This is a genomic window from Sphingopyxis chilensis (genome assembly GCF_035930445.1).
GTDB classification, from domain to species: Bacteria; Pseudomonadota; Alphaproteobacteria; order Sphingomonadales; family Sphingomonadaceae; genus Sphingopyxis; species Sphingopyxis chilensis.
The window spans coordinates 2,889,546-3,337,589 of record NZ_CP142394.1 but is presented as its reverse complement, the minus strand read 5'-3'; the positions used below and the strand labels follow the sequence as shown (position 1 = coordinate 3,337,589).

The 448,044-nt window shown below is 66.1% G+C and carries 440 protein-coding genes, 1 tRNA gene and 1 pseudogene (2 of these 442 running past the window's edge); 253 read left to right on the top strand and 189 right to left on the bottom strand.

Annotation, left to right across the window (positions count from 1 at the left end; genetic code table 11):
• The 4 genes in view from rapZ to VSX79_RS15610 are tightly spaced (at most 56 nt apart) and all read right to left on the bottom strand, a layout consistent with a single transcriptional unit that may run on beyond the window.
• A protein-coding gene (gene rapZ, locus VSX79_RS15625) for an RNase adapter RapZ (RefSeq protein WP_179493808.1) crosses the window boundary here: on the bottom strand, positions 1-683 show its 5' portion. It extends 256 nt beyond the left edge of the window; the window shows 683 of its 939 coding nt (coding positions 1-683); its start codon is at positions 681-683; the stop codon falls past the left edge of the window.
• Complete coding sequence (locus VSX79_RS15620) at positions 680-1,126, bottom strand: HPr kinase/phosphorylase (protein WP_179493810.1); 447 nt, start codon at positions 1,124-1,126, stop codon at positions 680-682. Before VSX79_RS15620 ends, rapZ begins: the two co-directional genes overlap by 4 nt.
• 56 nt (positions 1,127-1,182) lie before the next feature.
• Entirely contained in the window at positions 1,183-2,790 is a 1,608-nt protein-coding gene (locus VSX79_RS15615; protein WP_257018002.1) for a sensor histidine kinase, read from the bottom strand.
• A complete protein-coding gene (locus VSX79_RS15610; RefSeq protein WP_179493814.1) occupies positions 2,780-3,490 on the bottom strand; it encodes a response regulator transcription factor in 711 nt (236 codons plus the stop codon). The genes VSX79_RS15615 and VSX79_RS15610 overlap by 11 nt, the downstream gene beginning before the upstream one ends.
• Positions 3,491-3,772: 282 nt before the next feature.
• Here VSX79_RS15610 and VSX79_RS15605 point away from each other — a divergent pair, with 282 nt between their 5' ends.
• Both VSX79_RS15605 and VSX79_RS15600 read left to right on the top strand, forming a co-directional pair.
• The gene (locus tag VSX79_RS15605; protein WP_326913804.1) at positions 3,773-5,374 is read left to right on the top strand and encodes a phosphoenolpyruvate carboxykinase; all 1,602 of its coding nucleotides are present in this window, start codon (positions 3,773-3,775) and stop codon (positions 5,372-5,374) included.
• 48 nt (positions 5,375-5,422) lie between these two features.
• The gene (locus VSX79_RS15600; protein WP_326913803.1) at positions 5,423-5,893 is read left to right on the top strand and encodes a hypothetical protein; all 471 of its coding nucleotides are present in this window, start codon (positions 5,423-5,425) and stop codon (positions 5,891-5,893) included.
• Here the strand turns inward: VSX79_RS15600 and VSX79_RS15595 are convergent.
• The 3 genes from VSX79_RS15595 to VSX79_RS15585 all read right to left on the bottom strand — a co-directional run bounded on the left by VSX79_RS15595 (position 5,890) and on the right by VSX79_RS15585 (position 9,185).
• Positions 5,890-6,819 (bottom strand): DUF2268 domain-containing putative Zn-dependent protease, encoded by a 930-nt coding sequence (locus VSX79_RS15595; protein WP_326913802.1) that lies wholly within the window; start codon positions 6,817-6,819, stop codon positions 5,890-5,892. The two genes, VSX79_RS15600 and VSX79_RS15595, sit on opposite strands and share 4 nt — an antisense overlap.
• Positions 6,819-8,663, bottom strand: a complete 1,845-nt coding sequence (locus VSX79_RS15590) for a DUF885 domain-containing protein (protein ID WP_326913801.1) — start codon at positions 8,661-8,663, stop codon at positions 6,819-6,821. The genes VSX79_RS15595 and VSX79_RS15590 overlap by 1 nt, the downstream gene beginning before the upstream one ends.
• 123 nt (positions 8,664-8,786) lie before the next feature.
• On the bottom strand, positions 8,787-9,185 hold the full coding sequence (locus VSX79_RS15585; protein ID WP_179493823.1) for a DUF3597 domain-containing protein: 399 nt from the start codon (positions 9,183-9,185) through the stop codon (positions 8,787-8,789).
• 175 nt (positions 9,186-9,360) lie between these two features.
• Here VSX79_RS15585 and VSX79_RS15580 point away from each other — a divergent pair, with 175 nt between their 5' ends.
• On the top strand, positions 9,361-9,963 hold the full coding sequence (locus tag VSX79_RS15580; RefSeq protein WP_326913800.1) for a DUF937 domain-containing protein: 603 nt from the start codon (positions 9,361-9,363) through the stop codon (positions 9,961-9,963).
• Between the two features lie 34 nt (positions 9,964-9,997).
• Here the strand turns inward: VSX79_RS15580 and VSX79_RS15575 are convergent, their stop codons facing one another.
• The 3 genes from VSX79_RS15575 to rplU form a co-directional block, all read right to left on the bottom strand.
• Positions 9,998-10,594: a GNAT family N-acetyltransferase gene (locus VSX79_RS15575; protein WP_326913799.1), complete on the bottom strand. Its 597-nt coding sequence runs from the start codon at positions 10,592-10,594 to the stop codon at positions 9,998-10,000.
• 239 nt (positions 10,595-10,833) lie between these two features.
• Positions 10,834-11,103, bottom strand: a complete 270-nt coding sequence (rpmA, locus tag VSX79_RS15570; protein WP_179493830.1) for a 50S ribosomal protein L27 — start codon at positions 11,101-11,103, stop codon at positions 10,834-10,836.
• Positions 11,104-11,153: 50 nt separating this feature from the next.
• Positions 11,154-11,663 carry a 50S ribosomal protein L21 gene (gene rplU, locus VSX79_RS15565; RefSeq protein WP_326913798.1) on the bottom strand — a complete coding sequence of 170 codons (510 nt, stop codon included), beginning with the start codon at positions 11,661-11,663 and terminating at the stop codon, positions 11,154-11,156.
• 227 nt (positions 11,664-11,890) lie between these two features.
• Between rplU and VSX79_RS15560 the strand changes: the two genes are divergently transcribed.
• Positions 11,891-12,400: a hypothetical protein gene (locus tag VSX79_RS15560; RefSeq protein WP_326913797.1), complete on the top strand. Its 510-nt coding sequence runs from the start codon at positions 11,891-11,893 to the stop codon at positions 12,398-12,400.
• A 45-nt stretch (positions 12,401-12,445) separates the two neighbouring features.
• Here VSX79_RS15560 and pspF read toward each other — a convergent pair whose 3' ends face one another.
• Positions 12,446-13,477 carry a phage shock protein operon transcriptional activator gene (pspF, locus tag VSX79_RS15555; RefSeq protein ID WP_179493836.1) on the bottom strand — a complete coding sequence of 344 codons (1,032 nt, stop codon included), beginning with the start codon at positions 13,475-13,477 and terminating at the stop codon, positions 12,446-12,448.
• Positions 13,478-13,651: 174 nt separating this feature from the next.
• Here pspF and VSX79_RS15550 point away from each other — a divergent pair, with 174 nt between their 5' ends.
• The 10 genes from VSX79_RS15550 (at position 13,652) to VSX79_RS15505 (ending at position 17,304) form a co-directional block, all read left to right on the top strand.
• On the top strand, positions 13,652-13,822 hold the full coding sequence (locus VSX79_RS15550; protein WP_326913796.1) for a hypothetical protein: 171 nt from the start codon (positions 13,652-13,654) through the stop codon (positions 13,820-13,822).
• 99 nt (positions 13,823-13,921) lie between these two features.
• Positions 13,922-14,587, top strand: a complete 666-nt coding sequence (gene pspA, locus VSX79_RS15545) for a phage shock protein PspA (RefSeq protein ID WP_179493840.1) — start codon at positions 13,922-13,924, stop codon at positions 14,585-14,587.
• A gap of 12 nt (positions 14,588-14,599) precedes the next feature.
• Positions 14,600-14,878 (top strand): envelope stress response membrane protein PspB, encoded by a 279-nt coding sequence (gene pspB, locus VSX79_RS15540; RefSeq protein WP_037554911.1) that lies wholly within the window; start codon positions 14,600-14,602, stop codon positions 14,876-14,878.
• Position 14,879: 1 nt separating this feature from the next.
• Entirely contained in the window at positions 14,880-15,260 is a 381-nt protein-coding gene (gene pspC, locus VSX79_RS15535; RefSeq protein WP_179493842.1) for an envelope stress response membrane protein PspC, read from the top strand.
• A 32-nt stretch (positions 15,261-15,292) separates the two neighbouring features.
• A complete protein-coding gene (locus VSX79_RS15530; RefSeq protein ID WP_136175941.1) occupies positions 15,293-15,592 on the top strand; it encodes a hypothetical protein in 300 nt (99 codons plus the stop codon).
• Positions 15,593-15,605: 13 nt separating this feature from the next.
• Positions 15,606-15,923 carry a hypothetical protein gene (locus tag VSX79_RS15525; protein WP_179493844.1) on the top strand — a complete coding sequence of 106 codons (318 nt, stop codon included), beginning with the start codon at positions 15,606-15,608 and terminating at the stop codon, positions 15,921-15,923.
• Between the two features lie 11 nt (positions 15,924-15,934).
• The gene (locus tag VSX79_RS15520; RefSeq protein WP_037554916.1) at positions 15,935-16,198 is read left to right on the top strand and encodes a hypothetical protein; all 264 of its coding nucleotides are present in this window, start codon (positions 15,935-15,937) and stop codon (positions 16,196-16,198) included.
• A gap of 35 nt (positions 16,199-16,233) precedes the next feature.
• Positions 16,234-16,494, top strand: a complete 261-nt coding sequence (locus VSX79_RS15515; RefSeq protein WP_179493846.1) for a hypothetical protein — start codon at positions 16,234-16,236, stop codon at positions 16,492-16,494.
• Between the two features lie 23 nt (positions 16,495-16,517).
• Positions 16,518-16,763 (top strand): hypothetical protein, encoded by a 246-nt coding sequence (locus tag VSX79_RS15510; RefSeq protein ID WP_179493848.1) that lies wholly within the window; start codon positions 16,518-16,520, stop codon positions 16,761-16,763.
• 130 nt (positions 16,764-16,893) lie between these two features.
• Complete coding sequence (locus VSX79_RS15505; RefSeq protein ID WP_179493850.1) at positions 16,894-17,304, top strand: SufE family protein; 411 nt, start codon at positions 16,894-16,896, stop codon at positions 17,302-17,304.
• 173 nt (positions 17,305-17,477) lie between these two features.
• Here the strand turns inward: VSX79_RS15505 and VSX79_RS15500 are convergent, their stop codons facing one another.
• The 6 genes from VSX79_RS15500 to VSX79_RS15475 form a co-directional block, all read right to left on the bottom strand.
• Positions 17,478-20,012: a TonB-dependent receptor gene (locus tag VSX79_RS15500; protein ID WP_179493852.1), complete on the bottom strand. Its 2,535-nt coding sequence runs from the start codon at positions 20,010-20,012 to the stop codon at positions 17,478-17,480.
• Between the two features lie 272 nt (positions 20,013-20,284).
• Positions 20,285-21,556: an ATP-dependent Clp protease ATP-binding subunit ClpX gene (gene clpX / locus VSX79_RS15495; RefSeq protein ID WP_179493854.1), complete on the bottom strand. Its 1,272-nt coding sequence runs from the start codon at positions 21,554-21,556 to the stop codon at positions 20,285-20,287.
• A 258-nt stretch (positions 21,557-21,814) separates the two neighbouring features.
• Positions 21,815-22,465 (bottom strand): ATP-dependent Clp endopeptidase proteolytic subunit ClpP, encoded by a 651-nt coding sequence (gene clpP, locus VSX79_RS15490; RefSeq protein ID WP_179493856.1) that lies wholly within the window; start codon positions 22,463-22,465, stop codon positions 21,815-21,817.
• A 152-nt stretch (positions 22,466-22,617) separates the two neighbouring features.
• Positions 22,618-22,956 carry a ferredoxin FdxA gene (gene fdxA / locus VSX79_RS15485; protein ID WP_179493858.1) on the bottom strand — a complete coding sequence of 113 codons (339 nt, stop codon included), beginning with the start codon at positions 22,954-22,956 and terminating at the stop codon, positions 22,618-22,620.
• A gap of 113 nt (positions 22,957-23,069) precedes the next feature.
• Positions 23,070-23,420, bottom strand: coding sequence for an RNA-binding S4 domain-containing protein (locus tag VSX79_RS15480; RefSeq protein WP_179493860.1), 351 nt, complete (start codon positions 23,418-23,420; stop codon positions 23,070-23,072).
• A gap of 7 nt (positions 23,421-23,427) precedes the next feature.
• Entirely contained in the window at positions 23,428-26,196 is a 2,769-nt protein-coding gene (locus VSX79_RS15475) for a helicase-related protein (RefSeq protein WP_326913795.1), read from the bottom strand.
• Positions 26,197-26,497: 301 nt separating this feature from the next.
• On the opposite strand from VSX79_RS15475, the gene VSX79_RS15470 reads away from it, so the two are divergent.
• The 4 genes from VSX79_RS15470 to VSX79_RS15455 are packed head-to-tail and all read left to right on the top strand — an operon-like array spanning position 26,498 to position 31,873.
• Positions 26,498-28,012: a peptidoglycan DD-metalloendopeptidase family protein gene (locus tag VSX79_RS15470; protein ID WP_326913794.1), complete on the top strand. Its 1,515-nt coding sequence runs from the start codon at positions 26,498-26,500 to the stop codon at positions 28,010-28,012.
• 57 nt (positions 28,013-28,069) lie between these two features.
• Complete coding sequence (gene hemB / locus VSX79_RS15465; RefSeq protein WP_179493864.1) at positions 28,070-29,068, top strand: porphobilinogen synthase; 999 nt, start codon at positions 28,070-28,072, stop codon at positions 29,066-29,068.
• Positions 29,043-31,325: a fused MFS/spermidine synthase gene (locus VSX79_RS15460; RefSeq protein WP_407697287.1), complete on the top strand. Its 2,283-nt coding sequence runs from the start codon at positions 29,043-29,045 to the stop codon at positions 31,323-31,325. The genes hemB and VSX79_RS15460 overlap by 26 nt, the downstream gene beginning before the upstream one ends.
• Complete coding sequence (locus VSX79_RS15455) at positions 31,322-31,873, top strand: gamma carbonic anhydrase family protein (RefSeq protein ID WP_326913792.1); 552 nt, start codon at positions 31,322-31,324, stop codon at positions 31,871-31,873. Before VSX79_RS15460 ends, VSX79_RS15455 begins: the two co-directional genes overlap by 4 nt.
• 150 nt (positions 31,874-32,023) lie before the next feature.
• Here the strand turns inward: VSX79_RS15455 and VSX79_RS15450 are convergent, their stop codons facing one another.
• The 6 genes from VSX79_RS15450 to VSX79_RS15425 form a co-directional block, all read right to left on the bottom strand.
• Positions 32,024-32,596: a urate hydroxylase PuuD gene (locus tag VSX79_RS15450; RefSeq protein WP_179493868.1), complete on the bottom strand. Its 573-nt coding sequence runs from the start codon at positions 32,594-32,596 to the stop codon at positions 32,024-32,026.
• Between the two features lie 81 nt (positions 32,597-32,677).
• Positions 32,678-33,367 (bottom strand): inner membrane-spanning protein YciB, encoded by a 690-nt coding sequence (locus tag VSX79_RS15445; protein WP_326913791.1) that lies wholly within the window; start codon positions 33,365-33,367, stop codon positions 32,678-32,680.
• On the bottom strand, positions 33,364-34,290 hold the full coding sequence (ftsY, locus tag VSX79_RS15440; protein ID WP_179493872.1) for a signal recognition particle-docking protein FtsY: 927 nt from the start codon (positions 34,288-34,290) through the stop codon (positions 33,364-33,366). The genes VSX79_RS15445 and ftsY overlap by 4 nt, the downstream gene beginning before the upstream one ends.
• Positions 34,287-35,603: a MiaB/RimO family radical SAM methylthiotransferase gene (locus VSX79_RS15435; protein ID WP_326913790.1), complete on the bottom strand. Its 1,317-nt coding sequence runs from the start codon at positions 35,601-35,603 to the stop codon at positions 34,287-34,289. Before VSX79_RS15435 ends, ftsY begins: the two co-directional genes overlap by 4 nt.
• Entirely contained in the window at positions 35,600-36,406 is an 807-nt protein-coding gene (gene dapF / locus VSX79_RS15430; RefSeq protein ID WP_179493876.1) for a diaminopimelate epimerase, read from the bottom strand. The genes VSX79_RS15435 and dapF overlap by 4 nt, the downstream gene beginning before the upstream one ends.
• A 232-nt stretch (positions 36,407-36,638) precedes the next feature.
• Positions 36,639-38,282, bottom strand: coding sequence for a putative bifunctional diguanylate cyclase/phosphodiesterase (locus VSX79_RS15425; RefSeq protein ID WP_179493878.1), 1,644 nt, complete (start codon positions 38,280-38,282; stop codon positions 36,639-36,641).
• A 270-nt stretch (positions 38,283-38,552) separates the two neighbouring features.
• Here VSX79_RS15425 and ffh point away from each other — a divergent pair, with 270 nt between their 5' ends.
• The 4 genes and pseudogenes from ffh (at position 38,553) to VSX79_RS15405 (ending at position 42,854) form a co-directional block, all read left to right on the top strand.
• Positions 38,553-40,001, top strand: a complete 1,449-nt coding sequence (gene ffh, locus VSX79_RS15420; RefSeq protein WP_326913789.1) for a signal recognition particle protein — start codon at positions 38,553-38,555, stop codon at positions 39,999-40,001.
• Positions 40,002-40,042: 41 nt separating this feature from the next.
• A pseudogene (gene rpsP / locus VSX79_RS15415) lies at positions 40,043-40,495 on the top strand (30S ribosomal protein S16); the annotation flags it as partial.
• A 222-nt stretch (positions 40,496-40,717) separates the two neighbouring features.
• On the top strand, positions 40,718-41,227 hold the full coding sequence (rimM, locus tag VSX79_RS15410) for a ribosome maturation factor RimM (protein ID WP_179493884.1): 510 nt from the start codon (positions 40,718-40,720) through the stop codon (positions 41,225-41,227).
• Positions 41,228-41,336: 109 nt separating this feature from the next.
• Positions 41,337-42,854, top strand: a complete 1,518-nt coding sequence (locus VSX79_RS15405) for a serine hydrolase domain-containing protein (protein WP_326913788.1) — start codon at positions 41,337-41,339, stop codon at positions 42,852-42,854.
• Positions 42,855-42,943: 89 nt separating this feature from the next.
• On the opposite strand, the gene VSX79_RS15400 is transcribed toward VSX79_RS15405, so the two are convergent.
• On the bottom strand, positions 42,944-43,144 hold the full coding sequence (locus tag VSX79_RS15400) for a hypothetical protein (protein ID WP_179493888.1): 201 nt from the start codon (positions 43,142-43,144) through the stop codon (positions 42,944-42,946).
• A gap of 99 nt (positions 43,145-43,243) precedes the next feature.
• Between VSX79_RS15400 and VSX79_RS15395 the strand changes: the two genes are divergently transcribed.
• From VSX79_RS15395 to VSX79_RS15360, 8 genes are all read left to right on the top strand, one after another.
• On the top strand, positions 43,244-44,164 hold the full coding sequence (locus VSX79_RS15395) for a LysR substrate-binding domain-containing protein (RefSeq protein ID WP_326913787.1): 921 nt from the start codon (positions 43,244-43,246) through the stop codon (positions 44,162-44,164).
• Positions 44,161-44,898: a tRNA (guanosine(37)-N1)-methyltransferase TrmD gene (gene trmD / locus VSX79_RS15390; RefSeq protein WP_326913786.1), complete on the top strand. Its 738-nt coding sequence runs from the start codon at positions 44,161-44,163 to the stop codon at positions 44,896-44,898. The genes VSX79_RS15395 and trmD overlap by 4 nt, the downstream gene beginning before the upstream one ends.
• 5 nt (positions 44,899-44,903) lie before the next feature.
• A complete protein-coding gene (rplS, locus tag VSX79_RS15385) occupies positions 44,904-45,281 on the top strand; it encodes a 50S ribosomal protein L19 (protein WP_058816170.1) in 378 nt (125 codons plus the stop codon).
• 98 nt (positions 45,282-45,379) lie between these two features.
• Positions 45,380-45,991: a DUF1287 domain-containing protein gene (locus tag VSX79_RS15380; RefSeq protein WP_326913785.1), complete on the top strand. Its 612-nt coding sequence runs from the start codon at positions 45,380-45,382 to the stop codon at positions 45,989-45,991.
• Between the two features lie 39 nt (positions 45,992-46,030).
• On the top strand, positions 46,031-47,056 hold the full coding sequence (locus VSX79_RS15375) for an aspartate-semialdehyde dehydrogenase (protein WP_179493897.1): 1,026 nt from the start codon (positions 46,031-46,033) through the stop codon (positions 47,054-47,056).
• Positions 47,057-47,161: 105 nt separating this feature from the next.
• Positions 47,162-47,941, top strand: coding sequence for a dimethylarginine dimethylaminohydrolase family protein (locus tag VSX79_RS15370; protein WP_326913784.1), 780 nt, complete (start codon positions 47,162-47,164; stop codon positions 47,939-47,941).
• A gap of 143 nt (positions 47,942-48,084) precedes the next feature.
• Positions 48,085-48,708 carry a DUF2238 domain-containing protein gene (locus VSX79_RS15365; RefSeq protein WP_326913783.1) on the top strand — a complete coding sequence of 208 codons (624 nt, stop codon included), beginning with the start codon at positions 48,085-48,087 and terminating at the stop codon, positions 48,706-48,708.
• A 2-nt stretch (positions 48,709-48,710) separates the two neighbouring features.
• On the top strand, positions 48,711-49,322 hold the full coding sequence (locus tag VSX79_RS15360; RefSeq protein ID WP_179493903.1) for a hypothetical protein: 612 nt from the start codon (positions 48,711-48,713) through the stop codon (positions 49,320-49,322).
• 52 nt (positions 49,323-49,374) lie between these two features.
• Here VSX79_RS15360 and VSX79_RS15355 read toward each other — a convergent pair whose 3' ends face one another.
• From VSX79_RS15355 to VSX79_RS15340, 4 genes are all read right to left on the bottom strand, one after another.
• Entirely contained in the window at positions 49,375-50,043 is a 669-nt protein-coding gene (locus VSX79_RS15355) for a helix-turn-helix domain-containing protein (RefSeq protein WP_179493905.1), read from the bottom strand.
• A 163-nt stretch (positions 50,044-50,206) separates the two neighbouring features.
• A complete protein-coding gene (locus tag VSX79_RS15350) occupies positions 50,207-51,796 on the bottom strand; it encodes a DHA2 family efflux MFS transporter permease subunit (RefSeq protein WP_179493907.1) in 1,590 nt (529 codons plus the stop codon).
• 6 nt (positions 51,797-51,802) lie between these two features.
• Positions 51,803-52,903 carry an HlyD family secretion protein gene (locus VSX79_RS15345; protein WP_179493909.1) on the bottom strand — a complete coding sequence of 367 codons (1,101 nt, stop codon included), beginning with the start codon at positions 52,901-52,903 and terminating at the stop codon, positions 51,803-51,805.
• Positions 52,903-53,349, bottom strand: coding sequence for a MarR family winged helix-turn-helix transcriptional regulator (locus VSX79_RS15340; RefSeq protein ID WP_179493911.1), 447 nt, complete (start codon positions 53,347-53,349; stop codon positions 52,903-52,905). Before VSX79_RS15340 ends, VSX79_RS15345 begins: the two co-directional genes overlap by 1 nt.
• A 126-nt stretch (positions 53,350-53,475) precedes the next feature.
• On the opposite strand from VSX79_RS15340, the gene VSX79_RS15335 reads away from it, so the two are divergent.
• The 3 genes from VSX79_RS15335 to VSX79_RS15325 all read left to right on the top strand — a co-directional run bounded on the left by VSX79_RS15335 (position 53,476) and on the right by VSX79_RS15325 (position 56,837).
• A complete protein-coding gene (locus tag VSX79_RS15335) occupies positions 53,476-54,123 on the top strand; it encodes a 2-hydroxychromene-2-carboxylate isomerase (protein ID WP_179493913.1) in 648 nt (215 codons plus the stop codon).
• A gap of 44 nt (positions 54,124-54,167) precedes the next feature.
• A complete protein-coding gene (locus VSX79_RS15330; RefSeq protein ID WP_179493915.1) occupies positions 54,168-54,920 on the top strand; it encodes an alpha/beta fold hydrolase in 753 nt (250 codons plus the stop codon).
• A gap of 75 nt (positions 54,921-54,995) precedes the next feature.
• Positions 54,996-56,837, top strand: a complete 1,842-nt coding sequence (locus VSX79_RS15325) for a M2 family metallopeptidase (RefSeq protein ID WP_179493917.1) — start codon at positions 54,996-54,998, stop codon at positions 56,835-56,837.
• Positions 56,838-56,892: 55 nt separating this feature from the next.
• Here VSX79_RS15325 and VSX79_RS15320 read toward each other — a convergent pair whose 3' ends face one another.
• Positions 56,893-57,219, bottom strand: coding sequence for an ArsR/SmtB family transcription factor (locus tag VSX79_RS15320; RefSeq protein ID WP_326913782.1), 327 nt, complete (start codon positions 57,217-57,219; stop codon positions 56,893-56,895).
• A gap of 48 nt (positions 57,220-57,267) precedes the next feature.
• Between VSX79_RS15320 and VSX79_RS15315 the strand changes: the two genes are divergently transcribed.
• Complete coding sequence (locus VSX79_RS15315; protein ID WP_179493921.1) at positions 57,268-57,750, top strand: SRPBCC family protein; 483 nt, start codon at positions 57,268-57,270, stop codon at positions 57,748-57,750.
• Here VSX79_RS15315 and VSX79_RS15310 read toward each other — a convergent pair whose 3' ends face one another.
• Entirely contained in the window at positions 57,751-58,188 is a 438-nt protein-coding gene (locus VSX79_RS15310; protein WP_326913781.1) for a winged helix-turn-helix transcriptional regulator, read from the bottom strand.
• A gap of 73 nt (positions 58,189-58,261) precedes the next feature.
• Here VSX79_RS15310 and VSX79_RS15305 point away from each other — a divergent pair, with 73 nt between their 5' ends.
• Complete coding sequence (locus VSX79_RS15305; protein ID WP_326913780.1) at positions 58,262-59,065, top strand: SDR family NAD(P)-dependent oxidoreductase; 804 nt, start codon at positions 58,262-58,264, stop codon at positions 59,063-59,065.
• Between the two features lie 123 nt (positions 59,066-59,188).
• On the opposite strand, the gene VSX79_RS15300 is transcribed toward VSX79_RS15305, so the two are convergent.
• From VSX79_RS15300 to VSX79_RS15290, 3 genes are all read right to left on the bottom strand, one after another.
• On the bottom strand, positions 59,189-59,962 hold the full coding sequence (locus VSX79_RS15300; protein WP_326913779.1) for an SDR family NAD(P)-dependent oxidoreductase: 774 nt from the start codon (positions 59,960-59,962) through the stop codon (positions 59,189-59,191).
• Positions 59,959-61,440, bottom strand: coding sequence for an AMP nucleosidase (locus VSX79_RS15295; protein WP_179493930.1), 1,482 nt, complete (start codon positions 61,438-61,440; stop codon positions 59,959-59,961). Before VSX79_RS15295 ends, VSX79_RS15300 begins: the two co-directional genes overlap by 4 nt.
• Before the next feature lie 185 nt (positions 61,441-61,625).
• Positions 61,626-62,108, bottom strand: coding sequence for a peroxiredoxin (locus VSX79_RS15290; protein WP_179493932.1), 483 nt, complete (start codon positions 62,106-62,108; stop codon positions 61,626-61,628).
• 134 nt (positions 62,109-62,242) lie between these two features.
• Between VSX79_RS15290 and VSX79_RS15285 the strand changes: the two genes are divergently transcribed.
• Complete coding sequence (locus VSX79_RS15285; RefSeq protein WP_179493934.1) at positions 62,243-62,806, top strand: YqgE/AlgH family protein; 564 nt, start codon at positions 62,243-62,245, stop codon at positions 62,804-62,806.
• On the opposite strand, the gene VSX79_RS15280 is transcribed toward VSX79_RS15285, so the two are convergent.
• Complete coding sequence (locus VSX79_RS15280) at positions 62,803-63,201, bottom strand: hypothetical protein (RefSeq protein ID WP_179493936.1); 399 nt, start codon at positions 63,199-63,201, stop codon at positions 62,803-62,805. The genes VSX79_RS15285 and VSX79_RS15280 overlap by 4 nt on opposite strands.
• A gap of 393 nt (positions 63,202-63,594) precedes the next feature.
• Between VSX79_RS15280 and ahcY the strand changes: the two genes are divergently transcribed.
• The 8 genes from ahcY (at position 63,595) to trxA (ending at position 76,688) form a co-directional block, all read left to right on the top strand.
• Entirely contained in the window at positions 63,595-65,010 is a 1,416-nt protein-coding gene (gene ahcY, locus VSX79_RS15275) for an adenosylhomocysteinase (protein WP_326913778.1), read from the top strand.
• Between the two features lie 204 nt (positions 65,011-65,214).
• Positions 65,215-67,578, top strand: a complete 2,364-nt coding sequence (locus tag VSX79_RS15270; RefSeq protein WP_326913777.1) for a PAS domain-containing sensor histidine kinase — start codon at positions 65,215-65,217, stop codon at positions 67,576-67,578.
• Positions 67,575-68,027, top strand: coding sequence for a tRNA (adenosine(37)-N6)-threonylcarbamoyltransferase complex ATPase subunit type 1 TsaE (gene tsaE, locus VSX79_RS15265; RefSeq protein WP_179493942.1), 453 nt, complete (start codon positions 67,575-67,577; stop codon positions 68,025-68,027). Before VSX79_RS15270 ends, tsaE begins: the two co-directional genes overlap by 4 nt.
• Positions 68,024-69,007 (top strand): aminoglycoside phosphotransferase family protein, encoded by a 984-nt coding sequence (locus tag VSX79_RS15260; protein ID WP_179493944.1) that lies wholly within the window; start codon positions 68,024-68,026, stop codon positions 69,005-69,007. The genes tsaE and VSX79_RS15260 overlap by 4 nt, the downstream gene beginning before the upstream one ends.
• A complete protein-coding gene (locus tag VSX79_RS15255; RefSeq protein WP_326913776.1) occupies positions 69,004-69,723 on the top strand; it encodes a nucleotidyltransferase family protein in 720 nt (239 codons plus the stop codon). The genes VSX79_RS15260 and VSX79_RS15255 overlap by 4 nt, the downstream gene beginning before the upstream one ends.
• A gap of 54 nt (positions 69,724-69,777) precedes the next feature.
• The gene (gene addB, locus VSX79_RS15250) at positions 69,778-72,798 is read left to right on the top strand and encodes a double-strand break repair protein AddB (protein ID WP_326913775.1); all 3,021 of its coding nucleotides are present in this window, start codon (positions 69,778-69,780) and stop codon (positions 72,796-72,798) included.
• Positions 72,795-76,334 carry a double-strand break repair helicase AddA gene (addA, locus tag VSX79_RS15245; protein ID WP_326913774.1) on the top strand — a complete coding sequence of 1,180 codons (3,540 nt, stop codon included), beginning with the start codon at positions 72,795-72,797 and terminating at the stop codon, positions 76,332-76,334. Before addB ends, addA begins: the two co-directional genes overlap by 4 nt.
• Positions 76,335-76,367: 33 nt before the next feature.
• Positions 76,368-76,688, top strand: a complete 321-nt coding sequence (gene trxA / locus VSX79_RS15240; RefSeq protein ID WP_179493952.1) for a thioredoxin TrxA — start codon at positions 76,368-76,370, stop codon at positions 76,686-76,688.
• A gap of 70 nt (positions 76,689-76,758) precedes the next feature.
• Here trxA and VSX79_RS15235 read toward each other — a convergent pair whose 3' ends face one another.
• The 8 genes from VSX79_RS15235 to VSX79_RS15200 are packed head-to-tail and all read right to left on the bottom strand — an operon-like array spanning position 76,759 to position 84,413.
• Positions 76,759-78,432, bottom strand: a complete 1,674-nt coding sequence (locus VSX79_RS15235; protein WP_326913773.1) for a GMC family oxidoreductase — start codon at positions 78,430-78,432, stop codon at positions 76,759-76,761.
• A 20-nt stretch (positions 78,433-78,452) separates the two neighbouring features.
• Positions 78,453-79,292 (bottom strand): sugar phosphate isomerase/epimerase family protein, encoded by an 840-nt coding sequence (locus tag VSX79_RS15230; RefSeq protein ID WP_326913772.1) that lies wholly within the window; start codon positions 79,290-79,292, stop codon positions 78,453-78,455.
• Positions 79,289-79,849, bottom strand: coding sequence for a gluconate 2-dehydrogenase subunit 3 family protein (locus VSX79_RS15225; protein ID WP_326913771.1), 561 nt, complete (start codon positions 79,847-79,849; stop codon positions 79,289-79,291). The genes VSX79_RS15230 and VSX79_RS15225 overlap by 4 nt, the downstream gene beginning before the upstream one ends.
• Positions 79,846-80,673 (bottom strand): 3-keto-disaccharide hydrolase, encoded by an 828-nt coding sequence (locus VSX79_RS15220; protein ID WP_326913770.1) that lies wholly within the window; start codon positions 80,671-80,673, stop codon positions 79,846-79,848. The genes VSX79_RS15225 and VSX79_RS15220 overlap by 4 nt, the downstream gene beginning before the upstream one ends.
• A gap of 11 nt (positions 80,674-80,684) precedes the next feature.
• Positions 80,685-81,611 (bottom strand): hydroxypyruvate isomerase family protein, encoded by a 927-nt coding sequence (locus VSX79_RS15215; protein ID WP_326913769.1) that lies wholly within the window; start codon positions 81,609-81,611, stop codon positions 80,685-80,687.
• Complete coding sequence (locus tag VSX79_RS15210) at positions 81,608-82,906, bottom strand: MFS transporter (protein ID WP_179493964.1); 1,299 nt, start codon at positions 82,904-82,906, stop codon at positions 81,608-81,610. The genes VSX79_RS15215 and VSX79_RS15210 overlap by 4 nt, the downstream gene beginning before the upstream one ends.
• Positions 82,907-82,949: 43 nt before the next feature.
• The gene (locus VSX79_RS15205) at positions 82,950-83,993 is read right to left on the bottom strand and encodes a sugar phosphate isomerase/epimerase family protein (protein WP_326913768.1); all 1,044 of its coding nucleotides are present in this window, start codon (positions 83,991-83,993) and stop codon (positions 82,950-82,952) included.
• Positions 83,994-84,020: 27 nt separating this feature from the next.
• The gene (locus tag VSX79_RS15200) at positions 84,021-84,413 is read right to left on the bottom strand and encodes a c-type cytochrome (protein WP_326913767.1); all 393 of its coding nucleotides are present in this window, start codon (positions 84,411-84,413) and stop codon (positions 84,021-84,023) included.
• 95 nt (positions 84,414-84,508) lie between these two features.
• Between VSX79_RS15200 and VSX79_RS15195 the strand changes: the two genes are divergently transcribed.
• Complete coding sequence (locus tag VSX79_RS15195; protein ID WP_326913766.1) at positions 84,509-85,672, top strand: Gfo/Idh/MocA family protein; 1,164 nt, start codon at positions 84,509-84,511, stop codon at positions 85,670-85,672.
• Between the two features lie 12 nt (positions 85,673-85,684).
• Here VSX79_RS15195 and argJ read toward each other — a convergent pair whose 3' ends face one another.
• The 6 genes from argJ to VSX79_RS15165 form a co-directional block, all read right to left on the bottom strand.
• The gene (argJ, locus tag VSX79_RS15190; RefSeq protein ID WP_326913765.1) at positions 85,685-86,911 is read right to left on the bottom strand and encodes a bifunctional glutamate N-acetyltransferase/amino-acid acetyltransferase ArgJ; all 1,227 of its coding nucleotides are present in this window, start codon (positions 86,909-86,911) and stop codon (positions 85,685-85,687) included.
• Between the two features lie 153 nt (positions 86,912-87,064).
• Positions 87,065-88,498: an aldehyde dehydrogenase family protein gene (locus VSX79_RS15185; RefSeq protein ID WP_326913764.1), complete on the bottom strand. Its 1,434-nt coding sequence runs from the start codon at positions 88,496-88,498 to the stop codon at positions 87,065-87,067.
• A gap of 95 nt (positions 88,499-88,593) precedes the next feature.
• Positions 88,594-89,904 (bottom strand): M20/M25/M40 family metallo-hydrolase, encoded by a 1,311-nt coding sequence (locus VSX79_RS15180; protein WP_407697228.1) that lies wholly within the window; start codon positions 89,902-89,904, stop codon positions 88,594-88,596.
• A gap of 57 nt (positions 89,905-89,961) precedes the next feature.
• The gene (locus VSX79_RS15175; RefSeq protein ID WP_179493976.1) at positions 89,962-90,573 is read right to left on the bottom strand and encodes a flavodoxin family protein; all 612 of its coding nucleotides are present in this window, start codon (positions 90,571-90,573) and stop codon (positions 89,962-89,964) included.
• Positions 90,574-90,625: 52 nt separating this feature from the next.
• Complete coding sequence (locus tag VSX79_RS15170) at positions 90,626-92,101, bottom strand: PQQ-dependent sugar dehydrogenase (protein WP_326913763.1); 1,476 nt, start codon at positions 92,099-92,101, stop codon at positions 90,626-90,628.
• 95 nt (positions 92,102-92,196) lie between these two features.
• Positions 92,197-92,712, bottom strand: a complete 516-nt coding sequence (locus tag VSX79_RS15165) for an SRPBCC family protein (RefSeq protein ID WP_326913762.1) — start codon at positions 92,710-92,712, stop codon at positions 92,197-92,199.
• Between the two features lie 141 nt (positions 92,713-92,853).
• On the opposite strand from VSX79_RS15165, the gene VSX79_RS15160 reads away from it, so the two are divergent.
• Together VSX79_RS15160 and VSX79_RS15155 are read left to right on the top strand one after the other, a co-directional pair.
• Positions 92,854-93,060, top strand: coding sequence for a helix-turn-helix transcriptional regulator (locus VSX79_RS15160; RefSeq protein WP_179493982.1), 207 nt, complete (start codon positions 92,854-92,856; stop codon positions 93,058-93,060).
• 1 nt (position 93,061) lies between these two features.
• Positions 93,062-93,715: a hypothetical protein gene (locus VSX79_RS15155; protein ID WP_179493984.1), complete on the top strand. Its 654-nt coding sequence runs from the start codon at positions 93,062-93,064 to the stop codon at positions 93,713-93,715.
• 85 nt (positions 93,716-93,800) lie between these two features.
• On the opposite strand, the gene glnA is transcribed toward VSX79_RS15155, so the two are convergent.
• The 7 genes from glnA to VSX79_RS15120 form a co-directional block, all read right to left on the bottom strand.
• Complete coding sequence (gene glnA / locus VSX79_RS15150; protein ID WP_179493986.1) at positions 93,801-95,213, bottom strand: type I glutamate--ammonia ligase; 1,413 nt, start codon at positions 95,211-95,213, stop codon at positions 93,801-93,803.
• A gap of 71 nt (positions 95,214-95,284) precedes the next feature.
• Positions 95,285-95,623, bottom strand: a complete 339-nt coding sequence (locus VSX79_RS15145; protein WP_011540464.1) for a P-II family nitrogen regulator — start codon at positions 95,621-95,623, stop codon at positions 95,285-95,287.
• A gap of 280 nt (positions 95,624-95,903) precedes the next feature.
• Positions 95,904-98,090 carry a PQQ-dependent dehydrogenase, methanol/ethanol family gene (locus VSX79_RS15140; protein ID WP_326913761.1) on the bottom strand — a complete coding sequence of 729 codons (2,187 nt, stop codon included), beginning with the start codon at positions 98,088-98,090 and terminating at the stop codon, positions 95,904-95,906.
• A 208-nt stretch (positions 98,091-98,298) separates the two neighbouring features.
• Positions 98,299-99,138, bottom strand: coding sequence for a type I methionyl aminopeptidase (gene map / locus VSX79_RS15135; protein ID WP_326913760.1), 840 nt, complete (start codon positions 99,136-99,138; stop codon positions 98,299-98,301).
• Positions 99,139-99,214: 76 nt separating this feature from the next.
• Complete coding sequence (clpA, locus tag VSX79_RS15130; protein ID WP_179493992.1) at positions 99,215-101,554, bottom strand: ATP-dependent Clp protease ATP-binding subunit ClpA; 2,340 nt, start codon at positions 101,552-101,554, stop codon at positions 99,215-99,217.
• Between the two features lie 383 nt (positions 101,555-101,937).
• Entirely contained in the window at positions 101,938-102,147 is a 210-nt protein-coding gene (locus tag VSX79_RS15125) for a hypothetical protein (protein WP_179493994.1), read from the bottom strand.
• Between the two features lie 78 nt (positions 102,148-102,225).
• On the bottom strand, positions 102,226-102,480 hold the full coding sequence (locus VSX79_RS15120) for a hypothetical protein (RefSeq protein ID WP_179493996.1): 255 nt from the start codon (positions 102,478-102,480) through the stop codon (positions 102,226-102,228).
• A 109-nt stretch (positions 102,481-102,589) separates the two neighbouring features.
• Here VSX79_RS15120 and VSX79_RS15115 point away from each other — a divergent pair, with 109 nt between their 5' ends.
• On the top strand, positions 102,590-104,062 hold the full coding sequence (locus VSX79_RS15115) for a helicase HerA domain-containing protein (protein WP_179493998.1): 1,473 nt from the start codon (positions 102,590-102,592) through the stop codon (positions 104,060-104,062).
• Positions 104,063-104,110: 48 nt separating this feature from the next.
• Here the strand turns inward: VSX79_RS15115 and VSX79_RS15110 are convergent, their stop codons facing one another.
• Complete coding sequence (locus tag VSX79_RS15110; protein ID WP_326913759.1) at positions 104,111-104,308, bottom strand: DUF1192 domain-containing protein; 198 nt, start codon at positions 104,306-104,308, stop codon at positions 104,111-104,113.
• Positions 104,309-104,444: 136 nt separating this feature from the next.
• Between VSX79_RS15110 and VSX79_RS15105 the strand changes: the two genes are divergently transcribed.
• Both VSX79_RS15105 and VSX79_RS15100 read left to right on the top strand, forming a co-directional pair.
• Complete coding sequence (locus VSX79_RS15105; RefSeq protein ID WP_326913758.1) at positions 104,445-105,425, top strand: NAD(P)H-quinone oxidoreductase; 981 nt, start codon at positions 104,445-104,447, stop codon at positions 105,423-105,425.
• Positions 105,426-105,496: 71 nt separating this feature from the next.
• On the top strand, positions 105,497-106,063 hold the full coding sequence (locus tag VSX79_RS15100; RefSeq protein ID WP_326913757.1) for a hypothetical protein: 567 nt from the start codon (positions 105,497-105,499) through the stop codon (positions 106,061-106,063).
• A gap of 13 nt (positions 106,064-106,076) precedes the next feature.
• Here VSX79_RS15100 and VSX79_RS15095 read toward each other — a convergent pair whose 3' ends face one another.
• Complete coding sequence (locus VSX79_RS15095) at positions 106,077-106,808, bottom strand: FMN-dependent NADH-azoreductase (protein ID WP_179494007.1); 732 nt, start codon at positions 106,806-106,808, stop codon at positions 106,077-106,079.
• 84 nt (positions 106,809-106,892) lie between these two features.
• Between VSX79_RS15095 and VSX79_RS15090 the strand changes: the two genes are divergently transcribed.
• The 4 genes from VSX79_RS15090 (at position 106,893) to VSX79_RS15075 (ending at position 110,613) form a co-directional block, all read left to right on the top strand.
• Positions 106,893-107,834, top strand: coding sequence for a LysR substrate-binding domain-containing protein (locus VSX79_RS15090; RefSeq protein ID WP_179494008.1), 942 nt, complete (start codon positions 106,893-106,895; stop codon positions 107,832-107,834).
• A gap of 104 nt (positions 107,835-107,938) precedes the next feature.
• Positions 107,939-108,577 (top strand): DUF1013 domain-containing protein, encoded by a 639-nt coding sequence (locus VSX79_RS15085; protein WP_179497153.1) that lies wholly within the window; start codon positions 107,939-107,941, stop codon positions 108,575-108,577.
• A 3-nt stretch (positions 108,578-108,580) separates the two neighbouring features.
• Positions 108,581-109,705, top strand: a complete 1,125-nt coding sequence (locus VSX79_RS15080; RefSeq protein ID WP_326913756.1) for an MBL fold metallo-hydrolase — start codon at positions 108,581-108,583, stop codon at positions 109,703-109,705.
• A gap of 146 nt (positions 109,706-109,851) precedes the next feature.
• Entirely contained in the window at positions 109,852-110,613 is a 762-nt protein-coding gene (locus tag VSX79_RS15075; RefSeq protein WP_326913755.1) for a hypothetical protein, read from the top strand.
• Positions 110,614-110,636: 23 nt separating this feature from the next.
• Here VSX79_RS15075 and VSX79_RS15070 read toward each other — a convergent pair whose 3' ends face one another.
• A complete protein-coding gene (locus tag VSX79_RS15070; RefSeq protein WP_179494014.1) occupies positions 110,637-110,912 on the bottom strand; it encodes a hypothetical protein in 276 nt (91 codons plus the stop codon).
• 133 nt (positions 110,913-111,045) lie between these two features.
• On the opposite strand from VSX79_RS15070, the gene VSX79_RS15065 reads away from it, so the two are divergent.
• Positions 111,046-112,239, top strand: coding sequence for a DUF481 domain-containing protein (locus tag VSX79_RS15065; RefSeq protein WP_326913754.1), 1,194 nt, complete (start codon positions 111,046-111,048; stop codon positions 112,237-112,239).
• Here the strand turns inward: VSX79_RS15065 and VSX79_RS15060 are convergent.
• The 7 genes from VSX79_RS15060 to VSX79_RS15030 all read right to left on the bottom strand — a co-directional run bounded on the left by VSX79_RS15060 (position 112,236) and on the right by VSX79_RS15030 (position 119,624).
• Positions 112,236-112,691: a VOC family protein gene (locus VSX79_RS15060; RefSeq protein ID WP_326913753.1), complete on the bottom strand. Its 456-nt coding sequence runs from the start codon at positions 112,689-112,691 to the stop codon at positions 112,236-112,238. The genes VSX79_RS15065 and VSX79_RS15060 overlap by 4 nt on opposite strands.
• A gap of 10 nt (positions 112,692-112,701) precedes the next feature.
• A complete protein-coding gene (locus VSX79_RS15055) occupies positions 112,702-114,237 on the bottom strand; it encodes a M20/M25/M40 family metallo-hydrolase (RefSeq protein WP_179494018.1) in 1,536 nt (511 codons plus the stop codon).
• A 116-nt stretch (positions 114,238-114,353) separates the two neighbouring features.
• The gene (locus VSX79_RS15050) at positions 114,354-115,877 is read right to left on the bottom strand and encodes a fumarate hydratase (protein ID WP_179494020.1); all 1,524 of its coding nucleotides are present in this window, start codon (positions 115,875-115,877) and stop codon (positions 114,354-114,356) included.
• A 70-nt stretch (positions 115,878-115,947) separates the two neighbouring features.
• Positions 115,948-116,784, bottom strand: coding sequence for a hypothetical protein (locus VSX79_RS15045; RefSeq protein WP_326913752.1), 837 nt, complete (start codon positions 116,782-116,784; stop codon positions 115,948-115,950).
• A 34-nt stretch (positions 116,785-116,818) separates the two neighbouring features.
• Positions 116,819-117,283, bottom strand: coding sequence for a Fur family transcriptional regulator (locus tag VSX79_RS15040; protein WP_179494024.1), 465 nt, complete (start codon positions 117,281-117,283; stop codon positions 116,819-116,821).
• A gap of 100 nt (positions 117,284-117,383) precedes the next feature.
• Entirely contained in the window at positions 117,384-117,824 is a 441-nt protein-coding gene (locus VSX79_RS15035) for a MerC domain-containing protein (RefSeq protein ID WP_326913751.1), read from the bottom strand.
• A gap of 129 nt (positions 117,825-117,953) precedes the next feature.
• Positions 117,954-119,624 carry an AMP-binding protein gene (locus VSX79_RS15030; RefSeq protein WP_326913750.1) on the bottom strand — a complete coding sequence of 557 codons (1,671 nt, stop codon included), beginning with the start codon at positions 119,622-119,624 and terminating at the stop codon, positions 117,954-117,956.
• 137 nt (positions 119,625-119,761) lie between these two features.
• Between VSX79_RS15030 and VSX79_RS15025 the strand changes: the two genes are divergently transcribed.
• From VSX79_RS15025 to VSX79_RS15000, 6 genes are all read left to right on the top strand, one after another.
• Positions 119,762-120,298, top strand: coding sequence for a hypothetical protein (locus VSX79_RS15025; RefSeq protein WP_179494030.1), 537 nt, complete (start codon positions 119,762-119,764; stop codon positions 120,296-120,298).
• A gap of 47 nt (positions 120,299-120,345) precedes the next feature.
• The gene (gene pabB, locus VSX79_RS15020; RefSeq protein ID WP_326913749.1) at positions 120,346-122,178 is read left to right on the top strand and encodes an aminodeoxychorismate synthase component I; all 1,833 of its coding nucleotides are present in this window, start codon (positions 120,346-120,348) and stop codon (positions 122,176-122,178) included.
• 128 nt (positions 122,179-122,306) lie between these two features.
• Positions 122,307-123,518 (top strand): pyridoxal phosphate-dependent aminotransferase, encoded by a 1,212-nt coding sequence (locus VSX79_RS15015; RefSeq protein ID WP_326913748.1) that lies wholly within the window; start codon positions 122,307-122,309, stop codon positions 123,516-123,518.
• Between the two features lie 328 nt (positions 123,519-123,846).
• Positions 123,847-124,536: a peptide-methionine (S)-S-oxide reductase MsrA gene (gene msrA / locus VSX79_RS15010; protein WP_326913747.1), complete on the top strand. Its 690-nt coding sequence runs from the start codon at positions 123,847-123,849 to the stop codon at positions 124,534-124,536.
• Positions 124,537-124,688: 152 nt separating this feature from the next.
• Positions 124,689-125,852, top strand: coding sequence for a class A beta-lactamase (gene bla / locus VSX79_RS15005; protein ID WP_179494038.1), 1,164 nt, complete (start codon positions 124,689-124,691; stop codon positions 125,850-125,852).
• Between the two features lie 6 nt (positions 125,853-125,858).
• Positions 125,859-126,164: a hypothetical protein gene (locus VSX79_RS15000; RefSeq protein ID WP_326913745.1), complete on the top strand. Its 306-nt coding sequence runs from the start codon at positions 125,859-125,861 to the stop codon at positions 126,162-126,164.
• Positions 126,165-126,167: 3 nt separating this feature from the next.
• Here VSX79_RS15000 and VSX79_RS14995 read toward each other — a convergent pair whose 3' ends face one another.
• The gene (locus tag VSX79_RS14995) at positions 126,168-127,289 is read right to left on the bottom strand and encodes a M23 family metallopeptidase (RefSeq protein WP_326913744.1); all 1,122 of its coding nucleotides are present in this window, start codon (positions 127,287-127,289) and stop codon (positions 126,168-126,170) included.
• Positions 127,290-127,479: 190 nt separating this feature from the next.
• Between VSX79_RS14995 and sucC the strand changes: the two genes are divergently transcribed.
• The 9 genes from sucC (at position 127,480) to VSX79_RS14950 (ending at position 138,061) form a co-directional block, all read left to right on the top strand.
• The gene (gene sucC / locus VSX79_RS14990) at positions 127,480-128,688 is read left to right on the top strand and encodes an ADP-forming succinate--CoA ligase subunit beta (RefSeq protein WP_179494044.1); all 1,209 of its coding nucleotides are present in this window, start codon (positions 127,480-127,482) and stop codon (positions 128,686-128,688) included.
• Positions 128,689-128,919: 231 nt separating this feature from the next.
• A complete protein-coding gene (locus VSX79_RS14985; RefSeq protein WP_179494046.1) occupies positions 128,920-129,669 on the top strand; it encodes an electron transfer flavoprotein subunit beta/FixA family protein in 750 nt (249 codons plus the stop codon).
• A complete protein-coding gene (locus VSX79_RS14980) occupies positions 129,666-130,595 on the top strand; it encodes an electron transfer flavoprotein subunit alpha/FixB family protein (RefSeq protein ID WP_179494048.1) in 930 nt (309 codons plus the stop codon). Before VSX79_RS14985 ends, VSX79_RS14980 begins: the two co-directional genes overlap by 4 nt.
• Before the next feature lie 33 nt (positions 130,596-130,628).
• Positions 130,629-131,987, top strand: coding sequence for a DUF389 domain-containing protein (locus VSX79_RS14975; RefSeq protein WP_326913743.1), 1,359 nt, complete (start codon positions 130,629-130,631; stop codon positions 131,985-131,987).
• A 93-nt stretch (positions 131,988-132,080) separates the two neighbouring features.
• Positions 132,081-133,361 carry a serine hydrolase domain-containing protein gene (locus tag VSX79_RS14970; RefSeq protein WP_326913742.1) on the top strand — a complete coding sequence of 427 codons (1,281 nt, stop codon included), beginning with the start codon at positions 132,081-132,083 and terminating at the stop codon, positions 133,359-133,361.
• Between the two features lie 53 nt (positions 133,362-133,414).
• Entirely contained in the window at positions 133,415-134,407 is a 993-nt protein-coding gene (locus tag VSX79_RS14965) for a cupin-like domain-containing protein (RefSeq protein ID WP_179494054.1), read from the top strand.
• 71 nt (positions 134,408-134,478) lie between these two features.
• The gene (locus VSX79_RS14960; protein ID WP_326913741.1) at positions 134,479-135,351 is read left to right on the top strand and encodes an energy transducer TonB; all 873 of its coding nucleotides are present in this window, start codon (positions 134,479-134,481) and stop codon (positions 135,349-135,351) included.
• A 68-nt stretch (positions 135,352-135,419) separates the two neighbouring features.
• Entirely contained in the window at positions 135,420-136,751 is a 1,332-nt protein-coding gene (locus VSX79_RS14955) for a phosphotransferase (protein ID WP_326913740.1), read from the top strand.
• Positions 136,752-136,771: 20 nt separating this feature from the next.
• Positions 136,772-138,061 carry an acyl-CoA dehydrogenase family protein gene (locus VSX79_RS14950; protein ID WP_179494060.1) on the top strand — a complete coding sequence of 430 codons (1,290 nt, stop codon included), beginning with the start codon at positions 136,772-136,774 and terminating at the stop codon, positions 138,059-138,061.
• Between the two features lie 114 nt (positions 138,062-138,175).
• Here VSX79_RS14950 and VSX79_RS14945 read toward each other — a convergent pair whose 3' ends face one another.
• On the bottom strand, positions 138,176-138,487 hold the full coding sequence (locus VSX79_RS14945) for an alkylphosphonate utilization protein (protein WP_326913739.1): 312 nt from the start codon (positions 138,485-138,487) through the stop codon (positions 138,176-138,178).
• A 4-nt stretch (positions 138,488-138,491) separates the two neighbouring features.
• Positions 138,492-139,241, bottom strand: a complete 750-nt coding sequence (locus VSX79_RS14940; RefSeq protein ID WP_326913738.1) for a class I SAM-dependent methyltransferase — start codon at positions 139,239-139,241, stop codon at positions 138,492-138,494.
• 123 nt (positions 139,242-139,364) lie between these two features.
• Here VSX79_RS14940 and VSX79_RS14935 point away from each other — a divergent pair, with 123 nt between their 5' ends.
• Positions 139,365-141,104, top strand: coding sequence for an N-acyl-D-amino-acid deacylase family protein (locus VSX79_RS14935; protein ID WP_179494063.1), 1,740 nt, complete (start codon positions 139,365-139,367; stop codon positions 141,102-141,104).
• Complete coding sequence (locus VSX79_RS14930) at positions 141,104-142,111, top strand: zinc-dependent alcohol dehydrogenase family protein (RefSeq protein ID WP_179497159.1); 1,008 nt, start codon at positions 141,104-141,106, stop codon at positions 142,109-142,111. Before VSX79_RS14935 ends, VSX79_RS14930 begins: the two co-directional genes overlap by 1 nt.
• 9 nt (positions 142,112-142,120) lie before the next feature.
• Here VSX79_RS14930 and VSX79_RS14925 read toward each other — a convergent pair whose 3' ends face one another.
• A complete protein-coding gene (locus VSX79_RS14925) occupies positions 142,121-143,473 on the bottom strand; it encodes a hypothetical protein (protein WP_326913737.1) in 1,353 nt (450 codons plus the stop codon).
• Between the two features lie 8 nt (positions 143,474-143,481).
• The gene (gene nhaA, locus VSX79_RS14920; protein ID WP_326913736.1) at positions 143,482-144,756 is read right to left on the bottom strand and encodes a Na+/H+ antiporter NhaA; all 1,275 of its coding nucleotides are present in this window, start codon (positions 144,754-144,756) and stop codon (positions 143,482-143,484) included.
• Positions 144,757-144,893: 137 nt separating this feature from the next.
• Here nhaA and VSX79_RS14915 point away from each other — a divergent pair, with 137 nt between their 5' ends.
• The 5 genes from VSX79_RS14915 to VSX79_RS14895 all read left to right on the top strand — a co-directional run bounded on the left by VSX79_RS14915 (position 144,894) and on the right by VSX79_RS14895 (position 151,049).
• Complete coding sequence (locus tag VSX79_RS14915; RefSeq protein WP_326913735.1) at positions 144,894-146,318, top strand: glycosyl transferase family protein; 1,425 nt, start codon at positions 144,894-144,896, stop codon at positions 146,316-146,318.
• Positions 146,315-147,454 carry a hypothetical protein gene (locus tag VSX79_RS14910; protein WP_326913734.1) on the top strand — a complete coding sequence of 380 codons (1,140 nt, stop codon included), beginning with the start codon at positions 146,315-146,317 and terminating at the stop codon, positions 147,452-147,454. Before VSX79_RS14915 ends, VSX79_RS14910 begins: the two co-directional genes overlap by 4 nt.
• Positions 147,455-147,560: 106 nt before the next feature.
• Positions 147,561-148,469 (top strand): sulfite exporter TauE/SafE family protein, encoded by a 909-nt coding sequence (locus tag VSX79_RS14905; RefSeq protein ID WP_179494073.1) that lies wholly within the window; start codon positions 147,561-147,563, stop codon positions 148,467-148,469.
• A complete protein-coding gene (locus tag VSX79_RS14900) occupies positions 148,466-149,239 on the top strand; it encodes a TIGR02186 family protein (protein ID WP_179494075.1) in 774 nt (257 codons plus the stop codon). The genes VSX79_RS14905 and VSX79_RS14900 overlap by 4 nt, the downstream gene beginning before the upstream one ends.
• A 220-nt stretch (positions 149,240-149,459) precedes the next feature.
• Positions 149,460-151,049, top strand: coding sequence for an ATP-binding protein (locus VSX79_RS14895; RefSeq protein WP_257018183.1), 1,590 nt, complete (start codon positions 149,460-149,462; stop codon positions 151,047-151,049).
• Positions 151,050-151,087: 38 nt separating this feature from the next.
• Here the strand turns inward: VSX79_RS14895 and VSX79_RS14890 are convergent, their stop codons facing one another.
• The 4 genes from VSX79_RS14890 to purD all read right to left on the bottom strand — a co-directional run bounded on the left by VSX79_RS14890 (position 151,088) and on the right by purD (position 155,038).
• On the bottom strand, positions 151,088-151,474 hold the full coding sequence (locus tag VSX79_RS14890; protein ID WP_179494079.1) for a VOC family protein: 387 nt from the start codon (positions 151,472-151,474) through the stop codon (positions 151,088-151,090).
• Positions 151,475-151,516: 42 nt separating this feature from the next.
• Positions 151,517-152,638 carry a cell wall hydrolase gene (locus VSX79_RS14885; protein ID WP_326913733.1) on the bottom strand — a complete coding sequence of 374 codons (1,122 nt, stop codon included), beginning with the start codon at positions 152,636-152,638 and terminating at the stop codon, positions 151,517-151,519.
• Positions 152,639-152,890: 252 nt separating this feature from the next.
• Complete coding sequence (locus tag VSX79_RS14880; protein ID WP_179494083.1) at positions 152,891-153,664, bottom strand: hypothetical protein; 774 nt, start codon at positions 153,662-153,664, stop codon at positions 152,891-152,893.
• A gap of 96 nt (positions 153,665-153,760) precedes the next feature.
• Positions 153,761-155,038 carry a phosphoribosylamine--glycine ligase gene (purD, locus tag VSX79_RS14875; protein ID WP_326913732.1) on the bottom strand — a complete coding sequence of 426 codons (1,278 nt, stop codon included), beginning with the start codon at positions 155,036-155,038 and terminating at the stop codon, positions 153,761-153,763.
• Between purD and xseA the strand changes: the two genes are divergently transcribed.
• From xseA to VSX79_RS14855, 4 genes are all read left to right on the top strand, one after another.
• On the top strand, positions 155,037-156,467 hold the full coding sequence (gene xseA / locus VSX79_RS14870; protein ID WP_179494087.1) for an exodeoxyribonuclease VII large subunit: 1,431 nt from the start codon (positions 155,037-155,039) through the stop codon (positions 156,465-156,467). The two genes, purD and xseA, sit on opposite strands and share 2 nt — an antisense overlap.
• Before the next feature lie 85 nt (positions 156,468-156,552).
• Positions 156,553-156,765: a DUF2093 domain-containing protein gene (locus tag VSX79_RS14865; RefSeq protein ID WP_179494089.1), complete on the top strand. Its 213-nt coding sequence runs from the start codon at positions 156,553-156,555 to the stop codon at positions 156,763-156,765.
• 47 nt (positions 156,766-156,812) lie between these two features.
• Entirely contained in the window at positions 156,813-157,697 is an 885-nt protein-coding gene (locus tag VSX79_RS14860) for a M23 family metallopeptidase (protein WP_179494091.1), read from the top strand.
• 279 nt (positions 157,698-157,976) lie between these two features.
• Positions 157,977-160,994 (top strand): TonB-dependent receptor domain-containing protein, encoded by a 3,018-nt coding sequence (locus VSX79_RS14855; RefSeq protein WP_326913731.1) that lies wholly within the window; start codon positions 157,977-157,979, stop codon positions 160,992-160,994.
• A gap of 242 nt (positions 160,995-161,236) precedes the next feature.
• On the opposite strand, the gene VSX79_RS14850 is transcribed toward VSX79_RS14855, so the two are convergent.
• Entirely contained in the window at positions 161,237-162,262 is a 1,026-nt protein-coding gene (locus VSX79_RS14850; RefSeq protein WP_179494093.1) for a hypothetical protein, read from the bottom strand.
• A gap of 43 nt (positions 162,263-162,305) precedes the next feature.
• Here VSX79_RS14850 and VSX79_RS14845 point away from each other — a divergent pair, with 43 nt between their 5' ends.
• The 4 genes from VSX79_RS14845 to VSX79_RS14830 all read left to right on the top strand — a co-directional run bounded on the left by VSX79_RS14845 (position 162,306) and on the right by VSX79_RS14830 (position 164,640).
• Positions 162,306-163,490, top strand: coding sequence for an aspartyl/asparaginyl beta-hydroxylase domain-containing protein (locus VSX79_RS14845; protein WP_326913730.1), 1,185 nt, complete (start codon positions 162,306-162,308; stop codon positions 163,488-163,490).
• Positions 163,491-163,597: 107 nt separating this feature from the next.
• The gene (locus tag VSX79_RS14840) at positions 163,598-163,930 is read left to right on the top strand and encodes a hypothetical protein (RefSeq protein WP_326913729.1); all 333 of its coding nucleotides are present in this window, start codon (positions 163,598-163,600) and stop codon (positions 163,928-163,930) included.
• Between the two features lie 28 nt (positions 163,931-163,958).
• A complete protein-coding gene (locus VSX79_RS14835) occupies positions 163,959-164,309 on the top strand; it encodes a hypothetical protein (protein WP_326913728.1) in 351 nt (116 codons plus the stop codon).
• A gap of 19 nt (positions 164,310-164,328) precedes the next feature.
• On the top strand, positions 164,329-164,640 hold the full coding sequence (locus VSX79_RS14830) for a hypothetical protein (protein ID WP_179494101.1): 312 nt from the start codon (positions 164,329-164,331) through the stop codon (positions 164,638-164,640).
• Positions 164,641-164,672: 32 nt separating this feature from the next.
• On the opposite strand, the gene clpB is transcribed toward VSX79_RS14830, so the two are convergent.
• Positions 164,673-167,252: an ATP-dependent chaperone ClpB gene (clpB, locus tag VSX79_RS14825; protein ID WP_326913727.1), complete on the bottom strand. Its 2,580-nt coding sequence runs from the start codon at positions 167,250-167,252 to the stop codon at positions 164,673-164,675.
• Between the two features lie 80 nt (positions 167,253-167,332).
• A complete protein-coding gene (locus tag VSX79_RS14820; RefSeq protein ID WP_326913726.1) occupies positions 167,333-168,907 on the bottom strand; it encodes a leucyl aminopeptidase in 1,575 nt (524 codons plus the stop codon).
• A 150-nt stretch (positions 168,908-169,057) separates the two neighbouring features.
• Here VSX79_RS14820 and VSX79_RS14815 point away from each other — a divergent pair, with 150 nt between their 5' ends.
• From VSX79_RS14815 to rbfA, 10 genes are all read left to right on the top strand, one after another.
• A complete protein-coding gene (locus VSX79_RS14815) occupies positions 169,058-171,214 on the top strand; it encodes an acylase (protein WP_326913725.1) in 2,157 nt (718 codons plus the stop codon).
• Between the two features lie 94 nt (positions 171,215-171,308).
• Positions 171,309-174,188 (top strand): M16 family metallopeptidase, encoded by a 2,880-nt coding sequence (locus VSX79_RS14810; protein ID WP_179494109.1) that lies wholly within the window; start codon positions 171,309-171,311, stop codon positions 174,186-174,188.
• Positions 174,189-174,214: 26 nt separating this feature from the next.
• A complete protein-coding gene (locus tag VSX79_RS14805) occupies positions 174,215-174,517 on the top strand; it encodes a hypothetical protein (protein WP_136173057.1) in 303 nt (100 codons plus the stop codon).
• 172 nt (positions 174,518-174,689) lie between these two features.
• Complete coding sequence (locus tag VSX79_RS14800; RefSeq protein ID WP_257018007.1) at positions 174,690-175,883, top strand: multidrug effflux MFS transporter; 1,194 nt, start codon at positions 174,690-174,692, stop codon at positions 175,881-175,883.
• Between the two features lie 219 nt (positions 175,884-176,102).
• Positions 176,103-176,648 (top strand): ribosome maturation protein RimP, encoded by a 546-nt coding sequence (gene rimP, locus VSX79_RS14795; RefSeq protein ID WP_179494115.1) that lies wholly within the window; start codon positions 176,103-176,105, stop codon positions 176,646-176,648.
• Positions 176,648-178,282 carry a transcription termination factor NusA gene (nusA, locus tag VSX79_RS14790; RefSeq protein WP_179494116.1) on the top strand — a complete coding sequence of 545 codons (1,635 nt, stop codon included), beginning with the start codon at positions 176,648-176,650 and terminating at the stop codon, positions 178,280-178,282. Before rimP ends, nusA begins: the two co-directional genes overlap by 1 nt.
• Complete coding sequence (locus VSX79_RS14785; RefSeq protein ID WP_326913724.1) at positions 178,263-179,033, top strand: DUF448 domain-containing protein; 771 nt, start codon at positions 178,263-178,265, stop codon at positions 179,031-179,033. The genes nusA and VSX79_RS14785 overlap by 20 nt, the downstream gene beginning before the upstream one ends.
• 17 nt (positions 179,034-179,050) lie before the next feature.
• Entirely contained in the window at positions 179,051-181,594 is a 2,544-nt protein-coding gene (infB, locus tag VSX79_RS14780; RefSeq protein ID WP_179494119.1) for a translation initiation factor IF-2, read from the top strand.
• A gap of 36 nt (positions 181,595-181,630) precedes the next feature.
• On the top strand, positions 181,631-182,188 hold the full coding sequence (locus VSX79_RS14775) for a DUF1697 domain-containing protein (protein ID WP_179494121.1): 558 nt from the start codon (positions 181,631-181,633) through the stop codon (positions 182,186-182,188).
• Positions 182,185-182,601 (top strand): 30S ribosome-binding factor RbfA, encoded by a 417-nt coding sequence (gene rbfA, locus VSX79_RS14770; RefSeq protein ID WP_179494123.1) that lies wholly within the window; start codon positions 182,185-182,187, stop codon positions 182,599-182,601. The genes VSX79_RS14775 and rbfA overlap by 4 nt, the downstream gene beginning before the upstream one ends.
• A 115-nt stretch (positions 182,602-182,716) precedes the next feature.
• On the opposite strand, the gene VSX79_RS14765 is transcribed toward rbfA, so the two are convergent.
• Entirely contained in the window at positions 182,717-184,138 is a 1,422-nt protein-coding gene (locus tag VSX79_RS14765; protein WP_179494125.1) for a WS/DGAT/MGAT family O-acyltransferase, read from the bottom strand.
• A 124-nt stretch (positions 184,139-184,262) separates the two neighbouring features.
• On the opposite strand from VSX79_RS14765, the gene VSX79_RS14760 reads away from it, so the two are divergent.
• The 6 genes from VSX79_RS14760 to pnp all read left to right on the top strand — a co-directional run bounded on the left by VSX79_RS14760 (position 184,263) and on the right by pnp (position 189,629).
• Positions 184,263-184,865, top strand: a complete 603-nt coding sequence (locus VSX79_RS14760) for a thymidine kinase (RefSeq protein WP_179494127.1) — start codon at positions 184,263-184,265, stop codon at positions 184,863-184,865.
• Positions 184,858-185,394: a GNAT family N-acetyltransferase gene (locus tag VSX79_RS14755; protein ID WP_179494129.1), complete on the top strand. Its 537-nt coding sequence runs from the start codon at positions 184,858-184,860 to the stop codon at positions 185,392-185,394. Before VSX79_RS14760 ends, VSX79_RS14755 begins: the two co-directional genes overlap by 8 nt.
• A 49-nt stretch (positions 185,395-185,443) precedes the next feature.
• Positions 185,444-185,848: a DUF6491 family protein gene (locus VSX79_RS14750; RefSeq protein ID WP_257018008.1), complete on the top strand. Its 405-nt coding sequence runs from the start codon at positions 185,444-185,446 to the stop codon at positions 185,846-185,848.
• An 84-nt stretch (positions 185,849-185,932) separates the two neighbouring features.
• Positions 185,933-186,826 (top strand): tRNA pseudouridine(55) synthase TruB, encoded by an 894-nt coding sequence (truB, locus tag VSX79_RS14745; protein ID WP_326913723.1) that lies wholly within the window; start codon positions 185,933-185,935, stop codon positions 186,824-186,826.
• A 27-nt stretch (positions 186,827-186,853) separates the two neighbouring features.
• The gene (gene rpsO, locus VSX79_RS14740) at positions 186,854-187,123 is read left to right on the top strand and encodes a 30S ribosomal protein S15 (protein WP_179494133.1); all 270 of its coding nucleotides are present in this window, start codon (positions 186,854-186,856) and stop codon (positions 187,121-187,123) included.
• A 193-nt stretch (positions 187,124-187,316) separates the two neighbouring features.
• Positions 187,317-189,629, top strand: a complete 2,313-nt coding sequence (pnp, locus tag VSX79_RS14735; protein WP_326913722.1) for a polyribonucleotide nucleotidyltransferase — start codon at positions 187,317-187,319, stop codon at positions 189,627-189,629.
• Positions 189,630-189,842: 213 nt separating this feature from the next.
• Here pnp and VSX79_RS14730 read toward each other — a convergent pair whose 3' ends face one another.
• The 3 genes from VSX79_RS14730 to VSX79_RS14720 are packed head-to-tail and all read right to left on the bottom strand — an operon-like array spanning position 189,843 to position 191,487.
• Positions 189,843-190,376: an SRPBCC family protein gene (locus VSX79_RS14730; protein ID WP_326913721.1), complete on the bottom strand. Its 534-nt coding sequence runs from the start codon at positions 190,374-190,376 to the stop codon at positions 189,843-189,845.
• Positions 190,360-190,755 (bottom strand): ArsR/SmtB family transcription factor, encoded by a 396-nt coding sequence (locus tag VSX79_RS14725; RefSeq protein WP_179494139.1) that lies wholly within the window; start codon positions 190,753-190,755, stop codon positions 190,360-190,362. The genes VSX79_RS14730 and VSX79_RS14725 overlap by 17 nt, the downstream gene beginning before the upstream one ends.
• Positions 190,756-190,803: 48 nt before the next feature.
• Entirely contained in the window at positions 190,804-191,487 is a 684-nt protein-coding gene (locus tag VSX79_RS14720; protein WP_326913720.1) for a hypothetical protein, read from the bottom strand.
• Positions 191,488-191,619: 132 nt separating this feature from the next.
• On the opposite strand from VSX79_RS14720, the gene VSX79_RS14715 reads away from it, so the two are divergent.
• The 10 genes from VSX79_RS14715 to VSX79_RS14670 all read left to right on the top strand — a co-directional run bounded on the left by VSX79_RS14715 (position 191,620) and on the right by VSX79_RS14670 (position 203,438).
• The gene (locus tag VSX79_RS14715; RefSeq protein WP_326913719.1) at positions 191,620-192,312 is read left to right on the top strand and encodes a peptidylprolyl isomerase; all 693 of its coding nucleotides are present in this window, start codon (positions 191,620-191,622) and stop codon (positions 192,310-192,312) included.
• Positions 192,313-192,388: 76 nt separating this feature from the next.
• Entirely contained in the window at positions 192,389-193,183 is a 795-nt protein-coding gene (locus VSX79_RS14710; protein ID WP_179494145.1) for an outer membrane protein assembly factor BamD, read from the top strand.
• Between the two features lie 47 nt (positions 193,184-193,230).
• A complete protein-coding gene (recN, locus tag VSX79_RS14705; protein WP_326913718.1) occupies positions 193,231-194,913 on the top strand; it encodes a DNA repair protein RecN in 1,683 nt (560 codons plus the stop codon).
• Positions 194,910-195,593 (top strand): GNAT family N-acetyltransferase, encoded by a 684-nt coding sequence (locus VSX79_RS14700; protein WP_326913717.1) that lies wholly within the window; start codon positions 194,910-194,912, stop codon positions 195,591-195,593. Before recN ends, VSX79_RS14700 begins: the two co-directional genes overlap by 4 nt.
• Positions 195,590-195,985 carry a putative quinol monooxygenase gene (locus VSX79_RS14695; RefSeq protein WP_326913716.1) on the top strand — a complete coding sequence of 132 codons (396 nt, stop codon included), beginning with the start codon at positions 195,590-195,592 and terminating at the stop codon, positions 195,983-195,985. Before VSX79_RS14700 ends, VSX79_RS14695 begins: the two co-directional genes overlap by 4 nt.
• Positions 195,982-198,126, top strand: coding sequence for an NAD-dependent DNA ligase LigA (gene ligA / locus VSX79_RS14690; protein ID WP_179494155.1), 2,145 nt, complete (start codon positions 195,982-195,984; stop codon positions 198,124-198,126). Before VSX79_RS14695 ends, ligA begins: the two co-directional genes overlap by 4 nt.
• Positions 198,127-198,279: 153 nt before the next feature.
• Positions 198,280-199,449: a sterol desaturase family protein gene (locus VSX79_RS14685; RefSeq protein ID WP_179494157.1), complete on the top strand. Its 1,170-nt coding sequence runs from the start codon at positions 198,280-198,282 to the stop codon at positions 199,447-199,449.
• Between the two features lie 159 nt (positions 199,450-199,608).
• Entirely contained in the window at positions 199,609-200,001 is a 393-nt protein-coding gene (locus VSX79_RS14680) for a DUF2946 family protein (protein WP_179494160.1), read from the top strand.
• Between the two features lie 69 nt (positions 200,002-200,070).
• Positions 200,071-202,080 (top strand): TonB-dependent receptor family protein, encoded by a 2,010-nt coding sequence (locus tag VSX79_RS14675; RefSeq protein ID WP_326913715.1) that lies wholly within the window; start codon positions 200,071-200,073, stop codon positions 202,078-202,080.
• A gap of 11 nt (positions 202,081-202,091) precedes the next feature.
• Positions 202,092-203,438: a PepSY-associated TM helix domain-containing protein gene (locus tag VSX79_RS14670; RefSeq protein ID WP_326913714.1), complete on the top strand. Its 1,347-nt coding sequence runs from the start codon at positions 202,092-202,094 to the stop codon at positions 203,436-203,438.
• Here VSX79_RS14670 and VSX79_RS14665 read toward each other — a convergent pair.
• Positions 203,435-204,307 (bottom strand): sterol desaturase family protein, encoded by an 873-nt coding sequence (locus VSX79_RS14665; protein ID WP_179494166.1) that lies wholly within the window; start codon positions 204,305-204,307, stop codon positions 203,435-203,437. The genes VSX79_RS14670 and VSX79_RS14665 overlap by 4 nt on opposite strands.
• A gap of 86 nt (positions 204,308-204,393) precedes the next feature.
• On the opposite strand from VSX79_RS14665, the gene VSX79_RS14660 reads away from it, so the two are divergent.
• The 5 genes from VSX79_RS14660 to phhA are packed head-to-tail and all read left to right on the top strand — an operon-like array spanning position 204,394 to position 208,027.
• On the top strand, positions 204,394-205,026 hold the full coding sequence (locus tag VSX79_RS14660) for a Crp/Fnr family transcriptional regulator (protein ID WP_326913713.1): 633 nt from the start codon (positions 204,394-204,396) through the stop codon (positions 205,024-205,026).
• Positions 205,027-205,045: 19 nt separating this feature from the next.
• Complete coding sequence (modA, locus tag VSX79_RS14655) at positions 205,046-205,810, top strand: molybdate ABC transporter substrate-binding protein (protein ID WP_326913712.1); 765 nt, start codon at positions 205,046-205,048, stop codon at positions 205,808-205,810.
• Positions 205,810-206,505, top strand: coding sequence for a molybdate ABC transporter permease subunit (gene modB / locus VSX79_RS14650; protein ID WP_179494172.1), 696 nt, complete (start codon positions 205,810-205,812; stop codon positions 206,503-206,505). Before modA ends, modB begins: the two co-directional genes overlap by 1 nt.
• Complete coding sequence (locus VSX79_RS14645; protein WP_179494174.1) at positions 206,495-207,115, top strand: molybdenum ABC transporter ATP-binding protein; 621 nt, start codon at positions 206,495-206,497, stop codon at positions 207,113-207,115. Before modB ends, VSX79_RS14645 begins: the two co-directional genes overlap by 11 nt.
• Positions 207,116-207,154: 39 nt before the next feature.
• Positions 207,155-208,027, top strand: coding sequence for a phenylalanine 4-monooxygenase (gene phhA, locus VSX79_RS14640; RefSeq protein ID WP_179494176.1), 873 nt, complete (start codon positions 207,155-207,157; stop codon positions 208,025-208,027).
• Positions 208,028-208,030: 3 nt separating this feature from the next.
• Here phhA and VSX79_RS14635 read toward each other — a convergent pair whose 3' ends face one another.
• From VSX79_RS14635 to VSX79_RS14615, 5 genes are all read right to left on the bottom strand, one after another.
• Positions 208,031-208,843: a hypothetical protein gene (locus VSX79_RS14635; protein WP_179494178.1), complete on the bottom strand. Its 813-nt coding sequence runs from the start codon at positions 208,841-208,843 to the stop codon at positions 208,031-208,033.
• 60 nt (positions 208,844-208,903) lie between these two features.
• A complete protein-coding gene (locus VSX79_RS14630; protein ID WP_179494180.1) occupies positions 208,904-209,875 on the bottom strand; it encodes a 50S ribosomal protein L11 methyltransferase in 972 nt (323 codons plus the stop codon).
• A gap of 3 nt (positions 209,876-209,878) precedes the next feature.
• Positions 209,879-210,586, bottom strand: a complete 708-nt coding sequence (locus VSX79_RS14625) for an SDR family NAD(P)-dependent oxidoreductase (RefSeq protein WP_179494182.1) — start codon at positions 210,584-210,586, stop codon at positions 209,879-209,881.
• 85 nt (positions 210,587-210,671) lie between these two features.
• Entirely contained in the window at positions 210,672-212,024 is a 1,353-nt protein-coding gene (locus VSX79_RS14620; protein ID WP_179494184.1) for a methyl-accepting chemotaxis protein, read from the bottom strand.
• A gap of 103 nt (positions 212,025-212,127) precedes the next feature.
• Entirely contained in the window at positions 212,128-212,595 is a 468-nt protein-coding gene (locus VSX79_RS14615) for an Lrp/AsnC family transcriptional regulator (RefSeq protein ID WP_179494186.1), read from the bottom strand.
• A 157-nt stretch (positions 212,596-212,752) separates the two neighbouring features.
• On the opposite strand from VSX79_RS14615, the gene ald reads away from it, so the two are divergent.
• The 4 genes from ald to VSX79_RS14595 all read left to right on the top strand — a co-directional run bounded on the left by ald (position 212,753) and on the right by VSX79_RS14595 (position 215,786).
• Positions 212,753-213,868 carry an alanine dehydrogenase gene (gene ald / locus VSX79_RS14610; protein WP_179494188.1) on the top strand — a complete coding sequence of 372 codons (1,116 nt, stop codon included), beginning with the start codon at positions 212,753-212,755 and terminating at the stop codon, positions 213,866-213,868.
• Between the two features lie 21 nt (positions 213,869-213,889).
• Positions 213,890-214,123 (top strand): hypothetical protein, encoded by a 234-nt coding sequence (locus VSX79_RS14605; RefSeq protein WP_179494190.1) that lies wholly within the window; start codon positions 213,890-213,892, stop codon positions 214,121-214,123.
• Positions 214,124-214,512: 389 nt separating this feature from the next.
• Positions 214,513-214,971 (top strand): hypothetical protein, encoded by a 459-nt coding sequence (locus tag VSX79_RS14600; RefSeq protein WP_179494192.1) that lies wholly within the window; start codon positions 214,513-214,515, stop codon positions 214,969-214,971.
• On the top strand, positions 214,971-215,786 hold the full coding sequence (locus tag VSX79_RS14595) for a ferredoxin--NADP reductase (protein ID WP_326913711.1): 816 nt from the start codon (positions 214,971-214,973) through the stop codon (positions 215,784-215,786). The genes VSX79_RS14600 and VSX79_RS14595 overlap by 1 nt, the downstream gene beginning before the upstream one ends.
• Before the next feature lie 116 nt (positions 215,787-215,902).
• Here VSX79_RS14595 and VSX79_RS14590 read toward each other — a convergent pair whose 3' ends face one another.
• On the bottom strand, positions 215,903-216,145 hold the full coding sequence (locus VSX79_RS14590; protein ID WP_326913710.1) for a M20/M25/M40 family metallo-hydrolase: 243 nt from the start codon (positions 216,143-216,145) through the stop codon (positions 215,903-215,905).
• Between the two features lie 145 nt (positions 216,146-216,290).
• Here VSX79_RS14590 and VSX79_RS14585 point away from each other — a divergent pair, with 145 nt between their 5' ends.
• From VSX79_RS14585 to VSX79_RS14575, 3 genes are read left to right on the top strand one after another with little or no spacing between them, the layout of a single operon-like run.
• Positions 216,291-216,917 carry a lysophospholipid acyltransferase family protein gene (locus VSX79_RS14585; RefSeq protein WP_218844348.1) on the top strand — a complete coding sequence of 209 codons (627 nt, stop codon included), beginning with the start codon at positions 216,291-216,293 and terminating at the stop codon, positions 216,915-216,917.
• Positions 216,914-217,729, top strand: a complete 816-nt coding sequence (locus VSX79_RS14580; protein WP_179494198.1) for a DUF1295 domain-containing protein — start codon at positions 216,914-216,916, stop codon at positions 217,727-217,729. The genes VSX79_RS14585 and VSX79_RS14580 overlap by 4 nt, the downstream gene beginning before the upstream one ends.
• Positions 217,705-218,109 carry a ribose-phosphate pyrophosphokinase gene (locus VSX79_RS14575; RefSeq protein ID WP_179494200.1) on the top strand — a complete coding sequence of 135 codons (405 nt, stop codon included), beginning with the start codon at positions 217,705-217,707 and terminating at the stop codon, positions 218,107-218,109. Before VSX79_RS14580 ends, VSX79_RS14575 begins: the two co-directional genes overlap by 25 nt.
• An 8-nt stretch (positions 218,110-218,117) precedes the next feature.
• On the opposite strand, the gene VSX79_RS14570 is transcribed toward VSX79_RS14575, so the two are convergent.
• On the bottom strand, positions 218,118-219,188 hold the full coding sequence (locus tag VSX79_RS14570; RefSeq protein WP_179494202.1) for an alpha/beta hydrolase family protein: 1,071 nt from the start codon (positions 219,186-219,188) through the stop codon (positions 218,118-218,120).
• 161 nt (positions 219,189-219,349) lie between these two features.
• Positions 219,350-220,279 (bottom strand): isopenicillin N synthase family dioxygenase, encoded by a 930-nt coding sequence (locus tag VSX79_RS14565; RefSeq protein WP_326913709.1) that lies wholly within the window; start codon positions 220,277-220,279, stop codon positions 219,350-219,352.
• 131 nt (positions 220,280-220,410) lie between these two features.
• On the opposite strand from VSX79_RS14565, the gene VSX79_RS14560 reads away from it, so the two are divergent.
• On the top strand, positions 220,411-220,836 hold the full coding sequence (locus tag VSX79_RS14560; protein ID WP_179494206.1) for an EVE domain-containing protein: 426 nt from the start codon (positions 220,411-220,413) through the stop codon (positions 220,834-220,836).
• A gap of 5 nt (positions 220,837-220,841) precedes the next feature.
• Here VSX79_RS14560 and VSX79_RS14555 read toward each other — a convergent pair whose 3' ends face one another.
• The 7 genes from VSX79_RS14555 to VSX79_RS14525 all read right to left on the bottom strand — a co-directional run bounded on the left by VSX79_RS14555 (position 220,842) and on the right by VSX79_RS14525 (position 225,184).
• Positions 220,842-221,171, bottom strand: a complete 330-nt coding sequence (locus VSX79_RS14555; RefSeq protein WP_179494208.1) for a PilZ domain-containing protein — start codon at positions 221,169-221,171, stop codon at positions 220,842-220,844.
• An 87-nt stretch (positions 221,172-221,258) separates the two neighbouring features.
• Entirely contained in the window at positions 221,259-221,849 is a 591-nt protein-coding gene (locus VSX79_RS14550; RefSeq protein ID WP_326913708.1) for an SOS response-associated peptidase family protein, read from the bottom strand.
• A 13-nt stretch (positions 221,850-221,862) separates the two neighbouring features.
• On the bottom strand, positions 221,863-222,264 hold the full coding sequence (gene arfB, locus VSX79_RS14545; protein ID WP_326913707.1) for an alternative ribosome rescue aminoacyl-tRNA hydrolase ArfB: 402 nt from the start codon (positions 222,262-222,264) through the stop codon (positions 221,863-221,865).
• A complete protein-coding gene (locus VSX79_RS14540) occupies positions 222,257-222,940 on the bottom strand; it encodes an RluA family pseudouridine synthase (RefSeq protein WP_326913706.1) in 684 nt (227 codons plus the stop codon). The genes arfB and VSX79_RS14540 overlap by 8 nt, the downstream gene beginning before the upstream one ends.
• 24 nt (positions 222,941-222,964) lie before the next feature.
• Positions 222,965-223,765 (bottom strand): DODA-type extradiol aromatic ring-opening family dioxygenase, encoded by an 801-nt coding sequence (locus tag VSX79_RS14535; RefSeq protein WP_326913705.1) that lies wholly within the window; start codon positions 223,763-223,765, stop codon positions 222,965-222,967.
• 4 nt (positions 223,766-223,769) lie between these two features.
• Positions 223,770-224,366 (bottom strand): FMN-dependent NADH-azoreductase, encoded by a 597-nt coding sequence (locus tag VSX79_RS14530; protein ID WP_179494218.1) that lies wholly within the window; start codon positions 224,364-224,366, stop codon positions 223,770-223,772.
• Positions 224,367-224,488: 122 nt separating this feature from the next.
• A complete protein-coding gene (locus VSX79_RS14525; RefSeq protein ID WP_326913704.1) occupies positions 224,489-225,184 on the bottom strand; it encodes a pirin family protein in 696 nt (231 codons plus the stop codon).
• Between the two features lie 247 nt (positions 225,185-225,431).
• Between VSX79_RS14525 and VSX79_RS14520 the strand changes: the two genes are divergently transcribed.
• Both VSX79_RS14520 and ctrA read left to right on the top strand, forming a co-directional pair.
• Positions 225,432-226,379: a LysR family transcriptional regulator gene (locus VSX79_RS14520; RefSeq protein WP_179494222.1), complete on the top strand. Its 948-nt coding sequence runs from the start codon at positions 225,432-225,434 to the stop codon at positions 226,377-226,379.
• Positions 226,380-226,565: 186 nt separating this feature from the next.
• The gene (gene ctrA / locus VSX79_RS14515; protein WP_058457016.1) at positions 226,566-227,273 is read left to right on the top strand and encodes a response regulator transcription factor CtrA; all 708 of its coding nucleotides are present in this window, start codon (positions 226,566-226,568) and stop codon (positions 227,271-227,273) included.
• A gap of 120 nt (positions 227,274-227,393) precedes the next feature.
• On the opposite strand, the gene VSX79_RS14510 is transcribed toward ctrA, so the two are convergent.
• The 18 genes from VSX79_RS14510 to VSX79_RS14425 form a co-directional block, all read right to left on the bottom strand.
• Complete coding sequence (locus VSX79_RS14510) at positions 227,394-228,767, bottom strand: glutamate--cysteine ligase (RefSeq protein WP_326915260.1); 1,374 nt, start codon at positions 228,765-228,767, stop codon at positions 227,394-227,396.
• A 47-nt stretch (positions 228,768-228,814) separates the two neighbouring features.
• The gene (locus tag VSX79_RS14505) at positions 228,815-230,731 is read right to left on the bottom strand and encodes a proprotein convertase P-domain-containing protein (protein ID WP_326913703.1); all 1,917 of its coding nucleotides are present in this window, start codon (positions 230,729-230,731) and stop codon (positions 228,815-228,817) included.
• Positions 230,732-231,061: 330 nt separating this feature from the next.
• Positions 231,062-231,484, bottom strand: a complete 423-nt coding sequence (gene rplQ / locus VSX79_RS14500; protein WP_179494225.1) for a 50S ribosomal protein L17 — start codon at positions 231,482-231,484, stop codon at positions 231,062-231,064.
• A gap of 108 nt (positions 231,485-231,592) precedes the next feature.
• Positions 231,593-232,651 carry a DNA-directed RNA polymerase subunit alpha gene (locus tag VSX79_RS14495; protein WP_179494227.1) on the bottom strand — a complete coding sequence of 353 codons (1,059 nt, stop codon included), beginning with the start codon at positions 232,649-232,651 and terminating at the stop codon, positions 231,593-231,595.
• A gap of 100 nt (positions 232,652-232,751) precedes the next feature.
• Positions 232,752-233,141, bottom strand: a complete 390-nt coding sequence (gene rpsK / locus VSX79_RS14490) for a 30S ribosomal protein S11 (protein ID WP_003040416.1) — start codon at positions 233,139-233,141, stop codon at positions 232,752-232,754.
• Between the two features lie 99 nt (positions 233,142-233,240).
• A complete protein-coding gene (gene rpsM, locus VSX79_RS14485; RefSeq protein ID WP_037553668.1) occupies positions 233,241-233,609 on the bottom strand; it encodes a 30S ribosomal protein S13 in 369 nt (122 codons plus the stop codon).
• A gap of 201 nt (positions 233,610-233,810) precedes the next feature.
• Positions 233,811-234,602 (bottom strand): inositol monophosphatase family protein, encoded by a 792-nt coding sequence (locus tag VSX79_RS14480; protein ID WP_179494229.1) that lies wholly within the window; start codon positions 234,600-234,602, stop codon positions 233,811-233,813.
• 13 nt (positions 234,603-234,615) lie between these two features.
• Complete coding sequence (locus tag VSX79_RS14475) at positions 234,616-235,959, bottom strand: TldD/PmbA family protein (RefSeq protein ID WP_179494231.1); 1,344 nt, start codon at positions 235,957-235,959, stop codon at positions 234,616-234,618.
• A gap of 51 nt (positions 235,960-236,010) precedes the next feature.
• Positions 236,011-236,409 (bottom strand): hypothetical protein, encoded by a 399-nt coding sequence (locus VSX79_RS14470; RefSeq protein WP_179494233.1) that lies wholly within the window; start codon positions 236,407-236,409, stop codon positions 236,011-236,013.
• Between the two features lie 209 nt (positions 236,410-236,618).
• A complete protein-coding gene (locus VSX79_RS14465) occupies positions 236,619-237,224 on the bottom strand; it encodes a hypothetical protein (RefSeq protein WP_326913702.1) in 606 nt (201 codons plus the stop codon).
• A 79-nt stretch (positions 237,225-237,303) separates the two neighbouring features.
• Positions 237,304-237,819 carry a demethoxyubiquinone hydroxylase family protein gene (locus VSX79_RS14460; RefSeq protein WP_179494237.1) on the bottom strand — a complete coding sequence of 172 codons (516 nt, stop codon included), beginning with the start codon at positions 237,817-237,819 and terminating at the stop codon, positions 237,304-237,306.
• Entirely contained in the window at positions 237,816-238,298 is a 483-nt protein-coding gene (locus VSX79_RS14455; protein WP_179494239.1) for a disulfide bond formation protein B, read from the bottom strand. The genes VSX79_RS14460 and VSX79_RS14455 overlap by 4 nt, the downstream gene beginning before the upstream one ends.
• Positions 238,299-238,311: 13 nt before the next feature.
• On the bottom strand, positions 238,312-239,700 hold the full coding sequence (locus VSX79_RS14450) for a S41 family peptidase (RefSeq protein WP_179494241.1): 1,389 nt from the start codon (positions 239,698-239,700) through the stop codon (positions 238,312-238,314).
• Between the two features lie 133 nt (positions 239,701-239,833).
• Complete coding sequence (locus tag VSX79_RS14445) at positions 239,834-241,048, bottom strand: murein hydrolase activator EnvC family protein (RefSeq protein ID WP_326913701.1); 1,215 nt, start codon at positions 241,046-241,048, stop codon at positions 239,834-239,836.
• Positions 241,045-241,473, bottom strand: a complete 429-nt coding sequence (locus tag VSX79_RS14440) for a 23S rRNA (pseudouridine(1915)-N(3))-methyltransferase RlmH (protein WP_179494245.1) — start codon at positions 241,471-241,473, stop codon at positions 241,045-241,047. The genes VSX79_RS14445 and VSX79_RS14440 overlap by 4 nt, the downstream gene beginning before the upstream one ends.
• Before the next feature lie 32 nt (positions 241,474-241,505).
• Complete coding sequence (rsfS, locus tag VSX79_RS14435; protein ID WP_373562747.1) at positions 241,506-241,937, bottom strand: ribosome silencing factor; 432 nt, start codon at positions 241,935-241,937, stop codon at positions 241,506-241,508.
• Entirely contained in the window at positions 241,901-242,611 is a 711-nt protein-coding gene (locus VSX79_RS14430; protein ID WP_257018010.1) for a nicotinate-nucleotide adenylyltransferase, read from the bottom strand. Before VSX79_RS14430 ends, rsfS begins: the two co-directional genes overlap by 37 nt.
• Positions 242,575-243,861 (bottom strand): glutamate-5-semialdehyde dehydrogenase, encoded by a 1,287-nt coding sequence (locus VSX79_RS14425; RefSeq protein WP_326913700.1) that lies wholly within the window; start codon positions 243,859-243,861, stop codon positions 242,575-242,577. The genes VSX79_RS14430 and VSX79_RS14425 overlap by 37 nt, the downstream gene beginning before the upstream one ends.
• Positions 243,862-243,940: 79 nt before the next feature.
• Between VSX79_RS14425 and VSX79_RS14420 the strand changes: the two genes are divergently transcribed.
• Entirely contained in the window at positions 243,941-245,080 is a 1,140-nt protein-coding gene (locus tag VSX79_RS14420) for a DUF3667 domain-containing protein (protein WP_179494251.1), read from the top strand.
• Positions 245,081-245,143: 63 nt separating this feature from the next.
• Complete coding sequence (locus tag VSX79_RS14415; protein ID WP_326913699.1) at positions 245,144-246,775, top strand: alkaline phosphatase D family protein; 1,632 nt, start codon at positions 245,144-245,146, stop codon at positions 246,773-246,775.
• On the opposite strand, the gene VSX79_RS14410 is transcribed toward VSX79_RS14415, so the two are convergent.
• Positions 246,760-247,662: a TolB family protein gene (locus VSX79_RS14410; RefSeq protein WP_326913698.1), complete on the bottom strand. Its 903-nt coding sequence runs from the start codon at positions 247,660-247,662 to the stop codon at positions 246,760-246,762. The two genes, VSX79_RS14415 and VSX79_RS14410, sit on opposite strands and share 16 nt — an antisense overlap.
• A gap of 115 nt (positions 247,663-247,777) precedes the next feature.
• On the opposite strand from VSX79_RS14410, the gene VSX79_RS14405 reads away from it, so the two are divergent.
• Complete coding sequence (locus VSX79_RS14405) at positions 247,778-248,194, top strand: Lrp/AsnC family transcriptional regulator (RefSeq protein WP_326913697.1); 417 nt, start codon at positions 247,778-247,780, stop codon at positions 248,192-248,194.
• A gap of 9 nt (positions 248,195-248,203) precedes the next feature.
• On the opposite strand, the gene VSX79_RS14400 is transcribed toward VSX79_RS14405, so the two are convergent.
• A complete protein-coding gene (locus VSX79_RS14400; RefSeq protein ID WP_326913696.1) occupies positions 248,204-248,572 on the bottom strand; it encodes a RidA family protein in 369 nt (122 codons plus the stop codon).
• Positions 248,573-248,806: 234 nt separating this feature from the next.
• On the opposite strand from VSX79_RS14400, the gene VSX79_RS14395 reads away from it, so the two are divergent.
• From VSX79_RS14395 to VSX79_RS14385, 3 genes are read left to right on the top strand one after another with little or no spacing between them, the layout of a single operon-like run.
• On the top strand, positions 248,807-249,130 hold the full coding sequence (locus VSX79_RS14395; protein ID WP_179497172.1) for an ArsR/SmtB family transcription factor: 324 nt from the start codon (positions 248,807-248,809) through the stop codon (positions 249,128-249,130).
• Complete coding sequence (locus VSX79_RS14390; protein WP_326913695.1) at positions 249,127-249,549, top strand: SRPBCC family protein; 423 nt, start codon at positions 249,127-249,129, stop codon at positions 249,547-249,549. The genes VSX79_RS14395 and VSX79_RS14390 overlap by 4 nt, the downstream gene beginning before the upstream one ends.
• A 21-nt stretch (positions 249,550-249,570) precedes the next feature.
• Complete coding sequence (locus VSX79_RS14385; RefSeq protein ID WP_326913694.1) at positions 249,571-249,786, top strand: hypothetical protein; 216 nt, start codon at positions 249,571-249,573, stop codon at positions 249,784-249,786.
• Between the two features lie 4 nt (positions 249,787-249,790).
• Here VSX79_RS14385 and VSX79_RS14380 read toward each other — a convergent pair whose 3' ends face one another.
• Positions 249,791-250,714, bottom strand: coding sequence for a crotonase/enoyl-CoA hydratase family protein (locus tag VSX79_RS14380; protein ID WP_179494261.1), 924 nt, complete (start codon positions 250,712-250,714; stop codon positions 249,791-249,793).
• Positions 250,715-250,933: 219 nt separating this feature from the next.
• Between VSX79_RS14380 and purC the strand changes: the two genes are divergently transcribed.
• The gene (gene purC / locus VSX79_RS14375; protein WP_037553641.1) at positions 250,934-251,713 is read left to right on the top strand and encodes a phosphoribosylaminoimidazolesuccinocarboxamide synthase; all 780 of its coding nucleotides are present in this window, start codon (positions 250,934-250,936) and stop codon (positions 251,711-251,713) included.
• 82 nt (positions 251,714-251,795) lie between these two features.
• On the opposite strand, the gene VSX79_RS14370 is transcribed toward purC, so the two are convergent.
• The gene (locus tag VSX79_RS14370) at positions 251,796-253,796 is read right to left on the bottom strand and encodes a lipoxygenase family protein (protein WP_326913693.1); all 2,001 of its coding nucleotides are present in this window, start codon (positions 253,794-253,796) and stop codon (positions 251,796-251,798) included.
• Between the two features lie 186 nt (positions 253,797-253,982).
• On the opposite strand from VSX79_RS14370, the gene VSX79_RS14365 reads away from it, so the two are divergent.
• The 3 genes from VSX79_RS14365 (at position 253,983) to VSX79_RS14355 (ending at position 258,744) form a co-directional block, all read left to right on the top strand.
• On the top strand, positions 253,983-255,101 hold the full coding sequence (locus VSX79_RS14365; RefSeq protein WP_326913692.1) for a diguanylate cyclase domain-containing protein: 1,119 nt from the start codon (positions 253,983-253,985) through the stop codon (positions 255,099-255,101).
• A 42-nt stretch (positions 255,102-255,143) separates the two neighbouring features.
• Positions 255,144-258,038, top strand: coding sequence for a M16 family metallopeptidase (locus VSX79_RS14360; protein ID WP_326913691.1), 2,895 nt, complete (start codon positions 255,144-255,146; stop codon positions 258,036-258,038).
• A gap of 133 nt (positions 258,039-258,171) precedes the next feature.
• On the top strand, positions 258,172-258,744 hold the full coding sequence (locus tag VSX79_RS14355) for a superoxide dismutase family protein (RefSeq protein WP_257018012.1): 573 nt from the start codon (positions 258,172-258,174) through the stop codon (positions 258,742-258,744).
• Between the two features lie 22 nt (positions 258,745-258,766).
• Here VSX79_RS14355 and VSX79_RS14350 read toward each other — a convergent pair whose 3' ends face one another.
• Entirely contained in the window at positions 258,767-260,377 is a 1,611-nt protein-coding gene (locus tag VSX79_RS14350; RefSeq protein ID WP_326913690.1) for a spinster family MFS transporter, read from the bottom strand.
• Between the two features lie 108 nt (positions 260,378-260,485).
• Here VSX79_RS14350 and VSX79_RS14345 point away from each other — a divergent pair, with 108 nt between their 5' ends.
• The gene (locus VSX79_RS14345; protein WP_179494272.1) at positions 260,486-260,974 is read left to right on the top strand and encodes a low molecular weight protein-tyrosine-phosphatase; all 489 of its coding nucleotides are present in this window, start codon (positions 260,486-260,488) and stop codon (positions 260,972-260,974) included.
• Here VSX79_RS14345 and thpR read toward each other — a convergent pair.
• Positions 260,884-261,498 (bottom strand): RNA 2',3'-cyclic phosphodiesterase, encoded by a 615-nt coding sequence (gene thpR, locus VSX79_RS14340; protein WP_179494274.1) that lies wholly within the window; start codon positions 261,496-261,498, stop codon positions 260,884-260,886. The two genes, VSX79_RS14345 and thpR, sit on opposite strands and share 91 nt — an antisense overlap.
• Before the next feature lie 165 nt (positions 261,499-261,663).
• Here thpR and VSX79_RS14335 point away from each other — a divergent pair, with 165 nt between their 5' ends.
• The 8 genes from VSX79_RS14335 to mreB all read left to right on the top strand — a co-directional run bounded on the left by VSX79_RS14335 (position 261,664) and on the right by mreB (position 269,855).
• A complete protein-coding gene (locus VSX79_RS14335; protein WP_179494276.1) occupies positions 261,664-262,392 on the top strand; it encodes a Bax inhibitor-1/YccA family protein in 729 nt (242 codons plus the stop codon).
• A 237-nt stretch (positions 262,393-262,629) separates the two neighbouring features.
• A complete protein-coding gene (locus VSX79_RS14330; RefSeq protein ID WP_179494278.1) occupies positions 262,630-263,004 on the top strand; it encodes a BlaI/MecI/CopY family transcriptional regulator in 375 nt (124 codons plus the stop codon).
• Positions 263,004-264,719 (top strand): M56 family metallopeptidase, encoded by a 1,716-nt coding sequence (locus VSX79_RS14325; protein ID WP_326913689.1) that lies wholly within the window; start codon positions 263,004-263,006, stop codon positions 264,717-264,719. Before VSX79_RS14330 ends, VSX79_RS14325 begins: the two co-directional genes overlap by 1 nt.
• 114 nt (positions 264,720-264,833) lie before the next feature.
• Positions 264,834-265,580 carry a hypothetical protein gene (locus VSX79_RS14320; RefSeq protein ID WP_326913688.1) on the top strand — a complete coding sequence of 249 codons (747 nt, stop codon included), beginning with the start codon at positions 264,834-264,836 and terminating at the stop codon, positions 265,578-265,580.
• Positions 265,577-267,676, top strand: coding sequence for a TonB-dependent receptor plug domain-containing protein (locus VSX79_RS14315; RefSeq protein WP_326913687.1), 2,100 nt, complete (start codon positions 265,577-265,579; stop codon positions 267,674-267,676). Before VSX79_RS14320 ends, VSX79_RS14315 begins: the two co-directional genes overlap by 4 nt.
• Positions 267,677-267,693: 17 nt before the next feature.
• Positions 267,694-268,071: a reverse transcriptase-like protein gene (locus VSX79_RS14310; protein WP_326913686.1), complete on the top strand. Its 378-nt coding sequence runs from the start codon at positions 267,694-267,696 to the stop codon at positions 268,069-268,071.
• 83 nt (positions 268,072-268,154) lie between these two features.
• Positions 268,155-268,643 carry a hypothetical protein gene (locus VSX79_RS14305; protein WP_326913685.1) on the top strand — a complete coding sequence of 163 codons (489 nt, stop codon included), beginning with the start codon at positions 268,155-268,157 and terminating at the stop codon, positions 268,641-268,643.
• Between the two features lie 171 nt (positions 268,644-268,814).
• Entirely contained in the window at positions 268,815-269,855 is a 1,041-nt protein-coding gene (gene mreB, locus VSX79_RS14300) for a rod shape-determining protein (protein ID WP_179494286.1), read from the top strand.
• 6 nt (positions 269,856-269,861) lie between these two features.
• Here the strand turns inward: mreB and VSX79_RS14295 are convergent, their stop codons facing one another.
• The 3 genes from VSX79_RS14295 to VSX79_RS14285 all read right to left on the bottom strand — a co-directional run bounded on the left by VSX79_RS14295 (position 269,862) and on the right by VSX79_RS14285 (position 273,318).
• Positions 269,862-270,887 carry an adenosine deaminase gene (locus tag VSX79_RS14295; protein ID WP_179494288.1) on the bottom strand — a complete coding sequence of 342 codons (1,026 nt, stop codon included), beginning with the start codon at positions 270,885-270,887 and terminating at the stop codon, positions 269,862-269,864.
• Positions 270,880-271,458, bottom strand: coding sequence for a phosphoribosyltransferase (locus VSX79_RS14290; protein ID WP_179494290.1), 579 nt, complete (start codon positions 271,456-271,458; stop codon positions 270,880-270,882). Before VSX79_RS14290 ends, VSX79_RS14295 begins: the two co-directional genes overlap by 8 nt.
• Positions 271,459-271,665: 207 nt before the next feature.
• Positions 271,666-273,318: a M20/M25/M40 family metallo-hydrolase gene (locus tag VSX79_RS14285; RefSeq protein WP_179494292.1), complete on the bottom strand. Its 1,653-nt coding sequence runs from the start codon at positions 273,316-273,318 to the stop codon at positions 271,666-271,668.
• A 175-nt stretch (positions 273,319-273,493) separates the two neighbouring features.
• On the opposite strand from VSX79_RS14285, the gene VSX79_RS14280 reads away from it, so the two are divergent.
• Positions 273,494-274,192, top strand: coding sequence for a 2OG-Fe(II) oxygenase (locus tag VSX79_RS14280; protein ID WP_179497188.1), 699 nt, complete (start codon positions 273,494-273,496; stop codon positions 274,190-274,192).
• A gap of 71 nt (positions 274,193-274,263) precedes the next feature.
• Here the strand turns inward: VSX79_RS14280 and VSX79_RS14275 are convergent, their stop codons facing one another.
• Positions 274,264-276,420 (bottom strand): S9 family peptidase, encoded by a 2,157-nt coding sequence (locus VSX79_RS14275; protein ID WP_326913684.1) that lies wholly within the window; start codon positions 276,418-276,420, stop codon positions 274,264-274,266.
• A 180-nt stretch (positions 276,421-276,600) separates the two neighbouring features.
• Here VSX79_RS14275 and pip point away from each other — a divergent pair, with 180 nt between their 5' ends.
• The 7 genes from pip to VSX79_RS14240 all read left to right on the top strand — a co-directional run bounded on the left by pip (position 276,601) and on the right by VSX79_RS14240 (position 286,877).
• The gene (gene pip / locus VSX79_RS14270; protein ID WP_179494296.1) at positions 276,601-277,692 is read left to right on the top strand and encodes a prolyl aminopeptidase; all 1,092 of its coding nucleotides are present in this window, start codon (positions 276,601-276,603) and stop codon (positions 277,690-277,692) included.
• Between the two features lie 184 nt (positions 277,693-277,876).
• Entirely contained in the window at positions 277,877-280,153 is a 2,277-nt protein-coding gene (locus tag VSX79_RS14265) for a TonB-dependent receptor (protein ID WP_326913683.1), read from the top strand.
• A 13-nt stretch (positions 280,154-280,166) separates the two neighbouring features.
• Positions 280,167-281,813: a carboxylesterase/lipase family protein gene (locus VSX79_RS14260; protein ID WP_326913682.1), complete on the top strand. Its 1,647-nt coding sequence runs from the start codon at positions 280,167-280,169 to the stop codon at positions 281,811-281,813.
• On the top strand, positions 281,810-283,399 hold the full coding sequence (locus VSX79_RS14255) for an AMP-binding protein (protein ID WP_407697286.1): 1,590 nt from the start codon (positions 281,810-281,812) through the stop codon (positions 283,397-283,399). The genes VSX79_RS14260 and VSX79_RS14255 overlap by 4 nt, the downstream gene beginning before the upstream one ends.
• A 56-nt stretch (positions 283,400-283,455) precedes the next feature.
• A complete protein-coding gene (locus VSX79_RS14250; protein WP_218844291.1) occupies positions 283,456-284,148 on the top strand; it encodes a TetR/AcrR family transcriptional regulator in 693 nt (230 codons plus the stop codon).
• Positions 284,149-284,238: 90 nt separating this feature from the next.
• Complete coding sequence (locus tag VSX79_RS14245) at positions 284,239-285,141, top strand: SDR family NAD(P)-dependent oxidoreductase (protein ID WP_326913680.1); 903 nt, start codon at positions 284,239-284,241, stop codon at positions 285,139-285,141.
• A gap of 68 nt (positions 285,142-285,209) precedes the next feature.
• Entirely contained in the window at positions 285,210-286,877 is a 1,668-nt protein-coding gene (locus VSX79_RS14240) for an MFS transporter (RefSeq protein WP_326913679.1), read from the top strand.
• Positions 286,878-286,885: 8 nt separating this feature from the next.
• On the opposite strand, the gene VSX79_RS14235 is transcribed toward VSX79_RS14240, so the two are convergent.
• Complete coding sequence (locus tag VSX79_RS14235) at positions 286,886-288,172, bottom strand: hypothetical protein (protein WP_179494307.1); 1,287 nt, start codon at positions 288,170-288,172, stop codon at positions 286,886-286,888.
• Positions 288,173-288,284: 112 nt separating this feature from the next.
• Here VSX79_RS14235 and VSX79_RS14230 point away from each other — a divergent pair, with 112 nt between their 5' ends.
• From VSX79_RS14230 to VSX79_RS14220, 3 genes are read left to right on the top strand one after another with little or no spacing between them, the layout of a single operon-like run.
• Positions 288,285-289,928, top strand: coding sequence for a carboxylesterase/lipase family protein (locus VSX79_RS14230; protein ID WP_326913678.1), 1,644 nt, complete (start codon positions 288,285-288,287; stop codon positions 289,926-289,928).
• A 29-nt stretch (positions 289,929-289,957) separates the two neighbouring features.
• Complete coding sequence (locus tag VSX79_RS14225) at positions 289,958-292,225, top strand: FdhF/YdeP family oxidoreductase (RefSeq protein WP_326913677.1); 2,268 nt, start codon at positions 289,958-289,960, stop codon at positions 292,223-292,225.
• Entirely contained in the window at positions 292,222-292,860 is a 639-nt protein-coding gene (locus VSX79_RS14220; RefSeq protein ID WP_179494328.1) for a DUF1345 domain-containing protein, read from the top strand. The genes VSX79_RS14225 and VSX79_RS14220 overlap by 4 nt, the downstream gene beginning before the upstream one ends.
• Here VSX79_RS14220 and mobA read toward each other — a convergent pair.
• Positions 292,855-293,364 (bottom strand): molybdenum cofactor guanylyltransferase, encoded by a 510-nt coding sequence (gene mobA / locus VSX79_RS14215; RefSeq protein ID WP_326913676.1) that lies wholly within the window; start codon positions 293,362-293,364, stop codon positions 292,855-292,857. The genes VSX79_RS14220 and mobA overlap by 6 nt on opposite strands.
• Positions 293,361-294,182 (bottom strand): formate dehydrogenase accessory sulfurtransferase FdhD, encoded by an 822-nt coding sequence (gene fdhD / locus VSX79_RS14210; RefSeq protein WP_326913675.1) that lies wholly within the window; start codon positions 294,180-294,182, stop codon positions 293,361-293,363. Before fdhD ends, mobA begins: the two co-directional genes overlap by 4 nt.
• 250 nt (positions 294,183-294,432) lie before the next feature.
• Between fdhD and VSX79_RS14205 the strand changes: the two genes are divergently transcribed.
• Positions 294,433-294,837 carry a hypothetical protein gene (locus VSX79_RS14205; RefSeq protein ID WP_179494332.1) on the top strand — a complete coding sequence of 135 codons (405 nt, stop codon included), beginning with the start codon at positions 294,433-294,435 and terminating at the stop codon, positions 294,835-294,837.
• A 176-nt stretch (positions 294,838-295,013) separates the two neighbouring features.
• Here the strand turns inward: VSX79_RS14205 and VSX79_RS14200 are convergent, their stop codons facing one another.
• Positions 295,014-295,928, bottom strand: coding sequence for a LysR family transcriptional regulator (locus tag VSX79_RS14200; RefSeq protein WP_179494334.1), 915 nt, complete (start codon positions 295,926-295,928; stop codon positions 295,014-295,016).
• 89 nt (positions 295,929-296,017) lie between these two features.
• Between VSX79_RS14200 and VSX79_RS14195 the strand changes: the two genes are divergently transcribed.
• The 3 genes from VSX79_RS14195 to VSX79_RS14185 are packed head-to-tail and all read left to right on the top strand — an operon-like array spanning position 296,018 to position 298,930.
• Positions 296,018-297,052, top strand: coding sequence for an aldo/keto reductase (locus tag VSX79_RS14195; RefSeq protein WP_326913674.1), 1,035 nt, complete (start codon positions 296,018-296,020; stop codon positions 297,050-297,052).
• A gap of 14 nt (positions 297,053-297,066) precedes the next feature.
• Positions 297,067-298,230 (top strand): MFS transporter, encoded by a 1,164-nt coding sequence (locus VSX79_RS14190; protein ID WP_326913673.1) that lies wholly within the window; start codon positions 297,067-297,069, stop codon positions 298,228-298,230.
• Between the two features lie 40 nt (positions 298,231-298,270).
• Positions 298,271-298,930 (top strand): MOSC domain-containing protein, encoded by a 660-nt coding sequence (locus tag VSX79_RS14185; RefSeq protein ID WP_179494340.1) that lies wholly within the window; start codon positions 298,271-298,273, stop codon positions 298,928-298,930.
• Here the strand turns inward: VSX79_RS14185 and VSX79_RS14180 are convergent.
• Entirely contained in the window at positions 298,927-299,823 is an 897-nt protein-coding gene (locus VSX79_RS14180) for an AraC family transcriptional regulator (protein WP_326913672.1), read from the bottom strand. The genes VSX79_RS14185 and VSX79_RS14180 overlap by 4 nt on opposite strands.
• 94 nt (positions 299,824-299,917) lie before the next feature.
• Between VSX79_RS14180 and VSX79_RS14175 the strand changes: the two genes are divergently transcribed.
• The gene (locus tag VSX79_RS14175) at positions 299,918-300,655 is read left to right on the top strand and encodes an SDR family oxidoreductase (RefSeq protein ID WP_326913671.1); all 738 of its coding nucleotides are present in this window, start codon (positions 299,918-299,920) and stop codon (positions 300,653-300,655) included.
• A gap of 6 nt (positions 300,656-300,661) precedes the next feature.
• On the opposite strand, the gene glpD is transcribed toward VSX79_RS14175, so the two are convergent.
• Complete coding sequence (glpD, locus tag VSX79_RS14170) at positions 300,662-302,212, bottom strand: glycerol-3-phosphate dehydrogenase (protein WP_326913670.1); 1,551 nt, start codon at positions 302,210-302,212, stop codon at positions 300,662-300,664.
• A 228-nt stretch (positions 302,213-302,440) separates the two neighbouring features.
• Here glpD and zwf point away from each other — a divergent pair, with 228 nt between their 5' ends.
• The 11 genes from zwf (at position 302,441) to VSX79_RS14115 (ending at position 317,275) form a co-directional block, all read left to right on the top strand.
• The gene (gene zwf / locus VSX79_RS14165) at positions 302,441-303,925 is read left to right on the top strand and encodes a glucose-6-phosphate dehydrogenase (RefSeq protein ID WP_326913669.1); all 1,485 of its coding nucleotides are present in this window, start codon (positions 302,441-302,443) and stop codon (positions 303,923-303,925) included.
• 197 nt (positions 303,926-304,122) lie between these two features.
• A complete protein-coding gene (edd, locus tag VSX79_RS14160; protein WP_326913668.1) occupies positions 304,123-305,964 on the top strand; it encodes a phosphogluconate dehydratase in 1,842 nt (613 codons plus the stop codon).
• Between the two features lie 70 nt (positions 305,965-306,034).
• Positions 306,035-306,658 (top strand): bifunctional 4-hydroxy-2-oxoglutarate aldolase/2-dehydro-3-deoxy-phosphogluconate aldolase, encoded by a 624-nt coding sequence (eda, locus tag VSX79_RS14155; RefSeq protein ID WP_326913667.1) that lies wholly within the window; start codon positions 306,035-306,037, stop codon positions 306,656-306,658.
• A 62-nt stretch (positions 306,659-306,720) separates the two neighbouring features.
• The gene (locus VSX79_RS14150) at positions 306,721-308,313 is read left to right on the top strand and encodes an HAD-IB family hydrolase (protein WP_326913666.1); all 1,593 of its coding nucleotides are present in this window, start codon (positions 306,721-306,723) and stop codon (positions 308,311-308,313) included.
• A 112-nt stretch (positions 308,314-308,425) separates the two neighbouring features.
• Positions 308,426-310,765, top strand: coding sequence for a glycerol-3-phosphate 1-O-acyltransferase (locus VSX79_RS14145; protein ID WP_326913665.1), 2,340 nt, complete (start codon positions 308,426-308,428; stop codon positions 310,763-310,765).
• Positions 310,766-310,827: 62 nt separating this feature from the next.
• A complete protein-coding gene (locus VSX79_RS14140) occupies positions 310,828-312,384 on the top strand; it encodes a wax ester/triacylglycerol synthase family O-acyltransferase (RefSeq protein ID WP_179494358.1) in 1,557 nt (518 codons plus the stop codon).
• Positions 312,385-312,408: 24 nt separating this feature from the next.
• A complete protein-coding gene (locus VSX79_RS14135; protein WP_326913664.1) occupies positions 312,409-313,857 on the top strand; it encodes a DUF3336 domain-containing protein in 1,449 nt (482 codons plus the stop codon).
• Complete coding sequence (locus VSX79_RS14130) at positions 313,854-314,720, top strand: alpha/beta hydrolase (protein WP_326913663.1); 867 nt, start codon at positions 313,854-313,856, stop codon at positions 314,718-314,720. Before VSX79_RS14135 ends, VSX79_RS14130 begins: the two co-directional genes overlap by 4 nt.
• Positions 314,717-315,652 (top strand): alpha/beta fold hydrolase, encoded by a 936-nt coding sequence (locus VSX79_RS14125; protein WP_326913662.1) that lies wholly within the window; start codon positions 314,717-314,719, stop codon positions 315,650-315,652. The genes VSX79_RS14130 and VSX79_RS14125 overlap by 4 nt, the downstream gene beginning before the upstream one ends.
• Before the next feature lie 162 nt (positions 315,653-315,814).
• Positions 315,815-316,816, top strand: a complete 1,002-nt coding sequence (locus tag VSX79_RS14120) for an NAD(P)H-dependent glycerol-3-phosphate dehydrogenase (protein ID WP_326913661.1) — start codon at positions 315,815-315,817, stop codon at positions 316,814-316,816.
• A 120-nt stretch (positions 316,817-316,936) separates the two neighbouring features.
• Positions 316,937-317,275, top strand: coding sequence for a hypothetical protein (locus tag VSX79_RS14115; protein ID WP_179494368.1), 339 nt, complete (start codon positions 316,937-316,939; stop codon positions 317,273-317,275).
• Positions 317,276-317,373: 98 nt separating this feature from the next.
• Here the strand turns inward: VSX79_RS14115 and VSX79_RS14110 are convergent, their stop codons facing one another.
• Positions 317,374-317,928, bottom strand: a complete 555-nt coding sequence (locus VSX79_RS14110) for a TlpA family protein disulfide reductase (protein WP_306455557.1) — start codon at positions 317,926-317,928, stop codon at positions 317,374-317,376.
• 40 nt (positions 317,929-317,968) lie between these two features.
• On the opposite strand from VSX79_RS14110, the gene argH reads away from it, so the two are divergent.
• The 4 genes from argH (at position 317,969) to VSX79_RS14090 (ending at position 321,820) form a co-directional block, all read left to right on the top strand.
• On the top strand, positions 317,969-319,372 hold the full coding sequence (gene argH / locus VSX79_RS14105) for an argininosuccinate lyase (RefSeq protein WP_326913660.1): 1,404 nt from the start codon (positions 317,969-317,971) through the stop codon (positions 319,370-319,372).
• A complete protein-coding gene (locus VSX79_RS14100; protein WP_179494372.1) occupies positions 319,372-319,623 on the top strand; it encodes a hypothetical protein in 252 nt (83 codons plus the stop codon). The genes argH and VSX79_RS14100 overlap by 1 nt, the downstream gene beginning before the upstream one ends.
• Before the next feature lie 140 nt (positions 319,624-319,763).
• Complete coding sequence (gene lysA, locus VSX79_RS14095) at positions 319,764-321,029, top strand: diaminopimelate decarboxylase (protein ID WP_326913659.1); 1,266 nt, start codon at positions 319,764-319,766, stop codon at positions 321,027-321,029.
• Positions 321,030-321,031: 2 nt separating this feature from the next.
• Positions 321,032-321,820: a precorrin-2 dehydrogenase/sirohydrochlorin ferrochelatase family protein gene (locus VSX79_RS14090; protein ID WP_179494376.1), complete on the top strand. Its 789-nt coding sequence runs from the start codon at positions 321,032-321,034 to the stop codon at positions 321,818-321,820.
• A gap of 25 nt (positions 321,821-321,845) precedes the next feature.
• Here the strand turns inward: VSX79_RS14090 and VSX79_RS14085 are convergent, their stop codons facing one another.
• From VSX79_RS14085 to VSX79_RS14070, 4 genes are all read right to left on the bottom strand, one after another.
• Positions 321,846-323,447, bottom strand: coding sequence for an ABC-F family ATP-binding cassette domain-containing protein (locus VSX79_RS14085; protein WP_257018015.1), 1,602 nt, complete (start codon positions 323,445-323,447; stop codon positions 321,846-321,848).
• A 221-nt stretch (positions 323,448-323,668) separates the two neighbouring features.
• On the bottom strand, positions 323,669-324,088 hold the full coding sequence (locus tag VSX79_RS14080; protein ID WP_179494378.1) for an addiction module antidote protein: 420 nt from the start codon (positions 324,086-324,088) through the stop codon (positions 323,669-323,671).
• A 288-nt stretch (positions 324,089-324,376) separates the two neighbouring features.
• Positions 324,377-324,859 carry a bacterioferritin gene (bfr, locus tag VSX79_RS14075; RefSeq protein ID WP_037555365.1) on the bottom strand — a complete coding sequence of 161 codons (483 nt, stop codon included), beginning with the start codon at positions 324,857-324,859 and terminating at the stop codon, positions 324,377-324,379.
• A gap of 101 nt (positions 324,860-324,960) precedes the next feature.
• Positions 324,961-325,134, bottom strand: coding sequence for a (2Fe-2S)-binding protein (locus VSX79_RS14070; protein ID WP_081933078.1), 174 nt, complete (start codon positions 325,132-325,134; stop codon positions 324,961-324,963).
• Between the two features lie 204 nt (positions 325,135-325,338).
• Between VSX79_RS14070 and purS the strand changes: the two genes are divergently transcribed.
• Together purS and purQ are read left to right on the top strand one after the other, a co-directional pair.
• A complete protein-coding gene (gene purS, locus VSX79_RS14065) occupies positions 325,339-325,569 on the top strand; it encodes a phosphoribosylformylglycinamidine synthase subunit PurS (protein WP_037513977.1) in 231 nt (76 codons plus the stop codon).
• A gap of 14 nt (positions 325,570-325,583) precedes the next feature.
• Positions 325,584-326,249, top strand: a complete 666-nt coding sequence (purQ, locus tag VSX79_RS14060) for a phosphoribosylformylglycinamidine synthase subunit PurQ (RefSeq protein ID WP_326913658.1) — start codon at positions 325,584-325,586, stop codon at positions 326,247-326,249.
• Here purQ and VSX79_RS14055 read toward each other — a convergent pair.
• Both VSX79_RS14055 and VSX79_RS14050 read right to left on the bottom strand, forming a co-directional pair.
• Positions 326,211-326,588 (bottom strand): VanZ family protein, encoded by a 378-nt coding sequence (locus VSX79_RS14055; RefSeq protein WP_326913657.1) that lies wholly within the window; start codon positions 326,586-326,588, stop codon positions 326,211-326,213. The genes purQ and VSX79_RS14055 overlap by 39 nt on opposite strands.
• A 6-nt stretch (positions 326,589-326,594) precedes the next feature.
• Positions 326,595-327,332: a queuosine precursor transporter gene (locus tag VSX79_RS14050; protein WP_179494384.1), complete on the bottom strand. Its 738-nt coding sequence runs from the start codon at positions 327,330-327,332 to the stop codon at positions 326,595-326,597.
• A 71-nt stretch (positions 327,333-327,403) separates the two neighbouring features.
• Here VSX79_RS14050 and VSX79_RS14045 point away from each other — a divergent pair.
• Positions 327,404-327,480 (top strand) — tRNA-Arg (locus VSX79_RS14045).
• Between the two features lie 15 nt (positions 327,481-327,495).
• Here VSX79_RS14045 and VSX79_RS14040 read toward each other — a convergent pair.
• Genes VSX79_RS14040 through kdpF form a run of 5 tightly spaced genes read right to left on the bottom strand, consistent with a single transcriptional unit; the run spans position 327,496 to position 332,645 of the window.
• Complete coding sequence (locus VSX79_RS14040) at positions 327,496-328,188, bottom strand: response regulator (protein ID WP_179494386.1); 693 nt, start codon at positions 328,186-328,188, stop codon at positions 327,496-327,498.
• 9 nt (positions 328,189-328,197) lie between these two features.
• Complete coding sequence (gene kdpC / locus VSX79_RS14035) at positions 328,198-328,785, bottom strand: potassium-transporting ATPase subunit KdpC (protein WP_326913656.1); 588 nt, start codon at positions 328,783-328,785, stop codon at positions 328,198-328,200.
• 10 nt (positions 328,786-328,795) lie between these two features.
• Entirely contained in the window at positions 328,796-330,826 is a 2,031-nt protein-coding gene (gene kdpB / locus VSX79_RS14030) for a potassium-transporting ATPase subunit KdpB (protein ID WP_326913655.1), read from the bottom strand.
• 12 nt (positions 330,827-330,838) lie between these two features.
• Complete coding sequence (gene kdpA / locus VSX79_RS14025; protein ID WP_179494393.1) at positions 330,839-332,542, bottom strand: potassium-transporting ATPase subunit KdpA; 1,704 nt, start codon at positions 332,540-332,542, stop codon at positions 330,839-330,841.
• Positions 332,543-332,555: 13 nt separating this feature from the next.
• Positions 332,556-332,645 carry a K(+)-transporting ATPase subunit F gene (gene kdpF, locus VSX79_RS14020; protein WP_179494395.1) on the bottom strand — a complete coding sequence of 30 codons (90 nt, stop codon included), beginning with the start codon at positions 332,643-332,645 and terminating at the stop codon, positions 332,556-332,558.
• 259 nt (positions 332,646-332,904) lie between these two features.
• Between kdpF and VSX79_RS14015 the strand changes: the two genes are divergently transcribed.
• From VSX79_RS14015 to VSX79_RS13995, 5 genes are all read left to right on the top strand, one after another.
• A complete protein-coding gene (locus tag VSX79_RS14015; RefSeq protein ID WP_326913654.1) occupies positions 332,905-335,574 on the top strand; it encodes a sensor histidine kinase KdpD in 2,670 nt (889 codons plus the stop codon).
• A gap of 149 nt (positions 335,575-335,723) precedes the next feature.
• Entirely contained in the window at positions 335,724-336,200 is a 477-nt protein-coding gene (locus VSX79_RS14010) for an RNA polymerase sigma factor (RefSeq protein ID WP_179494399.1), read from the top strand.
• The gene (locus VSX79_RS14005) at positions 336,197-337,189 is read left to right on the top strand and encodes a FecR family protein (RefSeq protein ID WP_326913653.1); all 993 of its coding nucleotides are present in this window, start codon (positions 336,197-336,199) and stop codon (positions 337,187-337,189) included. The genes VSX79_RS14010 and VSX79_RS14005 overlap by 4 nt, the downstream gene beginning before the upstream one ends.
• A gap of 154 nt (positions 337,190-337,343) precedes the next feature.
• Positions 337,344-340,808, top strand: coding sequence for a TonB-dependent receptor (locus tag VSX79_RS14000; protein ID WP_326913652.1), 3,465 nt, complete (start codon positions 337,344-337,346; stop codon positions 340,806-340,808).
• Positions 340,809-340,893: 85 nt separating this feature from the next.
• On the top strand, positions 340,894-343,614 hold the full coding sequence (locus VSX79_RS13995) for a M16 family metallopeptidase (RefSeq protein ID WP_326913651.1): 2,721 nt from the start codon (positions 340,894-340,896) through the stop codon (positions 343,612-343,614).
• A 15-nt stretch (positions 343,615-343,629) separates the two neighbouring features.
• Here the strand turns inward: VSX79_RS13995 and VSX79_RS13990 are convergent, their stop codons facing one another.
• Entirely contained in the window at positions 343,630-345,468 is a 1,839-nt protein-coding gene (locus VSX79_RS13990; protein WP_326913650.1) for a cation:proton antiporter, read from the bottom strand.
• Between the two features lie 291 nt (positions 345,469-345,759).
• On the opposite strand from VSX79_RS13990, the gene VSX79_RS13985 reads away from it, so the two are divergent.
• Entirely contained in the window at positions 345,760-347,937 is a 2,178-nt protein-coding gene (locus tag VSX79_RS13985; RefSeq protein WP_326913649.1) for a TonB-dependent siderophore receptor, read from the top strand.
• Between the two features lie 90 nt (positions 347,938-348,027).
• On the opposite strand, the gene VSX79_RS13980 is transcribed toward VSX79_RS13985, so the two are convergent.
• Positions 348,028-348,282, bottom strand: a complete 255-nt coding sequence (locus VSX79_RS13980) for a hypothetical protein (RefSeq protein ID WP_179494411.1) — start codon at positions 348,280-348,282, stop codon at positions 348,028-348,030.
• A 114-nt stretch (positions 348,283-348,396) separates the two neighbouring features.
• On the opposite strand from VSX79_RS13980, the gene VSX79_RS13975 reads away from it, so the two are divergent.
• The 15 genes from VSX79_RS13975 to VSX79_RS13905 all read left to right on the top strand — a co-directional run bounded on the left by VSX79_RS13975 (position 348,397) and on the right by VSX79_RS13905 (position 359,635).
• Entirely contained in the window at positions 348,397-349,368 is a 972-nt protein-coding gene (locus tag VSX79_RS13975; protein WP_326913648.1) for an IS1595 family transposase, read from the top strand.
• Between the two features lie 205 nt (positions 349,369-349,573).
• Positions 349,574-350,116, top strand: a complete 543-nt coding sequence (locus VSX79_RS13970; RefSeq protein WP_326913647.1) for a hypothetical protein — start codon at positions 349,574-349,576, stop codon at positions 350,114-350,116.
• A gap of 177 nt (positions 350,117-350,293) precedes the next feature.
• Positions 350,294-350,437: a hypothetical protein gene (locus VSX79_RS13965; protein WP_326913646.1), complete on the top strand. Its 144-nt coding sequence runs from the start codon at positions 350,294-350,296 to the stop codon at positions 350,435-350,437.
• Between the two features lie 16 nt (positions 350,438-350,453).
• Positions 350,454-351,356, top strand: a complete 903-nt coding sequence (locus VSX79_RS13960) for a hypothetical protein (RefSeq protein WP_326913645.1) — start codon at positions 350,454-350,456, stop codon at positions 351,354-351,356.
• A 283-nt stretch (positions 351,357-351,639) separates the two neighbouring features.
• Complete coding sequence (locus tag VSX79_RS13955; protein WP_179494422.1) at positions 351,640-352,113, top strand: hypothetical protein; 474 nt, start codon at positions 351,640-351,642, stop codon at positions 352,111-352,113.
• A complete protein-coding gene (locus VSX79_RS13950) occupies positions 352,110-353,420 on the top strand; it encodes a DNA-packaging protein (protein ID WP_407697227.1) in 1,311 nt (436 codons plus the stop codon). The genes VSX79_RS13955 and VSX79_RS13950 overlap by 4 nt, the downstream gene beginning before the upstream one ends.
• 118 nt (positions 353,421-353,538) lie before the next feature.
• The gene (locus tag VSX79_RS13945) at positions 353,539-354,645 is read left to right on the top strand and encodes a phage portal protein (protein ID WP_326913644.1); all 1,107 of its coding nucleotides are present in this window, start codon (positions 353,539-353,541) and stop codon (positions 354,643-354,645) included.
• A gap of 110 nt (positions 354,646-354,755) precedes the next feature.
• A complete protein-coding gene (locus VSX79_RS13940) occupies positions 354,756-355,073 on the top strand; it encodes a DUF6127 family protein (RefSeq protein ID WP_179494428.1) in 318 nt (105 codons plus the stop codon).
• Between the two features lie 83 nt (positions 355,074-355,156).
• Complete coding sequence (locus VSX79_RS13935) at positions 355,157-355,522, top strand: HK97 family phage prohead protease (RefSeq protein ID WP_326913643.1); 366 nt, start codon at positions 355,157-355,159, stop codon at positions 355,520-355,522.
• Positions 355,523-355,527: 5 nt separating this feature from the next.
• Entirely contained in the window at positions 355,528-356,667 is a 1,140-nt protein-coding gene (locus VSX79_RS13930; protein ID WP_179494432.1) for a phage major capsid protein, read from the top strand.
• A gap of 168 nt (positions 356,668-356,835) precedes the next feature.
• A complete protein-coding gene (locus VSX79_RS13925) occupies positions 356,836-358,251 on the top strand; it encodes a tail fiber domain-containing protein (RefSeq protein ID WP_326913642.1) in 1,416 nt (471 codons plus the stop codon).
• Positions 358,248-358,403 (top strand): hypothetical protein, encoded by a 156-nt coding sequence (locus VSX79_RS13920; protein ID WP_179494435.1) that lies wholly within the window; start codon positions 358,248-358,250, stop codon positions 358,401-358,403. Before VSX79_RS13925 ends, VSX79_RS13920 begins: the two co-directional genes overlap by 4 nt.
• A 13-nt stretch (positions 358,404-358,416) precedes the next feature.
• The gene (locus VSX79_RS13915) at positions 358,417-358,701 is read left to right on the top strand and encodes a phage fiber-tail adaptor protein (protein WP_326913641.1); all 285 of its coding nucleotides are present in this window, start codon (positions 358,417-358,419) and stop codon (positions 358,699-358,701) included.
• Positions 358,698-359,246, top strand: a complete 549-nt coding sequence (locus tag VSX79_RS13910; RefSeq protein WP_179494437.1) for a head-tail connector protein — start codon at positions 358,698-358,700, stop codon at positions 359,244-359,246. Before VSX79_RS13915 ends, VSX79_RS13910 begins: the two co-directional genes overlap by 4 nt.
• Positions 359,243-359,635, top strand: coding sequence for a DUF3168 domain-containing protein (locus VSX79_RS13905; protein ID WP_179494439.1), 393 nt, complete (start codon positions 359,243-359,245; stop codon positions 359,633-359,635). The genes VSX79_RS13910 and VSX79_RS13905 overlap by 4 nt, the downstream gene beginning before the upstream one ends.
• 60 nt (positions 359,636-359,695) lie before the next feature.
• On the opposite strand, the gene VSX79_RS13900 is transcribed toward VSX79_RS13905, so the two are convergent.
• Positions 359,696-360,031: a hypothetical protein gene (locus tag VSX79_RS13900; protein WP_179494441.1), complete on the bottom strand. Its 336-nt coding sequence runs from the start codon at positions 360,029-360,031 to the stop codon at positions 359,696-359,698.
• Between the two features lie 47 nt (positions 360,032-360,078).
• Between VSX79_RS13900 and VSX79_RS13895 the strand changes: the two genes are divergently transcribed.
• The 11 genes from VSX79_RS13895 (at position 360,079) to VSX79_RS13845 (ending at position 369,699) form a co-directional block, all read left to right on the top strand.
• Complete coding sequence (locus VSX79_RS13895; RefSeq protein ID WP_136175651.1) at positions 360,079-360,486, top strand: phage major tail protein, TP901-1 family; 408 nt, start codon at positions 360,079-360,081, stop codon at positions 360,484-360,486.
• The gene (locus tag VSX79_RS13890; protein ID WP_373562752.1) at positions 360,483-360,794 is read left to right on the top strand and encodes a gene transfer agent family protein; all 312 of its coding nucleotides are present in this window, start codon (positions 360,483-360,485) and stop codon (positions 360,792-360,794) included. Before VSX79_RS13895 ends, VSX79_RS13890 begins: the two co-directional genes overlap by 4 nt.
• Position 360,795: 1 nt before the next feature.
• Positions 360,796-360,999, top strand: a complete 204-nt coding sequence (locus tag VSX79_RS13885) for a phage tail assembly chaperone (RefSeq protein WP_179494443.1) — start codon at positions 360,796-360,798, stop codon at positions 360,997-360,999.
• The gene (locus VSX79_RS13880; protein ID WP_179494445.1) at positions 360,992-361,558 is read left to right on the top strand and encodes a phage tail tape measure protein; all 567 of its coding nucleotides are present in this window, start codon (positions 360,992-360,994) and stop codon (positions 361,556-361,558) included. Before VSX79_RS13885 ends, VSX79_RS13880 begins: the two co-directional genes overlap by 8 nt.
• Complete coding sequence (locus VSX79_RS13875) at positions 361,558-363,909, top strand: DUF2460 domain-containing protein (protein ID WP_179494447.1); 2,352 nt, start codon at positions 361,558-361,560, stop codon at positions 363,907-363,909. The genes VSX79_RS13880 and VSX79_RS13875 overlap by 1 nt, the downstream gene beginning before the upstream one ends.
• A complete protein-coding gene (locus tag VSX79_RS13870) occupies positions 363,906-364,727 on the top strand; it encodes a DUF2163 domain-containing protein (protein ID WP_179494449.1) in 822 nt (273 codons plus the stop codon). Before VSX79_RS13875 ends, VSX79_RS13870 begins: the two co-directional genes overlap by 4 nt.
• Before the next feature lie 34 nt (positions 364,728-364,761).
• Positions 364,762-365,121, top strand: coding sequence for an NlpC/P60 family protein (locus VSX79_RS13865; RefSeq protein ID WP_179494451.1), 360 nt, complete (start codon positions 364,762-364,764; stop codon positions 365,119-365,121).
• A gap of 12 nt (positions 365,122-365,133) precedes the next feature.
• Entirely contained in the window at positions 365,134-367,311 is a 2,178-nt protein-coding gene (locus VSX79_RS13860) for a phage tail protein (protein WP_326913640.1), read from the top strand.
• Between the two features lie 9 nt (positions 367,312-367,320).
• The gene (locus VSX79_RS13855; RefSeq protein WP_179494454.1) at positions 367,321-367,773 is read left to right on the top strand and encodes a DUF2793 domain-containing protein; all 453 of its coding nucleotides are present in this window, start codon (positions 367,321-367,323) and stop codon (positions 367,771-367,773) included.
• A gap of 130 nt (positions 367,774-367,903) precedes the next feature.
• Positions 367,904-369,019: an OmpA family protein gene (locus VSX79_RS13850; RefSeq protein ID WP_179494456.1), complete on the top strand. Its 1,116-nt coding sequence runs from the start codon at positions 367,904-367,906 to the stop codon at positions 369,017-369,019.
• 242 nt (positions 369,020-369,261) lie between these two features.
• On the top strand, positions 369,262-369,699 hold the full coding sequence (locus VSX79_RS13845; protein WP_326913639.1) for an ExbD/TolR family protein: 438 nt from the start codon (positions 369,262-369,264) through the stop codon (positions 369,697-369,699).
• Positions 369,700-369,721: 22 nt separating this feature from the next.
• On the opposite strand, the gene VSX79_RS13840 is transcribed toward VSX79_RS13845, so the two are convergent.
• Both VSX79_RS13840 and VSX79_RS13835 read right to left on the bottom strand, forming a co-directional pair.
• Positions 369,722-370,255: a DUF1993 domain-containing protein gene (locus tag VSX79_RS13840; protein ID WP_326913638.1), complete on the bottom strand. Its 534-nt coding sequence runs from the start codon at positions 370,253-370,255 to the stop codon at positions 369,722-369,724.
• 21 nt (positions 370,256-370,276) lie between these two features.
• Positions 370,277-372,076: an ABC transporter transmembrane domain-containing protein gene (locus VSX79_RS13835; RefSeq protein WP_326913637.1), complete on the bottom strand. Its 1,800-nt coding sequence runs from the start codon at positions 372,074-372,076 to the stop codon at positions 370,277-370,279.
• Positions 372,077-372,251: 175 nt separating this feature from the next.
• Here VSX79_RS13835 and VSX79_RS13830 point away from each other — a divergent pair, with 175 nt between their 5' ends.
• Positions 372,252-373,472: a polyhydroxyalkanoate depolymerase gene (locus VSX79_RS13830; protein WP_326915258.1), complete on the top strand. Its 1,221-nt coding sequence runs from the start codon at positions 372,252-372,254 to the stop codon at positions 373,470-373,472.
• Here the strand turns inward: VSX79_RS13830 and VSX79_RS13825 are convergent.
• Positions 373,469-373,864, bottom strand: a complete 396-nt coding sequence (locus VSX79_RS13825; RefSeq protein WP_326913636.1) for a YkvA family protein — start codon at positions 373,862-373,864, stop codon at positions 373,469-373,471. The genes VSX79_RS13830 and VSX79_RS13825 overlap by 4 nt on opposite strands.
• 24 nt (positions 373,865-373,888) lie before the next feature.
• On the opposite strand from VSX79_RS13825, the gene VSX79_RS13820 reads away from it, so the two are divergent.
• The gene (locus VSX79_RS13820; protein ID WP_179494476.1) at positions 373,889-374,872 is read left to right on the top strand and encodes a dipeptide epimerase; all 984 of its coding nucleotides are present in this window, start codon (positions 373,889-373,891) and stop codon (positions 374,870-374,872) included.
• Here the strand turns inward: VSX79_RS13820 and VSX79_RS13815 are convergent.
• A complete protein-coding gene (locus tag VSX79_RS13815) occupies positions 374,869-375,333 on the bottom strand; it encodes a pyridoxamine 5'-phosphate oxidase family protein (RefSeq protein ID WP_326913635.1) in 465 nt (154 codons plus the stop codon). The genes VSX79_RS13820 and VSX79_RS13815 overlap by 4 nt on opposite strands.
• A gap of 63 nt (positions 375,334-375,396) precedes the next feature.
• Positions 375,397-375,792 (bottom strand): VOC family protein, encoded by a 396-nt coding sequence (locus VSX79_RS13810; protein WP_326913634.1) that lies wholly within the window; start codon positions 375,790-375,792, stop codon positions 375,397-375,399.
• An 85-nt stretch (positions 375,793-375,877) separates the two neighbouring features.
• Between VSX79_RS13810 and soxR the strand changes: the two genes are divergently transcribed.
• Positions 375,878-376,348, top strand: coding sequence for a redox-sensitive transcriptional activator SoxR (gene soxR, locus VSX79_RS13805; protein ID WP_179494482.1), 471 nt, complete (start codon positions 375,878-375,880; stop codon positions 376,346-376,348).
• 156 nt (positions 376,349-376,504) lie between these two features.
• On the opposite strand, the gene VSX79_RS13800 is transcribed toward soxR, so the two are convergent.
• The 8 genes from VSX79_RS13800 to VSX79_RS13765 all read right to left on the bottom strand — a co-directional run bounded on the left by VSX79_RS13800 (position 376,505) and on the right by VSX79_RS13765 (position 383,004).
• On the bottom strand, positions 376,505-376,795 hold the full coding sequence (locus tag VSX79_RS13800; protein WP_179494484.1) for a putative quinol monooxygenase: 291 nt from the start codon (positions 376,793-376,795) through the stop codon (positions 376,505-376,507).
• A 14-nt stretch (positions 376,796-376,809) separates the two neighbouring features.
• Entirely contained in the window at positions 376,810-377,394 is a 585-nt protein-coding gene (locus VSX79_RS13795) for a carboxymuconolactone decarboxylase family protein (RefSeq protein WP_179494486.1), read from the bottom strand.
• Between the two features lies 1 nt (position 377,395).
• The gene (locus tag VSX79_RS13790; protein ID WP_179494488.1) at positions 377,396-378,577 is read right to left on the bottom strand and encodes an acetyl-CoA C-acyltransferase; all 1,182 of its coding nucleotides are present in this window, start codon (positions 378,575-378,577) and stop codon (positions 377,396-377,398) included.
• Positions 378,578-378,643: 66 nt separating this feature from the next.
• Positions 378,644-379,102, bottom strand: a complete 459-nt coding sequence (locus tag VSX79_RS13785; RefSeq protein ID WP_326913633.1) for a MaoC family dehydratase — start codon at positions 379,100-379,102, stop codon at positions 378,644-378,646.
• A 95-nt stretch (positions 379,103-379,197) separates the two neighbouring features.
• Complete coding sequence (locus tag VSX79_RS13780) at positions 379,198-380,289, bottom strand: mechanosensitive ion channel family protein (RefSeq protein WP_407697285.1); 1,092 nt, start codon at positions 380,287-380,289, stop codon at positions 379,198-379,200.
• 126 nt (positions 380,290-380,415) lie between these two features.
• Entirely contained in the window at positions 380,416-381,426 is a 1,011-nt protein-coding gene (locus VSX79_RS13775) for a DNA topoisomerase IB (RefSeq protein WP_179494494.1), read from the bottom strand.
• A 38-nt stretch (positions 381,427-381,464) separates the two neighbouring features.
• On the bottom strand, positions 381,465-382,847 hold the full coding sequence (locus VSX79_RS13770) for a putative O-glycosylation ligase, exosortase A system-associated (protein ID WP_179494496.1): 1,383 nt from the start codon (positions 382,845-382,847) through the stop codon (positions 381,465-381,467).
• Positions 382,840-383,004: a hypothetical protein gene (locus tag VSX79_RS13765; RefSeq protein ID WP_179494498.1), complete on the bottom strand. Its 165-nt coding sequence runs from the start codon at positions 383,002-383,004 to the stop codon at positions 382,840-382,842. Before VSX79_RS13765 ends, VSX79_RS13770 begins: the two co-directional genes overlap by 8 nt.
• A 67-nt stretch (positions 383,005-383,071) precedes the next feature.
• On the opposite strand from VSX79_RS13765, the gene VSX79_RS13760 reads away from it, so the two are divergent.
• Both VSX79_RS13760 and VSX79_RS13755 read left to right on the top strand, forming a co-directional pair.
• Positions 383,072-384,277, top strand: coding sequence for a TIGR04063 family PEP-CTERM/XrtA system glycosyltransferase (locus VSX79_RS13760; protein ID WP_326913631.1), 1,206 nt, complete (start codon positions 383,072-383,074; stop codon positions 384,275-384,277).
• 57 nt (positions 384,278-384,334) lie between these two features.
• Entirely contained in the window at positions 384,335-385,162 is an 828-nt protein-coding gene (locus VSX79_RS13755) for a hypothetical protein (RefSeq protein ID WP_326913630.1), read from the top strand.
• On the opposite strand, the gene VSX79_RS13750 is transcribed toward VSX79_RS13755, so the two are convergent.
• Positions 385,159-385,485 carry a hypothetical protein gene (locus VSX79_RS13750; RefSeq protein WP_326913629.1) on the bottom strand — a complete coding sequence of 109 codons (327 nt, stop codon included), beginning with the start codon at positions 385,483-385,485 and terminating at the stop codon, positions 385,159-385,161. The two genes, VSX79_RS13755 and VSX79_RS13750, sit on opposite strands and share 4 nt — an antisense overlap.
• Positions 385,482-385,745 carry a hypothetical protein gene (locus VSX79_RS13745; protein WP_326913628.1) on the bottom strand — a complete coding sequence of 88 codons (264 nt, stop codon included), beginning with the start codon at positions 385,743-385,745 and terminating at the stop codon, positions 385,482-385,484. Before VSX79_RS13745 ends, VSX79_RS13750 begins: the two co-directional genes overlap by 4 nt.
• Positions 385,746-385,883: 138 nt before the next feature.
• Between VSX79_RS13745 and VSX79_RS13740 the strand changes: the two genes are divergently transcribed.
• A complete protein-coding gene (locus tag VSX79_RS13740) occupies positions 385,884-386,552 on the top strand; it encodes a S24 family peptidase (RefSeq protein ID WP_179494504.1) in 669 nt (222 codons plus the stop codon).
• 5 nt (positions 386,553-386,557) lie between these two features.
• On the opposite strand, the gene VSX79_RS13735 is transcribed toward VSX79_RS13740, so the two are convergent.
• Positions 386,558-386,863: a hypothetical protein gene (locus VSX79_RS13735; protein ID WP_179494506.1), complete on the bottom strand. Its 306-nt coding sequence runs from the start codon at positions 386,861-386,863 to the stop codon at positions 386,558-386,560.
• 264 nt (positions 386,864-387,127) lie between these two features.
• On the opposite strand from VSX79_RS13735, the gene VSX79_RS13730 reads away from it, so the two are divergent.
• Together VSX79_RS13730 and aqpZ are read left to right on the top strand one after the other, a co-directional pair.
• The gene (locus VSX79_RS13730) at positions 387,128-388,345 is read left to right on the top strand and encodes a methyl-accepting chemotaxis protein (RefSeq protein ID WP_326913627.1); all 1,218 of its coding nucleotides are present in this window, start codon (positions 387,128-387,130) and stop codon (positions 388,343-388,345) included.
• Positions 388,346-388,444: 99 nt separating this feature from the next.
• The gene (gene aqpZ / locus VSX79_RS13725; RefSeq protein ID WP_179494510.1) at positions 388,445-389,170 is read left to right on the top strand and encodes an aquaporin Z; all 726 of its coding nucleotides are present in this window, start codon (positions 388,445-388,447) and stop codon (positions 389,168-389,170) included.
• A 36-nt stretch (positions 389,171-389,206) separates the two neighbouring features.
• On the opposite strand, the gene galU is transcribed toward aqpZ, so the two are convergent.
• The 6 genes from galU to VSX79_RS13695 all read right to left on the bottom strand — a co-directional run bounded on the left by galU (position 389,207) and on the right by VSX79_RS13695 (position 394,131).
• Positions 389,207-390,070, bottom strand: coding sequence for a UTP--glucose-1-phosphate uridylyltransferase GalU (galU, locus tag VSX79_RS13720; protein WP_179494512.1), 864 nt, complete (start codon positions 390,068-390,070; stop codon positions 389,207-389,209).
• 62 nt (positions 390,071-390,132) lie between these two features.
• On the bottom strand, positions 390,133-390,633 hold the full coding sequence (locus tag VSX79_RS13715) for an OmpA family protein (protein ID WP_326913626.1): 501 nt from the start codon (positions 390,631-390,633) through the stop codon (positions 390,133-390,135).
• A 16-nt stretch (positions 390,634-390,649) separates the two neighbouring features.
• Positions 390,650-391,873, bottom strand: coding sequence for a diguanylate cyclase (locus VSX79_RS13710; protein ID WP_326913625.1), 1,224 nt, complete (start codon positions 391,871-391,873; stop codon positions 390,650-390,652).
• The gene (locus VSX79_RS13705) at positions 391,873-392,409 is read right to left on the bottom strand and encodes a YfiR family protein (protein ID WP_326913624.1); all 537 of its coding nucleotides are present in this window, start codon (positions 392,407-392,409) and stop codon (positions 391,873-391,875) included. Before VSX79_RS13705 ends, VSX79_RS13710 begins: the two co-directional genes overlap by 1 nt.
• A 140-nt stretch (positions 392,410-392,549) precedes the next feature.
• Positions 392,550-393,086, bottom strand: coding sequence for a peptide-methionine (S)-S-oxide reductase MsrA (gene msrA / locus VSX79_RS13700; RefSeq protein ID WP_179494518.1), 537 nt, complete (start codon positions 393,084-393,086; stop codon positions 392,550-392,552).
• Between the two features lie 55 nt (positions 393,087-393,141).
• A complete protein-coding gene (locus VSX79_RS13695) occupies positions 393,142-394,131 on the bottom strand; it encodes a M48 family metallopeptidase (protein WP_326913623.1) in 990 nt (329 codons plus the stop codon).
• A 104-nt stretch (positions 394,132-394,235) separates the two neighbouring features.
• Here VSX79_RS13695 and VSX79_RS13690 point away from each other — a divergent pair, with 104 nt between their 5' ends.
• The 4 genes from VSX79_RS13690 to rpsI all read left to right on the top strand — a co-directional run bounded on the left by VSX79_RS13690 (position 394,236) and on the right by rpsI (position 397,233).
• Complete coding sequence (locus tag VSX79_RS13690) at positions 394,236-395,285, top strand: COX15/CtaA family protein (RefSeq protein WP_326913622.1); 1,050 nt, start codon at positions 394,236-394,238, stop codon at positions 395,283-395,285.
• Positions 395,285-396,088, top strand: a complete 804-nt coding sequence (locus tag VSX79_RS13685) for a hypothetical protein (RefSeq protein ID WP_179494524.1) — start codon at positions 395,285-395,287, stop codon at positions 396,086-396,088. The genes VSX79_RS13690 and VSX79_RS13685 overlap by 1 nt, the downstream gene beginning before the upstream one ends.
• A 168-nt stretch (positions 396,089-396,256) precedes the next feature.
• The gene (rplM, locus tag VSX79_RS13680; RefSeq protein ID WP_179494526.1) at positions 396,257-396,736 is read left to right on the top strand and encodes a 50S ribosomal protein L13; all 480 of its coding nucleotides are present in this window, start codon (positions 396,257-396,259) and stop codon (positions 396,734-396,736) included.
• Positions 396,736-397,233 carry a 30S ribosomal protein S9 gene (rpsI, locus tag VSX79_RS13675; protein ID WP_326913621.1) on the top strand — a complete coding sequence of 166 codons (498 nt, stop codon included), beginning with the start codon at positions 396,736-396,738 and terminating at the stop codon, positions 397,231-397,233. Before rplM ends, rpsI begins: the two co-directional genes overlap by 1 nt.
• Before the next feature lie 63 nt (positions 397,234-397,296).
• On the opposite strand, the gene VSX79_RS13670 is transcribed toward rpsI, so the two are convergent.
• From VSX79_RS13670 to VSX79_RS13655, 4 genes are read right to left on the bottom strand one after another with little or no spacing between them, the layout of a single operon-like run.
• The gene (locus tag VSX79_RS13670; protein WP_326913620.1) at positions 397,297-398,337 is read right to left on the bottom strand and encodes a phosphotransferase family protein; all 1,041 of its coding nucleotides are present in this window, start codon (positions 398,335-398,337) and stop codon (positions 397,297-397,299) included.
• The gene (locus VSX79_RS13665; RefSeq protein WP_326913619.1) at positions 398,334-399,428 is read right to left on the bottom strand and encodes a hypothetical protein; all 1,095 of its coding nucleotides are present in this window, start codon (positions 399,426-399,428) and stop codon (positions 398,334-398,336) included. The genes VSX79_RS13670 and VSX79_RS13665 overlap by 4 nt, the downstream gene beginning before the upstream one ends.
• A gap of 45 nt (positions 399,429-399,473) precedes the next feature.
• Positions 399,474-400,322 carry a metallophosphoesterase family protein gene (locus VSX79_RS13660; RefSeq protein WP_326913618.1) on the bottom strand — a complete coding sequence of 283 codons (849 nt, stop codon included), beginning with the start codon at positions 400,320-400,322 and terminating at the stop codon, positions 399,474-399,476.
• Positions 400,319-401,158, bottom strand: a complete 840-nt coding sequence (locus tag VSX79_RS13655) for a diacylglycerol/lipid kinase family protein (protein WP_326913617.1) — start codon at positions 401,156-401,158, stop codon at positions 400,319-400,321. Before VSX79_RS13655 ends, VSX79_RS13660 begins: the two co-directional genes overlap by 4 nt.
• Positions 401,159-401,272: 114 nt before the next feature.
• Between VSX79_RS13655 and VSX79_RS13650 the strand changes: the two genes are divergently transcribed.
• The 3 genes from VSX79_RS13650 to VSX79_RS13640 are packed head-to-tail and all read left to right on the top strand — an operon-like array spanning position 401,273 to position 403,748.
• Positions 401,273-402,196, top strand: coding sequence for an alpha/beta hydrolase (locus VSX79_RS13650; RefSeq protein WP_179494536.1), 924 nt, complete (start codon positions 401,273-401,275; stop codon positions 402,194-402,196).
• Positions 402,193-402,987, top strand: coding sequence for a nucleotidyltransferase family protein (locus tag VSX79_RS13645; protein ID WP_326913616.1), 795 nt, complete (start codon positions 402,193-402,195; stop codon positions 402,985-402,987). Before VSX79_RS13650 ends, VSX79_RS13645 begins: the two co-directional genes overlap by 4 nt.
• Positions 402,984-403,748 carry a phosphocholine cytidylyltransferase family protein gene (locus tag VSX79_RS13640; RefSeq protein ID WP_179494539.1) on the top strand — a complete coding sequence of 255 codons (765 nt, stop codon included), beginning with the start codon at positions 402,984-402,986 and terminating at the stop codon, positions 403,746-403,748. The genes VSX79_RS13645 and VSX79_RS13640 overlap by 4 nt, the downstream gene beginning before the upstream one ends.
• Here VSX79_RS13640 and VSX79_RS13635 read toward each other — a convergent pair.
• The 5 genes from VSX79_RS13635 to VSX79_RS13615 are packed head-to-tail and all read right to left on the bottom strand — an operon-like array spanning position 403,736 to position 408,651.
• A complete protein-coding gene (locus tag VSX79_RS13635) occupies positions 403,736-404,164 on the bottom strand; it encodes an HIT family protein (protein ID WP_179494541.1) in 429 nt (142 codons plus the stop codon). The two genes, VSX79_RS13640 and VSX79_RS13635, sit on opposite strands and share 13 nt — an antisense overlap.
• Positions 404,161-405,264: a CDP-alcohol phosphatidyltransferase family protein gene (locus VSX79_RS13630; protein WP_179494543.1), complete on the bottom strand. Its 1,104-nt coding sequence runs from the start codon at positions 405,262-405,264 to the stop codon at positions 404,161-404,163. The genes VSX79_RS13635 and VSX79_RS13630 overlap by 4 nt, the downstream gene beginning before the upstream one ends.
• Positions 405,261-406,400, bottom strand: a complete 1,140-nt coding sequence (locus tag VSX79_RS13625; protein ID WP_326913615.1) for a hypothetical protein — start codon at positions 406,398-406,400, stop codon at positions 405,261-405,263. The genes VSX79_RS13630 and VSX79_RS13625 overlap by 4 nt, the downstream gene beginning before the upstream one ends.
• Positions 406,400-407,110 carry an HAD-IB family phosphatase gene (locus VSX79_RS13620; RefSeq protein ID WP_179494548.1) on the bottom strand — a complete coding sequence of 237 codons (711 nt, stop codon included), beginning with the start codon at positions 407,108-407,110 and terminating at the stop codon, positions 406,400-406,402. The genes VSX79_RS13625 and VSX79_RS13620 overlap by 1 nt, the downstream gene beginning before the upstream one ends.
• Positions 407,107-408,651, bottom strand: a complete 1,545-nt coding sequence (locus VSX79_RS13615; protein WP_179494550.1) for a lipopolysaccharide biosynthesis protein — start codon at positions 408,649-408,651, stop codon at positions 407,107-407,109. The genes VSX79_RS13620 and VSX79_RS13615 overlap by 4 nt, the downstream gene beginning before the upstream one ends.
• Positions 408,652-408,769: 118 nt before the next feature.
• On the opposite strand from VSX79_RS13615, the gene VSX79_RS13610 reads away from it, so the two are divergent.
• The 4 genes from VSX79_RS13610 to zapE are packed head-to-tail and all read left to right on the top strand — an operon-like array spanning position 408,770 to position 412,156.
• Positions 408,770-409,552, top strand: coding sequence for a succinate dehydrogenase iron-sulfur subunit (locus VSX79_RS13610; RefSeq protein WP_179494552.1), 783 nt, complete (start codon positions 408,770-408,772; stop codon positions 409,550-409,552).
• A complete protein-coding gene (locus tag VSX79_RS13605; protein ID WP_326913614.1) occupies positions 409,552-410,532 on the top strand; it encodes an MBL fold metallo-hydrolase in 981 nt (326 codons plus the stop codon). The genes VSX79_RS13610 and VSX79_RS13605 overlap by 1 nt, the downstream gene beginning before the upstream one ends.
• The gene (locus VSX79_RS13600) at positions 410,529-411,020 is read left to right on the top strand and encodes a PaaI family thioesterase (protein WP_179494555.1); all 492 of its coding nucleotides are present in this window, start codon (positions 410,529-410,531) and stop codon (positions 411,018-411,020) included. The genes VSX79_RS13605 and VSX79_RS13600 overlap by 4 nt, the downstream gene beginning before the upstream one ends.
• Positions 411,017-412,156, top strand: a complete 1,140-nt coding sequence (gene zapE, locus VSX79_RS13595; RefSeq protein ID WP_326913613.1) for a cell division protein ZapE — start codon at positions 411,017-411,019, stop codon at positions 412,154-412,156. Before VSX79_RS13600 ends, zapE begins: the two co-directional genes overlap by 4 nt.
• On the opposite strand, the gene VSX79_RS13590 is transcribed toward zapE, so the two are convergent.
• On the bottom strand, positions 412,109-413,152 hold the full coding sequence (locus tag VSX79_RS13590) for a polysaccharide deacetylase family protein (protein ID WP_179494559.1): 1,044 nt from the start codon (positions 413,150-413,152) through the stop codon (positions 412,109-412,111). The two genes, zapE and VSX79_RS13590, sit on opposite strands and share 48 nt — an antisense overlap.
• Before the next feature lie 337 nt (positions 413,153-413,489).
• On the opposite strand from VSX79_RS13590, the gene mdh reads away from it, so the two are divergent.
• The 9 genes from mdh to VSX79_RS13545 all read left to right on the top strand — a co-directional run bounded on the left by mdh (position 413,490) and on the right by VSX79_RS13545 (position 425,355).
• On the top strand, positions 413,490-414,452 hold the full coding sequence (mdh, locus tag VSX79_RS13585; RefSeq protein WP_179494561.1) for a malate dehydrogenase: 963 nt from the start codon (positions 413,490-413,492) through the stop codon (positions 414,450-414,452).
• Between the two features lie 124 nt (positions 414,453-414,576).
• Positions 414,577-415,467 (top strand): succinate--CoA ligase subunit alpha, encoded by an 891-nt coding sequence (sucD, locus tag VSX79_RS13580; protein ID WP_326913612.1) that lies wholly within the window; start codon positions 414,577-414,579, stop codon positions 415,465-415,467.
• An 85-nt stretch (positions 415,468-415,552) separates the two neighbouring features.
• On the top strand, positions 415,553-418,375 hold the full coding sequence (locus tag VSX79_RS13575) for a 2-oxoglutarate dehydrogenase E1 component (protein ID WP_326913611.1): 2,823 nt from the start codon (positions 415,553-415,555) through the stop codon (positions 418,373-418,375).
• A 20-nt stretch (positions 418,376-418,395) separates the two neighbouring features.
• Positions 418,396-419,637, top strand: coding sequence for a 2-oxoglutarate dehydrogenase complex dihydrolipoyllysine-residue succinyltransferase (gene odhB / locus VSX79_RS13570; protein WP_179494567.1), 1,242 nt, complete (start codon positions 418,396-418,398; stop codon positions 419,635-419,637).
• 39 nt (positions 419,638-419,676) lie between these two features.
• A complete protein-coding gene (lpdA, locus tag VSX79_RS13565; protein WP_326913610.1) occupies positions 419,677-421,074 on the top strand; it encodes a dihydrolipoyl dehydrogenase in 1,398 nt (465 codons plus the stop codon).
• Between the two features lie 24 nt (positions 421,075-421,098).
• Positions 421,099-422,436, top strand: a complete 1,338-nt coding sequence (locus VSX79_RS13560; protein WP_326913609.1) for an amidohydrolase — start codon at positions 421,099-421,101, stop codon at positions 422,434-422,436.
• A 90-nt stretch (positions 422,437-422,526) separates the two neighbouring features.
• Positions 422,527-423,066: a trimeric intracellular cation channel family protein gene (locus VSX79_RS13555; protein WP_326915257.1), complete on the top strand. Its 540-nt coding sequence runs from the start codon at positions 422,527-422,529 to the stop codon at positions 423,064-423,066.
• A gap of 36 nt (positions 423,067-423,102) precedes the next feature.
• Positions 423,103-424,431 (top strand): oxygenase MpaB family protein, encoded by a 1,329-nt coding sequence (locus VSX79_RS13550; protein ID WP_326913608.1) that lies wholly within the window; start codon positions 423,103-423,105, stop codon positions 424,429-424,431.
• A 21-nt stretch (positions 424,432-424,452) separates the two neighbouring features.
• Positions 424,453-425,355, top strand: coding sequence for an alpha/beta fold hydrolase (locus tag VSX79_RS13545; protein ID WP_326913607.1), 903 nt, complete (start codon positions 424,453-424,455; stop codon positions 425,353-425,355).
• A gap of 113 nt (positions 425,356-425,468) precedes the next feature.
• Here the strand turns inward: VSX79_RS13545 and sppA are convergent, their stop codons facing one another.
• From sppA to proB, 3 genes are all read right to left on the bottom strand, one after another.
• Positions 425,469-427,451: a signal peptide peptidase SppA gene (gene sppA / locus VSX79_RS13540; protein ID WP_326913606.1), complete on the bottom strand. Its 1,983-nt coding sequence runs from the start codon at positions 427,449-427,451 to the stop codon at positions 425,469-425,471.
• Between the two features lie 78 nt (positions 427,452-427,529).
• Complete coding sequence (locus VSX79_RS13535; protein WP_179497216.1) at positions 427,530-428,426, bottom strand: NAD-dependent epimerase/dehydratase family protein; 897 nt, start codon at positions 428,424-428,426, stop codon at positions 427,530-427,532.
• A 14-nt stretch (positions 428,427-428,440) separates the two neighbouring features.
• On the bottom strand, positions 428,441-429,547 hold the full coding sequence (proB, locus tag VSX79_RS13530) for a glutamate 5-kinase (protein ID WP_179494580.1): 1,107 nt from the start codon (positions 429,545-429,547) through the stop codon (positions 428,441-428,443).
• A 310-nt stretch (positions 429,548-429,857) separates the two neighbouring features.
• Here proB and VSX79_RS13525 point away from each other — a divergent pair, with 310 nt between their 5' ends.
• Both VSX79_RS13525 and VSX79_RS13520 read left to right on the top strand, forming a co-directional pair.
• A complete protein-coding gene (locus VSX79_RS13525; protein WP_179499360.1) occupies positions 429,858-430,295 on the top strand; it encodes a WapI family immunity protein in 438 nt (145 codons plus the stop codon).
• Between the two features lie 294 nt (positions 430,296-430,589).
• A complete protein-coding gene (locus VSX79_RS13520; protein ID WP_179494584.1) occupies positions 430,590-431,753 on the top strand; it encodes a helix-turn-helix transcriptional regulator in 1,164 nt (387 codons plus the stop codon).
• Between the two features lie 19 nt (positions 431,754-431,772).
• Here the strand turns inward: VSX79_RS13520 and VSX79_RS13515 are convergent, their stop codons facing one another.
• The 3 genes from VSX79_RS13515 to VSX79_RS13505 form a co-directional block, all read right to left on the bottom strand.
• The gene (locus tag VSX79_RS13515) at positions 431,773-432,564 is read right to left on the bottom strand and encodes a MipA/OmpV family protein (RefSeq protein WP_326913605.1); all 792 of its coding nucleotides are present in this window, start codon (positions 432,562-432,564) and stop codon (positions 431,773-431,775) included.
• Positions 432,565-432,614: 50 nt separating this feature from the next.
• Positions 432,615-433,655, bottom strand: a complete 1,041-nt coding sequence (obgE, locus tag VSX79_RS13510) for a GTPase ObgE (RefSeq protein ID WP_179494589.1) — start codon at positions 433,653-433,655, stop codon at positions 432,615-432,617.
• A 175-nt stretch (positions 433,656-433,830) separates the two neighbouring features.
• Positions 433,831-434,439: a TetR/AcrR family transcriptional regulator gene (locus VSX79_RS13505; protein WP_179494591.1), complete on the bottom strand. Its 609-nt coding sequence runs from the start codon at positions 434,437-434,439 to the stop codon at positions 433,831-433,833.
• A 58-nt stretch (positions 434,440-434,497) separates the two neighbouring features.
• Here VSX79_RS13505 and VSX79_RS13500 point away from each other — a divergent pair, with 58 nt between their 5' ends.
• The 3 genes from VSX79_RS13500 (at position 434,498) to VSX79_RS13490 (ending at position 436,642) form a co-directional block, all read left to right on the top strand.
• Entirely contained in the window at positions 434,498-435,388 is an 891-nt protein-coding gene (locus tag VSX79_RS13500) for a metal-dependent hydrolase (protein WP_179494593.1), read from the top strand.
• 131 nt (positions 435,389-435,519) lie between these two features.
• Positions 435,520-436,080, top strand: coding sequence for a hypothetical protein (locus VSX79_RS13495; protein WP_326913604.1), 561 nt, complete (start codon positions 435,520-435,522; stop codon positions 436,078-436,080).
• 31 nt (positions 436,081-436,111) lie between these two features.
• Positions 436,112-436,642 (top strand): GNAT family N-acetyltransferase, encoded by a 531-nt coding sequence (locus VSX79_RS13490; protein ID WP_326913603.1) that lies wholly within the window; start codon positions 436,112-436,114, stop codon positions 436,640-436,642.
• Positions 436,643-436,757: 115 nt separating this feature from the next.
• Here VSX79_RS13490 and VSX79_RS13485 read toward each other — a convergent pair whose 3' ends face one another.
• The gene (locus VSX79_RS13485) at positions 436,758-437,204 is read right to left on the bottom strand and encodes an NfeD family protein (RefSeq protein WP_326913602.1); all 447 of its coding nucleotides are present in this window, start codon (positions 437,202-437,204) and stop codon (positions 436,758-436,760) included.
• Between the two features lies 1 nt (position 437,205).
• Complete coding sequence (locus VSX79_RS13480) at positions 437,206-438,120, bottom strand: SPFH domain-containing protein (RefSeq protein ID WP_179494601.1); 915 nt, start codon at positions 438,118-438,120, stop codon at positions 437,206-437,208.
• 84 nt (positions 438,121-438,204) lie between these two features.
• Between VSX79_RS13480 and VSX79_RS13475 the strand changes: the two genes are divergently transcribed.
• Both VSX79_RS13475 and VSX79_RS13470 read left to right on the top strand, forming a co-directional pair.
• The gene (locus VSX79_RS13475; RefSeq protein ID WP_326913601.1) at positions 438,205-439,026 is read left to right on the top strand and encodes an HpcH/HpaI aldolase/citrate lyase family protein; all 822 of its coding nucleotides are present in this window, start codon (positions 438,205-438,207) and stop codon (positions 439,024-439,026) included.
• Between the two features lie 93 nt (positions 439,027-439,119).
• Entirely contained in the window at positions 439,120-440,622 is a 1,503-nt protein-coding gene (locus VSX79_RS13470; RefSeq protein WP_326913600.1) for a M28 family peptidase, read from the top strand.
• Between the two features lie 95 nt (positions 440,623-440,717).
• Here the strand turns inward: VSX79_RS13470 and VSX79_RS13465 are convergent, their stop codons facing one another.
• The gene (locus VSX79_RS13465; protein ID WP_326913599.1) at positions 440,718-442,091 is read right to left on the bottom strand and encodes a class II 3-deoxy-7-phosphoheptulonate synthase; all 1,374 of its coding nucleotides are present in this window, start codon (positions 442,089-442,091) and stop codon (positions 440,718-440,720) included.
• Positions 442,092-442,347: 256 nt separating this feature from the next.
• Between VSX79_RS13465 and VSX79_RS13460 the strand changes: the two genes are divergently transcribed.
• The 4 genes from VSX79_RS13460 (at position 442,348) to VSX79_RS13445 (ending at position 445,429) form a co-directional block, all read left to right on the top strand.
• Complete coding sequence (locus tag VSX79_RS13460; RefSeq protein WP_326913598.1) at positions 442,348-443,013, top strand: Crp/Fnr family transcriptional regulator; 666 nt, start codon at positions 442,348-442,350, stop codon at positions 443,011-443,013.
• A 66-nt stretch (positions 443,014-443,079) separates the two neighbouring features.
• Positions 443,080-443,430 (top strand): ArsC family reductase, encoded by a 351-nt coding sequence (locus VSX79_RS13455; RefSeq protein WP_179494611.1) that lies wholly within the window; start codon positions 443,080-443,082, stop codon positions 443,428-443,430.
• The gene (locus tag VSX79_RS13450) at positions 443,427-444,503 is read left to right on the top strand and encodes a glycerophosphodiester phosphodiesterase (protein ID WP_179494614.1); all 1,077 of its coding nucleotides are present in this window, start codon (positions 443,427-443,429) and stop codon (positions 444,501-444,503) included. The genes VSX79_RS13455 and VSX79_RS13450 overlap by 4 nt, the downstream gene beginning before the upstream one ends.
• Positions 444,500-445,429 carry an aldo/keto reductase gene (locus tag VSX79_RS13445; protein ID WP_326913597.1) on the top strand — a complete coding sequence of 310 codons (930 nt, stop codon included), beginning with the start codon at positions 444,500-444,502 and terminating at the stop codon, positions 445,427-445,429. The genes VSX79_RS13450 and VSX79_RS13445 overlap by 4 nt, the downstream gene beginning before the upstream one ends.
• A 59-nt stretch (positions 445,430-445,488) precedes the next feature.
• On the opposite strand, the gene VSX79_RS13440 is transcribed toward VSX79_RS13445, so the two are convergent.
• Positions 445,489-445,707: a helix-turn-helix transcriptional regulator gene (locus VSX79_RS13440; protein WP_179494618.1), complete on the bottom strand. Its 219-nt coding sequence runs from the start codon at positions 445,705-445,707 to the stop codon at positions 445,489-445,491.
• A 3-nt stretch (positions 445,708-445,710) separates the two neighbouring features.
• On the bottom strand, positions 445,711-446,133 hold the full coding sequence (locus VSX79_RS13435) for a hypothetical protein (protein WP_179494620.1): 423 nt from the start codon (positions 446,131-446,133) through the stop codon (positions 445,711-445,713).
• 128 nt (positions 446,134-446,261) lie between these two features.
• On the opposite strand from VSX79_RS13435, the gene panB reads away from it, so the two are divergent.
• The 3 genes from panB to VSX79_RS13420 all read left to right on the top strand — a co-directional run.
• Positions 446,262-447,125 (top strand): 3-methyl-2-oxobutanoate hydroxymethyltransferase, encoded by an 864-nt coding sequence (panB, locus tag VSX79_RS13430; RefSeq protein ID WP_179494622.1) that lies wholly within the window; start codon positions 446,262-446,264, stop codon positions 447,123-447,125.
• 101 nt (positions 447,126-447,226) lie between these two features.
• A complete protein-coding gene (locus VSX79_RS13425; protein ID WP_179494625.1) occupies positions 447,227-448,000 on the top strand; it encodes a tetratricopeptide repeat protein in 774 nt (257 codons plus the stop codon).
• Between the two features lies 1 nt (position 448,001).
• Positions 448,002-448,044, top strand: the 5' end (the start) of a protein-coding gene (locus VSX79_RS13420) for an outer membrane protein assembly factor BamB family protein (protein WP_326913596.1). 1,292 nt of this gene lie beyond the right edge of the window; only the first 43 of its 1,335 coding nucleotides appear in the window; its start codon is at positions 448,002-448,004; its stop codon lies beyond the right edge, outside the window.

The window sequence follows — 448,044 nt, the reverse complement described above, 5'->3', positions numbered from 1 at the left end:
CTGTCCTCATAGGCGGGGTCGGCGATCACATAGGCGGCAACATCGGCATCGAGTCCGGTGCCGGGCTTGAGCTTCGGATCCCAATGCGGGTTGCGCAGGTAGCGCATGTCGAACACCAGGTCGGCGTTGCGGGGCAGGCCGCGCGCAAAGCCGAAGCTCATGACGTTGAGCACCGGCTCGCCTTCTTCCGCGTCGCCGAAGCGCTGGCGGATTTCCTGTTGCAGGTCGTTGCTGCTGTAGTTGGTCGTGTCGACGACATGCTCGGCCCAGCGGCGGAGCGGCTCCATCATCTCGCGCTCGCGCGCGATCCCGTCGGCGGCGGGGCGGTCCTCGGCCATCGGGTGGCGGCGCCGCGTTTCGGAAAAGCGGCGTTCGAGCTCGGCGCCCGCGCAGTCGAGGAACAAAGTCTGGATGTCGCGGCGGCCGCTCTCGCGCAATTCCTTGATCCGCCGCACGAGCAGCGCGGGACGGAAGCCGCGGCTCCGGCTGTCGATGCCGATCGCGAGCGGGCGCCCCGCCTCGCCGCGCTTGACGGGCGCGTCGATCAGCGTTTCGAGCAGCGCGAGGGGGAGGTTGTCGACGACTTCCCAACCCAGATCCTCGAGCACCTTGAGCACGGTCGACTTGCCCGCGCCCGACAGGCCGGTCACCAGCAGCAAGCGCGATTCGGCGTTCTCGCTCATGCGGCGGGTGCCAGCCGTTCAAGCGCAAGCAGGATCTTGATCGGGGCCGACGCCTCGAATGCCGACAGCAACAGCGCGGGAAGCGGGTGGCCCGCCACCGTCTCGACCTGACCCACCGCGGGCATGCGGTCGTAGCGGTCGGACAGCCGCACCGCGAGCGCGAGCGGCACCGGCGCCGTCCAGGGCCGTTCGATAATCCCGATCCCGCGCACCTCGAGCTTGCCTGCGAGCGTCTCGGGCGGGCGGCACCACAGGCGGCCCCGCTCGAACCAGATATCGCAGCGGTCGTCGGCAACCAGCCTGGCGCCGCGGTCGATCAGCCGCAGCGCGAGGTCCGACTTGCCTTGCCCCGAATTGCCGAGGATCAACACGCCGCCATTGCCCGCGGCGACGCAGCTCGCATGGATATTGACGATTTCGGTTCTGGTCCGGCTCGGAAGCATGGCGCAAGGCTTACCGGCGCCGAAGCGGTGCCGCAAGGCGATAGGATGCGGGGGCGTCAGGCCGCCTCCTGCCCACCCTCGCGCGCCGGCAGCGTGATCAGCAGGCTGGCGCCGGGTTTGCCGTCGTCGCGATCCTTGGCGCTGATCGTCCCGCTGTGCCCCTCGACGATCGTCCGCGCGATCGCGAGGCCGAGGCCGCTGTGGCGGCCGAACGCCTCGCCCGACGGGCGCTCGCTGTGAAAGCGGCGAAAAATGGCGTCGCGCTGCGCGGGCTCGATTCCGGGACCGTCATCGTCGACCTTGACATGCACCTCGTCGCCGAGCCGCGTCGCCGACACGCAGACGAGGCCGTCCGCCGGCGAGAAGCTGATCGCATTGTCGATGACATTGTCGATCGCCCGCTCGAGCCGGTGGCCGTCGCCCATCACCACCGTGGTTCCCTTGCGCGGGCGCGCGAAGGCGACGCGGGGGTGCGGCGCGCCGGCCTCGACGCGCGCGGCGCGCGAGGCGAGCATCGATTCGATCATGATGCCGACATCGACGGGCTCGAACAGCGCACGCGACAGCTGCGCATCGACGCGGCTCGCCTCGCTGATGTCGCTGACCAGCCGGTCGAGGCGCCGGACGTCCTCGTCGGCGATGCGGAGCAGCTGCGCGCGCTGCTCGTCGCTCGTGACGCGGCCCAGCCCCTCGATCGCCGAGCGGACCGAGGCGATCGGGTTCTTGAGCTCGTGCGTCACATCGGCGGCGAAATGCTCGCCCGCGTCGATGCGTTCACGAAGGGCTTGCGTCATGTCCGAAAGCGCGCGCGCGAGCGTGCCGATCTCGTCGCGGCGACTCGGCAGGCGCGGGACGACGACCTCGCGGGCGCGGCCGAGGCGGACGCGCACCGCCGCGCGCGCGAGGCGCCGCAGCGGCCGAACGATCGTGCGCGCGAGGAAGAGCGAGAGCAGCACCGATGTCATCAGCACGACGAGGATGACCACCGCGAGCCGGAAACGTTCGGCGCGCACCGTCCGCGTGATGTCGCGCGCGTTGAGCGTCATCAACACCGTCTGCGGCGTTTCGAGATCGACGACGCGCGCGGCGCTCAGCAGCGGCGTGCGTTCGGGGGCATAGCGGAAGCGGCTCGCCGCGAGGCCGCTCCGCTGTGCGTCGATCACCTCGGGCCACGATTGCGCGCGGTCGACGCGCGGTTCCTCGAAATCGGGATAGCTCGGCGCACCGACGATCCAGTCGATGCCGCGGTCCATCGCGCGCGCCGCATCGCGTTTCCACGGTTGCAGCTCGGGATCGCGCAGCGTGTAGGTCGGTGGCCCGCTTGCGAAGCTGTCGGACAGGCGTCGCCCGTCGGCACCGTAGAAGCGCAGCCGCGATTCGGTCGCCGCGGTGAATTCGCTGATCAGGGTGGCGCGCTGGTCGGGCCGCGCGGCTTCGAGCGCGCTGTCGAGCATGGCGAGCTGGTCCTTCATCACCTCGATGCGCGTGTCGACCAGCCGGCTGCGATAGGTGTCGAGATAATAGAAGCCGCCCGCCAGCAGCGCGACGGCGAGGATGTTGACCGCCAGGATGCGCGTGGTCAGCGACCAGCGCGCCGACCAGACGAGCGGCGATTCCTCCTGCTCGGCGATGCTCGCGTCGGCTTTCAAGTCGTCAGCTTTCATCGGCAAAACGATATCCTGCGCCATAGAGAGTCGCGATCGCGTCGAACTCGGGGTCGACCTCGCGGAACTTGCGGCGCAGACGCTTGATGTGGCTGTCGATCGTGCGGTCGTCGATATAGACGTCGTCCTGATAGGCGGCGTCCATCAACTGGTTGCGGCTGCGCACGATGCCCGGACGCGCCGCGAGCGTTTCGAGGATCAGGAATTCGGTGACGGTCAGCGTGACATCCTTGCCGTCCCACGCGACCTTGTGGCGCGCGGGGTCCATCTGTAGCCGCCCGCGCGTGATCGGTTCGGCGACGGGCTCGTCATCCTCGCTCGGCGCGCTGCGGTTGAGCTCGACGCGGCGCAGGATCGCCCGGATGCGCGCGATGACGAGGCGCTGCGAAAAGGGTTTGGCGATATAATCGTCGGCTCCCATCGCGAGGCCCAACGCCTCGTCGATCTCGTCGTCCTTGCTGGTCAGGAAGATCACGGGCAGCTGGCTTTTCTCGCGCAGGCGGCGGAGCAGTTCGAGTCCGTCCATGCGCGGCATCTTGATGTCGAAGACGGCCAGGTCGGGCGGATTATCGATCAGCGGCTTCAACGCCGCCTCGCCGTCCGAATAGACGCGGGTGACGAAGCCTTCGGCCTGCAGCGCGATGGACAGGGATTGCAGGATATTGCGGTCATCGTCGACCAACGCGATGGTTGCCGTCATGCTCTTTCCGTTGGGCGGGGCTCCGATTGAGCGATTAGCCTATCCGGCGGCCAGCGACAACCGCGCGCGCATTGCCACCGGTTCCCCCCGCCATACGCCCGTCGCACATGCTGCACTGCGCCACGTTAATCTTTTGACCTCCGCCTTTGCCCTCGCTAACGCGGCCGGGATTTCGGAATCGGCGGACACGTCGGCACCCATGTAGATGCGGGCCAGCCCATTAGCGCGCTACGTATTGCATAGGTATGCAACGGCGATGCCCGACAAGGAAAGGCGAAGCAAATGACCAAGGTTGTGATCGGCAGCGACACCGTCGAGACAAAGGCGGATGTAGCCGAAAACTGGGGCACGTCGGCGCTGATCGAGGATGCGGTGCGCCACGATGAAGGCCGGCTCGCCAAGGACGGTCCGCTCGTCGTCCAGACGGGCAAGCACACGGGCCGTAGCGCCAAGGACAAGTTCATCGTCCAGGACGCCGAGACCGCCGACACCATCTGGTGGGGCAAGACGAACGTCCCGATGACCCCCGATCATTTCGCGGCGCTCAAGGCCGATTTCCTCGCGCACCTCGCCGAGCGTCCGCGCCTCTATCGCCAGCAGCTGTTCGGCGGCTCGCAGGCGGAACATCGCGTCGGCGTGCAGGTCATCACCGAATTCGCCTGGCACAGCCAGTTCATTCGCACCCTGCTCTGCCGCCCGACGGCCGGGGAGCTGGCGAGCTTCGCGGCCGAATATACGATCATCGACCTGCCGAGCTTCCGCGCCGACCCGGCGAAGCATGGCACGCGCAGCGAAACGGTGATCGCGGTCAATTTCACCGAAAAGCTGATCCTGATCGGCGGCACGCAATATGCCGGCGAGATGAAGAAGTCGGTGTTCGGCATCCTAAACTATCTGCTCCCCGTAAAGGGTGTCATGCCGATGCACTGCTCGGCGAACATCGGGCCCAAGGGCGACACCGCCGTCTTCTTCGGCCTTTCGGGCACCGGCAAGACCACGCTGTCGGCCGACGCTTCGCGCACGCTGATCGGCGACGATGAGCATGGCTGGTCGGACACCGCCGTCTTCAACTTCGAGGGCGGCTGCTACGCCAAGATGATCCGCCTCTCGCCCGAGGCCGAGCCCGAGATTTTCGCGACGACCAAGCGTTTCGGCACGATACTCGAAAATGTCGTGATGGATCCCGCGACGCGCGAACTCGACTTCGACGACGCGAGCCTCGCCGAGAACAGCCGCGGCAGCTATCCGATCGACTTCATCCCGAACACGTCGGAACAGAATATGGGCCCGGTGCCGCAGACGGTAATCATGCTCACCGCCGATGCCTATGGCGTGTTGCCGCCGATCGCGAAGCTCACCCCCGACCAGGCGATGTATCATTTCCTCTCGGGCTATACCGCGCGCGTCGCGGGGACCGAGATCGGCGTGACGGAGCCCGAGGCGACCTTCTCGACCTGCTTCGGCGCGCCCTTCATGCCGCGCCATCCGTCAGTCTATGGCAATTTGCTCAAGGAGCGTATCGCCAAGGGCGGGGTTCAGTGCTGGCTCGTCAACACGGGCTGGACCGGCGGCATGGCGACGATGGACGGCATCAAACGCATGCCGATCAAGGCGACGCGCGCGCTGCTCAACGCCGCGCTCGACGGCAGCCTCAACGATGCCGAATTCCGCAAGGACCCCAATTTCGGCTTCATGGTCCCCGTCGCGGTTCCCGGCGTCGATACGGCGCTGCTCGATCCGCGCGAAGCCTGGGCCGACAAGGCGGCTTATGACCGCACCGCGCAAACGCTGGTCGGCCAATTCATCGACAATTTCGCGCAATTCGCGGAGCATGTCGACGAAGGCGTCCGCCAGGCCGCGCCGCAGGCGGCGGTCGCGGCATAATGGACCCGGATCTCTTCCGGGTGCTCATTCACCCGGAAGGACCGGAAAATGACTACCGAATATACCCCGCGCCTGTTCGAGCGCGACTCCGAAATCCGCGCGATCGGGGAAGGCTTGCTCGCGTGTGCCCTGCCGCGCGAGGCGTGGACGCACGAGGCGCACCTCGGCGCTTGCCTCTGGTTGCTGACCGAGCGCCGCGACATCGACGTCGATGCCGAGATCGCGGGCGTCATCCGCCGTTTCAACGAAAGCGTCGGCGGGGTGAACGACGACACACAGGGTTATCACGACAGCATTACGCGTGCCTATGTCGCGGGCGTTCGCCTGTTTCTCGCACAAACAGCGGAAACGGACTTGGCCGAGCGGGTCAACGCGCTGCTGCTGTCCGATATGGGGCGCCGCGACTGGCCGCTGCGCTTCTACACCCGCGAACGACTGTTTTCCGTGGAAGCGCGGCGGCAGTTCGTCGAGCCGGATCTCGGACCCTTGCCCGGAAGATGGGGGCTGGAAGCCTCTTAAAGCGTCATCCCCGGCGTCCACCCGCTTTCCGCAAGGAAGGCTGCCGGATCCTCCATCTCGATGATCGCCTTGATCGCCGCCTTCTTGTCGGGTGCACGGTCGTAATAGGCCTTGGCGACGCGATAGCCGACCCAATAACCAAGATCGCCCGGCCAGCCGTCGGTGCCCTGCTGGTTGTACAGCCAGCGCGATTCGAGCGCCTTGCCGTCCTTCTCGGCAAGGAAGGCGGTCTCCAGCTCCTTCTCGCGTCCCTTTGCCCATTGGTGGAGCAGCGGATAGGCGACCGACCCGGTCATCCGTTCGGCGACAAATTCCGCTGCCCCCTCGACCAGCGCGGCGCGGAGCACCGTTTCGTCGCGGTCCTCGACCTGCGCGAGCGGCTGCTGCACATGGACATATTCATGCGCGATGACATGGACGAAGCGATCCGTGTCGTCGGCCTCGATGAATTTCGCCATGCACAGCGATTCGAGGCCGATGTAAACCCCCTGCGCGTTGCCGACGCCGGCGCTCGACGCGCGGCCGATGGCGATCGTGATCGGCGGGAATTGGGCCGCCGGATAGAGCTCTGCGAGCCGGTCGGTCGCAGAGACCAGCCGCGGGCGGACATCGTCGAGCTTGCCGGCGCAATCGCGCGCGCCTTGGAACACGCCGGGCTTTTCGCGCAGCGCCTTCGCGAGCCGTTCGGGGGTGATCCGGCGCAGCGCCATGAACTCGGCGAGCCCGGGCGACGGGGTGGCAAGATAGCGCGCCGCCAGAACGTCGGGGTCGGCGGCGAGCGCCGGGTCGTCATAGAGCCGAAAGAAGCGGTCGACGTCGGCCGTGGTGATTGCGACGTGCGACGTGTCCGCGCTGTCGGCAGCAGCGGCCGGCGTGCTGGCGAGGATCAACGCGCCGAGCCACGCGTGCATGTTGGCGCGCCGCATCAGCCCTTCGCCCCCTTCACATATTCATCGACATTCTGCGCGAGCACGTCGAGCGGGACGTTGCCGCCCTTGACCACCACATCATCGAAGTCGCGCAGGTCGTATTTCGGCCCCAACGCTTTTTGCGCGAGCCCGCGCTGCCGTACGATCTCGCTGTGCCCGACCTTGTATCCGCACGCCTGGCCCGCCCAGCTGCAATAGCGGTCGACCTCGCTCGCGACCTCGAGCGGGTTCGAGCCGTTTTCCTTGACGAAAAAGTCGACCCCCTGCTCGCGCGTCCAGCGCTTGGCGTGGATGCCGGTATCGACGACGAGGCGGCACGCGCGAAAGGCGAGCGACTGGAGATAGCCGAGCCGCCCGACCTCGAAATCGTCGTAGAGGCCAAGCTCGTCGGCGAGCTGCTCGGCATAGAGCGCCCAGCCTTCGCTATAGGCGTTGAACGCCAGCATGGTGCGGATGAGCGGCATCGAATGCGCATATTCGCCCTGCCAGGCGTGGCCCGGGATCGCCTCGTGCATCGTCAGATCGGGCAGCGAATATTTGCTGTGCAATTCGGTGGTGCGCAGGTTGATCCAGAAGCGTCCCGGGATGCTGCCGTCGATCGACCCCGCGCCGCCATAGGCCGCGGGCGCGCCGGGTTCCTCGGCCAGCGGCAGCCGCTTCACCTCGACATTGCCCTTGACCAGCGTGCGGAAGGCGCGCGGCAGCTCGGCGCGGATCTTGCCGAGCCAGGTCTGGATATAGGCGGTGATCTCGGCACGCCCCTGATCATTGTCGGGGAATTTATATTTGGGATCCTGGGCGAGCGCGTTCATGCGGTCGCCGACGCTGCCCTGCGTGTAGCCGAGTTTCTTGAGGATCGGGTCCATCCGGCCGTGGAGTTCGGCGAGTTCTTCGCGGCCCATCGCGTGGATTTCGTCGGGGGTCATGCGCGTCGTCGTCGAGGCGCGCAGGCCCCACGCATACCATTCGTCGCCGCCGGGCCGCGCCCACATGCCGGCATCCATCGTCGCTTTCGGCCGCTGCGCTTTCAGTTCGGCGAGCTGCCGTTCGAGCGCCGCGGCGACCGGACCCTGCACGATCTTCGCCGAGCGCGCGTTCCAGTCGCCGGCGATCTTCGCGTCGCCGGTGCGGCGGACGAGGCTTTCGACCATCGACCCGCCCGCCTTCGCGTCGGCGACCGTCGCCTCCATCTGCTTCACCGCCTTGTCGATCAGGAAGGCGGGGGCGACCAGCCCCTGTCCGCCGGCCGCTTTCAGCCGCTCGGTTTCGCCGTCGAGCACGCCGGGAAAGGCATTGAGGCGCGCGAGATAGGCTTCGGCATCGGCCGAGCTTTTCACCGGATGATCGCTGTCGAGGAATTTCGGAATGTCGAGATAGGCGCCGACATTCTGGATCACGACATAGGGCGTGTTGCGCCACCCGCCGACCGCGACGTCGCCATAGGGGAGGGCGAAGCCCGCGAGCGCGACGTCATAGGCGCTTTCGACCACCGCCAGGCTGGTGCGCGTCGCATGGTCGAGCCCGCCCTTGTCGAAGGCGCGGACGCGCGCGACATCGGCCTTCAGCGTGTCGGCGAGCGCCTGCACGCCCGCCGCCGAACGGTCGCCGAGCTGTCCGCGCATCGCCGCGCGCGCGCCGGTGTCGATGCCGAGCGACGTCGCGCCCTCGGGCGATTTCGCGAGCAGATTGTCGGCGACCGAGTCGAGCAGTTGCTGCGCATCGCTCCCGGGCGCGTTCTGCAGCGCCGCGGCGGGACCGGCGATGGCGAGCCCGGCGGAGCCCGCACCGAGCGCGGCTAGCGTGTGGCGGCGGCTGACGGGGGTGGAAAGCGGATGTTGCACTGGCGGCTCCCTGCGACTTGTTTCTGTTGAAACCTGTCTAGGCGGGCGGGCGCGCCGGTCAACGAAAAGGGGCCGGGAAAGCCTCTGCCTTCCCGACCCCCGTCGAAAATTATCGGCCGTCTATCAGTCGGTAAGGTCTGCGGGCACCTTGCCGCCGTTCGCGGCGAGTTCGCGCATCACCGCCTTGTGCAGCCAGATGTTCATTTCGGCGCTGCCGTCGAGATCGCCGGTATAGCCGAGTTCCTGCGCGAGCTCCTTGCGGTTGGCGAGGCTCGAATCGATGCCGAGCAGCTTCATCAGGTCGACGATCGACGTGCGCCAGTTGAGGTCCTGCCCGGCCTTCGCCGCCTCGGCGGTAAGGATCGCATCGACGTCGACCGGCGCCGCCGCGGCGGCCGCCATGGCCTGTGTCGCGGCGTCGAGCGCGGTGCCGACGGGGCTGGGCGCGGCCGGGGCGGCGGGTTCCGCGGCGACAGCCTTCTTGCCGAAAATGGCGTCCTTGATCTTGCCGAAAATGCTCATTGTGTAGCTCCCACTAGAGACCACGGCGCTTCACCGAGAGGCGAGTCGCACGGTCGCAGGCTAGGACTATGCAGTTGAGAATGACAGCCAAATGACGACTCCTCCTTATCCCGGCCGCTGCTATACTGACGGACATCGGCGCGGTCCGATCGGCGCCGCAGCGGGAGTATGATCCATGAATCTGACCGACATTTTGGCGCAGGCCGGCGGCATCGAATCGATGGCGAAGGAGCTGGGCATCCCGCCTGCGACGGCGAAACAGGGCGCCGACGCGCTGCTTCCCGCGATTCTCGGCGGTTTCAAGAAACAGGCACAAGGCGGCGGCGGAGTCGAAGGGCTGGGCGGGCTGCTCGGCCAGCTCGGCGGCGGCGGGTTGCTCGACTCGGTGCTCGGGTCGCAGCCGACGCCGGTGAGCCAGGGCAACGACGTGCTCGGCCAGATTTTCGGGTCGAAGGATGTCAGCCGCACGGTCGCCGGACAGGCGGCGGCGCAGACCGGGATCGACTCGGGATTGCTCAAGCAGATGCTGCCGATGCTGGCGATGATGGTCGCGGGCTATATGGCGAAGCAGGGCGGCCAAGGGAGTGCGGGCAGTGCGAGCGGCGGCCTCGGCGGCATGCTCGGCAATGTCCTCGGCGGCGCGATGGGCGGCGGCGCGGCCCCGTCCGCCGGCGGTTTCGGCGGCGGCTTGGGCGGTCTGGGCAAGATGCTCGACATGGACGGCGACGGCAATCCGCTCGACGACATCATGGGCATGGTGAACAAGATGCGGGGGTAAGCCACGTCCCCTCCCGCAAGCGGGAGGGGCGAGCTCATGCTGCCATCAGGCGCAATTCCTCGCGGAAATCCTCGTCCACCCCGATGCGGCTTCGCATCGGGGTGACGCCGCCATCGGCATCGGCGTCGCCTTCTTCGAACAGCGCGCAGGCCGCTTCGCCGCCGCGCGCCAGGCTGTAACGCTGCGCGACCTTGCCGGTGGGGCGAAAGCCCAGCTTGCGCAGCACGGCCCCCGACGCGGGATTGTCGAGGAAGTGGCCCGCCGACAGCTTCGGCAGGTTCATCGCGCGCGCGATGTGGAGCAGCTGGCGGCCGGCCTCGGTCGCGAAGCCGAGACCCCAATAGGGCCGCGCGATCCAGTAACCCATTTCGAGTTCGCCTTCCGGGCCCGGCGAAATGCCGCAGCCGCCGACGAGGCGCGGTGCGCCGCCGGTACGGGCGAAGATCAGGAAACGCGGCTGATCGGGATCGATCGGCTTCGACAGAAATTCCTGCGCCTGCGCCTCGCCATAGGGCCAGGGCGCGGTCGCGAGATTGCGGACCACCACCTCTTCGCCGATCGCACGGGCGAGCGCGGGGGCGTCTTCGAGCCAGCCGGGCCGCAGCAACAGTCTTTCGGTACGCGCGAACATCTTTTCAAACTCCCAATGCCTGTCGCCTTGGCGCCAGATGGTGACGCTTTGACGACATTCGATATGGAGGGAGATGGAAGGCCCAGTTTTCGCGCCCGGCCGTCTCAAGCGACGGATTTCGGACAAGAAAAAAGGGAGTCCGGGGTGACCCGTCTCCCTCTTTTCGAACCTTGTTTCCGCGTGAGGCGGAAAGGACAGCTCCGGGTCATCCCTGGTGGACGACCCGTCAGCGATCGTCCTTATTCGGCGGCTTCGGCCATCATGTCGACCGATACATATTTGCGGCCGAGCTTGCCGTCGTGGAATCGGACATGGCCGTCCGCGGTGGCGAACAGCGTGTGGTCCTTGCCCATGCCGACGTTGGCGCCCGGGTACACCTTGGTGCCGCGCTGGCGCACGATAATGTTGCCGCCGATCACTTCCTGACCGCCGAACTTCTTCACGCCAAGGCGGCGGCCGGCTGAGTCGCGACCGTTGCGCGAAGAACCGCCTGCTTTCTTATGTGCCATGACTGATGCTCCTTAATTCGTTTTCGAAGGGCCGAGCCGCGTTGCCGCGCTCAGGCTTCCTTCTTGGGGGCTGCCTTCTTGGCAGCGGGCTTCTTGGCGGGTGCGGCCTTTTCGGCAGCGGCTTCGGTCTTCGGGGCAGCGGCCTTCTTGGGCGCGGCTTCCTTCGCCGGTGCAGCTTCCTTGGCGGGCGCAGCCTTGGCTTCGGCAGTCGGAGCGGCCTCTGCCTTCGGAGCGGCTTCCTTCTTCGGCGCGGCCTTCTTGGCATCGCCGACGGCGAGGATGCGCAGCAGCGTCAGCGACTGGCGGTGGCCGTTGCGACGACGGTAATTGTGCCGGCGGCGCTTCTTGAAGACGATGACCTTTTCGCCGCGCGTCTGGGCGATGATCTCGGCCGAAACGACGAGGCCGTCGGCGCTCTTCACGTCGCCGCCGTCACCGGCCAGCAGGATGTCGCCCAGCGACACGGTGTCGCCGGCTTCGCCGTCGATCTTTTCAACGGCGATCTTGTCTCCAGCGGCGACGCGATACTGCTTGCCGCCCGTGCGCACGATTGCGAACATGGTCTTCCATCCAATCAGAAACTAGAACACCCGCGCTGCCAGTCACCCGCCAGAGCAGGCGATTTTCCGGCATGCGGGAAAGTCAGCGCCACTAGCGAGCCAAGTCGTCGCTGTCAACCGCCAAATCCCGTGCTTTTCATCCAAATGCGCGGGGCCGCACCGATTATCGCGCGTGCCACCGATTCGGTGCTTGCTGCGCCGTCGGCGCGCCCATATCAGGGGCGGCGATGAAGCGCGCCTTTCTTTTTGCCCCGCTGTTCCTGTCGCTACCCGCCTGTGCCGGTACGCAGGCCAACGATGGGCCCTCGCTTGCGAAGCGTGCGGTTGAGGGGCGATTCGATGTCGCGCCGCCCGCGATCGTCGTTGCGCCGCCAGGACCGCTGCCTACCGACCTTGCTGGACGGCTCCAGCGGTGGGAAGCGGATGGGGCCGCGGGCCAGCAGGCGTTCGCTGCCGAACGGGCTGCGACGGCGGCGGCGGTTTCGGCCGCTGCGGGGGCGTCCGTCGCAAGCGAACGCTGGGTCGTCGGGCAGCAGGCGATCTCGCGCCTCATCGCGGCGCGCGCGCCGTTGACGGTGGCGCTCGCCGACATCGACCGCCTCTACCTCGACCGCAGCGTCGAGGAGCAGGTCGACGGCCTGCCCGAAATCTATGCGCTGCGCGAGCGTCTCGCCGACCTCGTGTCGACGCAGGATGCGGTGATCGACTCGCTGAATAGCCAGTTGCCGGGGGGGTAGTCCGGTCCTCCCCATGGCTTCGCCACAGGGAGGGTCAATTCGATGCTACTGATTCAGCCCATGCTTCTTCAGCGCGTGGCGGATCTGGTCGTAACTCAGCCCCAGCGCCTCGGCCGCGACCTTCTGGTTAAAGCGGCAGCGCGCCATCGTATCGGCGAGGATCGCCTTTTCATAGCCATCGACCGCAGCGCGCAGGTCGCTGACCGGCCCCGGCCCCAGCGACGACGCGGCGGGGGCGGACGCGGCGCCGTTGGTCGCGGCGGCTTTCGCGGGTTCAGCCTTTACGCCCCGCACCGCGGGCTGCCACGGACTGGCAAAGGGGTCGAAGCTCAGCGCGTCGACCGGTTTCGACGGGTCGGCCCAGCGATAGATGGCGCGCTCGATGACGTTCCTCAGCTCGCGGACATTTCCCGGCCAGTCGTGTCCCTCCATCGCCGCGAGCGCGCGCGGGCCGAAGCCGGGCCATTCGTCCCAGCCGATCACCGCCGCCATCCGCTGCCCGAAATAGGTGGCGAGCACCTCGATATCGCCTTCGCGCGCGCGCAAGGGGGGCAGGGTGATGACCTCGAACGACAGGCGGTCGAGCAGGTCGGCCCGGAAGCGATTGTCGTCGACCAGCGCGGGCAGATGCTCGTTCGTCGCGGCGACGATGCGCACATCGACGCGGATCGGGCGCGAGGCGCCGACGCGTGTGACTTCGCCATATTCGACCGCGCGGAGCAGGCGCTCCTGCGCGCCCATCGACATCGTCGCGAGCTCGTCGAGGAACAGCGTGCCGCCGTCGGCTTCCTCGAACCGGCCGGCGCGGCTGCGCGTCGCGCCCGTGAAGGCGCCGGCTTCGTGCCCGAACAGCTCGCTTTCGATCAGCGTCTCGGGCATCGCGGCGCAGTTCATGATCACATAAGGACGATCCCAGCGCGTCGACAGGCGGTGGAGGCGCTCGGCGATCAGTTCCTTGCCCGTCCCGCGCTCGCCGATCACGAGCACCGGGCGGTCGAGCGACGCCGCGAGGCTCGCGCGTTCGACCGCATCCTGGAAGGCCGCCGACTGGCCGATGAATTGCGTTTCGCGCTCCACTCCCAATCATTGGCAAATTTTCCCGTTCATTGGCAAGGCAAATCGGGCGGGACGGCGAATTGCGCGTCAAGTTTCCCGCTTTTCTGACGTTTTCAGCAATTGGCACGGCTCCTGCAAAGATATTAGCGAACCGGCGCAACGCGCTCCGGTGCAGCAAACAGGAAGGTTGAATCGATGAAAACGAAGATTGCCCAGGCCGCTACTTTCGCGTTCAGCGCGGTGGGTGCGCTGGCCGTCCTCGTCGGTGCGATCGACTATCCTGCCACTGCCGCCAACGCCGCCGGCCTTCCGGTTGTCGGCCTGGTCGGTGCTGCTTCGACCCCGGCGGTCAGCCCGATGGCCTGACCGGCACTGGTGCCGGGGCACTCTCCCCCCTTGCCCCGCCCCGGCACCAGCCTTTTTAAAAAACAGACAATGGTCTCAAGTTTTCGACAGGAGTTTCAAATGGGTATTTTCTCACGAACCCGCGACATCATCGCCGCCAACGTCACCGACCTGCTCGACCGGGCCGAGGATCCGGAAAAGATGATCCGCCAGATCATCTTCGAGATGAACGAAACGCTCGTCGAAGTCCGCGCCTCCGCCGCCCGCACCATCGCGGACCAGAAGGAGATGCGCCGCCACATCGCCAAGCTCGAAAGCCTGCAGGACAGCTGGAAGGAAAAGGCCGAACTCGCGCTGTCGAAAGACCGCGAAGACCTCGCCACCGCCGCGCTCGTCGAAAAGCAGAAGGCCGGCGACATGGCGGAGCGCCTCAAGGCCGAGATCGCCGTCCTCGACGACGCGCTGACCGGCTATGAAGCCGATATCGCCAAGTTGCAGAAGAAGCTCAGCGAAGCCCGCGCGCGCCAGTCGAGCGTCGTCAACCGCCTCGAAAGCGCGGAGAACCGCTACAAGCTGCGCGAGATGACCAACGGCGACCGGGTCGAAGATGCCTTCTCGCGCTTCGAAATCCTCGAACGCCGCGTCGACGAAGCCGAAGGCCGCGCCGATGCGCTGGGTCTCGGCTACAAGAAGTCGCTCGACGAAGAGATCGCCGAGCTGCAGGCCGCCGACAAGGTCGCCGACGAACTCGCCGCACTGAAGGCGGCCCAGGCCAGCAAGCAATAAGGAGCCGGACCGATGGAAGAAGTCATCATCGTCCCGATCGTCATCGGAACGCTCTTCCTCGGTCTGCCCTGGCTGATCCTCCACTACATCACCAAGTGGAAACAGGCCAAGACGCTGACCGGAGAAGATGAACAGCTGCTCGACGAACTTTACGATACCGCGCGGCGGCTCGAAAACCGCCTGCACACCGTCGAACGCATCATCAGCGCCGATCATCCCGACTTCCGCCCCGCGGTACGCAGCGATGAAGAACTGGCGCAGCTCGAAAACATGACAAACCGGAGGAACTGAGATGTCTGCCAGCCGCACCAAATTCTACCTCGACAAGCAGAACGCCAAATGGAGCGGCGTGTGCGCAGGGATAGCGGATTATAGCGGGATCGACGTCCTCTGGGTTCGCGTCGGCGCGGTCCTCCTGACCCTGATGGGCGGTTTCCCCTGGACGCTGATCGCATACTGGATGGTCGCCTGGATGGGCACGCCCAAGCCGTTCGCGCTCTATGGCTCGACCGAGGAAGCGAAATTCTGGCAGGGTGTGCGGAGCAACCCGACCGCATCGACCCGCGACATCAAGTCGCGCTTCCGCGACATCGACCGTCGGCTCGCCGACATCGAACTTTACTACACCAGCCACAACCGCCGGCTCGCCGACGAGATTGAAAGCCTGCGCTGAGCAGCGGTTGAGAAGCAACAGGGAGACGTTTCATGAATTTCGGTGGCACCACTTTCGTCCTCGCCATCATCGCCCTGTCGATCGGCGGCTGGATGTTCACCACCTGGATCCGCGCCAAGCACGGCTATCCCGTTGAGAATGAATGGGGCGGCACGGTTCATCGAACCGACCCCGACGCTGATCGAAAAATCGCCCTGCTGACCGATGACAACGCCAAGCTGGCGGGGCAGGTCAGCCGATTGGAAGAGCGGATCTCGGTGCTCGAACGCATCGCGACCGAAGAGGGCGGGAAGGCGGCGCAGCTCGCCGACCAGATCGACCGCCTGCGCTGAGAGGAAGAAGACGATGAATCTCGATGTGCTGAACGCCGTTGCCCCCGTCGCCGCGATCGTCGGCCTGGCCGGGGTCGGTGGCTGGGTTTTCACCACCTGGCTCCGCGTCAAGAACGGCTATCCGCTCGAAAACAGCTGGGGCAAGGCGGTCTATCCCAAGACCAGCGACGAGGCGATGGAACGCGTCAAGCTGATCAGCCAGGAAAATGCCCAGCTGCGCGCCGAGCTCGGCTCGGTGAAGGATCGCCTCGCGGTGATCGAGCGCATCGTCACCGACGAGGGCCACCGGCTGAGCCACGAAATCGAGGCGCTGCGGCGCCCGGCGAACTGAGGAGAGCAACCATGGAAGCCATCGTCATCCTCCTGATCGTCGTCGGACTGCCCGTGACGCTCGGTATCGGCTACGCCGCCTATGAGCGCCACCTGAAGTTCAAGGAACGGCAGTTCAAGGCGATCACCAACGAGACGGCGGAAAAAGCGGCCCAATATGCGGCGCACACCGAACGGCTCGAGGCCCGCGTCCGCGTGCTCGAGCGCATCGTTACCGACAAGGGAATTGATGTCGCCGACGAGATCGAAAAGCTGCGCGACGCTCCGCTCAACTGACGCAACGATAAGAGAAACAGGAAAGGAACCTCCCCATGGGCCCGTTTGAAATGGTCATCGGCATCGTCCTCATCGTGACGGTCGGCAGCATCATCCGCGCCAAGCACGGCATCCGCCGCGACCGCCACGGTCATGATTATGTCGCCGGCAACGACGGCGAGACCAAGGCGCTGCAGGCCGAGATCCGCGCACTCAAGGACCGCATCCAGGTGCTCGAACGCATCGCCACCGACAATAATCGCGCCGTCACGCTCGACCAGGAAATCGAGAAGCTGCGCGACAGCAGCAAGATCTGAACGCCGGAAAAGGAGCAACGCTCATGGCTTTCATCACTCCCGACTTCACCGCCGCGGCGGTCGCGCTCACCGCGCTGAGCATCGTCAGCCTCGTCGCGCTGCGCGGCTGGCGCGACTGGATCCAGCTCAAGCGTGAGGAGCTGGCCGCGGGGCACGCCCCGGCGCCGCAGGACCATGGCGTCCCGAACGCCGGGTCGCGGATCGAGATCGCCGACCTCAAGGAACGGCTGCGCAAATTGGAAGCGATCGCGGCGGGGGTCGACCTCTAATCCAGCCAGAACCGCGCGGCACCGGCCCGCTCCCCTGTCAGTCGCCTTCCGTCCGGCGGCTGACAGGGGAGCGGGCCGATGTCGTTTCAGGGCCTTCCAACTTTCGGCCAAACATGCGAGGGGCGCCGCCATGCGCAGCCTCGACGACATCTTCGAAGAATATGATTTTCTCGACGGCGACGATCGCTATCGCCTGCTGATCGAGCTCGGCCGCGAACTGGAGCCGATGCCCGATGCGCTCAAGACCGACGCGACGCTGGTGCGCGGTTGTTCGGCGAGCGTCTGGGTCTATCCGGTGCCGCAGGACGATGGCCGGCTCCATTTCCTTGCCGACAGCAATGCCGCGATCACCAAGGGCATCGTCGCGCTCGTCCTCGCCGCAGTGCAGGACAAGCCCGCCGCCGAGGTTGCGGCGATGGACGTCGCTGCGGCGCTCGCGCCCTTCGACCTCACGCGCCAGCTATCGTCGAACCGCACGCAGGGCGTGCCGAATATGATCGCACTCGTCCAGGAAACCGCCCGCCGCATCGCCGCGGGCTGATGCGCCGCTCTCGCCGGCGACGGCTTTGGGGTGGGGAGCCGTCGGTGAGGTCATGAAATGATTTCCCCTCCCGCAAGCGGGAGGAGAGAAGGACGTCCGCAATTGGTCGCCATCCAACAAAAAAGGGCGCGGGAGTTGCCTCCCGCGCCCGATTTTCGGTCCTTCGGTATCGCTTAGAAAGCGACCGAAAGCGTGCCGCTGACCGTGCGCGGTGCGCCGATCTGGGCGAACGGCGGCGACGAGGTTCCCTGCGCCAGCGAGCTCGTGTAGCTGCCGACATAGAGTTCGTCGAACAGGTTGTAGACGTTCAGCTGGAAGAAGGTCTTGTCGTTCAGGCCGAGGAATTCGAGGCTCAGGCGAGCATCGAGGTTGACCAGCCAGTAGGCATTGGTCTTCGCCGAATAGACTTCGACGCCGCTCGCCACGACCGGAACATTGGTGTCGTAGATGAAACGGCCGCCGGTACGCTTCGCGGTGATGCCCAGCTCGACCGGACCCAGCGTCCCGCGCGCCGATGCGCCGAAGGTATATTCGGGGGCACCGGCTTCGCGCTTGCCCTTGGTCGGCGTGAAGATGGGATCGCCCACCGCCGAGCAGCCCGGGACGTCGTCGGCAATGTCATCGGCATCGCAGGTGCCCGACTGGACATCGTCCTTGATTTCCGACTTCATCCACGAGCCGAAGGCGTAGAGGGCGAGTTCGGGAATCGGCTGGAACGCGATGCTGCCGTCGACGCCATATTTGTCGACGCGGCCGAGGTTGCGATAGACGTTGCGCTCGGTGACCGGGTCATAGGCCGAGGCAAGACGATCGTTATACTTGGTGAACCAGCCCGACAGCTGCGCCTGGATCTTGCCGCTGCGATAGCGGAAGCCCAGGTCGAAATTGTCCGAGGTTTCCGCTTTCGGAAGCGCCGACGCCGTGTCGGCTTCGAAGAAGAAGGCGTTATAGAGCGCGTCGGTGCCCGGAACCTGCAGCCCCTTCGAATAGTTCGCGAAGACCGACATCTGGTTGCTCGGCTTGAAGAGCAGGCCGACGTTCGGGAGGATGTCGTCATATTTCAGGACGCGCTGCTGCGGACCCTGACGCACCGATCCGTCCGAGTTGGTCGGGTTGGCGGCCGCATATGCGGCGTTGCGCGGGTCGTCCTTGCCGAAGCAGTCGACGAAGCCCGAATCGCTGGTCGTGAAGCAATAATTGTTCAGGTCGCGCTTGAAGAAGGGCGCGCGCAGACCGAGCGTCGTGACGAGGGTGCCGTCGAGGAATTCGCCGCGATATTCGCCCGACACCTGGTTGAGCATCGCGTAGGACAGGCGATCGCGCTTCTGCAGCACGGCGCCGCTGACGTCGGTCTGCGGATCGTTGACCGGGAAGACGTCGAATGGTTCGCCGTTGAACTGGAGCAGCCCGACCTGGCCGGTCTGGCGGTGACGCGCGCGGTCATAGGTGTAACCGATGCGGACGGTGTGGCCCTCGGTGATGTCCCAGCGCAGGTTTGCGATCACGCCATAGCGGTGCGTCTGCGTCTGGCTCGGTGCCAGCATCGCGACTTCGTCGAGCAGGTCGCCGTCGCCATTCAGGTCCATGCCGAAATAGGGACGTCCGCCGATATAGCCCGAAAGGCCGCCCTGCAGGCGTTCGCGGGCGTTGACGGTGCCGCCGCCGTTAGCCTTCACATATTGGTAGCTGGGGTCGACGGTCAGCGTGATGCCTTCGCTCAGCGTGAACTTCGACGCGCCGCGGATGTTGCCCGTGTTCGAGGGGTTGTAGCGGCGATCGAATTCGGTGCCGCACGACGAAGCCGCATCGGCTTCACCCGGCGTGACCGTCGCGGTCGTGTTGCACGGATAGTTGATGTCATATTCGCGGTCGTCGCTCGACTGCGGGAAGCCCGAGGGAACGTCACGGTCGTTGCGCAGCGACACCGAACCGAAGAAGTTGTTGCGATTTTCGTTATAGTGACCCGCGACCGAGACGAAGTCGCCATCGGCGCCGATCGGCTGATAGATGCGGCCGTTGAACTGCTTCTTGCGGACGCGGCCATAATTGTTGAACGGATTGTCGTTCGACGCGGTCGAGGCCGAGAGGAAAGCGCGCGTGCCCCACGGCGTGAAGGTGCCGGTGTTCACGAGGCCGAAGATGCGGAAGAATTTAAACTCGCCCGCCGAGCCCGACAAGTTGACGCCGAATTCTTCGGTCGGAACCATCGTGCGATAATTGACGGTCGAACCCGTGGCGGCGGCGGTCGGGCTGTCGACATCGGTCGAGCCGAGGTTGACGTTGACCTGTTCGATCAGCTCGGGGTCGAGCTGCTGGTTCGAGTAAATGGCATAGTTGCCCGAATCGTTGAGCGGCACGCCGTCGAAGGTCAGGCTGATGCGGTCGGCCGAAAAGCCGCGGATGGTCAGCTGGCCGCCCGACGAACCATAGGCGTCATTGTTGGTGAAGACGACGCCCGGAACGAGGTTGATCGTGTCGAGAATGGTCTGGCCGGGGTTCTGGCGGGCGATGACTTCCTGGCCCAGGACCGACTTCGCCTTCGACGTGTCGGGCGACTGGATGCCGGCGACGTCGCGCGCGGTCGAGCCGGTAACGACGATCTCGTCGTCGAAGTCGACCGAGCCGGTCGACTGGGCAAAAGCCGGCGTGGAAAGCAGCGCGACCGGAATCAGCGCGACGCTGGCGGCGAGCGTGTGACGGAATTTCATTTCAGGATGTCCCCTTTGGTGGTGCGTTCGGCAGGCGCGCAAACCGGGGCGCGCCAAGACCTGCGAGCGCCCCTGAAGCCCGCATGTGGCACGATTGTGACAGCAATTGTGACAGTGCAAGCGGGGACGCGTGCGCGCCTTGGGCGGAGAGCAAAAAACCACGAATTTCCGTCGCGCGCCCGATTTTATCCACAGGCGCGCGAGCGTTTTTTCCGGAAACTGTTGCTGCAATGCAACATAAAAGGGCGCCCCGAAGGGCGCCCATGTGCGACTCAGGCGGCGTCGCCGGCCGCTTCTTTCGCCTTGTCGGCATAGACGCGCACGGGGTCCTTGCGGCCCTCGACGACATCCTTGTCGACGACGATCTCGACCACATCGGTCAGGTCGGGCAGGTCGAACATCGTGTCGAGCAGGATCGCCTCGACGATCGAGCGCAGCCCGCGTGCGCCGGTCTTGCGTTCGATCGCTTTCTTGGCGACCGCGACCAGCGCATCGTCGGTGAAGGTCAGCGCGACCTCCTCCAGATCGAACAGCTTCTTATACTGCTTGACCAGCGCGTTCTTGGGCTCGCCCAGGATCTTGACCAGCGCGTCGACGTCGAGATCCTCGAGCGTCGCAATGACCGGCAGGCGGCCGACGAATTCGGGAATCAGGCCGAACTTGAGCAGATCCTCTGGCTCGACCTGCTTCAACACCTCGCCCGAGCGGCGTTCGTCGGGGCCGGCGACATGCGCGCCGAAACCGATCGACTTGCCCTGCAGGCGGTCGCCGATGATCTTTTCGAGGCCGCTGAACGCGCCGCCCGCGATGAACAGGATGTTCGTCGTGTCGACCTGCAGGAATTCCTGCTGCGGATGCTTGCGGCCGCCCTGCGGCGGGACGCTCGCGGTCGTGCCTTCCATCAGCTTGAGCAGCGCCTGCTGCACGCCTTCGCCCGACACGTCGCGGGTGATCGAGGGATTCTCGGCCTTGCGGCTGATCTTGTCGATTTCGTCGATATAGACGATCCCGCGCTGCGCCTTTTCGACATTATAGTCGCTGGCCTGCAGCAGCTTCAAAATGATGTTCTCGACATCCTCGCCGACATAGCCCGCTTCGGTCAGCGTCGTCGCGTCGGCCATGGTGAAGGGCACGTCGAGGAAACGCGCGAGCGTCTGCGCGAGCAAAGTCTTGCCGCTGCCGGTCGGGCCGACGAGCAGGATGTTCGACTTTGCCAGTTCGACATCGTCGCCACGACCCGAGTTGGCGAGGCGCTTGTAATGGTTGTGGACGGCGACCGACAGCACGCGCTTGGCGGTGTTCTGGCCGATCACATAGGAATCGAGGTGCTGGCAGATTTCCAGCGGCGTCGGCACCGCGCCGTCCTTGCGTGCGGCGATCCCGCCCTTGATTTCTTCGCGGATGATGTCGTTGCAAAGCTCGACGCATTCGTCGCAGATGAAAACGGTCGGCCCGGCAATCAGCTTGCGGACTTCGTGCTGCGACTTGCCGCAGAAGGAGCAGTAAAGGGTGCTCTTGCTGTCCGAGCCACTCAATTTGGTCATATATAATCCTATGGCGGGCGCAAAAGGGGCGCCGCCTCTCTTATCCTAGCCCCCGGTCACCCAATTACAATATGGCAATTGGGTGACATCGGTTCAATGTCCCGCGTAGCGCCACAGCGCAAAGCAGGTGTCAAGAAACGCGGTTACCGGGGGCTTTCGTTGGCAGGCGGCGCCGGCCCACTCTCCCTTCCAGGCTCCCACGGCTTAGCGCGTCGGGAGGCCGGGAGGAGGAGCGGGCGGGCGCCGTAACCTGCCGAATCAGGGCGTCGGACCCTCGCTCACATCCTTCGGCGCATCGTCGCCGGGCAGGCCCGGACGACGGTCGTAGACATGATCGACAAGGCCGAATTCCTTCGCCTCGTCGGCTTCGAGGAAGGTGTCGCGGTCCATCGCCTTTTCGATCTCTTTCAGCGACTTGCCGGTATATTTCACATAAAGGTCGTTCATCCGCTTGCGGATGCGCAGGATTTCCTTGGCCTGGATCTCGATGTCCGACGCCATGCCGCGCGCGCCGCCCGACGGCTGGTGGACCATGACGCGGGCATTGGTGAGCGCGACGCGCATGCCGGGCTCGCCGGCGGCGAGCAGGAAGCTGCCCATCGAAGCCGCCTGACCAATGCACACCGTGCCGACGCGCGGGCGGATATATTGCATCGTGTCGTGGATCGCCATGCCCGCCGTAACGACGCCGCCCGGCGAGTTGATGTACATATAGATGTCCTTCTTCGGATTTTCCGATTCGAGGAAGAGCAGCTGGGCGACGATCAGCGAGGCCATCTGGTCTTCGACCTCGCCGGTGACGAAGACGATCCGTTCGCGCAGCAGGCGGGAGAAAATGTCGAAGCTGCGTTCGCCGCGGCTCGTCTGTTCGACGACGACGGGAACAAGGGCGGCGAGCGGGTCGATCATTGGGAATTCGTCCTTCGTTATAGAAGCGCCCTGCCGAGAACCGGCGGGCTGGCCCCTTCGCCGTCCTACATCGTCGCCAAACGGGCCTCTTTCAAGGGGGCAAAAAGAAGGGGCGGGAAAGTCCCGCCCCGACTGGATTGTTCTATGCGGGGTTAGTCGCCCTCGCCCGGATTGGGCGAGAAGAGCGTCTCGAACTTGTTCTCGACGCCCTTATATTCGTCGGCGTCGGCGGGGGTTTCCTTTTTGACCGTGATGTTCGGCCATTCGGCGCTGAACTTGCTGTTCACCTCGAGCCACTTTTCAAGCCCGCTCTCGGTGTCGGGCAGGATCGCCTCGGCGGGGCATTCGGGTTCGCATACGCCGCAGTCGATGCATTCGTTCGGATTGATGACGAGCATATTCTCGCCCTCATAGAAACAGTCGACGGGGCACACCTCGACGCAGTCCATATATTTGCACCGGACGCAGGCATCGGTGACGACATAGGTCATGGGCTTTCGGCTCCCTCAAGTGACGGCAATCGGGCCGCCATACTCTCCAATGGCTCGCCTCTATGCCGCGTGAAGGCGGTGCGTCAACGCTAAGCGACAGTTGCGAATCACTCTCATTGATTAGGACGATCGCCGTCCTTTGCGTGCAAAGCATTTCCATCGGCGCCGATAGCCGATGGCGCTGCGGCGGGGTCGAGCCGCCGATAGCAGGCCTGCGCCTCGGGCGCCGGACCGCGGCGGAGTGGCAGCGACAGGAGGCGGATCACCTCGATGCGTTCGCCGACCGGCAGCACCAGCGTCGCGCCGGCATGGACCGCGCACGACGAGCGCGTCACGCGCCGCCCGTCGAGCCGGATATGCCCCGCTTCGACCATTGCCTGCGCGACGCTGCGCGAGCGCGCGAAGCGCAGGAACCACAGCAGCTTGTCGAGCCGGATACTGCCTGCGGCGCCAGGGCTCGCCATGAGCGCGTCAGTCCTTGCGCGCGTCCGCGAGCAGCGCGGCGAGGCCCGCGAACGGGCTGTTCGGCGACGGACCGCGGCGCTCGGTTCGCGGTGGCCGCCCGGTGTCGGGGCGGGGTTTGCCCGGCTTACCGCGCTTGCCCTTTTCCGGGTTGGCCGGCGGCCGGCGAGCGGCGCCATTGGCCGCAGCGCGCGGCGCGGTGTCGCTGCCCTTGCGATCCTTCTTGCGGCGCGGGCGCTTGTCGGCGGCCTTGCGCAAGCCCGACCAGCGCCAGCGTTGCAGCGCCGGTTCGCCGACGCTGCGGAAGCCGAAGCTGCCGAGCAGCGCGCGGCGCGTCTCTTCGTCGAGCCCCAGCGAGGTCGCGAGCGCGGGGTCGATCATGAAGCCGGGCGGGGGGGTGGCGGCGACGCCTTCATGCTCGTCGGTTGCGCCTGCATCGTCGTGATGATGTTCGGCGGCGCGGGCGATCGGCGCGGTCGGCGGCGCCGCCGCCTGCATCCGGGCGGCGTGTGCCTGGCGCGCCAGTTTTTCGGCCATGTCGATGCGCAGCCAGCCCGAGGCGCAGCGACGGAAGCCCGCGATCGTCAGCGCGGCGTGATTGCCGCTCTTCTGCAACACCGCGCCGTGCGGCGGCAGTGCGGGCACGGGGCTTCCCTGCTGCGCCGCGATCAGCGCCGCGCGCCAGCGCACCGCTTCGGGCTTGAGCAGGAGCGGGTGGAAAATATCGAGCGAGCCGATGGTGAAGCCGAGCTTGCGCAGCTGCGGGCGCTCCTCGGGTGTCAGGGCGTTCAACTGGTCCTCGACCGCCGCGCGGGCGATCGTGCCGCTGTTGTCGGTGAGCGCGGCAAGCAGCGCGCGGACGCGCGGCGGCGTGAACAGGTCGCCCGCCGCCTCGCCCATGGCGGCGAGCGGCGCGGCGTGGCGCGCGAGCTGCCCGGCGACGAAGCGCTGCAGCCGCTCGGCGATCGCCTGAACCTGCTGCGGGTCGAGGCGTCGAAGCGAGGGATCGAGCTGGATCGCGGGCTGGACGAGCGTCGGCCCGCGGGCGAGCGTCGCGATGACATGGCCGTGCCAGGCGAGCCGCGGCGCGGTGCCGGGATCGGCGACGAGCGACAGCGCGCTGTCGTCGCCCTCGGCAAGCGCGGTCGCGCGCCGCGCGAGTTCGGCGCGCAGATGCTTTTCGGCCGCCGCGAGCAGCATGCGGTGGTCGCTCGCCTTGGCGACGGGATCGACCTTGAACTGGAAGCCCTTGAGCGTGCCGATCGCCTCGCCATCGACGGCGACGGTGCCGTCGGCGCCGACCGCCACCGGCAGCGCGGCGCCCCGCTGTCCGGCGTCGCGCAAAAGCAGCGCGAGCCGCCGGTCGACGAAGCGCTGCGCCAGTGCGGCGTGGAGCGCATCGGAGAGGCGTGATTCGAGCGCCTGCGTCGCTTCGGTCCAGCCCGCGCCGCCAGCGATCCAGTCGCCGCGCTGCGCGATGAAGCAGAGCGTGCGGACCGCGGCGATGCGGCTCGCAAGCTGGTCGATGTCGCCTTCGATATCGTCGAAGCGCGCGAGCCGCCGCGCGAACCAGTCGGGATCGACCATCCCGTCGCCGCGCGTGCGCCATTGCCACAGCTTGAGCACGGTGCGGCTGTGATGTTCGGCGCCGAGTTGCTCGAAATCGGGAAGGCCGCACACATCCCAGAGCCGTTCGACCGCTTCGGGCTCGTCAGCGCGCATCCGGACCTCCATGTCGCCCGCGAGATGCTTGAGCACGGCGATGTCGACCGCCTCGGGCGCCGGGCGCAGCATCGGCTGCGATGGCGGCTGGGCGAGGTCGGCGATCAGCCGGTCGAGCGTGTCGAAGCGCGGCGTCGGATTGCGCCAGAAGAGATTGGGCAGCGGCGGGAAATGATGCCCCTCGATCGCTGCGATTTCCTCGGGCGTGAAGCCGCCCTGCGGCAGGCCGACCGTCCCGAAGCTGCCGTCCTGCTGGTGGCGCCCGGCGCGGCCGGCGATCTGCGCCATTTCCGCAATCGTCAGGCGTCGCAGGCGCCGCCCGTCGAATTTCTGCAAGGATGCAAAGGCGACATGCTGGACGTCGAGGTTGAGTCCCATGCCGATCGCGTCGGTCGCGACCAGATAATCGACCTCGCCCGCCTCGAACATCGCGACCTGGGAATTGCGCGTCTTGGGGCTGAGCGCGCCCATCACCACCGCCGCGCCGCCCGAGAAGCGGCGGAGCATTTCGGCGATCGCGTAAACCTCCTCGGCCGAAAAGGCGACGATCGCGGACCGTTTGGGCAGGCGCGACAGCTTCGACGATCCCGCATAGCTCAAGGTCGAAAAGCGCGGCCGGGTGATGATCTCGGCCTCGGGGACGAGCGCGCGAACGAGGCTCTTGATGCTTGCCGACCCCAGGATCATCGTTTCCTCGCGCCCGCGCGCACGGAGCAGCCGGTCGGTGAAGACATGGCCGCGCTCGGGGTCGGCGCCGAGTTGCGCTTCGTCGATGCCGACGAAGGCGACGTCGCGCGTCACCGGCAGCGCTTCCATCGTGCCGAGCAGATAGCGTGCATCGGGCGGCATGATCCGTTCTTCGCCGGTGACGAGGCCGACCTGTCCCGCGCCCTTGATCGCGACGACGCGGTCATAAACCTCGCGCGCGAGCAGGCGCAGCGGAAAGCCGATCATGCCGCTCGACCGGGCGGTCAGGCGCTCGACCGCCAAATGGGTTTTGCCGGTGTTGGTGGGGCCAAGGACAGCCTTGACCGGCTGGGAAGAGGAAGAGGTCATTTTCTTGTCCGCCAAGCTGGCATGGGTGCTGCCGCCGCGCAACAGGGGATCGTCGCAATGGCGCGGCGGACCCGCATTTTTCAACCCGGCTCGCATAATATCCCGACCCCGCCACGCCTTGTCGCAATGCAAGCTCGCGAATCCGCCATTAAATTGACTTTAACGGTCTTTCTTTACAGACAATGCTTCGAAAACATCATTCGGCGACCGGGTGAGGGCCCGTCCGCCGAGCGGGGGTTGCAATTTGTTCCAGCGTCACGAACCCATCGCGGGGATGTCCGGCAACGCGGCCGCCCTCACGATGTCGCAAGCGGTCCCGCGGCCGCGGGCCGATTTGGGCGCCGAGCCGCAGCTCGGCTGGCGCGACCGGCTGGCCGAGCTCGACCTCGTTCCCGACCTTGGCAGCAATATCGGCTCGGCCGAATGGTGGCGCGGCCTCGCGACATTAACCCTGCTTTGCGGAACCGCGATCGCGACCTTCCCGGGCGTGCAGCCGCTCGCGGTCGGGGCGCCCGCGCTCGATACGGCCGATTTCAACGAAGCGCGCGCGCAGATGATCGTGCCGCTGGCCTTTGGCGGCGACACCGGACGCCATATGGCGGCGACCGACGCGGTGCGCCCGCTGACCCAGACCCCCGAACGGCCGCAGATCGAACTCACCGCCACATTGGGGCGCGGCGACAGCTTCGCGCGGCTGCTCGAACGCTCGGGCGTCGGCAGCGGCGAGGCGCAGGCGCTCGCGAACCGGGTGTCGGGCGCGGTCCCGCTGGCCGACATCGCGCCCGGCACGCGAATCGACCTGATCCTCGGCCGCCGCGCCGCGCGCACCATGCCGCGCCCGGTCGAGGCGCTCGCGATGCGCGCGCGTTTTGACCTGCGCATCGAAATGGAGCGTATCGGCGGCCAGCTCGTCATGCGGCGCATCCCGATCGCGGTCGATGCGACCCCGCTGCGCATTCGTGGGCGAGTCGGCGACAGCCTCTATCGCTCGGCGCGCGCCGCCGGGGCGCCGCCGGAGGCGATCCAGTCCTACCTGCGCGTCATCGGCCGCCAGATTTCGGTCAGCCGCGATATTCGCAGCGGCGACGAGTTCGACATGATCGTCGACTATCGCCGCGCCGAAACGGGTGAGAGCGAGACGGGCAAGCTGCTTTACGCCGGGCTGATCCGCGGCGGAAAGCCGAAACTGTCGATGCTCGAATGGAACGCCGACGGCCGCACGCAATGGTTCGAGGCGTCGGGCGTCGGCGAACAGCGCGGCGGCATGACGCGGCCGACACGCGGGCGCGTCACCTCGACCTTCGGTATGCGCCGTCATCCGATCCTCGGCTACAAGCGCATGCACAGCGGCATGGATTTCGGCGGCGGCTATGGCGCGCCCATCTATGCGGTGACCGACGGCGTCGTGACGATCGCCGGGCGCCACGGCGGCTTCGGCAATTATGTGAAGCTCAATCATGGCAATGGCCTCGGCACCGGTTACGGCCATATGAGCCGCATCGCGGTGCGCGCCGGGCAGCGCGTCAATCGCGGGCAGGTGATCGGCTATATCGGCTCGACCGGCCTTTCGACCGGGCCGCACCTCCATTACGAGCTCTATCGCAACGGGCGCGCGGTCAATCCGTCGTCGGTGACCTTCGTCACCCGCGCGCTGCTCGAGGGCAAGGCCCTCGCCGATTTCCGCGCGCGCATCCGCGAACTGACCGCGGTTGCGCCGGGCGCCGCGCTGACCCCGATCGCCCCGAAACAGGTCGAAGGGCCAAAACTCGGCAGCCTCGCCGACGTCGCGTCGAAGCGGGCGGGCGAGGGGATCTGACCGCTTAAAGCGGCAATATCCATTTGCCCCGCGGCCCGGCGCCGCTATGCACCCCGCATGACCCACGCCGCTTTCCCCGACCTGCGCCTGCGCCGCGCCCGCCGCACCGGCTGGAGCCGCGCGATGGTGCGCGAAACGCATCTTTCGCCCGCGAACCTCATCTGGCCGCTCTTCGTCTGCGACGGCACGGGCGCCGAGGAGCCGATCGCGAGCCTGCCCGGCGTGTCGCGCTGGTCGGTCGACCTGCTCGTCGAGCGCGCGCGGGACGCGGTCGCGGCGGGCATCCCGTGCCTCGCGCTCTTTCCCTATACGCAGGCCGACCGGCGCAGCGAGGATGGCGGCGAGGCGCTCAATCCCGACAACCTCATGTGCCGCGCCACCGCCGCGATCAAGCAGGCGCTTGGCGACGATATCGGCATCCTCACCGACGTCGCGCTCGATCCTTATACCAGCCACGGGCAGGACGGGCTGATCGATGCGAGCGGCTATGTCCTCAACGACGAGACGGTCGGGATACTCGTCGGGCAGGCGCTCAACCAGGCGCGCGCGGGCGCCGACATCATCGCGCCCAGCGATATGATGGACGGCCGCATCGGCGCGATCCGGCAGGCGCTGGAGGCCGAGGGCTTCGGTCATGTCCAGATCATGAGCTACGCCGCCAAATATGCGTCGGCCTTCTATGGCCCGTTCCGCGACGCCGTGGGCTCGCGCGGGCTGCTCAAGGGCGACAAGAAAACATATCAGATGGACCCGGCCAACAGCGAAGAAGCCTTGCGCGAAGTCGCACAGGACCTCGCCGAGGGTGCCGACAGCGTGATGGTGAAACCGGGGCTGCCCTATCTCGACATCGTGCGTGCGGTGAAGGACAATTTCGCGGTACCCGTCTACGCCTATCAGGTGTCGGGCGAATATGCGATGATCGAGGCTGCGGCCGCCGCCGGTGCGGGCGACCGCGACGCACTCGTCCTCGAAACCCTGCTTGCCTTCCGCCGCGCGGGTGCGTCGGGCGTGCTCAGCTATCATGCGCTCCATGCGGCGCGGCTGCTGGGCGCATGATCGCGTGATCGGTTCGTCTTCGCCGCGCCGCTGGCTGTTCGTGCTGACGATCCTCGTCGGCAGCTTCCTGCTCTTCCTCGTGCAGCCGATGGTCGCGCGGATGGTACTGCCCAAATTGGGCGGGGCGCCCGCGGTGTGGAACAGCGCGATGCTCGTCTATCAGGCGCTGCTGCTGGGCGGCTATGCCTATGCGCATTGGCTCGGGCGGTTCACCGTGCGGCGGCAGGCGATCATCCACCTTGCGCTCTTCCTTGTCGCGGCGTTGTGGCTCCCGATCGGCATCGCGCAGATCGCACCGCCGGGGCCGGGGCAGGAGGCGCTGTGGGTGCCGCTGCTCCTGCTCGCCTCGATCGGCCCCGTCTTCTTCGTCGTGTCGGCGCAGGCGCCGCTGATGCAGCGCTGGTTCGCCGCCGATCCCCGTGCGGGCGATCCCTATTATCTCTATGCCGCGTCGAACCTCGGCAGCTTCGCGGGCCTCATCAGCTATCCCGCGTTCGTCGAACCGACGATGCCGCTCGCCGCGCAAAGCTGGGGATGGACGGCGGGCTATGCGCTGCTCGTGCTGCTCGTCGCGGGCGCGGCGGCGGCGCGACGGCATGGCAGCGCCGAAGCCCATGCGGCGGTCACCGACGAGCCGCGTCCGACGCTGCGGCGCCAGCTCCACTGGCTGTTGATCGCGGCCGTCCCGTCGGGGCTGATGCTGTCGACGACGACGCACCTCACCACCGATATCGTCGCGATGCCCCTGCTCTGGGTGCTGCCGCTCGGCCTCTACCTCCTGAGCTTCGTCATCGCCTTCTCGACCTTCACGCGGCTGACGCAGATCATCACGCTGCTTGCGCCGGTCGTGCTGCTCGCGGTCGGCGGGCTCGGGCTGCTGAGTTCGGGGGGCGGGTCGATGATGGTCGCGCTGGCCAGCCTCGCGATGCTCTTCATCGTCGCGGTCGCGCTCCACGGTTATCTCTATCATCTCCGTCCCGCGGCGCAGCATCTGACGCTCTTTTACCTGATCATGTCGGCGGGCGGCGTGCTCGGCGGGCTGTTCGCCGCCCTGTTCGCGCCGCTGATCTTCGACTGGGTTTATGAACATCCGCTGCTGATTCTCGCCGCCGCGATGCTGATCCCGCTCCCCGCGCTCTTCCCGTGGGACAAATGGCTGGGACTGCAGGCGAAGACCGCGCGCGCCGTCGCGGTGCTGCTCGTCGCGATCGCCGCTTTCGGCGCCTGGCATATGGTGGGTGACTGGACCGGCCGGCTCGACGAGGCGGTGACCGCTTGGGGCGTCGCCATCTTCGTGATCGGCATGCTCGTGATCGGCTGGCGCTGGGCCTTCGTGCCGGTGCTCGCGCTGCTGATGATCGGCGTCGGCGGCTGGGACACCATCCAGGAAAGCTTCACCGGCGCGCGCGTCCGCAGCTATTTCGGCGTCTATACCGTCACCGATTATCCCCAGTCGAACCAGCGGCGCCTCGCGCACGGGACGACGCTCCACGGCCTCCAGCGCACCGACGCCGCGCATCGGCGCGACCCGACGACCTATTATGGACCTCGATCGGGGGTCGGGTTGACGCTCGACAAGGCCGAAGCGCTCGCGGGACCGAACGCGTCGATCGGCATTGTCGGGCTCGGCGCCGGGACGCTCGCTTGCTATCGCAGGCCCGGCCAGCATTGGACGATTTTCGAGATCGACCCGGTGATGGTCGATATCGCGCGCGATCCGTCGAAATTCACCTTCCTGTCCGATTGCGCGGGCGACACGCCGATCGTCATCGGCGATGCGCGGCTTCAGCTGGCCAACCAGCCCGCGGGCCGCTTCGACGTGATCGTCATCGACGCATTCTCGTCCGACGCGATCCCGCTGCACCTGCTGACCAGGGAAGCGATCGGCATCTATGCGCGGGCGATGAAGCCCGACGGCATATTGCTCATCCACATCTCGAACCGCTTCTTCGGGCTCGAACCGGTGCTCGCGGCGGAGGCGAAGGCGCGCGGCTGGACCGCGGCGATCCGCATGGACCCCGGCCCGATCGGCGACGAATATGGCGATCTCACCGGATCGAACTGGGTCGCGCTGACCGCGACGCCCGAACGGATGGGGCAATTGACCGGCGGCATCCGCCCGCGCAAGGATAGCTATGAGGACGGCGCCTGGGTGCCGCTCGAGGCGCGCGCGCATTTCGATCGCTGGACCGACGATTATGCCTCGACGCTGCCGGTCCTGATCTGGAAGAATATCATCGGAGGCCGCGACGAATGAACGACGTCAGCATTATCAGCGTCAATGGAAAGACGCCGCAGATCGACCCCAGCGCCTTTATCGCGCCCGGATGCCGGATCATCGGCGACGTGACCATCGGCCCCGACGTCAGCATCTGGTATAATTGCGTGCTGCGCGCCGACGTCAGCCACATCGTCGTCGGCGCGCGATCGAACATCCAGGACGGCAGCATCGTCCATTGCGACGGCCCGATGCCGCACCGGCCGGAAGGCTTTCCGATGATCATCGGCGAGGATGTGCTGATCGGCCATATGGCGATGGTGCACGGTTGCACGCTGGCGGACCGGGCTTTCGTCGGATTGAAGGCGACCGTGATGAACGGGTGCCGGATCGGCAGCGACGCGATGCTCGCCGCGGGTGCGCTGCTGACCGAGAATAAGGAAATTCCGGATCGCGAACTCTGGGCCGGCGCCCCGGCGCGCCGCGTGCGCGAGATCGACGATGCGCAGGCGGCGGGCATGCAGATGGGCGTCGCGCATTATGTGATGAATGGCCGTATGCACAAGGCGGCTATCGAAAAAGGCTAAACCAAAACCCGTTCGCATCGAGCGAAGTCGAGATGCCGCTCGGGGCCAGGGTCAGGTCGATGAGTGTCTCAACTTCGCTCGACACGAACGGAAACGATAGAGGCGCTCCGGTTTCCCGAAGCGCCTCTATCGATTTGCCGTTGCGGCGACTTAGCTGAAGTTCACCATTGCATAGAGCATCGGGATCGACAGCAAGGTGTTGGTCCGCGAAAATATCATCGCGGTCCGCGCGGCTTTGGCTTTCGTCGCATCGTCGGCCTCGACGATGCCCAGCGCCTTCTTCTGGTTCGGCCAGATCAGGAACCAGACGTTGAACGCCATGATCAGCCCCAGCCACATGCCGACGCCGATCAGCTTGTAGGGATCCTGAAGACCGAGCGCGGGCGCGAGATATTTGGCGTGGCCGGCGATCGCGAGCCCCAGCAGCACGGTGGCCAGTGCCGCCCAGCGGAACCAGAACAGCGCGGCGGGTGCGATATGCTTGCCGACCGCGGGCTTCAATTCGGCCGGGATCTTCGGCATCGTCGGCATCTGGACGAAGTTGAAATAATAGAGCAGGCCGATCCACAGCACGCCGAAGAAGGTGTGCAGCCAGCGCATGACCGCGTTGGCCGCGGCGACCCCGTCCTCGAAATTCTGGCCGTTGAGGCAGAGCATCAGGACGATCGCGAGCACGAGACCGGTGCCCAGTACGGCGTGCAGATTTCCGAAAAATTTGTCCATGGCAGTTCCCCCTTTTTATCGCGGCGCCGCGTGCGACCCGGAGCCGGTGACGCAGCTATGCCAGTCGGGGGGGGAAATGCATCAATTTTTGTTGCTGGCGACTTCTTCGGGAACGGCGAGACCGTTCTTCAGCATCACCGGGACCTGACTGAAGGTAAAGAGGAAGGAGAGGGCGGTGACGCCCCAGACCTTGATCGTCAGCCACAGGTCGAAGCTCATCTGCTTCGCCTGGATCATCTCGTACATCACGTGGTTGGCGATGCCGAGCGCCGCAAAGAACAGACCCCAGTTGCGCGACAAGAGCAGCCAGCCGCGGTCGGTGAGCCCTTCGAGCGCCGATTGGAGCAGATATTTGAGCATCGGCCGCTTGAACCACCAGCCGCCGAGCAACAACACCGCAAAGGTGCCATAGATGATCGTCGGCTTCATCACGATGAAGCGCTCATCGTGGAACCAGATGGTGAGCGCGCCGAAGCCGAGGACGAGGATGCTCGACATCCACAGCATCGGCGAAATCCTGCCGAGCTTCCATTTCGACACCGCCATCGCGATGATGATCGCGACCATGAAGGCGATCGTGCCCTTGATCGCGGCGGTGGTCGCGGCGAACGCGCCTTCGCCTCCGGAAGCGAATTTATAGGCGAGGAAGAAGACGAGCAAAGGCCCGAAATCGATCACGAAGTTGAGCCAGCCATGCTTCGCTGGCGGCGGCGGCGGGACCGTTTCAGGGCCGCCTGGAAGCTGGTCGATCTGGTCGAGCTGATCGCTCATCGGATATTTCCTGCAATGATGCCCGCAATCTCGTCGGCATCGAACGGGCGAAGGTCGTCGATGGTTTCGCCGATGCCGATCGCGTGGATCGGAAGCCCGTGGCGCTCGGCCGCGGACACGAGCACGCCGCCGCGCGCGGTGCCGTCGAGCTTGGTCATGACAAGGCCTGTCACGCCCGCGACCTCGCGGAACACGTCGATCTGCGCCAGCGCATTCTGCCCCGTCGTCGCGTCGAGCACGAGCACGACATCGTGCGGCGCGGCGGGGTTGAGGCGGCCGAGCACGCGCTTGATCTTGGCAAGCTCGTCCATCAGCTCGCGCTTGTTCTGAAGGCGGCCGGCGGTGTCGACGATCAGCACGTCGATCCCCGTCGCGGTCGCCTGTTTCACCGCATCGAACACGATGCCCGCGCTGTCGCCGCCTTCGGGGCCCGCCATGATCGGCACGCCGAGCCGTTCGGCCCAGACCTTGAGCTGCCCGATCGCGGCGGCGCGGAAGGTGTCGCCCGCGACGAGCATCACGCCATAATCCTGTTCCTGGAACAGGTGCGCGAGCTTGGCGATCGTCGTGGTCTTGCCCGACCCGTTGACCCCGATCACCAGGATGACCTGCGGTCGCGGAAAGGCGTCGATGTCGAGCGGTTCGGCGACGGGGCGCAGCACCGTGGCGATTTCGTCGGCGACGATCTTCCTCAGCTCCTCGACTCCACCTGCCACCGCATCGCGGCGGGCGGCGAGGCGGTCGCGGATGCGCGCGGCCGTCGCGGGGCCGAGGTCGGCGGTGATCAGCGCTTCCTCGATCCGGTCGAGATCCTCCTCATCCAGCCGCGCCTTGCCGGTCAGCCCCGCGAGATTTTCGCCGAGCCGTTCAGAGGTGCGGCGAAAGCCGCCGAGCAGCCGTTCGCTCCAGCTTTGGCCTGTCATGCCGCGATATCCTTTGCTTCGATTGGTGTGGCGATCATGCGGTCGCCGTCGCGCGCGATCAGGCGCACGTCGATGAGGGTGCCGGGCGCCGCGGGTGCGGTCAGCGCCAGCGACGCGAAGTTTTCGGCGTGGCCCGTCGCCCCGTCGCGCTCGACGAGCATCGATGCGGTGCCGCCAATCTGCGTATCGAGCCAGTCCTGCCGCCGCCGCGCATTGGCCTCGCGCAGGATTGCGGCACGCTCGCGCGCCAACGCGCGCCCGACCTGCGGCATCCGCGCGGCGGGCGTCCCGGCGCGGGGGCTGTAGGGAAAGATATGGCCGAAGACGATGTCGCAATCGTCGATCAGCGCCAGCGAGTTCGCGAACATCGCCTCATCCTCGGTGGGGAAGCCGGCGATCAGGTCGGCGCCGATGGCGATGTCGGGGCGCGCGGCCTTCAATCGCTCGATCAGTGCGACGGCGTCGGCGCGGCGGTGGCGGCGCTTCATCCGTGTCAGCACCATATCGTCGCCCGCCTGCAGCGACAGGTGGACGTGCGGCATCACGCGCGGCTCCTCTGTCAGCAGCGCGAACAGTGCGTCGTCGATGCGATGGGGGTCGAGCGACGAGAGGCGGAGGCGCTCGATCGGCAGCGCCAGCAAGGCCTCGACCAGCGCGGCGAGCGTCGTGCCGCTGTCGTCGCCATAGCTCGCCAGATCCACCCCGGTCAGGATGATCTCGCGCTGCCCGCGTGTCAGCGCGGTTTGTGCGGATGCAACCGCCGCATCGACGCTCGCCGACCGTGCGGTGCCGCGTGCCAGCACCGTCGCGCAGAAGGTGCAGCTGTGCGAGCAGCCGGTCTGGACGCCGAGAAACGCGCGGGCGTGGTCGGCGCCCGAGAGGGCGGGGGTATAGGAAAATCCCGTGTCCCCGCGAAGGCGGGGACCCATCTCCGGCGGGCTCGAAATGGCACGGGCGGGAGATGGCCCCCCGCCTTCGCGGGGGAACCGGGAAGAGGATGAACGATAACTCTCGGTCAGCCCCTTGGCATCGTTGCGCACTACCCGCGCCCCCATTTCGGCAAAAGTCTCGGCTTCCAGTTCCGCCGCGCACCCGGTCACCACGACCTCGGCGCCCCGACGCTCGCGCAGCGCGCGGCGTACCGCCTGCCGCGCCTGCCGCACTGCCTCGTCGGTCACCGCGCAGCTGTTGAAGACGATCGTGCCCTGCGCACCCGCGGCCTTGATGGCCGACCGAATGGCCTCGCCCTCGGCGATGTTCAGCCGGCAACCGAAATTGACGACCTCCTGCCGGTCGACGAGGAAAGCGCTCATCCGAACTGCGCCCAGTCGGTCTCGCCCTCATAGACGCGCGTCGCGGCGCCGCTCATCACGATCGGCGCGCCCGGCGCCCAGCGGATCACGAGGTCGCCGCCGGGCAGCGATACCGTCACCGGCGACTGGACCAGCCCCGCTCGGATCGCCGCGACCGCGGTCGCGCACGCGCCGGTCCCACAGGCCTGCGTCAGCCCGACGCCGCGTTCCCACACGCGCAGCTGCAACTGATTCTCGCCGTCGAGGCTCGCGACATTGACGTTGACGCGCTCGGGAAACAGCGGGTCGGTCTCGATCCGCGGGCCCAATTCGTCCAGCGCGACGGCGTCCGCTTCGGGCACGAAAAAGACGATATGCGGATTGCCGACATTGACCGCGGCGCCATGCTCCAGTTCGTCCCACGCGACGGGCATGTCGCGCGTGTCCATCGGCATCGCGAGCGGGATATGCTCCCAGTCGAACACGGGCTCGCCCAGCGTGACTTCGGCGCCGCCATCGGCCGGGGTGACGCGCAGCATGCCGCCCAGCGTCTCGATCACCGCGGGCTTGCCGATCAGTGTCGCGACACAGCGCGTCGCATTGCCGCACGCCTCGACCTCGCCGCCATCGGCGTTGAAGATGCGCATCTTTACGTCGGCGCTCGCCGACGGTTCGAGCAGGATCAGCTGGTCGCACCCGATGCCGTGGCGGCGATCGGCGATCGCGTGCGCGCGCGCCGGCGTCATTTCGACGGGCTGCGCGCGCGCGTCGATCACGACAAAGTCGTTGCCCAGGCCGTGCATCTTGGTGAAGCGGTCTGCCATAGTCCGCGCATGTAAGGGCGCGCGGCCGCGAAGTCTAGCGAGCCATATGGGCCTTCCCCCTGATGGAGGAAGGATATGCAGCCTTATCGCGAAGCGATTGGGCGGAGCTGGATGGGGGTGACGGCGCGTCCGCGCGCCGCCGCTTCAGGACGAGGGCGCACCCCCATCGCTGCGACCAAGCCAGCAAGCTGGCAAGTCTCGCTGCTTCCCCCATCGAGGGGAAGGAAGAGGGTTACGCCGACTTGCGCAGCGGTTCGGCGTCGCTGGTGTCGGAGCGCGTGTCCGGCCCCAGGGGCGGCACCATCGGCGCGCGGAGCAGGCCGCGGTCGGCCAGCAGCCGTTCGGTGTCGGCCGCCGAAGAGGCGCGGCCGAAATACCAGCCTTGGCCTTTCGAGCAACCGAGCCGCGTCAGTTCGATCGCGGTCGCCTCATCCTCGACGCCTTCGGCGGTGATCGGCATCGCCAGGCTCTCGCCCAGCCGCACGATCGCGACGACGATGGCTTGGGCATCGGGGCTGCCACGCATCGCGGCGATGAAGCTGCGGTCTATCTTGATCCGGTCGAAGGGCAGCGCGCGGAGGTGCGACAGCGAGCTGTAGCCGGTGCCGAAATCGTCGAGGCTGAGCGATACGCCCTGATTCTTGAGGCTGGTGACGATCGAACGCACCAGCGGCAGATTCTCGAACAGCGAGCTTTCGGTGATCTCGACCTCGAGCTGCGCGGCCGGGAAGCCCGTTTCGACGAGCAGCTTGGTCAGCTTCTGGCTGAACCACGGATCCTTCAGCTGCTGCGGCGAGATATTGACCGCAAGCATGAGCGACGGGTCCCAGCGCTTGGCGATCTCCATCGCTTCGCGGATCACCTTCAACGACAATTCGCCGATCAGGCCGCTTTCCTCGGCCACGGGGATGAAGCGTTCGGGCGGGATCATGCCATATTCGGGCGATTCCCAGCGCATCAGCATCTCGAAGCCGATCAGCCGCCCGCTGGCGATATCGACCTGCGGCTCGAAATGCGGGACGAACTCGCCGCGCGGCATGCCGTCGCGAATGCCCGTTTCGATCTGGTTGCGAACCTGCACCGCCATCTCCATGCCGGTCTCGAACCAGCAAAAGCGGTTCCGGCCCTCGTCCTTGCAATGATACATGGCGATGTCGGCCTGGCGGACCATCGTTTCCATCGTCATGCTCGCCTCATGGGCGAGCGATATGCCGAGCGACGCCCCGACCCGGATCTGCTGCGCGTCATGCGCGACAACATTGTCGAGCGCCATGACGAGTTCGGCGGCCAGCGCATCGATATCGGCGCGTGCCGAGGGTTCGAAGGCGAGCATCGCGACGAATTCGTCGCCGCCGAGCCGCGCCTTGGTCGCATTGGGCGGCAAGACGGCGGAGATGCGTTCGGCGGCGACCTGCAATACGCGATCGCCCGCAGCGTGACCGTGAATGTCGTTGACCGTCTTGAAATGATCGAGATCGAGCAGGAACAGCGCCACATGGCGCTTTTCGGCGATCGCGCTTGCGATCTGCCGCTGTCCCGTCGCGAGCAGCGCGCGGCGGTTGAGGAAGCCGGTCAGCGGATCGGTGTCGGCAAGGTAGCGCGCGCGCTGTTCGGCTTCGGTGCGTTCGATGATTTCGCGGTTGAGATCCTTGTAGCGGCGCCAGCCGAACAGGATCAGCGCGATGTTGAGCACGAGCGCCGTGGCGAGCGCGCGATCGGGCCCGCCGCCGATGCCGATCAGCGCGCGAACCGCCGCCTGCATCACGGTGCTGCCCGTGCCAACGAAGAGCAGGATCGCTGCGACGACGATGCCGCCGGCGATGATGTCGCGTTTGGCGCCCTCACTGCGGTCGAATTGCTTCGGCGTCGATGTCATATGAATTTGTCCCACCCTTGCGGGCTTTATGGAGCGAAGCGGTGAAATTTGGGTTAAGTGTGCCACCGCCGTGTCGTTCGCGCGCGTATGGCGGCCGCGGCTTGCCTTCGACGCCGCTTTTGCGTAAAGGCCGCCGCGTCCGCGCGCATTTTGCGTTCGGGCAGACACGACATCCGCGACGGAAACACTGTCCACGGATACCGCTGGTTGGCGAGGTTTCGCTCACCGGCGTGTTTTGCGTTGCGGGCGTCGTAGGCAAGGATTTTGGCTGTGTTCGATAGTCTGAGCAATCGGCTTGGCGATGTTTTCGGGAAGCTCCGCGGTCGCGGTGCGCTGACCGAGGCCGACGTGCGCGCCGCGATGCGCGAAGTGCGAATCGCCTTGCTCGAAGCCGACGTCGCCCTGCCCGTCGTGCGCAGCTTTATCGATCAGGTCACGGACCTCGCGATCGGCGCCAATGTCCTGCGTTCGGTCACCCCGGGGCAACAGGTCGTCAAGATCGTCAGCGATGCGCTGACCGAAATGCTCGGCTCCGAAACCGCCGAACTCGACCTTGCCGTCACCCCGCCCGCGGTGATCATGATGGTCGGCCTGCAGGGCTCGGGCAAGACGACGACGACCGCGAAGATCGCGAAGCGGCTCAAGGAAAAAGAGCGCAAGAAGGTGCTGATGGCGTCGCTCGACGTCAATCGCCCCGCCGCGCAGGAACAGCTCGCCGTCCTCGGCACCCAGATCGACGTCGCGACCCTCCCGATCGTCGCCGGCCAGCAGCCGGTCGAGATCGCGCAGCGCGCGCTGCAGGCCGCGAAGCTCCAGGGCTATGACGTGCTGATGCTCGACACCGCGGGCCGCCTCCACGTCGACCAGCAGCTGATGGACGAGATGCAGGCGGTGTCGCGCACCGCCAATCCCGCCGAAACCCTGCTCGTCGTCGACAGCCTGACCGGTCAGGACGCGGTGCAGGTCGCGCAGCGCTTCACCGATCAGGTGCCGCTCACCGGCGTCGTCCTCACCCGCATGGACGGTGACGCGCGCGGTGGTGCCGCGCTCTCGATGCGCGCGGTCACCGGCAAGCCGATCAAGTTCGCGGGCACGGGCGAGAAACTCGACGGGCTCGAGCTGTTCCAGCCGTCGCGTATCGCGGGCCGCATCCTCGGCATGGGCGACGTCGTCAGCCTTGTCGAGCGCGCCGCCGAAACGATCCAGGCCGAAGAGGCCGAGGCGATGGCGGCGAAGATGGCCAAGGGCCAGTTCGACCTCAACGATCTTCGCACGCAGCTCAACCAGATGCGCCGCATGGGCGGCCTCGGTGCGCTCGCGGGGATGATCCCGGGCCTCAAAAAGGCGCAGGTCGCCGCGGCGCAGAGCGGCGCCGACGACAAGACGCTCGTTCATTTCGACGCGATCATGGGGTCGATGACCCCCAAGGAGCGCGCGAAGCCCGAAATTCTGACCGCGAAACGCAAGATCCGCATCGCCAACGGATCGGGCACCACGGTGCAGCAGGTCAACAAGGTGCTGAAAATGCACCAGGAAATGTCCAGCGCGATGAAGAAGATCCGCAAGATGGGCGGGCTCAAGGGCCTTGGCGCGCTGTTCGGCAAGGGCGGCGGCATCCCCGGAATGGGCGGAATGGGCGGCGGTGGTGGCCTCCCCGGTCTCGGTGGAGGCGGGTCGATCCCGCCCGAGCTCGCTAATTTGATGAATAAAAAGAAATAATCTGACCCGACTTTAAACGTTAAACTCTGAAGGAAAATATCATGGCTACCTCCATTCGCCTCGCTCGCGGCGGTTCTAAAAAGCGTCCCTATTACAAGATCGTCGTTGCCGATTCGCGCAGCCCGCGCGACGGCCGCTTCATCGAGCGTATCGGCAGCTACAACCCGCTGCTCGCCAAGGACAGCCCCGAGCGCGTGAAGCTCGACACCGAGCGCGCGAAGCACTGGCTCTCGGTCGGCGCGCAGCCGAGCGACCGCGTCGCCCGCTTCCTCGATGCCGCGGGCATCAAGGAACGCGCCGCGCGCAACAACCCGAACAAGGCGGTCCCGGGCGAAAAGGCCAAGGAACGCGCCGAAGAGAAGGCCGCGAAGCTGGCTGAAGCCGAAGAAGCCGCAGCCGCTGCTGCCGCCGCTCCGGCGCCGGAACCCGAAGCTGCTGAAGAAGCGGCTCCGGCTGAAGAAGCTGCCGCTGAAGACGTCGTGGCCGAAGAAGCCGCTGCTCCTGCCGCCGCTGAATCGGACGCAACCGGTTCGGTGAAGAGCGAAGACACCGCCGAAGCGGTTGCCGAAGCCGTCGCCGACGAAACCCCGGCCGATGCGACCGCCGAAGACGCGACCGCGATCGCCGAGGAAGTCGCCGAAGGCGGCCCGGTGGCTCCCGACGCCGAAGACGCGCCTGCTGAAGAAGCTGGCGAAGAAAAGGCCGAAGGCTAAGCCTTGGCCGACGCGAATCGCCCCGTCACCCTCGCCGCCATCGCCGGCGCGCATGGGGTGCGGGGCGAGGTGCGTCTCAAATTGTTCGGCGAAGGCGCGGAGGCTCTCCGCGCCTTTTCCGTTTTTGAGGCAGGGGGGCGCAAGCTGACCCTGAAGTCGGTGCGCCCCGCCAATCAGGGCGCGGTCGCGACCTTTGCCGAGGTTACCGACCGCAGCGGCGCCGAGGCGCTGCGCGGCACCTTGCTCACCGTCCCGCGCTCGGCACTGCCGCCCTTGGGCGAGGGCGAATATTATCATCACGACCTGCTCGGGCTGCCGTGCGTGTCGACCGACGGCCAAGCCATCGGCCATGTCGCCGCGGTCGAGAATTTCGGCGCGGGCGACATCCTCGAAATCGAGAAGTCGGCCGAGCCCGGCAAAAAGCCCGTGCGCTTCATGGTGCCGATGACTGCGCAGGCGGTACCGGCGTGGACCGACGACGGCGTCACCGTGAACGCGGCGTTCGTCGAGTAACCGCTCGCCCTAAAAGTCCGTTCGCCCTGAGCTTGTCGAAGGGCCGCTCTTCCTTTCTATGTCGGGGAAGGACTGTGCTTCGACAAGCTCAGCACGAACGGAGGTTTGGATGCGCTCAAAAATTGCTATTCTTCTGGCCATCGCGGTAGCGGCGCCGTTCCCGGCCGTCGCACAAGACCCCGCGCCCGAAACTCTCGACCAGCTCGCACCCGAAATCGACGCGCTCTTCGCGAAATATCGGACCGATCAACATATCCCCGGTATGGTCTACGGCGTCGTCAAGGACGGGAAGCTCGCCTATGTGAAGGGCATCGGCGTCCAGAATATCACCGACGAGCGCGCGGTCACCCCCGACAGCCTCTTCCGCATCGCCTCGATGACCAAGGCGTTCACCGCGCTGTCGATCCTCAAGCTGCGCGACGACGGCAAGCTTCGCCTCGACGATCTCGCCGAACAGCATATCCCCGAAATGAAAGGCTGGACCTATCCGACGAAGGACAGCCCGCGCATCCGTATACGTGACCTCCTCCAGCATGTCGGCGGCTTCGTCACCGACGATCCGTGGGGCGACCGGCAGCAGGTCTTGCCGCAGGCCGAATTCACGAAAATGGTCGCCGCGGGCATGCCCTTCAGCCGTGCGCCGCAGTCGGCTCACGAATATTCCAACTTCGGCTATGCGCTACTCGGCCGCGTCGTCGCCAATGCCTCGGGCATGGCCTATGCCGACTATGTCCGTCAGACGATCCTGACCCCGCTCGGCATGACGGCGAGCGGCTTCGACGCGCCGAAAGCGCCCAAAGTGCACTATGCGCTCGGCTATCGCTGGGAAAATGATCGCTGGTCGCCCGAGCCCGAAATGGCCGATGGCGCGTTCAACAGCATGGGCGGGCTGCAGGTCAGCGCCAACGACTATGCCAAATGGGTCGCCTTCCTGCTGTCGGCCTGGCCCGCGCGCGATGACGCGGATACCGGCCCGGTCAAGCGCGCGACGGTGCGCGAAATCGCGCAGGGTCTCAATTTCGTGTCCGTGACCAACCGGATCGGCGCGAGCGGCGCCACCGCGTGCAAGCAGGCGGCCGCCTATGGCATGGGCTGGCGCGTCGCGCAGGACTGCGACCTCGGGCTGACGCTCGCGCACGGCGGCGGCTATCCGGGCTATGGCAGCCATGTGATGCTGATGCCGGATCATGGCGTCGGCGTCTTCGCAATGGCGAACCGCACATATGCCGGACCTTCGGCGCCCGCGTGGGACGCGGCGGTCGCGATGGGCAAGGCTGGGTTGCTCGAAACGCGCGCCGTGCCGGTGTCGCCCGCCGTGGCGGAGGCTTATGCGGCGGCAAAAGCCGCTTATGCCGCGGGAAATCTCGGTCCGCTAGAAGGCAAGCTCGCGATGAATTTCCTGATGGACCGCTCGGCCGACAATTGGACGGCCGAACTTGCGGAGCTGAAGGAGGAGGTCGGCGAATGCCCGGCCGACGAGCCGCTCGCGCCGATCGGCGCGATGTCGACCGCCTTTCGGCTCGATTGCGCGAAAGGCAAGCTCGACGGGATCTTGCTGCTCGCGCCGACGACCCCGCCGACGGTTCAGGCGCTGCGCTTTCGCGTCGTGCCGCCCGAAGCGCGATAGTCTGGATCGGACCTTGAACGGGGCGGAGCCTTTGCAAGGGATCGCTCCGCCCCGTTCAGCCCTGGACCTTTGAGAGGGGGCAGGGAATCCTAATGCCCGCGTCGCCGCGAACGCGCGCCGCTGCGGGCGCGACGGGTGAAGAACACGTCCACGCCGGGCGCGTTCGCCGGGCCCATATATTCGCCCAGGCGGCGGAAGGGTTCGGTCAGCCATTTGATGGCACGGGTGATATCTGCGCTGAAACGGTTGTGACCTTCGTTCCAGCCGCGCATGAAATGCTCGTCTTGCATCGTAAGTCTCCTTCGCTGGTGCAGCCCAGATGCGCCTTTCCGCACCCCGCCGCCAACAAAAGGCGTAGACCACTATATAAGCTATGCTTATAAGGTAGCATGCCCAAGCTGCCTCCCCTTGCCGCGGTACGAACCTTTGAAGCCGCCGGGCGCCTCGAGAATTTCTCACGCGCCGCCGAAGAGCTCGGGATGACGCAGGCGGCGGTCAGCTATCAGGTCCGTCAATTGGAGGACCGGCTCGGCCGCGCGCTCTTCGTGCGCGAGAAGGGGCGTGTGCGCCTTTCCGAAACGGGCCAGCGGCTGCTCCCCGCGATCTCGGGCGCCTTCGCCGCGATGGGTGACGCCTTCGCCGCGCTCACAAGCGACGAGGCCGATGTGCTGACGATCAACGCGGTGACGAGTTTCGGCGGCACCTGGCTCAGCGCGCGCATCGGCAGCTTCCAGCTCCTCTACCCCGAACTCGCGGTCCGCATGTCGATGAGCAACCAGCTGATCGATTTCGACGCCTCGAACGTCGACGTCGCGATCCGGATCGGGAAGGGGCCGTGGCCGGGACTGCGCAGCGACTTCCTGATGCGCCAGAATGTCGCGCCGCTCGCTTCGCCCGCGTTCATCGAGAAGCATGGCATCAGCGAGCCCGCCGACCTGCTGCGCGTTCAGCGGCTGGCGCCGAACGACAGCTGGTGGGCCGACTGGTTCGCCGCCGCCGGGGTCGCGACCCCGCCGGCGCCCTCGCGCCGGGGGATCGAACTCGACAGCCAGCTTCAGGAAGCGAGCGCGGTGCAGGCGGGTTTCGGCGTCGCGATGTTGACGCCGCTGTTCTGGCACGTCGAACTCGCGAGCGGGCGCATGGTCCAGCCGTTCGACACGCTCCACGTCTCTGACTTCGCCATGTGGCTCGTCCACCGCGACAACCGCGTCGGGGTGCGCAAGATCGAACGCTTCCGCGAATGGCTGCACGCCGAGCTCGCCAAGGATCGCCACCTGCTCCCCGAGGCGCTATGGGAGCCGCTGCCATGACCTTCACCGCCGTCCCCCTGACGCTCTATCCCGACATGTTCCCCGGCCCGCTCGGGCACAGCATGGCGGGGCGCGCGCTGGAAAGCGGGACTTGGGCCTGCGCGCCGGTACAGATCCGCGATTTCGCGACCGACAAGCACCGCACCGTCGACGATACGCCCGCGGGCGGCGGCGCGGGAATGGTGCTCAAGGCCGATGTCCTCGGGGCCGCGATCGACCATGCGGCGGCGGCGCATCCTGACCTGCCGATCCTTGCCATGACGCCCCGCGGCGCGCCGATCACGCAGGCCCGGATACGCGAACTGGCGGCAGGGCCCGGCGCGATCATCCTCTGCGGCCGGTTCGAGGGATTCGACGAGCGGATCTTCGACGCGCGCCCGATCGAGCAAATCTCGATGGGCGATATCATCCTGTCGGGCGGCGAGATGGGCGCGCTCCTGCTGCTCGACGCTTGCATTCGGCTGATTCCCGGCGTAATGGGCGCGGCTTCAAGCGGGGACGACGAATCGTTCGAAAACGGTTTGCTCGAGTATCCGCACTATACCCGACCCGTAGAATGGGAAGGGCGCACGATCCCCGAAGTGCTGCGATCGGGGGATCATGCGAAGATCGCGGCCTGGCGGAAACAACAGGCACAAGATCATACACGGTTACGCAGGCCGGACCTTTGGGAGCGTCATGTCGATGCTCGGGACCGACCTGCCTCTGGCGCGCGGCGAAAAGAAGAGGACTAGAGGACATGAACCTCATCCAGACGATCGAAGCCGAAGAAATTGCCAAAGCGGCAAAGACCATTCCGACCTTCCGCCCCGGCGACACGCTGAAAGTCGGCGTGAAGGTGGTCGAAGGCGAACGCACCCGCGTCCAGAATTTCGAAGGCGTGTGCATCGCACGCTCGAACAAGGGCATGGGCTCCAACTTCACCGTGCGCAAGATGTCGTTCGGCGAAGGTGTCGAGCGCGTGTTCCCGCTCTATTCGCCCAACATCGACAGCATTACCGTCATCCGCAAGGGCGCCGTGCGTCGTGCGAAGCTTTACTATCTTCGCGGCCGCACTGGTAAATCGGCACGTATTGCGGAGCGCCGCGATTACCGGTCGGAAGCCGGCGAAGGCTAAGGAGAGCTTCTCTCACCCAAAGCCGAAACAGCTTTCAAAAACGACCGGTTCCGCCAACAGGCAGAGCCGGTCGTTTTCTTTTGGGCAAAGCGAATTTGATGCAGAAGTCCGTCTTCCCGTTTCAGCCGACGCGGCGCGCCTTTCTGGGCGCGGTGCTTGCTTTCGGTGTGTCGGGCGAGGCGATGGCGCTCACCAACTCGCAGCGCCTTGTCCGCGCGGCGCGGCGCCAGGTCGGTGTGACGCTGCGTTATGACCCCGCCTACAGCGTCCTCCGTTTCCCGAACGGTGACGTCGAGCGCGCAAAAGGTGTGTGCACCGATGTCGTGATCCGTGCCTTCCGCGACGCGCTGGGCGTCGATCTGCAGGCCCTTGTAAATGCCGACATGCGTACCAATTTCGGGGCCTATCCGAAGAATTGGGGGCTGGGGCGCCCCGATCGCAATATCGACCATCGCCGTGTGCCCAATCTTGTGACCTATTGGCGGCGGCAGGGGGCTTCACTGCCCGTCACCGACGATCCCGCCGACTGGCGGCCGGGCGACATCTTTACCCAGATGGTCGACGGGCGGATGCCCCACACCGGCATCGTGTCCGACCGCAAGGACACCACCGGCGTGCCGCTCGTCCTTCACAATATCGGCGCGGGCACGCGCGAGGAGGATGCGCTGTTCGACCACCCGCTGACCGGCCATTTCCGCTGGAAGGTCTGATAAAGTTTCAACCGAATATTTGCACTGAGGAGTGAGTTAATGGGTTATCGTATCGTTGTCGCCGGAGCCACGGGCAATGTCGGGCGCGAAGTGCTCGCCATTCTCGCCGAGCGCGAATTCCCGATCGACGAACTGGCGGTCGTTGCCTCGTCGCGCAGCCAGGGACTCGACATCGAAATCGGTGACACCGGCCGCACCGCGAAATGCCAGAACATCGACAATTTCGACTGGGCCGGCTGGGACATGGCGATTTTCGCGATCGGCAGCGACGCGACCGCGATTCACGCGCCGAAAGCCGCCGCAGCGGGCTGCGTCGTGATCGACAACTCGTCGCTCTATCGCATGGACCCCGACGTGCCGCTGATCGTGCCCGAGGTAAACCCCGAGGCGATCGACGGCTATAAAAAGCGCAACATCATCGCAAACCCCAATTGCTCGACCGCGCAGATGGTCGTCGCGCTGAAGCCGCTCCACGATGCCGCCAAGATCAAGCGCGTCGTCGTCTCGACCTATCAGTCGGTGTCGGGCGCGGGCAAGGCGGGCATGGACGAGCTCTGGAACCAGACGCGCCAGATCTTCGTCGGCGACGAAAAGGACGTGCAGAAGTTCACCAAGCAGATCGCCTTCAACGTCATCCCGCACATCGACAAGTTCCTCGACGATGGTTCGACCAAGGAGGAATGGAAGATGGTCGTCGAGACGAAGAAGATCCTCGATCCCAAGATCAAGGTCACCGCGACCTGCGTCCGCGTGCCGGTGTTCGTCGGCCATTCGGAGGCGATCAACGTCGAGATGGAAAATGAGCTGTCGGCCGAGGATGCCCAGCGCATCCTGCGCGAGGCGCCGGGCGTCGTGCTCCACGACAAGCGCGAGGACGGCGGTTACATCACCCCTGTCGAATGCGTCGGCGATTTCGCGACCTTCGTGTCGCGCGTGCGCGAGGATCCGACGATCGATAACGGCCTCAACCTGTGGTGCGTTTCCGACAACCTCCGCAAGGGCGCGGCGCTGAACGCGGTGCAGATCGCCGAACTGCTCGGCCGCCGGCATCTGAAGAAGGGCTGACCCAGGGAATTCCGTTCGTGTCGAGCGCAGTCGAGACACCGATCGTCGATGTACGCCCCTCACGGCATCTCGACTTCGCTCGATGCGAACGGATAGGAGGGGCAGATGACCAGTCCCTATGCCTTCACCCACGCCCTATGCCGCGCCCCTGCCCCTTCGGCGGTCAAGGGCATCCGCGCCGACGGCGGCCCCGATCCCGATTTCTACGGCCTCGTCGCCGAGCATGAGGCCTATGTCGCGACGCTCCGCGACCTCGGGCTTGCGGTCGAAGTCCTCGAACCGCTCGATGACTTTCCCGACGCATTCTTCACCGAGGATGTCGCGCTGACTTTTCCCGAGGGCGCGATCCTGCTCCGCCCCGGCGCGCCGAGCCGCGCGGGCGAGGTGGATCATATTCGCGAACCGCTCGCGGCACGGCACAGCCGCCTCCTCGAAATGACTGGCCCCGGCTATGCCGACGGCGGCGACATTTTGCGTCTCGCCGACCGCGTGATCATCGGCCTCTCCGCGCGCACCGACCGCACCGGCGCCGAGGAACTCGCCGCCCTGCTTGGCCAGCTTGGCTACCCGGCGCAGATCGCCGAAACGCCGCCCGGCGTGCTCCACTTCAAGACCGGCTGCGGCTTGATCGATCAAGGCACGATCCTCGCCGTCCCCGCACTCGCGGACTGCCCGGAGTTCGCCGGGCTGGAGGTCGTGACGACCCCGCCCGGCGAAGAGCCCGCGGCGAACATCCTGCGCATCGGCGATACCGTCCTCATCGGCGACCGCTGGCCCGCGACGCACGCCTTGCTCGCTGCGCGCGGTATCGCGATCCGCACGCTCCCGACCGAGCAGATCGCGCATATCGACGCAGGGCTCAGCTGCATGTCGCTGCGCTGGTAAAGGCTTCGAAAATCGCTGTCCTACAATGTCTTGCTGCATTAGGTCGTCGGTATGATGCCAGCCCCGGCCTTCTGCCCGATACATGCATTCGCGAGTGAAGTTAGGCAGTTTTCCGCCACTTCCGCTTCGACGGATTTCGGTCGATGACGGGGAGCTCGCGGCATTCCAAAACGCAAAAACGCCTTCTCGGCCTGCTCCTCGCGCTGCTCCTCCTCGCGCAGATCGACCAGCCCAATCCCGAGATCGCGCTCCTCCAGCATATCCCGACGATGCTGCTGATCGTCGCCTCGCCCTGGCTGCTGCGCCGCTGGCCGCTGTCGACCGCTTCGGTCGCGTGCATTGTGGCGTTCATGGCGCTCCACACGCTTGGCGGCCGCTATGCCTACAGCAATGTGCCCTATGACGATTGGGCCCGGGCGGTGACGGGCACCGGCCTCTCCGACGCCTTCGGCTGGACGCGCAACCATTATGACCGTCTCGTTCATTTCGCCTTCGGCGCGCTTTCGGCGATCCCGGTTGCCGAAAGCGCGCGGCGCTGGGGCGGTCTCGGCCCGCGCGGTGCGACGCTCACCGTGCTCGGATGGGTGCTCGCCGTCTCGGCGCTTTACGAAGTCTTCGAATGGCTGCTCACCATCGTCGCGGCGGGCGAGACCGCCGACCGCTATAATGGCCAGCAGGGCGACATTTGGGACGCGCAAAAGGATATGGCGCTTGCGGCGCTGGGTGCGATATTGGTGCTCGCGATCCCGCACCGCGACAGGAGATAGACATGCGCAAGTTCATAATTCTCGCGATGATCGGCGTGCTCGCCGCGTGCAAACCCGCCGCTGACAAGGCGCCGGCCGAGGCCGACGCCGTGCCGGTGGCGCCGCGGGTGCCCGAGGCAAAGGCCGATGGCCCGAACGCGGCAACCACCGCCGTCAGCCTCGACGGCGAGGGATTGCGCTTCGTCGACCAGACCAGCGGCAAGACCAGCCTGCTCGCCTTCGGCGTCCCGCGCGCGCAGGCGGAGGCCGCACTCGCCAATGTCGCGGGCAAGGAAGACGACCGCAGCACCAACGCCGAATGCGGCGCGGGGACGATGGAATTCACCCGCTACGACGCGATGACGCTCAATTTCCAGGACGGCAAATTCGCCGGCTGGTTTCTGGGCAACGAACCGGGCGCCGCGACCTATTCGACGATGAGCGGGATCGGCATCGGCACGACCCGTGCCAAGGCATCCGAATCGGTGACGATCGTCGATCTCGAGGACAGCACCCTGGGCGAGGAATTCAGCATCGGCACCGGCGACAATGTCATCGGCGGCATGTTCGCCGCCCCCGGAGATGCGGCGAAGATCGACGCGCTGTTCGCGGGCACCAACTGTTTCTTCCGCTGACGGCAGGACGGATCGCTGCCGAACTATTCGGTATGTTGCCGGACATCCGCCGTTAAAATTCGACAATGATCCGGATTCTGTCGGCGCTTATGCCGATGGCGCGTGCGATCTGTTCGCGGCCGCGGTCGATCAGGTCCTGCATCCCCTCGGGCGTGGCCTCGCCTAGCAGGTCGGAGGTCTCGACGCCGAGTATCTTCGCAAGCGCCGCCATCCGGTTAGGCTTCGGGCGGGCCCGGCCCTTTTCCCAGCCCAGAACCGAAGCCGCGCCGACGCGCATGCGTTTGGCAACCTCGGCCCGCTCAAGCTTCGCTTCGATGCGAAGTCGCTGCAGGCGATCGCCAAAAGATTCGCCGTTCGTCGATTCGGTGTTTTCTTTTTGAACGGCGGGCGCCGTGTCGGTGACGCTCTTCAGTTCCACGGCACTCAGCGTTGCACGCGATACAGGGCCTTCGAATCGGCAGCCGAAATGCCGTCCGCTGGCCCAGATGACGATGGCCGTTATGTCGCCAGCATGCGGAAGCTCGATTTCGATTCTGTCGCCGGTCGCGAGCTTGATGTCGCTTTCGAACAGCAAGCCCGATCCCGATATATTATGGATTCGGACATCGATTCCCGTGCCGTCATGCCGCGCGCCCTTGGCGAGGAGGCTAAGTTTTCGGCGTCCGTCTTGCCGCCTGTCAGCGCCGGGTACCAAGGGAAGAAAATATCCGGAAATGGCCATAAGGATTTGTTGGGGCGAGCTTGTTAAAAGATCGTTAGCGAGGACTAGGAAAGATGGGCGCGGGCCCCGAATGCCGCATCAGCGCGGCAGGGGGCTGTCGCGGCGGCCGGTTTTCAGTCGGGACGGTCGTAAGCGACACCGCCGATGCCCGCCGTAGTCACGGCTAATGGCCCATATCCGCCGCCGACGCCTTCGGCCCGCCCGGCTTCGGCGGGCGGAGCAGCAGCACCAGTGGCACCGACGCCAGCGTGACCCACATCATCAACCAGAAATCGTCGATATAGGCGACCATCGCCGCCTGCCGGTTGATCTCGGCGTTGACCATCGCCATCGCCGTATCGCCCGCGATGCCGAAGCGGTCGGCGGTCGAGGGGTCGAGCAGGCCGACCGAGCTGTTGGTGACATGTGCCGCCAGATCCTCATGACTAGTCTGGATATTGGCGCCGAGCAGAGTGGTGACCACCGAAATGCCGACCGAGGCGCCGATGCTGCGCAAGAGATTGAGCAGGCTCGACCCGTCGGTGCGGTGCTGCGGCGCGATCGTCGCGAACGCCATGGTATTCAGCGGAATGAAGATCAGGCCCATGCCGAGTCCCTGCACCAGCCCGCTGACGATCACCGGCTGCATCCCCATTGCGAGCGACCAGTGGCTCATCTGCCAAAGCGAGTAAGCGGCGATCAGCAGGCCCGTCCCGACCAGCCAGCGCGCGTCGATCCTGCCCAGCAATTGCCCCGCAACCCACATGCTCATCAAGATGCCGACCCCGCGCAGCGCGAGGACGATCCCGGTGTCGATCACCGGCCAGCCGAACAGATTCTGCAGCATCGGCGGTAGGAGCGCCATCGACGCGAACATCACGACGCCGATCACGACCATGAAGCCCATCGCGGTGACGAGGTTGCGGTCGGCGAGCATCGTGCGGTTGAACAGGGGCGCGCGCGCGGTGACCATATGGATCAGGAACATCCACATACAGGCGATCGCGACCCCCAGTTCGATCCAGATTTCGAGGCTGTCGAACCAGTCGAGATGCGCGCCGCGATCGAGCATCAACTGGAGCGATGCGAGCCCGAGCGCGAGCATCGAGAAGCCGAACAGGTCGAAGCGGCGATTGTTTCGCCTGGTGGAGGGGAGCAGCGCCCACATCATCGCAAGCGTGACGAGACCGACCGGCAGGTTGACATAGAAGACCCAGCGCCAGTTGACGCTCTCGGTCAGCCAGCCGCCGAGCACGGGGCCCAGGATCGGCCCGATCATGATTCCCATGCCCCAGATCGACATCGCGCGCGCGTGGCGCTCGGGCGGGTTGATGTCGAGCATCACCGACTGCGACAGCGGCCCGATGAAGGCCGCGAAAATCCCCTGCATAAAGCGGAAGGCGACCATCTGTTCGAGCGTTTGCGCCGCGCCGCACGCCATCGACGCGACGATGAAGCCCGCGACCGCGCCGAGGAACAGTTCGCGCCGCCCGATACGGTCGGCGAGCCAGCCGGTGATCGGCATCGCGATCGCCGACGCGAGGATATAGCTGGTCAGCACCCAGGTCACCGTCTCGCTGGTCGCGCCGAGCGCCGACTGCATATGCGGGATCGCGACGTTGGCGATCGTCGTGTCGAGGATCTGCATGATCGAGGCGCCCATCACCGCGACGGTCAGCAGCCCGCGATAGCGCACGCGTTCGTGCAGCGGGATAGACTCGTCGTCAGGGAGTGCCGCGGCGGCCGGCCGGCGGGGGAGGGCGTTGCTCGCCACGGGGCCTTACTTCGTAAACACCCGGACGTCGGCCGACAGGCCGGCGATCATGTCGCGCGCGGGCTTTTCGTCGAAAGCGATCCGCACCGGCACGCGCTGCGTCACCTTGACCCAGTTCCCCGTGGCATTCTGTGCGGGGAGCACCGAAAATTCGCTGCCGGTGCCTGCGCCGATCGTCAGCACATGGCCGCGCACCTTTAGCCCCGGATAGGCGTCGAAGCTGATCTCGGCGCGCTGACCGACGCGCATGTCGGCGAGGTCGGTTTCCTTGAAATTGGCCTCGACCCACGGATGCGCGGTGTCGACGAGCGTCACTGCGGGAAGCCCGGCGACCATCATCTGTCCGACCTGCAACCGGTCCGACTGCGCGATCCGGCCGGCGCTCGGGGCGCGGACGGTGGTGCGGCTAAGGTTGACCTCGGCCTGCGAGCGCTGGACGCGCGCCGCTTCGACCTGCGGGTTGATCCCGCTGGAGGGGCCGCCGGCGAGCTTGGTGCGCGCTTCGGCGGCGGCGGCTTCGGCCTGGCGGACGCTTTCGCGGGCTTGGCTCAGCGCGTGGCGCGCCGCGTCATAAGCTGCCTTGGTCGTGAAGCCCTTTTCCATCAATGCCGCCTGACGCTGGAAGGTGACTTCGGCGAATTTGACGTCTTCGCGCGCCGCGGCGATGTCGATGCTCGACGTGTTCGCGCTCGCCGACAGATTGCCAACCTCGACCTTGGCGGCGTCGATCGCCGCGGTCGCCTGCGCGACGCTGAGCGCATAGGGTTCGCCGTCGATGCGGAACAGCAGCTGGCCCTTCGCGACCTGCTGGCCGTCGCGCACCGCGACCTCGGTGATCCGCCCGCCGACTTCGGCGGCGACCGACACCTTGTCCATCTGGACATAGGCATTGTCGGTCGACACCGATCCGCCGCTCGTCAGCCACCAGACGGCCCCGCCTGCGACCAGCAATGCGGGCAGGCCGAACATCAACAGGCGCGTGCGCCAGCTCGCCTTGGGGGCGGCTTCCGACGCGGGCGCCGGCGCGGGCAGGGGATCGGCCTTGGGTGCGGCCTTGGGCGACGCGGCATTTTCGGCTTTGGGCCGGGATGGCGAGAGCTGATCCATCAAATTGTCTCTTTTTCTTTTTGGCAGATGCGGCGGGAGAGATTGGCGCGAACGCGTTCGACAAGGTCGGCAAGCTGAACGGTCTCGGCAGCGGAGAGCCCCTCGACTGCTTCGGCGGTCAGCGCATCGGCGGTGGCGCGAACGCCGTTCAGCAATTCGGCGGCGCGCGGCGTAAGGTAGAGCTGCCACGCGCGGCGGTCGGCGGGATCGGCGCGGCGTTCGACCAGCTCGGCCTCGACCAGTCGATCGATCATCCGCGACAGGGTGATCGGCTCGACCTCGATCAGTTCGGCAAGCGGACCCTGGTGGATACCCTCGTGGCGTTTGAGGTAAGTGATCAGCCGCCATTGCAGCGCCGTGATCCCGCTTTCCTTGGTGCGCGCGTTGAACGCGCGCCGGAACAGGCGCGCGGTGTCATTCAGCAGGAATCCGATCGTTTCACTCATGTCATAAGATATAATAGCAATTGCTATTATATTCAACAGCGGTGCGGGATTGCCAACAGTCTCGAATATGGTGTAAATTTTCTTTACACTGCTTGCGTGGGGCATGTTTTTGGGCAGGATGTGGGGATGACTTTTACCGCCGACCTTTTCTGGTCCTTTCGCTCGCCGTACAGCTATCTGGCGATCGGTCGCTATCGCGCGCTCGCCGCGAGCCATGACGTGACGATCAACCTGCGTCCCGTCTATCCGCTCGCGGTGCGCCAACCCGATTTCTTCGAGCGCAACCATCCCAACTGGCTGAGCTATACGATGCGCGACATGATCCGCGTTGCGCAGTTCCACGGCATCCCCTTTGGCCCGCCGCGCCCCGACCCGATCGTCCAGAACATCATGACGCGCGAGATCGCGGCCGAGCAGCCCTATATCTATCGCCTGACGCGCATGGGGCAGGCGGCGGCGCGGCGCGGCAAGGGCGTCGCATTCGCGCATGAGGTCGGGCAGCTGATCTGGGGCGGCGCGCAGGACTGGCATCTGGGCGAGCATCTGGCGGGAGCGGCGAAACGCGCCGGACTCGACCTCGCCGAACTCGACGCCGAGGCCGCGAGCGAAGCCGAGGCGCTCGACACCGAAATCGCCGCCAACCAGGTCGCGCTCGAAATCGCGGGTCATTGGGGCGTGCCGACGCTGGTCGTCGATGGCGAACCCTTTTTCGGGCAGGACCGGATCGAAATGGCGAAGTGGCGGATGGAGCAAAAGGGGTTGCGTCCCCGCTGATCGGTGCTTGCCGAACCGGGCGCGAAGCGGGCATAGCGCGGCGCATGACGAGCGAACCCCGATTTTTCGAAGCGCGCGACGGCGTGCGGCTGGCGTGGCGCGAGACCGGCGACGGCGCACCCATCATCCTGCTCCACGGGCTCTTCTCGAACGCCGAGGTCAACTGGATCAAGTTCGGCACCGCGGCGCGCGTCGCCGCCGAAGGCTATCGCGTGATCATGCCCGACCTGCGCGTCCATGGGTCGAGCGATGCGCCGCACGAGGAGGAATTTTATCCACCCGACGTGCTGGTGCATGATCTGGAAGATCTGGTCGCGCATCTTGGCCTTGGCGATTTCGACCTTGGCGGCTTCTCGCTCGGGGCACGGACGAGCGCGCGCGCGGTCGTTGCGGGGATGAGGCCGCGCGGGCTGATCCTCGGCGGGATGGGGCTCGCGGGGCTGGCGGGCTGGCAGCGGCGCGGTCGCTTCTTCAAGCGCGTGATCGCCGAATATGAAAGCGCGAAGCGCGGCGACGATACCTGGCTGTCGATCCAGTTCATGAAAACGATGAAGGTCGATCGCATCGCGGCGGGGCACCTGCTCGACAGTTTCACCGACACGACCCCCGACATGCTCGCGGCGCTGACGATGCCGACGCTTGTCGTCAGCGGCGAGCAGGACCGGGACAATGGTTCGGCCGAAGAACTGGTCGCGGTGCTGCCCGACGCGCGGCTCGCGACAATTCCGGGGACGCATATGTCGAGCGTGACCGAGCCCGCGCTGGGCGAGGCGATCGCGGCTTTCCTGACGGCTTGACCCTGCGCCCGACGCGCGCCAAGCTGCCCGCATCGCGCCAGAGAGCGCTGTCAGAACAATCCAGAGGACGCACCCATGAAAGCCATGATTTCGACGCTGTCGCTTGCCCTGTCGCTCGCGGTGGCGACCCCCGCCTTTGCGCAAACCGCCCCGGCCGCCGCCCCCACTGCCGCCCCCCCCACTGCCGCCGACGCCGATGCGTTCATCGCCGGGGTCGAGAAGGACCTGTTCGACTATACGGTCGAGGCAAGCCAGGTGAACTGGGTCAATTCGACCTATATTACCGAGGATACCGACGCGATGGCCGCGCGGATCAACGCGGTCGGCACCGAAAAGTCGGTCAAATATGCGCTCGAAGCCGCGAAATATAAGGACGTCGCGGGGCTCAGCGCCGACACCAAGCGCAAGCTCGACATTTTGCGCACCGGCATCGTGTTGCCCGCACCGACGACGCCGGGCGCCGCGACCGAGCTCAACACGATCGCGACCGACCTGCAGTCGCAATACGGCAAAGGCCGGGGCACGCTGAACGGCAAGGAAATCTCGGGATCGGACATCGAGGCCGAGATGGGCAACCTTCAGAATACGCCCGCGCAGTTCGCCGAAATGTGGACGAGCTGGCACGACAAGGTCGGCGCGCCGATGAAGGACGACTATGCCAAGATGGTCGGCATCGCGAACGAAGGCGCGAAGGAGCTGGGCTTCGCCGACACCGGCGCGATGTGGCGCTCGGGTTACGACATGCCGCCCGAGGAATTCGCCAAGCTGACCGAAAAGATCTGGCAGGACATGAAGCCGCTCTATGTGGCGCTCCACACCTATGTCCGCTGGAAACTCAACGAAAAATATGGCGATGCGGTGCAGCCCAAGACCGGCCCGATCCGCGCCGACCTGCTCGGCAATATGTGGGCGCAGGAATGGGGCAATATCTACCCGCTCGTCGCGCCCGCAGGGACCGGCGACCTCGGCTATGACATCGGCGACCTGCTCACCGCGCAGGGCAAGGCCCCGCTCGACATGGTCAAGGCGGGCGAGAATTTCTATTCGTCGCTGGGCATGGCGCCGCTGCCCGACACCTTCTGGAAGCGCAGCCAGTTCCTGAAACCCGCCGACCGCGAAGTCGTCTGCCACGCCTCGGCATGGGATATCGATAACAAGGACGATATCCGCATCAAGATGTGCATCAAGGTGAACGCCGACGATTTCATCACGATCCACCACGAGCTCGGCCACAATTATTACCAGCGCGCCTATAACAAGCAACCGTTCCTCTATCTCAACGGCGCGAACGACGGCTTCCACGAGGCGATCGGCGATTTCGTCGCGCTGTCGATCACCCCGCAATATCTCGTCGACATCGGCCTGCTCGACAAGGCGAAGGTGCCGAGCGCCGACAAGGACATCGGGCTGCTCTTGCGGCAGGCGATGGACAAGGTCGCCTTCCTGCCCTTCGGCCTGCTCATCGATCGCTGGCGCTGGGGCGTCTTCGACGGTTCGATCCAGCCCGTCGATTACAACAAAAAATGGACCGAAATGCGGACCCAATATCAGGGCATCGTCCCGCCGGGCGAGCGACCCGCGAACGCGTTCGACGCGGGCGCGAAGTTCCACATCCCCGGCAACACGCCCTACACGCGCTATTTCCTCGCGCGCGTTCTGCAGTTCCAATTCTATCAGGCGGCGTGCAAGCAGGCCGGGTGGAAGGGGCCGCTCCACCGCTGTTCCTTCTATGGCAACAAGGAGGTCGGCGCGAAGCTCAATGCGATGCTCGAAATGGGCGCGTCGAAGCCTTGGCCCGACGCGCTGCAGGCCTTCACCGGCAGCCGCGAGATGTCGGGCAAGGCAATGGCCGATTATTTCGCGCCGCTGAAGACGTGGCTCGACGCGCAGAACAAGGGCAAGCCGCAGGGCTGGTAAGCCGGGCGTAGCAGCAGAAAGCAGAAAGGCCGGGGTGGCGACGCCCCGGTCTTTTTCATTGTGCCTCGACCGACTGTTTGAAGCGCGCGAGCTGCGCCGTCGCCGCCGCGGCGTGCGGGCCGATCCAGCGGTCGTGGATGTCCTGGATCGGCATCGCGTTGAGATGGTTCCAGCGCTCGCGGCCGCGGCGTTCGGCGATGACGAGGCCGGCCTCCTCCAGCACTTTCAGATGCTGCATCACCGTGCAGCGGTCGATGTCGGCGAAATGGCGGCACAGCGCACCCGTGGTCAGCGGCTGGTCCTTCAGATCGTCGAGAATCTGACGCCGGACGGGCGAGGCGAGCGCCTTGAAGGTTGTGTCGAACTGGTCGTGAATTGACATGTTATAGAAATATAACATAATGAAAGGCGACTCAAGCGGAGAGTGGATATGGAACTGAAATTCAGGGTCGCGGCGCGGATCGCGAAGCCGGTGCATGAGGTTTTCGAGGCGGTCGCCGACCCCGCGAAACTGTCGAATTACTTCACGACGGGTGGCGCCAAGGGGCGGCTCGAGACTGGCGCAACGGTCGAGTGGGATTTCCACGATTTCCCAGGCGCCTTCCCCGTCTATGTGATCGAGGTCGTCGCGGACGAGAAGATCGTGCTCGAATGGCAGGCAAGCGAGGGTGAGGCACATAATGTCGAGGGCAGCGAGCCGAAGGATGCCGACTATCGCACGCGCGTGACGATGACTTTCAAGGGATTGGACGACGGTCGCACGCTGATCGAGATCGCCGAGGAAGGCTGGCGCGAGAATCAGGGCGCGCTCAGTGCCTCCTACGGCAATTGCCAGGGCTGGTCGCAGATGCTCTGCGCGCTGAAGGCGTGGACCGAGTATGGGATCAACCTGCGCGAGGGCATGTACAAGTAGCTACTCCGGCAGTTCGAAACGCAGCGGGCGCGAACCGATCGGGGCGCCGGTGTTGGCATCGACCACCACCGGCCGAACCACCTTGCCCGTCGCGGCGTCGAGGTGGCGGCTGAGCGCGCCCGCGCCATTATATTTGCGCCCCCATGCGCCGATCGCCAGCAGGATCGGCAGGAAATCGCGCCCCGCGTCGGTGAGCAGATATTCGTCGCGCGGCGGGCGCTGGCTGTAGCGGCTTTTCTCGATCAGGCCCGCATCGGCGAGCGCGGCTAGGCGCCGCGACAATATATTCGGCGCGATGCTCAGGCTGGTGCGGAGCTGCTCGTAACGCGTCAGTCCGCGCTCGATATCGCGCAAAATCAGCATGCTCCAGCGGTCGCCGACGCGCATCAGCCCGCGGTCGACGGGGCAGGTGCCCAAGATTTCTTTTTCGTCGGTCATTGAAGTCATATGAGGTAGTAACTATCATTTTGCAAGTGACCCGTTCCCGGGCCGCCTGCAAGGAGCATGTAAGATGACTATCCCCACTGGAACGGCCCTCATCACCGGCGCTTCGACCGGCCTTGGCGCCGTCTATGCCGACCGCCTCGCCAAGCGCGGCCACGACCTGATCCTCGTCGCACGCAACGGTGCGCAGATGGAGGAACTCGCCGCGAAGCTGCGCGCCGATGCCGGCGTGACGGTCGATGTGATCGCCGCCGATCTGACCAATAGCGACGACGTTAGCCGCATCGAACAGCGGTTGGCGGACGACGCGAGCATCACATTGTTCGTCAATAATGCCGGCATGTCGCTGAACGGCGGCACGCTGGAGAATAGCGCCGCCGACATCGAGCGCATCATCGCGCTCAACATCACCGCCGCGGCGCGGCTCGCGATCGCCGCGGGCAAGGCGTTCGGCGCGCGCGGCAAGGGCGCGATCGTCAATATCGCCTCGGTCCTCGCGCTTGCTCCCGAGATGTACGAAGGCGTGTACAGCGGATCGAAGGCATTCCTGCTGAACCTCAGCCTCGCGATCGCGAACAGCGTCCGCGAACAGGGCGTTGTCGTACAGGCGGTGCTGCCCGGCGCGACGCGTACCGAAATCTGGGAACGTTCGGGCAAGGACATCGACGCCTTCCCCGCCGAGATGGTGATGGACGCGGGCGACCTTGTCGACGCGGCCCTGCTCGGGCTCGACCGCGGCGAGGAGGTGACGATCCCGCCGCTCGCCGACGAAAGCCAGTGGAGGGATTATCAGGCGGCGCGGCTCGCGATGGGACCGGGGTTGTCGCGGCGCGATGTGGCCGGTCGTTATCGGGCCAGCGAAGCCGTTTGACCGTCATGTGCCCCGGCGAAAGGCGGGGGCCAGAAAGCTTACGCTAACCTGGCATATTTCCGCACTGGGCCCCGGCTTTCGCCGGGGTGCACGACCGGCAGCTCACCACCTCAAGCCCGCCATTCACGCATTCCGCGCCATCAGCCCGCCATCGACCGGGATCACGGCTCCGGTGATATAGCTCGCCGCCGGCAACACGAGACTCAGCGTCACATGCGCGACTTCCTCGGGCTCGCCATAGCGACGGAGTGCGGTGCGGCGCCGCGCGAAGACGGCTTTGTCTTCATCGGGCACCTTGTCGGTCATGCCGGTGCGGATCGGGCCGGGGCAGATGCAGTTGACCGTGATCCCCGCTTTGCCGAAATCGACCGCGAGGCCGCGCGTCAGTCCGACCACGCCCGACTTGGCGGCGACATAAGGCGTATCGCCCGGCGTCGCCCCAAGGCCTTCGGTCGAGGCGATGTTGACGATGCGCGCGGCGTCGCTCTGGCGAAGCCAGGGCAGCGCGGCGCGGACCATGCGCTGATGCGCGGTCAGCATCACGGCGATCGCGCGGTGCCAGATCGCTTCATATTCGTCCTCGGCATCGAGCGGGCAAAAGCTCGAGACTCCGGCATTGTTGATCAGGATGTCGATGCCGCCGAAGCTTGCCGCGATATCGGCGACGACGCGCTTGATCGCGTCGCCGTCGGTGACGTCGAGCGCGAAGGCCTGGGCGCCCGCGCCGGCTTCGGCCACAACCGCTTCGCAGGCGGCGAGGTCGAGATCGGTGACCGCGACCTTCGCGCCTTCGCTCGCAAGGAGCAGCGCGGTCGCGCGGCCCATGCCGCTCGCTGCGCCTGTGACGATCGCGACGCGGCCGGCGACCGAGCGCGAGCGATCGGGCGCGCGTGTCACCTGAACGGCGGTTCGTTGAACGCGCGCAATTTGCGGCTGTGGAGCTTGGCGCCTTCGTCGCGCATCGTCTCGCACGCGCGAATGCCGATCTGGAGATGCGCGGCGATCGCTTCTTCATAGAAGCGGTTCGCCTGTCCGGGCAGCTTGAGTTCGCCGTGGAGCGGCTTGTCGCTGACGCAGAGCAGGGTGCCATAGGGGACGCGGAAGCGATAACCCTGCGCGGCGATCGTCGCCGATTCCATATCGATGCCGATCGCGCGCGATTGCGAGAAGCGCAGCGCGCTGTCGGTGTAGCGCAGTTCCCAATTTCGGTCGTCGGTGGTGACGACGGTGCCGGTACGCATGCGCTTCTTGAGGTCGGCGCCGCTGGTGCCCGAAACCGATTCGGCGGCGGTCGCCAGCGCGACCTGCACTTCGGCGATCGGCGGGATCGGAATTTCAACCGGCAGGACCGCGTCGAGGATATGGTCGTCGCGGAGATATGCGTGCGCGAGCACATAGTCGCCGATGCGCTGGCTCGGGCGCAACCCGCCGCAGTGGCCGATCATCAGCCAGGCCTCGGGCCGCAGCACCGCCAGATGGTCGCAGATCGTCTTGGCGTTCGACGGGCCGACGCCGATGTTGACGAGCGTGATGCCGCCGCCGCCCTCCGCGATCAAATGATAGGCGGGCATCTGGTGCCGCCGCCACGCGCTGTCGGCGACAAGCGCGCTGGCGTTGACGCCCGGCTGGTCGACATAAAGGCCCGCCGCGCCCGCGAGCGCGGTGTAGCGGCCCTGCCCGACCTGCGATCCCGCCCAGGCGACGAATTCGTCGACATAACGGTGATAGTTGGTGAACAGGATATAGCGCTGAAAATGCTCGGGCGCGGTGCCGGTGTAGTGGCGGAGGCGCGCGAGGCTGAAATCGGTGCGGAGCGCATCGAACAGCGCGAGCGGCTGCGACGCCGTGGGGTCGGCGCCGAACAGGCCGTCGGCGAGTTCGTCGCCGATGTCGGCGAGCTCGGTGGTCGGGAAATGGCGCGCGAGTTCGAGCGGGGTGACCCCGCCCATGTCCGAGCCGTCGCTGGCGTCGAGCACATAGGGGAAGGGGATCTGCTGTCCCGTGCGCGTCACCTCGAGCGTGATGTCGTAGTGGCGCGCGAGGAGCATGAGCTGGTCGCGCAGATAGTCGGCGAAAAGGTCGGGGCGCGTGACCGTGGTTTCGAAGACGCCCGCGCGTTCGAAGCGGCCGAAGGAGAGATTATGGCCCTTCTGCCCTTCGCGCTGTTCGCCGGTGGTAGTCAGGCGGATCGCCGGATAGTCGAACAGGCCCTTCGCCGCGGCGTTGGCCGGCGGCAGCGTGCGGTCGCGGACATAGGCGGCGATGGCGGATTTGAGATTGGAAACCGAGGTGCGGAACTTGTCCTGAAGCTCGGCGATGATCCCTTCGACGAGGGCGGTGGGATCGGTGGTTTCTTGCGATGAGCTGGATGTCATCGCGTCGCTGTTGCACGAAATTGTGACAAAAGGGAAGGGGGTGGACGCCGTCGCGGCCTCTCCCGCTCGTCATCCCGGACTTGATCCGGGATCTATCGATCGAGGCTGGCTGAACGGGCCCCGGACCAAGTCGCGGGGACGAAGAGTGGAGGGGCAGCGCGCCATCGCGCCACCCCTCCCGATCTTCAGAGCTGCTCCAGCATATGGTCGGCGCTCGACACCTTGAATTCGCCGGGGGCTTCGACGTTGAGCTGTTCGACGACGCCGTCGTTGACGATCATCGAGAAGCGCTGACCGCGCTGGCCCATGCCGAACGCCTTGCCGTCCATGGTCAGGCCCACGGCTTCGGCGAAATCGCCATTACCGTCGGCGAGCATCGTGACGCTGTTGCCGGCATCGGCGCTCTTGCTCCACGCGCCCATGACAAAGGCGTCGTTGACCGCTGTGCAGACGATTTCGTCGACGCCTTTCGCTTTCAATTCATCGGCCTTGTCGACGAAGCCGGGCAGGTGCTTGGCCGAGCAGGTGGGCGTGAAAGCGCCGGGCACCGAGAAGAGCGCGACCTTGCGGCCCTTGAAATAATCGGCGGTGTTGACCTGTTCGGGGCCGTTTTCGGTGACCTTTACGAAGGTCGCGTCGGGGAGCTTGTCTCCGGTCTGGATCGTCATGGTCGGCATCCTTTCGCTTTGACGGGGAGTTTTGGTGGCGGTGACATCGGGTGCGCCCGTCACCAAGTCAAGCGCGGCCGGCGATTTGATCGAAAAGCTGGACCGCATCGCCGCAAGGGAGCATGGTAACGCCCATGGACACAGACCCCACCTGGTTCACCGGCCAGCTGTTGCTGGCGCTGCCGGGGATCGGCGATCCCCGTTTCGAGCATTCGGTGATCGCGATGATCAGCCATGACGAGGACGGCGCGATGGGGATCGGCGTCGGCGAGCCGATCAACGGCATGACCGTCGGCGCGGTGCTCGACCAGCTCGAGATCGACCATGAAGAGCCGCTCGACCAGCCGGTCTTCCTCGGCGGGCCCGTCGAACCGTCGCGCGGCTTCGTCCTTCACAGCCGCGACTGGGGCGGGCAGGAGGCGGTGCAGGTCGGCGATCGCTGGATGGTATCGAGTTCGCACGACATATTGCGTGCGATCGGTGAAGGGCGTGGCCCGTCGCGCTGGCTGGTGGCGCTCGGCTATGCGGGATGGTCGCCGGGGCAGCTCGAGGGCGAGCTGGTGCGCCATGGTTGGCACGTCACCCCCGGCAGCGACGGCCTGTTGTTCGAAACGCCGCCCGCCGAACGATGGCAGGCGGCGTTTGCCGAAGCGGGAGTGGACGCCCGCCTGTTGACGACCGAAGGCGGGGAAGCCTAGCGCGCGAGCGCGAGAAGCGGCTTGCCCTGATTGAGGTTTGCGAGCGCGGTGCGCGCGGCCCAGCGCGAGTCCATATAGCGACCGCTGGCGAGCTCGAGATCGTAGCGGATCGGGCTGGCGATCGCGGCATCGTAGGCCGCCGCGGCGTCGGTGGTGCGGCCCAGACGAGCATAAGCGGTGCCGAGATTGATCAGTCGCGACGGGTCGCGGGCGTCGAGCGTCGTTTCGCCGGTCAGCTTGTCGACCGCGGCCTCATTCTCGCCGGCCTTGAGCTCGGCGAAGGCAACCGGCAGTACATCCGAATCGGCCTGGGGCGCGGTGACGACGACGATCGATTGCGCCGCAGCGGGGCTCGCGAAGGCGAGGGCAACGAGCGGCAGCAGAAATTTTTTCATCCTTGTATCTCCCCGAAAACTTGAATTGATTTTCTCGCGCATCCGGAAAATTGTCAATATTTTCGGGACTTTGTAACACTGATGTCACAAAGTCGAATTATGCTTCTCGCAAGCCGCATTATAAGTCCGGTTTTTCAGAATCTTGGCTTTTGCGACTCCGTGTCACAATTGGGTCCGCCCGATTGTCACAATTGACGCACGCAAAATTTATTTTTGCGGCCGGTGCGTTTTTGCGCCGCCGATTCGCATGTTCGCGCAAGCCGATGAGGCGTGCTGCGGATGTGATATAAAGAAAAGTTTATATTTGATCGGGCGCGCCGTTTCGGCTAGGGCGCGCAAGAAAATTTCGTGGCCGCTCGCCTGCGGTCGATATGCCAATATGGAGAATTCGCCGTGGCCACTCTCGCCGCCGACACCCGCGATTATGTCGTTGCCGACATCGGTCTCGCCGATTTCGGGCGCAAGGAAATCAACATCGCCGAGACCGAAATGCCGGGCCTGATGGCGCTGCGCGCCGAATATGGTGCCGCGCAGCCGCTGAAGGGCGCGCGCATCACCGGCTCGCTGCACATGACGATCCAGACCGCGGTGCTGATCGAGACGCTGACCGCGCTTGGCGCCGAAGTGCGCTGGGCGACGTGCAACATCTTCTCGACGCAGGACCATGCCGCCGCCGCGATCGCCGCGACGGGCGTGCCGGTGTTCGCGGTGAAGGGCGAGAGCCTGGCCGATTATTGGGACTATGTCGGCCGCATTTTCGACTGGGGTGTGGAAGATGGCACGACGTGCAACCTGATCCTCGACGATGGCGGCGACGCGACGATGTTCGCGCTGTGGGGCGCGAAGCTCGAAGCCGGCGAGACGATGCCCGCGCCGGAGAATGAGGAAGAGATCGAGATGCAGCGCGCGCTGAAGGCGTTCGTTGCGGCCAACCCCGGCTACCTGACCAAGACGGTCAAGGCGATCAAGGGCGTGTCGGAAGAAACGACGACCGGCGTCCACCGCCTGTACCACATCGCGAAGAAGGGCGAGCTGCCCTTCCCCGCGATCAACGTCAACGACAGCGTCACCAAGTCGAAGTTCGACAATCTTTATGGCTGCAAGGAATCGCTGGTCGACGCGATCCGTCGCGGCACCGACGTGATGCTCGCGGGCAAGGTCGCGACCGTCGCCGGCTTCGGCGATGTCGGCAAGGGCTCGGCGCAGTCGCTCCGCAACGGCGGCGCGCGCGTTCTCGTCACCGAAATCGACCCGATCTGTGCATTGCAGGCAGCGATGGAGGGCTTCGAGGTCGTTACGATGGACGAGGCCGTCAAGCGCTCGGACATCTTCGTCACCGCGACCGGCAACGCCGACGTCATCACCGCCGAACATATGGCGGCGATGAAGAATATGGCGATCGTCTGCAACATCGGCCACTTCGACAGCGAGATCCAGATCGCGGCACTCGCCAATTACAAGTGGACCGAAGTCAAGCCGCAGGTCGACCTGGTCGAATTCCCCGACGGCAAGCAGATCATCATCCTGTCGAAGGGCCGCCTGGTAAACCTCGGCAACGCCACGGGCCACCCGTCGTTCGTGATGTCGGCGAGCTTCACCAACCAGACGCTGGCGCAGATCGAGCTGTGGACGCGCAGCGAGCAGTATCAGAACGACGTTTACGTCCTGCCCAAGCATCTCGACGAAAAGGTCGCGGCGCTGCACCTCGAAAAGCTCGGCGTGAAGCTGAGCCAGCTCAGCCAGAAGCAGGCGGATTATATCGGCGTGCCGGTCGAGGGACCGTTCAAGCCCGACCATTATCGCTATTGATCCCATTCCGACATCCCGGCCTTTGCCGGGATGTCGATGGTGGACGGGGACTTCGGTCTTCGAACGAAAACTGTGGACGGCGCGCCCATCGGATGATGCGGCGCGCCGATCCGCGCTGACATGCGATTGAAACATGACTCCATCGCCTTTAGGGCAGGCGATCATGCGCGCGGGACATCCGGACAAACGAGGACTTGAGGCGGGATGAGCGGCACGCTTTCCCCGACCTTGCTGTTCGCGCTCGGCCTGTTCGCGGCGCTGTGGTTGCTCGCCGGATTGTGGGCGACGCTGCGCGGCATCGCGATGCAGCGGCGATCGGCGTTCGTCGCCGGGCAGGCCGAACGACTCGCGAGCCTCGTCGACGCGTCGCCGCAGCTTCCCGTGATCGTCCGCGCCGACTGGCGGATCGAGGCGAGCGAGCGGCTCGGCCGCTGGCTGGGCCTCGAACGCGGGCCACGCAATTTCGACGAATTGCGCGGGCTCGGCAGCGGGCTCGACGCGCAGGCGCACGACGCGCTGCGCCAGGCGATCATCGGCGCGCAGCGCGGCGCGAAACCCTTTGTGTTGAGCCTGAAGCCCGACGGCAGCCAGCGCACGATCATCGTCCATGGCGCCGCCGCGCCGCAGGCGGTCGGCGGGGCGGGCAGCGTGCTGCTGTGGCTGAGCGACGCGACCGACGGGCAGCAGGCGCTCGCCCACGCGCGGCAAGAGCGCGACGAGGCGATGGCGGCGTTCGAGGCGCTGTCGGGGCTGATCGAGGCCGCGCCCTTCCCGATGTGGTTCCGCGACACCGACCTGTCGCTTGCACTCGTCAACGGCGCTTATGTGCGCGCGGTCGAGGCCAAGGGCGCCGCGGCAGTGATCGACGGCGGCATCGAGCTGTGCGAAATCGTCGCGGGGGTGAGCGCCGCCGACGCCGCCGACGCCGCGCGCGCCGCCGGGTCCGCGCAGATGCGCACGATCCCGGTGACGATCGAGGGCGAGCGGCGGATCATGCGCGTCGTCGACGTGCCGCTGGCGCCCGAGGGTGGGCGGGTGATCGGCGTTGCGGGCTATGCGATCGACATCCAGGAACTCGAAACCGAGCGCGGCGCGCACCGCCGCTTCGTCGATACACAGCGCGAGCTGCTCGACCGGTTGTCGGCCGCGGTCGCGCAATTCGGACCCGACCAGGGCCTCAATTTTGCCAACCTGCCGTTCCGCCGCCTGTTCGGGATCGAGGCCGACGACGTCGCCGAGGCACTGCCCTTCGCGCGCCTGCTCGACGCCTGGCGCGAACTGGGGCGGACGCCCGAGGTGCGCAACTATCCCGAATGGCGGCAGGCGCATGTCGACTGGTTCGCGCAGCCCGAGGCGAGCGAGGAGGACTGGCTGCTGCGCGACGGCACGCATCTTCACGTCGTTGCCCAGCCGACCCCCGACGGCGGGCTGCTGCTGATCGCCGAGGACAAGACCGAGCAGGTGCAGCTGGCGGGTGCGCGCGACACGTTGCTGCGCGTGCGCACCGCGACCTTCGACAATCTGTTCGAGGCGGTCGCGGTCTTCGCGCCCGACGGGCGGCTGCATTTGTGGAACCAGCGTTTCCGCCGCCTATGGGGAATCGACGAGCCGACGCTCGCGGCACATCCGCGCGTCGACGCGCTGATGAGCGGGCTTGCCGACCGGCTCGCGAAACCGAACCAGATCAGCATCGTGCAGGAGGTTATCCGCGCGGCAACATTGGAGCGGCAACAGCGCGTCGGCGAGGTCCGCTTCGCCGACGGGCGTCATTTCGACTTCGCGTCGATCCCCTTGCCCGACGGCAATGCGCTGCTCATCATGCTCGACATCACCGCGAGCCGGAAGATGGAAGGCGCGCTGCGCGAACGCAACGAAGCGCTCGAGGCGGCCGACAAGGCCAAGACCGCCTTCCTGTCGCGCATGAGCTATGAACTGCGCACGCCGCTCACCTCGATCGGCGGCTTCGGTGAGATGCTCCAGGCGGGCTATGCCGGCAAGCTCGGCGACCAGCAGCGTGCCTATATCGATGCGATCATGGATTCGGTCGGTGTGCTCGGCCGCCAGATCGACAATGTGCTCGACCTCGCGCAGGGCGAGGCGGGGACGCTCGCGATCGAGCGCGCGCCGGTCGATATCCGCGTGCTGCTTGAGGACGCGCTCGCCGACGCGAAGGGCTTTGCCGATAGCGAGAAGGTCGAGCTGGTCGGCAATATCTCGGCGGACCTTGGCACGATCGAAGGCGACGCGCCGCGGCTGTCGCGGCTCGTCGCGGGGCTGCTCGACAATGCGGTGCGCTTTACCGCGCCGTCGCGCAAATCGGGCGCGCGCGTGCTGCTCCACGCCGACGGCGACGCGCGCGGCGTCGACATCATCGTGTCCGACAATGGTCCGGGGATGCCCGAAGCCGCGGCGGCGGTCGCCAAGGGGCAGCGCGCGGGCACCGCGACTGGCGGCATCGGCCTGGCGCTTGCGCGCCAGCTCGTCGCGGCGCACGGCGGGACGATGGAAGTGGTGAGCGAAGAGGGGCAGGGCACGCTCGTGCGGATCAGCCTGCCGCGCGGCGCATGACAGGGTTTTCCTTGCGCTACGACCTCGACGAAGCCGAGCGCATCGGCGCCACGATCGGGGCGGCGCTGACGGCGGGCGACGTCGTGCTGCTGTCGGGGGACCTTGGCGCGGGCAAGACGACGCTGGCGCGCGCGATGCTGAAGGCGCGCGGGCTGGCGGGCGAGGCGCCGAGCCCGACCTTTGCGATCGTCCAGCCCTATGCACCGCCCGAAGTGGACTTGCCCATCGCGCATGTCGACCTGTACCGGATCGAGGGCGCGGACGAGCTGATCGAACTGGGGCTCGACGACTATCTCTACGACGGGGCGTTGCTGATCGAATGGCCCGAGCGGCTGGGGAGCGAAAGCTGGCCGGGGGCGCTGAACCTCCGGATTTCGGGCGAGGGCGACGCGCGCGTCTTGACAGCCGATGTGCCGGCGGCTTGGGGAGCAAGATGGCCGCTCCGATGATTCCGCCCGCTCATGCGCCCGCCTTTCTCGCCGCGCATGGCTGGGGCGATGCCCAGATATTGCCGCTCGCGGGGGACGCCTCCTTCCGCCGCTATTTCCGGGTCGTCGATCAGGGCCGGCAGGCGGTGCTGATGGACGCGCCGCCGCCGCACGAAGACCCGCGCCCCTTCATCGCGGTTGCGGAATTCCTCTGCGAACAGGGGCTCAACGCGCCGACGATCCTCGCGCGCGATCTGGAGCGGGGCCTGCTGCTGATCGAGGATTTCGGCGACGTGCGTCTGCGCGAAACGGTCGACGAACAGCTCAACAAGGAGGCCGGATATTATGCGGGGGTGACCGACCTGCTCGTCCACCTTCACGCGCGGCCGCCGATGGAGGGGTTGCCCGTACACGGGATCGAGCAGTGGCTCGACGAGGTCATGCTGTTCACCGACTGGTATTGCCCGGCGTTCGATATTCCGGCCGACCGCGATGCGTTTCGCGCGGCGTGGGCCGAGGTGCTGACGCCGGTCGAGCAGGACGGCCTGCCGCGCGTCACCGTGCTGCGCGATTTTCATGCCGAGAATATCATGCTGGTCGAAGGACAGCAGGGGATCGCGCATTACGGCTTGCTCGATTTCCAGGACGCGCTCGTCGGCCACCCGGCCTATGATCTCGCTTCGGTGCTCGAAGATGCGCGGCGCGATGTAAGCCCGCCGGTCGAGGCGGCGATGCTCGCGCGCTACCAGGCGGTGACGGGGCGCGACATCGAGCGCGCCTATTGGGCGCTCGCCGCGCAGCGCAACACGCGCATCCTGGGCGTTTTCGTCCGGCTGTGGAAACGCGACGACAAGCCGCATTACAAGAGTTTCCAGCCGCGCATGTGGGGGCTGCTCGAACGCGATCTCGCGCATCCGGCGCTTGTCCCGGTTCGGCAATGGTTCGACGCCAATGTTCCCGCTTCGAAACGCGCGGCGATATGGAAGGCGATGGCGACGTGACGGTGAAGATCGAAAGCGCGATGGTGATGGCCGCGGGGCTCGGCAAGCGGATGCGCCCGCTGACCGCGACGCGCCCCAAGCCGCTCGTCCGCGTCGCGGGCAAGGCGCTGATCGACCATAGCCTCGACCGGATCGAGGCGGCGGGCGTCGAGCATGTCGTCGTCAACGTCCATTATCTCGCCGACGCGCTCGAAGCGCATCTGGCGGCGCAGAAGCGCAGCTTCAGCATCGCCATTTCGGACGAGCGCGACCTGCTTCTCGAAACCGGTGGCGGCATGGTCAAGGCGCTGCCGCAGCTTACCGGCGACCCGATCCTGATCGTCAACAGCGACAATATCTGGACCGACGGGCCGCAGGACAGCATCCGTCACCTCGCGCGCCACTGGGACGGCGAGCGGATGGACGCGTTGCTGCTCGTGATCCGGCAGGCGAGTGCGACGGGGCATGGCGGACGCGGCGATTTCCATATGGACGGCGACGGCAAGCTGTCGCGCCGCAAACCGGGGCGGATCGCGCCCTTTGTCTACACCGGCATCCAGCTCATCTCGCCGCGCCTGCTCGCCGACGCGCCCGATGGGGCGTTTTCGACGAATATATTATGGGACCGCGCAATCGCGGCGGGGCGACTTTATGGGTTGTCGCATATGGGGCAGTGGTTCGACGTCGGCAGCCCGGCGAGCATCGCGCCGACCGAAGCGGCGTTGAGTGAGGTTTGACCGCCTTATTTCGTCATTGCTTCGCTGCGCTCGCAATGACGCAGTTTGAATCCGATGGCTGACGCCAAACCCACCGTCTTTTCCATCCCCGTCCAGCGGGCCTTTGCCGATGCGCTCGCGGCGGGGCTGATCGACCGCTATGCCGACGGCGCGCTGGGGCTTGCGCAAGGCTTGATCGTGCTGCCGAGCAACCGTGCGCGGAGTGCGGTACAGGCGGCGTTTGTGCGCGCGGGCGGCACGGGGCTGTTGATGCCGCGGCTCGTCGTGATCGGCGACGCCGACCTCGACGAAAGCGTCGCGCTCGCGCTCGACCCGATCGACGAGAGCGATGCGATTCCGCCCGCGATCGATGCGCTGAGGCGCCGGCTGATGCTGGCGGCGCTGATCGAGAGATATAATCCCGCGGGCGAGGAGCCGATCACCGGCGCCGCGGCGTTCCAGCTCGCTGAGGGGCTGGGGCGGGTGATCGACCAGCTGCATTATGAGGAGGTCGCTCCCGCGCGGCTCGCCGATATCGAAAACGCGCTCGGCGATCTCGCCGGGCATTGGCAGGCGTCGTGGCGGCGGCTGTCGCTGCTCGTCGACCAATGGCCGGTGATGCTCGCGGCGACGGGGCATATCGACCGCGCCGACCGCCGCAACCGGCTGCTCGATCGGGTGAGCAAAGGGTGGCGGGTGGCGCCGCCCGCGCGTTTCGTCGTCGCGGCGGGTGTGACCACCGCCGCGCCCGCAATCGCGCGGCTGCTGCGCACCGTCGCCGACCTGACGGGCGGCATAGTGGTGCTGCCGGGGCTTGACCTTGGCATGGCTGGCGAAGAGTGGGAGGCATTGGGGCCGGTGAAAGCCGACCCCGATAAGCCCGGAGAGCGCCCGCTCGAAACGCATCCGCAATATCATCTGAAATTGCTGCTCGGCCGCATGGGCGTGTCGCGCGACGAGGTGCAATCATGGGACGCCGCGTCGCCGTTCGACGGCCCCGACGCGCGCTCGCCCTTCACCTCGCTGCTCTTCGCGCCCTCCGCCTTCACGGCGCGCTGGCAGCAAGCCGGCGACCTGAGCCCCGGCATCGCCGGGGTCAGAGCGGCGGTGTTCGCCGACGACGGGCAGGAGGCGCAGGGGATCGCGCTGATGATGCGCCATGCGCTCGAAACGCCGACGCGCACCGCGGCGCTGGTCACCCCCGACCGCGCGCTCGCGACCCGCGTCGCGGCGGCGCTTGCGCGCTGGGACATTTCGGTCGACGACAGCGCGGGGCAGCCGCTGGGCCAGGCGCCGCCGGGTGCGCTGCTGCTCGCGCTGACGGAATTCGCGGCGGCGTTCGATCCGGTGCGATTGATCGCGCTTCTCGGGCATCCGCTGGTGCGCGCGGGCGAAGCGCGGCTCGGTTGGCTCGACCAGGTGCGGCGGCTCGACCTCGTGCTGCGCGGGCCCGGTCTGGTTCCGGGCTGGGGCGGCGTGACGGCGCGGATTGCCGAGCGTGCCGCCGATCCCAAAGCGCGCGGCTATGCTGAGGCGCAAGCCATCGCCGATTGGTGGGCGGATGTTGCGACGGGACTCAGCGCGGCGCTCGCGCCCTTCACAGCCGGCGTTCCCGCACCGCCCACGGTGCTGCTCGATGCGTTGCAGGCGGCGCTTGGCTGGTTGACCGGTGACGCCGTGTGGACCGGGCATGCCGGGCGCGCGCTGTCCGAATTGTTCGACCGCTGGACGCTGGCGAGGGGCGCCGGCCCGGCGCTCGTCGCGCCTGCCGACTTCCCCGCGATGCTCGCCGACCTGCTGTCGGGCGAGAGTGTCCGGCCACCCTATGGCGGCCACCCCCGCCTGTTCATCTGGGGCCTGCTCGAAGCGCGGTTGCAGCGCGCCGATGTGATGATCCTCGGCGGGCTCGACGAAGGGCGCTGGCCGCAGCAGCAAAGCCCCGATCCATGGCTCGCGCCCGGCATCCGCCGGATGCTCGGGCTGGCGGCGCCCGAGCGCCAGCAGGGCGCGGCGGCGCATGATTTCGCGGGCGCCTTCGCGGCGCGCGAAGTGGTGGTGACGCGCGCAATGCGCAGCGGCGGCGACCCGGCGGTGGCGTCGCGCTTCTGGCTGCGGCTCGCCGCGCTCGCGGGGGAATTGCCCGAGGCACGGCTGGACGGCGCGAGCGTCACCGCGCTCGCAGCCGCGCTCGACGTGCCGCCGGGCGCAAGCGAACCGGCCGACAGGCCGCGCCCGGCGCCGCCGCTCGCCGCGCGGCCGACCCGGATCAGCGTCACCGGGGTCGATCAGCTCGCGCGCGATCCCTTTGCCTTTTATGCGGCCAAGATTTTGCGGCTGAGTGAACTTGACCCCTTGAGCAGCGGTCCCGATGCGAAATGGTTCGGTATCCGCGTCCATAAATTCCTACAGGACTGGCAGACGGCGGGGCTGACCGAAGCCGCGTTCGACGCCGAGCTGGCGGCGCTGCGATCCGACCCGGCGCTCGATTCGCTTGCGCGTGCTTTTTGGTTGCCGAGGATCGAGCCGTCGCTGCGCTGGGCGGCGGAGCGCGTCTGGGCAGAGAGGGTGGAGGGGCGTGAGCCGATTGCTACCGAGGCGACCGGGGTGCACGAGATGGAGGGTATCCGCCTGACCGGAAAGGCGGACCGCATTGATAGATTGAAGGACGGCAGCCTCGCGGTCGTCGATTACAAGACCGGGGCGGCTCCGAGCGGCAGCGCAGCGTTCGACGGGCTCGATAACCAGCTTGGCCTGCTCGGCTTGCTCGCCGAAATGGGGGAGGTCGAGGGCGTTTCTGCGGGGTCGATCAATTCCCTCGAATATTGGAGCCTTAAGGCGGACCGCGCCAAGGGCACCAACGGCAGTGTTGCGCCAACGCACGGGGGGCGTCGCAAACTCAAAACAGCCGAGGATGCAGTCGCCCGCGCCTATGACGCCTTCGCCGAACTCACCGCCGCTTATTTGCTAGGTGACGGGTCTTTCGCACCCGGGGACAGCGCCAAGCGTTATGCCGATTTCGACCAGTTGATGCGCCGCGACGAATGGTTCGGGCGCGGTGACGCCGACGATCGCGCGGACGAGGAGCGGCCGATATGATCGACCCCGACAAGCTATTGAAAATGCTCGATCCGGGACAGCGCGCGGCGGCGCGGCCGGGCGACCATGTCTGGCTGGGCGCGTCGGCGGGAACGGGCAAGACGCAGGTGCTGTCGGCCCGCGTGCTGCGCCTGATGCTGGAGGGCGTGTCGCCCGAGGCGATCCTGTGCATCACCTTTACCAAGGCGGGCGCTGCCGAAATGGCGCACCGCATTCACGAGCGGCTGGCGATGTGGGTGCGGATGGACGATGGCGACCTGCGCGCCGAGCTTCAGGCATTGGGGCTCGACCTCGACCTGATCGGCTATGATCGCGGCGTCCCGGCGCTGATGCAGCGCGCGCGATCCCTGTTCGCGACGGTGATCGACAGCCCCGGGGGCGCCGTTCGCGTCCAGACGATCCACAGCTTTTGCCAGACCCTGCTCGCGAGTTTCCCGCTCGAGGCCCGGATACTGCCGGGGTTTCGCGCGCTCGAGGATGGCGAGGCGGGGGCGTTGCAGCGCGAAGTTCTGGGCAAGTTGCTGGCGCAGCCGGGCGCCGACGGCGATCTGATGCGCGGCATCGCCGCGATGCTGTCGCGGCGGCTGGGTCAGGATGCCGCTATCGCCTTCCTCGCCCGCTGCGCGAGCTGTTTCACCGCGGCGAATAGCCCGCGCCTGGCGCCCAAGGCGCATGATTTGCGGACCGAGCTTGGCCTGCCGCATGGCGATCCGGTGAAATGGCAGGCGGCGGCGCTGGCGGGCGGCGCGATCGCCGATGGTGACATTGCCGCGGTCGCCCTCAGCGGGCGCGATTGGGGGACGAAAACGGGCGAGGCGCGCGCGGCGATCATGGACGACTGGTCGCGCGCCGATGCGGGCGGCCGCGCCGCGATGCTGGCCGCTTTGCGCGGCTGCTTCCTGACCGGGACCGGCGACATGCGCGCCGATTATGTGAAGGACAAGGGCGGCATGCGCGGTTGCCTGAGCGCCGCCGAACGCATCGTTGCCGCGACGGACGAGTTGCTGGCGACCGCCACCGCGATGCAGGTTGCCGACGATCTGGCGGCGGCTTGGGATCTGGGCAGCCGCTTCGCCGAAGCCTATGCGCTCGCCAAGCGCGAGAAAGGCTATGCCGATTTCGACGATCTGATCAGCATCGCCGGCCACCTGCTCGCCATCGGCGATTTCGGCGAGTGGGTGCGCTTCAAGCTCGACCAGCGCACCGACCATATATTGGTCGACGAGGCGCAGGACACCAATGCCCGGCAGTGGGCGATCATCCTGTCGCTGGCGGCGGAATTTTTCGCGGGGCTCGGCGCCAAGGACGATCGGGTGCGTACGATGTTTTCCGTCGGCGACCGCAAGCAGGCGATCTTCGGCTTTCAGGGCACCGAACCCGCGGCGTTCGAGGCGGCGCGGTTCCGCTTTGGCGAGCGGGCCATCGCGGGCGGCAGGCCGTTCGAGGATGTCGACCTCGACACCAATTACCGATCGAGCCCCGCGGTCCTCGACGTCGTCGATGCCTGGATCGCGGCGGGTGCGCCCGAATTGATGGGGCTGGCGAGCGACGAACCCCCGCACATTCCCGCCGACTTCAACCAGGATCGCGCGGGCCGCGTCGAATTGTGGGAGCCATTGCCGGTCGGCAAGGCGATCGATGCCGGTGCGGGCGATGGCGAGAGTGACGGCGATGGCGACGAAGGCGAAGACGGCGCAGGACCCGGCGACTCTTTGGTGGCGGCGAGCGATCCCGCCAGCCTGCGCCTGTCGCGCGCGATCGCCGACGAGGTCCAGGACTGGATCGAGCATGGCAAGGACGGCCGGAGCGTCGCGCCGGGCGATATATTGATCCTCGTCCGCCGCCGCCGTGATCTTGCGGCACGGATCGTCGCGCGGCTGCAATCGCGGCACGTGCCGGTCGCGGGGGTCGACCGCTTTTCGCTGACCCAATCGCTCGCGGTGCAGGACCTGCTCGCGGCGATGCGCTTTGCAGTCCAGCCGCTCGACGACCTTAACCTTGCGAACTTGCTCGTCTCGCCGCTGCTCGGCTGGACGCAGGACGATCTGTTCCGTTTCGCCCATCGCCGGAAGGGCCGCGCCCTGTGGGAAGAATTGCGCGCCCGCGAAGGCGAAGCCCCGCCCGAAACGATGGCAGCGCTGCGCGGATGGCTCGGGATGGCCGACTTCACTACGCCCTTTCGCTTCCTCGACGCCTTGCTGTCGGGGCCGCTCGACGGGCGCCGCAAGCTCTATCGCCGGCTGGGGCGCGAGGCACGCGATCCGATCGATGAACTGCTCGGACAGGCGCTCGCCTTCGAACGGCAGGAGGCGCCCTCGCTGCTCGGCTTCCTGGCGCACATCGCCGCCAGCACGGCCGATATCAAGCGCCAGAGCGAGGCGCGCAGCGATGTCGTGCGGGTGATGACGGTGCACGGGTCGAAGGGGCTGCAGGCGCCGATCGTCATCCTCGCCGACGCCACCGACGATCCGCGGCCACGGCGGCTGAGCTTCGACCTGTCGATGGGGGAGTGGGAGAAATTGCCGGTGTTCGCGCTCGGCAAGGAGGAACGCCACGGCGCTATCGCCAAGGCCTATGACGACAAGGACGCGGCCGAGCGGCAGGAGCATTGGCGACTACTCTATGTCGCGATGACGCGCGCCGAGGAATTGCTGGTCGTGACCGGCATCACCAAGACCGCCGATCGCAGCCTGCCCGAGCATAATTGGCACAGCGCGGTCGAAGCGGTGATGGCCGATATGGGCGCCGACTGGCAGGATGCGGGGCCGCGCTGGGGCCGCAAGCGCGTCCACGCGGTGCAGCCGAAGAAATGGGCGCGTCTGCCGAAGGACAAGGCACGGCAGGCACCGGCACCGGTCGCGGTGCCGCACTGGGCGACGAAACCCGCCCCCGAGGAAGCGCGCCCGCCGCGCCCGCTCGCGCCGTCGGCGCTGGGCGAAGACGATGTCGCCTCTCCGCCGCAGGGGGGCGATCGCGCGGCGGCGGTCGAGCGCGGGCTGTTACTCCATGCGCTGTTCGAACGGCTGCCGCCGGTGGCGTCCGCGCGGCGGCGTATCGCGGCCGGGCGTTGGCTGAAAGGGCAGGCGGCGCCGCTCGACGATGCCGCGCGCGCGGCGGCGGTCGACGAGGTGCTTGCGGTGCTCGACGATCCGGCGCACGCGGCGCTGTTCGGACCGGGGAGCCTTGCCGAAGTGCCGCTATCGGCCGTCGTCGATGGCGTCGTCGTCGCGGGGATCGTCGATAGGCTGCTCGTCACCGATGACGCGGTGACGGTGGTCGATTACAAGACCGGGCGCCATGTGCCGGCCAGCGCTGCCGACGTCGCGCCTGCCTATCTGCGGCAGATGGCCGCCTATCGCGATGCGCTGGCGGCGATATTTCCGCGGCGCCGCATCGAGGCGGCCTTGCTTTATACCGCGGCGCCGCAGCTGATCCGCCTTTCCGACGCCTTGCTCGACGCGCACAAGCCGGGCTTGCGCGCAACCAAGGCGAATTTGCCGGGTTCAGCCCTTGAGCCCGACGCGCCGACGCCTTAGCTTGAGGACAACAGAGTTTCAGGAGTTCTGACTATGGGTACCAAAGCGATTACCGACGCGAGCTTTCAGGCCGACGTCATCGACAGCGACACCCCCGTGCTCGTTGATTTCTGGGCCGAATGGTGTGGCCCGTGCAAGATGATCGGCCCGGCACTCGAGGAAATTTCGGACGAACTGGCCGGCAAGGTGGTGATCGCCAAGCTCAACATCGACGACCATCCCGACGCGCCGAGCAAATATGGCGTGCGCGGTATCCCGACGATGATCCTGTTCAAAAACGGCGAGATCGCCGACACCAAGGTCGGCGCGGCGCCGAAGAGCGCACTCAAGGGCTGGCTCGAAGGCGCGCTTTAAGGGCTGATCCTTCTTTCCTGAATTGTCATCGCGGCCTGCGCCGGGATGATGATCGGGACAGGAAGGATTGCTAGATCGCGCCCGCCTCGAACTGCTTCACGGCGTAATCGGCGGCGCGCGCGGTCAGCGCCATGAAGGTGAGCGACGGGTTTACGCACGAGATCGAGGCCATCTGCGCGCCGTCGGTGACGAACAGATTGGCGGCATCATGCGCCTGGCCCCATTTGTTGAGGACCGACCGGCGCGGGTCGGCCGCCATGCGCGCGCCGCCCATTTCATGGATGGCGTCGCCGGGCACATGCTCGCTGCGTCCGCTGGTGACGTTGGTGAGGCCGGCCCGGCGCAGCATAGCCTCGCCTTCGCTGCGCGCGTCGTCCATCATGCGGATCTCATTCTCGCGGAAGGTGACGTCGAAGCGCATCAGCGGGATGCCGAAGCGATCGACCTTGTCGGCGTGCAGGCTGACGCGATTATCCTCGTAGGGCAGGCATTCGCCGAACGCGCCCATGCCGAATTTCCAGGGGCCATAACCGCGCATGCCGTGCTTCATCGACGCGCCGAAGCCCTTGGGCGGCAACGGATCGCGCCGCGCGCTGCCCTGATAGCCATAGCCGCGCTTGAAGCCGATCCCTTCCTCGCCGCCGACGTTGCGGAAGCGCGGGACATAGACGCCGCCGGGGCGGCGGCCATATTCGATATAATCGGTCATGCCCGGAATGTCGCCCGAGATGCCGACGCGAAAGATATGGTCCATCACATAGCGGCCCAAAGTCCCGCTCGCGTCGAAATGGCTCTTGGCCGTTCCCGGAATGCGCGAGTTCATCAAGATCTGGGTCGAAGCCATCGCCGAGGCGCAGAGGAAGACGAGGCGCGCCGGTATCACTTCCGCCTGCCTGGTCTTCGCATCGACCACGCGCACCCCGGTGACTTTCTTCGTCTTCGGATCATATTCGAGGTTGGAGACGACGGCGTCGGAGCGCAGCGTCAGCCGCCCGGTCGCGCGCGCTGCGGGCAGGGTGACCGCCTGCGTCGAGAAATAGGCGCCGAAGGAGCAGCCGCGCCCGCACTGGTTGCGGAACTGGCATTTGCTGCGCCCCTGGTCCTCCTTGTCCTCGGTCATGTTCGACAGGCGGGTGTTGATCAGCTTGCGCCCCGGCGACGTCGCCTCGAGCCGTTCCTTCACCCATTTTTCGGCGACGTTCATCTGGATCGGCGGTTGAAAGGCGCTGTCGGGTAGCTGCGGCAGATTTTCGCGCGATCCCGACACGCCGATATAATTTTCGACATAATCGTACCAGGGCGCGAGGTCGTCATAGCGGATCGGCCAGTCGATCCCGACATCCTCGCGCTTGTTCGCCTCGAAATCCTCAGGGCTCCAGCGGAAGCTCCAGCGCCCCCAGATCAGCGACTTGCCGCCGACCGCGCCGGGCCGGATCCAGTAGAATTTCTCGCCCTCGCCATAGGCATAGGGATTGACCCGGTCGTTGTTGTAGAATTTCCGGTTCGACGGAGAGACATAGCCATGCTTGGCGATAAAATAGTCGCTGTCCATCAGCGCCTTGGGCATCATGTCGCGCGCCGGGACCTCATAGGCCGGCTTGCCGTCATAATCATAATCGCCATGCTCGACCATCACCCCGCGGTCGAGCATCAGCACCTTCAGGCCCTTCTCGGTCAATTCCTTCGCGGCCCATCCGCCGCTCACTCCGGAACCGATGACGATTGCATCGAACTGGTCGGTCATATCTTATCCTCGAATATCGGTTATGCGCGGAGGCGGCTGAGCGTGGTGAAGCTGGTCCGGATGTCGGGCAGATAGGGCGCCGGCGACTGATCATTCTCGACATAGAAATGCCGGACGCCGGCGACGGCATTGAGCGTGAAGATGTCGGCGAAATCGATCACGCCCTTGCCCACGCTGGTCATCTTGCCGTCGATGGTGCGATCCTTGACGTGATAGGCGTAGATGCGGCCGGGCAGACGCCGGATGATCGCCTTCGGATCCTCGCCCGCGGCGATGGCCCAGAACAGGTCGAGCTCGAGCCCGACGAGCGTCGGGTCGGCATCGGCGATCAGCGTGTCGAACAGGCTGACGCCGTCCGGCTTCACGGTGAACTCGAAATCATGATTGTGATAGGCGAAGCCCAGTCCGACCTTCTTGAGCCGCTCGGCATAGCGGTTGAAATCGGCGACGGCGGCCTTCCAGCCCTCTGCATTGCGGTGCGTGTCGGCCATATAAGGGACGATCAGCGTGTCGGCGCCCAACGCCTTGGTCATCGCGACCGCGCCGTCGAAATCGCTCGCGAGCGTTTCATACCCGACATGGATCGAGGGCGAGGTCAGCCCCAGCCGGTCCATCGTCTTGCGGAGCGCGGCATGGTCCATCTTGTCGTAACCGCCGCCGCCATATTCCACCTCGCGATAACCGATAGCCGCCACTTTCTCGAGCGTCCCCATCGGGTCGTTCGCGAAGAGTTCGCGCACCGTATAGAGCTGGATGCCGATGGGTTTTGCCTTGAGGCCCTTCGCCATCAGCGGTCCCGCTGCGAACGTCGTTGCCAAGGCCGCGCCGCCCGCCATCCATTGCCGCCTGCCGATCATCATGACGAAAACACCTTCTTGATCTCGGAATAGGGATAGGCACCGTCGTAGCGCCCGGGGACGGGCAGATATTCACGCTCCTGCGTGATGCCGACCTCCGACGTGAAATAGCCGGTGAGCACGAGCTGGCGGAACTTGTCGAAAAAGTCGGCGCCGCCGGCGATCTTGTCTTCCATCGCCAGCGTAAGCAGCGCGTCCTGCTGCGCCGGCATCGCCTTGTCGGCCGCGACCTTGTATTCGGTGCGGCTCTGCACCTCGATCGCGTCGAGCCCGGCGAGGATCGGTTTGCGCTCGTCGGGGCTGGCCCAGTCGGCGAGCAGCTTTTCGATAAATTCGGGAACGCCGGCCGCGATCGCGCCGGGCGTGTCGGTGGTCGGCATCACCCGCTCGCTGAGCGCGGTCATCAGTGCGCGCTGCTGTGCGCTGAACACGGGCGACGAGGGCGGACCGCTACTGATCGGCGTCACCTGCACGGCGGCCGCGCGCGCGATCGGTGCGAACAGGCTGGCGCCGAACATCGCGGCCATGCCGGCGAGCGCGTCTCTGCGATCGATGATCATTTCACCTCGCCTTCGAAGTCATAGCTCGCCGCGGCTTCGGGAAGCGGGCGCACCCAGATGTTGCGGAAAGAGACCGGGGAATGATGGTCCTGGAGCTGGATCGGCGCGGCGTTGCCGTGCGCCTCATATTCGGCAACCTTGCGCCAGACCGTGCTGCCGAGCCACGGCTGGCGGTTCTGCACGAGCACGCCGTTGAGGAAGGCGGTGACATAGGCCGGGCGCAGCAATTTGCCGTCGGGCCCGAAGCGCGGGCGCTCGAAGACGATGTCATAGCTCTGCCACTCACCCGGCGGCCGCGAGGGGTTCACCAGTGGCGGCTTCCACGCATAGATCGCGCCGACGGTGCCGTCGGCGTAGGTCGGGTTCTGGTATCCGTCGAGGATCTGGAGTTCGTAGCGCTGCATGAACCAGATGCCGCTGTTGCCGCGATCCTGCGATGTCTTGGCGGGCGGATTGGGTGAGGCGAATTCGAGGTGGAGCTGGACGTCGCCAAAGCTTTGCTTGCTGACCAGCGCATTCTCGCCGCCGCCGTCGGCGCGCGGCACCGACGTCGCCGCGCCGTTCCTGACGATCCACGGCGTCGCCTGCGCCTGCCACGCATCGAGCGATTGGCCGTCGAACAATATGATGGCGTCCGAGGGCGGGGCGCCCGGAACATCGCCCGGCGTCACCACCGTCGGATGCGGACGGTCGGAATCGTGCACGCGCCATTCCCCGCCGGGCAGCATCGGCGTGTCCTTGAACCCCGGCTTCTCCTGCGCGGTGGCGGGATTGCCCGCCGCCACGGCGGCCGCGATGGCCGCGCCCCATGCGAAACGCTTCACTTGCTTCTCCCTCATGCCGCGTCGATCGCGCGATAGGCGGCGATCAGCCGCTCTTCGCCCGCGCGACCTTCGACCGAATTGCCATGTTCCATGCCGATCACGCCCGCGAAATTCTTCGCGCGGAGCCAGCGGACGATATTGCGATAATTGATCTCGCCGCTTCCGGGCTCGTTGCGCCCCGGATTGTCCCCAAACTGGATATAGCCGATCTCGTCCCAGCAGGTGTCGAGCGTGTTGATCAGATTCCCGGCCTGGATCTGCTCGTGATAGAGGTCCGCGAGTATCTTGATCGCCGGGCTGTCGACGGCGCGTGCGACGGCATAGCCCTGCGGCACCGTCGACATAAAGACGCCGGGATGATTCACCAGCGTATTGAGCGGCTCCATCACCATGACAAGGCCATGCGGTTCATAGATTTCGGCCGCGCGGCGCAGCACGTCGATCACGCGCGCGGTCTGGATGTCGACCGGCAGCTTGCGGTCCATGAAGCCGGTGACGATCGTCATATGCCGGGCATTCAGCCGCTTTGCGACATCGACCGAAGCCCGGATATCGGCGAGGAAGCGTGTGCGGTCGCCATCGTCGTTGCCGCCCAATAGCGGTCGGAAATCGCCCCAACGCGGCATGCTGGCGACGAACACGCCCATCGTCATGCCACGCTGATCGAGCGCGCGCGCCATCGCACTCTGGTCGGCGATGGAACGCGTGGCGGCTTCATTATCTTCCCACGCGGTGAAGCCCTGATCGGCAGCAAAAGCGATCTGTTCGAGGCGGTTGCCCCTGCTCTTGAAGCTGCCTTCGTGCGGGGCGTATTTCAGCGAAAATCGGGACGCACCGGATGACGTCGCGCCGTTCGCGGCCGTCGCGGCGCCGGCCGTCGCGGCGCCGACCGCCGCGACGGCCGCGCCCGCGAGCACGGTCCGGCGCGACAGGTTCATGCCGCCTCGCCCGCGAGCGCCGCGCGCGACTTGCCGCGTTCGCGCAGCCAGATGAAGCCGAACACGGCGAGGAGGATGAGCGGAAGGATCGCGAGCCGCTGGAAGGACAGCGACGCCGCCGCGTCCTCGACCGCCAGCTTGGCGGCACCGGTCAACCGCGCGAAGGCCTCGGGACCTCCGGCGAACTCGACCTTCGCCCGGTCGAACATCGCGCCGAGTTGCGGCAGCACGAAGAAGCTGGCGAGCGCGCCCGCCGATCCGACGAGCCCCATCGCCCACGAACCGCCGCGCGGATAGCGTTCGGCGACCGAGGCGAGCATCGTCGGCCACATCACGCAGACGCCGAGGCCCCAGACGGTCGAGGCGAGGATTGCCGCGACCGGTGACTGCGCCTGGCTCAGCATGAACAGGCCGATCGCCGCGAGCAGGCTCGACACCCAGAGCAGCCCCGGATTCGAGATTTTATTGGCGAGGCGCCCCGCGAAATGGCGGAAGACGAACATCAGCGCGTTGACATAGACGAGCAGGAGGATGCCGCGCATGCCGACGCGGTTCGACAGGGCGACGTCGATCCACTGCCCCGGCGCCAGCTCGGATGCCGCGGTCAGGAACATTGCGCCGAACCAGATAAAGAAGCTCGGGCGGCGAAACACCTCGCCCATCATCTCGCCGAAGCTGACGCCGCTTTGCTCACGCAGCGGCGGCGGGAAGGTCGTCGTCGCGGCGATGATCACGGTCACGGCGGCGGGGATCATCACCAGCGCCATGATCCCCTGCCACGGCAGCGCCGCCGACAGGAAGAAGCCGGCGAGGCCGCCGACGATGATACCACCGGGAAACCAGGCATGCAGCACGTTGAGCCGGTGGGTCGTATCGTCGGGATAGAGCTGCGCGGTCAACGGATTGATCGCGGCCTCGGTCAACCCCCAGCCGATACCGCTGAGCAGCATGCCCGTCCATACGAGCCAGTAGATCGTCATGCCGGTCGCGACATGGCCCGCGGTGACGATCATCAAAGGGCCGAGGATGAAGCATAGCCCGGCGCCGGCGAGACACCGCTTCATCCCGATCTGGTCGAGCAGCGCGCTCGCGACGAACAGCGTGATCGCAAAGCTGAGGAAGGCGGCGCCGAGCGCGGCGGCGACCAGTTCGCCGGCCTGTAGCGGCGCGATCGGGTCGATCCATTCGGTCTTGAGCCCGCTGGCGATCGCGCCGCGGATCGCGAGGCTCGCCGCGGCGGTGAACAGCGCGAGCACGCCCAGCCAGAACAATCGTCCCTTGTGCAATGTCGTCATCCTGCGTCCCCTTTTATTATCGTTTATTTTTGTTTTTGCTTCGTCAGGTGAGCCCCAGCATCGTTCGGTTGAGCGCCGGATCGCTGCCGCCCGCGAAATCGTCGAACGCCTTGTCGGCCTTGCGGATCATGTGCGCGGCGATGAAGGGCGCGCCTTCGCGCGCGCCGTCTTCGGGATGTTTCAGGCAGCATTCCCATTCGAGCACCGCCCAGCCGGCGTAGCCGTACTGCGTCAGCTTGGAGAAAATGCCGCCGAAATCGACCTGGCCGTCGCCCAGCGAACGGAAGCGGCCAGGGCGATCGACCCAGTCCTGAAAGCCGCCATAGACGCCCGAGCGGCCGGTCGGGTTGAGTTCCGCATCCTTGACGTGGAACATGCGGATCCGCTCGTGATAAATGTCGATGAACTGGAGATAATCGAGCGCCTGCAGCACATAATGGCTGGGATCGTAGAGGATGTTGGCGCGCGGATGATTGTCGACGCCCGCGAGGAAGCGTTCGAAGGTGATGCCGTCGTGCAGATCCTCGCCGGGATGGATTTCATAGGCGAGGTCGATGCCCTGATCGTCGAAGGCGTCGAGGATCGGCCGCCAACGCTTCGCGAGTTCGCCGAACGCCTCCTCGACCAGCCCGGCAGGACGCTGGGGCCAGGGGTAGAGATAGGGCCAGGCTAGCGCGCCCGAAAAGGTCGCATGGGCATCGAGGCCCAGCCGCCGGCTTGCCTTGGCGGCAAGGCGAAGCTGCTCGACCGCCCATTTCTGCCGCTCGGTGGGTTTGCCCTTTACCGCATCGGGCGCGAAGGCGTCGAATTGGGCGTCATAGGCGGGATGCACCGCGACCAGCTGGCCCTGCAGATGCGTCGACAGCTCGGTGATCTCGACCCCCGCTTCGCGGCAGGTCCCGGCCAGCTCGTCGCAATAATCCTGGCTTTCGGCGGCCGTGGCGAGATCGATGCAGCGAATGTCCCAGGTCGGGATCTGGACGCCGACATAGCCCGCGTCCGCCATCCAGCGCGCCGCCGAGGGCAAGCTGTCGAACGGCGCGGCGTCGCCCATGAACTGCGCGAGGAAAACAGCCGGACCCTTCATGCGATAGCCTTTCGCGTCACGTGCCGGTCACTTGGCGGTTGCGGTCTTGAGATAGGCGATCAACGCCGCGCGGCGCGCCGGATCGGCCACTTTGACGACCATGCGCGTGCCGGGCACCTTCTTGGTCGGCGCGGCGAGATATTCGTCGAGCGACTTTTCATCCCAGCGAATCTTAGAGGCCTTGAGCGCCGGGCTATAGTTGAACCCGGCGACCGAGCCGGCCTGCCGGCCCATCAGGCCATGCAGATTGGGGCCCATCACGCTCTTGCCGCCCGCCTCGAGCGTGTGGCAGGCCTTGCACGCGGCGAAAGCCTGCGCGCCCGCGCCTTGGGCCGGCCCGGCATACGCTATGGGCGATGGCATGATCATTGCGGCAGTCAATATTGCACCCGCCAGTGGCAGGGCGAACAGAAATTTCATTATCCTCTCCCGTCTGGAAACAGCCGGTGCGATGATGTAACCGTTTGAAAGCGAATAAGGCAAACAATTTTACGAATTCTGGCAGAGGGAATGCGATGAACGGTCGGTCGAAAATTCGCTATGGCATGGTGGGTGGCGGCGAGGGTGCTTTCATCGGTGCGGTGCACCGTATGGCCGCCGCGCTCGATAGCGAATATGAATTGGTATGCGGTGCGTTCAGCACCGACGCCGACCGCAACCGGCGGAGCGCCGAAACGCTGGGACTCGATCCGGGCCGCGCCTATGCGACCTTCGACACATTGCTCGCCGCGGAAGCAAGGTTTCCCTTGGGCGAGCGGATGGAAGCGCTGGCGATCGTCACGCCGAACCATCTCCACGCCCCGATGGCGATCGCCGCGCTCGACGCGGGTTTCCACGTCCTGTCCGAAAAGCCGATGGCGCTGGATCTTGCGGAGGCGAAGGCGATCGGCGCGGCCGTCGCGCGCAGCGGCAAGCTCTATGGCCTCGCCTTCACCTATAGCGGCTATCCGCTGATCGAAGAGGCGCGGGCGCGCGTCGCACGCGGCGATTTCGGTGCGATCCGGCTGGTGCAGGTCGAATATTCGCAAGGCTGGCTCAGCCGGCCGATCGACGCGGATGGCAACAAGCAGGCCGAATGGCGCACCGATCCGGCGCGCGCGGGCCTCGGCGGCTGCCTCGGCGACATCGGGACGCACGCTTTCCAACTCGCCGAGCATGTCTCGGGTCTTGCGGTCGAGTCTTTGAGCGCCGAGCTGACGACGCAGGTTCCGGGTCGCCGCCTCGACGACGATGTGGCGGCGCTGTTGCGCTTTGAAGGCGGCGCGCGCGGGGTGCTGAAGGCCAGCCAGATCGCCGCGGGCGACGAAAACGGCTTGCGGCTGCGTATTCATGGCGAGGAAGGCGGCCTCGAATGGTCGCAAATGGAACCGAACAGCCTGACGTTGCGCTGGCTCGACCGGCCGACCGAGGTGATCCGCGCCGGCGGGCCGGGTCTCGGTCCCTCGGCAATGGCGCGGCTGCGCATCCCGGCGGGGCACCCCGAGGGCTATATCGAGGCGTTCGCCAACCTCTATCGCAGCTTCGGCCGCACCCTGCGCGCTGGCGCCGCGACGCCGCCGCCGCGCGGCGCCGCCGACTGGTTTCCCGGAATCGCCGACGGCCTGCGGACGATGGCCTTCGTCGAAGCGGTGGTCGAGAATGCGTCGGGTGAGGCGAAGTGGACTTCACTCGCCGGCTGACGGAGAAGGACGTCAGCTCCGGTAGTCGGCGTTGATGCTGATATAGCCGTGCGTCAGGTCGCAAGTCCAGACGGTCGCGCGGCCTTCGCCGAGGCCAAGGTCGGCGCCGACACGGATATCCTGACCTTTCAGATGCGCCGCGACGGGCGCTTCGTCGTAACCGTCGACGGGCAGGCCGTCCTTGGCGACCCAATGATCGCCGAAGCGGATGGCGAGCCGGTCGCGGTCGGCGGGTTCGCCCGCCTTGCCCACCGCCATCACGACGCGGCCCCAGTTGGCATCCTCGCCCGCGATCGCGGTTTTCACGAGCGGTGAATTGGCGATGGCGAGCGCGACGCGCTTCGCACTCTCGTCACTGACCGCGCCGGTCACCTGCACCTCGATGAATTTCGACGCGCCCTCGCCGTCGCGCACGACCTGATGCGCGAGGTCGAGCGCGACGTCGCGGATCGCCGCATAAAGCGCGTCGGCGCCCGGGTCATCGCGGGTGGTGAGTGTGGAATTGCCCGCCTGTCCGGTGGCGAAGAGCAGCACAGTGTCGCTGGTCGAGGTGTCGCTGTCGACGGTGATGCTGTTGAAGCTGCCCCCCGTCGCCTCGCTCAGCATGTCCTGCAGCAGCGCGGGCGCGACCGCGGCGTCGGTGAAGATATAGCCGAGCATGGTCGCCATGTCGGGCGCGATCATCCCCGATCCCTTGACGATGCCTGCGACGTGGATGGTCCGGTCGCCGATTATCGCGCTCGCCGCCGAGCCTTTCGCGAAGGTGTCGGTAGTGCAAATGGTTTCGGCGGCGGCTTCCCAAGAGCAGGGCTCGGCAGTCAGCGCGGCCTCGACGCCCGCGCGCGACTTGTCCTTCGGCAGCGGGACGCCGATGACGCCGGTCGAACTGACGAAGACTTCACGCGCGTCGCAGCCGAGATGCCCGGCGACCTGTTCCATGATCTGCTCGACCGCTTCGCGTCCGCGATAGCCGGTAAAGGCGTTGCTGTTGCCCGCGTTGACGATCAGCGCGCGGCCGTTGCCGCCCTTTACCTGTTCGCGGCCGAGTTCGACTTCGGACGAGCAGCAGACATTGCGCGTGAACACGCCCGCGACCGTGGTGCCCGGCGCGAGTTCGACATAGGTGAGGTCGCAGCGGTCCCATTCCTTGTACCGCGCGCGCGCGACGCGGCGCGTGACTCCGGCGATGTCGGGGAGGGCGGGGAAGGCAGCGGGGGCGAGGGGTGAGCGGGTGGTCATGCGCGGCGCATAATCGCTATCGCGCCAAAGCAAAACCCCTCCCGCAAGCGGGAGGGGCAGTGAGTCTTGCGAGCTTGCTCGCTAGTGGCAGCGGGGAGGGATAGCGACGCTAAGGTTCTCCCCCAATTCCTCCCGTAAGCGGGAGGGGACGTATTACGCGGGAATGCCGCTGATCGACTTCACTTCCATGAAGTCCTTGAGGCCGAACACGCCGCCCTCGCGTCCGTTGCCCGACGCTTTGTAGCCGCCGAACGCCGCGCCCGGGCCGGGGCCCCATGCGTTGACCGCGACCATGCCGGCGCGCAGCTTCGGCGCCACATCGGCGGCCTTGGCGGGATCGCCCGAGATCACCGCCGACAGGCCATATTCGGTGTCGTTCGCGATATCGACCGCCTCGTCGAGGTCGCCATAGGCCATGATCGTCGCCACGGGTCCGAAGATTTCCTCGTTGGCGATGCGCATGTCGCGCGTGACGCCCGAGAAGACGGTGGGCTTGATATAATAGCCACGATTGACGTTCGAGGGCAGGCCGGTGCCCCCGGTCTCCAGCGTCGCGCCCTCGTCGATCGCCGACTGGATCAGGCCCTGGATCTTGTCGAACTGCGCCTTGTTGACGACGGGGCCGATGTGGCCGCCTTCGGCCTGCGGGTCGCCGACCTGCGTTCCGTCGAACATCGCCTTGATGACGCCGACCGCTTCGGCTTCGCGCTCTTTCTGGACGAGAATCCGCGTCGGCGCGATGCAGCTCTGGCCCGTGTTGACGAGCACGCCCTGCACCGTCGGCGGCAGCACCGCCGCGAAATCGGCGTCGGGCAGGACTATGTTCGGCGACTTGCCGCCGAGTTCCTGATGAACGCGCTTGACGGTGTCGGCCGCCGCCTTGGCGACGAGGATACCCGCGCGGGTCGATCCGGTGAAGCTGACCATTTCGATGCCGGGGTGCGCGCTGATCGCGTTGCCGACGGTCGGGCCGTCGCCCTGGACGAGGTTGAATACGCCCGGCGGTACGCCCGCGGCTTCGAGGATTTCGGCGAAGATCACCGCATTGCCAGGGCATTCTTCGGAAGGTTTGAGGATCATCGTGTTGCCCGCGGCGAGCGCCGGAGCGACCTTGAGCGCGATCTGGTTGAGCGGCCAGTTCCACGGTGTGATCATGCCGACGACGCCGATCGGTTCATAGGCGATCATGCCCGCCGCATATTTTTCGGTGAAGCTGAAATCCTTGAGCGCCGCGATCGTGCCCAGGAAGCCGCCGATGCCGGCGCCGACCTGCGCGGTGCCCGCGAAGCTGACCGGGGCGCCCATTTCGGACGCCATCGATTTGGCAAGGTCGGGCGCGCGCTTCTTATATTCCTCGACGATGCGGTTCAAAAGGTCGAGCCGTTCTTCGCGCGTCGTCTGCGAGAAGCTCTTGAACGCCTCCTTCGCCGCCGCGACCGCGTCGTCGACGTCGGCGGCGGTGCCGAGCACGACGGTCGAAGCCGCTTCCTCGGTCGCGGGGTTGATCACGTCGTGGAGCTTGCCGCCCTTCGAATCGACCCATTGGCCGCCGATGTAATTCTGCTTGAGGTGCGTTTCGGTGCTCATGTCCTGTCTCCCATCGGCGGTGAATCCGTCTCGGATTGCTACCTAATCACTGTGGCGGATGAATCAAGCAAAGGCCAACTGCCAATTGCGACAGCTCAGCGCTTTTCAGCGGAAAGTCGTGACATCAATATGGCGGCGCGCGTCGCCTGGCGCGCGATGCTGGGAATATCGACCGTCTCCTCGGGCCCGTGGTCGCCGGTGGAATAGGCGCCGAGTCCTGCGAGGCTGTCGACGTGCGGCGCGACGAAGCTGATGTCGGCGGCGCCGCGCTTGAGCGGATCGAGCGCCGCCATTTCGGCGAGGCCGAGGTCGCGGTTGACGGCGTTGAGTCGCGTCAGCAGCGCGCGATTGCCGTCGGTCGGCGCCATCGCCGGATAGCCGCCGGGGTCGAAGGCGAGGGTCGCGCCGGCGCCCGGAGCATGATCGGCGACGATCGCCGCCATCTTCGCCTTCACGCGCGCCGCCTGTTCGGCCGAAAGCGTGCGCAGGTCGCCGCGCGCGATCGCGGTCGCGGCGATGATGTTGGTCTTGCCGTTGGCGCTCGCGCGGATCTTGCCTTCGTCGAGCGACACCTGCTCGCCCCCCGCGACCAGCCCGACGTTGAAGGTCAGGTTGGGCTCGGGCAGCTCGGTGCGAAAGCGGTGGATGACGCGCGCGAGTTCATAGATCGCCCCGTCGCCGGCATCGGCGCTGAAAATCCCGGAGCTGTGCCCCGTCTTGCCCGTCGCGGTGACCTGCCAGCTTTCGGACGACCGGCGCGCGATCGAACTCATGTCCGCGCCGTTATCGCGGACGAGGCCTTCAAATCCGAGCGCGACATCGACGCGCTTGCCGGCCGCGATCAGATCGGCGCGCGCCGCATCGAGCGGATCGCCGGTGTCCTCCTCGTCGCCCGTCATGTGAAATTCGATGTTCGCGTCCTTCAGCGTGCCCGCCTTGTGCATCGCGCGCAGCGCCGCGACGACGACGACCATTCCGCCCTTGTCGTCGCCGACACCCGGACCCTTGGCCTTGTCGCCCATGCGCTCGAAGCACTGGAAGGGCGAGTCGGGTTCGAACACCGTGTCGAGGTGCGCGATCAGCAGCAGGCGCTTGGTATCGGGCTTGCCGACATGCGTCGCGATCAGGTGGCCGGCGCGGCCGGTATCGCGCATCGGTTTCCATTCGACCTTGAAACCCAGCGGTTCGAGTTCGGCGCGCATCATCGCCCCGACCTTCTCGACCCCCTCGAGGTTGAGCGAGCCGCTGTTCTGGTTGACCAGTTTTTCGAGCAGCGCGAGGCTGCGATCGCCTTCGGCCTCGACCGTTTTTGCCATACCGCTTTCGGTTTGACTGAGCTTCGCATGTGCGGCGGGCGCGAGCGCGAGTTGAAGGGCGACGAGCGCGGCAAGCGGCATTGATTTCATGGAAGACTCCTCCTGATGCCTCCCTTCTGCCGCCTCCGACCACCCGCCGCAACCTCGTCAGCCGGGATAGGGCGACTGCTTCAGCAATCGCGCGAGATGCGCGGCGTTGGCGGCGACCATCTTCGCGGTTTCGGTGACTTTGCGCGGCCGGTGTTCGAGGTCCTTGAAATCGGTTGATCCCATCGCCTCGCCGACCCAATAGCAGGCCGCGACCGCAGGGATCGTCCAGCCGACATCGTTCAGCGCCTGGAATATCTGCGACGAGACATGGTGCGCGCCATCCTCGTTGCCGACGATCGCGGCAACCGCGACCTTGGAGTAACTTGGCATCCGCGCCTTGTCGTCGGTTTCGGACAGGAAGGCGTCCATTCGCTCCATGACCAGCTTGGCTACGCTCGACGGCTGGCCCATCCAGATCGGCGTGCCAAAGATCAATATGTCGGCGGCGAGGATGCGCTCGCGGATCTGCGGCCAGTCGTCGTCCGGACCCTCGTTCGACCTTACGCCCCATCTGACGCGGTGCGCGGCGATCCGGATCGGGTCGGCGACCGTCACGCCTTGCGCTTCGAAATGTTCGGCGAGCACCGCGATCATCGCGTCGGTCGAGCTTTTGCGCCCGCCGGACGAGAGCGAGCAATTGATGGCGGTGGCGGTAAGGGGGGCGGCCATGATGGCTCCTTCGCGGGTTACGTCCCCCGCAAAGGAAGCCGCGGCGGCGCGCTCAGGTTCCTTGCCGCACCATGAAAATATCGCCGCCGAGGCTGACGAGGAACAGATTGCCCGCGCTGTCCTCGCCAAAGGAGGCAATCGAGTTCAGCGTCCCCGCATCAGGCGCGAAATCCTCGTTCCGCCGCGCGAAACGCGACGACGCGAGCGTCTGCCCGGGGACGAGGCCGGAGAAGGGTACCGTCCAGATATTGTCCGAGACGAAGTCGGCGAAGACATATTGACCCTGCAGCGAGGCTACCGGGCCGCGATAGACATAACCGCCGGTAACCGAGTTGCCCTGCCGCGGGCCGTCGCCGTGACCATATTCGGCGACCGGATCGGTCAGGCCGCCGGGGATGGTACCGGTATAGGGCTGGGATCCTTCCTTGAAACGCCAGCCGAAATTGAGCCCGGGTTGGCTGGTCGTCACCATATCGATTTCTTCGACCGCACCCTGTCCGACGTCACCGATGATCAGTGTCGATCCGGAGAAGGAAAAACGGAACGGATTGCGCAGGCCGAGCGCGAAGACATAAGGATCGCCGCCGCCCGCCAGATAGGGATTGCCCGGGGCAGGCGTGAAAAAGGTCGGCGAAGTGCCGGCATAGGGGTCGGCGACCACCCTGATCCGCAATATCTTGCCGAGCCGCGAATTGGGGTTCTGGGCGTTGTTGCCGGGATCGCCTGCGCCGCCGCCGTCGCCTACTCCGACGTAGAGAAAGCCGTCGGGGCCAAAGGCCATCGCGCCGCCATTATGGTTGTTCGCCCCGGGATGCGGAATCGAAAGCGTGGCCAGCAGCCGCGGCGTGGCGCCAAAACCATATTCGCGAATCTCGATGTCGCCGGCCGCATTGGTGCAATAGATCATGAAGCGATCGGAATTCGCGGGATCGGGCAATAGCGCCATGCCGAGCAGGCCGCGCTCGCCATCGGTCGACAGATTGCCGATCGTGAAGAGCAGCGTCTTCGCTCCGGTCGAGGGGGTCAGGCGATAGACGGCCCCGGCCTTTTCCAGCACATAGACGTCGCTGCTGCCCGGGATGCCGAGGAGGAAGGTCGGCTGATCAAAGCCGGTGCCGACGCGCTGGACCGATATGCCCTCCTTCGAATTGGTCACCGAGACATTGACCGTCTGGGTGATACTCGCTCGGCCGTCGCTGACGCCGATCCGCACCGAATAGACATTGTCGCCGTCGGCATCGCCCGGAAGGTCATAGTCGGGGGCGGGGTCGAAGCGCAGCGCACCGGCGGCGGTGATCGAAAAGCGCGCCGCGTCGGCGCCGCCGTCGATAGCGAAGGTCAGCGCGTCGCCGTCGGGATCGGTGGCCGCTGCCTGATAGGCGGCAATGCTGTTTTCGGCGATGCTCGCGGTCTGGAGTGACGTGAATTCCGGCGGGGCATTCGGCCCGGGAGGCGTTCCGCCATCGCTCCCTCCGCCACCGCAGCCGGTCAGGAGCAGCGGGGCAAGGAAAAAGACGCATATCCGCATGATCCAGAACCCCTTTTTGCGATTTTGGTCGCGGCAAGGTGGCATGTGCGAACGGTCGGCGCAACCGCGCTGTCCGGAATTATCGGGAAAGCGCGTCAGGCCGCCTCGTCGACCTCTTCGAAATCGTCGAGCTTGCCCAGCGCGTCGCGGGCGATCCGCTTGAGCGCGGATCGATTGACCTGAAGCCCTTTCGCACCGTCGCCCGTCAGCTCGTCGATGGCGAACGCCACCCGGGTCCGGTCGGGCGCCAGCTCCTCGAAAGTGAATTTGAGGCCGGTGCTGAGCGCACCATCGTCGACGCTGTAGATCAAATGCGCCTCGCGCGGGATTTCCATCGCGACGGCGATCTTGACCTTGTACGCATCAGGCCTTTCGTCGGGGACCAGCTTTTCGAACCCGGGTTCGCCCTTTTCGGCGACGAGTTCGTAGAGCCGCGTCGATCCGCCGTTGGTGACGAGCGGCAGCCCCGCGAAGGCGCCATCGTCGCCGAACATTTTGGCGAACACTTCTTCCCGCGGCGCGGCGACGGTGCGCGTCTGGTTCACCAGTTCGATCATCTTGCCGCAGCCGGTGGCAAGCAAGGTCGCGGCAGCCAGAATCATGATACGCATCATCGAACATCCCCCTCGATCTCGTCCAGCTTTTAGCCGCGACCGCTTACCAAAGCGTAATCGCGGGGCGTGGGTGTAAAGAGTGTTTGACACCCTGAGGTGCTGGCTGTAAAGAATGTTTGACAGGTGAAAGGGCGTGCGTTGGAAAATCGGGTTCGCGAACATCGCGAGGGTGCGGGGTGGAGCCAGGGCGAACTGGCCCGTCGGCTCAGCGTGTCGCGCCAGACGATCAACGCGGTCGAAACCGACAAATATGACCCGAGCCTGCCGCTGGCCTTGCGGATGGCCGCCTTGTTCAAGGTGGACGTGCGTAAGCTGTTCATCGATCATTGGACTCCGGAGAGCTGATATGACGACGCAGGTTCCCGCCATTTCATGGCGCAAGATGGGGCTGCAGGCCTTGGCCGGCGCGGTCGCGGGCGCAGTCGCTATGATCGGGGCGATGCGGCTGCTGGAGGGGGAGGCGCTCGCCTGGCAGCCGTCGCAGATCATATTGGCGGGGATCGGGATGATCTATCTGCTGATGGGATTGTTCGTCGGAGTGGGAATCGCCGTTCCGGCTCGGGTCGGACAGCGGCTGCTCAACGTGGCCGATGCGGAAGAGCTCGTCGAGGAACGCGCGAGCATGAGCGGCAGCGCGCTGACCTGCATCGCGATTGGCGCGATCCTGACGCTCCTTGCCTATAGCACGGTCGAGGGCGCGACCACGCCGGTGACGGCGACGACGGCGTTCTGGATCATGCTGGCGTTGCTGGTGGCGGGCACGCTGGTCTCGATCGCGATGTGGCGCCGGTTCGACGAATTGTGGCGGCAACTGACGATCGACGCATCGGCGATCACGGGCAATATGTTGCTCGGCGTCTGCGTGATTTGGGGCGGAGCTGCCGCGGCAGGGCTGGCCCCCGCGCCGCATCCGCTCGACCTGATCTCGCTGGCCTTCGGATCCTTTCTGCTCGCCACCTTCATCGCGGCGGGACGCCGGGGCATGATGACGCCGCAATAGACGGTCCGCAAAAGGAGCGGGAAAGGAAAGGGCGCCCGGTTCCCCCGAACCGGGCGCCCTCCTTGGCGTCGCTGATCGCGTGCGATCAGGCGCTGTAGTACATGTCGAACTCGACCGGGCTCGGCGTCTGTTCGAAGTTGTAAACTTCGGCCCACTTGAGCTCGACATAGGCTTCGATCTGGTCCTTGCTGAACACGTCGCCCTTCAGCAGGAAGTCGTGGTCGGCCATCAGGCTGTCGAGCGCTTCGCGAAGCGAGCCGCAGACGGTCGGGACTTCGGCCAGTTCCTCGGGCGGCAGGTCGTACAGATTCTTGTCCATCGCGTCGCCGGGGTGGATCTTGTTCTGAATGCCGTCGAGGCCCGCCATCAGCAGCGCCGAATAGCAGAGATAGGGGTTCGCCATCGCGTCGGGGAAGCGGAATTCGACGCGCTTCGCCTTGGCGCCGGCGCCATAGGGGATGCGGCACGAGGCCGAACGGTTGCGGCTCGAATAGGCGAGCAGCACCGGCGCTTCGAAGCCGGGGACGAGGCGCTTGTAGCTGTTCGTCGTCGGGTTGGTGAAGGCGTTCAGCGCCTTGGCGTGCTTGATGACACCGCCGATGAAATAGAGGCACATGTCCGAAAGGCCGGCATAGCCGTTGCCCGCGAAGAGCGGCTTGCCCTTTTCCCAGATCGAGATGTGGGTGTGCATGCCGCTGCCGTTATCGTCCTTGATCGGCTTCGGCATGAAGGTCGCGGTCTTGCCATAAGCATGCGCGACCTGGTGGACGACATATTTGTAGATCTGCATGCGGTCGGCGGTCTGCGTCAGCGTGCCGAAGGTCAGGCCGAGCTCGTGCTGCGCGGCGGCGACTTCATGGTGGTGCTTGTCGCAGGGCAGGCCCATTTCGAGCATGGTCGAGACCATCTCGGCGCGGATGTCGACGGCGCTGTCGACCGGCGCGACGGGGAAGTAACCGCCCTTCGCGCGCGGGCGGTGGCCGAGGTTGCCGCCTTCATAGCTGCGACCGGTGTTGGTCGGCAGTTCGATATCGTCGATCTCGAAGCCCGACTTGTTATAGCCGGTTTCGAAACGGACGTCGTCGAACATGAAGAATTCGGCTTCGGGGCCGACATAGACGGTGTCGCCGACGCCGGTCGAGGCGACATAGGCCTCGGCGCGCTTCGCCGTCGTGCGCGGGTCGCGGGCATAGCCTTCGCCGGTCGACGGTTCGACGATGTCGCAGAAGATGACCAGCATCGGGGTGGCCGAGAAGGGATCGTCATAGACGGCGTCGAGATCGGGCATCAGGATCATGTCCGACTCGTTGATCGCCTTCCAGCCTTCGATCGACGAACCGTCGAACATCAGGCCATCTTCGAGCGCGTCCTCGTCGATCACGCCGGCGCACATCGTCAGGTGCTGCCACTTGCCCTTCGGATCGGTGAAGCGCAGATCGACCCACTCAATGTCGTTTTCCTTGATCCGGGCAATGATATCCTTGGGCTTCGTAGCCATGGTCTGAACTTCCTTCTTGCGATGATGACCGGCTCTGCCGGTTTAGTTGAACAGGTTGGGGAGCGGCGGGTTTAGAGCGCGTCCTCGTTGCGTTCGCCGGTGCGGATGCGCAGCGCGGTCTCGACCGGAATGACGAAGATCTTGCCGTCGCCGATGCGGCCGGTCTGCGCGGCGGCGGCGATCGCTTCGACGACGCGTTCGGCCATACCGTCCTCGACGATGACCTCCAGCTTCACCTTGGGCAGGAAGTCGACGACATATTCGGCGCCGCGATAAAGTTCGGTGTGGCCCTTCTGCCGGCCGAAGCCCTTGGCCTCGGTAACGGTGATGCCGCTGACACCGACTTCGTGCAGCGCTTCCTTTACCTCGTCGAGCTTGAACGGCTTGATGATCGCCTCAATCTTCTTCACGCTTTTCTTCCCCCATTGGGTAATTCGCATCGCCCGCAATCAAAGCCGGATCAGGCCCGCCTGGTCCGGTTCGCGACCCGTGAGTCGCTGCGAGGCCCCGTCATGTTGCACCAATCAAGAGCCGTGCCAATTGGCGAATCGCAAGCTTTCGGTAAGATTTGTGGCAGGAAATTGCGCCATTGCCCAAGTGGTGAGCAATTGGCGGATCGGGGTGCCCAAAAAAGTGGCAGATCGCCTTTTGATCCTCCCCATCGCTTCGCGACAGGGAGGATTTGGAAGTTCACCGCCCCATCGGCGCCGAGGCGTCGGGCAGGTTCGCTTTCGTCCAGTTCGACCGGTCGATGACATAGGCGCGAAGCGCCTCGGCATCGGCGGGCGTCAGCACCTTGGCGAAACTCACCATGCCGCGATCCTTGAGCGCGCCGTCGATGATCACCGACTTCCACGCATCGGCGTTGGCGAGCGTGCCCGAGACGCGGAGGTCGGGGGTGAAGCCGTTGCCGATCGCGCTGTCGCCATGGCAGACGATGCAATAGCGTCCGAAATGCGCCTTGCCTGCCGCGATTTGCGCCGGCGTGCCGAACTGCGGGGGCGGATTCCACGCGAGCGTCGTCGTTGCCGGCGGAGCGGGGAGCTTCACCGTGCCGCCGATCTTCATCACGACGAGGCGCGGGATGTTGGGAACCTTGCGCGTCACGCCGCCCGCGACCCCGGCGACGAGCGGGAAGGCACCGCCCTTGCTCGTCTGGAAGGCGACATATTGGACGCCGCCGACGCGGTAGGTCGATGGCGCGCTGACGATTCCCGACTGCATGTCGAGGTCGAGCAGCTGCTTGCCGGTGTCGGCGGCATAGGCGCGGAAACGCCCGGTGCTCGTGCCCTGGAAGACGAGGTTGCCTGCGGTCGTCATGGTGCCGCCGTTCCACGCCGCGGGATGATCGACGGCCCAGGCGACCTTGCCGGTGCGCGGATCGAAGGCGACGAGGCGCCCGGTGGTCGCGGCGACCGCGGCGCGATATGCGGCCTTGTCGTCGGGCATCATCGTGCCCGTCAGCGAGGTGCCGATATTGAACCCCACGACCTTGCGCCGGTCGAGCTCGTTCATGTCAGCCAGATAGCCCTGCGGAATCTGCTGCGCCGGAATGTAGACGAGCCCTGTCGCCGGGTTGAAGCTCATCGGGTGCCAGTTGTGCGCGCCGAGTGCGCCGGGGATCGCGATGAAAGGCTTGCCCGTCTTGTAGAAGCGCGCCTCGGGATTTTCGATCGGCCGGCCTGTCGTCAGGTCATATCCGCTCGCCCAGTTGATCCCGTCGACGAAGGGCTTGGCGTCGATCAACGTGCCGGTGGCGCGGTCGATCGTGAAGAAGAAGCCGTTCTTCGGCGCGTGGTACAGCACCTTGACCGGCTTCCCGTTCACCGCCTGCTCCGCGAGGATGATCGGCTGGGTCGCGGTATAGTCCCACGTCTCGCCGGGCGTTTCCTGATAATGCCATTTATACGCGCCGGTGCTGGCATCGACCGCGACGATTGACGACAGGAACCAGTTGTCGCCCTCGCCGTTCGATCGCGTCCCATGGTTCCACGGATTGCCGTTGCCGACCCCCAGATAGACCTGGTCGAGATCCTTGTCGTAAACGATCGCGTCCCACACGGTGCCGCCGCCGCCCGAGGTCTGCCACTCGCCCGTGTCGGACCAAGTGGCGTTGCCCTTGGTGGCGAAAATGTCGTCGGAGGCGGCGCCGTCCTTCGCCTTCGTCGGGTTGGGTGCGGTGTAGAAGCGCCACCGCTCCTTGCCGGTGTCCGCGTCATAGGCGGTGACATAGCCGCGCACGCCGAATTCGGCGCCGCCGTTGCCGATCAGCACCATGTCCTTCACGACGCGCGGCGCGCCGGTGATGGTGTAAGGTTTCGACGTATCGAAGGTCTGCGTCGACCAGAGCTCCTTGCCGGTCTTCTTGTCGAGCGCGATCAGCCGCCCGTCGAGCGCGCCGACGAAGAGCTTGTCGCCCCAGACGGCAACGCCGCGGTTGACGACGTCGCAGCAGGCCGAAACCGCGCGTTCGCCGGGGACCTTGGGATCGAATTTCCATAGCGGTTTGCCTGTCGCGGCGTCCCAGGCGCTGACTTTCGACCAGGCGTGGGTCACGTACATCACGCCGTCGACGACCACGGGCGTCGCTTCCTGCCCGCGCGCATCGTCGAGGTCGGCGGTCCACGCGATGCCGAGGGTGCCGACATTCTGGTCGTTGATATCGGTCAGTGGGCTGAAGCGCTGCTCGTCGTAGCTGTAACCGATAGCGCCCCAATCGTCGCCGTTGCCGCCGGTCTTGAGCAGGGTCTCGCTGGCCCTTTCGGCTTCGTCGAGCGCGCCTCCGCCCGAGGCGCTCTCATTCTTGGACGCGTTGCATGAAGCCAATGCCAGTGCCGCGCAGCCCAGCAGCGCGGTCGTCCAGACCCGTTTCGCCATCTCGCTCTCCCTGTACGCCTATCGTTGACGTTAACGTCAAGACTGCGCCCGAAGGGGCGTGGGTGCAAGGGGAATATGAGGGGCGCGGATGGGGCTCTCCCATCGTCACCCCGGACTTGATCCGGGGTCCACGCGGGCCGGTACCGCGCTGGAAGTCATGGATCCCGGATCAAGTCCGGGATGGCGAAATGGGAATCACTAATACCGATCAGGCCCAAGGCGGGGCGTTCAGACCCGTCGGGCTCGCCGTGAAAATCTCGCAGCCGTCCTCGGTGATCCCGATGCTGTGCTCGAACTGCGCCGATAGCGAGCGATCGCGCGTCACCGCAGTCCAGCCGTCATTGAGCATCTTCACGGCATATTTGCCGGTGTTGATCATCGGCTCGATCGTGAAGAACATGCCGGGGCGAAGCTCGGGCCCGGTGCCGGGGCGGCCGGCGTGGACGACTTCGGGGGCGTCGTGGAACATCTGCCCCAGCCCGTGACCGCAGAAATCGCGGACGACCGAATAGCGGTGGCGCTCGGCATGGGTCTGGATCGCATGCGCGACGTCGCCCATGCGGTTGCCGGGCTTCGCCTGCTCGATCCCGAGCATCAGGCATTCGTAAGTCACTTCGACGAGCCGCTTCGCCTTGATCGGGACATCGCCGACCAGATACATGCGGCTGGTGTCGCCGTGCCAGCCGTCGACGATGCTGGTCACGTCGATGTTGACGATATCGCCTTCGCGCAGCGGCTTGTCGTCGGGGATGCCGTGGCAGACGACATGGTTGATGCTGGTGCAGCAGCTGTGCGTGAAGCCGCGATAGCCCAAAGTCGCGGGGATGCCGCCGCCGTCGAGCATCATCGTGCGGACGAGGTCGTCGATCGCGGCGGTGGTCACGCCCGGCTGGACGAAGGGGACGAGCGCGTCGAGGATTTCGGCCGACAGCCGCCCCGCCTTGCGCATACCGTCAAAGCCCGCCGCGTCGTGGAGCTTGATCGTGCCATCGCGCACGGGGGTGGGCGAGCCGGCGTCGGCGGTGGTTACGGAGACATAGTCGTACATGGGGATGATATAGGCGATGTGGCGCCGGATTGCGAGGGGAGTAAGCCCCTCCCGCAAGCGGGAGGGGCCGCAGGTGTTACTCCGCCGCCTTCTTCGCCTTGTCGGCCTTCGGTTTGCCCTTGCCGGCCTTGGGCGCGGCGGGGGTGATTTCGAAGGCGAGCGGATTGCCGACATGGGCGTCTTCGCCGGTCTTCATCTTCACCTTGACCTCGCCGCCATGGACGAGCTTGCCGAAGAGCAGTTCCTCGGCGAGCGGCTGCTTGATCTTTTCCTGGATCAAACGGCCCATCGGGCGCGCGCCATACAGCTTGTCATAGCCCTTGCCGGTCAGCCATTCGCGCGCCGCATCGTCGAGCTGGATATGGACGTTGCGGTCGGCAAGCTGCAGCTCGAGTTCGAGGATGAACTTGTCGACGACGCGCGCGACCACTTCGGGCGGCAGGTAGCCGAACGGGACGATCGCATCGAGGCGGTTGCGGAATTCGGGGGTGAACATGCGCTTCACCGCCTCTTCCTGCACATCCTCGCGCGTCGACTGGCCGAAGCCGATCGATTCGCGCGCCATGTCGCTGGCGCCCGCATTGGTCGTCATGATCAGGATGACGTTGCGGAAGTCGACCGTCTTGCCGTGATGATCGGTCAGGCGGCCGTTGTCCATCACCTGCAAGAGGATGTTGAACAGGTCGGGATGCGCCTTTTCGATCTCGTCGAGCAGCAGCACGCAATGCGGGTTCTGGTCGATCGCATCGGTGAGCAGGCCGCCCTGATCATAACCGACATAGCCCGGCGGCGCACCGATCAGGCGGCTGACCGAGTGGCGTTCCATATATTCGCTCATGTCGAAACGCTGGAGCGGGATGCCCATGATCGACGCGAGCTGCTTCGCAACCTCGGTCTTGCCGACGCCGGTCGGGCCGCTGAACAGATAGTTGCCGATCGGCTTTTCGGGATCGCGCAGGCCCGCGCGGCTCAGCTTGATCGCCGACGACAGCACCTCGATCGCGGTGTTCTGGCCAAAGACGACGCGCTTCAGGTCGGTTTCGAGGCTGGCGAGCGTCGCCTTGTCGTCGGTCGACACCGACTTGGGCGGGATGCGCGCCATCGTCGCGATCACGGCCTCGATCTCCTTGGCGGTGATCGTCTTCTTGCGCTTCGACGGGGCAACAAGCATCTGCATCGCGCCGACCTCGTCGATCACGTCGATCGCCTTGTCGGGCAATTTGCGATCATTGATATAGCGCGCCGACAGGTCGACCGCGGCATTGATCGCGTCGGGGGTGTAGCGCACCTGGTGATGCGCCTCGAACGCGCTGCGCAGCCCGGCGAGGATTTTCTTGGTGTCCTCCAGCGTCGGTTCGACCACGTCGATCTTCTGGAAGCGGCGCAGCAGCGCGCGGTCCTTTTCGAAATGGTTGCGGAACTCCTTGTACGTCGTCGAGCCGATGCAGCGGATCACCCCGCCCGACAGCGCGGGCTTGAGCAGGTTCGATGCGTCCATCGCACCGCCGCTCGTCGCGCCCGCACCGATGACGGTGTGGATTTCGTCGATGAACAGGATCGCGTGCGGCAGCCCTTCGAGCTCGGTCACGACCTGTTTCAGCCGTTCCTCGAAGTCGCCGCGATAGCGCGTTCCCGCGAGCAGCGCGCCCATGTCGAGCGAATAGATGACCGCAGGCAGCAGCACCTCGGGCACGTCGCCCTCGATGATCTTGCGCGCGAGGCCCTCGGCTATCGCGGTCTTGCCGACGCCGGGATCGCCGACATAGAGCGGGTTGTTCTTCGACCGGCGGCAGAGGATCTGGATCGTGCGATCGACCTCGGCATTGCGGCCGATCAGCGGGTCGACCTTGCCGATCTTCGCCTTTTCGTTGAGGTTGACGGTGAACTGATCGAGCGCGGTTTCCTTCTTGGATTTGCCGCCCTCCTTTTCCTTTGCCTCTTCCTTTTCCTCGGGCTCGGCCTGCGGCGAGGGCTTGCCGCCCTTGCCGACGCCGTGGCTGAGATAGGAAACCGCGTCGAGGCGCGTCAGATCCTGCTGCTGCAGGAAATAGACGGCATAGCTTTCGCGTTCGGAGAAGAGCGCGACGAGGACGTTGGCGCCCGTCACTTCATCCTTGCCCGACGACTGGACGTGCAGGATCGCGCGCTGGACGACGCGCTGGAAGCCCGACGTGGGCGACGGATCGCTGTGCCCCTCGACCTTCAGGCTGTCGAGTTCGGTGTCGAGATAATGGACGACCGCCGATTGCAGGTCGTCGAGCGCAACGCCGCAGGCGCGCATCACTTCGGCGGCATGATCGTCGTCGATCAGCGCGAAGAGCAGATGCTCGAGCGTCGCATATTCGTGATGGCGCTCGGAAGCGGCCTTCAACGCATTGTGTAGAGTCTTTTCGAGGCTTTCCGAAAAGGACGGCATGGTCTTCATCTCCTTGCGGGGACCAGGCCGGGGAGAGCGGCCCCCTTAGAAATGCAACGTGGCGATGCCGCCGCCCCACCGCAAGGGAAAAGCGGATGGCTTTGTGAAATTACGATGACGGAGTTGTGGTGTGGTTAACGGGGCGTTGGCGAACGGGATCGCGCTCGCGCAATTTTATTCCGAAGTTGTCAAAGTTCATATTCCCCTCCGGTAAAATGATACCCGTGGCGGGTTCCGGCAAGGCGAGGTTGCATTTCGGAAAAGGATGGACGCCGGCATGATGGCAGCGAGGTTATGCTGGCAGGATAATGTAGGACAGCGATTTTTTGCCCGCGCTGAACAGCGGCTATGGGGTGGAGAGTGGACATAAGCCCCAGATACAATCAGCGACCCTTCGCATCGTCGAAGTTAACTGAAGGGCCGAGGGTCTTTTCACGGTGCTTAAGCAGCGCGCCAATTCCCCAGCAACTGATCATTGTGCCCGTCACCCAGAAAGCTGCCTGATCCAAATCATTTACAACTTCAAAATGAACCAAGCCCAGCGACAAGAACATTCCTGCCAGAAATAATTCCGCTCGCTCGAGAAAATTCATCTGCGACGCTCCACCAATGTTTCGCGAAGTATGTCAGATCGCGCATACGGCCGCAATTGGTCGAAAGCCGTCGTCATCTTACCCCGCTCGGTCGACCATATCCATGAAGTCGCGCGCTGTGTTTCGCTCCTCTTCATCCTTGAACGCGATATCGAGGTCGGGCGCGACGCCGAGCATGTACATCAGCGCCCACAGCGCGAAGCGGCGGCCGGGGTTGGTTTCGAGGCCGAAATCGACGCGCATGCGTTCGGTGCCCGCAGCATGCGCTTGGGGGTGGATCGCCGCGATGTCGGCGGTGCCGAAGTAGCGGCGGAGCAGGTCGTCGAAATCCATGCCACGCTTTCGGCCGGTTCGTGCCGCTTGGCAAGGTCGCGCGACAGAATCCGCCGACCCGAAACCCGCCCGGTTGTCTTTGCCCGAGCGCCCCGATAGGGCGGCGTCCGTGAAGACCAGCATCGACATCGGGACCGACACTGCGGGGCAGGGCGTGCGCATCGACGTGCAGGAACTGCTCGCGACGCGGCTGCTTGTCCAGGGCAATTCGGGGTCGGGCAAGTCGCATCTCCTCCGCCGTATCCTCGAGGAAAGCGCCGCGCTGGTGCAGCAGATCGTGATCGATCCCGAGGGCGATTTCGTCACCCTTGCCGATGCCTATACCCATGTCGTGATCAACGGCGGCGACTATAACGAGCGCGAGATCGCGGCGATGGGCGCGCGCATCCGCGAACATCGTGCGTCGATCATTCTCAGTCTGGAGTCGCTCGACATCGAGGCGCAGATGACCTGCGCCGCGGCGTTCCTCAATGCGCTGTTCGATGCGCCGCGCGAGCATTGGTTTCCCGCGCTGGTCGTGGTCGACGAGGCGCAGATGTTCGCGCCGAGCGTCGCGGGCGATGTGTCCGATACCGTGCGCCGCGCGAGCCTTGGCGCGATGACCAATTTGATGTGCCGGGGGCGTAAACGTGGTTTGGCCGGGGCGATCGCGACGCAGCGGTTGGCGAAGCTCGCCAAGAATGTCGCCGCCGAGGCGAGCAATTTCCTGATGGGGCGCACCTTCCTCGACATCGACATGGCGCGCGCCGCCGACCTGCTCGGCATGGAGCGGCGGCAGGCCGAGGCGATCCGCGACCTCGAACGCGGACATTTCCTGGGGCTCGGCCCCGCGATCTCCCGCCGGCCGATCGCGGTGCGGATCGGTGCGACGCAGACATCGACGCGCCTCGGCACGCACGGCCTGATGCCGCTGCCGCAAGCGGACGGCGACGATATGCGCTCGATGCTGTTCACCGAGCTGGAGGCGCCCGCGGCGCCGCGCGTCTTTGCGCCCGAACCCGAACCGGTGGCGGCGAGCGAGGTCCTGCAGCGGATCGCGGCGAGCGAAGGGCTGCACGAGGATGTCGATGCGCCGCCGGTGCTCGATATTCTCGAGGCGGTCGAGGAGGCCGAGCAGAGCGACGCGGTGGTGATCGCGACGCTCGAAGAGATGTTGTCCGACCCCGACTGCGCCTTTCAGCCCGAATCCTTCCTCTATCAGGATTTTTCGGTGCGCTGCCGGATGCAGAAGCTGAAGAAGGTGCCGCTCGACCTTGCCGCCTTTCGCCGCCGCTTCGCGCTTGCCAAGGGCGGGGTGTTCGATCCGTCCGAGCCGCGCTGGCGCGAGGCGCTGATCGTCGCCGACCGGCTGCCGCACGACATGTTCGCCCCCTTCCTCCAGATCGCGCGCGCCGCGATGGATGGCGAACCCTGCCCCGACGATGACGTCCTCGGCCGCGCCTATGGCAGCCGCTCGCCCGGACGCATCCGGCGGCTGGTCGAATATATGGAAAAGCAGGGGGTGATCGTCGTGCGCGCCGATTTCGGCGGGCGCCGCTCGATCGGTATTCCCGAATTGGGGCTCAGCACCGAGGCGGAGTAAGACGATCCAGGGCAAATGGATAAGGGGCGCGTGCATCGGGCGTGCGCGCTAACCCTTCCGGAACAGCGCCTCCGCCGCGGCCTTCTGGCTCGTCGCGGCGCTACGGTGCGCCTTCACACGTTCGATCTCGGCTTCGAGGATTTCGATGCGCTCGCCCAGTTCGTCGACCGACAGCGGGTCGAGCGGCTGTTTGATCAGCGCCGCCAGAACATCGTCGCGGCGGCGGGGAAGGTCGTCATCGTCCATGGCGTATCCTCCTGGTCCCTAACGTCAATATCGGCGCGCGACTGTTGACCCGTGTCGCCGCACTGTCAATAAGGCGGGGCAGGGGTGCGGAATGACGGACCAGTGGGGGAATGAAGTGACTAGCGTGCCAGCAGAAATGACCGCCATCGCCATCAGCGCGCCGGGCGGGCCCGAAGTCTTGCAACCGACGGTACGGCCCGTGCCGCAGCCGGGGCCGGGCGAGGTGTTGATCCGCGTCGCCGCGGCGGGGGTGAACCGCCCCGACGTGCTGCAACGCATGGGATTCTATCCGCCGCCGCCGGGTGCGTCGGACCTGCCGGGGCTGGAAATCGCGGGGACGATCGCCGCGGCCGGGCCGGGGGGCGATCCCGAGCTTTTGGGTCAGGCGGTGTGTGCGCTCGTCGCGGGTGGCGGCTATGCCGAATATTGCACCGCGCCGGTGGGCAGCTGCCTGCCCGTGCCGAAGGGTTTTTCGATGCAGGAGGCAGCCGCGCTGCCCGAAACCATCTTCACCGTCTGGCACAATCTGTTCGAGCGCGCCTATGTGCGCGAGGGCGAGACGGTGCTGGTCCACGGCGGCACGAGCGGGATCGGGACGACCGCGATCGGGCTTTGCAAATTGTTCGACATCAAGGTGATCGTGACCTGCGGCAGCGCGGAGAAATGCGCCGCCGCGACCGCGCTCGGCGCCGATCTCGCGGTGGATTATTCGAGCGAGGACTATGTCGAGGCGGTGAAGGCCTTCACCGCTGGCCGCGGCGTCGACGTCGTGCTCGACATGGTCGGCGGCGACTATGTGCCGCGCAACATCGAATGCCTCGCCGACGACGGCCGCCATGTGACGATCGCCTTTCAGCGCGGCGCGAAGGTCGAGATCGATATTTCGCAGGTGATGCGCCGCCGGCTGACGATGACCGGATCGACGCTGCGCGCGCGCAGCGCCGAGTTCAAGGCGCTGCTCGCCGACGAAATCCACTGCACGCTCTGGCCGCGCCTCTCCGAAGGCGGGTGGAAGCCCGCGATGGACCAGGCCTTCCCGCTCGCCGAGGCCGCCGCCGCGCATATGCGGATGCAGGCGGGCGCGCATGTGGGGAAGATCGTGCTCATGGTGGGATGAGCCGAGGGAACGGCTTGCCATTTTCGGCGGTTAGGGAATCGGGGGGCAATCAAAAAGGACGATCTCTCCCGATGAATATGCGTAACCTGTTCCTTCCCGCCACCGCGCTCGCGCTTGCCCTGGCGGCCTGTTCGCAGCCTGCCGAAAGCGATAAAAACGCCACCGCCTCCTATGACGGCGAGGTCGCGCCCGATGGCAAGACGGCCGAGACGGCCCCGCCCGCGATCAAGCCGACCGACGTGCCGACGCGCGGCGGCGACGGTTCACCGATCGAGCTCGCCGCGCTGACCGAGGCCGATGTCGGCGGCGCGAAGCTCAAGGGCGAGCTCGCGTGCAGCTTCGCCGCCGAAGAGGGCGCAGAGCCGATCCTGCTTGCGCAGGGCGACGTCGCGTCGCAGGAGCCGTCGCGCGGGATCGTGAAGGTCGGCGATACGATCGAGACGATTTCGGCCAATGGCGGGTTCGACGCGATGGCGAAGGGCACCAAATTCTTCGGCAAGGGACTTGAACTGCGCGTCGCGCTCGTCGGCCCGGCCGCGGGCGGGGGCGAATCGCCGCCGCGTCCCGCGACGCTGACCGCCGACCGTGCCGATGGCGCGCAGCGCGTCTTCGCCGGACTGTGGCAGTGCAGTCCATAGGAGCCGAGCGGAATCACCGCGCAGCGGAGAGCGGTCGGGCGGACAAGCGCTCGTCCCGCTCGCCGATTAACCGGTCCACCAGCGCGTCAACGGCGCTTTCCGCGGCGGCGATCGATCGAGCGAGGCGTTCGTCGGCGAATTCGTCAAACTCGATCGCGATCGAACTGGCGTCGCGAAGCCCGATGTAGGCGAGGGGCGCTTTCAGGCCTGCCTCGACGAAATTGACGTCCGCCTGACGCCCGCCGGGGTCATATCCGTAATCGCCGCGCGCGCCGAGGATGACCGCCCGTTTTCCCGAAGGAAGCATCGGCCAATAGGGTTCTCCCTCGCGTTTCCGGTCAAAACCGAAGGTGACGCCGACGCGTACGATATTGTCGAGCCAGGCCTTCAGCGGCGCGGGCATACCGAAATTATACATGGGCGCCCCGACGACGACGATATCCGCCGCCATCAGTTCGGCGACCAGCCGGTCGCTTTCGGCCAGCCGGGCGTGCTGTGCGTCGCTGCGCTTTTCGGGTGGGGCGAAGGCGGCGGCGATCCATTCGGCATCGACGTGCGACGGGGGGACGGCCCCGACGTCGCGGTAGACGATCCGATCCTGCGGCCGCGCATGCGACCATCGGCGCACGAAGCGCGCGCTGAGCCGCCGGCTGTGCGAGCCGTGCCGGTCCTGACCCGAAAGGCCCGGCCGGGCGCTGGAATCGATGTGGAGTATGCTAAGCGCCGAGGCTTGCGGGATGCTCATGGGATAATCCAGTTCATTTGTTTTGATGACTGGATGTAAATACTCCTCTATAAACTGAGGCGTCGAGCGCGAATATCTCAGCCAATGGATCGATTTTCCTCATCTATGACACGAAACCGGAAACTCCCACCCCTTGGCGCATTGCGCGCGTTCGAAGCTGCGGCGCGCCATCTCAGTTTTCGAAGGGCCGCGGACGAGCTGGCGGTGACGCCCACGGCGATCAGCCATCAGATACGGCTGCTGGAGGATGTGCTGGGCCTTGCGCTGTTCACTCGTCAGGTGCGGCAGGTCGCGCTGACCGAAGCGGGCGAGCGGCTCTATCCGATTTTGCGCGACGGCTTCGACATGTTCGACCGGGCGCTTGCCGATCTTGTGCCAGCGCCGCGGCGGGCGGCGGTGACATTGACCGCGACGATCCAGTTCACCGCGCGCAGGCTCCTGCCTGCGCTCGGCTCGTTTCGCGAACGCTTTCCCGATTTCGACCTGCGGCTGCATTCCTCCAACGAGCCGGTCGATCTGGCCGCGGGGCTGGCCGATGTGGCGGTTCGTTATGGCTCCGGTCCTTTTGACGGGCTGGTCGGCCGACCGCTTTTTTCCGAACGCTTCGGACCGCTTTGCAGCCCGAAGCTGGGCGTGTCCGGACCGCAAGACCTGATGCGCGCTACCTTGCTGCATGTCGAATGGCGCCAGCCCGCCAACGCGTCCGACTGGCGGCGATGGGCGCGGCTGGCCGGGATGGACGGGCTGGCCGTCGACGACGGGCCGCGTTTCAGTTCGGACGATCATGCCCTGCAGGCTGCGGTCGCGGGGCATGGCGTCGCAATCGGCAGCCTGATCCTTGCCCGGCCCGAGATCGAGGCGGGGCTGCTCGTCCACCCCTTCGGCCCGGTCATCGAAGGCGAGAGCTATCACATGCTCGCGACGCCGGCCAACATGGCCTGTGCCGACGTGCGGGCAGTTTGCGCCTGGCTCGTCGAATCGGTCGCAGGCTTCGCTGCCGACGAGCACCCCTTGCCCGCAACCTAAAACAGGTCTACATCAGCCGCCGAACGGCCGCCCTGCGAGGGGCGGCCCTTATTATTTCCGCTTGGAGACTTTCCGTCATGGCCAATGCCGACGCCACCCCCCTGATGCCGCACGCGACCGCCGCCTGGCTGGTCGACAACACCGGCCTGACCTTTGTCCAGATCGCCGAATATTGCGGCATCCACATCCTCGAGGTTCAGGCGATTGCCGACGAGACCGCCGCGACCAAATATACCGGCCGCGACCCCGTCCGCGCGCACGAACTGTCGATGGAAGAAATCGAGAAGGGTCAGAAGGACCCCAATTACAAGCTCAAGATGAGCAAGCAGGCGCAGGACACGATCCGCCGTACCCGCGGTCCGCGCTATACGCCCGTCAGCAAGCGGCAGGACAAGCCCGACGGCATCGCGTGGATCCTGAAGAATCATCCCGAAGTGTCCGACGGCGCGATCGGCAAGCTGATCGGCACGACGCGCAACACGATCGGCGCGATCCGCGACCGCAGCCACTGGAACAGCGCGAACATCGTGCCGAAGGACCCGGTGACGCTCGGCCTCTGTTCGCAGCGCGAACTCGATGCGCTCGTCGCCAAGGCGGCGAAGAAGGCCGGCATCAAGGCGCCCGAGGACAACCGGTTCGAGGGCGACCGCGAAGCGTTGCTCGAGGAACTGCGCGCCGAACGCACGGCCGCGAACGAAGCGCGCGCCGCCGAGGAAGCCAGCGAAGCCGATAGCGAAGCCTGAGGCATGGCGGGGGGCGACGAGGACCATATCCCGGCGGCCAGCGGCTCGCCGGATGCCTCGCTGACCCAGGACGACAGCTTCACCGCGACCAGCCACGCCGGCCTAACCTATCCGTGGGGCGAGGCGGCGCCCGGTGCAGGCGAGACGATCCGCATCGCGGACGGGATCAGCTGGGCGCGCATTCCGATGCCGGGGTCGCTTGGCCATATCAACAGCTGGCTTCTCGACGACCATGACGGGATCGCCGTCGTCGATACCGGCATCTGCCTGACGATGTGCTCCGACGCGTGGAAGGCGCTCTATGCCGGCGCGCTCAAGGACCGGCGCATCACGCGCGTCATCGGCACGCACCTGCATCCCGACCATATCGGCCTTGCCGGCTGGATCGCGAAGAAACAGGGCGTGAAACTGTGGATGACGCGTGGCGAGATGCTGACCGCGCGCGCGATCATTGCCGATTCGTCCGATACCGCGCCCGACGAGGTGCTGGCGCAGTCGCGCGCCGCGGGCTGGGACGAGGCCGCCGTCGAGGCGCAGCGGGCGCGGGGCTGGAACATGTTCCAGCGGATGATCTTTGCGCTGCCGCGCTCCTATGTGCGGATCGCCGATGGCGAAACGCTCGACATGGGCGCGCAGCGGTGGCGGGTCGTCACCGGATCGGGGCACAGCCCCGAACATGCCTGCCTGTGGAACGAGAAAGAGGGCGTGCTGGTGTCGGGCGATCAGGTGTTGCCGCGCATCAGTTCGAACGTCTCGGTCAACATCACCGAGCCAGACGCCGACCCGCTCGGCGAATGGCTCGCCTCGATCGACAAATTGCTCGCAACCGTGCCCGCCGACGTTATCACCTGCCCCGCGCACGGCGAGCCCTTCAAGGGACTGCACGTCCGCCTGATGGCGCTGCGCGACGAGCATCGGATGCGGCTCTACAACCTCGCCGAAGCGGCGGCGAAGGCGCCGATGCGCGTCGTCGACAGTTTCCCCCTGCTGTTCAACCGTCCGATCGGCGAGCATAATCAGGGGCTGGCGACCGGCGAGGCGTTCGCGCATCTGAAACGGCTGGAGGTCGAAGGCCGGGTGCGGCGCGAGGATCGCGACGGCGTGTGGTGGTATCACGGGGTCGCATGAGCTGTTGACCGGATATCAGCGATCGCATCGGGCCGCCGTTTTGTTTGCCGGATGACGCTCGCGCTTGTCAAAGGCCGGACGCCGCCCTATCCCCCGCGAGAACCAGCCCGGCGCCTTGTCGACCGGCGCGCACCGCTACCAAAAGATTGCTTCAGCTGAGCTCCGTTCCAGCCACTCCCTACGTCGAACAGCTCCGCATCGGGACGGGGTATCGCGCGCTTGCCATAAGCCTGGCCGTTCTGATCCCGGCCTTCCTGCTGTTCCTGCTGCTCTCCTTCGGCTTCGAAGAACCGCCCGACGTCCGGGAAGAAAGTGTCAGCGTGGTGAGCATCGAGGCCCCGGAGGTGTCGGAAGACGCGTCCGAACCGCAACCCGCGCCGGCCGAGGCGCGACCGGCGTCGCAGCAGCCCGCTATCGAGGAACCGGCGCCGGAGCCGGCGGAGCCGCAGCCCCAGCCGGTCGCCGAACCCAAGGTCACGCCGATAATTCCGACGCCGAGCGCGCCTGTACAGCCCGCGCCTCCCCGCGCTGCCGCGCGTCCGGTCTATGGGCCGCCCGATACGGGGGGCTCCTCCGCCTTTCGCGATACGGAGCGGGTGGGGACGGCTCCCAACGGCGAACCGCTCTATGCCGCGGCCTGGTATCGCGAGCCGAGAGATGACGAATTGCGCGGCTATCTGTCCACCGCGAGCGGGCCTGGCTGGGGGCTGATCGCCTGCCGCACGGCCCCCGATTTTCGCGTCGAGGACTGCGTCGGGCTCGACGAATATCCGAACGGATCGCAGATCACTCGCGCGGTGCTCGCCGCGGCGTGGGCGTTCAGGGTGCGGCCCCCGCGGCTTGGCGGACGACCTTTGGTCGGCGCCTGGGTCAGGATCCGGATCGATTATGGCAGGGGGCGGCGCTGAGCGGCGCAAGCGCCGCGCTCCGTCTATCGCGGCCTTTGCATGATCCAGCTGAACGCCATCGCGTTGAAGATCGTATAGAGGCCATAGAGCATCAATGCCGCGAACCAGTTTCGCGTCGCGATCGCCATCGCACCGACGAGCAGCAGGAATTCGAAAATATAGGTGATGTTCGGCCCGACCCTGTCCGCGAGCGGCTTCACCATCTGCTGGATCAGTGGATCGTCGCTTTCCATGAAGGCGCGGTGCATCGCGAAATTGCCGATTCCGGCGCAGAAGATGGCGATGATGGCAATCAGCATAGGTTTGCAGATGGGGCACGCGGGGTGGAAATGCCAGAAACTTTCGGGTTATAGGAGCGCGTCGTTTGCGCTCCGGCCCCGCGCCAACGATCGAACGAACCCGGCTTCCGCCCCCGCAAGAAGGACGTTTTCGGTGACAGCTCTCCCCCGTCTGGCCGCGCTTTGCCTGCCTCTCTCGCTTGCCGTTCCGGCGGCGCAGGCGTCGCAGGAAACCGTCGATCCGCAGCAGGGCCCGCTCCTCGTCGATCCGCTGCTTGTCGACCCGATCGTGGCGAACCCGCTTCCAACGGTGCTCGTGCCGCTCGATCCGCCGCTGCCCGATGCGGTGCGCGCGATGATCGACGCCGCCTTCGCGAGCGGCAACAACGACGATGTCGAAGCGGTGGTCAGATTCGCCCGACAGACCCATCCGTCCAACATCGGCGAAATCGACGCGCTGCTCGCATATTACCGCAGCGGTCATCCGCCGGAGGCCCCCTTCGACCCGGTACGCAACATGCTCGCCGCCGCGATGGCGAGCGGTAGGGATGCCGATGTCGAGGCGGTCGCGAAGCTTGCCAAGGCGACCACGCCGGAGGACGCCGCGGAAATCGAGGAACAGGTCGTTGCCTATCGCGCCGAACGGCAGCGCTTGAAGGACGAGGCGGCAGCCGCCGCCAGGGCGAAACTGGCGGCGTCCAAATTCTGGGAGAATTGGAAAGGCGAGGGGCAGATCGGCGCGTCGCACAGCAGCGGCAATACGAACTCGGCCGGCCTCAGCGCCGGCCTCTCGCTGGCGCGGCAGGGGATCGATTGGCTCCACAAGCTGCGCGCGCAGGCCGATTACCAGCGCACGAACGGCAAGACCTCGGTCGAACGCTATCTGACCGAGATCGAGCCGCAATACCGGATCAATGAGCGTACCTTCGCCTATGGCCTCGGCCGTTGGGAGCATGACCGGATCCTGGGATATAACACGCGCTGGAACCTGTCGGGCGGGCTCGGCTACAAGGTGATCGACAACAAGAAGATGACGCTGAGCCTGAAAGGCGGGCCGGCGTTTCGCCAGACCGACTTCGTCGATGGCGGCAACGACACCGAACTCACCGCGCTCGCCGGGCTCGATTTCGGCTGGCAATTGTCGCCGACGCTGCGGCTGACGCAGGTCGCATCGACGATCATCGGCGAAGCCAATGGTTCGACCAGTTCGCAGACCGCGCTCAACGCCAAGCTGACCGGCGCGCTGTCGGCGCGCATCGCCTATTCGGCGCAGATCGACACCAGCCCGCCGCCGGGGATCGAAAGCGTCGATACCCAGACGCGGTTCACGCTGGTCTACGGTTTCTAGTCGAACGCGTTCGCGCCGCCGATCTGCTCGCCCTCCGCCAGCAGGCCGGCGCCGGGGACATGGTTGAATTCGATGCGGATGCCGTCGGGATCCTCGAACAGCACCGAATAATAGCCCGGCGCCCACGGCTCCTCCTGCGGCGCGTGGACGATATGGATATCGTCGCGCTCCGTCAGGAAGGTGTGGACGCGGTCGATCGCGGCGCGGTCGCGCATACGGAAGCAGGCATGGTGCAGCCCCGGGGCGCCCTGGTCGAAGCGCTTGCCGGCGTTTTCCGGGCTGCCGGTGCGGATGCCGATCGCGGTTCGCCCGCCGACGCCATAGAGCATATGCTCGCTGTCGAGCACGAGTTTGAGGCCGAGATAGCCGATCATGTCGCGCCAGAAGGCGGTCGAGCGCGCGAAATCGCCCGCGGTCAGGATGACATGCGCGACGCCGTTGAGGTCGCTCATCTGCCCCTCCCTATTTGATCGCCGCCAGCACGTAGAGGAATTCGGCGAAACCCATCGTCGCGTCGACAAGGCCCGCGACCTTGGGATTGGTCGAATCGATGAGAAAATATTCGTCGGGGGCGTGCGCGCCCGAGCCGTGGCCGATGCCGAAATGCGCCGCGGGGATCGACACCGGCGGCGCGGTGAAGGTGGCGCCGGGCCAACTGCCCGCCATGCGCGGGTTGATGCTCGTCGCGACGCCGAGCTTCTTGTAGGTCGCGAGTTCGGAGCGGACGAGGCGGCTGTCCTCGGCGACCTCGGTCGGGTCGTAACCGCCCGACACATTGACCTCGACGTCGGCGAAGCCATGCTTGTCGAGATGCGCGCGGAGTTTCTTCTCGGCCTCGGCGCGCGTCTGGTTGGGGACGAGGCGGAGGTCGAGTTTCGCGACCGCCTTGCCCGGCAGCACGGTCTTGCCGCCGGGGCCGGTGTAGCCCGCGACGAGTCCTTCGATATTGACCGTGGGTTCCTGCGCGAGGCGGGTGAGTGCGTCGGGGTAGGAGAGATTGTCGATCCAGTGGGTGATGCCGAGCGCCTGTTTCTGCGCGGCTTCGTCGCCCGCCTTTGCAGCCTCGCGGATCAGCGATTTTTCGCGTTCGGTGAGTGGGCGGACATTTTCGTACCAGCCCTCGATCGCGGGCTTGTTGCCATCGGAGGTGACGAGCGTCTGGAGCGCCTGCACCAGCCGCCAGGCGGGCGAATCGACCATGGCTTTGAGGCTCGAATGGACGTCGCCCTTCGGACCGCGGCCCCATTTCTCGCCGCTCGCGACGAGTTCGAGTTCGATGATGCCTTTCGAGCCCAAGTTAACCGTGACATTGCCGGTCTTGCCCTGCGAGGCGAAGGGGATGAAAATGCCCTCGCACTTCTTGAGCGCGGCGAGGATGTTGGGTTTGGTCGCGATCTGGCGGAAGTGGGGTGAGCCAATTTCTTCTTCGCCCTCGCAAACGAGCACGATGTTCACCGGCAGTTTGCGCCCGGCGGCGCGGATCGCGTGGAGCGCGGCGAGGAAGGTCGCCTCGGGCCCCTTTTGGTTCACCGCGCCGCGGCCCATGATCGCCTGTCCAAAACCGGGGCGCTCGACCATCTTGCCTTCGAGCGGCGGCGACGACCATTCGGCGGGGTCGAACTGCTTGACGTCATACATGAAATAGATGCCGAGCGTGCGCGGTGCGCCGACGTCGATCGTGCCGAACACGCCGGGGTGGCCGTCGGTCGGCACGATTTCGACATTGGTGAAGCCCGCGTCCTTCGCGAGCTCGGCCATATAGGCCGCACCCTCGGCCATGCTGCGGTTCTCGGCGGCGATCGAGGGGAGGGCGATCCAGTCGCGGATGCGCTTGATCGAGGCGTCCTTGCCGGCTTCGGCGGCTTTGCGGATATCCGCCATCGTGCCCGACTGCGCCCAGAGCGGGACGGGCTGCATGAAGGCGGCGCCCGCCCCGAGCATCGCGGTGCCGCGAATCATGTCGCGGCGGTTCAGCTTGTCGACGTTACGGAAATCCATGCTGCGTCCCCTGCCTGCTTCGTATGCGAAGCAATGTGCCGGATCGGCAGCGAAACGCAAGCGTGTGTCCGGAACTTGCCGTTACGATTCTGGAGGACGGCGGAGGAGGAGGAAGCTCACGCCTTCTCCAGCAACCCTTCGTCCTTGATCCGCTTCTGCCACAGCATCGGCGCGTTGACGTGGACGTTCTGGCCTTTGCTGTCGACCGCGACGGTGACGGGGAAATCGCTGACCTCGAATTCGTAGATCGCTTCCATGCCAAGGTCGGCGAAGCCGACGACCTGGCTGCCTTTAATCGCGCGCGACACGAGATAGGCGGCGCCGCCGACCGCCATCAGATAGGCGCTCTTGTGCTTGGCGATCGATTGCGTCGCGGCGGGGCCGCGTTCGGCTTTGCCGACGCAGGCGAGCAGGCCCTGACCCAGCATCATGTCCATGAATTTGTCCATGCGCGTTGCGGTGGTCGGGCCCGCGGGGCCGACGATTTCCTCGCCGACTGGGTCAACAGGGCCGACATAATAGATGACGCGGTCGCGGAAGGTGACGGGCAGCTCCTCGCCCTTGGCGAGCATGTCGGCGATGCGCTTGTGCGCGGCGTCGCGGCCGGTGAGCATCTTGCCGTTGAGCAAAAGCCGGTCGCCCTGTTTCCAGCTCGCGACGACTTCGGGGGTGAGATTGTCGAGATCGACGCGGATTGCGGCCGTGTCGGGCTGCCAGTCGATCTGCGGATAGTCCGCGAGCACCGGCGGTTCGAGGAAGGCGGGGCCGCTGCCGTCGAGCGTAACGTGGGCATGGCGCGTCGCGGCGCAGTTCGGGATCATCGCGACGGGCTTCGACGCGGCGTGGGTCGGCCAGTCGGCGATCTTGACGTCGAGCACGGTCGCGAGGCCGCCGAGGCCCTGCGCGCCGATGCCGAGCGCGTTGACCTTTTCATAGAGCTCGATGCGCAATTCCTCGGTCGGACTCGCCGGCCCGCGCGCGAGCAGCTCGGTCATGTCGATCGGGTCCATCAGCGACTGCTTGGCGAGCAGCATCGCCTTTTCGGCGGTGCCGCCGATGCCGATACCGAGCATGCCGGGCGGGCACCAGCCGGCGCCCATCTGCGGCACCATTTCGAGCACCCAGTCGACGATGCTGTCGGACGGGTTCATCATCTTGAACTTCGACTTATTCTCGCTGCCGCCGCCCTTTGCAGCGACGTCGATGTGGACTTTTGCGCCGGGGACCATCTCGACGTTGAGCACCGAGGGCGTGTTGTCCTTCGTATTGACGCGGCTGAATGCGGGGTCGGCGAGGATCGAGGCGCGCAGCTTGTTTTCGGGGTGGAGATAGGCCTTGCGCACGCCCTCATCGACCACCTGCTGCAGGCTGCGCGGGCTGTCGAGGCGGCAGTCCATGCCCCATTTGATGAAGACGGTGACGATGCCGGTGTCCTGGCAGATCGGGCGGTGCCCCTCGGCGCACATGCGGCTGTTCGACAATATCTGCGCCATCGCGTCCTTCGCGGCCGGCGACACTTCGCGTTCATAGGCGGCGCCGAGCGCGCGGATATAGTCCATCGGGTGGAAATAGCTGATGTACTGGAGTGCGTCGGCGATCGTTTCGATGAGGTCGTCTTCGCGGATGATCACGGTGTTCATGTGCAGCCCTTCGCCCTTTTTCAGGATTCGCGGGCTTCCCTAGACCCGCATCGCCGGAGTGGGAAGGGGCTCAGGTGCGGCGGCGGCCGAAGACGCGCCGGGCGGGCGGGGCGGCGTCGGGGGTAGCGGGGGCGGGCGCGGCTTCGCTCCAGTCGGCGAGAGGGCGTTTGTGCGCCAACGCCCGCCAACTCCCCGCCACGGCGAGCGCGAGCAGCAGCAGCCAGCCGGCCGCAGCCGAGGGGATCAGGGCCCAGGCGAAGGCGGCGGGGGTGATGATCGCCATGACGGTCGGGATCGCCGCGAGGATCGCGAGCGTGCCGAACAGCGCCCACCAGCGCCCGAGGCGCGTGGCCGCCGCGCCGATCATGACGTTGGTCGCCGAAAGCAGCAGGAACTTGGCGGCGACCGGATAGGGAAGGCTCGCCATCGCGGGCGAATAGTCGCCGAGCGTGAAGGCCGCCTGGATGTCGAGGAGCAGCCAGTTCTCCCATGCGTCGCAGAGCGCCGCCGCGACGGGCAGCAAGCTGGTGGCAAGGAGCGCGCGCAGCCGAAGCTCGCGCCACAGCGCGAAGCAGCCGCTGGCTAGAAAGCCCGCGTAGAGCAGCATGTAGAGATAGTCGCCTTCGTTGCCCGCGCGCATCGCGGCGAGGCGCGTCACCTGCTGCGGGTCGGTGAAGAAGCCGAAGATCGCTTCGAGGTCGCTCTGGCTGCCCGCGAATTCGAACGCGAGCACCGGCGAACCATAGCCCGGCGCGATGTCATGCCCCGTTTGCGGGAAAACCTGCCCCAGATAGAAGCCGAAGAGCAGCGTTGCGATCCCGAAGGCCAGCGCCCAGGCCCAGGCACGCGTCGGCGCGGGCGGGCGCGTCCGCTGTTCCTCGATCCAATGCTGAAGCCCCCCAGCCACCCTCTAAATGTCCGGTGGAGCGCGGCGGCTCACCTTATTGGCACTCGGCGCATTTGCCGCGCACCTCGATCACGGGGCGCTCGGCGGCGAAGCCGGTTGCGTTCGCGGCGGCGCGGACGCCGGTCGACAATTTGTCGTCGTCGACATGCACCGCGCTGCCGCACGTATCGCAGATCAGGAAGATGCAGTCGTGGAGGCAGCCCGGATGGCTGTTCGCGACGAAGGCGTTGGCGCTTTCGACGCGGCGGACGAGGTTGTTCGCGACGAACAGGTCGAGGATGCGATAGACGCTGTTCGGCGCGACGCGCTTGCCGCGCTTCTGCGAGACGATGTCGGCGATTTCATAGGCGCTCGCCGGCTTGCCGATTTCGGCGACCGCGTCGAAAATCTCGGCGCGCATGTCGGTCCAGGCTTCGCCCGCGCCCTCGAGCGCGGTCTGCGCCGCCCTGGCGAGCGAGGCGCCGCTGGCCTCGACGTGCGGATGATCATGCTTGCCCATTGGCGTTTCCTCAGGCGTGGGAAATCCCGCGCTAACCAGGATGTAATGTAGGCTGTTTGCGCAGCGCCCGCAAGTTGCGGACATCTCCGATGCGGTGGGATCAGTGCCGCGCGCGGCGGTTGAGGTCGTGACCCAGCGCGACGACCGCAACGCCGATCATCGTCGCGATCACTTCGCTGCCGTCGTGCGGCCGCGACAGCGCGCCCGCCATCATGCCGAGCCCGAAGCTGCCGACCGCGAAGGGCATCATATAGCCGTGACTGAGCACGCCCGAGACGAGCGTGATGAGCGCGAAGCCGATCGCGATGATCAGTCCGATCTCGTGGAACAGGTGATTGTCGAGAAACACCCCGCCGACCGAGGCGATCGAGGCGAAGAAAATGGTCGTTGCAAGGCAGTGGACGAGGCAGAGCCCCGACAGGCCCATCGCCAGCTGATCGCCCGAAAGCGAGGTCAGCGGCCGCGAATCGCGCGCAGCCCTTACCAGCGCGCCGAGGCGCGTCAGGGCAGGGGCAGGGGCAGGGCTGGCGACATGGGTCACCCGATTCTCCATTGGGGCAATTGCGATGCTGGATATGGCATAACATGACAGAGGTTACAATGTCTCATTGTCATTGTAATAAACTTTAGACCGTCACCCCTGCGAAGGCGGGGTAGCGATAGAGGCCGTTCACCGGCTCCCCTCTTCCGCCCGCAACGCCTTGCGGTCGAGCTTGCCGATCATTGTTTTGGGCAGGTTCAGTCGCACCTCGACCGCGTTCACCCGCTCATGCTTGCCGAGCTTGGGGTTGAGCCACGCGGCGAGCGCCTCGCCGCTGACGTCGAAGCCCTCCTCGATCGTCACAAAAGCCTTCGGCGCCTCGCCGCGATAGGCGTCGGGGACGCCGAGGACGATCGCTTCCTTGACCGCCGGATGTTCGTAGAGATGCGCCTCGATCACGCTGGGGTATACCTTGAACCCGCCGACCGCGATCATGTCCTTCAGCCGGTCGACGATGCGGATATAGCCACCATCCTCGACCACGGCGACGTCGCCGGTGCGTAGCCAGCCATCGTCGGTGAAGCTGTCCTTGTCCGCCTCGGGGCGGTTCCAGTATCCCTGCATGATCTGCGGGCCCTTGACGGCGAGCTCGCCGGGTTCGCCGTCGGGCGCATCCCTTGACGGGTCTTCCTTGTCGAGCAGGCGGATCTGCGTTGCGGGGATCGGCTGGCCGATCGTGCCGGCGCGCACCGGCCCCTCATAGGGATTGGTCGCGACGACGCCCGAACTTTCGGTGAGGCCATAGCCTTCGACGAGCGCGGCGCCGGTGGCGGCGACGAATTTCTCACGCAGCTCGGCGGGCATCGGTGCGCCGCCCGAGATACAGATGCGCAAGCTGGAGAAGTCGGTCCTCGTGAGGTCGGGATGATCGAGCAGCGCCTGATACATCGTCGGCACGCCGGGCAGCGCGGTCGTCTTCGTTCGCGTAATCGCCTGAAGCGCCTGTTTCGCATCGAAGCGCGGCAGCATCGTGATCGTGCCGCCGTTGAGCACGGTGCGGTTGAGCACGCAGGTGTTCGCGAAGACGTGGAAGAAGGGGAGGACGCCGAGGATGCGGTCCTCGGCTTCATGGTCGGGGTCGATGGCATTCACCTGCCGCGCGTTGGCGGTAAGATTCTGGTGCGTCAGCTTGGCGCCTTTCGGCGTCCCGGTCGTGCCGCCGGTATATTGGATCAGCGCGATGTCCTTTTCGGGGTCGATCGTGACCGGATCGGGCTTGCCGTCGTTGTCGGTGAGCGCCGAGAAGCGGATGATGCGCGGGTCGGCGGGCAACGCTGCGACCTCGCTGCGCTTGAACAGGCGATAGAGAACCGACTTCGCCGTGGGGAGCCCGCCGGCGACCGATCCGACGACGAGCTGCTTGAGGCTCGACCCGTCGAGCACCTCGAGCGCGGTGGGCAGCAGCGCCGCGGCGCTGATCGTGAACAGCGTGTCGGTGCCCGAATCCTCGACCTGCGCCTCGAGTTCGGCGACGGTGTAGAGTGGCGAGAAATTGACCACCGTCGCGCCGGCAGCGAGCGCGCCATAATAGGCCGCGACATAATGGGGGACGTTGGGCAGGAAGAGGCCGACGCGGCTGCCCTTGCCGATCCCGCGCTGTTGCAGCCCGCGCGCGACGCGCGCCGCGCCGCGTGCGACCTCGGCATAGCCGAACTGGCGCCCCATGAAGTCGAGCATCGGGGCATCGCCGCGCCGCGCGACGCTGGCGGCCAGCATGTCGGGGAGCGACAGCGGCGCGAAGGCCTGATCCCAGTCGGTGGGGTGATTATAGCCGGTCGACCAGGAAAAATGGCTGTCCATGGGGTGATGGAATCCTCTCGATATGCGCGGGGTTCCTTACACTAGGGTCAGTAAGCGGTGATTTGCAACCGGGCTCGCTTGCGGCGCGCAGTCGGGGCGGCTAGGCAGCGCATATCGTTCTCGCCAGGGGTTTTGCCATGCTGCAGCTGTCATCGCGTGTCGCCGCGCCGCTCGTCCTTCTCGCCGGCGCGCTCGCCGCCCCGGTCGCCGCGAAGGACAAGTTGCCCTCTGAGCCTCCGGCGCAGATCCAGGAACTTTACGCGTGCCGCGACATCGCCGACCCGGCGGCGCGGCTCGCCTGTTTCGACCGCGAAGTCGGCGAATTGTCGAGTGCCGACCAGGCGCGCGAGATCACCTTCACCGATCGCGAGACTGCCAAGAAGGCGCGGCGCGGGCTGTTCGGTTTTTCCTTCCCCAAGCTCGGCGGGATTTTCGGCGGCGACGAGGATGAGGTCAAGGAAATCGAAACGACGATCCGTTCGGTGAGCATGGACCGCTCGGGCAAATATACGCTGGCGATGGAAGATGACGCGGTGTGGACGCAGATCGACACGACGCGGCTGCCACGCCAGCCCAAGGCAGGCCAGAAGGTCAAGATCAAGGTCGCGACGATGGGCAGCTATTTCGCGTCGATCGAGGGCGGTCGCACCATCCGCATGAAACGCGACCGCTGATCGCGGGCGCGCGGTCGGTATCGTGACATAGCGATGACGATACAGCGATGACGGGCGGCGAGGCGATCCCGCTTCCGGGGCCGGGCTGCCCGCCCTTCGTGCTGCTCGACGATGCGCGCGCCGAGGGTGCCGCGGCGGCGCGGATGTTCGCCGAGCCCGTCGACGTTTTGACGGCGCGGACGGCGGCCGACGTTCCGGCGTTGCTGTCCGCGCTCGAAGCCGCGCAGGCGCGCGGGCTGCATGCCGCGGGCTATCTGTCATACGAGGCGGGAAAGGCGCTCGCGCCCGCGTGGCGCGGGGCGGTCGATGCCGAAACGGGCGACATGCCGCTCGGCTGGTTCGGCCTGTTCGAAAAGGTCACGCGCATCGCTGCCGACCGGATCCCCGGCCTGCTTCCTGATCCGGCATCGGCATGGACCGGCAAGCCGCGGCCGCGCGTTGCGCGCACCGAGTATCTGGCGGCGATCGAGGCGGTGCTGGAGTTGATCCGGGCGGGCGATATCTATCAGGCGAATTACACGTTTCGCGCCGACGTGCCGCTATACGGCAACCCGCTTGCTGTGCATGCGCGGCTAAGGCACGCGGCGCGCGCGGGTTATGGCGGGGTGATCTGGACGGGCGATCGGGCGATCGTCTCGCACTCGCCCGAACTCTTTTTCGCGCTGCGCGATGGGCGGGTGATGGCGCGGCCGATGAAGGGAACCGCGGCGCGGCTTGCCGATCCGGAAGCCGACGCGGCGGCCGCGCGCGACCTTGCCGACGACCCCAAGCAGCGCGCCGAAAATCTGATGATCGTCGACCTAATCCGCAACGACCTGTCGCGCGTGGCGGTGCCCGGATCGGTCGCGGTGCCCGACCTGTTCCGCGTCGAAAGCTTTCCGACGATCCACCAGCTCGTCTCCGATGTCAGCGCCGAACTGCCCGAAGGTGTGAGCGCGGTCGACGTGCTGCGCGCCGCCTTTCCCTGCGGATCGATCACGGGGGCGCCCAAGGTGCGCGCGATGGAAATCATCGACGAGCTCGAGGCGGGGCCGCGCGGGCTTTACACAGGGTCGATCGGCTTTATCGAGCCGGGCGGCGACGCGGCATTCAATGTCGCGATCCGCACGCTCGTCTTTCCGCAAGGCGGGTTGCATGGCGGGCCGGCTTGCGCCACGCTGGGGCTCGGTTCTGGAATCGTCGCCGACAGCCAAGCGGCTGAAGAATGGCGCGAATGTCTGGCCAAGGGAGAATTTGTGGTTGCAGCGGGCGAAAGCTTCGACCTGATCGAAACGATGCTTTTCGATCCCGTCGAGGGCATCCAGCGGCTCGAGGGGCATCTCGGGCGGATGAAGGCGAGCGCCGAAGTTCTGGGCTTCGCCTTCGACCGGCATGGTGCGCGCAACAGCCTGCAATCGGCGACCTTCCGCCTGCGCAGCGCCGCGCGGGTGCGGATGCGGCTCGCGCCGTCGGGGGCGCTCGCGGTCGAGGTGTCGCCGCTGCCACGCCTCGCCGAATTGCCGGTGCCCGTCGCGGTGCGCCCCGCGCCGATGGCGGCCGGCGACTTCCGCGTGACGCACAAGACCAGCCTGCGGGCCGCCTATGACAGCCTGCGTCACGAGAGCGGCGCGGCCGAGGTCGTCTTCATCGACGAGCCGGGTTTCGTTACCGAAGGCAGCTGGAGCAACATCTTCGTCGAGCGCGATGGCCAGTTGCTCACCCCGCCGCTGGCATTGGGGCTGCTCCCCGGTGTGCTGCGCGCCGAACTGATCGACAAGGGCCGCGCGGTCGAATCGCACCTGCGGCTCGCCGATCTGGAAAGCGGCTTCTTCATCGGCAACAGTTTGCGCGGCCTCGTGCCCGCGCGGCTCGCGGACGCCGAGGCATCCGGGATAGGCTGACCTGCCCGCCGCATAGGTAAATTATCAAGCAGCGCGCTTGCGAATATCGGCCGGAGGCTTTAGGCGCGGCCCCGCGCAATTTCCTGTCCTTTTGCAGCCCGACCGCGCAAACCACGGAAGATATCGTCATGTCGCTGAAGCCCCATGTCTCCGCCGCTCTGAACCGCATCCAGCCCTCGGCGACGCTCGCGATGACCGCGCGCGTGTCGGCGCTGAAAGCGTCGGGCGTCGATGTCATCGGCCTGAGCGCGGGCGAGCCCGATTTCGATACCCCCGATTTCGTCAAGGAAGCGGCGATCGAGGCGATCCGCAACGGGCAGACCAAATATACGCTCGTCGACGGCACGGTGGCGCTGAAGGAAGCGATCCGGGGCAAATTTCGCCGCGACAACGGGCTCGACTTCGGGCTCGACCAGATTTCGGTCAACGTCGGCGGCAAGCACACTTTGTTCAACGCGCTCGTCGCGACCGTTGATCCGGGCGACGAGGTGATCATTCCCGCGCCCTATTGGGTGAGCTATCCCGACATCGTCGCGTTCGCGGGCGGCACGCCGGTGATCGTCGAGGGCACCGCGGCGCAGAATTACAAGATCACACCGGCGCAGCTCGACGCCGCGATCACCGCGAAGACGCGCTGGGTGATGTTCAACTCGCCGTCGAACCCGTCGGGCGCCGCCTATTCGGGCGAGGAGCTCGATGCGCTCGGCGAAGTCATTCGCCGCCATCCGCATGTGATGGTGATGACCGACGATATGTACGAGCATGTCTGGTACGCCGATTTCGAATTCACGACCTTCGCGCAGCGCTGCCCTGACCTGATCGACCGCATCCTGACGGTGAACGGCTGTTCGAAGGCCTATGCGATGACCGGCTGGCGGATCGGCTATGCGGGCGGGCCAGCGTGGATCATCAAGGCGATGGGCAAATTGCAGTCGCAGTCGACGTCGAACCCTTGTTCGATCGCGCAGGCCGCCGCCGCCGCCGCGCTCGGCGGGCCGCAGCAGTTCCTCGACGACCGCAACGCCGCGTTCCGGAAGCGCCGCGACATGGTCGTCGCGATGCTCAACGACGCGCCGGGGCTGAGCTGCCCCGTCCCCGACGGCGCCTTCTATGTCTATCCCGACGCGTCGGGGTGCATCGGCAAGAAGACGCCCGCGGGGCAGGTGATCGACAGCGACGAGGCGCTGATCGACTATTTCCTCGATTCGGCGCGCGTGGCGGCGGTGCATGGCGGCGCGTTCGGGCTGTCGCCCGCGTTCCGCGTCTCCTATGCGACGTCCGAAGCGGTGCTCAAGGAAGCGTGCGTGCGCATCCAGCAGGCGTGCGCCGCGCTGAGCTAAGCGCCTGTTTGCCGCTGCATAGGAATTTTATACCGATCGGTCTTGTAATGCCGGCGGACGGGCCTATTTGAACCTGAACGACGGTTAAGCGCCCGGTTCACCCGATGGTAAGTCATCTCGGTTAGAGTGACTCCCATCACTGACGGATGGCAGGGGCGCGTCATATCGCCGGTGTAACCAGGGCGGCTTCGGCCGCGAACAAGATAATATGACACGAGGCCCCTATGCTCTCCATGCTCCGCTCCGACTGGTTCTTGACCATGCTCGCCGGCTTCGCGATTGGCGCGACCTACATCGTGCTCAATCAGCCGGCGCTTCCGATCCCGGCATGACCCCGCTGCGACGCGCGCTGCCCCTCCGCGCCGTCGCGGCGCTGGCGGCGGGCGCGATCGTCGCGCAATGCGCGCCAGCGCAAGCCGAAAGCGTGGTCAAGCTGCCCGCCGCGACCATCGATCCGGCGGTCAAGGCGCAGCGCGCGACCGCGGTGCTTGCGGGCGGCTGTTTCTGGGGCGTCGAAGGCGTCTTTTCCAACGTCAAGGGCGTGATTTCGGTCGAATCGGGCTATCATGGCGGCAGCGCCGCAACGGCGCGATATGAACGGACCCACGACGGCAAGTCGGGCCATGCCGAGGCCGTCCGCATCGTCTATGACCCGTCGCAGGTCAGCTATGGCACTTTGCTCCGCATCCTCTTTTCCGTAGTCGCCGACCCCACGCTGAAAAACCGGCAGGGCCCCGACGTCGGCTCGCAATATCGCGCCGCGATCGTGCCGATGGACGCGGTCCAGCGGCGTGTCGCGACCGCCTATATGGCGCAGATCGGCCGCGGCAAATATTTCGCGAAGCCGGTCGTCGTGCCGGTCGAAACCTACAAGCGCTTCTATCGCGCCGAGGCGAACCACCAGGATTTCATGCGCCGCAATCCGCGCAACGGCTATATCCTGCGCTGGGATGCCCCCAAGCTCGCGGCGCTGAAGCGGCTTTATCCGGACAAGGTTCGCGCGACGCCCGCGCCCTGACGCTGGGTAAAAATCCCGCCGGTTCCCGCGATTGGTCGCGGCGAAAGAATCGTTCACCGCAAAACGCTGGCCCGTCCTGCGCGCCTGCGTGACGTGGGGACATGTCCGCGAGGGGTCGGGACAAGATATAAAGTCGCAGGTGCGGGGTTTGAATGAAGTTTAGATTATCCGGCAGGCCGCTCCTCGCTGTGACGATGGGGGCCGCGGTTCTGGCAGGTTGTGTTAGCAGCGTCGCAATCGTGCCGCAGCCACGCGCGCAGCAGCAACAGCAACAGCAGCAACCGGGGGCGGTGCGCGGTCCGGCGGGTTCGGTCACGGTGCCGATCGGCGAGCCGGTCCGCTCAGCGATGCCGCGCCCCGCGGGCCCGATCGACCCCGGTTTCCGCCGCGCTCCCGCCGGTCTCGACAACCGTATTTTCGAATTGTGGCGCGCCTTCCCCGGCAAGACCGGCATCGCGGTACAGCGCATCGACGGCGAGTGGTCGCTCTCGCAGCGCGGCGACCAGCTGTTTCCGCAGCAAAGCGTATCGAAGCTGTGGGTCGCGCTGACCGTGCTCGACGCGGTCGACCAGGGGCGCCTGACGCTCGACCAGCGCGTCCAGATCGGCCCCGAGGATCTGACGCTGTTCCATCAGCCGCTCGCGGCGCGGGTCCAGTCGCAGGGCTCGGTGACGATGAGCGTCCGCGAGCTTATCGAAACCGCGATCACGCATAGCGACAATACCGCGAACGACAGCCTGCTGCGCACCGTCGGCGGTCCCGACGCGGTGCGCGCGTTCATCGAAAAGAAGGATCTGGGTTCGATCCGTTTCGGCCCCGGCGAACGCCTGCTGCAGGCGGGAACGGCGGGGCTCAAGTGGCAGCAGGCCTATTCGGTCGGGCGGGCTTTCTATCAGGCGCGTGCGGCGCTTCCCGATGCGACGCGGCTCGCGGCGCGCAACGCCTATCTCGCCAATCCGCCCGACGGCGCGAGCCCCGAGGCGATCGCAAGCGCGCTGACCCGGCTCGCGCGCGGAACCTTGCTGTCGCCCGATTCGACCGAATATCTTCTGGGCGTGATGAGCCGGACCAGAAGCGGCCCGCGGCGATTGAAGGCCGGCCTGCCCGCCGGCTGGAAATTCCTGCACAAGACCGGAACGGGGCAGGACTACAAGGGCTCGACCGCCGGCTATAACGACATCGGTATCGCGACCGCGCCCGACGGCACCCGCTATGCGATCGTCGTGCTGCTCGGCGACACCAGCGCCTCGGTCCCGGCGCGCATGGCGCTGATGCAGGCGGTCTCGGGCGCCGTCGCCGATTATCACGGAAGATAAGGCGCGGTGAGGCGCGTTCTTTTGCCGCTGCTGATATTGTCGCTCGCCGGCTGCGCAACCCCCGAGACGCGGCTGCGCAACGGCCTCCAGAATGCCGGCCTGTCGAAGGCGATGTCGGCGTGCATGGCCGAACGCATGGTCGACCGCCTTTCGCTGCTCCAGCTGCGGCGCCTCGCCGCGCTCGGCAGCCTCAAGGACCGGCGCGTTGCCGACCTGACGCTCGACCAGTTCTTCCGCAAGGTTCGCGCGCTCAAGGATCCCGAGATCCTTGCCGTTTCGACCAGTTCTGCCGCGGTCTGCGCGCTGCGCTAGACGTCAGTCGCCCGGAAAGCGGACGACGAGGTTCGGCGGCGGGAAACTGTCGCGGACGATTTCCGGACGATCGGCGGGCGGCCATGCCTCGCGGCGGGAAAAGCTGTCGATCGCCGGATATTGGCCCAGCCGCGTGAGGGATCGGAAAACATAGGGCTGACCCTCGGCGCCGAGGATCGATGGACGGTCGGCCAGATGGAAATGCAGGTGCGGCGCGCTCGCCTGCCCGGTGAAGCCGAGGAAGCCGATGACCTCGCCCGCCTTGACGCGGTCGCCGACGGCGACCGGCGCGCCTTGTTTCAGATGTTCATAGGTCGCGATGCGCCCGCCGCCGATGTCGAGCATGACATAATTGCCACTGGCGTCGGCGATGCCCGGATTCGTCCGGCCCTTGATGGCTGACGGATCGGCGACATCGTCGCGCACCGCGACGATCGTGCCGTCGGCGACCGCGAGCACTTCGGCGCCGAAACCATAATGGTCCGCGGGGATGTCGGCGTCCCCCGCCGATAATTTCCCGCTCGCATCGACCTTCATGAAGTCGATCGCGAAGCGGCCGGGCAGCATCGCCGACCCTTCGGTGGCGTAAAAGACGCGGCGGTGTCCGCGTTCCATCCCGGGCTCATAGACGGCGACCCACGGCCCGCCGCGCAGCGGGGGCGACAGGCGGGGCAGGGGAGCGGTTTCGGGCGTCGCGGCGCCACCCCAAACGGTGAAGCCGCCGCCGTCGCTGGCAAGCGTCAGGCTGTGCGAGATCGGACCGCGGCGCTGCCCATCGGCAAATGGCGCGTTGATATAAAGGACCGCGCGGCGGCCGGCAGGGATCGTTCGTGCTTCGGCGTCGGCAGGCCCGACGAGCGCAAAGGTTCCGGCCAACGCGTCGGCGTTATAGGTTTTGAGCGGCGCGCCCTCGTCGCCAAGCCTGATCGCCAGCTCGTCCAGCCGGAGGGGCGCGCTCGAAAAATTGGTCAGATGGAGTTCGTAGACCAGCTGATCGGCGGCGCCGACGCGCACGATATTCGGGGATTGCGCAATATGGATATCGAGCGACTGGTTCACCTGAGCCGTCGCCGCCTTCGAACCGGCGACGATCGCCAACGCCAAAACAAGACGCTTTATCCGCACCTTCGCCTCCCTCGTCCCGACGGACCCTGCGGCGCGAATATCAGCTTGCGCTCCGGGCGTCATCCGGAAGACGGAACAGCCCGCCGAAAGCCTTGGCTTGCGGCCCGCTAGGGGTAGAATTGCCGTCGAACTTGTGCTTAGGCGGCGCCGATCATCTCCCCTTCCAGAGTCGAAAGGCCCGGCAGACCTCATGAACATCCACGAATATCAGGCGAAAGAACTGCTCGCGAAATTTGGCGTCGCCGTGCCCAAGGGCATCGCCGCGATGAGCGTCGAAGAGGCCGTCGCGGCGGCGAAGCAGCTCCCGGGGCCGCTCTATGTCGTGAAGTCGCAGATCCACGCCGGCGGCCGCGGCAAGGGCAAGTTCAAGGAACTCGGTCCCGATGCGAAGGGCGGCGTCCGCCTCGCCAAAAGCCTCGAGGAGGTCGAAGCGCACGCCAAGGACATGCTCGGCAACACGCTGGTGACGATCCAGACAGGCGAAGCCGGCAAGCAGGTCAACCGCCTCTACATCACCGACGGCGCCGACATCAAAAAGGAATATTATCTCGCGCTGCTCGTCGATCGCGCCACCAGCCGCATCGCGGTGGTCGCCTCGACCGAAGGCGGGATGGACATCGAAACCGTCGCGCACAACACGCCCGACAAGATCCACACGATCGTCATCGATCCGGCCACCGGGCTGATGCCGCACCACGGCCGCAGCGTCGCCGCGGCGCTCGAACTCGAGGGCGATCTGGCCAAGCAGGCGGCGAAGGTCCTTGCCGGCCTCTACAACGCCTTCATCGCGACCGATGCCGAGCAGATCGAGATCAACCCGCTTGCCGTTTGCGAAGGCGCGAACGGCGACGAACTGCTCGTGCTCGACGCGAAGCTCGGCTTCGACGGCAATGCGATGTTCCGCCACAAGGATATCGCCGAGCTGCGCGACCTGACCGAGGAAGACCCGGCCGAGGTCGAGGCGTCGGAATATGACCTCGCCTATATCAAGCTCGACGGCAACATCGGCTGCATGGTGAACGGTGCAGGGTTGGCGATGGCGACGATGGACATCATCAAATTGAATGGCGCCTTCCCTGCGAACTTCCTCGACGTCGGCGGCGGCGCCAGCAAGGAAAAGGTCACCGCAGCGTTCAAGATCATCCTGAAGGACCCGGCGGTCGAGGGCATCCTCGTCAACATCTTCGGCGGCATCATGAAGTGCGACATCATCGCCGAGGGCATCGTCGCCGCGGCGAAGGAAGTAAATCTGTCTGTTCCGCTCGTCGTCCGCCTCGAAGGCACCAACGTCCAGCAGGGCAAGGATATCCTCGCCAATTCGGGCCTGCCGATCGTCGCGGCCAACGATCTGGGCGACGCGGCCAAGAAGATCGTTGCCGAGGTTGCCAAGGCGGCGTGATAACGAAACTTCCTCTCCCCTTGGGGAGAGGATAGGAAGACTTGGTCCGTCAGGACCTGGCCGGACTTGGTGAGAGCCTGCGACGTTTCACAGCCTCACCCAGCTTCGACCAGCCAGCAAGCTGGCAAGTCTGCGCAACCCTCTCCCCCGAAGGGAGAGGGTCGAGGTTGACGTTTACGTAAACGCCAATTATGGCGCAGTGCACAATTTGCTGAGAGGAGCTTTGAGCCCATGAAAATCCTCGTCCCCGTCAAGCGGGTGCTCGATTATAACGTCAAACCGCGGGTCAAGGCCGACGGCACGGGCGTTGACCTCGCCAATGTGAAAATGTCGATGAACCCGTTCGACGAGATCGGCGTCGAAGAAGCGATTCGCCTGAAGGAAAAGGGCGTCGCGACCGAAGTCGTCGCCGTTTCCGTCGGCCCGGCGAAGGCGACCGAAACGCTGCGCACCGCGCTCGCGATGGGCGCCGACCGTGCGATCCTCGTCCAGACCGACGATGAGGTCGAACCGCTCGCGCTCGCGAAGATCTTCAAGGCGATTGCCGATGCCGAAGCGCCGGGTCTTGTTATCCTCGGCAAGCAGGCGATCGATGGCGACAACAACCAGACCGGCCAGATGCTCGCCGCGCTGACGGGCTGGGCGCAGGGCACCTTCGCCAGCGCCGTGAACGTCGAAGGCGACCATGTTTCGGTTACCCGCGAAGTCGATGGCGGTCTCGAGACGGTGAAGCTCAAGCTTCCCGCGATCGTCACCACCGATCTTCGCCTGAACGAGCCGCGCTACGCCTCGCTGCCGAACATCATGAAGGCGAAATCGAAGCCGCTCGATACCAAGACCCCCGCCGATTACGGCGTCGACACGGCGCCGCGCGTCAAGACGGTCAAGGTTTCGGAGCCGCCCGTCCGCTCGGCCGGCGTCAAGGTCGCCGATGTCGATGAACTGGTTGCCAAGCTGAAAGCGCTGGGAGTGCACTCATGAAAACTCTGGTTTGGGTCGAACATGACGGCAAGGCCGTCAAGGACGCCACGCTCGCGGTGGTTACGGCCGCGTCGAAACTCGGCGAGGTTCATCTGCTCGTCGCCGGTTCGGGCGTCGATGGCGTCGCCAAGGAAGCCGCGCAGATCGCGGGCGTTGGCAAAGTGCATGTCGCCGACAACGCCGCTTTCGGTCACAACCTGCCCGAAAATATCGCGCCGCTCGTCGCCGAGATGATGGGATCGCACGACGCCTTCCTCGCGCCCGCGACGACCACCGGCAAGAATATCGCGCCGCGCGTCGCGGCGCTGCTCGACGTGATGCAGATTTCGGAAATTCTGTCGGTCGAGGGTCCGAAGACCTTCACCCGGCCGATCTACGCCGGCAACGCGATCGCGACCGTCGAATCGTCGGATGCGAAGCTCGTCCTCACCGTCCGCGGCACCGCGTTCGAAAAAGCAGCGACCTCGGGCGGTTCGGGCACCGTTGAAGCCGTCGGCGCGGGCAGCGATGCCGGCATCTCGAGCTTCGTCGGCGCCGAAATCGCCAAGCAGGATCGCCCCGAGCTCACCTCGGCGAAGATCATCGTGTCGGGCGGCCGCGCGCTGGGTTCGAGCGAGAAATATGAAGAAGTCATCGTCCCGCTCGCCGACAAGCTCGGCGCTGCGCTCGGTGCTTCGCGCGCCGCGGTCGACGCGGGCTACGTCCCCAACGACTATCAGGTCGGCCAGACGGGCAAGATTGTCGCGCCGGAGGTCTATTTCGCGATCGGCATCTCGGGCGCGATCCAGCACCTTGCCGGCATGAAGGATTCGAAGACGATCGTCGCGATCAACAAGGATGAGGATGCGCCGATCTTTCAGGTCGCCGATTTCGGCCTCGTCGCTGACCTGTTCAGCGCCGTCCCCGAACTGACCGGCAAGATCTAACCGTCCGCCCATATGGCCGGAAATCATCCCGGAGTGCCCGGACTCGGCGACGCACCGTTCAACGCCGGTGGTCGCCGGTCCGCGCGCCCGGGAGCCGGACGCGACGTCGATGACGACGACGACGGCAATGACAGCGGCGGCGACGATGTCCACGGCCGCGCGCTCGTCCTCGCTAGCGTCGCGCGCGATGCGCGGCTCAACCAGAAATTCCTGCTGCTGATCACGCTTTCGGCGGCGATCGCGACGCTGGGCCTGCTTCAGGGATCGGCGGCGGTCGTCATCGGCGCAATGCTCGTGTCGCCGCTGCTCGGTCCGATCATGGGCGTTGGCTTCGGCCTCGCGACGCTCGAGAGCAATTTGATCAAGCGGTCGCTGGTGACGATGGCGGCGGGGATGGCGGTCGCGATAATCGTCGCGATGCTGATCATCTGGCTGTCGCCGATCAACGACGTCACCCCCGAACTGCGCGCTCGGACGCAGCCGACATTGCTCGACCTCGGCGTCGCGGTGGTCGGCGGCATCGCCGGCGTCTATGCGATCATGCGCAAGCTGTCGGGGGTGATGGTCGGCGTTGCGATCGCGACCGCGCTCGTCCCGCCGCTTTCGACGATCGGTTTCGGCCTCGCGACCGGGCGCTTCGATTTCGCGCTCGGTTCGGCGTTGCTGTTCCTCACCAACACGCTCGCGATTGCCTTTGCCGCGACGATTGTCGCGCGTCTCAACCGTTTCGGCCCGTCGCTGACGGCCCAGCATACCGCGATGCAGGTGCTGGGGATCATCGTGACGCTGGGCATCCTGTCGATCCCGCTCGCGCTTTCGCTCAACAGCATCGTCCGCGAGATCGGCGCGCGCAACGCGGTGCAGACCGAGCTCGACCGGCTGCTCGACCCCAGCGACCGCGTCGACAGCCTGAATGTGCGGATGGATGGCGAAGACGTTTCGGTCGACGGTGTCGTGCTGGTCGATCAATATGCCGCCCAGCTCAATCCCGATCTGGCGCGGCAGGTGCAACGAAAATTGAAGCGTTCGGTACGGGTCAATATCGTCCAGCTCCGGCAACAGACCAATGCCGCGGCGCAGGTCGAGGAACAGCTCAACCGCCGCGTCACGACGCTCGAACAGCGCGAGGGCGACAGCCGCAACATCATCGCCGGTCTCACCGTCGGCGAACTGGTGCGGCGCGAGCGGGTGCTGGTCGATGCACAGGCGCGCCGCGTCGTCGTCCAGCGCGACCGCGAGGCCGAGGGCGAGCAGGTCGCCGCCGCGATCGACCGCATCATGGCGTCGGTGCAGGCGAACCATCCGCAATGGCTGATCCAGAATGGCGCTTTGACCGTGGCGGAAGCGCCCGCTGCGGAAGGTTCCGACGCCGAAGCTCCCACCGCCGAATAGGCGTCCGCAGACCTATTCGGGTTGACCTGTCGCGCCCGATCGCATGGGATGCCCGGTGATCCGCAGCGAAAGGCGGGACAGGGGAGAGGCGATATGCGCGGCAAGCGACTGGCACTGGCGATGATGATGGCGGGCGCGGGATCGGCGGCGATCGCCTTGCCGCTACAAGCCCAGACCGTGCCCGCCGAAACGATCCGGATCGACGGAAAGCGGATCGACGCCGCGCTGGAGGCGATGATCGCCGACGGCCGCGCCGCGGGCACGTCGGCGCTGATCTGGCAGGATGGGCGCGAGGTTTATTTCGGCGCGGCGGGCATGGCCGACCGCGCGGCGAAGCGCCCGATGCGCCGCGACACGATCGCGCAAATCTATTCGATGACCAAGCCGGTGACCGGCATCGCGCTGATGCAGCTTTGGGAGGCGGGCAAGTTCCGGCTCGACGATCCGCTCGCGAAATATCTCCCCGAATATGCGGACATGCGCGTCTATGCGGGCAAGGATGCGGCGGGCCAGCCGCGCTATGTCGCCGCCGGGCGGCCGATCAGCGTGCGCGACGTCCTGCGCCATACCGCGGGCTTCGCCTATGGCGCCGGGCCGACGCCGGTGCACGACGCCTATGTCGCCGCCGATCCGCTCGCGCTGACCGTCCCGCTTACCGAGGCGAGCAGGCGCCTCGCGACGGTGCCGCTGCTCTACCAACCGGGGACGCAGTGGGAATATAGCATCGCGGTCGACGTGCAGGCGGCACTCGTCGAGAAACTGTCGGGCCAGCCCTTCGCCGATTATGTGCGCGCGCATATTTTCGAACCGCTCGGAATGAGGGAGACCGCCTGGCGCCAGCCCGACGCGCGGCTCGCGCGCTTCGCGGCGATGAATGTGAAGAAGGACGGCAAGCTCGTCCAGCAACCGGCGGCGGAAGCGCAGGCGCTGAATTTCAAGGACCATGCGCTGACGCCGGGCGGCTTCGGCCTGGCCTCCACCCTCGACGATTATCAGCGTTTCGCGCGCATGTTGCTGAACCGGGGCAGCCTCGACGGCGTGCGCATCCTCAAGCCTTCGACCGTGAAACTGATGGCGACCGACCAACTCGACCCGGCGATTACCGAACGCGCATGGTTGCCGGGCAAGGGCGCGGTCGGCTTTGGCTTCGATTTCGCGGTCCGCAAATCTCCGCCGCAAACCGCCGGAGAGAATCGCGGGGCGACGGGGGAATATTTTTGGGACGGTATGGCCTCGACGCTCTTCTGGGTCGATCCGGCGAACCGGCTGACCGCCGTATTCTTCGTCCAGACCATCCCCTATGACGGCACGCTGCACCGCGATTTCCGCGCGGCGGTTTACGGGCCGGACTATAAAGGGCCGGCAGGCGACTAGACCGTCATATATCGGTCATCGACAGGCGCTTGAGCGGGTTCGAGGAGTTTTCGATGTCGCACCCCGACAAACGCGCCCTGCTTGCCGAAGGCCTTGCGGCCGGTGACGATGACGTCGCGCTTCACGCGCGGCTCGTCGGTGCGGGCGTATCGGCGGCGGCGGCGAAATATGAAATCGACCGGCTGGCCAAGGACCCGATGGCGGCGATGCTGCGGCGTCAGTCGGCGCGCATGGCGAAACAGGGTTGGCTGTTCGCCAACCTGCAACGCCTGGCGTTCGAGGCCGACGGCGGCTTTGCGCTCGATACGCTCGACCGGCCCGACGCCGACTTCTTCTATCGCCATTATTATGAGCCGAACCGGCCCGCCAAGCTGACCGGGATCGTCGATCACTGGCCTGCGCTGACGTGCTGGTCGCTCGACCATTTCGCGCGCGTCGCGGGCGATGCCGCGGTCGAGGCGCAGGTCGAACGCGAGCGCGATCCCGATTATGAGCTGGCGAAGGACGATCATCGCCGTCTCGTGCGCTTCGGCGAGTTGATCGACTGGCTGCGGAGGGACGAAGCGAGCAACGACATCTATCTCACCGCCTATAACAGCGGCACCAACGCCGCGGCGCTGGGCAAGCTGTGGGACGATCTCGCGCCGATCGAACTGCTCGACGCGGCGCGGCCGCGCGACGGTTTTTTCTGGCTGGGCCCACGCGGCACGCTCACGCCGTGGCACCACGATCTCACCAACAATCTGCTGGTGCAGGTGATGGGACGCAAGCGCGTGCGCATGGCGCCGCCCTGGGCCTTCGCGCGGATGAAGAACAGCCATCACTGTTTTTCCGACTGGGGCAATGCGCCGCTTTCCGCCGGTTTCGGCGACGCCGGCGCGCCGCCCGTCCTCGAGACGATCATCGCCCCCGGCGAGGGCATATTCCTGCCCGTCGGCTGGTGGCACCAGGTCGAAGCGCTCGACCTCTCCGCCAGCATGAGCTTCACCAGCTTTCGCCGGCCCAATGCGCATGTCGAGGATTATGTGTCTTATGGCAGGCTCTAGCTTGCGACTGCATCGGCTGCTTGCGCGTCGCGAATCCGCGACTTAAGCTCTGCGGCATGGGACGCAGGGGGTTGCCGATTTTGATCGGGCTGGCATGGCTCGCCGCGACGGGCGCCGCGCAGGCTGCCGGCGATGTGGTCGAGCTGGCGCCGACCACGCCCTGGAATGTCCATTATGCCGACGATTATTGCCGGCTTGCGCGTATCTTCGGCGACGACAAGCAGAAGATCATTTTCTCGATCGAGCAGGATGCGCCGGGCGACGGCTTTCGCATGACGCTGATGGGACAGATGATGGACGGGCCAGCGCGTCAGGGAAAGGCGAGCATCAGGTTCGGGGTGATGCCCGAGCAGAAAATCATGTTCTTTCCGGGGACGGTCGGAGAGGGGCAGCCCGCCTGGATCTTTGGCGATTCGGTCCGGTTGAAGCCTTTTTCGGCCGAAGAAATCGCATCCGAGGAAGATTATGGCATCAGGTCCGAGCCGATCACCGAGGCCGAAGAGGCGGCGGTTACCAGCGTGACGATCGGCTGGCCGCTTCGCGACCCGGTGCGCCTCAAGACCGGTCCGATGAAGGCGGCGTTCGCGGCGATGCGCAGTTGCACCGACGAGTTGCTCGACCATTGGGGTATCGATGTCGCGCGGCATCGCGAGCTTTCGCGTTGGGCAATGCCGATCGGCAACCCGGCGAAATGGCTGCAAAGCGAAGACTATCCGCGTGCCATGCTTGCCAAGTCGCAGCCGGGTATCGTGCGCTTCCGCCTGTCGGTCGGTACCGACGGGAAGCCGACCGCATGTCATATTCAGCGGTCGACGAATAGCGAAGGCTTCGATGATGCGGTGTGCAAGGGGGTGATGCGACGGGCGCGCTTCGAGCCGGCACTCGACAAGGACGGCCAGCCGCTCGCCTCCTATTATGTCAATGCGGTCCGATTTCAATTCTGACGTAGGAGGTACCCGCGCCGGCACGAAAACGGCTTGCGGTCGTCAAAAATACTTAGCATCATTAAGTAATGACCGATCTCTCCGAAACGCTCTCCGCCGTCATGTCCCGCATCGCGGGGCCGGGCGCCTTGTCGGGTTTGTCGCGCCTGTCGGGCGGCGCGAATATGGAAAGCTGGGCCTTCGATTGGGCTGGTGAAGGCTATGTTCTGCGCCGCGCGCCCTCGGCCGAATATATGGCGGACCGCCCGTTCGGCCACGCCGACGAGGCGGCGCTGGTGCAGGCGGCTTTCGACGCGGGGGTGAAGGCGCCCGAGGTGGTCGGCGTGCTTGAGGCGGGCGACGCGCTCGGCACGGGTTATGTCATGCGGCGCGTGATCGGTGACGTGTCGCCGGCGGCGATACTCGCGGCTCCGCCGGGATCGCTGCTCGGCGATCTCGGGCGCGAGCTGGCGCGGATCCACGCCATCCCGATGGCGGCGGTGCCCGATGCGATTCCTGTGATGGATACGGGCGCGGCGCTGGCGGAACTCAAGGCGCGCTTTCTCGCCTATGGCGGCGACCGGCCGGTGATCGCGCTGGCGATCAAATGGTGCGAGGATCATCTTCCCGCGCCCGTGGCGCCGGTGCTGGTCCACGGCGATTACCGGATGGGCAATGTGATGGTCGACGGCCATGGCCTTGCCGCGGTGCTCGATTGGGAGCTGGCGCACCGGGGCGACGCGCATGAGGATCTGGCGTTCGGCTGCATGAGCGTATGGCGCTTTGGCCGGCTCGACAAGCCGGCGTTCGGGGTGGGGAGCCTCGACGAATATTTTGCGGCCTATGAGGCGGCGGGGGGCGTGAAAGTGGACAGAGCGCGCTTCCGCTTCTGGCTGCTCTACCGCACGCTCTGGTGGGCGCTGGGGTGCCTTCAGATGGGACAGGCTTGGCGGAGCGGCGCGGACAGGACGGTCGAGCGCGTCGTCGTCGGGCGGCGGACGGCCGAGCAGGAGCTCGACCTGGTGCGGCTGCTCGAGGAAGAAGCCCCCGAAGGCGAGCGCGAAAGGGCCCTGCCGCCGCCGCCGGACAAGGTGCGCGCGCCGAACGGCGAGCCGACGAACGACGAGATGGTGCAGGCGGTGCGCGACTGGATCGAGGGGGCGATCAAGCCCGTATCGCAAGGCCATGCGAAGTTCGAGGCGGTGGTGGCGATGAATGCGCTCGGTATCGTGCTGCGCGACCTCGAAGCCGGGACACGCGCCGAGGACAGGGGGCTTGCCGAAGCCTTGCTGGCGGGGACCAGGACGCTCGCCGAGCCGGGATTGCTGGCGAAGCTGCGGCGCGATGTGCTCGACAAATGCGCGGTCGACAGCCCCAAATATGCGCCGCTCGCGGCGGCGCGCGCCGGCTGGCGCGGATAAGATAGATCAGGGAGAGAGACATGGACTTTGCGATGCCCGCCGATCTGCAGGCGTATCTGGACGAACTCGACGCGTTTATCGAGGCCGAGATCAGGCCGATCGAGCTGGCGGACGACAATATCCGCTTCTTCGACCATCGCCGCGAACATGCGCGCACCGACTGGGACAATCAGGGGTTGCCGCGCCACGAATGGGAAGAGCTGTTGAGGTCGGCCACCCGCAAAGCCGATGCGGCGGGGCACTGGCGTTTCTCCGCGCCCAAGAAATATGGCGGCAAGGACGGCTCGAACCTGTGGATGGCGGTGATCCGCGAACATTTCGCCGCGAAGGGCCTGGGCCTCCACAACGACCTCCAGAACGAACACAGCATCGTCGGCAATTTCCCCTTCGTCGAGATGTTCGAACAGTTCGCGACCAGCGAGGAGCAGAAGCAGGAATTCATCCTCGGGGGGTTCGAGGGCAAGCGTCGCACGGCCTTCGGTCTGACCGAGCCCGATCATGGCAGCGATGCGACGCATATGGAGACGCGCGCGGTGCGCGAGACGCGGGACGGCGTCGATGGCTGGCGGATCGACGGCGCCAAGATGTGGACGACCGGGATGCACGTCGCGACGCACTGTGCGACCTTTTGCCGCACCAGCGGGAACGACGGCGATGCGAAGGGGATCACCTGCCTGCTCGTCCCGAACCCGTCACCGGGGCTGGTGATCGAGGAATATCTCTGGACCTTCAACATGCCGACCGACCATCCGCGCGTCAGCTTCACCGATGTGTGGGTGCCCGACAGCGCGCGGCTCGGCCCCGAAGGCGGCGCCCTCGCGATCGCGCAGAGCTTCGTCCACCAGAACCGCATCCGTCAGGCGGCGTCATCGCTGGGTGCCGCGGTCTTCTGCATTGAAGAGTCGGTGAAATATGCGCGGCAGCGCAAGCCGTTCGGCGAGGCGCTGGCGAAGAACCAGGCGATCCAGTTCCCCCTCGTCGAGCTGGCGACGCAGGCCGAGATGCTGCGCCTGCTGATCCGCAAGACCGCCTGGGACATGGACAATACCCCGCACAAGGAGGTCGAGCGCACGCTCTCCGACAAGGTCAGCATGTGCAACTATTGGGCGAACCGCCTTGTCTGCGAAGCCGCCGACCGCGCGATGCAGGTCCACGGCGGCATCGGCTATTCGCGCCACAAGCCGTTCGAGCATATCTATCGCCACCACCGCCGATACCGGATCACCGAAGGGGCGGAGGAAATCCAGATGCGCAAGGTGGCGGCTTACCTGTTCGGCTATCTGGGGCCGCGGAAGGGGATGTTGGGGTAGCCTGAAAGACTCGCCATTGCGGGCGAAGCGAAGCAATCCAGGGCGGCTACCGCGCACTCTGGATTGCCGCGTCGCTACGCTCCTCGCAATGACGATCGTCCAAGGATGCGAACCCTACCGCTTCCTTACAAACTCCGCGCGCAGCACCAGCCCCTTGATGCCCTCATGGCGGCAGTCGATCTCCTGGTCGTCGCCGGTCAGGCGGATCGACTTGATCACGGTGCCGACTTTCAGCGTCTGCCCCGCGCCTTTGACGTTGAGATTCTTGACCAGCACCACCGAATCGCCGTCGGCGAGCAGATTGCCCACCGCGTCGCGGACCTCGGGCCCCGCCGCTGCAGCCGCCGCGCGGTCGCGCGCCTCGCTCGCCGACAACCATTCGCCGCTCGCCTCGTCATAGACATAGTCCTCGTCGTCGCTGGTCATCATATCATCCCGGTTTGCGGAAGCGCAGCGCGAACTGGTCGGTCTTGCCGCGGATTTCCTTGTCGAAGACATTGGCGCTACGCGGATCGTCGGGGCGGCGATAGAGGTCGTTTTCGGCTTCGAGCTTGAAGCCCGCGCCGGTCAGCGCAGCGACGACCGCATCCTTGTCGATCCGGTGCAGGCCGTCGGACAAGGTCGTGCCGCTGCCGTCGGCGGCGCTATGGTCGACGACGACCAAAGTGCCGCCGGGTTTGAGCGCCGCGAACAAGGCCGCGCTCGCCTTGGCGCCGGTGCCTTCGGGGAAGGGCTTCAGATAGAGGTCGTGGAAATTCTGCACGGTGATGATCGTGTCGAGCGGTTCGGGAAAGGCGGGCGCCGCGAACGGCCCCGCGACGGCATCGACATTGGCATAGGCGGCGTCGACCGCCGCCTGATCGTCGCCATATTGTTTCTTGAAGGCGATGAATTCGGCGGGCTGGAAGCCATAGACCTTGCCCGCCGGACCGACCGCGGCGGCGAGCAGGCGCGTGACATAGCCGCCGCCCATGACGAAATCGCCGACCTTTTCTCCCGGCGCGATCTCGGCGAACGCGAGCAGTTCGGCGGGCTTGCGCGCGGCGTCGCGTGTCCGGTCGTCGGCGGGGCGCGCGGGATCGGCGAGCGCGGCGCGATAGTCGGGGGCAGCCGCCTCCTTGGCGGCGAGCGGGGTCGCCGAGACGGCGAGCAGCAGGGCGAGAGTAAGCGGACGGATCATGGCATCGACTCCCTTTGGTGTATCGCGCCAGTATAACAGCATCGCGCCACCTGCGCCCGCTTATTTGCATCTCGCGATTTTGATGATAGGTTTTTCTGTGAAACTAAAAATCGGGAGACGGACATGCATGATCTGGTGATTCGCGGCGGCACCGTCGTCGATGGTTCGGGCGGCGCGCCCTTCGTTGCCGACGTCGCGGTCGATGGCGACCGCATCGTCGCCGTGGGCGAAAATCTGGGGCCCGCGCGCGAGGAAATCGATGCCAGCGGCAAGATCGTCACCCCCGGCTTCGTCGACGTCCACACCCATTATGACGGGCAGGCGACGTGGGACGCCGAAATGGCGCCGTCGAGCTGGCACGGCGTCACCACCGTCGTGATGGGCAATTGCGGCGTCGGTTTCGCGCCCGCCAAGCCCGACCGCCACGAATGGCTGATTTCGCTGATGGAAGGCGTCGAGGATATTCCGGGCACCGCGCTCGCCGAGGGCATGACGTGGGATTGGGAGACCTTCCCCGAATATATGGATGCGCTCGAAAAGCTGCCGCGCACCGTCGATGTCGCGTGCCACGTTCCGCACGGCGCGGTGCGCGCCTATGTGCTCGGCGATCGCGAGAAACCCGGCGCCGTCCCGACCGACGAAGACATCGCCGAAATGTCGCGCATCGTCGAGGAAGGCGTGCGCGCGGGCGCGCTTGGTTTCTCGACCAGCCGCACCGTGCTCCACAAGTCGATCGACGGCGAGCTCGTCCCCGGCACCACCGCGACGGCGGAGGAGCTGATCGCGATCGGCCGTGCGATGGGCCGCGTCGGTTATGGCGTGTTCGAAATGGCGAGCGACCTGAAACGCGAGTGGAACGAGTTTCAGTGGATGGGCGACCTCAGCCGCGAAACCGGGTTGCCGGTGACCTTCGCGGCGCTCCAGTCGATCGCCAAGGAATTGCCGCTCGAGGAACAGATCGAGGAAATGCGGCGCCAGAATGCGACCGGCGCCAACATCGTCGCGCAGATCGCGCTGCGCGGCAACGGCATCATCATGGCGTGGCAGGGGACGGTACACCCGTTCCGTTTCAAACCCGCGTGGAACGAGATCATCGATCTGCCGTGGGATCAGCAACTCGCGAAGCTGAAAGACCCGGCGTTCAAGGCGCGGATGATCGAAGAGGAGAATGTCTGGCCCGAAAGCGACATTATCGACTTCCTGAAAATCGTCGCGCTCGGCTGGCCGGTGCAGTTCGAGATGGACCCCGACTTCAATTACGAGCCGAAGATGGACGAAAGCATCATGGCGCGCGCCACCGCCGCCGGGGTCAGCCCGTCTGAATATGCCTATGACCTGCTGATGAAGGACGAGGGCAAGGGCTTCATCTATTTCCCGATCTTGAACTACCGCGACGGCAACCTCAACTTCCTCGAGGATCTGCAAGCCGCCGACGACACGGTGAACAGCCTGTCCGACGGCGGCGCGCATTGCGGGACGATCTGCGACGCGGCGTCGCCGACCTTCATGCTCCAGCATTGGGTGCGCGACCGCGCAGGCAAGCGCATCGCGCTCGAACATGCGGTAAAACGCCAGTGCCGCGACACCGCCTTGCTCTATGGGCTCGAAGATCGCGGCGTCCTCGCGCCAGGCTATCTCGCCGATCTCAACGTCATCGATATGGACGCGATCAAGCTCGGCAAGCCGTGGCTCGCGTTCGACTTGCCCGCGGGCGGCAAGCGCCTGCTGCAAAAGGCCGATGGCTATGTCGCGACGATCAAGTCGGGCGAAGTCACGTTCCGCGATGGCGCGATGCAGGGGCCAACCCCCGGCGGCGTTATCCGCGGCCCGCAACGTGTCGAAATGGCGATGGCGGCGGAATGATGCGCGGCGTCCGGCTGCACGCCCCCGCTTCGCTCGACAATCTGCGGCTCACCGATCTGGCCGATCCCGGCGATCCGGGGCCGGGAGAGATCCGCGTTCGCTTGGCCGCATCGTCGCTCAACTTCCACGACTATGCCGTGGTGACGGGCATGATCCCCGCTGCTGACGGTCGTATCCCGATGTCCGACGGAGCCGGGACGGTCGAGGCGGTCGGCGACGGGGTGACGCAGTTCAAGCCGGGCGACACCGTCGTCTCGACCTTCTTCCCCGACTGGATCGACGGCGCGCCGCCCGCGACCGCGTTTCGCGGCGTGCCGGGCGACGGCATCGACGGCTATGCGCGCGAGATTGTCGTGACGCCCGAGCACTGGTTCACCGGGGCGCCGACAGGCTATTCGGCGGCCGAAGCCGCGACCTTGACCTGCGCCGGGCTGACGGCGTGGCGCGCCTTGTTCGTCGATGGCCGCACACGACCGGGCTCGACCGTGCTGGTGCAGGGCAGCGGCGGCGTGTCGGTGTTCGCCTTGCAATTCGCGAAGGCCGCCGGCGCGCGGGTGATTGCGACGAGTTCTTCCGATGCCAAGCTCGAACGGTTGAAGGCGCTCGGTGCCGACGAGCTGGTCAATTACAAGGAGGTGCCCGCCTGGGGCGCGAAGGCGCTCGAGCTGACCGGAGGAGCCGGGGTCGATACCGTCGTCGAGATCGGTGGCGCCGGCACCCTCGACCAGTCGATGGTCGCGGCGCGCGTCGGCGGGCATGTCGCGCTGATCGGCGTGCTCGCGGGGTTCGCGGGCCCCGTCCAGACCGCGCTGTTGATGGCGAAGAATCTGCGCGTGCAGGGCCTCACCGTCGGCAGCCGCCAGCAACAGCTCGATATGATCGCGGGCGTCGAGACGAATGGCATCCGGCCCATTATCAGCGACCATTTCCCGCTCGAGAAGCTCGCCGACGCCTTCCGGCACCAGGCCGCGAACGCGCATTTCGGCAAGATTGTTGTCGATATCTGATCCGGGGTTTTAGCGCGCCAGCAGGTCCGAAGGCAGCGTCGGTTCGCTGACGATCCGCTCCATGCGCCGCCACATCTCGTCGCGGCTTGGATTGCCGCGCTCGACCCAGGCGCGGACCATCGTCTCGCCGAGGCCGTAGTTGATGACATAGCTGCGATACTGGTCGGTGAAGCGCACCGACTGTTCGGCACGCTCGCGCGAGACGAGCAGATATTTCTGCGTCAGCAGGGTCGCGGTGGTGCGGTCGATTTCGCCGTCGAGATATTGCTGCGCGATCGTCAGCCGCGCGCCCGACGCGCGCTTGATCGCTTTCAGCAGCTGCCAATAGCGGTCGTCCGCCGGCACCGCGATCTCGGCGATCGGCATCAGTATGTCGCGCTCGGTATCGGCCTTGCTGCTCGCGGGAAAGGCGAGGTCGATGCCGTAATTGGCGCTGCCTTCGGCGATCAGGCTCTGCGGGCTGTAGAGCGGGTAGACGCTGAATTCGGTCCAGCCGCGCGCTTTGACCAGCTTTTCTTCGAGCTTCATGTTGAGGAGGTGGTGCCCCGGATAGCCCTCGTGGCATCCGAGATCGAGCGCGCGCGACAGGCGGATCGGCAGGTCGGTGTTGACCTGGATCAGGCTGTGATAGCCGCCCTGGTAATAATTATAGCCGCTCCAGCTCTTGTCGGTGACGAATTCGAGACGGAAGCTCTCGCCCTCGGGCATCGCGATATGCGCCATGCTGCGCCCGCGGCAGCGCGCGATCGCGGTGTCGAAGGTCTTTTGCAGCCGGTCCTTCGGGATGGTGAAACCGTCGAGATAGGCCTCGACGCGGTCGGCGAGCGCGCCTTCGCCGGGGACCAGTTTTTCGATCCTGGCGAGTTCGGTGTCGTAGCTGGCGAGCGGCTTGAGCCGCGGGCGCACGCCGAACAATCGCTCGGCTTCGTCGGCGAAGGCGAAGCGCGTGCCCTGCGTCATCATCAATCGCGTCTCGGCGGCGCGAAGCTGGGCGCGGAGGAAGGCCGCGCGGCGTTTCGCGAGCGGGTCGGAGATACGCCGCGCGGCGATATCGACCTCCGCCATCAAGGCGCGCGTCGCCGCGAGCAGCGCGGCCTTGTCACGCGGCGCCGCCTCGGCCGCCTTTTGCAGTTCGGGCGGGCCGTAATAGGCGTCGATATAGCCCGGCTCATGCGTCCCGATTTCGAGGCTGAGGCGCAGGTAAGAGGCGGCGATTTCATCGAGCGCTTTCGTCGAGGCCGCGGCGCGGCGCACGTCGAGCGTCGCGACGCCGGGTGTGGCGGCCGTTTGCTTCGTAGCCGTCGCGGCGCAGCCCGACAGGACCGCGGCGGCGATCAGTGACAGGAAAATCGGCTTGTGCATGTCCTGGCCTAGCCCTGGCCTTCGGACGTGTCGCGGACGTCGCCGTCGGCGGCGATTTCCCCGTTCGAGGCGCTTTCGACCGCGCTATGCTGCGGATGAAGCGGGGCGAAGCGCAGGACGGCAAAGCCCACGAGCGCGGCCACCAGCGATCCCATCAGAATGCCGATCTTCGCTTCCTCGACGAGCAGCGCGTCGCCGGGAAAGGCCAGCCCGCCGATGAACAGGCTCATCGTGAAGCCGATCCCGCACAGCATTGCGACGCCATAGACCTGCAGCCATGTCGCGCCGCGCAGCCTTCCCGCGATGCCGAGTTTGACCGAAAGCCAGACGCTGCCGAAAATGCCGACTTGCTTGCCGAGGAACAGGCCTGCAGCGATACCGAGCGGCAAGGGCGCGAAAATCTGGTCGATCCCGAGCCCTCGAATATCGACCCCGGCGTTGGCGAAGCCGAACAAAGGCACGATCGCGAAGGCCACCCAGGGGTGCAGCGCATGTTCGAGCCGGTGCAGCGGCGACGTTCGGCTGTCGGGTGCGCCCGGGGTGCGCTCGAACGGAATCGCCATCGCGGCGAGTACGCCCGCGATCGTCGCATGGACGCCCGACAGCAGCATCGCATACCAGAGAAGGAGGAACATCAGCAGGTAGAGGATGAGGCTCTTCACCCCCGAACGGTTCATCACGAACATGAGGGCGAGGATCGCCGCCGCGGCGCCGAGCGCGGCCATGTTGATCTCGGCCGTGTAAAAAAGCGCGATGATCGCGACCGCGCCCATGTCGTCGACGATCGCGACGGTGACGAGGAACAGCTTGAGCGACGTCGGCGCGCGCTTGCCGAGCAGCGCGAGCACCCCCATCGCAAAAGCGATGTCGGTCGCCGCCGGGATCGCCCAACCCTGCGCCAGCCCCGGCTCTTTTCCGGCGAAAAGCATGTAGAGCGCGGCTGGCACCGCCATACCGGCCGCCGCAGCGATGAACGGCAACCGCCGCCGGTCCCAGCTCGCCAGCCGCCCATCAACGAACTCGCGCTTGATCTCCAGCCCGACGAGCAGGAAAAACACCGCCATCAACCCGTCGTTGATCCACAGGTGAACGGTCATCGGGCCGAGCTTGTCGGTGAGTACCGGGCCGGTCACCGCGTGAATCGCGTGCTCATACGTCTCGGCGAATGCCGAATTGGCGACAATCATCGCCAAAATGGCGGCGAAAATGAGCAGCATGCCGCCGGCACTCTCGCTCTCCAGAAAATCACGCAATGCAGAACGGGGCGGAAAACTGCGAGTCATGGGTAAGCTATTTCCTTATTTCGTCAGTCAGTTTGACAATAACCGGCGGAATGGCGCCGACTTTACAAACCGTCTCCATTCACTAGCACTATAGGTACGGATGACATTAGGTCATCGGGGGGCGCGGGGCTAGCATATTGGAGCTGTCGACCGCATGGCTGGAATGGCTGGTGTTCGGCGCCGGTCATGAACTGATGCTGTTCGCATCGGTGGGAATATTGCTGATCGGGCTCGACGATCTGCTGTTCGACGCCTTGTGGCTGGCGACGCGCCGCCGTGACCCGGCGCCGGCGCCCGATGCCCCGCCAATCGACGGACGCTTTGCGATCTTCGTGCCGGCGTGGGACGAAGCCGAAGTGCTTCCGGCGATGCTGCATCGGACTATGGCGGCGTGGCAAGGGGAGGATTTCCGGCTTTATGTCGGCTGCTACCCCAACGACGCCGCGACGCTGTTCGCCGTGTCGCCGCTGGTCGCGCGCGACCGGCGGCTGCGGTTGGTGATCGGCAGCCGCGAGGGGCCGACGACCAAGGGCGACAATCTCAACCGGCTCTGGGCGGCGCTTGGCGAGGACGAACGCGCCGAGGGCATGCGCTTCGCCGCGATCGTCCTTCACGATGCCGAGGACCATGTGCATCCCGACGAGCTTCAGCTCTATCGCCGCCATCTTGGCGAGCATGCCATGGTGCAAATCCCCGTCATGCCCTTGATCGCGCACAAGGAACGCTGGATCGGCGGTCATTATGCGGACGAATTTGCCGAGGCGCATGGCAAGGAGCTGGCCGTTCGCTCGAGCCTTGGCCTGCCGTTGCCGTCGGCGGGCGTCGGTTGCGCGCTGACGCGAAGCGCACTGGCGCTGTTGGCGATCGAACGCGGCGGCGAGCCGTTTCGCTGCGACAGCCTGACCGAAGATTATGAGATCGGCATGTTGATCGGCACCTATGGCCTCGGAACGCGTTTCGTCGACACGGCCGGGCCGGCGGGCGATAGGATCGTCTCGCGGGGTGCCTTTCCCGGCGAAATCGAAAAGGCGGTGCGGCAGAAATCGCGCTGGATTGCGGGAATCGCGCTCGCCGGATGGGATCACCTCGGCTGGCCGGGTTCGCGGCGCAAGGTGCCCGGCCTTCCCGCAGGTCGCGCGTGGCTCGCGCGCTGGATGCTGTGGCGCGATCGGCGTGCGCCGCTGGCCTCGCTCATTCTCCTCGCCGCTTATGCGGGGGCCGTCGTGGCGCTACTGGGTGTGGCGGGGCGGCTGGTTCTGGGCTGGGATGCGATCCTTCTGGGTGACGGCTTGCGGCTGCTCCTGACCTTCAACCTGTTGCTGCTCTGCTGGCGGCTTGGAATGCGCGGGCATTTCACCGCGCGATGGTATGGCCCCGGCGAGGCGATGGCTGCGATACCGCGCGCCTTTTTCTCGAATGTGGTCGCGATTCTTGCCGCACGGCGCGCCATCATCCTTTACTGGCGGATGCTGCGATCGGGCGAGGTGGTGTGGGACAAGACCGACCATCCCCGAAGCGAGCCGGTGCATGAGGAGGTTCTGGCGCGGCGGGTGGCACGATGATGGCGCGCCGCGTCGATGCGCCCCGCGGCGCCCCGCCGCTGCGCTTCCTGTTGCTGTGCGTCGGTGGCTGGACCGCTCTCAGGATCATGATGGTCTGGAATCCCGCCATGTCGGTGCCGCGAGATGCCATGCCCGCGCGCTGGGCTCCGCCTTCGCCCTTCGCGGAGGGAGGCCGCCTTCCCGAACGTCCGGCGCCCTCCGTCGGTGCGCTTGGCGTGGCTGCAATGCCGGGGCGCGCGTCCGCGAGCGCGGATTTGGCCGTGCGGCCTTCGTTTGCGGCAGAGTTCGAGGCGGCCGGAGAGCCTCCCGCAGACGACCTTGGTGCGGATCGCCACAGCCTTCGCTTCGCGTTGATGGCGCGCTTGCTGCCGCCGCGGCCGGGCGGCGTCGTCCGCTCGGCGGTCGGTTCGCACGAAACGCAATGGTTTCCGTTTTCGCCCGCCGCGCGCGCCGATCCGGGGCAGGGGGAGCCATTCTGGATCCGGCGGCAGCTTTCGGGTTGGTCGCTCGGCGGCTGGCTCTATTTGCGCGACGGGTCGGGGGGTACCCCGGACGCGCTCGGCGCCGCGAGCCAGCTCGGCGGTAGCCAGGCCGGCCTTCGGCTCGCCTATGGTTTCGGCGAAACCGGCCGCGTGCGCGCCTATGGCCGCGCCACGGTCGCGGTGCAGCGTCCCGCGCAGCGCGAGGTCGCATTCGGCCTCGCGCTCGCGCCGCTTGCAAATCTGCCGGTCGATGTGGCTATCGAGCAGCGCGTTGCCGCGGGAAGGGAGGGGCGTAGCGCGCTTGCCGTGATGGCTGGCGGCGGGGTGTCCGACGTTGCTTTACCCGCCGGGTTCCGGCTCGACGCTTATGCGCAGGCGGGCGTCGTCGGGGCGCGGCGGCGTGACGGCTTTGCCGACGGCGCGATCCTTGTCGACCGCCGGCTCGGAGCGGGCGAAACCTCGTTGCGGCTCGGCGCGCTCGCAGCGGGCGCGGTGCAGCCCGGCGCGGCGCGCGTCGATGTCGGGCCGCGGCTGACGCTGCGCCTGCCCGATGTCGGCGAAGGCAGCCGCATCGCGCTCGACTGGCGCCAGCGCGTCGCTGGCGACGCGACACCCGAAAGCGGCCTTGCGCTGACCCTCGCCGCCGACTTCTGATCGTGAAAAAATAGCCGTCGCGGCCGATTCCCCGTGCCGCAAAAATGGTCTAGTGTCCGCGGAATCGCCGCCGTTCCGGTATCGTCGATACGCATTTGGGGCCTTCGTGGATCTTTATCTTCCAGTCGCCAATCTCTCGGTCAATGCGCTGGTCATCATCCTGCTGGGCGGCGGGGTGGGGTTCCTGTCGGGCATGTTCGGCGTCGGCGGCGGCTTCCTGACGACGCCGCTGCTTATCTTCTATGGCATTCCGCCCACGGTCGCGGCGGCGTCGGCCGCGACGCAGGTGACCGGCGCCAGCGTGTCGGGCGCGCTCGCGCATCTCGAACGCGGCGGGGTCGACCTGCGCATGGGGGCGGTGCTCGTCGCCGGCGGCCTGCTCGGCTCGCTGGTCGGCGCGGGATTGTTCGAACTGCTCACGGCGTGGGGCCAGATCGATACGGTGATCAACATCCTCTATGTCGTCCTGCTCGGCTCGGTCGGCGGGATCATGGCGCGCGAAGCTTTGGGCGCGCTGCGCACCATGCGCGCCGGGCTGCCCGCGCCCGCGCGCAAGCGGCGCCACCACCCGATGGTCGCGAACCTGCCGCTGCGTTGGCGCTTCTATCGCTCGGGCCTCTATATCTCGCCGCTTGCGCCGCTGATCCTCGGCATGGTGGTCGGCATATTGACGATGCTGCTCGGCGTCGGCGGCGGCTTCATCATGGTGCCCGCGATGATCTTCCTGCTCGGCATGGGAACGCAGGTCGTCGTCGGCACGTCGCTGTTCCAGATATTGTTCGTGACGATCGCGACGACGATGGTCCACGCGCTAACGACGGGGGCGGTCGATATCGTGCTCGCCGGGCTGCTGCTGCTCGGCAGCGTCACCGGCGCGCAGATCGGCGCGCGCTTCGCGCAGCGGGTGAAGCCCGAATATCTGCGCATGGCGCTCGCGGTCATCGTGCTCCTCGTCGCGGCGCGGATGGCGGTCGATCTCTTCATCCGCCCCGACGAAATCTACACGGTGCAATGACCGCTGCACGCGCCCTGATCCTCGCATTCGCACTGGCGCTGCTCCCGGCGACCGCGGCGGGCGCCGCCGACCCGCGGCTCGTCCCCGATGTGTCGAGCCGCGCGATCGACATCCAGTACAGCTTCACGGGCGAGGAACTGCTGCTGTTCGGCGCGATCCTCTATCCGGGGCAGCGCCTGCCCGACGACCGCGCCGATATCGTCGTCGTTCTCAAGGGCCCGGTGCGGCCGATAGTGCTACGCGAAAAGCGCCGCGTCGCGGGAATATGGGTCAATGCCAGCAGCATCCGCCTGCGCACTTCGCCGAGCTTCTACGCGATCGGATCGTCGCGCCCGATCGACAAGTTGGTCGATGAACGGACCGCGGCGATTTTCGAGCTCGGCCTTGCCAATCTGTCGATGTCGCCGACCCAATTTTCCGAGGCAAAGACGCTCGAGCGGTTCGAGGCGGGACTCATCGACCTCTATCGCCGCGCGGGCCTCTTCGTCGAAAACCCCGCTGCGGTCGAAATTACCGAAGGCGTGCTCTATCGCGCGCGCATCCCCGTGCCCGCCCGCGTTCCGGTGGGGACCTATCGCGCCGAAACCTATCTGATCAGCCGCGGCCGCGTGCTTGCGGTTGCATCGCGCGACGTCCAGATCCGCAAGGCCGGGTTCGAACGCTTCGTGGCGCTCGCGGCGGAGCGCCACGGCTTTCTTTACGGCCTGTCCGCGGTGCTGTTGTCGCTGGTGCTCGGCTACGCCGCTTCGGCGATTTTCCGCCGCCGCTAGCCCCGTTCTCGTCAGCCGCTTTTCGCCCAAAGTTCACGGCCTATTTACCCTCGTCTGCGATAGGGCGAGCCGGGACCACAATAGGCGGGGCGGATATATGGACATGCAAGGTGGCGGATTCGGCGCCGGGGATCTGACAGCGGCACAGCACGTCCGCCTGGCGGGCGGCGGCGTGGCGGCGCCGGTCGCGCCGGTGACCAACCATCATCGCGACGACCTGATGATCGGCGAAGTCGTCGATATTTCGGGCTCGGCTTCGCGCATCCTGCTCGATTCGGCGATCATCGGCAAATTGGCGGCGTCGAACGATGCGGCGGTGGCAATGGCGGGCCAGGTCGGGGCGCAGGTCAAGGTCCGCGTCGGCAACATCTGGTTGATCGCGAGCATCCGCGACCAGCAACTCGACACGCGCGGCGAGGGCCTGATCGTCGCGACGATCGACTTCCTCGGCGAAGGCGAAGAGGAAAAAATCACCGGGCGCATCCACAATTTCCGGCGCGGCGTCACCCGCTATCCGATTCCGGGCAGCCAGGTCTTCGCGGCGACCAGCGCCGACCTCAAGCAGATATACGCCGCCGACGAGCGCGCGCACGTCGAAATCGGCACCGTCTATCCGACCAAGGATATTCGCGGCTCGCTTTATGTCGATGCGATGCTCGGCAAGCATTTCGCGCTGCTCGGATCGACCGGTACGGGCAAGTCGACGAGTGCGGCGCTGATCCTCCACAAGATTTGCGAGCTCGCCCCGCAGGGGCATATCGTGATGATCGACCCGCACGGTGAATATTCGGCCGCCTTCAAGGGCACCGGCGCGCTTTTCGACGTCGACAATCTCGCCATGCCCTATTGGCTGATGAATTTCGAGGAGCATTGCGAAGTCTTCGTCACCGCCGAAGGGCGTGACCGCCAGGCCGATTGCGACGTGCTCGCGCGCTGCCTGCTGCAGGCGCGCACCAAGAACCGGCTCGCCGAAGGCATGACCAAGATCACGGTCGACTCGCCGATTCCCTACCTGCTTTCCGACCTGCTCAACATCCTCACCAACGAAATGGGCAAGCTCGACAAGGCGACCTCGTCGGCGCCCTTCATGCGTATCAAGGGCAAGATCGAGGAAATGCGCGCCGACCCGCGCTATAATTTCATGTTCTCGGGCATGCTCGTCGCCGACACGATGGCGAATTTCCTTGGCAAGATATTCCGCCTGCCGTCGGACGGCCGCCCGATCTCGATCATCGACGTGTCGGGCGTGCCCTCCGACATCACCGGCGTCGTCGTCGCGGTGCTGTCGCGCCTGACCTTCGACTATGCGATCTGGTCGCGCGGCGAGCCGCAGCGTCCGATCCTGCTCGTCTGCGAGGAAGCGCACCGCTACATCCCGTCGAAAGACGTCGGGACGGGGCAGGCGGTCCGCAAGATCCTCGAGCGGATCGCAAAAGAAGGCCGCAAATATGGCGTGTCGCTGGGCCTGATCACCCAGCGTCCGTCGGATCTGGCCGAAGGCGTGCTGTCGCAGTGCGGCACGATCATCTCGATGCGTCTCAACAACGAGCGCGACCAGCATTTCGTGAAAGCCGCGATGCCCGAGGGCGCGCGCGGCTTCATCGATTCGATCCCGGCGCTGCGCAACCGCGAATGCATCATCTGCGGCGAAGGCGTGTCGATCCCGATCCGTGTGCATCTCGACACGCTCGAGGAAGAAAAGCGGCCGGCGTCGAGCGATCCGCTCTTTTCGAAGCTATGGCGCGAGACGGGCGGCGAGGCCGAAATCCTCGAGCGCGTCGTCAAGCGCTGGCGCAGCCAGGGCAGATAGGGACCATTGTCACCCCGGCCTCCGCCGGGATGACGATGTCAGCTTTTCGGGGGCTCCCAAAGCTCGATCGGATTGCCGTCGGGATCGTGGACGCGCGCGAAGCGGCCGATCGCGGGGTCATCCCATTCGTCCTTCGTGATGATTTCCTCGCCCGCCTCGCGAAACGGCGCCAGCACGGCGTCGAGGTCGTCGACGCGCAGGTTGATCATGAACTGGCGATCGGCGGCGAAATAATCGGTGTCAGCCTTGAAGGGCGCAAAGACCAGCGGACCGGCGGCGACGTTCCAGACCCACTGGTTCGGCGGCACGCTGTCGTCGGCGCTGCATCCGCCGCCGACGCCGAGCCGCTCGCGATACCAAAGGGCGAGTGCTTCGGGCGCGCGCGCCCGGAAAAACAGTCCGCCGATGCCTTTGACATGCCCCATCCTGGCCTCCCATGCTGATACGCGAAGCCTAGGCCGAAAATATCAGTCTTTCCACTCTCCGCTCTTGCTGAATTCCTCGCGGATCTGGCCCGACTGGTTGAGCCGCGGGTCGGTATAGGTCGGCGCTGCGGCAGGCGGCGGCGGAACCGTTGCCGGGGACGTCATCGCGCCGGGCAGCGGCGCCGGGGCGACATCGGGCAGCGACGCGGCGGGGCCGGCGAGCATCGGCGCGGGCCCGGCACCGGGGGCGAGGCCCTGGCCCTTGAGGATCGCCAGTTGCTGCGCAAGCGGGAGGTAGGGGCCCGGAACCGGCTCGCGGCCCGGATAGGGCGCGCGAAACGCATCGGGCATACCCCAGCGGCCGCGCCAACGGTGAAAGATATGAGCGCCGACGATGTTGGTCATCACCAGGCTCTTGCCCCAGCGCGGCCAGATCGCTTGCGTGTGATAATGCGTTGCGAGCCCGACCTTGGGGAAGACGGTGCCGCCGAGCGCCGCCGACGCGACCCGACTCGCACGCAGCCAGTTGCGCCGTTCGGGCGCGCGCGCCATCGCGCCGTCGCAGCTGAAGGTGAATTGGCACACGCCCGCTCGCTGCGATCCCTGAAAGACGACGCCGCATACCGTGTTGGGAAAGCTTGGATGGCGGACGCGGTTGATCACCGTCTGCGCGACGCCGCGCATTCCGTCGTCGGTCTCGGACGCGGCCTCGTAATAGATGGCGGCGGTCAGGCAATAATGCGCGCGCTCGCGGTCGAGCGCCGTAACCCCGCGAAAGACATAGGGTTTGGCGGGCGGCCCGACGAAGGCTTCCTCGCGCAGCAGTGCGGGGTCGGCGGGAGGCATCGCCGTTGCGTCGCCGTAACCCACGCTCGCCGGGTCGGGCAGAGTCGGATCGATTTTCAGCGCCGTCCGATAGTCTTCGGCGTTCATGATCGCCCAGCGTTCGGGGTCATAAGCCTTGAAATCGAGCGGTACCGACACGCTGTAGGGGCCGAAGACGGCTGGCGCGCGAAGCTGTCCGCTCGACAGGAGGAGGGCGAGACAGGCGACCGCGACCACCCCGACGATCCCCGCCCAAAAGAAACGCCCCGGCCCCGCCGGTTTTTCCGGCACCGGGTCGCGCCACGTCGAACGGGCGGTCAAGGACAGTTCGGGCTTCATGGGTGCATCGAATTTCCGTCGGCGCTTCGCGCGCGATTCGCGCGGAGCAGGCCAGCCCGCCTTATACGCTGAAACGCCAATAAATTGTTTCAACGCAAATCGGTGGTCCGTTCGGGGATGGGAGGCTGCCCTGCCCCTTAGCCGTTTTCGGTCATCCCGGGCTTGGACCCGGGCACGCCGGCCCTTGCATGAAAAGACAGATCAGGCTCCGCCTCACGCCTGGGCGACAAATGGGCGGAGCGGTCGGCCTTCTCAGAGCTCGCCGCCGAGCGCGCCATATTTGGCTTCGAAGCCGGCCTTGTCGCCGCGCGCCAGATAGCCCGCCTGGTCGACGATATTGTCGCGCGTGATGCGGCCCTGGAAGGCGCCGAGTTCGGCGTCCACCCGCGCGACGTCAGCCTCGGTCCAGTCGGCGATCTGCTGGAAGCTGGTGACGCCGAGCCCGTTCAGCAGCACGACGAGCTTGGGGCCGACGCCCTTCAGCAGTTGCAGATTGTCGGCCGTAGTTTTTGCCGCCTTGGGCGCGGGTTTCGCCGCGGCCGGGGGCGGAACGGTCGGTTCCTCCGGGATCGGGGCGGCTTCGGCCGGCGCCGGTTTTGCAGCCGCCTTTTTCGCCGCAGGTTTGGCCGCCGCCTTTGCCGCAGGCTCGGCAGGGGCTTTTGCCATGGGTTGCTTGGTCGCGGCTTTTTTTGCGGCGGCTTTCGGTTTGGCCGTGGGCTTGGGGGCCGCTTCGGCGATGGTCGCGGGCGCGGGAACAGGCTCGGGCGGCGTTGCCTTCGCAACGGGCGCGGGCGGCGGCGCGGGGGCGACGGGCTGGGGTTTGGGCTCGATCGGCTTGAAGCGCGCGGGTTCGGCGGCGATGATGTCGGGCTTCGCCGGTTCGAGCGGTTTGGCGGGCTTCGTCGGTTCCACGGCCGGCGGCGCAATTTCGGCAGGCTTCGAGCGTCCGAACAGCAACCACAAAAGCACGACGGCAACGACAAGGCCGACGACCGCGATAATCCAGTTTTCCTGAAGCCAGGTCATGATCTTCTCCGCTTGTGACTTTTGTCCAGCCTATTCCGCGTTTTCGCGCACGTCCACCCTTGTCACCCGCCTCGCGGGCTGCCTCGCGCCAGCCCCTTAGCGCGCCTCGCGCGCGATCTCTCTCCAACCAATGTCGCGGCGGCAGAAGCCGCTGGGGAAGTCGAGCTTGTCGACCGCGGCATAGGCGTGCGCCTGCGCTTCGGTCACGCTCTTGCCGGTGGCGGTCACATTGAGGACGCGGCCGCCGGCGGCGACGAGGGTGCGATCGTCGCGCGCCGTTCCCGCATGAAAGACACGCACGCCGCCCGCCTCTGCATCGGCGATGCCGCGAATCGCGCCGCCCTTTTCGGGGGTCGCTGGATAGCCCTTCGCCGCCATCACGACGGTGAGTGCATAGTCGTGCGAAAAGGCCGGGGCTTCGGCGCCGGCGAGCGCGCCGGTTGCGGCGGCGTGGAGCAGCGCCGCGAAATCGCCCTTGAAGCGCATCATCAGCACCTGACACTCGGGGTCGCCGAACCGGCAATTATATTCGATCAGCTTGGGCCCTTCGCCCGTGAGCATCAGCCCGGCGAAGAGCACGCCGACATAGGGCGTGCCCTCCGCGGCGAGCGTCGCCACCGTCGGCCGGATGATGCGGTCCATGACCGCGGCCTCGAGGTCTGCGGTGAGGACGGGCGCGGGGCTGTAGGCGCCCATGCCGCCGGTGTTCGGTCCCACATCGCCGTCGCCAACGCGCTTGTGATCCTGCGCGCTGCCGAAAGCGATGACGTCGGTACCGTCGGAAAGGGCGAAGAAGCTCGCTTCCTCGCCGGTCATAAATTCCTCGATCACCACCTCGGCGCCCGCGCTGCCGAAGGCGCCGTCGAACATATCCTCGATCGCAGCTTCGGCGTCTTCGCGCGTTTCGGCGATGATCACGCCCTTGCCCGCCGCGAGTCCGTCAGCCTTGATCACGACGGGGATCGAAAAACCTTCGAGCACCGCGAGCGCCTCATCCGCGCTGGTGCAGCGGACATAGGCAGCGGTCGGGATGTGGGCGCGTGCGCAGAGATCCTTGGTGAAGCCCTTGGAACCCTCGAGCCGGGCGGCGGCGGCCGAGGGACCGAACGCCGGGATGTCGATGGCGCGCAGCCGGTCGGCGAGGCCCGCGACGAGCGGCGCTTCGGGGCCGACGACGACGAGGTCGATCGCATGCGCCTTCACAAAGGCGACCAGCCCGTCGAGATCGTCGGCGGCCACGGGCACGCATTCGGCGTAAAGCTCGATTCCCGGGTTGCCCGGTGCGGCATAGAGCTTGGCGCAGCTTGGCGATTGTGCCAACTGCCAGCTCAGCGCATGTTCGCGGCCCCCCGATCCGACCAGCAGGATATTCATGTCTGTCCCTTTTCCCGATACGGCGTCCGACGATGGCACCGACGCGCGGCTGTTAGCCGAGGCGACGCCGGGGGACAATGCGCCTGCCTTATCCGTCAGCCAATTGTCGGCGGCGATCAAGCGCACGGTCGAGGACGGCTTCGCGCGCGTGCGCGTGCGAGGTGAATTGTCGGGGGCAAAGCGCGCGGCGTCCGGGCATTTCTATGCGGCGCTGAAGGATGACAATGCGCTGATCGACATGGTGATGTGGAAGGGGCAGGCGGGGCGGCTGGCGTTCCGGCCCGAGGACGGGATCGAGGTGATCGCGACGGGCAAGCTCACCACCTATCCGGGGCGCTCCAAATATCAGCTCGTCGTCGATACGCTCGAAGTGGCGGGCGAAGGCGCACTGATGCTGCTGTTCGAAAAGCTCAAGGCGCGGCTCGGCGCCGAGGGACTGTTCGACCGCGAGCGAAAATATGACCAGCTGCCCTATCTGCCGCGCACGATCGGGGTCGTGACCTCGCCGACCGGCGCGGTGATCCGCGATATCCTGCACCGGCTGGCCGACCGCTGCCCAACGCATGTGATCGTGTGGCCGGTGCTGGTGCAGGGCGACGGCGCGGCAGCGCAGGTCGCGGGTGCGATCCGCGGCTTCGACGCCATCGAGCCTGGCGGGGCGGTGCCGCGTCCCGATCTGGTCATCGTCGCGCGCGGCGGCGGGTCGATCGAGGATCTGTGGGCGTTCAACGAAGAGGTCGTCGTGCGTGCGATCGCCGATTGCCGCATCCCGACGATCAGCGCGGTGGGGCACGAGACTGACGTGACGCTGGCCGATTATGCCGCCGACGTCCGCGCGCCGACCCCGACTGCGGCGGCCGAGATGGCGGTGCCGGTGCGCGCCGAGTTGCAGGCGCAGCTCGCGACGTGGAACGGCCGTATCATCGGCGCCGCGAACCGCCATCATCGGCTTGCGGACGAAAGGCTGACGGCCCTCGCGCGCCACCTGCCGAAGCGCGAGGCGCTTTACGCGCCGCAGCGCCAGCGGCTCGACGACGCGGGCGATCGCCTCGACCGTAGCCAGCGCCACCGGCTGGCCGTGATTTCGGAGCGGCTGGCGACGCGCGGCGCGGCGCTGCGCCCCGCGCTGCTCGCGCGGCGCTGGGACCGCGACCGCGCGCTGCTCGAAGGGCTGGGGCGGCTGCTGACCTCGCTCGACCCCCGCGCGCTGCTCTCGCGCGGCTATGCAATGGTGCGCGACAGCAGCGGCGCGATCGTCGCGACGGCGGGCAAGGCAAGGGACGCCGGGCGTCTGCGGCTGCAGTTCGCCGACGGCGACGTGCCTGTGCATGTGGCGGGGAGCGACGAACCTCCGCCGCCCGCCGCGCCGAAGCCCGCGCGCAAGCCGTCCGCCGCCGGGCCGGGCCGGGGGCAGGGCGAGCTGTTCTGAATCCGTTCGAAGGGCAGGGGGTGGCCGCGCGAGACGATGCTGTTATAGTCGCGCCAATGCCTTGCCGCCTTATGGATAGAGAATCATGTTGATCGCCAGCCGCAACCGCCTTGCCCGCCTCCAATATGGGCCGAACGGCTTTCGCATCCTTTCGCCGGGCGACCATGTGCTGTGCGCGGTGACCGGCGCCCCGATCGGGCTCGACGAGCTGCGCTATTGGTCGGTCGCGCGGCAGGAGCCTTATGCGAGCGCCGCGCTGTCGGTGCAGGCCGCGCTGGACTCCGCGCGCGGGGCATGAGGCCGGCAAAGGCGGATTGGCTTCGATACGGGGCGGCGCTTGCGCTGATGACCGTGTTTGCCGGCTGTGTGCCGTCGACCGATGCCGATACGGGAACGAAGCCCGCGCCACCGCCGTCGGTCCAGCCCGTTCCCCCGCCCCCGCCCGCTCCGCCGTCCCCGCCGGTGCGCGCCGATTTCGCATTGCAGGGTATCGCCGAGCAGGGTGCGGTGATGGTCGGGCAGGCGCCGGGCGGCACGCGCACGCTGACCTTCGATGGCAAGGCGATCCCGCTCGCCACCGACGGCCGCTTCCTGATCGCCTTCGATCGCGACGCCCCTGCCGAGGCCCGGCTCGTCGCGACGCTCGCCGACGGGCGCGAGGTCGTGCGGCCGATTGCCGTCGCGCCGGGTAGCTGGCGAATCGAGCATATCAACGCGCCGTATCGCGGCGGCGCGAGAAGCAACGCCGAATTCCAGCGCCGCCGTCCCGCCGAACTCGCCGCGATCGCGGCAGCGCGCGACAGGCAGGTCGCGTCCGACGGCTGGCGGCAGGCGTTCCGCTGGCCGGTGACCGGGCGGTTGTCGGGCTTCTTCGGCTCGCAGCGCGTCTATCAGGGCAAACCTGGCAGCTATCATAGCGGGACCGACGTCGCGGTGCCCGAAGGAACGCCCTTCGTGGCGCCCGCCGACGGCGTTGTCGTACTCGCCGCGACCGCACCCTTCACGCTCGAGGGCAATCTGTTGATCGTCGATCATGGCATGGGGCTATCCAGCGCTTTCCTCCATTGCCAGCGGCTCGACGTGAAGGTCGGCGACCGCGTCGTCCAGGGCCAGCGGCTCGGCACGGTGGGCCGGACCGGGCGCGCGACGGGACCGCATATGCACTGGGGCCTCAAATGGCGCGACGCGCGCCTCGATCCGGGCAAGCTGGCGGGACCGGTCGGCGGCTAGCTTCGCGATCGGGGCGTCGCCACGGCGTTCGCATTTCGTAACCATTGAAACAAAATGTCGCGAATGACGCGATGCAGCATATTGTATTTCGTGGCTTTCCGAGTTTGTTGCAAATACGTCACAATGCGCCGCGAAACGCCCCTTTGCGCCGGGAATTCCCTTTACTCCACATGAACGAAGTTTCATCCCGCACCCTATCGGGGCATCTGCGCGTCGGCTTTCTGTCGCCGCGCCGGGGGTCCGGGTAATTTCAATCCACCAGTAGCAAGGGACTGCACTGTGAAGAAAACCCACTATTCCAAGCTGAAGCTGGGTGCTGCGCCGCTCGTGATGAGCGTCGCCCTGGTTTCGGCTCCTGCCTATGCGCAGGACGCAGCCGTCGAGGGCGCGGCACCGGGCGAGGAAATCGTCGTCACCGGTACGCTGATCCGCAACCCCAACCTCGAACAGTCGACGCCGGTCAACGTGACGACCGCCGACACGATCGAGCTCAAGCAGTCGAACGTCGCTGAAGAAGTTCTGCGCGAACTGCCCGGCGTGGTCGCCAACATCGGTTCGGCGGTCAACAACGGCAACCGCGTCGCTCCGTCGGACGTCAACGGCCGCGTCGACCTCAACAACATCCCGCTCGCGCTGATCGAGCGCGTCGACGCGCTGACCGGCGCGGCGGTGACCACCTATGGTGCCGACGCCATCACCGGCGTCGTCAACTTCATCACCAAGCGCGATTTCGCCGGTCTGGAAGTCACCGCTTCGGAGCAGCTGACCGAACAGGGCGACGGCAACATCTTCCGCGTCGACGCCACGATCGGCGCCAACTTCGACGACGGCCGCGGCAACGCGGTGCTGAGCGTCGGTTACCAGCAGGCCGACGCCGTCTATCAGGGCGCGCGTCCCTTCTCGAACAACACGCTCGACAGCTATTCGAACACCTTCATCGGTTCGGGTACGTCGGTGCCGTCGCGCTTCTCGGGCACCCGCCCGCTCGGCCCCGACGGCCTGCCGATCACCGATCCCGACACCGCCAACAATGGCGTGTTCCAGATCGATCCGGAGACGGGCACGGCGGTTCCGACCTTCGCGACCTATAACTTCAACCCGTTCAACATCTTCCAGACCCCGTTCGAACGCTTCAACATCTATGGCCAGGCCAATTACGAAGTTTCGGACGCGATCGAAGTCTATACGCGCGGCATGTTCTCGAAGCAGACCGTGTCGACGATCATCGCGCCGTCGGGTTCGTTCGGCGGCGCCGTGACGATCAACCTCAACAACCCGTTCCTGCCCGCGAACCTGCGTAACCAGTTCTGCGGTTTCAACACGACGCAGGCGGACGGCACCTACACGCCGCTCTTCTCGCAGGCCGAGTGCGACGCCGCGGCGACCGCGGTGGACGAGGATGATCCGAACTATCGCACCGTTACGACCGCGCTGTCGCGTCGTACCCCCGAAGTCGGTCCGCGTATCAGCGACTATCAGACGACCTTCTTCGACTATCGCGTCGGCGCCCGCGGCGGCATCACCGACACGATCGACTGGAGCGTCGAGGGCGCGTACGGCGAATCGGAAAATATCCAGACGATTCAGGGCTACACCCTGCAGTCGCGCTGGCGCGAAGCCGCGCTGACGAATGACGGCGTGACCTGCTCGAGCGGCAACACCGATTGCGTTCCCGTCGATCTGTTCGGCCCCGAAGGTTCGATCACGCCCGAAATGGCCGATTACCTTCAGGAAAACAGCACCTCGGTCAACCGCACCTCGCTGGCGCAGGTTCGCGCGATCGTCTCGGGCGACCTCGGCTTCGCTTCGCCGATGGCGGTGCAGCCGATCGGCTTCGCGCTCGGCGGCGAATATCGCAGCTACAAGGCGCAGCAGCAGTCGGATCTCCTCGCCAAGACGGCGGGCGAACTCGGCGGCGCCGGCGGTGCGGCCCCCGACATCGACGGTGCGTATGACGTGTATGAGGCTTATGCCGAAATCGTCGCGCCGCTGATCGAGGACAAGCCTTTCTTCGAAAGCCTGACCCTCGAAGCCGGTATCCGCTATTCGGATTACAGCATCCGCGGTGCCGGTGGCTACGACACCTGGACCTGGAAAGCCGGCGGTAGCTGGGAACCGGGCGCGGGCGTCAAGTTCCGCGGCAATTACAGCCGCGCGGTTCGCGCGCCGAACATCGGTGAACTGTTCACGCCGACCTCGACGGTGCTGACCAACCTCGGTATCGATCCCTGCGCGGGCGCGGCTCCGACCACCAACGCCAACCTTCGCGCGATCTGTATCGCACAGGGTGCTCCGGCCGGTACCATCGGTGTCATCACCAATCCGACTGCGGCTCAGGCGAACATCACCGCTGGTGGTAACCTGAACCTGCAGCCCGAAAAGGCCGATACCTGGACGCTCGGCGTGGTGTTCCAGCCGGACTTCCTGCCGCGTTTCAACCTGTCGCTTGATTACTACAACATCAAGATCAACGACGTGTTGGGCACGCCGCTTCCGGGTGACATCATCGCGGCCTGCTTCGACAACATCACGGCGGCGAGCGCGAGCGACCCGGCCTGTACGTCGATCCGCCGCAACCCGATCACCGGCGGTCTCGACGGCGATCCGGCGACCACCCCGGGCCTGTTCGGTCTGACCAACAACCTCGGCCGCCTGTACACGGATGGTTTCGACCTTCTGATGAACTACAACACCGATGTTGGTTTCGCGAACCTCGCCTGGTCGTTTGTCGGCAACTGGACGCGTCATTCGAAGTTCAACGCCAACGTTGCCAGCCCGGATTCGCTCAACCGCGAATGCGTCGGCTACTACAGCGTGAACTGCTCGTTCACCGGCTCGATCCAGCCGGAGTTCCAGTTCTCGAACCGCTTCACGTTGGGCTTCGACGCCGTGGACGTCTCGCTGCTGTGGCGCTGGCAGGACGCTGTGTCGTTCGAACCGGCGCAGCTTGCGGCTGACCGGGCTGCGGCGGATGCTGCGAACCGTGACGGCGACGGCGTTCTGCTCCCGATCGACGATCAGGGCTGCCCCGACTTCGACGGTGCCGATCCGGGCGCCTGCGTCGTCGATCCGCAGTTCCGCAAGATCAAGGCGCAGCATTATTTCGACCTGACGGCACGTTTCAATGTCAGCGAGAATCTGGTGTTCACCGCGACCGTGCAGAACCTGCTCGACAACAAGCCGCCGATCGTCGGCAACTCGATCGGTTCGACCACCTACAACAGCGGCAACACCTTCCCGTCGACCTACGACGCGCTGGGCCGCCGTTACGCGGTGTCGGCGAAGCTGAAGTTCTAGTCGCTTCACGCTTCGACCAAGAATTGGGGGCGGACAGCAATGTCCGCCCCTTTTTCTATGCGGATGGTGCGGCTGTTTGACGACCGCTTTGGGGTGGTTATCGGCCGTTCGTGCACCCCGGCGAAAGCCGGGGCCCCAGTGCGGAAATATGCCAGGTTAGCGCCATCTTTCTGGACCCCGGCTTTCGCCGGGGCACACATCTCTATCGGCCGCTTCCGGCCGAAACCGCCCTTTCCGGGGTGTCAGCGCACCGGAAGCGCCACGGGAAGCGTCAGCGGAATAGCCGCCTGACCGGCGACGGCCTCGGCCCATCCGACGACCTGTGAAATTTCCTCGCCATAGGCGGCCTCGGCGGCGGCGAGGTCGCGTTGCCTTTCGCCTTCTGCGAAAGCAGCGCCCGACTTGCTGTTGCGCCCGAGTGCCGGATGGCCGGCGATCGCGGTGCGGTCGCCCGCGAGATGCAGATGATCCATCGCCGCCGCGACCGTCGCGACGGGATCGCGTGTCAATGTCTCGCTGTCGAGCGATGCGATCCGCGCGGGGGCCCAGTCGAGCAGCGCGGCGAAGGCCTGTTGCTGCGCGAGCCAGCCGACCGCCGCGACCTGCAGGTCCGACTGGCGGAAATAATCGCGCGGTTCGAAACCCAGCTCGACAAAGCCGTCGGCGAGATAGGATTCGAGCAATTCGCGGCACCACAGCCGGCACCACATACCCTTGCGCGCGACCGACAAAAGGAAGGCGCGGAGCGGCGCGTAGAGCAGGATCGCGCGTGCTTCCGGCCGCAGCATCAACGCCCCGCGGGCGAGCGGGTTGAAGATGTTCGACGGTTTGACGACCATCGCCTCGCCGGGCGCGAAGCCGCGCCCGAGCATCGCGAGCGCGCCGTCCATCACGCGGCCATGATCGCGGGGCGCCGCGCCGCGGCGGCGCCAGCCGATCATGTCGTTGAGCAGCACGGGCTCCGACAGGCTGGCGGCGACACCCGGCTGGTCGAGTGCGTGGGTCAGCATCGTCGAGGCGCAATAGGCCGAGTGAAAGATGAAATGGAGCGGTGCGGGTGGGGCGCCCATCGCGCCGAGGCAATCGCTCCGACGCAAAATCACCGGGGCCTCCTCCTCGCCCAGATGCGCGTCGATCAGGAACGGGACCGAAGCGCGCGCGGCGCGCGCGACGCGGCGAAAATGGAAGGCGTCGTGCCCCGGGTCATAACGATGCGCGAGCCATTCGGCATCATCGACAATGGCGGACACGGACGGTGCGGCGGTCATCAATCGACCTTGCCGACTGGCCCCGTCGATGGCAAGCACGGGCATGACCAGCACACCTCCTCCCGCCTCGGCCGTCGAGGCGAACCGGCTCGGCATCGCGGCTCTGCAGAGCGGCGACAATGAAGCCGCCGCGCGCCATTTCGGCGCGGCGATCGCGGCCGATCCGCATTCGGGCGCCTTGCAGCGCAACCTTGGCTCGGCATGGCGTGCGCTCGGCGACGATGCCCGTGAACTTGAGGCGCTCGACGCCGCGCTCGCGATCGATCGCCGCGACCTGATGGCATGGATCCGCAAGGGCGAACGCCACGAGGCGCGCGGCGAAATGGGTGCGGCGCTCGCCGCGTGGAGCGCCGCAATCGCGCTCGGCGCGCAACTCGACCCGGTGCCGCCGCCGCTCGCGCCATTGCTTGCGCACGGCCGCGACTTCGTCGCGGGGGCGACCGATACGATGTTCGCCGCGGCATCGGATGCTTTCGTGGACATGCGCGGCGACCTGACCGAGGCGGAGGCACGCCGCGGCGAGGCCTTCATCGCGAGCACGCTCGGCCGCCGGCGGATCTACCGGAACGAATGCGCGGGTGTCTATTATCCCTTCCTGCCTGCGGACGAATTCTTCGACCGCGGGCATTTCCCCTGGTTCGGGGAAATCGAGGCGCAAACCCCGGCGATCCGCGCCGAATTGCAGGCGCTGCTCGACGACCCGGGCGAGGCGCTGCGCCCCTATGTGCGGATGGAGGCGGGCTCGCCCGAAACCATCTGGTCGGGTCTCGACAACAGGCTCGACTGGGGCGCCTGTTTCCTGTGGGAATATGGCGCGCCGAACCAGCCGGTGCTCGACCGCTGTCCCGCGACCGCTGCCGCGCTCGCGGCGGTTCCGGGGGTGCATATCCCCGGGCGCGCGCCGAGCGCCTTTTTCTCGATGCTGAAACCGCACACGCGCATCCCCCCGCACACCGGCGTCACCAACACGCGCGCGATCGTCCATCTGCCGCTGATCGTCCCGCCCGGTTGCGGCTTTCGCGTCGGGGGCGAAACGCGCGAGTGGAAGGAAGGCACCGCCTTCGCCTTCGACGACACGATCGAGCATGAGGCGTGGAACGATAGCGACGAGCTGCGCGCGGTGCTGATCTTCGACGTCTGGAACCCGCATATGACCGCCGGCGACCGCGAGTTGCTGCTGCGCTATTTCGCGTCGGCCGATGCATCGGGTTATGCCGTGCCGCGCTAGGCGGCAGCCGTTTGATTGTGGCCGAGATTCAGCTTTGCGAAAGCCGCGCGCGCAAATATGATATGTGCCATGAGGCTGCGGGCCGTGCCCGTGGTAGGAGGAAACGCATGAACCGGATTGTCCCCGCTCTTGTCGCCGCCGCGCTGCTGGCCGCGCCCGGCGCGTTCGCCGCCGAAAGCGCTGCGCCCGCTGATCGCGCGCCGCCGCCCAAGGCGCCGTCGGCGATGACCCCGACCGAGATCAAGGCGCATAATGAGGGGCTGGCACAGACCCACCCTTATTATATCAAATGCCGCAAGACGCTCGAAATCGGGTCGCTCGTGAAGAAGAATCGCGTTTGCTACACCAATGAAAAGTGGAAGGAAGTGACCGCGCAGGGCAACCAGAACGCGCGCGACACCGCCGAAGCGATGGTGGGCAAGGGCGTGAACTCGAACTGATCGGTCATCGGGGCGAAAAGGGAGGACTATGCGGGCGCTGGCAATAAGCGTTGCAATCATCGCCGCCACACCGGCGGGCGCAGGTGAGGGCGAGCCGCGCCTCGCGCGCGCGCCGTCGGACATGTCGGGGGCAGAGATCGACGCCTATAACGAAGGGCGGATGGCGAGCGATCCCGACTATATCCGTTGCCGCCGGATCGAGCAGGTGGGCTCGCTCGTCAAGAAGCTGCGCGTCTGCAACACCAACGCCGAATGGAAGCGGATCGTCGACAAGGGCAATCAGGACGCGCGCGATTCGATGGAAACGCTCGCGCGCGGGTGGAGCGTGTCGCAGGAGCCGCAGGATCAGTTGATGCGGGCGCCCGACCGGCCGCAATGAACGGAAGGATGTCTCTCCCATGCTGAATATCTTGACCGCACTGGCGCTCGCCGCTGCCCCGGCTACGGCGGAGGCCGAAAACCGCCGCGCGCTCGACAAGGCGCCGTCGGCGATGACCAATGCCGAGATCAGGGCCTTCAACGAAGGGCTGGCGATGACCCATCCCGACTATATCAAATGCCGCAAGATCGAGGAGAGCGGCTCTTGGGTCAAAAAGGCGCGTGTGTGCCGCACCAACGAGCAATGGAAGCAGGCATGGGCGCAGGGCAACCAGAATGCGCGCGACACCGCCGAGGCGATGACGCGCGCACCCGTCAATCACAGCAATTGATCCGCGCCGTTCCGGGTGCGGGCTGACCAGGCTCAGGCCGGGGTCAACACCAGCGCGCCGTCGCCTTCGTCGACCGTGATCGTCGATCCGTCCTTGACCTCGCCCTTCAGGATCAGGTCGGCGAGCGGGTCCTGCAGATATTTCTGCACCGCGCGCTTCAGCGGCCGCGCGCCATAGACGGGATCGTAGCCGACCCGGCCGAGCCACGCGCGCGCGGCGTCGCTGAGGTCGAGCGTCACCTTGCGGTCGGCGAGCAGCTTCTGGACGCGCGCGACCTGGATATCGACGATACCCGCCATATGCTGCTGCGCGAGCCGGTTGAAGAGCACGATCTCGTCGAGCCGGTTCAAAAACTCGGGCCGGAAATGCGCGCGCACCACCTCCATCACCGCGGGCTCGGCCTGTTCGACCGGCGCGTCGTCGGGAAGCGCCGCGATCGCCTGGCTGCCGAGGTTCGACGTGAGGATGATCAGCGTGTTGGTGAAGTCGACCGTGCGGCCCTGTCCGTCGGTCAGCCGCCCGTCGTCGAGCACCTGGAGCAGGATGTTGAAGACGTCGGCGTGGGCCTTTTCGACCTCGTCGAACAGTACGACCTGATAGGGGCGGCGGCGCACCGCTTCGGTCAGCGTGCCGCCTTCTTCATAGCCGACATAACCCGGAGGCGCGCCGACAAGACGCGCGACGCTGTGCTTTTCCATGAACTCGGACATGTCGATGCGGACCATCGCATTGTCGTCGTCGAACAGGAAGCGCGCGAGCGCCTTGGTGAGTTCGGTCTTGCCGACCCCCGTGGGCCCGAGGAAGAGGAAGCTGCCGAGCGGGCGGTTCGGATCCTGCAGCCCCGCGCGCGCGCGGCGAACGGCGGTGGAGACGGCGCGAACCGCCTCGTCCTGGCCGATCACGCGCTTCGCCAGCGTCTCTTCCATGCCGAGCAATTTCTCGCGCTCGCCTTCCATCATCCGGTCGACGGGGATGCCGGTCCATTTGCTCACGACGGCGGCGATATCGTCGGCGGTGACCTCCTCGCGCAGCATGGCATTGCCGGCGATCGCCTGCGCTTCCTCCAGCTGCCTTTCGAGCCCGGGGATCGTGCCGTAGGATAGCTCGCCCGCCTTGGCGAGATCGCCGGCGCGCTGCGCCTGCTCGAGCTGGCTGCGCGCGGCGTCGAGCTCTTCCTTGATTTTCGCCTCGGCGTGGATCTTGTCCTTCTCCGCCTGCCACCGCTGCGTGAGTTCGGCCGACTGTTGTTCGAGGTTCGCGAGCTCGGCCTGAAGCGCGGCGAGCCGGTCCTTCGACGCGGCATCGCTTTCCTTGCCGAGCGCCGATTCCTCGATCTTCATCTGGATGATACGGCGGTCGAGGCTCTCGATCTCCTCGGGTTTCGATTCGACCTCCATGCGGATGCGGCTCGCGGCCTCGTCCATCAGGTCGATCGCCTTGTCGGGCAGGAAACGGTCGGAGATATAGCGGTTCGATAGCGTCGCCGCAGCGACGATCGCGCCGTCGGTGATCCGCACGCCATGGTGCAGTTCATATTTCTCCTTGATCCCGCGCAGGATCGAGATCGAATCCTCGACCGTCGGTTCGCCGACGAAAACGGGCTGGAAACGCCGCTGGAGCGCGGGGTCCTTTTCGACATGCTTGCGATATTCGTCGAGCGTCGTCGCGCCGATGCAATGCAGTTCGCCGCGTGCCAATGCGGGCTTCAGGAGGTTCGAGGCGTCCATCGCGCCCTCGCCCTTGCCCGCGCCGACGAGCGTGTGCATCTCATCTATAAAGAGGATGATCTCGCCCTCGGCGGCCTTCACATCATCGAGCACGCCCTTCAGCCGCTCCTCGAACTCGCCGCGATATTTGGCGCCCGCGATCAGCGCGCCCATGTCGAGCGCGAGCAGGCGACGATCCTTCAAACTGTCGGGCACGTCGCCGTTGACGATGCGCAGCGCCAGCCCCTCGGCGATCGCGGTCTTGCCGACGCCGGGCTCGCCGATGAGGACGGGGTTGTTCTTGGTCCGGCGCGCGAGGATTTGCACCGTGCGGCGGATTTCCTCGTCGCGGCCGATGACGGGGTCGAGTTTGCCCTCGCGCGCGACTTCGGTGAGGTCGCGCGCGAATTTCTGAAGCGCGTCGTAGCGATCCTCGGCCGATGCCGTGTCGGCGGTACGACCGCCGGTCAGCTTGGCGATCGCGGCGTTCAGCGCTTCGGGCTTCACGCCCGCGTCGACGAACACCTTGCCGACTGGCGTGCTGGGCGTGAGCGCCATCGCGAGCAGAATGTTCTGGACGGCGACATATTCGCTCCCTGCTTTCGCGGCGACCTGTTCGGCCTGGTCGAGCAGGCGAACGGCGTCGTTGTCGAGGCCCGGGGTTTGCTGGGCGCCGGATCCCGACACCGCCGGAACCTTGGCAAGCAACGCGTCGATGCCTTGCACCGCGCGTGCGGTGTCGCCGCCGCTGTTCGCGATCAGGCCGGCGGCCATGCCCTGATTGTCTTCGAGCAACGCTTTCGCGATGTGCTCGGGCGAAATCCGCTGATGGTTCATGCGGATCGCGATCGTCTGCGCCGCCTGCAGAAAGCCTTTGGCGCGGTCGGTAAATTTTTCGAGGTTCATTCAGAAAGCCCCTTTCTCACGGAGCAAGATAGTGTTGCAATTTGGCAACACAAGGGGCCTTCCGAGGTTCCGCAAAAACTCTATTCCTCGCCGCGCGCGAGCTGGTCGAGCAGGCGCACGCCGAAGCCGCTCATGCCCTTCGGAACGAGCGAGGTCGCCTTGTCGGCCTGATTAACCCCCGCGATGTCGAGGTGCGCCCACGGCGTTGTTTCGTCGACGAAAAAGCCGATGACATGCGCACCGAGGCTCGCGCCCGGTCCCTGGCTCGGAGCGATATTGCGGATGTCGGCGACGTCCGATTTCAGCTTTTCGGCATAATTTTTATGAAGCGGCATCCGCCAGAGTTCCTCGCCGCTCGCGGTGCCAGCGGCGAGCAAGGCGTCGGCGAGCTTTTCGTCGCGCGCGAAGAGCCCGGCATATTGGTCGTCGAGCGCGCTGACGATCGCGCCGGTGAGCGTTGCGATATTGACGATCGCGCGCGGTTTGTAAGCCTTGGCGACATATTCATTGGCGTCGGCGAGGACGAGACGTCCTTCGGCGTCGGCGTTGAGCATCTCGATCGTCTTGCCCGACATGGTGCGCGTGATGTCTCCGGGTCGCTGAGCATTGCCGTCGGGCATATTTTCGGCGAGCGCGGCGACGGCGACGACGTGCACCGGCGCCTGCGACCTGGCGAGCGACAGCGCGGCGCCGATGACCGAGGCGGCGCCCGACATGTCGCCCTTCATATCCCACATGCCGTTTCCGGGTTTCAGCGAAATCCCGCCGGAATCGAAGGTGATGCCCTTGCCGACGAAGGCAAGGGGCGCGTCGGGCGCGCCCGCGCCGCGATAACGCACCGCCAGCAGCCGCGATCCCCGCGGGCTGCCTTGTCCGACGCCGACGAGCGTGCCCATGCCGAGTTTTCGCATCGCGGCTTCGTCGAGCACCTCGATGCTCACGCCCGGGGTCGCGGCAAAGGCGTCGCGCACGCGCGCGACGAAGCTTTCGGGATAGATGACGTTGGCGGGCTCGTTCGCGAGGTCGCGCGACAGGCGGACGCCGTCGGCAAGCGGTTTCCAGCGGCTCGTGAAGGCGGCCTCGGCGGCGTCGGGATCGGCGCCGACGAACGTCGCCGCGCCCGTTGGCGGCGTCTTTTTGTCGACGGTCTTGTACCGATCGAAACGGTACTGGCCGAGCGCGAAGCCATAGGCGACGTCGGCGGCGGACAGGTCGCCATAGGCCCCCGCGATCGTCACCGGATGCCCTTCGCTCCTGAGTTCCTGCGCCGCCTTGCCGCCCGCTTCGGCCAGCGCGAGCGACGAAGGGGTGGTGCCCGCGCCGACGAGCAGGATGCGCGGGTGCGCGCCGATACCGCGCAGCGACAGCGTCGCCCCCGCCTTGCCGTCGAAACTCGCCGCCGTGGCCGCTGCGGCGACGGCCTGACGCTCGGCCGCGCTCAACGCGACGCCGTCGAGCGGCGGCAAGGTGGCGTCGGTCATCACGACGACAAGCGCCGCGCCCGCAGGCGCGTTGGCGGCAAAGCCGATCGCGCGTTCGGCGCTGTTCGCGACGGTGGCGGGGACGACGCCAGATCCGGTGATATCTTGTGCCATCGCGGAGGGCGCGAGCGCGAGCGACAGGCAGGCGGAAAGGAGCAGGTGTTTCATACGCATCGTTCGATATTCCCCGTTGTTCAATGACCTGCATCCTGCATAGCGGCGCACCGCCGACCCGCAAATCCGCCTCGACGAACGACAGCCGCTTGCCATCGGACGACATGGCCGCCACAGATGCGCGCGGACCGGCCACGAAGAGGATCAACGATGCTGCGACGGATTTTTCTGGGCTTCTTGGCTCTGGTCGTCGTTGCCGCCGTATCGCTCGCTTTCTGGGAACCGCTGACCGCCGAAGCGCCCCCGCCGCCCACTTTCAAGCCCGCCGACGTTCGTATCGCGCGCGACAAGTTCGGGGTGCCGCATATCTTCGGCAAGACGGACGCCGACGTCGCCTATGGCGTCGCCTATGCCCATGCCGAGGATGATTTTTCGACGCTGCAGGAGGTGCTCGCGATGACGCGCGGGCGCGCCGGCGCGATGCTCGGCGAGGATGGGGCGAAGATCGACTATGCCGAGGCGCTGCTGGACGTGCGCGCGACGGCGCGGCGCGACTGGCCGCGGCTTCCCGATGATGTGAAAAAGCTTTTCACGGCCTATGCCGCGGGGCTCAACCATTATGCCGACAAGCATCCGGACGAGGTGCGGCTGTCCGGGCTGTTCCCGGTGACCGGCGAGGATGTCGTCGCGGGTTTCGTGCTGCGTTCGCCTTTCTTCTTCGGGCTCGATTCGGTGCTCGGTTCGCTCGTCGAAGGAGCCGAGATCGGACGCGAGGGCGGACCGGCGCTCGACAAATCGGGCAAGCTCGTCCCGCGCGAACTGACGCCGGTCGGCACCGACCCGGCCGACAATGGATCGAACGGCATGGCGGTTGCGCCGGCCAGATCGTCCGACGGTGCGACGCGGCTCGTCTCGAACTCGCACCAGCCGTGGACCGGCGGCGTCGCCTGGTACGAACTGGTCGTCCATTCCGAAGAGGGCTGGGACTTCGCCGGCGCGAACTTTCCCGGTTCGCCTTATCCCTTCCTCGGCCACAATAAATATCTCGGCTGGACCAACACGGTGAACCGGCCTGACCTGATCGACGTCTACAAGCTGACCCTCGACGACAGCGGGGAAAACTACCGTTTCGACGGAGCGTGGCGCCCGCTCGAGGAAAAGCGCATCTGGCTGAAGGTCAAGGTCGGCCCGTTCGTGCTGCCCGTGCCGCGCACCATTTATCGCTCGGTCCACGGGCCGGTGGTCAAGTATGAAAAGGGCGCCTTCGCGATCCGCTACGCGGGGATCGACCAGGCGAATATGGTCACCCAATATTACCGGCTGAACAAGGCGAAGGATTTTGCCGAATGGCGCGCGGCGATGGCGGGGCAGGGCGTGCCCGCGACCAATTTCATCTACGCCGATGCAAAGGGCAATATCGGGCTTTTCTATAATGCGATGTTCCCCGACCGGCCGGCCGGATATAATTGGCGCGGCGTGCTGCCCGGCGACACGTCGGCCGATCTCTGGACCAAGACGCTGCCGTTCGACCGCGTTCCGGCGCTCGTCAATCCGCGCTCGGGCTATGTGATGAACGCGAATAACACGCCGTGGGTCGCGGCGGGGCCGGGCGACGAACTCGATGCCGCCGCTTTCTCGCCCCTGCTCGGGATCGAGGACGATATGACCAATCGCGCGACGCGGTTGATCGAGCTGTTCGAGGCGTCGGGTCCGATCGACGAGGCGCGGCTCAAGGCGATCAAATATGACACCGCCTATTCGCAAACCGGCTATGCGAAGGCGTGGATGGACCGGCTGCTCGCGCTCGATACGAAGGGCGATCCGGCGCTCGCGCGGGCGCAGGGGCTGCTGCGGGCATGGGACTGGAACCTCGACGGCCGGGGCAAGGGCGACGCACTGGCGCTGATGGTGCTGCGGCCCGCGAACGGCCGCCATTACCAGCGCCGCGCCGCGCCCGACCCGCGGACCGTCCTCAAGGAAACCGTCGCGCATCTGCAGGATCATTTCGGCGGGCTCGATCCGAAACTCGGCACCGTGCTGCGCCTCCGCCACGGCGAAGGATCGAACCGCGTCGACCTGCCGCTCGACGGCGGCAACGACACGGTGCGCGCCTCGACCTTGTGGGACGCGGAGCCCGACGGGCGGCTGAAGGTGCGCCACGGCGACAGCTTCATCATGTTCGTGACATGGGACAGGAGCGGCCGGGTGCAGTCCGAATCGATCCAGCCCTTCGGTGCGGCGACGACGCGCCCCGGCAGTCCGCATTACAATGACCAGGCCCCCCTGTTCGTGGCGCACAAGCTCAAGCCCGTGCTGTTCGATCCGGCGGCGCTGAAGGCGAGCGGGGCGCGATTCTATCGGCCTTGAAAGCCGGGGGGCGCTGTCCTAAACCATTGATACAGTGCCGTCCGGCACCCGATCGGCAGGCCTGCGCCTGCATGCCTTGATCTAGGGGATTTTCATGGCTCGTTTCCATCGTTTCGCTGTCGTCCTTGCCTTGTCGACCTCGCTCGTCGCCGCCGCTCCAGCCCTCGCCAAGGCCGCGGCGCCCGCGCCGACCGCCGACCTCGTCAAGGCGGTCGATATTCCGTACGAAGCCTTCACGCTCGACAATGGCCTGCGCGTGATCGTCCATGAGGATCGCAAGGCGCCGGTCGTTGCGGTGTCGGTGTGGTATCGCGTCGGGTCGAAGCACGAACCCGCGGGGAAGACGGGTTTTGCCCACCTGTTCGAGCATCTGATGTTCAACGGTTCCGAAAACGCTCCCGACGATTTCTTCGAGCCGCTGCGGCAGGTTGGCGCGACCGATTTCAACGGCACGACCTTCCTCGACCGCACCAATTATTTCGAGACCGTGCCGACCGGCGCCCTCGACCTCGCGCTGTTCCTCGAAAGCGACCGCATGGGGCATCTGCTCGGCGCGGTGACGCAGGAAAAGCTCGATAACCAGCGCGGCGTCGTCCAGAATGAAAAGCGCCAGGGCGACAATAATCCCTACGGCCTGCTGCGATACGAGATTTTCGAGAATCTCTTTCCCAAGGGGCACCCCTATCACCACAGCACCATCGGCTCGATGGCCGACCTCGACGCGGCGAGCCTCGACGATGTGAAAAAATGGTTCACCGACAATTACGGCCCGAACAACGCGGTGCTCGTCCTTGCCGGTGACATCGACGTACCGACGGCCAAGGCGAAAGTCGGCGAATGGTTCGGCGATATTCCGCGCGGCCCCGAGATCAAGGCGCCCGCGGCCCCGGTGCCGACGCTTCCCGCGCCGCTCGCGAAAGAGGTCAAGGATATGATCCCGACCACGCGAATCTATCGCATGTGGACGATGCCGGGGCTCAACGATGCCGAAGCCGTGCCGCTCCAGATGGCGATGTCGGTGCTCGGCGGGCTGTCGTCGTCGCGGCTCGACAACGCGCTGGTGCGCAAGGACCCGATCGCGGTCAGCGTCTCGGCGGGTGCATCGCCGTTCGAGGACGCGGGGATCGTCCTCGTCCAGGCCGACGTCAAGGAAGGCGTCGATCCGGCGCATGTCGCGAAACGGCTTGACGAGGAAATCGCGGCCTTCCTCGAAAGCGGGCCGACCGCCGACGAATTGCAGCGCGCGACCGCCAGCTATCTGGGTGGCGCGATCTCGCAGCTCGAATCGGTCGGCGGCTTCGGCGGCAAGGCGGTGACGCTGGCCGAGGGCGCGCTCTATTCGAACGATCCCGACCATTACAAGGTCGAGCTCGAACGCCTCGCCAAGGCGACGCCCGAACAGGTGCGCGACGCCGCGCGCAAATGGCTGACGCGCCCGGCCTTTTCGCTGACCTATACCCCCGGCGAGCGCACCGAAGGCGGTGAGAACCGCGGCGGCGCTGTCGTGGGGGCAAAGGGCGCGCCCGCAGTTCAGCCCGACCGCTACTGGAACCCCGCGCTGGGCGACGTTGGCCCCGACAGCGGGATCGGCGCGGCGACGTCGATCGCCGACCGCTCGCAATTTCCCGGCGTCACGGGCCTGAAGGCGCTCGAATTCCCCGACATCGAGCGCGCCAGGCTCAAAAATGGCATCGAGGTGGTTTTCGCCCGCCGGACGACGGTGCCGACGGTCAACGTCCAGGTGAGTTTCGACGCCGGCTATGCCGCCGATCCGCGCAGCGCGCTCGGCACCCAGTCGCTGATGCTCAGCCTGATGGACGAAGGCACGACCAGCCTCGATTCGATCGCCTTTGCCGAAGCGAAGGAGCGGCTCGGCGCGCAGACCTATGGCTATGCCGACGCCGACGAAACCGCGCTCGGGCTGTTCGCGCTCAAGCCGAATTTGCGCGCGTCGCTGGCGCTGCTCGCAGATTATGTGCGCAACCCGGCGTTCGATGCGAAGGAACTGGAACGCGTGCGCGCGCAGCAGCTCAACCGGCTGAAGGCCGAACTCAACGAACCGCGCGCGATCGCGAGCCGCGTGCTGATGCCCGCGCTTTACGGCGCCGAGCATCCCTATGGCATCCCGCCTTCGGGCCTCGGCAATGCGGCGGCGGTGACCGCGGCGACGCGCGACCAGCTCGCGGCTTTCCACTCGGCGTGGATCCGTCCCGACAATGCGCGGATCTTTGTCGTCGGCGACACGACGCTTGCCGAAGTGAAGAAGGAACTCGATGCGACATTCGGCGACTGGAAAGCGCCGGCGGCGGCGAAACCGAGCAAGCATTTCGAGATTGCGATCCCCAAGCCGCAGCCGCGCATCCTGCTCGTCGACCGGCCCAAGGCGCCGCAATCGGTGATCCTCGCGGGCAGGGTGCTCGACGTGAAGGGCGGCGACGGGCTGGAAGTGCTGCGGTCGGCGAACGACATTTTCGGCGGCAATTTCCTGTCACGCTTCAACATGAACCTGCGCGAGACGAAGGGCTGGTCCTATGGCGTGCGTACGCAGGTCTCGGGCGAAAAGGACCGCGTCAGCTGGATCGTGTCGGCGCCGGTGCAGGCCGATCGCACCGGCGATTCGATCAAGGAGCTGCAAAGCGATCTCAAGGCCTTCCTCGGCGACAAGGGCGTGACCAAGGAGGAATTGCAGCGCACCGTGAACGGCAGCGTTCGCGAACTGCCCGGCAGTTTCGAAACGTCGAGCGACGTGCTCGGCGGGCTGCGCGCGATCGCCAAATTCGATCGCCCCGACGATTATTACGAGAAACTGCCCGCGACCTATGAAGCGATGACACCCGAAGCCGTCGATGCAGCGGCGCGAAAGGCGCTGAGCACCGATGATCTCGTCTATGTCGTCGTCGGCGACGCCGCGGTGGTGAAACCGCAGCTTGACGGATTGGGTCTGCCGGTGGAAACGGTGTCCCCCGCTAACTAACATCAGTTTCAGTAAGGAGAGCCCCAATGTCCCAAGTCGATGGCAGCTATGATTGCGTCACCAAGTCGCCGATGGGCGACCAGAAGTCGGTTTTCACCGTCACCAGCAACGGCGACAGCTTCACCGGGCAGAATGCCGGCGCGATGGGTTCGCTCGACGTCGAAAATGGCAAGGTCGACGGCAACAAGCTGAGCTGGACGATGAACATGAAGGTGCCGATGCCGATGACGCTCGAATGCGAAGCGACGATCGACGGCGACGCGCTGACCGGCACGATCAAGGCCGGCGCCTTCGGCTCGATGGCGATGACGGGCACGCGCCAGGCCTGACCCGCCCGTCGGCAACAAGCGAAGGGCCGCCTTGATCGGGCGGCCCTTTTTCTTTGCATAGCAATGCCCTTTCGCCTTGGGGGCTATCCAAAGCGGCGGCTTGGGCGCATAGGCTCCTGCCATGCACAAGCCGGCCCAATCCCCCCAACGGAGCCTGCCGGGCGCCCGTGAAATGGTAGTCATGATGGCGATGGTCATGGCGCTCAATGCGCTCGCCATCGATTCGATGCTGCCCGCACTGCCCGCGATCGGCGAAACGCTGGGCGTGACCGTCGCCAACGATCGGCAGCATGTCATCTCCATCTATCTGCTCGGTATCGGGTTCGGGTCGCTGCTTTACGGGCCGCTCTCGGACCGGTTCGGACGCAAGGGTGTCCTCGTCCCGGCGCTCTTCGCCTATCTGGCGCTCTCGATCGGTTGCGGTCTGGCAACCAGTTTCGCTATGCTGCTCGCGCTGCGCTTCGTCCATGGGCTGGTCAGCGCCGCGCTCGGCGTCATCGTCGTCGCGGTGATCCGCGACCTGTTCGCGGGCGATGCGATGGCGAAGCGATTGTCGCTGATATTCCTCGTCTTCATGATCGTGCCGATCATTGCGCCGACGATCGGCGCGGGCATCGCCGCGGTGGCGGGCTGGCGCGCGATCTTCATCGTGCTCGCGGTGATGTCGATCGTGATGCTGTTCTGGCTCCGGCGCCTGCCGGAGACGCTCGATCCCGCCGATGTGCGCCCTCTCGATCTCAGGACGATGGTGGCGGGCTGGGCGACGGTGACGCGGCACCGCCGCGCCGCGGGCTATATGATCGCATCGGGGATGATGCAGGGCGCGCTCTACGGCTATCTCAACAGCAGCGAACAGATCATCGCCGAGGTGTTCGGCGCGCGCGCGATGTTCCCGCTGATCTTCGCCTGCGTCGCGGTGGGCATCGCGATCGCCAATTTCTCGAATGCCGCGATCGTCGAGCGGTACGGCGCGCGGCGCGTGTCGCAATCGGCGGTCTTCGCCTTCATGGCGACGTCGATATTGCAGATCGTCGCGGCGCTCAGCGGCGCCGAGACCCTGTGGATGTTCACCGCGCTGATGATGGTGAACGTCGGCCTCGTCGGTTTCATCGGCAGCAATTTCGGTTCGATCGCGATGGAGGATTTCGGTCATATGGCCGGCGTTGCCTCATCGTATCAGAGCTTCGCCAAGACTTTGCTCGCGGCGACGGTCGGTGCGACGATCGGCCAGCAATATGACGGCACCACGCTGCCGCTCGCCTATGCCTTCCTGATCTCCGCCGTCGTCGGCCTCGCGCTCGTTTTCTGGGCCGAGCGCGGCAAGCTGTTCACCCGGCCGGGAACCGCCCCGAAAAGTCCGTACTGACGGCCAGCAGGCTTCCGGTCGAAACCGGTCGCTTCCAACCTCGACCGGCTGCCAAACAGCCGGGTTCCGCGATCGTCCGCCTTTCCCCTTGCCGACTCACGCGGTAAGGCCTATATCGCGCTCACTTCTTGACATGGTTAGCCAGTTGGGACGTCGGGGCCGCGGGCCGCGGCGGCCATAGCTGCATGGCTTTCCGGTCATCCGGATTGGGAAATTTCATTGGTCGATTTCGACGCTCTCCACGCGATCATCGCGCCCGAAGCCGAGGCCATGGGCCTCGCGCTCGTGCGCGTCGCTTTCTTCGGCGGCGACAGCGATCCGACGCTGCAGGTGATGGCCGAGCGGCCCGAGACGCGCCAGCTGACGATCGACGATTGCGCCGACCTGTCGCGCCGCATTTCGGACCGGCTCGACGCGCTCGAGGAAGCGGGCAAGGACCCGATCGATGCCGCCTACCGGCTCGAGGTGTCGTCGCCGGGCATCGACCGGCCGCTGACGCGCCGCGCCGACTTCGCCGACTGGGCGGGGCACGAGGCTAAGATCGCGCTGAAAGAGAAGCGCGACGGGCGCCAGCGCTTCAATGGCGAACTGATCGGTATCGACGGCGATGTCGTTTTGATTTCGGATAAGGAAGGGGTGGAGCACAAGCTGCCGTTCGACGCGATCGACACGGCGAAGCTGGTTCTCACCGACAAATTGATTGCCGCAACCGTTCCGCTCTCGATCGAGGGCGCCGACGAAATGGAAGAAGAAGGACAGGACTGATGGCCACTGCCATTTCCGCCAACAAGGCCGAGCTGCTCGCGATCGCCAACAGCGTCGCCAGCGAGAAGATGATCGACAAGGGCATCGTCATCGAGGCGATCGAGGAAGCGATCCAGCGCGCCGCGCGCGCGCGCTATGGTGCCGAGAACGACATTCGCGCCAAGCTCGATGCGCAGACCGGCGACCTCCGTTTGTGGCGCGTCGTCGAGGTGGTCGAGACGGTCGAGGATTATTTCAAGCAGGTCGACCTTGCCGCCGGCCAGAAATTGCAGAAGGACGCCCAGCTCGGCGACTTCATCGTCGACCCGCTGCCCGCGGTCGACCTCGGCCGCATCGACGCGCAGTCGGCGAAGCAGGTGATCTTCCAGAAGGTCCGCGAAGCCGACCGCGAGCGCCAGTATGAGGAATTCAAGGACCGCGCGGGTGAGATCATCACCGGCGTCGTGAAATCGGTCGAATTCGGCCACATCGTCGTCAACCTCGGCCGCGCCGAAGGCGTGATCCGCCGCGACCAGCAGATCCCGCGCGAACTGATGCGCGTCGGTGATCGCGTCCGCGCGCTGATCCTGTCGGTGCGCCGCGAGAACCGCGGCCCGCAGATTTTCCTGTCGCGCGCGCACCCCGACTTCATGAAGAAGCTGTTCGCACAGGAAGTGCCCGAAATCTACGACGGCATCATCGAGATCAAGGCCGCGGCCCGCGACCCGGGTTCGCGCGCGAAGATCGGCGTCATCAGCTATGACGGCAGCATCGACCCCGTCGGCGCGTGCGTCGGCATGAAGGGCAGCCGCGTCCAGGCCGTCGTCCAGGAAATGCAGGGCGAAAAGATCGACATCATCCCTTGGTCCGAAGACACGGCGACCTTCGTCGTCAACGCGCTCCAGCCCGCAACGGTCCAGCGCGTCGTCATCGACGAGGATGACAGCCGCATCGAAGTCGTCGTTCCCGACGACCAGCTCAGCCTCGCCATCGGTCGCCGCGGCCAGAATGTCCGTCTCGCCAGCCAGCTCACCGGCAGCCAGATCGACATCATGACCGAGGCCGATGCAAGCGAAAAGCGCCAGCGCGAATTCGTCGAGCGCTCGACGATGTTCCAGGAAGAACTCGACGTCGACGAAACGCTCGCGCAGCTGCTCGTCGCCGAAGGTTTCGGTGAGCTCGAAGAAGTCGCCTATGTGCCGGTCGAGGAACTGGCGAGCATCGAAGGCTTCGACGAGGAACTCGCGCAGGAATTGCAGAGCCGTGCCGCCGAAGGGCTGGAACGCCGCGAGGAAGCATCGCGCGCCGAACGCCGCGAACTGGGCGTCGAGGACGCGCTTGCCGACATTCCGCACCTGACCGAAGCAATGCTCGTCGTGCTCGGCAAGGCCGGTATCAAGACGCTCGACGACCTCGCCGACCTTGCGACCGACGAGCTGATCGCGAAGAAGCGCCAGGACAATCGCCGTGGCCCGGCGCGCAGCGAGCGCGCCGAGGACAAGGGCGGCGTGCTCGGCGAATATGGCCTGAGCGAAGAGCAGGGCAACGAGATCATCATGGCGGCACGCGCGCACTGGTTCGACGACGAGCCGGAAACCGAGCCCGCGGCGGCGCCGCAAACCGGGGAGGCCGCCGATGCGGACCCCGCGCAATGATCAGCTGACCGAAACCGACCGCGCAAAGGGGCGCGGCCAGCATGTGCCCGAGCGGCGCTGCGTCGTGACCGGTGAGGTTTCGCCGGCGGAGCAGCTCGTGCGCCTGGCGCTCGGCCCCGACGGCAGCATCGCCCCCGACGTCCATGGCAAGGCGCCGGGACGCGGCGCGTGGATCGGCGTTTCCCGCGCCGACCTCGAAGCCGCGCAGGCCAAGGGCAAGCTCAAGGGCGGGCTCGCGCGCGCGCTTCACGAGGGCCATATCGCGATCCCCGACGATCTCGGCGAGCGGATCGAGACGCAGCTTCAGCGCGCGACGCTCGACCGGCTGGGGCTGGAGTCGCGATCGGGTACCTTGCTCAGCGGCAATGAAAAGATCGAAACTGCGGCGCGCAAGGGGCAGGTCCGCCTGCTCCTCCACGCGAGCGATGCGGGCGAGGACGGCCGCAAGAAACTCGCGCAGGCGTGGCGCGTCGGCGAGGACGACGAAGGCTCGGGCCGCGAAGGTCTGGTCTTGCCGGTGGACCGCGGCACCCTATCTATGGCATTGGGGCGCGAGAATGCGGTGCATCTGGCCTTGACCGATGCTCGCGCAGCGGCGCGGGTGCTGGCGCATTTGAGCCGCTGGCAGTTTTTCACAGGATGGAGTAGGGACGCGGCCAACCGCGATTCCGACCCGCACGCCACGTCAGTCTCTGGCGAGGAAAATATTGGGGCGTTGCCGACAAGCACCGCCGCTTCGGACGCGTTTTGAAGGAATGATGGTTTTCGATGAGTGACGAACAGGACAAACCGACCCTTACCCGCAAGCCTCTGGGGCTGAAGCGGACGGTCGAGGCCGGACAGGTGCAGCAGCAATTCAGCCACGGGCGCCGGAATACGGTGGTGGTCGAGGTGAAGCGGCGCCGCGTGCTGGGCCGTCCGGGCGAAGCCGCCCCGGCACCCGAGGCCGAAGAGGTCCAGGCCGCTCCGGCGCCTGAGCCCGCACCGGCGCCCGCGCCGGCGCCCAAGCCTGCTGCGCCGAAGGCCGCCGCGCCCGACAGCTTGATGACGCGCCAGGAACGACAGGCGCAATTGCTGCGCGAGGCCGAAGAAGCGCGCATGAACGCGCTCGAGGAAAATCGCCGCCGCGAAGAAGCGGCGCGCGCGCGCGCTGCCGATGAAGAGAAGGCCCGTGCCGAAGCGCGGCAGGAACAGGCCGCAGCAGAAGCGGCCGAACCCGCCCCCGCTCCGGCCGCACCGGAACCCGCCGCCGAAGCGCCCGCGGCGGCCGCTGAGCAGCCGCAAGCAGACGCTCCGGCCGCGCGTCCTGCGACCAGCGCGGCTCCCGCGCCGCGCCGCTTCACGCCGGTCGAGGCGCCGAAGCGCCCCGAACCCAAGCGTCCGGAGCCGAAAGCGAACCGCGGTGCCGACAATCGCCGCCAGTCGGGCAAGCTGACCGTCACGCGCGCGCTCAACGAGGACGAGGGCGCCCGTGCGCGCAGCCTCGCCGCGCTGAAGCGCGCTCGCGAAAAGGAAAAGCGCTCGCACACCGCTTCGTCGGGGCCGCGCGAAAAGCAGGTCCGCGAAGTCGTCGTGCCCGAGGCGATCACGGTTCAGGATCTCGCCAACCGCATGGCCGAAAAGGGCAGCGACCTGGTGAAAGCGCTGTTCAAGATGGGCATGCCCGTCACGATCAACCAAACGATCGACCAGGACACCGCCGAACTGCTCGTCACCGAATTCGGGCACGAGATCAAGCGCGTCAGCGAAGGCGACATCGACATTCGCCACGACCAGGACGTCGACGATGCCGCGCTGCTTCAGCCGCGCGCGCCCGTCGTCACGATCATGGGCCATGTCGACCACGGCAAGACCAGCCTGCTCGACGCGCTTCGCGGCGCGAATGTCGTCGCGGGCGAGGCCGGCGGCATCACCCAGCATATCGGCGCCTATCAGGTGAAGACCCCCGATGGGTCGCTCGTCACCTTCCTCGATACGCCGGGCCACGAGGCGTTCACCGAAATGCGCCAGCGCGGCGCGAACGTGACCGACATCGTAATCCTGGTGGTCGCCGCCGACGACGGGCTCAAGCCGCAGTCGATCGAGGCGATCGCCCATGCCAAGGCGGCAGGCGTGCCGATCATCGTCGCGATCAACAAGGTCGACAAGGAAGGTGCCAACCCGCAACGCGTCCGCGAACGCCTGCTCGAGCATGAGCTGGTGGTCGAGGAAATGGGCGGCGACGTCCAGAATGTCGAAGTGTCGGCGCTGAAGAAGACCGGCCTCGACAAGCTGCTCGACGCGATCGCGGTGCAGGCCGAGATCATGGAACTGAAAGCCAACCCCGACCGCGCCGCCGAAGGCACGGTGGTCGAGGCGAAGCTGGACAAGGGCCGCGGCCCCGTCGCGACGATCCTCGTCCGCCGCGGGACGCTCAAGGTCGGCGACATCTTCGTCTGCGGCGCCGAAAGCGGCCGCGTTCGCGCGCTGATCAACGACAAGGGCGAGCAGATCAAGTCGGCCGGCCCGTCGTTGCCGGTCGAGGTTCTCGGCCTCGGCGGTGTGCCGATGGCGGGCGATACGCTGACCGTCGTCGAGAATGAGGCGCGCGCCCGCGAAGTCGCCGCCTATCGCCAGGAACAGGCGCTTCGCAAGCGGACGGCACAGGCGCCGGTCAGCCTCGAAGGCATGTTCGAGGCGCTCGCCGACAAGGCGAACGTCATCCAGTTCCCGGTGGTCATCAAGGGCGATGTGCAGGGGTCGGTCGAAGCGATCGTCAACGCGCTGAATCGCCTGTCGACCGACGAGATCCGCGTCCGCGTGCTCCAGTCGGGTGCCGGCGCGATCACCGAGAGCGACGTGACGCTCGCCGCCGCTAGCAACGCGCCGATCATCGGCTTCAACGTTCGTCCGAACGCCAAGGCGCGCGAGATTGCGAACCGCGAAAAAGTCCGCTTCATGTACTATGACGTCATCTACCACCTGACCGACGAGATCGCGAAGGAGATGGCGGGCGAGCTGGGTCCGGAACGCGTCGAAACCGTCGTCGGCCGCGCCGAGGTCAAGGACGTCTTCCCCGCCGGCAAGCGCGACAAGGCCGCGGGCCTGCTCGTGCTCGAAGGCGTCATTCGCAAGGGGCTGCACGCACGCCTCACGCGCGACGACGTCATCGTCTCGGCGACGACGATCTCGTCGCTCCGCCGGTTCAAGGACGATGTTGCCGAAGTGCGCGCCGGTCTCGAATGCGGTGTGGTGCTCGCCGATACGAACGACATCAAGGCGGGCGACCATCTCGAAGTCTTCGAAGTCGAACTGCGCGAACGGACGCTGTAAAAAGCGTCCGCTTTGCGGAGCAGCGGGGGTGCCGGCATGGCTCGCTATGTGGCCCTATTCGGTAGCATCAACGTCGGCGGCAACCGGCTGACGATGGCCGACCTGCGTGCGGCATTCGAGGCGGAAGGGTTCTCCGACGTCGAAACCGTCGTCGCCAGCGGCAATGTCATCTTCTCGCACCCCGCGCGTCCGACGCGCGGGCTTGAGGAGAAGCTGACGCTGATGGTCGATGACCGCTTCGACATGCGGTGCGCCGCGTTGGTTCGCAGCCGCGACGAGCTTGCCGCGGCGATCGCCGATAATCCCTTCGCCGGCACGAACGAGGACAGGTTCGTCCACACCATGTTCCTCGACGGCCAGCCGACCCAGGCGCAGTTCGACGCGCTGGCGGCCGACAAGTGGATCAAGCCGAACGAGCGCCTCGCGCTCGGTGACCGCGCCCTTTATATCGATTATGGCGAGGGCGTCGCCGACAGCAAATTGACCGCGCGGCTGATCGAACGGCGGTTGGAACATAAGGGCACGGCGCGCAACATGCGTTCGATCGCCCGGATCGTCGACAAGCTCGACCAGTTGGAGAAAGCCGAGCCATGAAACCCGAAAAGGATCGGAAAAGGGACAGCGGCCCCTCGGTTCGCGTGCTGCGCGTCGGCGAGCAGGTGCGCCATATTCTCTCCGAAATCCTCGCGCGCGGCGACGTCCACGACGACCTGCTCACCAAGCATCCGGTGAGCATTACCGAAGTCCGCATGTCGCCCGACCTTCGCCACGCGACCGTCTTTGTGAAGCCGTTGCTCGGCAAGGACGAGGAAGCGGTGCTGAAGGCGCTGCGCACCAACACCGCCTGGCTGCAAAAGAGCGTCGCCGAAAAGATGAGCATGAAATATGCCGCGAAACTGAAATTTCTGAGCGACGAAAGCTTCGACGAGGCGAGTCATATCGACAAATTGCTGCGCGATCCGAAGGTGGCGCGTGATCTGACGGCGCCCGAAGGCGAGGGGGAGTAAGGCCACCTTCCCGCTCCGTCATTGCGAGGAGCGCACGACGAAGCAATCCCCAGCGCACGGCATGTCCGGACGAGGGCGGGAGATTGCTTCGCTTCGCTCGCAATGACAGGGAAGGCTATTTCCCCTTCTTGATCCCCGCTGCCGCTTCCAGTTCGACCAGCGCTTCCTCCAGATAGTCGATCATCCGCTGCGCGTGCGGCACGCTGCGGCGGCAGGCGGTGATGCCGAAGTCGATGTTCCTGAAATTCGAAACCTGCGTGATGTTCATCGCCATGCCGTCGACGGGGATGCTCGCGGGGTACATGCCGTCGAGCCGCGCGCCGTTCCAGTACATCTGCTCGCGCGGGCCGGGGACGTTCGAGATCGTCACCGAGTAAGCGGGGAATTTGTCGGCGGTGCGGGTGAGCGCGGTGAGCATCATGGGGAAGCTGGTGATCGCGGTATAGAGCTGGATCTGCGCCGCGGTCATCGCGCGGAGCTGCGCCTTCGCCGAATTCATCGATTCCTGGATCATCGCCATGCGCGTCGCCGGATCGTCGATATGCGTCGCGAGGTTCGCTGTCACCGATGCGACCGAATTGCCCGAATCGATATCGTCCTTGGGCCGGATCGACACCGGCGCCATGGCTTTCAATGGCTTGTCGGGCAGTTCGTTCAGCGACTGGAGATATTTGCGCATCGCCCCCGCGCACATGCCGAGCACCGCGTCGTTGATCGTGCCGTCATAGGCCTTGCCCATCGCGCGCACGCGCTCGAGCGACCAGCTTTGCGCGACGAAACGGCGCGCGCCGGTGATGTTGCGGTTGAAGCTGGTGCGCGGCACCCCGGCAAAGGGCGTCGCGAGGCCCTCGCCGCCGATGCCGAACATCGCGGCGAGATACTGGTTCATCGCCTTCGTCACCCCGACGCTGTTGCCCCATTGCTCCTTCAGGAAATCGCCGATCGCCTTGATGTCGGTCAGGCTGGGGCGCGCGGGCTTTTTCGGCGGCGGGAACAGGCGCTTATAGGCTTCATAGGCTTCGACCGAGAGCGGCGATGCGGCGCGCCGTTCCCCTGGGTCCGCCGACAGCATCGAATTATAGAAATGGATGCTTGCGGCGCCGTCCATCAGCGCGTGGTGCACCTTCTTGAAGGTCGCGATCTGGCGGTTGGGAAGGCCCGAGATCAGCGTGATTTCCCAGAGCGGCCGGGTGCGGTCGAGCAGTCCCGAATGAAGCCGCGAGGCTAGTTCGAACATCTCGCGGTAGCGCCCCGGCTTGGGCAGTGCGGCGGCGCGGACATGGTAATGCATGTCGATGTCGCGATCGGGCTCGAGGCGGATCGGGCCATACTGGCCAAACGGCGTCAGTTTCAGCACCTCGCTGAACGGCCGCCTGAGGCCCTCCGACTGGCGGAGCAGCGCGAGCTGCTCGTGCAGCCACTCGGTCTCGTCGACCCCGTCGGGCAGCGTGTAGAGATTGATGCCGCCGATGTGCATCGGCGTCTCGCGGCTCTCCCCCCACAGGAACATCGCGTCGGTCACCGGCATCAATCGCATCGCAGCTCTCCCCACTGAATATGCTGCACTCTTTGGCGTGCAGCATGACAGGGGGCGTGGTCGAGTCAAGTTGTCCCCCCGATTCCACGGTGACGAGGGTCGATATGCAGGTTATCGCGCACGCATGGCCAAGCTCTATTTCTATTATGCCAGCATGAATGCGGGCAAGTCGACGACGCTGTTGCAGGCGGATTTCAACTATCGCGAGCGCGGCATGGAAACGATGCTGTGGACCGCGGCGCTCGACGACCGCTACGGGCAGGGGCAAGTGACGAGCCGCATCGGGCTGATGGCCGAGGCGCACAAGTTCGACCCCGACAGCGACTTGTTCGCGGCGGTCGGCGAAGAGAATGGGCAGCGCCCGCTTGCCTGCGTGCTCGTCGACGAGGCGCAATTCCTGTCGCGCGAGCAGGTGCTGCAATTGGCGCGCCTCGCCGACGAGGCGAATATTCCGGTGCTTTGTTATGGCCTCCGCACCGACTTTGCCGCCAACCTCTTCCCCGGATCGGCGGCGCTGCTTGGCATCGCCGACGCGCTCGTCGAATTGAAGGCCGTGTGCGAATGCGGGCGCAAGGCGACGATGAACCTGCGCGTTGATGAAGCGGGCCGCGCGGTGGTCGAGGGCGCACAGACCGAAATCGGCGGCAACGACCGCTATATCGCGATGTGCCGGCGGCATTTCATGGCCAAGCGGCGCGAGGCTGCCGGGGCGCTCGCCGATGCTTGACCGGCTCTATGCCGAGCTCGCCGATGGCGGTCTGAAACTCGTCAAACTGGCGGAGCCGCATCGCAAGGCGCTGCGCGCCGCCTGCGCCGCCGATGCCGACATCTGGACGATCTATTCGTCGAGTTTCGATCCCGAGCATTTCGATGCCGCGTTCGATGCGCTGGTCGGGCATGCGAGCCGTATGGCCTACGCGATTTTCGACGGCGATACGCTTGTCGGCATGACCGCCTATTTGCGGCCCGACGTCTCTGCGCAAACGGTCGAGATCGGTAACAGCTATATCCACCCCGACGCGCGGGGGACGGGGCTCAACACGCGGATCAAAAAGCTGATGATCGATCACGCGTTCGCGGCCGGCATCCGCCGTATCGAGTTCCGCATCGACGAGCGGAACAAGCGCAGCCAGGCCGCGGTCGCCAAGCTTGGCTGCACGAAAGAAGGCGTGCTGCGTTCCGAGCGCATCACCTGGACGGGATATGTTCGCGACACCGGGCTCTGGTCGCTGCTCGCGGATGAGTGGACGGGGTAACGGGCAGAGGTCAGCACCGGTTCAGCCTCGCTCTGCTACGCGAGTCGTCATGAAGAAACTCGCACTCTCCCTGGCCGCCTTGCTGCTTCCCCTTTCTGCGGCGGCGGCCATCGAGCCCGCCGAGGAACCGCGCGCGCTCGGTGTCGAGGCGAGCATCGTCTTCCCCAGCGATAGCTCGATCCGCAACTGGCAGGCCGACCGCGATCGCGGCATCTGGATTCAGGATCGCCGACGCAACTGGTATTACGGCACCTTCATCGGCATCTGCCGCGACGTCGATTTCGCGCACGCCATCGGCGTCGAAACGCGTGGTGCCGGGCGGCTCGACAAGTTCGCGTCGATCATCGTTCGTGGCGAACGCTGCCCGCTGACCTCTTTTGTCACATCGGGGCCGCCGCCGTCGAAGGAGGAGCGCAAGGCAGCGCGCGAGGCCGAAAAGGCCGCGCAAGATTGACAGGGGCGCATCCGCGATTTTTATCTTCCACATTTTACGAACCGTCAGGTTTCACCCGACTTGAAAATGCTCTAGCGGCGCGGGATGAACGGCTGGATCATTCTCGACAAACCCGTGGGGCTCGGATCGACGCAGGCGGTCGGCGCGGTCAAGCGCGTGTGCCGCGAAGCGGGGCTGGGCAAGGTCAAGGTCGGCCATGGCGGGACGCTCGACCCGCTCGCGTCGGGCGTGCTCCCGATCGCGCTCGGCGAGGCGACGAAGCTGTGCGGCCGGATGCTCGATGCGAGCAAGACCTATGACTTCACGATCGCGTTCGGAACCGAGACCGCCGGTCTCGATGCCGAGGGCGAAGTGGTCGCGACGAGCGACGTGCGACCGACGCTGGCGGACATCGAGGCGGTGGTGCCGCGCTTCACCGGGCCGATCGAGCAGGTGCCGCCCGCCTATTCGGCGATCAAGATCGACGGCCAGCGGGCCTATGACCTCGCGCGCAAGGGCGAAGCGGTCGAGATGAAGGCGCGCAGCGTTACCATTTTCTCTCTCCGGGGTGACGAGCGCGGGGAAGGCCCGCTCGAATCGATCACACTCACCGCGCATGTCTCGAAGGGCACCTATATCCGAAGCCTTGCGCGCGACATCGCACGCGCCGTCGGCTCCGTCGGGCATGTCACGATGCTCCGCCGCACGAAGGCCGGGCCGTTCACGCTCGAACAGGCGATTTCGCTGGACAAATTGAACGCTTTCGGCCAAGGGGCCGCCCAATCAGAAATTATTCTGCCGCTCGAGGCAGGGCTGGTCGACATCCCGGCTCTGAACCTCTCCCCGGAAGCGGCAGGGGCGATCCGTCAGGGTCGCGTCTGGACCGGGGGGTGCACGGATGACGGGCTCTATTGGGGAAGGGACAGCGACATGCGTCCCGTTGCCCTGATCGAGGCTTTGGCGGGAACGCTGAAAGTCGTCCGGGGCTTCAACATTTAAACAAGGATGTTCGAAGGAAGTCTGAATATGTCGATTACCGCTGAGCGCAAAACCGAAGTCATCAACGACAATGCCCGCGCAAAGGGCGACACCGGTTCGCCGGAAGTGCAGGTTGCGATCCTGACCGACCGCATCAACACGCTGACCGCCCACTTCAAGGCGCACCACAAGGACAACCACAGCCGCCGCGGCTTGCTGATGATGGTCAACAAGCGCCGCAGCCTCCTCGACTATCTGAAGAAGAAGGACGAGGGCCGCTATCAGGCGCTGATCGCGAAGCTTGGTCTCCGCAAATAAGAATTTCTGGCGGCCCCGGACTTCCGGGGCCGCTGTCATATTGGCCCCGCGCATGATGCCCGGGGTCACAGGGCCGCTCCCGCATCCGGCGGGACCGCCATAGGGCAGACAGACGCCCTACACCGCCCCGGGCCGGATTGCCCGGACACAGAGGCCCCGCCCGGCATAGGGCCCGGCGGGCGAAGGAAACCACATGTTTGACGTGAAAAAAGTATCGATCGAGTGGGGCGGTGAAACGCTGACGCTCGAAACGGGCAAGGTTGCCCGCCAGGCCGACGGCGCCGTGATGGCGACGCTGGGCGAAACGGTCGTCCTGTGCGCCGTGACCGCCGCCAAGTCGGTCAAGGACGGGCAGGACTTCTTCCCGCTCACCGTCCATTATCAGGAAAAATATTCGGCCGCCGGCCGCATCCCGGGCGGCTTCTTCAAGCGCGAACGCGGCGCGACCGAAAAGGAAACGCTGGTCAGCCGCCTGATCGACCGCCCGATCCGCCCGCTGTTCCCCGAAGGTTTCTACAACGAAATCAACGCCATTGCCCAGGTCCTGAGCTATGACGGCCACAATGAGCCCGACATCCTCGCGATGGTCGCCGCGTCGGCCGCGCTCACCATCTCGGGCGTGCCGTTTATGGGCCCGATCGGCGCCGCGCGCGTCGGCTATGTCGACGGCGAATATATCCTGAACCCGACCGACGCGCAGGTTGCCGAAGGCGACCTCGACCTTGTCGTCGCCGCCACCTACGACGCGGTGATGATGGTCGAATCCGAAGCCAATGAGCTGTCGGAAGAGATCATGCTCGGCGCCGTCCTCTTCGCGCACGATGCGTGCAAGGAAGTCGTCAAGGCGATCGTCAAGCTCGCCGAACAGGCCGCGAAGGATCCGTGGGAAGTCGCTTCGTCGGACGACAATGCCGGCATCAAGGACAAGCTGAAGAAGCTGATCGGCAAGGACATTGCCGCCGCCTACAAGTTGACCGACAAGTCGGCCCGCTCGAACGCGCTCAACGAAGCGCGCGCGAAGGCGAAGGCGCAGTTCACTGAAGACGGTCTCGCGCCGCAGGAAGTCATGGCCGGCATCAAGCTGACCAAGAAGCTCGAAGCCGAAATCGTCCGCGGCGCCATCCTAAAGGACGGCAAGCGCATCGACGGCCGCACGACGACGCAGATCCGTCCGATCGTGGCCGAAACGCACTTCCTGCCGCGTGCGCACGGCTCGGCGCTGTTCACGCGCGGCGAGACGCAGACGATCGCGACCGCCACGCTGGGCACCAAGGATGCGGAGCAGATGATCGACGGCCTCAACGGCCTGTCGTACCAGAACTTCATGCTGCACTATAACTTCCCGCCCTATTCGGTCGGCGAAGTCGGCCGCTTCGGCGCGCCGGGCCGCCGCGAAGTCGGTCACGGCAAGCTGGCATGGCGTGCGCTGCACCCCGTGCTGCCGACCAAGGACGAATTCCCCTACACGATCCGTCTGACCAGCGACATCACCGAGTCGAACGGCTCGTCGTCGATGGCGTCGGTGTGCGGCGGTTCGCTCGCGATGATGGACGCCGGCGTGCCGATCAAGCGTCCCGTCTCGGGCATCGCCATGGGCCTGATCCTCGAAGGCAAGGATTATGCGATCCTGTCGGACATCCTGGGCGACGAGGATCACCTCGGCGACATGGACTTCAAGGTCGCGGGCACGTCGGAAGGCATCACCACGATGCAGATGGACATCAAGATCGCGGGCATCACGCGCGAGATCTTCGAAGCCGCGCTGAACCAGGCCAAGGAAGGCCGCGCGCACATCCTCGGCGAGATGAACAAGGCGCTCGGCGAAGCCCGCAGCGAATTGTCGGCGCACGCGCCGCGTATCGAGACGATGCAGATCGACAAGGCGAAGATCCGCGACGTCATCGGCACCGGCGGCAAGGTGATCCGCGAGATCGTCGCGACCACCGGCGCGAAGGTCGACATCGACGACGAAGGCCTGATCAAAATCTCGTCGAGCGACCTCGACCAGATCGAAGCCGCCCGCAAGTGGATCAGCGGCATCGTCGAGGAAGCCGAAGTCGGCAAGATCTATGACGGCAAGGTCGTCAACCTCGTCGATTTCGGTGCGTTCGTGAATTTCATGGGTGGCAAGGACGGTCTCGTCCACGTCAGCGAAATCAAGAATGAGCGCGTCGAGAAGGTCGCCGACGTCCTGTCCGAAGGTCAGGAAGTCAAGGTCAAGGTCCTCGAGATCGATCCGCGCGGCAAGGTTCGCCTGTCGATGCGCGTCGTTGATCAGGAAACCGGCGAGGAACTGGAAGACACGCGTCCGGCCCGCGAACCCCGCGAACCGCGCGGCGATCGTGGTCCGCGCCGTGACGGCGACCGCGGCCCGCGTGGCGGCGGCGGTCGTGACCGCGACCGTGGCCCGCGCCGTGACGGCGGCGCCGACCGCGGCCCGCGCCGCGAGCGCTCGGAAGACGGTCCGGAAGACCAGGGCCATGTGCCCGACTTCCTGAAGGACTAATCCTTCCATCAAGGAAAAGAGAAGGGGCTGCCGAAAGGCGGCCCCTTTTTTGTTGGGATGGAATGGCGGCTTTGGGGTGGGGAGCTGCCGTTGAGGTCATGAACTGATTTCTCCTCCCGCAAGCGGGAGCGGAGAAGGGCGTCCGCAATCGGTCATTTCAGCCACATGGAAAGGGCCGCTTGTGCGGCCCTTTCCTTCGGCATCGCAGGCAAATCAGCCGAACAGCCGCTCGGCATAGGCGTCGCGCAGCCGGACCCAATTGTCCCAGTGCGGCGCCGCCTGCGTTCCGCGCGCGCGCGCTTCGAGCACGTCGAGGTGCGCGTGCCAGCCCGCGCTGACGTTGAGCCGCACCTCGGGATCCTCGATCCGCTTGTGGACGATGGTCAGCAGCACCTCGTCGCCCTTTTCGTCGAGCGTGAAGGTGACGCCGCCGGTGCTGCCCCAACTGATCGACAGGAGGCGCGGGGCGTCGATCGCGACGACTTCGCAGAGCATCCGGTGTTCGTCGCCGAAACCGTCGGGGCGCGTGCCCGGCGGATCGGTAAGCTCGTCGTTGCGCCAGACGAGATCGACCGGAGCGCCGACCCTTTCCTCCATCGCGCCCGCCGCCAGCCACTGGCGACGCAGATCGCCGTCGATGAGATAGGCCCAGATCCGGTCGACCGGGCCGGGAAGCAGGCGGGTGATCGTCAGTGTCGCGGGCTCGGTGAGCACCCCGTAACGGTCATGGTCAAGCATCGTCGTCATCGTCATTCTCCTTCTTTCCCGGGGAGGGGTTTCTTGGGGGCGGCGGCGCGGCCGCGTCGGCGCGCAGGATTTTCTCGAGCACATCGAGGCGATCGGTCCAGAAGCGCCGGTAGATGCCGATCCACTGATCGGCACGCATCAGCGGAACGGGATCGAGGCTGCAGACGTGGGTGCGGCCACGGATGTCGCGGCGGACCAGCCCGGCGGCCTCGAGGACCTTGATATGTTTCGACGCTGCGGCAAGCGACATCGCGAACGGCTTGGCGAGTTCGCCGACGGTGCGTTCACCGGCGGCGAGTTCGCCCAGCATCGCGCGGCGCGTCGTATCGCCCAGCGCGTGGAAGATCGTGTCGAGGGTGTGCGAATCATATTCAACCATGTCGTTGAATATGCACAGCCGGACCTTATTGTCAACCGACTGGTTGAATTACTTGGGATCGACCCCGGCAATCCGGTTTCCCGCATCCTCGCGATAAAGCGACCAGTCGGCGGGGCATTTGTCGACCGCCTTGGGCAACCCCTGCATGCCTTCGGTGATCCAGCAATCGTTGAAGATCGAGCAATAGCAGGAGCGAACCTCGAGCTTCCATCGCTCCTTGTTGAATGTCTGCCAGACCTTCTCCGATGCGGGGGTGCGCGGGAAACTGACGAATTCGATGGTTTCGCCGGGCCGCACCGCGATCCCGGTCGAAGGCGAGGTCGAAAAGCGCAAGGCGCGCGCCTCGCTTTCCGTGCAGCATGCCCTGAGCAAGTCGACCGGGGTGGTTATCGGCTTGCCTTCGTAGCGGATTTCGATGGGGCCGAGGATCGCGGGGCCGACGCCATTGTTCGTCAGCGTCAGCGCTATATCCTGATTACCCTCCTCGTCCCCGTTGCTTGTGCCGAACGTGACGAAGGGCATGACGCCGCCGGTCTGCATCTTTTGCGTCGCGTCGGCCTGCACGAAAGCGAAATAAGCGAGCGCGAGCGATGCAATCAGCGCCGGCAGGCCGATCAGGAAATGCGCGACGGTGATAAGCGGCAGGTAGCGCAGCAGGCGCGATCCGGCCGCGGCGGCGGGCGAGGCAGGCGCGGGTTCGGGCGCGGCGTCGCGGTTCGGCGTCTCGGTCATCGGTTTCCTCTTCCTCGCTTGCCTTCTGGCGCCCGTGCCTAGCCCGGCCGGGCGCTTTTTCCAATCACGCCCTCGTCGCCACCGGCTGAATCGGGGTCGCCAGCGCCTGCTTTCTTTGTCTATGTATCGGCCATGCTCACGATCCTCACCGCCATCGCACTTGCCGCCCAATCGCCGGCCGTTCCGCCGCAGGCGACCCAATTGCCGCCGCCCATCCCCTCGGTCCCGGTGCCTGTCACGCCGGTGGTCGAAGCCGACACGCGGCCCTATGTGGCGCTCGTCACCGACCTTGGCACGATTACCTTGCGGATCGAGGACAAGCGCGCGCCGGTCACCGCGGCGAATTTCCTCCGCTATGTCGACGCAAAACGGATGGACGGATTCAAATTCTACCGCTCGACGAAGAGCTGGGGCCCGGCGAACCAGCTTATCCAGGCGGGCAACCGCGGCGACGCGCGCCGGAGTTTCCCGCCCATCGCGCACGAGCCGACGGCGACCACCGGCCTCACCAACTGCAAGGGCGCGCTGTCGATGGCGCGGCTCAACCCCGGCGACGCGACGAGCGATTTCTTCCTGCTCCTGTCCGACATCAGGGGATTCGACAGCGATGCGCCGGGCGGCGACGGCGCCGGCTTTGCCGTGTTCGGCGAAATTGTCGGCGGCGCCGAGGTGGCGGAGGCGATCTTCAACGCGCCGATCTCGCCCACCGCGGGCGAAGGCGTGATGGTCGGCCAGATGCTCGAACCGCAAGTGACGATCAAGACCGCGCGCCGCGTGCCGACGCCAGCCGACGCGCCGGAGGGCTGCGTCGTCAAAACGGGCTGATCTGGCCCCCTGGAAACGCGACCGGGGGCCCCATCATTTATTTTGCGTTCATCCACGCTGTGGCTATACCGCGCGCATGACTCAGCGTTCCTCCTTGCGCGCCACGACGCGCCTCGTCGCCGCCGCTCTCGTGATCCCCCCGATGCTGGCGGCCTGCGCCGGTGGCGGCGGGGTCAAGCAGGACACGCGTTACGTCGCGCGCGATGTCAATACGCTGTACCGCGCGGCGCAGGACCGGCTCGACCGCAAGCAATATGGGCTGGCGGCGGCGCTGTTCGACGAGGTCGAGCGCCAGCATCCCTATTCGCCCTGGGCGCGCCGCGCGCAGCTGATGAGCTCGTTCAGCTATTATATGGACCGCGAATACACACCGGCGATCGAAGCCGCGCAGCGTTTCCTCGCGATTCATCCGGGCAACAAGGATGCGCCCTACGCCTATTATCTGATCGGCCTTTCCTATTATGAGCAGATCAGCGACGTGACCCGCGACCAGAAAATCACCCAGCAGGCCAGCGCCGCGCTGGGCGAGATCATCCGCCGCTATCCCGACAGCCGCTATGCCGCCGACGCGCGGCTGAAGGTCGACCTGGTGCAGGACCATCTCGCGGGCAAGGAAATGGAAATCGGCCGTTTCTACCAGCGCAGCTCGAACTGGCTTGCTGCGTCGATTCGCTTTCGCGAAGTCGTCGACAAATATCAGACGACCAGCCACGCGCCCGAGGCGCTCTATCGCCTGACCGAATCCTATCTCGCGCTCGGTATTCCGGCCGAGGCGAAGAAGTCGGCCGCCGTGCTCGGCGCCAACTATCCGGGCAATGAATGGTATGAGCGCGCCTACAAGCTGATGCAGAGGCACGCGCCGAGCGCCTGATCGCGGCGGGAATAGATTCTGCCTTTGTTCTGCGGTAAGGACGGCCCGTGCTGACCGCTTTGTCCATCGCCAATATCGTTCTGATCGAACGGCTCGACCTTGAATTCGAGGCGGGGCTCGGCGTGCTCACCGGCGAAACGGGGGCGGGCAAATCGATCCTGCTCGACGCGCTCGGGCTCGCGCTCGGCGCGCGCGCCGACAGCGCGCTGGTGCGGCAGGGCAGCGACAAGGCGCAGGTGACCGCGAGCTTCGCGCCGCCCACGGCAGATACGCCGCTTGCGGCGCTGCTTGCCGATAACGAGATCGCGCTGGAGGCGGGCGAACCGCTGCTGATCCGCCGCACGTTGAAGGCCGATGGCGGCAGCCGCGCCTTCCTGAACGACCAGCCCTGTTCGGCCGCCCTGCTGCGCGAGGTGGGCGGGCATCTGGTCGAAATCCACGGCCAGCATGACGATCGCGGGCTGCTCGCGCCCGCAGGACATCGCGTGCTGCTCGACGCCTATGCGCGTGCCGACACGCGCGCCGTCGCCGCGGCGCATGCCGCGTGGCGCGCCGCCGAGGAGCAGCTTGCCGCCGCCCGCGCCGCCATCTCCGCAGCCGAACGAGACCGTGAGTGGCTCGCGCATTGCGTCACCGAATTGCAGGCGCTTGGCCCCCAGCCCGGCGAGGAAGCCGAACTCGCCGAAGCGCGCGCCGCGATGCAGAAGGGCGAGCGGCTGGCCGGCGATCTCGGCGCGATCATGGAAGCGTTCGAGGGCAGCGATAGCGGTCCCGCGCAGTTGCGCGCGGCGGCGCGGCGGCTCGACCGGCTCGCGGGCGATCATCCGCTGCTCGCCGAGGCGCTCGCGGGGCTCGATCGCGCGATCATCGAGGCCGATGAGGCGGAGGGCAAGCTGCACGAAGCGGCGCGTGCGATGGAATATGACCCCGAACGGCTTGAGGTGACCGAGACGCGATTGTTCGAATTGCGTGCGATGGCGCGCAAACATAATGTGCAGCCCGACGAGCTGGCAGAATTGACGGGGACGCTCGCCGCGCGGCTCGACGCGATCGAGGGTGGCAGCGCCGGGCTCGCGAAGCTCGAAGCCGCCGTCGCCGAGACGGCATCGGCCTATACCCATGCCGCGACGGCCCTTTCCAACCAGCGCGCGAAGGCGGCGATCCGCCTCGACACCGCGGTTGCGGGCGAACTCGTGCCGCTCAAGCTCGACGCCGCGCGCTTCCAGACGCTCATCGAACGGCTTCCCGCCGACCGCTGGGGGCCAGAGGGCATGGACCGCGTCGAATTCCTCATCTCGACCAATCCCGGCGCGCCCTTCGCGCCGCTCGCAAAAATTGCCTCGGGCGGCGAACTCTCGCGCTTCATCCTCGCGCTGAAGGTCGCGCTCGCCGAAGAGGGCGGGGCCGGCACGATCATCTTCGACGAGATCGACCGCGGCGTCGGCGGCGCGGTGGCGAGCGCGATCGGCGAGCGGTTGGCAAGGCTGGCAGGCGCGGGCAAGCAATTGCTCGCGGTGACGCACTCGCCCCAGGTTGCGGCCAAGGGCGCCTTCCACTTCATCATTGCCAAGTCGAGCGAGGGCCCAAATGGCGGGGTGGTCACGCGCACCAGCGTCCACGCGCTCGATGACGCCGGTCGTCGCGAGGAAATCGCGCGCATGCTCTCGGGCGCCGAAGTGACCGCGGAAGCGCGCGCGCAGGCCGAGCGATTGCTGGATATCGCGGCATGATCGCCCACCCCCTCGACCGCCCGATCTGGTCGATGCTGACCGGACGGCAGGCGCATCTTGCCGAGGGTGACGGGCGGGCACTGCGGATCGACCGCGGCTATGGCGTGTTCGGAGTTGCGGCCGACACCGGCGCTGCGGCGCAGGCCGCGCTCGCCGCGCTCGTGCCCGACGAGGGCGAGATCTGGATCGTCGAGGGCGAGCGCTGGCCGGTTCCCGACGGGACGCGCGAGGTGAAGCGCGCCGTGCTCGCGCAGATGGTCGCGGAAGGGCCGCCGCCGGTGCCGCGCGACGGCGAACCGCCGATCCTTGCGCTCGGCGAGGCCGACGCCTCCGAAATGGCGGCGCTCGCCGACCATGCCCGGCCGGGGCCGTGGGGGCCGAAAACGCATCGCTACGGCCCTTTCTTCGGCATTCGCGAAGAGGGGCGCCTGCTCGCGATGGCCGGGCAAAGAATCCTCGTGCCCGGCATGGCCGAGGTCAGCGGCGTCGCGACATGGGCGGATTGCCGCGGACGCGGGCTCGCGCGCACGCTGATCGGCCATGTCATGCGCCAGATGGTCGCGCGCGGCGAGACGCCCTTCCTGCACAGCTACGCCGACAATGCGGGCGCGATCGGGCTTTATGAATCGCTCGGCTTTCGCATCCGGCGCGAGGTGCATGTGCTGGCGATCGCGAAATGAACCGGCGCGAGCATCTGGCCGCGCTGTTGGCGACGGCGGCGGTGCTGTTGCCCGCGACGAAACTTGATGCCCTGGAGGCAAGGATGGAAGAAGCCGATCCGCAATACGGCCTGCTCGGCCAGATGATGGCGCAGCCCGGAAAGCGCGCCGAACTGGTCGTGATCCTGTCCGAAGGCACGGGCGAAATGCCCGGCAACATCGCCTATCTGATCGGCGAGGACAGCGCGAACCCCGACGCGATCTGGATCGTCGAATTGTGGGATAGCAAGGAAGCGCACGCCGCCTCGCTGAAGCTCCCCGCGGTGCAGGACGCGATCAAAAGGGGGCGCCCGCTTATCGCAGGATTTGGTACTCGCGCCGAATTCAAGCCGGTGGCAAAGACCGGTGCATGACCGAAATCGAATCGCTGTCCGAGGCCGATGCCGCCAATGAATTGATGCGGCTGGCGAAGCAGATCGCCCATCATAACAAACTCTATCACGCCGAGGATTCGCCCGAGATTTCGGATGCCGACTATGACGCGCTCGTTCGCCGCAACAACGCGATCGAGGAGGCTTTCCCGCATCTGATCCGCGCCGACAGCCCGAACCGGCTCGTCGGCGCGGCGGTCGAGGCGTCGCCGCTCGCCAAGATTGCCCATGCGGTGCGGATGATGAGCCTCGACAACGCCTTTTCGGCGGAGGATGTCGAGGAATTCGCCGCGCGCGTGCGGCGTTTCCTCAACCTGGGTGCCGACGCGGTCGTCGCAATGACCGCCGAGGACAAGATCGACGGCCTCTCCTGCTCGCTGCGTTACGAGAAGGGCAAGCTGATCCAGGCGGCGACGCGGGGCGACGGCAGCGTCGGAGAGGATGTCACCGCGAACGTCCGCCACATCGCCGACATCCCGCAGGAATTAAGGGGCGATGCCCCCGACGTCTTCGAGATTCGCGGCGAGGTCTATATGGCGAAGGCCGATTTCACCGCGCTCAACGCGCGGCTGCTCGCCGAAGCCGAGGACCCCGAAAAGGCGCGCCAGTTCGCCAACCCGCGCAACGCTGCCGCCGGATCGCTGCGCCAAAAGGATGCGAGCGTCACCGCGTCGCGACCGCTGCGCTTCCTCGCGCATGGCTGGGGCGAGGTGAGCGCGCTGCCCGCCGATACGCAATATGCGGTGATGAAGGCGATCGAGGGCTGGGGCGTGCCCGTCTCGCCGCTCCTGAAACGCGCCGACAGCGTCGCCGCCCTCCTCGCGCACTATGCCGAAATCGAGCGCCGCCGCGCCGAGATGGACTATGATATCGACGGCGTCGTCTACAAGATCGACCGGCTCGACTGGCAGCAAAGGCTGGGCTTCGTCGCCAAGGCGCCGCGCTGGGCCATCGCGCATAAATTCCCCGCCGAACGCGCGCAGACCACATTGGAAGCGATCGACATCCAGGTCGGCCGCACCGGCAAGCTGACCCCCGTGGGAAGGCTCACCCCCGTCACCGTCGGCGGCGTCGTCGTGTCGAACGTCACGCTCCACAACCGCGACGAGATCGGCCGTCTCGGCGTGCGCCCCGGCGACCGCGTCGTGATCCAGCGCGCGGGCGACGTCATCCCGCAGGTGGTCGAGAATCTGACCCGCGGCGAGGGCCGCGCACCCTATATCTTCCCCGACCATTGCCCCGTCTGCAACAGCGAGGCGGTCGCCGAGGAGGGCGAGGTCGATGTGCGTTGCACCGGCGGCCTCATCTGCAACGCGCAGAAATTCGAACGCCTGCGCCACTTTGTCAGCCGCGGCGCGCTCGATATCGAGGGGCTGGGCGAAAAGAGCATCCAGGAATTCCTCGACCTTGGCTGGCTCGACAAGGGGCCCGCCGACATCTTCCGCCTGAAAAGCCACCGCGCCGACTTGCTCGGGCGTGAGGGCTGGAAGGAAAAGTCGGTCGACAATCTGTTCGCCGCGATCGAGGCCAAGCGCGCGCCCGACGCCGCACGGTTGCTGTTCGGGCTCGGTATCCGCCACGTCGGTGCCGTGACGGCGCGCGATTTGCTGAAAGGGCTGAGCGACATCCGGCGCCTTCCGGAAAAGGCAGCCGAAATTCACGCCTATTTGGAAGAAAATCCGCGCGCCGAGGGCGAATCCGACGGCAAATATACGGCGCGCCGCGTCGAGGCGTTCAAGGCGATCCTCGAAGTGCGCGCCGACGGGATCGGCATCGCGGTTGGCGAGGCGCTCGCCGATTTCTTCCACGAACCGCACAATCGCGCCCTGTGGGACGACCTTCTCTCCGAAGTGGCGCCGCCGCTCTACGTTGTCGAGACTCGCGAGAGCGAGGTGTCGGGCATGACGGTGGTCTTTACCGGCAAGTTAGAGACGATGAGCCGTGACGAAGCCAAGGCACAGGCCGAGGCGCTCGGCGCCAAAGCCGCGGGCAGCGTCAGCGCCAAGACCGACCTCGTCGTCGCTGGGCCCGGCGCGGGATCGAAGCTTAAGCAGGCGAGTGCACTCGGTATCCGGGTGATTGACGAGGCGCAATGGGCGGAGATTGTCGCAGCGGCCGGTTAACTTATCGGTCAGTTCTCTTCGTCACCCCGGACTTTATCCGGGGTCCATGACGCCGGGGCAGGAATGGATGCCGGATCAAGTCCGGCATGACGAAGGTTGAAAATGGTGCGCGCCGTCACAGACCGCGCGGCCGAAATGCTGTGAGGGGCCAACATGGCGAAGCGTGATTATCTGAACAATCTGATGCGCGACCTCGAATCGCATACCGAGGTGCGGCGCTTCGGCAGCGGATGGCTTTCGGGCTTTTTCGGACTACTCTTCGCGATCGCGGGCCTTTTCATGGTCGTCGCGCTGCGCTTCCCGGACTGGTTCGCGACCCCCGAGTTGGAAATCGTCAAGCATTGGGGCGGCTTCCGCGGCCTCGTCCACGCGACACTTCTGATCAGCTACGGCCTCTCCTTGCTCAGCCTGCTGCTGCGCCCGCGCAAGGTGCTCGGCCTCACCGCGCTGATGATCGGGCTCGCGGCGATTCTCATCGGCGGAGCGAACGTCCAGCCGCAGGAAACGCGCGACTGGGGCATTTTCTTCGGGCTAGACTTTTTCGTCGTGAACCTGCTCGTCACCGGCTTCATGTTCGCGCCATTGGAGCGCGCCTTCCCGCATCGCCGGACACAGCGATTGTTCCGCACCGAATGGCGCGAGGATCTTTTCTATTATCTGGTCAGCACGATGTTCGTGCAGGTGCTGGGCTTCCTCGCGCTCGCGCCGTCGACGATCATCAACGAGAATACGAGCAATTGGGAGGCGTTCCGCGCGGGGGTCGCCTCGTTGCCGTGGATCGTCCAGTTCGTCATCGTGCTCGTCGCGTCGGACCTGGCGCAATATTTCTTCCACCGCAGCTTCCACCGCTACCCCTTCCTCTGGGGTTTCCATGCGGTGCACCACAGCGCCAAGTCGATGGACTGGCTCGCGGGATCGCGGATGCACTTCGCCGAGATCATCCTCTTGCGCTCGATCACATCGCTGCCGCTCTTCACGCTCGGCTTCGCGCCGTCGGTGATGCAGGCCTATATCGGCTTCGTCTATGTGTGGTCGTCGCTGCTCCACGCCAATGTCGGGGGCAATTTCAACCGGCTCGGCCACTGGATCGCGACCCCGCGTTTCCACCACTGGCACCATGGGCTCGAACGCGAGGCGTTCGACGTCAATTTCGCCATCCATTTCCCGTGGATCGACAAATTGTTCGGCACCTTTCATCTGCCCAAGGACCGCTGGCCCGAAAATTACGGCATCCCCGAGGATGTCCCGCGCAGCTATTGGGGCCAGTTCCTCTATCCGTGGACGCGCACGGGCAAGAAGACCGACGAGACGCCCGCGGAATAAACACTGTCATTGCGAGGAGCCGAAGGCGACGCGGCAATCTCCAGCTATCGGCAGCGCGTTGCCGATAGCTGGAGATTGCTTCGCTTCGCTCGCAATGACGACCGGGTTGAGTAGCATGTCCGCTTGTCAGTCGGCGCCGCACCTCATAAGGCGCCTTCCGTGAGCCTGCTCGCCGCCTTTCGCCGTCCCGGCATCCTGCTGCTTTTACCGCTGCTGCTTGCACTGGCCGCGCGGGTGCTCGTTGCGCCGGGCTGGATGATCGAAAGCGATGCGGGCGGGTCGATCACCGTGCGTATCTGTTCGGACCCGGGCAACCCCGGCGGCACCGTGACGATCCCGCTCGAGAAGGCGGGCAGCCACGACGCGGGCGAAACGCAGCAGCATTGCCCGTGGGGCGCGCTCGCCAATGCGCCGATTGTTCCCGACGTGCCGGTGCTGGCTGCCGCGCCGATGATTGCCGAGATGGTCCCTGTCGCGGTTCGCTCGCTCGGCTTTGCGCCGGGGATCGCCTCGCCGCTCCCGCCGAGTACCGGCCCCCCCGCCTTCGCCTGATCCAGATCGACCGGCCGTCCGCGCGTTCGCGTGGTGCGGTCCGTGACTGCATCCAGCGAAGGAAAAATTATGAAAACCCGCATCCATGGCGCGGCGCCGTTGCTGGCGCTCGCAACCTGTCTTGCCGCCCCCTCCGTCCGTGCCGAAGAGGCCGATTCGACCATCATCGTAACCGCGCCGGCCGCCACTGACGCCGCCGAGGAGCGCGCCGGCCGCACGCCCGGCGGCACCGACGTCGTCTCTTACGAAGATTATGCCGACAAATCGGTCGTCTCGCTCCGCGACACGCTCGCCTTCTCGCCCGGCGTCTATCTCCAGCCGCGCTACGGGCAGGAGGTGCGCCTTTCGATCCGCGGTTCGGGCCTGTCGCGCGGCTTCCACATGCGCGGGCTCACGCTTTTGCAGGACGGCGTGCCGATCAACCTCGCCGATGACAATGGCGATTTCCAGGAACTCGAACCGATCTTCTTCGACCATCTCGAAGTCTATCGCGGCGCGAATGCGCTGCGCTTCGGATCGGGAACGCTGGGCGGCGCGATCAACGGCGTGACCCCGACGGGGCGCACCGCGCAGGGCCTCTACATGCGCGCCGACGTTGGTAGCTTCGACAGTTTGCGCGGGCTCGTCTCGGCCGGCGTCGCGAGCGACCGCGTCGACGCGTGGGGCGCGATTGGCGCTGACACGTCGGACGGCGACCGCGACCATGCCAAGCGGCGCAGCCTGCGGTTTCAGGGAAATGTCGGGCTGAAGCTGAGCGATGTGGTGAGCACGCGCTTCTATGCCAGCATCAACAATATCGACCAGCAGCTGCCGGGCGCGCTGACGATGGCCGAGGCGCTGTCGACCCCGCGCAAGGCCAATGCGGGCGCCGTCGCGGGCGATCAGGGACGCGACATCGACTCGCTGCGTCTCCAGAACCGCACGACCTTCGATTGGGGTGCGCTAACCCTCGACGTCGGCGGCTTCGTCAATGCGAAGTCGCTCCACCATCCGATCTTTCAGCTCATCGACCAGAAGTCGGTCGACGTCGGCGGCTTCTTCCGCGCCGACTATGCGACCGGCCCGGTCGAGGTGACCTTCGGCGGAGAAATGCGGCGCGGCAACACCGACGCGCGCCAGTTCGTCAACAATGGCGGACGTCGCGGCGCGCGGACCTTCGACGCCGACCAGAAGGCGCAGACCGCGACGCTCTATAGCGAAGTCCGGGTGCGGCCGGTCGAGGCGCTGACCTTGGTCGCGGGCGGCGTCTACGCCGACGGCTGGCGCCAGCGCCAAGTAAATTTCTCGGTCGCTCCCGCGACCGACGGCCGGGTCGACTTCGACGCCTTCTCGCCCAAATTCGGCCTGCTGTTCGAACCCGCCGCCGATATCCAGTTCTTCGCCAACTACAGCCGCTCGGCCGAATTCCCGGGCTTCGGCGAGGTGTTCCAGACGATCGGCACCCCGCCCGTCAGCACCGTCGTGTCGGACATCCGCCCGCAGCGCGCCTGGACCGCCGAAATCGGCACGCGCGGCACGCGAGGTTTCGCAAGCTGGGACGTCGCGCTCTATCGCTCAACGCTGAAGGGCGAGCTTCTCCAGTTCACGACGAACAGCAATATTCCGGCGGCTACCTTCAACGCCGACCGCACGCTGCATCAGGGCGTCGAGGCGGGGCTGGATCTCGCGCCGACCGGCTGGCTGCGCCTGCGGCAAGTCTATACCTACAGCGACTTTCGCTTCCGGGACGACAGCCAGTTCGGGGACAACCGCCTGCCGGTGGTGCCGAAGCATGTCTATCGCGCCGAGCTGCGCCTCGGCACCGACGCGCTGCACATCGCGCCGAACCTCGAATGGGTGCCGGACGGTCCCTTCGCCGATTACCGCAATCAGGTGCGTACTTCGGGCTATGCGCTGATCGGGATCACGGGCGGGGCGCCGATCGCCGAAGGTGTCGACGCTTTCGTCGACATCCGCAACATCACGGGCAAAAAGGCGATCGGCGACATCAGCGCGGCGATTACGGTCACCGACACCTCGGCGATCTATTACCCCGTCGAACGCCGCGCGGTTTCCGCCGGCATCCGCGCGCGCTTCTAAGGGGACGGGGGATGACCGACAGCAACCGCGTTCCGCTCTACCGCACGATCTGGCGCTGGCATTTCTACGCCGGGCTGTTCGTCATCCCCTTCATCCTGCTCCTGTCGGTGACGGGCGCGGCCTATCTGTTCAAGCCCGATCTCGACCGGTGGGAGGAGCGGTCATGGCGCGGCTTGCCGACCGCGGGTACGGTCGACGCCGATGCGCAGGTCGCCGCCGCGCTCGCCGATTTTCCGGGCGCCAGCTTCCATTATTACCGCATCCCCGAAGCGCCCGGCGATGCCGCGGTCGTCCACCTCGGCCTGTCGAACGGGACGATGCGCGACGTCGCGGTCTCACCGCAGGGGTGCGTGATCGGATCGGCCGATCCCGATGCGCGCATTTCGGCGTGGCTGTCGCGTATCCACGGCAGCCTGTTGATCGGGCGCGCGGGCAGCCTCATCGTCGAGCTCGCCGCAAGCTGGGCGATCGCGATGATCCTCACCGGCCTCTATCTCTGGTGGCCGCGTGGACGCGGGCTCGCAGGGGTTGCGTGGCCGCGGCTGTCGCTGGGCGGACGCATCGCGCTGCGCGATCTCCACGCGGTCACCGGCTTCTGGGTTTCGGGGCTTGCGCTGGTCCTGCTCCTCACCGCGCTGCCGTGGACCGACGTCTGGGCGAGCGGCTTTCGGGCCGTCCGCGCCGAAATGGGCTGGGTATCGGGCGTGCCGGACTGGAAAGGCGGCGCGGACCCCCATGCCGCGCACGATCATGGCGCGATGGCGATGGCCGGCCCGATGATCCACGCTTCGCCCGCGATTCCGCTGGCGCGCATCGTCGAACGCGCGAAGGCCGAGGCCTTGCCCGCGCCCGTCATCGTCCAGCCGCCCGGCGCGCCCAATCTCTTCGGCCCGCCGAACGGCGACACATGGACGCTGACGACGCAGACGCAAAACCGGCCGCAGGTGCGCAAGGTCAGTTACGATATCGCGACCGGCGCCGAAGTCGCGCGCAGCGGCTTCGCCGACAAGCATATCATCGACCGCGTCGTGAACATGGGCATCGCGTGGCACGAAGGCCAGCTTTTCGGCCGTATCAACCAGCTGATCGGCGTCATGACCGCGCTCGCGCTGTTCACGCTCGCCGTCTCGGGCTTTCTGATGTGGCGACGCCGCAAGCCCGAGGGCACGGTAGGCGCGCCGCCGGCGGCGCGCGACCCGGCGCGGCTTCGGGGCATCACCGCGATCGTGCTGATCCTCGCTGCGCTCCTGCCGCTGCTCGCCGTCTCGCTGATCCTGTTGTGGATCGCCGAGCGGCTGGTGCTGCCGCGTCTGCCGCGCGCCGCGGGCTGGCTCGGGGTCGAACGCGCGACAGGCTAGGTCAGCGGGACCGTCCTGGGCGTCACCGGCTCGGCGCCCGCGATATGCGCGTTCATATCCTTGTTCTCGGGGAAGATCGGCCACAGCAGTTGCTGCCCCAGCGTCGCGGGCGGCAGATTCTCGACGCCATAGCTCGCCGGATAATGCCGCGTGATCTTCGCCGTGCCGAACAGCACATCCCAGAAGAAGAGCAGGTTTCCGAAATTGCCCTTGTAGTTCACCGCCGGGTCGTCGGCGTGGCGGCCATGGTGCGCATGGTGCGTAGCGGGGGTGCTGATCGTGCGTTCGACGACCCACATCAGCGGCGACAGCGCCTTGATCCGGTAGAACGGCGCATCCCATGCGACATCGCTGTGCGCGCCGATGATCACCGCCATCTTGACCACCAGATAGCCCGCATAGAACCAACCGAGCCCGAGATAGACCAGCACCCCCGCGAACCAGATGCTCGGCATCATCGCATAATAGATGATGTTGTTCCTGTAGACGAGCCGCACGCTCATATAGCGCGCGTTATGATGCGCGCGGTGGAGGTTGTAGAGCCAGGCGAAGCTGTGGCTCGCGCGGTGCCACCAATATTGCATCATGTCTTCGAAGACGAGGAAGAGCGCGAGCGCGGCGAGGAACGGCGCATTCGCCAGCGCGCCCTCATAGTGCGGAAAGAATCGATGGCCGAGCGCGCCGACGACCAGCAGGATCGTGGGCTGGGTGACGATCAGCAGCGTGAAGGTGCTGATAATCTCGATGATCCCGTCGTGACGCGACTGCTCGTCCTTGGCGAACAGCCGCGTGCGGGCGAGTTCGATCAGGCAGAAGCCGAAAAAGATCGCCGCGACGATCGCGCTCGACTGGGCGGTGGTCAGGTGCATCCCAAATCTCCCGTTGCGGCCTCGCCGCTTGTTATTGCGCGCACCGTGCCGCAAAAGCGGTGGCAGAAATGCAAAGAAGTTATCAATTGGCGCTCGCAGAGCGCACGCGGCTCGCGGGCGGGGAGCGCGACCGCTTGCTCGCGGCGCGCGAGCCGCGCGGCTTCGCCGACGGCCAGTTCGTGCAGCATCAGGGCGATCCCGGCGATGCCTTCTGGGCGGTGATCGAGGGGCACGTCCTCGTTGGCCGTTATGCCGAGGACGGCGCCTTCACCGCCTTCGCGGTGCTCGGGCCCGGCGACATCTTCGGCGAGCTTGCCTTCTTCACCGGCATGGAGCGCCAGGTCGATGCGATCGCCAGCGGGCCTGCGCGGCTGATCGCGATCGATCGCCCGCTGCTCCGCGGGCTGATGCAGGAGGATGTCGGCTGGGCCGAGCTGCTGCTGCGCAGCCTGGGGCGGCAGCTCGCGGTGTCGCTCGACATCATCGATGCCGAGCGGCGGCTGCCGACCGCCGAACGATTGCGGCGTCTTCTCACCGCCATGGCCGCCGAGGCGCCCGACGGCCGCACCATTCGCGCGACGCAGCAGCAGCTCGCCGACCTGCTCGGCGTCTCGCGCGTGACGCTCGGCGCGGCGCTCCGCGCACTCGCCGCGCGCGGGGCGCTCATCTGCGGTTACGGCCACATCGAGCTGCGCGCGCCGCTTTCGCAGGGTGGGTGAGGGCGCTATAGCTCCGCCGATGGCCCGCCTCCTCCGCCTGTTCCCACTGCTTTTCGCGCTGCTGCTGGCGCCCGACGCGATGGCACGAGCGCGCGGCCCGGTGGTGCTTGCGGCGGCCAGCCTCCAGGAATCGCTCACCGAAGCGGCCGACGCCTGGGCCGCGAAGGGTCACCCCAAACCCGTCCTCTCTTTCGCCGCCTCGTCGGCGCTCGCGCGGCAGGTGATTGCGGGCGCGCCCGCCGATCTTTTTCTTTCGGCCGATGAGCCATGGATGGATGCCGCGGCGAAAGCGGGGATGTTGCGTGCGGGCACGCGCGCGACCCTGCTCGGCAACCGGCTGGTGCTGATCGCCCCCGCCGCCAGCCGCGCGAGGCTCACGATCGCGCGCGGGTTTCCGCTCGCGAGGGCGCTCGGTTCGGGCCGCCTCGCGCTCGCCGATCCGGGCGCGGTGCCCGCGGGCAAATATGCGAAGGCCGCGCTCGCTCATCTCGGCGTTTGGAGCGGCGTCGCGGGCAGGGTCGCGCCCGCCGAAAATGTTCGCGCCGCGCTGGCGCTTGTCGAGCGCGGCGCCGCGCCTTTCGGTGTCGTCTACGCGACCGACGTGCGCGCGTCGACGGCGGTGCGCATCGTCGGGGTCTTCCCCGCGTCGAGCCATCCGCCGATCCGCTATCCGGTCGCGGTGCTCAAGGCGTCGCGGCACAGGGATGCGGGGGCTTTCCGGGCCTTCCTCTTCTCGAAACGGGGCCGCGCGATTTTCGCCCGCCACGGCTTCTCGGCGTCCTGATGCTGTCTCCGGAGGAGTGGGGGATCGTCGCGCTGTCGCTGAAGGTCGGTGGCGTAGCGGTGCTCGCGACGCTTCCTGTCGCCTTCGGCCTCGCATGGATTCTCGCGCGTTATCGCTTCCCCGGTCGCGTCGTCCTCGACGCGCTCGTCCACCTGCCGCTCGTCCTGCCGCCCGTCGTCACGGGCTGGCTGCTGCTCATCGCCTTCGGCCCGCTCGGCCCCGTCGGCCGCTGGCTCGAAAGCTGGTTCGGTGCGACCTTGATGTTCCGCTGGACTGGCGCCGCGCTCGCGGCGGCGATCATGGCGCTGCCGTTGATGGTGCGCGCGATGCGGCTGTCGATCGAGGGGATCGACCGGCGGCTGGAAGGCGCGGCGCGCACATTGGGCGCGACGCCGTGGCATTGTTTCTGGAGCGTCAGCCTGCCGCTCGCGCTTCCGGGTGTCCTCGCTGCGCTCGTGCTCGGTTTCGCGCGCTCGATCGGCGAGTTCGGCGCGACGATCACCTTCGTCTCGAACATCCCCGGCGAAACGCGCACGCTGCCACTCGCCATCTATTCGGCGCTGCAGGTTCCGGGGGGCGAGGCGATGGTGACGCGGCTCGCTCTCCTGTCGGTTGCGCTGTCGCTCGGCGCGCTCATCCTTTCCGAATGGCTCGTCCGCCGCACCCATGGCGAAAGGCAGCGTCGTGGCGATTGATATCGACGTCACCCGCCGCCTCGGCGACCGGGTCATCGCCGCGCGCTTCGCCGCCGGCCCGGGGCTGACCGCGCTTTTCGGCCCTTCGGGCGCGGGCAAGACGAGTATTCTCAACATGGTCGCGGGGCTGCTTCGCCCCGATCGGGGGCATATCCGCGTCGGCGACCGCACCCTGTTCGATAGCGCGACCGACCTGTCGCCCGAGGCGCGGCGCGTCGGCTATGTCTTTCAGGACGGCCGGTTGTTCCCGCATCGCCGCGTCCGTGCGAACCTGACTTATGGTCTCGATCTCGCTCCGCCGGCGAACCGCTGGATGAGCCTCGACGAAGCCACGCGATTTCTCGGCATCGATCATCTTCTCGATCGCTGGCCGCAAGGCCTGTCGGGCGGCGAGGCGCAGCGCGTCGCGATCGGCCGCGCGCTCCTGGCGGGTCCCGAAATCCTGTTGATGGACGAACCCTTGTCCTCGCTCGACGCCGCGCGGCGGGGCGATATCATGAAGGTGATCGAGCGGATTCGCGACGAGCTGGGGCTACCGATCCTGTATGTCAGTCACGACCGCGCCGAGGTCGATCGCCTTGCAACGCAGGTCGTGGAAATCGGCGAATAAAGTTTCACTTGAAACCATTTTGATGATAGAAGCTTGTCCATGGAAAGCCAGTTTACCCACGTCCATGACACGCCGCCGCCGGGCGCCGCCGCCGACTGGACGATTCCGCAAGATTGGGACGCCTTCACCGCCAACGAACATGCGATGTGGGACCGCCTCTTTGCGCGGCAGTCGGACATGCTGCCCGGCCGCGCGTCGGAGGCCTTCCTGCGCGGCATCGACGTGCTGCGCCTCGAAAAGCCGGGCATTCCCGATTATCGCGAGCTCAACGCGCGGCTGATGGCCGCGACGGGGTGGCAGGTCGTCGCGGTGCCGGGGCTCGTTCCCGACGATGTTTTCTTCGACCATCTCGCAAACCGGCGCTTTCCGGCGGGCAATTTCATCCGCACCCCCGAACAGCTCGACTATCTGCAGGAACCCGACGTCTTCCATGACGTGTTCGGCCATGTCCCGATGCTCGCCGACCCGGTGTTCGCGGACTATATGGTTGCCTACGGCGAAGGAGGCCTCAGAAGCCTGAAATTCGATGCGCTGAAACAGCTCGCGCGGCTTTATTGGTATACGGTCGAATTCGGCCTGATCCGCGAAGCCGGCGGGCTGCGCATCTATGGGGCTGGCATCGTCTCTTCCTTCGCCGAAAGTGTCTTCGCACTCGATTCGGACAGCCCGAACCGTATCGGTTTCGACCTCGCCCGCGTGATGCGCACCGACTACCGGATCGACGATTTCCAGCAGAATTATTTTGTGATCGAGAGCCTCGACCAGTTGCTCGACACGACGGTGAACACCGATTTCGCGCCGCTTTATGCGCAGAATGCCGCGCTGCCGCCGATCCCGATCGCCGATATCCTGCCCGACGACGCGGTGATCACGCACGGCACGCAGGACTATGCGCTCGCAAAGAGCGGCTGACCGTCATTCCTCGCCTTTGCGGACGGCTCCGACCAGTCGGCGCCGGTGCTGATAGGCTTCGCGGTCGGGTGGCAGGCTGTAGATTCCGCGCAACAGCGCCATATCTTTGCCCGACAGCGAGCGATGCTCCGGCTCGTCGCCGAACAGCCCCATGATCGAATCCTTGGGCGGCGGCGGATCGCTGTTGAGTTCGGCGAGCGCGACCATCGCGGTGTAGGACGCGACCGCATCGAGCAACGTGCCGTCGGCCTGCTCGGCATCGACGATGACCGTCGCGGATCGCAGCGCGCGCACCACCTGCGTGCTGACGATGCTGCTGTTATACTGCTTGAGTATACCGTCGGTCGTTGGCATCCCGTCGCGGCTTTCGTCGCGCGTGCCGTACCACCAGCGGATCGGCCCGTCGCCTTGCACGAGGCGCTCGCGTTCCGTCGATGATAGCGCGGCGGCCAGTCGCGGCGATTTGTCGAGAATCGCGCGGGTCAGCCCGTCGCCATTGTCGGTAAAGATCACCGCGATATTGGGGGTGCATGGGGTCGGCGCCACCGGTGCTCCCGCCGCGGTCGCCACCTCGCGAATCCTATCATCGACGATCCCGGCGATCTTGGCGGCGACGCCCAAGGTGCGCGGGCATACGGGTGCGATCCACCGCGCGACGGGTTCGAGCTGCGCGACGCCCGCGCGGCGCACGAATTCGGCGGCGCGCTTGCGCTCTTCCCGCTTCGCGTCGGGGATGCCGGTCACGATGATGGAATCGGGGTCCTCTCCAGCGGCGGGGGCAGCGGCGAGCAGGGCAAGGGTGATAAACAGGCTCATGGCCGATTCTCCCGATGATGGCGAAGGCTATCAAATCACCGAGAAAAATCTACCATTTAGCTACCAGCTGCCGAAGCTGGCGTCCGACGGATTGGCGCGGTGGAAGGCGCGCTCCTTGCGCCGCCAGCCGTAGCGGCGGCGCTTGACGAGCAGCAGGCACGGCCACTCGGCGCTGCCCCCGCGCGTGGCGAGACGAAAGCCCTGCGCGCGATAGGCGGCGAGCACCGGCTCCATCTGACGCGCGATCAGCCCCGCTAGGATCGCATGGCCGCCCGGCGCGGTGGCCGCAGCAATATCGGGGGCGAGGGTGATCAGTGGCCCCGCGAGAATATTGGCGACGACCAGGTCATAGGGCGAGCGGTGGCGGATTGCGGGGTGGTCGGTTCCCGGTGCGACCGCGAGCGCGAGCCGCCCGCCGCCGCGACCGAGGGGCACCCCGTTGATGCCCGCATTGTCGCGCGTCACGAAAATGCTCGCGGGGTCGATGTCCGAAGCGATCGCCTTCGCGCGCGGCCACAATGCCATCGCGGCAAAGGCAAGCAGTCCCGTCCCGGTGCCGATGTCGGCGATGTTTCGCGGGCTCGCGCCTTGCCGCGCGAGCCGGTCGAGCATGGCGAGGCAGCCCGCCGTCGTGTCGTGGCCGCCGGTTCCGAAGGCTTGGCTCGCATCGATCAGGAACGGCGTCGTGCCGGGCGGCACGCGATCGGCATAGCTGCTGGTGTGAACGAAAAAGCGCCCTGCCTGAACGGGTTCGAGCCCCTGCTGGCTCAGTGTCACCCAATCTTCCTCGGGCAATTCTTGGACGACGGGCTTGCGGCCCTGCGCGCTGGGCAGGAACGACTGGAGCAGCTTTACCAGATCTGCCCCGGGCTTGGCGTCCATATAGGCGTCGAGTTGCCACAGGCCCGCATTCTCGTCGATCTCGCGCGTCACGACAACGGGCGCTTCGGGCATCGCGTCGAGTTCGGGGATATCGCCCGACAACGCCTCCGCCTCGGCGCGGGTGCAGGGGAGCGAGATGACCCAGCTCATGGTCTAGCGCACATAGCTTGCGCCGTTGACGTCGAGAACCGCGCCGGTCATCGACGCCGGCGCATCGAGCGCGCACCAGCGCGCCATCTCGCCGACCTCGTCGGGCATCGCGACGCGCCCCAGCGGAATGTCGGCAAGCAATTTGTCGCCGCCGCGGCTCGCGAGATATTCGTCGGCCATTCCGGTCATCGTGAAGCCGGGACAGATCGCAAAGGCGAGGATGCCGTCCTTGGCATAGGCGCGCGCGATCGTCTTGGTCATCGCGACCATGCCCGATTTCGATGCCGCATAATGCCAGTGCGCGGGGCTGTCGCCGCGGTACGCCGCGCGGCTTGCGATGTTGACGATGCGGCCGCCCGTCTTTTCACCCGGGCTGCCGCGCTCGTGCCAGTGCAGCACTGCATGGCGGCACAATTGCGCGCTCGACGTCAGATTGACCTGCATCGTGCGGTTCCAGTTCGCGAGCCAGTCGGCGTTGGGGTCACCCAGCGGATTGGCTTCGAACACGCCGGCGTTGTTGACGAGCACGTCGATGCGACCGTCCAGCCGGTCGAGGCTCGCCTGCCACAGCCGGTCGGGGGTCGTGGGGTCGGCCAGGTCGCCGTCGGCGCTCGACAGCGCGACCACCTTCGTTGCGTCACCGGTGAGGGCGTCCGCGATCGCGGCGCCGATGCCGCGGCTCGCGCCGGTGATCAGGATATGCGTGTTCATGCCTCCGCCTTAGGCAGCGGGGCAGGGCTTGCCAAGCGGGAGCGAGCGAAGTGCCCTCTCCGCTATGACGCTGACGTAGGTGAATTTACGCCACGCGGCGGCTGAATTCGCTAGCGGCCTGCTCGAGTTGCTGGAGGCGGCCACCCATTTTGGCGAATTCCTGGCTCAGCACGCTGATTTCGCTCGCGACCATGCCCGAATCGTTGCGGATGCTTGCGATCGTCGACGACATCGAATCGGCGGCGAGCGCGGTTTCGTCGACCGCCGCGGTGATCGACGTGACCGTCTGCGCCTGCGCGTCCATCGCGTCGCGAATGCGCTGCGCCGAGTTTTGCACCTCGACGATCGTCTGCTGGATCGACTGGTTTGCGCTGACCGATCCCTTGGTCGCCTGCTGGATCGCGGTGATCTTGCCGGCGATGTCGTCCGTGGCGCGCGCGGTTTCATTGGCGAGGCTCTTCACCTCCTGCGCCACGACGGCAAAACCGCGACCCGATTCGCCCGCGCGCGCCGCCTCGATCGTGGCGTTGAGCGCGAGGAGGTTGGTCTGCCCGGCGATCTCGCGGATCAGGCCGAGGATCGATTCGATCGATTCGGCGTGATGCGACAGAGCTTCGGACATGGCGACGGCTTCGCCCGCCTGTTCCGACGCGCGCGTCGCGACGGTCGCCGAGGCTTCGACTTCGCTCCGCGCATCCTCGATCGCGCGGATCAGGCCCGCGGCGGTCGATGCGGCCTCGCGCATCGCCATCGCCGACTGTTCGGACGCCGCGGCGACCTCGCTCGTCTTGGCGATCATGCCCTTCGCGGCCTGGTCGGCAGAGGCGGCTTGTTTGGCAAGTTGTTCGCGCACCCCGTCGGTGTCCTGGACCAGCGAGGCGATCGAGCGGTCGAAATCGCCCGCGAGCGTCTGCCGCTCGCTCGAAAATACCGCGCGGTCGAGCTTCGCCGCGTAACGCTGCATGATGTCGAACTCGAGCAGCGCGAGCCGGTTGATCGCGCTCGTCAGCCGCGCCAGCCGCTCGGGATCACCGATGCAGGCTTCGACGACATATTCGATCGTGAGGCGGTGGCTTTCGGCGATGCACGACATGACCGAGGCGAGCGGCAGCTTCACCCGCCGCGCCATATGCGTGTTCTGGCAGGCGATCGTCGCGACCTCCTGGCCGGCGGCGTCGGCATATTTGACCGTCGTGTGACGCGCGCTGCCGCGGACATAGCTGTCGTAAAGCTCGCCCTCGACCTTGCGGTCCGGGTCGGGAAGCTGGTTGAACGCGTCCCAATAGGCGCGCGCGACCGCTTCTTCGCGGCCGGCGATGATCGTGTGGATTTCGGTTCCGCAGGCGGCCAGACGGCCGTCGAGATCGTAATAGGGAAAACGCTCCGACATCAAAATCGGATCGATCTGCTGCTTATGAATCGGATTTTCCTTCACCATGATCCTGCTTCCCTGATCACCCCAAAGACGCGCGGGTCTGTCGCCCGCATTCATCCTGCGAAACTGGTGAACGGGATATGCGGCATCAGTGGTAAATGCGCCGTTAACCCGCGGGAGGAACCGGATAGCCCTCGAACGCCTTGATCGTGCGCAGCGCAAAGGCGCTATGCATCGCCGCGACGCCGGGCAGGCGCGAGAGGCAATGGCGGTGCAATCGGTCGAAATCGGCGACATTGCGCGCGGCCACGCGCAAGCGATAGTCGGAAGCTCCCGAAAGAAGCTGACATTCGAGGATTTCGTCGAAACTTTTGACCGCGCTCTCGAAGGCGGTCAGCGCGTCTTCGCTCTGCGAGGTCAGGCTGATGTCGACGAAGACGTCGAGCCCCAGCCCAATGCGTTCGGGATCGAGCCTTGCCGAATAGCCCGTAATGATCCCCGCCGCCTCCAGCGCGCGGATGCGGCGATGGCACGCCGAGGCCGACAGCCCGACGATGTCGCCCAGTTCGGCCGCCGGACGCGGCCCGGTGCGTTGCAGCAAGTCGAGCAGCTTTGCATCGATCCGGTCGATCATTGTGCGTCCTTTGCTCATTATGCGCAAAATCTGTGCGTGATACTCGCGAATCCGCGATTCATATGCAAGCACCTCGCGGCGCGTTTCTGCTAAAAGCGCCGAAAGTTTTCGGCGGCCGCTGTCGGTCGCCGAGGACGTTCATATTCGGAGAGCGACCATGATCATCGGCACCCCCAGGGAAATCAAGAACCACGAATATCGTGTCGGGCTGACCCCCGAGAGCGCGCGCGAACTCGTCGTCCACGGCCACCGCGTGCTCGTCGAGACCGGCGCGGGCGAAGGCATCGGTGCACATGACCGCTTTTACGAACAGGCGGGCGCCGAGATCGTCGCGACCGCCGAAGAGATTTTCGCGCAGTGCGAGATGGTCGTGAAGGTCAAGGAACCCCAGCCGGTCGAGCGCGCGATGCTGCGCCCCGGTCAGATCCTCTATACCTATCTCCACCTCGCGCCCGATCCCGACCAGACGCGCGACCTGATGAAATCGGGCGCCGTGTGCATCGCCTATGAAACCGTCACGAGCCCGCATGGCGGCCTGCCGCTGCTGAAGCCGATGAGCCAGGTCGCGGGGCGCATGTCGATCCAGGCCGGCGCGACCGCGCTCGAAAAGGCGCATGGCGGCCGCGGCGTGCTGCTCGGCGGCGTCCCCGGCGTCGCGCCGGGCAAGATCTGCGTGATCGGCGGCGGCGTCGTCGGCTTCAACGCGGCGCAGATGGCAGCTGGCCTCGGCGCCGATGTCACCATCCTCGACCGCGATCCCGAAGTGCTCGAGCGTGTCGGCACCTTCTTCGAGGCGCGTGCGAAGACGCGGTTCTCGAACCGTGCGAACCTCGCCGAATGCGTCGCCGAGGCCGACCTCGTCATCGGCGCGGTGCTGATCCCCGGCGCCGAGGCGCCGAAGCTCGTCACGCGCGAGATGCTCGGCACGATGCGTCCGGGCTCGGTGCTCGTCGACGTCGCGATCGACCAGGGCGGCTGCTTCGAGACGAGCCACGCGACGACCCACGCCGACCCGACCTATGTCGTCGACGGCATCGTCCATTATGCCGTCGCCAATATGCCCGGCGCGGTCGCGCGCACCAGCACCTATGCGCTGAACAACGTCACCCTGCCGCACGCGCTGCGCATCGCCGACCTCGGCTGGAAGGAAGCTTTGAAACGCGACGTGCATCTTGCGCAGGGTTTGAACGTTTGGAACGGTAAGGTGACGTTCGAGGCCGTAGCCGAAGCGATCGGAACCGATTATGTGCCTGTCGAACAGGCACTCGCCTGACAATAAGGAACGACAGAGACGATGACCGACCAACTGCCGCCTCCCCCGCCCGAAGAGGAAGAAAATGAAGTGCTGCGCGCCGCGCGCGAGCGGCGACAGCAAAAGGAAGCGGCCGATGCCTCCGAGGCGGCCGACAAGGAAGCGGCAAAGGGTAAGCGCGCCGGCTGGAAAACCGCCGCCGCGGCGGGCCTCGGCATCGGGTCGGCGGCGGTGATCGCCGCGCTGCTCTATGCGAACCGCGACAAGATCAGGTAGCGCCAGCTAACGGCCGCGTTGGGGCGGTTGGGCAGGTGCATTATTTCGGCCTGAGTGGCGGCTTTGGGGTGGGTTGCTGCCATTCCCCACAGTCGTCATTCCCGCGAAAGCGGGAACCCAGAGCGTGCGTCGGCTGATCCCGCACTCGGTTCCCGCTTTCGCGGGAATGACGAGTTAATGAGACACCAAGCGCCGCTTTTCGGTCGTTCTCAATCTGTCGTAACCGTTCCCTATTCCGCTAAAGTGAACGGCTCGGGAGATTGTTTTCCTCTACCGCAGACGAGTCATTCGGCCTTTCTCCATCCCGCTCGAATTTCTGAATTGCAAATGACTCGCAATAACATATAAACCCGCCGACGTTGCGCCGACGCGCGTTGGAAAGGGAATCGATGTACGCCTTTGTCGACCGGCCGGTGGAAAGCCTCTGCAACAGCGGGCGTTTTCTGCTCTGGGCGATGCGGGGATGGGTTGCGGCGGCCGCGCGCGGGCGGTGCCCGCCGCAGACGCTGCACCGGGGCTTCACTTCGGTGAACGCGGCGGGCGCGTTGCCCGATTTTCACGTCGCGATGGCGTTGATCGGCGGCGATGCCGTCGAAACGCTCGTCCTGGCGCCGATGCCGTGCCTCCAGATTTCAGAGGATGAAGCAATTCTGCTTGGACTCTGGCGCGATATTTCGCTTGGGGGCGTGACAAATGCCCGCGCGACGCTGGCCTTGCTGGCCGAGGGAGACAGCGTCGGTCCGATCGCAAAGGCGATGGGCGCCGCGGTCGACAGGTTGGTCGCGGCGGGTTTCGATATGCCGGCCCTCGCGGCCGGCGCCATGACACATCAGGAAAGTCCAAAGTGATGAGTGACCGTATTGCCGAAGCTGCCAAGCTGGCCCCCTCCGCCTCGCTGACCGTCGAGGAAGTGCGTTCGGTGCGCCACTGGAACGAGCATCTGTTCAGCTTCACGATCACCCGCCCGCCTAGCTTCCGCTTCCGTTCGGGTGAGTTCGTGATGATTGGCCTGCCCGGCGAAGGCCGCCCGCTGTTGCGCGCTTATTCGATCGCCAGCCCTGCTTATGCCGACGAGCTTGAGTTCCTCTCGATCAAGGTGCCCGACGGCCCGTTGACCTCGCGGCTGCAGAAGATCCAGCCGGGCGATCCCGTCTATCTCGGGCGCAAGCCGACGGGGACGCTTGTCGCCGACGCGCTGCTGCCCGGACAGCGGCTGTTCCTGCTGTCGACCGGCACCGGCCTCGCCCCCTTCCTCAGCCTCGCGCGCGATCCCGACATCTACGAACGGTTCAGCCAGATCCAGCTCGTCCATTGCGTGCGGCAGATCAGCGACCTCGCGTTCCGCGACGAACTCGAAAGCCAGCTCGCGGGCGATCCGCTGGTGCAGGACCAGGCGTTGCTGCAATTCCATTACCTCCCGACGGTGACGCGCGAACCCTTCCGCACCACGGGACGCATCGACGCGCTGATCGAGGACGGGTCGCTCTTCGGCCATCCGCTGACCGGCCCCACGCATTTCGACCCGGCGACCGACCGCATCATGATGTGCGGCAGCATGGCGATGATCCGCGACCTCGAAGCGCGCTTCGAGGCGCTTGGCTTCAAGGAAGGATCGAACGCCGCGCCCGGCGACTTCGTGATCGAGCGCGCGTTCGTGGGTTAGCGTCCCTCAATCGTCATTGCGAGAAGCCGAAGGCGATGCGGCAATCCAGGGGCGGTATAAGCTCGCTCTGGATTGCTTCGCCGCGCTCGCAACGACGAATGATACCGAAGGCTGGATCAAGGTTTATCCGCATAGGCCTTCACCAGGTCGAACATATAGTCGCGCCCGACATAGACCGAGCGCACTTCCATGCGTTCGTCGAGGCCGTGCGCGCCGTTGCCGTCGGGGTCTCCCCACATACCGGGAATGCCATAGGTCGGGATGCCGACCGCGCCGAGGAAGGTCGCGTCGGTATAGCCATTGGCCATCGACGGGATCACCTTCAGCCCCGGCCAATATGTGTCGACGAGCGTCTGCATCGGGCCGATGATCTTGGGGTCGAGCGGCGGCGCGGGCGGCGCGGGGCGCTTGGGCGGGGCACAGCATCGAATCGATCAAGGACGAGCCCTTGCGCGGCGAAGGGCTTTCGCGCAATCGGGGGATGAGTGGAGAGGAGCCGTGACCATGTTTGACGACGAGCCGCCGGGGCCGGTGGCGCGGGCGGTGCGCCGCCTTTTGCTCCTCTTATACCGGATGCGCGGCTGGAAGGCCGAGGGCGCCGTGCCCGAACCGCGGCGCTTCGTCCTGATCGCCGCGCCGCACACGAGCAACTGGGATTTCGTCAATTTCCTCGGGCTTGCCGCCGACCTCGGCATCCGTCCGCATTTCATGGGCAAATTGTCGCTGTTCCGCTGGCCGATCGGCGGCTTCATGAAACAGATGGGCGGCATCCCGGTCGATCGTCGCGGCGGCACCAATGTCGTACAGCAGATGGCGGGCGAATTCGCACGCCGCGCAGAGTTCATCCTGACCGTCGCGCCCGAAGGAACGCGCGGCAAGACGAAGAAATGGCGCACCGGTTTCTACCAGATCGCGCTCGCGGCCAAAGTCCCGCTTGTCGTCGGGGTGATGGATTATGGCAAGAAAAGCGGCGGTCTCGGTCCGCTGATCTGGCCGACAGGAGACTTCCGCGCCGACATGCTGAAGGTGCTGGAAACCTATAAAAATTGCATTCCGAAATTCCCCGAGCGTGCAGTGCGCTCGATCGATGATATAGTCGGCGCCGATGAGGAACCGGACACGCGCGCATGACTGATGCAATCTTGCTTCTGGCGATCAATTTTGCCGGGCTGCTCGCGGTGATCCTGTTCCTGTGGGGCGTCGCGGTGACGATCCGCGACGTGTCGTTCATCGACGCTTTCTGGGCCTTCGGCATGGTGCTGCTCGCATGGGGGACAGCATGGCAGACGGGGGTCGGGGCGCCCCATGCCAAATTGCTCCTTGGCCTCACGACGCTGTGGGGACTGCGGCTTGCGATCCACCTGGCGATCCGCTGGGCGCGCGACGGCGAGGACCTGCGCTACAGGAAAATTCTCGCGCACAGGATGGAGAAGCACAAGTGGAGCTGGGCGAAAGCCGCGCTGCTTACCGTCTTCCTGACGCAGGCGCCATTGCTGTTCCTCACCTGCCTGCCCGCGCAGATCGGCATCTGGGCGGGCGCGAACGCCCCGCAAGACATCGGCGTCTTCGGATGGCTGGGCGCCGCGGCGGCGCTGGCCGGCATCGCGTTCGAAAGCATCGGCGACGCGCAGCTCGACGTGTTCCGCAAGAATCCGGCGAACAAGGGCAGGGTGCTCGACACCGGCCTGTGGCGCTACACACGCCATCCGAATTATTTCGGCGACGCACTGACCTGGTGGGGCATCTGGCTCGTCGTGCTCGACCTCGGTTGGGGCCCCGCGCTCGCGAGCGTGATCGGGCCGGTCTTCCTGACCTTCACCCTCACGCGGTGGTCGGGCAAGGCGCTGCTCGAAAAGGGGCTGCACAAGACGCGGCCGGACTATGCCGCTTATGTCAAACGCACCTCGGGCTTCATTCCATGGCCGCCAAAGACCAAGGCCTAGGCGGCGACGAACGCCCGGCCGACGCGTCGGCGCTCGGCGACGCAGTGCGGATCCGTACGATCCTGATCGATGCGGCGCGCGCGGCGCGCAGCGTCAGCTATTCCGAACTGCTCGGCGACCTCGGCTTCCGTTTCACCCGGCCCAAGATGCGCGCGGTGTGCAGGACGCTCGAGGAGGTAGACCGGCTTTCCGCACTCGAGGGCGAACCCGACCTTGCGGTGCTGGTCGTACGCGAGTCCGACCGCCTGCCGGGGCAAGGCTGGTGGGTCGGCGGCACCGCGCTGCTCCTCGGCTATGACGGGCCGTGGGAGGGCGCCGCGGCGGCGCGCTTCATTCGCGAGCAGCAGCAGGCGGTGTTCGATTATTGGGCGGAGCGATAGGGAGCCCTTCAGTCCCCGGCGAAACCGTGCGCCGCCAGCCAGCTCGCCAGCAGCGCGAAATATTCGGGCGAATCGGGCCGCTCGGTGCCGTCGTGCTTGGGATCGAGCGACGTCTCGAGGTCCGCCGACATCTGCATCGCGTGATCGGCGCCCGCGATCACATGGGCATCCATATTGGGCATCTGCGGCGCGATGGCTTTCAGGCGCCTGGCCGAATCGGCGACCGGCACGACCGCATCGTCGGCGCCATAGAGGATGAGCGTCGGCACCGTGACTGCCTTCAGATTGACCAGCGGATCATTTTCGATCTCCTTGCGCCAGCCCGATACTTCGCGGTCGCGGAAGGTTTCGCCCATGTATAGATATTTGAACCACGGCTTGGTCTTGATCGCGTCGAGCTTCGCCTGCGCCTCGGCGCGGCTTACCGTGCCGCGCATATAATCGTCGACCGCCTTGCGCGCCGCGACCATCTGGTCGATGTCGGCCTGTGAATAGCCATTGGCCTTCAAATGGTTCGTCGAGGAAAAGATCATCTGGACGTCGGCGGTGACGACCGGCGCCGACACCGCGACGACAAACGCGATGTCGGGGCTCCGCGACGCGGCGAGCGGCGAAATCCAGCCGCCCTGGCTCAGCCCCCAGGTGCCGATGCGCCGCGGATCAATGCGCGGGTCGGTTTTCAGATGCTTGACGGCGGCGATCGCGTCGTCGGCGAGGATCGTGAAATTGCCCCCGGCATCCTGCGTACCCGACTGCCCCGATCCGCGCCGGTCGTATGTGAAGACGGCGATGCCCAGCGCCGGCAAAATGGTCTTGAGATGATCGTAGAGCGACGCGGCGCGCAGCGGCGACGAGGCGCTGTGCGTCACGACGACCGCTGCGACCGGCTGGCCGCTGCGCGGCATATGGAGCGTACCGGAAAGCTCGACGTCCCCGTTTGCGAACTTGCGGTCCTCCACCACAACCTCGGTCGTCGCGGGCGCGCTCCACGGAAGGGGGGGCGCCTTCTCCGCCGCTGCAGCCGGATGCAGCGAACCGAAGGCTGCCATGAATGCGAAACAGATGGTTGCGGGTCGCATAGGTTCTCCAGGAACAGTCCACCGGTCGGACGCCGGCGGGAAAAGGCGGAATCAATCGGCCTTCTGGCATTGGCGCCAGTGAAGGACAATCGGTCGTCGGCGAACGTTCGATTGCCGCTGGCGAATGCCGATTCGTCCCGAACCCCTGCTACGCGACGCTGCTATTTCTTGAGCCCGATCTCGCGCAGCCGCTCCTGCAGATAGTCATCGGCGGTGATCGGGGTTGGATAGAGGTTCGGGTGCGCGGCGTCGATGCAGCTTGCGAGCGTTTCGATTGGATAATCCGAGCGGAAATGCAGGAAAAACGGCATCGAATAGCGCGCGACGCTCGCGCGGCCCGCGTCGGGGTTGCGGACGCGGTGCGTCGTCGAGGGCAGGCGGTTGTTGGTGAGCCGCTGCAGCATGTCGCCGACATTGACCGCCATCGCGCCCGGCGGCGGCGAGACGGGAAGCCAGCTGCCGTCCTTGTCGAGGATTTCAAGGCCGGCTTCCTCGGCGCCGAGCAGCAGGGTGATCGTGTTGATATCCTCATGCGCCTCGGCGCGGATGCCCTTTGCGGGGGCTTCGACCGGCGGATAGTGGAGCAGGCGCATCACGCTGTTGCCGTCCTTCACCGTGTCGTCGAAGAAATCGGAGGCGAGGCCGAGGTAGCGCGCGATTCCCGACAGCAGGCGTCCGCCGACGCGGTCGAACTCGGCGAAGAGCTTGTCATAGGCGGCGCGGAAGCCTTCGACTTCCTTGGGCCAGACATTGTTCGGCTGCTGCGCGGCGAGGGGGTGGCCTTCGGGCAGGTCGCGGCCGACGTGCCAGAATTCCTTGAGGTCGACCTCTTTCGCGCCCTTGGCGATTTCGGTGCCGAAAGGCGTATAGCCGCGCGCGCCGCCGCCGCCTGCGATATGATAGGCGCGCTTCACCTCTTCGGGCAGCGCGAAAAATTCCTTCGCCTTCGTCCAGGCTTCGTCGATCAGGTCGGGATCGATGCCGTGATCGGTGATCATCGCAAAGCCGAAGCGTTCGAACGAGACGCCGAAATCCTTTGCGAACTGGTCGGCGGGAAGCGACATGGAAATGACAGGAACGGCAGCGGTCATGCGAGGTAAGTCCATTCGATAAGCGGCGCCGCCATGGGCGCGTGATGAGTCGCGATTTAGGCGCTGCGCCGCGAGGGTTAAAGGGAAAAAGGCGGTTCCGCCCCGCGCGCGGTTCGGCTAAGCCCGCCGCCATGGCAAAGCAATATTGGTTGATGAAATCCGAACCCGACGCCTATGCGTGGGAGCAACTCGTCAAGGACGGCACCGGCATCTGGGATGGGGTGCGCAACCACACCGCCAAGCTCAACATGATGGCGATGAAGAAGGGTGACGAGGCGCTCTTCTATCACAGCAATATCGGCAAGGAATGCGTCGGGATCATGGAGATCGTCGAGGAGTCGTTCCCCGACCCGACCGCCGACGAGGGCTCGCCCTGGGTCGTGGTGCGCGTCGCGCCGGTGCGCGCGCTCGCCCATCCGGTCACGCTCGCGGCGATCAAGGCCGATCCCAAGCTTGCCGACATGGACCTGATCCGCCAGTCGCGGCTCTCGGTCGGGCGCGTCACGCCGGCCGAGTGGAAGCATATCCTGAAAAATTCGGAGACGCCCGAGGGCTGACCCCGCTACTCGCCGCGTAGCTTCGCCTGCAGATGCTGTGCGACCGACACATGGAGCGGGTGGACGAACTCGCATCCGTAATTATTGCCGTCGGCGCGGCGGACGATCGCTTCCAGGGGATTGAGCCCCGGCAAGTTCACCCAGATATGCTTGCCGATCTGCGGCCGGAACGAGGTCACCATGCGAAAGCCGGTCGACGAGAGGTCGAACAATTCGACGTCGAAGGGGTTGAGCCCCGGTTCGCGAAAACGCGCGCGTGCGGTCACAGGCGCGCGCTCGGCGCCGCGTGCTGCCTTGGGCGCCTTCTTGGTTTCGATGGTGTGATTTCCCAACACGGATACGGTCCCTGATTTCATTCCTGGTCGGGATGATTTTAGGGCGCCACTGGTTAGCGCAACGTGAAGCGATATGGTGAAGTTCGCCTATACCGGAGGCGCGTCGCCGACGGCCATCAGCTGGCTGGGAAACGGGACCGCGAGCGCCACCGCGGCGCGCCACTCGCCGCTAAGCCAGGTCGCGTGATCCTCGCGATGCAGGATCACCGGCATCCCCTTCGGCTGGTGATGCGCGACCAGCCGGTTCGCCTCGGTCGTGAGCATAGCAAAGCACGGCCAGTCCCCGCCCTGCCGCATGACGCCGGCAAAGGCGAAGACCGGCTGCGACGGAACGGAAAACCAGTGCTGTCGCCGCGCGCCCTCGCTTCCCGACCAATAGGCAAAGGCGGTCGCGGGGATCAGGCAGCGCAGTTCGGCATGGCGCAGCGTGCCGATCCAGAAGGGGCTGGTCAGGTTGCGGACGTGGGTGACGGGCTGCGTGCCCTGCGGCGGGGGCGGCACGCCCCACAGTTTCGGTCGCAGCCAGCGCCGCGATCCGCCGCGCCCGTCGCTGACAACTACCGGCGCGGGACGCGCGGGCGCGACATAATCGCCGATCCACGGGTCATTGCCTGCCTCGGCGCCGAACGTCGCGGCGATCGCGTTGGCGGGCGCGTCGAGGCGATAGAGGTTGGTCATCGCAAGGCGCGCCCTAGTCGGTGCTGCGCACCCGCCCGCGCCCGGCCTTGATGCTGCTGCGCGCTTTCTTGCTGTCGACGCGCCGGGCTTTCGCCGCCTTGCTCGGCCTGGTCTTGATGCGCTTTTCGGGGCGGACGAGCGCGGCATCGACCAGCTCGTTCAGCCGCGCGCGCGCGTCGGCGCGGTTCGCTTCCTGGGTGCGGAAGCTGCGCGCGAGAATGACGAGTTCGCCCGCCGAGGTCATCCTGCTTCCCGCGAGCGCCTTGAGCCGGCGATAGGCGTCGGGCGCAAGCCCCAGCGCGAAGACATCGACGCGCAGCTGGCACGCGGTCGCGACCTTGTTGACATTCTGGCCGCCCGGTCCCGACCCCGCGAGAAACTTCTCGCTGATCGCGCTTTCCGGAATCTCAGCCACGCGTCGGCTCCGCTCCCTCCGGCGCCGCGAAGCCCAAGGCGATGAAGCTGTCGGGGAAGGGAGCCTCGGCAATTATCGACGGCTTGACGTCACGTTTTACCACCAGCCGTTCGGCGTGGAGCAAGGTGCGCGTTTTGGTGCCGCCGCGCCCGTAGACGGGATCGCCGACGAGCGGAAAGCCGAGCCCTTCGAGCGCGTGGACGCGCAGCTGGTGGGTGCGGCCCGTTTCGGGGCGGAAGCGGAGCAGGCTGCGCTCGCCGACGACGGCGAGCTTTTCCCAATGCGACACCGACGGCTTGCCTTTCGGGTCGCCGACCATGCGCCAGCCCTCCTCGACGGTCGACACCTTGGCGAGCGCGATGTCGATCGTGCCGCTGTCGCCCTCGGGCACCCCATCGACGATCGCGAGATATTGCTTCTCGACCTCGCGGCTTTCGAAGGCGCGGGTGAAGCGGCCGTGCGCCTTTGGGTTGCGCGCGAGGAGCAGGCAGCCCGAGGTGTCGCGGTCGAGCCGGTGGACCGGAAGCGGCCAGCGCTTGAAGCCGAAGCGCAGCAGGTCGAGATGATTTTCGAGGCTGAGGCTGCCGTCGCGCGGCGCGTCGACGGGAAGGCCCGCGGGCTTGTCGATGACGAGGGCCTCGCCGTCGAGGAAAAGGACACGATCTGAAAGGAGCATGGCGCGCTATAGGCGGGCTGCCCCTTAGTCGAAAGCGTAAACGTCCATCGCGAGCACGGCATAGGTGGAGCTGGCGTGCAGGCGTCTGGCTTTGAGGGGTGTGTCGCCCGCGCCCATCGCGACGAACAGCGGCAATAGATGATCGGGCGTCGGGTGATTGTCGGCGCCGTGCGGTGCGCGCTCGACGGCGTGGAGGACATCGTCGACCGCTCCGGTCTTCATGCGATCGGCGACCCAGTCGGTGAAATCGCTGACCCACGCGGGCGCAGGAGCGTCGATCGGCGGACGCGTGGTGAAATAGGCGCGGAGGTTGTGCGTGATGCTTCCCGACCCGGCGATCAGCACGCCGTCGTCGCGAAGCGGAGCAAGCGCTTGCCCCAGCGCATAATGAAATTCGGACGATGCGCTCGAATGGATCGAGAGTTGGACGACCGGGATGTCGGCCCGTGGGTAGATGAGCGACAGCGGCACCCACGCGCCATGGTCGAAACCGCGTTCGGGATCGGCGGTGACCGTCAGGCCGCAGCTCGCAAGCATTTCGACCACGCGGCTCGCCAGTACCGGGTCGCCCGGCGCGGGGTAGCGCATCGCGAACAGCGCGTCGGGAAAGCCGCCGAAGTCGTGGATCGTCGGCGGGGCGGGCGAGGCGGTGACGGTGACGCGGCCGCCCTGATACGCGGCATCATGGTGCGCGGAGACGAGGAGGATTGCGCGCGGGCGCGGCAAATGGGCGCCCAGCCCGGCGAGGAAGTCCCGCGCCGGGCTGGGCTCGAGCGCCATCATCGGCGAGCCATGCGAAAGGAAAAGGCTCGGGAGACGGCGCATCGGTTCAGGCAGCCTGCTTCAGCTCGCCGATCGCCGCGGTCGCGCGGTTCAGCGCTTCGCCGTCCATCATCTGCTGGTCGGCGGCGATGATCGTGACATCGGTGATGCCCACGAAGCCGAGGACGTGGCGCAGATAGCCGGTGGCGAAATCATAGTCGCTGCCGACCGGCACGCCGCCCGATGCGACGACCAGATAGGCTTTCTTGCCCTTCAGCAGGCCTTCGGGACCGGCTTCGGTATAGCGGAAGGTACGGCGCGCACGCGCGATCAGGTCGACCCAGGCCTTGAGCGAGGCGGGGATCGCGAAATTATAGACGGGGACTCCGATGACGATCGTGTCGGCGGCTTCGAGCTCGCCGATCAGCTCGTCCGAGCTTGCAAGCGCGGCCTTCTGTTCCTCGCTGCGGTCGGCGTCGTCGGTGAAATTGGCGCCGACCCAGCTTTCGGTGAGCAGCGCGGGCGGGGTGAGCGCGAGGTCGCGGTGGACGACGTTGGCGCCATAGCCCTGTTCGATAAGGTGGTTCACGAGCTGGCCCGAGAGCTGGCGCGTGGTCGACCCGCTGGTGCGGGCGCTGGCGTCGATACGAAGGATATTGGTCATGGCATTACTCCTTGGCTTTGAGGGGAGGGGAGAGGGGGTGCCGCGAGCCTGCCCATCGGGGGAGGCTCGCGGCGGGGTGGCCGCCGCCGGGGGAGGGGTAAGGCGGCGGCCGGGGGGCTCCGTCAGAGGCTGTCGACGAGCACCAGTTCGGCGTCGTCGAGCGCCTCGACCTTGATCGTCCCGACATCGCGGAGCGCGATGCCGTCGCGAGGATCTGCCTCCTCGCCATTGACGCGGATGCGGCCCTTGGCGGCGACCAGATAGGCGTGGCGTCCGGCTTCAAGGTCGTAGGAGACGCTTGCGCCGGCGTTCACCGTCGCCGCGGCGACGCGGGCATTGGCGCGGATAGGCAGCGCGTCATCGCCCTCGATCCCGCTCGCCAGCGTCACAAACTGTCCCGAACGGTCGGCCTTCGGGAACTGGCGGGCGCCCCAGCCGGGATTGCCACCCTCGAGATCGGGGATGATCCAGATCTGGAACAGCGTCGTTTCCTCATCCTCGAGGTTGAATTCGCTGTGCGTCACGCCGGTGCCCGCGCTCATCACCTGGACATCGCCCGCCGCGGTGCGGCCGCTGTTGCCCATGCTGTCTCGGTGCGTGATCGCGCCGGTGCGGACATAGGTGATGATTTCCATGTCGCGGTGCGGGTGCGGGGGGAAACCCGACTGCGCCGCGATGGCGTCGTCGTTCCAGACGCGCAGCGCGCCCCAGCCCATGCGCTTCGGGTCGTGATAGCTCGCGAACGAGAAATGGTGGCGGGCGTCGAGCCAGCCATGGTTGGCGTGGCCCAGCGTGTCGAATTTGCGAATGTCGATCATGGCCTTGTCCTTTCTTTCGCAGCCACCCGGGGCTTTGGAGCCCGGCGGCGTTAGTCTGTTGAGGACAAAATAGGCATTTGGATCGTTTCTAAAATAGCGTAGATGGAAAACCATCGTTTCCAATATTGAAGTCCTTGCGAGCGGAGCGAAGCAATCCCCAGCGACCGTCCATAGGGACCGAAAGCTGGAGATTGCCGCGTCGCCTGCGGCTCCTCGCAATGACGAACAAGCGGATAGGAGATAGTTTATGGCGCTTCCCGACTATGAAGGCTGGGCCTGTTTCGTCGCCGTGGCCGATGGCGGCAGCTTTACCGCGGCGGCGGCCGCGCTCGGCCTGTCGAAGGCGAGCGTGTCGAAGGCGGTGACGCGGCTCGAGGCATCGCTCGGCATCACCCTGCTGCACAGGAGCTCGCGCGTCGTCGCCGTGTCGACCGCGGGCGCGGGGCTGCTCGACGAGGCGCGCGCGATGGTCGCGGCGGCGACCGCCGCGACCGAAGCGGCGCGCGGCGACCGCGTCGATCTCGCGGGCCCGATCCGTCTTGCGGCGCCGATGAGCTTCGGGATCAAGGTGCTCGGCCCGCCGCTCGCGGCCTTCCTCGACCGCCATCCCGCGGTCGAGATCGAGGTGCTGCTGAGCGACGCGCGCAATGACCCCGTCGCCGAAGGCATCGACCTCACTTTGCGCATTTCGCCGCTTGCCGATTCGAGCCTGCTCGCGCGCACGATCGCGCCGGTCGCGGCCTCGGTGATCGCGAGCCCCGCCTATCTGGAGCGGCACGGCACGCCCAGGCACCCGCTCGACCTCGCGGGCCACCGCCTGATCGGTTACGGTCACCGCCAGCGCGCGTTGCCGCTCCATTTCCATCGCAAGGGCGAGGAGGCGACGGTGCTGCCGACCGGGCCGCTCTTCGCGAACAATGGCGATGTCGCGGTACCGCTCGTTGTTGCGGGCGTCGGGATTGCGGCGCTCCCCGACTTCATCGCGGCCGACGCGCTGGCGTCGGGTGCGGTCGTGCCGATCCTGACCGACTGGTCGCTGCCGCAGTCGCACCTGCACCTGCTGTCGCCGCCGTCGCGGCTGCGTCCGGCGCGCGTGCGCGCGCTTTCGGACCATCTGGTCGATACGCTGAAGATGTCCTGCACCGGCGCACACGAGCAGTATCTGGCGCTTCACCATGATGGAAAAGCGGGCTGAGTGACTGTTGCAAATAGAGCGCGACTCGTGGACTTCTGCGGGTTAAATCAAAATTAACCTTTTCCCTTCATTAGTTTCGTGGTTAATGTTCCGGCAGTCCTGCAACGGGGGTTGATCGGGTGACATCCTTGATGGTCATGCGATCGGTTCGCGGGATTATCGTGGGAAACAGTCAAGGGGTGCCTAATGCGCGTACTGCTGATCGAGGACGAGCCGACGACCGCGAAAGCGATCGACACGATGCTCACGACCGAAGGCTTCAACGTCTACACCACCGACTTGGGGGAAGAGGGCTTGGACCTGGGCAAGCTCTATGATTACGACATCATCCTGCTCGACCTGAACCTGCCCGACATGCACGGCTATGACGTGCTGAAAAAGCTGCGCACCGCGAAGGTGCAGACGCCGGTGCTGATCCTGTCGGGCATTTCGGAAATGGATTCGAAGGTGCGCTCGTTCGGCTTCGGCGCCGACGATTATGTCACCAAGCCGTTCCACCGCGACGAACTGGTCGCGCGCATTCATGCGGTCGTCCGCCGGTCGAAAGGCCACAGCCAGAGCGTCATCAAGACGGGCAAGCTCGCCGTCAATCTCGACACCAAGACGGTCGAGGTCGACAGCGTTCGCGTGCATCTGACCGGCAAGGAATATCAGATGCTCGAGCTGCTCAGCTTGCGCAAGGGCACGACGCTGACGAAGGAAATGTTCCTGAATCACCTTTATGGCGGCATGGACGAGCCCGAGCTGAAGATCATCGACGTCTTCATCTGCAAGCTCAGGAAGAAACTCGCGCTCGCCTGCGGCGGCGAAAATTATATCGAGACGGTCTGGGGCCGCGGTTATGTCCTTCGCGACATCGACGACGAAGGCAATGAGGTGCGCCGCGTCGCCTGACGCATAGCGCTTCGAAAGTTACCCGAGGGAACCCGGCGCGGAGCGATCCGCGCCGGTTTTCTTTTGCTCCGAATCAGCGTGACCCGGACTTGACCCCGGGCTCCCTCTTTCTGAAATTGTCTAGAAGCTCAGTTCGTCGTAGATTTTCGAAAGATCGTGGTGCCACGGCCCCTCATAGCGATCGAGCAGGTCGTGTGCGGGCGATTTGCCGCTCTTGGCAATACGGCGGAGCGGTTCGAGGAAGCCCACCTCATTATCGCCCATCGAATTGACCTCGCCGCGTGCCGCGAGGCCCGACGCCGCGATGTCGAGCACGCGGTGCGCCAGATCGCCGACAGTGCCGCCGCCGGGCGCCGGGGCCTCGAGGCCTTCGCTCGGCACCGCGTCGCGCAGCGCCTGCTGCTCCTCGATGCTCCAGTCCTTGACGAGGTCCCACGCCGCGTCGAGCGCGCCCTGATCGTAGAGCAGGCCGACCCACAGCGCCGGCAGTGCGCAGATGCGGTTCCACGGACCGCCGTCGGCACCGCGCATTTCGAGGAAGCTTTTGAGCCGCACTTCGGGAAACGCGGTCGACAGATGGTCGTTCCAGTCGGAGAGGTAGGGCTTCTCGCCGGGAAGCGCGGGCAGCTCGCCCTTCAGAAAGTCGCGGAAACTTTGCCCCGCGGCGTCGATATATTTGCCGTCGCGAAAGACGAAATACATCGGCACGTCGAGCATGTAGTCGACATAGCGTTCATAGCCGAAGCCGTCCTCGAACACAAAAGGCAGCATGCCGGTGCGTGCGGGGTCGGTGTCGGTCCAGATATGGCTGCGGTACGACATATAGCCGTTGGGCCGCCCCTCGGTGAAGGGTGACGAAGCGAAAAGCGCCGTAGCGAGCGGCTGGAGGGCAAGGCTGACGCGGAATTTCTGCACCATGTCGGCCTCGCTCGCATAGTCGAGGTTGGTCTGGATCGTGCAGGTGCGCAGCATCATGTCGAGGCCGAGACTGCCGACGCGCGGCATATGCTCGAGCATGATCTTGTAGCGCCCCTTGGGCATGATCGGCAGCTCGGCGCGCGTCTTGTCGGGCCACATGCCAAGCCCGAGGAAGCCGAGACCGAGTTCGGCGCCGACTTCCTTCACCTGCTTCAAATGCCGGCCGGTCTCGGCGCAGGTCTGATGCAGATTTTCGAGCGGGGCGCCAGAGAGTTCCAACTGACCCGCCGGCTCCAGGCTGACCGTGCCGTCGCTGCCCGCCAGAGCGATGACCTTCCCGCCCTCGATCACCGGTTCCCAGCCGAAGCGCGTGAGCGCCATCAAAAGATCGTGGATGCCGCCGGGTTCGTCATAGGAGGGGGCACGGTGGTCGGCGGTGCGATAGACGAATTTTTCGTGCTCGGTGCCGATGCGCCAGCGGTCCCTGGGCTTTTCGCCCTTGATCATGGGGTCCGCAAGTTGATCGCGGTTTTCGACGATGGGATCGTTGCTGTCGGAGGCGGTGCGCGTGCTCATGTCGCGCATTTAGACTATCCGGTATAGAATGCAATCGGGGCCGGTCGTCAGTTGATCGCGACGTCGAACAGGGTCGCCATCGACCCGCCGGGCAGCAGCGTCGCGGTGGTCGCGGCGACAGTCGTCCCTGCTGCCGACGCGCCGAACGGGTCGCCTTCGTCGGCGCCGCTCGCATTGTCGTCCTCGATCGTCGCCGCGCCCGCGCAGCTCGTGCCGCTGCGCAGCGATCCGGCGATGAAGCTGGTTCCGGGGGGCAGCGGATCGGCGACGCTGATGCCCGTCGCGGTGCCGCTGCCATTGTTGGTGACGAGGATGCAGTAGCGCATCCTCGCGCCGGGGATCGCTTTCGGATTGGTCGTGCCGTTCACCGGGTCGCTGACGATGCTGCTCGTCTTCGCGATCGTCAGATTGGCGGTCGGGCGGCAGAAGGTGATGTCGTGGAGCGCCATGCCCTGTTGCCCCGGGTTGGCGGGGGCGAGGCCGTGGCTGCCATATTCGATCGTGATGCTGTCGACGGGTGTATTGAAGGTCACGGTGACCGTGCCGTCGGCGCTGCCATCGGTCGACAGCACGTCGCCATAGGCGCTGTTCCCGATCACATAATTGGCGGAGCCGTTGGTGAGTATGGGGGTGACGGCGGCGCCGTTATAGATGCCGATGACGGTCACGCGGTCAGCGAACTGGCCCGATGCATAATCGACGTCGAACAGCCGGAATTGTGCGCCCGGCACCGCGGTCGGCAGCGTGATCGTGGTGGTGACGGTCCCCGCCTGGCTGGTGAAATCGACAAGCTCGAAAATCGAATATTGCGCCGGATTCAGCCCGCCGGTGACGACATTCTGCCGCGTCGGCGACTGGCCGCCATAGGTCGCGTTGCTCAGAAAACTGCCGCCGTTGATCGCAATGTTGACATTCGCGCTGCCGATCGCCGTCAACGTCGCGCCGGCGCTCGTCGTGCCCGCCGGCCAGCTGACGCCGTCCCAGTCGTATACCGTCGTGCCGACCGGGCAGACGAGCGCCGGCGGCGTCCCGGCGACGCGCGTCCCCGACACGGTAAAGCTCGCGCTGTCATAATCATCCTCTCCCGCCGCGCCGTTGCCGGGCGTCGAATCGAAGTCGAGGGCGGAGGAGGCGCTGATCTCGGCGATGTTGGTGACGCTCGCGCCCGCCGTCGCCGCGACGGTGCCGCTGATCGTCAACGTCCGCGTTGTCCCCGCGGGGATGCTCCCTACCGTCCACACGCCGGTCACGCTGTTATAGCTGCCAAAGCCCGACGCGCCCGTGAAATTGAAGCCCGGTGGCAGATTGTCCTGCACCGTCACGCCGCTGGCGGTCAGCGTCGACCCGCTCGCATTGGTGACGCTCAGCACATAGTTGATGCTCGCCCCGAACGCCGGCGCCGCGTTGCTGACCGATTTGGTCAGCGACAGGTCGGCGAAGTTCGACGGCACGCTGGTCAGGTAGAGATCGGCTCGCACGAAATTGCCATTGTCGGCCGATGGATATTGGTCGCAAATCTCGAGCCGCCAGGTCCCGGCGCTGTTCTGGCCGTTGAAGGCCGATAGCGGCGAGTTCGGGCCGAAGACATTCTGATAGGGGGGCGCGCTGGTCGAATGATTGGTGCCGTTGCCGTCGCTGTTGACGGCCTGCGCGGCGTCATCGTCGAGGTGGACGTTGAAATTATTGCCGTCGATCGAACCGGTATCGCCATCGACCAGCTGGACGCGCGTCCCGGCCGGCGATTGCAGCGTGACGCGCAGGTCGCCGCGCCAGCTGTGCGTCGCGAGCAGGCCGAGATCGACGTCGCCGACGGTATAGCCGGTACCGACGGTGAAATTGCGCACCAGCGGCGCGGTGCAGGTCGTCGCGGCATTGATCGTGCCGGTAGTGGTGTTGCTATAGGTTGTGGTGGTCTGCGCGGCGACGGGATTTGCGGCAAGCGTCAACGCCAGCCAGACGAGCATGATACAGGCTCGCGCAGACTGCAAACACTGGCCCCCACGCCAGCGGTATCGGCTCTGGTCCCGCCGTTGCATGGCGCCGCTATGGAGGCGGGATAGCTAATATCGGGTTAAAATGAGCGCGCTGGCGTCGATTCTGTCCGGTCGCGGGACAGTTTGTCGGATTGGTCACGCGGTCTTTATCCGGGGTCCATGCGGAGTGGGAGGAATGGATCCCGGATCAAATCCGGCATGACGAAATAAGCGAATGACCGCCCAAAGCAGCCTGCTGCAAGAAAAAGGGCGGCCGTCCCATCGGACGCCGCCCTTGATCTATTAACGAAGAGGCGAAGCTCAGGCTTCGGCCATGTCCTCGTCATATTGTTCCACAGGACCCGAATCCTGGCCCTTGGCGTCGACGTCGCGGTCGACGAATTCGATGACGGCCATCGGCGCCGCGTCCGAGGCGCGGATGCCGGCCTTGATCACGCGGGTGTAGCCGCCGTTGCGGTCCTTGTAGCGTTCGGCCAGCACGTCGAAGAGCTTCTTGAGCTGCGTGTCGTCGAGCAGGCGGCTGTTCGCGAGGCGGCGGTTGGCAAGGCCTCCGCGCTTGGCGAGCGTGACCAGCTTTTCGATATAGGGACGCAGTTCCTTCGCCTTGGCGACGGTCGTCGTGATCTGCTCATGCTTGATGAGCGAAGCCGACATATTGCGGAACAGGGCCGTGCGGTGCGCGCTCGTGCGCTGCAGCTTCCGGCCACCCGATTTATGACGCATAATCCATTCCTTTGTTTGTCAGAGGGGCCGTGTGAGGTACCCCAAGCCAGGTCGATTGCGGGCCGACCCCTTCCCGTTGTTGGCCCCGGCCGAAGCCGGGGCGCAAAATCAGCCGAGAAGTTCCTGTTCGAGCTTCTTGGCCATTTCTTCGATGTTCTCCGGCGGCCAGCCGGGGATGTCCATGCCGAGGCGCAGACCCATCGACGACAGCACTTCCTTGATTTCGTTCAAGGACTTGCGGCCGAAGTTCGGCGTGCGCAGCATTTCGGCTTCGGTCTTCTGAACGAGGTCACCGATATAGATGATGTTGTCGTTCTTGAGGCAGTTGGCCGAACGGACCGACAGTTCGAGCTCGTCGACCTTCTTGAGAAGGAAGCGGTTGAGCTGGTTGACGTCCGACTCGTCGGCGGTGGTCGGCGACGCCGCCATGCCGATGAGGCCGCTGTCGTTCATCGCTTCTTCGAAGTGGACGAAGACCTGGAGCTGGTCCTGGAGGATGCGCGCGGCGTAAGCGACGGCGTCTTCCGGGGTGATCGTGCCGTCGGTTTCGACGGTCAGGTTCAGCTTGTCATAGTCCAGTTCCTGGCCGATGCGGGCATTGTCGACCTTGTAGGCGACCTGGCGCACCGGCGAGTAGAGCGAGTCGACCGGGATCAGGCCGATCGGCGCATCGACCGGACGGTTGGCGGTCGCGGGGACGTAACCCTTGCCGGTGTCGGCAACGAGTTCCATGTTCAGCGTCGCACCGTCGTCGAGGTGGCAGATGACGTGGTTCGGGTTCATCACCTTGATGTCGCCCGACACCATGATGTCGCCGGCCTTGACGGTCGCGGGACCGGTCGCCGAAAGCTGAAGCCGCTTCGGGCCTTCGCCTTCCATCTTGAGCGCGATCTGCTTCACGTTGAGGACGATGTCGGTGACGTCTTCACGCACGCCGGCCAGGCTCGAGAATTCGTGGAGCACATTCTCGATCTTGATCGACGTGATGGCCGCACCCTGGAGCGACGAGAGCAGCACGCGACGCAGCGCGTTGCCGAGCGTCAGGCCGAAACCGCGCTCGAGCGGTTCGGCGACGAAGGTCGCCTTGCGCTTGCCGTCGCTGCCAGCCTTGATTTCCAGGTTGCTGGGCTTCTTCAATTCCTGCCAGTTCCGGATATTGACAGTCATGGATTTCCCTTTGCTTTGGGCGGGACGGGCGGGGGTCGACCACCTGTCCAGCGAGGATTTTTGTACGGGCGACGCTCCGGCGGAGCGTGCCCGAAAGACGTCAGACGCGGCGGCGCTTGGCCGGGCGGACGCCATTGTGCGGGATCGGCGTCACGTCGCGGATCGACGTGATGTGAAAGCCCACAGCCTGCAGCGCGCGGAGCGCCGATTCACGGCCGGCACCCGGTCCCTTGACTTCGACTTCGAGCGTGCGGACGCCATGTTCAGCGGCCTTCTTGCCCGCGTCTTCGGCGCAGACTTGCGCCGCATAGGGAGTCGATTTGCGGCTACCCTTGAAGCCCATCATGCCGGCGCTCGACCAGGCAATCGCATTGCCCTGCGCGTCGGTGATGGTGATCATCGTGTTGTTGAAGGTCGCGTTGACGTGGGCGACGCCCGACGAGATGTTTTTGCGTTCGCGCCGACGAAGGCGCTGCGGTTCACGAGCCATGATGAAATCCTAACCTAAATCCTGAATGGCCGGTGGCGGACGGATCGCCGCTGTCCGGCAGGGAAAGCAAGGAAGCGCGCCGCGGGGGCGCGCTCGACCTTACTTCTTCTTGCCGGCGATCGGCTTTGCCTTGCCCTTGCGGGTGCGCGCATTGGTGTGCGTGCGCTGGCCGCGGACGGGAAGGCCCTTGCGATGACGCAGGCCGCGATAGCAGGCGAGGTCCATCAGGCGTTTGATGTTCATCGCCGTGTTGCGGCGAAGGTCGCCCTCGACCGTGTGGTCGGCGTCCAGCGTTTCGCGGATCTGCAGGACTTCGGCGTCCGACAGGTCCTGAACGCGGCGGCTGTGGTCGATGCCCAGCTTGTCGGCGATGTCGACGGCGGTCTTGCGACCGATGCCGTGGATATAGGTGAGCGCGATGATCACGCGCTTGTTGGTGGGCAGGTTGACGCCCGCGATACGTGCCATTGGTAACTTTCTCCTGCTCCACAGGGCGCGCTGGCAATCGGCCCCATCTCAAAGCGTCTGAATTTCCAACGCAAAAAACGGACCACGATGCGCACGAAGACGCTTCGCCGTCCGGTCAGGCTGTCGGAATGTTCGCGCAGTTAGGGTGAGTCGCCCCGAAAGTCAAGCAGACTGCGGTGAATGGCTTGTCCGAAGATGCGATCACGAAGGGGATGTAAGCGCGACCGCGCGATCGTTCAAGCGGGAGACGACCGCCCGATGAATCCCGGGAGCGCAGGCGATGACGCCAAAGGCCTGCGCGCGCGGGGTGTTGAACCTCAGCGTCTCGCCGAAGGCATCGGTGACGGCCGCGCCCGCCTCGGCCGCGATCAGTGCCGCGGCGGCGACATCCCACTCGAATCCCCAGCGCAAGGTCGCGACGAGGTCGGCACGGTCGTCGGCGACGAGCGCCATGCGGAGCGCAATGCTGTTCGGCTTGGTCACCATGATCAGGTCGCGGTCGATCCTGGGCAGGCTGTCGGCGGGAACGCGCGACCCGTCGAAGATCATGCGGCGGCTGGCGCGCAGCGTTTCGCCGTTCAATGTCGCGCCCTTGCCCTTTTGCGCGACCCACAGCTCGTCGAGCGCGGGGGCGTAGAGCACCCCGAGTTCGGGCGCCCCATCGACCACCAGCGCGACCGACACGCACCAGCCGGGGCGGCCACGGATGAAATCGCGCGTGCCGTCGATCGGATCGACGCACCACATCGCGCGGCACGCCAGCCGGTCTTCATTGTCGGCCGTCTCCTCGGACAGCCACCCTGCCTCGGGCACCATGGCGCCGAGCACCGCCTTCAGCCGCGCGTCGACCGCCAGGTCGACGTCGCTCACGGGATTGTCGTGCGATTTGTGCCACACGTCGACCGCCTTGCCCTCGCCGCGCCAGCGCGCCATCGCCATGTCGCCAACCTCGCGGGTCGCGGCGATCATCGCTTCGAGGTTGCGCGCGGGCATCGGCTGACGGTCCTTAGCTGCTCGCGACGGTCATGCCGTCGATGCGCAGCGTCGGCGCATTGGTGCCGTGGCGGAACTCGAGGTCGTTCGCGGGGATCAGCGCGGCGAACATGTCGATCAGATTGCCCGCGATCGTGAATTCGGCGATCGGCCCCGCGATCTGCCCCTCGCGGATCAGGAAGCCCGACGCCCCGCGGCTGTAATCGCCGGTCACCGGGTTGACGCCCTGGCCGATCAGTTCGGTGATATAGACGCCCTCGGCGATATCTTCCATCAGCGCTGCCGGGGTCACGCTGCCGGGTGCAAGGTGGAGATTGCTAGCGCCGACCCCCGATGCACCGCCGCCGCGGCTCGCATGGCCGGTCGGCGCCAGGCCGAGTTGCTTCGCCGACGCGGTGTCGAGCAGCCAGCCCGTGATTTTGCCGTCCGCGACGATGTCGCGTGCTGCGGTGGGCAGGCCTTCGCCGTCAAAGGCGCGGCTGCGCAGCCCGCGCGGTCGGTGCGGCTCGTCGCGGATGACGATGCCGCTGTCGAACAACATCCGCTCTTCCTTGCCGAGCAGGAAGCTCGTCCCGCGCGCGATCGCCGGACCGGCGATCGCGCCGAGCAGATGGCTGACGATGCTGCTGCTGATCCGGGGATCGAGGATGACCGGCAGCTTGCCGACGGGCGCCTTGCCGGGGTTCAGTCGCGCAACGGCGCGGGTGCCGGCGCGGGTCCCGATGTCGGCGACGCTTTCAAGGTCGGCCAGATGATGCGCGCTATGCCAGCCGTAATCGCGTTGCATCGCGGCGCCTTCGCCCGCGATGACGCTCGCCGACAGGCTGTGCCCGCTCGCTCCATAGCCGCCGGCAAAGCCGTGGCTCGTCGCGAGCGCGAAGCGCGTGCGGCTGTGGCTCGCGGAGCCGCCTTCGCTATTCGTGACTCCGGCGACCGCGCGCGCGGCTTCTTCGACCGCGAGCGCGGCTTCGCGCAAGGATTGCGGGTCGGCTTCGCTGCCGTCGTCAAGGTCGAGATCGGGGATTGGGCCCTTGAAGAGAAGTTCTTCGGGCGCGAGGCCCGCATAGGGGTCCTCGGGCGCTTCGCGCGCCATCGCGACGCAGCGGGTGACGAGCTTCGCCAGCTCGTCCGCGTCCATGTCGGCGGTCGACACGCTCGCGCTACGCTGCCCGACGAAGACGCGCAGCGAAATATCCTGCCCCTCCGACCGCTCGACATCTTCGAGCGTGCCGAGACGCATAGAAACCGAGGTCGCGGCGTTGCAATAATAGAGCGCGTCGGCGGCATCGGCGCCGGCTTTGGTCGCGGCGTCGCACAGCATCTGCGCGCGATCGAGGGCTTCGGAAACGGTCAGCATTGCCGCGCCCTATACGGCAGGCGGGCCAGCGTCAAACCTGGCTGCGGGCGATTAGCCGGTGATCGCGGCGATCGCGTCGGTCGCGGCGATCGCGCCGCTGATCCACAGGAAGGGCAAAGTCAGCGCGGCGAACCACAAGCGGCGAACGTCGCGGCGGAAGCGCGCGTGAAGGCCCCAGCTTGCGAGCGCCTGGCGGCTCAGATGATACCAGTGCCGTTCGGTCGATCGCGCGACCGGAAGCGCGAGCGCGAGCAGGATGATCAGCGCGACGACGATGAAGGCGGACGGCGCCCCGGCGGCGACCACGCTCATGACGAGCCAGATCTGCAGCGCAGCGAAGGCGAGGAGGGCGGTGGCGGCATGCCACGTCATTCGGCGACCGAGGCTGCGTGCCGGTGGCACGCTGACTGCCGTGCGCCTCCACAGGCGCGGTCCGAATGTTGATGCCATATTACAGCCCCCTAGGCTGGCGATTCCCAGAACCGCACGATTTGCCCCAAAAATTCCCAAGTCAAGACAGCTTGCCAGCGATTCGTTAATTTTTGCACTCGATTCGGCGCGGATTCGCAACCAAATCGCGGCGGATCGCAAAAAAAGCTGCAATATTGGCAATATGGGCCGCCGGCGGACCGGCGCGCAGGGGTTTCAGCGGCTCGCGATCAAGGTTGCGGCGGGACCGGCAGCGGCTCCGCATCGGCTTCATCGGGCGCGGCCGGGGCGGGGCCCTCGCCATTGGCCTGTCGTTCGAGTTCCGCGGCCGCCTTCTGCCGCTCGGCGAGCGCGCGCTCCTCGGCGACGACCGCAGCTTCGACCTCTTCGGCCGCGGCGTCGATCCCCGCGAGGCGCTTGGCGCGCTCGTCGGCGATCATCGCCTGCCAATCGGTCTTGTCGGCCGCCTTTTCTTCGGCGCGTGCGCCCGCGAGCAGCGCCTGCGTGCAGCCGGTGAAGCCGCCGAGGCCGGTCGGCGAGCAGCTGTCGGTGCCGAAGCGGCCGACGCGTTCGAGCGCGACGACCTTGTTCGCCCACGCCTCGTTGCGGGGATCGAGCGGGTTGCCGCGCAGCATCGGCGGTACGCGATAGCGTTCGGTTTCGGGCAGGCGGTTACACACGACGATTTCGTCGGGGCTCGATTGTTCGCACTTGTCGTCGCCGTAAACGATGACCTGATTGATCTTCTCGGCCTCGACCGTGGCCTCCTGGCCCACGGCGGGCATGGCGGCGGCGCTGCCGGCGAGGATCAGCGCGAACAGGGGGAGGCGGGTCATCTCGATCTTCCTTTGTCGTTTCGGGCGGCATGACAGCCGCTACCTGCATCCGTTATGAACGGCGCTGGCGGTTATTCTATCAGATACGTTTCGACAGCGCGATGGCTGCACGGCAACCGGCGCGAATGGCAAGGCTGAGGATCGGGTAGCCGGGGGCGCTTTCGGCGCCCGCCGCCAGTGCGGCTTCCTTATGCTCAAGCTCCTCGGCGCGAAAATCCTCGACCGCGGCGCTGAGTTCGGGGTCGCTGTCGCCCAATTCTGCGAGTTGTTGCTGGTAATGCCGGTCGATCTCGGTCTCGACCGCGGCGGTGCACGCCATGGCCGCCTTCGGACCCATAGCGGCGGTCACCGCGCCCAGCGCGAAACCCGCGACGTTCCAGATCGGCTGGAGCGCGGTCGGGCGCACGCCGCGCCGCGCGATCATCGTGTCGAAATATTTGCGGTGCCGCTCTTCCTGCTCGGCCATGTGCGCGATCTCGCGCGCCATCGGGTGGCGGTCGCCCATCACCGCGAGCTGGCCGGCATAGATGCGCGTTGCGCCATATTCGCCCGCCTGGTCGACGCGGATCATCGATGCGGTGCGTTCATTCGTCATGCCGCCGATGTGCGCCCCCGGCGCAGCAACGTCAAGACGAGCGCGGCGGCGGCGAACGAGAAGATCGCGTTGAAACCCGCAAGCGAAATGCCGAACAGCGACCATTGCACCGCATCGCAGCGGATCAGCGGCGCGTTCATGATCGAATCGAGCGTGACGGGGCCGGCGCCACCGGTCGCACAGGTCGTGATGCCTTCCCAGAATCCATATTCGACCCCGGCGTGAAAGACGCCGATCGCCCCGCTGATGGCAATAGCGACCGCGGCGAGCAGCGTTAGCGCGCGCATCGCCTTGTCGTTTCGGCGCAGCAACAGTGCAAGCAGCGCGAGCAGGATCGCCGCCTGGTGCGGCCAGCGCTGCCAATAACACATCTCGCACGGGTGGAGGCCAAAGCCATATTGCGACACGAGCGCACCGCCATAGAGCAAGAGCGGCGCCGCGAACGCGGCGAGGGGCGCGGCGAGGCGCGATTTCCGCATGTCCGAAACGCCCTTAGTTGCGGCGCGCGGGCTTGGCGCCGGCTTTGCCGGCTTGCGCCATGCGCGCCGTGCCCGGTCCGATCCGCCCGATCGTCTGCAGCGCATAGTGGAGCTGGAAATCCTCGATGCCCTTTTCCTTGAGCTCCTCCGCGGTCGCAGTGAAGCGCGGATCGGCCTTTTCATCCTTTTCGATCAGGCCGTCGTCCACCTTCTTCTCGTTGATCAGATGGCGGCGCAGATCGCTTTCGCGGAACTTGGGGCGCGAGGCATAATCGGGATCGCTGAGCTGGGGCACCTGGATGTCGGGGTCGATCCCGCCTTCCTGCACGCTGCGGCCCGAGGGCGTGTAGTAACGCGCGGTGGTCAGGCGAAGCGCCGTGGTGTCGGTCAGCGGCAGCACCGTTTGCACCGATCCCTTGCCGAAGCTGCGTTCGCCCATCACGACCGCGCGGTGCTGATCCTGCAGCGCGCCCGCGACGATCTCGGAGGCCGAGGCCGATCCCGAATCGATCAGGACGACGACCGGTGCGCCCCCGGCGGCGTCGCCCGGCTCGGCGAAATAGCGTTCGATGTCGCCCTTCTTGCGGCCGCGCTGCGACACGATTTCGCCGCGTTCGAGGAACAGGTCGCTGATCCCGACGGCTTCGTCGAGCAGCCCGCCGGGGTTCGAACGCAGGTCGAGGATCCAGCCGCGCGGTTTCTTGCCCAGCGATTTTTCGACCGCCATCATCGCGGCCTTGAGGTCGGCCGTCGCGTCGGCCGAGAAGCTGGCGACGGTGAGCACGCCGACGTCGCCGCTGACTTCCCATTTCACGGGCTTCAGGTCGATGATCTCGCGCGTCAGCGTCATTTCGATCGGCTTATCCTGGCCCTCGCGCACGACGGTGACCTCGATCTGCGTGCCCGGGCGTCCGCGCATCTGCTCGACAGCCTCGTCGAGCGTCATGCCGAAGATCAGCTCCTTGTTGATGTGGGTGATATAATCGCCCGCCTTGATTCCCGCCTTGTCGGCCGGGGTGTCGGCGGTGGGCGCGATCACCTTGACGACGCCGTCCTCCATCGTCACCGACAGGCCCAGCCCGCCATATTCGCCGTCGGTCTGGGTGCGCAGGTTCGAAAAGCCGCGCGCGTCGAGATAGCCCGAATGCGGATCAAGGCTGGCGAGCATGCCGTTGATCGCACCTTCGATCAGCTTCGAATCCTCGACCGGTTCGACATAGTTCGATTTCACTTCGAGATAGACGTCCATGAAGCGCGCGATTTCTTCCTGCGTCTTCGAATCGACGGTCGCCATCGCGCCGGTCGCGAGCGGGACGAGCGCCAGCGTCGAAAGCGCGGCGGCCCCTTGCCACAAGGCGAAGCGGCGCTTCGGGGACGCGGTGGTTTTGGTCGAGTCGGTCATGTCAGTCTTTCACTCGGGCGAGAGCCATCCCGCCTTATAATCCCCGGCGCGCCATCATCCTATGCAAATCTGCACGGGTCAAGCGGGGCATCCCTGTGCGGGACAGCGGCCGGATGGGCGACGAACCGCTCACTCAGCCGATCATCGCGACGACATCGACGGGGCGCCCCGCCCTGCGAAGTTCGACGGTGATGCGGCTGTCGTCCGACCCGGCGCGTCCGACCGGCGCGCCGGCGTCCACGGTGTCGCCGACCCCGACCGACAGCGCGATCATCCCGGTCAGCAGCGAGACCCAGCCGCCGCCATGGTCGATGATCACGATCTTGCCATAGCCGCGATAGTCGCCGGCAAAGCCGACGCGGCCGAGCGCGGGGGCGACGACCTGCCCGCCGGGACGCGCCGCGATCGTGATGCCGCGCGATCGCACGCCGCTGTCGTTGACTTCGCCGAGTCCGGCGACGATGCGCCCGACGACCGGCAGGCGATAGGCGCCGCGGGTCAACTCGGCCTCCGCGGGGGCGGGCGGCGCGGCGGCGGCGATATCGCCTTCGGGGTTGCGCGGGCGCGGGATCGGCCCTGCAAGCTGTGCGAGTTCGGCACGCACCGCGCCATCGGCTTCGAGCGAATCCATCAGATCGACGATGTCGCGCGCCTTTTCACCCAGCCCGAGCGCGCGGTCGGCTTCGAGTTGCGCGCTGCTCATCAATTCGCGCGAACGCAGCCGACCTTCGTTTTCGAGCCGGGTCAGCGCGTCGCGGCGGTGCGCGAGCTGCGCCTTGCTCGTCGAAAGCGCCTTCAGCGCCACCGCCTGCTGCCGTCGCGTCGTATCGAGCAAGGTGAGTTCGCGGCGCACGCCAGCGGTGCGGCGCTCGATCACCGGCATCGCGGCGTCGATCACCGCGCGCGCGTGGACCATGTCGGAAAGCGAGCCTGGCTGCGCGAGCACGCTGACCGGCGGCTGGCGGCTCAATTGCTGGAGCGCCGCGGCGAGTTCGAGCAGGGGTTGCTGCTGTTCGGCGAGCCGCGCGCGCTGCGCCGACAGGCGGCGGCTGACGAGCGCGACGCGCGCCTCGCCCGCGCTGATATCGGCTTCGGCCGACTGGATACGCGCGGCGAGCGCTGCGCTGCGTTTCTTCAGCCGGTCGGCTTCGCTGCTCGCGGCGGTCGCCTGTTTTTCGAGCAGCGCACTGCGCGCCATCGCTTGCGCCGACTGTTGTTTTGCCTCGATGAGCTGTTCGCGCTCGCGCGCGGCGATCACCCGCGGATCGAAAATATCGCCCTGCGCCAGCGCAAGCGCGCCGCCAGCGAAAGCGGCGGTGGCGGCAACGATGATCGCGGCGCGCCTCATTGCCGGCCCTCGCGGTGATAGGGGTGCCCCGCGACGATGCTCGTCGCGCGCCACAATTGTTCGGCGAGCATCGCGCGCGCCATCAAATGCGGCCAGGTCGCGCGGCCGAAGGCGATGACCTTGTCGGCGCCTTCGCGCTCCTCGGGCGTGAAGCCGTCGGCCGCGCCAAGGCAGAAGCGCGCCTCGCGCACCCCGCCGTCGCGCCATGTTTCGAGCAGTTTGGCAAATTCGAGCGACGACATCTGCTCGCCGCCCTCGTCGAGCAGGATGGTGCGGCTGTTGTCGGCCGCGGCGGGCATGCGCCCCCCGCTATCGGGCAGTTCCGAAATCTTCTGCGCCCAGCTCACGCGCTTCATATAGCGATCGACCAGCTCGGCCTCGGGGGACCGCCCGATGCGCCCGCGCGCGATGATGTGCAGCAACATATCCGCCGCCTAACCTTCAGGCGGCGGTTGCGTCAATTCGCTGCTGCGACCGGCGGCGCGTCGCCGAACGACCACATGCGCTCGAGGTTGTAGAAGCTACGCACCTCGGGCCGGAACAGGTGGACGATGACGTCGCCTGCGTCAATCAGCACCCAATCGGCGTTGGGCAGCCCTTCGACGCGAACGCTGCGGCCCGCTTCCTGCTTGATCCGCTGCGCCAGCTTCTCGGCGATCGCCGAGACGTGACGCGTCGACCGGCCGCTCGCGATCACCATATGGTCGGCGATGCTGCTCTTGCCGGCAAGCGGGATGGAAATGGTTTCCTGGGCCTGGTCCTCGTCCAGCTGGTGGAGGATCAGCGCGTGGAGCGCGTCCACGCTGTCATTGGCGGGTGCGGCGCCGGGCGCGGCCCCCTGGGTGGCGGAGATCAAATGCGTCCTTTCTTGGTCGGTTCCACCAGCCATGAACGCGTCAGCGGGTCGCGCATCGCGCGGCCTTCATAGCGTTCGAACCAGCGGGGGTTGGCCTGCCGTATCGCAGTTGCGGATCGCACATCGGGCGAAAATCGCAGGAACACGAGGGCGGGCGGTCTCCAGTCTGTCCAATGCGTCTTCTGGTCTGCGGGCCGGACAAAGCGCCGCAGCCATCCCATCGCACGTCTTGCACGGGCGCGGTCATTATAGCCCGGACGCGCGACAACCGCAATCGGCATCAACCGCGCGATCCCCCGCCAGTCGCGCCACTGGGGCAACTGGACCAGATTGTCGGCGCCCATGATCCAGATGAACTGGCGGTCGGGGTAGCGTCGGACGAGCTTTTTCAGCGTATCGACGGTGTAACGCGTGCCCAGCTCGGCCTCGATCGCGGTCGCGCGAATGGGCGAACGCCGCGCCGCGCGCTGCGCCGATCCGAGGCGCGCAGGGAGCGAAGCCATGCCGGTCTTCGGTTTCAACGGATTGCCGGGCGACACCAGCCACCACAGTTCATCGAGCCCGAGCGCGTCGATCGCGTTCAAACTGATCGCGCGATGCCCGCCATGCGCGGGATTGAAGCTGCCGCCGAGGAGGCCGGTGGGGAGGCGCCCCGATCTGGAGGGACGAGTCAGGGCCGGACCTGTCCCGTGCCGCGCACCAGCCATTTATAGGTGGTGAGCCCTTCCAATGCGACGGGCCCGCGAGCGTGGAGGCGTCCCGTCGCAATGCCGATTTCGGCGCCGAGGCCGAATTCGCCGCCGTCGGCGAACTGTGTCGAGGCATTGTGCATGACGATCGCGCTGTCCACCCCGGCCAGGAAGCGTTCGGCGGTCGCGGCGTCCTCGGTGACGATCGCGTCGGTGTGGCGGCTCGAATGCGCGTCGATATGCGCCAGCGCGCCGGTGAGGCCATCGACTTGTCCGATCGACACGATCGCGTCGAGATATTCGGTGTCCCAGTCGCCGTTGCTGGCGGGCTCGACATGCGGACTCAGCGCCACGACGCCCTTGTCGCCGCGCACTTCGCATCCCGCCGCAATCAGCGCGTCGATGATGGCGAGCGGCGCGGGGTAGGCGCGGTCGATCAGGATCGTCTCGGTCGCGCCGCAGACGCCGGTGCGGCGCATCTTGGCGTTCACGGCCAGCTCGACCGCCTTTGCCGGGTCGGCGGCGCCGTCGATATAGAGGTGGTTGAGCCCGTCGAGATGCGCGAGCACGGGGACGCGCGCCTCGTCCTGCACGCGCGCGACCAGCCCCTTGCCGCCGCGCGGAATGATGATGTCGATCAGCCCCTGCGCGCGCAGCATCGCGCCGACCGCGGCGCGGTCCTGCGTCGGGACCAGTTGGACGGCATCGGCGGGCAGTCCGGCCTCGACCAGCCCCGCCGCGAACGCCGCGTGAAGCGCGCGGTTCGACTGTACCGCCTCGCTGCCGCCGCGCAGGATCACGGCGTTGCCCGACATCAGCCCGAGCGCTGCGGCGTCGGCGGTCACATTGGGGCGGCTTTCATAGATGATGCCGACGACACCGAGCGGCACGCGGACGCGGCTCAGCACCAACCCGTTGGGGCGCGTCACACGGTCGATCTCGCTGCCGGCCGGGTCGGGCAGCGCCGCGACCGCGTCGATCGCATCGGCGATCGCGCCAAGCCGGCCCGCGTCGAGCCGCAACCGGTCGAGCATCGCGGACGAGAGGCCATTGGTCTGCCCCGCGGCCATATCCTTGGCGTTGGCGGCGAGGATCTCGGCCGAACGCGCGCGGATCGCCGCTGCCGCTGCACCCAGCGCCGCTGCCTTGTCGGCGGTCGGCATCAGCGCGAGCTTTTTTGCCGCGACGCGCGCGCGCGCGCCCATGTCGGCGATCAGGGCGGCGGCATCGCCGGGCAGGGGCGGGGCGGTCAGGGCTTCGGCGTTCATGACGCGGCCACTATCATGTTTTTCCCGACTCTCGAAAGCCCCGTTGCGCGCCGCCGCGCGCGCCTTTAGGCAGGGGGGCATGACAGGGGATATCGAGGGTATCGGGAGCGCGGTGACGGCGGGCCTCGCGGCGCGCGCGGTCGAACCGCGCCGCGGCGAAGGCGGAGCGCACGGCCAGGGGCCGCTGCGCTGCCTCAATTGCGGCACCAGTCTCGTGGGATCGCACTGCCATCATTGCGGCCAGCGCGCCGACGTGCATCGCAGTTTCGGCGCGATCGGGCATGACCTCGTCCATGCGATCTTCCATTTCGAGGGCAAGATCTGGAACACGCTGCCGCTCTTGACCTGGCGCCCCGGCGACCTGACGCGCCGTTATATCCATGGCGAACGCGCGCGCTTCATCTCGCCGCTCGCGCTGTTCCTGTTCGCGGTGTTCCTGACCTATGCGGTGCTCGCGATGGTCGGCAGCGGCGGCGGCGTCGGCGAGGAGCTCTCGAAGGCCGCGGCCGAGCAGACGCGCACCGCGGCGATCAAGGACAGCATGCAGGAGGAGGTCGACCGGGTCGACGCCGAACTGGCGAAGGCCGACCTGCCCGCCGCGCGGCGCGATGCGCTGAAGACCGAACGCGACGTGCTGCAGAAAAGCGCCGACTATCTCGGCATTTCGCGAAGCCGCAGCAAAGCCGAGCGCGATGCCGATCGTGCGGCGGGGCCGCCGGTCCTCGAAAATCCGGCCGATCAGGTCAAAACGAGCGCCGATTTCATCTCGCGCAACAAGGTCGATACGGGGGTGCCCTTCATCGATCATGGTCTGAAGAAGGCGTTCGCGAACCCTGCGCTGGTTCTCTACAAGCTCCAGGCGAACGCCTATAAATTCGCATGGGCGCTGATCCCGCTGTCGCTCCCCTTCATGTGGCTGCTCTTTCCGTTCAGCCGGCGCTTTCACACCTACGACCATTTCGTCTTCGTCACCTATTCGATTTCGTTCATGCTGCTCCTGTTCGTCGTGGTGCGATTGCTCAACCTGACGATCTTCGGCGAACTCGCGACCTTTTTCGCGATGCTCTATGTACCCTTCCACATGTACCGCCAGCTGCGCGGCGCCTATCGCTCGTCGCGGTTCGGGGCGCTTGTGCGCGCGACGCTGCTCCTCTTTTTCAGCCTGTTCGCGGTGATCTGGTTTATGCTGTTGCTGCTCGCGCTCGGGATCAGCGGCTAGCCCGGCACGAAGCTGTAACACGCAGCGGGCACAGCCGTCGGCGCGAGGCAGGAGGACAAGGCAGTGCATCAGCTGTGGAACGAAATCGATCGCCGCTTGCTCATCAAGCTCGGCACCGCGGGGCTTGCCGCGCTGTCCTTGCCCGGCGCTGCGCTCGCCGCCATGGCGCAGGGCTTCACTCACGGGGTCGCGAGCGGCGAGCCGGGAGCGAATTCGGTGCTGCTGTGGACGCGCTATGCCGCGGCCAGCGACACGGCGCTGACGATCGAGCTGTCCGACAGCGCCGATTTCGCCCGCGTCGTCGCGGGCGGCAGCGTCACCGCCAAAGCCGAGCGCGACCACACCGCAAAAATAACGGTGGACGGGCTCGAAGCCGGCCGCTGGTACTTCTACCGCTTCGTCGCGCCCGACGGGGCTAAGTCGATCACCGGCCGCACGCGCACGCTTCCCGCAGGGCCGACGCGCGCCTTCACGATCGCGCTCTTCTCCTGCTCGAACCTGCCGTTCGGCTGGTTCAACGCCTATGCCCATGCGGCGGCACGGAACGATATCGACCTCGTCGCGCATGTCGGCGACTATCTCTACGAATATCAGGTCGGCGATTATCCGTCGCCGAAGGACGCGCTGCCCGGCCGCGATATCCAGCCCACGCACGAGATGGTGAGTCTTGCCGACTACCGGCTGCGCTACGCCGCCTATCGCGCCGACGCGGACCTCCAACGCCTCCACGCGCTGTTCCCTATGATCGCCCAGTGGGACGATCATGAATTCGCGAACGACGTCTGGAAGGGCGGCGCGGAAAACCACAATGAAGGCGAGGGCGATTGGCGGGTTCGCGAAGCGGCGGCCGAGCGCGCCTATCGAGAATGGATGCCCGTCGCCGACACGCGCTGGCGCGACTATCAGGTCGGCGATCTCGCGACGATCTTCCTCCCCGAAACGCGCGTGACCGCACGCGACCGCCAGTATGAGATCGACGAGATCGTCGCGGGCGGCGGCGACCCGGCGGCGAAGCTCAAGCAATTCGCCGAAGGGGCCTATCGTGATCCTGCGCGCCAGATGATCGGCGCGCAGCAGGAGGCATGGCTGTTCGACGGCTTCGCCAGATCGACGCGCGCGGGAACGCGCTGGCAGGTCTGCGCGCAGCAGGTGGTGATGGGCAGCCTGTTCGCCCCGCCCGAGACGAAGGACTGGTTCGGTTCCGACCAGCCCGACCATGTCCGCCGCCGCGTCGAGACGGGGCAATTCGCGGCGAAGGCGGGGCTGCCGTTCAACCTCGACGCGTGGGACGGCTATCCGGCGGCGCGCTCGCGCCTGCTCGCCGCCGCGCAGCGCGCCGACGCCGACCTTGTCACGCTGACCGGCGACACGCACAACGCCTGGGCGTTCGACCTGGCGGAGGACGGGCGGCCCGCGGGGATCGAGATCGCGGGGCACAGCGTCACCTCGCCCGGCTATGAAAATTACACGAAGGGCGTCTCGGACGCGGCGCGCGTTTCGGCGCTGCGCCGTTCGTCGCCCGAACTCAAATGGGCGAATACCGAGGACCGCGGCTATGTGACGGTTCAGTTGACGCGCGAAAAGGTCACCGCGAACTGGCACAACGTCGAAACGATCCGCACCCATTCGCCCGCGCTGAAGGGCACGCACAGCATGACGGCGATGCGCGGGCGGCGGGCCTATGATGCGGCCTGATTGCGACAGTCGGGCGGCCAAGACCGGTGGGGATCGGTGACGAGGTCGATCAGGAACATTTCGCCCGACTGCGCGCCGTACCGCTGGGCAAAGAGCAGCCGGTCGCCCTTGGGTGACAGCAGCGGCCCGACCTGGAACTGATCTGGATCGGCGGGGATGCGGCCGGTTTCGATCCAGCGGTTGCCCTCGCGGCGATAACGATACAGATGCGACCGGTCGCCGCGGTCGGACACGGTGACCATCGTTTGTCCGTCGCGTGAAATCTCGGCTTCATAGTCATGGCCCGCGGTGCTCACCGGCGGGCCGACATTGGCGACGGCCCATTCACCCGGCCGGATCTCGGTCGCGACATAAATGTCGCCGCCGCCCGCGCTGCCCTTGCGGCTCGATCCGAAATATAGCCGCCCTGCGGCATCGGTTCGCGGCAGGAGCTCGGCGGCAGGCGAGTTGACGGGCTCGGGCAGGCGTTGCGGATCGCCCCACCGGCCATCGGGCGTGCGCTCGACATACCAGATGTCGAAATTATCGGTTTCGGGCGCGTGGCGCGTCGAAACATAATAAAGTCGCTTGCCGTCGGGCGCGATAGACGCATCAGCTTCGATAACGGGTAGTGGCTTTGCAAAGGATGGCGGCGTCGGCGCGCCCCACGCCCCCCCGGTGCAGCTCGATTGCATTAGTCGATAGCTGCCGAAATCCTTGTCCGCCGCAAGGTAGATCATCGTCTGTCCGTCGGGGGTGAAGGTGGGCGAGGATTCATAGCCCTCGCTTGAGATGGCGGCCGGGGTCCAAAGCATTGCGGCACCGGTTGCCGACGTGTCCGCGGCGGCGCTGCACGCGGACAGCGCGGTGGTACCAAACAGGATCGCGGCGCGGTCGATAAACGGCATGGACTTTTTCTCCGGCAAGACGCTAGCAGACGCGCGGCGCTTTTTGCCGAGCCGCGGATGCAACACCAGCGTCCGATCGGCGGCGCGGGCGCCATTATGGCGGCAGGGGAGGACAATGGACGCGATCGACCGGCAGATTGTGGCGATGCTGCGCGCCAATGCCCGTCTCCCGCTCAAGACGCTCGCCGCGACGGTCGGACTTGCGCGCAGCTCGGTGCGTGAGCGACTGTCGAAGCTCGAGGCGGTGGGAACGATCGGCGGCTATCATGCGCGCATCGTCAACGAAGGCGGGATTGCGGCGATCCTGCAGCTGCGGCTTGCGCGGACACCGTCGCCGGACATTGTCGCGGCGATCACCGGCATGGCGGAGGTCGCGCGTTGCTATTCGTTGAGCGGCGAGATCGACCTGCTCGTCGAGATCGAGGCGGCCGATGCCGCGCAACTCAATGCCACGCGCGACCGGATCGCGACGATCGCGGGCGTCGAGGACACGACGACCGCGCTGATCCTGAAGCGCGACAAGGATCGCTAGGGTCCGGCCCTAGACGGCGGCGATCGCCTCGATCTCGAGCAGCCAGGCCTCGTCATAAATGTCTGCGATGATGATCGTCAGCGCGGGCGAGCAATCGCCAAGAACTTCGTGCCGGACCTTGTAGTTCGCTTCGCGATACTGGCGGTCGGACAGAAAGACGGTGACCTTGACGAGGTCTTGCAACGACATGCCGCCTGCCCGAAGCTGCGTTTCGACATTACGCCATACAAGCCGGCATTGGGACTCGAAGTCCGCAGGCACTTGGCCCTTCTCGTCGACCGGAATCTGGCCGCTGACGAACAGCCAGCGCGCCGGCGCCTCGGCCAGATGTGCTTGGGCATAGGAAACGCCGGTGGGATTGATCGCGCGGTTGGGCATGGTGGGTCTCGCAATTCCAAGGGAAGGGACGGCCAGGCCGGCCAGCGCCCCGCCGCAGAAGATACGGCGCGAGGGAAGGAGCGGAGGCGGGCCGGACGAGTTCACCGCCGCATCTAATGCGAAAACAACAGCCGGCTCCAGCGTCCGATAGGCGGCACCGCCGCCGCAACGGCGGCTTGACACCTATAACTATATGGTTATGGAAAATGCATAGCCAGAGAGTTATGTATTATGATGCAACCCATACCGGACCTCCTCTTCAAGGCGCTCGCGGATCCCAGCCGGCGTGGGCTCTTCGAACGGCTCTGTCTCGAAGGCGAGCAGACGGTCGGTGCGCTCACCGCAGGTGCGGGCATCTCGCAGCCTGCGGTTTCCAAACATCTCGGCCTGCTCAAGCAGGCGGGGCTGGTGCAGGGCCGCGGCGAAGGCCGCCAGACGCACTACAGTGCGCGGCGGGACGCGCTCGCGCCGCTCGTCGACTGGACAGGCCGCATGAACCGCTTCTGGGAAGCGCGGTTCGACGATCTCGAAGATTTGCTGGGAAGGATGGATCAATGAGTGAGAGCGACGTGCGCAGCGTGACCGTGAAGCGCGAAATCCCGCACCCGCCCGAAAAGGTCTGGCGCGCGTTGACGACGCAGCATCTGATCGAGGAATGGCTGATGAAGAACGACTTCGGTCTCGATCTCGGCCAACGCTTTCAGTTGCGCGGCGACTGGGGCCACGTCGACTGCGAGATCCTCGACATCGATCCGGGACGCAGCCTCTCCTACAGTTGGAATACCGCGCACGACGATCCGGCCTATCGCCTCGAAAGCACCGTCACCTTCACGCTCGAACCGACCCCCGCCGGTACCTTGCTGCGGATGGAGCAGGTCGGTTTCCGCCCCGACCAGAAGCAGGCCTTCGGCGGCGCGAAGGGCGGCTGGCCCATCCATCTCGAAAATCTCGAGAAGGTCGTGGCAACGCTCGACTGACAGTCAGACAGGGAGAATCTTATGAACTGGAGCCTGTGGATCCGGCAATTCCATCGCTGGGTATCGATTATCTTCTCGGCGATCGTACTCGCCATTTTCGTAATGCTCGGCGCCGGGCAGGAGCCCGCCCAGTGGGTCTATTACCTGCCGCTGCCGCCGCTCTTCCTGCTGATGTTCTCGGGCCTCTGCATGTTCTTCCGGCCCTATTTCAGAAAGCGCGGCAGCGCGGCTGGTTGATCGCTCAACTATAGGGCGGCGTATCCTCGAACTCGGCGAACCACGGATAGTCGTTGGCAACGCTGACGGTGAAGTTCGCCGGACGCTTTTCGAGGAAGCTCGACACGCCCTCGGCGGCGTCGGCGCTGCGCCCGCGGGCAAAGATCGCGCGGCTGTCCCAGCGGTGCGCGCTCATCGGGTGCGGCGCGCCGAGCATGCGCCACAGCATGTGGCGGGTCAGCGCGACCGACACCGGCGCGCTATGGTCGGTCAGCTCGCGCGCCTTGGCGATCGTGGCGTCGACCAGATCGCCGGGCGTGTGGACCGATTGCACGAGACCTTTTTCATGCGCTTCGGCGGCGTCGATCAGACGACCCGAATAGCACCAGTCGACGGCATTCTGGATGCCGACGAGGCGCGGCAGGAACCAGCTCGACGCTGCTTCCGGCACGATCCCGCGCCGCGCGAAGACGAAGCCGTAGCGCGCCGTTTCGCTCGCGAGGCGCGCGTCCATCGACAATGTCATCGTCGCGCCGATGCCGACCGCGGCGCCGTTGATCGCGCCAAGCACCGGCTTCTTGCAGTCGAAAATCCGCATCGAAACGCGCCCGCCCGAATCGCGGATCAGCGGGTGTGACCAGTCGATCGTGCCGTCCTCGGCCACCGGGCTCGCCGACATGCCATCGGGCAGGATCGCCTGCTTGTCGGTGCGCTTGTCATAATCGAAGGTCGCCGCGCCTTGGCCGAGGTCGGCGCCGGCGCAATAGGCGCGGTCGCCAGACCCTGTGAAAATCACCGCGCGCACCGCGTCGTCGGCGTCGCATTCGTCGAGCGCAGCGACGATCTCGAGCATCATTTCGGTGGTGAAGGCGTTCATCCGGTCGGGCCGGTGGAGCGTCAGCAGGGCGATGCCTTCATGGCGATCGAGGCGAATCTGGTCGAAGCTCATCCATCTCTCTCCTTGATTTTGCCATAGCGTCGCAAGCGGTGGGCGGGATTGCAAGCACTTTACGTAAACGTAAAGCTGATGAGAATTGGCGGACAATGAAGCCGGGGATGACGCGCCCCTGCTTTGTCGCTATAGGCCGCCCGACCGCCCCGGCGCCGCGTCTCCACCTGAGTCGCTTGCCGGGGCCATTCATTTGGTTCCGACAGAAAGTAAGCGCCCATGGCCCGTCGCCGCCAGATCTACGAAGGCAAAGCCAAGATCCTTTACGAAGGCCCCGAACCGGGCACCTTGATCCAATATTTCAAGGACGACGCGACCGCGTTCAACGCGCAGAAGCGCGGGACGATCAACGGCAAGGGCGTGCTCAACAACCGGATTTCGGAGCATGTCTTCACGCTGCTCGGCAATATCGGCGTGCCCACCCACTTCATCCGCCGCCTCAACATGCGCGAGCAGCTGATCCGGCAGGTCGAGATCGTGCCGATCGAGGTGATCGTGCGCAATGTCGCGGCGGGCACGCTGTCGAAGCGTCTCGGGATCGAGGAAGGCACGCAGCTTCCGCGCACCCTGATCGAATATTGCTACAAGGACGACGCGCTCGGCGATCCGCTCGTCGCCGAGGAGCATATCGCCTGCTTCAACTGGTGCAGCCAGGACGAGCTCCACGACATCCAGGACATGGCGATCCGCATCAACGACTTCATGTCGGGCATGTTCGCCGCGGTCGGCATCCGCCTCGTCGACTTCAAGCTCGAGTTCGGCCGCCTTTATGAAGGCGACTTCAGCCGCATCATCCTCGCCGACGAGATCAGCCCCGACGGCTGCCGTCTGTGGGACATGACGACGAACGAAAAGCTCGACAAGGACCGCTTCCGCCGCGATCTCGGCGGCGAGGTCGAGGCCTATCAGGAAGTCGCGCGCCGGCTGGGCCTGATGCCCGAGGGCGGCGAGAATGCCGTGCTCGACCTCGAAAGCCACCGCAAGAAAAAGGGTAGCTGAGCCCATATGCACCCCGGCGAAAGCCGGGGCCCAGCTAAGCTGACAAAGAACCCCGGCTTTCGCCGGGGTTTTCATTTTTGCGTCAGATATTGATGCTCGTCGGGATCAAACTCGGCTGCAGGTAAGGGTAGGGCTGCATCCGCTCGCTATTGCGCGCCACAATCTCAGCCTCGACGCCCGCAAGCGCGGCCTTGAACCACGCCAGCGGGCCCTCGGCGCCCGTCACGCGCGGGTCCTGGAACCACAGCGGATAGGGAAAGGCGTTGCTGCGATAATCGCCGAGCGGGCGGTAGTGGACCGACCCCAACAGTTCCAGCAAATTGAGCTGTTCGAGCGCGAGCGCCATCGGCGGCATCATCGCGAGCCAGCCCGCCTTGTCGTGACCGCGCTGGCCATTGGGCGCCGCCTGCCATCCCGCGCCCGTGACGGCGGGGGAAAAGGCCATGATGTCCTTTTGCGGGAAATTGACCGCGGCGTGCTGCGCGCTCGCGGTGAAGATCACCATCGCGCAGATTTCGACAAGCCGCGCGCGGGTCGTGACGGGGCCGAAGCCCTTGATCTTCGCTTCGCCCGCGAGGCACGCTGCCCAGGCGGCGAGCTCGGTATCGGCTACGACGTCGGCGTCATGCGCATAATAAAGATCGATATATTGCCGCGCCCATTCGTGGATCGCGTCCCACACAAGCAGTGCGTCGTCGCGATAGGGATAATCGGCGAGCGCCGAGTCGACGCCCACGCCGCGTTCTGCAAAGTCGGCGTGCGGCATCTTGCCGTAAAAGTCGAATGCCAGCCGCGCATCGACGGCAGCGAGCTGGCTCGACGCGATCGAGCCCGCGAAAATATGGTCGATCGGGCCGTCCGCTGCGATCAGCGACGTTGCCGCCTGTTCGTTGATGAACAAGGTGCCCTCGAAATGCGGGACAAGCAGCGCCCAGACCGGATGGACTTCGGCAAGATGGCGGTGCGTCGCGACCGCGAACGCCTCGATCACCAGATGGGTGCGCGCGAGATGCGCGAACAGCTCGTGATAATTGCCGTCGGCGACCTGCACGATGAATTTCGCCATTTCCCATCCCCATAGCTTGTCGAAGGTCGGCGAGGGGGTGAAGATCGGCCAGTCGGCGGGGTCCTGCCCGCACTGGATCGCTACCGGCACCGCCGACGAGCCGCCCGGGGGCACCGCGAACAGAGCCATCGGCTGCCAGGCATATTTGGCAAGGCTGCCGTAAGTGCCTGGGTCGAGGACCTCGAGCGGCTTGTAGTCGAGCATGAACAGGCGCCTGTCGGCCAAGGCCGCCGCCAGCGTATCGCCATTGACGACCGCGGCATATTGGGCGCCGCTCAGCGGGAAGTTCGCGGGCAGCGCATCGCCGGCCGCGGCGATCAGCATGCAGTTCGGCCCCTGCACGCGCAGCCGCGCGAACTCGGCATCGTCTTGAAACATATAGCTGACGCCCGGAACCGGCAGCGTAGCGAACAGCGCGCGATACGCCTCGACGCTCCGCGGCGTCTTGCTGCCGAGGCTGGTGGCCTCTTCGACCTTCATCAGATCCTCAAGCCGCTCCTTATAGCCTTTGAGCAACGCGATATGCGCGTCGCGCTCGGCGGCGGCGACGGCATTCTCGACGTCGCCGACGATGTGTTCGAAGATATTGCCGCCGGTGTGGACGCCATGCTCGGCCGCGACCTTGGCGGTCGACGCTTCGATCGCGTCGCATTCGGTGAGCGCGGCTTCATAGGTGGCGCGCGAGCTGTCGAGTTCGCTCCCCAACTCCCCCGCGTCGACGCCGGCAAGCTTCACCGTTAAAGCGTTCCGAACAATGCCCAGCCCGACGCCGATCAGGATCACGAACCAGGCGATCGTCGGCTCGTCATTCTTCGGAACGGTCGTGGCGAGCGGCACGCCGGGCAGGGTCGGGACGTCCGTCGTCCATGTGTAAACGGACTGGGTAGCGGCCAGCTGCGCCGCGCGCGCCGCCTGTTGCGCGGGCGTATCGTCCTGCGGAAGCGTCGGGGAGGCGGACGGCATCGGCACCGCCGGCGCGGCGCCGGATGGTTCGAGTTGCGGCATCGGGTAAGACATGGCGTGGCCTCCTGTCGGGCGCGAAACTAGGGGTCCGCTTGTCGGCGAACATGGTTAATATTTCGCAAGTCATCTGGCTCGGACGCGCGCCTAGGCCCGTGATAAGACAAGATTTCGTTCCTTAACCCCTGCTTTACCCGGCCTTGCTATCCCGCCCCCATGACGGGGGTCTATCATACACTGCAGATGCGGTTCTTTCCGCCGATTCCGGACGCGATCAGGGACGATATCGCGTTGCTGCGCGCCAATCGCGTCGAAACGCTGACGCCGATGCTGTTCCTGATGCTGGCGGCGACGACGCCGACCGCCATCTATGCCGGGGTCGACAGCGTGCATCCGGTGATCCGCATCGGCTTTCCCGTGATCCTCGCGGTCGTCGGCATCCTCGGCTTCCTGTTCCTGCGCCACAATCGCGGCCGCAGGATGAGCCCGCGCCGCGCGCGGCGCGTCATTCGCGAGGCGAGCTGGGTGTCGGGCATCACCGGCGCGATGTGCAGCCTGTGGACGGTGGCCAACTGGCTCGCGGCGCCGCCTGAGACGCACAGCTATTATGCGATGATCATGGCGATGGGGTCGCTCGCGACCGCTTACTGCCTGTCGTCGATCCGCTTCGCGACCTTCCTCAACCTCGGTGTCGGGCTCGGACCGGTGTCGGCGCTGATGCTGACCTCGGGCAATCCGCCCGAAATCGCGGCGGGCACCAGCCTCGTCATCGCGACCCTGTTTCTGCTGCGCATGGTGGTGCAGCAGCACGGGCAGGTGATCGACCTGCTCGAATTGCAGCGCCAGATGCGCGAACTCGCGCACACCGACCCGCTCACCGGCCTCGCCAACCGCCGCGAATTCGACCTGCGGCTCGACGAGGAAATCGCCAAGGCCGACGCGACGACCCCGTTCGCGATCGCGCTGCTCGACCTCAACGGGTTCAAGCCGATCAACGATCAGCACGGCCATGCGATCGGCGACGGCGTCCTGTGCGAGCTTGCCGCGCGGCTGCGCCGCAGCTGCGGCAGCCACGCGATCGTCGCGCGTCAGGGCGGCGACGAATTCGCCATCCTCGTGCCCGCCGGCTCGCCGTTGCTCGGCACGGCGCTCGCCGACCATATCCTCGCCGCGCTGGCGGCACCGTACCGCATAGACGGGCGGTCGATCGGCGTCGGTGCGGGCGTCGGCACCGCGAGCTGGCCCGAACATGGCACAAGCGCGCGCGACCTGTTCGAAGTCGCCGACCGCGCGCTCTATGCGGCGAAGGCCGCCAATCGCGCCCATATGTCGTCTGTCGAAAGCGTCGACCGGGTCGCGTGACGACGGCTTGACCGTCCGCGGGGTGGCGGCCACATCGGGACCATGACCAAAAACCTCGTTCGGCGCGCCTCGACCGCGCTGTCGCCCCTCGTCCTCCTCATCGCCACGACTGCTCCGGCTTATGCCGGGGAAGCGTCCGCGAAGGCGGTGGCGACCACGACAGTCAACCCGCAGGATGCGGCAGCAAACGCATGGAATTTCGCCGCCAGCGACATTCCGGTCGACCCGAACATCGTCTTTGGCGTGCTGCCGAACGGGATGAAATATGCGCTGCTGAAAAACAGCACGCCCAAGGACAGCGTCGTGCTCCGCATGCGCTTCGACGTCGGCAGCTTCGCCGAAGCCGACGACCAGCGCGGCCTCGCCCATTTCCTCGAACATATGGCGTTCAACGGTTCGACCCATGTGCCCGAGGGTGAGATGATCAAGCTGCTCGAACGCAAGGGGCTGGCGTTCGGCGCCGACACCAATGCCTCGACCGGGTTCGACGAGACGGTCTACAAGCTCGACCTGCCGGGTGCGTCGGACGATTTGATCGACACCGGGCTGATGCTGATGCGCGAGGCGGCGAGCGAGCTGACGATCGATCCCGCCGCAGTCGACCGCGAGCGCGGCATCATCCTCTCCGAACGCCGCGCGCGCGATACCTACCAACTGCGCAGCCTGATCGACCAGCTCGACTTCCAGATGAAGGGGATGACGGTGGCAAGCCGCATCCCCGTCGGCACCGAAGAGGTGATCCGCACCGCGCCCGCGGCGCGGCTTCGCGACCTTTACGACCGCTATTACCGGCCCGAGCGCGCGACGCTGGTGATGGTCGGCGATTTCGACCCTGCGGCGGTCGAGGCGAAGATCAAGGCGCACTTTGCGGACTGGAAGGGGCGCGGCCCCGCGGGCGCCGATCCCGATATCGGCAATGTCGACTATGCCCGTCCCGCCGCCGCCGACGATTTCGTCGATCCCGCGATCCAGGATTCGGTGACGATCGCGCGCTTCAAGCCATGGGTGGACGAGCGCGATACCAAGGCGAAGCGCGCCCGCAAGCTGGCCGAGGATGTCGGTGAGGCGATCGTCAGCCGCCGGCTCGCGAAGATCGCGCTCCGGGAAGATTCGCCGATCCTCACCGGCTATTTCAGCGACGCCGAGGGATGGAAGATTTTCGATCAGGTCACCGTCGGCGCGGTCGCGAAGGAAGGCGCGTGGAAAGAGGCGCTCGCGCTCGTCGAGCAGGAACAACGCCGCGCGATCGAACATGGCTTTACCCAGGCCGAGGTCGATGAGCAGCTCGCGATCCGCCGCACCGCGTTCCGGAATGCCGTCGCGGGCGTGACGACGCGGCGCAGCGAGACGCTCGCCGACGCGCTGGTCGCGGCGGCCGAGGGCGATTTCGTCTTCACACGCCCCGAAACCTCGCAGGCGCTGTTCGAGGCCGTCGCGCCGTCGCTCGACGCCGCCGCGGTCACCGCCGCCTTTCGCAAGCGGATGGAGGGGCTCAGCCCGCCGCTCGCGCGTGTGACAACGAAAAAACCGGTCGAGGACGGCACCGCCGCGATCCTCGCCGACCTCCAGGCATCAGCCAAGGTCGCGGTCGCCGCGCCTGCCGAGGCCGCGACCGCGGCCTTCGCTTACGATGATTTCGGCACGCCAGGAAAAATCGTCAGCGACGAACGCGTCGAGGACCTCAATATCCGCCGCATCCGCTTCGCCAACAATGTGATGCTCAACATCAAGACGACCGATTTTCAGAAGGACAAGGTCATGGTGTCGCTGCGCGTCGACGGCGGCAACCTGCTCGCGACGAAGGGCGATCCGACGAAGGTGTCGCTCGCGGGTTCGCTGATGCTCGGCGGGCTGGAAGCGCACAGCTATGACGAACTGCGCTCGATCCTCGCGGGCAAGACCATCAGCCCCGTCTTCGGCAATGCCACCGACAGCTTTGGCGGCAGCGCGGTGACCTCGCCCGAGGATTTCGCGCTGCAGGCGAAGTTGATGGCCGCCTATTTGATCCATCCCGGCTATCGCGCCGACGGGCTCGCGCTGATCCGCCGCGTGCTGCCGCAGCAATATGCCGCGAACGACGCGACCCCGGCGGCGGTGATCGGCCGCGATGCGGGCGGCATTCTCGCCAACGACGATCCGCGGTCGCAGACGCCGCCGCTCGACAAGGTGATGGCGCTCGACTGGGCGCAGCTCGAACCCGCGATCGCCGACAGCTTCGCGCATGGCGCGATCGAGATCGGCGTCGTCGGCGACATCGGCGAACAGGCGGCGATCGACGCGATCGCGGCGACCTTCGGCGCCTTGCCCGAGCGGCGCGCCGCCTTCGACCCGCGCGCCGACGCGCGCGTCCGCGAATATGCGACCGACCGCAGCGAACGCACGTTGATCCACAAGGGGCCGGCCGAGCAGGCGGAACTGCGCGTTTATTGGCCCGCGCGCGATGATAGCGACCTCGCCGAGGCGATGCGCCTGAACCTTCTCGCGCGCGTGATGCAGCTCAAGCTGACCGAGGAGCTGCGCGAGCGGCTCGGCGAAAGCTACAGCCCCGGCGCGGCGGCAAGCCTGTCGGACGAATTTCCGGGCTATGGCCACATCTTTGCCGCGAGCAATGTCGATTATAAGGATTTGGCGACGACCCGCGCGGCGATTTTCGCCATAGCGAAGGAATTCCGCGATACGCCGGTCGACGCGGACCTGCTCGACCGCGCACGCCGGCCGCTGGTCGAGGCGATGGTGAAATCGCGGCGCGAGAACAGCTATTGGCTGAACTATGTCGCGGAGGCGGCAACGCACGCCGACCGCCTCGACCGCAGCCGCAACGGCATCGCCGAGGTCGAAGCGGCGACCCCGGCCGAGTTGCAGACGCTCGCGCGCCGCTACCTCGCCGACGACAAGGCGCTGGTGATCAAGGCGGTCAGCGACAAGGCGGGGCGCTGATCCCGGCGTTTCGCGCGTCCCAAACCCGACTATGCCCTTGGAACCGCCGCCAAATACGGGCATCGTCGGTGAACGGATCGACACACGCCGACGCGGCGTCCCGATTCCGGTGGTCAAGACAGGGAGCAGCAAGATGACGACGGGTTCGCACGAGAAGAATTTCATCGCCCGGGGGTTTGTTCTCGCCGGGGCGCTGGCGCTCGCGGGCTGCGCCGGGATGGGCGGTAAATCGACGAGCACGTTGCCCCCGGCCGACGCCTATGCCCCGCTTGTCGATTCGAAGGGCGCCGATCGCGGCCGCGCCGATATCTATCGCGACACGTCGGGCCTGCGTATCGAACTTGTCGCGCGCGGTTTCGGCCCCGGCACCTATGGCATGCACGTGCACGCCGTCGGCCAGTGCACGCCGCCCGACTTCGCGAGCGCGGGCCCGCACTGGAACCCGACCGGCGCGCAGCACGGGCGCGAAAATCCGATGGGCGCGCACCATGGCGACCTACCCAACCTCGTGATCGAACCCGACCAGATCGGCCGCGCGACCTTGCGTCTCGTCGGGTCGCGCTTCGAAGGCGACGGCGGGCTGCTCGACGCCGATGGTGCCGCTTTCGTCATCCATGCCGGGCCCGACGATTACAAGACCGACCCCAGCGGCAACAGCGGCGGCCGCGTCGCCTGCGGCGTGATCGTTCGCGGCAGCGGCGACTGACGCCGCCGCCTGCGCGCCGGGTCTAGGCCGGCGCGCCCGCCGCGCGAGCCCGCTCGGCGATCGTCGCTTCGGCCTGCGGTACCGCGCGATAGGCATAGAGCAGCAGCGCGACCGCGATCGGCGCGACTCCGATCAGCGACAATATGCCCGTGCGCAGGTCGCCGACGGGCTTGCCGTCGACGATCGTGCCCGCGAGGTCCGAAATCTGCCCGACCAGATAGGGGCCGAAGGACAGGCCGACGAGCGTCGTGCCGAGGAAGAAGGCGGCGGTTGCCGTGCCGCGCATCCGCGGCAGAACCAGATCCTGCGTCGTCGCCGCCGCCGCGCCGAGGGCTGCCGCGCCGAACATGCCGGCCAGGAAGTTCATGACATAGAAGATCGTACCGCTCTCGGTCGTATAGCCGATCCAGATCGGGATGATCGGCGCGATGACGCCGAACAGGATCATGAGGATGCGCCCCGCGGGATTGCGGGCGCGCAATGCGTCGGCGAGGCGGCCGCCGATGATCACCCCGACGAAGCCGGCGAGCGCGCCATTGGCGCCGAGGATGAAGGCGAGCTCCTGCTTGGGCAGCCCCAGCACGATCTCGGCATAGGGGGCCGACCAGAAGGCGAGCCCGTACGCCGCGAGCGCGACGAGGCCATAGCCCAGCGTCGTGCAGATGAACGCCGGCGTGCCCCAGATCAGCCGGAAGGTCGCGGGATCGTGCGCGCGGAGCGCGCACGCCCAGGAAAAGACTGCATAATAGCCGAGCGCGACCGCCGACCATTGCGGGAAATTGCCGGTCAGCGTGATCATCCACCAAGCGAAGGCGGCGATTGCGGCGGCGAAACCGGCATTGATCGCCAACGCCGCGGGGCCGCGTCTCGCCGCTCCGAGCAGCGTCAGCGGCGGCACGATCATTGCCAGATCCTTGCCGAACTCGCGGAAGGGCGTCGGCGAACTCGGGCTCGGCGTCCCGTCCATCGCCCCGCGTACGGGCTCGCGCAAGCTGGCGACCCACAGCGCGAGCAGCAGCCCGGGGATGCCGACCGCGAGGAAGGCTGCCTGCCAGCCGACGAGACCCATCGGGCCGCCCGCCGGATAGGACCGGTTCCAAGCCTCGACGATCAGCGCGCCGATGAACAGCGACACGCCGCCGCCCAGATAGAGCCCCGACGAATAGATGGCGAGCGCGGTCGCCTTCTGTTTTTTGGGGAAATAGTCCGAAATCAGCGAATAGGCGGTGGGGCTCGCGGTCGCTTCGCCGACGCCGACGCCCATGCGCGCGAGCGTCAGGGTCAGCTGGTTGTAGGCCATGCCCGACAATGCGGTCATCGCCGACCATAAAGTCAGCCCGATCGACAGCAGCTTCACGCGGTTCCAATTGTCGGCGAGGCGGCCGAGCGGGATGCCGAACAGCGCATAAAAGACCGCGAAGGCGGCGCCGCCGAGGAAGCCCATGTCGCCGTCGGACAGGCCGAGGTCGGCCTTGATATCGACCGCGAGGATACTGATGATCTGCCGGTCGATGAAATTGAGGATATAGACGACGACGAGCACCGACAGGACGTACCAGCTGTAACCCGTGGCTTTGGGCTCGGCGGCGGCGGGCGCACCGGACATGTCATTTTCGCTGGCGGTATCAGCCATCTGGCAACCTTCTCCCTGACCCTCTATCTGTTATGCGTCATGGCTAGCAGAGCCGCGCCACGGCGCAAGTTGAAAGTCGGTTCAACTTTATGGAGCGATATCGGCTATATGCGTGAAGATCGAAAAGTTGCGAAACCGGCGATCCTCTTCCTCTGCCTCGGCAACATCTGCCGCTCGCCCCTCGCCGAAGCCGCCGCCCGTGCGGCCTTCGCGCACGCCGGCATCGACGCGGTGCTCGATTCGGCGGGGACGGGCGACTGGCACGTCGGCCACGCCCCCGACGACCGCGCGCAGGCCGAGGCGCTGCGCCGCGGCATCGACATATCGGACCTGCGCGCGCGCCAATTGTCATCGGACGATTTCTATCGCTTTGACCTGATCCTTGCGGCCGACCAGACGAATCTGCGCGACGCGCGGGCGATCCGCCCTGGGGATGCGACCGCCGATCTCAGGCTGATGCTCGACCTCATCCCCGGACGCGGCGGTGAGGGCGTCACCGACCCCTATTATGGCAAGGACGACGGCTTTGCGACGACGTGGGATGATGTCGCTGGGGTCGCCGCGGCGCTCGTCGCGGAATTTTCTTCCAGCGGATAACGTACGACGGGGTGATAGCGCGAGCCGCCGTGGCCCATCTCGCTTTCGTACAGCGTGACATGGCCGAATTCGAACGGCGGGCTCGCGAGATCGCTGTTCATCGCCAAGAATGGGGCGACCGGCCCCGACCCGCGGTTGAGCCGCGCCAGCGTGATATGCGGCAGAAAGGCGCGCGATTCGGGTGAGACGCCAACGCGCGCGAGCAACTGATCGACCTTGCGGTGCAGCGCGGCGAGCGGCTCATGCGGCTCGACACCCGCCCAGACCATATGCGGGCGACCCTGCCGCTCGAACAGGCCTGCCCCGGCGATGCGCGCACCGATTGCGGGGGCATGGAGCGCCCCGAGCGCCGCGGCGATATCTTCCGCCAAGTGATGATCGACCTCGCCGATGAAGCGCAGCGTCAGGTGCAATTGCTCGTCGCTCTGCCAGCGCGCGCCCGAAATGCCGTGCATCGCGGCGATCAAAAGTTGGCGGACCGGACGCGGCGGGCGCAGCGCGACGAAGAGGCGGTGCGTGGACATGCCGGGCAGCATAAGCGGCGATGTTTCGGACCGCGACCCCTAACTGTTCGCGGCATAATTGTTGCTGGAATATTGCTGATGTCCGGTTTCGCTTGAAACCCGCGGGGAAACTCCCGATATTGCTGCTTACGGCCGGTATGGGCTGGCCGGTTATGGAGATGAAAAATGGCGAATTGGAACGACCCCAATATGGCGGCTTCCGGTTTCGGGGCCGGCGCGAACGCAATGGACCAGGCCGTCGATGCCGGCCTGCGGTCGTACATGCTGTCGGTTTACAATTATATGGGCTCGGGCGTGCTGCTGACCGGCATCGTCGCGATGCTGGCGTTCAACTCGGGCTTTACCGCCTCGCTGATCGGCAGCCCGCTGATGTGGGTGGTGATGCTCGCGCCGCTGGCCTTCGTGCTGGTGCTGAGCTTTGGCATCAACAAGCTGTCGACCGGCGCCGCGCAGGCGCTGTTCTGGGTCTACGCCGCGGTGATGGGCCTGTCGATGTCGACGATCTTTCTGGCCTTCACCGCCTCGTCGATCGCGACCACTTTCTTCGCGACCGCGGCGGCCTTCCTCGGTCTCAGCCTCTATGGTTATACGACCAAAAAGGATTTGTCGGGCTTCGGCACCTTCCTGATCATGGGTGTCGTCGGCATCCTCGTCGCGATGCTGATCAACATGTTCGTGCAGTCGACCGCGCTCAGCCTTGCGATCAGCGTGATCGGCGTGCTGCTCTTCGCGGGCCTCACCGCCTATGACACGCAGAAGATCAAGAGCATGTATTTCTATGTACGCGGGACCGACTTTGTCGGCAAGTCGGTGATCATGGGCGCGCTGACGCTCTATCTCGACTTCGTCAACATGTTCACCTTCCTGCTCAACCTGATGGGCAACCGCGAATAAGCGGACGGACAGGATCAAGTTACAACGGAGCCCGGCGGAGCGATTCGCCGGGCTCTTTTTTTTTGGCGAGCGGGGCGACAGGGGCTTTCGCCCATATCTCGCGTCGGGGGCCGCGTGACGGCTCGCCCGGCCAAGCCGCTGTTCGACGAACGACGCGTATTATTCGAACAAAACCCCTTGCCAAGCACGCGCTACAAATGTAGCACGCTACAAATGTAGCGCATGAGGTGATTCGAAATGCTGTCCAGTCTACCCCCGCGGGAACGCGAGATCGTCGATATCCTGTACGAGCGCGGTGCTTCCACGGTCACCGAGATCGGCGACGCGCTCGCCGATCCGCTGTCGGGTTCGGCGATCCGCGCGATGCTGAAGCGGCTCGAGACCAAGGGCTTTGTCGTGCGCGAGGCGTCCGAACGCGGCTTCGTCTATGCGCCGAGCGTGTCGGACAAGACCGCGCGCAAATCGGCGCTGAGCCAGGTCGTGCGCGTCTTCTTCAACGGATCGGCGACCAGCGCAGCCGCGGCGCTGCTCGGCATGCAGGACGAGATGACGGGCGACGAACTCGACGAACTTGAAAAAATGATCGCCAAGGCGCGCGAAGGGAGAGGGTGATGCTGACCGCCGCCATGTTGCTGGGCCTCGCCTGGAAATCCGTCGTCGTCGCGGGCGTGACGCTCGGGCTGCTCCGCCTCGCGCGGGCACGTTCGGCGGGCGAGCGGTCGATGATCGCGCATGCCGGGCTCGCGGCGCTGCTCGCCTTGCCCGCCGCGATCCTTTCGCTGCCGCAATGGGCCCCGCTGCCCGCGAGCTGGTTCGCCGCGCCGGCGGTGGAGATGGTGACAACCGGGGGATCGGCGATCGATCCGGCCCCCGCCACGACTTCAGTCCCTGTCGTGGTGGATACGGCCGGATCGACGCCGATCGTAATGGCATGGAGCGACCTTGCCCCCTTTCTCTACCTTGTCCCGCTCGCGTTGCTGTCGGGAGTGATGGCGCTGGCGGTGGTGCGGCTGTTCGCGATGCGCCGCCGCGCGGAGATATTGGTCGAAGGATCGTGGCTGTCGGCGCTCGCGGAGGCGCAGCGGCGCATGGGGTTCAAGCATGGCACCGCGCTGCTGGTCAGCAACGAGCTGCGCTCGCCGATCAGCTGGGGCGTGCTGCGCCCGACGATCGTGCTGAGCCCGAAGGCCGTCGCGGCGGCGGGCGAAGCCGAGGCGATCATCGCGCACGAGCTGGCGCATGTTGCGCGGCTCGACTGGGCAAAGCTGCTTGGTGCGCGCGTTGCCTGTGCGGTCTTCTGGTTCAATCCCCTGGTGTGGATGCTGGCGCGCGAAAGCCATCAATTGCGTGAGGAAGCCGCCGACGACGCGGTGCTGATGGCCGATATCGACGGTCCCGATTATGCGACCCTGCTCGTCGGTGCGGCGCGCCACGACAATCAGGGGACGCTGCTCGCCGCGCATGGCGTCGCGCCGGGCAAGGACAGCCTCAAACGGCGGATCACGCGTGTGCTCGACGGCAGCCTGCGGCGCGGCCCCGCGAGCGCAAGCTGGATGCTGATGAGCCTCGTCGTACTGGCGGGCGTCACCGCGCCGCTCGCCGCCTTCTCGGCGACGGCCAAGCCCGAGGCGGCGACCGGCGTCCACACGGTTGCCGCCTCGACCACCACGAAGACGGCCGTGACTTCGCAGGCGGTTGCGGCTGCGAAAAACGCTGCGGTCGAGGGGAGTGCGACGGCGACGTCAAAGCCGCTGACCGCCGAACAGCTGGTAGGGATGCGCGCGGTCGGCGTGACTCCCGAATATGTCGAGAAGCTGCGCGAGAATGGCGGGTCGATGGATGCCGACGACATCATCTCGGCCAAGGCAAGCGGGATCGATCCCGCCTATATCAGGCAGATGCGTGCGATCATTCCCGGCGCCGGTTTCGACGATCTGGTGGGCGCCCGCCATGTCGGGGTCGATGCGGCATTCGCACGCGACATGCGCTCGCACTTTCCGGGGGCCGGCATCGACGATCTGATCGCGCTGAAGGCGATGGGGGTCGACTGCGATTTCGTCACCGAGATGAAGAGATCGGGCGTGAAGATGCGCGACGCCGACGACGCAATCGAACTGCGCGCGACGGGCGGGGTCCGCCCGGTGGCGAGGGCTCGCGCCGCGGCGACGCCGCAGCCGGTCGCGAGGGCCGTCCGCGGCGGCGACGTCGCCGTCGTCGACATGGAACGCGGCGTGATCGAGGCGCGCCGCGCCGACGGCCGCACCGCCCGGATCGAATTCCCGGCAATGCCCCAGCCTCCGGCGCCGCCGCCGTCCCCGGACGACTGACGCCCGACCGTTCATCCGAACGCGCCGACGATTAATCGAAACCTTGTTTGAAAAATGCCGCTGCGGCGGCGAGCGATGACGCTCGCCTGGCGCACGGAGGGAGGAGTGCACCAAATGAAGGCTTTGTATTTTGCAGGCGGCGCCGCGTTGCTGTCGATCTTCGCCTGTTCGGCGCCGACCGCCGCCGCCGATCCGCTGGTGCTGACCGATGTGCGCTGGGTTGCCGAGCCCGCGAGCGGAAAGAAAGGCGCCCCGCGCATTCGCATCCAGCACAGGAAGTCGAGCAGCGACCAGACGTTCGACGGCTCGCGGTCCTATTTTGCGAAAGCCGAAGTTGCGCTCTCGCGCGAGACGCCGGGGCCGGTCCGCTTTGAGGTCGCGCACGACGCCGGCACCTTGTCGTGCACCGGCACGCTGACCCGCGCTTTCGACGGGGGTGGCGAATGCCGCTTTACCTCCGATCCGGCGTTCGAAAGGGCGCTGGGCGAACGCGGCCTCGCGCCCGAGCAGCGTTCGAGCTTGCTCGCGATGCTACTTGTCGACGCGTCGATCGAACTCGCCGACGGGCTGACGCGCGAAGGCGTGCGACCGAAGGACGCCGATGACCTGATCGCCGCCGCCGCGCTCGATGTGCGGCCCGAATATGTGCGCGACCTCAGGTCCGAGGCGCTCGTGCTGACCGATGTCGAGGATGCGATCGCTTGCAAGGCGCTGGGCGTTGACGGCGCCTATGTGCGCGGGCTTGCCGCGGCGGGATACCGGAAGCTGAGCGCCGACGAGGTGGTCGGCATGAAGGCGATGGGCGTGACGGGCGAATATGCGCAGGCGATGAACCGCGCGGCGGGGGGACAATCCAAGTGAAACGATGGACCAGCTTCGCGGCGATTGCGGGCGCGCTTTCCACGCCGGCGCTCGCACAGGAAGCGGCCGTGCCGAGCGGCGACACGCCGCCACCCGCAGCGACCGAAATTGCTCCCACCGCGACCACCCCGGCGCGGCAAGTCTATACCCCCGCCGACTTCGCGCGCTACGCGCCCGTCAACGCCTATGACATGCTTGCCCAGGTTCCGAGTTTCCAGATCCGCGACAATGAACTGTTGCGCGGGCTGGGGCAGGCCACGGGCAATGTTCTGTTCAATGGCGAGCGGCCGTCGAACAAGGCCGACGACATGTATACGCAGCTGTCGCGCATTCCTGCCGGCAATGTGGAACGGATCGAGATCGCCGATGGGGCGACGCTCGATATCCCCGGATTGTCGGGGCAGGTCGCCAATATCGTCTATCGCGCCGACAGTTTTTCGGGGCAATTTTCGTGGAAGCCGCAGTTTCGGCCGCATTACACCGATCCGCTGTTCACCCGCGGCGACGTGTCGGTGCGCGGGCGGTCGGGCGATGTCGAATATGAGGCATCGCTGAATAACGACGATTCGGCGCGTAGCGGCGCGGGCGGCCCGACGCTGATCTATGACGGCGCGGGCAATATCATTGAGCGGCGCAAGGATATCTGGCACACCCATTATGACACGCCGAAGCTGTCGGGACGTATCACCTGGGACCCGGCGGGCGACACCGTCGCCAATCTCGGCGGCCATTATCAGCGCAAATATGACCGCTATTACGAGGACGGCGTGCGTACGGGGCCGGGGCTGCCCGACAGCGTCCGCACCGTGCGCGACAATGCCGATAGCTGGAATTACGAACTCAGCGGCGACTGGCAGTTCGGCCTTGGCCCCGGAAAGCTCAAGCTGATCGGACTGCGCCGCTTCAGCCATGAACCCTATTCGTCGGAAGTGGTATCGACCCCGGATGACGCCCCCCCTGCGATCGGCGATCGTTTTGCGCAGGTGGGCGACCTCGGCGAGACGATCGGGCGCGGCGAATATCAGTGGCGGATGTTCGGAGGCGATTGGCAATTGTCGGGCGAGGCGGCGTTCAACACGCTCGATAATGTCGCTTTTATCGGCGTGCTCGATCCTTCGGGCGACTTCGTCGAACAGCCGTTCGCCGGCGGCACCGGCGGGGTGAGCGAGGATCGCTACGAAGGACTTTTGAGCTTTGGCCGCAAGCTGACCGGCAAGCTCAATTTCCAGATCGTCGCGGGTGCCGAGCACTCGACGATAACGCAGACAGGGGCAAACGGCCTGACGCGCAGCTTTTTCCGGCCCAAAGGGTCGATCTCGCTTGCCTGGACGCCGTCCGCCGATTTCGACGTTTCGGTGAAGCTCAGGCGGCGGGTTCTCCAGCTTTCCTTCTATGACTTTCTTGCCCGCGCCTTCCTCAACGACGGCAACCAGAATGAGAGCAACAACGACCTGCGCCCGCAACAGGACTGGACCTATGAGGGCGAGATCAACAAGAAGCTCGGCCCATGGGGATCGACGAAACTGATCTTCATCTATCGCGATGTCGAGGATCGCGTTGATGTGATCCCGGTCGGCGAAACCGGCGAGGCGGTCGGCAATATCGCGAAGGCCAAAGCGGGGGCGATCGACTGGACCTCGACCTTCAATCTCGATCCCGCGGGGCTCAAGGGAGTGCGCCTCACCACGCGCCTGCTGCTTCAGAAAAGCTCGCTGCGCGATCCGTTCACCGGCGAAAAGCGCCAATGGAGCGGTTTCACCGACACTGTCGTCGAGCTCGGCCTGCGTCACGATATCCCCGCGAGCGACTGGGCGTGGGGTGGCGACCTCGAATATGCCCATTACCAGCCCAATTATCGCCGGAACCAGACCGACAAGGTCTGGGAAGGGCCGGTATGGGCGTCGTTGTTCGTCGAGAACAAGGATGTGTTCGGCCTCACCGTCCGCGCCCAGGTTTCGAACATGGTCAATGCGCGATCGAAACGCGACCGCATCGTCTATACCGGGGTGCGCGGCGATAGTCCGGTTTCCTTCATCGAACAGCGCGACCGGCTGATCGGGCCGATCTTCGCCTTTTCGGTGCGCGGGACATTCTGATCGTTTAGGACAATCCGGTGACGACGCGCCGCATCAAAATCTATTTCGACGGGGGCTGCCGGCCCAATCCCGGGCGGATGGAAACCGCCGTTGTGACCGGCGGTGCGGCGGTGGTAGTGCGCGACGCGGGGATAGGCAGCAGCATGGATGCCGAGTGGCTCGCGCTGATCGCAGCGCTTCGGCTGGCGCAGGACATGCGGCTGACCGATTTCATCCTGCTCGGCGACGCGGCGGCGGTCGTGGCGCAAGCGAACGGCACGGTGCGCGCGCGTGGCGAAGCGGCGGAGCATCTCGCCCATTTCCGGGCACTCACCGGCGACGGGCCGGTGCCCGCCGTGCGCCATATCAAGCGAACACAGAATCTGGCAGGAATCGCGCTCGCGCGCGGACGATAGCGCACCGAAAGACTGTCCACGCGCATCACTTGTTGTTAAGTGCTGGTCGCCTATCCTTGGCCACCCAATGGAAGACCAGCGCGTTGAAGCCGACCCATCCCTTGCCTGTCCATCACAGCTGGCCGCTCTACGAGCGTGAGCGCTTTTTCGAGCTGGGGCGGCTGCACCGCTGCGAAACGCTCGATCCGATCCCCGACGTTGTGGATGTCGCCGCGCGGTTGGCGCCAGCAGCCGTCCGCGTCGGGCAATGGGAATGCGACCTCACCGACAAGGACCGGCTGAGCTGGTCGGACGAAGTCTATGACATTTTCGGTATCCCGCGCGGCGCGGCGGTGGCGCGCGGCGAGGCCGTCGCGCTCTATGCCGAGGGATCGCGCGTGGCGATGGAGAAACTCCGCGCCTATGCGATCCGCCATCGGCGCGGCTTTACCCTCGACGTCGAAATCTGCCCGGCGCAGGCGCCGCGCCGCTGGATGCGGCTGATCGCGGCGCCGGTGTGTGAGGGTGATCGGATCGTCCGGTTGCAGGGTCTGAAATTTCTCGTTCCGGATTCGGCTGGTCCCGAATTTTGAACCGATCGATCAACCGAGCCTGAGAAACAACCGTTCTGGCAGTATTGACTGCCGCTTTCGTTGACGCGTCTGCGGCTTCGACGCAGTCGATCATGGGACCAGACGTTGAGGGCGCCGAAGGGCCAGCACGCCTGATCCTTCCATTCATTCCCGAAGGCATTTGCCCCGCATATGAAGTTTTTTAATCGCTTTGCGTCGGCCGCGCACAATATGGCTATCGATCTGGGTACCGTGAACACCGTCGTTTATGTGCGCGACAAGGGCATCGTGTTGAACGAACCGTCGGTGGTTGCGCTGGAAACGCGCGATGGCGTCCGCCGGGTCAAGGTCGTCGGCAATGAAGCCAAGCTGATGATGGGCAAGACCCCCGACAATATCCAGGCGATCCGCCCCTTGCGCGACGGCGTGATCGCCGACATCGACGTAGCCGAACAGATGCTGAAGCATTTCATGGACAAGGCGCAGGGCGGCCCCAGCCGCTTCGTCCAGCGCAGCCACGTCGTGATCTGCGTCCCGGCGGGCTCGACGATGGTCGAGCGCCGCGCGATCCGCGACGCCGCGAGCAATGCCGGCGCGGCGTCGGTGCAGTTGATCGAGGAATCGCTCGCCGCCGCGATCGGCGCCGGCTTGCAGGTCGCCGAGCCGCGCGGGGCGATGGTCGTCGACATCGGCGGCGGCACGACCGAAGTCGCGGTCCTGTCGCTGAGCGGCATCGCCTACAGCAATTCGGTGCGCGTCGGCGGCGACAAGATGGACGACATGATTTCGTCGTTTATCCGCCGCAAGCATAATCTGATGATCGGCGAAATGACCGCCGAGCGCGTCAAGCTGACGATCGGCTGCGCGACGCCGCCCGCAGGCGACGGCATGGTGATGGGGGTCAAGGGCCGCGACCTGGTGACCGGCCGTCCGGCCGAGGTGCGGGTGACCGAGGCCGAAATCGCCGAGGCGCTCGCGGAGCCGGTCGGACAGATCGTCGGCGCGGTGCGCGCGGCGCTCGAACAGACGCCGCCCGAACTCTCGGCCGACATCATCGACGAGGGTATCACGCTGACCGGCGGCGGCGCGCTGCTGCGCCGTATGGACGAAGCGATCGCGCGCGCGACCGGGCTGCCCGTCGTGGTTGCCGACGATGCGCTGATCTGCGTCGCGATGGGCGCCGGGCGTGCGTTCGAGGACCGCACCTATCACGGCGTGCTGATCGCGGCCTGACGCCGGTCAGGCGCAGGCGTCGATCGCGGCGAGGTGGCGCGCCTTTGCGGCGTCATCGAGAAACGAACCGGTGAAGCTGTTGCGCGCGAGTGTGACAAGCTCGGCCTTCGACAGGTCGAGCGCGTCGGCGACCGCCTGGTAGTTGGCGTTCACATAGCCGCCGAAATAGCTGGGGTCGTCGCTGTTCACCGTTGCCTTGATGCCCGCGTCGAGCATGACCTTCAGCGGATGGCGCGCGATGTCGTCGACGACGCAGAGCTTCAGGTTCGAGAGTGGGCAGACGGTGAGTGTGATACCCCCGGCCGCAAGGCGCGCGACCAGCGCGGGGTCCTCGAGGCTGCGGTTGCCGTGGTCGATGCGGTCGACTTTCAGCAGGTCGAGCGCCTCGACAATATATTCGGGCGGTCCCTCCTCGCCGGCATGTGCGACGATCTTGAGCCCAAGGCGGCGAGCGCGCGCGAAGACGCGTTCGAACTTCGACGGCGGATGGCCGACTTCGGACGAGTCGAGCCCGACGCCGTCGATACGGCCCAGATACGGCAGCGCGGCGTCGAGCGTCGCTTCGGCCTCGGCTTCGCTGAGGTGGCGGAGGAAGCACAGGATGAGCTTCGACGTCATCCCGTAGCCGGCCTCGGCATCGTCGAGCGCCCGCGCGATGCCGGCGATGACGGTTTCGATGGCGACGCCGCGCGCTGTGTGGCCCTGCGGGTCAAAGAAGATTTCGATGTGCCGGACATTGTCCGCATTCGCACGCGCGCAATAGGCGGCGGTCAGGTCGTAAAAATCCTGCTCGCCATGAAGGACGCCCATCCCCTGATAATAGATATCGAGAAAATCTTGCAGGTTCGAGAAGGCGTAGGCGGCGCGCACGTCCTCGACGCTGGCAAAGGGAATCACGACATTGTTGCGCTGCGCCAGTTCGAACATCAGCTCGGGTTCGAGCGAGCCTTCGATATGGAGGTGCAGTTCGGCCTTGGGCAGGCGAGCGATGAAGGCGGCGCGCTCGTCGCGCGAAGCGAAGCCGTCAGGCACGGGGCACCTCCTCTTCCAGCCCGAGGATGATCGCCGCCTCGGGCTTGTGGCGGCGGATTTCCTCGACCGTCAGCCCGTCGATCTCGTGCGGGAAGATCAGCCACCGGTCGGTTTCGTGGACGAAGAAATCGGGGCGGAGGTCGGTAACGTTGCGCCCCGGTTTGAACCACACCGTCGCGATGCGGATGTCGCGCGGCATATTGTGGCGGCAGCGCGCCTTGAGTTCCGCTATGAAGGCGCGGATGCTGCGGCCGCTGTCGAAGACATCGTCGATGATGAGCAGCCGGTCCTCGGGATTCAGCGTGTCGATCAGATAGCCGAGGGCAAAGACTTTTACCTGCGGGTCCTGTCTGTCGATGCCTTTATAGGAGGAGGTGCGGATCGCGATATGGTCGCAGTGGTGGCCGTGATAGTCGAGCAGTTCCTGCACCGCGATCCCGACCGGCGCCCCGCCGCGCCAGATGCCGACGAGGTGCGTCGGTTTGAAGTCGCTGGCCACCACCTGCATGCCGAGGCGCAGCGAGTCGGCGAGCAGATCGTTCGCGCTGATGAAGATTTTGTCGTCGCTCATGAGGCGGGAGTAATCCTCGGCGCGGGAAGCCGCAAGACGCGGCGGTTTCGGGGTGGGGATCTGACCCTTGTGCACCCCGGCGAAAGCCGGGGCCGAGTGCGTAAAGGCGCAACGCTAGCGCGGGAATTCTGGACCCCGGCTTTCGCCGGGGCACATATCTCTATCGGCGACCTCCGGCCGAAACCCGACGCCTCCGCACATCACGCCCTATTTCCGCGATGCGGCGCTCCGGTCGCGAATGGCCTTGAACTCGCTGCCCGCTTTCCACTCGGGCCAGCGCGCCGAGCGCGCCAACTCATCGCCGATCCGGTAGAAAACATCGATGTCCTGAACCGCGCCATCGAGGTTCCAGTCCGCCCCCCAAGCGTCGCATGCCTGATGATAGCATTTGCCCGTATAGGCATCGACCCACTTCTGGCCGGCCTCCTTGCCGCCGTCGACAAGGTCCGACGCGCCGGCGATGCCCATCATCAGGAGGACGGGAACGCCGCGCTTGGCAAGGCTGAAATGGTCGGCGCGATAGAAGAGCCCGCGTTCGGGCAGACTCTCGATGCTGACCGTGCGGCCCTGCGTGGCTGCGACGCGCGCGAGATCGTCTTCGAGCGTGCCCTGCCCCTTGCCGACGAGGACGACGTCCCTGGCGCGGCCGGCGGTCTGGAGGATGTCGAGACCGAGGTTGGCGACGGTCTTTTCGAGCGGGAAGATGGGCTTTTCGGCATAGGCTTCGGACCCCAGCAGGCCGCGCTCTTCGGCGGTCCAGAAGGCGAAGGCGATCGTGCGGTCGGGCGGCGGCGCGGCCTTGAAATTACGGGCGATCTCGAACAGTCCCGCGACGCCGAGCGCGTCGTCGTTCGCGCCCGCGCGATAGATGCGGCCCTGCTCGTCGGGCGGACCCTCTCCGTATGCGTCCCAGTGCGCGCCATAGACGACGACTTCGTCGGGGCGTTTCGTGCCGGAAATCTTCGCCAGCACATTCTGGCTCTGCACCACCTCCTGCGTCACGGGGATCGCGGCGTCGAAAGTCGCGCCGAGGTCGATGGGCTTGAAATCCTTGCGGCGCGCTGTGACGCGCAATTTCTCCAGATCCTGCCCGGCATCGGCGAATAATCTTGTCGCGGTCTCGCCCGAGATCCAACCCTGAAGCGCGAGGCTCGTCACCTTTTCGGGCGGGACGACAAGGCCGTAATTTTCGCCGCCGCCGCTTTTGACGACGTTCCAGCCATAGCCGACGCCCTCGCTGTCGTGGACGATCAGCGCCGCGACCGCGCCGCGGCGGGCGGCCTCCTCGAACTTGTAGGTCCAGCGGCCGTAATAGGTCATCGTCCGGCCGCCGAACTTGCCGAACGGGTCCTCACCCTTTGCCGCGACGAAATCGGGGTCGTTGATCAGGAACACCGCGACCTTGCCCTTCAAATCCTGTCCCTTGAAATCGTCCCAGCCGCGCTCGGGCGCGCTGACGCCGTAACCGACGAAGACCATCGACGCGTTCGCGACCACCGCGCGCTCCTTCGGCTGGAGCGTCGAGACATAGATGTCGGTGCCGAAGGTCAGCGGCGTCGCAGCGCCCTTGCGGTCGAAGGCGAGCGTTTCGGGCGTGCCGAGGCGGGTGTGGAGCAAGGGCACGGGCTGAGTCCAGCCGCCGTCGACCCCTGCGGGTTCGAGCCCCATCGCCTCCAGCCGGCCGATCAGATAACCGACCGTGCGTTCCTCGCCGACCGTACCGGGCGCGCGGCCCTGGAACTGGTCCGAGGCGAGGGTGCGCACGGTTTCGGTCAGGTTGGCGGCGTCGATGCCCGATTGAGCCGAGACGGGCGCGGCGACGGCGGCGAGGAGAAGGGCGGCGGCGAAGCGTTTTTGCATGGGAACTTTCCGATTGTCGGCGTTTGGGACAGGCGCGGGAAGGCAGCTCAGGGTTCTGACCCTAGGCGATTGTCGGCGCCACTTGAAGCACATAGGCGTGTTTGAGCGCAAGAAACGGGGCGCGGCGACCGGCGCGTGGCGCCATGATTGCGGCATGACGACACAGCCCAAAATCATGCCGCCGCCCTGTGCAGACGATGCCGCCGACCCGATGATCGCGCTCGACCGCGAAGGTTGGGCCGTTCTGCCGGGGCTGCTCGATGCGGCGGCGTGCGACGGCCTCGCCGCGCTTTATGACGCGCCGGCGGGTTTCCGCAGCCATGTCCATATGGCGCGGCACGGTTTCGGGCGCGGTGAGTATCGCTATTTCGCCTATCCGCTGCCGCCGCTGGTCGCGGCGCTGCGCGGGATGCTCTATGCGCGGCTCGCGCCGATCGCGAACCGCTGGCACGAGCGGATGGGGATGGCGGCGCGCTTTCCGGCGGACCACGCCGAATTCCTCGCGCGGTGCCATGATGCGGGGCAAAGGCGGCCGACGCCCCTGCTGCTGCGATATGGCGCGGACGACTATAATTGCCTGCACCAGGATTTATATGGCGAGCATGTCTTTCCGCTGCAGGTCGCGGTGCTGCTGTCGGCGCCGGAAGAGGATTTCACCGGCGGCGAGTTCGTGCTGACCGAACAAAGGCCGCGGATGCAATCGAGGGCGGCGGTCGTGCCGCTCGCGAAGGGCGACGCGGTGGTCTTCGCGGTGAACGCGCGACCCGTGCGGGGCACGCGCGGCGACTATCGCGTGATGATGCGCCACGGGGTGAGCCGCCTCCGGTCGGGGCGGCGGCACACGCTGGGGGTGATCTTCCACGACGCGGCGTGAAGGGGCTGGCTTGGTCCCTCACGCTTTCAATGTCGGAAACGACCGCTCCCTACCACGACACTGACATGGCGTTATTCCCCCGCAGGCCGCGTCCAGCCTTTCCGGTATTTCTCGAACCAGGCGAGGATTGCGGCGGCTTTGGCGGCCGATTGCGACGGGCGCGCGGCGATGCCGCCATGGCTGGCGCCGGGCACCTTGACCAGCGCCGTGGGCACGCCGCGGAGGCGAAGCGCGGTGTAATATTGTTCGGATTCGCTGACCGGCGTGCGGTAATCCTCGGCTCCGACGACCACCATCGTCGGCGTTTCGACATTGCCGACGAGCGACAGCGGCGAGCGCGACCAGTAAAGTTCGGGATTCTCCCACGGCTGCGCGCCGAGCCAGTAGCGGCCGAAAAATGCGGGGCCGTCGGCGGTGAGCGCCTGCGTCGTCCAGTTGATCACCGGCTTTTGCGTGACCGCGGCCTTGAACCGGTTGGTCTTGCCGACGATCCAGCTCGTCAGCACGCCGCCGCCCGAACCGCCGGTGACGAACAGGGCGTTCGGGTCGGCAACGCCGAGTTCGATTGCGCGATCGACGATGCTGATCAGATCGAAATAGTCGTTGCCCGGATAGGCCTTGTCGATCTCGTTCGCAAAGGCCGCGCCATAGCTGGTCGAGCCGCGCGGATTCGCCGAGAGCACGGCATAGCCCGCGGCGGCATAGAGCTGGTTGTCGGTCGCGAAATGCGGGCCATAGGCGGCGAAGGGCCCGCCGTGAATTTCGAGGATCAGCGGCACGCGCTGGCCTTCGACATGGCCGGGCGGCAGCGTCAGCCAGCCCTCGATCGTCTTGCCGTCGTGACTGGAGGCGGCGGTGATCTTGCGGACCGCGCCGAATGATTTCACTTCGCGAAGCGATCGGTTGAGGTCGGTGAGCATCCGCGTCGATCCGCCGCGCGCAAGCTGCACTTCGGCGGGACGCGTCGGTGTGCCGCCGGTGAAGGCGATCGCGCCGCCGTCCGATACCGAGAAACTGCCGCCGGTATAGGGGCGGTCGAGCCCGCCGCCCGAAAGGCCGGTCGCGGCGCCGCGCACCGATCCGTCGAGGCCGATGCGCGCGACCTTCGTTTCGCCATGGTCGTCATATTGCGCATATACCGACTTGCCGTCCGCGGCCCATTCGATCGCATCGACGCCATGGTCCCAATCGGCGGTCAGGCTGCGCGCGCCCGACCCGTCGCGGTTCATGACATAGAGCTGCGTGTTCTCGTATGCGCGCAAGGCGTCGTCGAAGCCGAGATAGGCGATCTTGCCGCCATCGGGCGAGACGAGCGGGTTGGCGTCGGGGCCGTTGCGGTCGGTGAGCGCGGTGACGCCGCCGCCGGTCACATCGAGCGCATAGATTTCGCTTTCGACCGGATCGCTCTCCCAGTCGGGGCGCCGGTTCGCGGCGAAATAGAGCGTGCGGCCATCGCGCGACCAGCTCAGCGGACCTCCGTCGTGATAGGGGCCGAAGGTGAGCTGGCGCGGCGAGCCGCCGGCCGCGGGGACGAGAAAGATCTTTTCGAAGCCGGGCTCGACATAGCCTTCGCCGTCGGCGCGATAGGTGAGGAGGTCGCGAATTTCGAGCGGCTCGGCCCATTTCGCGCCCTCGGGCTTGTTCGCGGGGGCGCTGCCGAACTTTGGCCCTTCGTCCTTGACGAGCATCGTATAGGCGATCGAACGGCCGTCGGGCGACCAGGCGATGCTCGACGGGCTGGTGGGCAGGCCCGTGAGGCGAACCGCCTCGCCGCCGTCCATCCAGCGCACCCACAGCTGTGCGCTGCCGCCCTCGGTCGAGGCGAAGGCGATGCGCTTGCCGTCGGGTGACCAGCGCGGCGAAAAGGCGCCGTCGCCCTGCCCGGCGACGGGGGTTTCCTCGCCGGTCTGCGTGTCGATCAGCCAGATCGAGCTCACCGCGCGGTCGGTCATGATGTCGTTCGCGCGGCGGACATAGGCGATGTGGCGGCCGTCGGGGCTGATCTGCGGATCGGCGGCGATGGCGAGGTCGAAAAGGTCGGCGCCGGTGAAGCGGCGGTTGGGGGCGAGCCTCGCGCTGCCGACGGCGGAGCCGGACATGGCGGCGGGCGTTTCGGCCGGGGCGGCGGTTTCGGCGGGCGGCGCGGCGGGCGGCTGGTCCTCCTGCGCAAGCGTGATCTGCGAGGTGAGGGCGAGAAGGCTCGCCCCGAACAATGCCAGTTTGCGCATGAAATGCTTCCCCTTTTTTGCGACGGGAGTGGTCTGAACTTTTCGGGGATGCGGGTCAACCGGCCTTCGCCGGGACGACGATGTGCACCATAGGGTCCCGGCGGCTGGACATCATGGCGCGCCAAGTTAAGCCGGTATTTCAGGCCCCTTGGCTGCATCATCACAGGTGAAGGAAGAGACATGGATTTTTCGCGGTTGCAGGCGACGAGCAAGATCGGCGACGACTGGATCTATCCCCAGCCGCCCTGCCTGAATTTCGGCTGGCTCGAGGTCGACCGCGATCCCGCGCACCGCATCTATTGGGAGGAATATGGCAATCCCGCGGGTGAGCCGGTGATGTTCCTCCACGGCGGCCCCGGCGGCGCCTGCGCGCCCGTCATGGCGCGCTTCTTCGACCCGAAGCGCTACCGCGTGATCCTGTTCGACCAGCGCGGTTGCGGCAGGAGCGAGCCCAATGTCGCCTCGGCGGGCCCCGCGGTGGCGCTCGCGAAAAACACCACCGCCGACCTGATCGGCGATATCGAGAAATTGCGCGAAAAACTCGAGGTCGCTGGGCCGATGCATGTCTTCGGCGGCAGCTGGGGCAGCACGCTGGCGATGGCCTATGGAATCGCGCATCCGGCGCATTGCGCGACCCTGATCCTGCGCGGCATCTTCCTCGGCGCGTCCGAAGACCTGCTCTATCTCTATCAGGGCAATGCCGCGACATGGGCGGACGATCCCTACGGCCTGACCGAGCCCGGTGCCTATATGAAGTATCCGGGCGAATGGGCCGAGCTGCTGTCGGTGCTGACGCCGGAGGAGCGCGGCGACGTGATGAAATCCTACAAGGCGATTTTCGATATGGTCCCGGCGAACGAGGCCGAGAAGGAGCGCCAGCTGAAGGCGGCGCTGACCTGGTCCTTGTGGGAAGGTGTCATCTCGAACATGATCCCCGAGACGGCGGACACGGGCAAGTTCGGCGAAGCCGATTTCGCGCTCTGCTTCGCGCAGATCGAGGCGCATTATTTCGCCAATGGGCTGTTCCTTCCGGCGGGGCATTTCTTCGACAATATCGACGTGCTGGCGTCGATCCCCATCCATATCGTCCATGGCCGCTTCGACGAGGTGTGCCCGCTGACGCAGGCGTCGCGGCTTGTCGCGGCGTTGCGCGGGGCGGGGTCGGAGCCCGTCACCTACGTCGTGACCAACGCGGGGCATAGCGCGATGGAGCGCGAGAATGCGCTGGCGCTGACCGCGGTGATGGGCGGATTGGACCCGATCAGCGGGTGACGAAGCCGTCCGGCTGGTAAAAACGCGGAAATTTCCTTTATATTTGAATGCCTGGAAGGGGGCTTTCATGGATTTCGAATTTTATTCACACACACGATAGTGAATATTGACTCGCGTGAGAATCTTGCCGATAAGCTGAGCCCTGATCGGCGGCAACGACCGCTGACGGGAGGGAGAGTTTGATATGAAGGCTCAGCTTTTTGCGTCCGCCTCGGCGGTCGTTCTGTTCGCGTCGCCCGTTTCGGCCATGGCCCAGGAGGCCGAAGCGCCGCCCGCGGATAGCATGGCGCAGGACCAGCAGCGCGATGACCGCGACATCATCGTCACCGCGACCCGCCGCACCGCCCGGTTGCAAGACGTGCCGCTCAGCGTCACCGCGTTCGGGCAGGAAGAACTCAACGACCTCGGTATCGTGGGGTTCGAGGGCATCGCCCAGAATACGCCGGGCATCGTCGTCAACCGGCCGACACAGAATTTCAACAATTTCACCGCGCGCGGGATCAACACCAACGGCTATTCGGCCGGCCTGCAGAGCGCGGTCGCCATCTATGTCGATGAGCTGCCGATTTCGGCGAATGGCAATTCGACGATCCTCGACCCCAATCTGTACGACGTCGAGCGCGTCGAATTCCTGCGCGGGCCGCAGGGGACGCTGTTCGGATCGAACTCGCTCGCGGGCGCGATGCGGATCATCACGAAGAGCCCCGACCTCGACGATTTCGAAGCGTCGGCGAGCGTCGATCTCGGCCTCACCGGGTCGAGTTCGGTGCGCCAGCGCTATAATGCGATGGTCAACCTGCCGATCATGAAGGACGAGATCGGGCTACGCGTCACGGGCTATTATCGCAACGAGGACGGCTGGGTCGACAATATCGGCACCGGCGTCGAGGATGCGAACAGCCTCGAGGCGTTCGGCGGCCGCGCGATCCTGCTCCTCCAGCCGAGCGACCGGATGAAGGTCAAACTGCTCGCGTCATACGAGAACAGCAAGCCCGCCGATTCGGGGCTGACCAACCCGCTGCTCGGCAAGTTCGTGCGCAATTCGGACCGCCCCGACCTGTTCCAGGGCAAGCTCACCAATTATAATCTGACGATCAACTACGAGTTCGACTTTGCCGAGCTGATCAGCTCGACGACGCTCTCGGACTATGACGCGTCCTTCTATGTCGACCTCGCGGGCACCTTTGCGCAGGCCTTTCCCTTCGCGCTCGACGCATATGGCTATGACGATCTGTTCGTGCAGGAAACGCGGCTGGTGTCGCGTCACGACGGGCCGATCGAATGGGTCGCGGGCTTTTTCTATTACGACAAGCGCCGCAGCGTCGATTTCGCCTATCGTTCGAGCCTCGAATATCTGACCGAGAATAATCTGAGCGGGCTGCCCGACGAATATTACCAGCGGTTCAACAGCTATACCGACCAGAAAGAGATCGCCGGCTTCGGCGAAGTGACCGGACGCTTCAGCGACCGTTTCTGGGTCACGGGCGGGCTGCGCTACGGCAGCACCGAAGTGCAGAGCTTCACCCGCGGCGGCGGATACAACAGCAATTATCTGACCATCGCCTTCCTCGGTCTGGAGAATATCCCGCTCACCGTCACGCCGATCGCTTATGCCGAAGGGCTGAAGGTCAAGGACGACCGCCTGTCGTGGAAGGCGAGCGTGTCGTGGAAGCCCGTCGACAGCCTGACCACCTATGCGACCGTTTCGACGGGGTTCCGCACGCCCGTCGTCAATGCGCGCGCCGGGCTGGTCAGCGCGATCGACCCGAACGACCTGATCATCCCCGACGGCGCGAAATCGGACAGCGTCACCAATTACGAACTCGGGCTGAAGGGACGCTGGCTCGGCGGCGATCTCGTCGCCAATATCGCCGCCTATTATATCGACTGGAAGGATATTCAGGTCCAGGCGAACCGCGTGTCGGATTCGATCCAGTTCGCGACCAACATCGGCGGCGCCGAAAGCTATGGCCTCGAGTTCGAGTTCATCGCGCGGCCGGTGCAGGGATTGAGCCTCGCGCTCAACGGTTCTTTCAACCGCGCGAAGGTGACCGACCTGACCCCGGGCGAAGCCGCGATTTCGGGCGCCGAGCTCGGGACGCGTCTCGCCTCGCCGCGCTTCCAGGGGTCGGGCACGCTGCGTTACGACTTCCCGATCGGCGGCGCCGACACCGCCTATGCCGCGGTCAATGTGTCGCACGCGGGGGCATTCCCGAACCAGTTCCCCAATGTGCCGGGCAATCCCAATGCCGTCGCCCCGACCTATGACTTCACCGAGGCGTGGACCAATGTGAACCTTTATGCCGGGGCAAAGCTGGGGGCGATCGACCTCGGCGCCTATGTCGAAAATCTCTTCGACGACAGCAAGGTCACCTATGTCCATCCCGAGGCGTTCCTCGACGGCCGTTACGCCCGGATGCGTCCGCGCACGATCGGCGTCCGCGCCAATTATCGCTTCTGATCGGGCCGGGGAGATGAACGGTCCGATGATCCGCCGCCTGTCACGCGTCGCGCTCGCCGTCGCCGCCCTCTGCGCGGCGCCGGCAGCGGCGGCGGGGCCGATGGTCGATTCGCCCGCGGGCAAGGTCGAGGGTAGCGAAACGAAAGGCATCCGCGCCTTCAAGGGCATTCCCTATGCCGCGCCGCCGGTCGGCAAGCTGCGCTGGGCGCCGCCGCAGCCGGCGGAGGGCTGGGACGGCACGCGCGACGCGACCAAATTCGGCGCCGCGTGCATGCAGCCGGGCCCGCGCGGCCCCAGCATCTATGCCTGGGACCTGCCGGCGATGAGCGAGGATTGCCTGTCGCTCAACATCTGGGCGCCGAAGGATGTGAAGGATGCGCCGGTGTTCGTGTGGATCCACGGCGGCGCGCTGACCGGCGGGTCGGGCGGCGATCCGATCTATGACGGCAGCGCGCTCGCCGAGCGCGGCATCGTCGTGGTGTCGATCAACTACCGGCTCGGTGCGCTCGGCTGGCTCGCGCATCCGGCGCTGAGCGCGGAATCGGCCGACGGCGTGTCGGGCAACTACGGGCTGCTCGACCAGGTCGCGGCGCTCGAATGGGTCAAGCGCAACATCGGCGCCTTTGGCGGCAGCGCGGGCAATGTGACGATCGCGGGTGAATCGGCGGGCGCGCTCAGCGTCATGTATCTGATGACCGCGCCGGCCGCGCGCGGCCTGTTCCACAAGGCGGTCGCGCAGAGCGCCTATATGGTGTCGGCGCCGAGCCTGCGCGAGCGGCTCAACGGCATGGTCCCGGCCGAGGCGCAGGGGACCGACCTGGCGGCGAAGCTCGGCGCCGCCGACCTCGCGGCGCTGCGCGCGATGCCCGCGAAGGAGATCGCCGAAAAGGCGCTGGCGACGGGCTATTTCCCTTTCCCCGTCGTCGACGGCAAGACGGTGCCGCGCCAGCTCGTCGACAGCTTTGACCGGAACGAGCAGGCGCCGGTGCCGATCCTCGCTGGCTTCAACGCCGGCGAAATCCGCTCGCTGCGCTTCCTGCTGCCCAAGCCGCCCGCCGATGCCGCGGCCTATGAAGCCGCGATCCGCGCCAATTACGGCGAATTTGCCGACGCCTTCCTTGCGCGCTATCCGGCGAAGACTATCGAGGAAAGCATGCTCGCCGCGACGCGCGACGCGATGTACGGCTGGACCTCCGAACGGCTGGTGTCGAACCAGGCGGCGTTGAGGCAAGGCGCCTATCTCTATTATTTCGACCATGGCTATCCGGCGACCGCCGAGTGGAAGCTCCACGCCTTCCACGCCGCCGAGCTGCCCTATATTTTCGGCACCGCGGGCAAGACGCCGCCGCTGTGGCCCAAAATCCCGGACGACTTGGCCGAGCGCAAGCTAGCCGGTGCGATGGGCGATTATTGGGCGAGTTTCGCGCGCGGCGGCCGACCGCAGGCAAAGGGCCAGCCCGAATGGCCCGCCTATTCCGACGACGCCGGCTTCCTGCATATCGCCGAGGCGCCGAAGGCCGGGCACCGGCTGCTCCCCGGCACCGCGGCGCTCCACGAAGCGGTGATGTGCCGTCGCCGCGCGGCGGGCGATACGCCGTGGAACTGGAATATCGGCGTCATTTCGCCGCCGTTGCCGCCGAAAGCCGCGGGGTGCCAATGATCGACGGTTCGATGCAATCCTATGCCCTGACGCTCGACAAATTCCTCTCTCACGCCGCCAAATGGCACCCCGACGCTGAAACCGTGTCGGCCGGGGCGGACGGAAAGGTCGCGCGCATCGGCTATGCCGCGCTTTACGAGCGCGCGCGTGCGGTGTCGGGGGCGCTCCATGCGATGGGCGTGCGCGCGGGGCACCGCGTCGCGACGCTCGCGTGGAATACGCAGGGGCATCTCGAAAGCTGGTACGGGATCATCGGGATGGGCGCGGTGTGTCACACGCTGAACCCGCGGCTGACCGCGGCGCAGATCGGCGCGATGCTGGTGCAGTCCGAAGCGGGCATCCTGCTCGTCAGCGCCGACCTGCTGCCGCTTGCCGAAGCGGCGACGCGCAACGTCCGGACCGTGCGCCAGATCTTGCTGCTCGACGCCGCCGATACCGACGCGGGCGGAGGGGACGGCCGCATCGCGGTGGGCGCGCTTGATGCCGTGCTCGCTGCGGCGTCGGCCGATGTCGCATGGGGTGCCTTCGACGAGAACAGCCCCTCGGGGCTTTGCTTCACCTCGGGCACCACCGGCGCGCCAAAGGGTGTCACCTATACGCATCGCGGTTGCTACCTCCACACGATGCGCCAGTTGCAGGCCGACGTGATGGGCGTGCGCGCGCGCGACGCGGTGCTCGCGGTGGTGCCGATGTTCCACGCCAATGCCTGGGGGCTGCCCTTTTCTGTGCCCGCCGTCGGCGGCAAGCTCGTGCTGCCCGGACGCCACAGCGACGGCGCGCATCTGGCGGCGCTGATCCGCGGCGAGGGCGTGACCGCCGGCGTCGGTGTGCCGACCGTGTGGCTGGGGCTGGTCGAACATCTCGAGCGCGAAGAGGGAGAGGTGCCGACGCTCGAGCGCATCCTCGTCGGCGGCGCACCGATGCCGCCGGCGCTGATGGAGCGGATCGAGCGGCGGCTGGGCGCCGAGGTGCAGACGAGTTGGGGCATGACCGAATTGTCGCCGCTCGGCACCGCCGCGGTCCCCGGCGATCCGGATCGCACCGCTGGCGTGTCGGGAAGGCCCGCGATCGGCGTCGACCTGCTGCTGACCGACGCCGAGGGACGCGCGCTCGCCGAGCAGCGCGGCGCCGAGGGGCATTTGCGCGTCCGCGGGCCGAGCGTCGTCGAACGCTATTTCGGGCAGGATGCGCCCGCGACCGACGCCGATGGCTGGTTCGACACCGGCGATCTCGCGCGGCTCGACCGCGCCGGCAATCTGACGATCACCGGGCGGTCGAAGGATCTGATCAAGTCGGGCGGCGAGTGGATCAACCCCGCCGAGATCGAGGCGCTGGTCGGCGCGCTGCCGCAGGTGAGCCTCGCCGCGGTGATCGGCCGCAGCGATCCCAAATGGGGCGAGCGGCCGATCCTGCTGGTCGAAACCAACGACGCGTCGGTCAGCGACGACGACCTGCTCGCGCCGCTGCGCGAACGCGTGGCGTCTTGGTGGATCCCCGACGCGATCGTGCGGCTCGACGCGATGCCGCTCGCGCCGACGGGCAAGATCGACAAAATGCAATTGCGGGCCGATTACGGACAGGTGTAGGCCCGTTGGGCCACGGCGGCGCGACGAGTGCGGATGATGTGCGGAAGGACAAGGATTTGGCGTCGAAGGCAAAGAGTGCGGTGAAGCGCCCGTCGAAGGCGGAACAGCGCGCCGAAATGATGGAGCAGATCCTCGACACCGCCGAACTCCTGTTTTCGAAACATGGTTTTCACGGCGTGACGTTGAAGGATGTCGCGAAGCAGGTCGGGGTCCACCACACGCTGCTCAACTATTATTTCGACGACAAGCGGACGCTGTTCGACGCGGTGTTCGCGCGGCGCGCGGTGGTGACGATCGACAAAAGGATGCAGGCGCTCGACGATTATGACCGCGCGGCGGGCGGCAAGCCGACGGTTGAGGGCGCGCTCCATGCCTTCCTCGACACCGACCTCGACCTCTACATCCAGGGCGGCGAGGGCTGGAAGAATTATGGCGCCTTCGGCGCGCAGGCGTCGAACAGCCCCGAGGGCGCCGAGTTCATGGACAAATATTTCGACCCCGTCGTGCTGCGGCTGATCGAGATACTGAAAAAGGCGCTGCCCGACGCGGCCGAGGAAGATATTTTCTGGGGCTATCATTTCGTCACCGGCGCGCTGATGCTGACGCTCGCGCGCACCGGGCGCATCGACAAATTGTCGCACGGTCTGTGCCACTCGGATGATTATGAAGCCGTCAAGGCACGCATGGCGCGCTTCATGGCCGCGGGTTTCCGCGAAATCTGCGACCAGCGCAAGCAGGACAGGGGCTAGACGACCTGGCGACGACGACGCGCATCCCGCCGTCCGCGCGACAATAATATTCACTCACAAGTGAGTTATGATAAGACAAAAGGAAATGGAATGACGAACGAGCTGAAGGACAGGGTGGCGATCGTGACCGGCGCGGGCGGCGGACTCGGCCGGTCGCATGCGCTGATGCTCGCGCGGCACGGCGCGCGCGTTATGGTCAATGATCGCGACGGGGATGCCGCCGCGCGCGTCGCCGCAGAGATTGCCGGGGCCGGCGGCGTCGCGATGGCCGCCGTCGCCTCGGTGACCGACGAAGCCGAGGTCGCGGCGATGGTTGCCACGGCGACCGAGGCGTGGGACGGGATCGACATTTTGATCAACAACGCCGGCATCCTGCGCGACAAAAGCTTCGCGAAGATGGATCTCGCCGATTTCCGGCTGGTGGTCGACGTCCACCTGATGGGCGCCGCGATCTGTTCGAAGGCGGTGTGGGACCAGATGCGCGAACGTCGTTTCGGTCGCATCGTGATGACGACCTCCTCGTCGGGGCTCTACGGCAATTTCGGGCAGGCCAATTATGGCGCGGCGAAGATGGCGCTCGTCGGGCTGATGCAGACGCTCGGCATCGAGGGCGATAAATATAATGTCCGCGTCAACTGCCTCGCGCCGACCGCGGCGACGGCAATGACCGATGGCGTGCTCGCGGCGGACGCGCTCGCGCGTCTGGCGCCCGAGGCGGTGAGTCCCGGGCTGCTTGCGCTGGTCGGCGACGATGCGCCGACGCGCGCGATCCTGTGCGCCGGCGCCGGGCATTTCGCGGCGGCGCATGTGACGCTGACCGGCGGTATCTATGTGGGGCAGGGCGACGGCGCGGCCGAGCGCGTCGCCGCCGAGTGGGACCGCGTCGCCGACCGCTGCGGCGAGATCGTCCCCGCCTATGGCTTCACGCAGGCCGAACGCGAGCTGGCGAGCGCAGGTTTCGACGCGCCGGCGGTTGCCGCTGCGCACGGATAATCCCCGGCGGCGCACGCGGACGGGCCGATAAGCCCGCCGCGGCTGCCGGGATAAATGGGAGAGGAAATATGGCTACCGACGCGGAAGCCTTGCCCGCCGGCGAGGACAAGAAACAGAATGAAGCACTCGTCATCACCGCCTCTTCGTTGGGGACGGTGTTCGAATGGTATGATTTCTACCTCTATGGCCTGCTCGCCACCGCGCTGTCGCACCATTTCTTTGCGGGGGTGAACGAGACGACGGGCTTCATCCTCGCGCTTATGGCCTTTGCCGCGGGTTTTGCGGTGCGGCCGTTCGGGGCGCTGGTGTTCGGGCGTGTCGGTGACATCGTCGGGCGGAAGAACACTTTCCTCGTCACCATGGCGATCATGGGGCTGTCGACCTTTGCGGTCGGCTTCCTGCCCGGTTACGACACGATCGGGATCGCCGCGCCAATCATCCTGATGATCCTGCGCTTGCTCCAGGGGCTCGCGATCGGCGGCGAATATGGCGGCGCCGCCGTCTATATCGCCGAACATGCGCCGCCCGGAAAGCGCGGTTTCTATACCAGCTTCATCCAGACCACCGCGATGCTCGGGCTCATCCTCGCCTCGTCCTTCGTCGTCGGCTTGCGCACCTTCATGGATGCCGAAACCTTCAACGCGTGGGGCTGGCGCCTGCCCTTCATCTTCTCGATCCTGCTGCTGGGGGTGACATTGTGGATCCGGCTGCAGCTCGAGGAAAGCCCGGTGTTCCGGCGGATGAAGGCGGCGGGTGCGACCTCGAAGGCGCCGCTCAAGGAAGCTTTCGGCGAATGGCGGAATTTGAAGATCGTGCTGATCGCCCTGTTCGGCGCGGTCGCGGGGCAGGCGGTGATCGGCTTCGCCGCGCATCTCTATCCGCTCTTCTATCTCGAACGCGTCGCCAAGGTCGACGGCGCGACCGCCAATTTCCTCGTCGCCACCGCGCTCCTGCTCATCATCCCCTGCTTCGTCTTCTTCGGCTGGCTGAGCGACAAGGTTGGCCGCAAGCCGATCATGATGACCGCGTGCGTCATCGCGATTTTCGTCTATTTCCCGGCGTACAAGGCGCTGGTCGCGGCGGCGAACCCGGCGATGGCCGCGGCGGTCGAACGGTCGCCGGTGCAGGTCGTCGCGCACGGCGGCGAATGCTCGTTCCAGTTCGATCCGATCGGGAAAAACACGTTCGACCGGACGAGCTGCGACATCGCCAAATCCTACCTCGCCAAGAACGGCGTCAATTACGCCAATGTCGAGGCGCCGGCGGGGACGGTCGCCTCCGTGCGTATCGGCGATCGGACGGTCGCGGTGCCCGATCCGGCGGGGCTGGGCGATGCGGAGCGCGCCGCGGCGGTCGCCGCCTTCGGCGCCGCGGCAAAGGCGGGGCTCGACGCGGCGGGCTATCCCGACAAGGCCGACCCGGCAGCGGTGAACAAGCTCAAGGTCATCGGCATCCTCTGCCTCTTCGGGGTGCTCGCGACGATGGTTTACGGCCCGCTCGCGGCGCTGCTCGTCGAATTGTTCCCGGCGCGGATCCGATACAGCTCGCTGTCGCTGCCCTATCATATCGGCAATGGCTGGATCGGCGGCTTCATGCCGACGATCGGCTTCGCGATGGTCGCGGCGACGGGCAATATCTATCAGGGGCTGTGGTATGCGGTGGTGATCGCCGCGATCACCGCGGTTGTCGGCATCCTGTTCCTGCCCGAAACCTACAAGCGCGATATCGAAGCCTGACGGAAGGATCAGACGGCGGCAACAAGCAAGCGCCGGAACGCCGCCGTCGTCGCCGCCACCGCGGCGGCATCGACGCAGCGCGCGTCGTCGTCGGCCACATGATGAAAGCGGTGGACGCCGAAGATGCCGGCAACCGACGGATAGCCCGCGGCGATGATCGCGGTGAGCTCGCCGGCCGACAGTTTTTCGCTGGAATAAGGCGATTCGAGCCCCGCCAGCCCGGCGAACAATCGCCGGGCGGCGGGCAACAGCGGCGGGCTGACGACGAGGTAACGCTGCGAATCACTGCCCGCGAGCGGGGCGAGGCCGAACAATCCCTCGTGCCAGTCGCGCGCGGCGAGATTGGCGCCGAGGTGGAGCCAGAAATGCGTCTCGGCGGGCTTGGGCGCCGCGGCCTTCAGCGCCTCTTCGGCGCCCAGATTTTCATATTCATGGCCGCTGTTGCACAGGAAGGCGAGATCATGATCGGGCAGCAGCGCCGGCGCGGCGCGCGCGAAATCGAGCCAGGCGGCGATGCCGCCGCCGCGTTCGCCCGCGCAGCCGAACCAGCCCGACCGCGGGGTCGACACCACGATCCAGCGCCCCTTGCCGCGGTCGAGCCGGCCGATCACGTTGAACGCCGCCCGGCGCCCGCCGTGGCCTGCCAACGCCACCCGCGCCGGCTGGTGCCGCATCGCGGCGTCCAGGAAAGGCGCCGCCCCGGCGGGCGCGAGCAGGCCGACCGGTCCCGCGAACATCGGCGCGCGGCCATCGGCGTTGAGCGCGATGACCTGCCCGGTGGGTCCGTTGGTCACGATCACCGCCGCCTTCGCGCCGCCCGCGAAGGCGGCATCGACCGGCGCGCGCACCGGTTTGGCGAGTGTCGACGACCAGCGGCCATAGGCCAGGTCGATCAGCGCGATCGCGCCCGCGAGAGGCGCGTCGGTCATGCCATGCGCGTCGACGCGGACGAGCGGCCCTGTCACGCCGTTGCCCGGCGTCGGCGTGACGATCGGCTGCGGGTGGAGCGGTGCGCGTGCATCGCCCGCGACGATCTCGCACCGCTCCCCCTCGAACCAGGGGACGCTGATCGGCGGCTTTTCGACCGTGAAGCCTGCGCGCTCGAGCTCGGTCGCGAGCCAATGACCACAGGCGGTGTCGCCCGCGCCCCCCGACTGCTTGTTGCCGAAGCCGATATAGGTCGCAAGATCGGCGGCGATCGCGTCCGGCGCGGCCGCCGCATCGGCGTTCGCTGCGGTCGCGAGCGGAAGCACCGCTGCGCCCGCCAGAAAGCCCCGCCGCGTGGGTTCCGTCATCTTGCCCTCCCCATCCGTTCGTTCGCGCACTCTCGGCGCTTGATATTCACTCGCGTGTGAGCGTAAGTCGAGCGCAGGACGATGGCAAGCATCGCCAAAGGGAGAGATGGTGATGACGGACATCGCGGCACTTCGCCGGCTATTCGCCCTGGCTCTTTGTCTGGTCGCCGTTGCGGCGGGCGGTCCATTATTGGCCGCCGATCCGCCGGCCGCGACGATCTCCGAAGGCCGCGTCGCGGGCGCTCGGGAGGACGGGCTGCGCGTCTTTCGCGGCATCCCCTATGCGGCGCCCCCGGTCGGCGAACGCCGCTGGCGCCCACCCGCGCCTCCCGCGAAGTGGACGGGGGTGCGCGACGCGCGCGCCTTCGGCGCCGACTGCGTCCAGCCCGCCTTTCCCGCCGCGAGCGTGTATTTCGAGCCGCCGCGGCCAATGAGCGAGGATTGCCTGACGCTCAACATCTGGGCGCCCGAACGCGCCGGTCGCGCGCCGGTGATCGTCTGGATCCACGGCGGCGCGCTGCAATATGGATCGAGCGCCAGCCCGATGTACGATGGCGCCGGATTTGCGAGGCGCGGCATCGTCTTCGTGTCGATCAACTATCGGCTGGGCGTCCTTGGCTGGCTTGCGCATCCGGCGCTCAGCGGCGAATCGGCCGAAGGCGTATCGGGCAATTACGGCCTGCTCGACCAGATCGCGGCGCTGGAATGGGTGCGACGCAATATCGGTGCGTTCGGCGGCGATCCCGCGAACGTCACCGTCATGGGAGAGTCGGCAGGCGCGCTCAGCGCAACCTATCTGCTCGCCAGCCCGCGCGCGAAGGGCCTGTTCGCGAAAGCGATCGTCCAGAGCACCAATATGCGCGCGGTGCCGCATCTCCGCGACCCCGCCTTCGGCATGAACTCCGCCGAGGCGACGGGAACCGCGCTGGCGCAAAGCTTGGGCGCCTCCGACCTTGCGGCGCTACGCCGCGTCGATGCGAAGGCGCTCGTCGCCGCCGGGATGCGCGCGCGCTTCATCGCGCAGCCCGTGATCGACGGAGCGGTCGTGCCCGGCCAGCTCGTCGATATTTTCGACCGCGGCGAACAGGCAAAAGTCCCGGTTCTCGCGGGGTTCAACAGCGGCGAAGTCCGCACCCAACGCGCGCTGGTCCCTCCGGCGCCCGCCGATGCGGCGGCTTATCAGGCCGAAATCGTGCAGCGCTACGGCGACCTCGCGCCCGCCTTCCTGCGGATCTATCCCGCGTCGGACCGGGAGGAGAGTCTGCTCGCGGCGACGCGCGACGCCGTCTATGGCTGGGCGACCGAGCGGCTTGTGCGGCAACAGGCGCGCGCCGGGCAGCCCGCCTATCTCTACCTTTTCGATCATTGCTATTCCGCCGCGCGCGCCCGCGGCCTCTGCGCTTTCCACGCGAGCGAACTGCCCTTTGCTTTCGGGATTGCGGGGCGCCCGCTTGGCGGCATGCCCAACTGGCCGATGCCGGCGGGCGAAGCCGATCGCGCGCTGGCGCGGCAAATGATCGATTATTGGGCGTCCTTCGCCGCGCGCGGCACCCCTTCGTCGGAGGGCGCGCCGGCGTGGCTGGCCTATGGTGATGCGGAAAATTTCATGGTGTTCGGCGCCGGGCCGGTGGCGAGGCGGGGCCTGTTTCCCGGCATGTTCGAATTTCAGGAGGAGGTCATGCAGCGCCGGCGCGGGGCGGGCGAGCAATGGTTCACCAATATGAGCCCCCTCCGACACCAAAGACTCGTGGATTAGCGCCTGGAGCTATGCTTTAGTTCGGGGCAATGGCCGACCGGAAACCCCGCCACAAGACATATGATAGCCCCGCGGGCGGCTGGGGCGCAGCCGCCGCGACCGCAAAGGTGCTGCTCGAACAAAGCGTCGTCACCAAGGGATCGCGCGCGCTGCTGTCGATGAACCAGCCGGGCGGGTTCAAATGCCCGAGCTGCGCCTTTCCCGACGCCAGCTGCACCAAGAAGCTCGAGTTCTGCGAAAATGGCGCGAAGGCGCTGGCGCACGAGGCGACGAAATTCCGCGTCACGCGCGACTTTTTCGCGCAGCACAGCGTGACCGACCTGATGGCGCAGTCGGACTATTGGCTCGAGATGCAGGGCCGCCTGACCGAGCCGATGCGCTACGACGCGGTGACCGACCATTATGTGCCGGTGAGCTGGGACGATGCCTTCGCGCTGATCGGCAAGCACCTCCGCGCGCTCGAAAGCCCGCATCAGGCCGAATTCTACACCTCGGGCCGCACCGCGAACGAGACCGCCTTCCTCTATTCGATCTTCGTGCGCGAATTCGGCACGAACAATTTCCCAGACTGTTCGAACATGTGCCATGAACCGACGAGCCGCGGGCTGCCGCACTCGATCGGGGTTGGCAAGGGCACGGTGATCCTCGAGGATTTCGACCATGCGGAGGCGATTTTCCTGATCGGCCACAATGCGGGGACCAACGCGCCGCGGATGATGACGCCGCTGGTCGAGGCGCGAAAGCGCGGCGTCCCGATCGTCGCGGTCAACCCGATGCCCGAACGCGCGCTCGTCCGCTTCACCGAGCCGCAGGATATCGTCCAGATGGCGACCTTCGGGTCGACCGAGATCAGCAGCGAATTCGTCCATATCAGGATCGGCGGCGACCTCGCGCTGCTCAAGGGTATGATGAAGGTGATGTTCGAGCGCGAGGCGGCGGGCGAGAGCGTGCTCGACCATGATTTCATCGCCGCGCATACTTCGGGCTTCGCGGCGCTGAAGGCCGATGTCGAGGCGCAGGAATGGCCGGCGCTGGTCGCCGCGGCGGGGATCGACGAGGCGCAGATCCGCCGCTGCGCCGAAATCTACATCCGCTCGAACGCGACCCTCATCTGCTACGGCATGGGCATCACCCAGCACCAGCGGGGGTCCGAACTCGTCCAGCAGATCGCGAATCTGCTGCTTCTCAAGGGCAATTACGGCAAGCCCGGCGCGGGCATCTCGCCGATCCGCGGCCATTCGAACGTGCAGGGCGACCGCACCGTCGGCATCGACGAGAAACCGACGCAGGCCTATCTCGACCGGGTGCGCGACGTTTTCGGCTTTGAACCGCCGCGCGAAGACGGTCATCACACCGTCGAGTCGGTCGAGGCGATGCTGGCGGGCACCGCCAAGGTCTTCATCGGCCTCGGCGGCAATTTCATCCGCGCGGTGCCCGATACCGATCGCGCTTATGCCGCGATGCGCAAACTCGACCTTACCGTCGGCATCGCGACCAAGCTCAACCGCGGGCATCTGGTGCACGGCAAGGACGCGCTGATCCTGCCCGTCGTCGCGCGCTCCGAACGCATCGAGACGGTGAAGGGCGAGCAGTTCGTGACGATTGAGGATTCGATGTCGAACGTCACCGCCTCGCGCGGCGTGCTCGAACCCGCGAGCGAGCATCTGATGCCCGAAACCGAGATCGTCTGCCGCATGGCGATGGCGACCCTGCCGCACAGCAAGACCGGCTGGGCCAGCTATATCGACGATTACAGCCTGATCCGCGACAAGATCGCCGCCGTCTACCCCGCGCTCTACGAAGGGTTTTCGGAGCGTCTCAAGGCGCCGATGGGCTTCCACCTCGACATCCCGCCGCGCCGCCGGGTGTGGGCGACGCCGAACGGCAAGGCCAATTTCCTCGTGCTGCCGGGGCTTGCGGTCAACGCGCCGGTCGACGATCCCGACATGCTGCGCCTTGCCACCGTCCGCTCGCACGACCAGTTCAACACGACGATCTACAGCTACAACGACCGCTATCGCGGCGTGTATAACGATCGCATGATCCTGTTCATGAACGCCGACGATATCGCGGCGCGCGGGCTGGAGGCGGGCGCGAAGGTCGCGCTCGAAACCATCGGCGTCGACGGCATCGCGCGCCGCGTCGAGGGGCTGACGATCCTCGACTATCCGATGTCGCGCGGCTCGGTCGCGGGCTATTATCCCGAACTCAACCCGCTGCTCCCCCTCGGCCATTATGACAAGACGAGCGGCTGTCCCGCGGCGAAGTCGATCCCGGTGCGCGTCGTCGCCGCATGACGGCCGCCGTCGGCCACCGCATCGCCCCGGCGCGCTTCCTGATCTTTGCCGCCGCGCTGGTCGTCGTCGGCGGCGGGGCATCGGCGCTCGGCGGCGATTCGCGCGCGGCGCTGTTGATCGGCTTCGATGTCGCCGCCTTCATCTTCCTCTGCTCGCTCGCGCCGCTTCTCAAGGCCGACCCCGAACAGATGCGCTGCACCGCCGAACAGAATGATGCCAACCGCGCGGGCCTGCTCGCGATCACCGTGCTGCTCTCGCTTGTCATATTGTTCGCGGTCGGGACGCTGATCGCCAGCCCCGGTGCGCTCGACCGCGCGGATATCGTGCTGATCGTCGCGACGCTCGCGCTTGCGTGGCTGTTCGCGAACATGGTGTTCACGCTCCATTATGCGCATCTCTATTATCTGCAGAAGGACGGCCGCGACCAGCGCGGCGTCGAGGTGCCGGGGGCCAGGGAGCCCGGTTACTGGGACTTTCTCTATTTCGCCTTCACGCTCGGCATGACCTTCCAGACCTCGGACGTTACGATATCGGGCGCGCATATGCGCCGCGTCGTGCTCGGCCACTGCATGGCGGCGTTCGTCTTCAACATGGGAATATTGGCGTTCACCGTGAACGCGATCGGCGGGTCATGACGCCGCCAGCCGGTCGAGATCGGCGGTGCTGTTGATGTTCGGCGGCACGAAATCGCTCTGCACCGCCCGCGCCCCGATCCGCCGCGCATAGGCCCGGACCGCAAGGTCGCCTTCATTCTCCAGCATCGCCTTGAGGTCGCTGAGCGCCGCGACGGGCCACAGTCCGATCACCGGCTGCGTGTCGAGAAAGGCCGGCGCGGGTTCGAGCAGCGCGCGCAGGTCGCCGGGCAGCTTCACGCAATCGACCGGCGCGGACAGCACCCGGTCGAAACCCGCGCCCGCCGCATGGATCAGCGCCCCCGCCATCCCGCCAAGCGGCCCCATGTCGACACGCGGCCAATCGGCGATCTCGCCCCGGCCGACGATGATCATCGCATCGCAATGCGGGGCCAGCGCCGCCAACGCATGGTCGAGCAAGCTCCGCCCATCGAGCATCGCCAGCGCCTTGTCCGACCCGAAGCGGCTCGACCGCCCGCCGGCGAGCACCGCGCCGAGCGTCTTCACGCGATCATTCCGTGCGGATCGCTCACGATCAGCGCCGAGTCCGTCCGCGCCAGCGCGACGAGCGTCAGCCCCGCCTTCACGGCGCGTTCGGCCGCAAGGCTGGTAGGCGCCGATATGGTGACGAGCATCGGACAGCCCGCGCGGACGGTCTTTTCGACCAGTTCGTAACTGCACCGCGCCGAGAGCAGGATGAAGCCGGTCGCCGCATCGATGCTCGCCCGCGCCAAGGCGCCGACCAGCTTGTCCAGAGCGTTGTGCCGTCCGACATCCTCGCGCGCGCACAAAATGTCGCCGCCGGGCGAGCAAAAGGCCGCGGCATGGACTGCGCCGGTCGCGCGCCCGAGCGGTTGATGATCGCGCAGCGCCGCGAGCGCCGCTGCAATGGCGTTGCGATCGGTCGCGATCCGCGCGGCCACGGGGGGGAGCGGGCGCAGCACCTCCTCGATATTCTCGATCCCGCAGAGGCCGCAGCTGCTCTCGCTCACCCGCTTGCGCGCGCGTTCGAGCGCGATGTCGCTCCGATCGGGCGGCAGCCAGATGCGCAGCGCCCAGCCGCCCTCAATCGGGTGCGCGTCGATGCGCTTTATCTGATCGGCCGTCTCGACGAGGCCTTCGCCGAGCGCGAAGCCGACGGCATAATCTTCAAGGTCGGCGGGCGTCGCCATCATCACCGCATAACCGATGCCGCCGACCTCGACCGACACCGGCGCCTCGACGGCGGTGCTGCGCGTCAGGATCGTGTCGCCGGGTTCGGCAAGGCCGAGGCGGCGGACGGGAAGCTCGATCATCTCGTTAGTCATCGCGGCACGATAGCCCATCGGCATCGGCTTGTCTCAACCCGGCGGCTTCCGTCTGCTTTGGGTGGGAGGCGGACGTTCCCTTATCCGTCATCCCGGACTTCGCCGGGATGACGAGTTTGTTGATGGCAGCTTCCGGTCGGATTGCGGTCTTTGGCGTCAAATCTGCAGCTAACGGCCGATATGGGGCGCGCAGCGGAAGTTCCTACTTGCGCGCATCCAGCGAAAGCGGACCCTAGCGGGCTGGCTTAGGGTCCTTTAGGTTGACCGAATGGCCTTTAGTTATCGTGTCTCGCTGCAAGTCAGACATCCCTACGCTGATCCACAGCGTATCATAAAGGGAATAGGGTTGCCGTTTGTTCGTTCCTGGGCAGCAGGGGAGCGGCGTGCGACACCAAATGGCAAATTGCTGCCGGGGGCTTACACAGAAAGCTACTGCGCGTTCGATATCGGCAAGGGCGATGATGGCGAGCTTGCTGATTTTCTACGCCAGACCCTGAAACGGATTGCACCGTCGGCTGCATTCATTGCCGAACTTCGCCAGACTGGCGGGACACTCAATTTCTTCATCACATGGACGCCGGGTGAAAGGGGAGAGGTTTTCGACGTGACCTTGCTCACGGACATGGCCCGCCTCGGTATCGCTCTCGGTATTGAACCACTAGCTTTCATCTAGTCCGCTTGCGGTCGCTTCCCCGTTGCTCGCAACCTCCGCAATCGGTCGCTAGCTGCCGTCTCCGATTTTCGTCATCCCCGCGAAAGCGGGGACCCAGAGCGTCCGTTGGCTGGCCCATCGCCGGGTTCCCGCTTTCGCGGGAATGACAAAGGGAGAGAAAGCGGCTGCTCCCCGCCTTACCCGCCCCGGCCCAGCCGTTCGGCCAGGAAATCGACAAACACGCGCACCCGCGCCGGGGTATTCGCGCCGCCGGCGAACACCGCGTGGATCGCCTCGACATCGCCCGGATTATAATCCTCCAATATCGGCACGAGCGCGCCGCTCGCGATCTCTTCGGCGATGCTGAACGCGCCGACGCGCGCGATGCCGACCCCCGCAGCGGCAAGCTGCCCCAGCGTCTCGCCATTGTTCGCTTCGATATTTCCCTGAACTGCCAGCGCATATTCGCGGTCGCCGTCGCGGAACGGCCAGGTCGGCTCGGCTCGGCGGAAATTGAAGTTCAGGCAATTATGGCCGTGCAGATCCTCGGGCACGCGCGGCGTGCCGTGCGCGGCAAGATAAGCGGGGGAGGCGATGATGACACGGCGGCTCTCGCCCAGCTTGCGCGCGGTGAGCAGGCTGTCGGCGAGCGGGCCGAAACGGATCGCGACATCGGCCTGTCCCGCGGCCAGGTCGACGAGCCGGTCGGCGAGGCTGATGTCGACAAGGATGTGCGGATAAAGGCGCACAAACTCGCCGAGCAAGGGCACGATGGTCATCCGCCCGTGCGCCTGCGCGGCGCTGACGCGCAGGCGGCCGCGCGGCGCGCCCTGATCGGCGATCGCCTGCTCGGCGTCGCCCAGGTCGGCGAGGATGCGCCGCGCGGCGCGCAGATAGGCCTCGCCCTCGGCGGTCAGCGCGAGCGCGCGCGTCGAGCGCAACAACAGGCGCACCCCCAGCCGCCCCTCGATCCGGTCGATCGTGCGGCTGACCGCCGATGGCGTGAGGCCAAGGCAGCGGCCGGCGGCGGAAAAACTGCCCTCTGCAACCGTTGCGGCAAAGACTTCCATCGATCGCGCGCGATCGCCCCCATTTTCTATCTTTGCGTTCATTTCAAAAATCCTTCGCCTGTATCGGCGCTACTCCGTGCGAGGTGCCGAGTCCATCTATGCATTCTATACGCAAGCGAAAGGGCTGGATCATGGAATATCGTCAATTGGGATCATCGGGGCTGCGCGTTCCCGCGCTGAGCTTCGGAACCGGAACCTTCGGCGGGCAAGGGCCGCTGTTCAGCGCGTGGGGCACGAGCGACGCGGCCGAGGCGCGCCGCCTGATCGACATCAGCCTCGACGCCGGGGTCACGCTGTTCGACACCGCCGACGTCTATTCGAACGGCGCGTCCGAAGCGATTTTGGGCGAAGCGATCAAGGGACGCCGCGACGCGGTGCTGATCTCGACCAAGACCGGGCTGCCGATGGGCGACGGGCCGCAAGACTGGGGCGCCTCGCGCAGCCGGTTGATCCGCGCGGTCGAGGATGCGCTTCGGCGGCTCGGCACCGACCATATCGACCTGCTGCAACTCCACGCCTTCGACGCATCGACCCCGGTCGACGAATTGATGGACACGCTCGGCGCGCTGATCGCCGCGGGCAAGCTGCGCTACGCCGGCGTCTCCAACTATCCGGGCTGGCAACTGATGAAGGCGCAGGCCACCGCCGACCGGCTCGGCAAACCGCGCTTCGTCGCGCATCAGGTCTATTATTCGCTGATCGGCCGCGCCTATGAAGCCGACCTGATGCCGCTCGCCGCCGATCAGGGTGTCGGCGCGATGGTGTGGAGCCCGCTCGGCTGGGGTCGCCTCACCGGCAAGATCGGGCGGGGCCGTCCGGTCCCCGCGGGCAGCCGCCTGCACGAAACCGAACAGTTTGCGCCGCCCGTTGAGGAAGAACTGCTCTATCGCGTGATCGATGCGCTCGAAGCCGTCGCGGCCGAAACCGGCAAGACGGTGCCGCAGGTCGCGATCAACTGGTTGCTCCAGCGCCCCACCGTGTCGTCGGTGATTATCGGCGCGCGCAACGAGGAGCAGCTGCGGCAGAATCTCGGTGCGGTCGGTTGGGCGCTCACCGCGGAGCAAGTGGCCGCGCTCGACGCCGCGAGCGACGTCCTGCCGCCCTATCCGCACCCGCCCTACCGGCAGCAGGCGGGGTTCGCGCGGCTGAACCCGCCGCTCGTCTAACAGGAACCTCTCCCATGAAAATCAACTTCCCGCTGCTGGCCCTCGCGACCGGCGCCTTCGGCATCGGCATCACCGAATTCGCCCCGATGGGCCTGCTGCCCGACATGGTCGAGGGGCTGGGGGTGTCGATCCCCGCCGCCGGACTGCTCGTTTCTGCCTATGCGCTCGGCGTGATGCTCGGCGCCCCGCTGATGACGCTCACCACCGCGCGGATGAACCGGCGGACCTTGCTCATCGGCCTGATGGCGATCTTCACGCTCGGCAATTTCCTCTCCGCCATCGCGGGCGATTACACGACGCTGATGGTCGCGCGCGTCATTACCTCGCTCAACCATGGCGCCTTCTTCGGCGTCGGCTCGGTCGTCGCCGCCAGCCTCGTCGCGCCCGAAAAGCGCGCGAGCGCGGTCGCGGCGATGTTCATGGGGCTGACGCTCGCCAATGTCATCGGCGTGCCGCTCGCGCCGTGGGTCGGCGAAACCTTCGGCTGGCGCACCGCGTTCGGCGCGATCGCGATCTGGGGCCTCATCACCATGGCCGCGCTGCGTTTCGCGCTGCCCGACATCCCGCGCGCCGAGGGCGGCAACATGCTCGCCGAACTCGGTGTGCTGAAGCGCCGCAAAGTGCTCGTCGCGCTCGCGCTCACCGCGATCGGTTCGGCGGCGATGTTCACCGTGTTCACCTATATCGCGCCGATCCTGACCGAAGCGACGGGGGCAGGGACCTTGTTCGTGACCGCGATGCTGGTGATCTACGGCCTCGGCCTCACCGCCGGCAACTGGCTCGGCGGGGTGTTTGCCGACCGCTCGATCGACCGCACGCTGATCGTCTCGCTCGCCGGGCTGGCGGCGATGCTGATCCTGTTTGCTATCACGATGTACTCGCCGCTTGCGGCGGCGGTCACGATCTTCCTGTGGGGCGTCGCGACCTTCGCCATCGTCCCGCCGCTCCAGATGCGGGTTATGGAGGCGGCGTCGGATGCGCCCAACCTCGCCTCGGCGGTCAATATCGGGGCGTTCAACCTCGGCAATGCGATCGGGGCCGCGGTCGGCGGCGGGGTGATCGGCCTCGGCCTCGGTTTCCCGGCGGTATCGATTGCGGGCGCGGTGATGGCGGTGGCCGGACTCGCGATCGTGCTCGCATCGCGCACGCAAAAATCTGTAGCACTCGCCGGGGCCTGACGATTGCCATTCCGGCGGCGGGGTCTATGCAATCGGCGGCATGGAAACGCCGATTCTCGCTGTCCTCCTTGGCAAGTCGCAGCCCTTCCGCGGCGATGAACCGAGCGCCATCGGCAAGCTGCCGGTGGCGCATCGGGTTGCCGTCGGCCCCATGGGGCTTGCCGGCGACGAGCAGGCCGACCGGACGGTGCATGGCGGCATCGACAAGGCGATCCACCATTATCCCGCCGACCATTATGACTGGTGGCGCGGGTATCTGGGCGATGCGTCCTTGCTCGATGCGCCGGGTGCGTTCGGGGAAAATATCTCCACATCCGGCCTCGACGAGCAGAATGTCTTCCTCGGCGACCGTTTCCGCCTCGGCAGCGCGCTCGTCGAAGTGACGCAGGCGCGCCAGCCGTGCTGGAAGCTCGATCACCGTTTCGGGGCGAAGGGGGTGATGGCGCAGGTGGTCAAGACGCGGCGGACCGGCTGGTATTACCGCGTGCTCGAATCGGGGCAGGTGCGCGCGGGCGACACGCTCGACCTCGTCGAGCGGCCCTGGCCCGACTGGCCGCTGTCCTCGCTGTTTGGCCTGTTGGTCGGCGGCGAGGCGAAGGACCGCCCAGCCGACCTCCGCGCCTTGCGCGACGTGCCGGTGCTCGCCGAAACCTGGAAGGTGCGGCGCGCCAAGCTCGCTGAGCAGTTCGGCACCGATTAGGCGGTCATCGCAAAGCGCTTCGGCGGCAGCCCGACGTGGCGGGTGAAGGCGGTGCTGAAGGCGCTCGCCGACCCATAGCCGACTTGGCTTGCAATCTCCTCGATCTTGCCCGCGCGGCGGCGCAGCAAATCCCTGGCGATGCTCATGCGCCAGCCTTGCAGATATTCCATCGGCGGCACACCGAGGGTTCGCGCGAAGCGCTCGAAAAAGGCCGAACGCGACAGCGCCGCTTCCTTCGCGAGCGCGGCGACCGTCCATGCCCGCGCCGGTGCGCCGTGGATCTGCCGGATGGCCGCCGCGAGTCGCGGATCGCTCAAGCCCCGCAGCAGTCCCGGCGGGGCGTTGTTTCCCTCGACCGAGCGCAGCGCTTCGACGATCAGCACCTCGACCAGCCGCGACAGGATCAGGTCGCATCCGGGCCGCTCCTCGCCCGCTTCTTCGCGCACCAGCCGTACGAGTGTTGCGAGCCGCTCGGCGCCGCGCAGGTGAATGAGCGCGGGAAGCTGCGACACGAGCAGCCCGGCGTCGGGCGATTCGAAAACGAAATAGCCGCCAAGCATCCGCACGTCGGCGTCGCCCTCCTGCCGCCCGTGGCGGACCTCTCCTGCAAGACCCGCTGTGGCATGGGGATCAACGACGACGGGTTCGGCGGGTTCGAAGCCCGACATGGTGAAGCCGGGGGTTGCGGGCAGGAAGATGAAATCGCCCGCCTCGATCGTTACCGCCTCCGCACCATCGACGGCCAGCCGGCAGCGTCCGTCGATCACCGTGCAAAACCCCGGATGACCGAAATCGCCATAGCGCACCGCCCAGTCGCCCGCGCCGCTGATCGCCTTGGCAAAAACGGTGCGCGGGCGGAGTAGCCCGATTAGGTCGGAAAGCGGATCGGACATATGGACTATCTCTAATTAAATGTGGATCTCTAATTATAGATGGTCCGTCGTCTGTCGTCTAGTTTCCTTTCCTCGAACTGAGAAAGGAAAACCTATGAAGACGATCCTCATTACCGGCTGCTCCTCCGGCTATGGCCTCGAAACCGCGCGTCATTTCCATGCACTGGGCTGGAACGTCGTCGCGACGATGCGCCGGCCGAAGCCCGATCTGTTCGCATCGTCGGATCGCCTGCGCGTCCTCGCGCTCGACGTCACCGACCCGGACAGCATCGCGCTCGCGCTCGATCGGGCCGGCCCGATCGACGCGCTCGTCAACAATGCCGGTATTGGCCTCTTCGGCGCGCTCGAACATTCGCCACCGCAGAAGATCCGCGACGTCTATGCCACCAACACGCTCGGTACCATCGCGATGACACAGGCGGTGATCCCGCAGATGCGCGAACGCGGTTCGGGCGTCATCGTCAACATCACCTCGTCGGCGACGCTCGCCTCCTTCCCGCTCGCCGCCGCTTACACGGGAAGCAAGGCCGCGATCCAGGGCTTCACCGGATCGCTCGCGCACGAACTGGCGCCGCTTGGCATCGCGGTAAAGCTGGTCGAGCCGGGCTATGGCCCGACGACCGCCTTCGCGCAGAATACCGAAATCCGCCTCGAAGACGTGCTGCCCGAACCTTATGGCAGCTATGCCGCACCGATCCTTGCCGGCATGGCCGAACCCGCGCTGTTCACCACCGAGACCGATGTCGCCGAGGCGGTATGGCAGGCGGTGCACGACCAGAGCGGGTGTCCCCATTTTCCCGCGGGTGCCGACGCGCTCGCGCTGGTCGCATGAGAGGGGTCAGCCCGTCACGCGCTCTTCGAAATATCCAGAGTCAGCCATCCGGGCGTCGGCGACGAGGCGCTCGGCATGTTCGGCAAGGCGCGCGACCTCGCCGGGCGTGAAATGCAGCCCCAGCTTGCTCCGCCGCCAGAGGATGTCGTCGGTCGTTCGCGCCCATTCGCGCGTCACCATCCAGCGGATCTCGGCTACGCTCAGCCCATGCGCAATCTCGCCGCCGAGGTCGTCCCAGTCCGCCGCTCCCGCCAGCCACTCGCGCGCGTCGGTGCCATAGGCCTTGGCGATGCGGTCGACCGTTGCGGTGGAAAGGAAGGGATAAGCGAGCTTGTAATCCGCCTTCAGCGCGCCGGCGCCGTTCGTCGGGAAATTGCCGCCGGGTAGCGGCGCCTTCGCTGTCCAGCGCTTGCGCGAAAGCGCCGTGACATGATCGACCAGGTCGTCGACAACCTCCTCGGCGACATGGCGATAGCTGGTGATCTTGCCGCCATAGATGGTGAGCAAGGGTGCGCCTTCCGCCATGTCGAGGTCGATCCGATAACCGCGGGTCGCGGCTTCGGGGCGCCCCGAGCCGTCCTCGATCAGCGGCCGGACACCCGAATAGGTCCACACGACATCGGCGGGGGTGACGGGGATGCGGAAATAGAGGCTCGCCCCTTCGCAAAGATAGGCGATTTCATCGGCGCTCGCCTGCGCCTCGCTCGCCGGTCCGTCATGGTCCTGGTCGGTGGTGCCGATCAGCGTGAAGTCGCGCTCGTAAGGGATGGCGAAGAAGATGCGTCCGTCGGGCAGCTGGAAAAAATAGGCATAGTCATGCTCGAACAGCTTGCGCACGACGATATGCGACCCCCGCACGAGCCGCATCTGGTGATCGGGCTCGGCATCGGCGCGTTTGAGCAGGTCGAGCACCGCGGGCCCCGCAGCGTTGACGACGCTGCGTCCGGTAAAACGATATTGATGGCCCTGGTCATCGCGCGCGTCGACGATCCACAGCCCGTCCTCGCAGCGGAGCATTTCCACGCGCGTCCGGGTGCGCACCCGTGCGCCGTGGTCGGCGGCATCGCGCGCGTTGAGCGTGACGAGCCGCGCATCGTCGACCCAGCCGTCCGAATATTCGAAGCCCTTCACATATTGCGGCTGGAGCGGCCCGCCTGCGGCATGGCGGCGCAAATCGACTGACCGCGTCGCGGGCAGTTTCTTGCGCCCGCCGATATGGTCGTACAGAAACAGGCCGAGCCGCAGCAGCCAGCGCGGGCGCAGCCCGTCGCGATAGGGCAGGACGAAGCGCAGCGGATGGATGATGTGCGGCGCGATGCCCCACAGAAGCTCGCGTTCCTTCAGCGCCTCGCGCACCAGGCCGAATTCATAATGTTCGAGATAGCGCAGCCCGCCGTGGATCAGCTTGGTCGATTTTGATGAGGTGCCTTGCGCGAGATCGCCTGCCTCCAGCAGCAGCACCCGCCCGCCGCGCCCCGCGGCATCGCGCGCGACACCCGCGCCATTGACGCCGCCGCCAACGACGATGACATCATAGGGTGAGGCGCTGTCGGGCATGGGACCGGGTCTTAGAATCGTTCAGCCGGGATTGCCATATGCCTGCGCGCCCCTGCGAAGGCAGGGACCCATCACCCGTGGCATCGTCCTTTCCAGAGCAGTCCTTTCGTGTCGCAACGGCCGGTGATGGGCCCCTACCTTCGCAGGGGCACGGCTGCCGCACGAACGCATGCGTAGCGGCTTACGTATGCGCGTTGCATTCGGGGGGCGCATCCTCCAATTCTGCACATGTTATCCAAGGGGACGAATGTGAGCGTGAAAGTCGAAACATTGGTGCTGTTCGGCGCGACGGGCGACCTCGCGCAGCGCATGCTCTTTCCCTCGCTCTATAACCTCCACCTCGACGGGCTGCTCGCCGACGCGCTGACGATCGTCGGGTCGGGGCGGTCGAAGATGGACCGCGCGGCGTTTCAGGGACAGGTTCGCGAGGCGCTTGTCGAACATCTGCCCGCCGACCGCATCGACGATGGCGGGGTCGAAAGCTTCCTCGGCCGTATCGACTATTGCGCGATCGATGCCGGGGCGGGAACCGGCTATGACGAGCTCGCGGCATTGCTCGGCGACCGCATGACGCGCCCGATCGGTGTCTATCTCTCGACCCCGCCGTCGATGTTCGGCCCGATCGCGCAGGGCCTCAAGGCCGCGAACATTGCCTGCGCCGAATGCCGCATCGCGATGGAAAAGCCGATCGGGCACGATCTGGCCTCGTCGCGCGACGTGAATGCCGAGGTCGGCGACGCCTTCGCCGAGGATCGCGTCTTCCGCATCGACCATTATCTCGGCAAGGAAACCGTCCAGAACCTGCTCGCGCTGCGTTTTGCCAATATGCTGTTCGAGCCACTGTGGAACGCGCAGGCGATCGACCATGTCCAGATCACCGTCGCCGAGACCGTCGGGCTCGAAGGCCGCGTCTCCTATTATGACGGCGTCGGCGCGTTGAAGGATATGGTCCAGAACCATATGCTCCAGCTGCTCGCGATCATCGCGATGGAGCCGCCGTCGAGCGTCTCGTCGACCGCGGTGCGCGACGAAAAGGTCAAGCTGCTGCGATCCTTGCGCAAGCTGACCGCCGCCGATGTGAAGGCGCACAGTGTCAAGGGGCAGTATAGCAGCGGCGCGGTCAATGGCGGTGCGGTCGCGGGTTATGCCGACGAACTCGGCAACCCGTCGAACACCGAAACCTTTGTCGCAATCAAGGCCTATATCGACAATTGGCGCTGGAAGGGCGTGCCCTTTTACCTCCGCACCGGCAAGCGCATGCCGCAGCGCAAGTCGGAGGTGCTGATCCAGTTCAAGCCGGTGCCGCACAATATCTTCGCGCGCGTGGGCGCGGGCAAGCTCGATGCGAACAGCATGATCATCAACCTGCAGCCCGAAGAGAATATCCGGGTCAAGGTGATGGCGAAACAGCCCGGCCTCGACCGCGACGGTGTGAAGCTGAAAGAGGTGACGATGGACGTCTCGCTTTCGCACAGCTTTGCGGGCGAGCGGCGGCGCATCGCTTACGAGCGCCTGCTGCTTGATTTCATCGAGGGCGATCAGACCTTGTTCGTGCGCCGCGACGAGGTGGAGGCGCAGTGGCAATGGATCGATTCGATCCGCGATGCTTGGGCCGCGGTGGATATGGCGCCGCAGAATTACACCGCCGGAAGCTGGGGTCCGTCGAGCGCAATCGCGCTGATCGAACGCGACGGGGCGAGCTGGCATGATTGAGCGCACCCCAAACTTTCTCCCCTTGGGGGAGAAGGACACGAAGCCTTGTCGCGCAGCGACTAGGCGCAGTTGGATTAGGGTCTCTACCGCTACCTTCGCACGCCACGTCCAATGCCCTCACCCAGCTTCGACTAGGCAGCAAGCTGCCAAGTCTGCGCATCCCTCTCCCCCAAGGGGAGAGGGTTTTGGAATGCACCATGACTGATATCCACCCCACCATCGCCGCGGTCACCGACCGCATCATCGCGCGCAGCAAGCCCCGCCGCGCCGCTTATCTCGACCTGATGGACCGCCAGCGCGAGGCCGGCACCAATCGCGGCAATCTGTCGTGCGGCAACCTCGCGCATGGCTTCGCCGCGTCGGGCGAGGACAAGCCCGCGATCCGCTCGGGCGCCGAAATGAATATCGGCATCGTCACCAGCTATAACGACATGCTCTCGGCGCATCAGCCGTACGGCCGCTATCCCGAACAGATCAAAGTCTTCGCGCGCGAAGTCGGCGCGACCGCACAGGTCGCGGGCGGGGTTCCGGCGATGTGCGACGGGGTGACGCAGGGGCAGGCGGGCATGGACCTGTCTTTGTTCAGCCGCGACAATATCGCGCAGGGCACCGCGATCGCGCTGAGCCATGCGATGTTCGAGAGCGCTTTGCTGCTCGGCATCTGCGACAAGATCGTCCCCGGCCTGCTCATCGGCGCATTGCGTTTCGGCCACCTGCCGCAAATCCTGATCCCCGCCGGACCGATGCCCTCGGGCCTCGCCAACAAGGAAAAGCAGCGCGTCCGCCAGCTCTATGCCGAAGGGAAAGCGACCCGCGACGAATTGCTCGAGGCCGAGGCGGCGAGTTACCATGGCGCGGGCACCTGCACCTTCTATGGCACCGCGAACTCCAACCAGATGATGATGGAGCTGATGGGGCTGCACATCCCTGGCAGCGCCTTCACCAACCCCGGCACCAAGCTGCGCCAGTTACTGACGCGCGCCGCGACGCATCGGATCGCCGAGATCGGCTGGGACGGTGACGATTACCGCCCGCTGGCGCGCTGCATTGACGAAAAGGCGATCGTCAACGCCGCGATCGGCCTGCTCGCGACCGGCGGGTCGACCAATCATGCGATCCACCTGCCCGCCATCGCCCGCGCTGCGGGGATCATCATCGACTGGCAGGATTTCGACGAGCTCAGCCACGCGGTGCCGCTGCTCGCGCGTGTTTATCCCAACGGCGCCGGCGACGTGAACAACTTCCATGCCGCGGGCGGGATCGGCTTTGTCGTGCGCGAGCTGCTTGGCGCGGGATTGCTCCACGGCGACGTGCTGACCATCGGCGGCACGATGGCCGATTATGCGGCCGAGCCCGTGCTGGTGAACGACGAACTCCACTGGCAGGCGGCACCCGCGACAAGCCGCGACGACAATATGCTGCGCCCCGTCGCCGCGCCTTTCTCGGCCGATGGCGGGATGCGCCTGCTCGCGGGCAATCTCGGCCGCGCGATCATCAAGACGAGCGCGGTCGCCGAGGATCGCTGGACGATCGAGGCGCCGTGCCGGATCTTCGACGACCAGAATCAGGTGCTCACCGCGTTCAAGGCGGGCGAGCTGGAGCGCGACGTCGTCGTCGTCGTCCGCTTCCAGGGGCCGCGCGCCAACGGCATGCCCGAACTGCACAAGCTGACCCCGGCCCTCGGGGTGTTGCAGGACAAGGGCTATCGCGTTGCCCTGCTCACCGACGGCCGCATGTCGGGCGCGAGCGGCAAGGTGCCCGCGGTGATCCATCTCTCGCCCGAAGCCTTGCCCGGCACCGACGGGGTGAGTGGTCCGCTCGCCTATCTTCAGGACGGCGACATCGTGCGCGTGTGTGCGGTGAACGGCGAAGTCGTGGCGCTCGTCGACGAAGCCGAATGGGCCTTGCGTGCACCCGCTGCCGCGCCGCCCCCGGCGGTCGGCGTGGGTCGCGAGCTGTTCGCGCTGTTCCGCCACCACGCCGACGAGGCGGAGAAGGGCGGATCAGCGGTATTGGCGGCGATGGAGACCGTCATTTAATTTGCCGGCAGTTTAAGACGCAACAATAAGATCCCGGCCTTCGCTGGGATGACAATGAAAGTGAGATAGAATGTCCGAGAGCGGTATCGAACAGATCATGCGTTTGGCGCCCGTCATCCCGGTGATCGTCATCGACCGCGCCGAAGATGCGGTGCCGATGGCGGAGGCGCTTGTCGCCGGCGGGCTCAAGGTGCTCGAAGTGACGATGCGCACCCCTGCGGCGCTCGAAGCGATCAGGGCGATGAAGGCTGTGTCCGGCGCGGTCGTCGGCGCGGGCACGGTGCTCAACCCGCGGATGCTGAAGGACGCGCTCGATGCGGGCTCCGAATTCATCGTCTCGCCCGGCCTCACCGACAGCCTCGGCGAGGCCGCGGTGGCGAGCGGCATTCCTTTCCTGCCCGGCGTCGCCAATGCGTCGAATATCATGGCGGGGCTCGACCTTGGCCTCGACAGCTTCAAATTCTTCCCCGCGGCGACGAGCGGCGGCATCCCGGCGCTGAAGGCGCTCGCCGGCCCGTTCGGCGGGATCAACTTCTGCCCGACCGGCGGGATCAGCGCCGCGACCGCGCCCGAGTGGCTCGTGCTGGATCCCGTGCGCTGCGTGGGCGGCAGCTGGGTCGTACCGGCGGGGCCACTCGATCCCGCCCGGATAGAGGAACTCGCGCGCGAAGCCTCCGCGCTTTCGCGCCATTGATTAACCCCATCTTACCTGTCATCGTGCAGGGATAAGGCGGCAAACAAGCCGTTGGTGGGGAGATGCGCGTGCCGAGGCCGCAGCCGCATTTGGAAGAAGTTCTGGCGTCCGAACCCGGATCGCATATCGCCGCGCTCTTCGATTTCGACGGGACGATCATCTCGGGCTACTCTGCGACCGCGATGCTGCGCGAGAAATTCCAGCGCCGCGAAATGTCGGTCGAGGAAATCGCCGAGACCGCGCAGGTCATCGCGCAGCACAGCCTTGGCACGATCGGCTTTTCGGGGCTGATGTCGGGCGCCGCCAAATTCATGAAGGGCGTCGACGAGCAAAGCTTCATCGAGTTCGGCGAGGAGCTCTACAAAAAGCATATCGCGCGCAAAATCTATCCCGAAACGCGCGCGATCATCGAGGCGCACCAGGCGAAGGGTCACCGCGTTGCGATCATCTCGTCGGCGACGATCTACCAGATCGAACCCACCGCGCGCGACCTGGGCATCACCGACATCAAATGCTCGGCCTATGAGATCGAGGATGGCGTCTTCACCGGCGACATCATCCGCCCGCTCTGCTTCGGCGAGGGTAAGGTGCTCGCTGCCGAGGAGCTCGCCGAGGAATATGGCCTCGATCTCGACCAGAGCTTTTTCTATTCGGACAGCGACGACGATATCGAATTGCTCGAACGCGTCGGCAAACCGCGCCCGCTCAACCCGAACCTCAAGCTGAAGGCCATCGCCGACGAACGGAACTGGCCTGTCCAGCGCTTCGGCAGCCGCGGCACGCCGAGCTGGGTCGATTATACGCGCACCATCTATGCGACCGGATCGCTCGTCGGCGCCTTCGCTGCCGGCCTTCCGATCTGGGCGCTCACCCGCTCGCAGCGCGAGGCGGCGAATTTCTCGATCGGCCTGTTCGGCGATTTCGCGACCGCGATCACCGGCGTCGAGCTGGAGGTCGAGGACGAAAAGAATCTCTGGTCGTCGCGGCCGTGCATCTTCATTTTCAACCATCAGAGCAAGGCGGACGTGATGATCCTCGCCAAGCTCATCCGCCGCGACATGGGCGGGGTGGGCAAGAAGGAAATCAAGGACATCCCAATCCTCGGCAAGCTGATGGAATGGGGCGGCACCGTCTTCGTCGACCGCGCCGACGGCAAGAGCGCGATCAAGGCGATGGAACCGCTCGTCGCGGCGATTCGCGAAGAGGGCAAGTCGATCTGCATCGCCCCCGAAGGTACGCGCAGCCTGACCCCGAAACTCGAGCCGTTCAAGAAGGGCGCCTTTCACCTCGCGATGCAGGCGGGGGTGCCGATCGTCCCGATTGTGATCCATAACGCCACCGACGTCGCGCCGAAGAATGAGTTCGTGATGCGCCCCGCGACGGTGCGCGTCACCGTGCTGCCGCCGGTCGATACCTCGAAATGGAGCCCACGGACAATCAACACGCATGTTCGCGACGTCCGCAATATGTTCCTCCGCACGCTGGGCCAGCCCGAGGAGAGTGTCGCCGAATCCGTGGTGAAGGAGCCGGCGCCCGAGGCTGCTCCGCCTAAGGCCAAGGTCGAAAAGGCAAAGAAGACGGCCGAAAAGAAGCCTTCAGCCAAGAAGAAAGCTCCGGCAAAGAAAGCGGCCGCGCTAAAGCGGAGGACGGCCTAGGCCATGTTTCACCCCGTCATTGCGAGCGGAGCGAAGCAATCCACAGCGGTTTACGCCACTCTGGATTGCCGCGTCGCTTCGCTCCTCGCAATGACGGGGAGAGCATAAGGCGGTGGCCGACGGAACGCCCCGCACCCCGATCGTGACGGAGGACGCGGCCGACCGGCTCTATATCATCGATGCGCGGGGCGGGGTGGAGCGAAGGCTGCTGCTCGACTGGATCCATGCAACTTCAGGCGACAATGAGCCGCAATGGGCCAGCCTTGCGATCGAAGACGACGATCATGCGCTGCCGCTCGACATGCTGCGCGCGCGGCTCGACGGATCGCCGTCGCGGCAGGTCGTGCCGCTGCGCGTCGCATGGCGCATTCCGGGATTCGACCGCGACCGCGCGCTCAAATTCCGCCACATCCTGTTCGGCGACCCGCGTCATCCCGGCCCGCTCCGCTCGCGGCTGATCCTGCTCCGCGACCGCCGCCGCGCGCAGATACTGGTCGGCGAGGCGGCAACGCTCGAGGCGCTGCGCGACCGTTTCTGTAAGCAGACTGGCGGCGGCGACGGCGAGGGGGCCGACAGCCCCGAATTCGCAGGCTTTGTCGCGCGGCAGGCGGGGCTCGCGCTCGACGTCGCCGAACGCGGCATCCGGGGAACAAGATATAAGGTGCCGCGCTTCGTCGCCGATGGCCTGCGCACCAGTCCCAAATTCCGCGCTGCGTTGGTCGAACTGGCCGAGACGACGGGCCGCCCCGTTGCCGAGCTCTTTCGCGAGGCGCGGCCGCTCATGAAAGAGGTCATCGCGCGGCCGTCGGCGCTCTTCCTCGATCTGCGCGCGCGGCTCGACCGCATGATGTTCGGCGGCTACGCGCCCGAGATGGAGGTCGATGCCGCCGAACTCGCAAGGCTCCGCTCGATCCTGCGCGAGCATCCGACCGCGATCCTCTTCACCCACAAAACCTATATCGACGGCGCGACCCCCAGTCGCCTGACCTATGAAAACGACATGCCGATGCTGCACAGCTTCGGCGGCGCCAATCTCGATTTCGCGGTGATGGGCGAATTCTTCCGCCGCTCGGGGATGATCTTCATCCGGCGGAGTTTTCAGGACCAGCCGGTCTACAAGCTCGTGGTGCGCCATTATATCGCCTGGCTGCTCGCCAAGCGTTTCCCGCTGAGCTGGGCGTTCGAGGGGACACGCTCGCGCCTCGGCAAGCTGATGCCGCCCAAATATGGCCTGATGAAATATGTCCTCGACGCCGCGCACGCGACGGGGACGCGCGATGTCCATTTCGTGCCTTTCGTCACCAGCTTCGACCTGATCCGCGACGTCGAGGAATATGCCGCCGAACAGACGGGGCGCAGCAAGAAGCCCGAATCGCTGTCGTGGTTCATCGGATATATGAAGAGCCTGAAGGCGCCGTCGGGCCGCATCCGGCTCGACATCGGCGAACCCGTCGTGATCGAGGCGGCGCCGGCCCCCGACGACAGGCGCGCGCTCGAACAGATCGCCTTCGCGGTCGCGGTCGAGGCGAACCGCGTCACGCCGCTCACGGTGACGTCGGTGATGTGCCTGATCCTGCTCGGCATGGCGCCGCGCGGCGCGACGTCGGCCGAATTGCTCGGCGCGATCGGCGCGGTGACCGACTGGGCGCGGGCGCGCGGCATCCGGCTCAGCAAGGAACTGGAAAGCGGCGACGACAAGGCTCTTTCGGCGACGGTCGACACGCTCGTCGAGAGCGGCCTGCTGACCCGCTACGAGGCGGGCAGCGAGAATGTCTATTCGATCGACCCCGCCAAGCATCCGATGGCGAGCTATTACCGCAACATCATCGCGCATCATTTCCTCGACCGCGCGATGATCGAACTCGCGCTGTTCGAACTGCGCGATGCCGACAGCGGCGACGCGACCGCCGCTTTCTGGACGAAGATCGATCGCCTGCGCGACCTGTTCAAATTCGAATTCTTCTACCCGCCGCGGGGCGAGCATCTTGCGGCGATCGAGGCCGAGCTCGAACGCATCGATCCGGTGTGGGACCGCCGCCTCGCCAGCGGCGATCGCGGCATCGCGCAGCTCCTTCGCCGTTGCCAGCCCGTCGTCGGTCACGCGATCCTGCTGCCCTTTGCCGAGGCCTATTCGGTCGTCGCCGAACAGCTTGCGCGTGCGCGGCCCGGCGATGTCGTCGATGAGAAGGCGCTGCTCGATGCGGCTCTCGCCGAAGGCAGGCAGGCCTATTTGCTGCGCCGGATCAGCAGCGAGGCGGCGATCGGCAAATTGCTGTTTGCCAACGGCCTGTCGCTGATGCGCCATATGGGGCTCGCCGAGGAGGCGACCCCCGTCAATCTCGTCGCGCGCCGCGCACTGCTGATGGAACTGCGCGGCCTGGCCAACGTCATGGAAACGATGCGGCTGTCGACGGTGGCGCTCGCGGACCGCTTGCCGGGGGTGGGGGAATGACGGCGCCCCCACACGCTTCGCTCCCAATGACGATATGAATGGAGCAGGGAAAGGAACCAAACATGCTCAAACAGCTCAGCGCGCAGGACGCCCAGTTCCTTTACACCCAGACCGCGAACAATCTGACGCACATCATGGGGGTTTATATCTACGACCCCTCGACCGCACCGGGCGGCTTCGTGCGCTTCAAGGACATCATTGCCCACGTCGAAAGCCGCGTCGACACCTCGCCGCTGTTCAAGCGCCGCCTCCACCGCCTGCCGTTCGACATGGACCATCCCTATTGGGTCGAGGACGAGCATTTCGACATCGAGGCGCATATGAGCCACGCGCGGTTGCCCGAGCCCGGCGACTGGCGGCAATTCTGCATCGCCGTCGCGCGCTGGTTTTCGAAGCCGATGGATATGAATCGGCCGCTGTGGGACATTTATATCATCGAGGGGCTCGATCGGATTCCGGGTATCCCGAAGGGCAGCTTCGCGATGCTCCACCGCGTCCATCATGCCGCGGTGGACGGCGCGTCGGGCGCGCACGCCTTCATCGCGATGAGCGACATCGACGCGCACGGTACACCCGCGATTGCCGAACCGCCGCCGGTCGAGGAATTGGGCAAGGCGCCATCGAGCGCCGAAACCCTCTCGCGCGCCTGGTCGGCGTCGCTCCAGTCGCCGGTCAAGTTCATGAACGCGCTGATGAAGATGTCGCCGGCGATCGTCGCCTCGGCGCGCAAGTCGATCGCCGAGGGCGGCATGACCGCCGGCGTTCCCGAAACGCGCTTCAATGTGCCGGTCGGCCCGCACAAGATGTTCGAAGCGACCACGGTGGCGCTCGCCGATGTCGCGGAGATCCGCAAGAAGGTGCCCGGCGCGACGGTCAATGATGTGGTGCTCACCACCGTCGGCGGCGCGCTTCGCAAATATCTCGCGAAACACAAGGAGCTGCCCAAGGAAAGTCTCGTTGCGGTCGCGCCGGTCAATCTGCGCGGCAAGGGCGGCAAGGCCAGTACGCCCGGCAATCAGGTGTCGGCGATGAGCGTGCCGATCCGCACCGACATCGCCGATCCGCTCGAACGGCTCGCCGCGGTGCGCGACTATACGGTCGAGGCGAAGGAAGCGAAGGCGGGGGTCAGCGCGCGGATCATGACCGACCTGTCGCAGCATATTCCGGGCGCGACGATGGCGGCGGTCGCACGGCTCGTCACCAGCGAGCGCTTCGCGGTGCGCGGCACCAACCTTTTCATCTCGAACGTCCCCGGCGCGCAGGTGCCGCTTTATCTCGCGGGTGCGCAGCTTGTGCAGCAGCATGGCATGGCGCCGCTCGCGAACAATATGGGGCTGTTCGTAGCGACCCCCAGCTACAATGGCCGGATCGCTTTCTCGCTCATCTCCGAACGCGCGGTGATGCCCGACATCGCCTTTTTCCGCGAATGTATCGACGAAAGTTTCGCCGACCTGATGGCGGCGGCGCCGAAGCCCGAGAAGCCCAAAGCCGCTACGGCAACGCCGCAACCAGCCGCGAAGCCCAAGCCGAAACCGAAAGCGGCGACGAAACCTGCGACGAAGAGCAGGGTGAAACCGGTTGCTAAACCGAACGGAACCCGCAAGAATCCGAAAAAATAGACCATGCTCTCGCAGGATTACCGAATGCTTTTCACCCCGACGCTCAGCGCCGACCGCGATCTGGTGACCGCGCCCGATTATGCCGCCTGGTCCAAAGCGGCCCGCGACCATGACAGGAAATCGGGGCTGCAAGCGTGGCGCGACGCCGACGAGAGCAAGCATTTCGATTACAAGGCGATCCGCGCCCGCCTCGAAAAGCTCCGCAAGCTGTCGGCGGCGGGGGACGTCAAGGGGCTGCTCTTCGTCCTCAACGAAGGCATCCACGGCAATATCGACGGCATGGGGCACGAGCGCCTCTATCAAAAGGCGCGCTTCGGCACGAAGAAACTGGTCGAGGATTATGTCGCCGAGGTCGTCGACTCATTGGGCAAGATCGCCGCCGCGCGCAGCATCGGCCGCGAGGAAAAGCGCGACTTCTTCCGCCGCGCGCAGCATTGCTACGGCCGTTCGGCGCTGCTGCTCTCGGGTTCGGGCAGTTTCCTCTTCTTCCATATCGGCGTCGTGAAGGCGCTCTGGGAAGAGGGCGTGCTGCCCGCCATCATGTCGGGCGCGAGCGGCGGGTCGATCGTCGCCGCGGTCGTCTGCACGCGCAAGAACGCCGATATCGGCACCTTCCTCGAAAGCCGTCGCCTCGCCAACCCTGGCCGCAATCCGGATCAAAAGCGGCTCGCGCCCGACGAGGTGCGCGACCGCCTCGCCGACCTGATCCCCGATCTCACCTTTCAGGAAGCCTATGAGATCAGCGGCCGCCACCTCAACGTCTCGGTCGCGCCCGCCGAGAAGCATCAGAACGGTCGCCTGCTCAACGCGATTACCGCGCCCAATGTGCTGATCCGCGAGGCCGTGCTCGCGTCGTGCGCGGTGCCCGGCGTCTTCCCGCCCGTCATGCTGATGGCGCGCGACGACAATGGCGCGCGCATCCCCTATCAGCCCGACCGGCGCTGGGTCGACGGGTCGGTGACGCACGACATCCCGACCAAGCGCCTCGAACGCCTTTACGGCGTCAACCATCATATCGTCAGCCAGGCGAACCCGATCGCGCTGCCCTTCGCGACCGACACGCGCAAACAGATGGCGCCGATCGAGGCCATTCAACATGCGTCGATGACGACCTTCAAGGCGTGGCTCAACGCCAATATGGTGATCTTCCAGAAGCCGCTCGAGCTGATCCCGCCGCTCAACAGCATCGCCAATATGGCGCGTTCGGTGATCAACCAGGAATATACCGGCGACATCAACATCATCCGTCCGCCCAAATTCTGGTCGCCCGCGAAGATTCTCTCGGACCTCGGGCAGGACGACATCGACGAGCTGATCGACACCGGCATGCGCACCGCCTGGCCCAAGGTCGAGATGGTCCGCACCCAGACCGCGATCAGCCGCGCGCTCGAAGCGATCCTCGCCAAGATCGACAAGGCGGGCGACGACGGTCCCGGACACCGCAGCGCCGCGCTCAAAAAGGCGGTGCGGTGAGCGCCGACAACGAACCGCTGACGCTGCCGCCGTGGCAGGGCGGCGACGGATCGAACCTCAATGTCACGCGCTGGCTGCCGCAGGGCGACCCGAAGGCGGTGGTGCTGCTCGCACACGGCTATGCCGAACATGCCGGGCGCTATGGCTATGTCGCGGCGCGGCTGACCGCTGCGGGCTATGCCGTTTACGCAATCGACCATTGGGGGCATGGCAAGTCGAGCGGAACGATGGGGTTCGTCCCCGCCTTTTCATTCTATATCGACGGAATGGCGGCGCTGATCGCGCGGGTGCGCGAGGCGTGGCCGGGCAAGCCGCGGCTGCTGCTCGGACACAGTATGGGCGGACTGATCGCGGCCTTGCTGCTGCTCGGGCATCAGCGCGACTTCGCCGCCGCGGCGCTGTCGGGGCCGGCGATCCTGACCGCGAAACCGCCATCAAGACTGACCGTCTGGATCAGCCGTTTCCTCTCGCGATATTTCCCGCGTGCCGGGGTCATGGCGCTCGATCCCACCGGGGTCAGCCGCGACCCGGCGGTGGTTGCCGCCTATCTCGCCGACCCCTTCGTCCATAGCGGCAAGATGAGCGCGCGGCTCGCGGCGGAGATGTTCGACGCGATGGCGACGGCGCGCGACCGGGCGCGGGAGATCGGCCTGCCGCTGCTGCTCCAGCACGGCGCCGAGGACCGGCTTACCGCGCCCGAAGGATCGCGCTTCCTGTTCGATCATGTCGCCTCGGCCGACAAGCGGCTCGAAATCTATCCCGGCCTGTTCCACGAAATCTACAACGAGCCCGAACGCGATGCGGTGCTGGGCGACCTGATCGACTGGTTCGACGCGCATGTGAAGGAACAGGGTGCAGCATGAAAATCCTCCTTGTCCTGATTTTCGCGCCGCTCATTTCGCTCGCTCTGCTCTATTTCCTCTTCCCCGAACAGCTAGTGCAATTGATGCGCTGGCTGATGCGCCGCCGTGCGCGGGTTGTGCGCAGGACGGTGGTCGTCGACGGCCGAAAATGGCCCTATCTGGAGGGCGGCGACCCGTCGAAGCCGACGCTCGTGATGGTCCACGGCTTCGGCGCCGACAAGGATCACTGGACTTTCTACGCGCCCTGGTTGACGCGCGACTATCACCTGATCGCGCCCGACCTGCCGGGGTTCGGCGAGAATGACCGCGACGGCGAGTTGCCCTTCGACGTGAGCAGCCAGGCGGCACGGCTCAAGGCGTTTCTGGGTGCGCTCGGCATCGACCGACCGCACCTCGGCGGCAACAGCATGGGCGGCTGGATCGCGCTGCGCTTTGCGATCGATTATCCCGACGCACTGCGCACGCTGACGCTCATGAACAATGCCGGCATCCTTGGCGCGAATGAAAGCGAGCTGCAAAGGCTCGCCGCCGACCGCGACTATAATCCGCTGGTGCTCGCCAATCTCGAGGACGCCGACCGGCTGATCGCCTTCGTCGTGCACAAGCCGACGCGCGTTCCCGCGCGGCTCAAGCCCGTGATCTATGCCGATGCGCTGCGGCATCGCGACCTGCTCGACAAGATTTTCTGGGTCATCGCCGACGAGATGGAGGAAAAGCCGCTCAACGACGAACTCGGCCAGGTGACGGTGCCGACGCTGATTATCTGGGGCCGCCACGACAAGCTGATCGACGTCAGCTGCGTCGCGGTGCTCGAAAACGGTATCGCGAACAGCCGCAGCCATATCTTCGAACATGTCGCGCATGTGCCGATGATGGAGGACCCGAAAGCCACGGCAGAAATCCAGCGCGCGTTCCTGGCGGAGCATCCCTGAGGATTCGCCAGCCCGGACTTGATCCGGCATCCATGACGCCGATGCGGTGGTGGACCTCGTATCAAGCGTGTCCTGAGCCTGTCGAAGGGTCCGGGCTGACGATGGATGGCTTGCCAACCCCCCAATCCCGCGTCACTCTCCCGCAAAACAGGGGAGAGATATATGCGCCTCAAAGTGGGCCTGCTCGGCGGGGGGAGCTGGGGCACGACGGTCGCGGCGCTGGTGTCGCGCAACGCGCCGATCACGCTGTGGGCGCGCGACGCCGAGACCGTCGGCGACATCAATACGCATAACGAGAACCGCAAATATCTGCCCGGCATCAAGCTGCCGCCCGCGCTCCGCGCGACCCATGATATGGCCGACGTCGTCGCGGGCGCCGATGTTCTCGTCATGGGGGTCCCTTCGCACAGCTTTCGCTCGGTGCTCGAAGAGGCGCGGGGCCACCTTCGCCCGTGGGTCCCGGTCATCAGCCTGACCAAGGGGCTTGAGCTCGCCTCGGGCAAACGCATGACCGAATTGATCGAGGAAGTGCTGCCGGGCCATCCCGTCGGGGTCCTCACCGGCCCGAACCTCGCGCGCGAGATCATGACGGGCCAAGCGGCGGCGAGCGTCCTGTCGATGGAGGACGAGATCGTCGTCCGCGCGCTCCAGCCCGTTTTCCACTCGGGGCTGTTCCGCGTTTATACCAACACCGACCTCCTGGGCTGCGAACTCGGCGGGGTGCTCAAGAATATCATCGCCATCGCGGTCGGCATGGGCGACGGGCTGGGCGCCGGCGACAACACTCGCGCCGGGCTGATGACGCGCGGGCTCGCCGAGATCACGCGGCTCGGGGTGGCGATGGGCGGACGGCCAGAAACTTTCGCAGGGTTGACCGGGATGGGCGACCTCATCGCGACGTGCACCAGCCCCTTGTCGCGCAACCGCCATGTCGGGGTCGAGCTGGGCAAGGGGCGCCCGATCGATCAGGTCATCGCGGGGATGAACATGGTCGCCGAAGGCGTGAAGAGCGCACCGACGGTGATGGCGCTCGCCGACAAATATCGTCTCGACATGCCGATTGCGCGCGACGTGTTCGATGTGACGCAGGGCCGGCGCAGCGCGATGGAGGTGTTCCGCGGCCTCCTCAAATCCAGCGTCGGCGACGAGGCGCATCCCGGCTGAAATCCGTCTGTTTGGGCGATTTTCACCACGAAACGTGCCGAATCATCGTCGAATTGGGAATAAAAGGCGCCGCTCCTTCGTTTCTTCTCCTGTCCAACAGGATCCAGAAGGAGACGAAAAATGAAAAAATGGACGACTCTGGCGATGCTTGCTGCTCTCCCCGCCACGGCCGCGGTAGCCGCCGTTCCCTATCATTCCATGCCCCCGGGCTTCGAAGCGCCGCGCATCCGCACCGCCCCGATCGCGGGCGTCGTGAACCAATATTGGTATAATTACAAAGCCGACATCCTTGAGGCCGAGAAGGAATTGAGAAGCGACCTTCATCGCGCGACCGACCGCGAAGACCGCTGGGACGCATGGGACGAATGGACGGTCGAAGTCGTCGATGCCGACAAGGATTATGTGAAGGAAATGCGCGAGAAGGGCTATCGCAGCGGCCGCGTGACGGTCGGCGGTTAAGCCACAACCTTTTTCCCGAGCCCTGCTCGGGTCGCAGGGAAGGGCGGGTGTCATGGGGCACCCGCCCTTCTTTTATCTTCCAAAAATTTGCTGGCGGGTCAGACGCCACCCTCGGCCAGCAGCGTGGTGGCTTCCTTGCCCTGCCAGTCGATCGCGCCGACGACGCGCCACAATTCGCGCCCTTCGGCGTCATAGAAGATGCTTGTCGGCAGCGCGCTGTTCGCGGCATCCAGCAGGCCGTTCTCGGGATCGAGATAGGGCTGCAGCGCCTTCAGCCCCGCCTTCTGGAACCAGGGGTCGACCACCGCGGCGCCCTGCAGGTCCTGCGCGACCGCGATAACCGTCATCTTGCCGCCGCTCTTCGCCGCGAGCGCGTCGAGCGTCGGCATCTCGGCGACGCACGGCGCGCACCATGTCGCCCACAGGTTGACGAGCAGGGGACGCCCACGAAACGCCGCCAGCGTCACCGCCGCGTCGTCGGGGCCGCGAAACGCCGCTGCGGGCGCCGCCGCGCCCTTGTGGCTGCGGTCGACTATATATTCGAATGCGCCGACGCCCTTCGCTTGGCCTGCCGAAACATTTGCTTGGCCTTGCCCCGCTTGCTCACCGCCGGGCTTTTCCCTATCGCAGCCCGCGATTGATCCGGCCAGCAACAGGCCAAGGATCGCAAGCGATGGGTTCGGGACGCGACGGATGGCGAATACTCCTGACAGCAACAGCATGTGGGGCGGCCGCTTCGGTGGCGGACCCGCTGCGATCATGCAAGAGATTAACGCATCGATTCCCGTCGACAAGCGCCTGTGGGAAGAAGATATCGCCGCCAGCCGCGCGCACGCCGCGATGCTGGGCGCGACCGGAATCATCGCCGCGGAGGACGCGGTCGTCATCGATCGCGGGCTGGCGCAAATCGCCGAGGAATTCGCGCGCGACGGCGTTCCGGTCGACCTCGCGCTCGAAGATATCCACATGACGGTCGAGGCACGGCTGAAGGAACTGGTTGGCGAGCCCGCCGGCCGTCTCCACACCGCGCGCTCGCGCAACGACCAGGTCGCGACCGACTTCCGCCTGTGGACCCGCACCGCATGCGAGCGCATCGACGCCGGGCTGGCGGCGATCCAGTCGGCGCTCCTCGCGCGCGCCGACGAGCATGCCGACAGCATCATGCCGGGTTTCACGCATTTGCAGGTCGCACAGCCGGTCACCCTCGGCCATCACCTGCTCGCCTATGTCGAGATGTTCGCCCGCGACCGGTCGCGCTTCGCCGATGCGCGGCGCCGCCTCAACGAATCGCCGCTCGGCGCCGCTGCACTCGCGGGGACCAGCTTCCCGCTCGATCGCGATGCGACGGCGTCGGCGCTCGGCTTCGACCGCCCGATGGCGAACAGCATCGATGCGGTCTCCGACCGGGACTTTGCGCTGGAATTCTGTGCGTCGGCGTCGATCGCCGCGATCCACCTGTCGCGCCTCGCCGAGGAAGTGGTGATCTGGGCGAGCCAGCCCTTCGGCTTCATCAGCCTGCCCGACGCCTGGTCGACCGGCAGCTCGATCATGCCGCAAAAGCGCAACCCCGACGCCGCCGAACTGGTGCGCGGGCGCGCGGGGATGCTGCTCGGCGCATTCCAGCGGCTGGCGGTGATCGTGAAGGGGCTGCCGCTCACCTATTCCAAGGATCTGCAGGACGACAAGGAGACGGTGTTCGGCGCTTTCGACGCACTCGCGCTGTCGCTCGCCGCGATGACGGGAATGATCGAAACGCTGACTTTCCGGACCGACCGGATGCGCGCGCTCGCCGCGTCGGGCTATTCGACCGCGACCGATCTTGCCGACTGGCTGGTGCGCGAAAATGGCTTGCCGTTCCGCGAAGCGCATCATGTCGTCGGCGCCTGTGTGAAGCGCGCCGAGGAACTCGACGTCGAGCTGTCGGCGCTGCCCGCGGCCGACGCCGCCGCGATCCACGCGGCGGTCACGCCCGACGTGCTTGCCGCGCTCACGGTCGAAGCTTCGGTCGCCAGTCGCGTGAGCTATGGCGGCACGGCGCCCGAACGGGTAAGGCAGGCCGTCGCCACGGCTCGCGCGGCGCTCGAAGGGACGAATTGATGGCGAAGCACCACCTCGTCATGGCAACATTCGCTGCAACCGCGCTGCTCGGCGCGTGCGGCAGCAAGGAAGATCTGAAGCCCGTGGCGGGCCAGCCCGCCCCGGTCATTCCCGTCGGCGCGACCCGCGCCCCGACCACGGAGGAGCTTACGACGCCTGACGCGCAGGCCCGGCCCGCGCGCAGCGACGAACTTCTCAAACGATCCGAACAACGCGAAACCGACGATTTCGACTTGCCGCCTCCGGGCTGACTTTCGAATTTTCGGGCCGCTTCCCTTTTCCGTTCGTGCTGAGCTTGTCGAAGCACTGTCCTTCCTGGACCCCGGAAAAAGGAAGAACGGCCCTTCGACAAGCTCAGGGCGAGCGGTCTTTGAAGATTAGGATCTGATGCATGGACCATTTTGAACTTCGTGACGGCGTGATGCACGCCGAAGACATTCCGTTGCCGCGTATCGCCGAGGAAATTGGCACCCCCGTCTATGTCTATTCGCGCGCGACGCTCGAACGCCATGCGCGGGTGTTTCGCGACGCGCTAAAGGATATTCCGCGCAAGCACATCGCCTTCGCGATCAAGTGCAACCCCAACCTCGGCGTGCTGCGCGTTCTTGCGCGGCAGGGCTATGGCGCCGACGTCGTCTCGGGCGGCGAACTCGAACGCGCGCTCGCGGCGGGCATGGCGCCCGAAGACATCGTCTTTTCGGGAGTCGGCAAGACGCGCGCAGAGCTGGCGCAGGGCCTCGACCGCGGCATCGGCCAGTTCAACATCGAGCATGAGCCCGAGGGCGTCGCGCTCGCCGAAATCGCCGCGCGCAAGGACATGACAGCGCCCGCGGTGCTGCGCGTCAATCCCGATGTCGATGCGGGCACCCACGCGAAGATCTCGACCGGCAAGGCCGAAAACAAGTTCGGCGTCGGCATCGACGCCGCGCCCGAAATCTTCGGCCGCCTGTCGGCGCTGCCGGGGCTCAACCTGCGCGGCATCGCGGTTCATATCGGCAGCCAGCTTACCAGCCTCGCTCCGTTCGAGGCGGCGTTCAAGCGCGTCGGCCAACTCGTCGCCGACCTCCGCGCCGCCGGACACAGCATCACCCATGTCGACCTGGGCGGCGGGCTCGGTGTGCCGTATCGGGCGGGTGACAATATCCTTCCGCCGTCGCCGGCCGATTATGGCGCGATGGTCGCGCGGGTCACGCGCGACTGGGACGTCACGCTGATGTTCGAGCCCGGCCGGGTTATCGCCGGCAATTCGGGGATTTTGCTGACCGAGGTGTTGTGGGTCAAGCCCGGCGCAATCCACCCCTTTGTGATCGTCGACGCCGCGATGAACGATCTCGCGCGGCCTGCGCTTTATGATGCCTGGCACGATTTCGCCGCGGTGAAGCCGTCGGGCGAGACGATGACCGCCTCGATCGTCGGCCCGGTCTGCGAAACCGGCGACACTTTTGCGCGCGACCGGCTGGTCGACAAGGTCGAGTCGGGCGACCTCGCGGTCTTCCGCAGTGCGGGGGCCTATGGCGCGACGATGGCGTCGACGTACAATAGCCGCAGCCTCGTTCCCGAGGTGCTCGTCGACGGCGACCGCTATGTCGTCGTCGCCGACCGCATCGCCGCCGGCACGATCATGGCCGCCGAACGCGTGCCCGACTGGATCGACTGACGATGGAGCAGCTTCCCATCTTCCTGAACGTCGCCGGCCGCACGGTCGTGCTGGTCGGGAAGGGGGAGGCTGCCGATGCGAAGGCGCGGCTGATCAGCCGCGCCGGCGGGCGGATCGTTCCCGAGTGGGAGAGCGGCGCGACGATCGCGTTCGTCGCGCTCGACGACGAAGCCGAAGCGCGCGCTGCCGCCGAAGGGCTGCGCGCGCGCGGACTGCTCGTCAACGTCGTCGATCGCCCCGATCTTTGCGATTTCACCACCCCCGCGATCGTCGACCGCGCGCCAGTGACGATCGCGATCGGCACCGGCGGTGCATCGGCGGGGCTCGCGAAAGCGATCCGGCAACGCATCGAAGCCTTGCTGCCCGCGCGGCTCGGCGCGCTCGCCTCGGTGCTACAGGCCGCGCGGCTCCCGATGAAGGCGCGCTGGCCCGACGCCGCCGATCGTCGCCGCGCGATCGACGCCGCGCTCGCGGCTGGCGGCGCGCTCGATCCGCTCGGCACCGATGCGGCCGACCGGGTCGACATCTGGCTTGCGGGGATGCTGCCCGACCGGCCCTCGCGCGTCGAGGTGATCGTGCTGGCCAGCGCCAGCCCCGACGACCTCACCCTTCGCGCCGCGCGCCTGCTTGGCGAGGCCGATCATGTCTTTCACGCCGCGGCGGTTCCCCCGGCCATCCTCGACCGCGCCCGTGCCGATGCCGCGCATCACATCGCGGCCGCGCCGCCCGTCGATCCGCCCCCCGGACTGACGCTCTGGATCGATATGCCGATGATCCCGTCCGGCGGGTAGGGCTGAGGCCGACGCGGTTCCCGACCTATTCGACGCCCAGCTCGATCGCCCGATCCACCCCGATCGCGTCCAGAAATGCGCTGTCATGGCTGACCACGAGCAGCGCGCCATCATAGGCGGCAAGGCCTGTTTCGACGGCGTTGAGCGATTCGACGTCGAGATGGTTGCCGGGCTCGTCGAGGATCAGCAGTTGCGGCGGCTGCGGCGCGCCGAGGACGCAGGCGAGGCCGGCGCGGAGCATCTGGCCACCGCTGAGCGTGCCGGCGATGCGGTCGGCGGCGTCGGCGCGAAAACGGAAGCGCGCGAGCGCGGCGCGACACTGGTTGTTCGTCGTCCCGGGATTGCGCGCGAGAAAATTGTCCGCGATCGAGCGCGCGGGGTCGAGCAAGGTGACCCGCTGGTCGAACAGCGCGAACGGCACGCCGACGCGCACCGTCCCCGACCAGGGCACGAGCGTCCCGGCGATGAGCGCGAGCAGCGTCGATTTTCCCGAGCCGTTGGGGCCGGTGATCGCGACGCGCTCGGGGCCGGCAAGAGTGAGCGACAGATCCTTGATGACCGGCCGGTTCGGGACGTAGCCGGCGCTCACGCGGTCGAGTTCGAGAACCGTGCGCGATGCGGGCAGGCCGGTCGAAGGCAGGCCGACCGACAGCGGATCGACGACCTCGATCTTGCCGCGCGCGGCTTCGCGCGCCTGCTCCGCGTCGGTGCGCTGGCGTTCGGCGAGGCGCCGGTTGGCGCCGACGCTTTCCTCGGCGCGGCGCTTGAGCGTCCCGAGCAGGATCGCGGGCTCGTCACCGCGCGCTGCCTTGCGGCGGCCGCCGGCGTCGCGGCGCGCCTGCCGCTCGGCAGTGACCTGCGCCTGACGCCGCACACGGCCGAGTTCCTTTTCGGCGTCCGCGAGTTCGACCTCGATCGCCGCCTGCTCGATGTCCTTGCGCGCACGATAGGCGCTCCAGCCGCCGCCATAGCGTGTGGCGCCGAGCGGGGTGAGTTCGACGATCGCGTCCATTTCCTCGAGCAGTTCGCGGTCGTGGCTGACCACGATCGCGCCGCCGCGCCAGCCGGCGAGAAGATCGCGCACCGCCCGGCGTCCTTCGCGGTCGAGATTGTTCGTCGGCTCATCGAGCAGAAGGAAGTCGGGCGCGGCGAACATCGCGCCGGCGAGCGCGGCGCGGGTGCGCTGGCCGCCCGAAAGCGCCGCGAGCGGGGTGTCGGCGGGAAGCGGCAGGCCGACGGCGGCGAGTGCCGCGTCGATTCGCGCTTCGAGCGTCCAGTCGGCATCGCCGATCTCCTCGACGCTGGCCTCGCCCGCTTCGGCCCTGCGCAGCAAGGCGAGGGCGCCGCGCGCGCCGAACAGGTCGGCAATGCTTTCGCCCGCCGCGACCTGCACCGTCTGGCGCAGCATCGCGATGCCGCCATTCGCCGATATGCTGCCCGTCGTGGGCGAAAGCTCGCCGGTCAGCAGGCGCAACAGTGTCGATTTGCCGACGCCGTTGCGCCCGACGAGGCCGGTGCGTTCGCGCTGGAAATGGAGATCGAGGCCCGAAAGGACGGCGCGGCCGTCAGGCGTGGACCAGCCGAGGTTGGCGAGAGTGATCGATGGAGAGAGGGGAGACATGGACATGGACTTTCCTGGCGGCAAGGCGGGGCGGCGTTGCGGTCAGATTGTTGTCCATGGCGAAAGTCTCCGTTGATTGAACGGCCAATGTAGGACGGCGGGCGCTCCGGTGCAAATTTTTGACGTCCGGCCATTCGCGACGGCGTTGAGGCGATGGATCCGGTGTCGAGTCCGGAATGACGAAGTTGGGATAGGCGATCGTCCGCTCACCACCCCAAAATCGACGATTACACCGGCCCCGGCGCGCGGGCGCGGATGAAGTTTTCGAGGGCCACGAACAACATCTCGCGGGCGTCGCTGCCGAGCATCTCGGCGGTCAGCCAGTCGAAATGGACGCGGTCGCGGCGCGCGGCGGCGCCGACGATCGCGGCGAGCAGCGCTTCGTCGAAGCTGATGCGCGGGCAGCAGGGCGGGGCGACCGCGAAGGGTTCGGGCCAGACATGGCCGATTGCCTCGACCACCAGGCGGTAGCGCCGCGCCGCGAGGATATTGCCCCAGCGGCGTTCGAGCTCGGGCATCGGGTCGCGCTCGCCCCGACGGCAGAGGATGCAGTAGCGCAGCGCCAGGACGGCCTGCGCGGCTTCGACCGACAAATCGCGCACGAGCGGCTGTTCGGATAATTGGCGGATCAGCTCGCTGCTTTGCATGAGGTTCGTTTCTCCCGTCCCATGCAGTTCCCCCGTCCGCTTTGCCTCGTCGGGAAAAAGATGCCGGCCGCTTATGACGCAGCTTGAAGTTGCAGCGGCCGGCAGGAGGGGACTGCTCTACCTTGCTATTGAGAATTAGTCGCAAATACAAGCGAAAAAAGAGGCGCCCGAAAGCGCCCCTGAAAACTGCGGTTTATCCTGTTATGCCATCCCGCCGAAGGCCGGAATCTCAACCCGCGATCATGTCGCGAGGTCAAAATCCCGCTGCGAAGGGATGACAGATTCGGTTCAATCGTCGCCGGCGGGCTTCGACTGAAGCTGGATGTAATTTTCGATGCCCATGCGCTCGATCATCTCGAACTGCTTTTCGAGCTCGTCGACATGATGTTCCTCGCTTTCGAGGATGTCGGCGAACAGGTCGCGGCTGACATAGTCGCGCACGCTTTCGCAATGGGCGATCGCGTCCTTGAGCAGCGGGATCGCTTCTTCCTCGACCGCGAGATCGGCCTTCAGGATTTCCTCGACCGTTTCGCCGACGCGCAGGCGGCCGAGCAGCTGGAAATTGGGGAGGCCGCCAAGAAAGAGGATGCGATCGGCGAGCTTGTCGGCGTGCTTCATCTCGTCGATCGACTCTTCGCGCTCGAACGCGGCGAGGCGCGCGACGCCCCAATTGTCGAGCATGCGATAGTGCAGCCAGTATTGGTTGATCGCGGTCAGCTCGTTCTTGAGCGCCTCGTTGAGGAAATCGATGACTTTTTCGTCGCCCTTCATGGTGTCTGTCCTGTCATTTCGTCTTGGGAATGGAGTGGGCGCATTATAGGCGTCCCGGCCCCATCAGGCCAAGGTCAAAAATGGCGGAAAACCAAGAAAAATCAGGCGGTCGCGGCGGCGTCGCTGATGATATTGCGAGCGAATGACAGGCACTGTCCGCACTTGGGTTTGCGACCCAATTGCGCATAGGCCGCCTTGGCGCACCGCAATTGGCCGCTCCGCGCGACATCGCGCAGCTGGCTTTCCCTTATTGCGTTGCAGACACAAACGACCATGTGCGAATCCTTCTCAACAAGTTTGATTTAGGGATAGTGCGAGAGATTCGCAACAGGAAAGTTGCGAGTGGTTCGCAGTCCGAACAGGCCTGTTTTTCACGGGCGCGGCGCTTGCCCGTCGCGCCCGCTCCCCCTTGCCCCCGAAGTGATTCGCGGGCATAGGCGCGCCCATCTTCCCGCCCTTCCAGCAAAAGGTCCCTCCCCATGAAAGTGAATGTCTATGTGACGCTCAAGCCGGGGGTGCTCGACCCGCAGGGCAAGGCGATCCATCATGCGCTCGAAGGGCTGGGTTTTGGCGGCGTCGCCGACGTGCGCGCGGGGCGCTTCATCGAACTCGACGTCGCCGACGGCACGAGCGACGCCGATCTCGACGCGATGTGCGCCAAGCTGCTCGCCAACACGGTGATCGAAAACTACCGCATCGAACGCCCGTAAGAAGGAACGCCATCATGAAGACCGCCGTCATCGTCTTTCCGGGTTCCAACTGCGATCGCGACATGGCGGTCGCGCTGGAGCAGGTGACCGGCGCCAAGCCCGCAATGGTGTGGCACCGCGAGAGCGACCTGCCCGAGGGTGTCGACTTCATCGCGCTGCCCGGCGGCTTCTCCTATGGCGATTATCTCCGTTCGGGGGCGATGGCGGCGCGCTCGCCGATCCTGCGCGCGGTCTCGGACGCCGCGGCGCGCGGCGTGCCAGTGCTCGGCGTGTGCAACGGTTTCCAGGTGCTGACCGAGGCGCAGCTGCTGCCCGGCGCGCTGATGCGCAACGCGGGGCTCAACTTCGTGTGCCGCACCGTGGCGCTGACCGTCGAGAACAGCCAATCGCTGTTCACCGCGGGCTATCAGGCGGGTGAGACGATCGACATTCCCGTCGCGCACCACGACGGCAATTATTTCGCCGACGACAAAACGCTCGACCGGATCGAGGGCGAGGGGCGCGTCGCATTCCGCTATGCCGACCCGGTCAACGGATCGGCGCGCAACATCGCCGGCGTGCTCAATGGAGCGGGCAATGTGCTCGGCATGATGCCGCACCCCGAACGCGCGATCGACCGCGCGCACGGCGGCACCGACGGGCTACGCCTGTTCGAGGCGGCGCTCGGCGTTATCGCCTAGTCCGGCCGTGCCGGGCTGCGGCTGCAGCCAGCGTCCGACGATCAGCAGGACCGTCGGCCAGAACATCGTGTTCCAGATATCGTGCCAGTGCGCGGCGTCGGGCTGGATGGTGGAATTGCTATGTTCGGCGGTCAGGTCGAGCCATTCGCCGCCGCAGGCCATCGCCAGCACGGCAAGCCACGCCGCGATCCAGCCGCCGCGACCGCGCCAGGCAAAGCGCACCGCGAGAAATAGCGTCATGCCGAAATATATGTGCAGCGCATCCTTATCGAGACCGGTCGCCTCGATAACCGACAGCTTTCGCGCCTCGAAGAGCGAGGCGATTTCGATCAGGGTCATGCGGGATCAGACTTTGGCGCCAAAGGGGTTGAAGTCGGTGCCTTCGTCGAACACGTCGACACCTTCGCGCCGTTTCAACGCGCCGACGACGACATAGGTTACGGGCGTCAGCGCGGCTTCCCACAAAGTCTTGATCAGCCATTGCGAGAGCACGACCTGATAAAGCTGTTCGGGCGGCCAACCGGCCAGGCCGTAAAAGGCGAGCGGATAGAAAATGAGGCTGTCGAGACCCTGGCCGACCACCGTCGAGCCGATCGTTCGCATCCAGAGGAAGCGCCCGCGCGTCCACAATTTCATCCGCGCAAGGACATAGCTGTTGGCGAACTCGCCCGCCCAGAAGGCGATCATCGAGGCGAGGACGATGCGCCAGCTGTTGCCGAAGACGAACTCGTAGCTTGCCTGCCCGGGCCAGCCGTCGGCGGGCGGCAGCGCGACGACGACCCACGCCATGAACGCCATGAAGGCCAGCGCCGCGAAGCCCGTCCAGATCACCCGGCGGGCGCGGGCGTAGCCGTAGACCTCGGTCAGCACGTCGCCGATGATGTAGCTGATCGGGAAAAAGAGGACACCCGCGCCGAACGCCCATTCGCTCCCGTCCGGCAGGACGACATAGCTCGGCTTCGATGCCCCGATGATGTTCGACAGCAGCAGGATGGCGACGAACGCCGCCATCACGAGGTCATAATAGCGGAAATGCCGCACCGTGGCGGCATTGACGGCGGCGGGCGGGACAGACTCGGTCATCGCGTCGTTGCTTAACCCGCTTTGCGGCGGGCGCAAACCGCGCTATTCGCCGCGACGCACAGCCGTGCCGCGCGCCCGTAGCTCAGCTGGATAGAGCACCCGCCTTCTAAGCGGGTGGTCGCAGGTTCGAATCCTGCCGGGCGCGCCATTCCCATGCCGGGCTTCAAGTCCGAAGGCGGTAGCCCACCGCAAGTTCGTTGATGATCAGCCTGGGTTGTGAAGGGTCGGCTTCCAGCTTTTGGCGTAAACCGCGTATCGCGATCCGAAGATATTCGACGCGATCGGTTTGGGCCGGCCCCCAAACCGATTTCAACAGCTGCGAATGGCTCAGCACGCGGTCCGGACGACGTGCAAGCTCGGCAAGGACGGCATATTCCTTGGGTGTCAGATGGATTTCCGCCCCATCGCGCAGAACCCGGCGGTACTCGAGATCGATGCGCACGGATCCGGCGTCGATGATAGCCGACGCTTCGTCTGCGGTCCCGGTGCGCTGGTGACGCAGCGCGGTTCGAATGCGCGCGAGCAGCTCTTCGGTATCGAAGGGCTTGGTGACGTAATCGTCGGCGCCGAGGTCGAGCGCTGCGACCTTTTCCGCGCTGTCTTCGCGTGCCGAAACCACGATCAGCGTCGCGGCGGAGCGAAGCCGCATCGGTTCGATCAGTTCGAGCCCGTCGCGATCGGGCAAGCCCAGGTCGAGCAGCACGACGTCGGGGTGTTCGATGTCGAGCAGCGCGAGTGCCTGCCGCGCATCGGCCGCCTCGACCGCTTCGTGGCCGGCGCGCTGCAGTGTCGCCTTCAGCAGGCGGCGGATATGCGCATCGTCCTCGACGATCAGGATTTTGGCGGCCGGTGACACGCCAGCGTCTTACGGCTGCCGAAGCCCGCCGTCGAGCGCGCGATTGAGCAGCAGGACGTTGACGCGCGGTTCGCCGAGGACGCCGAGCAGCGGTTTCTCGATCGCCTGTTCGACGCGGTCGCGGACGGCCGCTTCGGGCACCCCGCGCGCCGCGGCGACCCGGCCGACCTGCGAAAAAGCCGCCTCGGGGCTGATGTGGGGGTCCAGCCCCGAGGCGGAGGTCGTCACCAGGTCGGGCGGGACAGGGCGGCCCGGTGCCGTTTGGGAAAGGGTGGCGACGTCGGCGGCGACGCGGTCGGCGAGCGCCTGGCTGGCGGGACCGAGGTTCGAACCCGACGAGGCGCTGGCGTCATAGCCGTCGGCGCCGGCTGCCGAGGGACGGCCGTGGAAATAGGCGGCGCTCGCGAATTTCTGGCCGATCAGTTCCGAGCCGACGACGCTGCCCTCGTCCCGGATCAGGCTGCCGTTCGCCTGCGCCGGGAACAGCGCCTGACCGACGCCGGTGAGCGCGAGCGGATAGGCGATGCCGAGCAGCAGCGCGAAGAGCAGGGTCAGCACCAGCGCGGGGCGGACGGCGGATTTGAGGTCGGAAAGCATGGGCTTGTCCTTAAGCGAGGTGGAGGGAGGAGACGGCGAGGTCGATCATCTTGATGCCCACGAAGGGCGCGACGAGCCCGCCGAGGCCATAGACCGACAGGTTGCGCGCGAGCAGCGGTCCCGCGGGCATCGGCCTGTAGCGCACGCCCTTGAGCGCGAGCGGGACGAGGCAGGGGATGATCAGCGCATTGAAGATGATCGCCGACAGCACCGCGCTTTCGGGCGTCGCGAGCCCCATGACGTTGAGCACGCCGAGCCCGGGATAGAGGACGACGAAGATCGCCGGGATGATCGCGAAATATTTGGCGACGTCGTTGGCGACCGAAAAAGTGGTAAGCGCGCCGCGCGTCATCAGGAGCTGCTTGCCGAGCCCGACGACCTCGATCAGTTTCGTCGGGTCGCTGTCGAGGTCGACCATATTGCCCGCCTCGCGCGCCGCCTGCGTCCCCGTGTTCATCGCCACGCCGACGTCGGCCTGCGCGAGCGCAGGCGCGTCGTTGGTGCCGTCGCCGCACATCGCGACGAGGCGGCCTTCACCCTGTTCGCGGCGGATCAGGGCGAGCTTGTCCTCGGGAGTCGCTTCGGCGAGAAAATCATCGACCCCGGCCTCGGCGGCGATCGCGGCGGCGGTGAGCGGGTTGTCGCCGGTGATCATCACCGTGCGGATGCCCATCTTGCGAAGCTCGCCGAACCGTTCGCGCACCCCGGCCTTGACGATGTCCTTGAGGTGGATGGCGCCGAGCAGCCGGCCGCCGCGGATCACCGCGAGCGGGGTGCCCCCGGCGCGCGCGATCTCGTCGGTGATGCGGCGTAGTTCCTGCACCGCGGGCGCGCTTTCGTCCTGCGGATGCGCCTTCAGCACCGAATCGACCGCGCCCTTGTGGATCGTCACGCCGGCGACGGTGACGCCCGACAGCCGCGTCTGCGCCGTGAACGGGATGACGTCCGACCCGGCGGGGAGCGCCGCGACGCGGATCGCATAGCGTTCGCGCGCGAGAGCCACGATCGAGCGCCCCTCGGGGGTTTCGTCGGCGAGGCTCGCGAGCAGCGCCGCTTCGGCGAGCGCGTCGATCTCGATGCCCGAGAGCGCGCGGAATTCGCTCGCCTGGCGGTCGCCGATGGTGATCGTGCCGGTCTTGTCGAGCAGCAGCACATCGACGTCGCCCGCCGCCTCGACCGCGCGGCCCGACTTGGCGAGCACGTTGAAGCGCACGAGCCGGTCCATGCCCGCGATGCCGATCGCCGACAGCAGCGCCGCGATGGTGGTCGGGATCAGCGTGATGAGCAATGCGGCGAGCAAAGCGATGGGGATCGCGCCGCCCGCATAGGAAGCGAAGGCGGGGATGGTCGATACGGCGATGAGGAAGATGATCGTCAGCCCGACGAGAAGGATGGTGAGTGCGATCTCGTTCGGGGTCTTGCGGCGTTCGGCGCCCTCGACGAGCGCGATCATGCGATCGAGGAAGCCCTGGCCGGGTTCAGCGGTGACGCGCACCTTGATGCGGTCCGAAATGACGCGCGTGCCCGCGGTCACCGCCGATCGGTCGCCGCCCGCCTCGCGGATCACCGGCGCGCTTTCGCCGGTGATCGCGGCCTCGTTGACCGAGGCTACCCCCTCGATCACCTCGCCGTCGGCGGGGATCAGGTCGCCGGTTTCGACGAGGACGATCTCGTCCTTTTCGATCTGGCTGGCGGGGACGATCTCGTAAGTGTCGCCGACGCCGAGCATCAGCTTGGCCTTGAGTTCGGCCTTGGTGGCGCGCAGCGACGCTGCCTGCGCCCGCCCGCGCCCTTCGGCCAGCGCCTCGGCGAAGGTGCCGAAGAGCACCGTGAGCCAGAGCCACAGGACGAGCTGGACCTGGAACCCCGTCGACAGGCCGGGCTCGCCGAGGAGGAGGAGCAGGGTGAGCAACGCCGCGACGGTCGCGGTGACGAACATCACCGGATTGCGCGCGAGGTCGCGGGGTTTGAGCTTCTTCACCGCGTCGCGCATCGCGGGGACGAGGAGCGCGGCGCTGAACATCGAGGTTGGTGCGGTCATGATCGTGATCCGTCAGAAGAGCTGGCCGCCGGTCACCGCGAGATGATCGGCGATCGGGCCAAGCGCGAGGCTGGGAAGGAAGGTGAGGCCGCCGAGGATCAGGATGATCCCGACGAGCAGGCCGATCCACAGGCCCCCGGTGGTGGGGAACGAGCCGCTCGACGCCGGGACATGGCGCTTGGCGGCGAGGCTGCCGGCGATGGCGAGCGCGGGAACGATCACGAAGAAGCGCCCGAGCCACATCGCGATACCGAGCAGGCCGTTGTAGAAGGGGGTGCCCGCGCTCAGCCCCGCGAAGGCCGAGCCATTGTTGCCGGCGGCCGAACTGAATCCGTAGAGGATTTCCGAAAAGCCGTGCGGGCCCTTGTTGAGCGGCCCCGCCAGACCGGCGGGCATCACGCTGGCCAGGGCAGTGAAGCCGAGGATGACGAGCGGCAGCACCGCGATCGCGAGCACCGCGAGCTTGACCTCGCGCGCCTCGATCTTCTTGCCGACATATTCGGGGGTCCGCCCGACCATGAGGCCCGCGACGAACACCGCGAGGATCGCGAAGAGCAGGAAGCCATAGATGCCCGCGCCGACCCCGCCGACGACGACCTCGCCAAGCTGGATGTTGAACAGCGGGACGAGCCCGCCCAGAGCGGTGAAGCTGTCATGCATCGCGTTGACCGCGCCGCACGAGGCGGCGGTGGTGACCGTGGCGAACAGCGCCGAGGCGGCGATGCCGAAGCGCACCTCCTTGCCCTCCATATTGCCGCCGAGGGCGCCGAGCTGGTGGAGGACAGGATTGCCCGCGGCTTCCTGCCAATAGGCGACCGAGACGCCGGCGACGAACAATATGCCCATCGCGGCGAGGATCGCCCAGCCCTGGCGCGTGTCCCCGACGGCCTTGCCGAAGCACCAGGTCAGCCCGACGCCGATCGAAAAGATCGACAGCATCTGGACGAAATTGGTGAGCGCGGTGGGGTTCTCGAACGGATGCGCGCTGTTGGCGTTGAAGAAGCCGCCGCCGTTGGTGCCGAGCATCTTGATCGCTTCCTGGCTCGCGACGGGGCCGAGCGCGATCGTCTGCCGGACCCCTTCGAGCGTCGTCGCATCGACCGACCCGGCGAGCGTCTGCGGAACGCCGCTGGCGATGAGGAAGATCGCATAGACGATGCAGATGGGGAGCAGGAGATAAAGAGTGACGCGCGTCGTATCGGCCCAGAAATTGCCGATCGTCTTCGTCTCGCGCCGCGCAAAACCGCGGAACAGCGCGAAGGCGATCGCGATGCCGGTCGCCGCGGAGAGGAAATTCTGGATGGTGAGGCCCAGCATTTGCGACAGGTTCGACAGCGCCGCCTCGCCCGAATACCATTGCCAGTTGGTGTTGGTGGTAAAGCTGACCGCGGTGTTGAACGCGCCGTCGGCGGCGATTGCGCCATATTCCTGCGGATTGCCTGGGAGCACGCCCTGGAGGCGGAGCACCGCATAGGTGAAGAGCAGCAGCGCGAGGTTGAAGAGCAGCATGTGGAGCGCGTAGCGCCGCCAGCCCTGTTCCTCCTCGGGGTCGATCCCAGCGAGGCGATAGAAGCCGCGCTCGACGGGACCGAGCAGGCGGTGGAGCGGCGTCGAGCGCCCTTCATAGAGCGCGAACAGCCATTGCCCCATCGGCTTGGCGAGCGCGGCGGTGAGGGTGACGAAGAGCAGGATCAGTGCCCAGCCGGAATAGGTCATGGCGTTTCTCCCGTCAGAACCGCTCGGGGCGCAGCAGCGCGACGAGCAGATAGGCGAGCAGGGCGGCGGCGGTGAGGCCGGCGAGGAGCATCGGCGTGGTCATCGGCGTCACGCCCGCTCGCACAGGCGCGCATAGCCCAGCGTCAGCGCGAACAGCGCGCCGAGCAGGGCAAGCCACAAAAGGTCGGACATAGGAGTCTCCGGCGAAATCCCGCCAAGGTTGCGGGCTGGTTGGGATGTGGCGCCGGCTACGCCCCTTCGCCGTAAAGTTTCGCGGGCGAATTTTCCGGTTCGCATAAAGTTTCCATAAAGTCGGAGGCTATGGCGTGGCGCGGCGTCGCACGCTCGGCTAAGCAGCGGCGATGCCGCCCGCCGCCCCGCCCACCGACAAAAGACCGTCGCCCGACGCGCTGCTGCGTCAGGCGAAGCTGGAGGAACGCGGCCGGCTCAAGTTTTTCCTCGGCGCCGCGCCCGGCGTCGGCAAAACCTATGCAATGCTCACCGAAGGCGCTGCGCTCGCGCGCGAGGGCGCCGACGTCGTCGTCGCCGTCGTCGAAACGCACGGCCGCGCCGAAACCGAAGCCTTGCTGGACGGCATGGAGGTGATCCCGCGGCGCGAGATCGACTATCGCGGCCACCGCCTCGGCGAAATGGATCTCGACGCGGTGCTGCGCCGCAGGCCCGCGCTCGCGCTCGTCGACGAATATGCGCACAGCAATGTCGAGGGCGGCCGCCACCCCAAGCGCTGGCAGGATATCGACGAACTGCTCGCCGCCGGCATCGACGTCTATACGACGCTCAACATCCAGCATGTCGAAAGCCTCAACGACGTGGTCGCCAGCTTCACGCGCGTTCGCGTGCGTGAAACGGTGCCCGACAGCGTGTTCGAGGGCGCCGAGATCAAGATCGTCGACCTGCCGCCCGACGAACTCATCGAGCGGCTGAAGGACGGCAAGGTTTATGTGCCGCAGGAGGCGAGCCGTGCGCTCGGCCACTTCTTCTCGAAGCCAAACCTGTCGGCGCTGCGCGAAATGGCGCTGCGCCGCGCCGCGCTGAGCGTCGATCGACAGATGCTGCACGACCTCGACGCGACGGGGCTTGCCGGCACCTATGCCGCGGGCGAGCGCATCCTCGTCGCGATCAGCGAACAGCCGGGCGCCGACGCGCTGGTCCGCACCGCCAAGCGGCTCGCCGACGGGCTCAATGCCCCGTGGACGGTCGTCCATATCGAAACCCCGCGCAGCGAGACATTCGGCGACGAGGCGCGGCGTCGTATCGCCGCCTCGCTCGCGCTCGCCGCGACCCTCGGTGCGACGATCGCAACCGTGCCGTCCGAAAACGTCATCGCCGGGCTCCGCGGGCAGATCGAGGCGCTGCGCGCGACGCAGCTCGTCATCGGTCGCTCGCAGCGCAGCTGGTGGTTCGAACTGCGCCACGGGTCGGTGGTCGAGGCGCTGATCCGCGAGGCGAGCGGGCTGGCGGTGCATGTCATCCCGTCGCCCGAAGCCGCAACCGCCCGCCACGGCCGCGAAGGATGGGCGCGCGGGTGGGGGCGGCCGGGGCATTATGCCGCCGCGCTGCTGCTGATCGCCGCAACGACTGGGGCTGCAAAGCTCAGCGAGCGCTGGATCGGGACCGGAGCGGTCGACCTGCTCTATCTGGTTCCGGTCATCATCGCGGCAACGCTCTATGGGCTCCGCCCCGCGCTGTTCGCCAGCATCGTCGCGGCGCTGGCGTTCAACTTCTTCTTCCTCGAGCCGCGCCATACCTTCACCATCGCCGACCCGCAGAGCGTGCTCACGATGCTGCTCCTCACCGGGGTCGCGGCGGTGACCAGCAATCTTGCCGGGCGCCTTAGGACGCGGGCGCGGATCGGCGTGCGCAGCGCGCAGGAAAACGCGTCGCTCGCGGCCTTCGCGCAGATTCTCGCGCGCGCCTCCGACCGCGAAACCACCGCCGCGGTCACTTGCGACGAAGTCTCACGCCTGCTTGGCGTGCGCAGCGTCCTCCTCGCCGATCGGGATGGCCTGCTCCGCCCGCTCGTGGCGCGGCCGGCCGATGCGGCCATGTCGCCCGTCGATCAGGCGGCGGCCGAATGGGCGTGGACAAGCGGCGAGCCCGCGGGGCGCGGTACTAGCACGCTCGTCGCGTCCGACTGGCAGTTCCATCCCCTGAAAACCGGGCTCGGGGTGCTCGCCGTGCTCGGCGTCGCGAGCGAGGACGGCGGCGATCCCGTTTCGCCGGGCCAGGCGGCGCTGCTGTCGACGCTGGTCGGCCAAGCCGCGCTAGCGCACGAAAGGCTGCATCTCGAGGACGAAATGCGCAGCCTCTCGGTCCTCGAAGAACGCGACCGATTGCGTGCCGCGCTGCTCTCGTCGATCGGCCACGACCTCCGAACGCCGCTAACGGGCGTCACCGCGGCGATCGAGGCGCTGGCGGGCGAGCATCCCGATGCCGCCGCGCTCCCCGTCGCGCGGGCCGAAGTGTCGCGCCTGCGCCGCTTTCTCGACAATCTTGTCGAACTGGTGCGGCTTGACGCGGGGGGCGTCCGTCTCGACCTGACCCCGGTCGACCTGACCGACGTCGTCGCGGCGGTGGTCCACGACCTCAAAGACCCGCTGCGCGGGCATCATATCGACTTCCAGGTTCCCGCCGGCCTGCCGCTGGTCCGTGTCGACGAACGGCTGCTCCATCATATCCTTCTCAACCTCCTCGCCAACGCGATCCAGCATGGCGGAAATGACGGGCCCATCGGCATCATCGGACGCCGAACCCCCGATGCCGTCACCTTGACGATCCGTGATCGGGGGCCGGGGCTGGAGCCGGGAACGGAACGGTCGATTTTCGACACCTTCGCGCAGGGCAAGGGCGGCGACCGACACGGCGGCAGCGGTCTGGGGCTCGCGATCGCAAAGGGATTTGCAGACGCGTTGAACGTCGGCATCGCCGCGGCCAATCATCCCGAAGGCGGCGGTGCCTTCACCCTCACTTTTCCCAATGAATTGATCGCTGCCGCGACCGACTCATCCTGAGCGTTCCTCCTTCGGTCTGCTCCTGGCCAGGGGCTGCGACCCGCAACCGGCCAGACGTCGCGGGCGGGTCGCCGGGAACGGCTTTGCAACCGATGTCGGAAAATGCCACCTCGTTCGTCTGAAGGAAGAGAAGGTAATTCGGGAGCGCCATGTCGAGCCTCGCTGATATGTTGGCAAAAGCCCGGCGGGCGGTGATGCGGCGTGGCGTTCCCGCAGAGGACGCGGATGAACTGGTGCACGACGCTTTCGTCAAGGTCGAGCAATATGAACAAGCCCATAGGGCGGAATCGAAGGAGGCCCTGCTGGTGACGGCGGCGGTGAATCTTTCGATCGATCGCGCGCGCAAAAAGCGCCGGTCGCCCTTTGCCGAGCACGACAATATCGAGTCGATCGCCGACGGCACACCCGACCCGCAGCAGATTGTCGAGGAGCGCGCGCGTCTGGCGCATGCCGCCCGCGGCCTCGATCAACTGCCCGAACGAACGCGGCGTATCTTGCTGAAACGCCGGCTTGAGAACCTGCCCTTCGCCGAAATCGCCCGGTCGGAAGATATGTCCGTCGCGGCGGTCGAAAAGCAGGTCGCGCGTGCAACACTGCAGCTCATGAAGTGGATGGAGCAATGGTGAGCCGGCCGGGCCCATCCGAGCGGACGGCGGCCGAAGCGGCGGCCTGGCTCGCGCGTCTCGAATCGACCGGTCGGACGGAGGCCACCGAGGCGGGGCTGCGCGCCTGGCTCGATGCCGATGCCAGCCATCGCGGAGCGTTCGAGAAGGCGATGGACCTTTGGGCGATCCTGCCCGGCGCCGCTGCGCTGCGCGACGGCCGCGACATTGGCGCCGAGCCGCTGCCCGATAATCGCGGCATGACGCGCGGGCGCGCCCGATCGCTGGCGCTCGCCCTGTCTTTCCTCATCGTGGCACTGGTGTCGGGATGGTGGTTCACGGGGCAGCCGACCGGATATGCGACGGCTGTCGGTGAGCAAAAGGTGGCGACGCTGGAGGACGGCACGCGGATTGCGCTCAACACCGATACGCACCTGAGCGTCCGCTATGAGGAGCGGGCGCGCAATGTGGTCATGGAAGACGGCGAGGCGATGTTCGAGGTCGCGCGCAATCCGGCGCGGCCCTTCGTCGTCAAGGCGGGGAACAAGAGCGTCACCGCCATCGGCACGAGCTTCATCGTAAGGAAGACGGGAAATGCCGTCACCGTGACGCTGATTTCCGGAAAGGTCAGGGTCGACACCTATTCCTCTCCGGTCGGCGCCCGCCCCGTTCAATCGACGCTGCTGGCGCCCGGCGAACGCTTCGCAGCCGCGGTCGACGCCGCCGCGATGGTGACGCCGGTATCGTCCGAGGCGGCGACGGCGTGGCGGCGCGGGCAGGTGATGTTCAACGACACGCCGCTGTCGGCGGCGGTCGCCGAGCTTAACCGCTATGGCGGACCGCAGGTCGACATCGCCGATCCCCGGCTTGGCGCGCTGACGGTGTCGGGGGTCTTCGCAACCAACGATACGGCGGAGTTTGCCGATGCGGTGGCCGCGCTCCATGGCCTCAACGTCGATCGCGATGCGGGCCGCATCAGCCTTGAACGCCAAGGGGCTGCCCCTCGCGAATGAACGTTTCGCTTAAATCGATGAAATCCGTAACAATATTTCGCTCGGCGGATCGCGCAAAAATTTTATTTCATCGCGATGTCGGTTTTGCGGCAATCGCGCGTCTGCTTGGATGAGGCGGGTCGCAAGCAACACCCCGCCCATCAGGGGGCCATTGATGATTTCGAAAGCCACGCTCGCGGCTTGCGCCGCTACGATTGCCATCGTCTCCAATACCGCCGCGGCCCAGACGCAGGCCGAATATGATCTCGACCTGTCGGAACAGCCGCTCGCGCGTTCGCTTCGCGATGTCGCGTCGAAAACCGGAACCAATATCGTTTTCGTGAGCTCGGTGGTGCGCGGCAAGACGGCGCCGTCGCTCCGCGGCCGCTTCACCGCCGGCGGCGCCTATCGCGCGCTGCTTCAGGGGTCGGGGCTGGTCCTCCGGGAAACCGCGGGCGGCTCCTATGTCGTGACCCGCCCGTCGGGCGGCGCGCCTTCCACTCCCTCCGATCGCCCGGCGGCCGAAGGCGCGGGTTCGATATCGGGCCGCGTTGCCCAATCCGACGGCAATCGCAATATTTCCGGCGCGCTCGTGCGGGTCGAGGAAACGGGTCAGGTCGCGACCGCCGACGACCTCGGCAACTTTCGTTTCGCGCGCGTACCCACGGGCACCTACACGCTCACCGTGTCCTTCCTCGGCTTCATCGAGCAATCGACGCGGGTCGAGGTCGTCCGGGGCGAGCAGACCAACGCCGAATTCTGGATGGACGAGGGGAGCAACGCGGCGGGCGAGATCGTCGTCTATGGCTCGCGCAGCGCGCGCGCCAACGCGCTAAACCTCCAGCGCACGGCCGAGAATAGTTCCGACGTCGTATCGGTCGACGATCTCGGCAATTTCACCGGTACGACGATTTCGGAAGCGCTACGCCGCGTGCCGGGCGTCTCTTTCCAGCGCGACGGGCTGACCGGTGACGGCACCAATATCATGATCCGCGGGCTCGACCCCGACATGAATGCGGTCAAGCTCAACGGCCTGAATCTGCCGGTCGGCAACGGTGTCGGCCGGTCGCCCGACCTGTCGAACCTGCTCGCCGATTCGGTCAGCAAGATCACGATCAGCAAGAGCCTGCTGCCGAGCCAGGACAGTGCGGGCACCGGGGGGCTGGTCGAGATCGAGACGCTGTCGCCACTCAACCGGCCGCGGCGTTATGCCAACCTGCTGATCGAAGGCGGCAAGAGCGGCAAGGGTTTCAGCGACGATGTGCTGGTGTCGGGAACGATCGCCGGCAAGTTCGGCGCCGAGGAGAATTTCGGGCTCAGCGCGTCGGTGCAGTATCGCAAGTCGAGCAATCGTTCGATCAGCTATGGCCATAATCTGCGTTATGGCGAGTTCCTGCCGCCCAACGTCGACGGCAATCCGACGCTCGAACAATATGACGCGGTCGATCCGCTTGCCACCTTTCCGTTCCTGCCCGATGCGACGCGCGCCTTTCCGCTCAGCCTCGGCACCAGCTTCAACCATGTCGAGACCGAAAATGTCGCCGCGACGCTGTCGGCGGAATGGAAGGTCGGCGACCACAGCAACCTGAAATTCGACTATCAGCACAGCGAGGCGCGCCGCACGACGGTCCAGCTCAACGAAAGCTTTGGCGTCGACCTCGATTATGTCGCGACGCCGACCAGCGGCAATCGCACCGCGCTGATGGTCGATCTGACGCCCGGCAACGAGGCGCTCGAGCATACGCAAAATTATGTTTACGACCGTAATGCCCGCAACATCACCGACACCTACAGCCTTGGCGGCAGCACCAAGACGGGGCGGTTCGAATTCGAATATCTGCTGGGTTATGCGCGTGGCAGCGAGCGCCATCCGTCGAATTTCGGGCTACAGCTTCGTATGCCCGCGGCCGATGCGCGCGCCGAATATTTTCTGGCCCAGGCGACCGACCCGACACTCGGCTATATCGTGACGCCTTTCGGCCCACGCGGCGGCAAGGGGCTGCAACTTCCGCTGTTGACCGAGGCGGGATGGGATTTCGTCAACGATACCTCCAATTTCACGATCGATGCGGCGAGCGGCCAGATCGACGTCACGCGCGGCAAGAATGATCGCTACACCGCCGAATATAGCGCGAAATTCAACGCCGGTTGGGGGCCGCTGACCTATGTCGAGGCGGGCGTCCAGTTCGAGCGCGTCGAATTTCAGAGCCGCCTCGCGCGCTCGCAATTCGGCGGCAATGTTCCGATCAGCGCGCTGCCGCTGACGCTCGTTCCCAACGATCTGTCGCGCATCGGCGTCACCGGCTCGCGCTTCGTCGTGATCAGCGAGGAATCGCTCACAGATTTCGTCGACAATGTGAACGACTATGTCGGCGGTGCCGGCGGGCTGCAGCTCACACCGATCGTGTTGCCCGACGATATCAACCGCGAACGCACGCTCGAACAGAATCTCGCCGGCTATGTCCAGTCGCGCCTCGACATCGGCAAGCTGGAAATCATTGGCGGGGTGCGCTTCAACCGCACGCGGCTCGAAGCCGATAATCTGATTTTCCCGACCTATATCGGGCCGATCGATCCGTCGAACGGCGGCGGGTTCGGCGTCGATCTCAAATTCCAGAACGACTTCACCCGCCTCGCGAGCCAGAAGGCGACGGCCACCGACTGGCTGCCGCGCATCCTGTTCAATTATCGCCAAAGCGACAATCTGATCTTTCGCGGCGGTTATTTCCTGTCGGTCGCGCGGCCGCAGATCGGCCAGCTTTCGGCGCAGACGCGGATCAGCTTCATCAACATCCCGATTCCGGGGCCGGAGGGGTTGAAGCCGATCCTGACGATCAACACCGGCAACCCCGACCTCAAGCCCGCGACAACGCACAATTTCGACCTCAGCGTCGAATATTATGACCAGGACATCGGGGTGCTGAAGCTGTCGGGATTCTACAAGCGGATCAGGAATCTGCTGCAAGCCAATGCGACGAACGGGCCTGCGCAGCTCGCCGCAGTGCCGCTGCCCGACCATATCTATTTCCAGGGTGCGCCCTATTTCGATCCGGCGAACCCGGATGATTATTTCATCACCGGATCGACGCCGTCGAACAGCGACAAGATGGCGACGATCTGGGGGATCGAGGCGCAGGCCGAGCGGCGCTTCAACTTCCTGCCCGGCGCGCTGGCGGGGCTCGGCATCTATGCCAATTATACCTTCACCAAGAGCAAGCGCTGGCAGATCTACAATTGGCCTTATGCCGACGCGGGCGAGGAGGTCTATGAATTCTCGGGCATTCCGTTCAACAACCAGCCCAAGCATTCGGGAACGGTCGCGCTGACCTATAACAAATATGGGATCGACGCGACGCTGGCTTATGGTTTCCAGTCGCGCACGCTCGACAATTTCTATCCGCGCGGCCTGTCGGTCTATCGCGAAGGCGTCCGCACGCTCGACTTCCGCTTCGAATATTGGATGCAGCCGAGCTTCGGCAAGCTGCGCCTCTATGTCGAGGGCGAGGATCTGCTGAAGGGCACGAGCAGCCCCGATCTGCTCGGCTCGGTCGGCGGCGTCGGCGACACGCCGCGTTTCTACAGCGGCGCGACCTATCTGGGCGGCCGCCGCGTCAAGGCAGGCGTCGCCGTCACTTTCTGACGCGCATTTCCCCTTCCGGTCGGCGGCTCTCCTCTCGGATCAGCCGGCCGGATTTCTATCAAAGATGTGACAGGAGCTTCTCCTCATGATCCGTACCAGCCTTCTGCTGTCGGCCGCGGCCACCGCGTTTTCGCTCGTTCAGCCGGCGCATGCCGACGAAGTGCTGCCCTTTGAGCAGTTCACGCTGTCCAACGGGCTGCGCGTCGTCGTCCATGAGGATCGCAGCACGCCGAAGGTCGCGGTTGCCGTCTGGTATCATGTCGGTTCGGCGAACGAACCGGCGGGCAAGTCGGGCTTTGCGCACCTGTACGAGCATCTGATGTTCAACGGGTCCGAACATCGCGACGACGAATGGTTCCCGCCGCTGCAGGAAATCGGCGCTTCGGCCGTCAACGGCGCGACCTCGTTCGACCAGACCTATTATTATGAGGTGGTGCCGACCGGCGGGCTCGAGCGCGCGCTGTGGATGGAATCGGACCGCATGGGCCATCTGCTCGGTGCGATCACGCAGGCCAAGCTCGACGAGCAGCGCGGTGTCGTCCAGAACGAGAAAAGGCAGCGCGAAAGCCAGCCCTATTCGGGGATGGACGATATCACCGCACGGGCGCTGTTCCCGGTGGGGCATCCCTATCATCATCCGATCATCGGTTCGATGGAAGACCTGGGTGCCGCGTCGCTGACCGACGTGAAGGACTGGTTCGGCCAATATTATGGCGCCGCCAATGCGGTGCTGTCGCTGTCGGGCGATGTGAATGCGCAGCAGGCGAAGGCGCTCGCCGAGAAATATTTCGGAAGCGTGGCCGCCGGTCCGCCGGTCAGCCGCACGGCCGCCTGGGTGCCGAGCCTGTCCGAAGACAAGCGCGACACGATGCTCGACAATGTACCGCAGGCGGCGGTGTCATGGAGCTGGGCGGTTCCCGGACGCGGCACGCCGCAATCCTCGACGCTGCGCGCCGCCGCCAGCGCGCTCGGCAGCGGCAAGACGTCGCGGCTTTACAAGGCGCTGGTCCTCGACCGGCCGCTCGCGACATCGGTGTCGGTCAATTACCAGCCGATGGCGGTCGCCGGCATCTTCTCGGTCGATGCGCGACTGAAGCCCGGCGTCGAACCGAAGGATGCCGAGGCCGCGATCCAGCGAACGATCGACAGCTTTCTTGCGACCGGCCCGACCGCGGATGAGTTGAAGCGCGCGAAGGTGACCAATTACGGCAACAATATCCGCGCGCTCGAATCGGTTTATGTCCGTGCGATGGCGCTCGCCGACGGGCTGATCTTTGCGAACAATCCGGCCGAATATGCCGAGGATAATAAACGTTTCGACGCCGTCACCACCGCCGCCGTGCTCGCCGATGCCAAGGATTGGCTGACCCGCGGCGCGCACAAGCTGACGGTGCTTCCCTATGCGGCACACGGGGTGATCGCCGACGGCGCCGACCGCAGCAAGCTGCCGGACCTCGCCGCCTCGCCCGGACTGACCTTGCCCGTTGCGCAGGAGGCGCGGCTTTCGAATGGCATTCGCGTCGTCTTTTCGCCGCGCCGGAACGTGCCGACGGTCGACATGGCGATCGTGTTCGATGCGGGGACGGCGGCCGACGCGCCCGAAAAAAAAGGTCTCGGAGGCTTCGCACTGCAGATGATGGGCGATGGCCCGGTCGGGCTGACCGCGCAGGCGTTCGAAGAGAAGCAGGCGTCGCTGGGCGCGCGCCTCTTTGCGAGCGCGGGCAGCGACACGACGAGCTTCATGCTCTCATCGCTCAGCCGCGAACTACCCGCGACGATCGCGCTGTGGGCGAGCTATATTCGCACGCCGGGCTTCCGCGCCGACGATCTGGAGCGCGACCGCGCGCTCAGCCTGTCGGGCATTTCGCAGTCGCTCGCCGAACCGACCGCGATCGCGCAGCGCACCTTTACCAATCTGCTCTATGGCGCGGCGCATCCCTATGGCGCGCAGCTTGCGGGGCGGGCGGACACGCTGAAGTCCTTCACCCGCGCCGATGTTGCAGGCTGGCACGCGAGCTGGGTGCGCCCCGACAATGCCGTGATCTACGCTAGCGGCGACACGACGCTCGAGGCGCTGACCGCGCTGCTCGAGAAGGGCTTCGGCAGCTGGTCGTCTCCGGCGGAGGCCAAGGGCAGCAAGACCGTGCCGACGATTCCCTTTGCCACGGCGAGCCGGGTGGTGCTGATCGACAAGCCCGGCGCGATCCAGTCGGTGATCCGCGTCGGCCAGTTGTTGCCCGACGGCCTCGATCCGCGAAACTTCGGCTATGATGCCGCGAACGGCGTGCTCGGCGGCAGCTTCACCGCGCGACTCAACATGAACCTGCGCGAGGCGAAGGGCTGGACCTATGGCGCGAGCAGTTTTATCAACGAGCAGCGCGGGCCGCAGAATTTCGGCGTGGCGACGAGCGTGCAGACCGACAGGACGTCGGAGGCGCTGGCCGAGATCGACAAGGAAATCCGCGCGATCCGCCAGGAGCGGCCCGCAACGCAGGCCGAGCTCGACATGATGGTGAAGGGCAATGTGCTGGCGCTGCCCGGCCAGTTCGAAACGAACCAGGCGTTCGTGAACTACCTCCAATATGTGTCGCTCTTTGACAAACCCTATGACTATCTTGCGACGCTTCCCGCCAGATACGGCGCACTGACGCCTGCGGCGATCACCAGGGCCGCGGACGAGATGCTGCGCCCCGACGCGATGAGCTGGGTGATCGTCGGCGATTTGTCGAAGATCGAGGCGAAGATACGCGCCCTGGCTCTCGGCACGGTCGAGGTGTGGGACGCGGAAGGGCGAAAATTGCGTTAGCCTTCGACCTGCGGTTCAGCGTTCCGCTGCCGTTTCCTCCGTTCGGGGAGCGCCGGCTGACCGCGACGCCGTGGGGGCGACCTCCGGGGGAACGAAGGTCCAGATGACGTCCTCGGCGTCGACATGGGGACGGCGTTCGGTCGAGAAAATGAGAAGCTCCCCCGAAGCTTTCGCAACGGCGAGGCTGTCGCCACCGTTGGCCTTCATCCGCGCGACAAATTCATCGTAGGTGAATTTCTCCGTGATGCGGGTGCGTCCGAAGGTCCAGCCGGCCTGGAGGCGATCAAGCAGCTCCTCGATCGGCGTGCCGGCGAGGGTGAAGGCGCGGCCACGGCGCAGACCCTTGAGCCGCGACTGGCCGCCGGTCCGGCTGACGCGCTCGGGTCCGATCTCCGGCGCAAGCTCGCTGCATACGAGCGCGTTGTAGCTGTCGCTGCCGGTCGCGGCGATCAGCTGCCTGAACTGGGCAAGCTCGATTTCGTCGTCGTGCGCCTCGTCGAGAATGTTGCCGTGATAGACCGGGATTTCGGCGCGGCGGGCACGACGGAGCGCGAGCTTGTCCTCGTCCGCGATCAGTACCTGACGACCCTGGGACTTCACGAATTGGGCGAAGGCGATCGTCCAGCTGTTCGCGCCGACAAGCAGGACCCCGTCGCCCTTGCCGCGATCGAGGCCGAGCTGACGCGCGAGTGCCCCCGCGGTGAAGCCGTGCGCGAAAATGGTGACGATGACGACACCGAAGCCTAATGGGACGAGCGCCTCGGCACCCGGCACGCCATAGTCGGTCAGCCGCAACGCAAAGAGGCCCGTCACGGCCACCGCCACGATACCGCGCGGCGCGACCCACGCCACGAAGAGCCGCTCGCGGAACGGTATCCGCGTGAAAAGCAGCGCGGTCATGATGGTGAGCGGCCGCACGACGAAGAGGAGCAGGAGCAGGAAGAGCAGGAAACGCAGCTGGAAATTCTGCACGACCTGCCAGTCGAGCGTCGCCGACAGGATGATGAACACGCCCGAAACCAGGAGGATCGTGAGGTCTTCCTTGAAGCGCCGCAGCATGTGACTGGAATAGGTTTCGCGGTTCGCCATCACGACGCCCATGACAGTCACCGTGATAAGTCCCGTCTCGTGCATGATGATGTCGGACAGGACGAAGACCGCGATCACCGAGGTCAGGAGGATCGGGGCTTTCAGATATTCGGGAATCCAGCCGCGAAGATAGGCGGTGGTGAGGGCAAAGCCCGCCGCGACACCGATCAGGATGGCGAGCAGGCTCGCGGCGACGACGTCGATGACGATGTTGCTCGCGGTGGCCCCGCCGCCGTGGGTCATATAGCTGAAGACGCCGACGGCGATCAGCGCCCCGATCGGATCGTTCACGATCGCTTCCCATTTGAGCATATGCTTGACGCGCGGCGGCACGTTCAGTGATCGCAGCAGCGGCGCGATGACCGTCGGCCCCGTCACGACCATCACGCCGCCGAACAGGGCGGCGAGTTCGAGCGGGAGGCCCGCGCCATAATAAGCGGCGGCGGTGCCGAGCGCCCACCCCAGCGGCACGCCGATGAACACGAGCATGAGGACCGCGGTGCCCGCCTGGCGAAGTTCGCGGAATTTGAGACTGAGCCCGCCCTCGAAAAGGATCACGGCGACCGCGAGCTTGATGATCGGTTCGCGCAGGGCGCCGAAGTCCCGCTCGGGATCGATGAGACCGAGCATCGGGCCGGCGACGATGCCGGCGATCAGCATCAGTGCGATCGCGGGCCGGCCGGTGCGCCAGGCGATCCACTGCGCGCTTAAGCCAATCACGCCGATGAGGGCGATTTTTACGAGCAGCGAGTCGATTGCGAACATATCGGGGACATTATGCGGAGCGCCTTTCAAAGTTCCCGCGATAGGCAAATCCGTCTCGTCGGTCGCCCCGCGATCGCGCAGCCAGGAAAGCCCGGTGCGCCATGAACTCGCTCAACGCCTCCGACCTGCCCGCGGGCTCCTGACGCTAGCGCCGGACGGTGTCGCAGTCGATCCCATCCTGTCTCGGCGCCGTCGATCATCTTTCGGCTCGCGACAATATTTTGCCTCTATTGCGTCGCAATTGCAATTAGTTTAGGGGCTGCTCGTTGTTGCAGGGATAGTGGGGGCACCATGTTTCGTTCGTATCGTCTGGTCTTCAAATTCGCGCTGCTCGCCGCCAGCGCCCTTTCGGTTCCGGCCTTTGCCCAGGAAGCGGCTTTGGAGCAGGAGAAGGGTGAGGCGAGCGGCCGCAAAGACGACATGATCGTCGTCTATGGCAGCGGCATCGACCGCAATAGGGCGGCCACCGGCCTCGACCTGACCCCGCGCGAGACGCCGCAGTCGATCACGATCATCACGCGCGAACAGATCGATGACCAGGCGGCATCGACGGTGGCCGACGTGCTGGAATATACCACCGGCGTTTCGGTGAAGCGGGTCGATCGCGGGCGCAACCTGCTTTCGGCGCGCGGTTTCGACATCACCGCCTTCCAGCTCGACGGCCTGCCGTTCGCGACGGGCAATGTCGGGCTCGAGGAAACCAGCACCGCCATCTATGACCGGGTCGAGGTCATCCGCGGCGCGACCGGCCTGCTGCAGGGCGCGGGCGAGCCTTCGGCGTCGATCAATATGGTCCGCAAGCGCGCCGACGCGCGCGAACTGACCGGCGAGGTGAATCTCGAAGCGGGTTCGTGGAACCATTTTTCGGGGATGATCGACATCGGCGCGCCGCTGACCGTCGACGGCTCGGTGCGCGCCCGCCTTGTCGCCGAAGTCTATTCGCAGGATGCTTTCGTCGACCTCGAAAGCAGCAAAGGCTTCACCCTCTATGGCACGATCGCCGCCGACCTCGGCCCCGGCACCCGGCTGAGCGCCGGGGCGAGCTATCAAAGGGACGAGCGCGACGGGGTGATGTGGGCGCAGCTGCCCTATTGGTATGCCGACGGCTCGCGGCCCGACTGGGCGCGCTCGCGGACGACCGGCGCCGACTGGAACGCATGGGACACCACCGAAAAGGCGGCGTTCGTTTCGATCGAGCAGGATCTGGGCGGTAGCTGGCAATTGCGCGGCGATGTCTCCTATTTCGAGCAGACCGAGGATTCGAAGCTGATCTGGCTGTGGGGCAATCCCGACCGCGCGACCGGGCTGGGCATGGAGGTGTGGCCCTATTGGTATCTCTCCAAGCCGAAGCAGTGGAGCGCCAACCTGCAGGCCAAGGGCGATTACCAGCTCTTCGGGCGGCGGCATGAGCTGGTGTTCGGCGCAATGTACAGCCACCAGAAGGGCGGCTGGACCAACCGCGATCCCGATCCCGCGAGCGTCGCGCCAGTCGGCGACTTCAACGCGTGGGATGGCAGTTATCCGGAACCCACATGGGGCGAACGCTATCGCATGAGCGGTTTCGGTACGACCGAGCAGACCGCGGTCTATGGCGCGACGCGCTTCCAGATTCTCGACCGGCTCAAGCTGATCGCCGGCGGGCGGCTGAGTTCGTGGACGCGCGACGAGGAGGAAGCGCTTTACACGCCCGCACCCTATCGGATCGAGCACAAGAATATATTCACCCCCTATGCGGGGCTGATCCTGGACTTCAACGACTTCCTCTCCGCCTATGCGAGCTATACGAGCATCTTCAATCCGCAGACCGCGCGCGATCGCACCGGACGCTATCTCGCCCCGCTCGAAGGCGACAATTACGAAGCGGGGCTGAAGGCCGACCTGATGGACGGGCGGCTGCGCGCATCGGCCGCGGTCTTCCGCATCGAGCAGAGTAATTTCGCGGTTCCCGACATCGACCCCGAAACGGGCGATCCCTATTTCGTACCCGGCACCACCGACATCGCCTCGCGTCCGGCGCAGGGCGTCGTGTCAAAGGGCTATGAGCTCGAAATGCAGGGCGAGCCGTTTCGGGGCTGGGACATCAGCGCCGGGTGGAGCCATTTCAAGGCGAAGGATCCCGACGGCATCAATGTGCAGGCGCACCAGCCGCGACGCGTGTTCCGCATGGCGACGAAATATGAATTCGGCGGCGCGCTGGGCGGCTTCAGCCTCGGCGGCTCGCTCCGTTGGGAAAGCCGGCCGCCGCAGACGGCCGAAAATCCCGCAACGGGCGTGATCGAACCGGTCGGGCAAAAAGCCTATGCACTGGTGAACCTGATGGGCGCCTATGACGTGACCGAGGCGCTGTCGCTCCAGGTCAATGTCAACAATGTCTTCGACAAGGCCTATTACAACACCAATAGCTGGTTCGGGGGCTTCATCTATGGCGAACCGCGCAACGTGCGCGTGACGCTACGCTACGGGTTCTGATCGCGGAACGCGCGATACTCTGGGCCGATGCCGCCGCCGGCGCGGGGCGCGGAGTCGATCCCGCGCCGGTGCGCCTAGCCTCTCCCGTGCTTACGGATGGTTGCGATATCGTCCGCGCAAAATGTCGCGCTGTCGCGCTCGTTCGCGCCTGAACCGGGCGATGAGATAGACTGCGGTGCCGACCATCAGGAAGATGATGGCGTAAGCGGCAAGGGTTCGGGGTTCGATGATGGTTACTCCAGCCTGAAAATGGCGAGACCCCACCCTGATACGCCGGCGGTCGAATAAGGTTCCGCCGCGAATTGCAAAATTGGCATTCTGTCGCCTGATCCAGATAAAAACCATATAGGTTAAAATACCTTGACATCGTAACGCTGATATGGCACAAGTGTCGCGATTATGTAGTTTACAAACCCAACCGAATGCGCTAGATAATGCTCATCAACGGAGCATATCACCATGTCGGTTCTTTCTTCCCCCTATTTCCACGACGAAGCCAAGGCTTTCGAGCATCTGGAAAGCATCGTTTGGGCTGACGGCGTTGTCTGCCCGCATTGCGGTGTGATCGGTGGTCGGGTCTATGACCTGTCGGGCGTTCGCGGCAAGCCGACCCTGAAAACGCCGGAAGGTGCGCTGCGTCACGGCCTGAAAAAGTGTGGCGAGTGCCGCAAGCAGTTCACCGTCAAGGTTGGCACTGTGTTCGAGCACGCCCGTATGCCGCTGCACAAGATGTTGCAGGCCGTCCACCTGATCGCGTCGAGCAAAAAGGGCATTTCGGCCCACCAGCTCGGCCGCATCCTTGAGGTCCAGTATAAGACGGCTTGGTTCCTTGCCCACCGCATCCGTGAAGCCATGCGTTCGGGCGACCTTGCCGCCCCGTTCGGTTCGGGCGGTGGCGCTGTCGAGGTCGATGAAACCTATTTCGGCACCAAGGAAGGCCGTCGTGGCGCGAAGGCTGGCACGGCCCACAAGTTCGGTGTTCTGGCGCTGGTGGACCGCGAGAGCGGCACCATGCGTTCGTTCACGTTCGACAAGTTCCGCGCCGACGAGGTTCACCCTATCGTCCTGAACAACATCGCTCGCGAAGCCCGTTTGATGACCGACGAAGCCAAGATGTATAAGAAAATCGGCCGCGAGTTTGCCGAGCATGGCACGACGCTCCACGGCGCTCGCCAGTATGTCGATTACAAGGATCGCACGATCCACACCAACACCGTTGAAGGCGCGTTCTCGATTTTCAAGCGTGGTATGAAGGGCGTCTATCAGCATTGCGGCGAGCAGCACTTGCATCGCTATCTGGCTGAATTTGAGTTTCGCTATAACACCCGTCAGGCGAACGGCATTGATGATCGCGGTCGGGCTGTCGCCGCCGTCCGTGGCATCGTCGGCAAGCGCCTCACCTATGGGCGCCCTCACTCGAACGAAGTCTGAGCGGCGCAAAGTAAACGCAAGAGTTGCCCGCAAAGTAGAGAGAAAAAAGAGCAGGGCGCAAAGTTAGAGCAAAACACCCTTGCAATCTGTCTCGAATCGGCTCACAACGACGATCGGCCCGACGCCCCTTGGGGAATCGAGCCGATTTTGGCCATTGATGTAGTTTTGCTGACAGCATCCTTGGCCGGTCACTGAGGATATTCTTATGCCGGATCCCATAGATTCCGTCAAGGCTTACGCGCGGCTGATTGAAAAATGGAAAGCCACTGCGCAAGACAAGGGCGAAGAAAAACAGGTTTCGATATATACGACCCGTCTTGAGGGTCTCTACGGCGTAATCGAGGAGCTTGAGCACCTCCGCCGCATTACGAAGCCAATTCCTGCATCCTATGGCGACCTGAGCGACCTTCCAGCGGAGTTGGTCAAGGAGCTCGCCGGCATCAAGGTTGATGACCTTGAGCAACAGATTTTCACAGTAATCAAATCGGGCGGCGACGAGGTCGATCTGGACTCGGTTTTGATCGAACTGTTTCGGCGCTTTCAGGTCGTCCAGACCCGCAAGTTTCTCCAGAACAAGCTTTGGCGCATGGCGCAAAAAGAGATCATCTATTCGGTGCCGGGTCGGAAGGGCATTTATACCGCGACCAAACCGCCGGAGGGTGATGAATTTTCGAAACTGATTGGAACGCCGACGAAAGCGCCCGGACCGCCGTTTGACGACGATCTGGACGACGACGTTCCTTTCTGATGTGCGAACGCCCCACCTGTGAGGGCGGGGCGTCCAGAGCGTTGGGCCTAGCATAGTGCGGGGTGTCGGCTACCCACCTGTCGCCCCGAGGGTGCAAGTCCCTCTAGGTCCACCGTCTCCTTCGCTGCTATATAGCGACGACGTAACTCTGTCGCAACGCCGTTAAGGAACCGTATCGTGTCAGATGATAAATCGCAGGTAGAGAAGTTCAAGGAAGCCGCGCGCGATCTCGAAACCGACGACGATCCCAAACGCTTTGACGAGCGCCTAGGGAAGCTGGTGAAGCATAAGCCGGTCACCGGAAAAACCCGCGGAAAATAGCGGAAAAGGGGATAATATGGGCGATTTGGTCACCAGCACCGGGCAGTTTCTGCTCGACCTACATGTCGAGAAAGAAGTCGAAGTTGATGGCGTGGGTATGGGCGTCCTCAATGACGGCACAGCCTATCTCAACGCCAGAGGCCTTGCGCGCATGTGCGGCGTTGACCACACGCTCATTCTCCGTCTGGGCGACCAATGGGGTTCCGGTAAGGAGCAACCACGGGTCCGGAAAATACGGGAGTCCCTGCAACAGCAGGGCGTGGAGTTCGAAAAACCCTATATAGAAACCACGATGGACGGCACCGTTCACCATGCTTACCCCGACATTGTCTGTATGGCAGTGCTGGAATATTATGCCTTTGAGGCCAAGCAGAGCGACAACGATGTGGCTCTCAAGAATTTCCGCCTGTTAGCACGCTCCAGCTTTCGCCAGTTTATTTACACGAAAGTCGGATATGACCCCAATGGCGGCATCCCGATTGCATGGCAGCAATTTCACGATCGCGTCACAGCTGCATATGGCGGTATACCGTCTGGATATTTCAGCGTATTCAAGGAAACTGCTGACATTATCGTAGAATTGATTCGCGGTGGTGCAGACGTTGGCATTCATTTTGTGCCGGACATTAGCGTAGGGAAGGGTTGGTCTAAGCACTGGACAGATAAAAGCTTCGACGCAAAGCACGGCGCGAGGCAACGCTACAATCATAACTATCCGGACTATTTCCCGCAGGCTGCGTCCAATCCGCAACCTGCATATTGTTACCCCGAAGAAGCCATCCCGGCATTTCGCAAATGGATGCGCAACGTATATCTGCCAGAGAAACTGCCCCCCTATCTCCTGAGCAAAGTGAAGCAGGGGATGCTCCCCAGCTCATTCGCAGAGGTTGCGCGATTGACGTTTACGAACCGTCCATAGGCCTTTCCTACAAAATCCCGGCCTGTCACACCGACCGGATGAACCACGAACCAAACTGGCGAGATCGCGGTAGGGCGCTCGAATATTGGCTGGCGACCGCCTTTGTCGCCGGATCGTTCGTTGCGGGGCTGGTTTCTGCCGTTCGTTATCTCATCGGCTGAACAGTGGGTTTGCAAACTACATAAACGCCACAAGTGTCACATCATGAAGAATTGCGATTCGGGCCGGCGCCCTTCCGTTTTCGGGAGAGCGTTCCGGCCCGAATCTTTTCGGGAGGCGAGTGATGGGACAGGCCGGAAAGACGGCGGGCGGCACCGGCGATGCACGGCCTGGCCGGCGGCAGCAGGATCTATTCCTGGAAGCCCTCGCCGAATCGTCGAACGTTGCCGCCTCGGCCCGCACAGCGGGGGTTTCCGCGAACGCGATGTACCGCGAGCGCCGGCGCAACAGCGCCTTCGCGGCGCGCTGGCATGAAGCGTTGTGCGAAGGCTTTGCTCGGCTTGAGGCCGAATTATTGTCCGAGGCGCTGATCGCGCCCACGGGCAATGTGAAGGATGCGACGCTGAAGTCGCGCGCGCAGAAATACCGGCTCGGGCTTTCGTTGCTCGCGGCACACCGGGCGGCGGTGCGCGGGGCGAAACTTCCGGGCACGAACGGCGCACCGAGGGGCAGCGCCAAAGCCAGATTGATCGCCAAGCTGGAAGCGATGCGCGCCCGGATGGCGGCGGAAGGCGATGGCGAGGATGGTCGGGTTTGAAGGGGCTTTCCGAACTGCTGAGGTTGGCGCCTGAAGAGTTCGCGGCGTGGGCGCGCAGGGTAAACGACACATCGGCCGAAAGGCTGCTCGGCGACTGGAGCTGGTGGCGGCGCGCCGACCAATGCCCGCCGCAAGGCGACTGGCACGTCTGGATGCTGCTCGCGGGACGCGGCTTCGGCAAGACGCGCACGGGAGCCGAATGGGTGCGCGGTTATGCCGAAGCCCATCCCGGCGCGCGGATCGCGCTCGTCGCGGCGTCGTTGCACGAGGCGCGGCAGGTGATGGTCGAGGGGGAGAGCGGCTTGCTGTCCATTGCGCCCGATGATGTGCGACCCGAGTATGAAAGCAGCCTCCGCCGGCTGAGTTGGGCAAACGGCGCGGTGGCGACGCTTTATTCAGCAGCGGAGCCCGAGAGTCTGCGCGGCCCCGAACATTCGGCGGCCTGGTGCGACGAAATCGCCAAATGGCCGCAGGGCGAAGCGGCGTGGGACAATCTGATGCTGACGATGCGGATCGGCGACAACCCGCGTGTGGTTGCGACAACGACGCCGCGCGGGGTGCCGCTGGTAAGGCGGTTGATGAAGGAAAAGGGTGTCGAAACGACCGGCGGGAGCACAGGGGACAATTGCCTCAACCTGTCGCCGCAATGGCTGGCGACGATGGACGAGATCTATGGCGGGACGCGGCTGGGGCGGCAGGAACTGCGTGGCGAGTTGCTCAAGGATGTCGAGGGCGCGCTGTGGACGCGGGCGCTGGTCGAGCGGTGCCGCGTCGAGGCGGCGAGCGTCGGCAAGCCGATGCGCGTCGTGATCGGTGTCGACCCGCCGGCGACGGCAAACGGCGATGCGTGCGGGATCGTGGTCGCGGCGCAGTTGCGCGACGAGCGGCTGGCGGTGGTCGAGGACGCGAGCGTCGAAAATCCGCCGCCGCATGTCTGGGCGCAGGCGGTCGCGGCGGCGGCGGCGCGCTGGGGCGCCGACCGCGTCGTGGCCGAGAGCAATATGGGGGGCGAGATGGTCGAGGGCACGCTGCGCCAGGCCGATGTCGCGCTGCCCGTCGTGCCGGTGCATGCGAGCATCGGCAAGGCGCGGCGCGCGGAGCCGGTGGCGCTGGCCTATGAGCGTGGCGATGTGGTGCATGCGGGGGTATTCGAGAGCCTTGAGGACCAGCTTTGCGGATTGCAGGTTGGCGGCGGCTATGCGGGGCCGGGGCGGTCGCCGGATCGGGCGGATGCTTGCGTCTGGGCGCTGGCGGCGTTGCAGGAGGGGCTGCGGAAGGGGCGAGGGCCGGGGGTGCGGCGGGTTTGAACCAAGACGAGCCGGATAGGACCGCCTGATCCTCCCTATGGCGAAGCCATGGGGAGGTGGCAGGGAGGATCGAAAGACAGCCACGACAGCCCTCATTTTGCGATTGCAGGAGATGATCATGAACTGGTTTGGCCGCAAGGCCGCGCAGCATGCTGCGCGGCCCGCTTTGTCGCGTGTGTATGAGACGTGGTCGGCGCCCGCGCCGCTCAGCTGGGAGGCGCAGGTCCGCGAGGGCTATTTGTCCAATGCGATCGTGCAGCGGGCGGTGCGGCTCGTTGCCGAGGCGGCGGGCAGTGCGCCGATCGTCGCGAGCGATCCGGCGCTGGCGTCGCTGGTGGCGGCGTCGTCGGGCGGGCAGGGACTGGTCGAGACTTTGGCAGCGCAGCTGCTGCTGCACGGCAATGGATATGTGCAGATATTGGCAGATGGCGCGGGGGCGCCGGCGGAGCTGTTTGCGCTGCGGCCCGAGCGGGTGACGGTCGAGGCGGACGCGCGCGGATGGCCGGTCGCCTATCGGTATAAAGCGGGCGGGAGCGCGGTGGTGCTGCCCGCCGAAGATGGCGCGGGACGCATCGCGGTCGTGCATGTGAAGGCGCTGCATCCGCTCGACGATCATTATGGCGCAGGGTGTCTGGGCGCCGCGTCTGGCGCGATCGCATCGCACAACGCCGCCGCGAAGTGGAATTCGGCTTTGCTCGACAATGCGGCGCGGCCTTCGGGGGCGCTGGTGCACGATCCGGGCGACAAGGGCATGCCGCTGTCGGCGGAACAGGTCGACCGGCTGCGCGAGGAGCTGGCCGAGAGCTTTGCGGGCGGTGCGAATGCGGGGCGGCCGTTGCTACTCGAAGGCGGGCTCAAGTGGCAGGCGCTATCATTGTCGCCGGCGGAGATGGATTTCCTCGCGCTCAAGGATTCGAGTGCGCGCGAGATCGCGATGGCGTTCGGGGTGCCGCCGATGCTGCTCGGGCTGCCGGGCGATGCGACCTACGCCAATTATCGCGAGGCAAATCGCGCGCTGTGGCGGCTGACGGTGCTGCCTTTGTGCGCGAAGATTTTGGGGGCGGTGGCACAGGGGCTGGCCGGGTGGTTCGATGGCGCCGAGCTGCGCGTCGATCTGGATAAGGTGCCGGCGCTGGCCGAGGACCGGATGGCGCTGTGGCGCGAGGTGTCGGCGGCGGACTGGCTGACGGCGGAGGAGAAGAAGGCGCTGTTGGGATTGGGGTAGGTTTCGCCGGCAGCGGGCCACCCCCACCCAGCTTCGCCTGGGCAGCGAGCTGCCAAGGCTGCGCAACCCTCCCCCATCCAAGGGGGAGGGATTTTCATGAGGATTTCGACATGGACGAGGACGAGGCGCTGGCGCGGTTGATCGCGCTGGCGGGAACGAGTGCGGCCGGAGCGCCCGATGCCGCGCTGCTGCGCGCGGTCGTGGAGGAAGCGAGCGAGTTGGGCGCGCGGCGGGCGCTGGCGCGGCTCGGGCTCGCGGATGAGGCGGCGCGCGACGATGTGAGCGATCTGCGCCAGCTGCTCGGCGCGTGGCGCGATGCGAAGAAGAGCGTGTGGGCGGCGGTCGTCGATTGGGCGGTGCGTTGCGTGCTGGCGCTGGTGGTCGTCGGGCTGGCGGTGAAGCTGGGGCTGCCGGGGCTGTTGAAGTGAGCGCTGGCGCGAGGGCACGGGCCGCCACCCCTGGCCGCTCCCCTGAACGGGAGGGCGGAGTCCGGTTCGCGGGCTATGCTTCGGTGTTCGACCGGGTCGATCGAGGGGGCGATGTCGTGCGGGCGGGGGCGTTTGCGGCGAGCCTGAGGGCAGGACGCGCCGTGCCCTTGCTTTGGCAGCATCGGCCGGGGGCGAGCATCGGCACGATCGAGACATTGGGCGAGGACAAGCGCGGGCTGCGCGTCGTGGCGCGGGTAACGCATCCAACTGCGGCGGCGCTGGTCGCGCGCGGGGCGTTGACGGGATTGTCTTTCGGATACCGGGTGACGGCGTCGCGCGGGAAGGAACCGCGCGAATTGCTGGGGCTCGACCTGGCCGAGGTGAGCCTGGTGGCGATGCCGATGCAGCCTTTGGCGCGGGTGATTGCGGTGGATTTGGTGAAGGAGTGACAAGCATGGACAATATGGAAGTGAAGGCGGATGCGCTCGACGGAGCGTTCGATGCGGTGCTGGCGGCGGAGGCGGTCGATGAACTAAAGGCGTCGGTGGCGGCGCTGAAGGCACAGGTCGATGCGCAGACGGTGGCGGCGGCGCGGCTGCCGCTCGACGGGGCGAAGGCGGCCGATCCGGCGCTGGGTGCCTTTGTCGAGCGGTATCTGCGGCGCGGGATCGATGCCGGGGTCGAGATGAAGAGCCTGTCGGGGGCCAGCGGCGGTGAGGGCGGCTATGCGGTGCCGCGCGAGATTGACGGGACGATCGCCGCGACGCTGAAGTCGCTGTCGCCGATCCGCAGCATCGCGACCGTCGTGCAGACGGGGACGAGCGGATACCGCAAGCTGGTCGCGACGGGATCGATGGGCACGGGCTGGGTCGGCGAGACGGCGGCGCGTCCCGAAACCGCGACGCGCAGCTTTGCCGAGATCGCGCCGCCGTCGGGCGAGCTTTACGCCAATCCGGCGGCGAGCCAGGCGATGCTCGACGATGCGATGTTCAACGTCGAGGACTGGCTCGCCGAACAGCTGGGGCGCGAGTTCGCGGTGGCGGAGGGCAGCGCCTTCGTGAACGGCAATGGCACGAACCGGCCGAAAGGGTTCCTGACCTATTCGACGACGAACGAGTTCGACAGCGTGCGCGCCTTCGGGACGCTGCAACACCTCGCGACGGGGGCTGCGGGCGCTTTCCCGGCGTCGAACCCGCAGGACAAGCTGGTCGAGCTGGTCCACTCGCTGAAGGCACCGTACCGGCAGGGCGCGTGCTGGGTGATGAATTCGGACACGCTGAGCCGCATCCGCAAGTTCAAGACGAGCGACGGCGCCTTCATCTGGCAGCCGGGAATGGTCGAGGGGCAGGCGGCGACCTTGCTCGGCTATCCGGTGGTCGAGGCCGAGGACATGCCCGATGTGGGTGCGAACAGCCTGTCGATCGCCTTCGGCAATTTCCGCGCGGGCTACCTGATCGCCGACCGCGGCGAGACGCGTATCCTGCGCGATCCGTTCAGCAACAAGCCCTTCGTGCATTTCTATGCAACCAAAAGGGTAGGCGGTGCGATCATCGATTCGCAGGCCATCAAGCTGATGAAATTCGCTGCCAGCTAACGCGCTGGTGCGCGAGGGCGCCCGGCCCGTCCAACCCTTTCGGGGCGGAGCCGGGCGCCAAATGCCGACCACCCTTCCGCCCGGTCCGGCCTTCGCCTCGGACTGAATGAAATGGCGGCCCGCATTTTCTCCCATTGAAAAATTCGTTCCTGAAAGGATGGCCCTGCCATGCCGACCCCATTTTTCGCCGACCTGGTGCGCGAACTTGCGCAAGAGGGCGGGACCGGGCCGCTGACGCCGACCGGCGCGGTGCCCGGTCATCGCCGCTTTGCCGACGCCGTGCCGCCCGGCGTTTCGTTTGACTATGCCGTCGCGGGGATCGCCCGCCCCGAACAATGGGAGGTCGGGACCGGCCGAATCGGCGCTGACGGCCGCCTGCTTCGCGACGTGGTGGCCGCATCGTCGAACGATGGCGCGGCGGTGGATTTCACGGCCGGGCTGAAAACGATCGCGCTGACCGTCGGCGCGGGCTGGTTCGCGGCCGCCGACACGCGCGCGGCGACGCTGGCAGCAGACATGGCGGCGTTCGATGGCGAGCTGGCCGGGCTGGCGGATGCGCTCGACGCGAAGCAGCCGCTGTCGACGACGCATGGAAGCGTGGTCGCGGGCGAAGCGACGGACGCGGTGACGGTTCGCCGCGGCGCCGGATGGATCAACATCCCGCTGTCGGCACTCGCGTTTCGCGGCCCCGACGGCCGCTATATGCTGAACGGTCCGCTGGGTGCCGCGGCCGGCGGCGCGATCGAGATACAGCGCCCGACCGATGGCGACGTGCTCGACATCGGCAAGGATGGCGGCCAGCGGCTGCGCGTCTTTGCCGATGGCGGCGCGATCGGTCTGTTCAACGTCGCGGGAGCCGGGGCGGGCCGCGACGGGCTTCGCATGCTCGACGGCGCGGTGGCCTTCGACATTGCGGCGAGCGAGGTCGCACGGCTCGACGCGAGCGGGCTGAAGCTGAATAGCGGACAGATAGCAGCGCCCGATGGCACTTCGGCCGCGCCGACCTATAGTTTCGCGGGCGCGCCGAATATGGGGATGCGAGCGTCGGGGGCCAATCTGGGGCTTGTAACGAGCGGAGCGATCCGGTTGCTCGTCAACGCATCGGGCGGTACCGCGCCCGGCACTGACAATGCTCAAACACTCGGCACGTCCGGCTTGCGCTGGTCGGTCGTCTATGCCGCGACCGGCACGATCAACACCTCCGACACGCGCGAAAAAACTTGGCGCGGCACGGCGACCGAGGCTGAATTGCGCGCGGCGCGGCGCATCATCGGCGAACTCGGATTTTTCCAGTGGAATGCCGCCATCGCCGTGAAGGGCGAAGCGGGCGCGCGGCTGCATTTTGGCGCGCGCGCGCAGGCGGTGTGGGCGATCATGGCCGACGAAGGGCTGATCGAGCCGATCGCCGACGGCGCGGCGCCGAGCAGCCGCTATGCCTTTCTGTGTCATGACCAATGGGACGAGGCAGCGGCGGGCGAGGGCGGATCCGCCGGCGACCGCTTCGGCTTACGCACCGACCAGCTGGCGATGTTCCTCATCGCGGCGCAGGACGCGCGCCTTGCGGCGCTGGAGACCATGGCATGACGGACGGATCGGCATTGGCCGCGCGCGCGATCGGCGATGTCGCGCGGCGCGATCTGCCAAGCGAATGGGCCGGACCCGAACCGGCGGCGCCGCAGACGGTCCTGCCGCGGGTGCGCGAAGCGGCGCGGCGCGTGACCTTGCGCAAGCCCTGACGGGAAGGGGGAGATGATGACGATGATGGTGAAGGATCCGGGCACGCGGATCGACTTCGAGTTCGATTGGTCGGCGGCGTATCCGGCGGGCCAGGCGGTCGTTGCCAGCGACTGGTCGGTGATGCCGGTGGAGGAGGGCGGCGTGACCGTAGCCGGCGGCGCACACGATCTGACGGAGGTCACCGTCACGCTGGCGGGCGGGATCGCGGGGCGCGTCTATCGCGTCACCAATCGCGTGACGATGAGCGACGGACAGATCGATGAGCGGTCGATGACCGTGCGGGTGGAGGAGCGATGATGGTGGAAAGCCTGTCGCCGGGCGAGACCCCGGTTAGCCTGAACGAGGCGCGCGGCTGGTTGCGGCTGGGCACGACGATCGACGACGCCGTGATCGCAGGACTGGTGCGCGCGGCGACCAATATCTGCGAGGCGTTCATAGGCCAGTGGCTGATGGTGCGCATGGGGGAGGAGGTGGGGCCGCTGCCGGCGGACCGCATCCTGCTCGGCGCGCGGCCCGTCGTCGCGGTCGACAGCGTGATATTGCTCTCGCCGGACGGCAGCGAACAGCCGCTGGGCGAGCAGGCGTATCGCGTGACGATCGCTCGCGACGGCAGCGCGTGCGTCGCCGTGGCCGATTCGGCCGACGCGGTGGGTGCGCGCATTATCTATCGCGCCGGCATGGCCGAGGGCGCCAACGGCGTTCCCGAGGCGATCCGCCAGGGCATCATCCGGATGACGCAGCATTTGCACGACGCGCGCGACGGCGCGGGCGCGGCCCCGCCGGCAGCGATCGCCGCACTATGGCAGCCGTGGCGGCGGGTGACGCTGGGAAGCGTGCGATGAGCGGCGCCGAGCAGGCGGTGCGCGCGAAGGCGATCGCTCTGCTGGCGGGCGATGCTGAACTCGCGGGGCTGGTGCACGGCGTGTTCGATGGCGTCCCGCCGCGGGCGAGCGCGCCTTATGTCTCGGTAGGCGGGGCCGAAGGCCGCGACTGGGGTACCAAGGACCGGGCGGGGCGGGAAGTGCAATTGGCATTGGTGCTGAACGGCGTCGGCGAGAGCGCCGACCGCGGCGCCGTCGCGCGGATCGAGGCGACTGCCGCAGCGTTGCGCGGTGCGGCGGGCGACTGGACGGTCGTTGGCGCGCGGGTCGTGCGGACGCGCTTCACCTTTGCGCGCGACGGCGGCTGGCGCCATGAAACGACGGTGCGATGCCGTTGTCTGGCGGAATAGGGGGTGGCCAATCGGGCTTTGCCAAGGCGGTGATCGCCGCTTTCGCGAGCGGCGTTTTCGCTACTCGCCGGGCATCGTGTTGGTCGACTTATAGTCCTTGAACTTTTCGGTGAAATTGGCGTGATAATCCTCGATCTGCAGGTCGGCGTCCTCGGCCGCGACCGCTTCGGAATCGCCGCCCGATCGGCCGAGCGCGATTACCGCCTTGCGGAACGCCTCGCGTTCGGTCCCGCAGTTCGATTTTACCTGCATTTCATATTGGACGTCTTCGACCTTGGCCTCGAGCGCCTTCTTCATGTCGTCGCGCAAGCATTTGGTGAAGGCAACGCGCGTCGTGTCCACCATCGCCGAGGGCGACTGCGCCATGACGGCCAAAAGCAATGTCGTGATCAGCATCCTGCGACTCCCCATTCCGCATGATTATATTTTGAGGAGGTTAGACGATGGCTATCGAAAATGGGAGCGATTTTCTGCTCAAGGTCGGCGACGGCGAAGCGCCGCCGACGTACCGCACCGTGGCGGGGCTTCGTACGACCCAATTGTCGGTGAACGGCGAGGCGGTGAACGTGACGACGAAGGATTCGGGCGGGTGGCGCGAGCTGCTGTCGGGCGCGGGAGTGCGATCGGTCTCGGTGAGTGCGGCGGGAATTTTTACGGGTTCGGACGCCGAGGTGCGGCTGCGTGGTCATGCTTTGTCCGGGACCATCGACGATTATGAGCTGAGCTTCGAAAGCGGCGAGCGGATGCGCGGGCGTTTCCTCGTCACGCGGCTCGACTATGCCGGCGATTATAATGGCGAGCGCAACTACACGCTGAACCTTGAGTCGAGCGGCGCGGTGGTGAGCCTGTGAGCAGGGCCAACATGCTCCGCGGCGAGGCGGAGCTGACGGTCGGCGGGCGGCGGCTGATTTTGCGGCCGAGCTTTGCGGCGCTGGTCGCCGCCGAGGCCGAGTTGGGGCCGATCTTCGGCCTGGTCGAACGCGCTGCCGACGGGCGGCTGGGGCTGGGCGAGCTTGCCGGCCTGTTCTGGCACTGTGTCAGGGAACGACCCGAGACGTTGACGCGCGAAGAGATCGGCGAGGCGGTGGTCGCGCAGGGACTGGCGGCCGTGACCCCGGCGCTGCGCGCGCTGCTGGGGCAGATATTGCAAGGGCGATGATGTGGCGGAGGATCGGCTTGGGCCCGCGGCGATCGCGCTCGCGGGGGTGATGGCGCGCGTCGCGGGGTGGCGGCCCGACGAATTCTGGGCGGCGACGCCGGCCGATGTTCGCGCGGTGCTGGCCGGGTGGCTCGATAGTGCGGCGGAGCCCTGTTTCGACGGGTCGGCGCTGGCGGCGATGATGGAGAGATTTCCCGATGGATGAGATCGACGAAATGGTCGTCGCGGTGCGCGCCGATACCGGGGCGTTCCGGCGCGACATAGCAGCGCTGCGCGCCGAGCTTGGCGGGCCGCTGGTTGTCGAAGCCGATCGGACGGGGCGCGCGATCGAGCGGGCACTGTCGCGCGCGATCGTCAGCGGCAAGATGGGGTTCGAGGATCTGAAGCGGCTCGCGCTTTCGGTCATGGCCGATATTGCGCGGGCGGCGATTTCGAATGGCGTCGGTGCGGCGGGCGGTGGATCGGGCGGCGAGGGATTGCTGTCGCTCGGCACCTCGATCGCGATGGCGCTGTTCGGCGCACCGGGTCGCGCGACCGGCGGGCCGGTGAGTGCGGGGCGCGCCTATCGCGTCGGCGAGCGTGGCCCCGAACTGTTCGTTCCGACGACGAGCGGGCGGATCGAGGCGGCGGGCGGCAGCGTACGAAATATCGCGATCACGGTGAATGTACGGGGTGAGCCGGGCAGCGAACCACAGCGGCTGGCACAGACGGGGCGGCAGCTGGCGCGCGCGGTACGGCGCGCGGTGGCGGCGGGCGAAGACTGATGGGTTGGGCGTTGGTGGCGACCGCCGAGCCGCATCACAGGAAAGGCTGGCTCAAGCGGTTCGATCCGCGCTTCTGGACGATCGATTTCGCGCGGCCGATGATGGCGAGCGTGACGAGCGACGTCCCGGGCGCGCTGCGCGTCGAGGCGGTCTTTTATCAAAAGCAGGATCTGGCGGGGCTCATATGGGAGAGTGAAGATCGCTGGGATCACCCGCTGCTCGCTTATGAGACGAAGCGCGATTTCCGGAATACGCAGCTGAGCTTCCGTTGGCGGTCGGGCGGCGTGAAGGCGCTCGACGCACTGCACGGGCCGACGCTGACGATCGAGGGGCGCGATGCCGCAGGGGAAGCGCGTGCCTGGTATGTGCGGCTGTGGAATTATGCGGTGGGAACGGCGGAGGATGCCGTCGTCACGCTCGATTTCAACGCGCTCGACGGCGGGTTCCTGCTTCCGGACGAGGCCGATCCGGTGTGGGCGGGCGACATCGACCGGATGTTCATTTCGCTGGTTCCGCCGGGCTATGACGGCGACGACGCTGTGCTTCCGGCGCCCGTGCAGGGCTGGGCGGAGATGAGCGACATCGCCTGCTGGGGTTCGGGATCGGTGCTTGCGATCGGCGATGTCGTGATGCCCGAACTGGACCCGGCTAAAGGGGGGCTGGGCATCGCGAACGGCTATGACGACAGCTACCATCTGTCCCCGGCGCGGCTGGTGCGGCAGGTCGTGCAACTCGGCTATCGCGGCGACGTCGTCCACTATGTCGGGATGAGCCATTATATGCGGCTTGCGCCGGATGGTGCCGTATTTCGTGCCACTTTGGCGGGTGGCGCACTCAATGCGCCGTGCGCGGCCTGGCACGCGGGGTTCGCTGCGGCGTGCGAGGCGGCGGGGCTCGGCGTGATCTGGTCGCTCTCCTATGAGCTGTTCGACGCCTATTGCCCGGAGGAGTGGAAGCAGCGCGCGAGCGACGGGTCCCCCGCGCTGACCGGTTGGGAGCCGCCATCGACGCTGTTGTCGCCCGTGCATGTCGAGGCGATGGGATATTTGCAGGCGGTCGCGCGTGCGTTCGTCGCTGTCGGTGCGGCGGCGGGGCTCGCGCTGAAATTCCAGGTCGGCGAGCCGTGGTGGTGGATTGCCGGCGAGGGGCGGATCTGTGCCTATGATGCGGCGACGACGGCTGCGCTCGGGAGCGCGAGCGTGCCGATCGCCGACTTGCGGGAGGCGCTGGACGCGCCGCAGTTGGCGATGCTCGACGCGCTGGGGGCGCTGCTCGCCGCATCGACCGCGGCGTTGGTCGCGGCGGCGCGCGACGAGGCGGGGGCGGCAGGGCTGGTGAGCCATTTGCTCGTCTATCTGCCAACGGTGCTCGACCCGGCGGCGCCCGAAGTGCGGCGCGCCAATGTGCCGCCGGGATGGGCGGCGCCGGCGTTCGATGTGCTGCAGCTCGAAGATTATGACTGGGTAACCGGGGGACGCGGGGCGGAGACGGCGCGCGCCCGGGCGGCGACGGCGGTGCGGCTGGGCTATCCCATAGGGGAACAGCATTATTTTTCCGGGTTCGTGTTGCTGCCCGAGGATCGTGCACAGTGGGCGCTGATTGCCGAGGCTGCCGCTGCGGCGCGGCGCGCGGGCGTGGCTCGAGCCTTTGTCTGGGCGCTGCCGCAGGTCGCGCGCGACGGTTTCGTGACCTTTGACGGGGAGGATGAGGTGCAGGCTTTCGATGCGGTGGATTTTCCGATCGCGATCGGGCGCGAGGCGGTGGTCGCGACCGAATTTTCGACCCAGATCGTGAGCTCGCCGTCGGGGCATGAGCAGCGCGCGAGTGAATGGGCCGAACCGCGGATGCGCTATGATGCGGGGCCGGGAATCCGGTCAGAGGCCAATGTGCGCTTGCTGGGCGATTTCTTTCGCGCACGGCGCGGGGCGGCGCGCGCGTTTCGTTTTCGCGACCCCTTCGATGGCAGTTCGGCGGCCGATAACGGCCTGCCGGGACCGGACGACCAGTTCCTCGGGGTTGGCGACGGGGACCGTCGGCAGTTCGCGTTGGTGAAGCGTTATGGCGCGGGCGACGCCGAGCAGGTCCGCCCGATCCGGCTGCCGGTCGAGGGAAGCGTGCGCGTCTCGGTCGACGGAATCGAGACGGCGGCGTTCCTGACGACGGACGATGGCGAGATATTGCTCGACGCTGCGCCGGGGGCGGGGATTGCGGTGCGCGCAGGTTTTTTGTTCGACGTGCCGGTGCGTTTTGCCGAGGACCGGCTGGAGGCAAGTCGCGCGACCTTCCTCGCCGGCGAGCTGGCGAGCGTGCCGCTGGTCGAGGTGCGGGCACCCCAAGGGAGCTCGACATGACGCTGATGGCGGCGCCCGACTGGCTGCGCGAAGAAGTGGTGACGCTCGCATGGTGCTGGCGGCTGGCGCGACGCGACGGGGTCGCGATCGGATTCACGTCGCACGACCGCGACCTGATGGTCGGCGGGTTGGCATATCGCGCGGCGCCGGGGATGAAGCCCTCGGCGATCGAGACGAGCGACAGCCTCGATGCCGCGACGATGGACCTGGAGGGCGCGATCGCGAGCGATGCGATTGCCGCGCGCGACCTGGAGGCCGGGCGCTGGGACGGGGCGGAGCTGGAGTTGTTCGTGACCGACTGGACCGCGCCGGATGCGGCGCCCGTGACGGTCGCGCGCGGATCGCTGGGCTCGGTCGAACAGCGTGGGTCGGCCTTTGCCGCCGAGCTGCAGGGCGTGACGCGGCTGCTCGACCGGCCCGTATGCCCGGCGACCTCGCCCTCGTGCCGCGCGATGCTGGGGGATCGCGCGTGCCGGATCGATCTGGCGCCGCGCACGCATGTCCGCCGCGTCGTGGCCGTCGAAGGGCGCGCCGTGACGCTCGACGCAGCGGTCGGCGGCATGGCGTTCGGCAACCTGTCGTGGATCGAGGGCGCCAATTGCGGATTGGAAAGTCCGGTGATCGATGTCGACGGAGCGAGCCTCCATCTCGCCGAGGCGCCGGCGTTCGAGCCGCCGGGTCCGGTGCGCGTACGGCTGGTCGAGGGATGCGACAAGCAGCTTGCGACCTGCCGCGACCGTTTTGCCAATGCGATCAATTTCCGCGGCGAGGCGCACCTGCCGGGCAATGACCTTCTGACCCGCTATCCAGGTGGTTGATTGCGCGGAGGCCGCCGTTCGCGCGGCGTGCGCGATGGTGGGCGTCCGTTTCCGTCCGCAGGGAACAGATCCGGCAACGGGGCTGGATTGTGTCGGGCTGGTGTGGGCGGCCTATGCGGCGGCTGGTCGGCGGTTGGCGCGGCCGGCGGATTATCCGCTGCGCGGCTGGACACTGGAGAAGGTCGAGGCCGCGTTTGCGGCCGCGGGCTTTATCCGCGTCAGCGATCCGATGCGCATCGGCGATGTTCTGCTGATCGTCTATCCGGCGCGGCAATATCATCTCGGTCTGATCGGACCCGAGGCATTCATCCATGCTCATGCAGGGCTGCGCCGGGTGGTCGCGACGCCGCTCGACACGAGCCTGCAAGGTGCCGCGCGATGGCGGCTTTCATAAGAGGGGACGGCAATGGCGACCTTGGTGTTGACGGTGGTAGGCGGGATCGCCGGAGGCCCGGTCGGCGCTGCGATCGGCGCGGCGGTCGGGCAGCAAGTCGATGCGGAGATTTTCAAACCCAAGGGACGCGAGGGGCCGCGGCTCGCCGATCTGAAGGTTCAGGCATCGACCTATGGCCAGCAGATCCCGCAATTGTTCGGGACGATGCGCGTCGCGGGCAGCGTCATCTGGGCGACCGACCTGATCGAGCGGCGGGCCAAGCGGGGGGGCGGTAAGGGCCGGCCGTCAACGACCGAATATAGCTATGCCGTGTCGCTGGCGATCGCGCTTTCGTCGCGCCCCGTCCGTGCGATCGGGCGCATCTGGGCCGACGGCAACCTGCTGCGCGGGACGAGCGGCACCTTCCAGGAGCGCTGCACTTTCCGCTGGTATGACGGGAGCGAGGATCAGGCGGCCGATCCGCTGATCGCATCCGCGCTGGGCATCGGGTCGGCGAGTGCCTTTCGGGGCCTGTCCTATGTGGTTTTTGAAGAACTCGAACTGGGCGCGTTCGGCAATCGGATTCCCTCACTTACCTTCGAGGTCGAAGCCGATGCGGGGAGCATCGATGCCGGACTGATCGGCGACAAGCTGCTCGCCGACGCGGGGCGCTGTCAGGGCGCATGGCCCTATTCGGGCTATGCGGCATCGGGCGACCGTGCGCGCGATGCGCTGGCGCCGCTGTTCGATGCCGACGGCGTGCTGTTGGCGAGCGGACCTGGCGGTTGGCGCTTGGCGCCGGCGTCGAGCGCGGGCGATCCGCTGGCGCTGAGCGATTTTTGCGAGCTGCGGCGGGGCGATGCTCCGAGCGATCGGGCCGAACGGCGGCGAGCGCCTTTGTCGTCGCTGCCGGGAACGATCCGCCTGCGCCACTATGAGCCGGGGCGCGATTTTCAGCTCGGCCAGCAGGCAAGCCAGGTTGCAGGCGGTGGTGTGCGCGAGGAGCGGATCGACCTGCCGGCGGTCTTGCCGGCAACGTCGGCGCGGGCGCTGGCGCAGCGTCTTGCCTCTCGCGCCGCGGACGAGCGCGAGACGTCGATCTGGCACGCCGACCTGGCCGCGCTGGCGCTGACCGTCGGGCAGATCGTGACCGATGCCGATGGGAGACGCTGGCGCCTGGCGGGACGGACCGTTCGCGGCAGCGAAATCTTGCTCGAACTGCGACGCTACCAGCCGCTGCCCGCGACCGAACTGCCCGCGGCGCCCGGGGTTCCGGTCGGCACTCCCGACTGGCCCGACGCGGTCGGCATGGTCTACCTGTTCGATTTGCCCAATCTGGGGAGCCCGGCAGCCTCCGCACCGCGAATATTGATCGCCGGAGCGGGCAGCAACGACGGTTGGCGCGGCGCCGATTGCTGGTTCGTCTCGGCAGCCGGTGCCGAGCCGATCCCGGTGGGAACCGTGCGTCCGGCGGCGGCGCTCGGCCTGCTCGCCGAGCCGCTGGCAGCGGGAAGCGACTGTCTGTTCGACCTTTCTGACACGATCGTAATCGAACTGGCCAATCCTTCGATGACGCTCGAATCGATCGACGATGCCGCGCTGCTCGGCGGCGCGAACCGCGCGATGGTGGGCAGGGAATTGCTGCAATTCGGCGAAGCCGAGATTGTGGGGCCGCGGAAATGGCGTCTGTCGCGCCTGCTTCGCGGGCGGGCCGGGACCGCGAGCGAGATGATTCATCCGGCGGGCGAGCCGTTCGTGCTGCTCGACGATCCAGCATTGCTGACGCTGCCCGACGACCTGGCCGTGATGGCGGACGCAGGCGGATCGACGCTGCAATGGGCGCCACGAAACGGCACCGCGCTGACCGAGATCGGCATCGCGGCTGCCGAACAATCGTTGCGACCACTTTCGCCCGTGCACGGACAGATCCGCCCGGACGGTGCGGGCGGCGTGACGATCGGATGGACAAGACGAAGCCGCCTCGACGCCGGCTGGCGCGACCATGTCGACCAGCCGCTTGGCGAAACCCGCGAAATGTGGCGCGTTTCGCTGGTACCGCCGGTTCCGGGCGTCGGACCATGGGAGCCGGAGTTACCGACCCTGAATATCGGCGCCAGCGAGATCGCCGGGCTGGAGCCGGGGCATAAGATAGAAATCCGCCAAACGGGTGATTTTTCGCAGTCGCCGCCGCTTTCCCTGGCTTTGACATAAGGATGGATCATGACCGACACGCCAACCACGTCGCGCTTTGCATTACCGCTACTTGCCGTCGCGCAGGCCCAGAAGGAGGTGACGCACAATGAAGCGCTGACCCTGCTCGACGCGCTCGTCCACGCTGCGATCGAGGCGGGACCGCTGGCGGAGCCGCCTTCCAGCTCCGCGCCGGGCCAATGCTGGATCGTCGGCTCCGCGCCGACCGGCGCCTGGGCCGGACATGGCGATGCAATTGCAGTACAAACGTCGGGCGGCTGGCGATTTGCGGTACCCCGCGAAGGGACCCATGTCATGCGCCTGGCCGATGGAGCGCGGCTTCGCTTCGAGGGTGGGACGTGGGTCGAGCCGTCGACGATCGCCCCGCCTGCAGGAGGGGCTGTGATCGATTCCGAAGCGCGCGGCGCGATTGCGGCGCTGATCGCGCAACTCGCCGCGCAGGGTATTCTGATTTCAGGCTGAATTTCTGTGCGTTGACAAAAAAAGTGCGACTTTTTGGCAACAGATTGACGATTTGTTCACTTGCACGGAACCAAAGCGGCGAGTAGGACGTCTGCCGAGACGTATATCTCAAATTGAAAGGGGAATTACTATGAGGAAGCTTGCCGTCGCTGTGGCGTTGGCCTCCACCACCCTGGCGTCGCCGGTTCTGGCGCGCGACAACTCTTGGTACGTTGGTGTTGGTGCCGGCGCAATGCTCGTCGAGGACCTGGACCTCGATATCGGCACCTTCAACAACGCCGGTACGCTCGATCATCGTGCTGGCTACGATGTCGAAGGCACCGTCGGTTACGATTTCGGCGGTTTCCGCGCGGAAGTCGAAGTCGGTTTCCGTGAAGCCGACATCAAGTCCGGCCGCTTCACGACCCCGGGCATTCCCAGCCTGCCGGGTGGTGCGGGTAGCTTCACCGGTTCGACCGCCCTGAATGGCGATTCGAACGCGCTGAGCTTCATGGTCAACGGCCTGCTCGACTTCGGCGACGACGACGGCCTTCAGGGCTTTGTCGGCGGTGGTGCCGGTGTCGCACGCGTTTCGGTCGAACCCGTTTTCGCGGGTCCGTTCCTCGACGATTCGGACACGGGCTTTGCGTGGCAGGCGATTGCGGGCGTTCGCGCTCCGCTCAGCGACAACATCGACGTTGGCCTGAAGTATCGTTTCTTCAACGCCGACAATCTCGATCTGGTCGACCAGGCCGGTCGCGACGTTTCGACGCGCTTCCGTTCGCACTCGATCCTCGGGACGCTGACGTTCAACTTCGGTGGCGCTCCGGAACCGGTCGAACCGGCTCCCCCGCCGCCGCCCCCGCCGCCTCCGCCGCCTCCGCCGCCTCCGCCGCCGCCGCCGGTCGTGGAATGCGCACCTGGGCCGTACATCGTGTATTTCGACTGGGATCAGTCGAACATCACGCCGGAAGCGGCTTCGACGCTCGACAACGCGATCAGCGCCTACAACCGTGGTTGCACGGGCACGCAGGTCATGCTCGCAGGTCACGCAGACCGTTCGGGCTCGGCGACGTACAACGTTGGCCTGTCGAATCGCCGCAACGACGCGGTTCGCAGCTACCTGACCGCTCGTGGCATCTCGGATGGCTCGATCAGTGCGCAGGGCTTCGGCGAAACCCGCCCGGCCGTTGCGACCGCCGACGGCGTCCGCAACGACCAGAACCGTCGCGTGGAAATCACTTACGGTCCGAACTCGGGCATGTAAGACCGGTTTCCATCCCCGACGGGGACTGGAAGACAAAGAGGGGCGGTACCGAAAGGTGCCGCCCTTTCTTTGTGCGCGATTTGTACGGACGCAGTCGTCCGGTGCCTTTTCCCCGAATCTTCTTGTCTGATCATCATTATGATATACCATTACGCTATGGGCGCGAGATGATCTCGCGTTCCTGATACGGGGGCGGGACGTCCGTTGATTGCGGCGCTCATTCCCCAAGCGGGAGAGAAACAATGCGCAAACGTCGTGGCATGTTTCATCGCAGCATTTTTCGCGCCGATCCCAATGGCGATCCCGACATCAACACCACGCCGCTGATCGACGTGATGTTGGTGATGCTGGTGATGTTCATCATCACCATTCCGCCGCCGACGCACAGCGTCGATGTGACGCTTCCGATCGGCGAGGTCCGCGGAAAGATACTCGACCAAAATCGCGTGACGATCGATACGAGCGACGTGATCCGCTGGAACGACGAAGCAATCGACCTCGCCGAGTTGGGTATCCTCGTTAAGCAGGCGTCAGAGCGCGTCGAGCCGGCGGCGATCCTGCTCGAGCCCGATGCGCGGGCGCGTTATCTTCGTGTCGACGAGGCGATCGGCGCGATCCGGCGCAATGGCGGCTCCAAGCTCGCCTTTCCGGGCATCCAGAATTACGCCGGACTGATATGAGGTCCGGCGGCCCCGTCGCCGCTCAGGCGGGTGCCGTTCCTGGGCGGAGATGGCGCATCATATAGGCGACATAATCGGCCTTGCCGAGCGGGACGCCCATATGGCGCAACACGGCATAGGCGGCGACGCGGTGGAAGTAGAATTGCGGCTGTGCCCAGTCGCGGACATAGTCTGCGGCGCTGAGGTCGAACATCATGCCGTTCGGTAAGTCAAAGCTGACCGCCCGCTCCATGTCGTCGCCGAGCGCGGCGCAATCGAGGTCTTCAAGGACGGCCAGCGTGGCGGCGATCTGCTCCTGCATACCGGCGAAGTCGGTCGCATCCTCGGGAAGCTCCGGGATCGCGATGCCCCCGAGCCGGCTTAGGGGCTGCAATGCCTGGAGGCAGGTGAAGCGGACCTGCGAGGCGAGCGGGAACATGTCGGGGGCTAGCCGCGCGACCGCGAACTGGAGCTCGCCGATGCCATTATCCGCGCCCCATGCGCTTGCTTTCGCCAACTCGCCCGACAGAGCCTTCAGGGCATTTTGGTAGGCCGGTACGGTCAAGTCGTAGAGCATCGTCATTTTCCTTCAGCTTTGTCAGGCCGCGGCGAGATTGTCCTGGAACTGGAGTCGCGCGAGGCGGGCATAGAGGCCGTCGGCGACGACGAGCTCGTCGTGGCGACCCTCTTCGACGATGCGTCCGTCGTCCATCACGATGATGCGATCGGCGGCGCGCACGGTCGCAAGGCGGTGTGCGATCACGATCGTCGTTCGGTCTGTCATCAACGTTTCGAGGGCATCCTGCACGAGCTTTTCGGATTCAGCGTCGAGCGCGGAGGTTGCTTCGTCGAGCAGTAGCAGCGGTGCGCAGCGCAGGAGTGCGCGCGCGATCGCGACGCGCTGGCGCTGGCCGCCCGAGAGGCGCGCGCCGCCTTCGCCCATGAAGGTGTCGAGGCCCTGCGGCAATTTACGGAGAAATTCTTCGGCATTGGCGGCGCGCGCAGCGTCCCAAAGCTGCTCGTCGCTCGCCTCCCAATTGCCGTAGCGCAGATTGTCGCGCGCCGAGGCCGCAAAAATCACCGTTTCCTGTGGCACCATCGCGATACGCGCGCGGATGTCGGCGGGATCGGCTTCGGTGAGCGGCACGCCGTCGAGCAGGATCTGCCCCGCCTGCGGATCGTAGAAGCGCTCGGCGAGCTGGAAGAGCGTCGACTTGCCGGCGCCCGAGGGGCCGACGATGGCGACCGTCTCGCGCGGGCGGATCGCGAGGCTGAAATCATGGAGGGCCGGGGCGTCGGGACGCGTCGGGTAGTGAAATTCGACCTTTGCGAATTCGAGCGTGCCGCTCGGCGGCGAGGGGAAAGGCTGCGGGTGCGTGGGCGGAGCGATCGTCGCTTCGGCGTTCAGCAACTCGCTGAGCCGCTCGGCGGCGCCCGCGGCGCGGAGCAGATCGCCATAGACTTCGGTGAGCGCTCCGAACGCTCCCGCGACAAGCCCGCCGGTAAGGACGAAGGCGGCGATCGTGCCGCCGGTGATCGTGCCCTGCGCGACGCCTTCGGCGCCGTACCAGAGCAGGGTGGTGATCGCGCCGAACAGGAGGCCGATCACCGTGGCGGTGATGATCGCGCGCAGACGAATGCGTCGCTTTGCGGTCGCGAAATTGGCCTCGACAGCCGCGGCGAAGCGGTCGGCTTCGCGCGCTTCCTGGCCGAACGCCTGGACTATTTTCATCGCGCTCATCTGCTCGGCCGTGGTCGCGCCGATATCGGCGACGCGGTCCTGGCTGGTCCTCGAGACATTCTGAAGCCGCCGGCCGAGCAGCACGATCGGGAGGATGATGACCGGGATGCCGAAGAGGATGCCGGCAGTGAGCTTTGGCGACAGGCTGAAGAGATAGATGATGCCGCCGATTCCCATCACCATGTTGCGCAGCGCGACGGAAACGGTGGTGCCGACCACCTGTTCGATAATCGCTGTATCCGATGTCATGCGCGAAGCGATTTCTGAAGGGCGGTTTTCCTCGAAGAAGCCGGGTGCGAGGCGGAGCAGGTTGCGTTGCACCGCCTGACGGATGTCAGCGACGGTGCGCTCACCGAGCCAGCTGACGAAATAGAATCGCAGTGCGGTGGCCAAAGCGAGCGCGACGACGATCGCGTAAAAGAGCCTGAAATGCGGCGCGACATCGCCGCCGCCGGCGATGAAGCCGCTGTCGATCATTGCCTTGAATTGATACGGAATCGCCAGCGTGGCGAGTGCAGCGATCCCGAGCGCGATCGCGGCGACGATCAATTGCAGCGGATAGCGGCTGGCGTGATGCCACACCATCCGGAGACTGCCGAGCTTGCGGCGAGGTTCGGCGGAAGCTTTCGCGGCGGAAAGATCGGGTTGGCTGGCCATTGCACTGCCCCTAGCAGCGGCGCGGACGGTGCTCAACGACGCAGAATGGCGCTTTTGCTTCAAAGGGTATGAAGAATCGCGAAAATGATGCGTTGCACAACGGCAGTGATTGCCTAGACTGCGAAGCGTCAGGGCGCCGCAAGAGCGCCCATATGGACGCAAGGAATGTTGATTGATGCTGTACCACGCCTTTGACCTACATAAAAACTGGCTCGCGGGCGCAAGCGCGCTTGCGACCGCTGGCGCGCAGGTGATGCAGCATCCGGCGAATCCGCTCGGCTATTTCGGCGGCAGCCCGATGTTCGCCTCGGCGCTCGAAGTCTTCGCGCATGCGGCGGCGCCGCGTGGCAAGCCGGGGTTCGAGCTTTACGACACGATGGTCGATGGCGAGACCGTGCGCGTGACCGAGGCCATCGAGGCGCGCAAGCCCTTCGGGCAGCTCAAGCATTTCAAGCATAAGGGCGCGCAAGACGCACCCAAGCTGTTGATCGTTGCGCCGATGTCGGGCCACTATGCGACATTGCTCCGCGGGACCGTCGAGCGGATGCTGCCCGGGCACGACGTGTGGATCACCGACTGGCGCGATGCGCGGAATGTGCCGCTAGAGGCCGGGAAGTTCGATCTCGACGATTATATCGACTATCTGATTGCCTGGCTCGAGCATATCGGGCCGGGCGCGCATATGCTGGCCGTGTGCCAGCCCTCGGTGCCGAGTCTCGCCGCCGCGGCGATCATGGCGGCAAACAAGCATAAATGCCGACCGAAGACGCTGACGATGATGGGTGGGCCGATCGATACGCGCAAGGCACCGACCGCGGTCAACGAACATGCGACCACCCGGCCCTATGCGTGGTTCCAGGAAAATGTGATCGCGACGGTGCCGGCCTATTATCCGGGCGCCGGCCGCCGCGTCTATCCGGGCTTCCTGCAACTGGCCGGATTCATGTCGATGAACCTCGGCAATCACATGATGAGCCATTGGGAGATGTTCAGGCACCTGGTCGACGGCGACGGGGAGAGCGCGGACAAGACCAAGGAATTTTACGACGAATATCGCGCAGTGTGCGACATGAGCGCCGAATTTTACCTGCAGACCGTCGACGTCGTGTTCCAGCGCCACCTGCTGCCCAAGGGCGAAATGACGCATCGCGGCCAGCCGGTCGACGTCGGCGCGATCGAGGATATCGCGATTCTCGCGATCGAGGGCGAGCGCGACGATATTTCAGGAATCGGCCAGACGAAGGCGGCGCTGACGATCGCCAGAGCCTTGCCTGCGGACAAGAAAAAATATCTGATGGCGAAAGGCGTCGGCCACTACGGCATCTTCAACGGCCGCAAATGGCGCGAGGAGATCGCGCCAGTGGTCGAGAAGTGGATACGCAGCAACGGCGCCTAGTGCCACGGCGAGGTCCGAACGCTCCAGTAAACGATATAGAGAAGCCCCGCCCACAGCAGCAGTATGAAGGCCATCCCGACCCGGCTCGACGGGCGTTCGCTTGCGGTTTCGGCGGCGGCGTGGAGTTCGATCCATAGCGGCGCCGGGATCGACCGCCGGACTACGAGCAGGCCGAGCGGGACGATGACAAGGTCGTCGATCCAGCCAAGCACCGGAATGAAGTCGGGGATCAGGTCGATCGGCGACAGCGCATAGGCGGCGACCGCGACCGCGAGGATGCGCGCGAACCATGGCACGCGCGGATCGCGCGCGGCGAGCCACGCGGCGTGGGCCTCGACCGCGAGGCGGTGGCCGAAGTCGCCGATGCGTTCGGAAAGGGATTTGCCGGTCATAGTGATCTACACTAGCCTTCCTGCATGGCTATCCAACTGAAAAGCGCGCGTGTCGAACGCTGGCCGGTCGCAGGCGAGTTCGTCATCAGTCGCGGCGCCAAGACGCATATCGATGTCGTCGTCGCCGAAATCGAGGGACAAGGCGCGATCGGGCGCGGCGAGGGTACGCCTGTCTATTATCTCGGCGAGGATGCGGCGCGGTGCCGCGACCAGATACTGCTCGCCGCGCCGCATATCGGGGAGATGGACACCGCCGAGGCGCGCGCCGCTGTGCAGGAGTTGATGGCGCCGGGCGCGGCGCGCAACGCCCTCGATTGCGCGCTATGGGATCTCGAAGCACGCCAACGTGGCCTCCGACTCTGGCAGGTTGTCGGCTGCGACGGCGCCCCGACATCGCGGGTCACAGCCTATACCGTCTCGCTCGGTACGCCCGGCGCGATGGCGGAGCAGGCGGCTACCGCGGCGGCTGACGGATACCGCCTGCTGAAGATCAAGCTAACCGGCGAGGATGATCGCTTGCGCGTCGCCGGGGTCCGCAAGGGCGCGCCCGATGCGCGGCTGATCGTCGATGCCAATGAAAGTTGGGGTGAGATCGACATATTGAGCGAGGCCGAGGCGCTCGCCGACATGGGGGTCGAGATGATCGAGCAGCCGGTGCCGGTGGGCGCCGACGCGCTGCTCGATCCCATCTATGCGCCGATCCCGTTTATCGCCGACGAAAGCTGCCAGACGGCGGCCGATGTCGCGCGCATCGGCCCCTTTTACGACGGGGTGAATATCAAGCTCGACAAGGCGGGCGGGCTGACCGAGGCGCTCAAGATCGCCGACGCCGCCGACGCGGCGGGGCTGTCGATCATGATAGGCTGCATGCTCTCGACCAGCCTTGCCATCGCGCCCGCCTTCATATTGGCTCAGCGCGCGCGCTGGGTCGATCTCGACGGTCCCGCATTATTGGCGCGCGACCGCGAGGACGGTTTCGAATTTCGCGAGGGGCGGATCGGGATCTAGAGCGCCACTTCGGCATGTTTGCCGAGGTCGCCATCCTTCATCGTCAGGCCCGTCGCCAGCTTGAACATGCCCTTGATGCCAGGATCGGCGGTCCAGATCTCGGCATCATCCAGGTCGAAACGCAACAAGACAAGCTTCGGATCGTCCTTGCCGCCCGGATACCAGGCGGCGATGCCGTTATTCCATAGCTTGTCGAGCACGGCGCGGTCGCTTTCATGCACCAGCGTGCCGGAAATGCAGGCAAAGAGGTCGTGGCCCTTCGACGCGAATTGCGCCATTGCCGGTCCGCCAGCCGCCAACCGGTTATCCGTCGCGGTGAAGAACCAGAAGGCGCCGTTCGCATCCTTGTCGAGCTGCGCGTTCATCGGGATATGATGTTCGCGCTCGCCGGTCGCGCCCAGCATGACATAGGGGCTGTCGGCAAGCGCCTTCCAGAACTGCTTTTTGATGTCGTCGCTCATCGGAGACTCCTTTGATTGCGGTGATGATCCACCAACGCACCAGCCCCTCGCATGTTGCCCGGTTCAGCCCAGCCTTGGCTCCGCATAGCTGACGACTTCATATTCGATGCCGTCAGGATCGAAAAAATAGAAGCGGCGGCCGGGTTCGTAAGCGCCGTGGTTGAATGGTGTGAGTCCGACCGCCTTCACGCGCATCTCGATCGTGTCGAGATCGTCGACCTGCACACCGACATGGTTGAGCGGCTCGCCCTTCGGATAGCGTGTATCGGCGTGCTCGCCGTCGGGACCGGTGTAAAGAGCGATATAGGCGGCATCGCTGCCGAGGTGGATCGTCCGGCCACCATCGCGTGCAGGGCCGCGCCAGCGTTCGTGCCAGCCGAAGATCGCCGAGAGGATTCCGGCAGTGCGGTCAGGATCGCTGACGGTGAGATTCACATGTTCGATGAAAGGGTGCGTCACGTGCAGGCTCCTGATTCGGGTTGACGCGACACTTTATAGAAGCTCAAGTGAGGTTTAGATCAAGCTCAAAGACGAAGGAGTCCCGATGCACCGGACCGACCTGATCGCGATCGGCGAACTGGCCGCCCGCACCGGTGTCGCGGTGTCGGCGATCCGGTTTTACGAAGCGAAGGGGCTGATCGAGGCGTTGCGTACCGCCGGCGGGCAGCGTCGCTTCCTGCGTGCCGATATCCGTCGCGTTTCCTTTATCCTGATCGCACAGCAGATGGGGCTGAGCCTTGAGGAGATCGGCGATGAACTGGCGCAGCTGCCTGCGGGGCGGACTCCCAATGGCGCCGACTGGACGCGGATCAGCACCGGTCTGCGCGCGCGGATCGACGCGCAGCTCGCGGCGCTCACGCGCACCCGCGAACTGCTCGACCAGTGCATCGGCTGCGGTTGCCTGTCGCTCAAGAAATGCGGGCTCTACAACCGCGAGGACAAGGCGGCGCAACGCGGAGCAGGGCCGCGGTACCTGATCGGCGACAGGGCAGGCGAGATTGCCGAGATCGGTTGACGGGCATCGGCTTTGGGGTGGTGAGCTGACCCTTATGCACCTCGGCGAAAGCCGGGGCCCAGTGCGGAAATATGCCGGGTTAGCGTCATCTTTCTGGACCCCGGCTTTCGCCGGGGCACAGATCTCTATCGGCAACCTCCGGTCGAAACCAGCCGCTCAGGCCGCGCTTAGCGTCTCGATCTCGGGGGCTCCCGCGAGGCAAGGGCCGAGGCGCGCGCCGATCGAGCGGAAATGGTCCGACGCGCGATGCGCGTCGAGCGCCGCCTGATTGTCATAGCATTCGAGGACCTTGTAGATGCCGGTTTCGCCCGTCCGGAACAGGCGGTAATAGCTGTTGCCCGTTTCGTTCGCGTTCACCGCAGCGGCGAGTTCGGCAAACACACCCTCGAACTCGTCTTCCTTGCCCGACTGCACGCGCAGCGTGGCGATCACACCGATGGCACTCATGTCATTCTCCCTGTTCAGGCCTTCAGATCGGGGTCGACGTCCCAGCCGTCCTCGACCTGGATGCCGAAGCTGTTCAATATCATCGAGACTTGCGTGTACTGGCCGACGGTCATCACGAGGTCCATGCGACCCTTGTCGCCGAGCGGCGCGAGCGCGGCCCATGTGGCGTCGGTCACGAAATGGTCGGTGGCCAGCTCGTCGGTCGCGCGGAGCATGGCGCGGTCGAGGTCGCTCCAGCCCTCCGCATCGGGACCGGCCTTGATGCGCGCGATATCGTCTTCGGAGAGGCCACAGTCGAGCCCGATGCGCTTGTGCTGCGTCCACTCATAACCCGAGCGGCAGTTGTAACCCGTGCGCAGGATGACGAGTTCGCGGTCGCGCGGGCTCAGCGCGTTGCGTCGCGACAGGATATAATTGCCCCAGCCGAGGAAGGCGGTCAGCGCCTTGGGCGCATGAGCAAGGGTGCGGAAGATGTTGAGGATCTTGCCGCCCCCGACCTTGCCCCCATCGGAAGCAAGGAAGGGTTCGAGCGCGGCGCGCTGGTCGGCATCGAGCCGGCCCAAATCGACCGGCTCGATACGCGGAGCACTCAGGCGCAAATCAGAAGACCTCGAACAGGCCCGCTGCGCCCTGGCCGCCGCCGATGCACATGGTGACGACGGCATATTTGACGCCGCGGCGCTTGCCTTCGATCAGCGCGTGGCCGACGCAGCGCGCGCCGGTCATGCCGAAGGGGTGGCCGATCGAGATCGAGCCGCCGTTGACGTTGAGCAATTCGTTCGGGATGCCGAGCTTGTCGCGGCAGTAGAGAACCTGCACCGCAAAGGCCTCGTTGAGTTCCCACAGGCCGATGTCGTCCATCTTGAGCTCGAAGCGTTCGAGCAGCTTGGGGATCGCAAAGACGGGACCGATGCCCATTTCGTCGGGTTCGGTGCCCGCGACTGCCATGCCGACATAACGGCCAAGCGGTTGGAGGCCCTTCTTCTCGGCGACCTTGGCTTCCATCACGACGCATGCCGACGCGCCGTCGGCGAGCTGGCTGGCGTTGCCCGCGGTGATCGTGTGGCCTTCGCCCATTACCGGCTTCAGGCTGGCGAGCCCTTCGAGCGTCGTGTCGGGACGGTTGCATTCGTCCTTGTCGGCGACGACCTCCTTGAAGCTGACTTCCTTGGTTTCCTTGTCCATCACCGCCATCGTCGCCTTGCAGGCCACGATCTCGTCGTCATATTTGCCCGCTGCCTGCGCGGCGGCGGTGCGCTGCTGCGACTGGAGCGAATATTCGTCCTGAACTTCGCGGCTGATGTTATAGCGCTTCGCGACGACCTCGGCAGTGCCGATCATCGGCATATAGGTGTCCTTGTGCATCGCGATCAGCTCGGCGTCGGTCTCGATGAACACCTTGCCGCTGCCGCTGACCTTCGAGATCGACTCGATGCCGCCGGCGACCGCGATGTCCTGGCGGTCGACGATGATCTGCTTCGCGGCGGTCGCGATCGTCATCAGGCCCGACGAGCATTGGCGGTCGATCGACATGCCGGGGACGGTGACGGGCAGGCCGGAGCGCAGCGCGATCAGGCGCGCGACGTTCATCGTCTGCGAGCCCTGCTGCATCGCGGCGCCGAAGACGACGTCGTCAATTTCGCCGCCTTCGATGCCGGCGCGCTCGACCGCGGCGCGGACCGCATGGGCGCCCAGCGTCGGGGCCAGCGTGTTGTTGAACGAGCCGCGTGCCGCCTTGGTCAGCGGGGTGCGGGCGGTGGAAACGATGACGGCGTCACGCATGATAGGGGTCCTTCTTTCTGATTCCGGTTATCTTAACGGGGGAGGGCGGCCAGAAATACCTGTGCTTTAAACGAAAAACTGGCTGATCCATTCGGCGATCAACGCGGGCTTTTCCTCGCCTTCGATCTCGATCGTCACTTCGTTGGTCTGTTGCCACTGGCCGGGGCGCTTTTCTTCGAGTTCGAGCAGCTTCACATGGCTGCGCACGCGCTTGCCCGAGCGGACAGGGGCGAGGAACCGGACCTTGTTGCCGCCATAGTTCACGCCCATCTTGACGCCTTCGATCTTTGGCCCGTCGGTGCGAGCCCCCAGCATCGGGATCAGCGACAGCGTCAGGAAGCCGTGCGCGATCGTGCCGCCGAAGGGCGTGAGCTTCGCCTTTTCCTCGTCGATATGGATGAACTGGTGGTCGCCCGTCGCGTCGGCGAACTTGTCGATCATATCCTGGTCGACGAGCACCCATTCGGACGTGCCGAGATGCTCACCAACCCTGGCTTGCAGATCCTGCGGTGTGATGGAGGCCATTTGATCATCCCCTCAATTGCTGGTTCGGGGCGCGTTCTAGGCCTCTCTTGCGGCGTTGCACAAGGGCCAAGCCCCGCAGCCGCGTCGCCGTAGCGTCAGCTCTTGGCAGGCTTGGGCGTCTTCATCGTGACGCTTTCGGCATAGGGAAGAATCATCGTCCCGTCGGGCGCCGCGGTAAAGGTCGTCTGCGTGGGATAGGCAAATTCGTAACCGGCGCCCGCCATCGCCTCGAACAGACGGATCGCGACATCGGTGCGCGCCGCGGTCACGACGTCATAATCGTCGCTGAAAACGTCAAAGAGCAGCTCGAAATCGAGGCTCGATGGGCCGAACGAGACAAAGCTCGAACGGATGAACTCCTGCCCTGCCGCCTTGACCTGTTCCTCGAGCAGCGCGGGCAGCTCGCGCAGCATCGCTGGGGTTGTCTGATAGATGACCCCGATCATGAAGGTAACGCGGCGGCGGTGGAGATGCGCGAAATTGGTGATCTCCTTGGCCAGAAGATTGGTGTTCGAAATGACGAGCAACTCGCCGTTGACCGAGCGGAGGCGGGTGCTCTTGAGCCCGATGCGTTCGACCGTCGCCGTGCTCATATCGTATTTGATGGTTTCGCCGACGCGGAAGGGCCGATCGAATATGATCGAGAGCGAGGCGAAGAGATCGGAAAATATGCCCTGCGCCGCGAGGCCGATCGCGATGCCGCCGATTCCGAGACCGGCGATCAGGCCGGTGACGTTGACTCCCATATTGTCGAGGATCACGATCGCCGCGATCGCGAACAGCGCGACGCTGATCAGCAGGCGGATGATGCCCATCGCATTGCTGAGCGTTTCGTTATGCCCTTCGGCTGCACGGCGCTGGATCAGCCCGAGCACGATCTCGCGCGCCCAGATCGCGACCTGCAGCACCACGGCCACGGTGAAGGCGAAATGGATCATTTGCATGATCACCGCCGGCGGCTGCGCATAACCCGCGACAAGGCGAATTGCGATGATTGCGAGCACAAGTGATTTGGTCTTGTGGATCACACGCCCGGCGATGTGGGTCAGCGTCATCTCGCCTTCGGCCGACTGTGCATGCTTCAGCGCGAAGCGGCGCAGCATCGACAGGACGAAGAAAATGAGGAGGCCGGCGCCGATTGCGATGCCGATCTGCAGCCAGTGGCTGTTCACCCACGCGATGCTCATGTCCCAAGAGCGCTGCAGGTCTTCGATCGGGTTGGTTGCCGGGGTTCTTGCGGGCGCGGCTTTCGGGGCGGCGGATGTCGCGGTGGCAAGCAAGGGAAAATTCACGTCAGGCCCTCTTGAATCGGATCAGGCGGATTGGAGCAGCACCGCGGCCGCGGGCGCCTGCTCCAGATAGGCTAAAAAGCCGCGTTCGTAACGCGAAAGATAGCGTGTTGCGCGCGGCAGGTTGCCGATGGTTGCGGCAAAATCGTCGCGATCCTGCGCCGCCGCGATCATCGCCGGGTGGACATAGGCTTTGCGTGCGATGGCTGGCGTGTTGCCGAGCCGGTCGGCGACATGTTCGAGCATCGCCTTCAGCGTCGGCGGTTCGGGCGCGTCGTAAAGGAAGGCGAAAGCCTCGACGCTGGCCGACCAGGTGCGGAAATGCTTGGCGCTGAATTCGTCGCCCATCGCCTCGCGGATATAGGCGTTCACATCGTCCGACCCGACCGCACAGAGGCCGTCCGGATCCTCATACTGGAAAAGCTTCTGTCCGGGCAGGTCCTGTAGCCGGCGAACGAGGGTCGAAAGGCTGCGGTCGCTGATCGTCACGTCACGTTTCGCGCCACCCTTGGCGACATATTGCAGGCGCAGCGTCCGGCCGGACGCCTTTGCATGGCGCTGGCGCAGCGTCGTTGCGCCAAAGCTCTTGTTCGCGGCGACATATTGCTCGTTTCCGATGCGCAGCGCGGCGAGATCGAGCAGCCGCACCACCGCCGCTACCACGCGTTCCGAACAGAGCGTCCGGCGGGCAAGATCGTCGGCGAGGCGTGCGCGGAGGAGCGGCAGCGCGTGCCCAAAAGCGGCGCAGCGATCATATTTGTCGGCATCGCGCGCCATTCGGAATTCGGGATGGTAACGATATTGCTTGCGTCCGCGTGCGTCGTAGCCGGTCGCGAGGATATGGCCGTTCGGCGCGGGACAGAACCACGCATCCTCATAGGCGGGGGGTAGCGCGATCGCGTTAAGGCGCTCGATTTCCTCGCGGTCGCGGATGATCTTTCCCTTGGCGTCGCGGTATCGCCAGCCGACGCCCGAACGCTCGCGGCTGATGCCGGGCAGGCTGTCGTCGACATGGACAAGGCGCGAGGCGGACATGGCGCAATAGCGCCCCGGTCCGCCAATTGGTTCCGGGATCAGCCGGGGTTGATCACCGGATGCCGGGCCGGAACCTGCGCCGGGCGCGCGGTCAGCGGGCGCCACCCGGCTTCCTGTTCGCGCCGGCGGACATAGGTCGTGAGCCCCATTTCGAGCGCGAGCATCATGTAGATAAAGGGCTGGAAAGCGATTCCGACGAACAGCGACCCGACCATATAAGTGATATGGCCGTGCTGGAGCGCGGTCGCGAGCGGCGCGATCCATTGTTCCTCGGCGCGCCGCGTCTTGAGATAGCGGCGACGGAGCTGCTCCATCCTGAGCAGCCCGACCGCATGGAGCAACAGCCACAGCGCGAGCCCCGGATAGCCCTGCTCGCCGAGCATCTCGAAATAGCTCGAATGATAGGCGCGTGAATGTTCCTCATAGACCGTGGGTTCGGCATTTTGCGGCGCGTCGGGATCATAGGCGCTCGCCGCCTTTTCGACGCGGACGCGGTTCTGGATATAGGCTTCGAAACCACCGCCGAACGGATTTTCCTTCGCATATTCCCATGTCCACGCCCACACCGCGACGCGCGTCGAGGCCGACTGGTCGGATTTATGGTCGCGGATCGTTTCCATCCGCTCGGTAAAGCTTTGCGGCAGGAAGGGGATGGTCGCGAGGGCCAGCAGCCCCGCGCCCGCCATGTAGAGGAAACGGTGCTTCACCGCGCGCAGCGACATGATCGCGAGGATGACGAGGCAAACGAGACCGGTGCGCGCCTGCGTGCCGATGGGGAGCAGCGCGCAGGCGAAGACGAGCGCGAAGCAGAAGAGCGAGACGCGCCAATCGGGAGGAAAGATCGTGCCATGCTTGCGATACCAGAGGATCAGCGGGATGATCGAAATGCCCACCGCCGACATGATCGAGCCTTCGTAAAGGCCGTAATTTTCGTTGAGCAGTAGTTGCAGCGAGCCATAACCGCCGCCGCCCGCCGCGGTCTTGATCCCGCCGGCGATCGCGATCGCCGCTGCCGACAGCAGCATGATCAGGACCAGCGATTCGATCCGCAGCTTGGTCCTGAGCGTGAGTGGCAGGAAAATCGCCCAGACGAGCGCTTTCCACACCCAGCTCCATTTGTCGGCGGCCTCGACCGGGAAGTCGGCCTGGATCGTTGTCATCCAGCAATAGAGGAGCAAAGCGACCAGCAGGAATTGGCGCCCCGACCATCGCGTGTCCTTCTTGTCGTCGACCGCGAGCCAGCCGACGATCGCCAGCCCGAAGACGATCAGCGAGATCGGGATCGAGTTGATGAGGAAATAGCTGAGGCGTTGCGGCGCGACGATGTCGATGTAGCAAAAGCACAGCACAAACAGGAACGGCTTGCGAAAGCCGACCCCGATGAAAGCGAAAAGAAAGGCGACAAAGGCGATGTCACGCATCGGTGCGCGCTTCCTCGGCGGCACGTTCGGCGTCGCGGCGCTGTTGCCACAGCATGCGCGGGCTCACCTCGCGGTCGAGATCGTCACGATAGAGCAGGCGCCATAACGCGATCGCCATCAGGACGTGCGTCAGGCCAATGGAAAAATTGTCGACCATATAAGATGTTGCCTAGGCTATTGGGGTTGACGCCGCGTTAAGCCTTGTCTGCCAAAGGCCCTGCACGATGACCCGAATATTGCACGTCCTCGATCATAGCTTGCCCGCGCACAGCGGCTACACCTTTCGCACCCGCGCGCTGATGAAGGCGCAAGCCTTGAAGGGTTGGCAGGTGGCGGGGGTCACCGGCGTGCGCCATCCCGAGCCCGGCCCCGACGTCGAGACGGTCGACGGACTGACCTTTTACCGCACATCGCCGATCGCGCCGGCGCGGTCGCCGCTTCGCGAATGGCGCGAAATCCGGGCGCTGGCGAAGCGCGTCGAGGCGCTGGCGAAGGAATGGAAGCCCGACGTTCTCCACGCCCATTCACCTGTGCTCGATGGCTTGGCGGCGCTGCGCGTAGGCAAGGCGCTCGGCATCCCGGTCATCTATGAAATCCGCGCCTTCTGGGAGGATGCGGCGGTCGGAAATGGCACGGGACGCGAGGGCAGCTTGCGTTACCGGATGACCAAGAAGCTTGAAACACACGCGGTCAAATCGGCGGACGCCGTAGCGGTGATCTGTGAAGGTCTGCGCGGCGACCTGATCGCGCGCGGGATCGATCCCGCCAAAATCACCGTATCGCCCAACGGTGTCGATCTCGACCTGTTCGGAGATCCGCCGCCGCGCGACGATAGGCTGGCGGACAATCTTGGCCTAGCCGCCGGCGATGTCGTGATCGGCTATATCGGCAGCTTCTATGATTATGAGGGAATCGACGACCTGATCACCGCGATGCCCGCGGTGGTCGCCAGGCAGCCCAGGGCGCGGCTCCTGCTCGTCGGGGGCGGGCCGAAGGAATCGGCGCTGAGGGCCCAGGCCGCGGCATCGCCCGCTGCGGCGCAGATACATTTCGTCGGCCGCGTTCCGCACACGCAGGTCGAGCTTTATTATTCCTTGATCGATATTCTCGCCTATCCGCGCAAGAAGATGCGGCTGACCGATCTTGTCACGCCCCTGAAGCCACTTGAGGCGATGGCGCAGGGCAAGCTCGTCGCCGCATCGGACGTCGGGGGTCACCGCGAGCTGATCGAGCACGGTGCGACGGGGACGCTTTTCACGCCCGACGACCCGGTCGCGATTGCCGACGCGCTCGCCGGATTGCTGGAAAGTCGGGCGATGTGGCCCGAACGCCGGCGAACCGCACGTATTTTTGTCGAAAGTCATCGTAACTGGTCGTCAAACATTTTACGTTACGAGCCGGTTTACCAGCGATTGCTGCGTGGCGCCTGAGGCGGCCGTTCGGTGCAACGACAGGATGGCCCCGCGGGCCGATGGATTTGGAACGATATGGAAGAAACCAGCGAGAACCGGACGAGGGCCATTGCGACCGCGTTGCTGCGCGCGCTGCAGCCTGCGATCCCCGCGGTGATCGGCGCGGCGGCGCTGACTTTCCTGTTCGCGGCGCTGATGCCTTTTTCGTGGGTCGCGGCGATCAGCTGGAATCTCTACCTCGACCGCCTCTCGGATCTGTTCGTCCCGCCGATCGGCAATGGCGGACGGCTCGCGCTCGCGCTCGGCATGTCGGCGGTCGCCGCCGCGATCGCCGGGCTCGTCGCACTGCTGATCGCTCGGCCCGAGGCCGCCGGCCTGACGTCGCTGCGCAACCCTTTCCGGCGCGCTGTCGAACAGGCGGACGATGACGAGCCCGTCCTGACCCGCCGCCGCGTAGACCTGCATCCCGACGATCCGCCGCGGCCGCCGATCCGCGCGGGTCGCGATCTGCCGGCGGGCGGGCTGGGCGCGGTCGGGACGGCGAGCGTTTACGAACCCGCCGAATTCGATTCCTGGCTTGGCGGAGCAGCGGTCGAGGTCGACGACGAAACCGAGCTTATGCTCGCCGATCTTGCGCCCGAAGACGATCTCGGTGCCGATGCGCCCTGGCTGCAGCCCGCCGAGATGACGTCACCGCCGCCGCTCGACCCTGACGGCAAATCGCTCGGCGCCATGGTTGCCCGCCTCGAAGCCGGACTGGCGCGCCGCCGCCAAGACGCGGTCGCAAAGGCAGCGATCCCGGCGACGACAGGCGTTGCGACCGAGGACGATCCGGAGGTAGACTTCGCGCTCGAAGCTGCACTCTCCACCCTGCAGCGCATGACGCGCCAGTCGGTCGGCTAGTCTTCGACCGTCAATATCTCGACCCGCAACGTCTGCGGATCGGTTCCGCATTCCACCGCCACATCGGCAACGATATGCCCGGGCAGCGTCCATTCGGCCGCACCGAGCTGTTCCTGTAGCGCGCGCCGCGTCGCCTCGACGTCTCCAGCCGCCAGCGCGCATGGAAAAATGTGGCGCGCCCCGACAAAGCTCGCGCTCGCCCAGGGGCGGAAGGTCGACGCTCGGGGCGTGAGGCCGCGCGGCAATGCGTGCGTCAGCAGGTGACGGAGCCGTCGATGCGGACAGCCGGGCCGCGGCGGGAGGGCGGGGGACCAGCGCATCATTCCTCAACTCCTGCTTCGACACGCCAGAACTCGCGGGTTCTGCGGTCGCCCAATGGTACGCTATCCCCGATGCGGCGAGCGGCGCGCCATTTGTTCATGAAATGTTCCGCACGGCATATTATCTCGCGTCCGGGCTCGCGACCGCCGCGCAGGTCACTGACGAAGCGCGGATCGCGCACTGCGGCGCGGCCGAACACGCTTGGCGGCATCGCTGATTCCTTCAGAAAGGCCTCGATCCGTTGCAACAGGCTGCGCTCCATCTGTTCCTCCCGATTGCGCTTCAAAAACCGGGCGACTCACCCGATAGGATATTTCCTATTTGATGCTCGATTTCCTACTTGTCTAGGAAAAATCCTCTTGCTAGATACGAAATAGGAAGGACCAGCCCCCAGCGACCCATGGCCGACTATATTCAGGATCCGCGCGCCGCGCTCGACCGCCTCTTGATCGAAAAGGGCATCGATTATGCGCGCCTGTCGCAGGTGATCGGACGCAATCCCGCCTATATCCAGCAATATATCAAGCGCGGCTCGCCGCGGCGATTGGCGGAACAGGACCGTGCGCGCATTGCCGCCTATCTGGGCGTGTCCGAAGCGGTGCTCGGCGGACCGGCGCTGCGCGTCGCGACGCCAGCGCGCGTGCGCGGACCGGGGATGATCCTTGTGCCCAAGCTTGCGATCGGTGCTTCCGCCGGGGCAGGCGCGAGCGTCGACGGCGAGCCGGTCGAGGGCGAAGTCGCGTTCGACCCTAAATGGTTGCGCGACCTGGGGGCCGACCCGCGCACGCTCAGCATCATTCGCGTCGAGGGCGATTCGATGGCGCCGACGCTGGGTGACGGCGATGATATACTGGTCGATGGGGGCGACGCCGCGGCGCGGCTGCGCGACGGCATCTATGTGTTGCGCATGGATGATGTGCTGATGGTGAAGCGCGTCGCGCGCGCGCCGGGGCAGGGGAGGATTTCGGTGATCAGCGACAATCCCCACTATCGCAGTTGGGACGACCTGCCGATGTCCGCGATCCGGTTGGTCGGCCGGGTCGTGTGGACAGGACGGCGGGTGCGGTAAAGCGGCTAGCGCGGCGCCGCCATCTCGGCTTCGATCTCATGCTCAAGCACCTCGGCGCGCTGGCATTGCTCCGCATTGCCGTCGCGGCATTTCTCGGCCGCCTTGTCGCGCTGGCGCGACAGCTTGCCGACGCGCTCCTCGCTCTTGCGCATCTCGCGGCCCCGGTTGCGGTCGGCCTCGTCCTGGCTGGTCGTCGACCAGTCGGCAACCTGGCCGACGGCCTTGACCGGCGCGGTCACCACCGTTTTCACAGCGCTGACGCAGCCGGCGAGCAGGGGGGCGGCCATTGCCGCAACGATCACAGCGCGCATGTCATTCTCCTCGCCGGCCAAGGGCCCGACCCTGGCGTCCCATCGCATAATCGCCGCGATCTGAACAGAATATTGCGACAGGGCGACGACGCGGCCAGATCATGTGTCACATCACTGAAATAAATAGTTAAATTGGTGTTTACCCTCTGGCTCTAGTTGAGGCGCGGCACCGCGTCGCAACTTGAAGAGGATCGAATGAACGCCATCGGACATGCCTTTACGCCAGCGTCGGGTCATGCGTCCGCAATCGGCGCGGATGCACATATGTCCGAGGTTATCGACCTGTTCCGCGGCAATCCGCAATTGCGCGCGCTCGCGGTGGTCGACGGGGAGAGGCGCCCCATCGGCATCATTCGCGAACAGCGTGTGCGCGAGCTGCTTTTCTGTCCTTTCTGGTTTTCGCTTATGCAGAACCCGACGATCGGCGGGTCGATCGCTTCGATGATCGAACCCTGCGCGATCGCGGATGTGGCGCGGTCGACAACCGACCTTTTGCGGATCGTCGCGCAGTCCGCGGGGCAGCAGGAGCTGATCCTCGTCGAGGCGGGCCGGTTCGTCGAGACCCTCGACAGCGCGCAGCTCGCCAAACTCGCGATGCTGCGCGAGGTCGAACTGGCGCAGGAGCGCGCCGCGCGTGCGACGCATATCGACGACGTCGGGCGGCAATTCCGGCAGGATATCGCTGCGCTCACCGTCACCCTCTCCGAAACCGCGACAAGGGTCGAGGCGGTCGCGGGCACCCTGTCCGATCGTGCCCAGCAGACGGGCCGCGATGCCGTGACCGTGGCCGGTGCGACGGCGCAGACGCTCGCCGGCCTGCAGGACCTCGGCGATCGCGGCCATGCACTCGCCGCGACGATGACGCGGATCGTCGAGGACGGATCACGCGCGCGCGCCGTTCGCGGCGACGCGCATATCAAGATCAAGCAGGCGAGCGAACGGGCGGCTGCGTTGAAGGCGGCCAGCCAGTCGATCGAACAGATGCTCGCGCTGATCATCGACATGGCGAGCCGCACCAACATGCTCGCGCTCAACGCCGGGATCGAGGCTGCGCGGGCGGGCGAGGCCGGTCGCGGTTTCGCCGTCGTCGCATCGGAAGTGAAGACGCTGGCCAGCCAGACGCGCACAGCCGCGGGCGACATCGCCCAATATGTCGATCGGATCCGAGACATCGTGGGACAGGTCGCCGCGGGCTTCGACGAGGTCGAAAGGGCGATCGACGCGAACAATGGCTTTTCCGACGCGATCGACCGCGCGGTCGACGGCCAGAGCGCGACGACGCTGACGATCGCAAGCTATGTCGAGCAAGCCGTGTTTGCGGGGCGAGAGATCGATTCGCGGGTGCGCGAGATCGGCCACGGCGCCACCGCGGTCGGGGACGGCGCGCAAACGCTAGGCCGATTGTCGGCCGGGCTGACCGAGGCCGCGCAGTCGCTGCACCAGCGTGCGCAGCGCTTCGTCGAAGCCGTCGCCGCGGCCTGATTCCTTCCGCTCGGACAAGGGCTTGCCCGATCCTGCAACACTGATAGGATGACGCCGCGCCGGAGGCGTCTGAGGCCGCCGGCGGGGAGGAGGGTCATCATGACGAATATCCAAAAGGGTTTGGCCGAATTTATCGGCACGTTCTGGCTTGTGCTCGGCGGTTGCGGCAGCGCGGTCCTGGCCGCCGCCTTTCCCGATGTCGGCATCGGGTTGCTCGGCGTCTCGCTTGCTTTCGGGTTGACGGTCGTGACGATGGCCTATGCGATCGGCCATATTTCGGGCTGCCACCTCAACCCCGCTGTCACCGTCGGCTTGTGGGCTGGCGGGCGGTTCGAGGCGCGCGACATTCCGCTCTATGTCATTGCGCAGGTGCTTGGCGCGATCGTCGCGGCGTTCCTGCTCTTTTACATCGCGAGCGGCAATCCCGCCTATGACCTCGCGACGAACGGCCTTGCCGCCAACGGGTTCGGCGAAGGGTCGCCCGGCGGCTATGATATCTGGTCGGCGCTGATCATCGAGATACTGCTGACCGCTTTCTTCGTCTGGATCATCATGGGATCGACCGACGGCCGCGCACCGGCCGGTTTTGCGCCGCTGGCGATCGGCCTCGCGCTGGCCCTGATCCACCTCATCTCGATCCCCGTGACCAATACCTCGGTCAACCCGGCGCGCAGCACGGGGCCGGCGCTTGTCGTCGGCGGCCTCGCGTTCCAGCAATTGTGGCTGTTCTGGCTCGCGCCGCTGATCGGCGGCGCTGTTGGCGGGCTGCTTTACAAGACGCTCGGCGCCGACACCTTCCCGAAGCCGAATATCGAGGGCGAATAAACGGTTTTCCGGCGGGGGTGTGCTGCCTTCGCCGGCTTATTTCAGCAGGTCGATAGCAAAGGCGCGGACCTCGTCCGCCAGATCGGCACGCCCGAGGGCAACCGCGAGATTCGCCTGGATATAGCCGGCCTTCGATCCGCAGTCGTAGCGCGCGCCGTCGAAGGTGACGGCGTGAAAGGGCTGGCTGCCGATCATCGTCGCCATCGCGTCGGTAAGCTGGATTTCGCCCCCCGCGCCCTTTTCCTGGCGTTCGAGCACGCGCATCACCTCGGGTTGCAGGATGTAGCGGCCCGAAATGATCAGGTTCGACGGTGCCGCGTCGACCGCAGGTTTTTCGACGAGGCCGGTCACCTCGGTCAGCGCCCCGTCGCGCGCGCCGGGCGCGATCACGCCATAGGACGATACCTGTTCGCGCGGCACTTCGAGCACGGAGATCATGTTGCCGCCGACGCGGGCATAGGCATCGACCATCTGCTTCATGCAGCCGGGCGACCCGTGCATGAATTCGTCGGGCAGGAAGATCGCGAAAGGCTCGTCGCCGACGATGTCGCGCGCGCACCATATGGCGTGGCCCAAACCCAACGGTTCCTGCTGCCGGACGTAGGCGCAGGCGCCGGGGCCGAGGCGTGTCGGTTCGAGCACCGACAAATCCTTGCCACGCTCCGACATCGTCTTTTCCAGTTCGAAGGCGACGTCGAAATGATCCTCGATCGCGCTCTTGCCGCGGCCGGTGACGAAGATCATCTGCTCGATCCCCGCCTCGCGCGCCTCGTCGACCGCATATTGGATCAGCGGCCGATCGACGACGGGCAGCATCTCCTTCGGGATCGCCTTGGTCGCGGGCAGGAAGCGCGTGCCGAGGCCGGCGACGGGAAAGACGGCTTTGCGGATCGGTTTCATGAAGGAAGGCGTAGCGGCGAACGCCGGTCAAGAAAAGGGCGGGTGAAGGCGTGCGTGCCGCTTTATTGCGGCGTAACGATCACGACGACGCGCCGGTTGTCCTGCCGTCCTTCGGGCGTCGCGTTGCTCGACAGGGGCAGGGTTTCGCCGCGACCGACGACCTGATCGGCGGTAAGCCGCATTCCGCCCGCCTGCATCGGCGTCGCGACCGCCTCTGCGCGCGCCTGCGACAGCCAGAGATTATAAGCCGAGGTTCCGGTTGAATCGGTGTGGCCTTCGACCCGCGCGGTCGTTATCCCGACCGAGACGAGCTTGGCCGCGATATCGGCGATCCGCGTTTGCTGGTCGGCCGGCACGCTGCTCTCGTTCGACGGGAAAAGGAGCCTTTCTGGCATGCTCAGTTGCCAGCCGAGGCCGGTGTCGACGAATCCCTCCGACTGGAGCGTCGCGATCTGCGCCGCGCTGAAGTCGCTCGGCGAGGGTGCGCTCTGGCATGCCGCGAGCAACGCCGCCAGAACGGCGATCGCGAAGAGGCGGATTTTGTGGGGGAAGGCGTGAGTCACGGCGTCTCTCCGTTGGTCATCGTGAACGGTTGGCCAATTTGTCAGCATACATGGCGGCGTCGGCGGCGGTGAGCAACGCCGTCGCGTTGCTGCCGCTGTCAGGGAAAACCGCGACGCCGACACTGACCGATGCCCGATAGGTTTGTCCGTCGGGCAACGCGATCGGTTGGGATACACAGGCCCGGACCCGGTTGGCGAGCTCGCCAGCGACCGTGTCTGCGTCGAAGGGATCGATGATGACGACGAATTCGTCCCCGCCGATGCGGGCGGCGAAATCGTCCTTGCGCAGCGTTTCCTTGATACAGGCCGAGAGCGCGACGAGCACGGCGTCTCCCGCAGCATGGCCGAAATTGTCATTGGCCGCCTTGAAATTGTCGGCGTCGATGAACAGCAGCGCAAAGCGGCTGCCGCGCGCCGTCGCGGCCTCGATGCGCTGCGCGAGCTGTTCGTCGAAGGCGGCGCGGTTGGGCATTGCGGTCAGCGGGTCGTGCGACGCCCGGTGGGCGAGCATCGCGCGTTCGCTTTCCATATGGCCTTGCCAGCCCTGCAATTCGTCGAGCAGCGCGTTGATGTCGCCGCCCAGCCGGTCGAGTTCGGCGATGCCGAGCGGCTGGACGCGCTTGTCGAAGCGGCGGTGCAGCCGCACGTCGTGCGCGACGGTCGCGATTTCATTGAGCGGCTTGACGAGCTCATATTCGAACCGCCGCGCCAGGAATATCGTGCCGAAAGCGGTGATGAGCAGGCAGGTCAGCCCGGCGAGCAGGCCAAGCCGGACATAGTCGATCAGCGTCGAACTGTCGCCCCATACCTCGATCGTCCCGATCGCCGATCCGTTGCGCTCGACCGTCACCGCGAAGGGACGGGGGAAAAATATGCGGGTAAGCGTCGGTGCCGGGTCGGCGGTGGGCGATGTCCATTCGGTCACCGGCCGGCCGACATCGTTGAGCACCCGCAGCCGCGCGATGCCGGGAATGCGTGTGAGCGGTTCGAGGCCTTCGCGCGCGGCGACCGGATCGTTGAATACCAGCGCCGGTTCGACGCCATAGGCGCCAAGCTGCGCGGCCAGCTCCATGTTGCGGTCGGCATAGCCGCGCAGCGCCGTCACGCCCGCGAGCAGGATCGTCAGCCCAGACAGCGCGACGGCGAACAAAGTGATGCCGAAATGAAAACGCGACAGCAGCTTTTGCAGCGTCGTGCGCGCACCGATCCGTTCGACGGGGCGAGGCGGCGATCCCCCCATCACGCGCCTCCCTGGCCGGAGCCGATGCGCAGCACCCGCGGATCGACGCGTAGCGGGCCGCGGCCGATCGCGTCGAGATTGACGGAGAAGCTGAGGCTCGTGGCGTGGCTGTTGAGGCAGAACATCGCGCCATAAATACACGCCGCGTCATCGTCGGTGATCGTCAGGACCGGACGGCCGCGCACCCATGCGATCAATTGCCGCCGGTCGGCGACCGGCATTCGGCCGAGGAACAATATGTCGCAATCGGCAGTGACGCGGGCGGCGGACGTCAGGCGAACCGATATCGAACCCTGGCCCGGCGTCTCCGGCGCCATACGGGGCGCGAGGCGCGGAGTGCCGACGACGCACATCAGGCGATTGGCGGCAGGCGATCCGTCGGGCCAGCGAGCATAGCTCGCGATGCCGCCGATCATCCGGTTGACCGCCTGCGTCATTCCGCCGGCGCTTTCCTCGACAATCGACTGGCTTGCCGCCTGCACCGACATCTGTGGTGTCGTTACAAACGCGCCGATCAGAAACAGTGATGCCAGCACCTGGCCGTGCCCCCCAACTGTGTTTCAGGGCCACCCTGCCCCAGCGAAGGGGCGTCCGCTAGTCAAAACAATTGGAAAGTCAACGAAAAGTGACGTCATGCGGCCATATTGCAACAGCGGCCGCAGACCTCGCCGCTCTTCTATGCGCTACGCAAACGGTCACTGAATCCCTTGCGCAACTTGGCCAGTTTCGGCGGGATGACCGCCATGCAATAGGGATTGCGCTGGCCTTCGCCTTCCCAATAGGCCTGATGATAATCCTCCGCCGGATACCATTCGGACGCGCTTTCGACCGTCGTGACGATCGGCGCGGGCCAGTCGGCGCCGGCGCGCGCGATCCCGTCGCGCGCCGCGTCGGCCTGCGCGGCATTGAGCGGAAAGATCGCGCTGCGATACTGGGTGCCGATGTCGTTGCCCTGGCGATTGAGTGTCGTCGGATCGTGCGTTGCGAAATGAACGTCGAGCAGATCGTCATAGGAAATGACCGACGGGTCGAAGGTAATGCGGATCGCCTCGGCATGGCCGGTGTCGCCGCCGCACACCTGCTTGTAGGTGGGGCTCGCGACATGGCCTCCGATATAGCCGCTCTCGACCCCTTCGACGCCTTCGAGCGACTGGAACACCGCTTCGGTGCACCAGAAGCAGCCTCCGGCGAAAATGGCGGTTTCACGGGTCATGGCATCGATCCTTGTCGGGGAGAAGGGAATGCCCCCAAATAGGATGCGCCGCATCTTATTCCAAGGGCGGCGGTGCGTCGACCAACGGCGGGTGCAGCGGCCGGCCGAGCATTCTCGTCGCGGCGATGGTGGCGGCTTCGGCTTCGAGCGCGGCGACGCGGTCGCGCCAGGAGGGGTGGGTGCTCGCCTGGAACATGGGCCGCCCTTTGCGCTGGCCGAACCGCGACCAGAAGCGCGCCGCCGCCGCGGGATCATAGCCGGCCCCGGCGAGCAGCCAGACCGACAACCGGTCGGCCTCGATCTCGGTCTGCTTGAACATGCGCGCGTTACGGCCGAATTGCTTCGCAAGCCCACGGTTGACACCTGCCGCGTCGAGCCGCGCGCGGTGGCGCAGGATATTGTGGGCCAGCTCGTGCGCGATAGCCGCCGCGAGTTCCTCATCGTCGGGCGAAAAGTCGACAAGGCCCTGATTGACGAGCACCATGCGTCCGTCGGCGACAGCCCCCGGCTTCTCGTTCGCCTCGACACGAAAGTCGCTCACGCAACCGGGCTTGGGCATGACGTCCATAGTGCGTCCAGCGCCGATATGGAGCGCAAGCGCAGCGTCAGTGGGCAGCGCCGCGAGAGTGGTTTCGATCGCGGTGATCCGCGCGAAGGGATGATCGCTCTCGCCATCGGGGACGGGCGCTTCGCCGATCCCGGTGACCGACGTGCCGACCGCGACCCCCGCCGATGCGGCCGGCGAGGCGGGCGTCACCGCGGCGATGAAGGCATGGGTTTGGTCGTCGGCGCCATAGGCGTCCAGTGCCTCGGTGCGCCGGTCCGCGTTGTAAAGGCGCGGGTCGCCCCAGATCCAGCCGAACTGCGGCTGGCGTACCGGGCACCAAGCGGCGTTTTCGGTCGTCAGGCGAAATCCGATCGCCGCCACGCGCGTCTCCGCCGCCGCCAGGGCGGAATAGGGCGAGGGTTCGGCCGACGCCGCCGTCGATGGCGCGGCTGTCGACAGCATCAGGACGGCAAGGATTGGCGGGGCATGACGCGGCATCGGCATCCCCTATCAAGCCATGCCTGTCGCGACCATGAATTTCCCCGAAGGGCCGGGTTCCCGCCCTCTTGCCTATCGTCCTGCAAGCGCCGATAGGGCGGGCGATGACCCACGTTTCGACCTTGCCCGCGCCGAATGTGCGCGCATCCCGCCCCGCCGCCCTCGCGCGCTGGCTTTGGGCGGTGGCCCTGCTCGTGATCATCGTGGTTGGGGTCGGCGGCATCACCCGCCTGACCGAATCCGGCCTGTCGATCACCGAATGGCGGCCGGTTTCAGGCGTCATTCCGCCGCTGACCGAAGCCGGGTGGATCGAGGAGTTCGAGAAATACAAGCGGATTCCCGAATATCAGGCGATCAACCTCGGCATGACGATCGACGGTTTCAAGGCGATCTTTTTCTGGGAGTGGCTGCACCGCATTCTCGGGCGGCTCGTCGGGATGGCGCTCGTCGTCCCGCTGATCTGGTATGCATGGCGCCGCGCCATTCCGGCGGGCTATAGCTGGCGCCTGTTCGCGCTCGCGGCGCTCGTCGGGCTGCAGGGCGCGATCGGATGGTGGATGGTGGCCTCGGGCCTCGAATATCGCACCGAGGTCAGCCATTTCCGCCTCGCGACGCACTTGCTGACGGCATTGTTCCTGCTTGCCGGACTCGTCTGGACGGCGCGCGATCTCGGCGTGCTGGCACGCGATCCCGCCGGCGGGCCGGCGCGGCTGACCGGTCCGGCGGTGGCCGTGATCGCAATTCTCTTGGTCCAGTTGCTGCTCGGCGCGTGGGTCGCGGGGCTCAATGCCGGCTATGTCGCCAGCACCTGGCCGCTGATGAACGATCATTTCGTGCCCGAAGGCATCGACTGGACCGGGGGGGCGTGGCTCGCGCTGACCAACGATCCCTTCCTCATTCATTTCCTCCATCGCTGGTGGTCGTGGGCCGCGGCGCTGGCGTTGCTGCTCCTCGCACGGACCTTGTCGCGGCGCGGCGCGGCGCGTGAAGCCCGGTTGCTCGTCGCGGTCGTCGCGGCGCAGATGCTGCTCGGCATCTGGACCGTCGTGTCCGGGGTTTCGATGTGGGTTGCCGTGCTGCACCAGATCGTCGGCGCGATCCTCGTCGCGGCCGCGGCAGCGTCGCTCCACCGGCTGGGCCGCGGCGGCGCGTGATGCCCGCGGGCGTTCTCGGTGCCTTGTTGCTGCTGACGGCGATGCCGCAAGCGGAGACCGTTTCGAGCGACGCCACGGCCGCCACGGCCGCGCAGGTCCGCTTCGCGCCCCCGGTTGGCGTGCCGATGCGCTATCGCGTGACGACGCGCCGTGTCGGCCGGGACGGAACGCTGATCGATTTCGCGCTCGTATATGCGCTGCAATGGCAGCGGACCGGGCGGGGCTATCGGCTCGACGCGGTGCTGGAACGGATCGATTCGGGCGCGCAAGCCGACGTGACCCGTATGCTGACGATGATGCTCGATCCGCTGGTCGGTGAAGACATCTCCTATCTGGTCCCGTCCGACGGCAGCCGGATCGACCTTGTCGATCCCGATCAATTGTGGGCGCGGGTGACGACGCGGGTGGAGAAGGCGGGTGCCGAAGCGGGGCAGCCCGAAGCCAGGCAGCTGGCGCGACTGATTGCCGCGCTCCCCGCCGCCGAGCGTGACCGGTTGGCCACCGCCGACCTCCGTGCGCTGATCGCGCCCGCGAACGATGCCATTCCCGCGGCATCGGCCCCTCCCGATGTCGACATATCGGTACGCGACGATGGCGCGCGGCGCACGATCGCCAAGGTCGAGCGGGATTCGGCTCCGGTCGGAGGAAAGTCCCAGCCGCTCGAAATCGACAATCTGTGGACGGTCGACACCGACACGGGCCTGGTCGTGCGCGAACGCCGCCAGAGCTGGATCGTCGATGCCGACGGCAATGACCGCAGGCTGGTCGAGGAGCGCGTGCGCGCGCTCGAACCGGCTCCATAAAATAATAAGGTATCATATTACCCGTCAGCAAAGCCGCGCGATACTTGACTTTCCGCGCGTCTGGCGCCATTGGCCCGCTCCGAAGCGCCGCTAAGTTCCCATGGGACAGGCGGCGCGGTTTGTTTCGGGGCGCTCATGCTCCGGTCCATATCTGTCAAGGAGCGTGCCATGAAGGCGCTGACCAAGACGACCGTTTCGGCGAACGCCGCCACGGTCGAAAAGAAATGGGTGCTGATCGACGCCGAGGGTCTCGTTGTGGGCCGCGTTGCTTCGATCATCGCCAATATCCTGCGCGGCAAGCACAAGCCGTCGTTCACCCCGCACGTCGATTGCGGTGACAATGTCATCGTGATCAATGCGGAGAAGGTGGCGTTCACCGGCAAGAAGCTGCAGGACAAGCGTTACTACAAGCACACCGGCTATGCCGGCGGCATCAAGGAAACCAGCCCCGCGAAGATCCTCGAAGGCCGTTTTCCCGAGCGCGTGCTCGAAAAGGCTGTCGAACGCATGATCCCGCGCGGTCCGCTCGGACGTCAGCAGATGCGCAACCTGCGCATCTTCGCCGGCGCCGAACATCCGCATGAAGGGCAGAACCCCGAGGTGATCGACGTCGCTTCGATGAACCGCAAGAACAAGGTGGGTGCATAATGGCTGACGAACAGACCATGACCGATCTCAAGGATCTCGGCGGCGCCGTCGAAGGCACCGTCGCTCCCGCAGCTCCGGCTGCGCCGCTCCGCGAAAAGATCGTCGACAAGCAAGGCCGCGCCTATGCGACCGGCCGCCGCAAGGATGCCGTCGCCCGCGTGTGGGTCAAGCCCGGCACCGGCAAGATCACGATCAACGGCCGCGACCAGGAAGTCTATTTTGCGCGTCCGACGCTGCGCCTCGTCATCAACCAGCCGTTCGGCCTGACCGAGCGCGTCGGCCAGTATGACGTGATCGCGACCGTCAAGGGCGGCGGCCTGTCGGGCCAGGCCGGCGCCGTGCTGCACGGCATCGCGCAGGCACTGACCCGCTTCGAACCGGCGCTGCGCAGCCCGGTCAAGGCGGCCGGCTTCCTGACCCGCGACAGCCGCGCGGTCGAGCGTAAGAAGTACGGCAAGGCGAAGGCCCGCCGCAGCTTCCAGTTCTCGAAGCGCTAAGAGCTTTTTCCACCGACGGGTGGAGAAGAGAAGGGCGGTCCGGCAACGGGCCGCCCTTTTTCGTCAGAGCAGGTCGAGACTTCCCAAGGCCAGCGCCTGCCGCGCGGGGCGCTCGGCCATCAACGCAAACATCTCGTCGCCGCGTACCGTGCGTTCGACGCTCATCGAAGCGAAGACCGCCATGAAATAACCGCTGAGCGCGCCCACGCGATAGTCGTCCCACAGCGCGGCGACGTCGGGTTCGAGGTTGCGGGCGCGGAGCTCGGCGACCCAATGATCGAAAGCCGGCCGGTCGGCGGCGGCGCGTTCGAACGGATCGGCGATGCTGGTTCCGACCAGATAGGCGAGATCTGTCGCACCGCTACCGCGTCCCAGCGTCTGCCAGTCGACAAGCCAGCAGCGATCGCCGCCGGGCGCAAAGAGGATGTTGTCGATCCTGAGGTCGCCGTGGACGATCGTTCGCGCCGCGACTTGCCGGGAAAGATAGGCGTCGAGCCGTTCGACGATACGGGCGCCGAGGTCGAGTATCGCGGGTTCGAGGCGGTCCGCGTATCGCTCCCGGAACCCCGTGTAAAGCTGCGGAAACAGCGCGCGAACCAGATCGCCATTGTCGCGCGTCAGCCAAATCAGGGTATCGAGCCGCGGATCGTTCCACAGCAAGGCATGCAAGCCGGCGGCGGCTTCGATGCAGGGAAGGAGACCCGCAAGGCCCAGCCCCGCCAGCTGGTCGCCTTGCCGCGCGGGCGAAAGATCGGCGAGGATGAGGATGAAGTCGACTTCGTCGCCGGCGATTTCGGCATGGTAACAATGCGGGGCGGCCACGCCGCTTCCCGCCGCGAGTTCGCGGTACCAGCTGACTTCCTTGACGTAGGTGCCGGTCAGCTTGGCGATGTTGCGGCTGGCTTCGTCATGGCTCGGGCATTTGGCGATGACGCTTGCGGGCGCCGCTACTCCACCCTCCCATTCGAGCGCAAGGCGGTAGCTGTCGCACATCTGGCCGGTGCCGACCTTTGCGGCGGAGAAGGCCTTGAGCCTGCCCGGCTGCCCGAGAACGCCGCCGAGCCATGCCACCGTCATCGCGTCGGGCGAGGTCGGAAAGCTCAAGGGGCGGGATCCATGATGCCGGCGAGCCCCGTCGGTTCGTGGGGGCCGACGAACAATTGTTCGAGCACGCCAATGCCGCGACGGACGCTGCCGCCGTCGGCCAGCTCGGCGCTGACCAGCGCCTGGATATGCATTGCGAGCGGATTGCCCCAGGCGCGATCGGCATCGGCCAGGCTGTCGTGCGCGACCGCCGGCTCGGCGCCATGGTCGAGGCCATGCCCCCAGGTCGGATGCGTGTAACCGAGACCGCTCATTGCAAAGACCGGACCCGCGGGGGTCAAGGAAAGCGATCGATCGCCGGCGAGTTTCACGGCCATTTTGGCGATCCGCCGCGAAGCGGGCTGCCATTCGACGTCAAAGGTCGCGTCGTCGAAATGCTGCTCGGTTCCGCCATCCCCCATGATCACGGCGCGACGGTTCCACGGATCGCCGGCGCCGTCGTCGTTGCTGTGGAAAAAAAGCGAATCGCTTTCGAAATTGCAGGGCGTCCAGAGCCAGAAGAATTGGCTGAAATTGCCCTCGGGCGGTGGCTGCGGTTCGCTCGCGCCGACGGGGCGGATACCCCAGCTGCGATCGCGCGTTCCGGCCCAGTCGCGCCCTGCATCGATACGCTGTCCGTCCACCGACAGCCAGCCGGACCAACGCCCGTTCTGCGTCATGCGCGTATAGTCCATGAACAGGCGTGTGCCGTTGCGGCGGATAAAACGCGGCTCTTCGATGGGAAAATGACGACCATCGAAGCGCAGTTCGCCCGCAAGCGGCCCGTCGTTGGGCGCGATACGCAGCGTGACGGCTTCGAGCGGCATGTCGATGGAGAGCGTGATCGGCCCCACCGAGAGATCGAGCCGCTCGCCGCCCGACCGGCGGCTGGCGCGCAGATTATACTGCACTCCGCCTGCAAGGACGCAAAAGCTTGCGTCGACGATTCCGAGCTGCGGGTAAAAGCCCATCGCGGCCGCGAAAAAGATCGATCCGTCGGGACTGTAGCCATTGAAGAAATAGCGGTCGTAAAAGTTGCGATCCGTTCCGGCGAACGCAACCGGTTCGCTTGTCTGGTGCAACGGATAATCGTCGCCTTTTGTCAGCATCATCCTCATCCCGTTTTTTGTTGCAACCTAACGGGATGGGGCGCGTCGTCAATGGACTGGCGGATCGACGGGTGGCACAGCCCCGACCGGCGCGACCGGCTCGCCCGGTTCGCGAGGCGGCAAGGCATCGGGCGGCACGTCCGCGATCTGCATGTCCGGTGTCGGGACATGCTCGAGATTGCGTACGCTTACGTCGATCGCCGCGCCATCGACGGTCAGATCGTTGAAACTCGGCGGGGTCGAACGGATGCGCTGCGACAGTGTCCCCGCACCGATCATGCGGATCGAGCCGGCCGCTGTCTCCTTAACAAGATCGAAGGCGTCGTGGACGTGTCCCGAAAGCACTGCCGCCACGCCGCGCTTCGCCAAGGCCGCCAGTGCGCGCTCGCCGCCACGGGTCAGGGCGCGTCCTTTCGTTCCGGCCTCGACCAGCGGATGGTGCGCGGTCACCAAAATGGCCGTTCCGTGCGGCAGGGCATCGATCGCCGCCAGCGTTTTTTCCAGTGCCGCGGCGGTAACCCACCCTTTCGACCAGTCGAGCCGCCATTGCGCGCGCGCGGTCGTTTTCAGTGGCACCACGGCGACTCCGGGCAGGTCGATTTCGCGTTCGACAAGCCGCTCGATCCCCCGAATGCGGCGATAGGGAAAGAAAAAGCGTTCGACGGGGTTGAAGTAGGGAAGGTCGTGATTGCCGACCTCGACCGTCACGGGCGCGTCGAGCGCGCCGATCCAGTCGCATGCCGCCGCGAATTCGCGGCTGCGCGCGCGCATCGTGAGGTCGCCGGTGATCAGCACCGCATCGGGCCCCTCGCGCCGCACGCAATCGGTGAACCAGGCGAGCGCCGCCCGATCCTCGAGCCCGAAATGCAGGTCGCTGATATGGAAGAGCCGCGTCATGCCGGGGGACGCGTTACGATGAAGGCGACCGGCGCGGGGTCGATGGTGAAAGTGACCCGTGCGCCTCCCTCTGCCGATTCGCCGTCCATCAACAGGCCGAGCGATTCGGCTGACACCACCGTCGCGCTGGGCCGGGTGGCAAGCTCTTCGCTCGGACCGTCGCGAAAATCGCCGCCGATCCACGCGATCGCATGGCGGAGCAGGAGCGTCGGGCTGTCGGCGAGCAAGCCGTCGATCACAATGCCCTCGGCCGAAGGCGTCATGCTGATCGCCTGAAAGGCGCGGTCGTCGCCTGCGAGATGCACGGCTTCTCCCCCCATGCTCTGTTCGAAGGCTTCGGGAACGAGCGCGGCGGCGCCCGCGATGTCGCGCTGGCGCATCTGCTCGCGCACTTCGGCCCAGATCGTCGTTGGCCCCGCGATCATGTTCACCATCGCGCGGCCCGCAGGACAGTGGACCGTTGGCGGACATTCGCGCCTGCCACGCCCCGCAAGCGCGTCCGCCAGAATGTCCTCGAGCGGCCGGTCGTCGTGGAGCCGCTTCGACAGCAGGTTGAGCGTGCCGCCCGGGAGCACGAGCAGCGCGCCGTCCCAGCCGGCGAGCGCGGCAACGGCAGCATTGATCGTGCCGTCACCGGTCCAGATGATCACGGTATCGATGCCTTTGGATTCGAGCCGGGCGCGCGTCGGAAGCGCGTCGTCGGGCAGGCAGAAGTTGGCGGCGAGCGGCGATCCGGCGTCGCGACAAAGCGCCGCGATCTGCTCGACACGCGCTTCGTCGTAGCTTCCGCTCTGGTTGTTGCAGATCAGCGCGGGGCGGGTGGGGCGATAGGTCATGGGCTCGATACGCATGACATAGGGAAAGGTAACCGATGTTGCACGCTTGTTACGGACGCAGGCGCGCTGTAGGGCGCGGAACTCATGACGGGGCGCGAAGCCAAGGGACGACGGTTGATCAAAATCCTATTCGTGTTGCTGCTCCTCGTGCTGCTGTTCGGCGGCGGCGCCAAACTGGTCGTTTCCGGTGGCGCGAAATCGCTCAACATGGCCGACCGATTGCTCGGGCAGGGAGACGGTGCGCGGCTGCTGCTCGCCGACCAACCCTATGGCCGCGGGCCGCGCCAGTCGTTCGACATCTGGGCACCCGATAACCTCGAAGAGGGTGACCGGCTGCCGGTCATCGTATTCTTCTATGGCGGTGGCTGGGACGGCGGCGAGCGGGGCAGTTACGGCTTTGCCGGGCGCGCGCTGGCGCGGCAGGGCTTCGTCGTCGTGATTCCCGATTATCGGCTGGCGCCCAAGGCGCATTGGCCCGACTTCATCGAGGACAGTGCGGCCGCGGTCGCATGGACACACGAGCATATCGCCAAGCTCGGCGGTGATCCCGACCGGATTGCGTTGATGGGGCATTCGGCAGGCGCCTATAATGCGGCGATGCTCGCGCTCGATCCGCAATGGCTGCGGGCGGCGAAGAGCGATCCGTCGGTCATCCGCGGGGTCGCAGGTCTTGCCGGTCCCTATGACTTCCTGCCGCTTGAGAAGGGTGGCCGCGCCGAAAAGGCGATGGGCAAGGTACGACCGATCGAGCGGACCCAGCCGATCCAGTTCGCGCGCGGCGACGCGCCGCCCTTGTGGCTCGCGACCGGCGACGAGGATGAGGTGGTGCGGCCGCGCAACAGTCAGAATCTTGCCGCGGCGATCGAGAAGGCGGGTGGCTCGGCGACTTTACGCATCTATCCCGGCATGGGGCATACCGGCATCGTGATGGCGCTCGCCGCGCCGTTTCGCGGCAAGGGGCCGGTGCTAGACGAGGCTACCGACTTTCTGCGCGGGGTGACCGGCCGCCGTGTTGCGCCCGCGGAGGTCATGCCATGACCGCCGGCATCGCCGCGATTGTGCTTTCGGGAAGCCGACCCGGCCCCGATCCGTTACTGACGGGCAGCGGCGTATCGACCAAGGCATTGCTGCCGATCGCGGGACAGCCGATGCTCGTCCATGTCGTGAAGGCGCTGCGCGCCTCGCCGCTCGTCGGCTCGATCACGATCCTTGCTCAGAACAGCGCCGAGCTCGCCGCCGAGCCGGGGCTCACGGGCCTCTCCGACCTGCATTTCGCAGATTCGGAGCAGGGGATCAGCAGCTCGCTCGCCGCTGCGCTGCCGCCGGGCGACGACCCGTTGCTCGTGACGACGGCGGATAATGTGCTGCTCACGCCGACGATGATCGCCGAGTTCCTGGGCGCCGCCGAGGATAGCGATGTCGCGGTGGCAATGGTCGAGCGCGATGTCCTGCTTTCACGCTATCCCCGGTCCAAACGCACCTGGCTGAAATTCCGTGGCGGCTGGTGGTCGGGCGCGAACATGTTCCGTCTGCGCGGACGCAGCGTGCTGCCTTTGCTCGATTTTTGGGGGCGCATCGAACGCGACCGCAAGAAGGGACTGAAGATCATTGCCGCCTTCGGTCCGTGGTTGCTCATCGGTGCGCTGCTCCGCCTCTTCACGATCCAGCAGGGCGTCGCGCGCGCCGGACTGCGGTTCGGGCTTCGCGCCAGGGTCGTGCCGATGTCCGAGCCCGAGGCGTGTATCGATGCCGACAAGCCCATCGACATCGAACTGATCGAAGCGATATTTGCCGCGCGGCGGCAACCGTCTATAGGGCAGCCGCTATGACCATCGACAAAGCCATCATCCTGTCGGCCGGGCAGGGCTCGCGCCTGCTGCCGCTGACCCGCGACATTCCCAAATGCCTGATCGAGTTCAACGGCCGCAGCCTGATCAGCTGGCAGGTCGCGGCGCTCGTCGCGAACGGGATCAAGGATATCGTCGTCGTCACGGGCTTTCGCACCGAGCGCGTCGAGGATCATGCGCTCCAGCTCTATCGCGATACCGGCGCGCGCATCCGCACCCTGTTCAATCCCTTCTTTCAGGTCGCCGACAATCTGGGCACCTGCTGGATTGCGCGCGAGGAGATGGACCGCGATTTCATCATCCTCAATGGCGACACGATCGTTTCGGACGAGATCGTCGCGAAACTGATCGAAGGCGCGAACGAGCCGATCAACGTGACCGTCGACGTCAAGGCCGACTATGACGATGACGACATGAAGGTAAACCGCGACACCGAGGGCCGCCTGCATCATATCGGCAAGCGGCTGCTGCCCCCCGACACCAACGCCGAATCGATCGGCATGCTCGCCTTCGTCGGCGATGGCCCGTCGATCTTTCGCAACCAGGTCGACCAGATGATGCGTACCCCCGACGGGGTGGAGCGCTGGTACCTGCGCGCCATCGACATCATCGCCAAGGGCAACCGCGTCGGCACCGTTTCGATCGAAGGGCTCGAATGGCAGGAAGTCGACTTCCCGCAGGATGTCGAAGCCGCCGACGCGCTTACCGCGAAATGGGCCGCCGAGGGCCGCTACGCAAAATAGGGTTTGAGCCAGCCGGCGAGCTTAGCGACCTGCGCGTCGTCGAGCTTTACCGCCTGGCCCAGATCGGGCTGTCCCGGCCAGCCCGTGTCGGGCACCGTCAGGCCTGCACCCGAGCGTTCGCCCTCATAGCGGGGCAGGACGTGGAAATGGACGTGCGGGTCGACCATCATCAGCATCAGATAGTTGATCTTCGCAAAGCCGACGGCCTGTGTCAGCGCGGCCTCGATCGCGACGGTCGCGATCTTGAGTTCGGCATGCGCTTCGGCGGGTAGGTCGCCGAACGCCGTTGCATCCGACTTTGCCGCGAGCACGAGCGCGCCGAGCGTCGGCTGCGCGGGGCGCAGCAGCACCACCCAATGATCATATTCGGCGATCAGCGTCGCCGGATGGCCGAATTTCGCGATCGTTTCGTTCATGCTTCTTCCATCCAGCTGATGATCGGGCGGCCCGACCGCTTCACCGCATAGGCCTGCACCAGCCGCACCGCATGGACGACCAGCGAGATGACCGTCCACCAGGCGAGCGCGATCAGCCCGAGATCAGGGCGTCCGGCGAGGGTCGCAAAGAAGAGGATCGCGATATTCGGGTTTCGCCGCGCGGTGATCAGGCGAAACTGGCTGTCGAACTTTTGCCAGACATGGATATCCATGCCGAAGTCCTTGATGAACAAGCCCTCGATCACGCGCTGGAGGATATAGCCCGCGACGACAGCGACCATGACCAGCAGGAAGGTCTGGTTCGAGAGCGCGAGGCCCCAGGTGCCCAGCCCGACGCCCCAGAAATACCACCAGAAGGGCGGGTGGACCAGGTCGACGCCATGGTCGGCGACATTGCCCCATTTCGACGAGGTGATCGTGCAGCGCGCGAGTTTTCCGTCGACGGTGTCGAGCACCATGAAGATGAAACCCGCGAGCATCCCCTCCCAATATTGGCCGTAGGCGAAGAGATAGGTCGCATAGACGCAGAGCGCCGCGCCGATCGCGGTCACCATGTTGGGCGTCATGCCGATGCTCGCGGCGCCGCGCGTCAGCCACAGCGCCAGTTCGGGCCAAAGATATTTCGTCAATGCGTCGGTCACGCCCTTATAGGCGCCGAAATAGCTCTTTCGCTCGATCTCGCGCCGCGTCTCGGGCGTCAGCCGCTGGATGAAGGGGCAGTCGAGCTTGCGCAACTGGCGATTATAGATTTGCGGATTGTCGCGGTAGTCGATGATCGTGAGCTGGCCGCGATGCTGGATGATATCGTCGGGCGTGATGCCGCCCGTCAGGTGCGCCATGACCAGATCGCCGCCGTCCATCACGACGGTGCCGGGCAGCGTCACAATATGCCGCAGCCATACGGGGTCGAAAACAAAGTCGAGATTGACAAAGAGCTGTGCGCCCGAAGGAGGCGTGCTTTCCGGCAGACCTTCAGCCCGCGCCAGCCGCCGTAGCCGCTCGGCATTGGTCATGCCCCAAAGCAGCGTTGGATTGTCGCCGATCGGCGTCAGGGCGGGCAGGGACTGGGCGTTGGTCATCCGCCGCTCTTATCCTGCCCGGCGTCCAATGCAAGAAAGCGGAGGATCGCTTCGGCCCCGCGCTCGGCCGCGCCCGCCGGATCTCCCCCGATCGACTCCGCCAGCCGCTCGCGCTGGGCGTCGGCGTATCGCGCATGATGATCGGACGCCGATGCGAGCGCGTCGGGCAATCGATCGAGATCGTCGATGACGTCGCCGAGCGTCCAGAACAGATAATCGGGATCGCCAGCCCAATCGACCCCGTGGGCATTGAGGAAGATGCACGGGCGCGGCGTCGCGAGGAATTCGTAAACCTGGCTGCTCACGTCGCCGAGATATATGTCGGCGCCGCTCGTATAGCTCATGTCGAACAGGCGGTCAGATGCGAGGTCGATCATAATCTTGCCCGGCACGGCCAACCGTTCGATCTCGCCGCGATCGGCATCGCTCGCCTCCGCAAACAGGCGAACATGGGGCGCCACGACCAGATTATACCGTTCCTGCGCGGTGAACCAGGCGATGATGTTGGGCCCGAACCGGTCCCAGGATGACAGTTCGCGCTTGAAATGCGGCGCGTAAAGTACCGTCGGCCGGTCATTGGCGAACAGCGGTTCGCGCGACTGTTGCAGCCGCAGCATCAGGTCGAGTTTCACATATCCGGTCACCGCATAGTGGCCGGGGCGAATGGTGGCGGCCTCGAGCATCCGCTGTTCGCTCTTTTCGCCCGCGACCAATGCGAAATCGAAATGCCGGTCGCGTGCGTCGAAGGTAATGGCACGGTCGCCGGCCCCGTGCGGGGTGAAGATCAGCCGTGTCTTGCCGGACAGGAAATGCCGGATCGTTGTCGTCGTCCGTTCGGGGGCGACGATCGCGTCGAACCCGCGCAGGAAACGCAGCGCGCCGAACAGGATCGGCAGTCGCGGATTGCGGAACAGCCCCATGTCGCGCAGCCAGCGGGCAAGACCCGTCTGGCCGAGCACGGTGATATGCGGCGCAAAGCCGGGGTAAGCGAGTGCGACCTGTTCGACCACTCTCAGATGGTCGGTGCTCGCGACGGCGACGTCAACGGATTGTCCCCGCGCGGCCATTTCGGCGGCGAGGGGCAGCGCGTGGAACACATGATGCGGCTCGCCGATGAAGAGGAACAGGATGCGCATCAGACGGCCCCCGCCGCCTCGGCTCGTTCGAAATCGGTCGCCCGCCAGCCGTGCTTCGCGGCCAACCGGATGATTCTTTCACCGCGTCCGACAAGCCAGGCCTCGCTGGCCAATGCAAAGGTCGGTGCGTCGCTGACATGGTCCGAATAGGCTCGGATATGCGCACTCGCATCAGCGCCATTGGCAGCGAGCCATTCGCCAACCCGACGTGCCTTTTCCGCGCCATAACAATTGGGCCCGTCGAGCAAAGGCAGCCAGTTTCCGGCGGCGTCGCGATGGTGGCGCGAGGCAACGATGGCGTCGAAGCCCAGTGCATCGGCGATCGCGTCGGCATAGAATTCGGGAGCTGCCGTCGCCATCAGCAACCGGTATCCCTCGGCCCGATCGCGCGCGATGCAGGCGGCGGCGCCCGGCGGGACGTCGCGGGGAACGCGCCACGCGGCGAAGGCTGCGGCCAGTGCCTCGGCGCGGGACGGCGAGAGGCTGGCACCCAGCATCAAGCGAATCGCCGCGGGCTTGAACCGGTCGCGCCCGTAAAGACGCAGCGCATGGCCGATCATCAGCGCGGCGAGCGCCGGTAACAGCAGTAATCGCCACGGCGCCCCGCGCCACGCCGACCACAGCAGGAACAGGGTGAAGGTCGGCGTGCGCAGCACGGTGCGGTCGAGATCGTAAATCGCGACACGGATAGGGGAAGGCGTTTCGGTCATGCGTCTTCTTGGTCAAACAGCCGGAGCTTGCGACCGGTCTTGCCCAACGACATGCGATCCGCGAGCGGCAAGGCAAAGCGCAGCGCGAGCCATATCGACGCGGCGGCGATCAGCCCGAGCAGCGGCAGCGAAAGCGCGTCGGGCAAAAGGTCGGCGGCCATGGCCGCGGTGCCTGCGACGAGGGTGATTGCCACGCCGCGCAGCGCCACCGCCGGAAATTGCGCGTCGAAAGGGTGCAGTTTCTCGGTAATCGCGAGCTGTATCGTGGGGATAGCGCCCATCACCACAAGGCCGAGGGCCGTAGCCAGCGTCACGCCCGTCAACGGATCGAGATGACCCACGATCAACCAGCCGGAACCGATCGCGACACCGACGCCAAAGACGCTGGCGGTAAGCTGGTGACGAAAGGCGGCGACGACTTGCAACACCGGCGCCGAAATGCCGAGCACCGCTTCGGCGGCGCGCGCGAATAGCAGGATGACCAGCGCCGCTTGCGCCGCCTGTGCCCCATGGCCGAACAGGCCGAGCAGCGACGCGCTGCCCGCCGCGAGCACCGCGGCGAGGGGCAGCGCGATGGCCAGGATCAGCCGCGTCGCATAGGCATAGATGACAGCGACTTGGCGCCGATCCTCGCGTTCGGCGCTCGCCGCGAGTGGCGCCATGACATAGGAGAAGGCGATGCGGACGAGTTGGACGACGCTCGACAGCTTGCGCGCGATCGTGAACAGGCCCGCCGCCGCGGCGCCGGCCGCGCCGGGGAGCAGCATGTTGAGGATCAACGCCGGCGCGTCGCCGAACAGCCGCGTGATGATGTTGGACGGCAGGATTGAGAGCCCGGCCCAGAAGGTGTTGCGCGCCGTTTCGCCCGCCCACGGACCACGCCACAGGTCGACGAAGCTGTAGTGGCGCGCGAGCAGGCGGATGCTGAGCGCGGCGGTGATCGCAAGCGAGCAGAGGTGCGCGATGAACAGCCCCTTGAGGCCTAGACCGCCCGCGAAGAACAATCCGGCAAAGACCAGACGCATCACCTGTTCCCAGACGATGCGCAGGCGGATTTCGGCGCCGAAAACCATGCGCGCGCGCAGCGCCGAGGTGGCAATCTCGACAAAGGCCCACAGCGGCAGCGCCCATATGAAGATGCGGATCGCGGGTGTGACAAGGTCGCGGTCCTTCGCCGCGACGTTGAGCAGCGGCCCGAGGTCGGCGGCGAAGACGGAGACCAGCGCCGCGACGAGAATGCACGGTCCGACGCCGAAGACCATCGCCGTGCGCAGCGCCGCGGCGGCGTCGGCGCCGCTTGCCGATTGCGGGACGGTGCGCTGCATCGCGCTCGTCATGCCGAGATCGAAGATATTTTCGAGCAGGTTCACCGCCGCCCACAGCACCGCATAGAGGCCGTAGCCCGCTAAACCGAACATCAGGACATAGAGCGGCTGTGCGACGATTTCGACCACCGCGCCCAGTCGCGCCAGCACGGTCGTGCCGAGCCCGCGCGCGACGCTGCGGCTGGTAACGGCGGGTTGGACGACGTCTTCGCTCATCGTTGCCGCACCTAGCGGCTCGTCCGGCGCGCCGCCAGCGGCTTTCGCGCGTTCACCCCCTTGTCGAGGCCGCCATTCGGGTCTAGGCAGCGCGCAATTGCATAGGGAAGACCGCGATATGGCCCAATTTGTCCTGCCCAAGAACAGCCGCCCGCAAAAGACGGGCAAGGTCCACAAGGCCGAGGGTGCGACCGCCGTCAAGAAATTCAAGGTCTATCGCTACGACCCCGACAAGGGTCAGAACCCGCATTTCGACACGTTCGAGATCGACACCGAAAAATGCGGCCCGATGGTGCTCGACGCGCTCATCAAGATGAAGAGCGAGCAGGATTCGACGCTGACTTTCCGCCGTTCGTGCCGGGAAGGCATTTGCGGCAGCTGTTCGATGAACATGAACGGCAAGAACGGCCTCGCCTGCACCACCGCGATCGAGGATCTGAAGGGCGACATCACGATCACGCCGCTGCCCGCGATGGACGTGATCAAGGACCTCGTCCCCGACTTCACCCATTTTTATGCGCAATATGCGTCGATCGAACCTTGGCTCAAGACCAAGACGACGACGCCGAGCGGCAAGGAACGGCTGCAATCGCCCCAGGAACGCGAAAAGCTCGACGGACTCTACGAGTGCATCTTGTGCGCCTGCTGCTCGACCAGCTGCCCGAGCTATTGGTGGAACAGTGACAAGTTCCTTGGCCCCGCGATCCTGCTTCAGGCCTATCGCTGGCTCGCAGACAGCCGCGACGAGATGACGGGCGAGCGGCTCGACGAGCTCGAAGACCCCTTCCGCCTCTATCGCTGCCACACGATCATGAACTGCGCCAATGCGTGCCCGAAGGGCCTCAGCCCCGCGCGCGCGATCGCCGAAATCAAGAAGCTGGAAGCCGAGCGGCACGTCTGATGTGGAGGTGGCTGCCGGCGCTGCTCGCGCTGGCATGCGCCGGTTGTGCTGCCAATCCCGAGGTCGAATATGCGGCGATGCCGCGCACCTATGCGCATGGCATCGGCGGGGCGACTTTCCTGATCGGCGGTGGCTTCGATCCCGGCCGCTCGCCCGACGGCAACAGCCTGATCCTCTATGGGCCCGAGGGCGCTTTCGTGATCGACAGCGGGCGCCACGACGCGCATCTCATGGCGATCAAGCAGGGGCTAAGCGGGATCGGCATGACGCCCGTCGCGATCGTCAACACGCACTGGCATCTCGATCATGTCAGCGGCAATCCGGCGCTGAAGGCCGCGTTTCCGGATATCAAGGTCTATGGCACATCGGCGATCGATGGGGCGCTGACCGGCTTCCTAGCGAAGAGCGCCGAATCGTCGCGCAAGGCGCTGGCCGAGGGAGCTATTCCGGCAAGCGCGATTGCGGAAGTCGAGAGCGATCTCGCGACCATCGCGCGCGGAGCGGAACTGCGGCCTGACATCGTCGTCGACGAATCGCGCGACATGTCGATCGCGGGCCGGCCGCTGTCGCTGCGCGTCGCGCGCCATGCCGTCACAGAGCGCGACCTCTGGATCTACGATGCGGCACAGAAGCGTGCGATCGTCGGCGATCTGGTGACGGTTCCCGCCCCCTTTCTCGATACCGCCTGCCCGGAGGGCTGGTTGAAGGCACTGGACGAGGTCGCGGCATCGGGCGCCGAGCAAATTGTTCCGGGTCACGGGCCGATCATGCCGATGGCCGATTTTAACCAGTGGCACGCGGCGTTCGACGAATTTATCGCTTGCGCCGAGGGGGCCGGCGCGCTTGTGACCTGTTCGGCTGGCTGGCTCGCGGGCGCCAAAAAATGGATCGGCAGCGACACCGTGCGCGCGAAGGCGATGGCCGACTATTATGGCGAACTTGTTCGCTCGGGAAAACTGGACGGATATTGCAGGGTATGAACGACGGGATAGAGGAGCCGAAGCGCCGCGAATATTTCAGCGCCGAGGAACTGGACGGCGGCTGGATCAGCTGGGATCTCAAGGATCCGACGCGGTTCAACAGCTTCATCGAACCGCTGACGGTGCGCGTCGAAGCGCCGACCGAGGATGGCCGCCCGCGCGCAAGGGTGCGGATGCTTCCCGAACGCAAGCACAGCAACCTGGGAGATAATGTCCATGGCGCGGTGACGCTCGCGCTCGTCGATATTGCGCTGTTCGCCGCGTCGCACCAGTTCGGTTCGCTCAATGCGGGGCATTCGGTGACGCTCGATCTGTCGACGCAATTCGTCGGCGCGGGGCGGGTGGGGGAACCGCTCGATGCCGTGGTCGAACTGGTGCGCGAGACCGGCCGGCTGATCTTCCTGCGCGGGCTGGTCGTACAGGGTGACGGCGACAGCCATATCGTGCTGAGCTTCGCTGGAACGATCCGCAAGGCGAACTCGAAGTGACCACCGTCCTTGCGGCCTATGACGCGCTCGTCGCGGCGGGCGAGCTTCGTCCCGATCCCGAGCAACGTGCCGCCGCCGAGCGGCTGAACCGGCTGCAGGCCGAACTCGAGGCCGCGCCGCGCCGCGGCAGCCTGCTGTGGCGGCTTGCAGGGCGCAAGCCAGAGGCGCTGACCGGCGTCTATCTGTGGGGCGCGGTCGGGCGCGGCAAGTCGATGCTGATGGACCTGTTCTACGACCAGCTCGCCATCCAGCGGAAGCGACGCGTCCATTTCCACGCCTTCATGCTCGACGTCCATGCGCGGATGCGCGAGGTCAGAAAGAGCGAGAGCGGCGACCCGATCCCGCTCGTTGCCGAGGCGCTCGCCGAAAATACGCGCTGCCTCGCCTTCGACGAGATGGTCGTGAACAACAGCGCGGACGCGATGATCCTTTCGCGCCTGTTCACCGCGTTGATCGAACATGGCGTGACCATGGTGGCGACGTCGAACCGTCCGCCCCAGGATCTTTACAAGGACGGGCTCAACCGCGAGCATTTCCTGCCCTTCATCGCGCTCGTCGAGGAGCGGCTCGACGTGATGGGGCTGAACGGGCCGACCGATTACCGCCGCGACCGGCTGGGCGACGGCGCGCGCTGGTTCGTTCCCGCCGATGAAGCCGCGAGTGCCGCGCTGTCGGCCGCCTTCTTCCGCCTCACCGACTATCCGCCCGAGGACCGGGCGCATGTTCCGAGCCTCGATCTTGACGTCGGCGGCGGGCGGATATTGCATGTGCCCAAGGCGCTGAAAGGCGTCGCGGTCTCTTCGTTCAAGCGATTGTGCGGCGAGGCGCGGGGCGCCGCCGACTATCTCGCCGTGGCGCGGCATTTCCACGCCGTGATCATCGTGGGGATCCCGCGCATGGGGCCGGAAAACCGCAACGAGGCGGCGCGCTTCGTGACGCTGATCGACGCGCTTTACGAATATAGGGTGAAACTGCTCGCCAGCGCCGCGGCGATGCCCGACCAGCTCTATGTCGCGGGCGACGGGGCGTTCGAATTCGAGCGAACCGCGAGCCGCCTCGCCGAAATGCAGTCGGACGACTATCTCGCGTTAGGCCATGGCCAACAGGATGCCGCCGGCGATCTTCCCCCAGCGTGACGTGTTGGCGGCGACATAGGCGAGGCTGCGAACATAGCGCATTTCGTGCGCGAAATGCCCCGCCGCCTGCTCGGCGGTGCGGCGGAGCGTCCGGAACGGTCGCGGTTCGGGCACCCTGATCGGCCCCGGCCGCGCCGGCGGCTGGGGCAGGTTGGCGAAGCCGCCGTTGGTCACACGGCGGTCGGCGGCGACCGCCCGGCACAGCGCCTCCATGCGCGTGATCGCCAGCCGGTTGGGGACCGCGCGATCGCGGCTGAGCAACTCGAAGCTGTGGCTGAAGGCCGAGAACTGGATCGCGCCGCTCGTGGCCGCATGATCGAGCGCGTCGCGCATTTCTTCTTCGGACATCGCGCACAGCTGCGCCGGGCGAAAACTGTCGATGCCATCCATCAGGCCGCTGACCGGCACCTCGCAGACACCGTGATGCAGGCGCATCCCGATGTTGTGGCGGTCGAGCGCGATATCACAGCCCTGGCCGACATGGGCCCCGTTGAAGCTGCTGTCGAAAAGGAAGCCGAGCGCGTCCAGCGCGCGCAGCGTATCGTCGTTGGCGCCGAAATTGCCGGCGCGAAAAGCGACCGGGTCGGGCGCGCCGGCGCGCACCAGCATGTCGGCCGCCAGCCCGATCAGCTTTTTCTGCGCCGCGAACGGGAAGTCGCCGATGTTTCGCCCCGTCAGCCGCCCGACCGGGCTGAATCGCGCGAAGGCGAGCCATTCGGTGTGGAGGTGCAATTGCACTTCGTGACCGCGCGCGACGATCGGGGCGACGATGTCGCGGACGATCGACGGGCCGTGGACGAGCGCGGGCATCGGATCGACGAAGAACACGCCCTTGAGCCCATATCCTTCCAGCATGTCCATCTGGAAATGGATGCCGAAATCGCCGTCGCGGCAGCGGCCGAGGATCGAGCTTTCGAAATTGGCGCGCGCGTCACGACCCCGTTGATAGAGGCCGGCCGACAATTCGGTGTCGAAGCTGATGATCGCGCGTGTCACGACAGGCGCGTAACAAAGCGGGAATAAGGGAGGGTTAATCGCCCTCGTGGCGATACCTTATTCGGACAGCGCATTTTTGTTCCATTCTGCCGCGAACCCGTTGCGTCGCGACAATATCACGCGCCAGCCTGACCTCGAAACCATATTTCGGATCTCTTATCGTTATTGCGAACTATTTGCAAAAAAAGGCGGTTTTTCGACCTTTTCGCTGTTGTTTCCTTAAGGGAATCGGCGTAGGGGCGTCGCCAGTCTTGGGACCGGATCGGAGCTTTAGCCCGTGCTCCCGCCGGTCTGTGAACCAATTGCCGGGCTTGCCAGGAAGGGAGTGCCGCGCGCCATGGGACGCAAGAAGATCGCATTGATCGGAGCCGGGAATATCGGCGGGACGCTGGCGCTGCTCGCCGCGCAGAAGGAACTGGGCGACGTCGTCCTGTTCGACGTGGTCGAAGGCGTGCCGCAGGGCAAGGCGCTCGACCTGTCGCAGGTCGGCCCGATCGCGGGCTTCGACGCGAAGATCACCGGCACGAACGACTATGCCGACATCGCCGGCGCCGACGTCATCATCGTCACCGCCGGTGTCGCCCGCAAGCCGGGGATGAGCCGCGACGACCTGCTCGGCATCAACCTGAAAGTCATGAAAGCCGTCGGCGAGGGCATCAAGGCGAACGCTCCCGACGCCTTTGTCATCTGCATCACCAACCCGCTCGACGCGATGGTTTGGGCGCTGCGCGAATTCTCGGGCCTGCCGCACAACAAGGTCGTCGGCATGGCCGGCGTGCTCGATTCGGCACGCTTCAGCCACTTCATCGCCGACGAATTCGCCGTGTCGGTGAAGGATGTGAACACCTTCGTGCTCGGCGGCCATGGCGACACGATGGTTCCCGTCGTTCGCTATTCGACGGTCAACGGCATCCCCGTTCCCGACCTCGTCAAGATGGGCCTGTCGTCGCAGGACAAGATCGAGGCGATCGTCAAGCGCACGCGCGGCGGCGGCGGCGAGATCGTCGCGCTGCTCGGCACCGGCTCGGCCTTCTATGCGCCCGCAGCCTCGGGCATCGCGATGGCCGAAGCCTATCTGGGTGACCAGAAGCGCATCTTGCCCTGTGCAGCTTACGTTGACGGCCAGTATGCCCTCGACGGCCTCTATGTCGGGGTGCCGGTGATGATCGGTGCGGGCGGGGTCGAGAAGATCGTCGAGATCGAACTCGACGATGCCGACAAGGCGGGCCTTCAGGTGTCGGTGGATGCGGTCAAGGAACTGCTCGACGCGTGCAAGGCGCTGGATCCCAGCCTCGCCTGATATCCGTGCCCCTGCGAACGCAGGGGCCCATCACCTGCGCCCCAAAAGATCGGGCGGCGGGTGGCCGAGAGATTTGGAGATGGGCCCCTGCGTTCGCAGGGGCACGAGAAACGGAACGAAATTTATGAGCATTCTCATCGACAAGAATACCAAGGTCATCACGCAAGGGATGACGGGTGCCACCGGCACTTTCCACACCGAACAGGCGCTAGCCTATGGCACGCAGATGGTCGGCGGCGTGACGCCGGGCAAGGGCGGCACGACGCACATCGGCCTGCCGATGTTCAACACCGTCGACGAAGCGAAGCATGCGACCGGCGCGACCGCGTCGGTCATCTATGTGCCGCCGCCGTTTGCCGCCGACTCGATCCTCGAGGCGATCGACGCCGAGATCGAGCTGATCGTCTGCATCACCGAGGGCATTCCGGTGCTCGACATGGTCAAGGTGAAGCGCGCGCTGTCGGGTTCGAAGTCGCGCCTGATCGGCCCGAACTGCCCCGGCGTGCTGACCCCCGAAGAATGCAAGATCGGCATCATGCCCGGCAACATCTTCAAAAAGGGCAGCGTCGGCGTCGTCTCGCGCTCGGGCACGCTCACCTATGAAGCGGTGTTCCAGACCACGAACGTCGGCCTTGGCCAGACCACCGCGGTCGGCATCGGCGGCGACCCCGTCAACGGCACCAACTTCATCGACGTGCTCGAACTCTTCCTTGCCGACGAGGCGACCAAATCGATCATCATGATCGGCGAAATCGGCGGCGACGCCGAGGAGCAGGCGGCGCAGTTCCTGATCGACGAAGCGAAGCGCGGCCGCAAGAAGCCGATGGCGGGCTTCATCGCGGGCCGAACGGCGCCTCCGGGGCGCCGCATGGGCCACGCCGGGGCGATCGTGTCGGGCGGCAAGGGCGACGCCGAAAGCAAGATCGCGGCGATGGAAGCCGCAGGCATCAAGGTGTCGGCGAGCCCGTCTGAACTCGGCACGACGCTCGCCGAAGTGCTCAAGGAACGCGTCTGAGCAGGCGGCCCGCCGGCGCCCTTTGCCGGCGGGCCTCCGCTCCCCATATGAAAATACCTACCCCTTCCTCCCCGTGGAAAAGCAGATGAACCTCGAACGACAAAGCTTCGATATCGACGAGCCGCAGGCCGGCCCGAGCTGGGCGCCCAAGAACTGGCCCGTCATCGACAGCGACGACCTGACCGCCGCGCTCGACCCGCAGCAGATGCAGGTCGCGGTGAAGGCTGCGGCTACGAAGGGGGGCGCCGCGCTGTCGAGCGCCGAGGTCGAGCGCGCCGCCGATGATTCGATCCGCGCGATGATGCTGATCCGCACCTATCGCGTGCGCGGTCACCTTGCCGCCAACCTCGACCCGCTCGGCCTGATCCAGCGCGAGCTGCCCGCCGACCTGACGCCCGAATATCACGGCTTCGTCGGCGCCGATCTCGACCGCCCGGTCTGGCTGGGTGGCACGCTGGGCCTCGAACGCGCGACGGTGCGCGAGATTGTCAGCATACTTCAGGCCAATTATTGCGGCCATGTCGGCCTTGAATATATGCACATTTCCGACGTCGAGGAGCGGCGTTTCCTGCAGGACCGGATGGAGGGCGCCGACAAGAGCGTCGAATTCACCAAGGAAGGCAAGCAGGCGATCCTGAAAAAGGTGATCGAGGCCGAGGAGTGGGAGAAATTCCTCGCGCGTAAATATGTCGGCACCAAACGCTTCGGGCTGGACGGCGGCGAGGCGATGATTCCCGCGATGGAATCGATCATCAAATATGGCGGCCAATATGGCGTGAAGGAAATCGTTTACGGGATGGCGCATCGCGGGCGGCTCAACATGCTCGCGAACGTCATGGCGAAGCCCTATCAGGTGATTTTCCACGAATTCGCCGGCGGCAGCGCGAACCCCGACGACATCGGCGGTTCGGGCGACGTCAAATATCACCTCGGCACCTCGACCGACCGCGAATTCGACGGGATTTCGGTGCATATGTCGCTGGTTCCCAACCCCTCGCACCTCGAAGCGGTCGACCCGGTCGTGCTCGGAAAGGTTCGCGCGCAGCAGGTCGTTCGCGACGACCTGCAAAAGCATGAACAGGTACTGCCGGTGCTGATCCACGGCGACGCGGCCTTTGCTGGGCAGGGGATCGTCTGGGAATGCCTAGGCTTCTCGGGCATCCGCGGTTACAATACCGGCGGCTGCATCCACTTCATCGTGAACAACCAGATCGGCTTCACGACCAGCCCGCAGTTCGCACGCTCGTCGCCGTATCCATCGGACGTCGCCAAGGGCGTCCAGGCGCCGATCCTGCATGTCAACGGCGACGATCCCGAGGCCGTGACCTTTGCGTGCAAGATCGCGATCGATTTCCGCCAGCAGTTCAAGCGCGACGTCGTGATCGACATGTGGTGCTATCGCCGCTTCGGCCACAATGAAGGTGACGAGCCCTCGTTCACCCAGCCGCTGATGTACGAACGCATCCGCAAGCATCCGCCGGTGTCGCAGCTTTGCGCGGCGAAGCTGCAGGACGAGGGCGTGATCGAAGCGGGCTGGGCCGACGCGCATCGCGCCGAATTCACCGCGCGGCTGGAAGGCGATTTCGAAGCGGCGAAGACTTACAAGCCGAACAAGGCCGACTGGTTCGCGGGCCGCTGGTCGGGGCTTTATGCACCGACCGATCCCGAAAATGCGCGCCGCAACATCGCGACGGGCGTTTCGGAAAAGCTGTTCGATTCGATCGGCCGCACGCTGACGACGATTCCCGCCGACGTCGAGGCCCACAAGACGCTCCGCCGCGTGATCGACGCGCGCGGCGCGATGTTCGCCGACAAAAAGGACGGCGAAGTGTTCGACTGGGCGACCGCAGAAAGTCTCGCCTTCGGCACCTTGCTGAGCGAAGGCTATCAGGTGCGCCTGTCGGGCCAGGATTCGGGCCGCGGTACCTTCAGCCAGCGCCACGCGGTCTGGGTCGATCAGAAAACCGAGGCGAAATATATCCCGCTGACGACAGTGCCACATGGCCGGTTCGAGGTGCTCGACAGCCCGCTCTCCGAATATGGCGTGCTCGGCTTCGAATATGGCTATGCGATGGCCGATCCGAAGAGCCTGGTGCTCTGGGAAGCGCAGTTCGGCGATTTCGCCAACGGCGCGCAGATCATGATCGACCAGTTCATCGCCGCGGGCGAGGCCAAGTGGTTGCGCGCCAACGGCCTCGTGATGTTGTTGCCGCACGGCTATGAAGGACAGGGTCCGGAGCATAGCTCGGCGCGCCTCGAACGCTTCCTGCAACTGTGCGCCGGCGACAATATCCAGGTGTGCAATATTTCGACTCCGTCGAACTATTTCCACGTCCTGCGCCGCCAGATGCTTCGCTCGTTCCGCAAGCCGCTCATCATCATGACGCCCAAGTCGCTGCTCCGCCACAAATTGGCGGTCTCGCAACGCAGCGACTTCATCGGCGACGCGCATTTCCGTCGCATCATGTCGGATCGCGCGCCACCCGCCGACCAGGACATCAAGCGCGTCGTCCTCTGTTCGGGCAAGGTCGGTTACGACCTGATGGAGGCGCGCGACGCCGCTGGGCTCACCGATACGACGGTGATCCGCATCGAACAGCTCTATCCCTTCCCAGGGGAGGCGCTCGCGATTCGACTGAAGCGGATGCCGAAGCTCGAGGATGTCGTCTGGGCGCAGGAGGAGCCGCGCAACAACGGCGCCTGGTTCTTCGTCAACGAGTTGATCGAGGAATCGCTGATCGAAGCAGGCAAGAAGGGCATGCGTCCGCGCTACGCCGGTCGTGCCGCGGCAGCTTCGCCCGCCACCGGCCTGATGAGCCGCCACCAGACCGAACAGTCGGCGCTCGTCGCCGACGCGCTGGGTCTGTCGGTCCGTGCCGAAATCCGCCGTACCAAGAAAAAAGCCTGATCCCCTAAGGAACTGCACCTATGAGCACCGAAGTCAAAGTCCCCACGCTGGGCGAAAGCGTTACCGAAGCGACGATCGGCGAATGGCTGAAGAAGCCCGGCGAAGCGGTTGCGCTCGACGAACCCATCGCGAGCCTCGAAACCGACAAGGTCGCGGTCGAAGTGCCGTCGCCGGTCGCCGGCGTGATGGGCCAGCAACTCGCCGCTGTGGGCGACACCGTCAATGTCGGCGCGACGATCGCGACGGTCGAGGCGGGCGGTGCGGCCGCCGCGCCGGCGCCTGCCGCTGCTGCTCCCGCGCCGGCTGCGAAAGCCGAAGCCGCGGCGCCGGCACCTGCCGCGACCGCTGCCCCGGCCAGCGACGGCGTCGATACCGTGACGACCATGTCACCCGCGGTGCGTCGCCTCGTGCTCGAACATGGCGTTGACCCGACCAAGATCCAGGGCACCGGCAAGGATGGCCGCCTGACCAAGGAAGATGTGCTGGCCGCCGCCAGCGCGGCGCCCGCCGCCGCTCCGGCGCCCGCCGCCGCGCCCGCACCGGCAGCCAGCGGCGCGCCGGGCCGTCAGGAAGAGCGCGTCAAGATGACGCGCCTGCGCCAGACGATCGCCAAGCGGCTCAAGTCGGCGCAGGACACGGCGGCTATGCTGACGACCTTCAACGACGTCGATATGTCGGCGGTGATCGAGGCGCGGGGCCGATACAAGGACCTGTTCGAAAAGAAGCATGGCGTGCGCCTCGGCTTCATGGGCTTCTTCACCAAGGCGGCGTGCCTTGCCCTGAAGGACATTCCGGCGGTCAACGGCCGGATCGAGGGCGAGGAGATCGTCTATAATAATTACATGGACATCTCGGTCGCGGTTAGCGGCCCGAGCGGCCTCGTCGTCCCCGTCATCCGCAATGCCGAGACGCTGTCGTTCGCCGATATCGAAAAGACGATCGGCGATTTCGGCAAGCGGGCGAAGGAAGGCACGCTGACGATGGACGACATGACCGGCGGTACCTTCACCATCTCGAACGGTGGGGTCTTCGGCTCGCTGATGTCGACCCCGATCATCAACCCGCCCCAGTCGGCGGTGCTCGGGCTCCACCGCATCGAGGATCGTGCCGTGGTCGTGAACGGCGAAGTCGTCGTCCGCCCGATGATGTATCTCGCGCTCAGCTATGATCACCGCCTGATCGACGGCCGTGAAGCGGTGACCTTCCTCAAGACGATCAAGGAAGCGATCGAGGATCCGACCCGCCTCCTGATCGATCTCTAAAGATTTCTCCCCGTCCCCCGAGGGGTAAAGGAACGACAAATGGCTGATTATGACTACGACGTCCTTGTTATCGGTGCTGGCCCCGGCGGCTATGTCGCGGCGATCCGCGCAGCGCAGCTGGGCCTGAAGACCGCGTGCGCCGAAGGGCGCGAGACGCTTGGCGGCACCTGTCTCAACGTCGGCTGTATCCCGTCGAAGGCGATGCTGCATGCGTCCGAATATTTCGAAGCGGCGGCGGGCGGCTCGATGGCGAAGATGGGTATCAAGGTGAAGCCCGAACTCGACCTGCCGACGATGCACGGCCAGCGTATCGATGCCGTGAAGGGCCTGACCGGCGGCATCGAATTCCTGTTCAAGAAGAACAAGGTCGACTGGCTGAAGGGCTATGCCCAGTTCACGTCGAAAGACAGTGTCGAAGTCGCGGGCAAGGCCTATCGCGCCAAGAATATCATCATCGCGACCGGCTCGTCGGTGACCCCGCTGCCCGGCGTTGCGGTCGATAATGACAAGCAGATCATCGTCGATTCGACCGGCGCGCTCGAACTCGCGAAGGTTCCGGGCCACATGGTCGTCATCGGCGGCGGCGTGATCGGGCTCGAACTCGGCAGCGTGTGGCGCCGCCTCGGTGCGAAAGTGACCTGCGTCGAGTTCCTCGACCAGATCCTGCCCGGCATGGACGGCGACGTCCGCAAGGAAGCGAACAAGATCTTCAAGAAGCAGGGTATCGAGTTCAAACTCAAGACCAAGGTGACGAAGGCTGAAGTGAAAGGCAAGAAGGCGGTCCTGACGCTCGAACCCGCAGCCGGCGGCGATGCCGAAACGCTCGAAGCCGATGTCGTGCTTGTGTCGATCGGCCGGCGTCCGAACACCGACGGCCTCGCCCTCGACAAGACGGGCCTTGCGGTCAACCAGCGCGGCCAGATCGAAACCGACCATGATTTCAGCACGCAGGTTCCCGGCATCTGGGCGATCGGCGACGTCATCCCCGGCCCGATGCTCGCGCACAAGGCTGAGGACGAGGGCATCGCCTGCGCCGAGAATATCGCCGGGCTGACGGGTATCGTGAATCACGACGTCATCCCGTCGGTCGTCTACACTTGGCCCGAAATCGCCGGCGTCGGCCTGACCGAAGAGCAGGCGAAGGAAAAAGGCGAGGTCAAGGTCGGCAAATTCCCGATGCTCGCGAACAGCCGCGCCAAGACGAACCACGAGCCCGACGGCTTTGTGAAGGTCATCGCCGATGCCAAGAGCGATCGCGTGCTCGGCGTGTGGTGCATCGCGAGCGTCGCGGGCACGATGATCGCGCAGGCGGCGCAGGCGATGGAATTCGGCGCGACGTCGGAAGACATCGCCTATACCTGCCACGCGCATCCGACGCACAGTGAAGCGATCAAGGAAGCCGCGATGGCCGTGACGGGCAAGCCGATCCACGTCTGACGAAGCCAAATGCGGGAGAGTATCATGGCGACGCACGGGCTCTGGGCAGCGGCTTCGCTGGCACTCTCCCTCGCGGCAACCGGCGCGCAGGCCACACCCGACCTGAACGCGGCCCAAGCTCAGCTAGCGGCGCTGCTCGACAAGAACTACCCGACGCTCGAGGCGATCTACAAGGATCTGCACCAGCACCCCGAGCTCGGGATGCAGGAGGTTCGCACTGCGGGCATCCTCGCGCAGCATCTGCGCAAGGCTGGCTTCACCGTGACCGAGAAGGTCGGCGGGACTGGAGTCGTCGGCGTGCTCAGGAATGGCGAGGGGCCGACGATCCTCGTGCGCGCCGACATGGACGCGCTGCCGATGGAGGAAAAGACCGGGCTCGCCTGGGCGAGCAAGGCGCGCGCGACCTATGAAGGCAAGGATGTGCCGGTAATGCACGCGTGCGGCCACGACACACATGTCGCCTATCTGGTCGGTGTCGCACGGGCGCTCAGCGCGATGCGCGACAGCTGGTCGGGTACCGTGGTTCTCATCGGCCAGCCCGCCGAAGAACCGCTCATCGGCGCGCGGGCGATGCTCGACGACGGCCTCTTCGAGCGATTTCCAAAACCCGATTTCGGTTTCGCGGCGCATGTTACCAACCTTCCGGCGGGCGTCGTCGCGATCAAGGCGGGAGCCTCCTCGTCGGCATCGGACAGCTATTCGATCACTTTTCACGGGCGCGGCGGACACGGATCGATGCCCGCTGCAACGATCGACCCAATCCCTATCGCGGCGCGCTTCGTCACCGATACGCAGGTGGTGATCAGCCGCGAGAAGGATCCGGCCGCCTTCGGCGTTCTGACCATCGGGGCGATCAACGCCGGCAGCGCACCGAACATCATCCCCGACAGCGCCGAGGTGAAGGTCAATCTGCGCTCGCAATCGCCCGAAGTGCGCAAGCTGCTGCGCGACGGGACCGCGCGCGTCGCGAAATCCGCAGCCGCGATGGGCGGCGCGCCCGAGCCGACGATCCGCTATCTAAGCGGAACCGGCGTGATGACGAACGACGAGGCGATGGCCAATGCGGCGGTAACCGTCCTGACGCCGGTTTTCGGCAAGGGCCTGGCTTTCGCGCCGGCAAGTGCGACGCCGATGTCGGGAAGCGAGGATTTTTCGGAGTTCGTGGACGCGGGTGTCCCGTCGCTTTTCTTCGGAATAGGGGGTTATGACCCCGCCATGCTCGCCGATCTCAAGGCAAAGGGCGAACCCGCACCGACCAATCATTCGCCGTTCTTCGCGCCGAAGGCCGAACCGGCGATCCGCAACGCCGTGACCGCGATCGTCCTTTCGATCGTTGGTGGCGTACGGCCAGCCGCGAAATAGGCTCGCGTCTTGTTCGAGTTCGACAACGCGCTGATTGTCCGCCTGCTCGACCTGATCGGGATCGGCGTTTTCGCGCTGTCGGGCGCGCTGATGGCGGTGCGCTTGCGCCAGACCCTCGTGACCGCCGCCTTCTTTGCGCTCGTCACGGGCGTTGGTGGCGGCAGTGTGCGCGACCTGTTGATCGGCGCGCCGGTCTTCTGGGTGCAGGACGGCGCGATTGCGGCGGTGTGCATTGCGATCGCACTGATCGTCTGGCTTACCCCCGAACGTTGGTGGCAGGGGCAATTGCTCGAATGGGCCGATGCGGTCGGACTTGCTGCCTATGCCGTGTTCGGCACGGCGAAGGCGCTGGCGTGGGGCGTGCCCCCGGTCCCGGCACTGATGATGGGGGTCATTACCGGCTGCGTTGGGGGCACGATCCGCGATATCCTTGCCGGCGTGCCATCGATCATCATGCGCCCGGAGGTCTATGTGACCGCGGCCGCGCTCGCTTCGGGACTGTTTCTGCTGCTGCAATCGCTGGGTACGGGAACGCCGGTCGCGGCCGTTGCGGGCGCGGTCGCAGGCTTCATCCTGCGCGGTGCGGCGATCCACTGGTCACTCGCGCTACCGACCTATCGCGGGCAATAGGCTTGCCAAATCGCGAAACTGTGGCAGTTTCGCCTTATGAACAGTGATGTCAGCACCATCGCCCGCCGGGTGAGGGGCCAGGCGGACGCCCTGCCCGAGCTGTTCGGTCGCTTCGATTTTGACAAGGCGCCCGAACGCTGGGCGCCCGAGGCCGATGCAGTCAGCGAGCTGAGCCGCGTCCGCAGCATCGACCGTGCGTCCTATCTGGAGGATCCCGACCTGCTAGGGCGCATCCGCGAATATACGATGCTCGGCGACCGGACGGGCGACGCCTATGCGGCGCTGATGCCGCGTTACGGCTTCCAGCGCACCGTCGCGATGCTCGTCGATGCGTGTGACAAGGGCATCGATGCGGTCGAAGACGCACCGCCCGAACTCGCCGCGCTGATCCACGAGATGGAGCAGAAGCCCGAGTGGCTCGACATGCAGTTGGTCGAGGAAGGAGCCGCCTATGAACGCAACGCCACCGCGAACCTGTCACCCTTCCTGATCCGCGGCGCCTTCATCGCGACCTTCCTCAACAAATATTCGGCGCTGCCGATGGCGCTGACCGGCACGCTCGGCCAGGCGACTGCGGCACGGCGGGTCAAGGAAACCGCGACTTTCTTCGCCACGACGGCTCTGCCCGGCGCGCTCGATCGCTTTGGACCGGGGTTCAAGGCTGCGGCGATGGTGCGGCTGATGCACTCGATGGTGCGCGTCAACGTGCTGTCGCGCCCCGGCATGTGGGACGCCGAAACCTATGGCATGCCGATCCCGCAGCTCGATCAGATGCCGGCGGGGCTGATCCCCGTCTATTTCCTGTCGCAGGAGGTGCTGGCGAAGGGGCGCACCAGCTTCACGCGGCTCGAACGGGCGCGCGTCGAGCTGGCGCGCTATCGCTGCTACCTGCTGGGGCTGCCCGAGGATCTGCTTGCAGACACGCCGCAGGAAATCGTCCGCATCTGGCGCACGCGCAGCGCGACGCTCCGCTACGAATATGACGACGTGGTCTGCGGGGGCTTGCTCCGCGCGACGATGGACGCCGAACTGTCGAAGGACATGTCGCCGAAGGGGCAGGTCAAGCGCCGCCTCGAATATTCGGTCAGCCGCGTCTTCTTCGTGAAGGCGTTCCTCGCCGGGGACGAGGGCCGTGCGGCAAGCGTCGGGGTGCCGGTGCGGCGCCGCGATCATCTCATCTATGGCGCGACGATGCTCGGCATCGCGGGGCGCTTGGCGGCGTACCGTGTCGCCTCACGCATGCCGTTCATCCGCCGCCTCGCCGATCGCCACCTCGTGCATCGGATCGAGCGCCAGCTGGCCGAATATGGTCGCGCCGAATTCACATCCGACGCCGCGCATTACAAGCCTGCGACGGCGAGCTAACTTTCGAACCAAAGGATTTTCATGCAGACAGAGCAGGCGGCCGTTAACGGCATCAGCATCACTTATGAGGACAAGGGCCCGAAGGGCGCGCCGGTCATCCTGCTGGTCATGGGGCTCGGCGGCCAATTGACGCTCTGGCCCGACGAATTCGTCGATGCGCTGAACGAACGCGGTTTCCGCACCATCCGCTATGACAATCGCGACGTCGGTCTGTCGACGCGCTTCGAGGCGGCGGGCATTCCCAATGTGAAGTGGATGATCGTCAAATCGGTGATCGGGCTGCCGGTGCGCCCTGCCTATACGCTTGCCGACATGGCCGCCGACGGCGTCGGCCTGCTCGACCATCTTGGCATCGACCGTGCGCATGTCGTGGGCGTGTCGATGGGCGGGATGATCTCGCAGCATATCGCCGCGCGCTATCCGGAGCGCGTGTTGTCGCTGACTTCGGTGATGTCGACGACGGGCAACCGCCGCCTGCCGCGCGCGCAGAAGGAAGCGATGCAGGTGCTCGCCAACCGTCCGATGAATGGCGACAAGGAGGCGCTGATCGCATACTCGGTCAATGCCGCGCGCGTGATCGGCAGCCCCGGCTATCCGTCGGCGGAAGACCGGCTGCAGCGCCGCGTGCGGGCCGATTTCGAACGTGGCTGGTATCCGCCGGGCGTCGCGCGGCAAATGGCGGCGATCGTCGCCGATGGCGACCGGCGTGCGATGCTGAAGGATATCAAGGCGCCGACGCTGGTGATCCATGGCGAGGACGATCCGCTGGTGCCGCTGCCTGGCGGGCGCGACACGGCGGAGAATATCAAGGGCGCGCGGCTGCTGACGATCCCCGGTATGGGGCACGACCTGCCGCTCGCGCTGGTCGATACGCTGGCTGATGCGATTGCCGAGCACGCCAAGGCGGTCGCGGAGGCGGCCTGATCGCTCCCCTCCCATTTATGGGAGGGGTCGGGGGAGGGTATGTCGATCACGCGCGGGTCGGGTTCGAAACAGGCCCTCCCCTGACCCCTCCCGCAAGCGGGAGGGGAATATCCTTATTTCAGCAGCAGCGCCAGCGCCCCGAAGAAGCCCTTCGCCTCCGCCTTGCCCGGCCGCGGAACGGCGGGCAGATATGCCCGGCAATCGAGGCACGAGGCCTGTACCGACCCCGCCTGCGTCAGCATCGTGAGGTCCTGCACCAGCCGCCGTTCGGTGAGCTGGCGGTTCATCGCGGCGATGCCGAACCAGCCGCGCGGAAGCGCCGCGGTTTCTTCCTCGGCGCCCGACCAACTCGCGAGCATCTTCGAAAATTCGCTCGGCTCGTCCTCGAAATATTTGGCATGAAAATCGCCGTCGACCTTGGCGAGCTTCGCCGCAGCGGCCAGCGCATCGGGCAGGCCGCCGAACTGGTCGACAAGGCCGATCTGGCGCGCGGTGCCGCCCGCCCAGACGCGCCCTTCGGCGATCGTGCGGATTTTCTCAATCGGCTGCTTGCGGCTCTTCGCGACAAGGCCGGTGAAGCGGGCATAAATGTCTTCGACGCTCGCCTGCGCGAGTGCGTTGAACTCGTCGTTCACGCCGCCGAAGACGTCGGGCTGGCCCGACAGCGGCGTCGTTGCGATCCCGTCGGCATTGACCCCGATCTTCGCGAGCGCCTGGTCGAAGCTGGGCAGGATGCCGAACACGCCGATCGATCCGGTGATCGTCTCGGGCTCGGCAAAGATGCGGTCGGCGGGGGTCGAAACCCAATAGCCGCCCGACGCCGCGACATTCGCCATCGAGACGACGATCGGCAGCTTCTTGGCCTTCGCGGCGAGCAGCGCCTGGCGGATTTCTTCGGATGCGAGAACCGACCCGCCGGGTGAATCGACGCGCAGGACAATCGCCTTGATGCTGCTGTCGGCGGCGGCATCGAGAATGTGCTGCGCGACGGTTTCGCCGCCGGCGACGCCGCTCGGCGCTTCGCCATCGACAATCTCGCCAACGACGGGGACGACCGCGATCGCGCTGCCCTTCTGCTCGGGCGGGTTGGCGGCGACCCAGTTTTCGAGCGGGATCGCATTATATTCCCACGGCTTGCTGTCGTCGGCAACGCCGCTGATCTCGGCGACGCGGCGGTCGAACGCCATGCGGCTGCCGAGCTTGTCGATCAGGCCGGCATCGAGCGAGGCTTTCGACAGGTCGTTGCCCGCGGCCTTCACCGCGCCGGCGGTGTCGGCGATATAGGCGTCGATCTTCGCCGCCGGGCGCGCCTTTTTGACGTCGCTCAGCCAGTTTTCCCAGAGCACCCCGGCATAGGCAAGGTCTGCTTCCTTGGCTTCGGGCGACTGGTCGGTGCGGAGGAAAGGCTCGACCGCGCTCTTGAAGGTTCCGACGCGGTAGATATGCGCGGTGACGCCGAGCCGGTCCATCAACCCCTTGTAATAGAGGCGCGATCCGCCCGGTCCGGCGATCGCGACGCCGCCGATGCTGTCGGCCCAGATTTCGCTCGCGTGCGACGCAATCTGGTAGCTGTCGGTGGTGTAGGCGGTGGCAAAGGCGAGCACGGGCTTTTTCTTCGCGCGCACCTTGTCGACCGCGGCGCCGATTTCGGCGAGCGACACCTGACCGCCGCCGAGGAAACGGTCGAGGTCGAGAACGACCGAGGTCACGCGCTTGTCATCGGCGGCGACCTCCAACGCATGGACGACGTCGCGGACGCGGATTTCCTTGAGCTCCGCGCCGCCCGACAGCGCGGAAAGCGGGTCGACTTCCGACGGTTGTTCGCTGACGATGCCATCGAGCTCGATCAGCAATGCGCCTTCGCTGACCGGCAGGCCGGCGTTCGGGCGTCCGGCGAGCAGGCCGAACAAGGCGACGAAGAAGAGCAGCAGGAAGATCAGCGCGAGCGCATCCTTGATCCCGACGAGCAGGTTCCAGACCTTGCGTGGGAAGCTGGTCGTCGACCTGGGCTTGTCCTCGCCCGGAAGCGGGCGGCGGACGGGGATGGCCCAGGGGCCGGCGGGATCGTTGGGAGCGCTCGTGGTGCTGTCGGTCATGCCCGCAAACCTAGGGATGCGCCTCGCCCTTGGCAATGCACGCTTCGACGGGCGAACGGCGCAGCCATACCGGCGACATCAGAGCCAGCCTTCGCGGCGGTACCAGCGCACCGTTTCGGCAAGCGCGTCGTCGGTGCCCAGCTGGGGCCGCCAGAGGTCGGCGGGCGGGCACGCGCCCTCGGTCGCGACCCAGTCGGGATGCGCGATATAGCGCGCGCGGTCAGGGGTCAGCTTGGCGCGGCTGCGACGCACCAGCGTGTCGAGCCGGCCGCCGGCCTTGAGCAGCAAGGCCGGGGTCGCGAGCGTCGAGAGGCGCTGGCGTCCGACGGCGCGCGCGACGGCGCGGGCGAAGCCGCGGTGCGACCAGCCGGTCGGTTTGCCGTCGTCGGGCTCGTAAATCTGACCGATGCTCGCGCCGCGATCGGCGGCGAGCGTCACGAGCAGCCGCGCGAGTTCGTCGACATAGATCGCCGACATGCGCCCGCTGGGCACCAGCGCGATGCCGCGCCGCGCCATGCGGAACAGGTCGAGCATCTCGGTATCGCCGGGCCCGAAGACCGCGGGCGGGCGCACGATCGTCCAGTCGAGCCCGCTATCCTTCACGGCAGCCTCGGCGCGCTCCTTCGACCAGCCGTAGTTGGAGAGGCCGGGTTCGCGCGCCGCAAGCGAGGAGACATGGACGAAGCGCGTTACCCCGGCACCGCGGGCGGCATCGACGACATTGGCGGTGGCGGTCGCATTGCCCGCCTCGAAGGCGGCGCGGGTGGGTACGTTGACCACGCCAGCGATGTGCATGACGGCATCGGCGCCCGCCGCCATTTCGGCGAGGCTGTCGGACTGGTCGAGCGCACCCTCGATCCACGTCACGCCGCCCTGTTCGGGCTGCGGCCGGCGGGTGAGGGCGCGGACATGCCAACCCGCCGCGACGGCGTCGCGCATCGTCGCCCCGCCGACGAAGCCGGTCGCGCCGGTCATCGCGAGGACGGGTTTCACAGCAAGACCATATGGTCGCGGTGGACCATCGCACTGCGCGGCGCATAGCCGAGCGCCGCCTCTTGCGCATCGCGGCCGAGGCCGGCGATGTTGGCGGCGTCGGCGCCCGGATATTCGGAGAGGCCGCGCGCGATGACGCGTCCGTCGGGACCGGCGATGTCGAGGATGTCGCCGCGCGCGAAGCTGCCGCTGACCGCGGTCACACCCGCGGCGAGCAGGCTCGCGCCGCCTTGCAGCGCCTTGGCGGCGCCCGCGTCGATCTCGATCCGGCCCTTCGCGGTCAAGCCGCCCGCGAGCCACGCCTTGCGCGCGCTCGCGCCTTTTTCGGCGGCGAACAATGTGTGCCGCGCTTCGGTCGACAGCGGCCGGTCGATCCGGCCCGATGCGATCGCGAGATGCGCGCCCGCGGCGTTGGCGATGCGCGCCGCCGCGATTTTCGACACCATCCCGCCCGATCCCATGCCCGAGGCGGAGCCGGTATCGGCCATCGCCTCGATGGCCGAGTCGATGCGTTCGATGCGCGCAATATGGACCGCGCCGTCCTGCGCCGGATTGCGGTCATAGAGGCCGTCGATATCGGAGAGCAGGATCACCCCGCCCGCCGCCGCCGCCTGCGCGACGCGCGCGGCGAGGCGGTCGTTGTCGCCGAAGCGGATTTCCTCGGTCGCGACGCTGTCATTCTCGTTGATGATCGGGACGACGCCGAGGCTGAGCAGCCGGTCGAGCGTCGCGGCGGCGTTGAGATAGCGGCGGCGATGCTCGAGGTCGTCCAGCGTCACGAGCATCTGCGCCGCGGTCAGCCCTTCGGCGCCGAGCACTTCGGCCCAGACCTGGCTCAGCGCGATCTGCCCGGTCGCGGCGGCCGCCTGTGCATCCTCCAGCGTTCCGCGCCCGCCCTTGGCGAGCCCCAGCCGCCGCGCGCCGAGGGCGATCGCGCCCGACGATACCACGGCGATTTGCTGGCCCGCGCGCGTCCGCTCGCCGATGTCGGCGGCGATCCCGGCAAGCCAGTCGCGCCGCACCGCGCCCGCCGGATCGACGAGCAGCGCCGATCCGATCTTGACGATCAGCCGGGGGCAGGCGGCGGGCGGAAACAGGCTCATGGCGCCGCCGATAGCGCGATGCGTGTGCGCCGCCAATGCGAATGTCCCCGGGGGCGGCTTTCGCGCAATTTTATTCCGAAGTTGTCAATGTTCACGTTCCCCTTCGGTATAATGATACCCGTCGGAAACCGGGCGAGGGGGCGGAGGTGGGGTGCTGCTGAGCGTAGAGCGTGCATGGCGGGGCGGAGGTTATGCGCCCGCGATAATGTAGGACAGCGATTTTTCTGATGGCGGGTTTGGGGTGGGGAGCGGAACGACTGCTTTCGGCGGGACTGGAGAAAACACCTAAAAGCGGATAGCTACCCAACCTATGGAAACCGAACCGGATATTCGCTTGCTGGGCTTTTCATTGTGGGTCGACGGCCGGGAGTTTCCCGATGCCACCGACTTCTGGGACAGCAACTGGCTCATGATACGCGCTGAGATGCGCGCTAGTGGTGCTTACGTCGAGCATTCTGGGCCGATACTCACGACTGCCGACATCGAACAATTTCGTGACGACCTTTCGCAGATGGTCGATACAATGACTGGCGAAGCGGCACTAACGGGTATGGAACCCGGCCTCAGACTGCAGTTAAAGATGCAAAAACTGGGACGCATCGAAGCCATAGTGGAGATTACGCCCGACCATCTCACCCAGCAGCACAGCTTTGAAGTCGAGGCAGATCAGTCCTTCCTTCCCGGATTAGTCGCGTCATGCGACGCGGTTCTGACACGATTTCCGGTGATCAATGCTCCGTCCAATTGACAGCTTTTCGTCAATTCGCTTCGATATCTGAACGTCTGCAATCGGTCGATAGCTGCCAATCCAGCCGCGCCCCAAAAATGAAGTCCGCCGGCAAGCCGGCGGACTTCAAGAGAGCAAGATGGCCTTGGTTCCACCTTCCTCGGGTCGCAGGCCATTCATGACCGATTCGCACGCTTGTTTCGCTACCCACCTGGGTAGGGAGCGGATTTTTTTCATTTTGTCGCATTGCGCTTGCCATTGCGGTTCGGCTCCCGTCAAATGCCGGGGCTGCGTATCTTCTGTGGGGAGAAGTGCATGCAGGGCGAACAGCGACCGGCCTTTCCGACCGACCATAATGCGCCGGCCGAATGGGAGGTGCTCAACGCGCTGATCGGCGAAATCTATGATTCCGTCCTTCATCCCGAAAGCTGGAACGAAACCCTCGCCCGCATCACCGGCACGCTCTGTCCGTTGAGTTGGGAGGCGGCGTTCATCCTCTGGGAAAGCAGCAATCCGCCGAGCGCGCGCTTTGTCGCGGCGAGCGGCCTCGCCGCCGGGGTGCAGGAAATCTATTCGGCGGTTTACGCCGGCAATCATCCCTGGTCGCGCAAGCTGATGCGCTATGGCAATGGCAGCGTTGTCGACAGTTTCGATATCATGACGCGCGCGGAGTTCGCCGAAACCGAATTCTTCCGCAATTTCCTGCAACCATGGGGCATCGACCGGCTGGTCGCGGTTCTGCTCGACCGGCGCGGGGGCGAGCGGCTCGGGCTGATGCTCCCGGGCCCGGGCGACCGCGACGTCGAACGGTTGAAACGCGGCCTGCGCGTGCTGGCGCCGCATATGCAGCGCGCGATGCGGATCAGCGACCGGATCGCGACGCTCGACCTTGCCGCGGGCGCCGCGCGGGCGGCGGCCGACGCTGCGCCCTTCGCGATCTTCAGCCTCGACGACCAGCTCAACGTCCTTGCCGCCAACGCCCCCGCCGCGCGCTACGAACGCGCGGGCTTCATCCGCACCGCGCAGGATCGCTTCGCCTTCACCCATCCGCCCGGCCAGAAGCGGCTGCTCGACCTCGTCAAAAGCCCCGATCCCGCCGGCCTTGCCTTCCAGACCGTCGCGCCATCGGGCAAGGAATGCCCCGTGCTCGTCGCGCGCGTCACGCGGCAATCGGCGCAGCAGCTTGGCGGCGTCCGCCTTGGCGCCTCGTTGATCGTCACGCTCGGCAGTTCGCCGGGTGAAACCCCGGTGGTCGAGATCGACCGCGTTGCGCAATGGTTCGGCCTGACCCCGGCCGAAGCGCGCCTCGCCGTCGCGCTGGCCGCGGGCGACACGCTGCAGGACTATGCCGCGCTGCGCGCCGTCAGCCTCAACGCGGTGCGTTTCCTTTTGAAGGGGATTTTCCGCAAGACCGGGGCGAACAGCCAGGCGCAACTCGTGGCGCTGCTCGCAAGGCTGCCGGCGCCGGGCGAAGCATGATTTCCTTCGGCGCGGGGGCTCAGCGGCCGCCGCCGAAAGTATAGCTGAGCGCGACGCCCGCCGACGGCTGGCCGCGCGATCCGAGTTCGCGCGTCATCGGCGAGTCGGCGGCATCGCCGACGAGCCGGTCGTAACGGCCGTACACCGCGAAGCCCCAATTGCGGCCGAGCATGCGGTGATAGCCGGCGGTGACGCCGACCGACTGGACGCCGCCATCCGGGTCATAGGCGGGAAGCCCGGAGGCGACCGCGGCTTCGGGAGTCACGCCGAAATAGGCGCGGGTGTATCTGGAGTCGCCGAAGGTGACGCGCGGGCCGATCGAAAAGAGCCAGTCATCGCCTTCGCGCGCGATATAATCGGCGCTGACTTCGCCGACCCAGCCCTTGTGACCGCTCAACCCCTTGCGCCCTTCGGCGCGGACGCGGAGCGACGGCGTGAGCGCGACCTGCGCGAAGCCCCCGGCCTCGATCGAGAAACCGACCTTGGGCAGGTCGGCGCCGATGTCGGACGCCTTGCGCTTGCCGATGAAGCCCAGGGCGGGGCCGAAAGCGAAATTGCCCGTATGGACGAGCGGCTGGCCGAAGCTTTCGTCGGGCGCTTCGAACTCGAATTCGCTGTCGCGCGTGCGCGAGACGTCGATATAGGGGCCGACGCTGAACTTGTCCGCGCCCGGCCACGACGGCGAGAGCTGGGGGCCGAGGATGATGCGCGTACGCTTTTCGCCGCCTTCGTCCTCCTGCGCCTGCGCCGGAATGGTGGCGAGCGGAGCGGCGAAGACGGCCAGGAGAAGCAGGTTGCGGCGAAACGGCATACGGAACTCCTTGTTGTTCCGCATGAAATCCCCCGCGGCGGGCTTGGTTCCTAAAGCGGCGACCAGTCGCTCGCTTCTTCGCTCTCGTCCTCGCCGGGTTCGGGGTGGCCGATCGCTTCGAGCAGTTTGTCGAGCACTTCAGGCACGCCCGCGCCGCTCGCGCCCGACAGCGCCATCACCGGATGGCCGCTTTCGGCCTCGAGTTCGGCCGAAAGCGCCGCGATCAACTCGTCGTCGAGCGTGTCGGTCTTGTTGAGCGCGACGATCACCCGCTTGTCGATCAGGTCGGCGCCATAGGCTTCGAGCTCGTCGCGCACGATGCGGTAGCTGGTCGCGACATCCTCGTCATTCGCATCGACGAGGTGGAGCAGCACGCGGCATCGTTCGATATGGCCGAGGAAGCGGTCGCCGACCCCGGCGCCGTCGGCGGCGCCCTCGATCAGCCCCGGAATGTCGGCGACGACGAACTCGTGCCCCTTGTGGCTGACGACGCCGAGCTGGGGGCGCAGCGTGGTGAAGGCATAGGCGCCGACCTTGGCCTGCGCGTTGCTCACCGCGTTGATGAAGGTCGACTTGCCCGCGTTCGGCAGGCCGACGAGCCCCGCGTCGGCGAGCAGCTTGAGGCGCAGCCAAACCCACATTTCCTCGCCCGGCCAGCCCGGTCCGTGCTGTCGCGGGGCGCGATTGGTCGAGCTCTTGTAGCTCGCATTGCCGCGCCCGCCGTCGCCGCCGCGCAGGAAGACGAGCCGCTCGCCTTCCTTGGTCAAGTCGGCGAGCAGGCTGCGTTCCTCGTCGTCGTCGAGGATCTGCGTGCCGATGGGGACCTGGATGACGAGGTCGGGGCCGCCCGCGCCGGTGCGGTCGCGCCCGGCGCCGGGGGTGCCGCGCTTTGCCTTGAAATGCTGGGTGTAGCGAAAGTCGATCAGCGTGTTGAGGCCCGCGACCGCCTCGAAGACGATGTCGCCGCCCTTGCCGCCGTTGCCGCCGTCGGGGCCGCCATATTCGATATATTTCTCGCGCCGGAACGACACGGCGCCGGGGCCGCCGTCGCCGGACTTGATGAAGATCTTGGCTTGGTCGAGGAAGTGCATGGCGGGGCCTTCAGGGGCGAGGAATCGAAACTAAACCTCTAAACCCGCTCGTGTCGAGCGAAGTCGAGACACCCCGCAGCACGGCGTCAAGCCGAGAGGCATCTCGACTTCGCTCGATGCGAACGGAGACAGGGGATGCGCGCCCTTAGCGCCAGCGTAACAAAATTACCAGCCTTTAGGCTTGCGGCTTGCCGCCATGTTCGGCCCAGAATTTGGCGATGCGGCCGTTGATCAGTTCGGTCGCGAGCACGCGCGAGGTGTCGCGCGGCAGGCCCAGCGCCTCGGCCATCGGGCCGCCGAGCTGCGCGTCGCCCAATGCCATCAGGACCAGCGCGAGCGTGTCTTCGTGCATCAGGCGCTTTTCGTCGGCATCGGGCGCCATGCCGTCGATCAGGCGGTGGATGGCTTCGACGATCGGGTCGAGCGCGTCGTCATTGCCGGTTGCCGCCATCCAGGTCGCGAGCGCGCCCGCGCCGCCGCTGTTGAAGGCGTCGAAGGCGAGGTCGACGATCTCGCGCACATTCCGTTCGCCGGGTGGCGATTCGGCCATTTTCCTGCCGATCGTCGCGCAGACGGTTTCGGCCTGATAGGCGGCGAGCGCCTTTTGCAGCCCCGCGGCGCTCCCGAAATGGTGGAGCAAATTGGCGTGGGTGCGGTCGATCCGCGCCGCGACGGCCTTCAGCGTCACCGCCGCCGGCCCCATTTCGATCAATATATGGCGTGCAGCCTCGAGCGCCGCCGAACGGCTTTCCTCGGGACTCAAGCGCTTCTTCACTATTGACATATATGTAAGTAAACCCTATTTCCTGGCCCCGACAACCCTTTTCGACGGTATGAGCCATATGTCCAGCCTTTCCCAGTCGCCGACCCCCGCCGATCTGTCGATCACGCCGCGCGACATGCGCTTTGGCCGCGACAATGCGCAGGGCCGCTGGTGGCTGAACGGCGACCCGATCGCCTCGGCGTTTCACACGGCGCTGTCGGTGACCTTCCCGCGCGGCGAGGCGATGTTCATCGAGGCGGTGAAGGCGCACCGCGACGGCGTGCCCGACAGACTGGCGCGCGAAATCCGCGCCTTTACCCAGCAGGAAGTGATCCACAGCCGCGAGCATGTCGTATTCAACAAGAAGGCGGCGGAGGCGGGCTACGACCTCTCCGAACTGGAAGCCGACGTCAACCAGGTGCTCGACCTGATCAAGACGCGGCCGCAGATCGTCAACCTGATGGCGACGATCGCGCTCGAACATTATACCGCGATGATGGCGGCGGTAATGCTGAAGGACGCAAAGATGTACGAGGGGGCCGAGCCCGAATGGGCGGCCTTGTGGAAATGGCACGCTATCGAGGAAATCGAGCATAAGGGCGTGGCTTACGACACCTGGCTCCACGCGACGAAGGACTGGAGCCGCTTCAAGCGCTGGCGCGCCAAGTCGCTGATGATGCTGCTCGTCACCACACGCTTCTGGCCCAAGCGCGTGAAGGGGATGAAGGCGCTGCTCAAACAGGACGGCCTTACCGGCTGGCGCGTCACGGCGCGCATCTGGTGGTATCTGCTCGGCACGCCGGGCGTGCTGCGCAAGAGCTTCTTCCCCTGGCTTTCCTATTTCATGCCGGGCTTCCACCCCTGGAACCATGACGACCGCGCGCTGATCCGGAAATATGAAAGCGACTATGCCGACGCGATCATGCCGGCGCATTCGTCGAAACCCGAATTGGCTGCGGCGGCAGCCTGACCCGCGAAGGCGGGCACCCGGAGCGGTTTCTCTCTCCCCCTCCGCAGGCCCGCCTTCGCGGCGACAATCGCCGATCGCGGCTGGACGCGGCGATGCTCCTCCCATATCGCTCAGGGCGTGGGGAGGGGACCATGCGACCACATTTGACCGCCGCCGAAGTCACGCAGATCGAACTGCAGCTTGCCGGACTTTCTTCGCTGCTCGAATTCGGCTGCGGCGAAAGCACGCTGGTGGCGGCGCGGCAGGTGCGGCGGATCGTCAGCGTCGACAGCGATGCCGCGCGACTTCGCAAGGTCCAGGGCGAGGTCGCGCGCGAGGCGGTCGAGTTCACCCCCGCCCATATCGACATCGGGCCGGTGGGCGAGGGCGGCTACCCCGCCGACGAAAGCCGGCTGCGCGACTGGCCGCGCTATCACACGCATATCTGGCGCGGCATGGCCGGCAGCCCCGATGCGGTGACGGTCGCGGGACGTTTCCGTGTCGCGTGCCTGTTGCAGGCGATCATCCATTGCAAACCCGACTGCGTCTTCCTGTTCCACGACTTCAACGAGAAGCCGCATTATCATGCGGTCCTGCGCCATGTGGACGTGCTGGCTCGCGTCGGCAGGCTGGGCGTCCTGCGCACCAAGCGGCAGGTCGACGGCACGGCGGTTCTGCACGACCTGTTCGACCATTTTCTGAACCCCGATTGACCGCTCCGCCGCGCTTCGGCACATCGGGGCGATGTTCACAGCACCCCCCGTCATCGAAACCGACCGCCTGCGCCTGCGTTCCGGGCGCCTTGCCGACAAGGACGTCCATATCGCGATGTGGGCCGACGAGCGCGTCACGCGCTTCATCGGCGGCGAACCGCGCAGCGCAGACGTCAGCTGGGGCAAGTTCCTGAGTTCGGCGGGACTGTGGCCGGTAATGGGTTTCGGTTACTGGGTGTTCGCCGACCGGGCGAGCGACGCGCTGATCGGCATGGGAGGGCTCAGCTATTTCTGCCGCGGGATTCCCGAGCTCGAAGGGCGGCCGGAGGCGGGCTGGGCGTTTGACGCCGACCATTGGGGCGCGGGCTATGCGACCGAGGCGATGACTGCGGCGCTCGGCTGGGCCGACGCGAATCTCGATGCCAAGGACGTGCGCAGTATCATCGACCCCGGCAACGAGGCATCGGAGCGCGTGGCGGGGAAACTCGGCTTCCGGCGCATCGGGGAAAGCGACGCGCTGGGGCATGTCGTGGCGATTTATTCGCGGCCGAGGGGTGGCTGATCCGTCATTGCGAGGAGCCGAAGGCGACCCGGCAATCTCCCGCTATAGATCTTGCGCAAGGTCGATAGCTGGAGATTGCTTCGCTCCGCCCGCAATGACGAGGTCCGAAGTGCAGTTAGGCCACCTCGACCACCAGCACTCCGCCGTCGGCGCTGACGACACGGACCTTCGTGCCTTCGGCGGCGTCGGGGCCGCGCACCGGCCATTCGCCGTCGCCGACCCTCGCGCGGCCGCGGCCATCCTCGATCGCCATGGTCAAGGTCAGCACCTCGCCGACCAGCCGGCCGCCGCGCTGGTTGAGATGCGGGTCGGTCGTGGTGATCGGATTGGCTTTCAGCCAGCGGCGCCCGCCATAGAGCGCGACGAAGGCCAGGATGGCGAAGATGCCGAGCTGGAAGGGAACGCTGAGCGGCACGATCCACGCGATGACGCCGGTAACGATCGCGGCGGCGCCGATCCAGATGAGGAAAAAGCCCGGCGCGACGATCTCGGCCGCCGCGAGCAGCACGCCGAGCGACAGCCACGCCCAATGCGGTTCCATGTTGGCGAGCCAATCGGGCATGTCAGGCGCCCGCCTTGCGCTCGAACGCATCCTTGGCGAGTTCGCCGATGCCGCCCAAGGTTCCGATCAGCTGCGTTGCTTCGACCGGGAAGAGGATCGTCTTGCTGTTCGGGCTGGTCGCGAACTGGCCGACCGCCTCGACATATTTCTGCGCGATGAAATAATTGATCGCCTGCGCATTGCCGCCGGCGATCGCGTCGGACACCATCTGCGTCGCCTTGGCTTCGGCCTCGGCCTCGCGCTCGCGCGCCTCGGCGTCGCGGAAGGCGGCTTCGCGGCGGCCCTCGGCCTGCAGGATCTGGCCCTGCTTCTCGCCCTCGGCGCGCAGGATTTCCGAGGCCCGCATGCCTTCGGCCTCAAGGATGTTGGCGCGCTTTTCGCGCTCGGCCTTCATCTGCCGCGCCATCGCGTTCGAAATGTCGGCGGGGGGGCGGATGTCCTTGATCTCGACGCGCGTGATCTTGACCCCCCACGGCGTCGTCGCATCGTCGACGACATGAAGCAGGCGCGTATTGATCTCGTCGCGCTTCGACAGCGTTTCGTCGAGATCCATCGAGCCCATCACGGTCCTGAGGTTCGTCGTCGTCAGGTTCATGATGGAAAGATAGAGGTCGCTGACCTCATAGGCCGCCTTGGCGGCGTCGAGCACCTGGAAGAAGACGACGCCGTCGACCGCGACCATCGCATTGTCCTTGGTGATGATCTCCTGCCCCGGAATGTCGAGCACCTGTTCCATCACATTCACCTTGCGCCCGACGCGGTCGAAGATCGGCATGATGAAGTTGAGGCCCGGCTGCGCGGTATGCGTGTAGCGGCCGAAACGTTCGATCGTATAGGCATATCCCTGCCGCACCGGCGTCAGCGCCCAGATCAGGAACACCAGCGCCAGAACCACGAGTGCGAGCGCGAATTCCATCGATCATCCCCTTCCCACATATTGCATCGCTGCAAGCCCGCTTCCTTATTGCGGCAATGGCCGGGTTGCGCCACAGAAAAGCGCATGACCTCAAGTGACTGTTCGGCCGGCTATCCGCCCCGCTCCCTGCTCTATGTTCCGGGATCGAACGCGCGTGCGCTCGAAAAGGCGGGCGGGCTTGCCGCCGACATGCTGATCATCGACCTGGAGGACGCGGTGCCCGAGGGGCGCAAGGCGGAGGCGCGCGCGGCGATGCGCGCGGCGGTGACGACGGGCTTTCCGGGCAAGCGCGTCGCAGTGCGGATCAACGGCACGGGCAGCGAGCATCAGGCGGCGGACATCGATGCGGTCGCAACGCTGCCGATCGATGCCGTCGTGCTGCCCAAGGTCGATTCCATCGCCGACCTCGAACCCGCGCGCGGGCTGGCGCTGCCGCTTTTTGCGATGATCGAGACGCCGGTCGCCGTCTATGCCGCGCGCGATATCGCCGCCGATCCGGCGACTCGCGGGCTGATAGCGGGACTCAACGACCTCGCGTACGAGCTCAAACTTCCCGACGGCATGGACCGCGGCGCGATGAGCCATGCGATCCAGGCGATCGTGCTCGCGGCGCGGGCGGGCGGGGTCTGGGCCTTCGACGGCGTTTATAACGCGATCGACGATGGCGCGGGTTTCGCAGCCGAGGCGGCCGAGGGGCGACGGCTGGGCTTCGACGGCAAGACGCTGATCCACCCGTCGCAGGTCGAGCCGTGCAATGCCGCCTTCGCGCCGTCGGAGCGCGAGATCGCGGCGGCCGAGGCGCTCGTCGCGGCGGCGACCGGCGGCGCGCAGCGGCACGAGGGGCGGATGATCGAGGACATGCACGTCGCGGCGGCGCGCGCGTTGCTGGCGCGGGCGGGGCGGTGACTCTTTCCTCCCGCTTGCGGGAGGGGAGCCTGCCGTTGGTCGTTCGACGAACCGCCTTGCCTACTTGCGGCGGAAATGTCATGCCGCGCGCCCATGAAAGCTGCTCCTTTCCGCGCCGCCATTGCGGCCGTCGCCCTTCTTTCCTTCACGCCGAGCGTTTCGGCGGCGCCCGCGAAGGCCGATGCCCCGGTCACCGAGGCCGAGCTTGCCGCGCACATCAAGGTGCTGGCGGACGACGCGTTCGAGGGCCGCGCGCCGGGTAGCGAGGGTGAGGATCGCACAATCGCCTATGTCGTCGGCGAATGGGCGAAGGCCGGGCTCGAAGCCGTTCCGGGCAGCGCGACGCCGTGGCTCCAGCCGGTGCCCTTCCTCGAGACGCAGGCGCTTGGCGGATCGGCGAAGTTCAAGGTAAGCGGCCGCGATTTCGCGCTGGGCGACGACGGGATCGTCCTGAACGGCCGCGATGCGTCGGTCGCGCTCGCGGGCGTACCTGCGCTCTTCGTCGGTTATGGCATCGACGGCGCCGGCAAGGTCAATGCCGACGTCAAGGGCAAGCTCGCGATCATGTTGTTCGACAACGCGCCCTTTGGCGACGACCTGCCGCGCTATCGCGAGCGGCGGCAGATGCTTGCCGACGCGGGCGCGAGCGCGGTGCTCGTGATTTCGACGGGTGCGGTGCCGTGGCCGGCGCTGCGCGAAAGTCTCGGCAGCAAATATGTGCGCCTAGCCAGCGCGAAGGCGGGCGCGCCGGTCAGCGGTTTCCTGTCGCCCGAAGCCGGCGATGCGCTGCTCAAGGCGGCGGGGCAGGATGGCGCGGCGCTGCGCGAGGCCGCCAAGTCGCCCGATTACAAGGGCGCCGCGCTGCCGGTGACGGCGGACTTTACCACGCAATCGGCGGTCCGCCCCTTTGCCAGTCACAATATCATCGCCAAGCTGCCCGGCGCGAAGCCCGACGGCAAGGCGGTGCTGTTCCTCGGCCATTGGGACCATCTCGGCATCTGCGCGCCCGAGGGCGAGGCCGACCGCATCTGCAACGGCGCGGTCGACAATGCGAGCGGGATCGCGGTGCTGATCGAGATCGCGAAGCGGCTCGGCAAGGGCGCGCGCCCCGACCGCGACATTTATTTCATGGCGACGACCGCGGAGGAAAAGGGTCTGCTCGGCGCGCATTATTTCGCCGACCATCCGGTGGTGCCGCTGTCCGACATCACCGTCGCGCTCAACGTCGATACGATCGCGATTTCGCCGCGCGGCACGCCCGTCGCGACGATCGGGCGCGGCAAGCCCGCTTATGACGCGGTGGTGCGGGAGGCGGCGACGAAGCTCGGCCGCACGCTCGACGAGGATGGCGAGGCCGATGCCTTCATCCAGCGGCAGGACGGCTGGGCGCTGGGTGCCAAGGGCGTGACATCGTTGATGGTCGGCGGCAGCTTTTCGGACATGAAGCTGCTCGAAGCCTTTCTGGGCAGCGATTATCACCGTCCGGCCGACAATTTCTCGGACAAGATCCCGCTCGGCGGCGCGGCGGAGGATGCGGATTTGCACGTCGCGCTGGGGCGGGCGTTTGCCGATACCAAGCGGTGGCCGGGTAGGTAATTCTCTAGATCGTCATTGCGAGCGAAGCGAAGCAATCCAGAGTGGCGTAAACCGCCCTGGATTGCTTCGCTTCGCTCGCAATGACGAGAATGGCGTTACGCCGCCTGCTTGGCGCGATCCGCCATTTCCTGATTGAGCATCTCGGCGAGCAGGAAGGCCAGCTCCAGACTCTGCCCAGCATTCAGGCGCGGGTCGCAGTGCGTGTGATAGCGATCGGCGAGGTCCATCTGGGTGACGTCCATCGCGCCGCCGGTGCATTCGGTGACATTCTGGCCGGTCATCTCGATATGGATGCCGCCGCCATGCGTGCCCTCGGCACGGTGGACGGCGAAGAAGCCGCGCACTTCGGCGAGGATGCGCTCGAACGGGCGCGTCTTGTAGCCGTTGGGCGTCTTGATGACATTGCCGTGCATCGGGTCGCACGACCAGACGACGGGGTGCCCCGATTCCTTCACCGCGCGCACCAGTCTGGGCAGATGCGCCTCGATCTTGTCGTGACCATAGCGCGTGATCAGCGTCATGCGGCCCGCGACATGGTTCGGATTGAGCGTGTCGAGCAGGCGCAGCAGCACGTCGGGCTCGAGGCTGGGGCCGCACTTCATGCCGACCGGATTGCCGATCCCGCGCAGATATTCGATGTGCGCCGAGCCTTCGAAGCGGGTGCGGTCGCCGACCCACAGGAAATGGCCCGAGGTGTCGTACCAGCCGCCGGTCAGGCTGTCCTGACGGGTGAGCGCCTGTTCATAGGGGAGCAGCAAGGCCTCGTGGCTGGTGTAGAAGCTCGTGCCCTTGATCTGCGGCACCGTCTCCGGCGTCACGCCGCACGCTTCCATGAAGGCGAGCGCTTCGGAAATGCGCGCGGCGGTTTCCTGATATTTCTTCGCCCACGGGCTGCGATCCATGAAATCATGCGTCCAGGCGTTGACCTGATGCAGGTTCGCATAGCCGCCGTTCGCAAAGGCGCGGAGCAGGTTCAGCGTCGCCGCCGACTGGTTGTACGCCTTGACCATGCGCTGCGGGTCGGGCTCGCGGCCCGCGGCGTCGAAGGCGATGTCGTTGATGTTGTCGCCGCGATAGCTGGGCAGCGACACGCCATCGATCTCTTCCATGTCGGCCGAGCGCGGCTTGGCGAACTGGCCCGCCATGCGGCCGAGCTTCACCACGGGCATCTTCGACGCGAAGGTCAGCACGACCGCCATCTGGAGAAGGACGCGGAAGGTGTCGCGAATATTGTTCGGATGGAATTCGGCAAAGCTTTCGGCGCAATCGCCGCCCTGGAGCAGGAAGGCCTTGCCCTCCGCGACGCGGCCGAGTTCGCTCGTCAGCTCGCGCGCCTCGCCCGCGAAGACCAGCGGGGGATAATTGCTGAGTTCGCGTTCGGCCGCCGCGAGCGCATCGGCGTCGCGGTAGGTGGGCAGCTGGCGGGCCTCGTGCGAACGCCAGCTATGCGGTTGCCAATTTTTCGTCATCTGCCTGTCTTCTCGCGTTCGAATCGAGCGCCACATGGCGCTTATGCCGCGCGGAAGCAATGTTTCCCGCGCGAGCGAAGCGGAAAATTAGCATTATCGTGACATTTGCGCACCTATGCTTTTCTTCAGGGCCAGGAACTGATAGTTTATTGCGAAGCTTGGTGTGGGGATGGGCGCGCGCGGCCAAGGTTGTTAGCTATCGGTTACGTTAAACACCCAGTGACCCGGCTGCGGGTCGGGATGCGAGCGATTGGCTGTGGCGAATTTCGATTCCGCGTGGTTCCTTTACGGGGCGCTGCTGCTCCTTTTGGCGACGAGCTTTGTCGTGCGCATCGACTATGCGCGCATCGGCCTCGCCGCCGCGGCGCTGGTCGCGCTGCCGCTGACGCTCTTTCGCGGGTCGGACCTCGGTTACAGCCTGCTCGTGCTTGCGATACTGGTGGTCAATATCGGCATATTGACGCGCCTCTGGCTGCGCGGGACGAAAGTCAGCTTTTCGGCCGAGGAAGAGGCGCTGCGCCGCGAGCATTTCGCGGGGCTGAGCGCGGCGGCGGCGCGCGACCTGATCGACGAGGGTCACTGGATTTCGGCAAAACGCGGCGAAGTGCTGATCCGCGAAAACCAGGCGGCGCCGAGCCTCTTCTACCTCGCCGAGGGGCAGGCGGCGATCCTGCGCGACGGGGTCGAGATCGGGAAATTGTCCGACGGCGCGCTGATCGGCGAAGCGACGGTGCTCGACGGCGCCCAGGCGACGGGAACGGTGCTTCTCGGCAGCAACGCCCGCCTCTGGTTCGTTCCCGCCGCCGCGCTGCGCGCCTATCTCGCCGCCAATCCGGGCATCGCGGGCGCGCTCCATGAGGGCTTTGCGCGCGCGCTTCGCGGCAAGCTCGCCAGCGCGAACACGCGCATCGCCGAGCGGTGAGCAATTTTCCCGGCGCGCACGCGTGCAGCCTCGAATCTGCAACCGCTGCCTGCTAACCCTCGGGACATGACGATGATTCTCTATGGCATTTCGAATTGCGACACGGTGAAGAAGGCGCGGCGCTGGCTCGACGAGCAGGGCGTCGCCTATCGCTTCCACGACGTCCGCAAGGACGGGCTCGACGCGGTGCGACTGCAGGGCTGGATCGACGCGCTTGGCTGGGAAAAGCTGCTCAACAAGGCAGGGACGACCTTTCGCAAGCTGCCCGAGGCGCAGAAGGAGGGGCTCGATGCCGCATCGGCGAAGGCGCTAATGCTCGATCAGCCCGCCATGATCCGGCGCCCGGTCGTCGAAGCCGGCGGCGATGTGAGCGTGGGCTTTTCGGCCGCAGACTGGCAGGCGCGGTTTGCGGCATGATCCGGCCGGTCATCGCCGCGGCGGCGCTGATGCTGTCCGCAGGCTGCACGGCTGACGACGTGATCGCGCAGCCCACCCTCGACGGACAGCCGCCGATCGTCATCGCGCATCGCGGCGCGTCGGGCGAGCGGCCCGAACACACGCTGGCGGGTTATCGGCTCGCGATCGAACAGGGTGCCGATTTCATCGAGCCCGACTTGGTGCTGACCAGGGACGGCGTCCTCGTCGCGCGGCACGAGAATGAGATTTCGGAAACCACCGACGTCGCCGACCATCCCGAGTTCGCGAACCGCAAAGCGGAGAAGACGATCGACGGGCAGACGGTCGAGGGCTGGTTCACCGAGGATTTCACGCTGGCCGAGTTGAAGACGCTTCGCGCGCGCGAGCGGCTGCCGCGGCTCCGCAGCACCGATTATGACGGTCGGTTCGAAATTCCGACCTTCGAGGAAATCCTGACCTTGCTCGCCGAGATGAACAGCGAGCGGGACAAGCCCGTGGGCGTCTATCCCGAGACCAAGCACCCGAGCTATTTCGTCTCGATCGGCCTGCCGCACGAGGCGCCGCTGCTCGCGATGCTGGACCGCTTCGGCTATCGCGGCCGCACCGCGCCGGTGTTCATACAGAGCTTCGAAGTCGGCAACCTGATGGACCTGCGCGCGAAGAGTGACCTGCCGCTGATACAGTTGATGGACGCCGGGGGCGGGCCCGCCGACCGGCCCGGCACCAGCTATGCCGCGATGGCGTCGCCTTCGGGGCTGAAGATGATCGCCGGATATGCCAACGGCATCGGCCCGAACAAGGCGATGGTGATCCCGCGCGGAACGCTCGGCCGGCTCGGCAAGCCGACCGCGCTGGTGCGCGACGCGCACGCCGCGGGGCTGAAGGTGCATCCCTGGACGTTTCGGCGCGAAAACTACTTCCTCCCGCTCGGCGACAAGGCCAGTATCAACCCTGCGGGTCATGGCGACCTGGCGGACGAGATCGACGCCTATCTTGCCGCCGGGATCGACGGCCTGTTCAGCGACAACCCGCGCGAGGCGGTGCCCGCGGTTGCAAAAGGAGTTTCGCGATGACCGAACGCGCGCTGGGCCAGAGCGGCCTGTCGATCCGCCCCTTCGTGCTCGGCGGCAATGTCTTTGGCATGACGGCGGACAAGGCCGCCAGCTTCGCCGTTCTCGACCGCTTCGTCGAACATGGCGGCGGAATGATCGACACCGCCGACGTCTATTCGGCGTGGGTACCGGGGCACAAGGGTGGCGAGTCCGAAAACATGATGGGTGCGTGGCTCAGGGAAAGCGGAGCGCGCGACAAGGTCCTGATCGCCACCAAAGTCGGCATGATGCCCGGCGGCCTCGAGCCCGATCGCATCCGCGACGCGGTGCAGGGGTCGCTCGACCGGCTCGGCACCGATGTCATCGACCTCTATTTCGCGCATAAGGACGATCCCGACGTGCCGCTCGATGAAGTGCTCGGCGCCTTTGCCGAACTGGTCGACGCGGGGATCGTGCGCGCGATCGGCGCGTCCAACTATTCCGCCGAGCGGCTGGCCGAGGCGCTGCGCGTCGCGGACGAAAAAGGCCTGCCGCGCTTCACCGCGATGCAGCCCGAACTCAACCTGCTCGACCGGGCCCAATATGAAGGCCCGTTGCAGCAGCTCTGCATCGATGAAGGGCTGGGCGTCGTCACCTATTTCAGCCTCGCCTCGGGCTATCTGTCGGGGAAGTATCGCAGTGCCGCCGACCTTGGCAAAAGCCCGCGCGGTGCGCGGGTCAAACCCTATCTGGAAGGAAAGGGCCCCGCGGTGCTCGCGGCGATGGAGCGGATTGCGGCCGAAACCGGCGCGACGCTGTCGCAGATCGCGCTCGCCTGGGTCGCGGCGCAGTCCGGCGTCACCGCGCCGATCGCGAGCGCGACGACGGTCGGGCAGCTCGACGAACTGATGGGCAGCCTCGATCTCGATCTGAGCGACGCGCAGCTCGCGGCGTTGAGCGAAGCCTGAAGCCCGGACCGGCGCCACCGGGGGGAGGCGCCGGACCGGGCCCGCGCGGCCGCGCTGTCTCAATCCCCGTCGTCAATCCACTGAAAGACCGTGTCGAGCGGCTTGCCGAAGACGTGGGCGATACGGAAGGCCACCTCGAGCGACGGCGAATATTTGCCCTGCTCGATCGCCGCGATCGTCTGACGCGTCACCCCGACCCGCTCGCCCAGATCGCCCTGTGTCATCTCGTCGGCCAGGAAGCGCAGCGTGCGGATATCGTTGGTGAAGGGAAGCGCCACCGGTCAGTGCCCCCGGCGATAATAATAGAGCTGCGCGCCAACGCGGACCAGTTCGGCCAGCACGACGGTCGCGATCAACATGTTGAGATAGACGCCCGGCGTGAAGCGATAGAATATCGCGATCATATTCGCCCAGCAGCCGAGCACCAGCGGATAATAAGCGAGATGGGTGCCGAGGAGGTGGATGCCGCGTTCGCGCTCGTCTTCCTTGACGTACGCCTCGTTGGGCGCGCGGATGGCAAAGAAGGCGGCCGTTGCCGCCATCACGGCGATGATGATGACCGTCACCGGCACCAGCATCCCTGCCACCGCGCCGACGCCCGCCGGGGTGTCGATCTTGTGCCAGGGATAGGCGACGAAATACCAGCCAAAGGCGACGAAGATGCCGATGAAGGCCGCCCAGTGGGTTTTTTCGCGAAAGGACATGTCCGACGTCTCCGATGTTCGTTCAATTAGACGAGATGTTAATTAAAACGAACATTGAGTCAAGGATAATTTACATCGCCTGCCTTCGCGCTTTCGCCGCCGCGGATTAGCCGCTAAACCGCCGCGCCATGTCCACGCTCCCCAAAACGCTCACCTTCGACACATCGACCAGCCGCGCCAATCCGACGCCGCAACCGATGAAGCGCCTCACGGTGCCGCGCATCCGCCAGCGCAAGGGCGGCGAGCCGCTGGTCATGCTGACCGCCTACACCGTCCGCATGGCGCAGCTGCTCGACCCGCATTGCGACATGTTGCTCGTCGGCGATTCGCTCGCGCAGGTAATTTACGGTCTGCCGCACACCGTCGGGGTGACGATGGAGATGATGGCGCTGCACGGCGCGGCGGTGGTTCGCGGCAGCTATCATGCCGCGGTGATCGTCGACATGCCGTTCGGCAGCTATGAGGGCAGCCCGCAGCAGGCGTTCGACAATGCCGCGCGCCTGCTCAAGGAAACCGGCGCGGCGGCGGTCAAGGTCGAGGGCGGCAAGGTGCTTGCCCCGACGATCGAATTCCTGACCCAGCGCGGCATTCCGGTGATGGGTCATGTCGGGCTGACGCCGCAGGCGGTCAACATCCTCGGCGGCTATGGCGTGCGCGGCAAGAGCGAGGAAGAGGCGCGCTCGATCGTCGAGGATGCGGTCGCGGTCGCGCAGGCCGGCGCCTTTTCGATCGTCATCGAAGGCGTGCTCGAATCGATCGCGATCGAGATCACGAACAAGGTCGATTGCCCGACGATCGGCATCGGCGCATCGGCGCAGTGCGACGGCCAGGTCCTCGTCACCGACGACATGCTCGGCATGTTCGACCGCGTGCCCAAGTTCGTGAAGCGCTATCAGGACATGGCCGGCGTCGTCAGCGGCGCGGTCAAGGACTATGCCGACGAAGTCAGGTCCCGTTCATTCCCGACCGAGGATCAGATCTACGCAGGTTGATGGCGCGGCGGCGACCCAAAGTGAAACGCTTGGCCTTTCCCTGTGCCGTCGCTAAGGAAGCGGGCCGGCCCAGCGCCGCTATTGAGTTTATGGAGGTTTGATTGGCCCTGAGCCCGACGAATGACGCCGCGCTGTTGCAGGAAGTCGACGAAGCCGTCCGCAAGGACCGGCTCGACACGATCATGCAGCGTTACGGCCGGTGGATCATCGGCGGCGTCCTTGCCGCGCTGCTGGCATTCGGCGGCTATCTCTTCTGGAGCCACCGGCAGGATGCCGCGCGCGGCGAACAGGCCGAGGAACTGATCGCGGCATTCGAAAAGCTTGGCACCAACCAGCCGCGCGCCGCGACCGCCGAACTGCAGAAGATCGCGGCGGAAGGCGACCCAGCCTATCGCGCGGTCGCGCAGATGCAGGAAGCGAATATCAAGGCGCAGGCCGGCGACCTGAAGGCCGCCGCCGCCTTGATGGCAAAGGTCGCCGCGGACACCAAGCTCGACCAGGCGCTGCGCGATCTTGCGCTGATCCGCCAGACGGCGTTCGAATATGACACGCTGAAGCCCGAGACGGTGATCGCGCGGATGAAGCCGATGATCGATGCCAAGGATCCGGCGTCGAGCTGGTTCGCGAGCGCCGCCGAACTGTCGGCCACGGCGCATTATCAGCTGGGCCAGTTCGACCAGGCCGGCGCGCTTTATGGCCGCATCGCCAAATTGCCCGACGTGACGCGGTCGCTGCAATCGCGTTCGGTGCAGATGGCGGGCATGCTCGGCGTCGACGCGGTTACGGACAGGGCGGCGGAAAGTGCCGCCGCCGAAAAGAAAGGCGATGCTGCGCCGAAGGCAGCGGCAGCCGCGAAGACTGAGGAAGCCAATTAATATGCGGAACACGCGTTACGGATTCTATGCGGCGCTGCTGGCGC

Coding starts and splice junctions, on each gene's coding strand:
- VSX79_RS15620 (WP_179493810.1), bottom strand. CDS start 1,126: ATGCTTCCGAGCCGGACCAGAACCGAAATCGTCAATATCCATGCGAGC.
- VSX79_RS15615 (WP_257018002.1), bottom strand. CDS start 2,790: ATGAAAGCTGACGACTTGAAAGCCGACGCGAGCATCGCCGAGCAGGAG.
- VSX79_RS15610 (WP_179493814.1), bottom strand. CDS start 3,490: ATGACGGCAACCATCGCGTTGGTCGACGATGACCGCAATATCCTGCAA.
- VSX79_RS15605 (WP_326913804.1), top strand. CDS start 3,773: ATGACCAAGGTTGTGATCGGCAGCGACACCGTCGAGACAAAGGCGGAT.
- VSX79_RS15600 (WP_326913803.1), top strand. CDS start 5,423: ATGACTACCGAATATACCCCGCGCCTGTTCGAGCGCGACTCCGAAATC.
- VSX79_RS15595 (WP_326913802.1), bottom strand. CDS start 6,819: ATGCGGCGCGCCAACATGCACGCGTGGCTCGGCGCGTTGATCCTCGCC.
- VSX79_RS15585 (WP_179493823.1), bottom strand. CDS start 9,185: ATGAGCATTTTCGGCAAGATCAAGGACGCCATTTTCGGCAAGAAGGCT.
- VSX79_RS15580 (WP_326913800.1), top strand. CDS start 9,361: ATGAATCTGACCGACATTTTGGCGCAGGCCGGCGGCATCGAATCGATG.
- VSX79_RS15575 (WP_326913799.1), bottom strand. CDS start 10,594: ATGTTCGCGCGTACCGAAAGACTGTTGCTGCGGCCCGGCTGGCTCGAA.
- rpmA (WP_179493830.1), bottom strand. CDS start 11,103: ATGGCACATAAGAAAGCAGGCGGTTCTTCGCGCAACGGTCGCGACTCA.
- rplU (WP_326913798.1), bottom strand. CDS start 11,663: ATGTTCGCAATCGTGCGCACGGGCGGCAAGCAGTATCGCGTCGCCGCT.
- VSX79_RS15560 (WP_326913797.1), top strand. CDS start 11,891: ATGAAGCGCGCCTTTCTTTTTGCCCCGCTGTTCCTGTCGCTACCCGCC.
- VSX79_RS15550 (WP_326913796.1), top strand. CDS start 13,652: ATGAAAACGAAGATTGCCCAGGCCGCTACTTTCGCGTTCAGCGCGGTG.
- pspA (WP_179493840.1), top strand. CDS start 13,922: ATGGGTATTTTCTCACGAACCCGCGACATCATCGCCGCCAACGTCACC.
- pspB (WP_037554911.1), top strand. CDS start 14,600: ATGGAAGAAGTCATCATCGTCCCGATCGTCATCGGAACGCTCTTCCTC.
- pspC (WP_179493842.1), top strand. CDS start 14,880: ATGTCTGCCAGCCGCACCAAATTCTACCTCGACAAGCAGAACGCCAAA.
- VSX79_RS15530 (WP_136175941.1), top strand. CDS start 15,293: ATGAATTTCGGTGGCACCACTTTCGTCCTCGCCATCATCGCCCTGTCG.
- VSX79_RS15525 (WP_179493844.1), top strand. CDS start 15,606: ATGAATCTCGATGTGCTGAACGCCGTTGCCCCCGTCGCCGCGATCGTC.
- VSX79_RS15520 (WP_037554916.1), top strand. CDS start 15,935: ATGGAAGCCATCGTCATCCTCCTGATCGTCGTCGGACTGCCCGTGACG.
- VSX79_RS15515 (WP_179493846.1), top strand. CDS start 16,234: ATGGGCCCGTTTGAAATGGTCATCGGCATCGTCCTCATCGTGACGGTC.
- VSX79_RS15510 (WP_179493848.1), top strand. CDS start 16,518: ATGGCTTTCATCACTCCCGACTTCACCGCCGCGGCGGTCGCGCTCACC.
- VSX79_RS15505 (WP_179493850.1), top strand. CDS start 16,894: ATGCGCAGCCTCGACGACATCTTCGAAGAATATGATTTTCTCGACGGC.
- VSX79_RS15500 (WP_179493852.1), bottom strand. CDS start 20,012: ATGAAATTCCGTCACACGCTCGCCGCCAGCGTCGCGCTGATTCCGGTC.
- clpX (WP_179493854.1), bottom strand. CDS start 21,556: ATGACCAAATTGAGTGGCTCGGACAGCAAGAGCACCCTTTACTGCTCC.
- clpP (WP_179493856.1), bottom strand. CDS start 22,465: ATGATCGACCCGCTCGCCGCCCTTGTTCCCGTCGTCGTCGAACAGACG.
- fdxA (WP_179493858.1), bottom strand. CDS start 22,956: ATGACCTATGTCGTCACCGATGCCTGCGTCCGGTGCAAATATATGGAC.
- VSX79_RS15480 (WP_179493860.1), bottom strand. CDS start 23,420: ATGGCGAGCCCTGGCGCCGCAGGCAGTATCCGGCTCGACAAGCTGCTG.
- VSX79_RS15475 (WP_326913795.1), bottom strand. CDS start 26,196: ATGACCTCTTCCTCTTCCCAGCCGGTCAAGGCTGTCCTTGGCCCCACC.
- VSX79_RS15470 (WP_326913794.1), top strand. CDS start 26,498: ATGTCGCAAGCGGTCCCGCGGCCGCGGGCCGATTTGGGCGCCGAGCCG.
- hemB (WP_179493864.1), top strand. CDS start 28,070: ATGACCCACGCCGCTTTCCCCGACCTGCGCCTGCGCCGCGCCCGCCGC.
- VSX79_RS15460 (WP_407697287.1), top strand. CDS start 29,043: ATGCGGCGCGGCTGCTGGGCGCATGATCGCGTGATCGGTTCGTCTTCG.
- VSX79_RS15455 (WP_326913792.1), top strand. CDS start 31,322: ATGAACGACGTCAGCATTATCAGCGTCAATGGAAAGACGCCGCAGATC.
- VSX79_RS15450 (WP_179493868.1), bottom strand. CDS start 32,596: ATGGACAAATTTTTCGGAAATCTGCACGCCGTACTGGGCACCGGTCTC.
- VSX79_RS15445 (WP_326913791.1), bottom strand. CDS start 33,367: ATGAGCGATCAGCTCGACCAGATCGACCAGCTTCCAGGCGGCCCTGAA.
- ftsY (WP_179493872.1), bottom strand. CDS start 34,290: ATGACAGGCCAAAGCTGGAGCGAACGGCTGCTCGGCGGCTTTCGCCGC.
- VSX79_RS15435 (WP_326913790.1), bottom strand. CDS start 35,603: ATGAGCGCTTTCCTCGTCGACCGGCAGGAGGTCGTCAATTTCGGTTGC.
- dapF (WP_179493876.1), bottom strand. CDS start 36,406: ATGGCAGACCGCTTCACCAAGATGCACGGCCTGGGCAACGACTTTGTC.
- VSX79_RS15425 (WP_179493878.1), bottom strand. CDS start 38,282: ATGACATCGACGCCGAAGCAATTCGACCGCAGTGAGGGCGCCAAACGC.
- VSX79_RS15405 (WP_326913788.1), top strand. CDS start 41,337: ATGCGCTCAAAAATTGCTATTCTTCTGGCCATCGCGGTAGCGGCGCCG.
- VSX79_RS15400 (WP_179493888.1), bottom strand. CDS start 43,144: ATGCAAGACGAGCATTTCATGCGCGGCTGGAACGAAGGTCACAACCGT.
- VSX79_RS15395 (WP_326913787.1), top strand. CDS start 43,244: ATGCCCAAGCTGCCTCCCCTTGCCGCGGTACGAACCTTTGAAGCCGCC.
- trmD (WP_326913786.1), top strand. CDS start 44,161: ATGACCTTCACCGCCGTCCCCCTGACGCTCTATCCCGACATGTTCCCC.
- rplS (WP_058816170.1), top strand. CDS start 44,904: ATGAACCTCATCCAGACGATCGAAGCCGAAGAAATTGCCAAAGCGGCA.
- VSX79_RS15380 (WP_326913785.1), top strand. CDS start 45,380: ATGCAGAAGTCCGTCTTCCCGTTTCAGCCGACGCGGCGCGCCTTTCTG.
- VSX79_RS15375 (WP_179493897.1), top strand. CDS start 46,031: ATGGGTTATCGTATCGTTGTCGCCGGAGCCACGGGCAATGTCGGGCGC.
- VSX79_RS15370 (WP_326913784.1), top strand. CDS start 47,162: ATGACCAGTCCCTATGCCTTCACCCACGCCCTATGCCGCGCCCCTGCC.
- VSX79_RS15365 (WP_326913783.1), top strand. CDS start 48,085: ATGACGGGGAGCTCGCGGCATTCCAAAACGCAAAAACGCCTTCTCGGC.
- VSX79_RS15360 (WP_179493903.1), top strand. CDS start 48,711: ATGCGCAAGTTCATAATTCTCGCGATGATCGGCGTGCTCGCCGCGTGC.
- VSX79_RS15355 (WP_179493905.1), bottom strand. CDS start 50,043: ATGGCCATTTCCGGATATTTTCTTCCCTTGGTACCCGGCGCTGACAGG.
- VSX79_RS15345 (WP_179493909.1), bottom strand. CDS start 52,903: ATGGATCAGCTCTCGCCATCCCGGCCCAAAGCCGAAAATGCCGCGTCG.
- VSX79_RS15340 (WP_179493911.1), bottom strand. CDS start 53,349: ATGAGTGAAACGATCGGATTCCTGCTGAATGACACCGCGCGCCTGTTC.
- VSX79_RS15335 (WP_179493913.1), top strand. CDS start 53,476: ATGACTTTTACCGCCGACCTTTTCTGGTCCTTTCGCTCGCCGTACAGC.
- VSX79_RS15330 (WP_179493915.1), top strand. CDS start 54,168: ATGACGAGCGAACCCCGATTTTTCGAAGCGCGCGACGGCGTGCGGCTG.
- VSX79_RS15325 (WP_179493917.1), top strand. CDS start 54,996: ATGAAAGCCATGATTTCGACGCTGTCGCTTGCCCTGTCGCTCGCGGTG.
- VSX79_RS15320 (WP_326913782.1), bottom strand. CDS start 57,219: ATGTCAATTCACGACCAGTTCGACACAACCTTCAAGGCGCTCGCCTCG.
- VSX79_RS15315 (WP_179493921.1), top strand. CDS start 57,268: ATGGAACTGAAATTCAGGGTCGCGGCGCGGATCGCGAAGCCGGTGCAT.
- VSX79_RS15310 (WP_326913781.1), bottom strand. CDS start 58,188: ATGACCGACGAAAAAGAAATCTTGGGCACCTGCCCCGTCGACCGCGGG.
- VSX79_RS15305 (WP_326913780.1), top strand. CDS start 58,262: ATGACTATCCCCACTGGAACGGCCCTCATCACCGGCGCTTCGACCGGC.
- VSX79_RS15295 (WP_179493930.1), bottom strand. CDS start 61,440: ATGACATCCAGCTCATCGCAAGAAACCACCGATCCCACCGCCCTCGTC.
- VSX79_RS15290 (WP_179493932.1), bottom strand. CDS start 62,108: ATGACGATCCAGACCGGAGACAAGCTCCCCGACGCGACCTTCGTAAAG.
- VSX79_RS15285 (WP_179493934.1), top strand. CDS start 62,243: ATGGACACAGACCCCACCTGGTTCACCGGCCAGCTGTTGCTGGCGCTG.
- VSX79_RS15280 (WP_179493936.1), bottom strand. CDS start 63,201: ATGAAAAAATTTCTGCTGCCGCTCGTTGCCCTCGCCTTCGCGAGCCCC.
- VSX79_RS15270 (WP_326913777.1), top strand. CDS start 65,215: ATGAGCGGCACGCTTTCCCCGACCTTGCTGTTCGCGCTCGGCCTGTTC.
- tsaE (WP_179493942.1), top strand. CDS start 67,575: ATGACAGGGTTTTCCTTGCGCTACGACCTCGACGAAGCCGAGCGCATC.
- VSX79_RS15260 (WP_179493944.1), top strand. CDS start 68,024: ATGATTCCGCCCGCTCATGCGCCCGCCTTTCTCGCCGCGCATGGCTGG.
- addB (WP_326913775.1), top strand. CDS start 69,778: ATGGCTGACGCCAAACCCACCGTCTTTTCCATCCCCGTCCAGCGGGCC.
- addA (WP_326913774.1), top strand. CDS start 72,795: ATGATCGACCCCGACAAGCTATTGAAAATGCTCGATCCGGGACAGCGC.
- trxA (WP_179493952.1), top strand. CDS start 76,368: ATGGGTACCAAAGCGATTACCGACGCGAGCTTTCAGGCCGACGTCATC.
- VSX79_RS15235 (WP_326913773.1), bottom strand. CDS start 78,432: ATGACCGACCAGTTCGATGCAATCGTCATCGGTTCCGGAGTGAGCGGC.
- VSX79_RS15230 (WP_326913772.1), bottom strand. CDS start 79,292: ATGATGATCGGCAGGCGGCAATGGATGGCGGGCGGCGCGGCCTTGGCA.
- VSX79_RS15225 (WP_326913771.1), bottom strand. CDS start 79,849: ATGATCATCGATCGCAGAGACGCGCTCGCCGGCATGGCCGCGATGTTC.
- VSX79_RS15215 (WP_326913769.1), bottom strand. CDS start 81,611: ATGAACCTGTCGCGCCGGACCGTGCTCGCGGGCGCGGCCGTCGCGGCG.
- VSX79_RS15210 (WP_179493964.1), bottom strand. CDS start 82,906: ATGACGACATTGCACAAGGGACGATTGTTCTGGCTGGGCGTGCTCGCG.
- VSX79_RS15205 (WP_326913768.1), bottom strand. CDS start 83,993: ATGAAGGGTCCGGCTGTTTTCCTCGCGCAGTTCATGGGCGACGCCGCG.
- VSX79_RS15200 (WP_326913767.1), bottom strand. CDS start 84,413: ATGAAATTTCTGTTCGCCCTGCCACTGGCGGGTGCAATATTGACTGCC.
- VSX79_RS15195 (WP_326913766.1), top strand. CDS start 84,509: ATGAACGGTCGGTCGAAAATTCGCTATGGCATGGTGGGTGGCGGCGAG.
- argJ (WP_326913765.1), bottom strand. CDS start 86,911: ATGACCACCCGCTCACCCCTCGCCCCCGCTGCCTTCCCCGCCCTCCCC.
- VSX79_RS15185 (WP_326913764.1), bottom strand. CDS start 88,498: ATGAGCACCGAAACGCACCTCAAGCAGAATTACATCGGCGGCCAATGG.
- VSX79_RS15180 (WP_407697228.1), bottom strand. CDS start 89,904: ATGAAATCAATGCCGCTTGCCGCGCTCGTCGCCCTTCAACTCGCGCTC.
- VSX79_RS15175 (WP_179493976.1), bottom strand. CDS start 90,573: ATGGCCGCCCCCCTTACCGCCACCGCCATCAATTGCTCGCTCTCGTCC.
- VSX79_RS15170 (WP_326913763.1), bottom strand. CDS start 92,101: ATGCGGATATGCGTCTTTTTCCTTGCCCCGCTGCTCCTGACCGGCTGC.
- VSX79_RS15165 (WP_326913762.1), bottom strand. CDS start 92,712: ATGCGTATCATGATTCTGGCTGCCGCGACCTTGCTTGCCACCGGCTGC.
- VSX79_RS15155 (WP_179493984.1), top strand. CDS start 93,062: ATGACGACGCAGGTTCCCGCCATTTCATGGCGCAAGATGGGGCTGCAG.
- glnA (WP_179493986.1), bottom strand. CDS start 95,213: ATGGCTACGAAGCCCAAGGATATCATTGCCCGGATCAAGGAAAACGAC.
- VSX79_RS15140 (WP_326913761.1), bottom strand. CDS start 98,090: ATGGCGAAACGGGTCTGGACGACCGCGCTGCTGGGCTGCGCGGCACTG.
- map (WP_326913760.1), bottom strand. CDS start 99,138: ATGTACGACTATGTCTCCGTAACCACCGCCGACGCCGGCTCGCCCACC.
- clpA (WP_179493992.1), bottom strand. CDS start 101,554: ATGCCGTCCTTTTCGGAAAGCCTCGAAAAGACTCTACACAATGCGTTG.
- VSX79_RS15125 (WP_179493994.1), bottom strand. CDS start 102,147: ATGAATTTTCTCGAGCGAGCGGAATTATTTCTGGCAGGAATGTTCTTG.
- VSX79_RS15120 (WP_179493996.1), bottom strand. CDS start 102,480: ATGGATTTCGACGACCTGCTCCGCCGCTACTTCGGCACCGCCGACATC.
- VSX79_RS15110 (WP_326913759.1), bottom strand. CDS start 104,308: ATGGACGATGACGACCTTCCCCGCCGCCGCGACGATGTTCTGGCGGCG.
- VSX79_RS15105 (WP_326913758.1), top strand. CDS start 104,445: ATGACCGCCATCGCCATCAGCGCGCCGGGCGGGCCCGAAGTCTTGCAA.
- VSX79_RS15100 (WP_326913757.1), top strand. CDS start 105,497: ATGAATATGCGTAACCTGTTCCTTCCCGCCACCGCGCTCGCGCTTGCC.
- VSX79_RS15095 (WP_179494007.1), bottom strand. CDS start 106,808: ATGAGCATCCCGCAAGCCTCGGCGCTTAGCATACTCCACATCGATTCC.
- VSX79_RS15090 (WP_179494008.1), top strand. CDS start 106,893: ATGGATCGATTTTCCTCATCTATGACACGAAACCGGAAACTCCCACCC.
- VSX79_RS15085 (WP_179497153.1), top strand. CDS start 107,939: ATGCCGCACGCGACCGCCGCCTGGCTGGTCGACAACACCGGCCTGACC.
- VSX79_RS15080 (WP_326913756.1), top strand. CDS start 108,581: ATGGCGGGGGGCGACGAGGACCATATCCCGGCGGCCAGCGGCTCGCCG.
- VSX79_RS15070 (WP_179494014.1), bottom strand. CDS start 110,912: ATGCTGATTGCCATCATCGCCATCTTCTGCGCCGGAATCGGCAATTTC.
- VSX79_RS15060 (WP_326913753.1), bottom strand. CDS start 112,691: ATGAGCGACCTCAACGGCGTCGCGCATGTCATCCTGACCGCGGGCGAT.
- VSX79_RS15055 (WP_179494018.1), bottom strand. CDS start 114,237: ATGGATTTCCGTAACGTCGACAAGCTGAACCGCCGCGACATGATTCGC.
- VSX79_RS15050 (WP_179494020.1), bottom strand. CDS start 115,877: ATGAACACCGTGATCATCCGCGAAGACGACCTCATCGAAACGATCGCC.
- VSX79_RS15040 (WP_179494024.1), bottom strand. CDS start 117,283: ATGGGCAAGCATGATCATCCGCACGTCGAGGCCAGCGGCGCCTCGCTC.
- VSX79_RS15030 (WP_326913750.1), bottom strand. CDS start 119,624: ATGGACAGCCATTTTTCCTGGTCGACCGGCTATAATCACCCCACCGAC.
- VSX79_RS15025 (WP_179494030.1), top strand. CDS start 119,762: ATGCTGCAGCTGTCATCGCGTGTCGCCGCGCCGCTCGTCCTTCTCGCC.
- pabB (WP_326913749.1), top strand. CDS start 120,346: ATGACGGGCGGCGAGGCGATCCCGCTTCCGGGGCCGGGCTGCCCGCCC.
- VSX79_RS15015 (WP_326913748.1), top strand. CDS start 122,307: ATGTCGCTGAAGCCCCATGTCTCCGCCGCTCTGAACCGCATCCAGCCC.
- msrA (WP_326913747.1), top strand. CDS start 123,847: ATGACCCCGCTGCGACGCGCGCTGCCCCTCCGCGCCGTCGCGGCGCTG.
- bla (WP_179494038.1), top strand. CDS start 124,689: ATGAAGTTTAGATTATCCGGCAGGCCGCTCCTCGCTGTGACGATGGGG.
- sucC (WP_179494044.1), top strand. CDS start 127,480: ATGAACATCCACGAATATCAGGCGAAAGAACTGCTCGCGAAATTTGGC.
- VSX79_RS14985 (WP_179494046.1), top strand. CDS start 128,920: ATGAAAATCCTCGTCCCCGTCAAGCGGGTGCTCGATTATAACGTCAAA.
- VSX79_RS14980 (WP_179494048.1), top strand. CDS start 129,666: ATGAAAACTCTGGTTTGGGTCGAACATGACGGCAAGGCCGTCAAGGAC.
- VSX79_RS14970 (WP_326913742.1), top strand. CDS start 132,081: ATGCGCGGCAAGCGACTGGCACTGGCGATGATGATGGCGGGCGCGGGA.
- VSX79_RS14965 (WP_179494054.1), top strand. CDS start 133,415: ATGTCGCACCCCGACAAACGCGCCCTGCTTGCCGAAGGCCTTGCGGCC.
- VSX79_RS14955 (WP_326913740.1), top strand. CDS start 135,420: ATGACCGATCTCTCCGAAACGCTCTCCGCCGTCATGTCCCGCATCGCG.
- VSX79_RS14950 (WP_179494060.1), top strand. CDS start 136,772: ATGGACTTTGCGATGCCCGCCGATCTGCAGGCGTATCTGGACGAACTC.
- VSX79_RS14945 (WP_326913739.1), bottom strand. CDS start 138,487: ATGACCAGCGACGACGAGGACTATGTCTATGACGAGGCGAGCGGCGAA.
- VSX79_RS14940 (WP_326913738.1), bottom strand. CDS start 139,241: ATGATCCGTCCGCTTACTCTCGCCCTGCTGCTCGCCGTCTCGGCGACC.
- VSX79_RS14935 (WP_179494063.1), top strand. CDS start 139,365: ATGCATGATCTGGTGATTCGCGGCGGCACCGTCGTCGATGGTTCGGGC.
- VSX79_RS14930 (WP_179497159.1), top strand. CDS start 141,104: ATGCGCGGCGTCCGGCTGCACGCCCCCGCTTCGCTCGACAATCTGCGG.
- VSX79_RS14925 (WP_326913737.1), bottom strand. CDS start 143,473: ATGCACAAGCCGATTTTCCTGTCACTGATCGCCGCCGCGGTCCTGTCG.
- nhaA (WP_326913736.1), bottom strand. CDS start 144,756: ATGACTCGCAGTTTTCCGCCCCGTTCTGCATTGCGTGATTTTCTGGAG.
- VSX79_RS14910 (WP_326913734.1), top strand. CDS start 146,315: ATGATGGCGCGCCGCGTCGATGCGCCCCGCGGCGCCCCGCCGCTGCGC.
- VSX79_RS14900 (WP_179494075.1), top strand. CDS start 148,466: ATGACCGCTGCACGCGCCCTGATCCTCGCATTCGCACTGGCGCTGCTC.
- VSX79_RS14895 (WP_257018183.1), top strand. CDS start 149,460: ATGATCGGCGAAGTCGTCGATATTTCGGGCTCGGCTTCGCGCATCCTG.
- VSX79_RS14890 (WP_179494079.1), bottom strand. CDS start 151,474: ATGGGGCATGTCAAAGGCATCGGCGGACTGTTTTTCCGGGCGCGCGCG.
- VSX79_RS14885 (WP_326913733.1), bottom strand. CDS start 152,638: ATGAAGCCCGAACTGTCCTTGACCGCCCGTTCGACGTGGCGCGACCCG.
- VSX79_RS14880 (WP_179494083.1), bottom strand. CDS start 153,664: ATGACCTGGCTTCAGGAAAACTGGATTATCGCGGTCGTCGGCCTTGTC.
- xseA (WP_179494087.1), top strand. CDS start 155,037: ATGTCTGTCCCTTTTCCCGATACGGCGTCCGACGATGGCACCGACGCG.
- purD (WP_326913732.1), bottom strand. CDS start 155,038: ATGAATATCCTGCTGGTCGGATCGGGGGGCCGCGAACATGCGCTGAGC.
- VSX79_RS14865 (WP_179494089.1), top strand. CDS start 156,553: ATGTTGATCGCCAGCCGCAACCGCCTTGCCCGCCTCCAATATGGGCCG.
- VSX79_RS14860 (WP_179494091.1), top strand. CDS start 156,813: ATGACCGTGTTTGCCGGCTGTGTGCCGTCGACCGATGCCGATACGGGA.
- VSX79_RS14850 (WP_179494093.1), bottom strand. CDS start 162,262: ATGACCGCCGCACCGTCCGTGTCCGCCATTGTCGATGATGCCGAATGG.
- VSX79_RS14845 (WP_326913730.1), top strand. CDS start 162,306: ATGACCAGCACACCTCCTCCCGCCTCGGCCGTCGAGGCGAACCGGCTC.
- VSX79_RS14840 (WP_326913729.1), top strand. CDS start 163,598: ATGAACCGGATTGTCCCCGCTCTTGTCGCCGCCGCGCTGCTGGCCGCG.
- VSX79_RS14835 (WP_326913728.1), top strand. CDS start 163,959: ATGCGGGCGCTGGCAATAAGCGTTGCAATCATCGCCGCCACACCGGCG.
- VSX79_RS14830 (WP_179494101.1), top strand. CDS start 164,329: ATGCTGAATATCTTGACCGCACTGGCGCTCGCCGCTGCCCCGGCTACG.
- clpB (WP_326913727.1), bottom strand. CDS start 167,252: ATGAACCTCGAAAAATTTACCGACCGCGCCAAAGGCTTTCTGCAGGCG.
- VSX79_RS14820 (WP_326913726.1), bottom strand. CDS start 168,907: ATGCGTATGAAACACCTGCTCCTTTCCGCCTGCCTGTCGCTCGCGCTC.
- VSX79_RS14815 (WP_326913725.1), top strand. CDS start 169,058: ATGCTGCGACGGATTTTTCTGGGCTTCTTGGCTCTGGTCGTCGTTGCC.
- VSX79_RS14810 (WP_179494109.1), top strand. CDS start 171,309: ATGGCTCGTTTCCATCGTTTCGCTGTCGTCCTTGCCTTGTCGACCTCG.
- VSX79_RS14805 (WP_136173057.1), top strand. CDS start 174,215: ATGTCCCAAGTCGATGGCAGCTATGATTGCGTCACCAAGTCGCCGATG.
- VSX79_RS14800 (WP_257018007.1), top strand. CDS start 174,690: ATGGTAGTCATGATGGCGATGGTCATGGCGCTCAATGCGCTCGCCATC.
- nusA (WP_179494116.1), top strand. CDS start 176,648: ATGGCCACTGCCATTTCCGCCAACAAGGCCGAGCTGCTCGCGATCGCC.
- VSX79_RS14785 (WP_326913724.1), top strand. CDS start 178,263: ATGCGGACCCCGCGCAATGATCAGCTGACCGAAACCGACCGCGCAAAG.
- infB (WP_179494119.1), top strand. CDS start 179,051: ATGAGTGACGAACAGGACAAACCGACCCTTACCCGCAAGCCTCTGGGG.
- VSX79_RS14775 (WP_179494121.1), top strand. CDS start 181,631: ATGGCTCGCTATGTGGCCCTATTCGGTAGCATCAACGTCGGCGGCAAC.
- rbfA (WP_179494123.1), top strand. CDS start 182,185: ATGAAACCCGAAAAGGATCGGAAAAGGGACAGCGGCCCCTCGGTTCGC.
- VSX79_RS14765 (WP_179494125.1), bottom strand. CDS start 184,138: ATGCGATTGATGCCGGTGACCGACGCGATGTTCCTGTGGGGGGAGAGC.
- VSX79_RS14760 (WP_179494127.1), top strand. CDS start 184,263: ATGGCCAAGCTCTATTTCTATTATGCCAGCATGAATGCGGGCAAGTCG.
- VSX79_RS14755 (WP_179494129.1), top strand. CDS start 184,858: ATGCTTGACCGGCTCTATGCCGAGCTCGCCGATGGCGGTCTGAAACTC.
- VSX79_RS14750 (WP_257018008.1), top strand. CDS start 185,444: ATGAAGAAACTCGCACTCTCCCTGGCCGCCTTGCTGCTTCCCCTTTCT.
- truB (WP_326913723.1), top strand. CDS start 185,933: ATGAACGGCTGGATCATTCTCGACAAACCCGTGGGGCTCGGATCGACG.
- rpsO (WP_179494133.1), top strand. CDS start 186,854: ATGTCGATTACCGCTGAGCGCAAAACCGAAGTCATCAACGACAATGCC.
- pnp (WP_326913722.1), top strand. CDS start 187,317: ATGTTTGACGTGAAAAAAGTATCGATCGAGTGGGGCGGTGAAACGCTG.
- VSX79_RS14730 (WP_326913721.1), bottom strand. CDS start 190,376: ATGACGACGATGCTTGACCATGACCGTTACGGGGTGCTCACCGAGCCC.
- VSX79_RS14725 (WP_179494139.1), bottom strand. CDS start 190,755: ATGGTTGAATATGATTCGCACACCCTCGACACGATCTTCCACGCGCTG.
- VSX79_RS14720 (WP_326913720.1), bottom strand. CDS start 191,487: ATGACCGAGACGCCGAACCGCGACGCCGCGCCCGAACCCGCGCCTGCC.
- VSX79_RS14715 (WP_326913719.1), top strand. CDS start 191,620: ATGCTCACGATCCTCACCGCCATCGCACTTGCCGCCCAATCGCCGGCC.
- VSX79_RS14710 (WP_179494145.1), top strand. CDS start 192,389: ATGACTCAGCGTTCCTCCTTGCGCGCCACGACGCGCCTCGTCGCCGCC.
- VSX79_RS14700 (WP_326913717.1), top strand. CDS start 194,910: ATGATCGCCCACCCCCTCGACCGCCCGATCTGGTCGATGCTGACCGGA.
- VSX79_RS14695 (WP_326913716.1), top strand. CDS start 195,590: ATGAACCGGCGCGAGCATCTGGCCGCGCTGTTGGCGACGGCGGCGGTG.
- ligA (WP_179494155.1), top strand. CDS start 195,982: ATGACCGAAATCGAATCGCTGTCCGAGGCCGATGCCGCCAATGAATTG.
- VSX79_RS14685 (WP_179494157.1), top strand. CDS start 198,280: ATGGCGAAGCGTGATTATCTGAACAATCTGATGCGCGACCTCGAATCG.
- VSX79_RS14675 (WP_326913715.1), top strand. CDS start 200,071: ATGAAAACCCGCATCCATGGCGCGGCGCCGTTGCTGGCGCTCGCAACC.
- VSX79_RS14670 (WP_326913714.1), top strand. CDS start 202,092: ATGACCGACAGCAACCGCGTTCCGCTCTACCGCACGATCTGGCGCTGG.
- VSX79_RS14665 (WP_179494166.1), bottom strand. CDS start 204,307: ATGCACCTGACCACCGCCCAGTCGAGCGCGATCGTCGCGGCGATCTTT.
- modA (WP_326913712.1), top strand. CDS start 205,046: ATGGCCCGCCTCCTCCGCCTGTTCCCACTGCTTTTCGCGCTGCTGCTG.
- modB (WP_179494172.1), top strand. CDS start 205,810: ATGCTGTCTCCGGAGGAGTGGGGGATCGTCGCGCTGTCGCTGAAGGTC.
- phhA (WP_179494176.1), top strand. CDS start 207,155: ATGGAAAGCCAGTTTACCCACGTCCATGACACGCCGCCGCCGGGCGCC.
- VSX79_RS14635 (WP_179494178.1), bottom strand. CDS start 208,843: ATGAGCCTGTTTATCACCCTTGCCCTGCTCGCCGCTGCCCCCGCCGCT.
- VSX79_RS14630 (WP_179494180.1), bottom strand. CDS start 209,875: ATGAGCTGGGTCATCTCGCTCCCCTGCACCCGCGCCGAGGCGGAGGCG.
- VSX79_RS14625 (WP_179494182.1), bottom strand. CDS start 210,586: ATGAACACGCATATCCTGATCACCGGCGCGAGCCGCGGCATCGGCGCC.
- VSX79_RS14620 (WP_179494184.1), bottom strand. CDS start 212,024: ATGGTGAAGGAAAATCCGATTCATAAGCAGCAGATCGATCCGATTTTG.
- VSX79_RS14615 (WP_179494186.1), bottom strand. CDS start 212,595: ATGATCGACCGGATCGATGCAAAGCTGCTCGACTTGCTGCAACGCACC.
- ald (WP_179494188.1), top strand. CDS start 212,753: ATGATCATCGGCACCCCCAGGGAAATCAAGAACCACGAATATCGTGTC.
- VSX79_RS14605 (WP_179494190.1), top strand. CDS start 213,890: ATGACCGACCAACTGCCGCCTCCCCCGCCCGAAGAGGAAGAAAATGAA.
- VSX79_RS14600 (WP_179494192.1), top strand. CDS start 214,513: ATGTACGCCTTTGTCGACCGGCCGGTGGAAAGCCTCTGCAACAGCGGG.
- VSX79_RS14595 (WP_326913711.1), top strand. CDS start 214,971: ATGAGTGACCGTATTGCCGAAGCTGCCAAGCTGGCCCCCTCCGCCTCG.
- VSX79_RS14590 (WP_326913710.1), bottom strand. CDS start 216,145: ATGCAGACGCTCGTCGACACATATTGGCCGGGGCTGAAGGTGATCCCG.
- VSX79_RS14585 (WP_218844348.1), top strand. CDS start 216,291: ATGTTTGACGACGAGCCGCCGGGGCCGGTGGCGCGGGCGGTGCGCCGC.
- VSX79_RS14580 (WP_179494198.1), top strand. CDS start 216,914: ATGACTGATGCAATCTTGCTTCTGGCGATCAATTTTGCCGGGCTGCTC.
- VSX79_RS14575 (WP_179494200.1), top strand. CDS start 217,705: ATGGCCGCCAAAGACCAAGGCCTAGGCGGCGACGAACGCCCGGCCGAC.
- VSX79_RS14570 (WP_179494202.1), bottom strand. CDS start 219,188: ATGCGACCCGCAACCATCTGTTTCGCATTCATGGCAGCCTTCGGTTCG.
- VSX79_RS14565 (WP_326913709.1), bottom strand. CDS start 220,279: ATGACCGCTGCCGTTCCTGTCATTTCCATGTCGCTTCCCGCCGACCAG.
- VSX79_RS14560 (WP_179494206.1), top strand. CDS start 220,411: ATGGCAAAGCAATATTGGTTGATGAAATCCGAACCCGACGCCTATGCG.
- VSX79_RS14550 (WP_326913708.1), bottom strand. CDS start 221,849: ATGACCAACCTCTATCGCCTCGACGCGCCCGCCAACGCGATCGCCGCG.
- VSX79_RS14540 (WP_326913706.1), bottom strand. CDS start 222,940: ATGCTCCTTTCAGATCGTGTCCTTTTCCTCGACGGCGAGGCCCTCGTC.
- VSX79_RS14535 (WP_326913705.1), bottom strand. CDS start 223,765: ATGCGCCGTCTCCCGAGCCTTTTCCTTTCGCATGGCTCGCCGATGATG.
- VSX79_RS14530 (WP_179494218.1), bottom strand. CDS start 224,366: ATGACCAATATCCTTCGTATCGACGCCAGCGCCCGCACCAGCGGGTCG.
- VSX79_RS14525 (WP_326913704.1), bottom strand. CDS start 225,184: ATGATCGACATTCGCAAATTCGACACGCTGGGCCACGCCAACCATGGC.
- VSX79_RS14520 (WP_179494222.1), top strand. CDS start 225,432: ATGGCGCTTCCCGACTATGAAGGCTGGGCCTGTTTCGTCGCCGTGGCC.
- ctrA (WP_058457016.1), top strand. CDS start 226,566: ATGCGCGTACTGCTGATCGAGGACGAGCCGACGACCGCGAAAGCGATC.
- VSX79_RS14510 (WP_326915260.1), bottom strand. CDS start 228,767: ATGAGCACGCGCACCGCCTCCGACAGCAACGATCCCATCGTCGAAAAC.
- VSX79_RS14505 (WP_326913703.1), bottom strand. CDS start 230,731: ATGCTCGTCTGGCTGGCGTTGACGCTTGCCGCAAATCCCGTCGCCGCG.
- rplQ (WP_179494225.1), bottom strand. CDS start 231,484: ATGCGTCATAAATCGGGTGGCCGGAAGCTGCAGCGCACGAGCGCGCAC.
- VSX79_RS14495 (WP_179494227.1), bottom strand. CDS start 232,651: ATGACTGTCAATATCCGGAACTGGCAGGAATTGAAGAAGCCCAGCAAC.
- rpsK (WP_003040416.1), bottom strand. CDS start 233,141: ATGGCTCGTGAACCGCAGCGCCTTCGTCGGCGCGAACGCAAAAACATC.
- rpsM (WP_037553668.1), bottom strand. CDS start 233,609: ATGGCACGTATCGCGGGCGTCAACCTGCCCACCAACAAGCGCGTGATC.
- VSX79_RS14480 (WP_179494229.1), bottom strand. CDS start 234,602: ATGCCCGCGCGCAACCTCGAAGCGATGATCGCCGCGACCCGCGAGGTT.
- VSX79_RS14475 (WP_179494231.1), bottom strand. CDS start 235,959: ATGCTGACCGTTTCCGAAGCCCTCGATCGCGCGCAGATGCTGTGCGAC.
- VSX79_RS14470 (WP_179494233.1), bottom strand. CDS start 236,409: ATGGCATCAACATTCGGACCGCGCCTGTGGAGGCGCACGGCAGTCAGC.
- VSX79_RS14465 (WP_326913702.1), bottom strand. CDS start 237,224: ATGACCCGCCTCCCCCTGTTCGCGCTGATCCTCGCCGGCAGCGCCGCC.
- VSX79_RS14460 (WP_179494237.1), bottom strand. CDS start 237,819: ATGACGAATGAACGCACCGCATCGATGATCCGCGTCGACCAGGCGGGC.
- VSX79_RS14455 (WP_179494239.1), bottom strand. CDS start 238,298: ATGCGGAAATCGCGCCTCGCCGCGCCCCTCGCCGCGTTCGCGGCGCCG.
- VSX79_RS14450 (WP_179494241.1), bottom strand. CDS start 239,700: ATGACCGACTCGACCAAAACCACCGCGTCCCCGAAGCGCCGCTTCGCC.
- VSX79_RS14445 (WP_326913701.1), bottom strand. CDS start 241,048: ATGAGGCGCGCCGCGATCATCGTTGCCGCCACCGCCGCTTTCGCTGGC.
- VSX79_RS14440 (WP_179494245.1), bottom strand. CDS start 241,473: ATGTTGCTGCACATCATCGCGCGCGGGCGCATCGGGCGGTCCCCCGAG.
- rsfS (WP_373562747.1), bottom strand. CDS start 241,937: ATGGCTGGTGGAACCGACCAAGAAAGGACGCATTTGATCTCCGCCACC.
- VSX79_RS14430 (WP_257018010.1), bottom strand. CDS start 242,611: ATGGCTGGTGCGCGGCACGGGACAGGTCCGGCCCTGACTCGTCCCTCC.
- VSX79_RS14425 (WP_326913700.1), bottom strand. CDS start 243,861: ATGAACGCCGAAGCCCTGACCGCCCCGCCCCTGCCCGGCGATGCCGCC.
- VSX79_RS14420 (WP_179494251.1), top strand. CDS start 243,941: ATGACAGGGGATATCGAGGGTATCGGGAGCGCGGTGACGGCGGGCCTC.
- VSX79_RS14410 (WP_326913698.1), bottom strand. CDS start 247,662: ATGCCGTTTATCGACCGCGCCGCGATCCTGTTTGGTACCACCGCGCTG.
- VSX79_RS14405 (WP_326913697.1), top strand. CDS start 247,778: ATGGACGCGATCGACCGGCAGATTGTGGCGATGCTGCGCGCCAATGCC.
- VSX79_RS14400 (WP_326913696.1), bottom strand. CDS start 248,572: ATGCCCAACCGCGCGATCAATCCCACCGGCGTTTCCTATGCCCAAGCA.
- VSX79_RS14395 (WP_179497172.1), top strand. CDS start 248,807: ATGCAACCCATACCGGACCTCCTCTTCAAGGCGCTCGCGGATCCCAGC.
- VSX79_RS14390 (WP_326913695.1), top strand. CDS start 249,127: ATGAGTGAGAGCGACGTGCGCAGCGTGACCGTGAAGCGCGAAATCCCG.
- VSX79_RS14385 (WP_326913694.1), top strand. CDS start 249,571: ATGAACTGGAGCCTGTGGATCCGGCAATTCCATCGCTGGGTATCGATT.
- VSX79_RS14380 (WP_179494261.1), bottom strand. CDS start 250,714: ATGAGCTTCGACCAGATTCGCCTCGATCGCCATGAAGGCATCGCCCTG.
- purC (WP_037553641.1), top strand. CDS start 250,934: ATGGCCCGTCGCCGCCAGATCTACGAAGGCAAAGCCAAGATCCTTTAC.
- VSX79_RS14370 (WP_326913693.1), bottom strand. CDS start 253,796: ATGTCTTACCCGATGCCGCAACTCGAACCATCCGGCGCCGCGCCGGCG.
- VSX79_RS14365 (WP_326913692.1), top strand. CDS start 253,983: ATGCGGTTCTTTCCGCCGATTCCGGACGCGATCAGGGACGATATCGCG.
- VSX79_RS14360 (WP_326913691.1), top strand. CDS start 255,144: ATGACCAAAAACCTCGTTCGGCGCGCCTCGACCGCGCTGTCGCCCCTC.
- VSX79_RS14355 (WP_257018012.1), top strand. CDS start 258,172: ATGACGACGGGTTCGCACGAGAAGAATTTCATCGCCCGGGGGTTTGTT.
- VSX79_RS14350 (WP_326913690.1), bottom strand. CDS start 260,377: ATGGCTGATACCGCCAGCGAAAATGACATGTCCGGTGCGCCCGCCGCC.
- VSX79_RS14345 (WP_179494272.1), top strand. CDS start 260,486: ATGCGTGAAGATCGAAAAGTTGCGAAACCGGCGATCCTCTTCCTCTGC.
- thpR (WP_179494274.1), bottom strand. CDS start 261,498: ATGTCCACGCACCGCCTCTTCGTCGCGCTGCGCCCGCCGCGTCCGGTC.
- VSX79_RS14335 (WP_179494276.1), top strand. CDS start 261,664: ATGGCGAATTGGAACGACCCCAATATGGCGGCTTCCGGTTTCGGGGCC.
- VSX79_RS14330 (WP_179494278.1), top strand. CDS start 262,630: ATGCTGTCCAGTCTACCCCCGCGGGAACGCGAGATCGTCGATATCCTG.
- VSX79_RS14325 (WP_326913689.1), top strand. CDS start 263,004: ATGCTGACCGCCGCCATGTTGCTGGGCCTCGCCTGGAAATCCGTCGTC.
- VSX79_RS14320 (WP_326913688.1), top strand. CDS start 264,834: ATGAAGGCTTTGTATTTTGCAGGCGGCGCCGCGTTGCTGTCGATCTTC.
- mreB (WP_179494286.1), top strand. CDS start 268,815: ATGAAGTTTTTTAATCGCTTTGCGTCGGCCGCGCACAATATGGCTATC.
- VSX79_RS14290 (WP_179494290.1), bottom strand. CDS start 271,458: ATGAGCGACGACAAAATCTTCATCAGCGCGAACGATCTGCTCGCCGAC.
- VSX79_RS14285 (WP_179494292.1), bottom strand. CDS start 273,318: ATGCAAAAACGCTTCGCCGCCGCCCTTCTCCTCGCCGCCGTCGCCGCG.
- VSX79_RS14280 (WP_179497188.1), top strand. CDS start 273,494: ATGCCGCCGCCCTGTGCAGACGATGCCGCCGACCCGATGATCGCGCTC.
- VSX79_RS14275 (WP_326913684.1), bottom strand. CDS start 276,420: ATGCGCAAACTGGCATTGTTCGGGGCGAGCCTTCTCGCCCTCACCTCG.
- pip (WP_179494296.1), top strand. CDS start 276,601: ATGGATTTTTCGCGGTTGCAGGCGACGAGCAAGATCGGCGACGACTGG.
- VSX79_RS14265 (WP_326913683.1), top strand. CDS start 277,877: ATGAAGGCTCAGCTTTTTGCGTCCGCCTCGGCGGTCGTTCTGTTCGCG.
- VSX79_RS14260 (WP_326913682.1), top strand. CDS start 280,167: ATGAACGGTCCGATGATCCGCCGCCTGTCACGCGTCGCGCTCGCCGTC.
- VSX79_RS14255 (WP_407697286.1), top strand. CDS start 281,810: ATGATCGACGGTTCGATGCAATCCTATGCCCTGACGCTCGACAAATTC.
- VSX79_RS14245 (WP_326913680.1), top strand. CDS start 284,239: ATGACGAACGAGCTGAAGGACAGGGTGGCGATCGTGACCGGCGCGGGC.
- VSX79_RS14240 (WP_326913679.1), top strand. CDS start 285,210: ATGGCTACCGACGCGGAAGCCTTGCCCGCCGGCGAGGACAAGAAACAG.
- VSX79_RS14235 (WP_179494307.1), bottom strand. CDS start 288,172: ATGACGGAACCCACGCGGCGGGGCTTTCTGGCGGGCGCAGCGGTGCTT.
- VSX79_RS14230 (WP_326913678.1), top strand. CDS start 288,285: ATGACGGACATCGCGGCACTTCGCCGGCTATTCGCCCTGGCTCTTTGT.
- VSX79_RS14225 (WP_326913677.1), top strand. CDS start 289,958: ATGGCCGACCGGAAACCCCGCCACAAGACATATGATAGCCCCGCGGGC.
- VSX79_RS14220 (WP_179494328.1), top strand. CDS start 292,222: ATGACGGCCGCCGTCGGCCACCGCATCGCCCCGGCGCGCTTCCTGATC.
- fdhD (WP_326913675.1), bottom strand. CDS start 294,182: ATGGGCTATCGTGCCGCGATGACTAACGAGATGATCGAGCTTCCCGTC.
- VSX79_RS14205 (WP_179494332.1), top strand. CDS start 294,433: ATGGCCTTTAGTTATCGTGTCTCGCTGCAAGTCAGACATCCCTACGCT.
- VSX79_RS14200 (WP_179494334.1), bottom strand. CDS start 295,928: ATGAACGCAAAGATAGAAAATGGGGGCGATCGCGCGCGATCGATGGAA.
- VSX79_RS14195 (WP_326913674.1), top strand. CDS start 296,018: ATGGAATATCGTCAATTGGGATCATCGGGGCTGCGCGTTCCCGCGCTG.
- VSX79_RS14190 (WP_326913673.1), top strand. CDS start 297,067: ATGAAAATCAACTTCCCGCTGCTGGCCCTCGCGACCGGCGCCTTCGGC.
- VSX79_RS14185 (WP_179494340.1), top strand. CDS start 298,271: ATGGAAACGCCGATTCTCGCTGTCCTCCTTGGCAAGTCGCAGCCCTTC.
- VSX79_RS14180 (WP_326913672.1), bottom strand. CDS start 299,823: ATGTCCGATCCGCTTTCCGACCTAATCGGGCTACTCCGCCCGCGCACC.
- VSX79_RS14175 (WP_326913671.1), top strand. CDS start 299,918: ATGAAGACGATCCTCATTACCGGCTGCTCCTCCGGCTATGGCCTCGAA.
- glpD (WP_326913670.1), bottom strand. CDS start 302,212: ATGCCCGACAGCGCCTCACCCTATGATGTCATCGTCGTTGGCGGCGGC.
- zwf (WP_326913669.1), top strand. CDS start 302,441: ATGTTATCCAAGGGGACGAATGTGAGCGTGAAAGTCGAAACATTGGTG.
- edd (WP_326913668.1), top strand. CDS start 304,123: ATGACTGATATCCACCCCACCATCGCCGCGGTCACCGACCGCATCATC.
- eda (WP_326913667.1), top strand. CDS start 306,035: ATGTCCGAGAGCGGTATCGAACAGATCATGCGTTTGGCGCCCGTCATC.
- VSX79_RS14150 (WP_326913666.1), top strand. CDS start 306,721: ATGCGCGTGCCGAGGCCGCAGCCGCATTTGGAAGAAGTTCTGGCGTCC.
- VSX79_RS14140 (WP_179494358.1), top strand. CDS start 310,828: ATGCTCAAACAGCTCAGCGCGCAGGACGCCCAGTTCCTTTACACCCAG.
- VSX79_RS14135 (WP_326913664.1), top strand. CDS start 312,409: ATGCTTTTCACCCCGACGCTCAGCGCCGACCGCGATCTGGTGACCGCG.
- VSX79_RS14125 (WP_326913662.1), top strand. CDS start 314,717: ATGAAAATCCTCCTTGTCCTGATTTTCGCGCCGCTCATTTCGCTCGCT.
- VSX79_RS14120 (WP_326913661.1), top strand. CDS start 315,815: ATGCGCCTCAAAGTGGGCCTGCTCGGCGGGGGGAGCTGGGGCACGACG.
- VSX79_RS14115 (WP_179494368.1), top strand. CDS start 316,937: ATGAAAAAATGGACGACTCTGGCGATGCTTGCTGCTCTCCCCGCCACG.
- argH (WP_326913660.1), top strand. CDS start 317,969: ATGGCGAATACTCCTGACAGCAACAGCATGTGGGGCGGCCGCTTCGGT.
- VSX79_RS14100 (WP_179494372.1), top strand. CDS start 319,372: ATGGCGAAGCACCACCTCGTCATGGCAACATTCGCTGCAACCGCGCTG.
- lysA (WP_326913659.1), top strand. CDS start 319,764: ATGGACCATTTTGAACTTCGTGACGGCGTGATGCACGCCGAAGACATT.
- VSX79_RS14090 (WP_179494376.1), top strand. CDS start 321,032: ATGGAGCAGCTTCCCATCTTCCTGAACGTCGCCGGCCGCACGGTCGTG.
- VSX79_RS14085 (WP_257018015.1), bottom strand. CDS start 323,447: ATGTCCATGTCTCCCCTCTCTCCATCGATCACTCTCGCCAACCTCGGC.
- VSX79_RS14080 (WP_179494378.1), bottom strand. CDS start 324,088: ATGCAAAGCAGCGAGCTGATCCGCCAATTATCCGAACAGCCGCTCGTG.
- bfr (WP_037555365.1), bottom strand. CDS start 324,859: ATGAAGGGCGACGAAAAAGTCATCGATTTCCTCAACGAGGCGCTCAAG.
- VSX79_RS14070 (WP_081933078.1), bottom strand. CDS start 325,134: ATGGTCGTTTGTGTCTGCAACGCAATAAGGGAAAGCCAGCTGCGCGAT.
- purS (WP_037513977.1), top strand. CDS start 325,339: ATGAAAGTGAATGTCTATGTGACGCTCAAGCCGGGGGTGCTCGACCCG.
- purQ (WP_326913658.1), top strand. CDS start 325,584: ATGAAGACCGCCGTCATCGTCTTTCCGGGTTCCAACTGCGATCGCGAC.
- VSX79_RS14055 (WP_326913657.1), bottom strand. CDS start 326,588: ATGACCCTGATCGAAATCGCCTCGCTCTTCGAGGCGCGAAAGCTGTCG.
- VSX79_RS14050 (WP_179494384.1), bottom strand. CDS start 327,332: ATGACCGAGTCTGTCCCGCCCGCCGCCGTCAATGCCGCCACGGTGCGG.
- kdpC (WP_326913656.1), bottom strand. CDS start 328,785: ATGCTTTCCGACCTCAAATCCGCCGTCCGCCCCGCGCTGGTGCTGACC.
- kdpB (WP_326913655.1), bottom strand. CDS start 330,826: ATGACCGCACCAACCTCGATGTTCAGCGCCGCGCTCCTCGTCCCCGCG.
- kdpA (WP_179494393.1), bottom strand. CDS start 332,542: ATGACCTATTCCGGCTGGGCACTGATCCTGCTCTTCGTCACCCTCACC.
- kdpF (WP_179494395.1), bottom strand. CDS start 332,645: ATGACCACGCCGATGCTCCTCGCCGGCCTCACCGCCGCCGCCCTGCTC.
- VSX79_RS14015 (WP_326913654.1), top strand. CDS start 332,905: ATGCCGCCCGCCGCCCCGCCCACCGACAAAAGACCGTCGCCCGACGCG.
- VSX79_RS14010 (WP_179494399.1), top strand. CDS start 335,724: ATGTCGAGCCTCGCTGATATGTTGGCAAAAGCCCGGCGGGCGGTGATG.
- VSX79_RS14000 (WP_326913652.1), top strand. CDS start 337,344: ATGATTTCGAAAGCCACGCTCGCGGCTTGCGCCGCTACGATTGCCATC.
- VSX79_RS13995 (WP_326913651.1), top strand. CDS start 340,894: ATGATCCGTACCAGCCTTCTGCTGTCGGCCGCGGCCACCGCGTTTTCG.
- VSX79_RS13990 (WP_326913650.1), bottom strand. CDS start 345,468: ATGTTCGCAATCGACTCGCTGCTCGTAAAAATCGCCCTCATCGGCGTG.
- VSX79_RS13985 (WP_326913649.1), top strand. CDS start 345,760: ATGTTTCGTTCGTATCGTCTGGTCTTCAAATTCGCGCTGCTCGCCGCC.
- VSX79_RS13980 (WP_179494411.1), bottom strand. CDS start 348,282: ATGGTTTTTATCTGGATCAGGCGACAGAATGCCAATTTTGCAATTCGC.
- VSX79_RS13975 (WP_326913648.1), top strand. CDS start 348,397: ATGTCGGTTCTTTCTTCCCCCTATTTCCACGACGAAGCCAAGGCTTTC.
- VSX79_RS13970 (WP_326913647.1), top strand. CDS start 349,574: ATGCCGGATCCCATAGATTCCGTCAAGGCTTACGCGCGGCTGATTGAA.
- VSX79_RS13960 (WP_326913645.1), top strand. CDS start 350,454: ATGGGCGATTTGGTCACCAGCACCGGGCAGTTTCTGCTCGACCTACAT.
- VSX79_RS13955 (WP_179494422.1), top strand. CDS start 351,640: ATGGGACAGGCCGGAAAGACGGCGGGCGGCACCGGCGATGCACGGCCT.
- VSX79_RS13945 (WP_326913644.1), top strand. CDS start 353,539: ATGAACTGGTTTGGCCGCAAGGCCGCGCAGCATGCTGCGCGGCCCGCT.
- VSX79_RS13940 (WP_179494428.1), top strand. CDS start 354,756: ATGGACGAGGACGAGGCGCTGGCGCGGTTGATCGCGCTGGCGGGAACG.
- VSX79_RS13930 (WP_179494432.1), top strand. CDS start 355,528: ATGGACAATATGGAAGTGAAGGCGGATGCGCTCGACGGAGCGTTCGAT.
- VSX79_RS13925 (WP_326913642.1), top strand. CDS start 356,836: ATGCCGACCCCATTTTTCGCCGACCTGGTGCGCGAACTTGCGCAAGAG.
- VSX79_RS13920 (WP_179494435.1), top strand. CDS start 358,248: ATGACGGACGGATCGGCATTGGCCGCGCGCGCGATCGGCGATGTCGCG.
- VSX79_RS13915 (WP_326913641.1), top strand. CDS start 358,417: ATGATGACGATGATGGTGAAGGATCCGGGCACGCGGATCGACTTCGAG.
- VSX79_RS13910 (WP_179494437.1), top strand. CDS start 358,698: ATGATGGTGGAAAGCCTGTCGCCGGGCGAGACCCCGGTTAGCCTGAAC.
- VSX79_RS13905 (WP_179494439.1), top strand. CDS start 359,243: ATGAGCGGCGCCGAGCAGGCGGTGCGCGCGAAGGCGATCGCTCTGCTG.
- VSX79_RS13900 (WP_179494441.1), bottom strand. CDS start 360,031: ATGCTGATCACGACATTGCTTTTGGCCGTCATGGCGCAGTCGCCCTCG.
- VSX79_RS13895 (WP_136175651.1), top strand. CDS start 360,079: ATGGCTATCGAAAATGGGAGCGATTTTCTGCTCAAGGTCGGCGACGGC.
- VSX79_RS13880 (WP_179494445.1), top strand. CDS start 360,992: ATGGATGAGATCGACGAAATGGTCGTCGCGGTGCGCGCCGATACCGGG.
- VSX79_RS13875 (WP_179494447.1), top strand. CDS start 361,558: ATGGGTTGGGCGTTGGTGGCGACCGCCGAGCCGCATCACAGGAAAGGC.
- VSX79_RS13870 (WP_179494449.1), top strand. CDS start 363,906: ATGACGCTGATGGCGGCGCCCGACTGGCTGCGCGAAGAAGTGGTGACG.
- VSX79_RS13865 (WP_179494451.1), top strand. CDS start 364,762: ATGGTGGGCGTCCGTTTCCGTCCGCAGGGAACAGATCCGGCAACGGGG.
- VSX79_RS13860 (WP_326913640.1), top strand. CDS start 365,134: ATGGCGACCTTGGTGTTGACGGTGGTAGGCGGGATCGCCGGAGGCCCG.
- VSX79_RS13855 (WP_179494454.1), top strand. CDS start 367,321: ATGACCGACACGCCAACCACGTCGCGCTTTGCATTACCGCTACTTGCC.
- VSX79_RS13850 (WP_179494456.1), top strand. CDS start 367,904: ATGAGGAAGCTTGCCGTCGCTGTGGCGTTGGCCTCCACCACCCTGGCG.
- VSX79_RS13845 (WP_326913639.1), top strand. CDS start 369,262: ATGCGCAAACGTCGTGGCATGTTTCATCGCAGCATTTTTCGCGCCGAT.
- VSX79_RS13840 (WP_326913638.1), bottom strand. CDS start 370,255: ATGCTCTACGACTTGACCGTACCGGCCTACCAAAATGCCCTGAAGGCT.
- VSX79_RS13835 (WP_326913637.1), bottom strand. CDS start 372,076: ATGGCCAGCCAACCCGATCTTTCCGCCGCGAAAGCTTCCGCCGAACCT.
- VSX79_RS13830 (WP_326915258.1), top strand. CDS start 372,252: ATGCTGTACCACGCCTTTGACCTACATAAAAACTGGCTCGCGGGCGCA.
- VSX79_RS13825 (WP_326913636.1), bottom strand. CDS start 373,864: ATGACCGGCAAATCCCTTTCCGAACGCATCGGCGACTTCGGCCACCGC.
- VSX79_RS13820 (WP_179494476.1), top strand. CDS start 373,889: ATGGCTATCCAACTGAAAAGCGCGCGTGTCGAACGCTGGCCGGTCGCA.
- VSX79_RS13815 (WP_326913635.1), bottom strand. CDS start 375,333: ATGAGCGACGACATCAAAAAGCAGTTCTGGAAGGCGCTTGCCGACAGC.
- soxR (WP_179494482.1), top strand. CDS start 375,878: ATGCACCGGACCGACCTGATCGCGATCGGCGAACTGGCCGCCCGCACC.
- VSX79_RS13800 (WP_179494484.1), bottom strand. CDS start 376,795: ATGAGTGCCATCGGTGTGATCGCCACGCTGCGCGTGCAGTCGGGCAAG.
- VSX79_RS13790 (WP_179494488.1), bottom strand. CDS start 378,577: ATGCGTGACGCCGTCATCGTTTCCACCGCCCGCACCCCGCTGACCAAG.
- VSX79_RS13785 (WP_326913633.1), bottom strand. CDS start 379,102: ATGGCCTCCATCACACCGCAGGATCTGCAAGCCAGGGTTGGTGAGCAT.
- VSX79_RS13780 (WP_407697285.1), bottom strand. CDS start 380,289: ATGAGCATCGCGTGGGTGAACAGCCACTGGCTGCAGATCGGCATCGCA.
- VSX79_RS13775 (WP_179494494.1), bottom strand. CDS start 381,426: ATGTCCGCCTCGCGCCTTGTCCATGTCGACGACAGCCTGCCCGGCATC.
- VSX79_RS13770 (WP_179494496.1), bottom strand. CDS start 382,847: ATGCGTGACATCGCCTTTGTCGCCTTTCTTTTCGCTTTCATCGGGGTC.
- VSX79_RS13765 (WP_179494498.1), bottom strand. CDS start 383,004: ATGGTCGACAATTTTTCCATTGGCCTGACGCACGTCCTGATGGCGATC.
- VSX79_RS13760 (WP_326913631.1), top strand. CDS start 383,072: ATGACCCGAATATTGCACGTCCTCGATCATAGCTTGCCCGCGCACAGC.
- VSX79_RS13755 (WP_326913630.1), top strand. CDS start 384,335: ATGGAAGAAACCAGCGAGAACCGGACGAGGGCCATTGCGACCGCGTTG.
- VSX79_RS13750 (WP_326913629.1), bottom strand. CDS start 385,485: ATGATGCGCTGGTCCCCCGCCCTCCCGCCGCGGCCCGGCTGTCCGCAT.
- VSX79_RS13745 (WP_326913628.1), bottom strand. CDS start 385,745: ATGGAGCGCAGCCTGTTGCAACGGATCGAGGCCTTTCTGAAGGAATCA.
- VSX79_RS13740 (WP_179494504.1), top strand. CDS start 385,884: ATGGCCGACTATATTCAGGATCCGCGCGCCGCGCTCGACCGCCTCTTG.
- VSX79_RS13735 (WP_179494506.1), bottom strand. CDS start 386,863: ATGCGCGCTGTGATCGTTGCGGCAATGGCCGCCCCCCTGCTCGCCGGC.
- VSX79_RS13730 (WP_326913627.1), top strand. CDS start 387,128: ATGTCCGAGGTTATCGACCTGTTCCGCGGCAATCCGCAATTGCGCGCG.
- aqpZ (WP_179494510.1), top strand. CDS start 388,445: ATGACGAATATCCAAAAGGGTTTGGCCGAATTTATCGGCACGTTCTGG.
- galU (WP_179494512.1), bottom strand. CDS start 390,070: ATGAAACCGATCCGCAAAGCCGTCTTTCCCGTCGCCGGCCTCGGCACG.
- VSX79_RS13710 (WP_326913625.1), bottom strand. CDS start 391,873: ATGGGGGGATCGCCGCCTCGCCCCGTCGAACGGATCGGTGCGCGCACG.
- msrA (WP_179494518.1), bottom strand. CDS start 393,086: ATGACCCGTGAAACCGCCATTTTCGCCGGAGGCTGCTTCTGGTGCACC.
- VSX79_RS13695 (WP_326913623.1), bottom strand. CDS start 394,131: ATGCCGCGTCATGCCCCGCCAATCCTTGCCGTCCTGATGCTGTCGACA.
- VSX79_RS13690 (WP_326913622.1), top strand. CDS start 394,236: ATGACCCACGTTTCGACCTTGCCCGCGCCGAATGTGCGCGCATCCCGC.
- VSX79_RS13685 (WP_179494524.1), top strand. CDS start 395,285: ATGCCCGCGGGCGTTCTCGGTGCCTTGTTGCTGCTGACGGCGATGCCG.
- rplM (WP_179494526.1), top strand. CDS start 396,257: ATGAAGGCGCTGACCAAGACGACCGTTTCGGCGAACGCCGCCACGGTC.
- rpsI (WP_326913621.1), top strand. CDS start 396,736: ATGGCTGACGAACAGACCATGACCGATCTCAAGGATCTCGGCGGCGCC.
- VSX79_RS13665 (WP_326913619.1), bottom strand. CDS start 399,428: ATGATGCTGACAAAAGGCGACGATTATCCGTTGCACCAGACAAGCGAA.
- VSX79_RS13660 (WP_326913618.1), bottom strand. CDS start 400,322: ATGACGCGGCTCTTCCATATCAGCGACCTGCATTTCGGGCTCGAGGAT.
- VSX79_RS13655 (WP_326913617.1), bottom strand. CDS start 401,158: ATGACCTATCGCCCCACCCGCCCCGCGCTGATCTGCAACAACCAGAGC.
- VSX79_RS13645 (WP_326913616.1), top strand. CDS start 402,193: ATGACCGCCGGCATCGCCGCGATTGTGCTTTCGGGAAGCCGACCCGGC.
- VSX79_RS13640 (WP_179494539.1), top strand. CDS start 402,984: ATGACCATCGACAAAGCCATCATCCTGTCGGCCGGGCAGGGCTCGCGC.
- VSX79_RS13635 (WP_179494541.1), bottom strand. CDS start 404,164: ATGAACGAAACGATCGCGAAATTCGGCCATCCGGCGACGCTGATCGCC.
- VSX79_RS13630 (WP_179494543.1), bottom strand. CDS start 405,264: ATGACCAACGCCCAGTCCCTGCCCGCCCTGACGCCGATCGGCGACAAT.
- VSX79_RS13625 (WP_326913615.1), bottom strand. CDS start 406,400: ATGCGCATCCTGTTCCTCTTCATCGGCGAGCCGCATCATGTGTTCCAC.
- VSX79_RS13620 (WP_179494548.1), bottom strand. CDS start 407,110: ATGACCGAAACGCCTTCCCCTATCCGTGTCGCGATTTACGATCTCGAC.
- VSX79_RS13615 (WP_179494550.1), bottom strand. CDS start 408,651: ATGAGCGAAGACGTCGTCCAACCCGCCGTTACCAGCCGCAGCGTCGCG.
- VSX79_RS13610 (WP_179494552.1), top strand. CDS start 408,770: ATGGCCCAATTTGTCCTGCCCAAGAACAGCCGCCCGCAAAAGACGGGC.
- VSX79_RS13605 (WP_326913614.1), top strand. CDS start 409,552: ATGTGGAGGTGGCTGCCGGCGCTGCTCGCGCTGGCATGCGCCGGTTGT.
- VSX79_RS13600 (WP_179494555.1), top strand. CDS start 410,529: ATGAACGACGGGATAGAGGAGCCGAAGCGCCGCGAATATTTCAGCGCC.
- mdh (WP_179494561.1), top strand. CDS start 413,490: ATGGGACGCAAGAAGATCGCATTGATCGGAGCCGGGAATATCGGCGGG.
- sucD (WP_326913612.1), top strand. CDS start 414,577: ATGAGCATTCTCATCGACAAGAATACCAAGGTCATCACGCAAGGGATG.
- VSX79_RS13575 (WP_326913611.1), top strand. CDS start 415,553: ATGAACCTCGAACGACAAAGCTTCGATATCGACGAGCCGCAGGCCGGC.
- odhB (WP_179494567.1), top strand. CDS start 418,396: ATGAGCACCGAAGTCAAAGTCCCCACGCTGGGCGAAAGCGTTACCGAA.
- lpdA (WP_326913610.1), top strand. CDS start 419,677: ATGGCTGATTATGACTACGACGTCCTTGTTATCGGTGCTGGCCCCGGC.
- VSX79_RS13560 (WP_326913609.1), top strand. CDS start 421,099: ATGGCGACGCACGGGCTCTGGGCAGCGGCTTCGCTGGCACTCTCCCTC.
- VSX79_RS13555 (WP_326915257.1), top strand. CDS start 422,527: ATGGCGGTGCGCTTGCGCCAGACCCTCGTGACCGCCGCCTTCTTTGCG.
- VSX79_RS13550 (WP_326913608.1), top strand. CDS start 423,103: ATGAACAGTGATGTCAGCACCATCGCCCGCCGGGTGAGGGGCCAGGCG.
- VSX79_RS13545 (WP_326913607.1), top strand. CDS start 424,453: ATGCAGACAGAGCAGGCGGCCGTTAACGGCATCAGCATCACTTATGAG.
- sppA (WP_326913606.1), bottom strand. CDS start 427,451: ATGACCGACAGCACCACGAGCGCTCCCAACGATCCCGCCGGCCCCTGG.
- VSX79_RS13535 (WP_179497216.1), bottom strand. CDS start 428,426: ATGACCGGCGCGACCGGCTTCGTCGGCGGGGCGACGATGCGCGACGCC.
- proB (WP_179494580.1), bottom strand. CDS start 429,547: ATGAGCCTGTTTCCGCCCGCCGCCTGCCCCCGGCTGATCGTCAAGATC.
- VSX79_RS13525 (WP_179499360.1), top strand. CDS start 429,858: ATGGAAACCGAACCGGATATTCGCTTGCTGGGCTTTTCATTGTGGGTC.
- VSX79_RS13520 (WP_179494584.1), top strand. CDS start 430,590: ATGCAGGGCGAACAGCGACCGGCCTTTCCGACCGACCATAATGCGCCG.
- VSX79_RS13515 (WP_326913605.1), bottom strand. CDS start 432,564: ATGCCGTTTCGCCGCAACCTGCTTCTCCTGGCCGTCTTCGCCGCTCCG.
- obgE (WP_179494589.1), bottom strand. CDS start 433,655: ATGCACTTCCTCGACCAAGCCAAGATCTTCATCAAGTCCGGCGACGGC.
- VSX79_RS13505 (WP_179494591.1), bottom strand. CDS start 434,439: ATGTCAATAGTGAAGAAGCGCTTGAGTCCCGAGGAAAGCCGTTCGGCG.
- VSX79_RS13500 (WP_179494593.1), top strand. CDS start 434,498: ATGTCCAGCCTTTCCCAGTCGCCGACCCCCGCCGATCTGTCGATCACG.
- VSX79_RS13495 (WP_326913604.1), top strand. CDS start 435,520: ATGCGACCACATTTGACCGCCGCCGAAGTCACGCAGATCGAACTGCAG.
- VSX79_RS13490 (WP_326913603.1), top strand. CDS start 436,112: ATGTTCACAGCACCCCCCGTCATCGAAACCGACCGCCTGCGCCTGCGT.
- VSX79_RS13485 (WP_326913602.1), bottom strand. CDS start 437,204: ATGCCCGATTGGCTCGCCAACATGGAACCGCATTGGGCGTGGCTGTCG.
- VSX79_RS13480 (WP_179494601.1), bottom strand. CDS start 438,120: ATGGAATTCGCGCTCGCACTCGTGGTTCTGGCGCTGGTGTTCCTGATC.
- VSX79_RS13475 (WP_326913601.1), top strand. CDS start 438,205: ATGACCTCAAGTGACTGTTCGGCCGGCTATCCGCCCCGCTCCCTGCTC.
- VSX79_RS13470 (WP_326913600.1), top strand. CDS start 439,120: ATGAAAGCTGCTCCTTTCCGCGCCGCCATTGCGGCCGTCGCCCTTCTT.
- VSX79_RS13465 (WP_326913599.1), bottom strand. CDS start 442,091: ATGACGAAAAATTGGCAACCGCATAGCTGGCGTTCGCACGAGGCCCGC.
- VSX79_RS13455 (WP_179494611.1), top strand. CDS start 443,080: ATGACGATGATTCTCTATGGCATTTCGAATTGCGACACGGTGAAGAAG.
- VSX79_RS13450 (WP_179494614.1), top strand. CDS start 443,427: ATGATCCGGCCGGTCATCGCCGCGGCGGCGCTGATGCTGTCCGCAGGC.
- VSX79_RS13445 (WP_326913597.1), top strand. CDS start 444,500: ATGACCGAACGCGCGCTGGGCCAGAGCGGCCTGTCGATCCGCCCCTTC.
- VSX79_RS13435 (WP_179494620.1), bottom strand. CDS start 446,133: ATGTCCTTTCGCGAAAAAACCCACTGGGCGGCCTTCATCGGCATCTTC.
- panB (WP_179494622.1), top strand. CDS start 446,262: ATGTCCACGCTCCCCAAAACGCTCACCTTCGACACATCGACCAGCCGC.